The sequence below is a fragment of the Kribbella pratensis genome, from assembly GCF_004366075.1.
Classification (GTDB): domain Bacteria; phylum Actinomycetota; class Actinomycetes; order Propionibacteriales; family Kribbellaceae; genus Kribbella; species Kribbella pratensis.
Window position 1 is genome coordinate 906,712 of record NZ_SODU01000001.1, and the last position, 367,680, is coordinate 1,274,391.

Here is a 367,680-nt window from a genome sequence, read left to right on the forward strand (position 1 = left end):
GACCCGGCAGAACGTGCCGACGTTCCCGCGCGGCACCGACGGCTTCGCGACCACCGAGAACGTGCACAAGGGCGGTTACGTGCTGCTCGACACCGAAGGCACGCCGGACGTGGTGCTGATCGGCACCGGCTCCGAGCTGCAGATCGCGGTCGAGGCCCGCAAGGTCCTGGCCGACGAGGGCGTCAACGCCCGCGTGGTGTCGATGGTGTCCCGCGAGTGGTTCGACGAGCAGGACGACGCGTACCGCGAGTCGGTCATCCCGGCGGACGTGCGGGCCCGGGTCTCGGTCGAGGCCGGGATCGCGCAGAGCTGGCACGACATCGTCGGCGACGCCGGCCGCTCGGTGAGCCTGGAGCACTACGGCGCGTCCGCGGCGTACCAGACGCTGTACGACGAGTTCGGCATCACCACCGAGGCGGTCGTGCAGGCCGCGAAGGACAGCATCGCCGCCGCCGCGCAGATCAGCGGACCGGGTGTCCCGCCCGGCCGCGCCGCCGCCGGGCCGGTCGGACCGGCCGACGCCGGCGGCACCGGACAGGCCAACTGAGACACCTGACAACAGAAGATTTCGGAAGAAGGCATCGGAACCATGAACGATCGCTTGAAAGCACTCGCCGACGCGGGTGTCTCCATCTGGCTGGACGACCTGTCCCGTGAGCGGCTGACCAGCGGCAGCCTGCAGGCGCTGATCGAGGACAAGCACGTGGTCGGCGTGACCACGAACCCGACCATCTTCGCGAAGGCCATCTCGGACGCCGACGCGTACGCCGAGACGATCGGCCGGCTGGCCGCCGAGGGCGTGTCCGTCGACGAGGCCATCCGGGTGATCACGACGAGCGACGTCCGTGACGCCGCCGACGTGTTCAAGCCGGCGTACGACGACTCCGAGGGCCAGGACGGCCGGGTGTCGATCGAGGTCGAGCCGACGCTCGCGCACGACACCGCGAAGACCGTCGAGCAGGCCAAGCAGCTGTGGGACATCGTCGGCCGGGAGAACGTGTTCATCAAGATCCCGGCCACCAAGGCAGGCCTGCCGGCGATCACCCAGACGCTGGCCGCCGGGATCAGCGTGAACGTGACGCTGATCTTCTCGCTGGAGCGCTACAAGGCGGTTGCGGACGCGTTCCTGACCGGTCTGGAGCAGGCCGTCGAGAACGGTCACGACGTCACCAAGATGGCCAGCGTCGCGTCGTTCTTCGTCAGCCGGGTGGACACCGAGATCGACAAGCGGCTGGAGGCGATCGGCACCGCCGAGGCCAAGGCGCTGAAGGGCAAGGCCGCGATCGCCAACGCCCGGCTCGCGTTCCAGGCGTACGAGGAGATCTTCGCCTCCGACCGCTGGCGGGAGCTGGAGACCGCCGGCGCCAAGCCGCAGCGCCCGCTGTGGGCGTCGACCGGCACCAAGGACCCGTCGTACTCCCCCACCCTGTACGTCGACAACCTGGTCACCCGCGGCGTCGTGAACACGATGCCGGAGGCAACCATCAAGGCGGTCGAGGAGCACAGCGAGATCACCGGCGACACGGTCCGCGGCGACTACGCGGCCGACCGCAAGGTGATCGACGACCTGGAGAAGCTGGGCATCTCGTACGACGAGGTCGTGCAGCTGCTCGAGGACGAGGGCGTCTCGAAGTTCGACGCCTCCTGGTCCGAGCTGCAGGACACCGTCGCGTCGGCCCTCAAGGCGGCTGCCAAGTGAGCACTCCGAAGGTCACCACCCAGAACGGCGACTGGGCCGAGGTCGTCGACAAGCTGGTCGCGGAGAAGATCGCCTCCCGGATCGCCGCGAAGGACGCGACGATCTGGGGCCCGGACGCCGAGTCCGAGGCGTCGATCCGGCTCGGCTGGGTCGACCTGCACGACACCTCGCGGCCGCTGCTGGCCGAGATCGAGGCACTGCAGGCCGACCTGCGGTCCGAGGGCCTGGACCGGATCGTGCTGTCCGGCATGGGCGGCTCGTCGCTGGCTCCGGAGGTGATCACCCGGACGGCGGGCGTGGAGCTCGTCGTCCTCGACTCGACCGACCCGAGCGTGATCAAGCGCGCCCTGGACGGTGACCTGTCGAAGACCGTGATCGTGGTGTCCAGCAAGTCCGGCGGGACGGTCGAGACCGACAGCCACCGCCGTACCTTCGCCAAGGCGTTCACCGACGCGGGCATCGACGCGGCCTCGCGGATCGTCGTCGTGACGGACCCGGGTTCGCCGTTCGAGAAGCTGTCGGCGGACGAGGGCTACCGCAAGACGTTCCTCGCGGACCCGAACGTCGGCGGACGGTACAGCGCGCTGACGGCGTTCGGCCTGGTGCCGTCCGGTCTGGCCGGCGCCGACATCGCCGAGCTGCTCGACCAGGCAGCCGAGGCGGCGCCGGCGTTGCAGGCCGACTCCACCGACAACCCGGCGCTGTGGCTGGGCGCGGTGCTCGCCGCCAGCGCAGGTCGCGACAAGGCGATCATCACGGCCGACGGTTCCGACATCGTCGGTTTCCCGGACTGGGCCGAGCAGCTGATCGCGGAGAGCACCGGCAAGAACGGCACCGGCGTACTCCCGGTCGCCGTCGAGGTGACCGCTCCGGAGCTGCGTAGCGAGGCTGCCGATCTCACCAATGCTCTGCTGGCGGAGAAGGCGACCAGTGGCGTGCCGACGGCATTGACCTCCGGTTCGCTCGGCGGTCAGTTCCTGCTGTGGGAGGTGGCGACTGCGGTAGCGGGCTACCTGCTCGGCATCAACCCGTTCGACCAGCCGGACGTGGAGAGCGCGAAGAAGGCGGCGCGTGGTCTGCTCGACGCGCAGCCGGAGCCGGAAGCGGCCGCGTTCACCGACGGCGCCGTGGAAGTCCGAGCCACTGAGGGCCTGCTCGACGGTGTGGACTCGCTGCAGGGCGCGGTCGACGCGCTGCTGGGCAAGCTCGATCCGAAGGGCTACGTCGCCGTGATGGCGTACCTGGACTCCGAGCGGGACGCCGACCTGATCGCGATCCGGCCGGCGCTGGCGGCCAAGACGGACCGTCCGGTGACCTTCGGATGGGGCCCGCGGTTCCTGCACTCGACCGGCCAGTACCACAAGGGCGGCCACCCGGAGGGCGTGTTCCTGCAGATCACCGGGGCGCATCCGACCGACGTGGAGATCCCGGACCGGCCGTTCACGTTCGGGACGCTGATCTCGGCACAGGCGGCCGGTGATGCGGGCGTCATCGCGGAGCGCGGCCGTCCGGTGCTGCGTCTGCACCTGACCGACGTGGCGTCCGGCGTACAGCAGCTTTTGTCCCTGTTCAAGTAACACGACACTCGGAGGAAAGCGGCCCATGACCGCTGAGCTCGGCGAAGAGCCGACAGGTCCGGTGAACCCGCTGCGCGATCCCCAGGATCGGCGGCTGCCGAGGATCGCCGGGCCGTGCAGCCTGGTGATCTTCGGGGTCACCGGCGACCTGGCCCGCAAGAAGCTGATGCCGGCGGTCTACGACCTGGCGAACCGGGGACTGCTGCCCCCGGGTTTCGCCCTGGTCGGGTTCGCCCGTCGTGACTACACCAACCAGGACTTCGCCCAGATCGTGCACGACTCGGTGAAGGAGCACGCGCGGACGCCGTTCCGCGAGGAGGTCTGGCAGCAGCTCGCCGAGGGCTTCCGGTTCGTGCCGGGCGACCTGACCGACGACGAGGCGTTCAAGCGGCTCCGGGAGACGGTCGACGAGCTGGACGTCACCCGCGGCACCGGCGGCAACCACGCGTTCTACCTGTCGATCCCGCCAGGTCTGTTCCCGGAGGTCGTGCGGCAGCTGTCCGAGCACGGGTTGACCGACGAGCACCCCGGCTCGTGGCGGCGGGTGGTGATCGAGAAGCCGTTCGGTCACGACCTGAAGAGCGCCCGCGAGCTGAACCAGGTCGTCGAGTCCGTGTTCCCGCCCGAGGCGGTCTTCCGGATCGACCACTACCTGGGCAAGGAGACGGTCCAGAACATCCTCGCGCTGCGGTTCGCGAACGCGATGTTCGAGCCGATCTGGAACAGCAACTACGTCGACCACGTACAGATCACGATGGCCGAGGACATCGGCATCGGCGGCCGCGCCGGGTACTACGACGGCATCGGCGCCGCGCGCGACGTGATCCAGAACCACCTCCTCCAGTTGCTCGCGCTGGTCGCGATGGAGGAGCCGGTCAGCTTCGACGCCTGGTCGCTGCGCCAGGAGAAGAAGAAGGTGCTGAACGCCGTACAGCTGCCGGAGCGGCTCGATCTGCACAGTGCGCGTGGGCAGTACGCGGCGGGCTGGGCCGGTGGCTCGAAGGTGAAGGGCTACCTGCAGGAGGACGGCATTCCGGCGTCGTCCGCGACGGAGACGTTCGCCGCGCTGCGGGTCGACGTCGACACCCGGCGCTGGGCGGGCGTCCCGTTCTACCTGCGTACCGGCAAGCGGCTCGGCCGGCGCGTCACCGAGGTCGCGGTGATGTTCAAGCGCGCGCCGCACCTGCCGTTCAACAAGACCGAGACCGAAGAGCTCGGGCAGAACGCCCTGGTGCTGCGGATCCAGCCGGACGAGGGCATCACGGTGCGCTTCGGCGCGAAGGTGCCCGGTACGTCGATGGAGATCCGCGACGTGAACATGGACTTCGCGTACGGCGGGTCGTTCACGGAGTCCTCCCCCGAGGCGTACGAGCGGCTGATCCTCGACGTACTGCTCGGTGATCCGCCGCTGTTCCCGCAGCACACCGAGGTCGAACTGGGCTGGAAGATCCTCGACCCGGTGCTCGACTACTGGGCGCGGCACGGGAAGCCGGAGCAGTACGCGTCCGGTGACTGGGGCCCGGACTCGGCCCACGAGATGCTCGCCCGCGACGGACGTGCCTGGAGGCGGCCATGATCATCGACCTGACCGACACCACGTCGAGCGAGATCGCGTCGGCGCTGCTGAAGGCCCGGCGGAACGCCGGCTCGCCGGCCATGGGCATGGTCGGCACCATCGTGGTGGTCGTCGACGAGGCGTCCCACCACGACGCGATGAAGGCCGCGAACGAGGCCGGTCGCGAACACCCGTCCCGGGTCCTGGTCGCGATCCTGCGACCGGGCCGCGGTGCCTCCGGACTGGACGCCGAGGTGCGGGTCGGCGAAGGCATTCCAGGTGAAGCGGTGCTGCTGCGGCTGCACGGTGAACTGGCGAAGGTGCCGGAGTCCGTGATCACGCCGCTGTTGCTGCCCGACTCACCCGTCATCGTCTGGTGGCCGGGCGGTGGGCCTCGTGTGCCCGCCGAGGATCCGTTGGGCCGGCTGGGTCGGCGCCGGGTGACCGACGCCGCTGCTACGCGGCGGGCGTCGGTCGACTACAGCGCGCGGGCCGAGGGGTACGCGCCTGGTGACACGGACTTCGCGTGGACCCGGTTGACGCCGTGGCGAGCGCTGATGGCGGCCGCGCTGGACCAGTACCCGACGAAGGTGACCGGGGCCGAGGTCGCGGCCGCTCGCGGGAACCCGAGTGCCGATCTGATGGCCGCGTGGTTGCAGTCGCGGCTGAAGGTGCCGGTGGAGCAGCGGAATTCGCGAGGTCCGGGTGTGACCGCCGTACGGCTGTTCACGCCGTCCGGTCCGATCGCGTTGACGCGACCGGACGGTGCGATGGCGACGTTCAGCGTGCCGGGCCAGCCGGATCGGCCGGTGGCGTTGAAGCGGCGTACGACGTCCGAGCTGTTGAGCGAGGAGCTGCGGCGGCTCGATCCGGACGACGTGTACGCGAAGACGCTGGCCTGCATGGTCGAGCGGGACGCGATGCCGGCCGACGCGAAGAAGGTCGCGGATACGGCGCGCAGGTCTACGGCCGCCAAGGTGACCGCGGCAGGCAAGAAGGTCGTGGCCGCCGAGAAGCCGGCCGCGAAGAAGGCAGCCCCGGCGACGAAGGCGGCTGCGAAGAAGTCCGCGGCGAAGAAGACGGCAGCCAAGAAGGCTGCGGGTAAGAAGGCGGTGGGACGCTCATGACCGATGCATCGGCTCCCAGCCGGGTGGTCGACCCGGAGCTGTTGATCCACCGCGATGCCACGGCGTTGGCGCACGCAGTGGCGGCACGTTTCATCACCGCGCTGGTCGATGCCCAGAGCAACGGCCGCGTCGCGCAGGTGGTCCTGACCGGCGGCCGGGTCGCGGCTGCGGTCTACCGCTCCGTTGCCGAGTCGCCGGCCGGGGCAAGCATCGACTGGCAGCGGGTCGAGTTCTGGTGGGGCGACGAGCGGTTCCTGCCGCCCGGCGACCCCGAGCGCAACGAGACCCAGGCCCGCGACGCCCTCCTCGCCCACATGGACGTCGACCCGGCTCGCGTCCACCCGATGCCGGCCGATACCGGGCAGTCGCCCGAGGCAGCCGCCGAGGCGTACGCCAGCGAACTCGCTGCGGCCATCTCGGCATTGAGCGACGACAAGCGCCGCGCCGTACCGGCGTTCGACGTACTGATGCTGGGTGTCGGGCCGGACGGGCACGTGGCGTCGTTGTTCCCGGGCTACCCGCAGGTCGCCGTCACCGACGTGGCGGCGGTCGCGGTGCACGACTCCCCCAAGCCGCCGCCGACCCGCATCTCGCTCACGGTCCCGGCCCTGAACCGCTCGCGCGAGGTCTGGTTCGTCGTCTCCGGTGAGGACAAGGCCGCTGCGGTGGCCGGGGCCCTGAAGGAAACCAGCACCCTCCCTGCCTCGGCCCCCAAGGGCCGCAACCGCACACTGTGGCTCCTCGACGAAGCCGCCGCATCGCAAATCGAGTAGTGCGGCCGGCGCCGAACTTTGGCGGTGGCAGAGTTGGGGCATGACGTTTCGTGAGTTGCATGCCGGTCGGTTCGTGATGCCGAATGCGTGGGATGCCGGGAGTGCGGTGATCCTGGCGGCGGCCGGGTTCCCGGCGATCGCGACGACCAGTGCGGGGATCGCGTTCTCGCTGGCGAAGGGCGATCACACACTGCCGGACGGGGCGCCCGCGGTGTCGCGGGAGCAGATGTTCGACCGGGTGCGGGAGATCGCGGCGGCGAGCGCCGTACCGGTGAACGGCGACCTCGAGGACGGGTACGGCGCTGAGCCGTCGCAGGTCGCGGAGACGATCGGGCTGGCCCGCGAGGCCGGGTTGGCCGGCGGGAACATCGAGGACTACGACGGTCGGGAGCTGTACGACGTCGAGCTCGCGGTCGAGCGGATCGTGGCCGCGCGCGAGGCGGCCGGGGACGAGTTCGTGCTGACCGCACGGACCGATGGGCAGCTGCTGCGTACGCCGACGTCGCTGAGCGACTCGATCGACCGGGCGAACCGCTTCCGCGCAGCCGGAGCGGACTGCCTGTACGTCCCGGGCGTCAACGACCTCGACATGATCCGCACGCTGGTCGCCGAGATCGACGGGCCGCTGAACGTCGTCATCGGTCTGGGCACCTCCACGCTGACAGTCGCCGACCTGCAGGCGGCCGGCGTGGACCGGATCAGCCTCGGCGGCAGCATTGCCCGGGCCGCCCTCGGCTTCATCCGCCGCAGCGCGGAGGAGCTCGCGACGCAGGGCACGATCACCTTCGCCGCCGACCAGATCCCACAGGCTGACTTGAACCAGCTGTTTGCGCGATCATCCAAGGGTGAAGGCTGAAGCCCCGGTAGTGGCGAGAACCCACGGCATCGTGGGCCTCACCACCTGCGCCTGCCTGATCGCCTTCTACGCCGCCGGCGAGCCCTTCGGAATCATCAACGACATCGGCAACGCACTCCTGGGCGTCCTCAGCGCCGCCCTCGCCTGGCTCCTCCGCACCACCACATCACTCGGCACCTCCTCGCCCACCCGTCGGTCCGTCCTCTTCGGAGTTGCCGTGGTCGGGGCGGTGCTGACGGTCGTGGGCACCGTGCTGGTGGTTGCCGACATCACCGGCTTCTACCTCGCCGGGCTGTGGTCGAGTTTCGGGTTCGCTCTGATCGGGGTCTGGCTGGTCGGGATCAGCCGCCTCGGGTTGCCACGACTGCCACGAGCGGCGTTGGTTGCCGGTCTGGTGATGCTGCTCGGGCTGGTCGGCGTACCAGGGATCGTGATGGGTCTCGACGACATGGACAACGCCCCGGCCTGGACATTCGTGGCCGGACTGAGCTGGGCCGGGACCTATCTGCTGTTCCCCGTCTGGAGCCTGCGGCTGGCCGGGGAGGACCGTACCGGACGCCGCAGCTAACGGCGGGAACAGCCAGGAGCACGACCACGCCGTACGCCGCTGCCGCCTCCAATGTCCCGGCCGCAGCACCCACCCTCTGCGCGACCTCCGCGGCTCGCGACCGCCGACCGGCTCCCGGCCGGAAACAAACCGTAAACGCCTCGCGGGACAGTGCTGGAGTCAGCCCGATCCCGATGGAGGTCCCGGCCATGTTCACCCTGCAGCAGATTGTCGACGCCCCACCCACCGACGTGGTCCGGGCGTTCACCGAGCCCGAGCCGTTCGCCGCCTGGTTCGTCGCCGAAGGTTTCCGCACCCCGTCCGACCGGGTCACGATCGACGTCCGCCCCGGCGGCCTGATCTCGGCCGTGTTCGTCGCCGCGGACGGCACCGAGGTCCCGTTCATGCTCCGCTTCGGCGAGCTGGACCTCCCGCACCACCTGGTCCTGCACTTCGACCAGCCCGCCGAGGACATCACCGTCGACCTGACCGCCCTCGCCGACGGCCGCACGCGGCTCGACTACCGCAGCGTCGGGCTGTCCGACGAGCAGCAGGCCACGATCGAACCCGGCGTCGCCACGATGCTCGGCCACTTGGCGGCGTACTTCAGCCAGTGACCTATCCGGAGGGTCCTCCGATAAGCGGGATAGGATTCCGGGTATGACAGCTTCCGATTCCACCGACCGTCCGTACGGCGCGTTCCCCGTCCGGATCGGTCTGCAGATCCAGCCCCAGCACGCCCAGTACGCCGACATCCGGCGGACCGTCGCGGCGGCCGAAGAGATCGGCGTCGACGTTGTTTTCAACTGGGACCACTTCTACCCGCTCAGCGGTGAGCCCGAGGGTCTGCACTTCGAGTGCTGGACCATGCTGGCCGCCTGGGCCGAGGCGACCGAGCGGGTCGAGTTCGGCGCCCTGGTCACCTGCAACTCCTACCGCAACCCCGACCTGCTCGCCGACATGGCGCGGACGGTCGACCATATCAGCGACGGCCGGCTGATCTTCGGCATCGGCTCCGGCTGGTTCGAGAAGGACTACGACGAGTACGGCTACGAGTTCGGTACGGCGGGCGGCCGGCTGGACGCCCTCGGCGAGGCGCTGCCGCGGATCGAGCAGCGCTGGGAGAAGCTCAACCCGAAGCCGACCCGGGACATCCCGGTGCTGATCGGCGGCGGCGGTGAGAAGAAGACGCTGAAGCTCGTCGCCAAGCACGCGAACATCTGGCACGGGTTCGGCGACGCCGAGACGATCGCGCACAAGCACGCCGTACTGGACGAGCACTGCAAGACGATCGGCCGCGACCCCGGCGAGATCGAGCGCTCGGTCGCCGTCGGCGACAAGACCCCCGACCAGGTCGGCAAGTCGCTCCTCGACGTCGGCACCCGCCTCTTCACGATCCACTCCTCCGGCCCCGACTACGACCTCGGCCTTCTCCGCGCCTGGGTCAACTGGCGCGACGAGGTCAACGCCAAGTAGCACCGCCTCAACCTGGGGCACCCACCAACCATCCGGGCGATCCGGAAACGGTTGGTGGGTGCTCAAGGACGTTGTGAGGGGTGGCAGATAGGATTTTGCGCATGTCTACGTTGCCTGGGAACGGTTCGGTGCGGCCTATCACGCGGTGGGGCGAGGACGTCATGCACCGGGTCAATCAGCCTGTCACCGACTTCGGGGACGAACTGCAGACGCTCGTCGCAGACATGGTCGCGACGATGAACGCGGCCGAGGGCGTCGGCCTGGCGGCGAACCAGGTCGGTGTTGACCTGCAGCTGTTCGTGTTCGACTGCCCCGACAAGGAGGGCAAGCGCGTCCAGGGCGTCGTCTGCAATCCGGTGCTGGAGCTTCCGGAGGGCAAGGACCGCAACCTGGACGAGGGCGACGAGGGCTGCCTGTCGCTGCCCGGCGCGTTCACCAAGTGCGCCCGCCCCGACTTCGCCAAGGTCACCGGCGTCGACCAGCACGGCAAGCCGGTCAGCTTCGAGGGCGACGGCCTGCTGGCCCGCTGCCTGCAGCACGAGACCGACCACACGCAAGGCATGGTGTTCGGCGACCGCCTGTCCCGCAAGTACAAGAAGCGCCTGTTCGCGGAGGCCGAGGAGTTCGCTCCCGACTACCCGGCCGACTGGCCCGTCACCCCGATGGTCGAGCACGAGGACGAGCACGAGGACACCCCCGCCACCTGACCTACCAGCGGGCCTTCTCCAGGTCGATCGCCTCGACGGTTTCGGCCGCGGTCTGACCGGTGGTGTCGAGCCACAGGCCTCGGCGCGGGATCTCGTCGAGGCCGGCCTGCAGGGCGCGTACGCCGTCCTCGAGCGAGGGGCCCCAGTCGCGGTACGAGTTGGCGCCGCCGCGGCCGATCTCCCGCTCGACGATCGACTCGACCGACGGGACGAGGACGACGAGATACGGGTCGACGTCGTGCAGCCGGGAGAACCAGCGCTCGACATGGTCGCCCAGGACGATGTCGCTGCAGACGAAGTCGAAACCGGCATCGGCGTACTGCTGTGCGACCAAGGCGCTGGCGTCGTACCGGAGTTCCAGTTGTCGCACCGCCTCCGCCGACGGGTCCGGCGTCATGACCTCGGCGCCAGCAACCACGCCGCGGTAGAACACGTCCCCGTCGAGCGTCGCGGCCGGCGGACCCATCCGGGCGGCCAGCAGCGGCGCGATCGTCGACTTCCCCGCGGCCTGCATTCCGGTGACGAGAACTACCTTCGGCATGCCCACATCACATCATCCGTGTCGACCCCTTTTCACGGCGTGCACCGAGTTCCAGAGCACGCCTCGGTTCAGTCGGTCCGGGTACGCGGCAAGGATCGCCTCGTAAAGCTCTACCGCACTGGCTGTTTGCTTATCCGCCTCCGCGAAGACCTTCAGGTACTGACGGGTCTCCTCGATGTACCGCGGGTCGTCCGAGGCGTCTGCCTGCCGGTGCCCCGACACGACCGCGGTCGGCCGGAGACCCTCCAGTACGTCGAGGGCCGCCAGCCAGTTGTCGATGCCTCCGGCAACCGATTCGGCGAGGTACAGGTGGACGTCGTCGTACACGGCGTCACCGGCGACCAGCAGCCCGATCGACGGGACATGCAGCGCGGAGGTGCCGTCCGTGTCGGTGTGTCCCAGCTCGACGGCGATCAACTCCTCGCCCTCCAGCGTGAAGCGGTCATCCTGCAGCGGGTCGGCGACGATCAGCCGGTCCGGCAGCTGCCCGGGGAATCTCGTCCGCCAGAAGCCGTCCAGCCAGGCCGGGGTGAGATTCAGCTTCATCCCTTCGACGACGGCCGGCGTCGCGATCATCCGGGCCTCCGGGAACCGGTCGAGCACCGGCGCGGCGCCGAAGAAGTGGTCGCCGTGACCGTGGGTGACGAAGATGGTGGTCAGCGTCTTGCCGGTGGCGGCGATCCAGCCGGCCAGATCCTCGCCCTCGGCCGCGGTCATCAACGGATCGACCAGGACAGCGTCGCGCTCGCCGTGGATCAGCGTGGCCGCGGTCGGCGACCACATCCGACGGAGCTCGCCCGGCGGAAGGTCGTTGGATACGGCCGGCTTCGAGGGGGCGACGTATGTGGAGTACTTGAGGTTTGTCATACGGACAGCGTCCGACCGGCCGGCACCGGGGAGAAGGCCGCGTCTTCCTAGGTGCGCCGCACCCAGTCAGTCAGTCCGTCAACCGCGCCAACGCCTCCGCACTCGCACTGCCCGGTTCCGCCGTGCCGACGAGCAGCTGCTGACCGGGTGCGGCCCGGACGTCGAAGGTCTGGTAGGTCAGCTCGATCCGGCCGGCCTGCGGGTGGTTGAAGATCTTGTACGCCCGGCTGAACCCGCGCGCCGTCCGGTCCTCCCAGAGTGCCCGGAACTCGGGCGATCGCGACAGCAGGTCCGCCACCTGCGCCGCGATCTCGACGTCGTCCGGGTACGCCGCCGCGTTGAACCGGACCGCGTGGACCGCCCGTCGTACGACCGCCTCCCAGTCGCCGAAAATTTCCCGCGCCTGCGGATGGTCGAACATCATCCGCAGCATGTTCGTCATCCCGAACGGTGCCAGCAGCGCCTGCGCCACGCGGTTCGTCGCGAGGATCTCGTACGCCGGATTCAGCACGTAGGCCGCCGCGGTCGGGAAGTTGTCGAGCAACTGCAACAGCGCCGGATGCACCTGATCCCGTGCGGCTCCAAGGGCGGGCGCCGGGGCCAGGCCGGCCAGCCGGAACAGGTGCGCGCGGGCGTCCGGGTCGAGCCGCAACGCGTGGGCGATCCCGTTGAGGACCTGCGCCGACGGATTCCGCTCGCGGCCTTGCTCGAGCCGCGTGTAGTAGTCGGCGCTGACCACAGCCAGCACGGCGACCTCCTCGCGCCGCAGGCCCGCGACGCGCCGGTCCCGACCTGCCGGCAGGCCCACCGCGGTCGGCTCCACCCGGGCCCGCTCGGCACGCAGGAACGCGCCGAGATCGTCCACCGCTCGCATGCCGCTCAGACTACGCGCCGCCAGGCGTCCGCCGTGAGCGAGTAGACGGTGGCGTCGAACGGTACGCCGTCGTCCTCGAGCACCGCCTCGTGGTCGAAGGTCATGCCGAGGCGGCGCATGACGGCGATGCTGCGCTCGTTGGGCGAGTCGGTGACGGCGATGATGCGCGGCAGCCCCATGGTCGCGAAACCGTGCTCCAGCCACGACGCCGCCGCCTCGGTCGCGTATCCGTGGCCCCAGTACTCCCGCGCCAGCCGCCACCCGATCTCGAGGTCGTCCGGGTACCACTGCTCCTTGCTCAGTCCGCACGCGCCGAGGAACACACCGTCCGAGCGTCGCTCGACCGCGAGGAACCCGAACCCCTGTGCTTCGTAGAACGCATTGATCACCCGGGCGGTCCGGTCCGAGTCCTCACGACTCATCGGCGGCCCGAGATACTGGGTGACCTCGGGATCCGCGTTCAGCGCGGCCCACGGTTCCAGGTCGGACTCGCGGAACGGGCGCAGTACCAGGCGTTCCGTCGTACGCATGAATCCCCCTCAGCGAGTGGCGTAGAACGCTACTGCTGCTGAGGATGCCACGTTGAGGGAGTCGACGCCGCCGGCCATCGGGATGCGTACGGTCAGGTCTGCCTGTTCGAGCACGTGCGGTTTGAGGCCGTGGCCTTCGGTGCCGAAGATCAGCGCGAGCTTGTCGTCCTTGCGGTCAGCGAGCTCGTCGAGCGTGATCGAGTCGTCGGCGAGCGCCATCGCGGCGGCGACGTACCCGCGGTCCTGAAGGTGCCGCAGGTCGCCGGGCCAGCTCTGCAGGCGGGTCCACGGGACCTGGAAGACGGTCCCCATCGACACCTTGATCGAGCGCCGGTACAGCGGGTCGGCGCACGTCGGCGTCACCAGGACCAGCCCGACGCCGAGCGCGGCGGCGGCGCGGAACCCGGCTCCGACGTTGGTGTGGTCAACGACCTCGTCGAAGATCGCGATCCGCCGTACGTCGTCCGTCAGGAGGTCCGGCAGCGGTACGGCGGGTTGGCGCTTGTACGACGCCAGCGCGCCGCGGTGCACGTGGAACCCGGTGACCTGCTCGGCCAGCTCCTCCGACACGACGTACACCGGCTTGTCCGGCCATTTCTCCAGCACGTCCTGCAACGAGTCGAGCCACCGAGGTGCCAGCAGGAACGACCGCGGCTCGTACCCGGCGTCCGCCGCCCGGCGAATCACCTTGTCCCCCTCGGCGATGAACAACCCATGCTCTTCTTCGAGGAGCCGCCGCAGACTGACCTCCCGCAACCGAACGTAATCGGAAAGCCGCGAGTCGCCCGCGTCCTCGACCGGCACCAGCGTCACGCGGACTCCACGTCCGATCCGTCTCCCACGCCTTCCGCCGTGGTCGATCCGACGCGTGCCTGCTCGGCCACCTCCACCACGTTGCCGATGACAACGATCGCCGGTGCGCCGACGCCCTCGTCCGCCATCGCCTGTGCGATCCCGGCAAGGTCCGACGTGACCATCCGCTGCCCCGGAAGGGTGCCGTCGGCAATCGCCGCCGCGGGCGTCCCCGCCGGGCGACCACCCTCGATCAAGCGGGACGCGATCGCCGGCAGGTTCTCGACTGCCATCAGCAAGACCAGCGTCCCGTGCAACTGCGCCAACGCATCCCAGTTCACCAGCGAGTCCGGATGGGACGGCGGAATGTGTCCTGACACCACCGTGAACTCGTGCGTCACCCCGCGATGCGTCACCGGGATCCCGGAAACCGCCGGCACCGAGATGGAGCTCGTGATCCCAGGCACCACGGTCCACGGGACCCCGGCTGCCGCGCACGCCAGCGCCTCCTCGAACCCGCGCCCGAACACGTACGGATCCCCACCCTTGAGCCGTACGACGACCTTCCCCTGCTGCCCGCGCTCCACCAGGATCCGGTTGATCTCCTCCTGCTGCGCGGCCCGCCCGCGTGGCAACTTCGCCGCGTCGAACAGCTCGACATCAGGATGCAGCTCGTCCAGCAACTGCTGCGGCGCCAGCCGGTCCGCGACCACAACATCCGCCTCGGCCAGCAACCGCCGCCCGCGCACGGTGATCAGATCCGGATCGCCCGGTCCCCCACCGACCAGGTACACCCCGGGCCGCCGGTCCACGTCCCGCGCCGCCAACTCACCGATCCGCAGCCCCTCGAGGATCGCGTCCCGTACGGCGGCCGACCGGCGGTGATCGCCACCGCCGAGAACGCCGATCGTCACGTTGTCGTGCTGCCCGGACGCCGGCGTCCACGCGGTGGCGCGGGACCGGTCGTCCGATCGCACGCAGAAGATCCGCCGTTCCTCCGCCTCCGCCGACACCTGATCGTTGACCGCGGCATCGTCCGTCGCGACGACGACGTACCAGGCTCCGTCGAGGTCACCAGCGGCGTACCCGCGCTCGATCCAGGTCAGCGAGGGGTTGCCGAGCAACCCCTCGATCGTCGGCGTGATCGACGGCGAGACGAGGTCGATCCGCGCCCCGGACTCGAGCAGCCGCGGCAACCGTCGCTGGGCGACACCGCCGCCGCCGACGACGACCACGCGCCGTCCTTCGAGGACGAGACCGGACAGGTACTGGTTTGTCACGAAGAAATCCCCGCGTCCTCGAACGTGGCCATCTCGGCGAGCGCACGGACCGCACAGGTCAGGATCGGGTACGCGAGCACCGCGCCGGTCCCCTCACCGAGCCGCAGGTCCAGGTCCACGAGCGGCTGCAGGCCGAGCTGCTTGAGCGCGACCGCGTGCCCAGGCTCGGCGGACCGGTGCCCGGCGACGCAGTAGTCGATGACGGCCGGGTGGAACGCCTGCGCCACCAGCGCGGCCGCCCCGGCGATCACGCCGTCCAGGATCACCGGGACCTTGTTGGCCGCGGCGCCGAGGATGTACCCGGCGAGAGCAGCATGCTCCAGACCGCCGTACGCCTGCAGAGCCTTGAGCGGTTCGGTCGGCGGTACGGCGTGGAGCACGAGAGCATCCCGTACGACGCCTGTCTTGTGGGCGAGCGCCGCGTCGTCGATGCCCGTCCCGCGACCCGTGACGGCGTCTGCGGTCGCGCCCGTGAAGGTCGCGATCAGCGCTGCCGAGGCGGTGGTGTTGGCGATGCCCATGTCGCCGGTCAGCAGGCAGCGGTACCCGTCCTGGACCAGCTCGTCAGCCAGGTCGAATCCGACCGCGATCGCTGCCCGCGCCTCGTCCTCGGTCAGCGCATCGGTCTGCGAGAGGTCGCGCGTGCCCGGGCGGACCTTCGCGTGCACGATGTCCAGCTGCTCGACCGGGGTGGCGACACCTACGTCAACGACGCGGACGTCGACACCGTTGTTCTTGGCGAACGCATTCACGGCCGCGCCGCCGCCGGCGAAGTTCGCCAGCATCGCGGCGGTCACTTCCTGCGGCCACGGGGACACGTTCTGCGCATGGACGCCGTGATCGGCCGCGAACACCGACACCACGGCCGGGGCCGGCACGGCCTGCGTTCCGGTCATCCCGGCCACCTTCACGGACAGCTCCTCGAGCACACCGAGCGACCCGGCCGGCTTCGTCAGCTGCGCATGCCGCTCCTCGGCCGCCCGCATCGCTCCGGAATCCGCCGGAGCAATCCGCTCCAGGTACTCCTCCAGCGCGCCGTCCATCGCGTCCTCCATCCGTTCCCGTCCACCGGTCCGGCCGACGGTCCCGTCGTACCGCTCCGATCTTCGCATCCTCGAGTGTGTCCCCTGGGACGGACCGACGGGATGTGGACAGTAATGTCGGGATCACCACATCCCGCGAGATCCCGGAGGGCTCACAGATGTCGCTCGATCGTCCCGTCGCACCGGACCCGTACGAACTCCTCCCGGAGGTCGGTTCGTTCACCGTCACCAGCACCGACGTCGCCGACGGCGAGCCGTTGTCCGACGACCACGCGTTCGCGGGCGGCAACACGTCGCCGCAGCTCAGCTGGTCCGGTTTCCCGGCGGAGACCAAGGCCTTCGTCGTGACCTGCTACGACCCCGACGCCCCGATCGTCTCCGGCTTCTGGCACTGGGTCCTGGTCAACCTCCCGGCCACCGTCACCGAGCTCCCCACCGGCGCCGGCACCACCGAACGCCTCGACAACGGCGCCTTCCACGTCCGCAACGACTTCGGCACCAAGTCCTTCGGCGGCGCCGCCCCACCCGCAGGCGACCAGATTCACCGCTACTACTTCGTCGTCCACGCCATCGACGTGGAAGCCCTGGACGTCGACTCCGACGCCTCGCCCGCAGTAGTCGGCTTCAACCTAGCCTTCCACACCCTCGCCCGAGCCATCCTCACCCCGACCTACCAGATCCCGGAGTGACTCACTGTCCGGTGGGCCGCCCTTCCTCGGCCCACCGGCTGATCTGGTACGCCACGCTGTCGGGCGGCGGTGGGTCCCCAGACAGCTCGCTCGACGTCATCTTCGGACTGAACGGCAGCAGCTCGACGACCCCGGATCGGCGATGGATCTCCAGGAAGACCCCGAACGGCTTGTAGTCGAACCTCGCAAACGCGACGTCCGAACGCGGGATCCGGACAGTGCTGAGGACACGCCGCAGGACGACCTCGTCATCGTCCAGACGCAGTTCGATCCGCAGTGCGGCGATGAACGGCAGGAGGGCCACTACGATCGCCGGCGCGACCTCCGGTTCGATCACCGTCGCCGCCACGGCAGCGAGGACTGGGATGCCGAGCCCGATGCGCGTGATCCGGTGAGCGCCCCAACGGCGTTGGCCGGTCACGTCAGAGAGCCTCGACGTACACCCATTCGCCGGCTTCGCGGGTGAAGGTGCTGGTTTCGGATTGGGTGCCTGGGTTGCCGTTTCTGGTGTAGTGGGCGTGGAACTCGACCGTGCCTTCGCTGTGGAAGGGGCTGCCGCCGGTGGTGCTGACGATTTCCAGGCCGGTCCATTTCTGGCCTGGGGTGAAGTCGATCGTCGCCGGGCGGGTGGTGAGGGACCAGGTCCGGCGCAGGTACGCCGCATCGTGCATCACGAAGGCGGCGTACCTGGACCGCATCAGCTGCTCCGCCGTGGTGGCCGTCGCTTCGCCGCGGTGCAGGCGGCCGCAGCAGTCGGCGTACGGCAGGTCTTGTCCGCAGGGGCAGGTGGGAACTGGCATGTGCCGATTGTCCCCGATCCGTCGGCCGCGCTCGTGATCTACTGCGGTGATGGTGACCGAGGCGGCACGCTGGCGACGGCAGATGGCGCGGCCCGTTCTCGACTGGTACGCCGCTGTGGAAGGCGTCGACGCGGTGATGCTGGGTGGCTCGACTGCCCGTGGCGACGCGGATCGCTGGTCGGATGTCGAGATCGGCGTGTTCTGGCGACAGCCGCCGACGCCTGCTGAGCGTCTCGCGGTCGCGGGAGCAGCTGAGGTGCGGTTGGTGAACGTCGACGGTCCGCCGTGGGACGACCAGCTGTACCTGGGCGAGCCGCGGCCGGACGGGCTGATGGTCGAAGTCGCCCACACGCTGACGCAGACCGTCGAACGCGCCTTGGACGAGTTGCTCAAGGGCAAACCCGATGGCCAGGTCATGCAGTTGGCTCAGGGGATCATCGACGGCCGCGAGGTGATCGGGCCGCGGGCGGAGCTCATCGCGGGCTGGCAGGAGCGCGTGGCGACGTACCCGCGTGACCTGGCGATCGCCGTCGTACGGCACAACGGGAACATCGAGAAGTTCTGGCGCTGGCGGATGTTCTTCGAGCGGGACAACCCGCTGCTCGTCGCGCGCGAGTTCGTGCGCATGACCAACCAACTGCTCAACGTTCTCTACGCGCTCAACGGCCGGTACAGCGGTCACGTGCTCGCCTTCAAACGCCTCGACGCGCTCGACCTCCCCCTGGCGCCACCGTCTCTCGCCGCCCGCATCCGCGCCGTCTTCGACCGCCCCGCCCCCGAGGGCGCGCAGACCCTGCACGACCTCATCGAGGAGACCTTCGACCTCGTCGAACACCACCTCCCCGAAGTCGACGTCGACCTCCTACGCGCCACCTTCCACAGCGAGCGCAAGCCGCTCGAGTCAGCGGACTGAGAGCCGCGGATCCCGAACCGGCAGGGTCGCGACCTCCGCGCACAGGTCGTCGTACTGCTCCTGACCGAGCTTCTCCGACAGCACCACGTCGACGTGGCCGCCTTTCCGGCCCCAAGCACCGACGATCCGCCCGTCGATCAGCAAACCGTTGGGATGGAAGGAGTCGGCAGCCGCGGTCAGGGCCCGCAGACCGGGCGCGATGAACCGGCCGTCGCGGTCGCGACCGAACAGCCGCAGATCCGGTGCCGCCAGCAACCGCATCCCACGCGGCTCCTCCGCGGACCACAGACGGTCCGCGTCGTCCCGAAGTACCCAGCCGGGTACGCCGTCGAAGTCGACCTCGACCAACTCATCGGCGATTGCATTCCACACCACGCGCGCATCGGACGGCGACATCCCGGACCACCACGTGAACACCTTCGGCGTTGTGGGCCCGAAGCAATGAACGTGCCGTCGGCAGAGCTCCAGCCGTGCGTCGGCCACGTCGATGTCCGGCCGCGGCACCTCACGCGCCCACAGCGACGTCGTGTCCCACCGCACCGCGATCCGCCCACTCGCACACGCCTCACGCAGCCCGTGAATCCCGGCCCCGCGCCGCTCCTGCCCACCCAGCGTCCGGCACACGTTTTCCGCGAGTACGTCGATCCGCCGCGAATCCAGCGGCATCCGCCCCAGCGTGAACACGCCGAAGTCCCGCGCCGGCAACACGTACACCGCCGCCCGCGGACTGTACGTCTGGATCAGGGGACGGATGCTCCCAGTCCGCCGGCGAACACCCCGCCATCCGCGCATGCAACCCGAGCAACGCGTCCCGCGGCGCAGTGTCCTGCAACCCGACGTACGCCGCTCTCTCGTGCGAACCCGGCGGCAGGCGCTCAACCAGATTGTTTACCCGCAGCCGGTAGGCGATGGCCTGCTCCCGCGTCACAATCCGCATAACCCCGACCGTAGCCAGAAAACACGCCACCGCCTGACCTGATTCCGAGGAGCACCGGTCGATCGCGGTCGCGCGGCATGCGGGGCTGGACCTCGTCGGCCGGCTGCCGCGTACGCACCACGGCGAGATGGTCAGAGCGGGCTGGAGGTACGACGGGCAACCGGTGACGTCTTGGCCGTCACGGTCACCGTCGAGGTCGGCGTACTCGTCGATCCCCTGTACGACGCCGCGCTCGCCGCCGGTCTGGTCGGGTCGACGCCGCCCGAGGACACACCGTGGTCCCGCCGCACGTTCACCCTGGTCCTGTCCGAGGGCCACGCCTGACGATCTCGGGGCCGTGCACTCAGCTGCGGAAGTCGTAGTTGTAGACCATGATCGCGCCGACGCCCAGGGCGAGAAGCGCGAGGATCAGGCCGATAGCTGCCGCTGGCTTTCCGCGGCGGTTGCCGGCGAGCCCTGCGATCGCCAGGGCCAGGGCCGGTAGGGCGAACGGGAAGGCCAGGTACTGGCGGATCGGGAACCGGTCGACGAGGTTCGAGAACGGCAGCAACGGCGCGACCAGCCCAGCCAGGCCGAGCAACAGCGCGAGGACACCCAGCACGGCCGAGCCCATCGGCCGATCGACTCCGGGCGGCAAGGCGGCAACGGGCTGCTGCGCGTGCTCCGGCCAAAGATGCTGCGGGTACCCGTGGCCTGCGGGCGGAGGGGGCTGTTGCGGATAGGCGCTGGTCTGCCACTGGTGCTGGGCGGCACCTGATTGGGGATAGCCGGAGATGGGCTGCTGCCCATACCCAGGGGCGGGTGATTGGGGTACGGCGGGGCGGGGATCCGGCTCCGCTGGGCGGTCGGTCATGGAAGCTCCACACTCGGAGGGCCAGGCGCGAACTTGTGCCTGCTGCGAATGGCATCTTCCCCGCTGACGCGGCAACTCCCGAGAAGGTTCCCCGACCTACGCAATTACTCCTCGCGCAGCGGGAAGGCGCGGATGATGACAGCGGTGGGGGTGCCGGAGATTGGTTCGGTGGTGGTGAAGTCGCGGAGGACTCGGTGGAGACGGGCGCGGAGTTCGGCGAGTTCGCCGTCCGCGAGGCTGACGACCTCGCTGAACGCGAAGTCCTCGTCGTCGGAGGTTCTCGCAGCCAACCAACTCGCGTACGCGGTGTCCTCGAGTTCGCGGTTGAGCGTCGACTGCTCCGCCCGCACCCGGCGCCACGGCTTCACCCGTCCCACCGCGCCGCCTTCCGGCTCGATCACCCCGAGCGCCTCCAGCCGGCGCAGGTGGAACGAGCACGAGCCGGTGCTCTCCCCCAGCTCGCGCGCGGCGATCGTGGAGGTCGTCGTACCGTCCCGATCGATCAGCGCCAGGAGCGCTTCCCGCAGCGGGTGCGCGCGGACGACGTCCCGACGGTTCGGCGTACTGCTCTCCATGGCGGGCATCCTATCGACACCTTGCAAAGCTCGTACTTTGCAGAGTACGGTCTTTGCATGCCGACGTACATCCTGGGCAGCCCGAGCCGTCGCCTGCCCGAGGTGACGGACGAGGTACGACGTGGCACGCCGCTGCGCATCACGGAGTACGGCGAGGAGATCCTGCACCGCCCGTGCCGGCCGGTGACCGAGTACGGCGCCGCGCGCTGGGGCGGGCTGATCGACGACATGTTCACGACGATGTGGATCGCCGAGGGCTGTGGCCTGGCCGCGAACCAGGTCGACGTCGACGCACAACTCTTCGTCTACGACCTCACCGACGAGTACGGCGACCGCCATGTCGGGCACGCCTTCAACCCGAGGATCGAGACCGCGCCCGCCCTGGTCGGCACCCAGCGCGGCACCGAAGGCTGCCTGTCCGTACCCGGTGCCAACGCCGTACTGGAGCGTCCGGCCCGCGCGACCCTGCACGCGTACGACGCCAACGGCCGCTCGTTCACGCTCGAGTCGACGGGCTACTTCGCCCGCTGCCTGATCCATGAAACCCAACACCTCGGCGGCACCGTCTACGTCGACCACCTCTCCCCCAGCGTCCGTGCTCACACACTGGCTCAATCAGCCGACCGACGCCCGTCCGTGCTGGACCATCGCGCCGATCGTCAGAATCAACTCGCCGCGCTCCGCTCAACGGGCTAGCGTCCTTGGCGTGGAGGGTCCGAAGCAGGTTGTACGGCGTGGGTACGACGTACTCTCGCGCCGGTACGACGACGCCACCGGCGCCAGGCTTTCCGGAACATAACTGCCACCAGGTGACGGCACGTCAGGCGGTCGTCAGCGTTGCCAGGGCGCGGTCCATCGCGGCGTTGAACTCTTCGGGCGACAGCGACAGCCGGGACTTGATATCCCGGCTCCATTGGTCGGCGAGGACTTCGGCGGCGCCCGCCTCGACACCGTCGAGCGCCGCGTCGGCCAGGTCCGACGGCGCGATCTTGTCCACGGGCCAGCCGGCCGCCATGTCGGTGTCTGCGAGGCCCAGGTGAACACCCGTCACGATGGTGCCCTGCTCGGCGAGCTCCAGGCGGACGCTGTTGGTCATGGCCCACGCGGCGCCCTTGCTCAGATGGTAGGCGTGGCCGCCGCTGGTCCCGAACCACGACATCGCGGACAGGACGTTCACGATCGCACCCCCGCCGTTCCTTGCGAGGACCGGCGCGAGCTCCCGGATCAGACCCAGGGGGCCGAGCATATTGGTCTCCAACTCGAGCCGGATCGCGTCCAAGGAACCGGTCACGAGGTCGGTCCCCGTCTGGATGCCCGCGTTGTTGACAAGCAGCGAGACGTCGGGGGCCGCCGCGGCCGCTGCCCGCACGGACGCGGGGTCTGTGACGTCGAGGGCCAGCACCTCCACGCCGGGCAGGTCCACACTCTCCGGACGGCGGGCCGTGGCGTAGACCTTGCGCGCGCCCCGATCGAGGAGACGCTGGGCGAAGGCGCGCCCCAGGCCTCGGTTGGCTCCGGTGACAAGGGCAACTGAGTTGTTGATGTCCATGCCCGGTACGCTAAAACCTGACGTTGACGTCAGGGGCAAGTGCTGGCCGCCGGAACCGATGTGAGAGGAGTCACCATGACCGTCACGGAGACGTCGGCCGAGCCGGTGCTCCGCATCGGGGAGGTGGCGCGGGGCGCCGGCGTCTCGGTACGCGCCGTGCGCTACTACGAGCAGCAGGGGCTGCTCACACCGGAGCGCAGCCCGTCGGGCCAGCGCCTCTACCGGCAGGACGCAGTCACCCTGGTGCGCTTCTTCCAGCAGATGTACGCCGCCGGCCTGACCAGCCAGAGGATCGCGGAGCTCCTGCCCTGCTGGGACTCCGGGCACACCGACGCCGAGCAGCGAGCCATGCTGCGTGCCGAGCGCGACCGCATCCAGGCCAAGGTCGACGACCTGCAGGCCGCCCTGGACCGCCTCGACGAGGTCATCGGGATCACGGACACGCACCCGTAAGACCTCCGGACAGGCCGCGTCTCAGCGGGGCGCGAGGGTTTCTTGGCGTAGCGCTTGGAGTACGTCGAGTTCGCGGTCGATCTCGCGGCGTTTCGCCTCGAGGCGCTGGACCTCCTGGGCGAGCAGCACCTCCAGTACGCCGGTGCGCTCTTCGGGTGGCGCGTCGAGGCACGGCAACAGCTCACCGATGACGGCACTGCCGAGCCCGGCCGCGAACAGGTGCTGGATCATCACGACCCGCTCGACCATCGACTCGTCGAAGTCGCGCCACCCGCCCGGGGTGCGACTCGAGCGGATCAGGTCCTGCTCCTCGTAGTACCGCAAAGAGCGTGTGCTGACGCCGGTGGCCTCGGCGAGCTCTCCGATCCTCATGCACCCAGTGTTGCACTTGACACCAGTGTGAAGTTCCACCCTCAAGGGGTCGCACTATCCCTGGAGGGACTTCATGCACTGGCTCTACCTCGCGATCGCCGTCGTGTTCGAGATCGCCGTGGCGATCTCGGCCGGCAAGGCGCAAGGCTTCAAACACCGCGGCTGGACCGCCGCGACCCTCGTCACCGGCGGACTCGGCACGTACTTCCTGAGCCGCGCCCTCCTCACCTTCGACGTCGGCGTCGGGTACGCCGTGTGGACCTCGCTCGCCGGAGTCGGCATCACCCTGCTCGGCGCGCTCCTCTTCGGCCAGAAACTGACCTGGCACAAGGCCATCGGTATCGCCCTGGTCATCGGCGGCGTCGTCGGGCTCCAACTCTCGAGCGGATCGTGATCGCATGAACGCCAAGCCTCAGTCGTCCCGCACCGCGTGGTTCACGCTGCTGCTCGCCGGCGCCTTCGAAGTCGGGTACGCGCTCTCGGTCGGAGGCAGCCACGCCTTCACCGTGTGGCAATGGTCCGTCGCGGCCGGCGTGTTCTTCCTGCTCACCCTCTGGGCCCTCAGCCAGGCCCTACGCACCATCGAGGTCAGCATCGGCTACGCCACCTGGGCAGGCCTCGGCTCAGCCGGCGCCGCCCTCCTGGGCCCGGTCTTCTTCGACGAATCCCTCACCCCCACCAAAACCCTCTGGCTGGCCGTCATCATCACCGGCGTCATCTACCTGAAACTCGCCGACCGCCAACCCGCCCCCACCTGACACTCCAGGTGGCGGGGAGCCTGGTGGACTCCCCGCCGGTTCGGAACGCCTCGCCGGAGGCGGTGGTCGACGGGACAGCTCGCGCGCCGCCGGAGGCGGCCAACAAGGCAGTCGCCGCGCAGCGGTGTCCGAGTCAGTCCTTGATGCCGGACTGGGTGACGCCTTGGATCAGGTAGCGCTGGAGGAAGGCGAAGATCAGGACCAGTGGGAGGATCGAGACGGCCACCGCCATGAACAGTTCGTGGATGTTGATGGTCTGGGCGGTGACGAACGTCGACATCGCCACCTGGATCGTCCACGACGACGAGTCCTGGCCGATCACGAGCGGCCACAGGAACGAGTTCCAGTTGCCGATGAACGTGATCGCCGCGAGTGCCGCGAAGAACGGCAGGGAGTTCGGTACGACGATCCGCCAGAACACCCCGAAGTACCCGGCGCCGTCGACCCGCGCCGCCTCCTCCAGTTCCTTCGGAAATCCCAGGAAATACTGCCGGAAAAGAAATGCCGCGAACCCGCTGAACAGCGTGGGAATGATCAGGCCACGCAGCGACGACACCCACCCGAGCGACGACACCACGATGAAGCTGGGGATGAACGTCACCGCTGCCGGGATCATCAGCGTCGCGACGATCGCGTAGAAGATCTTGTCCGCGTGCCGATAGGGAATGCGGGCCAGCCCGTACCCCGCCATCGATGCCAGCAGCAACTGTCCCGCCGTCCCCAGGATCCCGACCACAGCGGAGTTGTAGAGAGCCCGCGCGATCGGCACCTCGGTGTCGTTGAACAACTGGCTGATGTTCCCCCACTGCAGGTCCGACGGGAACAACGTCCAGTCCGGCGCCGTGATGTCCGCCTCGGTGGACAACGCGTTGCGCAGGATCAGGTAGAACGGCAGCAGGAACAGCACGACCGCGATGAACAGCGCGATCCAGCGCAGCACCGTCCCGATCCGGCCGATGGTGGTCCGGCTGAACCCGATCGGCTGCGGCGTTCCCGTCGTACGCTCCGAGGCAGCCATCAGTCACCCGCCTTTCCGAACCCGAAGATCCGGCTCTGCAGCAGCGTCACGAGCATGATGATCACCGCCAGGATGAGCGCACCCGCCGACCCGTGACCGAGGTCCTGGATCGAGCCCAGCGAGATGCCGTACAGGTACACCAGCGGCGGCCGTGCGTAGTTCACGTTCCCGATCAGGTTGTAGAACTCGTCGAACGCCTGGTAGGCCGCGATCAGGTTCAGGATCAGTACGGCGACCGATGTCGCTCGCAGTTGGGGCAAGGTGATGTACCGGAACACCTGCCAGCCAGGATTCGCCCCGTCCACGTACGCCGCCTCGTAGAGCGCCGGCGAGATTCGCTGCAACCCGGCGATGAACAGGATCATGTAGAACCCGAGTTGCAGCCACAGTCGCACGGTGACGAGCGGAAGCCAGTACCACGGCGGATCGACCGTGGAGAGCCAGGCGATGTTGTCGATCCCGAACCAGCCGAGCACCGTGTTCGCCAGACCGAACCGGACGCCGTTGAAGATCGACAACCGCCAGATCAGCGACGCGACGACGTACGAGCAGGCCGTGGGCAGGAAGAACACCGACCGGAAGAAGGACCGGGCGATCTTCACCTGGTTGACCAGCAACGCCAGCGCCAGCGACAGCACGAACGTCAGCGGAACGATGAAGACCGCGAAGATCGTGAACGTGCCCAGGCTGGACAGGAAGTTGTGGTCGGTGAGCATGTCGACGTAGTTCTGCAGGCCGACGAACTTCGACGGCGTAGCCGTGTTGTACGCCTCGAAGAAGCTGAGGATCAGGCTCCAGATGATCGGCAGGTAGGAGAACACCAGCAGGCCGACAACGAACGGACCGACGAACAGCCAGAACGACAGCGAGTTTCCGGCGATCCCCTTGTGCCGCTTGGGGCGCCGCCGCTCACCGGTGGTGGCGGCGTCCGTGGCGGTTTTGACCGAAGCGCTCATCCGAACAGCCGAGACAGCTCGCTGTTGACGGTTTTCTCGGTCTTGGCAATCTCGGCAGCGGGGTCGGCTCCCTTCTTGATGATGTTGGTGAGCATGTCACCGAACGCCGTGTTCATCTTCGGCGTCCAGGCCGGGTTGTCGGTGTAGCCGTAGTCCTGGGTCAGCTTGACCGTGTCGGCGGCGACGCCGCTCTGCAGTTTGGCGGCCTTGGCCGCGAGGCTCTTGCGCGGCGGGATGTGGAAGCCGTAGTTCAGCGACCAGTCCTCCTGGTACTCGGACTTGTCGATCCACAGCCACTTGACGTACTTCTTCGCCGCCTCGACGTTCGCGCTCTTGGCCGACACGAACTGCGTCCAGCCGCCGGAGTACACGGCCGGCTTGGCCTGCGCGTCGAGTTTCGGGAACGGGATCACGCCGATGTCGTCGCCGAGCGCCTTCTGCATGCCCGGCACCGCCCACATCCCGATCCACTGCATCGCGACCAGACCCTGGTTGATCGCGGTCGGGTCCCACCAGTCCGTGGGGGCACCGAGCAGGATGCTCTTGCTGGCGTACAGCTCGTGCAGTTTGCCGAAGGCCTGGGCCGCGCGATCACCGGTGAAGCCGGGCTTGTTGTCCTTGGTCAGGAACTCCCCGCCGGACGAGTACAGGGCCGGACCACCCATGACGTTGCCGCCGTCGTTACCGACGTAGATGCCCTTCACCTTGTTCGTGGTGAGTTCCTTGGCCGCGGAGATCAGGTCGTCGATCGTCTCCGGCGGCTTGATCCCGGCCTTGTCCAGCAGGCTCTTCTTGTAGTAGATGACCTGCGGGTCGATGATCATCCGGATCCCGTAGATCTTGCCGTCCAGGGTGTTCGTGGCCAGGTCGCCGGGCTGGAAGTCGTCCTTGACGTCGGCCATGATGTCGTCCAGCGCCACCACCTGGTTGCTCTTCACCATGCTGATGTTGAAGTGGCCCTCGAAGACGTCCGGGCCCTTGCTGGACAGCAGGCCGGACGCGAGCTTGGCGTCGTAGTCACCCGGCGTCCACTGCACTGCGACGTTCGCGTCGGGGTACGCCTTGGCGTACTTCAGCGCCGCCTGCTGGGTCCCGGTCTCGCCGTACTGGTGGTACCACTGCGACAGGTTCGGCTTCGAGCCGCCGCTTCCCCCTCCGGACGACGGTCGGCCGGTGTTGCCACCACAGGCCGCGGTGAATGCGGCGAGGGCGGCCAGGCCGCCGGTTCGCTTGAGCAGGTCGCGCCGGGACAGTCCGGCGTTCGGAACATGAGCAGGCATGAATTCCACCTTCCCGAGAGGGAACGTCGCAGGGGACGCACGGTTCCGAGGTACTTAACGGTGTTAAGCATCTCCGAGTTCTGGCACACGGTACTGCAGGTCAATCGTTGTAGAAGTGGCAGCACAATGGCTCAAAAGCGCGCCCGGCGCAAGACCGGGCGCGCTGCTATTTGTTCGAATGTGTGGAATTTGCTTGAGTTGGTATCGGCCCGTGATCAGCCGAAGATCTCGCCCGCCGCCGCCTTCCGGTCCAGCAGGGCCGGCGGTTCGAAGCGGGCGCCGTACGTCGCTGCGAGCTCGCGTGCACGTTCTGCGAACATCTGCACACCATAGGCGTTCACGTACTGCAACGCGCCGCCGTGCAGCGGCGGGAACCCGATGCCGAAGATCGACCCGATGTTGGCGTCCGGCACCGAACGCAACACGCCCTCGTCGAGGCATTTCACCGTCTCGAGCGCCATTGCGAACAGCATCCGCTCCTGTAGATCGATGAGCGGGACGTCGGCGCCGGCAGCGAAGTGCTCCCGCAACCCAGGCCACAGATGCTTCGGGCCGTCGGCCGGGTAGTCGTAGAACCCCGCACCGGCAGCCTTGCCGCGCCGGCCGAACTCGTTGACGAGCCGGTCGGTCACCGCCATCCCAGGATGGTCGTCGAACGCGCCCGCGCTGTCCCCCGCCGCCCGAGCGGCGTCCCGGATCTTCTGCGGCAGCGTCAGCGTCACCTCGTCCAGCATCGCCAGCGGCGGCGCCGGGAACCCGGTCTGGGTCGCGGCGCGCTCGATCATGACCGGGTCGACCCCCTCGGCGACCATCGCGGCGCCTTCCATGACGAGCGTGCCGAACACGCGCGACGTGAAGAACCCACGGCTGTCGTTGACCACGATCGGCGTCTTCTTGATCTGCCGTACGACGTCGTACGCCTGCGCGATCGCCCGGTCCGAGGTCTTCTCCCCCACGATCAGCTCGACCAGCGGCATCCGGTCGACCGGCGAGAAGAAGTGCATGCCGATGAAGTCGTCCGGCCGGTCGACGCCGTCGGCGAGCGCGGTGATCGGCAGCGTGGAGGTGTTCGAGCAGAGCAGTGCGTCCGGCTCGACCACGTCGGCGATCTCCGCGAACACCTTCTGTTTGAGCCCGCTGTCCTCGAACACGGCCTCGATCACCAGGTCGCACCCGGCCAGGTCGTTCGGGTCCCCGGTCGGCGTGATCCGGCTCAGGAACTCCGCGACCTGTTCGGCCGAAGTCCGGCCTTTCGCGACCTGTTTCGCCAGCAGCTTCTCGGAGTATTCCTTTCCGCGCGCAGCCGCCTCCAAAGAAACATCTTTGAGCACAACCTCGAGACCGGCCTTCGCGCACACATAGGCGATTCCCGCGCCCATCATCCCGGCGCCGAGCACACCGACCTTGCGCGCCGCGTACTTCGGTACGCCGGCGGGCCGCGACCCACCCGCGTTGATCGCCTGCAGGTCGAAGAAGAACGCCTGGATCATGTTCTTCGCGATCTGCCCGGTCGCCAGCGACACGAAGTACCGCGACTCGATCCGTGAGGCGGTCTCGAAGTCGACCTGGCTGCCCTCGACCGCGGCGCTCATGATCGCCCGCGGCGCCGGGTACGGCGCGCCCTTGAGCTGCTTGCGCAGGTTCGCCGGGAACGCGGGCAGGAACGCGGCCAGCTTCGGCGAGGACGGCGTACCGCCGGGGATCTTGTACCCGTCGCGGTCCCAGGGCTGTTTGGCATCACCGTCGTACGTCGAAATCCACCGGCGGGCCGCGTCGAGCAGGTCCCCGGCCGGCGCGACCTCGTCCACGATGCCCACACTCGCCGCGTGCGCGGGCTTCATCCGCTGGCCCTGCAGCAGCACCTTCATCAGCGCGTCCTGCAGTCCGAGCATCCGGACCGTGCGGGTCACTCCCCCGCCGCCGGGCAGCAGGCCGAGCGTCACCTCGGGAACGCCGAGTTCGATCCGGTTGTCGTCGGCAACGATCCGGTGGTGGCAGGCGAGCGCGATCTCGAGCCCGCCGCCGAGCGCGGACCCGTTGATCGCGGCAACGACCGGGACGCCCAACGTCTCCAGGGTCCTGAGCTGCCGCTTGACCTCCTCGACCGTCTCGAACACCTGTGCGGCGTCCGACGGCCGGATCTGCGACAGCTGCTGCAAGTTGCCGCCGGCAAAGAACGTCGACTTCGCCGACGTCAAGATCACGCCCTTGATCAGCGCTTTCTCGGCGACCAGGCGTTCGACGGTCCGGCCCATTGCCTCGACGTACGCGTCGTTCATCGTGTTCGCGGAGGCGTCCGGGTCGTTCATCGTCAGCGTGACGACACCGGCGTCGTTCTTCCACTCGATCATGCTGTTCACGCTGGGAGCCTTTCGATGATCGTCGCGACGCCCATCCCGCCGCCGACGCACAGGGTGGCCAGTCCGTAGCGGAGTTCGCGGCGCTCCAGCTCGTCCAGCAGGGTTCCGATCAGCATCGCGCCGGTGGCGCCCAGCGGGTGGCCGAGGGCGATCGCGCCGCCGTTCACGTTCACCTTCTCGTGCGGTACGCCGAGATCCTTCATGAAATGCATGACCGCGGCCGCGAACGCCTCGTTCATCTCGAACAGATCGATGTCGTCGACCTCGAGCCCGGCCCTGGCCAGCGCCTTGCGGGCGGCCGGCGCCGGGCCGGTCAGCATGATCGTCGGATCCGCGCCGCTGACGCCGGTCGCGACCACCCGGCCGCGCGGCGCCTGACCGAGCGCCTCGCCGGCCTTCTCGTTGCCGACAGCAACCAGGGCCGCACCGTCGACGATCCCGGACGAGTTGCCCGCATGGTGCACATGCGAGATCCGCTCGACGGTCAGGTACTTCTCCAGCGCGACCGAGTCGAACCCGCCGTGCTCCCCGATCGCCGCGAACGACAACGGCAGCCCGGCCAGCGTCTCGACGGACGTCCCGGGCCGGACGAGCTGGTCGTGGTCCAGGATCCGCAGGCCGTTGCGATCCACCACCGGTACGACGGAACGCGCGAAGTACCCGTTCGCCCACGCCTTCGCGGCCCGCGCGTGCGACTCGGCGGCATACGCGTCGACGTCGGTCCGGGAGAAGCCGTCGATGGTCGCGATCAGGTCCGCGCTGATGCCCTGCGGGATGAAGCCGGTCTCGAGGGCGGTCTCCGGGTCCATCGCCCAGGCGCCGCCGTCGGAGCCCATCTTCACGCGGGACATCGACTCGACGCCGCCGGCCAGGATGAAGTCCTCCCAGCCGGACCGCACCCGCTGCGCTGCCTGGTTGACGGCCTCGAGGCCCGAGGCGCAGAAGCGGTTCAACTGCACGCCGCCGGTCGTCTCGGGATAGCCGGCCATCAGTACGGCGGTCCGCGCGATGTCCATGCCCTGGTCGCCGATCGGCGTCACGACCCCGAGCACCACGTCGTCGATGGCGGCCGGATCCAGGTCGGGATGCCGGGTCCGCAGCTCCTGCAACAGTCCGGTGATCAGCTGGATCGGCTTGACCTCGTGCAGCGCACCGGTGGGCTTGCCCTTGCCGCGCGGTGTCCGAATCGCGTCGTACAGAAAGGCTTCGCTGGTCATAGGGGTGATTGTGACAGTAACGCTGTCATGGTGGTCAAGTGGGGGCCGTTATGATCTCCGCCATGTCGGAAGTGGCGGGGGACGCGACCCTGACGGTCGATGAGCTGTCGACCCGGGTCGGGATGACGGTGCGTACATTGCGGTTCTATGCGGGGCGCGGGCTGATTCCGCCGCCGATCCGGCGCGGGCGGGTCGGGTACTACGGGCCGGAGCACATCGCGCGGCTCGACCTGGTGCGTGAGCTACAGGCGCACGGGTTCACGCTGCAGGCGATCGAGGGGTACCTGGACCGGATTCCCACCGACGCGACACCGCAGGACATCGCGCTGCACCGGACGCTGCTGACGCCGTGGATGCGCGATCTGCCCGAAACGCTTGATCGCGCGGCACTGGTACGGCGTACCGGCCGGGAGCTGAACGACGACGACATCGAGATGCTGGTGGCGCTCGGGGTGGTCGAACCGACACCGGACGAGGACGTGTTCCAGGTCGCGACCGCGCATCTGAGCCTCGGCGTCGAGCTGCTCGACCTGGATCTCCCGGTCGAGGCAGTGCTGGACGCCGGCCGCATCTTCACCGAGCACGGCCGCGCGATCGCCGAGGAACTGACCGAGGTGTTCCGCACCAAGGTCTGGCCCCACTACCGCGACTCCGGCGGCCCCCCGGAGCACATCCAGCAACTGGTAGAACGCTTCAAACCAGTCACCATCCAAGGCCTGGTCCTGGCCTACGAACGAGCCGTAGGCGAAACCCAAAGAGACACCATCCGCCGAACCCAGCAAAAACCCCGCTGACCCACCCCCGACACGTCCCCGGGTGTCCTACGAGTTGGGGACTCGGAGGTAGGTGAGGCCTCGGAGGTCCAGGTAGGTATTGGTGGGGGTCGTTACTACGCGGAGCAGGACTGTGTCGCAGCCGGCGCAGCGGGCGACTGTGCCGGGGGCGTCGACGTACACGCGGGACTCGGCGAAGACGGTGGTGTTGCCGCAGCCGTTGCACTGGGCAATGGCTGCGGTGAGGTCGACCGCGAACAGTTCACTGAGGGCCCCCGCGGCCGCGTTGCCGTCCAAGTAGTTGCTCATCGAGGTCCTCCTGTCGGGCCGAAGCGTTCAGTTCTGACGCGGGCCGGATCGTGTCCGGCCGCAACCAGCAGGTTCGCCACCGTTTCCACGAACGGCGTCGGCCCGCACACGTACGTCGTCGCGCCGTCCTCGGGCTTGAACGCGTACTGCTCGATCAGCTCCGCGTCGATCCGCCCCACCCGAGGCTCCCCGGCCGGCGCCTCCCGCGTGTACACGAGCCGTACGTCGACATTGTCCGAGGCGGCCAGGTCCTTCAGATCGCTCACGTAGATCACCGACTCCGGCCGCCGCACGGAGTACAGCAACCGCGCCGGCGTCGTACCAGCGACCGCATGAGCCTGCAGCATCGCCCGCAACGGCACGACGCCCGATCCCCCGCCGATCAGCTGCACCGGCCCTTCCTGCTCGGGCGTCCACACGAACCACCCGCCGACCGGTCCCCGGATCTCCAACGGATCCCCGACCTTCAGCACGTCGACGAGGTACGGCGACACCTCGCCGCCAGGCACCTGCTCGACGGTCAGCTCGATCGTCGAGCCGTGCGAACCGTCCCAGGCCGACGCGACCGAATACGACCGCGATGCGCGGTACCCGTCCTCCGCGGTCAGCCGTACGTCGAGATGCTGCCCCGCGAGATGCCCCTGCCAGTCCGGTACGTCGAGCACGATCGTGCGAGCCGTCCCGGTCTCCCGCCGTACGTCGGTCACCGTGGCGATCTGCCAAGACATGCGCGCGGTCAGTCGCCGGCGTATCGCTGTTCTTTCCATGGGTCTCCGTACTCGTGATAGCCGGCGGTCTCCCAGAAGCCGAGGTCCTCGGTGTCGGACAGCACCAGGCCCCGGACCCATTTGGCGCTCTTCCAGAAGTACAGGTGCGGAACGAGCAGTCGCGCGGGCCCGCCGTGCTCGGGGTCCAGGGGCTCACCGTCGTACTCGTAGGCGATCCAGGACTGCCCGTCGAGCAGGTCGTCGAGCGGCAGGTTCGTGGTGTAGCCGCCGTAGCTGTGCGCCATCGCGAAGTCTGCGCCGGTCTCGACGTCCGCGAGCAGCGTGTCGAGCGAGACGCCTTTCCAGGTTGTCTGCAGTTTGGACCACCGTGTCACACAGTGGATGTCCTTGGTGATCTCCTCGGCCGGCAGCGCCATCAGGGCCGCCCAGTCCCACTTGTACTTCTCGCCGGTCTCCGTGGTGACCGTGAACTCCCAGTGATCGGTCAGGATGTGCGGGGTCGGCCCCGCCGACAGCACCGGGAACTCGTGCGTCAGGTACTGCCCCGGCGGCAGATCCTTCCCACCCCCGCGCCGACCGGTGAATCCTGGCGACACGATGCCCATAACGACCTCCCTCGGCTCCTGGACGCAGTCAATCACGCTCTCCCCGCGCGCGGGGAGAGCAGCGGGCCGAACACGCGGCTAGACTCCGAACGACGGATGAGTAGCGCCGCATCGGGTACCGGTCATGATCAGGCGGCTGGACCGGCGGAGTGGACATGGGCGTGGCCGCACAGAGTCTCTCGGTGGCGCGCTATGAACAACATCTCGACGATCCCGCTAGGGTGGAAGTTCCGCCCACTGGCGGTTCGATTATGGGCGGATTGGGTGGATCACGACCGTAGCGCGAAGGTGTGGGGAGCGATCAGAGCCGTTGCCGACGGCGCGGCCCCGTCGCTCGCGCACGCCGTGTCGGCCTGCTCACAGGCGCTGTCCGCGGCCGGCGCGGGGCTCGCGATGACGCGCGACGGCGGACTGCTCGAGCCGGTGCTGGCCACGGGTCCGGAGATCGGTGAACTGGACGAGCTCCAGTTCGAGCTCGGCGAGGGGCCGAGTGGTGACGCGTCCGCCATCACTGCGCCGGTGCTCGAGGCGAACCTCGGCGGGGTCGCGGCCGGCCGGCGGTGGCCGGCGTTCGCCGCGGCTGGTGTCCAACGGGGTATGTGCGGCGTCTTCGCGTTCCCGGTCGCCGCCGGAGCCGCGAGGGTCGGCGTCCTGACCGTTTACCGGCGGGAGCCGGGACCATTGCAGCGCGAGCAAGTGGAGCAGGCGCTGGTCTTCGCCGATGCGCTCTTCGTGCTCGCCCTGGACAACCGTCACGGTGTCAGCGCGGATCTGGACCAGGTGATCGAGGCTGCGTTCACCGCTCGCCGGGCCGAGGTCCACCAGGCCGCGGGCAGGCTCGCCTCCCAGCAGCGCATCAGTGTCACCGACGCGCTGGCCCGGCTGCGCGCCTACGCGTACAGCAGTGGTTCGCCGTTGTACAAGATCGCCATCGACGTGATGGCCGATCGCCTGCACCTCGACGGTGATCACCCCCCGGGGGGCGGTCCACCGCCGAAGCCGCAGCTGAATGACCCCGGAACGGCCGAGAAGGAAGAGGAGGAGAACTGATGAGTGCGTCCGACCGCAGAGTGCGCGAGGTGTTCATCGAACTGTCGGACACGCTTGTCGACGACTTCGACGTCATCGAGTTCTTGGACCGGCTCGCCGCGCGCTGCAGCGAACTGCTGGGGGTATCGGCCTGTGGCATTCTCCTCGCCGATCATCACGGTGCGCTGAACCTGGTCGCGGCCTCCACCGAACAGGCCCGGCTGGTCGAGCTGAACCAGCTGCAGAACCTCGAGGGCCCGTGTTTCGACGCGTTCAGCACCGGCCGCTCGGTGCAGCATCCGGACCTGCGGACTGCTCGAGGGCGCTGGCCCCGCTTCACCGCAGCCGCTGTCAGCGGCGGGTATCTCTCGGTGCAGGCGCTGCCGATGCGATTGCGCGACACAGTCCTCGGGGCGGTGAATCTGTTCAGCAGGACCACCGGGGAACTGGATGCCGACACCATCACCCTGGGGCAGGCGCTGGCCGACGCGGCCACGATCGGCATCGTGCACCAACGCGCTCTCGCCCGCCAGGAGATCGTCACCGAGCAGCTCCAGACCGCTCTGAACAGCCGGATCCTGATCGAGCAGGCGAAGGGATTCCTCAGCCACAGCCTCGACATGGATGTCGACGAGGCCTTCGCCTTGATGCGTTCGTACGCCCGGACCAACAACCGTCGCCTGACCGATGTCGCCGACGACGTCGTCCAGGCCAGGCTGGATCTCACCCCATCCCCGTCGCCGGAGTAGTTGTCACAAGCCGTGGCGCCTTGCTGACTTACGGGTTAGGGTGATCGGAGCCTGTTCGGGCATGCCCAAGACCTCGGCGCCAGGTGTGTCGCGCCGCCGGAGGGGTTGCGCACGACACACGGTGAGACCCACCACAGGACGCTCACACCGTCTGGCTGGTGATCAGGCGCAGGACCCGTCGCGACGGCGCCACCCCACGTGCGCACCGTGCGACGGTTCCCCTGCGTCTAGACTCCCATCGTTCGCCCGATGATCTCTTTCATGATCTCCGTGGTGCCGCCGTAGATGGTCTGGATGCGGGTGTCTAAGTAGGCCTTCGCGATCGGGTACTCGGTCATGAAGCCGTATCCGCCGTGCAACTGCAGGCACCGGTCGACGACCTTCTTCTGCAGCTCGGTGGTCCACCACTTGGCCATCGCGGCCTCGGCCACGGTCAGCGTTCCGGCGTTGAGTTCCTGGATGCAGCGGTCGACGAACACCCGGGCGATCTGGGTCTCGGTGGCGAGCTCCGCGAGTACGAAACGACTGTTCTGGAACGATCCGATCGGACGGCCGAACGCCTTGCGGTCCTTCACGTACCGCAGCGTGTCCTCGAGCATGTTCTCGCAGGCGGCGGCCGCGACCACCGCGATCGTCAATCGCTCCTGCGGCAGCTTCTCCATCAGGTAGCCGAAACCCTTGCCCTCCTCGCCGAGCAGGTTGTCCACGGGAACCCGGACGTCGTCGAAGAACAGCTCCGCGGTGTCCTGCGCCTTCAGCCCGATCTTGTCCAGGTTCCGCCCGCGCTCGAACCCCGGCATTCCACGCTCGACCACGATCAGCGAGATCCCCTGCGCCCCGGCGTCCGGGTCGGTCTTGGCCACGACGATCACCAGATCGGCGAGAATCCCGTTGGAAATGAAGGTTTTCTGCCCGTTCAGCACGTAGTGGTCGCCGTCGCGCCGAGCGGTGGTCCGGATGCCCTGCAGATCGCTGCCGGCCCCGGGCTCGGTCATCGCGATCGCGGTGATCGTCTCCCCGGAACAGAACGCCGGCAGCCAGCGCGCCATCTGCTCGTCGGTCGCGTAGTCCAGCAGGTACGCCGAATTGATGTCGGTGTGGATGGTGAAGCCGACCCCGCTGGCGCGAACCCGGGTCAGCTCCTCGATCAGCACGGTGTTGAACCGGAAGTCACGAACGCCGCCCCCGCCGTACTGCTCCGGCATCATGAAGCCGAGCAGGCCGGCCGCGCCGGCCGCGGTCCAGAGTTCCCGCGGGACGATCCCGGCGTCCTCCCAGCTGTCGTGGTGCGGGACGATCTCCTTGTCGCAGAACGACCGGACGGTCTCCCGGAAGGCGTCGTGATCGGCGTCGAACAGCTGACGTTCCACGGGCGGTTCCTCTCAGTTCGGGCCGTGCTAGTTCTGGACGGCTGCGCCGGACTCCAGCAGCCCGTCGATGTCGGTGATTCCCCAGTCGGCCAGCGCTTCCCGGGTGTGCTCCCCCGGTCGCGCGGGCGGTCGGTCCAGGCGGGTCGGCGTACGGTCGAAGCGCGGCGCCGGTGCCGCCTGCCGGACGCCGTGGTGGTCCACGAACGTGCCTCGGGCAACGAGGTGCGGGTGGTCGCCGGCCAGTGGCAGCACCGGCGCGACGCAGGCGTCCGAGCCGTCGAACAGCTCGGTCCACTCCGCCTGAGTCCGCTGCCGGAACGCCTCGGCCAGAACCTTCCGCAGCTCCGGCCACTGCGACGGATCGTTGCGGTCCGGCGCGTCCAGACCGAGTTTGCCGATCAGCTCGGCGTAGAACTGCGGTTCCAGCGCCCCGACCGCGACATGCTTCCCGTCGGCGGTCTCGTACACGTCGTAGAACGGCGCACCGGTGTCCAGCAGGTTCGTCCCGCGCTCCTGCCGCCACGACCCGGCGGCGAGGGCCCCGAGCAGCATCGTGGTCAGGTGCGCCGATCCGTCCACGATCGCCGCGTCCACGACCTGTCCCCGCCCGCTGCGCTGCGCCTCGTTCAGCGCCGCGAGGACGCCGATCACGAGGTACAGCGAGCCGCCCGCGAAGTCACCGAGCAGGTTCGCCGGCACCTGCGGCGGTCCGTCGGCGCGCCCGATCAGGTGGAGCGCGCCGGACAGCGCGAGGTAGTCGATGTCGTGCCCGGCCGCTTGCGCGAGCGGACCATCCTGCCCCCACCCGGTCATCCGCCCGTACACGAGCCGCGGATTGATCGCGTGACAGTCCGCCGGCCCGAGCCCGAGCCGCTCGGCCACTCCGGGCCGGAATCCTTCGACCAGTACGTCGGCCTGCGCGACCAGCCGCCGTACGACGTCCACGGCGGCGGGCTGCTTGAGATCCAGGGCCGCGCTCCGACGGCCGCGGTTGACGAGATCCAGCTCCGGTGGGCCCATCGACACGCTGCCACCGGGGCGATCGATCCGCAGCACGTCGGCGCCGAGCTCGGCGAGCATCATGCATGCGAACGGCGCCGGACCGAGGCCGGCCAGCTCGACCACCTTCACGCCCTCGAGTGGACCCATGGGCGCTATTGTGACAGTTCTACTGTCACAGTCGTCAAGTCAACTTGCGCGTCCCCACCAGAGCGGTCAGCGGCAGGACCACCATCAGGATCACGACGGCGGCGAGTACGACCGACCATCCCGGCTCGCCTTCCTCGAGATGGGCGAGGTGGAAGATCATGTGCGGCAGCGAGAACGCGAGATACGCCAGCAGCGCCACGGCCGCCAGGTAGCGGTCCAGGCGAATCGCGGCGGCGGTCAGGACGATCCCCAGCCCGAGCGAAGCACCGCCGAAGTCGTGGAAGAGATGGTCGCTGTACGGCGGTGTCCAGTCGACCGTCGGCACGTGGTCGTAGAAGGTCTTCGGAGTGAACGTCAGCCACCCACCGAGAACCAGCTCGAACGCGGCGAAGACGATCAGCACCGCGCGGACGTAGCCCTTCATCGGAGGTAGTCCGCGAAGGTGATACGCCCGTACGCCGGACCGTCCACCATCGCCGCGCCGTCGGCGTACGCCCGGAAGATCTTTCCGCCCAGCCGCAACGGCAGCACCGGCCGGCGCGAGGACCGCGCCTGCTTCCACATCCGGGCCAGTTCGAGAACAGGCCGCCGCTCCGGACCGCCGATGTCCGCGACGCGACCGTTCACCGGAGGCTCGTCGACGAGTTCGGCGAGCCGGACCGCGACGTCCTCGACCGCGATCGGCTGCAGCGGGATCGCGGGGGCGAGCACCATCGGCACGAAACGCTGGGCGCTCAGGACTCGATCGACGAGGTTGTGGAACTGGGTAGCCCGCAGGATCGTGTACGGCACGCCGGACTCGGCGACCAGGCGCTCGACCTCGAGCTTGTGCCGGTAGTACGCGAGCGGAATGCGGTCGATGCCGGCGATCGACATCACCACGAGGTGCTGTACACCCGCGGCGGCTTTGAGCAGGTTGCGAGTCTGCTCGATGTCCCGGCGGCCCTGGCTCGTGGCCAGATGCACGACCACCCCCGACCCGTCGATCGCAGCGGCCAGTCCCTCGCCGGTCGTCAGGTCGCCGACGACCCGGTCGGGTCCGGGCTTCCGGCTCAACACCCGGACCTGATGATCAGCGGCGCACAGTCGGGCCACGGTCGGCCGGCCCAGGGTGCCGGTTCCACCGGTGACAAGGATGGAATTCATTTGCTGGTGTCCTTTCCGTCACCAGCTGAGATCGGGCAGCCCTTCGATTTGTGACAACTGGGCGACGGCGAAGGCCAGCTTTTCCGGGTTCATCACGAACTGCACGTCGGTGACGCCGTCCGGTCCGATGCCGATGAAGCAGATCGCCATGATCCCGCTGGGCCCGACGGCCAGCAGCGCGGGGCCGCCGTTCGCCTCCGCCAGGTGGGCCTCGATACCGGCGCCGAAACGCTGCAGCGCCCCGGACAGGTAGCGCGCGACCCGGTCGCGGCCGACCAGCACGTTGCGCGCGGCGGACACCTTGCCACCGCTGTCGGCGCGCGACTCCACGTCCTCGGCCAGCAGCTTCTCGAGCTCCTCGATCTCCCCCAGTCGCGCGGCCGCGATGAACCGCTCGACCAGCTTCCGCCAGCCCGCATTGTCGACCGGCTGCTGACGCGGTCCCTCGGCGCTGAGCTTCTTCCCCGCCCGCGACGCCAACTGCCGCGCGTTCGCCTCCGACGTGCCGATCAGCTCGGCAACCTCGCGGTACCCGTACGCGAATGCCTCGTGCAACACGTACGCCGCCCGCTCGGCAGGCGTCAGCCGTTCGAGCAGGAGCAACAGCGCGAACGACACCGACTCCCGCTCCGCCACAACCTCCAACGGACCGAGCGCGTCGAACTCGGCCCGCCCTGTCAGCACAGGTTCCGGCAGCCACTGCCCGACGTACAGCTCCCGCCGCGCTCGCGCCGAGGTCAGCTGCTTGATGGACAGGTTCGTGACGATCTTCGCCAGGTACGCGTCCGGATCACGCACGGTCGCGCGGTCGGCATCCTGCCAACGCAGCCACGCGTCCTGCAGAATCTCCTCGGCATCCGTCGCCGTACCGGTCATCCGGTACGCAATCCCGAACAACCGACCCCGCAGCCGTTCGAAATCATCCATCCCGGAACGTGTCCGCGGCTCGCTGGATCTTGGCGTAGAAGTTCGTCCAGGCGGCCTCGTCGAGCTGGTCGGCGTCCTTGCCGCCCTGGCCGTCGATGAGTTCGCGGACGATGTCCGCGTGGCCGGCGTGGTGCGCGGTCTCGTCGACGACGCGGACCAGCAGCGCGCCGAACGTCGTACTGCGTTGACCTTCGGCCCAGTGCGGCACCTCCGCCGGGTGGTCCAGGTCGAGCTCGGCGATGGAGCGGTCGCTGTGCGCGCAGGCCTCGCGGTAGAGGCCGGTGATGTACTCCGTCGACTCGGACGGCAGCGCCCACATGTCGGCACCACCCCAGACCGAACCGTCCTCGTTCCAGGGCAACAGCGTCTCCGGCGGCCGACCGACACTCGTGCCGAGGTACACCTGCTCGATCCCGATCAGGTGCTTGACCAGCCCGAGCAGGTTGGTCCCGGACGGCACGAGCGGACGACGCCGGTCGTACTCGCTCAGCCCGTCGAGCTTGGCCAACATCAGCGCCCGGGTGTCCTGGAGATACTGCTGGAGGTGAGACTTCACGGCGCTCCTGGGGGGATGAACGGGACGGGTGGTGCGCCGTGCTCGATCAGGTGCAGGAGCGCGGCGGTGTCGGCGTACTCGTCGATCATGTCGGCCAGGCGGTCCAGTCGTTCCTCGCGCAGTCCCGCGAACGAGACCGAGCCGTCCGGCGCGGGCTTGCCGGTGAGCGCGGCGACCTCGGCGAGGAACGCGTGCCGCGCGGCGTCGTCGTCGAGCAAGCCGTGCCAGATCGTGCCCCACGTGTTCCCCGCCCGGCAGCCACCAGGGAACCCCGCCGCGTCACCGATCACGTCGACGACTCCATGATGGATCTCGTACGCCGTTCGCGCCGGCCGGGCCAGCGTCTTCTCCCGGGCAAAGGTGGTTGCTACCGGCAACAGCCCGAGACCGGTCTCCGAGCCACCCGACTCGACCCCGTACGGGTCGGAGATCGTCGCGCCGAGCATCTGGTAGCCGCCGCAGATGCCGAGCACCGGACGGCCATCCGCGACCCGTGCTGCCACGGCGTCGGCGAGACCGAGGGACCGCAACCATTCCAGGTCGGCGCTGGTCGCGCGCGAGCCCGGCAGGACGACCAGGTCGGCGTCGCGGACCTCCCCCGCGCTCGTGGTGAAGAACACGCTGTTCGTCGGCTCCACCGCCAGCGCGTCGAGGTCGGTGAAGTTGCTGATCCGCGGGAACCGCACCACCGCGATCGTCAACAGGTCGCCCGGCGAAGTACGCCGTACCGGGATGTCCAGCGCGTCCTCGGAGTCCAGCCACAGCTCGGGCAGCCACGGCAGTACGCCGTACGTCGGGCGGCCGGTGACGGAGGCGAGCATGTCGATCCCCGGCTGCAGCAGTGAGACGTCGCCGCGGAACTTGTTCACCAGGAACCCGCTGATCAGCGCCTGGTCGGCGGCGTCCAGCAGCGCGACGGTCCCGAACATCGACGCGAACACTCCCCCGCGGTCGATGTCGCCGACCACGACGACCGGAGCCTTGGTGTGCTGCGCGAGCCCCAGATTCACGTAGTCCGACTGCCGCAGGTTGATCTCGGTCGGACTGCCCGCGCCCTCGCTGATCACCACGTCGTACCTCGACGCGAGATCGTCGTACGCCGCGAACGCCGCCTTCGCCAGCTCCGCGCGCTCGGTGAGGAAACCGCGGGCGGACAGCTCACCCCACGGCTCGCCCATCAGGACGACGTGGCTGCGCCGGTCGCTGCCCGGTTTGAGCAACACCGGGTTCATCGCGGCCTCGGGCTCGGCGCCGGCGGCGACGGCCTGGATCCACTGCGCGCGGCCGATCTCGGTGCCGTCCGCGCAGACCATCGAGTTGTTCGACATGTTCTGCGCCTTGTACGGCGCCACCCGAACACCCTGCCGCGCCAGCCACCGGCACAACCCGGTCACGACCGTTGTCTTGCCCGCGTCGGACGTCGTACCGGCGACCAGGAGAGAGCCCACCCGGCTTACCTTAATGCGCGCATCCGGACTACTCGGGTGGCCGGTCGGTGCTCTGGTCGGTGCGCTGGTCGCGCGTCCGGCTCGGGATGCGCGGTGTCGCTCCCTGGAACCTGGTCGCGCCGGCGGTTTCGCGTGCCGACAGCGGCTTGGCGATGTTCTCCAGTGACCGGCCTTCCGCGTTGACACCGAAGAACCAGGCGATGAGACCGCCGGCCAGCATCACGGCCGCGCCGATGATGTAGCCGACCGTGAGCGGTCCACGTGCCGGGTGGTCGCCCTCGCCGATCAGCGAGGCGAACAGGTACGGCGCGATCACGCCGCCGGTCAGCTGCGAGATCGCGAAGAAGAACGAGATGGCCTGCCCGCGGAGCTCGATCGGGAAGATCTCGCTCACCGTCAGGTACGCCGACGACGCGCCGGCCGACGCGAAGAAGAACACCACGCACCACAGCCCGGTCAGCGACGCGGCGTTCAGTGCGCCGGCGTTGAACAGCAACGCGGTGACGAACAGCACCACGGCCGACAGCGTGTACGTGCCGAGAATCATCTTCCGCCGGCCGACGGTGTCGAACAGGTGCCCGAGCAGCAGCGGACCGGCCAGGTTGCCGATCGCGAACGGGAAGAAGTACAGCGCGACGCTGGAGTCGTTCAGACCGAAGTACGACTTCAGCACCAGCGCGTAGGTGAAGAAGATCGCGTTGTAGAGGAACGCCTGGGTGACCATCATCGAGAAGCCGAGGAACGAGCGGCTGCGGTAGTCGCGGAGCATCACGCGGGCGATCTCGCGGTACGTCACCGGCGGGTAGTCGACCACCTCGATCGCCTCGTCGTCGCGGACCTCGCGCAGTTCGCCACCCTGCCGCCGTACCGTCGCCTCGATGTCGTCGACGGTCCGCTCGGCCTCCTCGACCCGCCCATGGGTCATCAGCCAGCGCGGGCTCTCCGGAATGTGCCGGCGCAGGTAGATGATGATCAGGCCCATCACCGGGCCGATCAGGAAGCACAGCCGCCAGCCCCACTCGACCGGGATGATGTCGGTGTTCAGGAAGACCAGGCCGACTGCGGAGCCGATCAGCGCGCCGCCCCAGTAGGTGCCGTTGACGCCGATGTCGACGCGGCCGCGGTACCTCGACGGGATCAGTTCGTCGATCGCGGAGTTGATCGCGGCGTACTCACCGCCGATGCCCATCCCGGCGATGAACCGGAAGACCAGCAGCGAGCCGAGGTCCCAGGACAGGCCGGCCGCGCCGGACGCGATCAGGTAGACAAGGAGCGTGACGATGAACAGGCTGCGCCGGCCGAGCCGGTCGGTCAGCCGGCCGAACAGCAGCGCGCCGACCACCTCACCGGCCAGATAGATCGACGCCATCAGACCGACCTCGGAGGTGGTCAGGTGCAGGGTCTCGGGTTCCTTCAGCACGTTCCCGACCAGGGAGACCAGCTGGATCTCCAGACCGTCCAGGATCCAGGAGACGCCCAGACCGACGACGATCATCCAATGGAACTTGGTCCAGGGCAGCCGGTCCATCCGGGCCGGCACGAGACTCGGTATCGCCTTGCCGTGCTCCAACGCGTGCTCGCTGCTCATCCTTGCTCCTCCCGGCCCGTGGTTGTTCGAAAGCCCTTGGGCCGGTACCCCGGGAGTGACGATCCGCAAACCCTGGGTGACGATCACCGGACAGGGCCTAAAGTTGCGGACATGGAGAACGAGATCGAGGTCGTCGACGCCAAGGACCGCAGCCGGTACGAGGCGCACGACGCCGAGGGCAACCTGATGGGCTTCGTCGACTACCGCCTGCATCCGGGCGTGATCAGCTTCCTGCACGCCGAGACGCTGCCGGAGTTCCGCGGCCGCGGCGTGGCCGGAACGATCGCCACCAAGTCCCTCGACGACGCCCGGGCGCTCGGGCTCCGGGTGAAGCCGGCCTGCCCGTTCTACCAGTCGTTCCTCGAGGAGCACACCGAGTACGCCGACCTCGTGAAGGAGCCGCAGCAGTGACGGTATTGATGCCACGCCTCCGGCGCGGCGGGTCATGGGGCTGGAACTCCCGTCCTTCCCTCGTCGCTCCGGTCGCTTCGCTCCCTCCGCTCCTCAGTCCAGGACGGGAGGCCCCATGACCGGGCCTGTCATGGGGAAGCTCGAGTGGAAGCCGGCCGCCGAGGTGCCTGAGTTGCTCGCGGCGCCGGTGCGGGACGCTCTCGGAGAGCTGCCGGCGTACGCGGCCGCGATCGACGCGGAGCTCGCCGACACCGCGGCCTTCTGTGCGGAGTACGACGTACCGATGGCCGCCTCGGCGAACTGTGTGGTCGTGCTCGGCAAGCGCGGCGGCGAGGCCTCGTACGCCGCGGTGCTGGTGCTGGCCACCGACCGCGCCGATGTGAACGGCGTGATCCGCAAGCACCTCGGCGTCCGGAAGATCTCGTTCGCCGCGCAGGACGACGCGGTCGGCTCGACCGGCATGGAGTACGGCGGGATCACGCCGATCGGGCTGCCCGCCGACTGGCCGGTGCTGATCGACGAAGCGGTCGTGCAGGCCGGGCCCGTCGTGATCGGCAGCGGGATCCGCGGCTCGAAGATCCTCATCGAAGGCACCGAGCTGGCGAAGTTGCCGACCGCAACCGTGCTGGATCTCGCCCAGCACTGACACGGGCGGCGGCTGATGGAGCAGCACGACTGGCCTGCTGAGTACGCCGAACTGACGGCGGCCGACCGGCGTGCCCCACTGCCGCCCGCGGACCTCGACCGGCTCGCGGTCGCCGCGTTCGTCCTCGGTCACGACGACGAGGTCGCCGCGTACCGCGAGCGGGCCTACGAGGAACACCTCGCGCGCGGCGATGTGATGGCCGCGATCCGGACCGGCTTCTGGCTCGGGTTCCACCTGCAGCAGCGGGGCGAGCTCGGGCGGGCCGCGGGCTGGCAGGCGCGGATCGGGCGACTCGTGCCCGACGGCGTACCGCAGCTCGCCGGGCTGGTCGCGATGGCCGACGCGGCGTTGCTGATGAACTCCGGCAACGCCGCCGAGGCGCTCCCCCTGTTCGAGCAGAACATGGGGTGGGCCACCGAGCCGGACGCGATCGTGCTCGGGGCGCTCGGCCGCGGTAACTGCCTCGCGATGCTCGGTCGCGGTGCCGAGGCCCTCAAGGCGCTGGACGAGGCGATGGTGCACGTGACCGCGAGCCGCGTCGGTCCTGAGGTCGCCGGTATGGCGTACTGCTCGGTGATCGCGCTCTGTATGGACCAGTACGACATCCGCCGCGCACAGGAGTGGACGCAGGCGCTGACGGGCTGGTGCGACGAGCAGCCCGGCCTCGTCCCGTACCGCGGGGCGTGCCTGGTGCACCGTGCACAGATCCTGCAGCTCCGCGGCGCCTGGGCCGACGCGGCCGGTGCTGCCGAGGACGCGTGTCACCGGCTGTCGGCGGGCATGGTCGGGACCGCGTGGTACCGGCTCGCGGAGGTCGAACGCCAACGCGGACGCTACGAGGCCGCCGAACGTGCCTACCTCGCGGCGGCGGCCGACGGGATGGACGTACAGCCCGGTCTCGCCCGGCTGCGGGCCGCCCAAGGCCGGCTCGATGTCGCCGTCGCCGGCCTGGAACGGGCGCTGGCCGAGGAAACGTTCACACCGAACCGCCCGATGCTGCTCGCCGCACGGGTCGAGCTGGCGATCGAGTGCGGCGACCGGGAGACCGCACGCAAGGCCGCTGCCGAACTGAACGAGCTGGCGCGCGCGGATTCGCCGTACCTGCAGGCTCTGGCGACGTACTCCGAAGGCGCGGTGCGGATCGCGTGCGGCGATCCGCAGGGAGCGATCCCGTGCCTGCGACGGGCGTGGACGCTGTGGCAGCAGCTCGAGATGCCGTACGAAAGCGCGCGAACTCGCCTGCTGGTCGGCCAGGCTTGCCGGGCACTCGGGGACGTCGACGCCGAACAGATGGAGATCGACGGCGCGCGAGCCGTGTTCGAGCGGCTGGGCGCGGTCGTCGAGCTGGCCGCGTTGGAGCAGTCCGATCGGAGCACCGGGCTCAGTCCTCGCGAGCTGGAGGTCCTGCGTCTGCTGGCGACGGGCGCGACGAATCGTGCTGTCGCCGAGCAGTTGTTCCTGAGCGAGCGAACGGTCGCGCGCCATGTCAGCAACATCTTCGGGAAGCTCGGCGTGTCCAGCCGGGCCGCGGCGACGGCGTACGCGTACGAGCACGGGCTGACTGGGTAGAAATGACCAGCCGCCGTTCGGAGGTTGGCATGGTCGGTTGATGTGCTGCTGTGCCGCACCGCCCTAACTTGAGGTCATGGACAGGATCGGGACTGTGGTGATCGGGGCGGGCCAGGCTGGTCTGGCGATCGGCTACTACCTGCGGCAAGCAGGTGAGGACTTCGTCGTCCTCGACGGGCACGAGCGGGTCGGTAACTGCTGGCGGGAGCGGTACGACTCACTGCGGCTGTTCAGCCGGCCGCGGTACGCGAGCCTCCCCGGGTTGCGGATCGGCACGCGGGACTGCCCGACCCGTGACGAGATGGCCGATTACCTCGAGCAGTACGCCGTACATCACGAGCTGCCGGTGCGGACCGGCGTACGGGTGACTCGGTTGTCGCGGGACGACGACGGGTTCCTGGTGGAGACGACCGGCGGCGACTGGCGGGCGGACCAGGTCGTGGTGGCGGCCGGGATGCACAGTGTGCCGCGGTGGCCGGCGTTCGCGGGCGAGCTCGATGCCTCGATCCGGCAGCTGCATTCGCTGGAGTACCGGAATCCGGAGCAGCTCGCGGACGGGACCGTACTGGTCGTTGGCGCGGCCAACTCTGGCACCGACATCGCGCTGGAGGCCGTGAAGACGCATCGCACACTGCTCGCCGGACGGCACCCGGGGCAGGTCCCGATCGACATCGACTCGACCGTTGGACAGATCTTCACACCGATCGTGATGTTCCTGTTCAAGTATGTGCTCACTCGCCGTACGCCGATGGGCCGCAAGGCGATCGCGAACGCGGTGAAGAGCGGGTTGCCGCTGACCCGCAACAAGCTCGAGCACCTCGACGCGGCCGGGATCGCACGGATCGGGCGCATCGTCGAGGTCCGTGCCGGCAAGCCGGTGACCGCGGACGGCGACGTACTCGACGACGTCCGGACCGTGGTGTGGTCGACCGGGTCGGACCCCGACCACAGCTGGATCGATCTGCCCGTGTTCGACGACGACGGCCGGCCGCGGCACACGCGGGGCGTGTCGGACGACGTACCGGGGCTGTACTTCCTCGGCCTCGACTTCCAGTACGCGATCGCGTCCGCGAGCATCCAAGGCGTGGACCGCGATGCCCGTTTCCTCGTCAAGCATCTCGCCGGCCGGAGTACTCACCGGGCCGTACCGGTGGACAGGCGGTAGCATCACCCGCTGAAATGGGTGCGTGGCTGGGCGTGGATCAGGTTGAGTGAGCAGACAACGGTGAGCGGCGGTCAAGAGGGGCCGACCGCTCTTCGTATCATGCTCGGCGGGCAGTTGCGGCGGATGCGTGAATCCGCCGGGATCAGTCGCGCCGACGCGGGCTGGCAGATCCGGGCGTCGGAGTCGAAGGTCAGCCGGATGGAGCTCGGCCGGGTCGGGTTCAAGGAACGCGACGTCAGCGACCTGCTCGAGTTGTACGGGATGGCCGACGACGACGAGCGCTACCGGTTGATGGAACTGTCCCGGGCCGCGAACAACCCGGGCTGGTGGTCCCGGTACGGCGACGTGATGCCGAGCTGGTTCGCGAACTACGTCGGGCTCGAGGTCGCCGCGGCGCTGATCCGGACGTACGAGGTGATGTTCGTCCCGGGCCTGTTGCAGACCGAGGAGTACGCGCGGGCCGTCGTACAGATGGGCAAGTCGTTCCTGCCGCATCAGGAGGTCGACCAGCGGGTGGAGCTGCGGGTGACCCGGCAGCAGATCCTCACCCGGCCGAACCCGGCCCGGCTGTGGGTCGTCATCGACGAGTCGGTGCTGCACCGGCCGGTCGGCGGCCAGGAGGTGATGCGGGCGCAGATCGAGCACCTGCTCAAGTGGTCGCAGCAGCCGAACATCACGTTGCAGGTGATGCCGTTCAGCAGCGTCGGGTATCCCGGCGCCGGCGGCGCGTTCAGTCTGCTGCGGTTCCCGGACGGCGATCTGCCGGACATCGTGTACATCGAGCACGCGGCGAGCGCGGTCTACCTGGACAAGCTCGAAGAGGTCGACGAGTACGTCGCGATCATGGAAGGGCTGACGATCTCCGCGGCCCCGGTGTCCGCCACCGAGGGCCTCCTGGAAGAGGCCCTCGCGCGGATGTAGCTCACGCTACTTTCAGGTCCACCTTGATGTTGCCGCGGGTGGCGTTGGAGTACGGGCAGACCTGGTGCGCCTTGGCGACGAGGTCCTCGGCGACCGGGCCGTCCAGGCCGGGCAGGCTGACGACCAGCGCGACCTCGAGGCCGTAGCCGGAGCCGCCGTTGATCGGGCCGATGCCGACCTCGGCGGTGACGGTCGAGCCGTCCATAACGTCTTGGTCCAGGCGCGCCTTGCGGGCGACGACCTTCAGCGCACTGTGGAAGCAGGCCGCGTAACCGGCCGCGAACAGCTGCTCCGGGTTGGTTCCGTTGCCTGAGCCACCCATCTCGGCGGGCGGCACGACCACGACGTCGAGCTTGCCGTCGTCGGTGGCGACCTTGCCGTCGCGGCCGCCGTTCGCGGTGGCGCGGGCGGTGTACAGAACCTTCTCAACAGCGATGGTCATATCTGGTTTCTCCATATTCGATTCAGCGGGTGGGGTCGAGCAGGAGCTTGCCGACGGTCCGGCGAGCTCGCAGGTCTTCGTGGGCGGAGGCGACGTCGGACAGCGCGTACTCGCCACCGACGATCGGGCGGAGCTTGCCGCCCGCGGTCAGGTCGAACAGCTCGGTCAGCGGACCGCCGAGCAACTGCGGGTTGGCGAAGCAGTCGGCCAGCCAGAAGCCGGCGATCGTCTTCGAACCCTTCATCAACCTGCTTGAGTCGATCGGCGCGGCCGACTGCCGGGACGCGGCACCGAACGTGACCAGACGACCGAAGCGGCCAAGGGCGGCGAACGACTCGTCGAACGTCCGACCGCCGACCATCTCGAGCACGATGTCGACGGGCTTGCCGCCGTTCGCCTCGAGGATGCGATCCTTCAGGCCTTCCGGCGTACCGTCGATCGCGGCATCCGCACCCAGGTCGAGGACCTGCTTGCGCTTCTCCTCGGTGGAGGCAGTCGCGATCACGCGGCCCGCGCCCCAGAGCTTGGCGAGCTGAACGGCGAGCGAACCGACCCCGCCGGCACCGGCGTGTACCAGGACGGACTCCCCCGGCTGCAGGTGCGTCGACGTCTTGAGCAGGTGCCACGCGGTGGTGCCCTGCAGGACGAGCGCGAGCGCCTGGCCGTCGGTGACACCTTCCGGAACATCCCAGGCGTAGGGCGCGTGCGCCACGGCCTGCTCGGCGTACCCACCGGAACCCACCAGCGCGACCACGCGGCGGCCGTCCTCGGTGTGCCCCACGACCTCGCCGCCGGGGATCAGCGGGAGCTCGGTCTTGGAGAGGTAGCTGTTCTCGACCTGGTGGGTGTCGGCGTAGTTGATCCCCGCGCGGTCGACCTTGATCAGGACCTGCCCGTCGCCGGCGACCGGCTCCGGGACGTCGCTGACCTGCAGGACCTCGGGTCCGCCGAACTCGGTGATCTGAATGGCTCGCATACACCGTACTATACACTGTACGTTAGGAGCATCGAAGGGAGATGGGTCACACATGGCTGGGTCTGATGGCTAGGACACCGCGGAACACCCTGAGCGCCGACCTGATCGTGCGGACCGCGCTCGAACTGATGGAAGCCAAGGGCACCGACGCGTTCAGCCTGCGCGGGGTCGCCGGCGAGCTCGGCGTCGGCCCGATGGCGCTCTACACGTACTTCCGGAACAAGGACGATCTGTACGACGCCGTACGCGACCATCTGATGGGGCTGCTCCCCGCCGTACCGTCGGACGCGCCGTGGCCGGACCAGGTGCGGGCGGTCTGCCGGTCGCTGCGATTGTTGATGCTCCAGCACCCTTGCCTTGCGCAACTACTTGCCGGACGGCCGCTGAGCGGGCACGAGACCGCGCGGGTCGCCGAAGGTCTGCTCGGCGTACTGCGGGCCGCCGGGTTCGACGCGGAGACCGCCGCGCGGACGCACACGACCTTGTTCACGTATGTGCTCGGCTCGACGTCGTGGGAGATCCAGATGGCGGCCGAACGCCGCGACCCCGAGGCGTGGCGGCGGCTGCGCACCTCGATGGAGTCGCTGTCGGCGCGGGACTTCCCGTCGGTCGTCGAACTCGCGCCGGAACTGGCCCGGACCACGGGCGGCGACGAACAGTTCGACTACGGCCTGGATCTACTGCTGGCGGGGCTGCAGCTCAGAACACCATCGTGACGATGGCGAGGATGCCGATGCAGACGATCAAGGCCCGGAGTGCGATCGGCGGGAGCTTCCGGCCGTAGCGGGCGCCGATGAAACCGCCGATGGTCGAGCCGACCGCGATCAGACCGGCCGCGAGCCAGTCGATGTCGTGCACGATGATGAACAGGATCGCGGACGCGGTGTTCACGACCGTCGCGAGGACGTTCTTCAGGCCGTTCATCCGCTGCAGGTTCGAGTCCAGGCCGAGGCCGAGGATCGCCATCAGCAGCACGCCTTGCGCGGCTCCGAAGTACCCGCCGTACACACCGGTCGCGAAGACGGCCGGGATCACCCACCACGCCCCACGGTGCAGGTGCGACGGCGCACTGATCCACTTCGACAGCCAGGGCTGGAAGGCAACCAGCAGACAGCCGAGCAGGATCAGGACCGGTACGACGGCATGGAAGGCGGAGTCGGGAAGCGTGAGCAGCAGCACTCCCCCGACGATGCCGCCGGCCAGCGACGCCGGCACCAGACTGATCAGCCGGCCGCGCTGCCCTTCGAGCTCGCGACGGTAGCCGATCGCGCCGGCCGCCGTACCGGGGGCAAGGCCGACCGTGTTGCTGACGTTCGCCAGCACCGGAGGGATGCCGACGGCAAGCAACGCGGGGAAGGTGAGCAGCGTGCCCGACCCCACCACGGCGTTGATCGTTCCCGCGCCCATCCCCGCCAGCAGGACGAACACCGCCTCGAACCATGTCATCGCTGCAGAACTCTACGCACCTGACCAGGCCCTCGCAGATCTGTCCGACGATTGAACACGCAAGAGCCCTCCCGGACCTTCGAAGAAACGGTCCGGGAGGGCTCTCGTGCAGTTGTCAGCGTTGCGGCGGTTCCTGGGCCGGCGGCTCCTGGGACGGGGCCGGCGGCGGCATCGACGGGGTGCTCGGCGCGGCCTGGCTGCGGCTGCTCACGGCCGCGGACTCGGCCGCGGCGATCGCTTCGCGGACCGCGTTGTCGGCCTCGGCCACCGCTGCCGGTGCCGCGGCGGTGTCGAGCTCCGCCACCTCGCCGTTGGACAGCTCCGGCGCCTCCCAGTTGCCCTCGGCTTTCTGCGCGATACCGGCCACCTGGCCGACCGCGCTGCCCAGACCCTTGAGCGCGTCACCGATCTCGCTCGGCACGATCCACAGCTTGTTCGCGTCGCCCTGGGCGATCGACGGCAGCATCTGCAGGTACTGGTACGCGAGCAGACCCTGGTCCGGCTTGCCGGCGTGGATCGCGTTGAAGACCGTGGTGATGGCCTGCGCCTCACCCTGCGCCTTCAGGATCCGGGCCTGCCGCTCGGCCTCGGCGCGGAGGATGCGGGACTGCTTGTCACCCTCGGCGGTGAGGATCGCGGACTGCTTCTGACCCTCGGCGGACAGAACGGCCGACTGCCGCATACCTTCCGCGGTGAGGATCGCGGCGCGCTTGTCACGGTCGGCGCGCATCTGCTTCTCCATCGAGTCCTGGATCGACGGCGGCGGGTCGATCGAGCGCAGCTCGACGCGGTTCACGCGGATGCCCCACTTGCCGGTGGCCTCGTCCAGCACGTACCGGAGCTTCTCGTTGATCTCCTCACGCGAGGTCAGGGTCTGCTCCAGGTCCATGCCGCCGATGATGTTGCGCAGCGTGGTCATGGTCAGCTGCTCGATGGCCTGGATGTAGTTGGAGATCTCGTAGGTCGCGCGCACCGGGTCGTTCACCTGGAAGTAGATGACGGAGTCGATCGACACCATCAGGTTGTCCTCGGTGATGACACCTTGCGGCGGGAACGCGACCACCTGCTCGCGCATGTCGATGGTGTAGCGGACCTTGTCGACGAACGGGGTCAGCAGGTTCAGGCCCGGCTGCAGGCCGGTCTTGAACTTACCGAACCGTTCGACGATGCCGACGGTCTGCTGCTGCACCACCCGGACGGACTTGATCAGTGTGACGATCACCAGTAAGGCGACCAATGCCAGCACTACGAGGAACGCGGTCACTCGACCCTCCACTCGACAGAACGCTCAGGACGGACAGTCTCCTCTATTGACGGGCCATCCGGCGTACCGGTTCCCGGCGCGTCGGCTACGTGCTGCCGCCTTGTCTCCGACAGTACTGCGAAGACGGGACCACCCAACGGTCAGGTCTGGGGCGGATCGCTCGGTTTCGGGGGCTCGGTGTTGCCGAGCTGGTGGTGCAGCGGGTCGCTGACCGGGTAGACGACCGCGGTCGCGCCGTCGATCGACATCACCTCGACGCGCGTGCCCGGGGGGATCGTCGACACCTCGTCGTACGGGCGGGCCGTCCACAGCTCGCCGCCGAGCCGGATCGAGCCGCCGCCGTCGGGATGGATCTCCTTGACCACGAGGCCGGACTTGCCGATCACGTGGGCGGAGCCGGTCTTCAACTCCTGGCCGTGATGGATCTTCCGGACGATCATCGGCCGGATCGCGGCGAGCATCGCCGCCGCGGTGACCAGACCGACGACGATCTGCAGCCACAGCAGCCCCGGGAAGATGGCCGCCACGCCGGCCGCGGTGAGCGCACCGGCGGCCAGCATCAGCAACGTGAAGTCCAGCGAGGCCAGTTCAGCCAGGCCGAGGACGGCAGCGATCGTCAGCCACGCCGCCCACATGTTGTCCCGCAGCCAATCCATCATTTCCCAAGCCTATCCACGTCGGGGGCTTCAAGTAGATGTTTGGACGCACCTCTCGGCTCGCGGGATCCGGATCAGAGGGCGCGGGCGGTGTAGCGGCCGTCCTCCTGTTTGAGGGTGAGGGCCAGGTCGAAGGTCTCGCTGAGGGTCTCCGCGGTCAGGGCCTCGTCCATCGGGCCGGCGGCGACGATGCGGCCCTGCTTGAGGAGCAGGGCGTGGGTGAAGCCGGGCGGGATCTCTTCGACGTGATGTGTGACCAGCACCATCGCGGGCGCTCCGACCGCGGTCGCGATCGAGCTGAGCGAGCGGACGAGCTGCTCGCGTCCGGTCAGATCGAGACCGGCCGCGGGCTCGTCCATCAGCATCAGTTCGGGGTCGGTCATCAGCGCGCGGGCGATCTGGACGCGCTTGCGCTCCCCCTCGGACAGGGTGCCGAACGTACGATCGGCCAGGTGTGCGATGCCGAGTTCGGCCAGCAACGCGGTGGCGCGTGCGTGGTCCAGTTCGTCGTACTCCTCGATCCAGCGGCCGAGGACGGCGTACGACGCCGACATGACGACGTCGGACACCCGTTCGCTCTTCGGCAACCGGTCGGCGAGCGCGGCGCTGGTCAGCCCGATCCGCGGCCGCAGCTCGAAGACGTCGACCGCGCCGAGCACCTCACCGAGCAGCCCGGCGACCCCGGCCGTCGGGTGCAGCTGGGCGGCGAGGATCTGCAGCAGCGTCGTCTTGCCTGCGCCGTTCGGCCCGATCACCACCCACCGGTCGGCCTCGCCGATCGTCCAGTCGATCCCGTCGAGCAGCCGCGCGTCACCGCGGACGATCGTCACCCCGGCCAGCTCCACCACTGCAGTCATGCTCAAAACCTAAGGGGTCGCCGTCGGCGGGCGGTCGTCGGGTGGTGAGAGACTTGCGGGCGTGCTGACGACCTCCGCCTCGGTTCGGTTCACCGTGTGGACCAACGCGATGCTGGCCGGTGCCTGCGACCCCGACACCGCCGCGCAGAAGATCCTCGGCGACGACGTCGGTCACCACGTCGCGGGCCTCGCCGGGCATCCCGAGCCGGCCACGCTGCCGGTCGCACTGAATCTGCTGCGTGCCGCGGGTACGACGCAGGCGCATCTCGCGCTCCCGGTGCCGGGTGACCCGATCGGCCTGGCCGGACCGCCGACGTTCAACGAGGCCGCACTCGAGACCGGCGAGGCCGTCGTACTCACGGGACCGGAGCTCGGACTCGTTCCGGCGTACGTCGGTCCTGCGGTGCAGTGGACCGCGCTACCGGCCGCTTCGCCGCTGCCGGCCGACCTCGGTGAGGCGGACCGCGGGTTGCGGATGGCGCTGATCGACGCGGCCGAGTCGCTGGCCGCGCTGGATGTCGCACGCTGGAAGCCGGAGGTCGCGGACGCGCTGATCGACATTCGGCGGATCGGCCAGGGGCGCGGGGACGATCTGGCGCCCGGGTACGAGCCGCGCGCGGTGAAGGCCGCGGCGACGGCCAGGCGTTGTCTCGCGATTGCGGACGCCGCTCTCGACGACGACGGCGCAGCCGTCACCGGAGCTGAGGCCGATGCTCGGCGGCGGACGCTGCTCGAGCTGGCCGCCGCGGCGCGGCGGGCGCTGGTAGCGGCCTGCGCGCCGCCCGTTCACGCCTGAGATTTGGACCGGACACTGGACGGTCATCTCACTTAGGTAGCGTTCGTGGTGCGATGACTGAGCTCAGTGAGGTTGAGAGCGCGTCGGCCGACCGGCCCACGTTGCTGGTGACGTTGACGGGCAGCGACCGACCGGGGCTGACGTCCGCCGTACTGTCGACGCTCGCGACCCGCGGGCTCGACGTGATCGACGCCGAGCAGGTCGTGCTCCGGGGACGTCTGGTGCTCGGCGTACTGCTGTCCGCGCCGCGGGACCACAAGAGCCTGAAGGAAGAGCTGAAGGCGCTGGCCACCGTCCTCGACGTCGAGATCTCGGTGAAGAAAGGTGTCGGCGACAACGAGCCACGGCGCAAGGGCCGCAGCCAGGTGACCGTGATCGGCCACCCGCTGTCCGCGGCCGGTCTTGCCGCGGTCGCCGGACGGATCGCCGACACCGGCGCCAACATCGACCGGATCAGCCGGATGGCGCGGTACCCGGTGACCGCGATGGAGTTCGCCGTCTCCGGCGCCGACCCCGAAGCGCTGCGGACCGTACTCGCCCAGGAAGGCGTCCGGCAGGGCCTCGACATCGCCGTCCAGGACGGCGGCCTGTACCGGCGGGCCAAGCGCCTGATCGTGATGGACGTCGACTCGACGCTCATCCAGGGCGAGGTCATCGAGATGCTCGCCGACCACGCCGGCCGGCTCGACGAGGTCGCCGCCGTCACCGAGCAGGCGATGCGCGGCGAACTGGACTTCGCCGACTCCCTGCGCAACCGGGTCGCGGCCCTCGAAGGACTGCCCGCGACGGCCCTCGACGAGGTGTACGCCGCGATCGAACTGGCGCCCGGTGCGCGCACGCTGGTCCGCACACTCAAGCGGCTCGGGTACCAGTTCGCGATCGTCAGCGGCGGGTTCAGTCAGATCACCGACAAGCTGGCCGCCGAGCTCGGCATCGACTACGCGAAGGCCAACGAGCTGGAGATCGTCGACGGAGTTCTCACCGGCCGCGTCGTCGGCGAGATCGTCGACCGCGCCGGCAAGGCGGCCGCGCTGCGAGAGTTCGCCCAGCGGTCCGGTACGCCGTTGTCCCAGACGGTCGCGATCGGCGACGGGGCCAACGACCTCGACATGCTGGCCGCCGCCGGCCTCGGCGTCGCGTTCAACGCCAAGCCGGTCGTCCGCGCGGCCGCCGACACCCATCTGAGCGTTCCGTACCTGGACACGATCCTCTACCTCCTCGGCATCACCCGCGAGGAAGTCGAGGCCGCGGACGCCGACACCCCGGCCTGAGCCCGAAATGCGGCACGATCGGGCCCATGGACTTCTCGGCCCGGCCCGCCACCCTTGACGACGCGCCCGCGATCCACCGCCTGATCGCCGCGGCGGAGCAGCTCTGGCACGGGCAGGCGGAATCGGCCCCCGACGCGGTGGCCGCCGATCTGCAACGCCCTCTCATCACCCTCGACCTCGACACCCGGGTGATCGAATCCGACGACCAGCTCGTCGCCTGGGCCTGGGTGCACGGCGGGCGGCGCGCGCAGATCGACGTACATCCGTCGTACGTCGGTCTGGGCCTCGGGACCCAGCTGCTCGACTGGGCGGAGGCCCGTGCCCGCGAGCACGGCACCGACTGGCTCGCGCAGACAGTCGACGACGCGGACGAGGCCGGTACGGCGTTGCTCCGGTCGCGCGGGTACGACGTACTCGCGACGAACTGGTTGCTCGAGCGACCGGTCGATGGTGCCGCGCCCGCGGTGCCTGAAGGTGTCACGGTGCGGTCGTTCGCGCCGGGTGATGAGCGGGTTGTGCATCAGGTGGTGCAGGACGCTTTCGACGAGTGGCAGCCGCGGCGGCACGAGTACGAAGAGTGGGCCAAGACGACCATCGAGCGCCCCAGCTTCGATCCCGAACTGTCGCCGGTCGCGGTCGTCGGCGACGAGGTGGTCGGCGTGGCGCTCAGCCTGCATCTCCCCGACTCACCCGACGGGTACGTCGAGCAGGTGGCCGTGCGCAGCGACTTCCGCGGCCGCGGACTGGCCCGCGCGCTACTGGCGGTCGCGGCCGAAGGAGCCGGACGCCGAGGCAAGCAATCCTTGACCCTCTGGACCCACTCAGGCACCGGCGCCCTGGCGATGTACGAGCGCCTCGGCATGACGGTCCGCCGCAGTACGACGGTGTATCGCACCCACCTGTGACGAGCTGTTGACATGCTTCCGTGAGAGCGCTCCCATTGACCTCATCCACCGCCCCTGGAGGTCGACATGCGTATCCGCCCCATCGCACTCGCCTTACTCGCACCGTTACTGGCCGCCGTGTCCCTTAGCGTCGCGGCCGACGCGAGTGTTCCAACTCCACCCGCCGGCTGGACGACTGTGTGGAGCGACGACTTCGACGGGCCCAACGGCAGCCTGCCGTCGGGTTCCAACTGGATCATCGACACCGGCCACGGCTACCCGGGCGGTCCCGGGAACTGGGGTACCGGCGAGATCCAGAACTACACGAACAGCCCGAACAACCTGTCCCTCGACGGCACCGGAAACCTGCGCATCACGCCACGGCGCGACGGCGCCGGCAACTGGACGTCCGCCCGGGTCGAGACGCAACGGAGCGACTTCAAGCCGCCCGCCGGTGGGGTTCTGGCGATCGAGAGCCGGATCCAGATGCCGAACGTCACGGGTGACGCCGCGCTCGGGTACTGGCCGGCGTTCTGGGCGCTCGGTGCGCCGTACCGCGGGAACTACTGGAACTGGCCGGGCATCGGTGAGTTCGACATCATGGAGAACGTCAACGGGATCAACTCCGTCTGGGGCGTGCTGCACTGCGGCGTGAACCCCGGCGGCCCGTGCAACGAGACGACCGGCATCGGCGCCAGCCGCGCCTGTCCAGGCTCGACCTGCCAGTCCGCGTTCCACACGTACCGCTTCGAGTGGGACACCAGCATCTCGCCGAACCAGTTGCGCTGGTACGTCGACGGACAGCAGTGGCACTCGATCAGTCAAGGTCAACTGCCGGCCGACACGTGGACGAACATGACCTCGCACGCCGGCTACTTCATCCTGCTCAACGTCGCCATCGGCGGAGCGTTCCCGGATGCACTCAACGGCCCGACGCCGCGCGCATCCACGGTCCCCGACAAGCCGATGGTCGTCGACTACGTCGCGGTGACGGCGAAGGGCGGTACGACGACCCCACCGACGACTCCGCCGACGACTCCCCCGACGACTCCCCCGCCGGGCGGCTCCTCGGCGTACAGCACCTTGCAGGCGGAGTCGTACGGCCAGCAGTCGGGCATGGGCCTGGAGACCACGACCGACACCGGCGGCGGCCAGAACCTGATGCAGATCGGCAACGGCGACTGGGCCCTGTACCGCGGCATCGACTTCGGCAGCACCGCGGCAACACAGTTCGTCGCCCGAGTCGCGTCCGGTGCAGCCGGCGGCGTCAGCGGACTCGTCGAGGTGCGCCTCGACAGCCGCAGCAACGCTCCCATCGGCAGCTTCGCGATCGCCAACACCGGCGGCTGGCAGTCCTGGCGATCAGTCCCCGCCAACATGTCGTCCGTGACCGGCACCCACGACGTCTACGTCACCTTCACCAGCGGCCAACCCGCCGACTACGTCAACCTCAACTGGTTCACGTTCACCCACTAACTCCGCCGTACCGAACGCCCTCATCCCAAGTTTGAGAAGCCACCGACCATGAATCGCCGCCGAGAATGGCCGGTGGCTTCTCAAAGTCGACGTCCCGGAGCGGTGCGGCGCGACGCGGTGGTGGGTGCGTGGGTGGGGGGTCAGGCGGCGTGGAGCCATTGGGCTGGGTCGTGGGGGGCTGGGGCGCGCCAGGTCGGCGGGTCGCCGGGGCGGGAGCTGCCTCTTGCGAAGGCCGCGCGGAGGCGGGCGATCAGGTCCGATCGCGGATCGAGGACGTCCTCCCAGCCGAAGTGCACGAGCTCTACAGCCCGATCGCTCAGTCGCTGATCGCGCCGGTAGCTGCGGCGCAACTGCCGGCGCCGTTCCTCGGGGCTCTCGCTGTCGTACTTCGCGAGACCGTCGGCCTCACCGATCGTCCGGAACTGTGGCCACCAGAAGTCCACACGCTCGGGCATCCACGCAAAGCCGTCCCAGAACTGGGCCTGGAGGATCGGCATGGGCAGGCCCGCGAGTGCGAAGACTGCTCGGGCTATCGACTCGAGCACCGACTCCGACCTCGGATCGCCGAAGCCGACCGTGTTCCGCGCCCGACGGATTCCCGGCCACTGGAACTGCCGCTCCAGCACGCTTTCGAGATCACCGATGGAGATGCCGCTGCGCAGTGCGTCGTCGACGGTCACGATCGCCTCGCGGAACGGCAGGGCGCGAGCGAGATCCACCACGGTCCTCGCCGCGGAGGTGACCGGCAGCCACAGGTGCCGAGACACATCGGCCGGGTCCAGGGTTGCACGTCGTACGACGATGTCCTGGCGGCGCTGGTTCCGCTTCGTCGTGGCCGGCCGCGTCAACCAGACCGCGGCGGCGGGAGGCGCCGACCGACGCCGGCTGTCCGTCCAGGTGCGCAGCCCCATGAGTCCGGCCGCGCTGAAGTGACTGACAACCGAGCCTGGGTGCAGTGCCTGCGCGCAAGCTGTCCGTGCCACCCCCTCGTCCAAGCGAGCGTCGATGTAGTGCCCGTGGTGGTGTTGCAGAATCTGCTTCCTCAGGAGGCGTCGCAGGTCGGCGTCTCGCAGTCCGGCCATGAGAAGAACCTGCCGGTCTCGCGGCGTCCGAACGAGCTGCAGCACTCGTTGACGAACATCCTCAGCCAGCCGATCCATCCGGCCAGCATGCGCCACACCCCCTCCCCCGCGCGTCGCACTTCCCCTCCCGCTGTGGATAACTCCTCTCGCCAAACCTCGCCGAACCGACTTTGAGAAGCCACCAACCACGGATCGAGGCTGAGAATGGTTGGTGGCTTCTCAAAGTTGGGTGGTTGGGGCGGGATGCGGTGCGGGGCGGTGTGAGCACCTATTCTTCGCGTATGTCTGATGTGCAGGGTGGGGCTGGAGCCCTGTTTGCTATTGGTGGTGCCGAGGACAAGCTGAAGAAGCGGACGGTGCTGCAGGAGTTCGTCGACGCGGCGGGTGGGTCCAAGGCGCGGATCGTGGTGGTGCCCACCGCGTCCGCGCTCGGGCCCGACGTCGTCGACGTGTACCGCGCGCTGTTCGCGGCCCTCGGCGCCGAGAGTGTGGTCGGCGTCCGCCCGGAGAACCGGGAGGACGCCGACGACCCGGCCTTCATCGCCCCGCTGCACGACGCGACCGGCATCTTCATGACCGGCGGCAACCAACTGAAGCTCGCGGGCGTCGTCACCGGTACGGCGTTCGGCCGCGCGGTGACCGCCGCTCATGCGCGCGGCGCGGCCGTCGGCGGTACGTCGGCCGGCGCGAGCATCCTCGCCGAACACATGATCGCGTTCGGCCGCTCCGGCGCCACCCCACGCCAGCGGATGAGCCAGCTGTCCAGCGGACTCGGCCTGGTCCAGGGCGCGATCGTCGACCAGCACTTCGCCCAGCGGAACCGGTACGGCCGGCTGCTTTCGCTCGTCGCCCAGTCCCCCGGCCTGCTCGGGATCGGCGTCGACGAGGACACCGCGGCGGTCGTCCGCGGCACCCACCTGGAGGTCGTCGGGCGGGGCGCGGTGACGATCTTCGACGGCACCCGGATCACATCGAACGCCCACAACGCCAAGCGGTCCGAGCCGATCCTCGCGTCCGGCGTCGTACTGCACGTCCTTCCGGCGACCGCGACGTTCGACCTGCAGAACCGCGTGCTGCTGTCGTACGGCCCGCAGCCGCCGGCAGAGGAGATCGCCGAGATGGCGGCCGCCGAGGCCGACCTGCGCAAACTCGCCAAGGAGATCGCCGCCGAGGGCGTGTCGCCGCGGTACTACGAGGAGCGCAAGCGGCGGGCAGGACGCCGTACGGCGAAATCCGCCAGGTCCGCGATCGGGGCCGGGGAGTCCAGACCGGGGGCGACCGAGCCGATCACGGCCGGCGCCGAACCCGACTCCCCCGACCCGACGCGAGCAGACAACGGAACCCCATGACCGAAACGCACGGCACCCCGGCCCCCGACCTGAAGATCATCGAGACCCGCGTCTACCGCGGCCCGAACATCTGGAGCTACGACCCCGCGATCCACCTGGTGGTCGACCTCGGCTCGCTCGAGAACTTCCCGTCGAACACCATCCCCGGCTTCACCGAGCGACTGCTCGCCGACCTCCCCAGGCTCGACCAGCACCATTGCTCGCGCGGCCGCAAGGGCGGGTTCATCGAGCGCCTGCACGAAGGCACCTGGCTCGGCCACATCACCGAGCACGTCTCGCTGCAGCTCCAGCAGGAGGCCGGCCATGACATGCGCCGCGGCAAGACGCGCCAGGTCAAGGGCTCGCCGGGCGTCTACAACATCATCTACGCGTACGCCGACGAACCTGTCGGGCTCGCGGCGGGTGAACTCGCCGTACGGTTCGTGAACAACCTCGTCCAGCCGGATCCGGCGTTCGACTTCACCACCGAGCTGGAGAAGTTCATCAAGCAGGCCGAGCGGACCGCGTTCGGCCCGTCCACGCAGGCGATCGTCGACGAGGCGGTGTCCCGGGACATCCCGTGGATCCGGCTGAACAAGGCCAGCCTGGTCCAGCTCGGTCAGGGCGTGCACGCGAAGCGGATCCGGGCCACCATGACGTCCGAGACCGGGTCGATCGCGGTCGACGTGGCCAGCGACAAGGACCTGACCACGCGGCTGCTCGCCTCGGCCGGCTTGCCGGTGCCGCGGTCGGAGTCGGTTCGCACGGTCGAGGACGCCGTCTCGATCGCCAACAAGATCGGCTACCCGGTCGTCTGCAAGCCGCTCGACGGCAACCACGGCCGCGGTGTCTGCCTGAACCTGCAGGACGCGGACGCGGTCCGGGAGGCGTTTCCGATCGCGGCCGAGCAGTCCCGGCGCGGCTCCGTGATCGTGGAGAACTTCGTCACCGGCAAGGACTACCGGTGCCTGATCATCAACGGCCGGATGGAGGCGATCGCCGAACGCGTGCCCGCGCACGTGGTCGGCGACGGCATCCACACCGTGGCCGAGCTCGTCGACATCACCAACGCCGACCCGCGGCGCGGTGTCGGGCACGAGAAGATCCTCACCCGGATCACGATCAACAACGCGGCCCGGCAGCTGGTTCGCGACCAGGGCTACGAGCTGGACGACGTACCGCCGGAGGACGTGATGGTGAAGCTCACGCTCACCGGCAACATGTCCACCGGCGGGATCTCGATCGACCGGACCTGGGAGGCGCACCCGGAGAACGTCGAGATCGCCGAGGAGGCGGCCCGGATGATCGGGCTCGACATCGCCGGTATCGACTTCATCTGCCCGGACATCACCCAGCCGGTACGGGAGACGGGCGGCGCGATCTGCGAGGTGAACGCGGCGCCCGGGTTCCGGATGCACACCAACCCGACGATCGGCGAACCGCAGTACATCGCGAAACCGGTGGTGGACATGCTGTTCCCGCCCGGCGCGGTCAGCCGGATCCCGATCGTCGCGGTCACCGGAACGAACGGCAAGACGACCACCTCGCGGATGATCAGCCACGTCTTCAAGGGCATGGGCCGCAAGGTCGGTATGACGTCGACCGACGGCATCGTGATCGACGAGCGGCTCGTGATCCGGCAGGACGCGTCCGGCCCGAAGTCCGCCCGGATGGTGCTGCAGAACCCGCGCGTCGACTTCGCGGTGTTCGAGGTGGCACGCGGCGGGATCCTGCGCGAGGGTCTCGGGTACGAGCGCAACGACGTGGCCGTCGTACTGAACGTCCAGCCTGATCACCTCGGTCTGCGCGGGATCGACACGCTCGAGCAGTTGGCCGACGTGAAGGCCGTCCTCGTCGAGGCGGTGCCGCGGACCGGGTACGCCGTACTGAACGCCGACGACCCGTTGGTGCGGAAGATGCGCCGCAAGTGCTCGGGGCAGGTCGTGTGGTTCAGCATGGCCGAGCCGGGCAGCGAGGTCCGCGACTACATCGAGGGGCACTGCCGGCGCGGCGGGCGGGCCGTGGTGCTGGAGCGCTCGGACCTGGGCGACATGATCGTGGTGAAGCACGGGCGCCGCTCGATGCAGCTCGCGTGGACGCATTTGCTGCCGGCAACGTTCGGCGGGCGGGCGATGATGAACGTGCAGAACGCGATGGCGGCGGTCGCGGCGGCGTTCGCGGCGGGTGCACCGTTGCACGACATCCGGCAGGGACTGCGGACGTTCAACACGTCGTACTACCTGTCGCCGGGCCGGCTGAACGAGATCGACGTCGACGGGCGCAGCGTGATCGTCGACTACTGTCACAACGCGCCGGCGATGCGGATGCTCGGCGACTTCGTCGACCGGCTCGGGGAGAGCCTGAGCGCGTCGTCCGAGGTCGGCCGGCCGTCGCGGATCGGCGTGATCGCGACCGCGGGCGACCGGCGCGACGACGACATCCGCGAACTCGGTGAGGTCGCGGCGCAGCACTTCGACGTGGTCATCGTCCGCGAGGACGCCCGGCTGCGCGGGCGCAAGCGGGGCGAGTCCGCGGGACTGGTGCAAGCCGGCGTACGGGCCGCGATGGAGGGCGGCGCGCGATGCCGGCGGGTGGACGTCGTACTCGACGAGCTCGAGGCGGTCCGGTTCGCGTTGGAGCGGTCGAACCCGGGCGATCTCGTGGTGCTGTGTGTCGATCAGCACCAGTCGGTACTCGCGGAGCTCGAATCGGTGTCGCACCTGGCGCAGGCCGGGGCGCGGTCCGGTGACGAGGGCGGTGACCCCGACTTCGTGCAACCCGACGAAGAGATCACAGAGGAAACGCCGCGGGAACTTGCCTAGGGCAAGTCTCGTTGGCCGTTGCGTGAAGACGAAGTTGCTGATGGCTGCGGCGGTGGTCACGTTCCTGGTGTCGTCGTGTGGTTCGACGGAAAAGCCGGCCACTCAGGAGGCGGCGGTGACATCTCCAGGCGTGCTGGTCGAGGACGCGTGGGTGCGGGCGACGACCGGCGCGAAGGACACCACGATGACGGCCGCGTTCCTGTCCCTGACCAATCCCGGTGACACCGACGTGAAGTTGACCTCGGCAACTTCACCGGTCGCCGGAGTGGTGCAACTGCACGAGATGGCCATGCAGGACGGCAAGATGGTGATGCGCGAGAAGGCCGGCGGCATCACCGTCCCCGCCGCCTCCCACGCCCATCTCTCCCCCGGCGGTGACCACATCATGCTGATGTCGCTGAAGCGGCCGCTGAATCCCGGCGACGAGGTACCGCTCACGCTCAAGTTCTCCGACAACACCACCCACGACCTCAAGGTCCCGGTCAAGGCGTTCACCGAGGAAGAAGAGCACTACCACCCGACGCCCAGCACCAAGTGACCACCAGACGTCAGTTCTTCGGGTACGCCGGTGCGGCCGCCGCAGGCGCCGCGGCCACCGGTGGCGCTGTCGTTGCTCTCGACAACAACAGTGACACCGGGACGCCCGTCTCCCGGACCATTTCGCCGTACGGCGACCATCAAGCCGGGATCGCGCGCAGCGCGCCGGCGGTGGCCGAGTTGGTCAGCTTCAAGCTCGGGACCGATCGGGCCGGGCTCGGACGGCTGATGCGGCTCTGGACGAGTGATCTCGTCGCGCTGGCCGATGGGCGGGCGGCACCTGGGGACACCGCGCCCGAGTTGGCGGTGGCCAGCAAGAGCGTGACGGTGACGGTCGGGTTCGGGCCGCGGGTGTTCGAGGTGACCGGGCAGCGCCCGCCCGGGCTCGACGACCTGCCGGTGATGAAGCACGACAGGTTGCAGCCTGCCTGGTCAGGCGGTGACCTGCTGGTGATGGTCGGCGCGGACGACGCGGTCAGCGTGGTGCACGCCGTACGGCGATTGATCGCGGACGCGAAACCGTTCGCGACCCCGCTCTGGCGCCAGACGGGCTTCTGGGACAGCACCGGCCCGGACGGCGAACCGGTCACCGGCCGCAACCTGTTCGGGCAGGTCGACGGCACCGGCAATCCCGTCTTCGGTACGCCGGACTTCGACCGGACCGTGTGGTCCGCCGACGGCCCCGACTGGTTCCGCGGCGGTACGACGCTCGTCGTACGGCGGATCCGGCTGAACCTCGACACCTGGGACGAACTCACCCGCTCCGAGCAAGAACGCGCCATCGGCCGCAAACTCTCCACCGGCGCACCGCTCACCGGCACCGCCGAGCCCGACGAACTCGACCTCGAGGCCCGCGACGCCGACGGCCGGCTCGTCATCGCGCAGAACGCGCACGCCCGCCTCTCGCACCACAGCGAGAACGACGGCCGCCGAATCTTCCGAAAAGGCCTGAACTACGTCCACGACACCGGCGCGACCCGCGAGTCCGGCCTCATCTTCCTCAGCCACCAGGCCGACGTCGCGAGCCAGTTCCTCCCGCTGCTCGCCCGCCTGGACGCGGTCGACGCCCTCAACGAGTGGACGACCACCATCGGCTCGGCCGTCTTCGCCCTCCCGCCCGGCTTCCAGCCCGGCGGGTGGCTCGGGCAGTCACTCCTGAGCTGACGGCACGCTGGGACGCCGCGGCAGGAGGCGGCGGCGGGGTTCCTCCTGGTCGATCCAGTCGAGGTCGTCGGACAGTACGGCGTCGTTCGACTTGTCGGCGTACGGATCGATCGGCGGCGGTGGCGGCGGGAGGGCGCGCAGCTTGAGCGCCACCATCGGGATCGCGAGCAGGATGCCGACCGCCATCCACGGCCAGTACTCGCGCAGCAACGGCTCGAACGACTGGAAGAACGCCTCGGTCGACGCGTCACCGACCGCGTCCATCGGCTTCCCGGTCGACTGGCTGACCAGCCGGACGGACGCGACGATGCCGAAGGACACCAGATAGAACCCGGTCAACGGGATCCAGGACCCCACCGACCGCCAGCCGCGCTTCCAGCAGGCGACGTAGAGCAGGATCGCGAGCCCGGCGCCGACGAGCAGACCGTTCAGCTGCCACAGCCACCGCCAGTCGGCCAGTTGCTCAGCCGGCCGCAGCGCCGTCCAGGCCACCGGCAGCGCCAGCGCGAACGCCGCGACCACCGAACTCCTGGCGCCCAGAGCACCGAAGAACCCACCGAGAGCGCTTGCCACCAGCAACGTGACCAGCAGATCTCCGAACGGACTCCCGGTCAGCCACCACATGCCCGCGGCAACGATCAGCACGATGGGTACGGCGATCCGGATCCGCCCGATCAGCAGCCCGGCCAGCACGCCGCCGGCGAACCCACCGAGCACCACCAGATCGATCCGCGGCGGCACGAAGTACGTCGTACCCTCCGGCAGCCCCTTCAGATACGTCGCGGAGAAGCCGCCCACGAACCAGGCGACCACCGCGGCCGGAACCGACCACAGGTAGCGCATCACACAACCCCGTTCCCACCCTGGCTGTGCCACGGAACGGCGGCGGCAGGGCTAGTGCTGGGCTCTCTCGACCTTGCTCTTCAAGGTCTCCGGTGTGTCGACAGTAGCTCCCTCGGACCGCAACCAGCCGTCAAGACTCGCCCGATCCTGCAGAGACATGACCGCCACCACATCGCCCGCCCGCGCCTCGGCGACCAGCGCCTGCGCCGCCGCCAGCTCGGTCGGGAACGCCGGTACGTCGTCCACGCCGACCGACGCCGCACCCTCGCGGAACACCGCCTCGAGCTCCTCCGGCGGCCGCCCTCGCAGGTAGTCGCTCTTGTGGCCGATCGCGATCCGGTCGGTCGCCCGCGCGCCCATCGCACCGAGCGTCGCGACCATGTCGTCGGCCCGGTCCCCCGGCGATCCGAGCGCCAGCATCAGCCGTCCGCCGGCCGGCCGGACGCCGTTCATGATCTCGAGCAGCGCCTCCAGCCCGGCCTCGTTGTGCGCGAGGTCGATGACGACGGTGAAGTCGCGCAGCGAGTACATGTTCATCCGGCCGGGGTTGTTCTCGTTCGGCGCGAACGAGCTCAGACCCTCGATCACGGCCGCCCGCGGCAGCCCGAGCCCGAGCGCCGCCGACGCCGCGGCCAGCGTGTTCTCGACGTTGTAGTGCGACAGGCCGGACAGCGTCATCGGTACGTCGGCGACCTTGAGCAACGGCTCCGGGTCGCGGGACGTGTCGAGCACGGTCACGAACCCGTCCAGCACGGTCGTCGCCCGGCCGCCCTCGTCGAGCACGGTCCGGATCGACGGCGAGTCGGGGTCGCGGGAGAACACCCAGCACTTCGCGGGCGAGCCGAGCCGCATCGCGAACGTTCGCGGGTCGTCGCCGTTCACCACGCACCAGCCGCGCGGGCGGGTGATCTGCGTGATCACCGCCTTCACCTCGGCGAGCTGGTCCACCGTGTCGATCCCGCCCAGCCCGAGATGATCGGCGGACACATTGGTGACCACCGAGACGTCGTTGTACGCGACGCCGATCCCGCGGCGCAGGATCCCGCCGCGGGCGGTCTCGGTCACCGCGAGCTGGATGCCCGGCTGCGACAGCACCTGCCCGGCGCCGCTCGGACCGGAGAAGTCGCCGTACTTCACGAGTTCGCCGTCGAAGTACACGCCGTCGGTGCTCGACCAGCCGACGTGCAGCCCGGCGGCGCGCCCGATATGCGCGATCATCCGCGACGTCGTGGTCTTGCCGTTCGTCCCGGTCACCGCGACCACCGGCACCTTCGGCCGCAGCGTCGGCGGCGGGTTACCCGGCGGCTCGTCCCGCACCCGGTCCCCGACGCTGTGGATCAGCTCGCTCAAATCATCAGAGTGATCAGGGCCGAACGCGTCCAGCACCTCGACGATCGCCGCCCCGAGTGCCCGCGCCCGTCCCTCGTGCGCCCACGGGAAGGCCACCACGAGCCGCCGTACGTCGGACTCCGGGCGAACCCGGACGCCGATCCGCCCGATCCCGGCCTCCCGAGCGATCCGCCGTACGACGTGACCGACGACCCGGATCGCGAACCGCTGCCGGAACCCCGACCCGATCCGCCCCGGCCGGGTGGCACCGAGCCCGATCGCCTGTGCATAGGCCTTCGCCGCCGGAGCGGGCGCGTCCGCGATCGCCGACACGTCCAGCGTCAGCTTGATCGCGGCCCGGCTGAAGTAGAGATTGGCGCCGTCGAGAACGCGGAGCTCTACCAGAGAAGTTGCCACTACGCTCCCATCGCGTGGTAGCCGCCGTCGACATGCACGATCTCGCCGGTGGTCGCGGGAAAGAAGTCACTGAGCAGGGCGACGATGGTGCGCCCGGTCGGCTCCAGGTCGGACGGGTCCCAGCCCAGCGGGGCACGGTCCAGCCACGGCTCCTCGAACTTCTCGAAGCCCGGGATCGCCTTCGCGGCCAGGGTCTTCAGCGGGCCGGCCGACACCAGGTTGCAGCGAATGCCCTGCGCACCGAGGTCGCGCGCCAGGTACCGGTTCGTGGACTCGAGAGCGGCCTTCGCCACCCCCATCCAGTCGTACCCGGGCCACGCCACGGTCGCGTCGAAGGTCATCCCGACGACGCTGCCACCACGGCTCATCAGCGGCGCGCAGGTCACGGCAAGCGCCTTCAGGCTGTACGCCGACACGTGGACGGCCTGCGCCACGTCGTCCCACGGCCCTTCGAGGAACTTGCCGCCGAGGATCGTCTCCGGGTTGCCGTAGGCGATCGAGTGCACCACCCCGTCCAGCCCGTCGACGTGCTCACGGACGGCGTCCGGCAGCGCGGCCAGGTGCTCCGCGTTCGTGACGTCGAGCTCCAGCACCGGAGGCTCGGTCGGCAGCCGTTTCGCGATCCGCTTGGTGATGCTCAGCGCGCGGCCGAAGTTCGAGATCAGCACGGTGGCGCCTTGTTCCTGCGCCACCTTGGCCGTGGCGAAGCCGATCGACGAGTCGAGGGTGACTCCGGCGACCAGGATCCGCTTGCCGTCGAGGATGCCCACCGGCATTCCCTTTCTAGAGTGACTGTGTTTTCAGTTGCCCATGCCGATGCCGCCGTCGACCGGGATCACCGCGCCGGTGATGTAGCCGGCCTCCTCCGACGACAGCCACCGGACCGCGTTCGCGATCTCCTCGGTCAGGCCGAAGCGACCGAGCGGGATCTGGCTCAGGTACTGCTTCTGGGTCTCCTCCGGCAGGACCGCGGTCATGTCGGTCTCCACGAAGCCGGGCGCGACCACGTTCGCGGTGATGCCGCGGCTGCCCAGCTCGCGGGCGATCGAGCGCGCCATGCCGATCAGGCCGGACTTGCTCGCCGCGTAGTTCACCTGGCCCGGCGAGCCGAGCAGGCCGACCACCGAGGAGATGAACACGATCCGGCCCTTGCGCAGCCGCAGCATGCCCTTCGCGGCCCGCCGGGCGACCCGGAACGAGCCGGTGAGGTTGGTCTCGATCACCGAGTCCCAGTCGTCGTCGGACATCCGCAGCAGCAGCGTGTCGCGGGTGATGCCGGCGTTCGCCACCAGCACCTCGACCGGCCCGTGCTGCTCCGCGATCGTGTCGAAGGCGGCGTCGACCTGTTCCTGGTCGGTGATGTCGCACTTCACGCCGAGGAAGCCCTCCGGCGGCGGGCTGGTGTTGTACGTGACAGCGACCTGGTCGCCCGCCTCCTTGAACGCGGTCGCGATCGCCAGTCCGATCCCCCGGCTACCGCCGGTCACCAACACAGACCTACCCACAAGCGCTCCTCACATCGTCGACGGAGGAACGCTATCCCACCGGGCGGAGTGCTTCTGACTTAGAGGTCGCAACCTCTCAGGAGTCTTCGAGGCGGAAGCCGACCTTCATGGTCACCTGGTAGTGGTCGATCTGGTTGTCCTCGATGTGGCCGCGGATCTCGCTGACCTCGAACCAGTCGAGGTGCCGCAGGGTCTCGCCGGCCCTGGCGATGCCGTTCGTGATCGCCTGGTTGAGGCCCTCTTTCGAGGTGCCCACGATCTCTGTCACCCGGTAGGTGCGATCGGTCATGACGAACCTCTCTCCATCCGGCTGCGCCCGAACGCGCGGCGCGGCGTACCGTTGCTATTGGTGAGGAGGATAGATGTCGAAACGCCATGAGCGGAGCGACGCGACGGTCGTCTCGGTGACGAGTGCGCAGCCGGGCCGGTCCGAGGATCTGGACAGCCGGATCGTGCGCTACGCCTGGATGATGTCGATCCGGATCGTCTGTTTCGTCCTCGCCGTCGTCACCCCGTCCCCGTGGCGCTGGCTTTTCGTGGTCGCAGCAATCGCCCTGCCGTACTTCGCGGTGGTGCTGGCGAACGCCCATCGGTCCGCGACGACGCCCGCCGCGGAGCCGTACGTGGCGCCCGCGAGGCCCGCGATCGGGGACCGTCCGACGGTCGTCGTACCGGCCGACAGCGACACCCCTCGGGACACTTCTCGGGACACTTCTCAGGACCGTCCGGCCGACACCGAAAAGTGATCTTGGCCGGGACTGGAAAACTTGGACTGATCCGTGTCAGAATCTCCCGCGTGCCTTGAAGTTCATGAGTGGAATTCAGGGACTTGATGCGGCGTCGGACGGCTCCCCCCGTGGCTGTCCGACGTCGCTTCATTTTGCCCAGGCTATTGATTATTGAGGCATCAGGAATGCAGAGGAATGACACCCGCGGATGACCGAAGAAGCCGCACCGACTGCACCGGCCCTGCCGACCACCTGCTCCGCCAGGGGCTGCGGGAACCCTGCTACCTGGGCGCTGCTGTGGAACAACCCGAAGATCCACACTCCCGACCGGCGTAAGACCTGGCTGGCCTGTGACGAACACAAGGACAGCTTGTCCGACTTCCTCGACCGGAGGTCATTCCTGCGCGAGGTCGAGCCATTCAGCGCATGACGTTGTTTTGACGACGAGCTCGCCCGGGTGGCTAGCGAAAAACTGCATTTCCGGATTGGGCCGGTATGCGCTCAACCGCCGATCGCGGACATCGGGCGGGACGGTTGCAGGAAGCTCGGGTCGTTGATGCCGTGACCCGGAAGTTTGTTGAGCATCGCACGACGCCAGCGGTCGGCCAGTTCGGCGTCGTCGGCCCCGGCCCGCAGCGCGGTCCGCAGATCGGACTCGGTGCGCGCGAACAAGCAGTCCCGGACCTGCCCGTCGGCGGTCAGCCGGACGCGGTCGCAGTCGCCGCAGAACGGGCGCGTGACGGACGCGATGATGCCGACGGTCTGCGGTCCGCCGTCGACCAGGAACGACTCGGCCGGCGCACTCCCCCGCTTCGACGCGTCGTCCGGCGTCAGGTGGAACCGCTCGGTGAGCATGCCGAGAATCTCGTCCGCGGTGATCATCGTCGACCGGTCCCAGCCGTGCTGCGCGTCCAGCGGCATCTGCTCGATGAACCGCAGTTCGTAGCCGCGCTCGAGGCAGAACTCCAGCAATTGCGGCGCACCCGAGTCATTCACGCCGCGCATGAGGACCGCATTGACCTTCACCGGCGTCAGACCGGCGTCGTGCGCGGCCTCCAGCCCGGCAATCACGTCCTGCAGACGGTCCCGCCGGGTCATTTTCTTGAACGTTTCCTGGTCGACCGTGTCGAGGCTCACATTCACCCGGTCCAGGCCGGCGTCCTTCAGCGCGACAGCCTGCCGCGCGAGGCCGATCCCGTTGGTCGTCAGCGACACCTCGGGGCGCGGCGCGAGGTCCGTCGTACGGCGAACGATGTCGACCAGGCCGCGCCGGAGCAGTGGTTCGCCGCCGGTGAAGCGGATCTCGTGCACGCCCAGGTGCGTGACCGCGACCGACACCAGGCGGACGACCTCGTCGTCGGTGAGCAGTTCGGGCTTCGCGAGCCAGTCCAGGCCCTCTTCCGGCATGCAGTACGTGCAGCGCAGGTTGCAACGGTCCGTGAGCGACACCCGCAGGTCGGTCGCGGTCCGGCCGTAGCGGTCCGCCAGACCGGTTCGCGTCCCGTCCTGGATCATCGCCGCCTGGATCGTCGTCACGCCCCCAGCGTACGTGCCGCGCGTCGGCGGTTTCAGGGGATGGCTTAAGTTCGAGACGTGGGTCGTCTCCTGAACCTCCGTTGGATCGTCGCCGCGCTGGGTGTACTGGTGCTCGCCGGCGTCTGCGTGCAGCTCGGTCGCTGGCAGCTGCACCGCCTCGATGAACGTAAGGCCCGCAACGAGGTGACCCGGACCAACCTGGCCGCCCCGGCGGCCCCGATCGACCAGATCCTCGGTCCGCCGGGCGTCGTCGGCGACCAGCACGCCTGGCGCACAGTCGTCGTCAAGGGCCGGTACGACGCCTCGAAGCAGGTCGTCCTGAAGTACCGCAACGTCCAGGACAAGCCCGGCTTCGAGATCGTCACGCCGCTCGTCCTCGCGGACGGGAAGGCGGTGCTGGTCGACCGCGGATTCCTGGCCCGGCAGAGCTCGGAGCTGATGCCGCTGCACGTCCCCGCCGTCCCGGCCGGCGAGGTGACCGTGACTGGCCGCCTGCAGCGCAGCGAACGCGGCGGCCACACCAACGGCGGAACGCCGGACGACGGTACTGCGCGACTCATCAACGGCCCGGACTACGCGAAGGTGCTCGGGCTGGACCTGTACGACGGCTACGTCACCGTGGACAAGCAGGAACCGGCGAACGACCCGGCGTTCGGCTCGTTCCCCGGTCCGGAGATCGACGACGGGCCGCACTTCTTCTACGCGTTGCAGTGGTTCTTCTTCGCGCTGCTCGCCCTCGGTGGGCTCGTCTACTTCTCCCGGCAGCAGGTGACCGACAAGTCCGCGGAACAGCAGGCCGAAGCCGTCGAACGACCCGAGGCCCGCGCCGGAGCGCCGGACTGAGGACTGCCGGTACTGCTCGTTGCCTTGCGCAACGACGGTTCTTGCCGTGGGCACGAGATGCGCCGCGCAGTGCGGTGGGGCAGGATGGTGTTGTGGACCTCGGACTGCGTGATCGCACCTACATCGTCACCGGCGCGAGTGCCGGACTCGGCTTCGCCACTGCCAAGGCGCTGGCCGCCGAAGGCGCCCGGCTCGTGATCTCGAGCCGCAACGAGGAGTCGATCGCGCGCGCCGCGGCCGAACTGAACGCGTTGCCAGGGCCCGGCGGGAACGTCGTCGGGATTTCCGTCGACAACGCCGACCCGGACAGCGCGGAGCGGCTGGCCGCGACCGCGATCGCCAAGTGGGGCGAGCTGCACGGCGCGCTGATCAGCGTCGGCGGACCGCGGGCCGGGACCGCGCTGGACACCGACGAGGAGGACTGGCGGTCGGCGTTCGACAGCGTGTTCCTCGGCGGGTTGCGGATCGCGCGCGCGGTCGCCCGGGCCGGCGCCGAGGACACCTCGATCGCGTTCGTGCTCTCCTCGTCGGTGAAGTCCCCGATCGCCGGACTGGCGATCTCGAACGGTCTCCGGCCCGGCCTCGCGATGGTGGCGAAGACGCTCGCCGACGAGCTCGGACCGAACGGGATGCGGGTGAACGGCCTGATGCCGGGCCGGATCGCGACCGACCGCCTCAAGGAGCTCGACGGCAAGTCGGGGGACCCCGAAGCCGCCCGGCGTGCGTCCGAGAAAACCATCCCGCTGCGCCGTTACGGCTCGCCCGACGAGTTCGGCCGGGTCGCCGCGTTCGTCCTCTCCCCCGCTGCGTCGTACGTCACCGGCGCCATCATCCCGATCGACGGCGGCGCCCTCCGCACGTTCTGACCCGTTGCCCCCGCGGTTGGAGGGTTGCCCCCTGAGATTTTCGGGGGGCAACCCTCCAGTTCAGTGGGCAGGTCAGCCCCACTGGCCGGGGACGTAGTCGCCTGCGGGCTGCTGGGTGATGACGTTCAGGCGGTTCCAGGTGTTGATGCCGGCGATTACCGCGACCAGGGCGCCCAACTGCTCCTCGTTGTAGTGCTTGGTGGCGTTCAGCCACACGTCGTCGGAGACTCCGCCGGCGGCGTCGGCGATCCGGGTGCCGGCCTCCGCCAGCGCGAGCGCGGCGCGTTCGGCCTCGGTGTAGACGGTGGCTTCACGCCACGTCGCGACGAGGTTGATCCGGACCGGGGTCTCGCCGTGGTGCGCGAGATCCTTCGAGTGCATGTCGACGCAATAGGCGCAGCCGTTGATCTGGCTGACCCGTAGCTCGACCAGCTCGAGCGTGGTCAATGGGACCCCGACGGTGGTCGCGACCCGGGCCGCGCTGTTCAGGTGCTTGATGAACTTGGTGAGGACGGGGTTGGTGAACAGGTCCAGACGAGCGTCCATAACAGGTGTCTCTCCTTGCGAATGAGCGTTTGACACCCATCCGACGAGACGGCCCTGCAAAGTGTCAGTCCGGGATGATGCGGTTGCCCTGCTCGTCCCAGTGCTCGGCGACCTTCTTGCTCGGCTGGACCCGTGGCGGCTCACCCGGCATCTTCGGGTAGTCCGGCGGGAAGTTCAGTTCGCCGCCGGGAAGCTCCTCCCACAGCCGCAGCAACGGCTCCAGCGGGTACGCCGTGTCGTCCATGTCCGCCCACGGGTCGCCGTCGGCGAGGTACTCCGGAACCGTGTGCAGGTTGAACGCCCGCGGATCGTCGACCTCGGCGAGGCGCTCCCACGTCATCGGTGTACTCACCGGCGCCCCGGGTCGCGGCCGGAGCGACCAGGCGCCCGCGACCGTGCGGTCTCTGAGGTTCTGGTTGAAGTCCAGGAAGATCGAGGCCTCGCCGCGTTGCTCCTTCCACCAGGCGGTGGTCACACCGTCGTCGCGGCGTTCGAGCTCGCGGCCGAGGCCGATGGCGGCGTGCCGGACCTCGTCGAAGCTCCACTCCGGCCGGATCCGCACGTAGATGTGGATGCCCCGGTTGCCGCTGGTCTTCGGATATCCGCGCAGGCCGAGCTCCTCGAGGAGTTCGCGGGCGACGCCGGCCACCCGCCGGGCATCTGCGAAGGTCGCGCCGGGCTGCGGGTCGAGGTCGATGCGCAGCTCGTCGGGACGATCCAGATCGCCCTTGCGAACAGCCCACGGGTGGAAGGTCAGCGTCCCCATCTGCGCCGCCCATACCGCGGCGGCGGGCTCGCTCAGGCACAACTCGTCGATCGGGCGCCCGTTCGGCGTCAGCACGCGGCAGGTCTCGAGCCAGTCGGGCGCGCCCTTCGGGAGCCGCTTCGAGTAGAAGCCGTCCCCCGTCTGACGACCGGTCGCGTCCACCGACAGCGTCATCCCTTCACGCCATCCGCCGGGCCAGCGTTCCAGAGCGACCGGGCGGTCGCCCGACGCTCGCATGAACGCGGGAGCCACCGCGACGAAGTACTCGCAGACCTGCAGTTTGGTGACCTCCGGAGCCCAGTCGGTCGCCTCGTAGGCCACCCGATCGGGGCTGGACACCCGGACCTCCCGGTCCCCCACGGTGAGCATCACCGCTGTGCTCTTCGCCATGCCGTGACCGTATCGCCCCGGCCGGACAAATCCGCAGGATTTCCGTTGGGCGCACGGGAAAGGCAACTTTTCTCGACCTCTGGCCACGGTAGGTGACCGGGCGGTAACGTTCCTGCACCTCGTTCCTGGGGCGTGAGGCCCCCGGGACACCTGACAAGGAGCGCGAGGATGAACAGATCCGCCCTGTTCGCCGCTGCGACTGCAGTGGCGACCACCACCGCCCTCGGACTGACCAGCGCCACCACAGCAACAGGCACAGCGACCGGTGCGCCGACGGCGTCCCCTGTCCCCACCCCCGCCGCGGCCGTCGCCAAGGCCAAGGAAGCGATCAGCAGCAACCTGACCGCGCTGCGGGCCACGACGGCCGACGCGTTCGTGGTCAAGGACGTGATCGTCGACAAGGACGGCTCCAGCCACGTCCGGATGGACCGCACGATCGGGGGCCTGCCGGTCCTCGGCGGCGACGTCGTCGTCCACCAGTCGAAGGACGGCGCCTTCAAGGGCGCCAGCCTGTCGCTGGGCAGGAGCGCGAACGTCGCCCGTACGCCGAAGGTCAGCAGCGCGACCGCTGCCACGAAGGCGCTCGCCAAGGGCCTGAAGGCCGACGGCAAGCCGAGTCTGGTGATCGAGGCCCGCAATGGCGCGCCGCGGCTGGCCTACCTGGTCACAGCGGTCGGCACCCAGGCCGACGGTACGCCGAGCCGCATCACGACGACGGTGGACGCCCTGACGGGCGCGAAGCTGGTCAGCGAGCAGCACATCGAGACCGCGACCGGTGACGGCAAGAGCCTGTACAGCGGGACGGTGCCGCTCCAGACCTCCACGGCGACCGGTGGCTTCACGCTGACCGATGCGACCCGCGGCGGGGGCTACACCGCCGACGCGAACAACAAGACCGACTCGCTCCTGTGCCAGCTGTTCGGCTTCGGCTGCACGGCACCGACCCGGTTCACCGACGCGGACAACCACTGGGGCACCGGCGCGAACTCCGACCGAGCCACGGCCGCCGTCGACGCGCACTACGGCGCCGCGACGACGTACGACTACTACAAGAACGTCCACGGCCGGAACGGGATCTTCGGCGACGGCAAGGGCGTCCCGAGCCGCGTGCACTACGGCTCCAACTACGTGAACGCGTTCTGGGACGGCAAGCAGATGACGTACGGCGACGGCGACAACGTCGTGGCGGGTCCGCTGGTCTCGATCGACGTGGCCGGCCACGAGATGTCCCACGGCGTCACCGAGCACACCGCGAACCTCACGTACTCCGGCGAGTCCGGCGGCCTGAACGAGGCGACCAGCGACATCTTCGGCACGCTCGTCGAGTTCTACTCCAGCAACGCCTCCGACCCCGGTGACTACTACATCGGCGAGGAGATCATGAAGGACCGCCCGGCGCTCCGGTACATGGACAAGCCGAGCAAGGACGGCAACTCCGCCGACTGCTGGTCCTCCGGTGTCGGCAACCTCGACGTGCACTACTCCTCCGGCGTGGCGAACCACTTCGCCTACCTGCTTGCCGAGGGCACCGGCGCGAAGACGATCGGCGGCCTGCCGCACAACGGGTCGACCTGCAACGGCACGACGCTGGCCGGGATCGGGCACGACAAGCTCGGCAAGATCTGGTTCCGCGCGCTGACGACGTACATGACGAGCGGTACGACGTACGCGCAGGCCCGGACCGCCACGCTGAACGCGGCCACCGACCTGTACGGCGCCAGCAGCCCGGAGCGGGCCGCCGTCGCCGCCACCTGGTCGGCTGTCAGCGTGAACTGACAACCTGAGAGTTCACCGGTCCTGTCCCACTGGGGCGGACAGGACCGGTGAACAAACGTTTTGACCATTGCCACCGTGTTTGCGCGGACCTACCGTCACAGACATGGGTGGGGTGCCCGGGGGTGGGCCGCGGCTTCGTACAGCGCGGCCGGTACTGCTCGTCGTCGACGCTGACCCGGAGCGTCTGGAGCGGTGCGAGACCGAGTTGGACCGCGGCTTCGGCGCGGACTTCCGGGTCCGCGGCGAGGTGACGGCGGCGGCCGCGCTCGACTGTCTACGGCGCGCGCACGAGTGGGAGCAGCGGGTCGCCGTGGTGATGGTCGACCATGCGCTCCCCGATGACGAACGGGCCGAGATTCTCGCGGCGTCGCGGACGCTGCACCCCGACGCGCGACGGGCGCTGCTGATCGAGTGGGGTGCCTGGGCGCGACGTACGACGGCATCGGCGATCCTGACCGCGATGTCGGTCGGCGACATCAACTACTACGTGCTGAAGCCGTGGATCGCGCACGACGAACTGTTCCACCGCACGGTGGCGGAGTTCGTCCAGGAGTGGTCGCGCTTCGAGGTCGCCAACCTGCGTGAAGTGGTCGTGATCGCGGCCAGTACGTCCGTGCGCGGGCAGGCCGTGCGCAGTCTGCTGGCCCGCAACGGGATCCCGAGCGCGTTCCGGGACAGCGGTTCGGCGCTCGCGAACGACGTACTCGAGTTCATCGGCGAGCCGGACCCCGGCGACGGGGTGCTGGTGTGGATGCCGGCCGTCGGCGGTGCGGTCCTGCACGATCCGACCGACGTGGAGATCGCCGAGGCGTGGGGCGTCCCGACCACGTTGGCGCCCGACGCGGACCGGTCGTTCGACCTGCTGGTCGTCGGGGCCGGACCGGGCGGGCTGGCCGCGGCCGTGTACGGGTCGTCCGAGGGATTGCGGACGCTGGTCGTGGAGCGTGAGTCGATCGGTGGGCAGGCCGGGACGAGTTCGCTGATCCGCAACTATCTCGGGTTCTCGCGCGGCATTCGCGGGTCGGAGCTGGCCCAGCGCGGATACCAGCAGGCGTGGGTGTTCGGGGCGCATTTCGTGCTCATGCGGACAGTGGAGCGGCTGGAGAAGCGGGGCGATCAGTTCGTCGCCGCGATCGGTGCGGTGGGCGAGGTGACAGCCCGAGCCGTCGTGTTGGCGAGCGGCGTGTCCTACCGGCGCCTCGACGTACCGTCGCTGGAGAAGCTCGTGGGCGCCGGCGTGTACTACGGCGCGAGTGTGTCCGAGGCGCATGGTCTGCAGGATCGGGATGCGTGCGTGGTCGGTGGTGGGAACTCGGCAGGGCAGGCGGTCCTGCACCTCGCGCGATACTGCCGGCGGGTGCTGCTGGTGATCCGTGGTGAGGATCTGGCGGCGAGCATGTCGCAGTACCTCATCGACGCGATCGTTGCCGCCGACAACGTCGTCGTGCGGGCGTCGAGCGAGGTGACCGGCGGCGGTGGCGACGGTCGGCTGGAGTACGTCGTACTGCGGGATCGGCGGACCGGTGACGAGGAGACGGTCCAGGCCGACGGACTCTTCGTGATGATCGGGGCGGTGCCGGGAACCGATTGGCTGCCGGCCGAGGTGGGGCGGGATGCGCACGGTTTCGTGCTGACCGGATCGGACGCCGCCGTGGATCCGCAGTGGCACGAGGATCGGCCGCCACAGCCGTACGAGACGACGGTGCCGGGTCTGTTCGCAGTCGGTGACGTACGGTGCGCCTCAGTGAAGCGGGTGGCGTCGGCGGTCGGTGAGGGATCGGTGGTGGTTTCGCAGATCCACACGCACCTCAAGGTCCGGTCGGATGCCTGAGCGGAAGTTCGTCTACACGCCGGCCATGGTCGGGCTGACTGCCCTGGTGCTGCTCCTGCCGCTCGTGGGCCTCGCTATGGTGCTGCGGGAGCCACGGCTCGACGTGCATTGGGAGCATCATCCCGCACACTTCTGGCTGGTGCTGCTGACTGCCGCGCTGAGCGCCGTACTCGCCTACACGACCGGCGCCGCGGCACTGCGGCGAGGTGATGCGCGGGTGCTGTTCGTGTCGCTGGCTTTCCTGTCCGCGGCAGGCTTTCTCGGCCTGCACGCGCTGGCGACGCCGAAGGTGCTGCTGGACACGCCGAACGCCGGCTTCACGCTCGCGACGCCGATCGGGGTCGCCTTGGCGTCGGCGTTCGCGTTCCTGTCGAGCCTGACCGTCTCCGGTATCGCGTGGGGACGAAGGCTGCGGGTCGGTCTGCTCGTGCTGATGGCCTTGTGGGCGGCTGCTTCGGTACTGCGGATCTGGCCGCTGCACGCGACGTCCGTACCGGAAGTTGCCGACGGCATCCTCACCACCCTCGCCGTACCCACGGTTGTCCTGTACGGCGTTGCTGCCGCGAGGTACTTGCGGACGTGGTGGACGCGGCCGTCGCTGATGCTGCTGTCGATGATCGCGGCGTTCGTGCTGCTCGGCGAGGCGATGGTCGCGCTGGTGTTCGCGCGGAACTGGGCGTTGTCGTGGTGGGAGTGGCACGTGCTCATGCTCAGCGCGTTCGTGCTGGTCGTCGCCGGGGTCCGGATCCAGTGGTACGAGGAACGGTTCGCTGACCTGTACCAAGAGGACACGGTGTCGGGACGGCGCGAGCTGAGCGTGCTGTTCGCGGACCTGCAAGGGTTCACGTCGTTCTCGGAGCAGCACGACCCGTCCGAGGTCACGGCGATGCTCAACACGTACTTCCAGGTCGTCGTACCCCAGGTCGTCCAACGGCACGGCGGCGACGTCGACCGGATCATCGGGGACGCCTTGATGGTCACGTTCAACAAACGCGGCGACCAGCCGGACCATGCGCGACGAGCGGCCGAGGCCGGCCTGGCGCTGCAGGAGGCGGCGGCCGTCGTACAGGCAGCGCATACGAACTGGCCGCGGTTCCGGGTCGGGATCAACAGCGGGATCGCGTCCGTGACGCTGCTCGGGACGGAAGGCGGGAGAACGCATACCGTCATCGGGGACACCGTGAACGTCGCGTCGCGGATCGAGGGGAAGGCCCCGGGTGGGACGGTCGCGATCGGGCCGGCGACGAAGGCGCTGCTGCCGGAGGCGCGCACCGAGTCCCTCGGGCTGGTCAGTTTGAAGGGAAAGGCCGAGCCGGTCGAGGTCTACCGCCTACTGGCGTTGCGCGGCGAATGATCACCCCTGCCTTCGGCACGTGTTCACGTGTTGGACCTTGGAAGGACCGCATACCGGTGTGAGAATCCGGGAATGTCTGCCCTGTACCGATCACGGCGCCGCCTGGGCGCTCTCGTGGTCACTTCGAGTCTCGTCTTAGCCGGCGCTGCCGCACTGATCGCTCGGCCCGCCGACGCCGCGTCCGCCGATGTGCTCATCACCGAGGTGTACGGCGGTGGCGGCAACAGCGGCGCGCCGTACCAGAACGACTTCGTGGAGCTGACCAACAACAGCTCGGCCCCGGCCGACGTGAGCGGCTGGTCGATCCAGTACGCCTCGTCCACCGGATCGTCGTGGCAGGTGACGAAGCTGACCGGAACCATCGCGCCCGGAGCCGCCTACCTGGTCCAGGAGGGCGCCGGCGCCGGGAACGGCCAGCCCCTTCCGACGGCCAACGCGACCGGGACCATCCTGATGTCCGCGGCCACCGGCAAGGTCGCGCTGGTCACGAACCAGACCGCCCTCGCCTGCGGCGCCACCACCTGCCACGCGGACGCGGGCGTCAAGGACTACGTCGGCTACGGCAGCGCGACGGACTCCGAGACCGCACCCGCGCCGGGCCTGTCGAACACGACCTCGGCCGCGCGGATCGACCCGGCGAAGGACACCGACAACAACAGTGCCGACTTCGCCGCGGGCAACCCGTCGCCGGGCACACTCACCGGTGGTCCGGCCGAGCCGCCGGTGGACGCGAAGATCCACGACATCCAGGGCGCCGCGCACCGGTCTCCGCTGGACGGCAAGCAGGTCGCGAACGTCACCGGTGTGGTGACGGTGAAGGGCAGCAACGGGTTCTGGTTCCAGGACCCGCAACCGGACGCGGACCCGGCCACCAGCGAGGGCCTGTTCGTGTTCACCAGCTCCGCGCCGACGGTCTCCGTGGGCGACGCCGTGACGGTCGAAGGTTCGGTCGCCGAGTTCCGCCCGGGCGGCTCCGGCGGTACGACGAACCTGACGACCACCGAGCTGACCAACCCGAAGGTCACCGTGACCGGGACTGCCGCCGTACCTGCGCCGACCATCGTCGGAGCGGGCGGGCGCGTGCCGCCGTCGACCGTGATCGAGGACGACGCGTCCGGTGACGTGGAAACGACCAGCACGGCGTTCGACCCGGCTACCGACGGTCTCGACTTCTGGGAGTCGCTGGAGGGGATGTGGCTGGGGATCAACCAGCCTGAGGTCACCGGTCCGACGAGTTCGTTCCGCGAACTGTCCGTCGTACCGGCTGGTGCGGGTGTGCGCACGGTCCGCGGCGGGATCCTGCTGCAGAAGACCGACAGCAACCCGGAGCGGGTGCTGCTGGACGACGTACTGACCGCGATCCCGGACGCGAAGACGGGCGACAAGCTGGCCGGTGTGGTGACAGGCGTCCTCGACTACTCGTTCGGCAACTTCAAGCTGTTGCCGACCACCACGCCGACCGTGATCGACGGCGGGGTCAAGCGCGAGACGACCAAGGCCTCGTCGCCGGTGCAGCTGTCGGTGGCGACGTTCAACGTGGAGAACCTGGACCCGTCCGACGGCGACGCCAAGTTCGACGGGCTGGCCCAGGCGGTCGTGCACAACCTCGCGTCGCCGGACATCCTCGGACTCGAGGAGGTCCAGGACGACGACGGCGCGGTCAACTCCGGTACGACGAGCGCGGACAAGACGCTCGGCCTGCTGGCGGCGGCGATCGTGAAGGCGGGCGGGCCGCAGTACACCTGGAAGCAGATCGACCCGGTGAACAACGCCGAAGGCGGCGAGCCAGGCGGCAACATCCGGGTCGCGTTCCTGTACCGGACGGACAAGGCGGTGAAGTTCGTCGACACACCCGGCGGGACCTCGACGACACCGACCACGATCGTCACGGACAACGCCGGCCGGCCGCACCTGAGCGCGTCGCCGGGCCGGATCGACCCGGCCAACCCGACCTGGGCCGCCACCCGGGTGCCGCTCGCGGGCGAGTTCAAGTGGCACGGGCAGACCGTGTTCGTGGTCGTGAACCACTTCAGTTCGAAGGGCGGCGACAACCCGCTGTGGGGCCGCTTCCAGCCGCCGGTGCAGGTGACCGCGGAGAAGCGGCACCAGCAGGCGACCGTGGTGCGCGGGTTCGTGGACCAGATCCTGGCCAAGGACAAGGGCGCGAACGTCGTCGTCCTCGGTGACCTGAACGACTTCGACTGGTCGCAGACCGCGGACATCCTGGTCGGCTCGGGCAAGACCGCGCTGATCGACCTGCCGCGGACACTGCCGCTGCCGGAGCGGTACAGCTACGTGTTCGAGGGCAACAGCCAGATCCTGGACCAGATCCTGATCTCGCAGAACCTGCGGCCGGCGTCGGCGTACGACGTCGTCCACATGAACGCGGAGTTCCCGGACCAGATCTCCGACCACGACCCGCAGGTGGTGAAACTGGTCCCGCTGCCGTCCTGGGTGCGGTAACCCTGAGTGTTGCGGCAGTCTTACGTGGGGCGCCCGGGCGGGATTTTCCTTGCCCGGGCGCCGATACTTGAGTCGTGACTGATTCCACCAAGCAGTACGCCGTACAGAAGTCCGAGGCGGAGTGGAAGGCCGAGCTCTCCCCCGCCGAGTTCCACGTGCTGCGCCAGGCCGGCACCGAGCGGCCGTTCGTCGGTGAGTACACCGACACCAAGACGGTCGGCGTGTACAAGTGCCGGGCGTGCGACGCGGAGCTGTTCCGGAGCGAGACCAAGTTCGACTCGCACTGCGGCTGGCCGTCGTTCTTCGCGCCGCTCGCCGAGGACCGGGTCGAGTACATCGAGGACCACGCCCTCGGCATGAAGCGCGTCGAGGTCCGCTGCGCCAACTGCGGCTCCCACCTCGGCCACGTCTTCGAGGGCGAGGGCTACGGCACCCCCACGGACCTCCGCTACTGCATCAACAGCATCAGCCTCACCCTCGCGCCGGCCTGAGCCGCGCCTGACCGACGCTAGCCCGGTGGGGTCCTAGACTGGGGCGGCTGGTGGAGTCTGGGGAAGGAAATTGGTGGCTGACGACGTCCGTGGTCCGCGGGTTCTCGATGTGCTGGCGGCGGAGGAGCCGTGGGAGGTGCCGGGCGCGTGGCTGGCCCGCATCCGGGCGCAGCTCAAGGCCTGGGCCGACGATCCCGAGGCGCTGCGGCCGTTGCGCCCCGAGGCGTTCCCGGACTTCGTCAAGGGCACACCCGCCGCGGTCTGGTACACCCACCAGGTAGCACCGCTGCTGACCGGGTGGATCCCGGTCCTGCACGGTGAGTACGCCGACCTGGGGACCGAGCTGACCCACGAGTTCTACCGGCCGTCCTCCCGCCTCGGCGGCAGCGGCCACGTGATCTACGCCGCGCAGACCGACTGGCACCTGCAGGCGATCGCCGGCGCGCGCGGCTTCCGCGAGAACGGCCGCAGGCACGCTCTGCAGCTTTCCCGCAACGTCGCCGCGATGTTCGTCGACGCTCCCCCGATGGCGGCCCGCGCCACGGCCCTGACCGCCGCGTTCGACCGCGTCCTGGCCGACCGTGAGCTCACCGAACTGCACGTCGCCGGCGAGTACGACGACATCGCGAAGTACTGGCGTACCGAGGCGCTCAAGGACTCCGAGCGCGCCGTACTCCCCGAGCTCGCCGGCCCCACCGCCGCCCTGCGGTACTCGCTGAACTCGGTCCGGGACACGCACGCCCGGATGCTGATGCTGAGCCCGGACGAGTACGCCGGCGACTTCGCCCAGGTACTGGCCGAGCTGATCCTGGCGACCGGACTGCGCGGAATCCCGAAGTCCGTCGCGACCGTTCTCGGCAACTCCGCAATTGACGTGCACAAGGCACTCCAGGAGATCGACCCGACGTTCTCGCTGCAGACCTGGCACGGCCATGTCAACCAGTGGATGTCCCGCGCGATCCGCAACGGCCAGGCGCCGCTCGCCCGGTCCTGGGGCGCCGCCGCCGCGCGCGTCGGCGTACACCTGGCCGGTGTGCTCAACCGGGCGCCGTGGCCGGAGCCGGAGGTGCCGGACCTGACCACGCTGTTCCGGATGCTCGACCGGGAGCGGTGGAGCGCCCTCGAGAACCAGGCAGCGGCCAACCAGGAGGCCTCACTCTCGGCCGCCTGGAAGGACGTCAAGAAGGATGAAGAGGAGAGGGCGGGCGACGCAGAAGGCGGCACGCTCGACGATCCGCTGCCGAAGCCGGTCGACTACAGCGACAACCCGCTGGCCGAGCTCGACTCGCTGATCGGCCTGGAGTCGGTCAAGGACGCGGTCCGCAAAATGGTCGCCGAGGTGAAGACGAACCTCCGCCGGGCCGAGCTCGGGCTCCCGAGTCACGAGCGTGCGCGGCACATGGTGTTCGTCGGCAAGCCCGGTACGGCGAAGACCACGATCGCCCGTCTGCTCAGCCGGATCTACCACCAGCTCGGCGTCCTGGAGAAGGGCCACGTGGTCGAGGTCGACCGCTCCGACCTGGTCGGAGCCGGGGTCGGTTCGACCGCGCCGATGACCGCTGCCAAGTTCCGCGAGGCGCTCGGCGGTGTGCTGTTCATCGACGAGGCGTACAGCCTGACGCCGGAGAACACTCCGGGCGACTACGGCCTGGAAGCGGTCGCGACGATCCTGAAGCTGATGGAGGACCACCGCAACGACTGCATCGTGATCGTCGCCGGGTACCACCGCGAGATGCAGCGGTTCATGGAGTCCAACACCGGTCTGCAGTCCCGGTTCCCGAAGCTGTTGTCGTTCAGCGAGTACGACACCGACCAGCTGGTCGCGATCTTCGAGCTGCAGGCCCGGCAGAAGGGCATGATCTACGGCGAGGAAGTGCTGGACAAGGTCCGCGCCGTCATCCCGCCCGCGCCGCGTGGCCATAGCTTCGGTAACGGCCGTTTCATCCGGAACGTGCTCGAGGAGGCCGTCTCCAACCAGGCCACCCGGCTGTCCGCCAGCGACCCGGACAAGCTCACCGAGCGAGACCTGCGCGAGCTGATCCCGTCCGACGTCCGGCCCCCGACCTCGATGCGCGCCGAGGACTACCTGCTGCAGAAGCCCGGCACCTAAACCGGGGTGGCGAGCGCGACCGGGTTGCCCTCCGGGTCGGCGAGGTACGCCTGGCGCTCGCCCCAGGGCATCGTGGCCGGCTCCTGCAGGACCGGGTGGCCGGCCGCGCGGAAGCGTTCCACTTCCGCCTCGACGTCGTCGACGTACACGAACAGCTCGAAGCGCGGCGCCGTACCGACCGTGATGCCGAGCTGGGCCTCGGGCCAGTTGGCGTCGGACAGGCCGAGGGACGACTCGCCGCGCTCCAGGCCGACGTAGTGCGGGTCGCCCTCCAGCGGGAACTGGTACGTCGGTTCGTAGCCGAGGAGCGCGTAGAAGTCGACGGACCGGCGTACGTCGGACACGTACAGCACCGGGAACGCCTTGCGGTGCATCAGACCAGGTTGGCGATCAGATCGCCGGGCTCGGTCCGCTTGCCGGTGTAGAACGGGATCTCCTCGCGGACGTGCCGGCGGGCCGTCGACGCGCGCAGGTCGCGCATCAGGTCGACCATCCGGTGCAGCTCGTCGGCCTCGAACGCGAGGATCCACTCGTAGTCACCGAGCGCGAACGACGCCACGGTGTTCGCCCGCACGTCCGGGTAGGTGCGCGCCATCTTGCCGTGCTCGGCGAGCATGAACCGGCGCTCCTCGTCCGGCAGCAGGTACCACTCGTAGGACCGGACGAACGGGTACACGCAGATGTAGCCGCGCGGCTCCTCGTCGGCCAGGAACGCCGGAATGTGGCTCTTGTTGAACTCGGCCGGCCGGTGCAGCGCGAACTGCGACCAGACCGGCACCAGGTGCCGCCCGAGCCGTGAGCGGCGCAACTGGTGGTACGCCTTCTGCAGCGCGTCCGAGGTCGGCGCGTGCCACCAGATCATGAAGTCGGCGTCCGCCCGGAAGCCCTCGACGTCGTAGAACCCGCGGATCACCACGTCGGCGGCGGCCAGCTTCCCGACCAGATCGTTGAGCTCGGCGGTCAGCTCGTCCCGGTCGACGTCACCGAGCGGCGTCTCGACCTTGAACACCGACCACAGGGTGTAGCGGATGACATCGTTGAGCTCACGGGCTTTCGGCTTACCAGTCACGACTTCATTGTCTCCAATGCGTTCAGGTGTTCCCGCACCCGGGTGGCCGCCTTGCCGCCCGAGGCCACACACGCGGCGATCCCGACACCCCGGTACGCCGCTCCGCACACCTCCAGCCCGGGTACGCCGGACACCGCGGCCTCCATCCGGTCGACGCGATCCAAGTGACCGACGGCGTACTGCGGAAGACCACCGCCCCACCGCGTCACCAGCGACCCGACCACCTCGGCCTGCAGTCCGATCGCCGTGCGCAGATCTGCCACCGCGAGCCGAACCAGCTCCTCGTCGGACCGCTGCAGCACGTACTCCTCACCGAGCCGCCCGACCGAGGCGCGCAGTACCGCGAGGTCACCACCGGCCTCCGCGGACCACGCCCACTTGGCGTGCGAGTACGTCGACGCCTTGATCGTCCGGCCCTCCACGGACGGCACCAGGAACCCCGACCCGGCGGCCTCCGTCGGCCAGTCCCGCTTCCGGACGGCGAGCGTGACGATCGCCATGCTCGCGTACTCGATACCCGCCAGCTCGGTCGATGCCGCGGGCACCAACTCCCCCAGCATCCGTCCGGCCGGAGCAGCCGGTACGGCGACCACGACCGCGTCCGCCGAGAGGTACGTCGGCGCGGGCACGGGTCCCGCCTCCAGCTCGAACCCGTCGGCGGTCCGCGAGATCCGGCGTACGGCGAGCTTGGTGCGGATCTCGACGCCGCGAGCGGTCAGCTCCTGCTCGAGGGCTCCGATCAGGCGGTTGATGCCGCCGACGATGCCGGCGAAGACCGGTTGGCCGGCGCGCTTCTGGCCCAGTTCGCGCAGCTCGGCCGTGGCGGCGAGCAGGCTCGGCGCGGTCCGCAGCTTCGCGTACAGGTCGGGTACGGCGGCGGCGAGCGAGATCTCCTCGGCCTTCCCGGCGTACACCCCGCCGAGCAGCGGGTCGATCAGCTTGTCGGTCACCGCGGACCCCATGCGGTCGGCGACGAACCGCCCGATCGCCACATCCTCCGTCAGCGCGGGCGCGGGCAGTTCGGCCTCGTGCGCGACCTGCTCGGCGGCCGCGTCCCCGAGTACGTCGGCGGTCGCGGCCGGATCGACCGGGACGCCCATCACGGTCGGCGGGATCGCGCGGATCCGGTCGCCGATCCACAGCCCGGCCGAGGTGGTTGCCGGATGCACCAGGTCGTCCCCGAGCCCGACGGCCCGGATCAGCTCCACCGCCTCCGGCCGCCGCGCCAGCACCGACTCGGCGCCCAGATCGACCGGCACCCCCTCGATCGCGTCCCCGGCCAGCTTCCCGCCGAGCCGCGGCGACCCTTCGAGGACCGTGATCCGCGGCGGGTTCGGTCCGGTCGCGAGCGCATGCGCCGCCGCCAGCCCGCTGATCCCGCCGCCGACCACAACCACCCGGTTCACGCCGTTCACTCGGACTCCAAGCTCAACTCGTACTTCGTTCCCGGCCCGAGGTCGGTGCTGGAGCTCCCGACCGGCCGGAATCCGGTGCGCGTCAGCACCGCCTGCGAGGCGCCGTTGTGGTTCGAGGCCCCGGCCGTGAGCGCCTTCAGTCCGTACTCCGTCCGTGCGACCTCGATGAGCGCCCGCACGGCCGCTGTCGCGAGGCCCTTCCCGGCCCACTTCTCGGCGATCCGGTAGCCCAGCTCGGCCGACCCGTTCTCGAGGTCCATCAGGTTCACCCGGCCGACCACGGCTCCGGTGTTGTCGACCAGCACGTGGAAGCGGCAGACGCCGGCCTCCTGCTCGGCGAGCAGCGCGGCGTGCCGGGTCGCGTAGTCCGTGAAGAACTCGTCGCCGCGGTCCCAGATCCACGAGGCGAAGTACTGCCGGTTCTCCTGCTCGAACGCGAGCACCGCGTCCGCGTGGTCCGCTCCCAGCGGCTCCAGGGTGACGTCGTAATCAGGCAGGTACATGGGCCGACTTCGTCTGGACGTACTGCGCGACCCGGTGCAACACCTCGGGATCGGCGTTCGGCGGGACGCCGTGGCCGAGGTTGAAGATGTGACCGGGAGCCGCCTTGCCCTCGGCGAGGATCCGGTCGATCTCCGGCTCGATGGTCTCCCACCCGGTGAACAGCAGGGCCGGGTCCAGGTTGCCCTGCAGCGGCTTCGAACCGACGCGCCGTACTGCCTCGTCCAGGGGGACGCGCCAGTCGACGCCGACGACATCGGCCCCGGCCGCGCTCATCAGACCGAGCAGCTCGCCCGTGTTCACACCGAAGTGCACCCGCGGTACGCCGTACTCCTTGAGCGCCTCGAACACCTTCGCGGAGTGCGGCAGCACGAACCGCTCGTAGTCCCGCGGCGACAACCCACCGGCCCACGAGTCGAACAACTGGATCGCCGAAGCGCCGGCCTCGACCTGCACGGCCAGGTACGCGATGGCGACGTCGGCCAGCCGGTCGGCCAGCGCGTGCCACAGGTCGGGTTTGCCGTGCATCATCGCCTTGGTCTTGGCGAAGTCCTTGCTGGGCCCGCCCTCGACCAGGTACGACGCGACCGTGAACGGGGCACCGGCGAACCCGATCAACGGCGTACCGCCGAGCTCGGTGACCAACTGCTGCACGGACTCCGTGGTGAACGAAACGTCGCTCGGAGTGACCGGACGCACCGTGGCAACGCCTGCGGCGTCCCGGATCGGGTCCGCGACGACCGGACCGACACCCGGCTTGATCTCGACGCCGAAACCGGCCGCTTTGAGCGGGAGCACGATGTCGGAGTAGTAGATCGCCGCGTCGACGCCGTAACGGCGGACCGGCTGCAGCGTTATCTCCACGACGAGGTCGGGCCGCATACAGGACTCGAGCATCGTGATGCCCTCGCGGACGGCACGGTACTCGGGCAGCGCCCGCCCGGCCTGCCGCATGAACCACACCGGAGTGTGCGGCACCGGCTCACCCCGAGCGGCGAGCAGATAGGCGGAACGGTCCGGAGTGGAGGGTGGCGTCACTGGCACACAGCGATGATCCCACGCTGTGATCACGGCACAGCGACCCGGTCGCGCCTGGCATACACACAGCTACCGGCGCGTCTTAGCAGGCGGCGGTGAGTAATCAGTCGTAGGCTGCCGACATGGGTGCCCGCAAGCAGGTCGACGCGCCACCCGCGGAGTTCGCCGAGGCAGTCTCGCAGTTACGAGGTGCCCGGTTCCGACCCGAGGTTTTCGTCGAGGAGATGCCCGCACCGCAGCGGATCGCACCGCATGCGGCGGCGGTCAGCGCCGACGTGACGGTCGACGGCGACGATGTCGCCACCGGCCGCCTGGTCGTCCTCTACGACCCGGACGGGAACGACGCCTGGCAGTCGACCTTCCGCTGTGTCGCATACGTGCGCGCCGCCGTCGAACCGGAGATGGTGACCGACGCGCTGCTCGGCGGCGTGGGCTGGACCTGGCTGATGGAGGCTCTCGGGGACCGCGGTGCCGACTTCCTGGCCCCGAGCGGTACCGTCACCAGGGTGGTATCGGAGAGCTTCGGCGGCATGGCCGACGACGACGCGACCGCGGAGATCGAGATCCGCGCGTCCTGGAGTCCCGTGCCCGGCCCCGGCGGGACGGTCGACGTGACCCGGCACGCCGAGGCGTGGGGTGAGGTGCTGTGTACGGCGGCCGGACTGCCGCCGGTGCCGCCGGGGGTGGTCGCAATGCCGACCCGGCGTGGACAGCGGGGCCGATGAGCCCAGCCAACACCCAGCCGTCGTCCGCTCCGGACGACCCGATCGCGAACCTGCCCCTGCTGGAACTCAGGGACGGGTTGTCGGAGGTGATCGACTCCGATTCCGCGCTCAACGACACCGTCGAGGCGTTCCGCTCCGGCACGGGCCCGGTGGCTGTCGACGCCGAGCGCGCCTCCGGCTACCGCTACTCGCACCGCGCGTACCTCGTCCAGCTGCGCCGTGAGGGCTCCGGGTCCGCGCTCGTCGACCCGATCCCGTTCGGCGACCTGTCCGTGCTCGGCGACGCGATCGTCGACACCGAGTGGATCATCCACGCCGCGAACCAGGACCTGGCCTGCCTGGCCGAGGTCGGGATGGTGCCGCGGCAGGTGTTCGACACCGAACTCGCCGGCCGCCTGCTCGGGTACCCGAAGGTCGGGCTCGCCTCGCTCGTGAGCGAAGTACTCGGCTACCGGATGCGCAAGGAGCACTCCGCGGCCGACTGGTCGACCCGGCCGCTCCCGGCGCCCTGGCTGGTGTACGCAGCCCTGGACGTCGAGATGCTGATCGAGCTGCGGAACGCGATCGAGCAGGAGCTGCGCCGCGAAGGCAAGTGGGACTGGGCGGAGCAGGAGTTCGCCGCGATCCTGGACGCTCCCCCGCGGGAGCCGAAACCGGACCCATGGCGCCGTACGTCGGGTATGCACCGGGTCCGGAACCGCCGCAGCCTGGCCGTCGTCCGGGCGCTCTGGGAGGCCCGCGACCAGATCGCCGCGTCGGCCGACATCTCCCCCGGCCGCGTGCTGCCGGACGCCGCAATCGTCGAGGCGGCGTCCGCGATGCCGACCGACCGCGACACGCTGCAGAAGCTGACCGCCTTCAAAGGCCGCGGCGCCCACCGCCACATGCGGACCTGGTGGGAGGCCATCGACCACGCCCGCAGGCTCCCCGACTCCGAACTCCCCAAGCAAGGCCCGAGGTACGACGGCCCGCCGCCGGCCCGCGCCTGGGCCGACCGCGACCCGGACGCCGCGGCCCGCCTGTCGGCCGCCCGCGCCGCCGTCGCCGAGATCGCCGAGGCCCACCGCCTCCCCACCGAGAACCTCCTCGCCCCGGACACGATCCGCCGCCTGGCCTGGTCCCCACCACCGGACATGAGTCGCGAAGTCGTCGAAACGTTCCTCCGCGACCATCACGCCCGCGAGTGGCAGATCGCCCTCACCGCCGAAGTCCTCACGGCAGCAATGACCTCCGAGGCGAAGAAACCCCTCGACTGACCTGCCGGATCTCGTCCCGGAGGGTGAGGACGATCTGGAGTGCGCCGAGCAGGATCACGGCTGCGATGATGGCGAAGATCTGGCGATAGCTGAGCAGGCTGACCAGCAGACTGCCGAGAGCCAGCGAGATCGCCTGCGGGGTGGAGACGAGGACGTCGACCGCGGTCGACACCCGGCCGATGAGGTGCGTCGGCGAGCGTCGCTGCATGAGCGTCGTGAACGCGACGAAGGTCCACGGCAGTCCGAGACCGCAGATGGCCGCGCCGACCAGCACCACGGCGATGGTGGGCGCGGCGATACAGACGACGGTCGCGACAGCCAGCACAGTCAGACCCAGAGCACAGCAGAGGATCTCACCGAGACGGCGTACGGCGCGGCCGGCGGTGAGACCGCCGATGATCGCTCCGACGCCCTGGCACGTCACGAAGACGCCCGAGAAGGTCGGCGGCTTGCCGAACGCGTCCATCAGCGCGTAGATCGACGACTCGAAGAAGCCGATGACGAGAATCGAGATCGCCAGTCCGGCGAGGACGTGCCGGAGCACCCGGTCGCCGGCCAGGAAGCGAACGCCGGCCAGGACATCCTCCCGGAAGCTGTGCCTTGCCGGAGCAGGCGTCTCGGTGACCTTGAGGGTCGCAATCAGCACGCCGGCCACGGCGAACGTGGTCGCGTCGACGACCGCCACCAGCCAGCCGCCCGCGGTCGCGAAGATCGCGGCGCCGACCAGTGGGCCGAACAGCCGGTAGCCCTCCTTGAGCGTGGCGAGGCTGGAATTGGCGTCGACCAGCAGGTCGTCCGGCAGCAGCTCTTTGAGGAGCCCGTTGACCGCGGCGGGCAGTACGACGAACGAAACGCCGTACAGGAAGGCGACCAGCCAGATCAGCCACACGTCGCTCTCGTCCCGCACGAGCACGAGGGGCAGCACCGCGACCGCACTGGCGAAGTTGCCCCAGACGAGGATCGCCTTGCGGGGCAGCCGGTCCACCCAGACGCCGAGCAGTGGGGCACCGAGCGCGGGAAGCACCATGAAGAAGAACGTCAGGCCGGCGAGCGCGTTGGAGCCGGTGAGGGTCTTCACCCACATGCTCAGCACCAGCAGCATCACCGAGTCGCCGAGCATCGACGTACTCAGCCCACCGAAGAGGCGCGGGAACCCGGGCTGCGCGAACAGCTTCCTCATGCCGGCTCGACCCCTGGGAAGTACGTCGGTACGCCCCAGGAGACGAACTCGCAGAGCCGCGCGCCGGCCGGCCGCTGCGCCGGGTCGGTCAGCCGCTCCACGTGCCGGTCGAGGACGGCGTTGATCGCGTCGTTCATCTCCCTGAGCTCGTCCGCAGTCAGCCAGGCGATCATCTCCGTGTTGCTCCGTGCGGCACGCCACTCCTCGGCGTCCTCCGGCGCGCGCTCCTGCGACTCCCGCAGCCGGTCGATGGCCCGCCCCATGACTACCTCGGACAGCGCCTGCGCGGCCCGCCGCTCCTCGACAGATGGCGACGCATGCTCCTCGTCCCAGCGGAATCCGAGACCGGGCACCGTCCAGGGCCGCTGCCGCCCCTTCCCACCCTCGGCCTCGACCACGAACCCGTGCTGGGCGAGCTTCCGCAGGTGCCACGAGCAGTTGGCGGGCGTCTCGTCCAGCCGATCGGCAAGCTCGGTCGCGGTCAACGGGCCGCTGACCGACAACAGCTCGACGAGGGCCATCCGGACCGGATGGGCCAGCGCGTTGAGCTCCCGCGGGTCACTGAGGCGGCGATGCGGCGTCGGCATGCATCGAAAGTACTCTTTCGAAAGAGTCGTTGCAATGCGTCGGAGCGCAGAAGAAATCGCCCGCCGCAGAAGCGACGGGCGATCTGGCCGGGTAGCTCTAGGCCGGGAGTTGGGCCTCGATGGCGGCGACTACCTCGTCCGATTCCGGCTCGGTGCGGGGGCGGAAGCGGGCGGCGACGGTGCCTTCGGGGCTGATCAGGAACTTCTCGAAGTTCCACTGGATGTCGCCGGCCTCGCCGTCGGCGTCCGGCGTGAGGGTGAGTTCGGCGTACAGCGGGTGGCGGCCCTCGCCGTTGACCTCGAGCTTGTCGAGCATCGGGAACGTCACGCCGTACGTCGTGGAGCAGAAGGTGTCGATCTCCTCGGCGGTGCCGGGCTCCTGGCCGCCGAACTGGTTGCACGGGGCGCCCAGCACGGTGAAGCCGCGGGACGCGTACTTCTTCTGCAGGTTCTCCAGGCCCTCGTACTGCGGTGTCAGACCACACTTCGACGCCACGTTCACGACCAGGACGGCCTTGCCCTTGTAATCACCGAGCGAGGTCGCGGCACCGGACAGGGTGGTCAACGGGATGTCGTACAGGCTCATGCTTGTCCTTGGGAGGTTGGGAGGTTTTGGGCGAGAAAGTCTTCGGTACGCCGCCACGCCAGCGCGGACGCCTCCGCGTGGTGGAACATCGGCAGTGGGTTGTCGAACGCGTGACCCGCGCCGTCGTACCGGTGGATCTCGACCCGATCGTCATTGCCGAGTGCGGGCACGATCGCGTCGACGTCCAGGTACGCGTCGGCGTTGCCGAAGTGGTGCAGGCTGGTGGCGGTCACCTTCGGCGCGAGCTCGAGCAGATCGGGCAACGCGGAGCCGTAGTAGCTCACCAGAACGTCCGGCGACGACACAGCGGCCACGTTGTAGCCGAGCCCGCCACCGAAGCAGAAGCCGACTACCCCGGTGCCCTTCCCCCGCGCCTTCAGGTACTCCAGTGCGACGACAGCGTCGGTCACGGCCTGGTCCCAGTCGAGACGTCCGGCGATGCCCATCGCGCGCGGTAGGAGCTCCGGCGAGGACTCGTCGAGCTCGGTGTCGTCCAGTCGCCAGTAGATCTCAGGCGCGATCACGTAGTACCCGAGGGCGTGCAGGTCCGCCGCGCGTTGCTTGATGTAGTCGGAGACTCCGAAGATCTCCTGCAGCAGCAGGACTCCCGGTGCCTCGGTGTCAGCGGATCCCCATTCGTGGATCGGCAACAGACCTGATCCGGTATCGATCTCCGATGTCACACCGTGAAGCGTACGACCTCGCGCGTGACCGGCTCGGCTGCGGGTGCCGGTGCGGGCACCCACGCCTTGGTCTCTGCGATGGCGTCGAGGAGCAGGTGGTACAGCCGGTCGTCCGGATCCGGTACGCAGGCCTGCGAGATCCCCTCGACCGCGCAGGAGACCGCGCGGGGCGCCGTACGGCGGGCGAAGTCCGGGGTCGCGCGACGCGAACGGGCGGTGAAGGACCGCGCCCACTTGGTCGCCGACGGGACCGCCTCCAGCACCGCGAGCGACGCCGGCTCGATGTCGTCAGGCGCCCGGCCGTCGAGCAGGGCGAGTTGCTTCTCCCCCACCAGCAGGGCGACGGCCAGGATGTACTGGCGCTCCTGCGAGACGACAGGCAGCGCGTGCTGGATGCAGCGCGCGGTCACCCGCGGTACGACGTGCGGGTCGTCCGGGGTCAGGCCGATCACCGACGGGATCAACGGAGCCAGCCGCGACCGGCCGGAATCCGTCGTGCAGTCGTTCACGTCACGCGCGACGCCGGCCAGCAGCGGGTGCGTGCAGGACGGGTGGTCCGACCACGGCTCACCGGCCAGGTAGGACGCGAACTCCATGAAGCAGGCGCCTTTGCGCGGACTGCGGTGCTTCCCCCGGCTCAGGACCGGCACGGACAGATCAAGATTGTTCATGGAACAACTCCAGAAACGCGGACCTTGAACTCCAGCATGCGCCCATTCGCGCCGCTTTGCCACGGCTGACTGATTTGTGAGCCGTCGCACAGGCGTGGGAACTTTGGCGGTTCTGTTACCGACGGGTAGCATCGGGGTAGCTTTCCCGACCCCCAGAGGAGGGCCCTCGTGCCCCGTGAGATCCGCGATGTCGTGTTCGTCGACGGCGTTCGCACCCCGTTCGGCAAGGCCAAGGGCCAGTACGCCGAGACGCGTGCCGACGACCTGGTGATCAAATGCATCCGGGAGCTGCTGCGGCGGAACCCGGGTCTGCCCCCGGAACGGGTGGACGAGGTCGCGATCGCGGCCACCACCCAGATCGGCGACCAGGGCCTGACCATCGGCCGGACCGCCGCGCTGCTGGCCGGCCTGCCGAACACCACGCCCGGCTACTCGATCGACCGGATGTGCGCCGGCGCGATGACCGCCGTCACCACCACCGCTGCCGGGATCGCCTTCGGCGCGTACGACGTGGTCGTTGCCGGCGGCGTCGAGCACATGGGGCGGCACCCGATGGGCGAGGGCGTCGACCCGAACCCGCGGATCATCTCCGAGAAACTGGTCGACACCTCGGCCCTGGTGATGGGGTCGACCGCGGAGAACCTGCACGACCGGTTCCCCTCGATCACCAAGGAGCGCGCCGACGCGTTCGCGGTCGCCTCCCAGGAGCGCGCCGCGAAGGCCTACGCGAACGATCTGATCCAGCCCGACCTGGTGCCGATCGCCACGCGGTCGGCCGAGCTGGGCTGGGGCTACGCCACCACCGACGAGCCGATGCGCCCGGGCACCACGATGGAGGACCTGGCCAAGCTGAAGACCCCGTTCCGTCCGCACGGCCGGGTCACGGCAGGCAACTCCGCGGGTATCAACGACGGTGCGACCGCCGCGCTGATCACGTCGGCCGAAGCCGCCGAGGAGCTCGGCCTGAAGCCGAAGATGAAGCTGGTGTCCTACGGCTTCGTCGGCGTCGAGCCCGAGGTGATGGGTTTCGGGCCGGTGCCCGCGACCGAGAAGGCACTGAAGCTGGCCGGCCTGACCATCGACGACATCCAGGCCTTCGAGGTCAACGAGGCGTTCGCGGTCCAGGTGCTGGCGTTCCTGGAGCACTACGGCATCGCCGACGACGACCCGCGGGTCAACCCGTACGGCGGCGCGATCGCCTTCGGCCACCCGCTGGCTTCGTCCGGCGTCCGGCTGATGAACCAGCTGGCCAAGCAGTTCGAGCAGCGCCCCGAGGTCCGCTACGGCCTCACCACCATGTGCGTCGGCCTCGGCATGGGCGGCACGGTCATCTGGGAGAACCCGAACTGGGAAGGTGCAGCCGCATGAGTCTGCAGGATCTGATCGACAGCGCGTCGGCGCTGTCGACCGACGAGGTTGTCACGCTCGCCCACTCGCGGGACGTCGTACTGCCGAACAAGGCCGGCACGATGGCGCTCATCACGCTGGACAACGGGCACGACCACACCAAGCCGAACACCTTCGGTCCCAAGGGCCTCGGCTCGCTGAACGAAGCCATCGACGCGGCACTCGCCCGCGACGAGATCGTCGCGATCGGTGTCACCGGCAAGCCGTTCATCCTGGCCGCGGGCGCCGACCTGACCGGCGTACCGAAGCTGACCGACCGGGAGCAGGCGCTGGCGCTCGGCAAGATCGGGCACGGTGTCCTGCGGAAACTGGTCGACGGCGGCAAGCCGTCGTTCGCGTTCGTGAACGGCGTCGCGCTCGGCGGCGGGCTCGAGGTCGCGCTGCATGCCACCTACCGGACCGTGTCGGTGGCCGCGGGCATGCTGTCGACGCCGGAGGTCTTCCTCGGCCTGATCCCGGGCTGGGGCGGCAACTTCCTGCTGCCGAACCTGATCGGCGCGGACAACGCGGTGAAGGTCGTTGTCGAGAACGCCCTCAACCAGAACAAGATGCTCAGCGGGCCCGAGGCGGTGAAGCTGGGCATCGGCGACGTACTGCTGGAGTCGGCGGACTTCCTCGAGCAGTCGCTGATCTGGGCGTCGAAGGTCCTCACGGGCGAGGTCACGGTCCAGCGGGCGGAGATCGACCGCGGCGACGCGTGGGACGCGGCTGTTGCCCGGGGCAAGAGTTTCGCCGACGTCAAGGTGAGCGGAGCGGCGCCGGCGCCGTACCGGGCGCTGGACCTGATCGCGGCCGCTCGCGACAACGACCGGGACCGTGGGTTCGCGGCCGAGGACGAGGCGCTCGCCGACCTGATCATGAGCGAGGAGCTGCGCAGCGGCCTCTACGCCTTCGACCTGGTGAACAAGCGGGCCAAGCGCCCGGCCGGCGCGCCGGACAAGTCGCTGGCGCGGCCGGTCTCGAAGGTCGGTGTCGTCGGTGCGGGTCTGATGGCGGGTCAGCTGGCGCTGCTGTTCGCGCGGCGGCTCGAGGTTCCCGTCGTACTGACGGACCTCGACCAGGAGCGCGTGGACCGCGGCGTCGGGTATGTGCACGGTGAGATCGACAAGCTGCTCGGCAAGGGCAGGATCCGTGCGGACAAGGCGAACCAGCTGAAGGCGCTCGTCACCGGCTCGGTGGACATGGGCGCGTTCGCGGACGCCGACTTCGTGATCGAGGCCGTGTTCGAGGAGCTGCAGCTGAAGAAGACGATCTTCGCCGACCTGGAGAAGATCGTCCGGCCGGACGCGATCCTGGCGACCAACACGTCGTCGTTGTCGGTGACGGAGATGGCCGCGGACCTGGAGCACCCGGAGCGGGTCGTCGGGTTCCACTTCTTCAACCCGGTCGCGGTGCTGCCGCTGCTGGAGATCATCCGCGCGGACCGTACCGACGACGCGTCGCTCGCTACGGCGTTCGCGGTCGGCAAGACGCTCAAGAAGTCCTGCGTGCTCGTGAAGGACGCGCCGGCGTTCGTGGTCAACCGGCTGCTGACCCGCTTCCTCGGCGAGGTCAGCGCGGCGGTGGACGAAGGTACGCCGATCCTCGAGGCGGACAAGGCACTGTCGGCGCTCGGTCTGCCGATGCCGCCGTTCGTCCTGCTGCAGCTGGTCGGGCTGCCGGTCGCGCTGCACGTCGCGGAGACGATGAACCGGGCGTACCCGGAGCGGTTCGCGGTGTCGGAGAACCTGGCGAAGGTCGTCGCGGCGGGCAAGAGCTCGTTCTACATCTGGCCGGAGGGCAAGCCTGTCGTGGACCCGGAGGTCGAGGCGCTGGTGACGGTCGGCGACAAGCCGTCCACCGCCGACGAGCTGCGCACCCGGGTACTGACCGCGCTCTCCGAGGAGATCCGGATCATGCTCGACGAGGGCGTGGTCGCGGAGGCCCAGGACATCGACCTGTGCCTGCTTCTGGGCGCCGGCTGGCCGTTCCACCTCGGCGGCATCACGCCCTACCTGGACCGCTCCGGCATCGCGGAGAAGGTCAACGGGAGTCGCTTCCTGCCGAAGGGTGTGGCGAGTCTCGCCTGACAGACCGCTGGGGGGCGGTACGGAGCCGGAAGCCCGCTCCGTCCCCCAGCACCTTCAGCCCTTGAACTTCTTCGCTGCGGCGACGAGTTGGGCCGCGGTCAGGCCGGTGTCCTTGGTCAGGACCGCTTCGCCGTGCTGCGAGAGGTCGACGTACAGGGTGGCGAGTTTCTTCTCGCCGAGCTTGTCGGCCAGGTACTCGACGATCCACCAGCTGGTTCCGTAGGCCCGGTCGGCGTCGTCGGCGAAGACCTTCTCGTTGGGCAGCGCTGTCAGCTTCGACAGGTACTTCGCTCGGACTCGCTTGCGGTACGGGTCGACGGACCAGTGCGGATCGTCCTCGATCGAGCGGCAGCGGACGTATTCGGCGAGACCTTCGACGGCCCAGATCGGCGCGTTGACGCCCAGCGTCGACGTCGCCACATGGGTCATCTCGTGGACGAGGAGGTCCTTGTCGAGCTTCTTGCGAAGTGCGGGGTTCACGACGATCCGGCTGCCGATCGGGCGCCCGATCGGCTTCCCCAGCTGCTCCCCCTCGAACAGCGTCACGGCCTTCGCCGCGATCGTCCAGCCGCCGCCGCTGCCGGCCGTCCAGAGCGTCGACATCACCCCCGGCAGCGGCATCGCCACGACCAGCACCGCCCCGTTCCACGGCCGCTTCCAGTGCTTGCGGACCGACGTCACGGCGTTGTCCGCGACCTTCGCGACCTTCGTGCCGAGACTCGCCTCGCGCTTGTCGACGACCACCACCACCTTGCCCCGCCGGACCAGCTGGACCTCGTCGAAGTCCCACGGCTGGCGATGGCCGGCCTCCGTCAGCAGCTCGTCGATCGCGGTGTCGTCGACGAGCACCCAGGCCCCGGCCCGCGGCACGAAGGTGTACCCGAGGTCGGTCTGCACGGCCCGCGGATCCAGCCCCGCAATCTGGTACCGCATCATCACCCGCGTCGAGAACGCCCGCGTCCCGAACTTCTCGACCAGGGCCGGCGCCCCGTCGAACCCGTCGGCGGTGAAGTACCGCAGCGTGCTGAACCCGAACTTCCGCAGGTTCGTGAACAGCGTCCGCTGCCGCGCGACCAGCTCGGTCTGCTTCGGGTCGACCGGGGCCAGGAACGCCTTCAGATCGCCCTTGAGCACGGCGGCCGATCGTCGGGCCAGGATCACGTCCAGCGCCTTCTTGCGGGCGGCCTTCTGCGAAGCGGTGAGCTGTCCAGGCGGCGTACTGGGCGATGCCCGCACGGCGAGCACGGTGGTCCCGGACGCAGCGTCACCGTGCCAGGCCCTGACAGCGACAACCGCGCCGGACGCGACCAGCGCCAGCGCGGCAACGCCTGCGAACAGGCGTTTCGGGTGGTTCATCGGTGTCCCCCTCGGACGGTCGGCTGATCCTAACCGCAGCCGACCGTCCCCGGGGACCGGATCAGGCCTTCTGGACCTCGCCGGTGCGCTCCTCCAGCCCGACGCGGCTCCGCCGGTAGCCGTACACGGCGTAGAGGACGAAGCCGAGCACCATCCAGATCGCGAACCGCAGCCAGGTCTCCAGCGACAGGTTCAGCATCAGGTACAGGCAGATCAGCGCCGCCAGGATCGGGATCACCGGGTTGCCCGGCACCCGGAACGAGCGCTGGATGTCGGGACGGCTCCGGCGCAGCAGCGGCACCGCGATCGACACCAGGGTGAACGCGGCCAGCGTGCCGATGTTCACCATCTCCTCGAGCTTGCCGATCGGGGTCACCCCAGCCACGATCGCGACGAGCACGCCGATGCCGATCGTCAGGCGGTACGGCGTACCCCACTTCGGGTGCGTCTTGCCGAGCTCCCGCGGCATCAGGTGGTCGCGGCTCATCGCGAACACGACGCGCGCGGCGCCGATCATCAGGGTCAGTACGACGGTGGTCAGACCGGCGACCGCACCCGCGGAGATCAACGTCGCGAATCCACCGCGGCCGACGGACCGGAACGCTTCCGCGAGCGCGGCCTCACCGCTGATGTCGGAGTACTTCACCATGCCGGTGATGACGATGCAGACCAGCACGTAGAGGACGGTGCAGATGGCCAGCGAGCCGATGATGCCGCGCGGCAGGTCGCGCTGCGGGTTCTTCGCTTCCTCGGCCGTGGTCGCGACCACGTCGAACCCGATGAACGCGAAGAACACCAGCGACGCGCCGGACACCAGCCCCATCACGCCGAACGTCGACGGCGTGAACCCGAACAGCGCCTGGAACAACGGCGTCGTGATGGTGACTCCCGCATCAGGGGTCTCGACACTCGGCGGGATGAACGGCGTCAGGTTCGAGCCCTTGATGTAGAACAGGCCGGCGACGATCACGAACAGCACCACGAAAAGCTTGATCGCGACGAGCACCAGGTTGACCCGCAGGGACTCCTTGATGCCGATCGTCGCGAGGGTAGCGAGCACCAGGACGAGCAGCATCGCCAGCACGTTGACGTTGCTGTCCGGTCCGATCGACGACGGCCAGCCCAACCCGATCTGGTCGAGGAACAAGGCGGCGTACGTCGACCAGCCCTGGGCCACGACGCTTGCCCCGAGCATCAACTCGAGCAGCAGGTCCCAGCCGATGATCCAGGCGAAGATCTCACCGAGCGCGAAGTACGAGAACGTGTACGCCGAACCCGACACCGGCACGGTGGACGAGAACTCGGCGTAGCACAGTGCGGCCAGCGCGCAGCAGACGGCGGCCAGCACGAAGGACAGTGCGATCCCCGGACCGGCGTACAGCTTGGCGGCGCGGCCGGTGAGGGTGAAGATCCCGGCACCGATGATGACGCCGATGCCGAAGACGGTCAGATCGACCGCGGTGAGGCGTTTCTTCAGCTGGTACTCCGGCTCGTCGGTGTCGGCGATCGACTGCTCGATCGTCTTCTTCCGCACAAGACTCATCTGCGCCTCCTCAAGGTGGACGGAACCTCTTCGAGGTTGCTCCTCTGACAGCGCGAGGTCAAACCGGCACTCAGCGTTGTGGCCGGTATGTTGTCAGTGACGTCCAGAGGGTCGCTTCGGTGAGCCCGGTGCGACTCAGCAGGATGCGATCGCGGGACGCCTGATCGGTGCCGTTGCGCGCCATGTCCTCGTACAGCTCCTCGACCTTGCCGAGCCCGATCCGCTGCACGAGAAAGCGCACCGCCAGCCAGCTGACGCCGTACACGTCGGCGGAGTTCTGGTAGAAGCCCGCGTCGCTCGGCAGCGCGCTCAGCTGCGGTACGGCGTCGTCGATGACCTCCTGCTCCCACTTGCCGACCTCGCCCGGTCCGCTGACGGCCTCGATCCCGCGCCAGGACACGTACTCCGCGGCGCCTTCGGCCAGCCACAACGGTTCGTACCCGCCGAGGTCCGCGGTCGCGACGTGGGTGATCTCGTGCGACAGCAGGATCTCGTCGACGCGGTCGCGCTCGTTCGGGTTGATCACGACGTACCCGCCGGCGACCGTACCGTCGGCGGTGTCCTGACCGGGCAGCGAGGAGAACGTCGTACCGGTGCTCGCCGCGGACTCGATGTCCTCGTCGGCGAACCTGGCGTCGCGGACCTCGGTCTCGTCGAGCGCGATCACGAACACCGAGCCGGTCCAGTGCAGCGGCCAGTACGTCGCGACCTCGTGCAGCCCCTCGGCCGCTTCGGTGGCGATCGCCCGGCCGCGGCTCGTGTCGCCCTTCTCCACGACGACGAGGACCCGTGGACCGCGCTGCACCTCGATCCGGCCGAGGTCCCAGGCCTCGCGGTGCGCGCCCGGCCCGAGGTCGTTGTCCAGTTCGTCGTCGGCGGTGAGCAGCCAGTGGCCGCCGCGGGCGACGAACGTGTAGCCGAGCTCGGTCGTCACCGGCGTGAAGTCGACCTTCGGGATCTGGTACCGCATCAGGATCCGGACCAGGTACGTCGTACTGCCGTGGGCCTTGAGGACGGCCGGGTTGAAGCGCTCCTCGGCCTGGCTGTAGCCGAGCTCGGTGAAGCCGATCTCGACCAGGTTCGCGAACAGGATCTTCTGCGCGGCGCGGAGTTTCTTGTTCGCCGGATCGACGTCGGCCAGGAACAGCGCCTCGTTGCCGGTCTGCACGGCCTGGGCGCGGCGGATCAGGATGGTGTCGATCGCGACCCGCCGGGCGGCGACCGTGGCGGCGATCCGGGACGGCTTGGTGGCCTTCGGCGGCGCCGGTGTCGCGGTCTGCGTGGCGGCGGCGCGCTCGTGGGCGTCCTGCTCTCGTTGTTCAACGGTGTAGACGACGCCGCCCGACACCAGGGCAACCGCCAGCACCAGGCCGAGCCAGCGGCGGGGCCCAGCAGGCAGCCCTTCATTGGGCGTCGTCGCACTCACTTCGGGTCGTTCTCCTCCGAGTACCCGATCGTTGCAGCCGGGCTACCCTACTCGACGCTCGCCGCTTTACGCTGCGGCTGCCGCCTTGAGGGCGGCGAAAAGTCCCGCCTCGGTCATCCCGAGATGCTCGAGCATGATCCGGTCGCGTTCCTTCTGCGTCGAGCCGAGCGCGGCCAGCTCCCGGTACAGCGTGACGACCTCGACCCCGCCGAACCGCGTGAACAGGTAGTCGAGCGCGAGCCAGGACAACGGGTACGAACTGTCGGCCTGGTCGAAGAACGTGTCGTCGGCGGGCAGGCTCTTCGCCTTCGCCAGGTACTTCGTCCGCACGTCCAGCCGGTACTCCTTGATCGCCAGGTCCTTCTGGCCGTCCATCGGCAGGAACTCGACGTACGTCGCGGCACCTTCGACCAGCCAGCGTGGGCCGTACGGACCGTACGGCGCGGTGGCGACGTGGGTGAACTCGTGGGCCAGCGTGCGGGCGTCGACCTTGTTCCGGTTGTGGGGATTCACGACGACGTACGAGTCGGCCCGCTGTCCCTCGCCAGTGACCTCGCCGGGCAGCGTGCGGTACACCCAGGTCGCCATCGCGAGCGCGTCCTCGGCGTTCTTCGGCTGTGTGTAGTCGGCGCCGCGGACCAACTTGTCGTCGAGCGCGATCACCACACCCGATCCGTTCCAGCCGCCGGGCCAGCGCTTCGAGACCGCCTGCACCGCGCTGAGCGACATCTTGACCAGCTTGTCCGCAAGGGCGTCCTGGCCCTTCTCGACAACCACGAGAACGCGGGCAGCGCGCTTCACGAGGACCGCGTCCATGTCCCACGCTTCCTGATGCGAGCCGCGCGGCAGGCGCTGGTCCAGGTCGGAGTCGGAGACCAGCATCCAGGTGCCGTTGGGCCGGGAAGTGAAGGTGTAGCCGAGCATCGCGCGGACCGGGACCAGGTCGATGCCGCGGATCTGGTAGGTCATCGCGACGGCCACGAGGTACGTCGACGGGCCGTACTTCTGGGCGATCGTGTCGTCGTACTGCTGGGCCAGTTGCTGGTAGGTGAGCTTCGCGAATCCGAACTGGCGCAGGTTCGTGAACAGGGTCCGCTGGCTCGCGACGAGCCGCTTGTTGCCGGGGTCGACGTCGGCGAGAAACGCCTGCTCGTTGCCGGCGAGGACCGCTTCCGAGCGGCGCCGCAGCACCTGGTCGACGGCCGCCGATCGCGCGGCCTGGTCGACCGTCGGCGTGTTGGTGGTGGCGTCGGCGGCGCGGCCGTCGGTCTGGCTGGAGCGATGCAGGGCGAGACCGCCGGCCACCGCGACCGCTACCAGGGCGATCGACAGCAGGACCGGCCAGACGCGCGAACGCCGGCGCGTGGCCGCGTGGCGGCTGTGTCGCCCTGCCTCGGCCACGGTCCCCTGCTACGTACCCGGGCGGTCGCCGGCGGTGTCCGGCTCGCTCAGAGCTTCTGCCTGCTGCGTGAGCTGCTCGGTGATTTCCCGGGCCACCTCTTGGCCGGTGAGCCCGATCGCCTGCAGTACGACGGCGCGCTTGGCGTGCTCGAGGAACTCCTGCGGCACGCCGAAGTCGCGGAAGGGAGTCGCGACTCCTGCATCGCGCAGCGCTTGGGCGATCATCGTGCCGCAGCCGCCGGCGCGGCCGTTGTCCTCGATCGTGGCGACCAGCTCGAATTCCTTGGCCAGCTCGACCAGCTGCGGGTTCACCGGCTTCACCCAGCGCGGGTCGACCACGGTGACACCGAAGCCGTGCGCCTCCAGGCGCTGCGCGACCTCCATCGCGGTCGCCGCCATTGCGCCGATACCGACCAGCAGCACGTCCTTGCCGGATCGATGGAGTACATCCATCTCCCCGACGTGGTCGATCGCCTCGATGTCCGGGAACACCTCGCCCTTCGCGTAGCGCAGCACCGTCGGGGCGTCGTCGACCTCGACGGCCTCGTTCAGGAGCTCCTGGACCCGCTTGCCGTCCCGCGGAGCGGCGAGGCGCAGCTCCGGGACGAGGTTGGCCAGGGACATGTCGTAGATGCCGTTGTGGGTCGGGCCGTCATCACCAGTGACGCCCGCACGGTCGAGGACGAAGGTCACGCCGCACTTGTGCAGTGCGACGTCCAGCAGCAGCTGGTCGAAGGCGCGGTTGAGGAACGTCGAGTAGAGGCCGACGACCGGGTGCAGGCCGCCCAGCGCGAGGCCGGCGGCGCTGGTCACCGCGTGCTGCTCGGCGATACCGACATCGAAGATCCGGTCCGGGAACTCCTCCGCGAACGGCGCGAGTCCGGTCGGGTGCAGCATCGCCGCGGTGATCGCCACCACGTCCGGCCGCCGGTGGCCGATCTTGATCAGCTCGTCGGAGAACACGTCCGTCCAGCCGCGTGGCTTGTTCACCGGGCGGATCTGGTGGAGGTTGTCCTCCTCGTCCTGCTCGGCGGCGGCGTACCCGAAGCCCTTCTTGGTCACCGCGTGCACGATCACCGGGCCGCCGAACGCCTTGGCGTTGCGGAGCGCGTCCTCGAGCGCCTGCCGGTCGTGACCGTCGACGGGACCGACGTACTTGAGGCCGAGGTCCTCGAACATGCCCTGCGGGGCGAGCATGTCCTTCAGGCCCTTCTTGACGCCGTGCAGCACCTCGTACATCGGCGGGCCGACGTACGGCGTCCGGCCGAGGTTCTTCTTGATCAGGTCGAGGACCTTCTCGTACCGCGGGTTGGTCCGCAGGCTGGTGAGGTGGGTCGCGAGGCCGCCGACGGTCGGGCTGTACGACCGGCCGTTGTCGTTGACGATGATGACGAGGTTGAGGTCCTTGGCGGCGGCGATGTTGTTCAGCGCCTCCCAGGCCATACCGCCGGTCAGCGCGCCGTCGCCGATCACCGCGACCACGTGCCGGTCCTCGCCGCGCACCCGGTACGCCTTGGCCAGGCCGTCGGCGTACGACAAGGCGGTCGAGGCGTGGCAGTTCTCGATCACGTCGTGCGCGGACTCGGCCTGGCTCGGGTATCCGGACAGGCCGCCCTGCTGACGGAGCGTGCCGAAGTCCCCCGCCCGGCCGGTGACGAGCTTGTGCACGTACGCCTGGTGGCCGATGTCGAACAGGAGCCGGTCCCGCGGTGAGTCGAACACCCGGTGCATCGCCAGGGTGACCTCGACCATGCCGAGGTTCGGGCCGAGGTGGCCCCCGGTGCGGGTCACCGTCTCGACCAGCACGTCCCGGATCTCGGTCGCCAGATCGGTCAGCTGTTCATCGGTCAGCTTCTTGAGGTCCGCCGGACCCTCTACCGTCTCCAGCACGCGCATCGAGCTCCTCCTGCGGGTCGTCCTCGAATGCTTGAGTCTATATCTCAGACTCCAAGACGCCCGCCGGGTGTGCCTGGTTCGGAGGTGTGCTGGGTCTCACTTAGGGTGATCGTGTGGAGATGGTGAGGACCCTGTTCCGGAAGTACGACGGGCAGCCGCATCGCTTGGTCGAGGCGGTCCGGCTCGGCGAGGACGAGCACGGCCTCTGGGTCGGTTCCGCCCCGGGTACCCGCGGGCAGCGCGCCGACGGCAGCTGGACCACGATCGACCACCACCGGGTCCGGCTGTTCCCGCACGGCCAGTGGTGGAGCGCTCTGTTCAACGACGAACCGCACCAGACCGCGATCTACTGCGACATCACGATGCCGGCGGAGTTCGGCGTCGACTCGGTCACCGCCGTCGACCTCGACCTCGACATCCGCCTGCTCCGCGACGGCACCGTGCGCGTGATGGACGAGGACGAGTTCCACGAGCACCAGGTCCGCTACAACTACCCTCCCCAGGTGATCGCCACCGCTCGAGCGACCTGCGACCACCTCGCCACCGTCATCACCACGGCAGAACCGTTCGTCACGGCGTACAAGCCGTACCTCGAACAGATCCGCGCGCTCGCACGGTAACCGGCTCCCGTCGGCTAGGAGCCCCCCTGAACCAACGAGAGCCGGTCACGATGACGACCTCTGGGCCGGCACGCCACCATCCTCCGTCGCATTCCGCGATCGGTCCACTCCCCACAGCAAAGTTGCATCAAGTTGCAGGAGCATTGGGCCCAGAGATGGGCGGAGGGCTGACTATGCTGCGGCGGTGGGGATCACGGTGAAGATCGTCGAGGTGTCGGGGGCAGGGCGGGTCGGTACGACGACTCTGCTGGAGCTGGTGTCGAGCAGGATCACGCTGCGCGACCTCGTCCGGACGCGTGTCCGGGAGGAAGTCGCGCGCTTGAACGCCGAGCCGGACAAGCAGCGGCACCTCGACTGGGAGCAGCAGGCCGATCGGGCGATCGAGGCGTTCGGGCGGAACGGGTTCTTCGTGCTGGTCGACGACCGGCAGGTGACCGAGCTCGACGAGGAACTCGAGCTGACCGCGGACTCCGACATCCGCTTCGTGCGCCTGGTCCAGCTGGTCGGCGGCTGAGCGTGGCAGGCGATAGTGAGGCCGCCACGCTGGTGGCCGCGGCGCTGCAGGCCCTGCGGGGCCGGTCGTGGACAGCTGACGCCGATGCTCGGGCTATGCCCGAGATCCAGGTGATCCTGCAGGCCCCGGACGCCCTGCGGCTGGAGTGCATTCTCACCGTCTCGGATCGGGTCGACAGCTATCACTGCGCCCAACTGTTGTTGGTGATCGCGCGGAAGCGCCTCCAGCTGTCGGCGGCGCACATCGAGCGGTTACTGACCCCGCGCATCGGCCAGTTCGAGCAGTCCCAGGGTTGGCGGAGCAGCGAGGCTCTCCGCGCGGTGAGCCGCCAGATCGAGCACGCGTACGCCGCACTCCCGGGCGCGGAGCAGGAACGCTTGAAACCACTGCTCGCGCGTGCGGCCGAGCAGGTTCAGGACGCGGCGACGGCGACGAGGCTGCGGAAACTCGTGGGCCCTGAAGAGGGGCTCCGCGTCGACCTGATCGACGAGGGGGACGACATCGGCCCTCGCCTGCGCTGCGCGTTCGAGACAGCTGACGAACCGGCCGAAGCGCGCGCGGCGGTGCTCGATCTCCTCGCGGCGTTTCCCACCCAGGGCAAGCCCGCGAAGAAGTGGCTCACCGAGGCCGAGCGCGTGACCGGCCTGTTGTCCAAGCCCGCGGCTCTCATCGGCGCCCTCCTCGACGCGGCTCTCGACGCAGCCGATACCGAGCCGCGGCGCACCACCGCCGTCACTCGCTACGTCACCGCGGGCAACGAGGCCTTCCTGTGTGGAGTTGTCGCGGTCGCCGGCGTACTGCGGGACTCGACGCTCCTGCCGCAGCTTCGGCGGCTCGCGGTCAAGACCGTGACCGTGATCGGAGGACAGTTCGGCAATCCCCGAAGCCTCCGGCTCGCCAACTCGTCGGCGCAGGCGATGGCCGATATCGGCGGTGCGTCGTCGATCACCGAGCTGCTCGCGCTCGAGCGTTCCGTTCGGCACGGGACGCTGCTGAGGCAGGTCCGCAAGGCCATCGACGCGCTGGCATCCGCGCAGGGACTGACCCGCGACCAGTTGCTCGAACGCGCCGTGGAAACCCATGACCTCGACGCCGACGGCAAGCGCCGACAGCCGCTGACGCGGGGATCGGCGGAGGTGGTGGTGGACGGAAGAACGGCAACCCTTCTGTACGTCGACGAGAAGCAGACGCCCCGGAAATCGGTGCCGCCTGACGTGAAACAGACCGAGGCTGAAACGCTCGCCGCGCTCCGCAACGAGCTCAAGGCGATCCGGAAGACGATCGCCGGCGAGCGCGTGCGGCTGGACGGCCTGATGGCAGCGGACCGCCGCTGGCCACTCGACAACTGGCGCACCTGGTACCTGGACCATCCGATCACCGGCCGGATGACACGCACGCTGGTCTGGGTCTTCAGCACCCCGGACGGGCCGGACGTCGTCGGAGTCCCACTCGATGCCGCGACGGTGGTCACGAGTTCGGGTCAGCAGGCCGCGATCCCGCCGGATGCGGAGGTGCGACTCTGGCACCCGATCCACGCGACCGCGGACGACGTACGCGCCTGGCGACGGTACTTGCTCGAGCAGCAGGTCGTTCAGCCGTTCAAGCAGGCGTTCCGCGAGCTCTACGTGCTCACGCCCGCCGAGGAACAGACCCGCGTGTACTCGAACCGATTCGCCGGTCACGTCTTCGGGCAGGTCCAGGCCCGCGCGCTGATGAAAGGGCGTGGCTGGGCGCCGGTCGCGGTCGCTTGGTGGGACGACGGTATCGACCACGGCGTCGCCCGGCGTACCTTCGACGCAGCCGGGATCCGCGCCGAGTTCTACTTCGACCCGATCCACGACCAGGAGCCGGCCGCGACCGACCTCTACCCGTACTGCACCAGCGATCAGGTGCGGTTCGTCGACGTACGGACCGATGAGACGATCGAGCTCGCCGAGGTGCCGCCGCTCGTCCTGACCGAGGCGCTGCGCGACGTCGACCTGTTCGTCGCGGTCACGTCGATCGGCGCCGATCCGGAATGGCTCGACCGCGGGACCGAGCGCCGCTTCGAGACGTACTGGCATACGTTCGGCTTCGGCGAACTGTCCGCGGCCGGCGAGATCCGCCGCGAGGTGCTCGAACAACTCGTCCCGCGGCTGGCCATCGCCGACCGGTGCGAGTTCGAGGACCGCTACCTGACGGTGCGCGGCGATCTGCGGGCCTATCGGATTCATCTGGGCAGCGGCAACATCCTGATGTCACCGAACGACCAGTACCTCTGCATCGTCGCCGCTCGCGACAGCCAGGCGCAGAAGCTGTTCCTCCCGTTCGACGACGACCCCGTCCTCAGCCTGGTGCTCAGCAAGGCGTTCCTGCTCGCGAACGACACGGCGATCAAGGACCCCACGATCGTCGCCCAGATCAACCGCCGCTGACCCGGCGGCCGATAGGTTTAGGTCATGCGTGATGTCCGGGTGGTGTACCGAAAGTTCGACGAGAAGCTGCACTGGCATCAGTGGATGCGGTATCTGGGCGAGGACGAGTACGGCGTCTGGCTGGGCGCACCGGCGGGGTCCGTGTCGCAGCGCGGGGACGAGCCGGTGGTGACCCAGGAGCAGGCGCACGTGCAACTGTTCCCGCGGGACATGTGGTTCACCGCGATCTTCAACGACGAGCCGCGGTACACCGAGATCTACGCGGACATCACCACGCCGGTCGAGTTCTCCGCGGACGTGGTGACGATGATCGATCTCGACCTGGACGTGATCAAGCGCCGCGACGGGACCGTGTTCATCGACGACGAGGACGAGTTCGCCGAGCACCAGGTGAAGTACAGCTACCCGCCCGACGTGATCGCCACCGCTCGCCGGACCTGCGACTGGCTCGTCGGCGCAGTCTCCACCGACGAGCCGTTCCTGACGGTCTACAAGACCCACCTCGACAAGATCAGATAACCGAGGTGCGCGGACTGGGGGCGGTCGCTGCACTCCTTGCAGTACTCACACCACCGACGCCGGCGGCACTGCCGGCGGAGGACTGTCTCGTCCAGGTGCCTGCCGGCGCCCGCTGCGGCCGCCTCGAGGTCCCCGAGAACCGTGACGCGCCGGCCACGCGGACGATCACGATCCCGTACGTCGTCGTACCGGCACGCGAGGCCGCCGCGAAGAAGCCGCCGCTCGTCTTCATGGGTGGCGGACCCGGCTCAGGAACGATCCAGCTCGCCTACTTCTTCGCCGGCCTGGCTCCCGACCGCGACGTCGTACTGCTGGAGCAACGCGGCGGCGACCGCGCGACCCCCGACCTCGACTGCGAGGAGGCGGACAAGCGGTTCGCGGACATGTTCACCCGCACCGAGGACCCGTACGCCGAGGCGAACACCGTCGCCGCGGCGATGCGCACCTGCCTCGACGACTTCCGCCGCTCCGGCGGGGATCCCCGCGGTTACACGGCCCGCGCCGCGGCACTCGACCTCCGGGACCTCCGCGTCGCGCTCGGCTACCCGCACTGGTCGCTCTACGGCCTGTCCTGGTCGACCGGCGTGATGGCGCAACTGGCCACCCTCGATCCGGCGGGTGTCGACGCTGTCGTGCTCGACTCGTTCAGCCCACCGTCCGTCGACTTCGCCCAGAACGGGTACGACGGCCTCCGCACCAGCCTCGGCCCCGACGCCTACGCCGACCTGATCAAGGCAGCCGCTCAACTCGACGCGCATCCACAAGCGGTCCCCGGCCACAACCCGGTGACCAACGAATCCCGCACGTACCGTCTGACGGGCGACGATCTCGTCACCCTCGTGCACTCCGCGGCGTACGAGGTCGACCTGCTCCCGATCCTGCCGCTGCTCCTCCACCAACTCGCCGAGGGCAAGTACGGCACACTCAACACGTTGGTTGCCGTCGGCATCGGTGAGCTGGTGAGCCACAACCTCGGCCAGTACTGGCTGATGCAGTGCCAGGACGAGGTCCCCTACCGTACGGCGGGAGCTCGCCACGCCCGCCCGGTGATCGCCTGGCTCGCCGCGGACGACGTGGTCTGCGGGCAGCTCGGGCTCCTCCGCTCCCCCGCAGCAACCCGCGAACCTGTGCACTTCACTCAGCCCACCCTGGTTCTGGCGGGTGCTCAGGATCCGATCACGCCGGCGCAGACCGCTCAGAGCGCGTCGGCCGGTCTGCCGCACCGGCAGTTCGTCGAGTTCGCCGGAATCGGACACGCGGTCGTGCTGTCCAGTCGCTGCGGCCGCACCGTGGTGACGGCTTGGCTCGATCAGCCCGGTCGATCACTCGAGCAGTGCCAGCACGAACCGCCGTACCAGGTCGTGCGGCCGACCGATCTGCATCTGACCAGTCGGCTCGCGGCAACCGCGGCCGGTGCGACGGACGGTCGCTACCTGCCCATCGTGCCCGCGGCGCTCTTCGTGCTCCTTGTCGTGGGCTGGATCCTCGGGTGGATCGTCCACGCGATCGTCCGCCGCCGTGTGCGACTGTGGAACGTGCTGCCACCGGTGCTTGGGCTGTTGTTCCTCGGCTCGTTCGGCGCATTGCTGTGGTCCGAGTACGACGTGCTCCCGGCGCGGCTGCTCCTCGGCGTACCGCACCTCGCCCCGTGGACCGGCGTACTGCTGCTCGCCGCCCTGCCGTGGTGGGTGAAGGCGCGCAGTTGGTGGTCGGCCGGCGTCGGCGTGATCTGGCTGACCGGCCTTGCCTGGTTCACAGTTGTCGTCGTGCTACCGAGCTAGATGAACTCTGAGCGTGCCGTTCTTGAGCATCATCACGCCGGGGAGCGGGCCGCGTTGGCCGGCGTACATGTCCGCGATCGGGGCCACCGTGAGGTAGAGGTTCTGGCCGGCCGGGACGTCGACGGCGATGGCGGGGAGCTCGATCGTGCGCCGTACGCCGCGGGCCGTGTACCTCTCGCGCAACGGCATGGTGTTGTTCTGCACGATCTTCGCGGTGAGCGGGTTCTTGCCGACGCTCAGCGCGAAGTACGCCGCGGACCGCGGGATGACGGTGTAGACGTCAGCGGTCAGCGTGGGCGTGCCGGCGATCGTGATCGGGCCCTTGGCGATCGGCAGGTTGACGGGCAGTCCGACACCGGTCGGCGCGACGATCTTGCCGAGCGGGTACCGCTTGTTCGGCGTCAGGCTCCGTTGTGTGAGGCAACGGCCGTCGGCGGTCGACAGGTGGTACGCGCCGAAGCCGGTGAGGCCGGTCGACCGGTGCAGGAGTTGCAGCTGCATGAAGCGGATCGACAGGCTCGAGAAACTGGGTGATCCGAGCGCGATCGAGCACGGGTCGCCCGCGGTCGCGTAGCCGGGCGGTACGACACTGGGCAGCGTGTGACCGCCGTTGTACCCGACGAAGATCGACCTGGCCCGGGCCCGCGCGGTAAGTGCCCGGTCGAAGTTCGCGAGCCCCTGGTTGAGGTTGAACAGATTGTCGGAGATGCCCTGCCCGAACAGCACCGGGAGATCGAGTTTGCGGCCCTGTTGCACGTGCCAGGCCGGCCCGTTGTGCGCGAAGAACGCGTCGAGATCGCGCCCGGCTTGCCCGACCGGCCAGGTGCCGGTCGTGATGAGTGCCACGAAGGCGGCCGACACCGCGGGCGGCAGATGCGTGCCGCCGCCTGCGAACAGGATCGACAGCCACATCGTCCGGGCGGCCTCCTGCGGCGCAAGGCTCTGCTTGAGGTCCCACCAGGTGATCTCCGGAGCGAGCGCGTCGAACCGGGTCCGTCCGCTGTCACGAAGTTCGGTGAAGGCGCCGGCGAACTGGTACCCACCGCCGTACGACCCGCCGATGGCGCCGATCAGCGGATCGCCGGGACGTTGCTTCGTGACCCAGTCCAGGCCCGCGACCAGGTCGACGAGCTGCACCACGTCGCGGCCCTCGTAGTCCGGGTTCATCACGTGCGCGACGCCGGTGCTCTCGCCGAAGCTGCGCTGGTCGAAGCTGAGTACGCCGAAGCCCGCATCGAGCCAGGCCTTGAACGCGGCCGGATCGGTGGTCCGGCTGCCGCCCCACCCGTGGCTGTGGAAGATCAGCGGCACGGTGTGCCGGGCCGAGGCGGTCGCCGGTTTGAACAGCGAGTAGCAGATCCGTACGGGCGTCGTCGTACCAGGCTCCGGCACCGACGCGACACATCCGTTCGTCACCGTGCCGGCAGCGGTCGCCGGTGTCACCGGCGCGAGCAGCAGAGCGACCACACCGACCAGCGAAAGCACACGACGCATCAGTCACCCCAAGTGATCGACGGATCTCGCTTCGCACACGCTAGAGGACAGGTCAGGCGATGACCAGATCCGATGCTCAGCCGTGGGCGAACGGTTGGGTGGAAACCGCGGCGCGCTGCGACACTGTGCCCGTGCATATCGCGATCGAGGTCGTGGCCCTCGTCGCCGTCGTCGCGGGTGTCGCCGCGCTGGCGCGGCGGATAGGGCTCTCGGCCCCTCTGCTCCTGGTCGTCGTCGGGGTCGCCGCGTCGTACCTGCCGTTCATCCCGCGGGTCGAGCTCGAGCCCGAGGTCGTGCTGGTCGGGTTCCTGCCGCCGCTGCTGTACTCGGCCGCGATCAAGACCAGCCTGGTCGACTTCTCCAAGCATCGGCGGTCCATCGGGCTGCTGTCCGTCGGCCTGGTCGCGTTCACCGCGCTCGGCGTCGGCGTCGTCGCGTGGTGGCTGCTCGGCCGGGTGGCGGAGTCGATCGGCCAGGAACCGCTGCCGTTCTGGGCCGCGTTCGCGATCGGCGCCGTCGTCGCGCCGCCCGACGCGGTCGCCGCGACCGCGATCGCCAAACGGGTCGGTCTGCCCCGCCGCGTGGTCACGATCCTCGAGGGCGAAAGCCTGATGAACGACGCCACCGCGCTGGTCTGCCTGCGTACGGCGATCGGTGCCGCCCTGGTTGCGCCCACCGTGTGGCACGTCGGCCTCGACTTCCTGCGGGCGGCCGGCGGCGGCGTGCTGGTGGGCATCGTCGTGACGTTCGTGCTCGCCAAGATCCGGCGCCGGTTCACCGATCCGGTGCTGGACACCACGCTCAGCCTGACCGCGCCCTTCATCGCCTACATCGCGGCCGAGAACCACTACGTCCACGCATCCGGCGTACTCGCGGTCGTCGTCACCGGCCTGTTCCTCGGCCACAAGGCCCCGATCATCCAGTCGGCGAAGTCGCGGATGTCGGAGCGGACCAACTGGCGGACGTTCCAGTTCCTGCTGGAGAACACGGTCTTCCTGCTGATCGGGCTGCAGACCCGGTGGATCCTCGACGACCTCACCGAGAGCCCGCTGCCGACCTGGCTGATCGCGGCCACGACGGTCGCGGTGTTCGTCGCGGTGGTGCTGCTACGGCCGATCTGGATCATCCCGACCACGATGCTGTCCCGGCGTTTCCTCGGCCCCTCGCGTCCCGGACCCGTTTCGCGCGGTGCGCTGATCGTGGTGTCGTGGGCCGGGATGCGCGGCGTGGTCACCCTGGCCGCGGTCTTCACGCTGCCCGAGGACACGCCGCATCGCGAGGTTCTCGTGTTCATCGCACTGGCCGTCACGGCGGGCACGCTGCTCGTCCAGGGCTCGACGCTGCCCTGGCTGGTACGTCGCCTGCGCCTGCCGGGACCGGATCCCGCGGAGGACGCGTTGCAGGAGGCCGCCGTACTGCAAGGTGCTCATCGCGCCGCGATCGCGAAGCTCGACGAGCTCTCGACGCCGACGGACCCGCCCGCGGTTCTCGATGTACTGCGGCAGCGGGGTGAGGCGCGGGCGCAGGCCGCGTGGGAGCGGCTGGGGCGGCCGGAGACCGAGTACGAGACGCCGAGCGAGGCGTACCGGCGGCTGCGGATCGCGATGCTCGAGGCGGAACGCGCCCACATCCTGAAGGTCCGCGACGCCGGGATGGTCGCCGACGAGGTGCTTCAGCGGGCGCAGAACGCGCTCGACATCGAGGAGTCGATCCTGGACCGCGACGAGGACGACGACGTCGGCGGCCGCTCCGAGGACCTGAAGCCGAAGACGACGCCGGGTGGCGCGTGCGAGCACCTGGAACAGGCACCGGTCGTGGTCACGCCGAACACACCGGACGGCTGCGAGGAGTGCCTGGCCGAAGGGGGTTCGTGGGTCCACCTGCGGCTCTGCCTGGGGTGTGGTCACGTCGGGTGCTGCGACTCGTCGGTGATGAAGCACGCGAGCAAGCACCACGACGAGAGCAAGCATCCGGTGATGCGCAGCTTCGAGCCGGGTGAGACGTGGCGCTGGTGCTTCGTCGACGAGAAGCTAGGTTGACGATATGGCGGACTGTCTCTTCTGCTCCATCATCGCCGGTACGACGCCGGCGCAGATCGTTCTGGATACGCCGGAGGTCGTGGGGTTCCTCGACATCCGGCCGGTGTTCAAAGGGCACACGTTGCTCGTTCCGCGGACCCATGTTCCGACGATGGTCGAGATGTCCGACGAGGTGATGGTCCCGCTGTTCGGCGCGGCCCGCTCGGTGGCGACCGCCGTACGGACCGCGTTCGACGCGCAGGGGTCGTTCGTTGCCGTGAACAACGTCGTGTCCCAGTCGGTGCCGCACCTGCACGTCCACGTCGTACCGCGCACGAAGGGTGACGGCCTGCGCGGCTTCTTCTGGCCGCGAACCAAGTACGCCGACACCGCCGAGGCCGAGGAGTACGCCGGCAAACTCCGCGCCGCCCTGTCCGACTAGAAGCGGCGGGACTGCGGGGTATCAGCGGACCGGTCGGTCAAGGCGGTCCTCCAGGTTCGCGAGCGCGCGCTCGACAGCCGCGCGGACGGTGTGATCGGGATCGTCGGCGAGGGCGCGGATCGCGTCGGCGTGCTCGTACTCCCCCGCGGCGCCGATCGCGCGCACAGCCGCCGCACGAACCCTCGGCAGCTCGTGATCGAGCATCGGGGGCAGGGCGTCGACGAGTTGGCCGAGCTCGCGCTGCGCGGTGATCCGCGCGACGTGCTCCCGAACCCGCCAGGCAGGATCCTGTGCCGCGACCAGCAGCGCGTCGACCACGTCGTCGCGCCACACGTACAAGAACACCCGGGCGGCCCACACCCGGATCCAGTAGTAGTTGACCGGATCAACAGGCGCCTTCCAGCCACCCGGATTCTCCGACCCGGTGATCGCCACCAGCTTCGGCAACTCGGCGCCGTACGCCGCCTCACCTGGGATCTGTCCGGTCAGGAAGGCAACGCTCCAGTCGATCACCGCGTCCTCGCCGTACGTCGCACACGCGGCCCGCACCACGTCACGCGGTGACTCCCGGTCGGCCATGGAATCAGTAAACCGCGGGCCACCGACAGTTCCGGTGACCCGCGGCTACTGGGGGCTGTGTCGGCTGGGTCAGCTCGCGATCAGTGACCGGAGGACGTACTGCAGGATGCCGCCGTTGCGGTAGTAGTCGGCCTCGCCCGGGGTGTCGATGCGGACGACGGCGTCGAACTCCTTGACCGCACCGTCGGGCGACGTGACCTTGACGTGCACCGTACGCGGGATCTCGCCGTCGTTCAGCGCGGTCACGCCGGTGATGTCGAAGGTCTCCTCGCCGGTCAGGCCGAGGGACTCCGCGTTCTCACCCTCCGGGTACTGCAGCGGCAGCACGCCCATGCCGATCAGGTTCGACCGGTGGATCCGCTCGAAGGACTCCGTGATGACAGCCTTCGCGCCGAGCAGCGCCGTACCCTTCGCGGCCCAGTCCCGCGACGAGCCCGAGCCGTACTCCTTGCCGGCCAGGATCACCAGCGGCGTGCCCTGCTCGGCGTACGCCTGGGCGGCGTCGTAGATCGTCGTGACCGGCGCGTCGTCCTTGGTGAAGTCGCGGGTGAAGCCGCCCTCGGTGCCCGGCGCGATCTGGTTGCGCAGCCGGATGTTCGCGAACGTGCCGCGGATCATCACCTCATGGTTGCCCCGGCGGGAACCGTACGAGTTGAAGTCCTTGCGGTCCACACCGTGCTCGGCCAGGTACTTGCCCGCGGGGCTGTCCGCCTTGATCGAACCGGCCGGCGAGATGTGGTCGGTGGTGACCGAGTCGCCCAGCTTGGCCAGCACGCGGGCACCGGCAATGTCGGTGACCGGCGACGGGTCCTTCGCCATACCGTCGAAGTACGGAGGCTTCCGGACGTACGTCGACTCGGCGTCCCAGGCGAACGTCTTGCCCTCGGGCGTCGGCAGCGACTGCCAGCGCTCGTCACCGGCGAACACGTCGGCGTAGTCCTTGGTGAACATCTCCTTGTTGATCGAGCTCGCGATGGTCCGCTCGACCTCCTCGGCGCTCGGCCAGATGTCCTTCAGGAACACGTCGTTGCCGTCGGTGTCCTGGCCCAGAGGATCGGTCTCGAAGTCGAAGTCCATGGTGCCGGCCAGCGCGTACGCGATCACCAGCGGCGGCGACGCGAGGTAGTTCATCTTCACGTCCGGGTTGATCCGGCCCTCGAAGTTCCGGTTGCCGGACAGCACACTCACGACGGCGAGGTCGGCTTCCTGCACCCCGGCCGACACGGCCTCCGGCAGCGGGCCGGAGTTGCCGATGCACGTCGTACAGCCATAGCCGACCAGGTGGAAGCCGAGCTTCTCCAGGTACGGCGTGACGCCGGCCTTCTCGTAGTAGTCGGTGACGACCTTCGACCCGGGCGCGAGCGACGTCTTCACCCACGGCTTCGACGCCAGGCCCTTGTCGACCGCGTTCTTCGCCAGCAGCGCCGCGGCGAGCATGACGGACGGGTTCGAGGTGTTGGTGCAGGAGGTGATGGAGGCGATCACGACGTGACCGTGGTCGAGCTCGACCTCCTGGCCGTCCAGGCTGATCTTGGTCTTCTTCGACGGGCGACCCCCGTCTCCCGATCCGTGCGGGACGTGCGGCTCGTCGTCGGTGTTGCCGTGGCCGTTCGGGGCGTCACTGGCCGGGAAGCTGCCGAGCTCGGACGGGTCGACCTCGAGCTCCTCGGTCGCGTAGTCGACGAGCGCGCCGCGGAAGCCTTCCTTGGCCTCGCTCAACGCGACCCGGTCCTGCGGCCGCTTGGGGCCTGCGATCGACGGTACGACGGTCGACAGGTCGAGCTCGAGGTACTCCGAGAAGCGCGGCTCGACGTCCGGGTTGTGCCACAGCCCCTGCTCCTTGGCGTATGCCTCGACGAGCGCGACCTCGTCGTCGCCGCGCCCGGTCAGCCGCAGGTACTCCAGGGTGACGTCGTCGATCGGGAAGATCGCGCAGGTGGAGCCGAACTCCGGGCTCATGTTGCCGATCGTGGCGCGGTTCGCCAGCGGGACCGCCGCGACACCGTCGCCGTAGAACTCGACGAACTTGCCGACCACACCGTGCTTGCGCAGCATCTGGGTGATCGTCAGCACGACGTCGGTCGCGGTCGCACCGGCCGGGACGGACCCGGTCAGCTTGAAGCCGACGACCTTCGGGATCAGCATCGACACCGGCTGGCCGAGCATCGCGGCCTCGGCCTCGATCCCGCCGACGCCCCAGCCGAGCACGCCGAGGCCGTTCACCATCGTGGTGTGGCTGTCGGTGCCGACACAGGTGTCGGGGTAGGCCTGGCCGTTGCGGACCATCACGGTGCGGGCCAGGTGCTCGATGTTCACCTGGTGCACGATGCCGGTGCCCGGCGGGACGACCTTGAACTCGTCGAACGCGGTCTGGCCCCAGCGCAGGAACTGGTACCGCTCGCGGTTCCGCCCGTACTCGAACTCGACGTTGCGCTCGAACGCGTCCGGCGTACCGAACACGTCGATGATGACCGAGTGGTCGATGACGAGTTCGGCCGGAGCGAGCGGGTTGATCTTGGTCGGGTCACCGCCGAGCTCGGCGACCGCCTCGCGCATCGTGGCCAGGTCGACCACGCACGGGACGCCGGTGAAGTCCTGCATGATCACCCGGGCCGGGGTGAACTGGATCTCGGTGTCCGGGGCCGCGTTCTGGTCCCAGTTGCCGAGCTTGGTGATGTGCTCGGCGGTGATGTTCGCGCCGTCCTCGGTGCGCAGCAGGTTCTCCAGCAGGACCTTCAGCGAGTACGGCAGCGTGTCCGCACCCTCGATGCCCGCCAACCTGAAGATCTCGTACGACTGTCCGTTGACCTCGAGTGCACCTTTGGCACCGAAGCTGTCGACGCTCGCCATCACCCTGCTCCTCTGTCCAGTCCGTGTCCGCTGTGCCCATCCTGCCGAGGGCAACGCCCGGCCGCGAGGTCAGGTCGCCCTAACCTTGCGCCGCAAACTCTCTCGACATCAAGATACACGACATCGAGTCAACTTTCCGGTCGATCAGGAAACCTGTGGAAGAACTTCGGCCGCGATCAGGTCGAGGTGGTCGAGGTCCTGCAGATCCATGATCTGGACGTACTGCCGCTGCGATCCGACGGCCGCGAACCGACCCAACCGGTCCACGACCTCGGCGGGCGTCCCCGCGACGGCGTTCGCCTTGAGGTCCTCGACGTCGCGGCCGATCGCCTCGGCCCGCTGCTTCACCTCGGCGTCGTCCTTGCCGACCACCACGGTGTGCGCGGTGGACAGCGCGAGCGTCTTCGGGTCACGGCCGATCGCGGTGCAGGCCGCCTGGACCCGCTGGAACAGCGTCTCGGTCACCTCGACGCCGCGGAAGCCCGCGTTGAACTCGGCGGCGTACTTCGCGGCGAGCTCCGGCGTACGCTTCTTGCCCGCGCCGCCCACGATGATCGGCGGGTGCGGCTGCTGCACCGGCTTCGGCAGCGCCGGCGAGTCGCTGATCTGGTAGTGCTCGCCCTGGAAGTCGTACTTCTCCCCCACCGGGGTGTCCCACAGGCCGGTGATCAGTTCGAGCTGTTCGGTGAGAAGGTCGAAGCGGCCGGGGGTGTCGGGGAAGTCGAGGCCGTACGCCTTGTGCTCGGCTTCGTACCAGCCGGCGCCGAGCCCGAGTTCGGCGCGGCCGCCGCTCATCTGGTCGACCTGCGCGACCGAGATCGCCAGTACGCCGGGGTTGCGGAACGTCGCGGAGCTGACCAGCGTGCCGAGCTTGATCCGCTGCGTCTCACGGGCCAGGCCGGCCAGTGTGATCCACGAGTCGGTCGGGCCCGGGAGGCCGTCGTTGTCGCCCATGACGAGGTAGTGGTCGGAACGGAAGAACGCGTCGAACCCGTTCTCCTCCGTCTTGCGGGCGACCGCGAGAAGGTCGTCGTACGAGGCGCCCTGCTGAGGTTCGGTGAAGATCCTGAGAAGCATGGCGCCAACGCTATCTCGCGCTGGTGTACAGCTTCTCCAGGTACGACGGCTGCCACTCGGCACCGCGGTTGTAAAGCCTGCGGACCAGCCCGTTCACGTCGAAGCGCTCCTCGACCGGGTTGTCCCACCAGTCGGGCACCTGGTCGTACCAACGGTCGATCCGCAGCGTTCGGCCGGCCGCGTCGATCCGCGCGAACAGCCAGCCGCCCTGCTCACCTTGTGCCTCGGTCAGCCAGAGATCGCCGAGCAGGCCGCTGAGCTTGTCGGCGGCGAACTCCGGGTCGTCCACGTCCGGCGGCTCCAGGTCGAAGCGGTACGACGGCGCACCCGGGTCGAGCACCTGCACCTGGATCGTGAACCCCGACGGCACGATCGCCGTCCGCGCCCGGCACCAGTCGTGCAACGCCCGCACCGCAGCCGACTCCTCCGGCTTCGGCCGGGGCCGCTCCACCTCGGCCCGCATTGCCTCCTCGAGCGACCCGGGCTCCGGCACGAGCCGAGGCCCACCACCTCCCAACCCCAACCCAGCCACCAACATCCCACCAAGAGCCGCCCCGTCCAGACGGTCCGGTTCGCCGACGGATGCGACCGACTTCAGCCCAGCCGACACGATGTGCGGCTCGGCGTGCGGCTCGGACCAGGGCTCCGGCTCCGGCTCGGGAGTCGGCTGAGGTTCGGGCTCCGGCATCGGTCCCGGCTGAGGCTCGGGCTCGGGCTGTGGGAACGGCTCGGGCTCGGGCTCAGGGTGTGGGAACGGCTGCGGCTCGGGCTCGGGTAGCGGCTCCGGAACGGGCTCGGGGTTCGGAACTGGCCCTGGGATCGGCTCGGGATCCGGGAAGGGCGCTGGACCGGGCTCCGGCGCGGGGACGGGGTGCGGCTCGGGGCTGGGTGGGGTCGGCTCGGGGGCGGGCGGGGTGGGCTCTGGAGCGGGTGGGGTGGGCTGAGGCCAGGGGGCCGGGTGGGGCTCCGGCTGGGGCCACGGTTCCGGCTGTGGTTGCGGCCAAGGCTGGGGTTGAGGGTGAGGCTCAACTTGAGCTTCAACCTCGGCCACAGCGGGGATTTCGGCCGTCTGGTCGTCATCCTCGTCCGCGCCCGCGAACTCGGCGACCTGCGGCTCCGGCTCAGGAGCAGGAGCGAACGGAGACGGCCCGGTGAAGGACGACAGCTCGTCTTCCTCGTCGGCCGGCGCCGGCTCCAGCACCGCCTCGATCTCAGCAGTAGGTGCGTCGTCGTCCTCGAACTCCGCACTCGAGGCGACAGGAGACTCCACCGGCGCCACCTCAGCCGCGGCAGCGGGCGCCGAGCCGGCGGGGTCCTCCACCCACTCACCGTTGATCCAGGCAGGGCCCGTCCAGGCCGGGTCTGGTGTCGGCTCAGGGAAGGGGTCGTATGCGCTGGTGGCTTCCTCGTCGGCCCAGGACGACTGCTCCGCGGTCTCCCAGTCCTGGTCAGCCGCGGACCCCGCACTGGCAGGAGCGTCCGCGAAGAGGCTGTTGTAGAAGTCATCGCCCTCGTACACCCCACCTCCAACCCGTGGCGGTTCGGAGGACGGCAGCGTCGGATCGTACGCATGGGACGTCGGCAGCCCGGGACTCAAGATGTTCTCCGGGAGGTACGCGCCGGGCGTCGAGGGATCCGCGGGCGGCGGTGGGTCGGCGATCGGCTGGCCGGTGAAGGGGCTGATGCCGGGTGGGACGACGTACGACTCCTCGTCGTCGCCTGGCAGGATATCTCCGATCACGGGATCTTCAACGACCGAGACCTCGGCCGTGTCAGGGTCTGCGTCGAAACTTGCCGGTTCTGCAACGTTTCGGGTGAAGTCCTCGCCCGCGGCGACGCCGGCCGGCAGGTCCGGTTGCACCGGTGACCGCGGGTCGATCCCGAAGTGGCTGAAGAACGCCCCGAGCGCCGCCGCCGAGATCCCCGGACCGGCCGCGGCCCGGATCAGCTCCACGCCGTACGGGCGGAGTTCGTCGAGGCTGCCCAGGTAGTCGGACCATTCCGCGACCCACTGGACCATCTCGTCGGCGGCCGCTTCGTCCGAGGTGATCCACTCCCCGATCGGCGTGAACCCGTCGTCGACCGGCTGCCACGGGTCGCCCGGGTACGACGCGCGCGCCCAGCTCCCGTTGAACGCGCCGTACACGAACCCGAGCTCGCCCGCCGTCTGGCGCTGCCGCACCTCCGGCTGCCCGATCCACTCCGGCGACCCGGCCAGCAGGTCCTCGCCGGCGGTCCGGCTGTGCTGCGTGTGGAATCCCCACAGCACCGCCCGCCCGTCCTCCAGGCGCGCCATCCGGAGCACGGACGCGGTCTCGTCCTGGTGGTGGTACCCGTCCGCGTCGGCGTACCAGCGGCGGTCGAAGCCCGTGGCGTGCGCGACCGCGGCGAGTGCGCTCCAGCGTGCGCGCAACTCCTCCGGGTCGTCCAGGTCAACGAGCGGCATCAGGTCTCCAAGCGCATTTGGATCCAGGCCCAGACGCTACCCGAGCCGTCCTTGACTGGCCACATCACTATCCACAGGCTCGAGGATGGCTACGCATTCGATGTGGTGGGTCATGCCGAAGAGGTCGAAGGCGCGCAGGGAGGCGATCCCGTACCCGAGGCCGCCGAACGTCTTCAGGTCCCGGGCCAGTGCCGCCGGGTCGCACGCGACGTACGCCACCCGCCGCGGTCCGAGCGCCGCGATCCGCCGTACGACGTCCTTCCCGGCGCCGGTCCGCGGCGGGTCCAGGACGACCAGGTCCACATGCTCCAGGCCATGGCCGGCCGCCGCATTCAGCACCCGGTCGACGTCGCCGTTCTCCAGCGTCACGCCGTCCAGGTCGTGCAGGTTCCGCCGGGCGTTCCGGACCGCGTCCTTGTCGCCCTCGATCGCCAGCACCGGGCAACCGGCCTCGGCCAGGAACGCCGCGAATAGCCCGACACCCGAATACAGGTCGAGCGCGGTCTCACCAGCAGCAGGCTCCAGCCCGCTCAGTACGGCGTCCACCAGCGTCTCCGGCGCCGCCGGGTGGACCTGCCAGAACCCACCGGCATCCACCAGGAACCGCCGGTCGCGCACCACCTCGACCAGCCGCTCCCCCGGGTCCTTGTCGGTCAGTACGGCGGTCTTCCCCTCTGAGGACACCACCGCCTGCACCGACGACACCCCCGGCCACCGTGAGCTCAGCACGTCCGGCGTCCCCGGATGCGCGAGCAGGCACTTGTCGATCGGGACCAGGTCGTGGGAGCGGTGCGCGTACATACCGGGCCGCTCGTCCACGACGGCGTACCGCATCCGCGTCCGCCATCCCAGCCCGTCGTCACCGGGCGACTCCATCACGATGGTCCGTTCGATCCCACCGATCCGCCGGAGCGTGTCCGACACGACGGTCGCCTTCAGCCGCCGCTGCTCGACGATGTTGGCGTGCTGGAAGTCGCACCCGCCGCACAGGCCCGGTCCGGCGTACGGGCACGGCGGCTCGATCCGTTGCGGGGACGGCGTGAGCACCTGGACCGCGTCGGCCCGCAGGTACTTCGCCGTCTGTTCCGTGATCCGGGCGTGCACCAGCTCGCCCGGCAGCGCGTGCCGGACGAAGACCACCTGCCCCTCGTGCCGGGCGACGCAGTGTCCCCCGTGCGCGACTGGCCCTACCTCCAGCTCGACTACCGCCCCAACCAGACTGTTCTCGCCGGTCATGGGGCCTCCCGTCCTGGACTGAGGAGCGCAGGGAGCGAAGCGACCGAAGCGACGAGGGAAGGACGGGAGTTCCAGCCCCATGACCCGCCGCGACGGAGTCGCGGCATTTGTTCTGTCACCGATCTCCTGACGCTTTGCGGGCACCGCGCCGTACCTGGCCGGCTACCCGTTCCACCCGGTCCTGCCGTTCCTCGGCCCCCTGCGACGAGAGCAGCTGGTAAGGAACGGACGTAACCATCACACCAGGTGTGAACAAGAGCCGCCCCTTGAGCCGCAGCGCACTCTGGTTGTGCAGGAGGTGCTCCCACCAGTGTCCGACGACGTACTCCGGGATGTAGACCATCACCACGTCCCGCGGCGACTGCCGCCGGATGTCGCGCACGTACTGCAGGATCGGCCGGGTGATTTCCCGGTACGGCGAGGCGAGCCGCTTCAGCGGGATCGGGATGCCGCGGGTCTCCCACTCGGCCTGCAGCTGGTCCGCCTCGTCCCGGTCGACGTCGACGGTGACAGCCTCGAGCTGGTACGGACGGGCCGCCTTGGCGAATGCCAGCGCCCGCAGCGTCGGCTTGTGCAGCTTCGACACCAGCACGATCGCGTGCACCCGTGACGGCAGCATCAAGGGCTCGTCGCCCTCGGCCGCCATCTGCCGGCGGACCGTGTCGTAGTGCCGGTGGATGCCCTTCATCAGCAGGAACAGGCAGGCCATCGCGATGATCGCGATGTACGCGCCGAGCAGGAACTTGGTGATCAGCACGATCACCAGCACGACGCCGGTCAGCGTCAGGCCGATCGCGTTGATCACCCGGGACCGGATCGCCCGGGCCCGTTTTCCCGGGTCCTGCTCGTCGCGCAGCAGCCGGGTCCAGTGCCGGACCATGCCGATCTGGCTGATCGTGAACGAGACGAACACGCCGACGATGTAGAGCTGGATCAGCCGGGTCACCTCGGCGTTGAACGAGACGATCAGCACGATCGCGAAACCGGCCAGGATGACGATGCCGTTGCTGAACGCCAGCCGGTCGCCGCGGGTGTGCAGCTGCCGCGGCAGGTACCCGTCGCGGGCCAGGATCGAGCCGAGCACCGGGAACCCGTTGAACGCGGTGTTCGCGGCCAGTACCAGGATCACGCCGGTCGCGGCCGCGACCAGGTAGAAGCCGGGCGAGAAGTGGTCGAAGATGCCCTTGGCGAGCTGGCCGATCACCGGGTCCTGGTGGTACCCCTCGCCGACCGGCACGCCGTCGCGGAGCAGCTGGGTCCCGGGGTCCTCGGCGAACCGGACCTTCATCACGTTCGCCAGCGTCACGACGCTGACCACCATCGCGATCGAGATGCTCCCGAGCAGCGCGAGCGTGGTCGCCGCGTTCCGGCTCTTCGGCTTCTTGAACGCCGGTACGCCGTTGCTGATCGCCTCCACGCCGGTCAGGGCGGCGCACCCGGACGAGAACGCCCGCAGGATCAGGAACGCCATCGCGATCCCGCTCGCTCCGTGCGCGAACTGGTCCTCGGCCGCGATGTCGAGGCCGGAGCTCGACGCATCCGGAAGGTGCCCGAACAGCAACCGGCCGAAGCCCCAGGCCGCCATCCCGAGGATGGTGAACATGAAGATGTACGTCGGGATCGCGAACGCCGCCCCCGACTCGCGCACGCCCCGCAGGTTCATCGTGGTCAGGAAGAGCACCGCGATCACGGCCGCGGTCGCCTGGTGCCCCTCCAGTGCCGGGATCGCCGAGGCGGCGTACTGCGCGGCCGACGAGATCGACACCGCGACGGTGAGGACGTAGTCGACCATCAGGGCGCTCGCCACCGTCAGGCCCGCGGTCGGGCCGAGGTTCACGTTGGCGACCTCGTAGTCGCCGCCGCCGGACGGGTAGGCGTGCACGTTCTGCCGGTACGACAGCACGACGACGACCAGCACCACCGCGACCGCGAGCGAGATCTTCCACGAGATCGTCAGCGCCGCGAGTCCGGCGATCGACAGGGTCAGGAAGATCTCGTCGGGGGCGTAAGCGACCGACGACAGCGCGTCGCTCGCGAACACCGGAAGGGCGATGCGCTTCGGCAGCAGGGTCTCACCCAGCTGAGTGCTGCGCAGTTTGCGTCCGAGCAGCAGCCGTTTGCTGATATCGCCTAGAGCGGGAGTCACACCGGTGATGTTAGAGGCACCCTCAGGTCGGTGTAGCGTCTATCCCTGCCGAACCGAGCCAGCCGCCCGCCACGGGGCAGGGAGTGATCAGCGAGTGCACGTCGTCATCATGGGCTGCGGCCGCGTCGGGTCGATGCTCGCCCGCGGTCTGGAGAAACGCGGCCACACGGTCGCGATCATCGACCAGTCGGCCGACGCGTTCCGCCGGCTGAGCCCCGCGTACACCGGCCGGACCATCGTCGGGATGGGCTTCGACCGTGAGGTGCTGATCGAGGCCGGGATCGAGGACGCCGAGGCGTTCGCGGCGGTGTCGAACGGCGACAACTCGAACATCCTGGCCGCCCGGGTGGCCCGCGAGACGTTCGGGATCAGCAACGTGGTGGCCCGGATCTACGACCCGGGCCGTGCCGAGGTGTACCAGCGGCTCGGCATCCCCACGGTCGGCACCGTCCGCTGGACCGTCGACCAGATGATGCGCCGGCTGCTGCCCGAGGGCTCCGAGCCGGAGTGGCGCGACCCGTCGGCCACCGTCCGGCTGGCCGAGGTACACGTGCACGCGGACTGGATCGGCCGGCCCGCGTTCGACATCGAGAAGGCGACCGGCGCCCGGGTCGCGTTCCTGACCCGGCTCGGTGAGGGCATCCTGCCCCGGGCCGACACAGTCGTCCAAGAGGGTGACCTGGTCCACGTCGTGATGCTGGAGCGGGACGCCGCCGCCATCGAGGCCCAGCTCGGCACCAAACCTGAAGAGGCCTGAGGAGCTGTGATGCGGGTAGCCATCGCGGGAGCCGGCAACGTAGGTCGTTCGATCGCCGGCGAACTGCTCGAGAACGGCCACGAGGTCCTGCTGATCGACAAGGACCCCCGGGCGATCAAGGCCGAATCGGTGCCGCGCGCCGAGTGGCTGCTGGCCGATGCCTGCGAGCTGTCCTCGCTCGAGGAGGCCGCGCTGCAGCGTTGCCAGGTCGCGATCGCCAGTACCGGTGACGACAAGGTCAACCTGGTCGTCTCACTGCTCGCCAAGACCGAGTTCGGCGTACCCCGGACCGTTGCCCGGGTCAACCACCCGCGCAACGAGTGGATGTTCAACGAGGCCTGGGGCGTGGACGTGTCGGTGTCCACGCCGCGGATCATGTCCGCGCTCGTCGAGGAGGCGGTGTCGGTCGGCGACCTGGTCCGGCTGTTCACCTTCCGCCAGGGCGACGCGAACCTGGTCGAGCTGACACTGCCCGAGGACTCCCCGATGATCGGTCAGCGCGTCGGCGACGTCGACTGGCCGCTGGACACGGCCCTGGTCGTCATCCTCCGCGAAGGCCGCGTCCTGCGCCCGGACCCGGAAGGCACGCTCGAACTCAACGACGAGCTCCTCTTCGTCGCCGCCGACGAAACCGAAGAGCAACTCGAGGACATGCTCTCCCCCCACCACCGCAAGTCGGAGTAGCGGGTAGCACGTCCTAGGGTGGCCGGATGGCGCAGATCCAGCAGTTCCAGGTCAACTTGTTCTGCGACGACGTGGACAGTTGCCTCGCGTTCTACACGCGCCTCGGCCTGACGGAGATGTTTCGGGCACCGTCCTCTGGTCCCGTCGCGCACGTGGAGGTCGAGGCAGCCGGGATTCGTATCGGCCTGACCTCGGCGCGCGTCGCCAACGAACTGGTCGACCTCGGCGTCGAGCCGGCTGATCGTCCCGCGACAGAGCTCGTGTTCTGGTGCGACGACGTGGACGCCCTGTACGACCAGGCTCTGGCCGCAGGCGCCACCGCCGTCGTCCCACCGACCGACTCCCCGGACGGCCGCCTGCACTACGCCTGGGTACGCGATCCTGAAGCCCACCAACTCAAGTTCGTCCAGAACCGCGCTTGATCTCCGCAGTTCCGTCAATCACGCGGACTCGCAGATGCAGAGTTGAAGCGGCGAATCCGTGGTGAATGGTCCACCGGACCAGTCGCCGAAGCGCTCGACGAGCCGAAGGCCGCCCAGCGACACGAGCAGCGGCAGCTCCTGCGGGAAGATGCTCCTGATTTCGAGCGGCGCGACGACGAAGTCGGGCTCGGAGTCGGTCGAGAGGTACCACGTCCCGCGGGTAACTTGCGCGGGCGCATCGTAGATCTCAGCGACATCGACACCGACCTCGCCACGGTCAGGATCCATGAACGACAACGACTCCCGGGCACGCCGTACGCCATCGGCTTCGGCAAGTAGGCGCACGCTCGGGTTGAACACATCGAAGACGAACCGCGCTCCAGGCGCCAGATGTCTTCGAACGGACCGGAAGCAGCTCACCAGGTCCTCGGCCTCGTGCAGATGCAATAGCGAATTGGCCGTGATGAACACGAAGTCGAACGTGCGGCCCAGGTCGAAGGCCCGCATGTCGCCCTGCATCCATTCCACGGCTACACCACGCTCGTTCGCCTTACGCTGAGCCTCAGCCAGCATCTCCGACGAGAAGTCCACGCCGACGCACGGGTGCCCGTCGGACGCGATGGGGATCAGCTTGTGCCCGGTGCCGCACCCGAGCTCCAGCACGCGCCCGCCCCGCCGATCGGCGTAGGCCCGGTAGAAGTCAACCGCAGGCCCACCACCCGGAAACATCAGGTCATAAAGCCTCGCGTGCGAGTAGAACGCGTCACTCATCAAGCACTCCTCCTTTGCGACGAACGGTTGGCCGTGACCGCCTGCCGACTCAAGCCTCCCCGGCACGAGACTGGACACGTTGCCTGCGGGATAGTGGATTTCTAAGCCACCTCACAGGAGGGGAACACACATGAAGCGACATCTCGCACTTGGCGCGTCAACGGTCGCCGCGGTCGCGTTGCCCGCGTTGCCGGCCGTCGCCGACGCCCCGCCCGGACACGGTCTGGAGACGTTCACCGTGGCCTGCGCCGAGGGCGCGATCACCGTCGTCGGCACGCCCGGCGACTCGGCGAGCCGGTGGATCGACGACCAGCACATGGTCCTGCTGTCAATCAGCTTTACGCCTACCGGGGGCGTAGAAATCGTCGCCAAGACATTTGGCAAGAAGACTGGCCTCGCCTCGAACGCGGTCAGCTGCACGGTGACGGACCCGGACGGCACCGCCACCGTGGTGCGGGTGCCCGTGCCGCCGGAGGGATAGCACATCCTGAGCCCACTTCGTTGCCGCGTCGGCTGGTAGACCGGGAGTCCACCTCCCACGCCGGGCTGTGTCCGGATTGCGTTGGGCTGGTTACTTTTTGTTGGCGCGGAGTAGGTGGGTGATGCTGTCTCGGGCTTCGTCCCATTTTTCGGGGGGCATCGAGCCGCGGAGTACGGCGTACGCGAGCCAGATCGCCAGCGCGTAGAACGGGAGGCCGAGGCCGATCTTGGCGATGCCAAGGGCGTTCAGGCTGCCGGTGAAGTAGAGCGGGACCTGGACGATCAACCGGATCGCGAACAGGCCCACGAACACCAGCGTCGCGCGGGAGAAGCCTCTCAGCAGCACCGGATCGCGGCGCCAGGCGGTGCCGGTCTGTGTAATTACGCCGTACAGGAAGCCGAACAAGGGCCAGCGGATCAGGACTGTGATCAGGTACAGCAGGCCGTAGCCGAGGTTGGTGAGCAGCCCGGGGACGTAGAAGTCCTTGGCGTTGCCGGTGCGGTTCGCGACCCAGGCCGAGATCAGTACGCCGATGAAGCCGCCGAACACGTTCCGCAGCGCCTGCCGGCGGACGAGACGCACCACGGCGAGCACCGCGGCGATACCGACCGCGATGATCAGGGACAGCTGCAGTTTGTGGTCGGTGACGGCGTACGCGACCAGGAAGGCGATCCAGGGCAGCCCGATGTCGAGCAGTGCACCCCACCCGCCGAGCGCGTGGAAGAAGTCCTTGTCGGTCGACTTCGGAGGCGGCGGCTGCGTGGCAGCAGCCTCCACCTCGGGCGTCAGGATCTCGACGAGCTTCTCCTGCAGGTCGTCGTCGATCTGGTCCCGGCGGGACGTCGGGTCAGCCATGGGCTGCCTGGGGCCGCAGCTCGTAGCGCGGGTTGAACATCACCCGGTCGCCGTCGACGACGCCGATCCGCCCGGAGGCGATCAGTTCCGAACCGGCGTGGATGCCGCCGATCTTGCGGCGGCCGAGCCAGATCAGCTTCACCGTGCCGGTGCCGTCGTACAACTCACCCTCCAGTGCCGGTACGCCGCCGCGTGGGCTGAACGTGATGGTGCGCAGCGTGCCGTACAGCGTGACGAGCTCTCGGTCGTGGCAGCCGGTGATGGACCGCGCGCCACAGTCCTGCGCGAAGTCCTTCAGGACCTCCGCATCCTCTTGGTCGCGGTCCCCGGCCAGGCCGCGGAAGGCACGCTTCCACAGCCCCTCGGGTTTGTTGCTGCCCATGGCGTCGAGTGTAGTCCGCTAGGCCTCTTCGGGCTCATTCGGCTGGGCGCCCGGCGGCATCTGCAGCGGCAGCGACTCGCGGACAGCCATCGGCTCGTTACCGCGGACCACGATGGTGTTGCGCAGCGTCGCTTCCATCGGCTCGGCGGCGTCCGGCTCGACGGCGGCGCGGCCGAGGACCGTGCCACGGAGCAGCCAACGCGGGCCGTCCACCCCGATCACGCGGGAGGTCTGGCTGAAGACCTGTCCTTCCGGGTCCTCGACGGGGACGACCAGCACCAGCTCGGTACCGAACGGTCCCTCGGTCTCTGTCGCCGTACCACCCATCCGGGCTGCCTCGCCGGCGATCTCCTGGCGGACCTCGTCCCAGATGCCGCTGGTCTTCGGGGCCGCGAACGCGCGCAGCTCCAGGGCGGAGTCGTCCAGCATCAGCAGCACCGCCTGCACCACGCCGCTCTGCTCGTCGACCTGCAGGCCCAGCTCCATGCCGGGCATGCCGGTGACGACCAGCGCACCCAGGTCGATCCGGTCCTCCGCCTCCAGGTCGGCGGCGTCGACCTCGGTCGAGTCGAACGGGCCTTCGGCGCGGACGTCCGCCGTACCGGTCTCGTCGAGGGTCTCGCCCGTCTCGGGCTCGTCGTTCTTGCCCTTACGGCGGAAGATCACAGCTGTTGCCTACTTCCTTGGTCTTGGTGCCGGCGCTGATACAGCGCCGTAGTCTCGCGCATCCGGCAGGTCAACGGGTGCACCTGGTCAGCGTGTCACATCGGCGAAACCGCCGGTCGACCCGTGCCCGGAGTCACCGCGTGCCGAACCCGGCAGCGAGGTCACTTCGACGAACCGGGCCTTCTCGACCTGCTGGATGACCAGCTGCGCGATCCGGTCGCCGCGCCGCACGGTCACCTCGGCGTGCGGGTCGAGGTTGATCAGGCAGACCTTGATCTCGCCGCGGTACCCGGCGTCGACGGTTCCGGGGGCGTTCACGATCGAGACGCCGTGCTTCGCGGCCAGCCCGGAGCGCGGGTGCACGAACGCGGCGTACCCGTTCTGCAGGGCGATCGCGATCCCGGTCCCGACCAGGCCGCGCTCGCCCGGTTTCAGGGTCAGGTCGGCGGCCGCCACCAGGTCCGCGCCGGCGTCGCCGGGGTGCGCGTACGACGGGAGCGGGAGGTCGGGGTCGAGTCGCTGGATGAGTACCTCGGTCACGAGAGGCGACCCTATCGAGCGGACCGGACGGACCACATGCCAGGCTGGTCCTGTGGGCCTGGAACAGAGTACGTATCGCGAGAGTCTGCGGGTGCCGGTGTCGTGGTGGATCATCGCCGCCGCCGCTGTGGTCACGCTGTTCGCCATCGTCGCCGTACCGGTCGGGACGATGGCCGGCGCCGTGGTCGGTGGGCTCGCCGCGGTCCTGCTCCTGGCGCTGTTCCTCCGGTACGGCGGCGCTCGCGTGGAGGTCGACGACACCCGGCTGCACGCCGGGCGGGCGGAGATCGACCGGACGTATCTGGGCACGGTCGAGGCGCTGACCGGCGATGACGCCCGGCGCGCGTTCGGACGCGACTGCGACCCGAAGGCGTTCCTGGTACTGCGGAGCTACATCAGCGGGGCCGTGCGGGTACAGATCACCGATCCGGCCGACCCCGCGCCGTACTGGCTGATCGCGACGCGCCACCCGGACCGATTGGCTGCCGCCCTGAGCGGGCACAGCGTGGGAAGATCCTGACTGTCGGCAGTCGTACTAGGAGGGCGTTGTGGTCGGAGCGAAGATCGGCTGGAAGCTGGTACAGGCCGCCTTCACGATCGTGGTGGGCCTGGCCGCGAGCAAGGCGGTCAGCACGGCCTGGAAGCTGGGATCGGGCGGGAAGCCGCCGAAGGACGGCCACGGCGGGTACGCCGAGGTCATGACCTGGGCCGCTGCGAGCGCTGCCGCCGCAGCCGCCGGCAAGCTCTTCGCAGAGCGCCGCGCGGCCGCGTACTGGCTCAAGTCCACCGGCTACGCGCCGCCCGGCTACGAGGCGGACGCCACCGCGCGACTGGTGAAGGGCACCGACACCGGGCTGGTCAAGAAAGACTGAGCCAAGAAGACCAGCAGGCACGACAGCGGGACCGTTCCACCGGAGTGGGACGGTCCCGCTGTGCGTTTGCTTACGAAGTAGGGCGCTGGTGTCAGGCTGCGCAGTCGCGGCAGATCAGCTGCCCGTTCTTCGTCTCGGCGAGCTGGCTGCGGTGGTGAACCAGGAAGCAGCTCGAACAGGTGAACTCGTCGGCCTGACGCGGGAGGACCCGGACCGCCAGCTCTTCGTGGCTGAGGTCCGCGCCGGGCAGCTCGAAGCTCTCCGCGGCCTCGGCCTCGTCCTCGTCGACCTTGCCGGAGTTCTTGTCGTGACGGCGAGTCTTCAGTTCCTCGATCGACTCTTCGGAAGCGTCCTCGTCCGTCTTGCGCGGGGCGTCGTAATCAGTCGCCATGGTGTTTCCCTGCCCTCTTCGTACCCGTGGTGTTGCCTGCTGAGCCCTTGAACGGGTGGAGCGGCCGAGAAATTCCGCGCCGGAGCACCGCGCCGAACTTTCGTCCCCCGAAACCCTTGACAGCCAGGCCGGGATCGGCAAACACCGTTCCCGAGGACGGGATTGTGCCCTATAAAGGCCCGCAATGCACGACTGGGTCCATGCTGTGGCCCGCGTGTCGCCACAAATGTCAGGACCGAACAGCAGAATGCTCGTTAGTGCGCAGTACTGCGCAGAAACGAGCACTCACCGGCACTTACACGCGCAACGGGTTCGCCGCGGCCAGCAACGCGTGGAACGGCTCGAACAGAGCCGGAGTGGCCGCGATCGACATCTCCGGCGACACCGGGGCGCCGTTCAGCCCGCCGACCCGGGCTCCGGCCTCGGCCGCGATCAGGGCGCCCGCGCCGTAGTCCCACGGGTTCAGCCCGCGCTCGTACACCACGTCCAGCCGGCCGCAGGCCACGTAGCACAGGTCGATCGCGCCGACCCCGATCCGGCGGATGTCGCGGACGTTCGTGATCAGGTGCTGGATCACCTCGGCCTGGACCTGGCGGCGCGCCGGGTCGTACCCGAACCCGGTCCCGACCAGCGCCTGGCTCAGCTCGGTCGCGCCCGACACCTGGATCGGCTTGCCGTCCGCGAACGCCCCGCCGCCGAGGGTCGCGGTGAACACCTCGCCCTTGGGCGCGTCCACCACCACACCGGCGACCGTCTCCCCGCCGTACTCCACCGCGATCGAGACGGCGTACGTCGGGAGGTCGTAGAGGTAGTTGACCGTGCCGTCGATCGGGTCGACGACCCAGCGCACCCCGCTGGTGCCGACCACGTCGTCGCCCTCCTCGCCGAGGAACGAGTCGTCCGGCCGGGCGCGCAGCACCCGGGCCCTGATCAGCTCCTCGGACTCACGGTCGACCGCCGTGACCACATCGGTGATGGTGCTCTTGGTCTCGGCGACGGTGATCGTGCCGCGGCGGCGTTCGACGATCAGCTGCGCTGCCTCCTCCGCCACCTCCACGGCCAGCTTGAGGAGATCCTGCGGGCTCTCAGAGGCACTCATACAGCTTCCTTCGCGATAGGTCGGCGCAGCGGTGGGCAGCAGTCGTGACGGCAGTCGTCCCAGCCCGGCCCGAGTTTGCCGACGCAGGGCCGGGCGGGCTGCTCCCCGCGCTCGGCCGCGGCCCGCTCGACCACCAGGTCGCGGAGCATGGTGACGAACTTCTCGTCCGTGCCCGGCGTCGCGGCGCGCGCCATCGGCAGTCCGAGCTTCGCGGCCGTCTTCGCGGCCTCGGTGTCGAGGTCGTAGATGACCTCCATGTGGTCGCTCACGAAGCCGATCGGTACGACGGCCACACCGGGCACCCCGTCGGCGGCCAGCACCTCCAGGTGGTCGTTGACGTCCGGCTCGAGCCACGGCACCTGCGGCGGCCCGGACCGCGAGCAGTAGACGAGGTCGGTACGCCGGGTCTGCCCGGTGCGCCGCTCGAGCTCGGCCGTGATCTCCGCGGCGACGTCCAGGTGCCAGTCGACGTACCCGTTGCCGTCCGGGCCGCTGGTCGCGTTCATCGCGGCCGGAATCGAGTGCGTGACGTAGGCGATCGCGGCGCCGTCCGGGAGCTTGCTCAGCGCGTCGGCGGTCGACTCCACGAACGATCCGACGAAGCCGGGGTGGTTCGCGTAGTGCCGCAGCTTGTCGATCCGCGGCGCGTCCGGAACCTCGCGGGCGGCGTCCTCGAGGTTCTCCCGGTACTGCCGGCAGCCGGAGTACGACGGGTAGGCGGACGTGACGATCACCACCGCGCGGCGGATGCCGTCCGCGGCCATCTCACGCATCGTGTCGGTCAGGTACGGCGCCCAGTTGCGGTTGCCCCAGTAGATCGGCAGGTCCAGCCCGATCTCGTCGAACGACGCCCGCAGCGCCTTGAGCAGCGCCCGGTTCTGGTCGTTGATCGGGCTCTTGCCGCCGAACGAGTAGTAGTGCTCGCCGACCTCCTTCAACCGCTCGTCCGGGATCCCGCGGCCGCGGGTCACGTTCTGCAGGAAGGGCAGCACGTCGTCGGGTTTCTCGGGACCACCGAAGGAGAGCAGCAGGACAGCGTCGTACGGGGGTGCAGCAGGCGACATATTCCAAGCTTCTCAGACGGACATGACCTAAGCTGCTCCCGGTCTCTCATGCTCAAGCCTTACTTCCATCTCATGCGCCGCCGCGGAGCGGCATCGTTCTTCGCTGCCGGGATTCTCGGGCGGATGCCGATCTCGATGATCGGGCTCGGCATCGTGATCCTGATCGCCCAGGAGAGCGGTTCGTACGGTCTCGCCGGCGCGGTCTCCGGCGTGGCCGTGATCGCCGGTGCGCTGACCGGTCCGATCCAGGGCCGGCTGGTCGACCGGTTCGGGCAGCGCGGGCTGATCCTGATCGGCTCAGTAGCCTGCACGGTCGGTCTGGCCGTACTGCTCGTCGCTGTGCGTGCCGACGCGCCTACGTGGGTCCTGTACGTGCTGTCGTTCATTGCCGGTGGCACCCGTCCCCAGGTCGGTTCGTTCGTCCGGGCGCGCTGGACGCACCTACTGGGCCGTGGTCGAGCCCTGCAGACGGCCTTCGCTCTGGAGGCGGTCGGCGACGAGGTGGTCTTCATCGTCGGTCCGGTGCTCGTCACGACGCTGGCGACGCAGGCGAGTCCGTACGCCGCTCTGTCCGCGGCCGGCGTACTTGGACTGGCCGGTGGCATCTGGCTGGCGCTGCTGCGCGCCTCCGACCCGCCAGGTCGTGGCAAGTCGGACGGCACCGAGCAGGCACCACTCCCCTGGCTTTCGATCTTGCTGCTCAGCCTGATCGGTCTCGGCCTCGGTGCGACGCTCGGTGGCGCCGAGGTGATCACCGTGGCGTTCACCACCGAGAAGGGACAGGCAGGGCTGGCTGGCGTCGTACTGGCGATCTGGGCGTTCGGGAGCCTGCTGGCCGGGCTCTGGTACGGCTCGGTGCACTGGCGGGCTCCGGTCGAGCGACGGCTGCTGCTCGGCACGATCGCGCTCGCGATCACGCTCGCACCACTCCCCTGGGTCAACAGCATCCCGCTGCTCGGCGCCGTGCTGTTCTGCTGCGGTATGACGATCGCCCCGACGATGGTCGCGGTCACCGCCTGTGTCGAGGAGTGGGTGCCGCCGCAGCGGCTGACCGAAGCGATCACCTGGACCGTCACGGGCATCCTGCTCGGCGTGGCACCGGGCAACGCGGCCGCCGGCCATGCGGTCGACGTCTGGGGCCCGTCGGACGCGTACTGGGTCCCGTTCGGCGTCGGTATCGCCTGCGCGCTCGTCGCCGCGGCCTCCATCACCTTCGCCCGCCCCAAGGAACGGTTCGCCCACAACTAGGCTTGCATCTCCTGTTACGGGAGGTGTGAGGGTGGCGGGTATGGACCACTCGATCGGTGCGGCGGCGCGGCTCGCCGGGGTGTCGGTGAAGGCCGTGCGGCACTACTCCGACCTCGGGCTGCTGACGGTACGGCGTACCGCTGCCGGCCATCGACGGTACGACGAGAATGCCGTCGTACGGCTGCGGCTGATCCGGACGTTGCGTGCCCTGGACCTGGATCTGCCGACGATCCACGCCGTACTGCGGGACGATCGTTCCCTCGCGGAGGTCGCGGCGACCCACGCCGATGCGCTGGCGATCCAGATCCGCACGCTACGCCGGCAGCACGCCCTGCTCACGGTCCTCGCCAACCATCCCGACCCGGAGGACGTGTACCTCATGACCGAACAGTCCGAGCAGGCCGCGCAGGACAGCCGCGCGCTGATCGCCGACTTCCTCGATACGACGCTCGCCGGCGCCGCCCCCGCCGTCCGCCAGAATCTGACGCCGGTCCTGCCCGAGGACGCCGAACCGCAGCAGGTCCAGGCCTGGCTGGAGCTGACGGCGCTGGTATCCACGCCCGACTTCCGGGATTCGGTACGTCGTCTTATGGCCGGCTACCTCGCCCTGGCCGGAGACGATCCGCTCCGGGCGGACCCGGCGTACCGCAGTCGCCTGATCGAACTCCGGCGTACCGAGGCCGGACCGCACTGGCACCGCTATCTCGAATTGGTTGCCGTGGTCAACGGCTGGGTGCCACCGTCACGGATTGCGGGGTAGCGGCGCGTTCCAGCCGCGGCGGATCGCGAGCAGCCGGATCGCGAAGCACACCACCGCGGCGGAGATCGGGACCCACAGGGCGTGGTACTCGAGCGCGGATGCGACGACCACGATGCCGGCCCCGAGCAGTGCCGGGGTGGCGTAGATCTCGGAGCGGAGAACGACCGGGACGCGGCCGCTGAGTACGTCCCGCAGTACTCCCCCGCCGATCCCCGAGAGCGTGCCGAGGAGCGCGGCCGAGATCGGCGACAGCCCGGAGTCGATCGCCTTCAGTGCACCGGTCACGCAGAACAAGGCGAGGCCGGCCGCGTCGAAGATGTTCACCAGCCGCTCGACGCGGCCGATGCCCGGATGCAGGAAGAACGTCAGCAGACCGGCCGCGATCGGGACCACCAGGTAGCGCCAGTCGCGGAGCGCGGCCGGCGGGGTCTCGCCGATCAGCACGTCCCGGATGAATCCACCGCCGAGCCCGGTGACCAGCGCCAGCACCTGGATCCCGAACACGTCCAGCTTCTTCCGTACGCCGACCAGCGCACCGGTGATCCCGAACACGAAGATCCCGACCAGATCGAGCACCTGCAGCACCACGGATCCACTCACAGCCCGAACGCTAAACCACGAGCGCTGCGCCGCTGTGGGGTTCTATCGTTCGTGGACATGAGCCGCGCCCCGGACGTCGACTACTTCGCCACCTCGTCGCGACCCGCCTGGGAATCGCTCCCGCCGGCCCTCCACGAGGCCCTCGCTGTTGCCCTGGGCACTCAGATCGCCTCCGTCTCGTCGCCGGTCAGCTCAGGCTTCACCGGAGGCTTCGCTGCCCAAGCACGGCTCGCCAACGGCCGCCGCGTCTTCATCAAGGCAGCCGAGGAAGGCCTGCACGCCTACGAGGCGTACCAGCGCGAAGCCGAGGTCGTCCCCCAACTCCCGAATGCAGTCCACGCTCCAGCAATCATCACCACCGCCCACACACCCCACCTGAACATCACGCCCTACGGGAAGAGCGGAGGTGCGCCGGGTGGGGGCTCGGGTGGTGGGCGGTGGTTTGCGGTGGTGTCCGAGTGGGTCGACGGCAGGATGCCGGGGGCGCCGTGGACCGCCGAGGACTTCGAGCTTGTGACTGCTGCTTGTGAGGAATTGGCCGGGGTGTTGGAGCCGAGTCCGTTGGGTGGGCTCAGCAGGTTCGCGGATCTGGTCGGCGATGACGTCGAGGTGCCCGCGCAGATCCTGGCGGGTGAGCGGGAGATGCCGGGCGGCCTGCAGGACTGGCTGCCGCGCGTGCTGCCGGAGCTCGCGGAGCTGGCCAAGCTCGCGCCCGAAGCTCTCACCGGCGACTCCGCCACGCACTCCGATCTCCGCCCGGACAACATCCTGATCGACAACGTCGGCACCTGCTGGACCATCGACTGGAACTGGCTGGCCCTCGGCCCGCGCTGGGTGGACTGGGTCGGCCTGCTGCCGGTCGCCCAGCACCAAGGCATCGACACGTTCACCGCCATCACCCGCAGCCCGCTCACAGCCGACGTACCGAAGGACCACCTTGACTCGTTCGTGGCCGTGATCGCGGCGTACATGATGAAGAACACCGAGGCCCCGCCCCCGCCCGGCTGTACGCCGACACTGCGCGAGCACCAGCGGCTGTACGCGTGGACATTCCTCGACTGGCTCGCCGTACGACGCAACTGGCCTACCGTGGAGGTATGACGAAGGCTCCCACCAGCAGGTTCAAGGTCGAGGTGCTCGACGGCGACCGGACGTCGCGGCGCGAGGACGTCGTCAGCACCGAGGAACCGCTGGAGCTTCGGCTCGAATGGCCGGGCCGGCCGCCCGAGCCGCTGGTCGTCACGATGCGCACCCCCGGCTCCGACTTCGAACTGGCCGCCGGGTTCTGCCTCGGCGAGGGGTTCGCGGTCCGGCCGGACGCGATCCGGACCGTTGCCTACTGCACCGATGTCACGCTGACCCCTGAGCAGCAGTTCAACACCGTCACCGTCACGTTCGACGGTCCCCCGGACCGCGAACCGCCCCAGCGGTACGGCGTGACGTCGGCCGCCTGCGGTGTCTGCGGGCAGCAGAGCCTCGACGAACTCGCCGAGCGCGAGTACGACCCGGTGGACCCGGTCGAGGCACCGGTCGACGTCGTACGCCGCCTTCCCGACCTCCTCCGCGAAGCTCAGCCGATGTTCAGCCGCACCGGCGGTCTGCACGCCGCGGGCCTGTTCACCGCTGACGGCCGCAAGGTCGTGGTGAAGGAGGACATCGGCCGGCACAACGCGGTCGACAAGGTCGTCGGCTGGACCGTCCTCAACCAGCACAGCCGCAAGGGCCTGATACTCGCCGTCAGCGGCCGCGCCGGCTACGAGATCGTCCAGAAAGCGGTCGCCGCCGGCCTCGGCATGATCGTCGCGGTCGGCGCACCCTCGAGCCTCGCCGTGGACCTCGCCCGCCGATCCAGCATCACCCTCGCCGGCTTCACCCGCGGCGACCGCTGCGTCGTCTACTCCGCGCCGGAGCGGATCATCCGTCCAGCTTGATGAACGTCGCCTTCGGGACGTACTCGTAGCGGTCGGGCATGCAGGTCAGGATGATGACCTGGCCGTGGTCGCCGGCGCGGCCGAGGAGGGCGCCCATGTCGCGGAGGCGAGCCTTGTCGGACCAGCCGAGAGCGTCGTCGAAGATCACCGGCACGCTGCCCTCGCCGGTGCTGACGAGGTGGCTGATCGCCAGTCGCGTGATGATCGCCATTTGCTCCTGAGCACCCGTCGACAATGCCTCGACCGGCAACCGGACACCGTCCAGTTCGCGCTCCGCGACCGCGAGGTCGTCGTCCAGCCAGACCCGGAACGACGGTCCGTACACACTGCGGCCGAGCGCCTCGATCCGGCTTTGCAACGGCTCGGAGTACTTCGTCTGCGCCTCGGCCCGATGCCGGCTCAGCGTCTCGTGCACACGTCGTGCCGCCTCGGCCCGCCGCAGGAGGCTGTCGTGCTCCGTGCGTACGGCGGCCAGCTCCAGCTCGGCCACGTCCCGTCGCGTCGCCAGCCCGTCCCGCCCGGACTGCTCCAGGCGGCCTTCCGTCGTACGCAACGCGTCACGCAAGTTGTCCCGCTCGCCCTGCAACCGCGTCGCCACAGCCAACGCATGCGTCAGCTCCCCCGCGACCTGATCCGCCCCAGCCTCGTCCGCCTGCTCCTGTACAGCGGTCAGCTCCTCGAGCACCGCCTCGACCTCAGCCGTCGCCTCGGTCTCGGCCGCCGCCACTGCCTCGTCGTCGAGCACCGCCCGCGCGGCCTCGAGCGCCTCGACGGCCGCAGCCAGCCGCTCTCCTGCCAGCTCGGACCGGGCTCGCGCGTTCTGTGCCTCGGACCGGTCCTCGTCCGCCGCCTTGCGCGCCTGCGCGGCCGCGAACTCCGCATCCGTCAGCAACCGCTCGGCGTCGGCCAGCCCGCTCCGGGCCTCTTCGAGCACCCGCTGAGCGCTGGAGAGGTCGTCCGGCTCCGGCTCCGGTACGTCGAAGTCGTCGAACAGCGTGTCGTGCGGCGACGCGAACTCCTCGAACAGCGACATCTGCCCTGGAACGCCCTCGACCGCGGCCTCTTTACCGCCGGCGTCCTCGGCCTCCTCGTCGGTGCCGAGCCGGGCGGTCAGTACGGCGATCCGCTCCCCCGGATCACCTCCGGCCGTCAGCGACTTCTCGGTCCGCCGCGCCTCGTTGAGCTCGGCAGTCGCGGTGTCCGCCTTCCGCAACAGCTCCCGCGCCGCGGCGACGTCCTTGACACCGGCCTTCTTCAGCAGGTCCTTCTCCCGCCGTACGGCGTCGTCGACGCGCGAGCGCAGCGCCGCCGCGTCACCGCCGGCGCGGACGGTCACCTCGACCTGTCCCGGCACGCCGACCAGGAGCTCACCGGAGACGAGAACCTCGGTCGACTCGTCGAAGCCGAGCTCCGCCGGCACGTTGCCTTCGAGCCCGGTCCCGGACAGTTCCACGGGCTCCGACCCAAGTCGCCGTACCGACACCTCGGGAACGCCGGCCGCGAGCGCCGCGCGAGCCTCGACCACCGCCGCGCGGGCATCCTCCAACGCCGCCACCAACGCGTCGTCGACCTTGATCCGGTCCAGGATCGTCCAGGCCGCCGCGATCCGCGCCCGGACGTCGATCAGCTCCGTCTGCTGGCCGACCAGCCGGTCCAGCTCGGCGCGATCCATCAGGTCGGAGACGCGACGTTCCGCGGTCTGTACGTCGGTACGCCGTAGGTCCTTGAGCTCCACGACCTCCGCCAGCGCGGCCTCTGCCGCCTGGACGGTCTCGGCCGCGGTCTTGGCGACGAGTTCCGCGTCGGCCCGCCGCGCGGCGAGCTCGGTGTGAGCCTTCGTGAACCGCTCGACCTCGTCGAGCAGGCGTTCCCGCTCCAGCCGGGTGCGAGTGTGGTTCTCCAACCGGGCTCGTGCGGTCTCCGCGCGGGACCTCACCGAGTCGCGGCGGAGCAGGATCTCGTCGGTCGCCTGCTTGCGTTCGCGCAGTGCCTCCACACCGGCCAGGTGCTCGGTCAGTCGGGCGGTCACGTCCGCGAGATCGAGATTCAGCCGCTCGGCGCGACGGATGTCGGACTGGACCTCCTCCATCGCCTGCAACGCCTGCTTGAACCCCAGCTCGGCGGCGGCCACGGCCTTCGCCGAGCGCGCGAAGTCACCGGTCGGCTTGCCGCGCGGCGTCCAGTACCGCAGGAACTCGTGCTCGACGGCCGTCACCAGCGGCATCGACGCACCGTCGACCGGGGTGCCCGACTCCGCGGTCACCGCGGTGATCAGCGGCTCGGCGTCGGCCGGCGTTGGCAGCACCAACGACTGGCCCTGGCTGACCATCAAGGTCTGCCACAGCACCGGGTCCACGTTCTCGTGGAACAGGCGCTCGGCCTCGTTGTGCGCCTCGCGCCCGGTCCACGACTGCCGCCGGCCGTCGGGCTCCGCGATCGTCAGCTCGGTGGACCGGTTCTTCAGCCAGCGCTTCGAATAGGTCAGCTCGCGGCCCGCGAGGCTGAGCTCGACGGTCACTTCCGGCCCGACGTCCTGGCCGACCGGCTGGATGTCGCGGATCCGCGTCGACTTCGAATCGTCGGGCAGGTCGAAGATCAGCCCGAACGCCTCGACCAGGCTGGACTTCCCGACCTCGTTGTCGCCGACCACCACGGTGGTGCCGAGCGCGCGGAACCGGACAATGCGGTCCTTGACGCCACGGAAGTCCCGTAGCGCCAAGCTGTGTAATCTCACCGCAGTCTCATCCCGCGTCCCGCGCCAATCGGTGCATCAACGACAACGCCGCACCCGCGCTCTCGTCGCCGCCCGCCAGGGCCTGCCGCAACTCCTCCATCGCGGCCCGCGCCGGTCCGCTCAGCTGCAGCGACTCCAGGTCCGCCGCGTCCGGCGCCGGCCGCACGGTCCAGAACTTCGCCCAGCGCTCGACGCTCGCGAAGACCTCGCCCTGCGCGTCGATGATCGTGTCCAGCCGGGCCAGCAACGGCAACGACAGCGATCCGTCACCGGCCAGCCGCACGTACGTCCGCTCCTTGTCCGGCAGCTCGGCGAACCAGTCCTCGAGCGCCGTGATCGACTCCTCGTCGAACAGCTCGACGCGATGATCCACCATGTGCCACGCCCCGACGCGGATCGGCTCGACGTCGATCTCGCCGGCGCCGATGACCACCTTCAAGACATTGCCCGGCGCGTCCTCTTCGGGCGACGTGACCTCCTGCGTCCCGGAGAACCAGATCCGGTCGGTGACCCGCGTCGTCGAGTGCCGATCGCCGAGGCCGACGTACTGCAGCCGGCCGTCCGCGACCGCGGCCTCCAGCGCCGCCTGGTCGATCGTCGGTACGTCGGACATGCCGCCGGACAGACTCGTCAACTGGCCGTGGGCGAGCAGGATCCGCGTCGTCTTCGGGTCTGCTGTCAGGTCGGCGTACCCGGGCGCGGCCGGGTCCGAGAGCGGGCGCCGCGACCGCCACGGTGCGCCGACGAGCTCGACCCCCGGCACGATCTGGAAAGGCGTCGTTTCGGTCAGCACCGTCACGTGGTCCGGCGCGTGCGCCAGCCACTGGCTCGAGGTCCACAGCGACCCCGGCTCCAGCGCGTCGTGGTTGCCCGGGAGCAGCACGACCGGGACCGGGATCCGCTTGAGCGCCTCGCACGCCCGCAGGATGGTCTGCCGCTCGACCTGGTTGTGCTCGAACACGTCCCCGGTGACGACCACGAACGCCGCCCCGGTCCGCTCCGCGACCTCGCCGATCCGCGCGACAGCATCCAGCCGCGCCTGACCCCACCGGGCCTGCCCGTCCGGCCCCAGGAACCGGCGCATCATGCCCAGCTGCCAGTCCGAGCTGTGCAGAAACGTGATCGACTCGTCCATAGCGGAATGAACGCTAACCCGCCCCACCGACAACCGCCCAACCCAACACACCCCAACCCCCACACCGCCCACACTCCGGACGCACCTTGAGCCTGCACCAACCGTTTCGCCGCCCTCGAAATGACTGGTGGAGGCTCAAGGACGATGAGAGGGTCCGGATGTGTATCTGGAGACGCAGCGTTTGCGGTTGGGGCGGTTCACCCGCGGCGACGTCGAGTTGCTGGTGGACTTGGACTCCGATCCTGAGGTGATGCGGTTCCTGACCGCGCAGGCGACACCGCGGGACGAGGTCGAGAGCGTCGTACTGCCGGCGATCCTCAAGGTGTACGCCGAGCGTCCGGAGCTGGGGACGTTCAAGGCCGAGGATGCGGAGGGTTTCGTCGGGTGGTTCGGGCTTCAGCCGACCGCGGATCCGCGGACCGTGAACGTCGGGTACCGGCTGAAGCGGACCGCCTGGGGCAAAGGATATGCGACCGAAGGCACCCGCGCCTTGATCGCGCACGCGTTCACCGAGCTCGGGATGGAGCGGGTGGAGGCGGACACGATGGCGGTCAACCACCGGTCGCGGGACGTGATGCGGCGGTCCGGGCTGCGGTTCGAGAAGGTGTACCACGAGCACTTCGACGATCCCCTGCCCGGGACCGAGTTCGGGGAGGTGCTGTACGCCGTCGACCGGGCGACCTGGGATGCTGAGGCGCATGAGTGACGAGCGACCGTACGCCGTACTGGACATCGACGCGACCCTGTCCGACACCAGCAAGCGGCTGCAGTTCATCGAGCGGAAACCGAAGGACTGGGACTCGTTCTTCGATCACGCCAAGGACGATGCCGTCCTCGAGGAGGGCCTCGCGGTCGCGACGACGCTGGCGGCGGACCACGAGATCGTCTACCTGACCGGCCGGCCGGAGCGGACCCGGCGGGACACCGAGAAGTGGCTGAAGGACAACGGCTTCCCGGACGGCAAGGTCTACATGCGCGGCAACACCGACCGCCGCCCGTCGATGCTGATGAAACTCGGCCGCCTGAAACGCCTTGCCGAGCGCCGCCCGGTCGCCGTCCTGGTCGACGACGACATCTCGGTCATCAAGGCCGCCGAGAAAGCCGGCTACACGGTGATGAGGGCCGACTGGGGACTCGACGCCGAGACCCAGCCGACCCTCTTCGAAGCCCAGGAATCCGAAGGACGCACCTGAGCCCGCCTCACCCTGCTACTTGCTGAGGCCGACGATCAGGGTGTTTGCGTACGGCGGGTAGGACGACAGGTAGAAGTTCTGCACCTTCGAACCGTGCAGGAACGCGTTCCGCGCGTAGATCAGCGGCACGACCGGTGCGTCGGCCATGATCTGCTTGTCCAGCGCGGCCCACAGACCGGCCGCCTTCGTCCGGTCCGGCTCGGCCGTCGCGGCGGCGATCGCCGTGTCCACCGCGGGGTTGGAGTAGCGGGAGATGTTGTAGCCGCCGTTCCCGATCTCCGAGGACGCGAAGAGCGGCTGGATGTTGCCGATCGCGCTCGGGAAGTCCGGCAGCCAACTCGACACGGTCAGGTCGAAGTCCGGCTTGTTGCCGGTGATGAGGTCGGTCAGCGGCTCACTGTCCAGTGGCTTGATGGTGACAGTGATCCCGGCCCGCTTCAGGCCCTGCTGAATCGCCTGCGCCACGCCGAGACCGGTCGTGTTGTCGGCGGCCAGCACCAGGTTCAGGTTGCTGACGCCCGCCGCGGCCAGCATCTGCTTGGCCTTCGCAGGGTCACCGGCCGGCGGCGCCTCGTACGAGTCGTACTTGGTGTACCCGTCGATCCCCGGCGTGATCAGAGTCGACGCGATCTCACCGCCGTACTCCGGACCGCCTTCGGCGACCTGGACAGCCTGCTTGTCGACGGCGTACTCGATCGCCTTGCGGACCGCGGGGTTGGCCAGCGCCGGCCGCTTGGTGTTCATCGCCAGGTACTCCAGCGCGCCGGACGGCGAGGTCGCCACCCGGGCCTTGACGGCCGGATTGCCGGTGATCGTCGGGATCAGCGCCGCCGGGACCGACGTACCGGTGGTGGCGGCGAACTTGTCGTCGCCGGCGTCGGCGATCAGGCGCTGGTTGACGACGTCGGGCTGCAGGCCCATGTCGGTCACGATCGAGTCCGGCAGGCCGGTCCGGGCCGGGTCGGTCGACTTGTCCCAGTTCGGGTTCCGGGTCAGGACCAGCTTCGAGCCCGGCGTGTACGACTGCACCTGGTACGGGCCGCTGGCCATCGGCTTCTCGCCGTAGTGCGCCGGGTCGGTGTCGGCCTTCTTCGGCACCGGGGAGAACGCCGGCATGCTGACGATCCACGGCCAGTCGCCGTACGGCTTGTTCAGCTTGAACACGATCGTGGTCTCGTCCGGCGTCTCGATCGAGGCCAGGTCGCCGCCCTTGTACGGGCCGGTGTACTTGTCGCCGCCTACCAGGAGCGACTTGTGGTAGCCGAGACCGCCGGACAGTTCCGGCGCGAACGACCGCTCGACGCCGTACTTGATGTCAGCGGCAACGATCGGCGAACCGTCGGCGTACTTGAGACCCGGCTTGAGCTTGTAGGTCCACGTCTTGCCGCCATCAGTGACCTGCCCCGTGTCGGTAGCGAGGTCCGGGACCAGCTCGGTCGGCTTGCTCGGGTCGGTCTTCCACGACGTCAGGCCGCGCAGCACCAGGTGGATCCCGCTGATGCCCAGGTTCTGGCTCTTGGCGGGGTCGTAGCTGATTTCCTTGCTGGTGCTGAGGATGTGGAAGGTGCCGCCCTGCTCCGCTGCCGCAGTACTACCGCCAGTGGTGCCGGACTTGTCATTGGCGTTGCACGCGGCCGCCGCCAGCGCCAGCACGGCCGCTAGCGCGACCGCTCGGGATAGGTGTTTCATTGTGTCCTCTCAGAGGTGGGGAGCTCAGGGAAATAGCAGGCGGCCCGGTGCTCCGTGGAACCTTCGACGGGTTCGAGCACTGGTCGTTTCGTTGCGCAGACGTCCTCGGCCTTGTAACAGCGGGTCCGGAAGGGACATCCGGATGGCGGGTTGACAGGGGTCGGTACGTCGCCCGTCAGCACGATGCGATCACGCGAGACGCCCGGTTCCGGGACGGGGACGGCGGACAGCAACGCCTTCGTGTACGGGTGGGCCGGCGACTCGTACACCTGCGCCGCCGGGCCTTCTTCGACGATCGTGCCGAGATACATCACGGCGATCCGGTCGGCGACCTGACGGACGACGGCCAGGTCATGGGCGACCAGCACGTACGACAGGCCGAGCTCGTCGCGCAGGTCGGCGAGCAGGTTCAGCACTTGGGCCTGCACCGACACGTCCAGCGCGGACACCGGCTCGTCGCAGACCAGCAGATCGGGTTTGACCGACAGCGCCCGCGCGATCCCGATCCGCTGACGCTGACCGCCGGAGAACTCGTGCGGGTACCGCACCAGGTGCTCCTCGGCCAGTCCGACCTGTTCGAGCAGTTCGACGAGCTGGGCCCGGGTAGGGCGGAGTCCTTGGGCGCGGAACGGCGTACTGAGAATCGTCGCCACCGACTGCCGCGGGTTCAGTGAGGCCTGCGGGTCCTGGAAGACCATCTGGATGCGGCGGCGGATCGGGCGCAGCCGGCGGCCCTTGACCTTGGTGACGTCCTTGCCGCCGATCTCGACCCGGCCCTGCGTCGGGTCGAGCAGCCGGGTCGCGACCCGGGCCAGTGTGGACTTGCCGGAACCCGATTCGCCGACGAGACCGAGGGTTTCGCCCTTGCGTACGACGAGATTGACGCCGTCGACCGCGCGAACGGCCTGCGCCTTCTGCCACGGTACGCCGCGCAACCCGAAGTACTTCTTGACGTCCTTGAGCGCCAGCAACTCGTCGCTCACAAGATCACCTCCGGACGCCGCCCCAAATGACACGCCGCCTCGTGATCACCTTCGCCAGGACGCGGTGTGAGCTCGGGCCGCTCGGTGATGCACCGCTCCCCCACCAGATGCGTGTAAGCACACCGCGGCTGGAACGGGCATCCGGTCGTGATCGAGCCCGGCCCCGGCGGAGTGCCCGGGATCGTGGTCAGCCGCGGTTTCGGCGGTACGTCGACGCGCGGCATCGCACCCAGCAACCCGAGGCTGTACGGGTGCGCCGCCCGGAAGAACAGATCGCGTACGGTGCCACGCTCGGCCGCGCGCCCGGCGTACATCACCAGGACGTCGTCCGCGACCTCCGCGACCACTCCGAGGTCGTGCGAGATCAGGATCAGCGCCGTACCGAACTCGTCCTGGACGTCGTCCAGCAAGCGCATGATCTGCGCCTGCACGGTCACGTCGAGTGCGGTCGTCGGCTCGTCCGCGATCAGCACTCTCGGGTCGTTCACGAGAGCCATAGCAATCACGACCCGCTGCCGCATTCCCCCGGAGAACTCGTGCGGGTAGCTGTCCGCGCGGCGGGCCGCGTCCGGGATGCCGACCTTGTCCAGCATCTCGACCGCCCGCCGGCGCGCGACCTTCTTCGGGACGTCGTGGTGCAGCCGGTAGGCCTCGGCGACCTGCCAGCCGACGGAGTAGTACGGGTTCAGCGCGGACAGGGCGTCCTGGAAGACCATCGCGATGTCGTTGCCGCGGATCTTGCGGAGCTCGTCGTTCGGCAGGCCGGCCAGCTGCCGGCCGTCGAGCAGCACCTCGCCGGTGACGTCGGCGTTCGACGGCAGCAGACCCATCACCGCGGACGAGCTGACGCTCTTCCCGGAGCCGGACTCGCCGACGATCGCGAGCGTCTGTCCCGGCGCGACCGCGAAGTCGATACCGTCGACGGCCGGCACCGGACCGTTCTCGGTCGAGAACGTGACATGCAGGTCGTGCACTTCCAATACCGGCTCAGCCATGGCTCACCCTCGGATCGAGCACACCGTGCACTATGTCCACCACCAGGTTCGCCAGGATGATCAGGAACGCCGAGAACAACGTGACGCCGACGACCACGGCCACGTCGAGCTGGCCGACTGCGCTGATCAGCAGGTCGCCGAGGCCTTGCATGCTGAACACCTTCTCGGTCAGGATCGCGCCGCCGAGCAGACCACCGAGGTCGAGACCGAACAGCGTGATGACCGGGACCAGCACGCCCCGCAGCCCGTGGGTCAGGACCACCCGCGCCTCGCCGGCCCCCTTCGCCCGGGCCGTGGTGATGTAGTCGAGGTTGAGCTCCTCGAGCATCTGCGACCGGGTCAGCCGGATGTACGACGCCGCTTGCAGGATCGCCAGCACGATCCAGGGCGTGACCAGGTGCCAGGCCCAGTCGACCGGGCTCTCGGTCAACGGGACGTAGCCGTTGACCGGGACCATGTTCAGCCAGAACCCGAACACCAGGATCGCGAGCAGACCGAGCAGGAACGACGGGGTCGAGACGCCGGCCAGCGCGACGCCGACGGCCAATCGGTCGAGGATGCGGCCCCGGTTCAAAGCGGCGATCACGCCGAGCGAGACGCCGAACAGCAGCCAGAGAACGGCGGCACCGAGCGCGATCGACGCGGTGATCGGCAGCCGGTCCGTGATCAGCGTGGTGACCGGTCGAGCGAGCGGGAACGAGTAGCCGAAGCAGGGAGCGTTGCAGTGCACGGCCGCCGTACCGTCACCGAAGGTGCGGCCGGCGACGATGCCCTTCAGGAAGTTCAGGTACTGCTGCAGGGTGCTCTGGTCGAGCTGCATGAAATGCCGCGCCTGCTCGAGGCGGTCCGGCGTGCAGGGCTTGCCGCACGCCAGGTGGGCGGGGTCGGCGGGGATCGCGTAGAAGATCAGGTAGACGGCGAGGCTCAGCGCCAGCATCACGAGCAGCGCGCCGAACAACCGGCGGATCAGGAACCAGACGAGGTCGGGCATCAGTTCGTCCTCCGCAACCGGACGTCGAACACGTCCCGTACGCCGTCGCCCAGCAACGTGAACCCGAGGACCGCCAGGAACAGCATCGCGCCCGGGAACAGCAGGAACCACGGGTCCGCGCCGGTGTACACCCAGGCGATCGAGTCCGAGATCGACCGTCCGAGACTCGGTGTCGGCGGTGGCACGCCGACCCCGAGGAACGACAGCGCCGCCTCGGCGCCGATGTAGCCGGGGATCGCGAGGGTGGCGACGACGAGGACCGGGCCGAGCAGGTTCGGCAGCAGTTCGCGGGTGATCACCATCCAGCCGCTCGACCCGACGCTGCGGGCCGCCTCGACGAACTCGCGGGCCACCAGCGAGCGCGCCTGGTTCCGGATCAGGCGGGCCAGGCCGGCCCAGCCGAAGAAGCTGAGCACCAGGATCAGCAGCAGCCAGCGCGGGAACCTGGCCGGCACAACGATGCCCAGGGCAATCATGAAGACGAGCTGCGGGAAGCCGAAGAGGAAGTCGAGCAGCCGCGACAGCACCGCGTCGTACCAGCCGCCGAAGTACGCAGCGCTGATGCCGGCGAGGGTGCCGACGACGGTGGTGATCAGCGTGACGACGACCGCGATGAACAGCGACGTACGCAGACCGAGGACGACGATCGAGAACAGGTCCCGGCCGGTCAGCGGCTCCACCCCGAACCAATGGGTGCCGCTCGCTCCACCGATCGCACCGCGTGGCGCGTTGCCACGCGCCGGATCGAGCAGGTCGATGTGGTACGTCGTCGCGTCCTGGCCGGCCAGCCGCACCAGCAAGGGCGCGGCGGCGGCGATCACGATCAGCAGGGCGACCACGACCAGGCCGACCCGCGCACTGCGGTCACGCCGCATCCGGCGCATCGCTTGCCGGGTGGGCGATACGGTCCCGGCGACCGAGGAACTCACAAGCACTCCCGACAGGTTCGAAGCTCGAGCTGACAAAACCTAGGCGGCATCCTCCCACCACGGCGGTCGCATCTCGAATCCCGAGAATGTCGGGTTGTTAACTGTGGATTCGGATAGGTGCTGTCGAGTGGTTACGCTCCGCGTGTGGATGCCATGGTGGAGATCGGTGACCGGGTGCTGCTGTACGCCGTTTACGGCCCGGACGGCGGCGTACCCGTGATGTCGTTCGGGGGTACGCCGAGTACGCGGTGGAAACGACCCGAGGTGGTCGCGACGATCGAGTCGTCCGGGGTGCGGATGGTGATGCCGGACCGGCCCGGGTACGGCGGATCGACCCGGCAACCTGGCCGGACCGTGGCCTCGGTCGCTGTTGATGCTGCGGCTCTCGCGGACTCGCTCGGCTGGGAACGGTTCGCGGTCACGGGCGGCTCGGGAGGCGGTCCGCACGCGTTGGCCTGCGCGGCACTGCTGCCCGATCGCGTGACCCGCTGCGCGGTGACTGGGAGCAACGCGCCGTCGCTCGTCGACGGTCCCGAACCGACCGAGGAGGAGGAACGGGCGGACCCACGGCGCAACCGCACCTTCTGGCGAGCGGTCCACGGGGACCTGCGACCTGGGCTCGAGGAAACAGCTCGCACGATCATGGCCGCCGTGGAGGAGGGCGGACCCGAGTTCCCGCCGGACCCCGGCTCGCCACCAGGTCCCCCGGCCCGGGAGGACCCGGAAGCTGTGGCTCGTCTGACGGCCACCTTCGTCACCAGTCACGACGGCTGGATCGACGATCACAGAGCGTTCGCTCAGCCGTGGGGCTTCGAGCTCGGCGAAATCCGGGTCCCGGTCAGCCTCTGGCACGGCTCTGCTGACGAGCGCGCCGGCAAGTACGCCGACCACCTCGCCGCAGCGATCCCGCACGCCGAACGCAAGTACTACGTGGGCGGCCATGTCCCGCCGACAAATGCGTACCGCGAACTGCTGCGGTGGCTGACACTGTCCTGATGGACCTAGCACGTCAACTCGTTCTGGAGCTGTATCCGGAGGCCCGGGCCGCCTGGCTCGGCGGGAGCGTGGTGCGCGGTGACGCGAGTCCGACGTCCGACCTGGACATCACGGTGCTGCTGGACGGACCGCCGGCACCGCGGAGGAAGTCGCTGGAGTACGGCGGTTGGCCGGTCGAGCTGTTCGTGCACACCGAGAAGTCACTGCGCTACTTCGCCGACAAGGACCAGCTACGACGCCAGCCGACCATGATGCGGCTGGTCGGTGAATCCGTCGTACTGGTGGACGCTGACGGGTCGGGTGCGCGGCTGCAGCAGGAGTTCCTGGCCGAGGTGGCTGCCGGACCGAAGCCGCTGTCGACGGACGAGGTCGACCTGCTGCGCTACACGGTCACGGACCTGCTGGAAGACGTGTCAGCCGCAGAAGGTGATGTGCGCCTGGCGATCACGTCGGTGCTGTGGCAGGAGGCGGCTCGGCTGCTGCTGACGGGCGCCGGTCATTGGTCCGGGACCGGCAAGGGTCTGCTGCGCGAGGTCAGGGCGTACGACGTTGCTCACGGCACCGACCACGCTGCGAAGTTACTCGACGGCGTGCGGGCCTCGGACGACCGTCTGGCGGCTGCTGTGGACGACATCCTTGACGCTTATGGAGGACGGGTGTTCAGTGGTTTCGAGCTGGCTGCCGACATCTAGCTAGTCGATCAGCTCCCAGCGGCGCTTGGGGAACGTGCGTATGGCGACGAGGGCGGCTGCTGCGCCCAGGAGTACGCCGGGGATGATCCAGCGCCATCCGGTGAAGACGTTGGTGGTCGTGGACGCTTGAGCCTGAGCTGGTGGGTCAGGTGCCGGTGCCGGTTCTGGCGTGGACTCCTCGGCCGTGTAGCCGTCGTTCAGGCTGGGGCCGCCGTAGAACTCGCCGCTGAGCAGCTTGAGGTCGTTGAGCAGCTTCAGGAGCTTCACCGGGTCGGTGGCGCGGTGCCACGTGGGCTTCGCGGGTTTGGTCCCGGACATCAGGTCCTCGGTGGCGATCCACGGTCCGCCCGGCGCGTCGGGATAGATGATGTCGATGCGCCAGACGGACATGTCGTGGATCAGCCAGGTAGCGCGGACGAACCGGCCGGACAGGTGCTCACCACTCGGCTTGCCTGGTGTCAGCTCGGTGAGCTTGACCAGTTCGCCGTACCGCGGGTCGTTGTAGCCGAAAGCGACGACCGACGGCGGTGCGCTGAGCAGAACGCTGGTCGGGCCGCCGGCGTGTGCGGGCGTGACACCGATCGCTAAGAGCACGACAACGAGCATGAGGATGCGGCGGACCATGGCAGCTCTCCCTCTCGGATTCTCTGTTGCTGCTGGTACACCGCCCGCGGTCAGGAGGTTCCGGTCGCCAGCTCCACGGCGCGGGCCTTGTCGACACCTTCGAGACGGAACGTGACGCCGCCGCGCTCCCAGACCAGTGTCGGTCCGGCGATCCGTACGACGCGCTTGTCGACCAGCACCAACTGGTGCGGCGTACTGAACCAGAAGCCGGGAACCTCGGGGACGTAGCCGAGCTCGCCGTAGTACTGCTTGATGTACCTCGGCTCGAGCCCGGACTGGAACTGCTCCAGCCGTACGCCGTCCCAGCTGGTCGCTAGGAAGCCTTTTGACGCCTCTACGCCCGTCGGCGTACCCAGTGCCCTGGGGAGCTGTGGCGTGAAGCCAGCGACGCGTGCAGCGGCCTCCAGGGACATGTGACGGCCCACCGTCGGAGGTGGTGGCGCAGTACTCGGTCCAGTGCCCACCGGCTCCGCCTGGACTCCCCCGATGTGCAGCCACTCCGCGACTGTCGCGCGTACCGGAGGGGTGAGTGCAGCGCCCGCGACCAGGATCAGGAAGCCGGCCAGGAACGCCCGCCACCTGTCCCGCAGCCGCTTCCGCACCGGGACCTCGGCGACCCGTGCCAGCACCGCCGCCGTCAGTCCGTCGTCTACGGGAGGTACGACGGCTGAGTGTCCGACGGATCGCAGTTCGTCTTCGAGGCTCATCGCTGCACCTCCTTGTCGGGTAGAGCGTCACGCAACCGACCCAGCGCGCGGTGTAGCCGTGACTTGACGGTTCCTCGCGGCCAGCCGAGTACAACGGCGGTCTCCTGCTCGTCGAGGTCCAACAGGTACCTGCAGGTCACCACTAGCCGCATCTGCTCGGGTAACGCGCGTACAGCAGCCAGCAACTCCGTACGACGCTCCAACGACACAGCCGCGTCCGCCGGATCCAGCACGACGTCCAGCGGTGCCGCAAGCTCCTCCCGCCGCGCCCGGCGGCCGCGAGCACGTACAGCGTTCCGGGTCTCGTTGGCCACGATCCGCAACAACCAGGGCCGGAACGCCGCACCCTCCCGGAACCCGCCGAGCGCTCTGAACGCCTTGACGAACGCCTCCTGCACCACGTCGTCCGCGTCCGCTCCGGCGCCCAGGAAGACCGCGGTCCGCTTCGCCACGGAGGCATGCCGATCCACCAGCTCGCCGTACGCGACCGAGTCTCCGCCACGCACCCGAGCCACAATCTCGGCTTCCTCACCCAGGCTGATCCAGGGCCCCCAATCTGCTCCGCTGTCTACTTCCGGACACTGGCACTACACCGCCGATCATCTCCAGGTTCCCGTGTATAGGGTCGGTGTCGTGCCTGATATCGACGCAAGCTTTCTCGCTCTCCCCCGGCAGGAGTTGGCGGCGGCCGCCCTGCAACGGGCCCGTGACCTCGGGGCCACGTTCGCCGAGTTCCGGCTGGAACGGATCCGGTCCGAGTCCATCTCCCTGCGCGACAGCGTGCTGGAGAGCGCGAAGGACGACGAGGACCTCGGTCTCGCCGTCCGCGTGATCCACGACGGCACCTGGGGTTTCGCCGCCGGCGTCGCGCTGACCACCGACGAAGCGGTCATCCTGGCCGAGCAGGCGGTGAACATGGCCCAGGTGTCCCGGCCGATCAACGCCGAGACGATCGAGCTCGCCGACGAGCCGACGTACGACGACGTCACCTGGATCTCGTCGTACGAGATCGACCCGTTCAGCGTGCCGCGGGCCGAGAAGGTCGCGCTGCTCACCGACTACAGCGACCGCCTCCTCAAGGCCGAGGGCGTCGCCCACATGAGCGTCCACGTCGCCACGATCCACGAGTGCAAGTACTACGCGAACACCGCCGGTACGTCGTACACGCAGCAACGCGTCCGGATCGGCCCCGACATCACCGCGCACGCCGTCGCCGAGGACCGCTTCGACTCGATGTCGTCCACCGCCCCGCCGGCCGGCCGCGGCTGGGAGTACATGACCGGCACCGGCTGGAACTGGGACGAGGAGCTCGCCCAGATCCCCGCCTGGCTGGCCGAGAAGATGGCCGCGCCGACCGTCGAGGCCGGCACGTACGACGTCGTCATCGACCCGTCCAACCTCTGGCTCACGATCCACGAGTCGATCGGCCACGCCACCGAGCTCGACCGGGCGCTCGGCTACGAGGCGAACTACGCGGGCACCAGCTTCGCCACGCTCGACCAGCTCGGCACGCTCAAGTACGGCTCGCCCGCCATGCACGTCACCGGCGACCGCACCGCGGAGCACGGCCTGTCCACCGTCGGGTACGACGACGAGGGCGTCGCCGGCCAGCAGTGGGACCTGGTCAAGGACGGCATCCTGGTCGGGTACCAGGTCGACCGCCGGATGGCGAAGAAGAACGAGGACGTGCTCGGCACGCCGCGCTCCAACGGGTGCGCGTACGCCGACTCGTCCGGCCACATCCCGATCCAGCGGATGGCCAACGTCTCGCTGCAGCCCGCCCCGGACGGCCCGTCCACCGAGGAGCTGATCAGCCGGGTGCGGAACGGGATCTACATCGTCGGCGACAAGTCCTGGTCGATCGACATGCAGCGGTACAACTTCCAGTTCACCGGTCAGCGGTTCTACAAGATCACCGACGGCAAGCTCGAGGGCCAGCTCCGCGACGTCGCGTACCAGGCCACGACCACCGACTTCTGGGGGTCGATGGAGGCCGTCGGCGGTCCGCAGACGTACGTCCTCGGCGGCGCGCTGAACTGTGGCAAGGCCGAGCCCGGACAGTCCGGCGCCGTCAGCCACGGTTGCCCGTCCGCGCTGTTCCGCGGCGTCCGCATTCTCAACACCACTCAGGAGGCCGGCCGGTGACGGGCATTCAACTCACCCCGCAGGACACGATCGAGCGGGGCCTCGCCCTGGCCGCGGCCGAGGGCGCCGACGGTTGCGTCGTACTCGTCGCCGAGACCTCCAGCACCAACCTGCGCTGGGCGAACAACACCCTGACCACCAACGGCGCGATGCGCGGCTCGAGCGTGACCGTGATCGCCACGGTCGGCGCCGGCGAGGGTACGGCGGCCGGCGTCATCGGCCGCTCGTCGGTCACCGAGGACTCGTTGCGCGAGATCGTGTCCGCCGCGATCGCGACCGCCCGCGCGGCGGGCCCGGCCGAGGACGCCCGCCCGCTCGTCGACGGTACGACGGGAGCGGACTGGGACCTCGAGCCGGAGGAGACGACCGTCGGCGTGTTCGAGAAGTTCGCACCGTCGCTCGGCGAATCGCTCAAGCGCGCCTCGGCCGAGGCGCGCCACCTCTACGGCTTCGCCAACCACGAGGTCGTGACGCTGTACGTCGGTTCCTCGACGGGACTGCGGCTGCGCCAGGCGCTCCCCCGCGGGTACGTGTCGTCGACCGGCAAGAACACCGACCTCAGCCACTCGGCCTGGGTCGGCACCGCCACGCGCGACTTCACCGACGTCGACCCGCTCGCGCTGGACGCCGAGCTCACTCGCCGCCTCGGCTGGGCGAACCGGACGGTGTCCGTCGACGCCGGCCGGCACCCGACGATCCTGCCGCCGGCCGCGGTCGCGGACCTGATGACGTACCTGTACTGGCAGCTCGACGGCCGGGACGCGCTCGAGGGCCGGACCGTGTTCTCCAAGGCCGGTGGCGGCACCCGGCTCGGCGAACCCCTGTCGTCACAGCCGGTGAACCTGCACTCCGACCCGGCGCTCCCCGGGCTCGAAGCGTTCGGGTTCGCGGTGGCGCGTTCGTCCGGCGGCTCGTCGAGCGTCTTCGACAACGGGCTCACGCTCGCGGCCACGGACTGGATCCGCGGCGGCAAGCTCGAGCACCTGATGACGAGCCGGTACACCGCCGGTCTCATCGATGCGCCGACGGCCACCCCGGACATCGAGAACTACGTGGTCTCGGTCGACGGTGCGACCGGTTCGACCGACGACCTGGTCGCCGGGCTCGGCAACGGGCTGCTCCTGACCTGCCTGTGGTACATCCGGATGGTCGACCCGCAGACACTGCTGCTCACCGGCCTCACCCGCGACGGCGTCTACCTGGTCGAGAACGGCGAGGTCACCGGGGCGGTCAACAACTTCCGTTTCAACGAAAGCCCGGTCGACCTGCTGTCCCGGTTCACCACGGCCGGCGCGACCGTTCCGTCGTACTCGCGGGAATGGGGCGACTACTTCTCCCGCACCGCGACCCCGCCCCTGCTGGTGCCCGACTTCAACATGTCGAGCGTCAGCCAGGCGAACTGATCACTGTTTGGTCACTGTCCTGGTCATTGCTTGGTGAGGGCGACGCGCCACATCTCGCGTTGGCCTTCGTGGTACGGCGTGAGCTCGTCGAGCTGCCAGTTCTCGGCGAGCTCACGCACCAGGGCCTCGTCGAAGAAGCGGCCGACGAAGCCGTCGTGCACGGACAGCCCGTCGCCGAGCTGCTGCCAGTCCCGCGAGCAGGGGTCGCCGGTCGACCACACGGCGTACACGAAAACCCCGCCCGGGCTGAGCACCCGGCGGATCTCGGACACGAGTGACCGCAGCTCGGACGGCGAGAACGCCATGTTCAGCAGGAGATTCGCGAACACCGCGTTCACTGCGCCGTCGGCGGGCGGCAACGGGTCGCGGACGTCGTGCAACGCGGCGGTGACGCGGTCGTCGAGCCCTTCGCGCTGCGCCTCGTGCCGCAGCTGGTCGAGCGCGGTCTCGCTGAAGTCGGTGGCGTGCACGCTGAATCCCTGTCTGGCCAGGAAAAGCGCGTCCCTGCCGTGGCCGGCGCCGAGTTCCAGCACGTCATCGATGCCTGCGGCACCGAATCTCGCCACGGCCTGCTGCGCCACGGCTGATGGCTCCAGTCCGTGCAGCTGCGGGCGTCTCGCGTACGCCGAGTCCCAACGTTCCTGCTGAGCTCTCGCGAGCTCGACATGCCCAGTGTTTCCTCTATGCATGGTGCTCCCCGTGTTCGTCACGCCGGTCTGGACGATCGGCAGACCGCGCCAGCCTACGTCAGAACTTTGAGTAGACGTACTCAAGCGGCAGGCCGTTCCCCGCCGGGACAGTGGAAGGGACCCGAGGAGGACTCGATGCCGACCGCCGCCATCACCTGCCCCACCTGCCGCGCCCAGCTGCGCCTGACGATCGAGCCGGCCCCTTCTCCACAGCCTCACCCACAACCCGAACTCCGCCTCCCCGCCGCCCCACCCCACCTCGGCATCCATCCCCCACCCCCTCCCCCAGAACTCCCTGTCGAACCCCCTGTCGCACCGCCCACCTCACCGCCTGTCGCACCGCCCGCCTCACCGCCTGTCGCACCGGCCGCCGCGCCGCCTGTTGCGGCTCGTTCCACGCGGCCGGTGTCCGGGGCCCGCCCGCCGTACCCGACGACCTTCGGCGATCCCCGCCCGCTCCCCCAACCCCCGACCGACCAGCCCCCGAGGCCCTCCAGGATCCGCCGCCTGAGCCCTCAGGCCACCCTCCTCACCCTCGGCGTACTCCTGCTCCTGGCAGCCGGCGTCACCTTCCTCGCCGTCAACTGGGACAGCCTCCCCGTCGCCGCCCAGGCCGCCATCATCGGTACCCTCGCCGCCCTCTCCTTCGCCGGCTCGATCCCAGCGAGCCGCCGGAAACTGGCAGGCACCGCCGAAGCCCTCGCCATCCTCGGCACCGGTCTGCTCACCGTCGACCTGTACGGCGCCCGCGCCCTCGGCCTGATCCCACCGACCGCCGTCGACGGCTTCACCTACAGCGCGATCGTCTTCGCGACCATCGCCGTACTCGCGCTCCTGATGACCCGCCTCGCCCCCAAGGTCGTCACGTACGGCGTCACCGCGGTCATCGCCGCACAAGTCCCGATCCCGCTCGTCCTGATCGATCGCGCGAGCCTCCCGGTCCTCCTCGGCGCGCTCCTGGTCCAGGTCGTCAGCACGCTGTACCTGTCCGCGAAGGGCACCGCGATCGTCCGCCGTACCGGATCCATCACCGCCGCCATCGTCTTCTGCGGCATCCTCGTAGCCGGCATGACCCGCACGCTCCTGGGCCTCCTCACCACGACCACCTTGTCCATCACGATCGCGACCGCCGCAATCGTCTGCGTCGCCGCAGCGACCGGCATCGCGATCCTCCACAAGCGCCCACTCCCCGCGGCGCTCCCCTCCGGCCTCGGCGAATGCGTCTGCGCCGCAGCCGCCGCCTTCGCTGTCGCCACCACGCTCCCGCAACTCCCCGGCCCGAGCCGCTGGTTCACCACAGCACTTGCCACTCTTCTCGCCATCATCGAGCTCGTCGCTGCCCGCCGTACCGGCAAGCTCGCCGTCATCCTGCACAGCGCAACCATCACGGTGGCCGCCGTCGACCTCACCTACTGCGTGGCCACGGACGACATCCGCCAACTCGGCTACCTCGCCGCGATCCTCGCCGTACTGGCGGTTCTCGCTGCCGTCCGCAAACTCACTGACCCCGTCCCCACCGCAGCCGTCGCCAGCCTGAGCGCCCAGCTCGCGATCGTCCTGTTCGCGTTCGACGGGTACGTCGACACGTGGCCGGCCGCCGTCGCACTAGCCGCCGTCGCCGCGATCGGCATCGCGGTCACCTGCGGGTACGTCGGCAAGCCGCTGGAACCCGTCCTGCTCACTACCGCCGCCTGCGCCGCCGTACTGGCCGAGATCGCTGCCGTGGCGGCGTCCCCCTACACCGCAACCGGCGTAGTCCTGACGATCGTCGCCGCCCCGCTGATTGCCTACGGCATGAATCCGCGCCGCCGCCCGACCCTGCTACAGGCCGCGGTCCTGCTCATCATCGCCAACACCGCCTTCATGCTCGGCGCCGACGCACACACCCTGGAGTGGTACACCGTCCCGCCGGCCCTGATCCTGCTGGCCGTCGGCATCGTTGCCTGGCGCAACCAACCGAGCTGGGTCTTCCTCGGCCCCGGCCTGATGCTCGGCCTCGCTCCCTCCGCCCTGATCGCCGACACCACCGACAACTGGCTCCGCGCAACCCTGGTGGTAGCCGCCGCAGTCCTCCTCATCCTGATCGGCGTCCGCCAGTCCCTCCAGTCCCCCTTCGTCATCGGCTCCGGCGTCGTAGCCAAGATCGCCATCGCCCAGTTCCTGGAAGTAGCCCCCTTGATCCCCCGCTGGATCACCCTCGCCACCGCCGGCCTGATCCTCCTCACCACCGGCGCAACCTACGAACGCCGCCTGACCCAAGCCAAACAAGCCACCCGCTGGATATCGAACCTCCGCTGACTCAAGCGCTTGCCACGACGCGCTGACAGCCGCACCCCGACGCGGAATCCATCGCATACTGAATGTGTTCGCTGACTGCGTTGGGGGACGCATGTTCGACCCTCTGGTCCAAGGGCTGCCTAACGACTCCTACTTGGCGCCTGTCTTCCTGTCGCTGCGAGGTCACGACGGGGTAACCCCGAAACGCCTGGCTGCTTCGGGAATCGCCCAGAACCTGCTGCGTCTCCCCATCGTCCAGAACAAGGCTGTCCAGACAGGCAACAAACCAGCGGACGCGGCATTCGCGGTCATCGTCGAACAAGTCGCGCAACTGGAGTCCCCGACCGACCGCCTCATCGCCGACGCGATCCTCAACCTCGGCATCTATCGCGAAACGTACAAGTCTCGGAACATCTCCGGTCGAGCCATCCATCGCCTCACCACAGGCGGGGTGGGCGACCGCCGACTCGCTGTCGTCGACCAATGGCAGGCCCTGCACGAGGCGCTCGACGCCGCACCACCCGCCGGGCCGGCTCCCGGCGAGCACACGCTGCGCAGCCGCCTGGAACGAGAAGTCTTCGAACGACTGAGCACCTTGCTCGTCAATCCCAGACCCACCTTCGAGATCTCCGCTCCGGGCGAACCGATCGCACCCTCGACGGCGCAGACCGTCGACGCAACAGCTGCCGGGAAGGTCATCGTGGTCGGCGGAGCCGCATTCGACCACACCTGGCGCATCGGTTCGGTGCCTCCGGTGGGAACGTCGACAATGGCGATGGCGTTCGCCCGTACCCCTGGCGGCAAAGGCGTCAGCCAAGCCGTCGCCGCCGCCCATCTGGACCTCGACGTGTCGTTGATAGCCGCCGTCGCACCCGACGACGACGGGCGGGAGATCGAGGCTCACCTCGATCGCGAAGGCGTCGACACCTCCCTGCTCCACCGAGTCGAGCGCCCCAGCGCCAGAACTCCGGCCACCGGAATCTACGAACTGCCCTACGGCAACAGTTCGGCCGCAGTGTTCCGAGACATCGACCTCGACGTGCCCACCATCGACCGCCATGCGGCCGCCCTCACCACCTGCGACGTACTCCTCCTCACCTTCGAACTCCCCATGCCAGTCCTGAAACACGTCCTCGACCTGGTCGCCGACGCCCCGAATCCTCCCGTCGTCATCGTCACACCTGGCCAGCCCTATTCGAACGGTCACCTGGTCAGCCCCCTGCTCAAGCAGATGGACTATCTCGTCGCACATCTGTGGGAGCTGGAGGGATTCGCGTTCTCCGACGAGGCGAAGTACGACCCCGAACTGCTCAGCGACGACCTGCTGAGCCGCGGCCTGAGATCCCTCTGCCTGCTGAGCGTTCCGGACGGCGGAAGCGTTTACGAGCGCGGTAAGCCGACCGCCCAGATTCCCAGACCGCACAGGAACATCCAGGAGGCGTCGATCACGCGGGACGCCTTCTGTGCCGCGTTGGCCGCCCGCCTGATCGAGGACCGATCCCGCACGGAAAACACCTTCCTGTGGGCAGCAGCCGCAATGGCAAGCTTCGCCGACAACTACCACCAGGCCCCCACCACCCACCCGAGCCGAGCGACCATCAACGAACGCTTCGCCCAGATGCCGCGCGGCGAGGCCAGCTGAGGCTGCCACTTGGCAAACCCGCCGTCCGACTTGGCAACCGCGTTCGCCGAACGACCGGAGCGGCGGCGCCAACACCGTCCGCTGCGCAACAAATCCGGCACTGGCGGTCACAAGTGTCCCTGTCACGATCGAAGCAGAGGCACTCCACGCGCCTTCAGCGGAGTCGGCAGGGACCCGATCCCGGAACCGCCGGCCGCGCGAGATCGAGGATCGAGGGACGCCATGGCAACCAACCAGGCACTCGCATTGATGCTCATCTTCGGCTTTTCGTTCGCGATCGCCAAGAACTGGAGGAAGGTACTCGTCTTCCTCGGCGCACTGGCCATGACCGCGGCCCTCTTCGGTGTCTACTCCATCGTCGAGGCGGTCCGCGACATCGACACGATCCACAGCGACGTGGACCCCGCCGGCATCCAGGCCGGTCACCCCGACGCGACCACAGACGCGACCGCACGGTCGGCCGCACCGCGCGGACGCTGACAATCTGACAGGACGGGCGTCGCGGCCGACCCGGCCGCGGCGCCCGGAAGAGGAGACGGTGAGACCCGATGCTCGGCAGATCTAGTTCGGACAACTCGTCGCCTGGCCGGGTTGTCGTTGTCGGTGGCGCGGTCATGGATGCCACGTTCAGGACCAAGCAGTTGCCGGCTCCGGAGACCTCGGCCGAGGCACTCGGCTTCAGCCTTTCGCCTGGCGGAAAAGGCCTGATGCAAGCAGTTGCCTCAGCGCGGCTCGGCCTGCACACCTCACTCGTGGCCGCGGTCGCCACCGACCGATTCGGTGACGAGATCGTCGAGTACCTGGAGCGGGAGCACGTGGCCACGTCGCTCCTCGAACGCGTCCCGAACGCCGACACGCCGTTCACCGGCGTGTTCCAGCAACAGCTCGGCGACAGCATCGCCGCCAACTGGCGCAACGATAAGGAGATCCGCCTGGAGTCCAGCGACGTGGCCGATCGCCGCGAGGAGCTCGCTGGATGCGACGTACTCCTGGTCACGTTCGAGGTGCCCCGCGACACGTTGGAGGACACGGTCGCGCTGGCACACGAACGGTCCGACGAGCGCCCGATCGTGATCGTCACGCCGGGCCAGCCGTACAGCGACGACGCGGTCTCGGCCGACACCCTCGCGCAGATCGACTATCTCGTCGCACATGCCTGGGAGCTGGAGCCGTTCGCGCGCCACGCCGCCTTCGACCCCGACTCCGTGGCCCGCACGCTGCTTGCCTTCGGCGTCGAAACCCTCTGCCTGCTCGGCACCGGCGGCTGCAACGCGTACTCGCGTCCGATGCCCGACGTCCTCCGGGTCGCTGCGCCGCCCGCGATCTACAAGGAGTCGTCGGTCGCCCGCGACGCCTTCTGCGCTGCGCTGGCCGCCCAGTTGATCGACAACGAGAGCAAGTTCTCCGAGGACGTGGCTCGCTGGGCGACAGCTGCCATGTCCTGCGCGGCCTCCGACTTCCCGCGCCGAAACCCCCTGCCGACCCGGCGCCGCATCAACGACCTGCTGGACGTCAGTCGGCTGGAGGGCGCAAGGACGTCCGAATGCTAGAAGAATCTCCTCAGCCGTTCGGGCATGACCGGAAGGTGGTCAGGACCCAGAGCCGTGACAAGTCTCCCCAGGCGATCCTGGACCTCGTCATCGTCGAGCTCCGCGGGACCGAGCCGGAGAACCGACTCGTACGAGACGCCGTGGCTCGAACGGATGCTGCTGTGCGACGCGTGCAGCACTTCGTCCTCGCCGAACGTCGAGGACTGACCGCAGGTCAGGTCGACGATGAGCCGGTCCGGATCGTCGGCATCACCGACCTCCAGCCAGCAGTGGTCCGGCAGATCCTCCGAGGACTCTCGAACGGCCCACACATCGCCGTAGCAGTACACCGCCGGCACCGCGTGGACCTCTCCCAGGACGGCCATCAGCCAGGCCGAGGTCACACCGCACTGCCCTGTCGAAGGTCGATCCTGCTGATCGGCGTAACGCCAATGAACCGTCTTCTCGTCCCACCCCTTCGAGACAAGGTTTCGGTACGCCGTGAGCGCCGTACGCCAGTCTGCCGCCGCCTGATCATGCGCGTGGTCCATCGAGGCCGCAGTAGCTGGATCATCACTCAGAGTCACCTCGGCGATGCTAGCAGCGCAGTTCGACGACCACCAGATCCACGGCCGCAGATCTGCCCGCCGCTCCAGCAGAGCTCAACGGAGTATGCGGTGCTGATGCTCCGGCAGCACGCGTTCGGTCGCACCGCGAATGCGGCAGCAGAAGATCAACGAGTCACGGAGCTCGACCTGACTCCTCCGCGCCTTCCGGTCCAGCGCACAGAGCTCGTCGATGCTCCGGACCGATGGAAAGGCGGCCCACATCTGGCGCAGGCTCATGTACCTACCCCTGTAGTACAGGTATGGCCGGGCCCGGACGGTCATCCACAGCTGCCAGTTGGACGCCAGGTAGCTGGAACCCGTGAAACCAAGATTCGGGTCGACGACGGTGGTCAGCAGCTCGACGTCGCCCCTCTTCTGGAGGAACTTCCGCACCCGTGCCAGCAAGTAGGACACCGCGTTGGGAGGTGCGCCGTCGAACGAGTACACCCGCGACACGTCCCAGACCGCCGCCTGCGGCACACCGAACTGCTGCACCACCTGGTCGGCCACACGCTTCCACTCCAGCGGGGACGCACTGCACAAAGTCAGCGGAGCACCGGTGTCCTTGTCGACCAGCGCGAAGTTGAGCGAGCCGCGCCGGGCGTTGCGTAGGTAGTGCAGGCTGTCGAAGACCCGGCCGGCGTCGTCTCCGATCTGCCGGAACTCGAGTTCCGACAGGGCGTACTCGCGCCGCGGAACCAGGTCTCGCACTGCCCACTGATCCTTGCGCAATCGCAAGGCGTTGCTGATGACAACGGACGCCGCCTCCCAGTAGCTGACGGCACCGGCGCCGTCCGCGTAGCAGGGCAGATGCAGGCGGGTCCGTACGGCGAGTTCGCGCCGGTCGACGCCGAAGAGACGGGCCAGCCGCAGCAGGCGGTCCACGGATTCTGTGACCGTGGGACCGCTGCGGGAATTGTTGGAGAATTTCTCGGACATGAATACGCGCGGCAATTCACGAATTGTCAGAGAATTGCCGCCGAGCTGATCCGGAACCAGATCGCCGGAAATGGCTTCGCACGCCGGACGGCTTGCTGCCAAGGCGGACTGAGGCATGGTCATCCTTCCCCACTCGACTCGCCCGCCCCGCCCCCTGCGCGGCGGCTACGAGTCATTGGCGATTGTCCGCGCAGCCTCATTCCGTTGGCAAGATCATTTCTAAATATACCGGTTCGACGGTGTGCAAGGGATTGGGAATGGTGCCGGTTACTGGTATCGGTGGACGTGTGTCCAGGTCGGTGTAACCGAGTGTCAGGCGGTATCCGTTCAAGGGGTAACGCAGGAACGTTGGGCCGGTCAGCGCGGTGGCTGCCAGTCGGTCGGTGTATTCGGGGTGGTTTTCGGTGTAGCGGTGTACCTCGCCCCGAACTACACCCCAGAAGGTTTCCTCCGGGATGAGTCGGTGGGCGGCGAGAGGGTTGAGGACACCCAGGAGGAGGGCGTCTACGACGTACTGGCGGAGGATTGGCCACGGTTTGCGTGGGAGGACTCGCGCGTGGGAGTCGGGTTCGGGGCCGCGGGCAACTATGGGGTCGATGGAGAGGTTGATGTCGTCGACGAGGTCCTTGATGACGAGGCGAGTGGGGAGGCCGGTGGGTGAGCAGATGACGGCGAGGTTTTCACCGTGCGGGTTGACCGTGATGCCGTAGTGGTGGAGTAGGTGGAGCAGTGGCCGTAGCAGGGTGGAGAGGAAGTGGCCGAGCCAGGTTTCGGCGTCGACGCCGGCGCGGGCGATCGCGGCTGATGCGAAGCCGGGATGGAGTACGGCGGCCAGCGGCCACACGGTCTCGCCGTCTCGCAGGCGGGGGTCGATGGGGTCTCGCCAGATGACGCCCAGGGTCTCGGTCCATTGGTAGGGGATGCCGGTGTGGGTCGAGAGTTCGGGGTGCGGGACGGTGACCGAGGCAACCTCGCCCAACAACTCGGTGCCTAGGTCGCGGAAGGTCTGGTCGCGGGACCAGAGGCCGCGCAGCCATTGGGTGATCATCGGGGCCGCGAGGGTGCAATGCGACGGGATACCGCGGTAGACCGAGGTGTTCAGGATCTTCAGGGGAAGCTTGACCTGGTAGCGCGAAGGATTCGAGATGTTGACCATCGTGCGGATCGACTGGGTCGGGAGGTACTCGTCGGGGCTCTCCCCCAGCACCACGATCTCCCCGGTGGCGAGCTCACGGGCCCATTGGGTGCGGACGACGTGGTCCAGTTGCCACGGGTGGCACGGGAGCCACACGTACGCGTCGGGGTCGTCCAGCCGTGCGCGGAACGCCTCGACGGTGGGAGGGTCCAGCTCTCTGGCGATGACCGAGTGCTCCGAGAGCTCCGGCGTACCGCGGAACTCGGCGAGACCACGTCGTACGGCGAGCCAGACCAGGTGCAGCGGAGTACGCGCCTCTGGGGCGTACAGCTCGCTGTCGGAGGCCGAGAAGCCCAGGCGGCCCTTGTTGGCGACCAGGAGCGGGTGCCCGGTCAGGTGCCCTTCCAGCCGACTGTGGTGCAGCTCTAGCAACTCAGAAGCGGGCACTGCCGTAGAGGCCATCCGTACGTCGGCCGCGAGCGTGCTCGTCAGCTCCGCGACGTACCCAGCCACAGTGGACCCGTCGACCCCCAGTACGTCGGCAGCGTCGACGAAGAACCGGATCGGGTCGGTGGCGACCTCGCTCTCGTCGTTGCCGAGGATGCCGGCCGTGGTACGTCGGATCGACGCCGGATCGACCCGCCAACTGCCGAAGCCACCGCGCGTCGCCTCGAACACGTAGGACACTGCCCCGAGGTCCAGCCGGTTGCCGGCGGGCTCCAGCAAACCCTCCGTGCAGAACTGCGAGATGAGCTTCGCCAGCAGCTCCGCCGAGCACTCGGTCCAGACACTCATCCGGGGATCGCAAACGTCGTGTACGCGGTGGACTTGGGCAGCCGGAACACCTCTCGGCCGGCCACGCTGTTCAGGATCGTTGCGTTGCGGATCGCTCCGATGCCGAGGTCCGGTGCAGCGACGCCATGGCTGTGCAGGTCCGCGTTCGCGACGAAGATGCGCCCCTCCAGAGCGCCCCGCGCGCTGTGGTCGCGGTTGATCACCCATCGACCGGCAGCATCGTGCTCGATCTGTGATTGCAGCGACTCCAGGAACGGCAGTGGGCGGTTCCGGTACCCGGTCGCGGCGACGACGGCGCCTGTCAGGTGCTGGAAGGTCTTCCCGCTGTCCGCGTGCAGCATGGTGAGTTCCAGCCCGTCAGCGCGCGCCACCGCGGAGACGACAGCCACACCACACTGCAGTTCAACCGGCAGGTCCCGCGAGTACAGGACGTCGTGGATGTCGTCCAGCGTCTCCGACGAGATGCCCTTGTAGTGCCGCCACTGCTCCTTCACCAGCTTGTCGCGTACCGGCTCATCCAGTCCGTGGAAGTAGTCGACGTACGACGGGGTCGTCATCTCCAGCACCAGCTTGGAGTAGTCCAGCGGAGCGAACGACGGCGTACGGGTCAACCAAGACACAGCAGGACCGTTGGATCGCAGCAGGTCCAGAGCGCACTCAGCACCCGACTGTCCGGAGCCAACCACGGTCACCCGACCTGTGCGCAGTAGATCCTCCTTGCGGAAGAGGTAGTCCGCGGAGTGCGTGAATCGCTCAGCAGGCAGCCCTGCCAGCGCAGCAGGTACGAACGGCTCGGTGCCGACGCCGACCACCAGATGCCGAGCCTCGACCTGCTCAACGCTGTCACCACGCTCCACAGTCAGCTCGAACGACGAGCCGTTCCACACCACGTCCTGCACGTGGTGACCGAAGTGCAGTGAGTCCAGCTGGGCGGCACACCACCGCAGGTACGTTTCGTACTCCCTGCGCGTCGGATGGAACTTCTCCCGCACGTAGAACTGGTACAGCCGGTCGTTGTCCTTCAAATACGACAGAAACGACAGGTGATGCGCCGGCTCGACCAACGACACCAGATCCGCCAGGAACGACACCTGCAGCATTGCATCCTCGAACATCAGCCCGCGGTGCCAGGTGAACTCCGGCCGGCTGTCGAGCACAGCCAGCTGTACGTCGTCCACACCGTCCGCCAGTGCGGCCAGTCCGAGGTTGAACGGCCCGCAGCCGATCGCAATCACGTCGTACACGTCATGCCTCCCTGCACGGCCCGGGTACGGACCATCAGTAGTGCTGTCTTCTCGGGCAGCTGTAGCTCCCCGTGCTGGACGAATCCGGCCGCGGCGAACGCGCGGACGGAGGGGGTGTTCTCGATGTCCGGTTCGGCGACCACCTGCGCACAGGACGGCTCTGCGCGCAGCACCTCATCAGCGAGCCAGCGCAGCAGCTGCCGCCCGAGGCCCTGGCCGACGCGCGCGACCTCACCGATCGCCACGTGCACGCCCCGGTCCTCTTCGCCGTACGCGTAGTACCCCGCAAGGCGGTCGTGCCGGACCCGGTACAACTCGACGTACGCGAACTCCTCCGCCTCCGCCGCGACCAAGTAGGGCGTGGAGTGCTCCCCCGCAGCTTGTTGCTCGATCTCCTGCGCCCAGCGCTCCACAGACCAGCTCTGCTGCCACCAGCGCCGGACGTGTGGCTGCGACATCCACAGTGCGATGCGTGGGGCGTCTGACGGGCCCGCCGGCCGCAGCTCGAACGACGTCACCGCAGCGGGTTAGGGATGTCGAGGTAGACGGACTGTGCGTCCAGTGGCGCGACTACCTCGTCTATGCCCCGCAGCCGGGTCAGCATGTTCGCCTTGCACGGCAGCATCTCCGCCTCGAGCCACCGCCGCGCCAGCCGATCGCCAGAAGGTCCAGCAGCCTTCAGCAGTGGCAGAGCGAGTGTCAGCCGCTCCCGCACCACACCGAGCAGCTCGTCCTCGTCGGCGACCCCGTCCGCCGCCAGACACCCCACCACGGCCAGCGCCTGGTTGTGCAGCAGGTAGTAGGTCAGCCGGTCGTCGACGATCGGGTCGTCCACCACCGCCAGCGTCGAGTCACGCAGGCCGGTGACCGCCAGCAGACTAGGCAGGTACGACGACGCGAGGTAGTAGCCCTGGTTGTCGCGATAAGCGCCGCCCTTGATCCGCCCTGCCCCGTCCAGCCGCACCAGCGTGTTCTGCTGGTGCGCCTCGAGACCGATGCCCGTCTCGGCGTACAGGTGCAGCATCGGGATCAGCACGTTGTCGATGTACGCCGAAACCCACGCGACCGGATCCTCCGCCGCGAAGACACTCAACCGACTCACACCGCCCGGACGCGGAGCGACGAGCCCCGCCAGGCAGGCGTAGCTGTTGACGTCCGCCGGGACCTCCCGCACAGCAACGTCGAGACCGGTCAACGTCGGTCCACCCTCGTCGAGCGCGACCCAAGCCGGGTCGCGAACGATGGTGAAGCGCGGGTGCGCGGTCGCCGTACCCGCGTTGTACGCCGCGTCGAGCAGTCGATTGATCTCCAGCCCGCGCCGCAGTTCCGTCGGTGTCGACTCCCGCCGCGAGTTCGTGATCCGCAGTCCGAGCGACAGCTTCAGCATCACCGGCAGATCCGGATGGAACACGGTCCGCAGGCTGGACGTCGGGTACCACTGGGCGCCGCCAGGTCCCAGTGCCTTCACACGACCGGCAGAGATCAGCGACGCGACCCGCGGACGCTCGGCCACCGCCGCCGCCTGCCACGGATGAGCCGGGATCAGCACCCGGTCCGACGACGGAGTGATGCCGGCCAGCGCGCCCATCAACTGCACAGCGTCCAGTCCCTGCAGCGAGGGCGCGCCGGCCACCTGGTCCGACGACACCAGTTCGGCGTCGGCTTCGAACCAGTGCACTGCGAAACGGCCGCCGAGCTCCGGCGAGTACGCCGCAAGCTCGTCACCGCTCAGTCCGTCCCGGCTCTTCGGCGCCGGGTGGTTCAGATGCCCGAACAGCAATGCCTGCTCGAGCTCCAGGAAGCGTCCCGGCCCCCGCCGGCCGTCTGCGAGCTCGACGAAGAGCGCGACGTTGCGCACTGATTCCGCCGTCCGCGCCGCCAGGTCGTCGATCTCAGCCGGATCCGCGCCGACGGACAGCAACCGCACGAGTTCCTCGGGTACGGCGGGTACGCCGTCCACCTGTACGTCGGTGAACTGGTGCAACCCGGTCCGCGACGCGTGCGCCACCCGCGCCGTCACCGTCGAACCGCCGACCTCCAAGCTCAGCGCACCGACCGCGACCGGTACGGACGACTCCCGGGTGTAACACCGCAGGATCGCGTTCAGATGAGCATCAGCCGCAAGAGTCACGCCGCTCCTTCGCCGGTCTGGACGTCGAGGCCGGTGGCCACGACCTGGTCGAGCAGGTCCTCGATGTCCGTCGCGGTGGCGTTCGGGTTCAGCAGCGTCAGCTTCAACGCGACCGCCGCCGGGCGGCCGCCGCGGGCCGGCAGCTTGGTCCGGCCGATCAGCACCCGCCCCGACGTCAGCAACCGGCGCCGGACCTCGCCCTGGAGCGCGTCCAGTCCGGACGCGTCCAGGCCCTGCCCGGCGACCCGGAACAGCACCGTGGTCAGGGTCACCGGCGCCAGCAACTCGAGGTTGCTGTCGGCAACGACCCGGGCCGCGGCGGCGTGCGCGAGCTCGTGGCAGGTGTCGACCATCGTTCCCAGTCCGGCCCGTCCGTATGCCGTCAGCGTGGTGGCGACCTTGACCGCGTCCGGCCGGCGGGTGGTCTGCAGACTGCGGCCGAGCAGCCCGTCCAGCCCGGAGTCGATGTCGTCGGCCGGGTTCAGGTAGTCCACCGAGCGGTCGAACGCCGCGAACCGGCTCCGGTCCGCCACCAGCAGCACGCTGGTCGCGGCCGGCTGCCAGCCGATCTTGTGCAGGTCGAGCGTCACCGAGTCCGCCAGCGGCACGTCGGCGAGCAGCGGCGCCAGCCGGTCCGAGAACAGCGCCCCGAACCCGTACGCCGCGTCGACGTGCAGCCAGACGCCGTACTGCCGGGCCAGCGCGGCGATCGGCGCGATCGGATCCACCGATCCGAAGTCCGTCGTACCCGCGGTCGCGATCACGGCCACCGGCGTACGGCCGGGCTTCGCGAGCTCGTCGGCGAGCAGGTCGGTCCGCATCCGGAAGTTCTCGTCGGAGGCGATCGTGATCGCGGCCTGCTCGCCGAGCCCGAGGGCGGCGCAGGCTCGCTGGACCGAGAAGTGGGCGAGTTCGGAGCAGAACACGACCGGCCGGTCGACGCCCTGCAGACCGTTCCGCCGTACGTCGACACCCGCGGCGGCGGCCGCGCTGTCGCGGGCGATGAGGATCGCGAGCAAGTTCGAGATCGAGCCGCCGGGCGTCAGTACGCCGTCCGCCAGCGGGCCGAATCCGGCGAGCGCTGCCAGCGCCCGCACGACCCACTGCTCGATCGCGAGCGTCGCGGGACCGGAGTCGTAGGTGTCCATCGAGGCATTCGACGCCGAGGCCAGCGCGTCTGCGTCGACCGCGACCTGCAGCACCGGCGGCTGCAGGTGCGCCGCGGCGTGCGGATGGCTCAGGTCGATCCCGTGCTCGTCGAGCAGCCCCGCGATCAGGTCGAGCGCGGCGGACTCCCCCACTCCGGTCGACGGCACCCGCGGCTCACCCAGCACCTCGGCAGCGCGCCGCAGTACCGCTCCCGGCGAACCGTGCGGCAACGGTCCGCGCTCACGGTCCGAGACCGTCGAGGCCAGCGGCCAGCGGGCGGCGAACGGATCGCGAACAGGTGCGGGCGGGGCTGTCACGGCGGACAGACGCGCGGGCTGCGACATCCAGATCTCCCGGGAAGTTGTCGAGTAAGGCAACCCTTACTAAGGCAGACCTAACCTTTGTCCGCCTCACCCACCGTGTCAACTCGACCACGTCCGAAGTGGCAATCCTCACGACCCACGCAACCACCACACCCCCTCCGGCATCTCACGAACAAGGGTCGAAGGGGGACGGACATGACAGCTGCCGTAAAGGGCCGGCGTGACACTTACGTCCGCATCGGCATGATGGCGGTCGGCGATCTCGGCGTCGTCGGCGGTCTGGCCGGCTGGATCCTGGGTTGGTGGTTCGGCCACCTGCTGGTCACGCTCAGCCTCGTGTTGCTGATTGCAGGCATGTGGCCTGGCAAGTTCCGGCCACGCCGGTCCGTGGCCGGTGGACACGTTCTGATCGGCCGTCACCTCAAGGGTGTGGAGGCACTGGACAGCGCGCGCAAGGCGGCGCATCACTACCGTAAGTTCGCTGCCAGGCATCCCGACGAGGGTCTGGTGTTACTGGCCGGAACACTTGACTGGCAGCGAGCGCTGCTCCGGGAACTGGGCAGGCACGAGGAGGCCGAGCCGGTCGCCCGCGAGGCCGTCGAGACGTGGCGAGAGGTTGTGACCACTGACTCGAGCCGCCGCGAGAACTTGTCCAAAGCGCTGCACCACCTGACCGGCACGCTCGCAGGGCTGAATCGGGAGGGTGAGCTGACCACGCTCACCGAGGAAGCGGTCGTCGTCCAGCGATCCCTGGTGGCAACGCAGCAGGTACTACTCGCTCTGCACCTGCAGAACCTCGCCACCCAGCTGCGGCGTACCGATCGGTGGGAGGCGGCGCTTCCTGTCGCCGAGGAGGCCGCGACGCTCTACCGGCGTCTGGTGCCGACAGATCCGGACCTGCTCGAGAACGCGGCTGACACGACAGAGGGCTTGGCTACGACCCTGCGACGCCTCGAGCGTCCGCTGGAGGCCCTGCAGTCGACGCAGGAGTGGGTCGAGTACGAGCGCACGCTGGCCGACAGGGTCCCGGACCGCAGGCCCGAGCTCGCCGAGGCGCTCCGTGTGCTCGGCAGCCGCTCGGCCAATCTCCACCGCACCGAGGACGGCATCGCGAGTTGGCGCGAGTCCCTCGAGCTCTGGCGGCAGCTGGTCTCGGAAAGCGAGGAGCACCGCGCCGGCTATGCGGACGCGTGCAACCTGATCGGGCACGGCCTGGGTGTCGTCGGCGAGTCCACGGAGTCGCTGGCAGTCTTCCGTACCGGTCTCGACGTACGGCGGACGCTGGCGACACTCGATTCGCGACAGTACGACGACCTGCTGGACGACCTCGCACGAGCCACGCAGACGACGCTCGTACCTGAGTTGGCAGCCGAGGCGGTCGCCGTCGCCCGCGAGCACACCGACGCCCTGACCGCGGAAACTCTCTCGCGGGCCGCCGATCGGCTGCGGGAAGCAGGCTTCACCGTGGAGGCCGAAGAGCTGTCAGCCCGCCGTAGCTGAGCACCAGTGGGGGCCGGTGGTCCAGCCGAGGAGGCGGCGGCCGCCGTTGGGGGTGCGGCCTTGGGGGTCGAAGCGGGCGCCTGCGGCCACGTCGAGGAGCCCGGTGACGGCTGGTTCGAAGGGTGGGCCCAGGACGCGAGCCTGTTTCTCGAGCTTGGTCAGGACGTCCGTCTGGTCGCTGTAGCTGAGGAAGAAGATTCCCTGACGCCACGCGTACGCCGTGTTCTTCAGGCCCTGCAGTCCGCTGATCCAGGTCGAGACCGGCTGGGTCTGACGCTGGATCGCCCAGCTGAACGCGCGGTCCGCGAGCTCGGGGCCGACCTCGCGGAGCCAGTCGGTCAGGTCGAGCGCCTCGATCAGTACGGCGAGGTTGTGCGACGTCAGGATCTGGCTCTGCTCCAGCACCGTCCCGTTCTGGGCGACGTACCCGGGAGTCTGCGAGGTGTGCGCCTCCTGAGCACGACGGTGGCACATCTCCGCGAAGTCGTCGGACGTCAGCTTGCGCCAGCGGATCAGCGAACGCTGCTCGGCGGCCGGCCACGCAGCGGGCAGGTCGTAGTAGCGCCCGTACAACGTCCCGGACAGCACCCGGCTCGCGACCGACGCCGCCTCCCGCCACTTCGCCGTGAACGTGCCCATGAAGATGTCGGCAGCGACCTCCTCGACGAGCGGCAGTCCGAGATCGGCCTGCTTGACCAGCGTGCGGAACTCGCGGACGAGCGGGTTCGGCAGGATCGTCTGCGGGAACGCGCCGAGCGCGACGGCCGTGGTCTCCCGCAACGTCTGCGCGGCTGCTCGCTTCGCCTTCTGAGAGCGGTCGCGGTACGGCGCGACGACGGAGATCCACGGCAGCTCGTCGAACCGCACCTGGTGTTCGAGGTTCAGCAGCAGCAGACTGCGCCGACGACGGAAGGCCGCGTAGGTCTGCGCATAGACCGAGGCCAGCACCGGATCCGCGATATTTGCCGCCAGCAACTGTGACGTGACCTGCGGCAGGACCTCGGCCAGCACCTCCCCCGAGCCGATGACGCCGCGATCCACCAGCTCGCCGATCGGCGCCTCGAGCGCCCGCGCCGCCTTCGCCAGCAGGTGCGGTGGCATCGCCACGCCGGCGGCCGCGGGTAGCTCGGCGCCGTCGACGTCCCCCGCGATCGGATCGAGCGCGGGCAGTCCGCCGTCGCGCGGGTAGCGGTCCAGCCGCGTACTCAGCACGTGGGCCAAAGTCGCGTACGTCGGACGCGCCGCCGCCTCGTTCTGCGCCGTACGCAAGGCCGCGCGGGCCTCCGATCCGGGCGCTCCGTGGGCGCTGATCGTGTTGGCCAGCGCGCGGCGGATCCACCCGACCTCGCGACCGGTCAGGGCCGAGCTGTCGACGCGACAGCGCTCCAGGGCCGACTGCAGCCGTGCGAAGTTGCTCTTCGGGTGCCGCGCGTGATGCAACTCGGCCGCGGTCGCGTAGTCGTCCAGCCACTGGCGCCGCCGTTCCACCCAGTCGTCCGGCCAGACGCGGCACGGCCAGCCACCGCTCACCGTGCCCGACACCAGCTCCGGGAGGTCACCATCGACGGTGTCGCACCACAGCGCCACCAGCCGGTCGTGGAGCGGGTTCCAGACCTGGAGGGTCTCCCGCATCGCGGCAATCCGTGGCGGCACCGTTGCCTGCCGCAACTGAGCACGGACCTCGTCCACCGACTGCCGCCGTACCACCGCCCCGGCCGGAGCCGACGACGGACCGAACGTCGGGGTGAAACGGAGCCGGTGCATCAACGGACGCAGCTCGGCCACCAGGTCGAGCGCGGCGGCGAAGTGCCCGTGCTCGAGCAACCAGGCGACCACCAGCAGCGCCGATTCCTCCGGTACGTCGACGCGGCAACGCCCGGTGCGCAGCGCCTGCCCCAGCTCCGCAAGCCCTTCGTCACCGAGGTACCAGAGATTGACCCGCTCCCGGTCCGTCTCCCCCGGCGCATTCACCGGCAGCCGGGCCAGCTCGTCGGCACTCGGCGGCGACTCCGCCACGTACCGTCCGGTCGCGAACCCTCCGGTCACCACTTCCAGCGTGACCCACACAGGTGTGTCGGCGACGGGCGTCCGCGACCCGATCGTCAGCCGTCCGGACGCCATGCCCTCGAGAACGGTGCGCCAGGCATCGACGCGGACCGCGGCGCGCCGACGTACCGCTGGATCGTCCGCAACCAGCGCCCGTTCGAGCGCGTGCTGAAGCCGGCCCGTCGCGTACATCCGGAACCCCCCGCTCTCTGGATGGAACAACGCTTCGACATGGAGGCAGGACTCGAACCTGCGCCCTCCCGGTCCGAAGCCGGGCGATCTACCCCTGATCTACTCCATGCGGTCTAGGCAACTTCGGTACAGCCTAACGACCGTAGGGGGTTCTCGTGAGGACAAACGTCGCGACGGTCAGGTGGGTGATGGCTTCGCCGTTGCGGATCACGTGGAGTTTTTCGCCGGCCAGGTAGCCGTCTCGGCCCTGGTAGAGGTCGGGAGCGAGGGGTGACAGGCGGGTCGTCAGACCGCCGGAGAGTTGCAGGATTCCCGCGCAGACGGAGATCGTCAGCGGCGTGTTGCCCCAGTACCAGTGGCCGAGCAGTTCGGCGCCCTGGGCCAGCGGCGGCTCCGGCACCCACTCCTGCGTGATCGGCGGCTCGTACCGGGTCAGGATGCGGACCAGGTCGGGAGCCAGCGAGGCCACCCGTCCGTACGTCGCGTTGCCGAGCGTCACCGCACCGACCCGGCGGACCCGGTCGACGAACAGCCCCGCGAGGAAACCCGGCATCGAACCGGTGTGACCGATCAGCAGATGTGGATCGTCCGCGATCAGCCGCAGGCCGAGCCCGTACGACGCATTCAGCCCCTCGCGCGGATCCGACGCGACCGGCGCCGCCATCTCCTCGACCGACTCCCGGCTCAGCACCTCGTGCACCGGGTCGATCCAGAACGTCGCGTACCGCGCCAGGTCCTCGATCGTGCTCCACAACTGCCCCGCCGGTGCCATCGCACCCGAGTCGTACGCCGGCTCCGGGTCCAGCTGCCCGCTGAACGGGTGCACCGAGAATCCGTCGGCGGCCGGGACCGACGGGAAGTACGACGTACGCCGCATCTCGAGCGGATCGAGGATGCGCTCCTGCGTCAGCTCCAGCCAGGACACCCCGCGCAGGCGCGCCACGATCTCGCCGAGCAAACCGTACCCGAGGTTCGAGTAGTGGTGCCGGCGATCCGCCGGGCCGGCCGCCTGCGAGTCGTTCATCGCGGCGGTCAGCTCGTCGAACGTGACGCCCGGATTCCGTTCCCACCAAGGGCCCTCGGGCTCCGCGTTCATCCCGCCGCTGTGCGCGAGCAGGTGCCGGATCGTCAGGTCCCCGAACGCGATCCCCGGCAGATGCTTGCCGACAGCATCGTTCAGCGACAGCAGCCCGTCGTCGCGGCACTGCATGATCAGGACCGCCGTCATCGTCTTCGTGATCGACCCGATCCGGTACTGCACATCCGCCCCCGGCAAGGCCCCGTCAGCCGTCGCGAACCGGCCCCGCGCCCCGGTCCACACCAGCTCCCCGTCCCGCAGCACGCCGGCGTTCACCGACGGCAACTTCGACTCCCCCTGCGCTGTCGCGATCTCGGCGAACAGAGCAGCGGCGGTGTCCGGACGTACGTCGGTCAGCTGAGTCAACTGGAGTCTCCAGGCAGGTCGTGGGCAGACCAGTATGCCCGTTTTACTCGAACGCCTCCGGTGCAGGGCAGGAGCAGATGAGGTTGCGGTCGCCGTACGCGCCGTCGATGCGGCGGACCGGCGGCCAGTACTTCGAGGCGCGGTCGACCGAGCGGGGGAAGGCGGCCTCTTCGCGGGTGTAGGCGTGCTCCCACTTGTCGTTGATCACCGACTCCGCGGTGTGCGGCGCGTTCACCAGCGGGTTGTCGGCGGCCGGCCATTCGCCCGCGGCGACCCGGTCGATCTCGTGCCGGATCGCGATCATCGCGTCGCAGAAGCGGTCCAGCTCACCGAGGTCCTCGGACTCGGTCGGCTCGACCATCAGCGTGCCCGCGACCGGGAACGACATCGTCGGCGCGTGGAAGCCGTAGTCGATCAGCCGCTTCGCGACGTCGTCGACGCTGATCCCGGTCTCCTTGGTCATCGGCCGCAGGTCCAGGATGCACTCGTGCGCGACCAGGCCGTTCTCGCCGGTGTAGAGCACCGGGAACGCACCTTCGAGCCGCTTCGCCACGTAGTTCGCGGTCAGTACGGCGGCCTTCGTCGCCGCCGTCAGGCCCTCGGCGCCCATCATCCGGATGTACGCCCAGGAGATCGCCAGCACACCGGCCGAACCGAACGGCGCCGCGCTGATCGGGCCGACACCGGAGTCCGGACCGGCCTGGTCGAGCAGCGGGTGGTTCGGCAGGTACGGCGCGAGGTGCGCCGCGACCGCGACCGGGCCGACACCGGGGCCACCGCCGCCGTGCGGGATGCAGAACGTCTTGTGCAGGTTCAGGTGGCTGACGTCGCCGCCGAACTCGCCCGGCTTCGCGAGCCCGAGCAGGGCGTTCAGGTTCGCGCCGTCGACGTACACCTGGCCGCCGTGGTCGTGGACGATCCGGCAGACCTCGCGGACGCTCTCCTCGTACACGCCGTGCGTGGACGGGTACGTGATCATGATCGCCGCGAGCTTGGCCGCGTACTCGGAGGCCTTCGCGCGCAGGTCGTCGAGGTCGATCGTGCCGTCGTCGTTGCCCTTGACAACAACGACCTTCATGCCGGCCATCACCGCGGAGGCGGCGTTGGTGCCGTGCGCGGACGCCGGGATCAGGCAGACGTTGCGATCCTCGGAGCCGTTGGTGCGGTGGTATCCGCGGATCGCCAGCAGGCCGGCCAGTTCACCCTGTGAGCCCGCGTTCGGCTGGATCGAGACCTTCGCGTACCCGGTGACCTCGGCCAGCCAGCGCTCCAGCTGACCGATGAGCTTCACGTAGCCGGCCGCGTCCTCGATCGGCGCGAGCGGGTGCAGGTCGGCGAACTCCGGCCAGGTGACCGGCTCCATCTCGGTGGTCGCGTTCAGCTTCATGGTGCAGGACCCGAGCGGGATCATGCCGCGGTCGAGCGCGTAGTCCTTGTCGGACAGCTTGCGCAGGTACCGCAGCATCGCCGTCTCGGACCGATGTGTGTTGAACACCGGGTGTGTCAGGTACTCCGTGGTCCGCGGCACGCTCAGGGCAGCAGCCTCGAGCGTGTCGTCGTACTGCACGCCGAAGGACTGGCAGACGCGGGTCAGCGTCGCGACGTCGGTCTTCTCGTCGCAGGAGATGCCGACGTGGTCCGCGTCGACGAGCCGCAGCCAGATCCCGTTCTGCCGGGCGGCGTCCACCACGTCGGCGGCGCGACCCGGGACCCGGGCGAGGACGGTGTCGAAGAAGTCGCCGTGGACCACCTCGACCCCACCGGCGCGCAGCGAGGCGGCGAGCTTCCCGGCGTACGAGTGCACGCGCTCGGCGATCGCCCGCAGTCCGTCGGGACCGTGGTAGACGGCGTACATGGACGCGACGACCGCGAGCAGGACCTGCGCCGTACAGATGTTCGACGTCGCCTTCTCGCGACGGATGTGCTGCTCACGGGTCTGCAGCGCCAGCCGGTACGCCGGGGCACCGTCGGTGTCGACCGATACCCCGACGAGGCGGCCTGGCAACGACCGCTCCAGGCCGGACCGGACCGACATGAAGCCGGCGTGCGGGCCACCGTAGAACAGCGGTACGCCGAAACGCTGCGAGGAACCGATGACGATGTCGGCGCCCGCCTCCCCCGGTGCCTCGAGCACCGTCAGGGCGAGCAGATCGGAGGCCACGGCAACCAACGTGTCGCGCCCGTGTGCCGCCTCGATCAGCGGCTTGAGGTCGCGGACGACACCGTTGGACCCCGGGTACTGCACGAGAAGGCCGAAGAAGTCGCCCTCGGGCAGGCCGTCGGTGGTGTCGGCGACGACGACCTCGATGCCGAGCGCCTCGGCGCGGGTCTGCACGACGGCGATCGTCTGCGCGAAGGTGTCGGCGTCGACCAGGAAACGGTCGGACTTGCTCTTCTTGTTCGACCGGTGCGCGAGCGTCATCGCCTCGGCGGCCGCGGTGCCCTCGTCGAGCAGCGACGCGTTCGCGGTCGGCAGCCCGGTCAGGTCGGAGACGACGGTCTGGAAGTTCAGCAGCGCCTCGAGCCGGCCCTGGGAGATCTCCGGCTGGTACGGCGTGTACGCCGTGTACCAGGCCGGGTTCTCGACCAGACGGCGGACGATCACGGAGGGGGTGAAGGTGCCGTAGTACCCCTGGCCGATCATCGACGTGGCGACGGTGTTGCGGGCCGCGAGCTGACGGAGCTCGGTCAGCGCGTCGACCTCGGAGGCCGGTTCGGGCAGCCGCAGCGCCTCGGCCGAGCGGATCGAGGCCGGGACCGCGGCGTCCACGAGCGCGTCCACGTCGTCGTACCCGAGGAGTTCGACCATCCGGGCGATCTCGTCCGGGCGCGGCCCGATGTGCCGGTCGGCGAAGGTCGCCGAGAGCTGAGGGGTGTCGTTCACTAGAGGCTCCGATGCTGACAGACGCTGCCGGTGGCCTCCCCCTCTGTCACGCGCGCTGCGCTCCAGAGTCGCCTGCGACACTCGGTCCATGGGCCTGAGAGGTTCCGGGGAGGAATTGCCCCTTCGGCGCCCGATGACACGGGACTCTCCCGAGTGCTGTGAACGGCTGCCTCGAGGCTACCAGGAACCCCGGAACAGTTCTGACAGGGTCAGCCGGTCATCCGGGCGCGGCGGCGAGCGGCGAGCTCGTCGTTCGCGTGGGAGTCGCCGTCACCCTCGTCGTGACCGTCGGCCCGCTCGGTCGGCAGCTCGGAGAGCGAACCCTCGACCTCGCGCCAGACACCACCGAGTGCGATCCCGAACACGCCCTGGCCGCCGGCCAGCAGGTCGATGACCTCGTCGGGCGACGTGCACATGTAGACCGACGCGCCGTCACTCATCAGCGTGATCTGGGTCAGGTCGTCGAACCCGCGCTTGCTGAGGTGCGCGATCGCGGTCCGGATCTGCTGCAGCGAGATCCCGGCGTCGAGCAGCCGCTTGATGACCTTCAGCAACAGAACGTCACGGAAACCGTACAACCGTTGCGTCCCCGAGCCGGTCGCCGGGCGGACGGACGGGGAGACCAGGCCGGTGCGGGCCCAGTAGTCGAGCTGCCGGTAGGTGATCCCGGCCGCGGCGCAGGCCGTCGGACCGCGGAACCCGACGTCCTCCGGCATCGGCCGCAGGTCGTCGTCGAACAGCAGACCCTGAACGCCGGCGGTGGCAGTAGCGGCTGCCACAGCCTCTGCGTGCGCGTCGGACGTCGACTGCGCCGTCAGATCCGTGTCCCCGGTGCGTGTCACGCCTGAGCCTCCCTGGATACCGACTGGAACGAGCCATCTCCGTGGAGTGACACCACCCCACGACTTCTTCACGGTAAGCCGCCGCCCTGACCGGGTCAACGACAACCGCATCGAGCCGGGAGCGTGTCGCGACCGCCGTACGAATCGTTACCTCGGTCCTGTTGCTGTCAGCTCTTGTCGAAGTCCTCCGGAGTCACCTGGTCGAGAAACTCCCGGAACCGCTCGACCTCCTCTTCCTCCTCCACCTCGTCGGCGCCGTTCGTCTCACTCTCCGGGACCGGGATCCCGGCCTCGGCGAGGATCTCGTCGGCGCAGAACACCGGCGTCCCGGTCCGCAGCGCGATCGCGATCGAGTCCGACGGGCGGGCCGAGATCTCGGTCTTGTCGTCGAACACCAGGATCGCCTCGAAGATGCCGTCGGTCAGGTTCACGATCCGGACCTGGCTGAGGGTGTGCCCGAGGACCCGGATGGTCTCCGCGAACAGGTCGTGCGTCAGCGGCCGGGGCGGCTCCATGCCCTGCTGGGCGAAGGCGATCGCACTCGCCTCGGCCGCACCGATCCAGATCGGCAGGTACCGCTCACCTCCGACCTCTTTCAGCAGCACGATCGGCTGACTCGAGGGCATCTCTACCCGGACTCCGACCACGTCGACTTCGCGCACACGTTCAGCCTACTCCGAGCCGAAGGCCCGGGTAGGCCCACGGGGGTTCGCTGTGGACAGCCTCACGAACGCGGGAGGCGGGAGCGGACCAGAGCGGTGTGGAGACGGACGGTGAGGGCGGCCAGCTCGCCGGTCTGCTCGGTACGGCGGGGCCCGGTGACCTGTTCGATCAGGCCGACCTCGCGGTCCGCCGCCGTACGGAACGCCCGCAGGTGCCGAGGTTCGAGACCGTACGCCGCCAGCTCGGCCGCGACCTGCGCGATCACGATCGCGTCACCGCCGTAGTGGTTGCCGCTGGCTACCACCAGGCCGTGACTCTCCAGCTCGTCGAGCAGTTCGGACGGTACGCCGGCAGCGGCCCGCAGCTCGTCCCGGGTCAGCCGCAGCTCGGTGCCGGTAGCACCGAAGTCTTCAGGGACGGGCTGACCCGGTGTCTGCGGCAACGAACTCGGCGCGACCGGCGGACCGGCAGCAGCCGGCTGCAGACCGCGGTCGATCGCACCGAGGTGTTCCTTGATCACTTTCAGCGGCAGGTACTGATCGCGTTGCGCCGTCAGCACGTACCGCAACCGGTCGAGGTCGGCGGCACTGAACTTGCGGTAGCCCGACGCCGTACGGGCAGGCGTCACCAGCCCCTCGGCCTCCAGGAACCGGATCTTGGAGATCGTGACGTCGGCGAACTCGGCCTGCAGGAGCTGCAGCACCTCTCCGATGCCGCGGCCTCCCACAGGGCCTTCGGCGCTGGGATCAGGCTTGGCCACTGGCGTAGTACACCAGCCGGTACTTGCCGATCTGGACCTCGTCGCCGTTGGTCAGCTGGACCTCGTCGATCCGGTCACGGTTGACGTACGTGCCGTTCAGGCTGCCGACGTCGCGGACCTTCACGCCGTACGGGTCGCGGCGGAACTCGGCGTGCCGGCGCGACACCGTCACGTCGTCGAGGAAGATGTCGCTGTCCGGGTGCCGGCCGGCGGTGACCACGTCGACGTCGAGCAGGAAGCGACTGCCCGCGTTCGGTCCGCGCTGGACGATCAGCAGGGCGGATCCGGCCGGCAGCGCGCCGACCGCGGCCGCGTCGTCCGCGGACAGCGGCTCGCCGGTACGTTCCGGCTCCGGCTCGGCGCCGATCGGGGTCAGCATCGCCGTGTCGGTGACGCCCGGCGTCGGCTGCTGCGGCTGGTGAGCCGCCGGGGCTGCCGCCGGGCGGTCCGCGCCAGGCAGCATCGCTCCGCACTGCGAGCAGAACCGGCTGCCCTCGGAGTTCTCGTGCCCGCACTGGTTGCAGAACGGCATGCTGTGATCCTCCCGATCGCCGGTGGTCCGGCGACGTTTTCGATAGACCCCGTGGTAACAGTGTGGACATGGACCTCAACCCTCGACCAGCGGTTGAGGTCCGTAACTTATCAGCCCTGATTCAGGCTTGGTCGAGCTGGGCCTGGTAGGCCTCGGCGTCCATCAGCGCGGCCACCTCGGCGGTGTCCTCGACGTCGATGTCGAGCAGCCAGCCCTCGCCGTACGGGTCGCTGTTCACCAGGTCCGGCTGGTCGGCCAGCGCCTCGTTGACAGCGGTCACCGTGCCGTTCACCGGGGCGAACAGGTCGCTCACGCTCTTGGTCGACTCCAGCTCGCCACAGGCGTCGCCGGCCCGCACGACGCTGCCGACGTCGGGCAGCTGCACGAACACGATGTCACCGAGCTGGTCCTGCGCGAAGTCGGTGATGCCGACCCGCACGGGCCCTTCCTCGCCTGCCTTCAGCCACTCGTGCTCGGCCGTGTACTTCAGGTCTTCGGGGTACACCTTTGTCCTCGTTTCTACTTCGTGGGGCTGGGCGCCGGGCGAGCGTAACGATGCTCCTCCGGCGCGTGCAAGGCAGTGATCGAGACGCTCTCGAGCTCGTTGACCTCGGCGGTTCCCCCCACCTGCGGGCCGGTCACCTCACTGACCAGACCGCCCGGGAAGTTCGCCGCCTCGGACAGGTTGTGGGACTCCCCGATCGCCTCGATGACGTACGGCGAGTTCACCTTCTGGCCGTCGATCCCGATCCCCGGGGCGTCGTCCACGAAGTCGGTGCTGGCCACCACCCGGACCGCTCCGTTGATCTGGATGGCCTCGGCGCCGGCGTCCCGCAGTTCCTCGATCGCGTCCAGCAGGTTGCTCGACGTCATCTTGCCCTGCGGGTCGTTCAGCGTGATCCGGACCCCCGGGCCCTGCGCGGGCAGCGTACCGGCGAGGATGCCGAGGGTGCGGACCTGCGCCTCCGCCTGCTCGCGGGCCGTCTGTGCCTTGTCGGCGCTGGAGGACAGCGAGTTCTTCCGCTCCTCCAGATCGGCGATCTCACCCTCCAGCCGCCGGGTGTTCTGCCCGAGCCCGTCGAGGATCGCGATCAGGTCCTCGCGGCGGGCGTTCTGGTAGCCGTCGTCGGCCCGGTTCACCCGGACCTGCACGACCGCGACACAGGCCACCAGGGCGAGCACGACCGCGACGATCGCCTGGCCGCGGGACGGCTTGAACCCGGCCCGCAGCCGGCGCAGCGCCAGGTTCGGCGTCCGCGGCTTCGGCATCGGGGTCGGGGTCTGCGGCTGCGGCGGCTCGACCGCGGCCTTGTCCGGCTGGTCCGGCGTGTCCGGTTTGTCAGGTTTCTCGTCGCTCATGATCAGGCCCGGAAGATGTGCCGGCGGATCGCGGCCATGTTGGTGAAGATGCGGATGCCGAGGACGACGACCACACCGGTGGACAGCTGCGACCCGACGCCGAGCTGGTCGCCCAGGTAGACGATCAGGGCCGCGATCAGCACGTTGGACACGAACGACACGACGAACACCTTGTCGTCGAAGATCCCGTCGAGGAACGCGCGCAGCGCGCCGAACACCGCGTCCAGCGCGGCCACCACAGCGATCGGCAGGTACGGCTGCGCCCAGTCCGGTACGTCGGGCGCCACCAGCAGACCGACGACGACACCGATCACCAGCCCGAGTACGGCGATCATCTCGTTCCCACCTTCGCGTAGCGCAACGCGATGGTCGCATCGGCCGGCACCAGCAAGGAGTCCTCCGTCGTGATCGTCATCCGGACATCGAAGTTGCTCACCAGGTACTGCACCCACTGCCCGCCCGAGCTCTGCGCGAACCGGGCCGGCATGGTCGCGGTGTCCCCGATCGCGAGCACCGTGTACGGCGGGGTCAGCGAACTGTAGTCAACGGTGATGGCACTGCCCGCACCGCGGATCGCGGTCAGCGACGTGATCCGGTGACCGTTCACCGCGATCGCCTCCGCACCGGACGTCCACAGGCCGTTGACCAGCTGCTGCAGGTCGACGTCGAGCAGCCGGCCTTCCTTGGCGTCGGCATTCTTGGCGTCGTCGATCACCGCCTTGATCCCCGGGCCGGTCACCGCGATCGCTCCGGTCTGCAGCTCGAGGTCGTCGAGCTTCTGCTGCAGCGCGGCGCCCGTACTGTCGTTGCTCAGTCCGCTCGCCTGCAACCGGCGTACCTCGTCGGCGAGCCGGGACTGGTTGTTGCGCAGCACGGTCAGCCGGTTGTCGGCCTGGTTGATGCGGGTGATCAGCTCCTTGCGCTGCTTCTCCGCCTCCGGTGCGCTGCGGTAGTTCTGCGCGGCGGCGACCGCGAGCAGGAAGCCGAGTACGGCGGCGGCCACCACCAGCATGATCCGGTGCCGGGACCGGGCCTGCTTGCCGTCCTGGTTCGAACGGGTGCGAGCGGCGACGGCGTACCCCTCGTCGATGGGGTGCGCCATCAGGTTGTTCAGCAGCGACATCGACGCGTCGACGCGCCGTGGCTGCTGGGTCGGCGGCTGGGTCGGCTGCTCTGGGGCTTGCTGGGTCACCCTGCCGGGCCCTTGATCGGTTTGACCGTCTGGATCAGGTGCCGCAGCTGGGCGAAGTACAGCGCGCCGGCCCAGTAGTACAGACCGGTCCCCCAGATCGCGAACGCCCAGCCGAACACGCGGGCGAGCAGGTTGAGAGTGCTGTCGCCGTCGCCGAGCAGGAGCAGCGGGAACGCGTACAGCAGGCAGAACGTGGCGGACTTGCCGAGGAAGTGCACCGGCAGCGCGTTGAACCCGCGGCGGTGCAGCGCCGGCAGCGTGAAGGTGAGCAGCAGGTCCCGCAGCGGCAGCGCGATCGCCAGCCACCAGGGGATGATGTCGCGCAGGGCCAGGCCGATGACGGTCGCGAAGATGTACAGCCGGTCGGCCACCGGGTCGAGCATCTGACCCAGGCGACTGGTCTGGTTCATCCGGCGGGCGATCTGGCCGTCGGCCCAGTCGGTGAACCCGGACACGGCCAGCACGAGCAGGGCCCAGCCGTCTTCCTTGGGTCCGAGGACCAGCCACAGGAACAGTGGCACCCCCAGCAACCTCAGGAAGCTGAGCGCGTTCGGGATCGTCCACACCCGGTCGGACACTTCCAAGTCCGGCACGCGACCCCTCCCTCTCTCCACCCTGGATACCCGTCGTAACTCTACTGGGGAGCCCCGACAGGTTTACGCCCGGCCGTCCCGGGGCACGCCCCGGCTTTCCCCTGATACCAGAACGCGCCGTTTTCCCCGCCGCTACGCCTGCGACGAACCGGTGACCCGATCGATACCCAAGGGTGATGCTTACCCTGAGCAGATGAGGTTCCTGGTACTGATCTACGGCAACCCGGAGTCCCGCGCGGTCTGGGACTCGCTGACCGACGAGCAGAAGAAGGAAGGCATGGCCGGGTACGCCGCTCTGCACGAGGCGCTCGCCGTGCAGGGTGAGCTGGTCGCGTCGGAGTCGCTCGACGCCCCGGAGCTGACCAAACAGGTCCTGGTCCGCGACGGTAAGCCGATGACGACGGACGGCCCGTTCGCCGAGGTGAAGGAGCAGTTGGCCGGCTTCTACCTGCTGGACTGCGACTCGATGGACCGCGCGGTGGAGATCGTCGCGCAGATCCCGGAGGCGCCATTCAGCGTCGTGGAAGTGCGTCCGGTACGTGACCTCAGCGCGTTCAGCTGATGCTCGAGGAGCTGCTCCGCGAGCAGGCGCCCCAGGTGCTCGGCGCGCTTGTCCGGCGGTACGGCGACTTCGACGCGTGCGAGGACGCCGTACAAGAGGCCCTGCTGGCCGCGTCGCTGCAGTGGCCGGGTGAAGGTGTTCCGGCCAATCCGCGCAGCTGGCTGATCACGGTCGCTTCGCGGCGGCGGATCGAGGTACTGCGGAACGAGGCGGCCCGGACGCGGCGGGAGGAGACCGTCGCGTCATGGACTCCCCCGGAGCCTGCGTCGTCGGAGGACGACTCACTGACATTGCTGATGCTGTGCTGTCATCCGGCACTGACGCCGCAGTCGCAGGTGGCGCTCACACTGCGCGCCGTCGGCGGGTTGACGACCGGTGAGATCGCGCGGGCCTTTCTGGTGCCGGAGGCAACGATCGGGCAGCGGATCAGCCGGGCGAAGGCGAAGCTCCAGGGTGCGCGGTTCGCGATGCCGCCGGCGGCGGAGCAGCCCGAACGGCTGGCCGCCGTACTGCATGTGCTGTATCTCGTCTTCAACGAGGGCTACACGGCCTCGTCCGGTACGTCGCTGCACCGGGTCGAGCTGAGTGCGGAGGCGATCCGGTTGACACGCCAGCTGCATGCTTCGTTGCCGGCCGAGGGTGAGGTGGCCGGGCTGCTCGCGTTGATGCTGCTGACCGACGCGCGTCGGCCTGCCCGTACGACGGCGGACGGGGCGCTGGTGCCATTGCCGGAGCAGGACCGGTCGTTGTGGGACAGGGCGGCGATCGCCGAGGGCACCGAGTTGATCGAGTCGACGTTGCGGTCGGCGCCGGTCGGGCCGTACCAGCTGCAGGCGGCGATCGCCGCGGTCCACGACTCGGCGGCGGACGCCGACGAGACCGACTGGCGCGAGATCCTGATGCTGTACGAACTGCTCGAGGCAACCGCGCCGGGTCCGATGGTGACGCTGAACCGGATCGTCGCGGTCGCGATGGTGCACGGCCCCGCCGCCGGGCTGGCGTTGCTCGACGACGTGGATCCGGCGTTGAAGGAGCACCATCGGCTGGCCGCCGTACGGGCGCATCTGCTCGACCTGTCCGGTGAAGGGGCTGCCGCGCGATCGGCGTACGAGCTCGCCGCGCGGCTCACCCAGAGTCTTCCCGAGCAGCGCTACCTGCGGTCGCGCGCGGCTAACCTGCGATCTTCGGCCGGCCCCAGCTGAGCTCGGCCTGGATCGTCAGGTCGAGTACGCCGTCCTTCGCATACGGACGGAGCGCTTCCGCGACACCGGCGTCGAACGCGGCAGCCTCGTCGGCGGGCATCAGGTCGCGGGCCAGGCTGGACGTCGAGTGCAGCCTCTCGATGTAGTCGGCGACCGTCTGCCGGTATTCGACCCGCGTGGTGCGCGCCGTACCGGTGAGGTCGAGCAGGCCGCGTTCGACGATCGCGTCGACGACGTTGAACTTCGAGTCGTAGTTCTGTTTGCGCGAGTGCCGCTCGATCACCGGGATCAGCTCAGCCGTCCACGGCTCGTCGACCGGGCCGTGCTCGATGACGACGAGCTGGGCGTTCGGCGTCAGGTGCGGGACGATTCGCGCGAACGTCTGCTCCCACGGCATCCAGTGGATGCTCGCCCCGGCCGTCACCAGTGCGTACGGGCCATCGAGGTCGGCGGTCTCGATCGGGTTGACCTGCCAGGTGAGGTTCGGGTGGTCGCCACCCGGGCGCTGCTTGCCCGCCGCGACCATCGGGGCCGAGAAATCGATCGCGTCGATGTGCTCGACCCGCGGCGCGAGCGGCCGCGCGATCGCGCCTTCACCGGCGCCGATGTCGAGCACCCGCCGCGGCTCGTCGGCGATCAGCTCCTCGAGCCGATCGAACACCTCGTCCGGGTACGGAGGCCGATGCTGATAGGCCTCCGCCACTGCCTCCTGCTGGAACGTCGCCGCAAGCTCAGTCATGTCTCGGAGCCTAGACCGGGCCGCACCACCCCGATCACGGATTCTGCTGCCGGCCGACGAGCGCGCTCGTAACCTGCCCGACTCCTTCGAACACGCGCCTGAAACACGCGCTTCCTACTTTGAGAGTCCACATCAGCCGCACGAGGCGGTGAGGCCAGATGATGTCCGAGCACGTCGACCCGTTCATCGGGACCGGCGCCACCGACCTGCCCGCGCCGAAGGGCCTGGCCGCGACCTGGTGGTGGCCCAAGCCGCAGGTCGGCAACACCCATCCGGGTGCCACGCACCCTTTCGGGATGGTGTCGGCCAGCCCCTACTCCGGGGCCTACCCGACCGGTTACGGGCTGTACGACTTCAACACCGAGGGCGTGCCCGACCTGTTGTACGACCGCCCGGTCGCCTCCGGCTTCACCCACTTCCAGCAGTCCGGCACCGGCGCGATCCGCAAGTACTACAACTACTTCAGGGTCACGCCGATGCTCGGCCCGCTCGACGACCTGGGCACCGCCTGGGACCTGCTCGACGAGGTGGCCGAGCCCGGGTACTACGCGGCGACGCTGAGTTCAGGGGTGCGGTGCGAGGTGACCGTCGGCCCCAAATCGGCCGTCCACCGGTACACCTTCCCGGCGAATGACGCCGCCCGGATCGTCATCGACGCCTCGACCGGCGGTCTGGCCATCCCGCACAGCCAGACCGTGCCGCTGAAGGCGCACCTGGCGATGCTGGAGCCGGGGGTGGCTCAAGGGGAGATCCACGTCGAGGGTGTGCCGCTGGCCGTACACCTGGAGGTCGACGCCCCCGGCTGGCGGCAGCTGCTGTGGTACGACCGGCGCCTCATGCCCGGCGGCACCCGCCTCGACTTCGACTACATCCGGCCGACCACACTGCGGCCCTTCGGGCTGATGTTCATGGGCCCGTCGCGCGCCGAGCAGACCGTCGAGGTGCGGCTGGGGTTCTCCCTGCGCGGGTGTGCGACGGCCCGCGACAACCTGCACGCGGACGTCGGCAGCATCCAGGCCACCTTTGCCGGCCGGCGCGATCACACGGCAGCCACCTGGCGCGACCACCTCGGCAAGGTCTCGATCAAGGCCGAGTCCGATGACCAGGCAACGGTTTTCGGCACCGCGCTCTACCACTCGCTGATCAAGCCGTGCTTCGCCCCGGACGAGAGCCCGTCGTGGACGACCGAGGGCCCGTACGCCTTCGACATCTGCACCATGTGGGACATCTACCGCACCCAACTGCCGCTGATGACCACGCTGTTCCCGCAGCGTTCGGTCGAGCTGGCCGGCGCGCTGCTGTCGATCTGCGAGCAGGAGGGCAACCTGCCGATCGGCTACCGGATGGCCAAGGGCGCCGACCGGTTCTCCCGGCAGGGCAGCGCCCTCGCGCACACCTTCTTCGCCGACCTGTGCCAACTGGATCTGCCGGGGATCGACTGGGACTGGGCCATGGTGCACCTGGAGATGGACCTGCGCCGGACGTACGGCGAGGACTATCTGGTGCACGGTGTGGCGCATCCGATCAGCCACACCCTCGACCTGGCGTACGCCTACCACTGCACCGCGGCGATCGCCGGCAAGGTGCGTGACCGGATGCTGGCCCAGCAGATGCGCGACCTCGCCCAGGGCTGGCGGGCGGCGTACGACCCGGGCACCGGCCTGCTGCGCGACTCGACGTTCTACGAGGGCGGCCGGTGGAACTACTCCTTCCGGCTGCTGCACGACATGCGCGCCCGGATCGCGCTGACGGGCGGAGACGAGGCGTTCGTCCGGCTGCTCGACCGGTTCTTCGGGTACGGCGCCGTACCGGTCACCCAGCCGGGAGTGGCTCCGAGCGTGGCCGAGATGGACGCCGGGTACGGCCTGTGCAGGTTCGAGGGACTGAACAACGAACCGGACTACGAGGCGCCGTGGTCCTACCACTACGCCGGACGGCCGGACCGAACCGCCGAGGTGGTGCATGCCGCGGTCGCCAACCAGTTCGGCACCGGCCGGGGCGGGCTGCCGGGTAACGACGACTCCGGCGGGCTGTCCGCGTGGTACGTGTGGGCAACGCTCGGGCTGTTCCCGGTGGCCGGCCAGAACCTGTTCCTGGTGAGCGCGCCGGCCGTGGCGGAGTCCACGACCCGGCTGCCCGAGGGCGAGCTGTCCATCACCACCACAGGTTTCGAGCCGGTCGAGGCAGGAGGACCGGTCTCCTACGTCCAGTCCATCGCGGTGGACGGCAAGACCCTGGAACGCCCCTGGATCTCCGGCCGGGAACTGCGGCACATCCGCAACCTGCACATCGAGCTCGGCCCTCGGCCCTCCGGCTGGGGCACCCGGATCAGGCCACCGTCCACATCCGACCCGCTGCACCCCACTGGAGGTGAGGCATGAACATCCCGTCCACACCCGACCGCCGTCTGGTCGTTGTCGTCCGCGCCGACCCGGTGATCTGCGGGCACTCCGGTGAGGCCCGGTGCCTCGCGGAGGTGGCGCTCACCCGCGGGTACGACGACGTACGGATCGTGACCTGGCCGCTGGACGCGCTGGAGGCGGCCGGGCTGCCGTTGAAACCACTCGACCGTGTGCTGCCGTACAGCCCTGGGATCACCGTGGAGCGGCCCGATCCCGTCGGCGACTACCGGGTTCCGGACGGGCGCTACCTGTCCGGGCTCATCGGGCGGCTGGTCGAGCTGTTCAGCGACGGGGTGCCGACGGTGGCGATGTCGCTGTACCTGAGCCCGCACGCGATCGCCGTACAGGAGGCCGTCCAGGTGGCGCGCCGGATCGGGCCGGCGCGGGTCACCACGGTGGCTGAGGCGGTGGGCTCCGACATCACCAACGTGGTGCGCGAGTGCGTGGACACCGGCCGGTTCGGGGCGGCCGCGCACATCCTTTCGGTCTACCTGGCGGCCGACCACTGCGTGGCGGTGTCGGAGTACACCAGGGACCTGATCGTGGCCTCGGCGGCGACCCTCGACGGTATGCACGGCACGACGTTCGCGCAGCAGTGCCGTGAGCGGATCGCCATCTCCTACCCGGCGGTCGATTCCTCGTCCTACCTGTCACTCACCGATGACGGGATCGCCGAAACGCTTACCCGTCGGGGCCTTTCGCGGGACGGGTACGTGCTGTTCCTGTCCCGGATCGCCTCGGCGAAGGGCGTCGACGACCTGATCGACGCCTACGCCGGGTCGCGGTCGGCCGAGCAGGTGCAGCTGGTCCTGGCCGGGCGCGGTCCGCAGGAAGACGAGGTACTGGCGCGGGTGGCGGCAGCGGGGCTGGGCGAGCGGGTGCGGGTGCTGACCAATGTGGACGACGCGGAGAAGCCGGCGCTGATGGCCGGGAGCGCGGCGTTCGTGCTGCCGACACGCGAGCAGCCGGAGTTCGTGGAGACGTTCGGGATCGCGTTGGTCGAGAAGGCTCTCGCCGGTGGCGGGCCGATCATCACCTGCGCGACCGGCGGTGTGCCCGAGGCCGTCGGTGATACGGCCTTGCTGGTGCCGCAGCGTGATCCGGCCACGCTGCGGACCGTGCTTGACGAGGTCGTGTGCGACTGGACCCGCGAGCAGCGCGTGGCGGCCGAGCGGCGCGCTCGGGAGTACGCGTTGCAGTTCGACCGGGTAGCGGTGTTCGACCGTCTTTTCGCGCGCGCCGAGGCTCCCGCCGTCCACGTCGCCTGACGGCCTACTCGCTGTCCCAGACGGTCGAGTGCTGCTCGAAGTGCGCCGGGTCGCTGTGCACCGGGATGACGCACAGCAGATGCCCGCCCGGGGCACGGAGGGTGTGGCACCCCTGCCAGCTCGCGACCTCGACCGCGCCGAGCCCGGTCAGGCGGGCGACCTCGGCGGCGACGTCGTCGGTCTCGATGTCCAGGTGGTACCGCGGCTCGTCGTCGACCGACTGGATCGCGGTCACGTACCCCGGGACGGCGTCGTGGAGGCTGATGAACTGTGGCTCACCCTCCGGCGAAGACGTCCGTACGCCGAGAGCCTTGGACCAGAACGCCGTGGCGTCCGGCACCTCGTCCCGCTTGACGTCGATCAGAAACGTGGAAATCCGGCTCCGATGCATGAAGTCAACCTATGGTGGCGAGTTGATCAGTCGTAAGTGGCTTGGGCGTGCCAGGTGGTTCGGCAGAGGGTGAAGAGCCAGGCGCGGGTGTCGGCGGTCTGGAACTGGAAGCGGGCCTGACGGGACTCGGTGCTGGGGTCCCACCAGCGTTCCGCGGTGAGCCAGGGTCCGGCCCAGGCGGTGATCGGGTGGATCTTGTTGCTGTCGGCAACTTGAACGCCGGGGCCGCGGGCCGGGAGCAGGGTGAACGCGGTGGGTACGCCGGACAACTCGCCGCGGGCACTGACCGACACCTGGGTGCCGTCCGAGGCGAACACCTTCGCGGGGATCGGCTCCGGGAAGACCATGGTCGGCGCCAGCGCCGGCCAGCGCTTCGCCGTACCGATCGAGCCGGTGATCGAGCCGGGCCAGGGCTGGTCCGGCGGCCGTGCCGGGACCGCCGGATCACCCCACGGGACCAGCGTCTGCCGCTCCGCGAACCCGCGACCGCCGCCGATCACCACCGACACCACCGCACCGTGACCGAGCATGCTCTGCACCCGCGACAACGCCCGGTGGATCCGCTCGTCCGGACCGCCGCCCCACAACCCGTCGACATGCGCGCCGACCGGATCCGCCTGGTCCGGGACCAGCCGCACCCGGACGACCGGTGACGTCAGCTCGCTGGTCGCCGTACCGCTCCCCTGCAGTTGCCAGCGCACCCGGTCCACCACGTCCGCCGCGGTGAACCAGCGCGGGTGCAGCCACTCCCGCTCGTGGATCCGCCCGGACTCGGTGCCGACCTCGACCCGCAACGTCGTACACACCAGCCCGAGCTCGGTCAGCCGGGCGATCAGCTCGTCGGCGACCGCCCGGACCGCGAACGCGACCTGGTCGACCCGGTCCACGGACGGCTCGAAGTCGAGCGTCCTGGTGAGCTCCGGCGGGATCTCCCGGCCGGTCACCGGGCGGTCGTCGTACCCACGGGCCAGCCGATGGGCGAAGGCGCCGTCCGGACCGAACCGGGTCAGCACCTCGGTCCGGGGCAACTGCGCGAACGCACCCAGCGACCGCAGCCCCAGCCGGCGCAGCAGATCCGTGAGCGCCGGCTGCTCGAGTACGTCGACCGACAGCGGCGCGAGGAACTCCGGTGAACCGTCCGGCGGCACCACGTGCACCCGGGTCCGCGCGGAACTCACCCGGGCCGCCTGCTCCGCGGCGAACGGCCCGTCGGCGATCCCGATCCGGCTGCCGTGCACGTCGTACGTCTCGAGCCGGTCGAGCAGCTTCCCCGCGGCCGCCTCCTCGCTGCCGTAGAACCGTGCCGGGCCGCGCGCCTTCAACGCGCACATCCCCGGCCGGATCACCTGCACGCCCGGCGTGATCGCCTCCAGGCACGAGATCACCGGGTCGAACGCCCGCGCGTCGATCACCGGGTCGTACTTCAGCACGACCAGCTCCGGGCACCGCGACTGCGCGTCCCGGGCCCGCTGCCCGCGCCGCACCCCTTCGGCGCGCGCGGTGGCGGAGGTGGCAAGCACCTTTCCCTTCTCCAGTACGGCGATCGGCTCGTCCGGTGATCGCCCGGTCGCCACCGCGGCCGCCGCCACCGGCCAGTCCGGCACCCAGATCACCATCGTCCGGGTCAGCCCGTTCACCAGCCCATTCATCAGCCCGCCCATCAGCCCACCGCGCCGATCTGGTCCGCCCACTCCTCCGGCCGGGCTTCCGAGGTCCCGGTGGAGCGGATCGTGCCGTCGGGGGCGGGCAGCCAGAGCTCGTGACGAGCGCGTACGGCGGCGCGCCGGCCGGTCACCGCGACGGTCGCACGGCGGGCGGTGAGCAGGCCTTCGCCGTCGCCGAGTCCGGTCCAGGTATTGCTCTCGATCTCGAACCGGGCCTCGCTGCCGGGCCAGGACCCGTACGCGATCAGCATCGCGCCGCGGGTCCGGAGCCGCGCGGCGAGCCGGGACGCCTCCCCCGGTGTCACCTCACCGGGCGGGCGGACGACCACCACGGTCAGCGCGTCGACCAGCGCGGCGACGACGCTCAGCCACTCGGGCCCCGGATCCGGAACGAGCACGAGACGCTCCAGGTCCACCCCGAGCCCGCGCGCCGCCTCGGCCCCGAACGACGGCACGCCGACCACACCGCACCAGGCGCCCTCCGCGGACGGACCGGCCATCAGCGCCATCACCAGCGCGGCACTCCCCCGCACCGAGTACACCGAACCGCCGCGCAGGCTCGCTCCCGCCAGCAGCACACCCACTGCCGGATGCGTCGGCAGCTCCCTGTCCACCCCCGCCGTGTCCAAAGCCTGCTGCACCCGAGCCACCGACGGCGCCTCGGCGGCGGCCTTCAGCAATGACTTCTGGGCAGACTTCCGGTCCTTGGCCTGAGCGAGGAGCAGACGGGCCTGGTCGAGCGCCGTGACCCGACTCGCCGTTGCCTCGCTCCCCGTCATACTCCCATGTTCGAACACCTGTTCGAACAAGTCAATCCGGTCGTCCACAGCCGCCCAGCACATAGGGTAGGAGGCATGCCGAGGACTATTGCGACCAATACCAAGGTCGGGCTCGACGGGTTGCTGGAGTTTGTGCGGCGGCGTCATCACATGCTGCTGATGACCACCCGGGCCGACGGGACGGTGCAGGCTTCGCCGGTGTCGGGCGGTGTGGACACGGAGGGCCGGATCGTCATCTCGTCGTACCCGGAACGGGCGAAGAGCACGAACGTGAAGCGGGCCGGCAAGGCCAGCGTGGTCGTGCTGTCGGACGAGTGGAACGGCGCGTGGGTGCAGGTGGACGGCAGCGGTGAGGTGATCGAGCTGCCGGACGCGGTGGAGGCGCTGGTCGACTACTACCGCTCCATCTCCGGTGAGCACCCGGACTGGGACGAGTACCGCGAGGCGATGGTGAAGCAGGGCAAGTGCCTCATCCGCATCACCCCGGAGCGCTGGAGCCCGATCGCCACTGGCGGCTTCCCAGCACATCTCGCTGATTAGATGCGTACGGCGCTGGTAGTCCACGCACACCCCGACGACGAGGTGTTCGCCACCGGCGCCGCCACGTCCGTGCTGAACGAGCAGGGCTGGCATGTCGTACTGCGGGTCGCTACCGCCGGCATGCACGGAGCCCTCGATCATCTCGGCGCCTCCTGCGCACTGCTCGGGATCAACGAGTGGGACTGGCTGGGAGCGGTGGACCAGTGGGTTGACGACGGCGGTCGCGCCGGACCACGGTCATTGGCCGCGGCATCGCCGGACGACGTGGCCGAAGCGATCGAGGTCGCGGCCGTCGTGATCGAGCCGGAGCTCATCCTCACAGTCGGCAGTGACGGGCTGACAGGTCACCCGGACCACATCGCCATCTCACAAGGGGTGCAGCGCGCACTCCGGCGCGTCGACTGTCGTGCGCTGGGTGCACGCGTGAGAGCCCAGGACGTGCGTGCGGGTGAGCAACTGATCCAGCAACTCGCGCCGGGTCAGCAGGTCGGGTCAGGCCACGTCAAAGGGTGCGATGCACCGCTGGAGGAGATCGGCGGAGCGTCCGAGCAGCGACGGCGGCAGGCACTGGACGAGTACTACGACGGCCTGGGCAGCAAGCCGCTCGAAGAACTCCTAGGAGTGCACCGGGCGAGCAGCGACGGGCTGCTGCTGCGTGCGGTGTTCGACGCGACCGGCTGGCAGCAGGACCGGTTCGAGGAGCTCACTGCCCTTACTGCTTCGAGCGACGCGCCATCGTCTCGGTGATGCGCTGCATGGCGCCTTCGAGGTGCTCGCGCAGCGCTGCCTCCGCACCCTCCTCGTCGTGCGCCAGGCACGCGTCGAGAATCGCCTGGTGCTCGCGACGGGTCTGCTCGATCCGGGCCTTGGTCTGCCGCGAACCGAACCGGTAGCGCTCGCTGTTCTGCCAGACCGGCTCGATCGCCCGCGGCAGCCACCGCGAACCGCCGGCCCGGTAGATCGCGAAGTGGAACTCGGTGTGCGCCTGCCGGGACGCGATGTTGTCGCCCAGCTTCGACAACCGGACGTGCTCGGCCAGTGCGGTCCGGGCGGCCGCCGCGTCCGAGTCGGAGAAGCGTGTCGCGGCCGCACGCACTGCCAGGGACTCCAGTGCCAGCCGGGTCTCGTGGGTGTCGCGCAGGTCCTCCATCGACAGCTCACGCACCCAGGCGCCCTTGTGCGGGACGATCTCGACCAGTCCGAGCGCCGCCATCCGCCGGAGCCCTTCCCGGATCGGCATCTGGCTCATGTCCAGTCGCTTGGCGAGCTCCTCCAGCCGGAGCGCCGTACCGCTGGGAAGTTCGCCGGACAGGATGAGTTCGTGCAGCTCGGCGGCAGCTTCCTCGGCGAGCGTACGACGCCCGGTCGGCCCCCCAGGCGTGAGCTCGAGTCGTCGGATCATCAGTAGCGGGCTGCCTCTCTCCTCTTGAGCTCTGGAGGTACCGTAGCCGCCGACCGGGTATCTGGCGGCCTTCGACCACAGATTGCTCAGCTCAAAGCCCAGCAAACATGAGCGGTCTAGGCCACTGGTGCTCTCTCAGAGACCTGTCAGGTCGAGCAGAACCCGGCCTGCTTGCCGGTCCAGCACGTCGCCGATCCGCTCTGCCGGTACGACCTCGTAGTCCGCTCGCCAGGACACCGCTGCGATATCGGCCAGCGCCTGACCGACCGCATCCGGCGCCAGCGTGGTCCGCTGCAGGTTCACGGGCAGCACCCGCAGGTCCCGGCCGATCAGCTGGTGCAAGTCGATCGTGGTGAACTCACCGGCCTTGTAGCCCAGTGCTGCGATCCGTCCGCCCGGAGAGATGTGCCCGAGCACCCCACCGGCCACCGGACCGCCCATCGTGTCGATGACTGCGTCGCACCACGGAAGCTCTCGGCCCACCTGTCCCAGACCGTCCACACGGACCAGCTGATCCACCACTCCGGTCGCACCGTCGGCGCGGTCGTCCAGCGACACCAGGCCGATCACCCGGGACGCACCGGCCGACCGTGCGATCGCAGCACACATGTGCCCGACCAGACCGGTGACGCCGGTGACCACCACCGTCTCACCCTCTTGTACGTCGGCAACCCGTCGTACGGCGGTGTGTGCCGTCAACGCCGGCGTCATCAACGCGAGCGCCGTACCCGGCTCCAGCGAGGACGGCAGCCGGTGTACGGCGGCATTCGGAACGACGGCGTACCGGCCCCAGACACCGTCCCGTGTCACGCCGACGCCCTCACCACGGACCACGACCGGCGTGCCCGCCTCAAAAGCGTCCGACCTCACGACCACACCGGCTCCCTCGGAGCCCGGCATGAACGGCACGGACGGCTGCTTTCCGGCCAGTGTCGACCGGTCCAGTGGAGTCACCGCGGCCAGCCGCATCTCCACCAACGTCTCACCCGGACCGGCGGTCAGCTCGACCGCTTCGGCCTTCAGCTGCTCTCCCGGTCCATGACTGCGCAGGACAGTCCCCCGTGTACTCACGCCTCTTCCCCGTTCCCCACGATTTGATATCTGATCACAACCACGACCAGACGCAACCCACGTCTCACCACTCGGCGACCTCCTTCGCCAGCGGCCGGGTCAGCACCTCGGCCGCGGCGGACCGGTCGGTGGACACTTCGTCGCTGCCCATCGGGAACGGCCAGTCGCTCCCGGCCAGCACCCGCTCGGGCCCGAACGTCTTCGTCAGCAGCTCCAGTACGGCGTCGTCGTGGACCAGGTCGTCGACGTAGAAGCGGCGCAGGGCCTCGGCCACCGGCAAGGACACCGGCTCGATCCCCGGGCGTTCCTGGTCGATCCCGCGCTGCCACCGTCCGGCGACGGCCGCCGTCACACCACCCCCATGGCACAGACAGAACCGGATTCCCGGGAACCGCCCCGGCACGTCCGCGAAGACGAGCGAAGCCGCCGCCAGTCCGGTCTCGTACGGATTCCCCAACAGGTTCGACAGGTAGAACGAGTCAAGGCGCTTGTCGTCACTGTGTCCCGGGTGAATCAGCGTGAACGCCTCCAGCGCGTCCAGCACCCGCCACACCGGATCCAGCCCGGCGTAGCTCGGCGTACCGAGGGCAAAACCGCTGAAGACGCCTTCACTGGCCAGTCCGGCAGCTACAGAGGGTGCAGCCGGGTCGAGCAGCGGTAGGTGCCCCAGCACGCGCAGCTGCGGTGTGGCGAGCTCCCGGAGCCCCTGGTTCACCAGCTCGGTCCACTCGAGGCTGGCGTCGTACCGGAAGAGGGCCGGCGGCACTGACACCACAGCACCGTCCAGGTCCTGTGAGGAGATCCAGTGCAGCAGTGCGGCCGGGTCGGCGAGCCGGCGCAGCGGCAGCCGCTCCCCGTCGACCACCAGCGAGCCGCTGTCGACGGACAGCCCGAACTCACCCCGATGTGCCGCCGCCAGCACGGTCGGCGGGATCAGGTGCGTGTGGATGTCCCAGCCGGCCATGTCAGCGGGCGTCCTCGTCGTTGTCGTAGAAGTCCGGACGCTCCGGGTAGTGCGGACCGTCGTACACCTCCAGCAGGACAGAGGTCTCCTCGGCGCGCGTGGGACCGTGGACGACGCCCTTAGGGTTCCAGTAGAAGCTGCCCTTGGTCAGCGTCGTACCGGTCGGCAGGTACACGTACCGGCCGGACAGGCAGAACATGAACTGGTTCGAGGCGTGCTTGTGCTCCGACGGGATCCCCGAGCCCTTCTCGAACCGCACCAGTGCGATCGACGCCTCGGTCACCGGGTCCCGCCACAGCATCTTGTGGGACAGGCCGTCCAGCGACTTCTCCACCCACTCCAGGTCCTCCGTCTGCAGCAGAATCTCCTGCAAGGGCTGGTCAAAACTCATGGCGCCTCCCGTCCTGTGACGCGCATGTACAGCTCCTCCGCCACACCAGTACCCATCGGAGCTACCGCGGCGATGTGACCGTCCGGCCGGATCAGTACGACGCTGTCCGCCGGTACGCCGTACCTCTTGGTGGCGACGCTGCCCGGATCGAACAGGGCCCTGTCACGCAGACCGGAGTCGTGCGGCGCATCCCACCGGGACACCGCGTAGTGCTGCAACGCGGGCGACTCGTTCACCGGGATCTCCGGCCGGCGCCGTACGTCGGTGAAGTAGAGCGCCACGAACGAGTCGCGGCACAGGTCATGGATCGACGTACGACCGGTCGGGCTCTGCAGCACCAGGTCGGGCGCCCGGTCCCCCGCCCGTACGGCGGGCGGTGCGGCGGAGGTAGCCACCATCGACCAGTCGCCCACACCCTCGACATCCAGCCGCACGCTCAGCAGCGTCCTGTTGTACGCCGTGGCCCACGCTCCCGTGTCCTCGGTGACAGCACCGCGCTGGAAGGACATGTACTTGCGGGCCGCCTCCGCCATCTCGCCCGAGCCCTCGATCGCCACCGGCCGCTGCTCCCGCTCGTAGCCGTCCAGCAACGACGGATCAGCCCAGCCACGCAGCACCCAGGCCAATCGCCACGGCAGGTTGGACGCGTCCAGCGCACCCGTGTTCAGACCGAGCGCCCACATCGGAGTGATCAGGTGTGCCGCGTCACCCATCAGGAAGACCTTGCGGTCCCTGGTCCACTGCTCGGCGACCCGGTGGTGCACGTTGTAGACGACCGAGCCCATGAGCTCGATCCGGTCCACCTCACCGATGAACTGCTTCACCTTCACCAGCAGGTCCTCGTCACCCGGCGCGTCGGCGCCGGGTGCCAGCGGGAACAGGAACCGCCAGTTGTCCGGCTGCCGGATCAGCACCATCCACTCGGACTTGTCCGCGAAGTACGCGAGGTACGGGTAGTCCCGCGCGTTGTCGACGTCCAGGTCCACCACGACGTCGATCAGCATGTACCGCTCGGGCAGGGTCTCCCCCACCACCTTCACCCCGAGCGCATCACGGATCCGCGAACGCCCGCCGTCACAGGCCAGCAGGTACGACGCTTCCAGCTCCTGCGGGCCGTCAGGGGTCTCCAGTTGCAGTACGACGCGATCGTCGCGGACCTCGAACGACGTCATCCGGTGCTGCGTCCGCACCGGCTCCGGAAGAGCTGCCGCCAGCAGCGGCTCCATCTTCTGCTGCGGCAGGTTGATGACGAACGGGAACTGGGTGTCGTTCACCAGTTCGGCCAGCTGCACCGAGGCGCGCGGAGTGTTGGTGGCCCGGTCGATGTCGCCGATCTCGTCGATCCGCAGCGCGGCGCCGAGGATGCCGTCGACCGCGCCGTACCGGTTCCAGATCTCCAGCGTCCGGCTGAGCGTCGTACCGGCCTTGGTGTCGGACGACAGGACGGCGTCCTCCTCCAGCAGCACGTACGGGATGCCGTAGTGCGCGAGACCGAGCGCGGTGGTCAGACCGATCGGTCCGGCACCCACCACGGCAACAGGCAGCTGTTCAGTCACTTACTACTCCACAAAGCTCGTGAGCTTGGCAAAGGCACGTTCCCGGGTCAGCAGCGACCCGGTCATCGCGGCCGCGTCGGACAGCAGGAACAGCAACGGGCCGACCACGTCCTCGGGGTCGCCGATACCTATGGTGTCCTGCCAGTGGTCCCGGTCCGCACCGGCGTTCGCACCTCGGAACTGCTCGGTGTCGATCACCCCTGGCGCGACCACGTTCACCCGGACCCGGTCGCCGGCCACCTCCACGGCGAGCGTCTTCGCGAACGCCACCAGCGCCGCCTTGCTCGCCGCGTACGCCGCAGCGCCCGCAAACCCGGTCGACGCCATCCCGGACGTGAACACCACCACCGAACCGGACTGCCGCGCCACCATGTGCGGTACGACGGCCTGACACACCCAGACCACACCGTCCAGGTTCACCTGCAACGTCCGGGTCCACTCGGCCGCATCCATCTCCAGCACCGTCGACCGCGGCTGCACCGCCGCACCGGCGACCAGACCGTCGATACGCCCGTACCGCTCCAGGACACCCGCCACCGCAGCCTCGACCGCGGACCGGTCAGCCACGTCCACCACGACGTACTCGACGCCTTCCACCGGTGCAGTGACGTCGAAGACGACCGCAGTACCACCTGCAGCGTTCACTGCGGTGGCCAGCGCCGCACCGATGCCTCGGGCGCCACCTGTGATCACCACGACCTCACCGGTCGCGTCGAAGCGCACCTTCACGGCGTCTCCTTCTTTGACGTCATGGTCTCCGTGATCCGCTGGAACGCGCCGGCCAGGTGACTGCGCAGCGCCTGCTCGGCCGCGTCCGGGTCCCGTGCCACGCACGCGTCCAGGATCGCCTGGTGCTCCTGCCGGCTCCGCTCGATCAGGAACGCGGTCGGCCGGCTGCCGAACCGGTAGCGCTCGCTGTTCTGCCAGACCGGCTCGATTGCTCGCGGCAACCACTGTGAACCACTGGCCCGGTAGATCGCGAAGTGGAAGTCCGCGTGAGCCTCACGTGCACCCGTGGAGTCCTCGGCGCGTGACAACCGGAGGTGCTCGGCCAAGGCGGCCGCTGCCTTCGTCAGGTCCTCTTCGGTGAAGTGAAGTGCAGCCGCGCGTACGGCGAGACTCTCCAACGCCAACCGCGTCTCGTGTGTGTCTCGCAGGTCCGACAGCGACAGGTCACGCACCCACGCGCCACGGTGGGGGATGATCTCGACCAGCCCCAATGCCTCCAGCCGGCGCAGACCTTCACGCACTGGCATCTGGCTCATCTCGAGCCGACTGGCCAGCTCCACAAGGCGAAGAGGCGTACCACTGGGTAGCTCACCGGACAGGATCAGCTGGTGCAGCTCCGCGGCCGCGTGCTCCGCGAGAGTACGGCGACCACTCTTGCCGCCACCTGGCAACAGCTCCAACGGCCCGCTCATACCCGAGCCACCCGATTACGCAACGAGCCGAGCTTGTCGGACCGGGTGACGATCACGTCACCGTCCTGCAGGAACACCTGTGGCTCGCGGGCGTTTCCGATACCGGCCGGCGTACCCGTGAGCAGCAGGTCCCCCGGGCGCAACGTCATACCGAACGACAGCTCACTGATAAGCGTTGCGACATCGAACGCCATCTGCCGCGTCGACGCGTCCTGCCGCACCTCGTCGTTCACCAGGCACTCCAGGTGAATGTCCTGTGGGTCGCCCACCTCGTCGGCGGTGACGATCCAGGGACCCAGCGGCATGGTGTCGTCGATGCTCTTGCCCTTCAGCCACTGCCCGCCGTGCGCACGCTGCAGGTCCCGCTGCGACACGTCGTTCGCGAGCGTGTAGCCCCAGACGTGGCCGAGCGCCTCGTCGACCGGGATGTTCTTGCCCGTCTTGCCGATCACCAGCGCGACCTCGGCCTCGTAGTCCCACTTTGCCGAGATCGCCGGGTCCCAGGCGATGTCGTCGTACGGGCCGATCACCACGTCCGGACCTTTGGTGAAGAACGTCGGGTGCTCGGGCCGGTCCACGTCCTGGCCCTCGCGCTTGCCCTTGCTCTCCTCGAAGTGGTCCCAGTAGTTCCACCCCGTGCACAGGATGTCGCGCCGGAACCGCCGCAGCGGCGCCCGCAGAATCCCTTCGCTGTAAGGGATCTTGTCCACCACCTCGGCCGGGCCGGCGATCACCTCGGTCAGATCCGTTGCGTCGAGCAACAGAACCGCATCGCCGTCGAGTACGCCGGGCCGCTCGCTGCCGGCGTACTCCACCATCACGTACTTCATCTCAGGTCCACTCGACGCCACGCATCACGAGTTCCCCCCTGGTCATGCGACCACGGCGATCGCGTTGATCTCGATCAGGTAGTCGGGGTGCGCGAGCTTGCTGACCTCGACCATCGTCGAGGCCGGCAGCGGCTCGGTGAAGTACTGCGCCCGGATCTCGTGGATCTTGGCGAAGTCCTCCATGTTGCGCACGTAGACGTCCACCCGGCAGACGTCCGCGAGCGTGCCGCCGGCCGCCTCGACCGCCGACTTCACGTTCTCGCACACCTGCCGGGTCTGTTCGCGGACGTCCCCGACGCCGGCGATGCTGCCGTCCGGCCGGCGGGCGGTCATCCCGGAGACGAACACCAGCCGCCCGGTCGCCTCGATCGTGGTCGCCTGTGAGAACACCCCGTTCGGGCTCCGCAGCGCATCAGTGGAAATCTGTGTCTTCGGCATCAGCTCACACCATCCTCGACGGGACAACGGCGCCGACTGCGCGTGCGGTCGCCAGCAGCCCGTCCAGTCCCGACCTTTCGATCCGTACGCCGTTGCGCCGCTGCTGCGCCGCCCGCTCGGCCTCGATCTCCCCCGGCAGGTACAGCCGGTTCACTCCCGGTGCCGTCGCACTCCCCCGGACCCGGGCGGCCAGCCCGGACGAGCGGCGCTTGAAGTCTTCGACGCCGCCCATCAGCTCCGGGTCGATCGCCAGGAACAGGTGCGCGCAGTCGTTCGGCCGGTCCGGCTCCCGGTACAGCGGGCGGACCTGGTCGCCCCACCCGCCGCCGCTCAGGACGCCGGTGAGCACGTCGATCATCAGCGCCAGCCCGAAGCCCTTGTGGCCCGCGGCCGGCAGCAGCATGCCCAGCACCGCCTCGTCCGGGTCCGTGGTCGGCGTGCCCGAGGAGTCGGTGGCCCAGGTGTCCGGGATCGGCCGCCCGGCCGAGGCCGCGAGCCGGATCTTGCCCAGGGCAACAGCCGACAACGCCATGTCCAGGACGATCTCCACACCGGCCGTGGTCGGCACCGCGATGGCGAGGGGGTTGTTGCCGACCAGCCGCTCCGCGCCGCCCGGGGCGGGCATCAGCGGCGTGGTGTTCGACATCGCGATACCGATCCGCCCCGCCTGGCCGGCTTGCATCGCCCAGCGGCTGGCCGCGCCGAAGTGGTGGGCGTTGCGCACCGAGACGATGCCGATCCCGTACCGGCCGGCGCGCTCGATCGCGTGCCGCATCGCCTGCGGGCTGGACAGCTGGCCCATCCCGCCGCGGGCGTCCACCACCATCGCGGCACCGGCGTCGAACAGGATGTCGAGCTCGCGTTCCCGGGTCACACCGCCGGCGTTCAGGCGTTCGACGTACATCGGGACCAGCATCACGCCGTGCGAGCTGACGCCCCGCAGGTCGGCCTCGACGAGCGCCGTGGCGATCTCGGTCGCGTCCGCGGAGTCGAATCCGAGCGCCGTGAACACCCCCGCCACGGTCGCCTCCAGCCACTCCGGCCGAACCAGCACCCGCCGATCCGCATCAGAAGCCTGAGCCGTCATCGCTTCTCCTGTGCCCAAGGCAGGAGCCAGTGCTCAAGGAGGACCAGGGCGTAGAACAAGACGATGCTCATCACGCTCAGCAGGGTGATCGCGGCGAACGCGAGGGTGGTGTCCGCGCTCGCGCCGGACTGCTGGATCACGTACCCGAGCCCCTTGGTGGCGCCAACGAACTCGGAGATCACCGAACCGATCACCGCCAGCGAGATCGCCACCTTGAACCCGGTGAAGATCTGCGGCATCGCGTACCGCAGCCGAAGCTTGAAGAACTCCTGCGCCCGGCTCGCGTTCAGCGACCGCATCAGCTCGACCAGCTCGGTCGGCGTCGACTTCATGCCCTGCGCGGTCGAGATGACGATCGGGAAGAAGCACATCAGCAGCACCATCACGACCTTCGGCCACTGCCCGAAGCCCATCCAGATCACCAGCAGCGGCGCGATCGCCACCTTCGGGATCGAGTTCACCATCAGCAGCAGCGGGTACGCCAGCCGCTCGAGGATCACCGAGCGGACGATCACCAGCGCGATCGGCACACCGATCACGATCGCGAGCAGGAAACCCTCGATCGTCTCGAGCAACGACGTACCGGTCTCCTGCAGCAGGTAACCGGGCTGCTCGAAGAACTTGACCACCACGTCCCACGGGCTCGGCAGCAGGTACGGCTGGATCGAGAACGCGACCGTCGCGCCCCACCACAACCCGATCGCGGCGGCCAGGCCGATGATCGGGAGTACGACGGCGGCCACCGGGGAATCGGTCAGCCAGGTCCGTTTCGGCATCCTCCGCCGGGTCGTCACGGCCGCACCTCGTCGACCGGACGCACCTCGCCGGGCACACCCGGCTCGCCGGACTCCTTCTCGGCCAGCAACGCGTGCAACCGGCCGCTGATCGCGGCGACCTCGGTCAGGTGCGCGTTCTGGCCGAGGCTGCGCGGCCGCGGGATGTCGATGTCGACGACCTCCCGCATCCGGCCCGGCCGCGGGGTCAGCACGACCACCCGGTCGGCCAGCAGGACGGCCTCCTCGATCGAGTGCGTGACGAACACGATCGTGGTGGACAGTTCCATCTTGATCCGCTGCAGTTCCTCGGACAGCTCGGTCCGGGTGAGCGCGTCGAGCGCGGAGAACGGCTCGTCCATCAGCATCACCTGCGGGTCGCGGATCAGCGACCGGCACAACGACACCCGCTGCTGCATGCCGCCGGACAGCTCGTGCGGCAGCCGCCGCTCGAACCCCTGCAACCCGACCAGCTCGAGCAGCTGACGGGCCCGGTCCCGGTACGCCGCCTTGCCGCGATCCCCCTGGCCCTTGTCGATCTCGACCGGCAGCATCACGTTCGACAGCACCGAACGCCACGGCAGCAGGGCCGGCCGCTGGAACATGAACGAGACGTCCCGGCGCGGTCCGGTGACGGGCTGCCCCGCCACCTGAACCGCACCGGACGTCGGAGGCAGTAGTCCCGCGATCAGCCGGAGCAGCGTGGACTTGCCACAGCCGGACCGGCCGATCAGCGTGACGAACTCACCGCCGCGAACGTGCAGGTCGATCTTCTCCAGGGCGGTCACCTGGCCCTCGCGTCCGTCGAAGACCTGTCCCACGCCGTCCAGGCGAATCATCCGGTTCCAGTACTCCTAACCTCAGCTCTTCGGCGCGAGGCTCATCGTCACGAGATCCTCGGGCTTGACCGCGCCCTTGCCGATCGCGTTCGACTCCTCGAGCAGCGAGATGACCTTCTGCACCCGCTCCTGCGTGACGTCGCCCAGCGGACCCTCGAAGCCCGTCGGCTTGATGTAGTCCTTCATGATCTTCAGTTCCGCTTTGGCGACGTCGACATCGGTGTTCGGCACGTACTTCTTCAGGATCTCGGCGGCGCCGTCCGGGTCGTCGTACGTGTCCTGCAGGCCCTTCAGCAGCGCGTTGGTGAACTTCTTCACCTGGTCCGGGTGGTCCTTGGCCATGTCCGTCCGGGTGATGATCGCGTTCCCGTACAGCTCCGGCAGGGCCTTGCCGTACGGAAGCACGACCGCCTTGCGGTGCTTGTCCTTGTCGGCCTTCTCGATCAGCGGCTGGCCGACCACGAACTGCCCGATGCCCTGAACCTTGCCCGACGCCAGCAGGGCCGGCAGCCCGGGCGGCGGCGAGGGGAGGAAGGTGACCGACGCCGGGTCGATACCGACCGCCTTGGCGTAGACCGGGAACATCACCGTGTTGGTGGAGCCCGGCTGGTCGCCGATCGTCTTGCCGGGCAGATCCTTCGGGCTGTTGATGCCCAGTCCCTCGAGCGACATGATCGCGGCCATCGACCGCTGGTGGATCATGCCCGCCGTGGTGACCGGGAGCTTCTGCTTGGCGAGGGTGATCGCGATCGCGGTGAAGTCGCCGATGCCGTAGTCGGCCTGACCTCCGGCGACCAGCTTCATCACGTCGACGGTGCCGCTGCCGGGCGTGATCTTGACGTCGAAACCGGCGTCCTTGAAGTACCCCTTCTCCAGGGCGACGTACGCGTACGCCTCGCGCCCGAAGGTGTTGAACGACGTCAGGTAGTTGACCTTCTGCAACCCGTCGCCGCCGGCCTGCTTGCCGCTGTCGTCGTCGTTGCACGCACTCACCAGGGCGAGCCCCAGGACCGCCATCAGGGCGATGACGGAACGCCTCAACCTCATATCGACCTCTCTCGTCCCGATATTTGATCAAACATCAAATCCGGAAAGGTGGTCAATCCACCCGCGGGGTCTTCACGGGGACTTAACGTCCGCCGCGCCGGGTCCTCGCGGTCCTGCTGACCACCCGTCCTGGAGCCGTTCCCCATACCTGTCCGACAACACATGCTGTAACCGGACGGGCACCCGCCCCGACCACAGACCGTACCTGCCGCAGCAGCAGATCGCGACGCCCGCAGAGACCGAACTCGGCGACACACCGTCAAATTTGCGTAAACCTCAACTTCTTCGTGAGCCGGCCCACCCGGTCCCGGCCGGAATCACGGGTTTACCTCCGTTCACTCCGGGGAGGGAGGTGGCGGTCCCCCGGCTTTGACAGGATGTGAGCGTGCACGAGGTGACGCGACGGGTGTGGCGGGCGATCAGTTGCCTGTGGCGTCCGTCGACGTACCTGCGCTGGGTGTACCTGCTGCTCGGCGCGGCGCTCGTCCTGGCGTTCATCCTGGTCGGCAGCGCGCTCGGCGCGGTGGTCTCCGATCTCGGCCTGCCGAAGGTTGCCACCAGCACCATCTGGGTCCTGATGGGCCTGGTGCCGCCGATCGTGCTCGGCCTGCTGCCCGCCGTCCGCGAGGTCGAGGGCATCGCGGTCGAGTCGCTGCTCGCGGTGCGGTTCGAGGAGCGGCCGCTCGGCCCGGCGCGGACCTGGCCGCAGCGGCGGCGGACCACGGTGTGGTTCTGCCTGCACCTGCTGGCCGGCGGCGTCGTCGGCATCCTCAGCACGATCGTGTTCGGCCTCGGCGCGATCTGGCTGGCCGCGCCGTTCCGCTCCCCCGGTGCTCGCGACGTCGTCCCCGGCTGGTCGTACGACGTCCACGGCGACTGGACCGACCTGTGGATGCCGGCCGCCGCGATCGGCGGTCTCGTCGGGCTGTTCCTGCTGTCGGCCGCTGTCGGCGCCCTGCTGGCGTACCTGGCGCCCCGCGTGCTCGGTCCGACCGCGGCGGAGCGCATCGAGCTCCTCGAGAAGCAGACCGCGACCCTTGCCGAGCGCAACCGTCTGGCCCGCGAACTGCACGACAGCGTCGGGCATGCGCTGAGCCTGGTCACGATCCAGGCGGCGGCAGCGCGCCGCGTGCTGGCCAGCGATCCGGAGTTCGCCGAGACCGCGCTGGCCGCGATGGAGACCTCAGCCCGCGCGGCGCTGGCAGATCTCGACCACGTGCTCGGTCTGCTCCGCGACGACCGGCGGCCAGGCTCCCGGACCACGCCGCAGACCACGCTCGGGGGTCTGGACCGGCTGGTCGACGCCACCCGGGCCGGCGGGATCACGATCGAGGTCGAACGGTCGGGCGCGCTGGACCAACTGCCTGCCGCGGTCTCCCGGGAGGCGTACCGGATCGTCCAGGAGGGTCTGACCAACGCGATCCGGCATGCCGGACGCCCGGCCGGCGAGCTGACCGTGCACCTGTCGATCTGCCTCGACGCATCCGGGCTGCGGCTCGTCGTGACCAACCCCGTGAGCGGCACGTCGGATCACTCCGGGGGCGGCCGCGGGTTGGCCGGGATCCGTGAAAGAGTCGCCGTACTGCGGGGAAGCGTCGACGCCGGCCCGGTCACTCGGCCCGACGACCCGGGATGGCAACTGGCAGTGCGGTTACCCGTCAGCGTGACGAAGGGATGACATGAACCTGTCGGTGGTCGTGGTCGACGACGAGCCGCTGATCCGTAGCGGGTTGCGGGCCATCATCAACGCCGAGGAGGACCTCACGGTCGTCGGTGAGGCCGGCGACGGGGCCGAGGTGCTCCCGCTGGTACGTCGTACCGGCGCGGACGTCGTGCTGATGGACGTCCGGATGCCCGCGGTGGACGGCATCCAGGCGACGAGACTGCTGCTGGACAGCCTCGACCCGGCACCGCGCGTCCTGGTCGTCACGACGTTCGAGAACGACGACTACGTGTACGACGCGCTGCGCGCCGGAGCGTCCGGGTTCCTGCTCAAGCGGACCCCGCCGGACGACATCATCGCGGCGATCCGGACGGTCGCGAAGAGCGAGTCGCTGCTGTTCCCGGAGGCGATCCGCGCGCTTGCCCTCGCCCACGCCGGCGCCCCGGCGGCGAGCGGACTCGACCGGTACCAGCTGACCGAGCGCGAGCAGGAGGTGCTCCGGCTGATGGCGCGCGGACTGTCGAACGCGGAGATCGCCGCGGAGCTGGTCCTCGGCCTGCAAACGGTCAAGACGCACGTCGCGAACGTGCTCGCCAAGCTCAATGCCCGGGATCGCACCCAAGCGGTGATCCGCGCCTACGAGTCAGGCTTCGTGCCCCTGCACTAGATCGCCGGACTAGATCGCCGGACTAGGTGCTGGCGGGGTCGTCGGCCTCGGCGAGGGTGCAGGCGTTGTGCAGCGGGTCGACGGCGTTGGCCTTCATCGCCAGGCGCTGCAGGAGGATCCGGAAGCTGGACCGCTCCGACTCGTCGAGGATGCCCAGCATCTCGTCCTCGGTGGCCCGTAGCCGCCGCTCGAGGTCACAGAGGGCCTCGTGGCCTTCGTCGGTGGGCGCGATCAGCCGCGCCCGGCGGTCGGCCGGGTCGGGCCGGCGCTGCACCAGCCCTGCCTTCTCCAGGTCGTCGAGCAGGTAGGTCATCACGGTCCGGTCGACGCCGAGCTGAGCGGCCAGGTCGAGCTGCCGTTTCGGTCCCTCGGCGCTCGTCGTGGCGAGCACCTGGTAGCCGCGCGGTCCGCCGGGCAACCCTTCCAGCGCCGCCGCGGACGCCTTCGCGTACCGCCGGAAGACGACGCCCAGCGCCCAGCCGAGGTCGGCCTCCACCGGTGCGCCACTGGCGACGGCGGGCTCGACCCCTCGCGTACCTGGGGTCGCGACGTCGGGCGGAGTACTGGACATGTCCCCATCGTACGTGGTGTACGACACCCGGAATACGATCTGACTTGAATATGTTCTGCTCAACAGATTATCTTCGATACAGCTCAATAGAGCACGGCCCCCTCAACGTGATGGAGAACGAATGAGCACCCTGCTACGCGTCGACGCCAGCATCCGGCTGGACGGCTCGGTGTCCCGCGCGCTCGCGGACAGCGCCGAGGCCGCCTGGAAGGCTGAGCACCCGGACGGTGTCGTGGTACGGCGTGACCTCGGACGGCACCCGCTGCCCGCGACCTTGTGGCCGACGCTGGCCGCGGCCCAGGTGGGTCAGGAGCCGGTCGCCGAATCGGACCGGATGCCGCTCGCCGAGGCCCAGGCGATCGCCGACGAACTGAAGGCGGAGATCGTGAACGCCGACGCGGTCCTGCTCGCCGTACCGATGTACAACTACGGCATCGCACAGAACGTGAAGACCTGGATCGACGTGCTGGTGATCGACAAGGATCTGGCCTTCGGTTCGCGCCCACTCGTCGGCAGGCCGGCGATCTTCGCCATCGCCCGGGGCGGCGGCTACGGTCCCGGTTCGCCGAAGCACGGCTGGGACCACGCCACGCCGTACCTCGAGCGCATCTTCGGCGACGTCTTCGGGATGAACATCCGGACCGCCGCCGCGGAGCTCACCCTGGCCCCGGTCACCCCGGGCATGGAGGAGCTGATCGACGCGTCCAAGGTCTCGGAGTCCGAGGCGCACGTACAGGCCGAGAACCACGGCACCGTCGTCGCCCGCGAACTCATCGGCGGCCAGGCAGCCTAGGTCCGCGACCAGGTGGAGAGCGTGACCGACAACGTGACGATCGCGGGCTCCGGGAGTACGGCGATCTGCTGGAGCAGCTCGTGGTAGTTCAGGTGGCGCGCGCTCGGCGTCATCAGCACGAGCTGCTCCACGGCCGAGCGGTCGAGGCGCATGGTCTCCTCGACCAGCTCGGTGCCGACGCGCTCGAACTCCCCCGCGAGCGACTCCTCCAGCCGGCGTTCCTTCTGCTCGTCGACGCTCACCATCCCGAGTACGTCGACGAGCTCGCCGAGGTGCTGCTGGTTCGGTGTGACCACGAGCAACCGGCCGCCGGGGGCCAGGACGCGGGCCATCTCGGCGGCGTTGCGCGGAGCGAACACGTTCAGCAGCAGGTTCGCCGCGCCGTCCATCAACGGCAGTTCACGCCATGCGTCGCACACCACGGACGCGATCCGCGGGTCCGCTCGGGCCGCGCGACGGGCGGCGTACTTCGACACGTCCAGCGCGATCCCGCGGCGCTGCGGGGACAGGCCGAGGACACCGGACAGGTAGTAGGCAGTGCCGGCGCCGACCTCGACGACCAGGTCGTCCTCGCCCAGTCCGGCCTGCAGGATCAGTGCGTCCCGGATCGGGGCGTAGTGGCCGGTGCCGAGGAAGACCGTGCGGGCGCCGACCATCGCAGCCGAGTCGCCCTCGATCCCGTTCGAGGCCGACGGCAACAAGTTCAGGTAGCCCTGCTTGGCCAGGTCGTAGGCGTGGCCGCGCGGGCAGCGCGCCGTACGGTCGTCCAGCGCCAGCCGGTCAGCACACACCGGACAACGCAGGACGGCCACCAGGTCAGCTTGCACGCGGCCTAGGTTATGTCGCGGCTGGTGATTCGCGCCCAGGCGGCGGCGTAGAAGACGACCAGGTACCCGCCTTGGAGGAGCAGGTTGCGGCCTATCTCGTGCCAGTACGGCGGGTCGCGGAGCAGGTCGGCGAACGACTGCCAGCGATACACCAGCAGCCACGGGTGAATCGCGTGCAGCTGTGGGATCGCGGTCAGGATGCCGAGCACGATGAACGTGCCGAACGTCGCCGCCATCGCGGCCAGCGGCGTCGAGGTCAGCGACGAGACGAACAGGCCGATACCGGCGAGTCCGAGCAGCGACAGCGAGATCACGACGGCGATCCCGAGCGCGCGGAGCAGGCCCTCGCCGAGCGAGACCGTCGAGCCGGACAGCAGCAGGACGTCGCCGACCGGGAACAGGATGAAGCCGACGATCAGGCCGGAGATCCAGATCGTCATCGTCGCGGCCAGGCAGAAGACCGCGAGGGCGACCATCTTGGCGGCGAGCAGCCGGGACCGGCCGGCCGGTGCGGTGAGCAGGTTGCGCAGCGTCCCGAGGCTGGCCTCGCCGGCCAGTGACTCCCCCGAGATCACGGTCACCGCCGTCGGCAGGAAGAACGGCAGCGACAGGCCGAGGCTGGCGACGATCAGGAACAGGCCGTTGCCGGCGATCTGCCCGATGAAGCCCTCGGCGCCGCTGTCCGAGCCGGCGATCTTGATCGCGATCCCGATCAGCAGCGGTACGGCGGCCAGCACCCCGAGCCCCACCTGGGTCCGAGTCCGCGCGAACACCAGCCGCAGTTCGGAGAGGAACAACGCGAGAGTGTGCCGCCCCGCACCAGGTCGTTGTGCATCGGCCAACGGGGCCGGTTCGGCTGTTGCTTCATTCGGCGACATCGAAGCCCTCCCCGGTGAGTGCTACGAAGGCGTCTTCGAGGCTTGGCCGTTCCAGGCCGAAGCCGTGGATGCGGACGTCGGCGGCGACCAGCGCCGCCGCGAACTTCTCGATCGGCAGCTCCCCGGGATCACCCTCGACCGTGTCACCGCTCGTCTTCAGATCCGTCACGCCCAGCCCCTGCAACGTCTCGGCCGCCGTCCCGGCATCCGGCGTACGGACGACCAGCCGCGGGCGGAGCTCGGCGCGCAGGTCCTCGACCGTCGACTGCCGGAGCAGCTTCCCGCGGCTCATCACGGCCGCGTGCGTGCAGACCTGCTCGACCTCGGCGAGCAGATGGGTCGACGTGAACACCGTCGTACCGTCGCTCGCCAACTCCTGGATCAGGTGCCGGACCTCGCGGGTGCCCTGCGGGTCGAGGCCGTTCGTCGGCTCGTCCAGCACGAGCAGCTCGCGGCGCTGCATCAGCGCGACCGCGATCGCGAGCCGTTGCCGCATACCGAGCGAGTATGCGCGGACCTTCTTGCCGGCCGCGTTCGACAGCCCGACCCGTTCGAGCGCCTCGCCGGCGCGCGCCTTCCGGGTCTTCGGATCGGCGGTGCGGTCGGCGGCGTCGAACCGGAGCAGGTTCGCCTGGCCGGTCCAGAACGGGTAGAACGCCGGCCCTTCGACCAGCGCGCCGACCCGGGGCAGGACCCGCAGGTGCGCCTTCGGCATCGGCTCGCCGAGCAGCTCGACCTCGCCGGAGGTCGGCGCGATCAGGCCGAGCAGCATCCGGATCGTCGTCGTCTTTCCCGACCCGTTCGGGCCGAGGAAGCCGAACACGCTGCCGGCCGGCACCTCCAGGTCGACCGCGTCCACCGCGACCTGTCCGCCGTGGAACCGCTTGGTCAGCCCGTGGGTGACGACCGGCGCGCTCGTCATCTGGCTGTTCAGCGGGGGGCCTTCGCCGCGGCGGCCTGCAGGGTGTCCGGCGTGACCAGGCCGACGAAGACTCTGCCGTCGTCGGTGATCAATGCGCTCACCATCTTGCTGGTCAGCACCTTGCCCTTGCCCCACGTGCCCGACACGGTCGGCGCCTTCGCGAGCAGCTGCGCGAGCGGCCCGTTCCCGGTCAGCCGGCCGGTCTGCGCACCGCGGATCATCGCGACGCTCTCCCAGCCCTCACCGATCACGGTCGGCTCGTCCGCCTTCGCCGTACCCGGCTTGAGCTGCTTCGGCTCGATCTGCTTCGGGGCGACGCGCTTCGGTCCGACCTGCGACGGCACCTTCTTGTCCGTGACCTTCACACCCTGCGGCGGCGTGAACGTGAACGTGTTCGCGGACGGTACGTCGAAAGACACCGAGCTGAAGCCCACCTCGACCGCGGGGTCGTTGCCGGTCCGCGGCATCACCGTCACGTCCAGCGGGACCCAGGTCTTGGAGTCGATCGCCAGCGTCACAGAACCCACGGTCGTCTTGTCGGTCTTCGGCACCAGGCGCAGCTTGTACGCATCCCGGCCGGCGACCTTCTCGGTGCCGCTGACCTCGACCTTGGTGGTCGGGTCGATCGCGTCGAGGAACTGCTTGGCGACGGCCTGCGGGTCGTACGACGGCACCGCCTTCTCCGGCTTCGCCGTCTTGTGCTCGGGGACCGTCAGCTTCACGGCCTCGCGCCGGGAGGAGTCGTACGCCCAGGCGGACTTGCCGTCGGTGGTCCAGACCCGCTCGGCCTGGTTGTCGAGCACCGAGACCCGCGCCTTGTCCGGGCTCGCGAACGCGACCCGCGCGGTGTGCTGACCGCTCAGCATCTCGGTCAGCTGCTCGCTACCGGCCGGCGCGCCGGGGATGGCCGGCAGGCCGAGGTCCGCGTCCGAGCGGACCGTGCCGCTGAGGCCGTCGACCTTCGCTGTCTGCACCTTTGCGAGCAGGTCCTGCGCGGAGATCCCGGGCAGCTTCGGCGAGGCATCCGCGACCACTGGTCCGAGTGCTCCCACCCCTGCCACAACCGCGACTGCCGTAACCGGAACCAACCACCGTCGACTGCGCTGTGCTACGCCCATGGATACAGCCTCGCACCGGGCCGGACCGGAACCAAGCCCACTCAGGGTAGGTTCACCCGAAAGAGTGAGCCCGTCGTACGACCGTGGTCGTACGCCGGGGAGCTCAGCGGGACTGCAGGGCGTCGAGGGCGACCGTCATCGCGGCGGCGACGCGGAAGTCCAGGCGCTCGTCCTGGACGGTGATCCGGTAGCGGTCCCGGACCGACATCTTGCGCTCGACCGACAGCACTGGCTTGCCGGAGCCGTCCTCGACGAAGTCGAAGTGGAAGATGAACGGTAGCGGGATCTCCCCGACGAACGGCACGAAGTCCCAGACCCGGCGCACGATCGCGATCGTCTGATTCCGCTCGGTCCCGTAGGCGTGCACGTCGCCGTTGCCCAGCTGCCAGCTCGATCGGAGCAGGCTCTTCGCGAACTCCTTCTTGAAACCACCGATCGGCTGCCCGCCGGCGTCGTACACGTCGTATCCGGAGCCGAGGTCGACCACCGAGCGCGCCTTGAACGAGAACACCGGCTGGGTCTTGGTGTCGTCGCTGTAGAACGTCACCTGCTCCTTGAACGCCATCCGCTTCTGCTGCGCGAACGCGAGCAACTGCCCGTCGGTCCCGTCCGGGTTGGTGGCGATCAGCTCGTACTTGTTCGCCATCAACGTCACACGCTGCTTCATCGAGAACGCGGGCACGTACATAACTGCAGTCATGTCGTGGAGTGTGTCAGACCACAGGCCGACGCACCGACCTGCAGGCCGCGAGCGAGCGCCTCGGCGCGCTCCGAATTCTCTTCGATCTGTACGACGAGGTTGCCGACACCCTGCAGCGCGAGGTCGCGGGCGATCTCGACGCCGAACTCGACCGCCTCGGCGGGTGTGCGCGCCGGCCGCCACAACACCCCGAAGTCGGCGGGCGGCCGGTCTGCCTTCAGATCGACGACCAGTGCCTCGGCCTGCCGCAGCTGCGTCGCGTCGCCGCCGACGATCACGTGGACCCGCTGACCGGTGGCCGGTACGGCGTTCTGCGCGGCCTGCAGGGCGTCGTCGACGATCGACGTGTCGCGGCGGCCCCATTCCTCGTGGTGGACCGCCCACGACAGCGGGCGCCGCTTCGCCCATCCGGAACGCACGAGCTCGGGCGCTGCGGCGAACTCGTCGACGTACCCGACGCAGAGGTAGCCGACCAGCTCGATGTGGGCGGGCAGGTCGAGGGCCGCGGCGACCTCACCTGGTTCGAAGAACGAGACCCAGCCGACGCCGAGGCCCTCGGCGCGGGCGGCGAGCCAGAGGTTCTGGATCGCGATCGCCGCGGAGAACATGGTCGTTCGCGGATCCGCGTGCCGGCCGAGGACGTGCCGGCCGCCGCGGCCGGGGTCGCAGGTCACCGCGAGGTTCAGCGGGGTGTCGAGGATCGCCTCGATCTTGAGTCCGTCGAACGCTGCGCGGCGATCTTCCGGGAGGGACGCGGCGAACACGTCCCGTTGCGCGATCGCGAGATCGTGCACCTTGCGGCGGGTCGCGAGGTCGCGGATCACCAGGAAGTCCCACGGCTGGCTCAGCCCGACACTCGGGGCCCGATGCGCCGCCTCCAGCACCCGCCCGAGCGTCACGTCGTCGACGGGCAGGTCCAAGAACCCCCGCCGTACGTCACGCCGCTCGGCAATCACCCGCTGCACAACGTCCCGATCCCGCACGTCATACCCAGCCGCCCGCTCGACCACCGCGCGATCCGCTGCCTCGCTCCCAGCCGCCCGCTGCACGACTGCGCGACCCGGGGCCTCGTTCCCAGCCGCCGCCTGGACACCGATCGCGATGGTGGTGTTGGGGGTTTGCCGTTTCGGGACGAGGAGTCGGGCGCCGGTTGCGAGGACGGCTGCTTCGGCGACGCTGGGGGTTCCTTTGAGGTGCTCGACCTGGGCGCTCGGGGTCGGCACCGACTGCTTGGCGAGCTCGTCCTTCGAGAACGTGCGAAGCCCAGCGCCGAGCTGCGCAACCAGTTCTTGCAGCGCGGGCTCGTTCTCCTTGCCGGTGATCGTGACGACCAGTCGGACCTCGCCCGCGAGTTCGTGCAGGGCTGCCGTCACGAGATCCTGCAGTTCCGCGGACGGCGTACCGGTGCGGAGTCCAACGCCGACGACCAAGTTCACCGCGCACGCTCGCGGGCGGCAGCGACCAGGCGGGCCGGGACGTCCGGGGTGGCGGTCCAGTGCAGGTGCAGGTACGACGCGTGGACGTGGGGAAGGGTGATTCCCTCGACGCCGCCGGGGAGATGCCAGGCCGGTTGTACGTCGGCCTCGAGGTCGACCGTGGTGCGGTGGAACTCGTGGCCGCGCACCCGGCGTCCTTCGTCGAAGAACGTGGTGCTCGTCGCGGCGATCGCCGTACGGTAGCCGAGGGTGAGGCGGGTGGTCATGCGGGCGGTCGCCGGGAGTACGCCGGTCATCGGGTGACCGTCGAGTTCGCGGCAGAGGTAGAGCAGACCGGCGCATTCGGCGATCACCGGGAGACCGTCGGCGACCGCGGCGGCCACTTGTTTGCGCAGCTCGACGTTCGCGGAGAGCGCCTCGGCATGCAACTCCGGGAAGCCGCCGCCGAGGTAGAGCGCAGCGGTTGCCTCGGGCAACGGATCGACGAGTGGGTCGAAGGTGACGACCTCCGCTCCGGCAGCGGTGAGCAGCTCGGTCGTCTCCGTGTAGTGGAACGAGAACACCGGCCCCGCCGCAACAGCCACCACCGGCCGCAGCTGCCGAACTGCACTCGCCGCCGGGGCGGTCGAACCTCCGCCAGCTCGCGCTGGTGTGCGCTGGGGCGGGTCAAGGGCGGTGGTTGGAGTCCAGGGGGTGGCTTGGTGGGGTGGAGCGGAGTGGGCCGCGGCTACTACTGCCTGAAGGTCTACGCCTTGGCGGACCAGTTCTGCGGCGGCGTCCACGGCTTGTTCGGCTTGGGTGTGTTGTTCGTTGGCGGGGATCAGGCCGAGGTGGCGGCTGGGAACTGTCAGGCGGGTGTCGCGGCGGAGGACGCCGAGGACCGGTACGCCGGTCGGCGCGACCCCGGCTCGTACTTCGGCCTCGTGGCGGTCCGAACCCACCTTGTTCAAGATCACCCCGACGATGCGGATCTCGGTGTCGAAGGCAACGAAACCTTGCACTACGGCGCCGACGCTCCGGCCCGCCGCCGACGCGTCGACGACCAGCACGACAGGTGCCTTCAGCAACTTCGCGACGTGGGCCGTCGAGGAGAAACCTTCCGTCCCGAGCGCACCGTCGTACAGCCCCATCACGCCCTCGACCACGGCCAGGTCCGCACCCTCGGAACCGTGCTCGAACAGGGGTCCCACCAGCTCCTCCCCCGACAGCATCGGATCGAGGTTCCGCCCCGGCCGTCCGGTCGCGACCGCGTGGAACCCGGGATCGATGTAGTCCGGCCCCACCTTGAACCCGGCCACCACATGACCGGCCCGCCGCAACGCCGCCATCAACCCAACGGCAACGGTGGTCTTACCCGCTCCGGACGCCGGCGCCGCAACCACCACCCGAGGAATCATGACTGCTCCCCCAGTCCGCGCGGGCTCGCCGACCCCACTCCGCGCGGGCTCGCCTGGGTCACCACTCGATGCCCTTCTGGCCCTTCTGGCCGGCGTCCATCGGGTGCTTGAGCTTCGTCATCTGGGTGGCGAGGTCGGCGGCCTCGAGGAGCTTGGGATGGGCGTCGCGTCCGGTGATCACGACGTACTGGTGTCCGGGACGGTTGACGAGCGTGTCGACGACCTCGTCCACGTCGACCCAGCCCCACTTCATCGGATACGTGAACTCGTCGAGCACATACAGGTCATGGGTCTCGGCGGCCAGCCGGCGCTGGATCTCCCGCCAGCCCTCGACCGCGTCGGCGGCGTGGTCCTCCTCGGTACCCGCCTTCCGGGACCAGCTCCAGCCCTCGCCCATCTTGTGCCAGTCGACCGGCCCACCCTCACCGGTCGTTTCGTGCAGCCTGCCGAGCGCCTTGAACGCGCTCTCCTCGCCGACCTTCCACTTCGCGCTCTTCACGAACTGGAAGACCCCGAGGTTCCAGCCCTGGTTCCAGGCCCGCAGCGCCATCCCGAACGCCGCCGTCGACTTCCCCTTCATCTCGCCGGTGTGCACCATCAGCAGCGGACGGTTGCGACGCTGGCGGGTGGTCAGGCCGTCCTCCGGTACGGCGACCGGCTGTCCCTTCGGCATCTCAGGCCGCCTTCCGTTCGGTGACCGTCCGGATGAGGTTGCCCGCGGCAACGTCTCCGAGGTCGAGGTACTCCGCTCCGAGGTCCGCGGCGAGATCCGCCGAAAGTCCGAGACGGATGCCGCGGCGCGGCTCGCAATCCACCACGACGGTCGCGACCCCGCGCTGCGCCAGCCATCCGGCCGCCTGGCGGGCGCGGGCGAACGCGTGCTCGCCGTGGGTCGCGCGGCCGTCGGTCACGAGCACGAGGAGCGGGCGGCGGCGCGGATCGCGGATCGCGGCGATCCGCAGTACCTCGGCCGCCTGCAGCAGCCCTTCGGCGAGCGGCGTACGGCCACCGGTCGGGAGGGATTCGAGACGTCGTACGGCGGTTTCCACACTGCCCGTCGGCGGTAGAGCGACCGTCGCGGCAGCACCGGCGAACGTGACGAGACCGACCGTGTCGCGGCGCTGGTACGCGTCGAGCAGGAGCGAGACGATCGCGGTCTTCACCTCACCCATCCGCTTCTTCGTCCCCATCGAACCGGACGCGTCGACGCAGAACAGTACGAGATTGCCCTCACGCCCTTCCCGCACCGCGAGCCGCACATCGTCCGCCCGCACCACCAGTCCAGGACCGCTGCGCCCGCGAACCTTCTGGTACGGCGCTGCGTTGCGCATCGTCCCGAGCAGATGCGGCCGCCCCGCCTCACGTCCGAGCCGGCCGCGATCCCCGACCACACGCCCCACCTCGGTGATCGCCCGCGACCGCCGCCCCGCGACACCGGCACCGGCCATCTGAACACTCAGCAGCCGAGCCTTGTACGGCGCAGAACTTCCGACGACCTCACCACTCGGCGCGGCCCCTGACCGGCCCGCCTCGGCCGTGCTGTCCTCCGAGCTCTTTGGGCGCTCATCCGGCTCCGAGGGGCTGTGGTGAGGTGGAGCGGTGGTCGGATCCGCCGTGTCGTTACCGGCGTGCTGTGCATCGGCAGGCTGAGCACCCGTGTCCGTCGGCTCGTCGGATCCGTCCGATCCGTCCGCATCGTCCGCGCCGCCCGCGCTGTCGCGGTCGCCCGCCTCGTTCCCGTCCGATCCGCCCGAGCCGCCCGGTCCGCCTGGGCCCGGGTCGTCGTCGGGGTCTTCGGGTGGGGTGCTGTTCTTGATTGCTTCTTCGAGTTGCTGGTCGTCGAGTCCGGGAGCGTCGAAGGGGTTCCGTCGGCGGCGGTGTGGGAGGGCGAGTTTGGCCGCGGCCCGCACATCGTCGACCTCGACGACCGTGCGGCCGGACCAGGCTGCGTGGGCGACCGCCGTACGGGCCGTGACCAGGTCGGCGCGCATCCCGTCGACGTCGAACGACGCGCAGATCTCCGCGATCTGGCGGAGCGCCGAGTCGGTCAGGATCACCTCGGTCAGCAGGTCGCGCGCCTTCACGATGCGTTCGGCGAGTTCCCGCTGCGCACCGTCGTACCGGGCAACGAAGCTCTCCGGGTCCGCCTCGTAGGTCAGCCGCGCGCGCATCACCTCCACGCGGACGGCGGGATCGCGGCTGGCGACCACGTCGACGGTCAGCCCGAACCGGTCGAGGAGCTGCGGCCGGAGCTCGCCCTCCTCGGGGTTCATCGTGCCGACGAGCACGAACCGCGCCGGGTGGGTCACCGACACACCGTCCCGCTCGACGCTCGCACGCCCCATCGCGGCGGCGTCGAGGAGCACGTCGACCAGGTGGTCGTGGAGCAGGTTGACCTCGTCGACGTACAGCAACCCGCGATGCGCCGCGGCGAGCAGACCAGGCTCGTACGCCGTCACGCCCTCCGCGAGCGCCTTCTCCAGATGCAACGACCCGAGCACCCGATCCTCGGTCGCCCCCACCGGCAACTCCACCAGCCGAGCGGCACGCACACCCCGCCCGTCGGCACCCTGCGAGGCAGCACGCTCCGCAGCCGCCCGCCCCAGCGCGTCACGGTCCGGGGCAGGTTCCAGGACTGCGTGCGGGCCATCAGGACAGGACGAGTCCGGGTGGTCCGGATCGCACGAGAAGCGGCAGCCCGGCACCACGTCGACGGGCGGCAGGATCTCGGTGAGGGCGCGGACGGCGGTCGACTTCGCCGTACCCTTCTCGCCGCGGATCAGCACACCGCCGATGGCCGGCGAGATCGTCGCCAGGATCAGCGCGAGCTGGAGATCGTCCATCCCGACGATCGCGGTGAACGGGAACGAGTTCGACGGTCCGCTGAATGACGGAGCCCGCATCGGCGGTGGTCCCTTTCGTCGAGCGGGTGTCCACGCCCGCTACGGCCGGTACGCCGGTACGCGATGATCGCGAGCCTGCGGACGGCGGCAGATGTCCTGGCTTCCGGGATTCCTCCCGGTCACAGTGGCGGGACCGCCCCGGACTCCCAGCACGCTGGTCACCGGTGTTCCTCCACAGCCGTCGGCCCGATCATGACACATCCCCCCGCGCCACAACGCACCCCCGGTCACGTGGCACTCACCACGTACCGTGTGCCCATGATCAAGGCCTGCCTCAACGGCGACCGCACGGGGGAGGATCACCAAGGCGTGCCGATCACACCCGACGAGCTGGGACGGGACGCCGCCGCAGCCGTCGCCGCAGGAGCCGACGCGCTGCACATCCACCCTCGCGGAGCGAGCGGGCTCGAGACCCTCGAGTACGCCGACGTACAGGCAGCGGTGACCGCCGTACGACGGAACTGCCCCGGCGTGCCCGTCGGCGTGTCAACGAGAGAAGCCGCTCGTCCCGGATCTGGACGAGCGGCTCCGGTTGATCACAGCGTGGGAATCGGTAGCAGACTTCGCGAGCGTCAACTTCCACGAGAAAGGCGCCGAACGCGTCGCGGGCCTCTTGCTGGCCAAAGGCATCGGTGTAGAGGCAGGGCTGTTCACCCCTGAGGCGGCACGGAAATACCTCGCATGTGCTCGTAGAGGCGATCCCAGGCATCTCCCCCGGCCCGGACGGCGTCACCGCGGCCCGCGCCGTACTGGACCTCCTGCCACCCGCCGACACACTGGTGCACGGCGAGAACGAGTGGGCCTGGCCAGTACTGCGCTGGGCGCAGTCGGAGGGGTACAACCTCAGAGCCGGCCTGGAAGACATGCTCACCACCCCCAAAGGACAACCAGCGCAGTCAAACGCCGACCTACTGCACTACATCTGACCGCCGAGGAGGCCTCGCGGGTCACGGGATCCGAGGAAGACAGCCGACAACGCCGGCCGCCTGCTGCACAAGCTTCCTCGTCAGCTCGACCCGCTGCTTCGCGTGGCAGCGGCCGTCTCTCCGGAGAACACGCGGCAATCCGACCGCTGGAACATGAGGCCCCGGTCACCAATTCTTAGCGGCAGGTTCGAGCCGTCGACGGCGCCGGTGAGATGACCGGCACTGTCGCGTCGTACCACCAGCTCGCGTCGGTCGCCTGGCAGATCTTGGCACCGGCCGCAGGTGGCTCGGCCGACCCGCAAGCCGCCAGCCCTACGACGAGCGGCACCGCCAACAGCACCGCACTTCTCCGCGCGCAGTACTAGCGATCGGTCGTCAGGACAACCGAGCATGCGCCTTTCTAGACCTTCCTCGCCCTCGATCGGTAGCTCGACCACGGCATCCACGTGTTTGCTTGAGTCGAACACATGTTCTAATATAGGTCCATGACGGCGGTGGTGACGGCACAGCTTCCCGGCGAGCAGGCACTCGCCGGAGCCGAGGCTGCGTGGGCGCTGGTGCCGCCGGATGATTTGCCCGACCTCGCGGATCCATGTCCTCCGCGTTATCTGGGCGAGGAGGACTGGTACGACGACCTGCCGCCGATGTCGCGGGTGGACGGGCTGGAGTGGGAACTGTGGGCCGGGGTCGAGCAGGACGAGGCCGAACGCGAGATGCTTCGCCTGAAAGCACCCGCCTGGGTCTTCCTGCCGCCCGGCGCCGAGCTCGCCGCGGCGCTGGAGGAGCTGCGGCCACAGTGCGAGTCACCGATCGCGCTGATCGAGGCCATGAAGGCCGCAGCCCGCATGGAAGCCTGGGCCGCGGCCCTCAAGATCTCGGCGATGGCCTCGTTCCACCGCCAACGCAAGGCCCAAGCCACCGAGATCCCCCGCCCCACCCAGATCGACTCCACCGGCCGGCCGATCGACCCCGAACGATCCTGGGCGGCCGAAGTCGGCGCCGCACTGCGGCTGTCCACCAACACCGCAGCCCGACACATCGACACCGCACTCCACCTGACCGGCACCCTGCCGGCCACCCACACCGCGCTGCGCTGCGGCGCCCTGAGCTTCGCCAAAGCCCTCGCGATCTCCGAGGCCACCCGCACCCTGCCCGACACAGCCGCCCAAGCCGTCGAGGCACACGTGCTGCGCCGCGCCCCCGGCCAAACCCACGCCAACCTGAACGCATCCCTGCGCCGTCAGGTCGCCAAACACACCACCCACGACACCGCGGAGCGACACCGCACCGCGGTCGCGGAGCGCACCTGCAAAATCGTCCCGCTCACGGACGGCATGGCCGGCCTGTGGGTCGTGCACACCGCCGACAAGATCCAGCAAATGTGGGTCGTCATCCAAGCCATGGCCGACCTCGCCAAACGCCCAACACCAACCACCAACCCCCACCACACAAACGACCAGACGCCAGCCACCCACCCCACCGGCAAACCCAGCACCGCGACCACCGACGCGGCCCCTGGAGCCCGGACGACCAAGTCCGAGTCCAGCGCCAACTCCAATTCCAACGCCAAGTCCAATGCCACGCCCAATGCCACGCCCAATGCCACGCCCAGCGCCAAGTCCGACGGCGCTGGTGGTGACGATGTCACCGGGACCGTCGGGGCCGGAGTGGATTTCTCCGGTGAGCCGGCCGAGATGGAGTCCGGTCAGCGGGCAAAGGATGAGCGGAACGTCGAGCAACGACGAGCCGACGTAGTAGCCGACGTGTTCGAGCAAATGCTGCACAACGGGATGGACTGGCTCGGCCGCCGCCTACCCGACCAACACCGCCGACGACCCCACATCGAGGTCCTCGTCCCCATCACCACCCTCCTCGGCGTGGACGACGACCCCTGCGAACTCACCGGCTACGGACCCATCCCCGCCGAAATGGCCCGCCGCATCGCACGCGACGGCACCTGGCGACGACTCCTCACCGACCCCACCAACGGCACCGTCCTCGAAGCCTCCACCCACCGCCACGACCCAGGCACGGTCGTCACCGAAACCCTGCTCGCCCGCCACCCCGTCTGCGCCTGGCCCGGCTGCAACCGCACCTCACGCCAATGCGACCGCGACCACGCCACACCATTCAAACAATCCGGCCGGACAAACCTGACCGGACTGGTGCCCTACTGCGAATACCACCACGTCATCAAAGACACCCCGACGTGGGGATGGAAAACCACCACCCACCCCGACGGCTCCGTCACCCTCACCGCCCCCACCGGCCACCGCTACACCACCGTCCCACCCGCCCGCGGCCCGATCGCCCAAAACCACAACGAGAACCACAACGATCAGCAACCAAGGATCCATCCACCAACAGGACAACCGTCGACAAGACAGCCGTCGGCGGACCCACCACCGTTCTGACGGGCAGCTTGTCTTGCCGTCAACGTCTCCAGGCACCGTCCAGGTGGAAAGCTCCCGGCCAGCAACTGCCCGATCGCTGCCCAGTCGCCTCCCGATCGCTGCTCGGTCGTGGTCGGTCGGCTACTTAGGACCCTGAGCGGATAGGCATCACGCTGGGCTCCACCGGTCGCGCCAATCGATCAGCCGCCCGACGATCAGCACGGTCGTCGCGAGGCAGAGCGCAGCGTGGCGAGGGGGGCGCCGATCGGTGTTTCTTCGGAGTTGGCCGTAGTTCGACCACCAGGTGTTGGTGGCCTCGACGATCCACCGCAGCCCCCGCCGAAGCGGCTGCTTCTTCACTCCGGGGATCTTCGTGCCACGGCGCTGGATCTCGAATTCGGTGAGACCCGGGCCCGCAGTCGATCACGCACCGCGCCCGAGACGTGTTGGTGGACGAAGTTGCACACCAGGTCGGCGTACTGCTTTGGCTCTTCGAAGTGCGGGAAGTGGCCGGAGCGGGTGAAGGTGACGACTTGGCCGGTCGGAACGGTGTTGCGGTAGGTGTCGACCGAGACCGGGTCTGTGGCGAGGTCGGCTGCGGAATTACTGCCAGCCGGTCGAGCTTCGAGGTGTGCAGCTCGGGCAGGGTCACCATGTGATTGTTGCCGCGGGCCTACATCTCGTCGGTGAAACCGGCCGCTTCGCCGAGGCGCACGAACTCGGAGCGGCGCGACGGATCGTGGAAGGACAGCTCCTGGAATCGGTCGCCGAGACCGAATGCAGCGAGCGCCCCAACAACTGGTAACCGCCGCCGTGGCCGTGGATGAACAACAGCGGCGGTGCGTCCGTCGCGCCGTACTCGGCGACGAACAGCTTCAGCTCATCAGGCGCTTCGCGAGTGCGGTGGCGGCGGCGTCGTCCCTGACCTCACGGATGCCGACGATCGGCGTGACCGTCACGAAGCCCTCGGCGAGGAGGGCCTCGTCGGTGCCCGGAACCGTGGCGGCTTGCGGGGTGCGCTCCAGGGCGATCATCGGCTCACCCGACGGAGCTGTCGTGGCGACGAGGCGGGTACGCCGGTTCACGGCCAGTGACGCGTGCCGTACGCCGGCCAGCTGGTCCAGCGGACGGTCCGGAACGTTGATCGTCAGCACCGTCCCGCCCGGCTCGCCGGCGATCCACCCGAGCGCCTCGCCCGCGATGGTTGCTGCGGTCGCCCAATGCCTCGGGTCCTCCGAGTCGAGGCTGACGGCAACCGCCGACGTACCTGTCTCGGCCGCCGTCAGGGCCGCCGCGACGGTGCCTGAGTGGAAGATCGACACCCCGATGTTCATCCCGCGGTTGATCCCCGACAGCACCAGGTCCGGCGGCGCGCCGAACGCACCGGCCTGCGCCATCGTCACCGCGATGGCCGGGGTGCCCTCGATCCCGACGAATGTCACGCCGTTCTCCACGTCGGACGCGGTCCGGATCGGCCGGTTGACGATCCCGGCCCGCGCGGAGCCGACACCGCTCTCGTCGATCATCGGAGCGACCACGAGTACGTCGTACCCGAGCTCGGCGATCGCCGGCGCGACCGCCCGGATGCCTGGCGCTCGGTAACCGTCGTCGTTGGTGATCAGCACTCGGGGCATGCATCTACCCAATCAGCCGCGGTCCTCGATGTCACCCTCCGTCTCAAGGACTGCGTTCCGCAGCGTCTCCAGCGCCTCGGCCGACGGCTCCGCCCACAGCCCGCGCTGCGCCGCCTCCAGCAGCCGTTCCGCGATCCCGTGCCGTGCCCACGGGTTCGACTTGCGGAAGAACTCGGCCATCTCCGGATCGGCGACGTACTCCGTGGTCAGCGACTCGTACATCCAGTCGTCGACGACGCCCGCGGTCGCGTCGTACCCGAACAGGTAGTCCACGGTCGCGGCCATCTCGAACGCGCCCTTGTACCCGTGCCGCCGCATCGCCGCCATCCACCGCGGGTTCACCACCCTCGCACGGAAGACCCGCTTCGCCTCCTCGTCCAAGGTCCGGGTCCGAACCTGTGCGGGTACGGCGGAGTCGCCGACGTACGCCTTCGGGTTGGCGCCGGTGAGGTGCCGCACCATCGCGATCATGCCGCCGTGGTACTGGAAGTAGTCGTCGGAGTCCATGATGTCGTGCTCGCGGGTGTCCGCGTTCTTCGCCGCGACCTGGATCCTGCCGTACGCGCGTTCCATCGAGCCGCGGGCCTCGGCGCCGTCGAGGTCCTTTCCGTACGCGTACCCGCCCCACACGGCGTACACCTCCGCCAACTCGGCGTCGGTACGCCAGTTCCGCGCGTCGACGAGCGGCAGCAGGCCGGCGCCGTACGAACCGGGCTTGGAGCCGAACACGCGAGCCGTCGACTGCCTCAGATCATTGCCCGCCGCAACGTCTGCCTCCACGTGCGCGCGCAAGTAGTTGCTCGCAGCATCCTCGTCCAGGGAGGCCACCGTCCGCACCGCCTCGTCCAGCAGCGCGACGACATGCGGGAACGCGTCCCGGAAGAAGCCGGAGATCCGGATCGTCACGTCGATCCGCGGCCGGCCGAGCTCCTCGAGACCGACCACTTCGAAGGTGGTGACGCGTCGTGAGGCCTCGTCCCAGACCGGGCGGCAGCCGAGCAGCCAGAGCACTTCGGCGAGGTCGTCGCCCTGCGTGCGCATGGCCGACGTACCCCAGACGGTGAGGCCGACGGATCGCGGCCACTCCCCGGTCTCTGCCTGGTGCCGCGCCAGCAGCGAGTCGGCGAGTGCGACGCCGACGTCCCAGGCGTTGCGGCTCGGGATCGCCTTCGGGTCGACCGCGTAGAAGTTGCGGCCGGTCGGCAGCACGTTCACCAGCCCGCGAGTCGGCGAGCCGGACGGCCCAGCCTCCACGAACCGCCCGTCCAACGCCCGCAGGACGTTCGCCAGCTCGTCACCCGTGCGTCCGAGCCGCGGGACGACTTCGGTTGCCGCGAAGGTGAGCGACGCCTCGACCTGCTCGGATGCGCGGCCCAGAACCTCGCCGACCACCACCGGGACCTTCGTCGCGTCCCAGCTCAGCGTCTCCATCCCCACCACGAGCTTCCGCGCAACCGCCTCCAGCAGATCGACCCCGTCCGCGCCACTGACCGCCGGCAGATCGGCCAGCGTCGCGAGGTCGGCGAGGTCGGCGGCGGCCCCGGGGTTGGCAAGCAGTTCGGCCTCGTCCACTCCGAACGTGTCACCCAGCGCCGCCCGCAGCCCGGGGATCGAGTACGAACCGCCCCACAGTTGCCGAGCGCGCAGTACGGCGAGCACCAGGTTGACCCGCGCCTCACCCTCCGGCGCCCCGCCCAGCACATGCAGCCCGTCGCGGATCTGCACGTCCTTGATCTCGCAGAGATACCCGTCCAGATGCAGGACGAATTCGTCGAACTCCTCGTCGTCCGGCTTCTCGGAAGTGTGCAGATCGTGGTGCAACTGCGCCGCCTGGATCAGCGTCCAGATCTGCGCGCGCAGCGTCGGCACCTTCTCCGGGTCGAGCGCCGACACCGTCGCGTACTCGTCGAGCAGATACTCCAGCTTCGCCATGTCGCCGTACGTCTCGGCCCGCGCCATCGGCGGCACCAGGTGGTCGACGATCGTCGCGTGCGCCCGCCGCTTCGCCTGCGTCCCCTCGCCCGGGTCGTTGACGATGAACGGATACACCATCGGCAGGTTCCCGAGTACGGCGTCGGGCGCGCAGCCGGCCGCCATCCCGATCCCCTTGCCCGGCAGCCATTCCAGCGTGCCGTGCTTCCCGAGATGTACGACGGCCTGCGCGCCGAACCCGCCCTCGTCGGGCGACGCCTCCAGCCAGCGGTACGCCGCCAGGTAGTGGTGCGACGGTGCCATGTCCGGGTCGTGGTAGATCGCGACCGGGTTCTCGCCGAAGCCACGCGGCGGCTGGATCATCAGCACCACGTTCCCGAACCGCAGCGCAGCGAGCGCGATCGCCGGCTCCTCACCGGACGTGTCGACGTACAACTCCCCCGGCGCCTCACCCCACGCCCCGGTCATTGCCTCCTGCAACGACTCTGGCACACGACCGAACCAGGTGGCGTACGTGGACAGCGGGACCTTGGCGACCGCGTTGGCCAACTGCTCGTCCGTCAGCCAGTCGACGTCGTGCCCGCCCGCCGCGATCAACCGGTGAATCAAGCCGTCCGCACCGTCCGCGCCCTGCAGCTCGCTCAGATCGAGGTCGCCCAGGTCGTATCCGGCGTCCTTCAACTGCCCGAGCAGGACGACGGCCGACGCCGGCGTGTCCAGCCCGACAGCGTTCCCGATCCGCGCATGCTTGGTCGGGTACGACGACAACACGAGCGCGATCCGCTTCTCGGCCGGCGGAACGTGCCGCAGCCGGGCATGCGCGACCGCGATCCCGGCCAGCCGCGCGCACCGCTCCGCATCCGGCGCATAACGCGCCAGACCATCGGCGTCGTACGCCTTGAACGAGAACGGGATCGTGATCAGCCGACCGTCGAACTCCGGAATCGCCACCTGCGTGGCGGCGTCCAGCGGGCTCACGGCGGCGTCGCTCTCCACCCACTGCTCGCGGGTCGAGGTGAGTGCGAGGCCCTGGATCAACGGGATGTCGAGCGACGCCAGGGCGCCCGCGTCCCACGCATCATCCGCACCGCCCGCGCTCGCGTTCGCCGCCACCGCACCGCCCGCGGCGAGAAGCGTGGTGACCAGCACGTCGCACTTCCGCAGCAGATCGAAGAGCTCGACGTTCTCGGCCGGGTCGAGCCCGCGAAGAGTCCCGCAGTACACGGGAATTGGTTGCGCGCCGGCCTCGGCGACCGCCGCCGCGAGCGCGTCGACGAAGGCGGTGTTCCCGGAGATCTCGTGCGCGCGGTAGTACACGATCCCGACCACGGGCCGATCGTCGTCGACGAAGGATCCACGGACGCCGTACGCCGGGAGCGCGCGTGGGGGATCGAACTCGTCGCCGGTCAGCAGCAGCGTGTCCCGCAGGAAGCCGGCCAGGTTGCGGAGGTTGTCCGCGCCGCCCTCACGCAGGTAGGCGAGCGCCTCGGTGACCGCACCGGCGGGCACGGTCGACAGCGACATCAACTCGGCGTCCGGCGCGGCCTCACCGCTCACGACAACCGTGGGCTTCCCCGAGGCGAGGACCGCGTCGAGCCCGTCCTCCCACGCGCGGCGCCCACCGAGCAGCCGGACGACGACGATCTCGGCGTCGTCGAGCAGTGGTTCGAGACCGGCGAGGTCGAGCCGGGCCGGGTTCGCAACGCTCCACCCGGCATCGGCCGCGGCGGCCGCCAGCAGGTCGGTGTCGGCAGTGGACAGCAACAACAGCTTCGCAGGCATGCGCACGCGTTCCTTTCCGGGGTATCCACGCCCCGACTTCAGGTACGACGGCGGCAGTTCCTGACTCCCCTTCACGGGTCACAGTGGCGGGACCGCCCCGGACTCACACCGGGTTCCTGCTGATGCCGTCGATTGACGCCGCGACTCTATCCGACGTCCCCGGGCGGCACATGCAGAGCCAACGCTTGATGCTTGACCGCACTGGACCCCGGGTGTAGTCCGGGCAGAGAGGGCTTGAGCCGCTGACCCCCTCCAGCAGCGCACATCGTTGCTTCAGCGCAAGTCGTTCGACTTCGACTGAAGGAGACTCCTGTGCGCTTCAATCACACGCTTGCCACGTCCGTCGTCCTGGTCGCCGGACTCGCCGGCTCGGCCGTCACGGTTCCGGCCGACGCTTCGGCACACCACTCCGATCCGGCGGTCGTCACCACCTGGAACACGATTGCCACCCGCACCATCTTCACCGAGAACGCCACTCCGGTCCCGGTCTCCACGCTGTACTTCGGCTTCGTCTCGATCGCCGTGTACGACGCGGTGGTGGCGATCGAGGGGCGCTACCGGCCGTACCTGCGACAACCGTCGGTCCACGGCAGGGCGTCGACGGAAGCAGCGGCCGCCACTGCGGCGTACCGCGTCCTGAGCCATTACTTCCCCGCCTCCGCTTCGAATCTCGCGTCTGACTACGCCACCTCGCTCAGCGGCATCCCCGACGGTTCCGCGAAGAGTCGTGGGCAGCGAGTCGGCGAGGCCGCGGCGGCGTCGCTGATCGCGGCGCGGACGAACGACGGGCGTGGCGCGCCCATCACTCTCGATGTCACCCCTGCCCCGGGTGTGTGGCGTCCGACGCCGGAACTGTTCGCGCCGATGCTCGCTCCCTGGCTCGGCTTCGTGCGACCCCTCGCGCTGAAGTCGCCGACCCAGGTGCGGCTGCCCGGTCCCGACCCGATCACGTCGAAGGCCTACGCCCGTGACTTCGCCGAGGTGAAGGCGATGGGCGCCGCCGTGGGTTCGTCCCGCACCCCTGAGCAGACCCAGACCGCGCTGTTCTGGAACGCGCCCGTGCCCGTGCAGTACAACGCGGCGTTACGGGACCGAACGACGAGCAGCGGAATGGACATCGTCCGGACCGCGCGCGCCTTCGCGCTCCTCAACACCGGTACCGCCGACGCGGTGATCGGCTGCTGGCGGGCGAAATACGACTACGCGTACTGGCGTCCGATCACTGCGATCCGGCTGGCGGACACCGACGGGAATCCCGCGACCGCGGCCGATCCCAGCTGGAGCCCGCTGGTCGCGACACCGCCGTACCCGGAATATGTGAGCGGGCACGCCTGCCTCACCGGCGCCGCATCGGAGACGTTCAGCAGGCTCTTCGGAGCGCGCTCGATCGATATCGACGTCTCGTCCTCGGTCACCGGGACGAGCCGCCACTACGCCACCGCGGCGGCCCTGGACGCGGAAACCAAGAACGCCAGGATCTGGCTGGGGCTGCACTTCCGGCAGGCGATGGACGACGGCAACCGGCTCGGGCACCGCACCTCCACCTGGATCGCGACCCACGAGTTCCTGCCCGTGCACTGAACCAGTCAGCGGTGCATGGCGTAGTGGGCTGCCAGGAGGTCCATGCCCCAGTCGTTGCGCAGGTCTCGCCAGACCGAGTGGATGTGGTTGGCGTTGTCCTGGGTGTTGTCGTACTCGGCGAGGAAGGTGGGGCCGGCGATCGAGTAGTAGTGGCCGTGGCCGATGCCCCGCTGGGTCGCGCCGGCCCAGGCGAAGGTCAGGCGCTCGATCCCCTGCTCGGTGATGTCGTTCCACGTCTGCAACCCGATCGGCCCGGCGGCGCGGCCGACGTACTGACCGATGAGGAGGCTGAGGAGCTGGCGCTGGTCCTCGTTCATGTCGCCGTACGCCAGGCCGCGGTGCAGCAGCGACGGGTCGGCGACCGGGTCGTGGCGGGTCAGGATGTCGTCGGGCGCCGCGTCCGAGACGAGGGCGACTTCGAGCTGGGCCGGCTCGAGGGCGTGCAGGAGCTGGAAGCCGAGATCCTGTTCGGCCGCCAGGAACCGTCGCCCGGCGTGCGGCCCGGACAGGACCTCCGCGGGATTCGACCCGAAGAACTGCGGGGTGAACGAGATCGCACCGTCCACCAGAGTCACGTGCAGCGCCAGATGGTGACCGTTCAGCCGCCAGGCCCACGGCCCGGTCCCGGCGGGGTCGCCGAGCACGCGGAGGTAGTAGCGGTCGCCGACCGTCGACCCTTCCCATCCCCCGGTCTCCGCGACCTCCACCGGATCACTGAGATCGCGGACGATGATCTCGGCCGCCATCACGGCGCGGAAATCGGCCAGACCGCGCTTGCTGTAGACGAGTTCGAGCAGGCGGACGACGAGGGCCTCCTGCTCCGCCGACAGCTCGGTCAGCGGCAGGCCCGGAACAGCACCGGGCAGGTAGGTCCAGGTCTGGTGATCGGGGGTGTTGAACGGCGCCGAGATCTTGTTCAGCTGCTCCGGCGTCAGCGCGTCCAGCAGGTCCTGGGTTGCCGCGCGGATCTGGTCCACCACCATGCGATCACTCCCGTCGAGTAGCCCTCCCACAGGACCCTACAACCAGGCCGAGCGTTCGCGTTCCGTCGGTTGGTAGGCGGCCCACTGTTCGAACGGGCGGTCCAGCTTGTAGCGGAAGTCCGGTTGCCGGAGCAGAACGCGGGTTTCCGCATTGGCCGGGTTTCGCAGTGACTCGAAGAACCGCACCGACCAGTGGAACCAGCGCATGCAGAACAGCCGCATCGTGAGCCCGTGCGACACCAGCAGCACGTTGCGCGGCGCGTTCGGTTTCTCGAAGTCGCGGTGCATGGTCTCGAGGAACGTCGACACCCGGTCGTACACATCCGAACCGGACTCACCGTGCGTGAACCGGTAGAAGAAGTGCCCGAACGAGTCGCGCAACTGCTCCTGCCGCTCGATGTCCTCCGTGTCCTGGAGGTTGGCCCAGTCCTGCTCCCGAAGCCGCGGCTCCTCCCGCGGTACGCCGATCAAGTCGTCCAGCCCGAGCGAGTCCAGCGTCTGCCGCGCCCGCAGGTACGGCGACACGTACACGCGGACCGGCTCGTTCTCGAACAGCTCCCGAAGCTCCCGCCCCGCCTTGCCCGCCTGCTCGTGTCCCAGGGCCGTCAGCGGAACCGCGTGGTCGGGAGTGCGTTCGTAGATCGTCTTGTCCAGGTTCGCCTCGGACTCGCCGTGCCGGATCAACGCGATCCGCATCGGACGATGCGTCAACTCCATCGCTTCCCCTTCCCCCCGATCGCTGCGGCCAGTACCGCCGCTGCCGTCCCGACCCACCGTGCGAGTGCCGCCGTACGCCGGACATCGGCGACCGTCGGCGCCGGACCGTCGCCCAGCGTGCCGCGATCCTCCGCGTAGGTCCCGTAGCTGTTCGTCCCACCGAGCGTCAGCCCGAGCGCCCCAGCGAACGCCGCCTCGACCGGCCCGGCGTTCGGGCTCGGATGCTTCGGCGCATCCCGCCGCCAGACGCGCGTCGTCTCCTGCACCCGACCCGCCACGAGGCCGGTCAGCAGCGCGCACACCCGCGCCGGCAACAGGTTCAGTACGTCGTCCAACCGCGCAGACGCCCACCCGAAGTTCAGGTACTTCGGTGACTTGTAGCCGACCATCGCGTCCAGCGTGTTCGCGGCGCGATACCCGAGCAGACCGGGCACGCCGAGGACCCCGCCCCAGAGCAGTGGCGCGACGCATGCGTCCGATGTGTTCTCGGCGAGCGACTCGACCGTCGCCCGGGCCAGCTCGTCGGCCTCGAGGTCGGTCGCGTCGCGAGCGCACAGGTGGCTCAGCCGGTCACGCGCCGCCGGGATGTCCTTCTCCTCCAGCAAGGCGGCCATCGTTTCGGCCTCGCGGTCGAGGCTGCGGGCGCCGAGAACGGCCCACGTGGCGGCGGCAGTGACTGCGGCGTGCAGGATCGGATGCCGACGGGTGAGCCGCTCGGCCGCGAGGCCCAGAACCGTCGCGCCTCCGACGAGAACCGCGGTGTGGACAGTGCCGTTGACGCGCGAATCGGCGTACAGGTGCTTCTCGAGGCGGGCAGCGGTCTGGCCGAAGCCGGCGACCGGGTGGAAGCGGCGGGGGTCGCCGACGAGCCGGTCGGCCGCGAAGCCGATAAGAAGACCGATTGCCCGTGACACCCTCGGCAGTCTGCCAGGTCCGAGGCTGTGATTGGGTGAGCGGCATGGGAATCGCGGAGCTGCTGCGGCAGGTCGACGGGGCCGGTGAGTTCGGGGTCTGGCTGGGCCGGTTGGACGGTACGCCGGTGTTCGTGCGCGAGGCGGAGCGCGCGCACTACTCCGCGAGCACGATGAAGCTGCCGGTGGCGATGGCGATGATGCGCAAGGTCGAGGCGGGTGAGCTGGCGATCTTCCAGCCGGTGGCCGTGCACAACGACTTCGAGTCCGCGGCCGGTGGCCGGTTCGGCGTGAACCCGGCGGAGGACGAGGCACCGAAGACCTGGGAGCAGCTGGGCAAGAAGGTGCCGCTCAACTGGTTGGCGACCGAGATGATCACCCGGTCCAGCAACCTGGCGACCGACCTGGTGCTCGAGCAGGTCGGGATCGCGGCCGCCCACGCCGCCCTGGCCGAGTCGACCTTGCCCAGCTCGCCCGCGCCGGAGTCCAGGATCCAGCGCGGGATCGACGACGTCCCCGCCGCCCGCGCCGGGATCAGCAACCTGATGAGCCCGGCCGGCCTGGCCGGGGTCCTCGTTGCGGTAGGCAACCAGCAGGGCGAGCACGGCGAATACCTGCGCGAACTGCTGGCGTCCAACCGGTGGAACGGCGAGATCCCCGCGCTGCTGCCGAAGGGGACGCGCGTCGAGCACAAGAACGGCTGGGACAGCCGGATCCGGCACGACGGCGGCATCGTTCGCCCGAAGGACGCCGACCCGTTCGTGCTCGTCGTGTGTACGACGTCCGAGCTGCCGGACACCGAGGCACAGCAACTGATCGCGTCGATCGCACTCGAGGCCTGGAACCACCGGCACAACCTGGAGGCAGTGCGGTGAAACTCACCACCCACCTGGTCTCGGCACCGCTGCACACCCCGTTCGTCACCGCACTGCGGACGGCGACCCACGTCGAGTCGCTCCTGGTCGAGGTGAGCGACGGCGAGCACAGCGGCTGGGGCGAGGCGCCGCAGGTCTGGAAGGTGACCGGAGACTCGCTCGCCGGCTCGCAGGCCTGTATCGAAGGCCCGATCACCACTGCGCTCGACGGGCTCGGCCCGGACGATCTCACCGAGGCGCTGCGTCGCGTGCAGGGCGCGGCGGTCGGCAACTTCGGGGCGAAGGACGCCGTCGACGTCGCGCTGCACGACCTCGCGGCGCGGCGGCGCGGGCTGACGCTGCACGGGTTCCTCGGGTCGACGACCGACGTGGTCCGGACGGACGTGACGCTGTCGGTCGGCGACGCGGACGCGCTGGCCGATGCCGGGAAGGCCCGGGTCGCGGACGGGTTCGACGTACTCAAGATCAAGGTCGGCACCGACGCGGCCGGCGACATCGAGCGCGTCCGCCGGGTCCGGGACGCGATCGGCCCCGCGCCGCGGCTGCGCCTGGACGCCAACCAGGGCTGGACGCGGCGTGACGCCGTCACGGTGATTCGCGCCCTCGAGGACGCCGGCTGCGCGACCGAACTCGTCGAGCAGCCGGTCGCCGCAGCCGACCTCGACGGCATGGCCTGGGTGACCGATCGGGTCAGTACGCCGATCCTCGCCGACGAGTCCGTGTACGGCGTCCGCGACCTGGTGGCGGTGATCCGGCACGGCGCGGCCGACCTGGTGAACGTGAAGCTCGCGAAGTGCGGCGGGCTGGCGCCGGCGCGGACGCTCCTCGAACTCGCCCGCGAGCACGGCCTCGGCGCGATCGTCGGCTGCATGATGGAGAGCCACGTCGGCGTCGGCGCGGCGGCCGCACTGGTCTCGGCGTACCCGACGACGGCGGTCAACGACCTGGATGCCGCCTGGTGGCTCCGCGAGGCGCCCGTGACCGGCGGGATCCGGTACGACGGCTCGCTGATCCACCTGCCTTCTGCTCCGGGACTGGGCGTGACAGGCTTGACCGTATGAAGTTAGCCGCCGCCAAGGTCCCGATCAGTACCGTCTGGACGTCACCGGACGCGCCGCGTGACATCGACGCCCCGGCCACCGCCGCACAGCCCGACGTGGCCGCGTGGGCCAAGTCGATGGACACCGAGACCCGGCTCGGCCTGCACGGCCGGACCCTGACCCAACTGCTGTTCGCCGAGCCCGTCTTGGTGCGCTCGGAGCGGGACGGCTGGTCCGAGGTCCTCGCGCCATGGCAGCCGTCGTCCCAGGACGAGCTCGGGTACCCGGGCTGGGTTCCGTCGAGTCACCTCGGCGAGCTGCCGCAGAGCGCGTCGGACCCGGTCGCAATCGCCGTACCGACGGCCTCCTTGCTTGCCGAGCCTGATGGCCGGCCGATATCGGAGCTGTCGTTCGGGACGGTGCTGGCCTCCGACGAGCACGCCGACGGGTACACGCGGGTGGCGACACCCGACGGCGGCTCGGGCTGGCTTGCGGACGCCGCACTGCGGTCCGTGTCCGAGCCGTCCGATGCCGACGAGCGGTTGCGCCTCGGCGAGCAGTTCCTCGGGCTGGAGTACCTGTGGGGCGGTACGTCGGCGTACGGGCTGGACTGTTCCGGGCTGATCCACGCCGTCAGCCGGGTGCTCGGGCTGCGGACGCCGCGCGATGCGCACGACCAGGCGGACACGCTGCCGAACATTCCGATCGACGACGCGCGGCCGGGTGACCTGTACTTCTTCGCGCGACCCGGGAAAGAGGTGCACCACGTCGGCTTCGTGTCCCCGGCGGGGATGCTGCACGCGTCCGAGACCGGCAAGCGCCTGGAGAACGAGGCACTCACCGACGACCGCCGGGCGACGCTGGTCACTGCGGCGCGCTTCTGACACACGCAATCGCCCCGGACCGCGACTGTGCGGTCCGGGGCGATCTGCTGTGCTCAGGACTCCTTGTGGTGCAGCTCCGGCTCCGAGGGCTCGACCTTGTCGGCCGGCTCCTCCGCCTGCATCGTGCGGGACTTGTGCAGGCTGAGGATCGTGGTGATGCCCAGGGTCACGATGATGAAGCCGAGCGAGAACCAGATCGGGATCTCCGGCGCCCAGTCGATGTGGTGACCGCCGTTGATGAACGGCAGTTCGTTCACATGCATCGCGTGCAGCACCAGCTTCACGCCGATGAACGCGAGCACCACCGACAGGCCGAGCGACAGGTACACCAGGCGGCGGAGCAGGTCACCGAGCAGGAAGTACAGCTGCCGCAGACCCATCAGCGCGAACACGTTCGCGGCGAAGACCAGGAACGGCTCCTGGGTAAGACCGTAGATCGCCGGGATCGAGTCGAGCGCGAACAGCAGGTCGGTGGTGCCGAGCGCGATGATCACGATCGCCATCGGGGTGACGAACCGCCGGCCGTTCTTCTTCAGCGTCAGCTTCACGCCGTTGTACTCGTCGGTGGCGTTCAGCCGCCGCTTCGCGAACCGGATGACCGCGTTCTCCTTGAAGTCCTCGTCGTCGTTCTCGCCCTGCTTGGCGAGATGGATCGCGGTGTAGACCAGGAACGCGCCGAAGATGTAGAAGACCCACGAGAACTGGTTGATCGCGGCCGCGCCGACCGCGATGAAGATGCCGCGGAAAACCAGCGCCAGGATGATGCCGACCAGCAGCGCGGTCTGCTGGTACTTCCTCGGTACGCCGAACCTGGACATGATGATCAAGAAGATGAACAGGTTGTCGACGCTCAGGCTGTACTCGGTGAGCCAGCCGGCGAAGAACTCCCCGGCGTACTGCCCGCCGGAGAACCACCAGACCCCGAGGCCGAAGACAACCGCGAGACCGACGTAGAACGCGATCGCGGTGGCCGATTCGCGGGTGCTCGGCTCGTGCGGGCGGCGGCCGATGACGAAGACGTCGAAGGCCAGCAGCGCCAGCAGCAGGCCGACGGTGATGTACCAGACATAGTCAGCTACGTGCACAGAATCCTCCGGAGCTCAGATGAAAAATCGACTCCGAAGGTCTCTTCCGCGTCACACTGCGTTACATCGTGTGACACCGAGGGCACCGGGTCCAGGACGAGCCCTGACCGTGATGACGATGCCGCCGCAAAAGGAATACTCCCCTTCTCGAGGACCATTCTGACGGCTTGACGTCCAAGACTCCAAATCCAGGACGCCGTGTCCGCCTGTCGAAATCATCACAGGCCCGTCAGGGAATAGTCGCAGCCCGTAACCTATTGGCCGCCGATCAATCGCCGGCCGTCGGTCGTTGCCGCTTCGGCAGCTTCGCCACCACGGTCTCGTACGACGCGTCGATCAGCTCCAGCACCTCGTCGTCCGGCACCGCTCCCCCGAGCCGCACCGTGTTCCACCCGGCGCGCCCGATGTACGCCATCTTGCCGACGTCGGCCGGGTAGGTGTCCACCAACTCGTCGGCCTCCTCGCGGTTCGCACCGCACTTCAGCCCGACCGCACCGCCCCCGAGAAACGCAAAGATCTTCGGCCCCACCTTCGCGACCGCATCCCCGTCCCACGGCTCATCCTGCCAAGCCCCCGCCTTCCCCAGGCAGTACTCGAGCACCTCGTCGTCGCCAAGCCGCGCCATCTCGTTCCTCCGGGTCAGCTGTGCGAGACGACTTCGACGTTGTTGCCGTCCGGATCACGCAGGAACACCGCGTAGTAGCCCGGGTGGTACTCCGGCCACTCCTTCGGCTCGTGCAGCACCTCTGCCCCCAGCTCCACGGCGGCCCGATGGACGGTGCCGACCGTCGCACGGTCCGGCGCCGTGAACGCCACGTGGATCTCTCGCTGGACCCCGCCGGTGGTCTGCCGGCCGAGCCAGAACTTCGGTACGCCGTCCCGTCCGGCCAGCCCGAGAACGTCTCCGAAGTCCAAGGTCACCGCGATCCCGAGCGGGCCGAGCGTCTGCTCGTAGAACCGCCGGCTGGCGTCGAGGTCATCGCACTGCAGCGACAGATGGTCGAACACGGACTCTCCTGGCTACTTCGCGCCGGCGTTGGTCATCTGGCGGAGCTCCTTCTTCAGTTCGGAGATCTCGTCGCGGTAGCGGGCGGCGACCTCGAACTGGAGCTCGGCGGCGGCGTTGTGCATCTGGTCGGTCAGCTGCTGGATCAGGTCGGCCAGGTCGGACGACGGGAGACCGCCGGCCAGTTCCTTCGCCTTCTCGCCGGCCTTCGCCTTACCTCCGCCGGGGACCGGCGCCTTGCCGCGCGACTGGGTGCGGCCGGAGCCGAGCAGTTCGGCGGTGTCCGCGTCCTCGCGGGCCAGCATGTCGGTGATGTCGGCGATCTTCTTCCGCAGCGGCTGCGGGTCGACCCCGTGCTCCTCGTTGTACGCGATCTGTTTCGCGCGCCGCCGGTTGGTCTCGTCGATCGCCTGCTCCATCGACGGGGTGATCTTGTCCGCGTACATGAACACCTGACCGGACACGTTCCGGGCGGCGCGGCCGATCGTCTGGATCAGCGAACGGCCCGACCGCAGGAAGCCTTCCTTGTCGGCGTCCAGGATCGCGACCAGCGACACCTCGGGCAGGTCCAGACCCTCACGGAGCAGGTTGATACCGACGAGAACGTCGTACTCCCCCATCCGCAGCTCGCGCAGCAGCTCGACCCGGCGGAGCGTGTCGACCTCGCTGTGCAGGTACCTGGTCCGGATCCCCATCTCCAGCAGGTAGTCGGTCAGGTCCTCGGACATCTTCTTGGTGAGCGTGGTGACCAGGACCCGCTCGTCGCGCTCGACCCGGAGCCGGATCTCGTGGATCAGGTCGTCGATCTGGCCCTTGGTCGGCTTCACGATCACCTCGGGGTCGACCAGACCGGTCGGCCGGATGAGCTGCTCGACGTACCCGTCGGACTTGTCCTGCTCGTACTGCCCCGGGGTCGCGGACAGGTACACGGTCTGGCCGATCCGCTCCAGGAACTCCTCCCAGCGCAGCGGCCGGTTGTCCATCGCCGACGGCAGCCGGAAGCCGTGTTCGACCAGGGTCCGCTTCCGGGACATGTCCCCCTCGTACATCCCGCCGATCTGCGGGACGGTCACGTGCGACTCGTCGATGACCAGCACGAAGTCCTCGGGGAAGTAGTCCAGCAGGCAGTGCGGCGCCGTACCGGGCTCGCGCCCGTCGGTGTGCCGGGAGTAGTTCTCGATCCCGGAGCACGTCCCGATCTGCCGCATCATCTCGATGTCGTACGTCGTACGCATCCGCAGCCGCTGCGCCTCCAGCAGCTGCCCGCCGCGCTCGAGCTCGGCGAGCCGCTCCTCCAGCTCGGCCTCGATCGAGGTGATCGCGCGCTCCATCCGCTCCGGCGCGGTCACGTAGTGCGTGGCGGCGCCGATGTAGACCTCGTCCTCCTCGCTGATCACCTCGCCGGTCAGCGGATGCAGCGTCATCACCCGCTCGATCTCGTCACCGAAGAACTCCACCCGGACGGCGAGTTCCTGGTACACCGGGAAGACCTCGAGCGTGTCGCCGCGGACCCGGAACGTGCCGCGGGTCCCGGCCAGGTCGTTGCGCGCGTACTGCACGCCGACCAGCTTGCGGAGCAGGCCGTCGCGGTCCATCTCGGTGCCGACCTTCACGTGGATCATGCGGTTCAGGTACTCGTCGGCGGAGCCCAGGCCGTAGATACAGGAGACGGTCGCCACCACGATCACGTCGCGGCGGGTGAGCAGCGACCACGTCGCGGAGTGCCGCAGCCGCTCGACCTCCTCGTTGATCGAGGAGTCCTTCTCGATGTAGGTGTCCGTCTGCGGGACGTACGCCTCGGGCTGGTAGTAGTCGTAGTACGACACGAAGTACTCGACGGCGTTGGCGGGGAAGAACTGCCGCAACTCGTTCGCGAACTGGGCGGCGAGCGTCTTGTTCGGCTGCAGGATCAGCATCGGGCGCTGGATCTTCTCGGCCAGCCAGGCGATCGTCGCGGTCTTACCTGTACCGGTGGCGCCCAGCAGCACCACGTCCTGCTCGCCGGCGTTGATCCGCCGCTCGAGGTCCGCGATCGCGGCCGGCTGGTCACCGGCCGGCTCGAAGTCGGACACCACTTTCAGCGGCGCGACCATACGCTGGAGATCCGAGACCTGTCTCATGCCCTCCACCGTACGGTCCCGCGCCGACAGTTTCTAAAAGTCCCAGGTCAGGACGCTGTCAGAAGCTTTTTATGACGCTGTTGTTCATGTAGATGAGCTCGTTCACGCGGCGGGCGTAGACGCGGGTCTCGAGGGCCGCGTCGGTGGCGGTGGTGCGGTCGAACTGGTCCTGGTAGGCGGTGACGAAGCCCTGCATCGCGACCTTCCTGCCGTTCTTCGCGACCCAGGCGCCGGTGTAGGTGACCGCGTAGCAGGCCTTGATGTTCGGGTTCGCCGGCTTGCAGGCGGTGCCCTTGCCGATCCGGACGCCCTCCATACCGTTCGACTCGACGTCGACCAGGTGCTCGGCGAAGCCCTTCGCGTCGTACAGCTCGGTCTGACGGACCCAGTAGTACCCGTCGATCAGCCCGCGCGCGTTGAACTGCTGCAGGATGTAGTTCTTCCCGCTCCTGGACTTGTCCCAGTCCGGCAGCCAGCCCTTGGACGGCGTGAACCAGATCCCCCAGCCGACCTCGACCCCGACGTCGTTCGGCCCCTTGGAGTCGTTCGGGGTCGGCGTCGGCGACGGCGTGTACATGGTGCGGCCCGTCGGCTCCGGCGACGACTGCGTGGTCGGCTCGTCGTCCTTGCCGTTCACCATCAGCACGACGCCGACCGCGACCAGCAGCACCGCCACGATCGCGCCCGCCATGATGATCCACGGCGTCCGGTTCGGCTTCGGCGGACGGCTCGGCCGGCCCGGACCGGGGCCCCAGCCACCGACGCCAACGCCTTGTCCTGCGGGCGGTCCCTGCTGTCCCTGCACCTGCGGCCCGGTGCCCCAGCCGCCGGGAGCGGGTGCCGGCGGCGGGCCCGGCGGCGGACCGTACTGCTGACTCATAGTTGTTCCTCGCGGTAGTTCTGGGGATCCGTCACAGACTGTCGATCACGGACTTCTTCATGATCGCGGCGTCGGCCTCTGCCTTCGGGGCGAAGTCGGCCATGGTCCGGAAGTCCAGCGCGGTGACGACGTTGTCCTTGCGCCGGTACACCTCGACGGAGCCCTTGACCTTCGACTCCGTGCCGTCGGCAGCCTTGAAGCTGGAGGTGTAATCGATCGCGACGCACTCCACCAGGACGTCCTTCGGGCACGGCAGGTTCCGTACGTTGCCGAGCTGCGCGATTTCCTTGTCGACCTCGCCCTCGACGATGCCGAGCAGGTACGCGTTCGCGGTGACCTTCTCCTTCTGGCGCACCCACAGGAACGCCCGCGCGTCGGCGTTCGGGCCCGGCTTCGTCCCCGGCGGGTAGATCGCGACCTGCTTGCCGCGCTTCTCCCAGGTGACCTCGACCCAGCCCTGAGCCGGGACGATCGAGACGCCGAACCCGACCGGCAGCGCGTTCGGCGGCGGCTGGTACGACGATGCCGGCGCGGTCGGCGTACCGGCAGACGGACTCGGCGACCGGCCCGGGTCTGCCTTCTTGTCACCGCCGGACAGCGCCACCAGCACGACCGCGACGAGCGCGACCACGAGCAGGCCGGCGCCGATCGGGATCAGCAGCGGCGGGACGGAGAAGCGCTTCTTCTCCGGCGGCGGACGGCGCAACGCGGGCGGGCCGACCTTGTCGCCCCACGCCGACGAGGTCTGCGTCGCCGGGCCAGGCCCGGCACCGGACCCCGGGCCGGGTCCAGGACCCGGTCCGGGCGCACCGCCGCCGCCCCACGGCGACGGCGGTGGAGTCACCTCGAGATCCCACGGCGACGGCGGGAGCTGGTCCTCCGCCTCGTCGGTCTCGTCCGGGTCCGGTCCGGTCTGGTTGACCCAGGGATTACCGCCGGTCCCCTTGTCTCGCTTTCCGCTCACTGACTCTGCAGCACCGACTTCAACATGGCCGTGGTGTCCGGGTCGAGCGTCGAGAGCTTGTCCTTGCGCCCGTACGCCCTGGCGACGGTGAACACGCCGTCCTCCCGCTCCACGACCGCGACGAACCCGACGACCGCGAGGCTGCCGCTCTGGCTGCTCTGCATGCCGGAGTACGACTGGGTGAGCAGGACCTTGACCGGGGTCTTGTCGTCCGGACCCGGTGTCGTCGTCTTGACCTCGTTGGTCTTGACCGAGGACAGGCTCTTGGTGTCGGTCTTGAGGACCTGCGGCAGCAGCGCCGCTGCGCTGGTACCCGTCACCTTCGCGGCCTGGACCATGAAGACGCCCTCGCCCTGCTTGACCAGGACGACGCCCTTGAATCCGTCGACGCTCTTGCGGATGTACCCCGTCCGCGGCTTCACATAGACGCCTTCGGCAACCTCGATGCCCTCGTCGCCGCCGTTCGGTTCCGTGGTCGGCTCCGTGGTCGGCGAGCCGGTGGGCTCAGACGTCGGCTCACCGGTGGGCTCGCCCGTCGGTTCCTCGGTCGGCTGTGAGGTCGGCGCCGAGGTCGGGGTCGGTGTCGGGTCGGCCTGTTCGTCGTCGCCGCCCTTGAAGACCAGGGCGAGTACGACGCCGATGATCGCCACGACCGCGAACGCACCGCCGGCGATCATCAGGGTCTTGCCGCTGCCGCCACCACCACGGCGCGGAGGCTGCTGACCCCACTGCTGCTGGCCGCCGTATGGGGGCTGCTGTCCGGGGAAGCCCGGCTGCTGGCCGGGATACCCCTGCTGCTGACCCGGGTAGCCCTGCTGGGGCTGCTGGTACTGCTGCTGCCCAGGGAACGTCGGCTGCTGAGGGTACGGCGCCTGCTGACCGTACCCAGGCTGCTGCGGCTGCCCGTAACCAGGCTGCTGACCCGGCTGACCCGGCTGACCTGGCTGCTGACCTGGCTGACCCGGCTGGCCTGGTTGCTGGCCGTACCCGGGCTGCTGCCCGTAGCCCGGCTGCTGTCCGTAGCCAGGCTGCTGACCGGGCTGCTGCCCCGGCTGGCCACCGTAGGGCGGCTGCTGGTTGCTCATGCTTGCGTCTCCCCAGTCGTCGCTTCGTACCCACTGGCGCCCGCCCCGGCTGTCACCCCGCGGGCGGACTTCGGCACGGATCGCACCGAGTTGCCGCACGCCGAGCAGAAGTCCGAGTGCGGGAGCAGCGGCATCTCACAGCGCGAGCAGAACGCCAGCTCGCCGGACGCGTGGTTGGAGCCACCCCGGGCGGCCGACTCCAGCGCAGCCTCCAGGAGGCCCTTGTGGAGCACGGTCCGGACCCGGATGATCAGCGCGCCGAGCAGCAAGAGGCCCCAGACGACGCCGAGGATCGCACCGACGGTCGAGCCGCGACCGCCGACGAAGCCGAGCAGGTAGATGCCGCCCTGGAACAGCGCGTTCACCACCATCGCCTGCAGCAGGCCACCCACCCAGCGCGGGGTGAAACCGTCGTACTTCTCGCCCAGGCCGGAGAACTCCGCGCCCGCGAGACCGGTCGCCGAGCCGTACACCAGCGGCTTGATGAAGCCGTGCAGCACGACGATCGAGATCCAGGTCCCGGCACTGCTGCCCGGACCGGCGAAGCCGCCGCTGATCCAGCCCCAGTGCAGCACCAGCGTCTCGAAGCACGCGTAGCCGACACCGGCGACCACACCGAACGTGAAGCCGTCCATCAGGTCGTCGTACCGCGGCCGCGACGCGAGGTAGAGCGGGCCGATCTGCCGGATCAGCTCCGACACGACCGGCACCAGGAGGAGCACGATCAGCAGGTCCCGTAAGGACGGGCCGGAGCGGTTCTCGCCGATCGTGGCGATCGACAGCCCCACCTTGTCCGACCAGATCCAGGTGAAGAGCGCCGCGAGTACGCCGGTCAGCACGAAGGCCGCGGCGACCACAGGGATCGGCTCGTCCTCCCAGAGGTTCACGTCGTACAGGTAGATGATGTAGACGATCGGGATCGCGAACGCCGCGATCATGATCGCCACCGGCAGCGCGCCGAGCGCGGCCGTCACCACGGTCAGCAGCAGGGCGATGCCGAGCGCGACCTTGTAGGTGTACGGCTGCTTGCCGGACCCCTGCGGCATGATCGTCGAGACCAGTTTGAACGAGGCCACGGCCTCATCGGGCCTGGCGGCGTACGCGTTCTTCCGCTCGGAGTCCCCGGTGCGCATGTCGTTGCCACAGTGATGGCAGAAGTGCGACACCTCGGGGACGTCAGAGCTGCAGCGCGGGCAAACCACGCCAACCTCCCAACGTCGGACGTTCGGACCGGCGCGGGATGCGCCGATCGTGTCCGGCCCTGGAACACACCTCGGGCCGAACCGGGACAGATTCTCGTACAGCCGGTCCCGGATGCATCATTTCCCGCGCAAGGGTCACCTTTTCGTGTCCGGACCGTGGCCTTGGCGGTGTACGAGTGTGGCCCACACCTCGTCCAGGCGGCGATCCAGGTCGGCCAGGCTGCCGGAGTTGCCGACCACCACGTCCGCGGCAGCGAGCCGGTCGTCCCGCGACGCCTGGCTGGCGATCCGCTGTTTCGCTTCCTCGACAGTCATTCCACGCTGCGCGGTCAGCCGCTGTACCTGGACCTCCACCGGCACATCGACGACCAACACCAGGTCGAACCGGTCCGCCTGACCGGTCTCGACCAGCAGCGGGATGTCGTGCACCACGATCGCGTCCGCCGCCGCACCGGCCTCGATCTCGGCCGCCCGCGCCCGGACCCGGGGATGAATGATCGCCTCCAGCTTCCGCCGCGCGGTCTCGTCGCCGAACACGATCTTCCCGAGCGCCGGCCGGTCCAGCTCACCATCGGCCGTCAGTACGGCGGCACCGAACGCCTCGACGACCTCCGCGAGACCGTCGGTCCCGCGCGCGATCACTTCCCGCGCGAGCACGTCGGAGTCGATCACCACGGCACCCCGCTCGGCCAGCCGCGACGACACCGCGCTCTTCCCGGCACCGATCCCGCCAGTCAGTCCCACTCTCAGCACCGTCGCAGCCTACCGAGCCGGTTCGGCCGGCGGGTGAGCCGTCCGGGCCGAAACGACAAGACCCCCGCACCCGGTGAGGGTGCGAGGGTCTTGAGTGGTACTGCTACCGGATCAGCCCTGGCCGGTCAGCTTCTCGCGAAGCGCCTGCAGTGCCTCGTCGGAAGCGAGCGCACCCTCGACGGGAGCGTCGTCCTTCGGGGCAGCCGCGGAGGAGTACGTCGATGCCTCGCCGGCCTCGACGTCCGCCGTCTTGGCGTCCTCGATCTGCTTCTTGTGGGCCTCCCAGCGCGTGTGGGCCTCGGCGTACTGCCGCTCCCACTCCTCGCGCTGCGCGTCGAAGCCCTCGAGCCACTCGCCCGTCTCCGGGTCGAAGCCCTCCGGGTAGATGTAGTTGCCCTGGTCGTCGTACGTCGCCGTCATGCCGTAGAGCGTCGGGTCGAAGTCGTCCGAGACCGGGTCCAGACCCTCGTTGGCCTGCTTCAGCGACAACGAGATCCGGCGACGCTCGAGATCGATGTCGATGATCTTGACCATCGTGTCGTCGTTGACCTGGACGACCTGCTCCGGGATCTCGACGTGCCGCTCGGCCAGCTCGGAGATGTGCACCAGACCCTCGATGCCCTCCTCCACGCGGACGAACGCACCGAACGGAACCAGCTTGGTGACCTTGCCGGGCACGATCTGGCCCATCTGGTGGGTCCGGGCGAACTGCTGCCACGGGTCTTCCTGGGTCGCCTTCAGCGACAGCGAGACGCGCTCGCGGTCCATGTCGACGTCCAGCACCTCGACCGTGACCTCCTGGCCGACCTCGACGACCTCGGTCGGGTGGTCGATGTGCTTCCAGGACAGCTCCGAGACGTGCACCAGACCGTCGACGCCGCCGAGGTCCACGAACGCACCGAAGTTGACGATCGAGGAGACGACACCCTTGCGGATCTGGCCCTTCTGCAGCTGGGTGAGGAAGTTCATCCGCACCTCGGACTGCGTCTGCTCCAGCCACGCCCGGCGGGACAGGACCACGTTGTTGCGGTTCTTGTCCAGCTCGATGATCTTGGCCTCGATCTCCTGGCCGACGTACGGCTGGAGGTCGCGGACCCGGCGCATCTCGACGAGCGAGGCCGGCAGGAAGCCGCGGAGGCCGATGTCCAGGATGAGTCCACCCTTGACGACCTCGATGACGGTGCCGGTGACGACGCCGTCCTCTTCCTTGATCTTCTCGATCGTGCCCCACGCCTTCTCGTACTGAGCGCGCTTCTTGGACAGGATCAGACGGCCTTCCTTGTCCTCCTTCTGGAGAACCAGGGCCTCGACGTGGTCGCCGACGTTGACGACCTCGTTCGGGTCGACGTCGTGCTTGATCGACAGCTCACGGGAGGGGATGACGCCTTCGGTCTTGTAACCGATGTCGAGGAGAACCTCGTCCCGGTCGACCTTGACGATGGTCCCTTCAACGATGTCGCCGTCGTTGAAGTACTTGATGGTCTGATCGATCGCGGCGAGGAAGTCTGCCTCCGACCCGATGTCATTGACCGCTACCTGCGGGGTGGTGCGCACTGCGGGGTCGAGAGGTGCCTCGATGCTGGCCGTCATGTGGTGGGTTGCTCCGTGGACTGGTGGTGTTGTGCGGTCGCGTCATGAACCGTTGGATCGCATCAAACCGCTGGATTGCCTGAAGAGCACAGATTCACCACCGACTGCTGCGAGCACGAGCCTGCTCCGTCCGAGGTCGCGCGGGCCCATAGCGCATCTCACAGAATACCGGTCTTGACGAAGACAGCACAACCTGGGGCACCCGGTGCCGACCGGCCGCCCGCCGAGGTCTCCCGACGTGCCACTGATCTCAATGTACGACGTCCAGGTCCGGACGGCCCCCGGCGAGGGTGCCGGTGTCCGCCATTCGGGAGACCAGACGGTGCGCGGCCGCCGCGACCTCGTGCTCGGCGGCCCGCTGCGCGAGGTCCAGCAGCGCCCACAGATCGGCCGCCCGGCCGAGGTCCACCAGCCGCTCCCCCAGCTCCGTTCCCCGGAGCGCGTCCAGCACTGCCCCGGCCAGGATCCGGTCCTCCGAGAAGCGGAGCAGGTTGCCGAGATCGGCGTACGGCGAACCCGCGTGCGCGAACTCCCAGTCGATCAGCCCGGTGATCCGCACCGTCCCGGGGTCGACCAGCAGGTTCTTCGGGTTGAAGTCGCTGTGCACGAGGCAGACCCGGTGCACGCCGTCCGCCAGCACGTCCTCCGCCTCGTCGATCACCGCCGCGAAGCCCTCCCGCTGCCGGTCGTCGAACCCGAGCCGGAGGCCCGCGACGTACTCCGCCAGGTCGCCGAACCCGAACGGCTCGACCGTCAGCTCACCGCCCCGGAACATCCCGGACCGCAGGAACGGCATCCCGCTCAGCCGCGCCAGCAACTCCCCCAGTTGCGTCCCGACCCGCCGCCGCTGCTCGTCCGTCGCCGACTCGAGGAAGACCTGCAGGTTGATCCCCGGCAGCCGCTCGGTCAGCAGGTACGGCGGATCCTCGAAGGACCCGTCGCGCTTCAGGTCCAGGACCCGCGGCACCGGCAGCAGTCCGCGCACCAGTTCGAGCAGCGAGGCGTCGACGGCGGCCCGCTCCGGGTCGCGCGCGTAGAACTTGATGACGGCGTCCTCGTCGCCGGCGCTCACCGCGAACGTCTGCCCGCCGTACCCACCGGTCAGCGGAACGGCGCTGGCCGCGAAATCACTCATGTCTCCGCATCCTGCCGCATCCCCTCGACAAATCGGCTTGAAGTTGACGTAGCGGCAACATCTACCGTCGGGGATGTCGACGGAGAACGAAAGGAGCAGCCCGATGGCGTGGTCGATCGCGGAGGTCGCCCGGTCCTCCGGTGTCACCTCACGCACGCTCCGGCACTACCACTCCATCGGCCTGCTGGTGCCGGCCCGGGTCGCTCCCAACGGCCGGCGGTACTACGAGCAGGAGCAACTGTTGCGGTTGCAGCAGATCCTCCTGCTGCGGGACCTCGGGCTGAGTCTGGACGTGGTCGGCGAGGTGATCGCGCACCGCGACGAGCAGGACGCGATCGAGGTGCTCGCCAAGCACAAGGAGTGGCTGGTCAAGGAGCAACTGCGCCTGGGCCGGCTGGTGCAGACCGTCGACGCCACCATCGACAACCTGAAGAGAGGAGGAGAGATGTCACCGGAGAACGTCTTCGAAGGATTCGAGCACAACCCGTACGAGGCCGAGGCGCGTGAGCGCTGGGGCGACGAGGCCGTGGACGCGAGCTACGAGCGGATGCGCGGCTGGACCGAAGCGGACGCCGAGAAGGCCCGGACGGCTTACCCCAAGGTCCACCAAGGGCTGGCCGCGCTGAAGGCGGAAGGAGTCGCAGTGACCGACCTGAGTGTGCAGGAGCTGATCCAGCTGCACTACGAGGTCACCAGTCTGTTCTGGACGCCGACACGTGAGGCGTACAAGGGACTCGGGCAGATGTACGTCGACGACGAGCGGTTCCGGCAGAACATCGGCAACGGCGACGACGCACTGGTCGAGTACCTGCGCGACGCCATGACCGTGTACGCCGACAGCAAGCTGGACGACTGATCCAGGACCTCGGAGGCTGCAGACTCCGGGGTCCCCTAGGCTGAGCCGGTGGTGGAGCCTAGGAGGGTTGAGCTGACGGAAGCTCAGACGTCACGTGCCAGCCGGACGTATTGGGACGGAGCCGCCGCGGAGTACCTGGCAGAGCACGGTGACTTCCTCGGTGACGACAGGTTCGTCTGGTGTCCGGAAGGCGTCGACGAGGAGGCGGCCCAGTTGCTCGGGCCGGTGCGCGGCAAGCGGATCCTCGAGGTCGGCTGCGGTGCGGCGCAGTGCTCGCGCTGGCTGGCCGGCCAAGGCGCCGACGTGGTTGCTTTCGACATCTCGCTCGAGCAGCTCCGGATCGCTCACGAACTCGACGTACGCACGGGCACGGCGGTCCGAACGGTGGCCGCTGACGCTGTCGCACTCCCGTACCGCGACAGCACCTTCGACATCGTCTGCTCCGCCTTTGGAGCGCTCCCGTTCGTGGCCGACGCCGGTACGGCGTTCCGCGAGATCGCACGCGTTCTGAAACCCGCAGGCCTTCTGGTCTTCTCGGTGACGCACCCGTTCCGCTGGACGATGCCGGACGACCCGTCGGCCGCCGGTCTGCGGATCACGCACTCTTACTTCGACCGGACGCCGTACGTCGAGGTCGACGCGTCCGGTACGCCGGTCTACGCGGAGCACCACCGCACGACCGGCGACTGGATCCGCGAGCTGACCGGCGCCGGGTTCGTCGTCGACGACCTGCTCGAACCGGAATGGCCGGCCGGGCACCAGCTCGTCTGGGGTGGCTGGGGACCCGAGCGCGGCCCGCTCGTCCCCGGCACAGCCATCTGGACCGCCCACAAAGGACAGTTCGCATGACCCGATTCCCCGCAGTCGACGGACTGCGAGTGATTGCTGCGCTCGCAGTCGTGGTGTCTCAGGTCGGCCTGCACACCCATGCGCCGTTCGCCGGGGTCGTGTCCCGGCTGGACGTCGGCTGGGCGATCTTCTGCGCGGTGTCCGGGTTCCTGCTCTACAGGCCGCACGTACTGGCGTGGTTCTCCGGCACCCTGCCACCGCTCACCCTCCCGTACTTGCGCAGCCGCGCACTACGCATCCTCCCGGCACTGCTGGTCGCCGTCGTGCTGTCGATCGTCCTCGTCCCACACCCGGCGACCACGTACCTCCGCTGGGCCGTACTGACGCCCCTCCCGTTCTACCTGCTCCTTCCCGGTCTGGGGCGGCTGCTGACCGGGTACGAGCGTCCCACCCGCCGCAGTGTCCGGTGGCGGCTCCTTGTCCTGGTCGCGCTGACAGCACTCGGACCGGTGTGGATGGCCGCGGTCATGGCAACCGGTCATCCCGGGGCAGGGCTCTGGCTGCCCGGGTACCTCGGCTGGTTCGCCGTCGGCATGGGTATGGCGCTCTGGCAGGTCGCCCGCGCCACAGGTCGGCTCGGCGCGTCAACACTCGACACGCTGACCAGAGTCCCCGGCACGCTCTGGGGAATCGCCGCAGCACTCCTGCTGATCGCCGCAACTCCCATCGCCGGACCGTACGACCACACCACCCCCACAGCGGCACAGGCCCTCATCAAAAGTCTGCTCTACACAGTCGTCGTCGCCTGTGTGCTCTTCCCGGTCCTGACGCCCACAGCCGGGACGGTCCGCGTCCTAGGCAGTCGACCGGCGCAGCGCGCCGCACAGCTGTCGTACGGCGTTGTGGCGTACCAGTTCGTCGTACTAGGCCTGCTCGACGGGCCGTTCGCCGTACAACTTCCCCTAACGCTGCTGGCCTCTGTCGTCCTGGCCGCAATCAGCTACCGCCTGGTCGAACGTCCTATCGTGAAGAACGCGGCGGTGGCCAAGATCGAGAGCAAGGCGACCAGTCCGAGCAGCAGCCCGGCGCGGTAGGCCCTGTCCGGCATGAAACTTGCCGTGACCACCTGCTCCGGTCCGGCCGGCAGTATCCAGCCCTGCTGCCAGCCGCCAATTCGGATCGGCGTGAGCTTCTGGCCGCTGCCGTCGTACGCCTCCCAGCCCTCGTTGTAGGTCTGCGCGACTGCCAGCACGGACTGCGCGTCAGCACCAGGCACCTCGACCGTCAGCTCGGTCGGGTTCGGACGCCACACGTCCACACCCTGCACCGGCGTCACGGACACGTCCCCGAACCCTGCTTTCGCCAGCGTGGTTTCGATCGGCACCAGGCCACCGTTCGCCTGCACCTCCACCTTGTGGAGCCCGGACCGCAACGGGATGGTCGACATCTGGCCGCACAGGCTGAACGCCACCTGTCGCCGCTGCAGCAGGTCCCGCATGGTCGCCGCGACCTGCGTCCGCGCCGGTACGCCGTCGACGCGGACCGTCGGCCCGTTGCCGCAGTACGCCGGAACGCGACGCTGCGGAGCGACCGCCTTGCGCAGCTCGTCCGCACCGAGTACCTCGATCTCGGTCACGCCGACCGGACTGGTCTGCGCGTCCTGCAGCGGCTTCGTCGCGGTGAAGTCGATCCTGACGGTCCGCACGTGCCTCGTCGCGAACCGGACATACCCGTCGGCGTCGACCATGGCGGGGATCGACGCGCCGTCGTCGAAGTGCAGCTTGACCTCTGCCGGCCGCGAACCGTTCAGATACGCCCGGAACCGCAGCCCGCGCACGTCCCTTGCTGCGGGCAACTTCAGGGTCAGGCTCGGCGTCGGGTCGTCCGGTGCGGCCGTCCAGCCCGTGCCGAGATCACGATCAACCGCGGCATCCGGCCGTCCTTCCGGCGCAGCGACCGCCCGCGACGATGCAGTGGCGGTGATCGCTCCCGGCACCGACAGCAGCCGTTCGAGCGCCTCGCCGTCCTGCGGCAGAGCCGTCCCGCGCAGCTGGTACGTCGCGGCCTGCGGCAGCCGCACGCCGCGGGACAGGCCGTTCGGTTCGGCAGAGTCCTTGGCTTGGTCCTCGCTGCACAGTGCCCGTGCCCCGACGTGCAGACAAGCGGACCGGCCGATCTGCGTGTTCCGCAGTACCACGGCACTCGGCTGCTGCTCTGTCTGCTGCCCTGTCTGCTGTGTCTGCTGATCAGTCGCGATCAACGGCAGCCCGTCCAGCTTGCCGTCGGCGTCTGCGCGCAGTACTGCGGCCCCCTGCCCACCGAGCGCGGTCACCACGGTCGGTACGTCGTCAGCAGTACCACCGACCGCTACGAGCCGCGACCGCGGGATCAGCCGCCCCGGCATGGTCGCCCCGACGTCGTAGATTTCCACGCTCGGGTACGGCAGCCGGGACCGCCCAGGCGGGCCGAAGTACGCCACGCGTCCGATGCCGGCGTCGGCCAGGCTCTCGTGGATCGCCAGCGACGGCGTGTCTTCCGGTACGTCGTTGCGCACGACGACGTACCGGACGCCGTCGCGGGTCAGCTCCTGCCGCAGCGCCGGGTCACCGACGCCGGAGTCGATACGGCTGCGCATATCGTTGGTGAGTGCAGCCAGTTGGCGGTTCACCAGGGCGGCGAGCAGTTCGCTGGAGCCTGACAGCACCAGCACGCTGCCAGGCGTGGTCTGCTCGTCCAACCAACTGGCCGCGTCCTCCCAGTGCTGCGGGATCGCAGCGAACGCCCCATCCGGTCGGATGAGCACCACAGGCAGGGCGGCGGCAACAGCCAGACAGGTGACCAGAACAGGTACTACGCGGCGGTGGATGCCTCGTGAGACGGACAGGTTGGTCAAGCGACGCAGGTAGTGCGCGGCGGCCAGTGCGAGCGGCACTGCGGCGGCCGCAGCAGCAACCGGTACCCAGCGCGGGCTTTGCGGCGCGACGCCGTACCGGAGGAGCATCAGCAGTGGCACCAGCCACCAGATCGACGCTGCGACGACGAAACCCAGCCACGCGGCAGTCAGCTTCACTCTGGCGCGCGCCACGAGCCAGACGGCCGGTACGACGAGGGTCGCGGCGCCGGCCACCGGGTTGGCGCCGCCGATCAGCGCGAACGCGACAGCCGACCAGCTGACCCGCCACCAGCCGGAGCGGGCACCTGGTGAGACAAGTGGCAGTAGTACCCACGGGGCCATGGCCAGCGGCCACACCTCGATGGCGAGTCCGCCGAACGCCAGTGGCATCACGGCGTACAGCAGTGCGACGGCGAGCCGTGTCCAAGCCACGCCGTACTGCAGGACGTTGCAGAGCTTCCAGATACCGAGGAACGCGACACACAGGGCCAGCGACCACCACAGGCGCTGCGTGATCCAGTCCGGCACCGACAGCGTGTCCAGCAACCAGTGGAACGGACCCATCGGAAACAGGTAACCGTAGGCGTCACTCTGCAGCTGCCCGAACCCGGTGTGCGGATCCCACAGGTGCAGTGCGCGCGACAGAAAACCGCCCGGCCCGGCCGTCAGCTCGAGCCGGCGATCCGGAACGATCTCGCCGGGAGCACGCTGAAAGCACAGGGCGATCAGAGCAAGGCATCCCAGGACGAGCCGTGCCCGCCAGACGACCTGCTCCGAACTACCAGCCTTCAGCCTCCTCACCGGCGGGACATTAACGGATCCGGCGGCTCCTGCGCGGCATCGTTGCCGTACCGTGAGGTCCGGCAAATCTCACACGGATCCGAGGCAGCGCAGCATGACATCTGGCACCACCCCGGCGCCCGAACCGCAGGCACCCCGCCGGTCGTTCCTGCGCAGCGCCACGGTTGTTGCCGTCGCGATGGCGATCATGAACGTCGCGGCGTACGGATTCACCCTGATCGGGTCCCGCCGGCTGCTGCCGGAGCAGTTCGGAGCGATCACCGCGTTGCTCGGTCTGCTGCTGATCGGCAACGTCGCCTCGCTCGGGCTGCAGGCCACCGGAGCCCGGCGGCTCGCCACCCACACCGGCGACGGCGCGGCCGCGCTGGGCGACGCGATGCTGAAGGCTGGCCGCCGGTCCGCTCTCGGGCTCACAGTGCTCTGCCTGCTGCTGACGCCGGTGTTCATGTGGCTGCTGCACATCGACTCCATCGTCGCGATCGTGCTGCTCGCTCCCACACTCGGCGGTCTCACGCTGATGGGCTCCCAGCTCGGCGTACTGCAGGGCAGCCACCGCTGGACCGAGCTGGCCGCTGTCTACGCGTCGGGCGGCATCGGCCGACTGGTGCTCGGCGGCGGTGCGCTGCTCATTCACCCGTCGCTCGATTGGGCGATGGCCGGCCTCGCGCTCGGCGCCGCCGTACCGGCGGCGCTGGGTCAGTTCTTCCTCCGCGGATCGACCGGTTCGACCCGGCAGGAGATCAAAGAGGTACTGCGGGAGACCGTGCACGGCACGCACACGCTGCTCGCGTTCTTCGCGCTCGCCAACGCCGACGTACTCTTCGCGCGTGCCCTGCTCGACGAGAAGGACAGCGGGTACTACGCGGCCGGCCTGATCGTCGCCAAGGCCTGCCTGTTCCTCCCGCAGTTCGTGATCGTGCTCGTGTTCCCGTCCCTGGCCAACTCCCCCGGCGACACCGTCCGGCTCCGCCGCGCGATCCTCGCCGTCGCGGGCCTCGGCGTCTGCGCGGTCGTCGGGACGCTGATCCTGCCCGGCATCGTGGTCGAGGTCATCGGCGGCAAGGCGAACTACGCGCCGCTCGGCCCCTCCACCTGGCTGTTCGCAGTCGCCGGCTCCGCGTACGCCGTACTGCAGCTGGTCGTGTACGCCGCTATCGCGCAGCAGGAGAAGCGCGCCGCGCTGGGGATCTGGCTCGGGCTCGTGGTACTCGCGGTCGCCGCCGGGATCATCCTCGGCACCGGCACCGCGACCGGCCTGGACGGCGTGAAGGTGCTGGCCGCGACGACCAGCACCTGCGCGCTCCTGCTGTCGGCAGGCCTGGCGGCAGGACTGCGCCGCCAGGCCGCCGAAGTACCACAAGCTTGACCAATCACCACAAGCTTGACTTCGCGAACCGCCGCGCGAACGTGTTGGCCAGTACCAGCAGCACGAGTCCGATGACCGATCGGAACAGTCCGATCGCGGTGGCGTAGCTGAACTGCGGGACCGAGGAAGCCAGACCGATCTTGTACACGTAGGTGTCGATCACCTCCGCGACATCGAGGTTCAGGCTGTTCTGCATCAGCAGCACCTTCTCGAAGCCGACGGACAGGATTCTGCCGATGTCCAGGATCAGCAGGATCACCGCGACCGGCACGATCGCCGGCAGGTCGATGTGCCACATCCGCCGCAAGCGGGACGCCCCGTCCACGATCGCCGCCTCGTGCAGCTCCGGCGGCACACTGGTCAGGGCCGCCAGGTAGATGATCGCGGCGAACCCCATCGTCTGCCACGCCCCCGACCAGACGTACAGATGCCGGAACATGCCCGAATCGCCCATCACGTCGGTGGGACCGAACCCGAACAACCCAATCAGCTTGTTCGTCACACCGGTGTTCGGGCTGGTCAGGACCACGAGCAGACCGACCACGACCACTGTGGAGATGAAGTGCGGCGCGTAGGTGATCAGCTGTGTGGTGCGGCTGAACCACTTCTTCCGGACCGTGTTCAGGCACAGCGCGAGGATGATCGGCAACGGGAACGTCGCGACCAGCTCGTAGACGTGCAGATACACGGTGTTCTTGATCAGCCGCCAGAACTGGTACGACTCCACGAACCGCTCGAAGTACTTCATCCCGGCCCAGGGACTGCCCCAGATCCCGGACACCACGTTGTAGTCCTTGAACGCGATGATCACGCCGTACATCGGCCAGTAGGCGAAAATCGCCAGCCAGATCAGCGGCAGCGCCAGCATCGCGTACAGCTGCCAGTTCCGGCGGATCCGCAGCCCGAGGCCGACCCTGGACTTCGCCACCCGAGTGCGCTTGTGGGCGGCCGACGGCACCGACGACCTTGTCTCAGTTTCTGTTGTGGCCACGGGGCCTCATCCCTTCAGGGAGCCGACCATGGCTCCCTTGACGAAGTGCTTCTGGACGAAGGGGTAGACCAGCAGCGGCGGAATCATGCCGATCACTATCAGCGAGTACTTCAGCTGCTGCTGCAGCTCCTGCATCTGCGCCAGCTTGCTGGTGTCGGCCATCTGCGACGGGTCGACCTTGGTCTGGAGCAGGATCTGCCGCAGGATCACCTGCAGCGGGAACAGGTGTTCGTTGGTCAGGTAGATCAGCGCGTTGAAGAACGAATTCCACGAACCGACCGCGTAGAACAGCAGATTCACCGCGATGATCGGCTTGCTCAGCGGCAGCACGACCCGCCAGAAGAACCCGAAGTCGCTGCAGCCGTCCACCTTGCCGGCCTCGACCAGCTCCTCCGGGATCGTCACCATGAAGTAGGTCCGGGTGATGATCACGTTCCAGACCGCCAGCGCGGTCGGCAGGATCATCGCCCAGCGCGTGTTCAGCAACCCCAGGTCGTGCACGACCAGGTACGTCGGGATCAGCCCACCACTGAACATCATCGTGAACACGAACGCCGCCATGATGATCCCTTTGCCCGGCAGCCCCTTCCGCGACAACGGGTACGCCGCGAGCAGCGTGAGGATCGTGGCGACCACAGCGCCGGCGACCGCGTAGAACACCGAGTTGCCGAAGCCGCTGACGATCGACTTGTAGTCGAGGATCGCCCTGTACGCATCCAGCGTGAATCCGACCGGCCACAGCCACACCTCGCCGGCGGACACCCGCTTGGTGTTGCTGACGGAGGCACTGAGGACGTAGACGATCGGGTACAGCACCGCCAGGCAGAAGAGCCCGAGGGCGGTGTAGATACAGGCCAGCGCGATCTTGTCGCTCTTGGTGTCCTGGATCGCCGCACCGGCCCCGAGCCGCCGCTCGTCCGGCGGCAGCGTTCCGCCGGCCGCGCTCATCCGTTGTACGTCTCGTAGGCGGCCTGCTGCAGTTCCAGATACGGCTTCACGCCGATCTTCTCGACCCGGCCCTTGTAGTCGTTCCACGCACCGTCGTCGTTGGGGTCGAGCTGCCCGGTGAGGAACTTGGCGAACGACTGGTTCACCTCGCCCTTGAGGTTGGTTCTCAGCTCCGCCTCTTGCGCGGCCTGGTCCTGGTCCAGGGTGACCGGCGGGAACTGCATCTCCTGCGGCTGCTTGTGCGGGAAGTACTTGTCCCTGGTCTGCTCGTAGAGCGGCTTCTCGAAGGTCATGTCCTTCGGGTTCACCCGCTCACCGAGCCGGAAGTCCTGGGACCGGTACATCGGGTTGTCCTGGCTCCAGTTGATGTTCTTCTGCGAGTTCCAGGTCGCGTCGAACCCGTAGAGCGCCTGCTTGCCGTTGATCCCGAGCTCGCCCTTCTTCGCCCAGGCGAACGCCGGACCGCCGTACCCGCGCAGGATGGCCTCCAGCTCGTACTGGGCGTCGGCCCACTGGACCAGCTGCTCCGGCTTGGCGCACTTCTTGGTGATCACCAGGTGGGCCACCTCGACGCCGACGCCGGTGTAGTCCCACGCCGCGTACTGCACGCCGTTCGGTCCCTTCAGCGGCGGGCACGCCTCGTACTGGCGCCAGCGGGCGTCCGGGTCCTTCTGGTCGATGTCCAGGAAGCTGCCCCAGTAGTTCGTCCGGGCGCCCCCGATCAGCGGCTTGCCGGACGCGTTGCCGTAGCGCTTCAACTGGTCCTCGTCGGCGGTGAACACGTCCCGGTTGATCAGCCCGTCCTTGTACAGGCTGTTCACGAATTTCAGCCCCTCACGCCACTCGTCCTTGTCGAACGCGACGTCGACCTTGCCGTCGCGAACCACCAGCCACGGCTCGCCGGGGTTGTAGAGGAACGGGTTCATGAAGAACGGGTCGATCGCGGAGTCCTTGTAGCCGGCGAACGGAATCGTCTTGCCGTTGCCCGCCAGGTCGGCCTTCTTGAACGCGCGCAGTACTTCGTGGAACTCGTCGGTGGTCTGCGGCATGGCCAGCCCGACCTGCTTGATCCACTCGGTGTTCAGCCAGGCGCGGCCGTCGCTGGCCCGGCAGTGGTAGCAGTCGTTGATGCCGGGGAACGAGTAGATCTTCTTGTCCGGCGCCTGGATCAGCTTGCGGGTGTCGGGGTAGTCCTTCATCGCCTGCTGCAGGTTCAGCGCGTACCCGTCGATGTACTGGTTGATGTCGGTGAACAGGCCCTGTGCGCCGTACAGGAACAGCTGCGACCGGGTGAAGGCGATGCCCAGGAAGGCGTCCGGGATGTCGCCGGCCGCGATCATCGCGTTGACCTTCGTCATCACGTCGTCGTCGGTGCCACCGATCTGGCTCCACTCGATGTGGATGTTGGTCTTGGACTCCAGCCACTTGGTGAAGGCGTTGGTCTTCCAGTCGCCGATCGTCACGTCCTGCTTGACGACGATCTTGTACGTCGTCTTCTCGGTCGTGATCGGCTTCAGCGCGCGGGCGACCGGGCCGACGTACCCGTCCGGGTACTGCACGGTGGCCAGCTTCGGGCCGAGGGTGACGCTGGGGGCGGCCTCGCCCGCGCCGGCGGCCGCTCCGGTCGCGCTGCTCTTGCCGCTGCACGCACTGAGCAGGCCGCCGCCGGCGGTTGCGGCGGTCAGTCCGAGCGCGCCCGCGATGAGTGATCGACGGCTGACTCCAGGGCGCACGTGATCGTTCGGCATGGGTTACTCCTGGCGGCTGGTCGGAACAAAGACGAAATATCCGAGAGCGATATCCGATAGGATCTCGGATCTTTGCCCGGGAGAATGACATAGAAAGCGACCCGACGGAAGGCCTCGGTCGATACCGATCGGAATCGATCAATCACTGTTGGTAAGTTGCGCGGCAAACGCTTACCACTTGCGTTGAGGCACCCAAATTTCTTGCGGCGAAGAAAGTCCCAGCCGCCGGCCTCGGTAGGGTTCTGGGCATGCCGACGCCGAAGTTCATCCTCGACCTGCGCGAGAAGATCGGGCACGACCTGCTCTGGCTGAGCGGGCTGACCGCGGTCGTGCTCAACGACCGGGACGAGGTGCTGCTCGTCAAGCGCGCCGACAACGGCCGGTGGAGCCTGGTCGCCGGCATCCTCGAGCCAGGTGAGCAGCCGGCCGTCGGGCTGGTACGCGAGATCCAGGAGGAGACCGCGGTCGAGGCGGCCGTCGAGCGCCTGGTCAGCGTCGAGTCACTCCCACCCGCCAGCTACCCGAACGGCGACCAGGTCCAGTTCCTCGACCTCTGCTTCCGCTGCCGCCCCCTCCGCGGCGACCCACGCGTCAACGACGACGAGTCCCTCGACGTCCGCTGGTGGCCCCTGAACGCCCTCCCGGACCTCACGGACCGGGAGAGAGTCTGCATCGAGCGAGCGCTCTCCCCCGGCCTGCAACCGGCGTTCGAGACCTCTTAGTGGGCGGCCTCGTGCCAGGTGCGGCCTACGCCTACTGAGACGTCGAGTGGGACGGCCATGTCGACGGCATGGCCCATGTCGTGGCGGACCAGGTCCTCGAGGGCCTGCCGCTCCCCCGGGGCGATCTCGAAGACGAGTTCGTCGTGGACCTGGAGAAGCATCCGGGACTTCAGGCCCGATTCGCGCAGCGACCGCTCGACCTTCAGCATCGCCATCTTGATGACGTCCGCGGCCGAGCCCTGGATCGGGGCGTTCAGCGCCATCCGCTCGGCCATCTCGCGGCGCTGCCGGTTGTCGCTGGTCAGGTCCGGCAGGTACCGCCGGCGACCCAGGATGGTCTCGGTGTACCCGGTCTTGCCGGCGTCGATCACGATCGACCGCAGATAGTCCCGGACCCCGCCGAAGCCCTCGAAGTACTCGTCCATCAGGCCCTTGGCCTCGTCGACGCCGATCTTCAGCTGCTGGCTCAGCCCGTACGCCGACAGGCCGTACGCGAGCCCGTAGTTCATCGCCTTGATCTTCGCGCGCTGCTCCTGGGTCACCGCGGACGGCTCGACCGAGAACACCCGGGACGCGGTCACCGAGTGGAAGTCCATCCCGGAGTTGAACGCGTCGATCAGGCCCTGGTCCTGCGACACGTGCGCCATGATCCGCATCTCGATCTGGCTGTAGTCGGCCGACATCAGCGACTCGTTGCCCTCGCCGACCACGAACGCCTGCCGGATCCGGCGGCCCTCCTCGGTGCGGATCGGGATGTTCTGCAGGTTCGGCTCGGTCGAGCTCAGCCGGCCGGTCGCCGCGATGGTCTGGTTGAACGTGGTGTGGATCCGCCCGTCGCGCGGGCTGATCGTCTTCAGCAGCCCCTCGACGGTCTGCCGCAGCCGGGTCGCGTCCCGGTGCGCCAGCAGGTACGCCAGGAAGGGGTGCTCGGTCTTCTCGAACAGCGCCTGCAGCGAGTCCGCGTCCGTGGTGTACCCGGTCTTGGTCCGCTTCGTCTTCGGCATCTGCAGCTCGTCGAACAGCACCACCTGCAGCTGCTTCGGCGACCCGAGGTTGATCTCCTTGCCGATCACCTCGTACGCCGCTGTGGCCGCCTCCCGGACACCGGTGGCGAATCGCTCCTCGAGCTGCTCCAGGTACGGCCGGTCGACCGCGATACCGTCCCGCTCCATGGCCGCGATCACCTGGATCAGCGGCAGCTCGACGTCCGCGAGCAGCGCCGTACCGGCCTGCTTCTCGAGCTCGCCGTCGAGGGTGTCGGCGAGGTCCGCGATCGCGCGGGCGCGCAGCATCGTGTGGTCCGCGGCCGGGCCGCCCTCGACGTCGTCGAAGCTGAGCTGGCCGTTCTCGGCCTCCTCGTTGCGCAGCTCGCGCTTGAGGTACCGCACCGTCAGGTCGGCCAGGTCGTACGCCCGCTGGTCCGGGCGGACCAGATACGCACTGAGCTGGGTGTCCGAGTTGAGGCCGCCGAGTGTCCAGCCGCGCTCCAGGAAGCCCAGCAGCGGACCCTTCGCGTCGTGCAGCGCCTTGGGCTGCTTCTCGTCGGCGAGCCACGCCTGCCAGGCCGCGTCGTCGTCCGGCGTCATCGTGGTCGGGTCGAACCAGGCCGCCGCACCGGACGCGGTCGCGAGCGCGAGGCCGGTGATCTCGCCGGTGCCGCCGCCCCAGCTCCCCTGCACCGCGACGCCGACCCGCTCGCCGCCGCTCACGTGCTCCTTCAGCCAGGCCGCCACCTCGCCCGGCTTCAGCTGGACGCCGTCCAGCTCGAACCCGTGGTCGACCGTCGCGTCGACCTCCTCGTGCTCGGCGACCAGCCGCTCGCGCAGGACCCGGAACTCCAGGCTGTCGAACAGCGTGTGCACCTTCTCCCGGTCCCACGGCACCCGGACCAGGTCGTCGACCGTGACGTCCAGCGTCAGGTCGCGGACCAGTTCGTTGATCTGCCGGTTCCGGATCACGTCGGCGAGGTGCTCACGCAGCGACTCACCGGCCTTGCCCTTGATCTCGTTCACCCGGTCGACCACGTCGTTCAGCGAGCCGAACTGGTTCAGCCACTTGGCCGCCGTCTTCGGGCCGACCCCGGGCACACCCGGCAGGTTGTCGCTCTGCTCTCCCACCAGGGCGGCGAGATCCGGGTACAGCCGCGGCCCCACGCCATACTTCTCCTCGACCGCGGCCGGGTCCATCCGGGCGATCTCGGACACGCCGCGCTTCGGGTACAGCACCGTGACGTCCTCGCTGACCAGCTGGAACGCGTCCCGGTCACCGCTGCTGATCAGCACCTCGAAGCCCTGGTCGGCCGCCTGCGTGGCGAGCGTCGCGATGATGTCGTCGGCCTCCCAGCCGTCGATCTCCGTGGTCGGGATCCGGAGCGCCTCCAGCACCTCCTTGACCAGCGAGATCTGCCCCTTGAACTCGTCCGGCGACTTCGACCGGCCCGCCTTGTACTCCGTGTACTGCTCGGAGCGGAAGGTCTTGCGGGACACGTCGAACGCGACGCAGACATGCGTGGGCTGCTCGTCGCGGAGCATGTTGATCAGCATCGAGGTGAACCCGTACACCGCGTTGGTGTGCTGCCCGGTGGTGGTGGAGAAGTTCTCCACCGGGAGCGCGTAGAACGCCCGGTAGGCCAGCGAGTGCCCGTCCAGCAGCAGGATCCGCGGCCGGCCTGCGCCGGCCTGAACGGTGTCCTTGGTCATCGTCGAAGTGTCTGTATCTGGAGCCACACACCGACTCTAGTGGTTCCCACCGACAGTTCTGACACACTGCTTCCGTGACAGACGAATCGAACCTCGGGCCAGGTATGAGCGTGGAGGGCACTCTCCTCCAGTTGATGGGGATCGTTGTCAGCGAGGCGTCTCCCGAGCGGGTCGTCGCGACGATGCCGGTCAAGGGCAACACGCAGCCCTACGGTCTGCTGCACGGCGGCGCGTCCTGTGTGCTGGCCGAGAGCCTCGGCTCGATCGGGTCGGCGCTGCACGCCGCGGCGTCCGGGAAGGTCGCGGTCGGCGTCGACATCAACGCGACCCACCACCGAGCGGTCCGCGACGGGGTCGTCACCGGCGTCGCGACACCGATCTACCTCGGCCGCACCACCACGTCGTACGAGGTGGTCGTCACCGACGACCGGGACAAGCGCGTGTGCACCGCCCGGATCACTTGTCAGCTGATTCAGGCGCCGCCCGGGAGCTGACGGCGCGGCGGGCGACGGCCGAGCGGCGCGACGACAGCAGGGCGAGCAGGTTCGGCGCGTGCTCGGCGGTGAGCCGCCGACGTACGGTGTGGGTGCTCGCGAACCGCAGTACGCCGGCCTGCCCGAGGCCGAGGCGGGCGAGGAAACGGTTGGCCTCGCGGGCGATCGCGGGCGCGACCACGGCCAGGTGGACGCAGCTCTCGTGCTCGGCCCAGGTGACCGCTTCCGCGATCAGCGCCTTGCCGAGGCCGTGCCGGCGGGACGTGTCGCTGACGTGCAGGTACTCGACCGTGACGGTCGAGTCTTCGTGCAGCGGACTGATCACGGTCCGGCGCAGATACGCCATACCGTGCACGTGACCATCCAGCTCGACCACCAGCAGCCGGCCGAACGGGTCGTTCAGATGCTTGCTGACGGCAACCTCGGCCGCGGCGACCGACGGCGGCGCCGGGAGCCGGGACGGCAGACCGGCAGCGGTGCTGAGCTCACGCCACAGCGTCACCAGCGCGCCGGCGTCACCCGGCTGGGCGTCCCTCACCTCGACGGCAGCCACCACAGCGACCTCCCGGTACGGTCCACCCCCGAGGTGAACAGACGGGCGGATACGCTCGTCCTCGCGCAACAGTAGGCCCTCGGGAGTCACATGCAAAGCTGAGCGGAGATCAGTTTGTTCATCGGAATCGGGACCGTCGTGAACGTCGCGACAGTGCTCGTCGGTTCGATACTCGGCGTACTCGTCGGACACCGGCTCAGTCACCGGACGCGCGACCTCGTCACCGACGCGCTCGGACTCGTCACGCTCCTGATCGCGATCAGCTCGGCACTCACCGTAGGTGACAAGGTGCTGAGCGACGCCGTCGGCAGCAGTGCGCCGATCCTGATCGTGCTCGGCGCGATGCTGATCGGCGGGATCCTCGGCTCGGTGCTGCGGATCGAGCAGCGGCTGGAGGACTTCGGCGGCTGGATGCAGCGCCGGTTCGACCGTGGCGAGGGGCGGAGCACGTTCGTCGAGGGGTTCGTGTCCGCCTCGATGGTGTTCTGCGTCGGGCCGCTCACCTTCCTCGGCTCACTGTCCGACGGCCTCGGGCGCGGCGCCGATCAGCTGTTCCTCAAGGCGGTGCTGGACGGCTTCGCGTCGATCGCGTTCGCCGCGTCCTTCGGCTGGGGCGTGGCGGCTTCCGCCTTGGTCGTCCTCGTGATCCAGGGCTCGATGACGGCCGTCGGAGCGTTACTGGGCGACGTACTGCCGCAGGCCCACGTGACCGCGCTCGGAGCCACCGGCGGAGTGATGCTGATCGGCGTGGCGCTGCGCCTGCTGAAGCTCAAGCAGGTCGCTGTCGCCGACCTGCTGCCCGCGTTGATCGTGGCGCCGCTGCTGGTTCAGTTGCTCGTTGTCATCCGCAACTGAACCAGCAGCGCTCGCATCAGTCCTCGCCGAGATAGGCCTTGCGGACCGAGTCGTTCACCAGCAGGTCCCGGCCGCTGCCGGACAGCACGACCTTCCCGACCTCGAGCACGTACCCGTAGTCGGCCCGCTTCAGCGCGGCCTGGGCGTTCTGCTCGACCAGCAGGATCGTCGTACCCTGCCGCTGCAACTCGCTCACCGTGGTCATGATCCGCTTCATCATGATCGGCGACAGACCCATCGACGGCTCGTCCAGCATCAGCAGCTTCGGCCGGCACATCATCGCCCGGCCCATCGCCAGCATCTGCTGCTCACCGCCGGAGAACGTACCGGCCGGCTGCTTGCGCCGCTCCCCCAGGATCGGGAACAGGTCGTACGCCGCCTGCAGGTCGGAGCGCACGCCCCCGGGATCGCGGCGGGAGAACGCGCCGAGCATCAGGTTCTCCTCGACCGACAGCCGCGGGAAGATCCGCCGGCCCTCGGGCGAGTGCGCCAGACCGCGGGTGACGATGTCGTGCGCCGCCACGTGGTCGATCCGCTCGCCCTGGAACCAGATCTCCCCGCCGGTCGGCCGGAGCAGGCCCGAGATCGTCTTCAGCGTGGTGGTCTTGCCGGCGCCGTTGGTGCCGATCAGCGACACCACCTGCCCCTGCTCCACGCTGAAGCTGATCTTCTTCACCGCAAGGATCTTGCCGTAGGCAACTTCCAGGTCCTTGACCTCGAGCATCGCGCTCATGACCGGCCCTCCTCGTCGGCGACCGTCGTGTCCTGGACGTGGGCGTCCTGCACGTCGACGTCGTCCTCCTCGTCCTCGCCGGTCCCGATGTAGGCCTCGATCACCCGCGGGTCGGACTGCACCTCCTCGGGCGTGCCCTCGATCAGGGCCTCGCCCTGGACCAGGCACAGCACCCGGTCGCAGAGGTTGAAGATGAACCGCATGTCGTGCTCGATCACCACGACCGCCAGGCCCGAGTCCCGGATCTTGAAGATCAGGTCACTGGCCTGCCGGGTCTCCTGCGGGTTCATCCCGGCCGTGGGCTCGTCCAGCAGGATGAGCTTCGGGTCGGTGGCCAGCGCCCGCGCGATCTCGAGCCGGCGCTGGTCGCCGTACGGCATGTTCCGGGCCAGGTGCTCGGCCGACCGGCCGAGGCCGACGAAGTCGAGCAGTTCCTGCGCCCGGGCCCGGGTCGCCTCCTCCTCGCGATGGAACTTCGGCCCGCGCAGCACCGAGGTGAGCGCGCCCGCGCTGGTCCGGCAGTACCGCCCGACCATCACGTTCTCCAGCGCGGTCATGTTCGCGAACAACCGGATGTTCTGGAACGTCCGCGCCATCCCGGCCCGGACAACCGCCCGCGGCTTGGGCGGCAACGGCGACAGCGGCTCCAGCGGCGGCACCGGTACGGCTTCGACGGTCTGCCCCTTCTTGGGACGGATCGCCTTCGCCGGCTTCCGCGGCAGGCCGGCGAACCGGACCTGACCGCTTGTCGGCTTGTAGAGCCCGGTGAGGCAGTTGAAGAACGTCGTCTTGCCGGCACCGTTCGGGCCGATCAGACCGACGATCTCACCCTCGCGGACAGTCAGGTTGACGTCGTTCACGGCCAGCAGACCGCCGAACCGCATCGTCACACCAGTGGCCTCGAGCACCGTCGCACCGGTCACCTCGGGGCGCACCCGCTCCTGCTCGGCGATGGTCATTTGGCCTCCTCGACGATCAGGCGTTCTTCCTCGACCGCGACGGCCAGCTCCTCGTCCTCTTCGTGGAACTCGAGCTGCCTTCGTCTGCTCGCGACCAGCCCCTCCGGCCGGAACCGCATCATCAGCACCAGCAGCAGACCGAACATCAGCAGCCGGTACTCCGAGAAGAACCGCAGTTTCTCCGGCAGCAGCTTCAGGATCGTTGCTCCCAGCAACACACCGGCGATGGTGCCCATACCGCCGAGTACGATCGCCGCGAGCAGGAACGCCGACTCGATGAACTGGTACTGGTCCGGGCTGACCGCCGCGTCCTGGTGGGCCTTGATGGTGCCGGCCAGACCGGCCAGGAAGGCGCCGACCGCGAACGCGAGCAGCTTCAGCCCGAACACGTTCACGCCCATCGCCTCGGCGGCCTTCTCGTCCTCCCGGATCGCCACCCAGCCGCGGCCGATCCGGCTGTTGTTCAGCCGGGAGAAGACCAGGATGACGAAGCCGATCAGGATCAGCAGCAGGAAGTAGTAGTTCGAGAACCGGCCCAGCTCGATCCCCGCGACCATGTGCTCGTCGCCGAAGTTGAACCCGCCGATCGACAGGTCCGGGATGCCCGGGATGCCGTTCGGTCCGTTGGTCAGGTTCGGGCCGTTGTTGCCGTCCAGGTTGCCCATCGAGAACCGGAAGATCTCACCGAAGCCGAGCGTCACGATGGCCAGGTAGTCGCCCGAGACCCGCAGCGTCGGCGTACCGATGATGAGACCCAGCGTCGCGGACACACCCGCACCGACCAGCATCACGACCAGGAACGGCGGCTTCCACCCGACGGTGGCGAACGCCGAGGTCGACAGCACCGCGGCCGTGTAGGAGCCGGCCCCGAGGAACGCGATGTACCCGAGGTCGAGCAGGCCGGCCAGGCCGACCACGATGTTCAGGCCCATCGCGGTCGCACCGAAGATCAGCACCTGGTTCGCGATCGACATGTTCGCGTCCGACCCGTTCTGTGTGAACGGGAACAGGAACGCCACCACGAACGCGGACAGCGTGAGCACCTTGCTGTGCCGCTGCCCGACGTGACCGACGAAGCTCATCGAGCCGGTCCGGAACAACGCCGTCGCGACCACAGCGATGAACACCAGGCAGAGAATGAACGACCAGGCGTCCTGCAGGCCCAGCGCGTACGCCGCGGCGAACAGCACCGCGGCCATCAGCACCGCGATCATGAGGATCTCGGACCAGGCCGGCAGCCTCGCCGCACTCATGTCCCGCAACTGCCGCAACGGCAGCAACCAGCCCGAGACCGCGAGCAACAGCGCGCCCACGAGCGAGATGTAGGCGCCCGGGTTCACGTTGATCAGACCGTCGGACTCGGTGCCGATCGCGACCACGACCAGCACCATGTAGAGCGCCAGGCCGGCACCGAGCGCCCGGATACCGAGCGTGGCGTCCAGCCAGGAACCCAGCTTGGTCAGCGGGCCCTTCTCCGCCAGCAGCAGCACCAGGGCCAGCACCGCACCGATGATTGCGAGGATCTGCAGGCCACCGGGGTAGAAGTTGATCGACAGGTCGTTCAGGATCTGGCCGTCGTAGCTCCAGGACAGGAACGACCCGACGATCAGCAGCGCCACGCCGGCGATGCCCATCGGCCACGCGATCGGCTTGCCCGGCTTCGCCACCGGGGACTCCGAGGCCTCGTCCACAGGCGTCTTCACATGTGTCATGCCCGGTCCACCACCCTCGCGCCGAGCAGGCCCTGCGGCCTGAAGACCAGAACCAGAATCAGGATCACGAACGCCCAGACGTCCTTCCAGGTGCTACCGCCGAACTGGCCCGGGATGTACTGCGTGGCCATCGCCTCGACCACGCCGAGGACCAGACCACCGACGACCGCGCCGTACACGTTGCCGATACCGCCCAGGACCGCGGCGGTGAACGCCTTCAGACCGGCCAGGAAGCCCATCCGGAAGTCGATGTTGTTGTTCTGCAGGCCCTGCGAGACACCAGCGATCGACGCCAGCACCGCGCCGAGGGCGAACGCGACCACGATGATCCGGTCCACGTTGATACCCATCAGCCGAGCGGTGTCCGGGTCCTGCGACACCGCCTGCATACCGCGGCCCAGCCGGGTCCGGTTGATGAAGAACCACAGCAGTACGGCGCAGACCGCGAGTGCCGCGACCGTGAAGATCGCCGACCGCTGGATGGTCACCCCGCCGACCTGTAGCGCCTTGCCGGTCACCACGTCGAGCTGCGGGAACGGGATGCGCGCCTTCGCGCTCGGCCACTCGACCTTGTTGATCAGCACCTTGAACAGGATCCAGCCGACCTCCGCGGTGACCGCGGCCACCCCGGCGCTGACGGCTACCGCGCGGACGCCGACCCGGACCCGCGCATGCGACTTCGTCGCCTCGCCGGCCGTCATGCCGACCGCCGTACCCACGAGCGCGCCGCCGACGATCGCTACCACGACGTACAGCGCGGAGAGATCGGTGCTGATCAGCAGGACGACGATCCACAGTGCCACCGCACCGGCCGCGCCGCCGAGCAGTGGGGCCCGGTCGTGCCACTTGCTGACTGGGTGGTCGAGGTTCGCCTCGGTCTGCCGGTTACCTGCGACGTAGCCGGCCGCGATCGCGAGCCCGGCGAACACCACCACGGTCCAGGCCGGGCGCTCGTAGAACAGCCGGATGAACTCCTGCAGGAACACGGAGATACCGATCGCCGTGATCAGCGGTGCGAGTCGTGGCGCGTTCCGCAGGGGACGGTACGCGACACGTTCCATCAGCACCGCGGTACTGACCGACGCGAGCATCGCGCCGACGATCATCACCGGCAGGATCCAGACGCTGGTCTCACCGTTGAAGAACAACAGGTACGTCGTCAGCGCGCCGAACGCGCCGATCATGAACACCTCGCCGTGGGCGAAGTTGATGAGCTGCACGATGCCGTACACGACCGTGTACCCGACCGCGATCAGGGCGTACAGCGAGCCCAAGGTCAACCCGTTGACGAGTTGCTGGAGAAACTGGTCCACGTCGACCTCCCATCTGCCTCGGTTGTGACATGTGTCGGGGGTGGGAGGATCCCTCCCACCCCCGAGACATGAGGTCGACCCTGCTTACTTTTCTTCGAACGCCTTGGTCTCGACGGTGGCCCACTTGCCACCGGCAACCTTGTAGACGGTGAGCACCTTCGAGGTGGTGTCGCCGTACTGGTCGAAGGCCACCTTGCCGGTCACGCCGTCGAAGGAGACCTTGCCCATGGCATCGACCGTCGCCTGCCGCGCGGACTCGACGTCCTTGGCGTCCTTCAGGGACGTCTTCAGTGCGGCGATGATGGCGTTCGCCGCGTCGTAGGAGTAACCGCCGTACGCCGCGTAGGGCTCCTTGAAGCCGGCCGCGTTGTAGTCGGCGACGAACTTCTTCGCCGAGTCCAGCGAGTCCACCGGAGCGCCGACCGAGGTGGCCAGGTCGTTGTCGCTGGTCTTACCGGCCAGGGTGATGTACTTCGGGTCGTAGATACCGTCGCCGCCCATCAGCGGGACGTTCAGGCCGGCGCCCTTCGCCTGCTGCGAGAGCGGACCGGCCTGCGGGTACTCACCACCGTAGTAGATGGCCTGCGGGTTCGACGGCTTGATCGCGGTCAGCGCGGCCTGGTAGTTCGCGTCGTCCGGGTTGATGGTCTGGGCCGCGACGATCGTGCCGCCCAGCTTCTTGAACTCCTCGGTGAAGGTGCCGACCAGACCCTGGCCGTAGGCCTTCTTGTCGTGGATCGTGGCGACCTTGGTGATCTTCGCGGTCTCGTACAGGTACCGGGCCGCGAACGGGCCCTGGACCGCGTCGGTGGTGCAGGTCCGGAAGTACGTCGGGTAGGGCCGCTTCGGCTCGGTCTGCCACTTGGCGCCCTGGGTCAGGCCGGGACCGGTGTTGGCCGGCGAGACCTGGACGATCTTCGCCGAGGCGAGGACCGGCTGCACCTGCTGGCTGACGCTGGTGTTCAGCGTGCCGACGACGCCGATGACGTCCTTGTCGCTGGAGAGCGCGGTGGCCGCGTTCTTGCCGGGGTCCGGCTTCGCCTCGTCGTCCTTCGGCACGACCTCGAGCTTCCAGCCCGGGATCGCGTTGGAGTCGTTGGCCTGCTTCACGGCCAGCTCGACGGAGTGCTGGATACCCAGACCCAGGGCCGACAAGTCTCCGGACAGCGGCGCGATGACGCCGATCTTCGCGGTCTTGGTCGAGCCTCCGGAGCTCCCCCCAGAGTCGTTGCCACTGCGTGAGCCGCAGGCAGTCAGGGCCAACGACGCAACGATCAGCGACGCGCCGACCCGTACTACGGAACGCTGGTGCACTGTTCCTCCAATGTCTGGATAGTCCCAGCGAAACCGGGACTCTCGCGCATTTGCCGCGAGCATCCGCAGGTTAGACCCAGCGGGTGTTCCAAGCGAACAGCGCACAGGCTGTGTTGTGAGGTCGTTACCCCGGTAAGCATCGTCCTATGACCTGATTACTGTCCGGTGGGTCATTGTGGTGACATAGAGTCAGTGAGCGGACTTTCTCGGTGAGATCCGCTGGACCGGCGCGGCCGCCGCCGCCACGGTTTGTCACCAAGGCCCGTGCAGGTTCACCTCACGGTTACGACACGCCGGTGTTGCGAGCAGATGACGGCAAGTTGCGCATGGACAGGCCGATGTCCTGGCCCGATCAGGAATCCCCGGCTTCGTTGACGACCAGCTCGGCCACCTGGCGCATCGAGACCCGCTTGTCCATCGCGGTCTTCTGGATCCACCGGAACGAGTCCGGCTCGGACAGCCCGAACTTGGTCTGCAGGATCGATTTCGCCCGGTCGACCAGCTTGCGGGTCTCCAGCCGCTCGGCCAGGTCGGCGACCTCCCGCTCCAGCTCGGCGAGTTCGACGTACCGGGACGCGGCGATCTCGATCGCGGGCAGCAGGTCGGCCTTGGAGAACGGCTTCACCAGGTACGCCATCGCGCCGGCGTCCCGCGCCCGCTCGACCAGCTCCCGCTGCGAGAACGCGGTCAGCATCAGCACCGGGGCGATCCGCTCCCCCGCGATCTTCTCGGCCGCGCTCAGCCCGTCCAGCTTCGGCATCTTCACGTCGAGAATCACCAGATCCGGCCGGTGCTCGATCGCCAGCCGAATGGCCTCCTCGCCGTCCCCCGCCTGCCCGACGACGTCATACCCCTCTTCCGCGAGCATCTCAGCCAGATCCATCCGAATCAGGGCCTCGTCCTCAGCAATCACCACACGCTTAGCAGTCACACCGCACACCCTAGCGACCCCACGTCAGCTCTTCGGCCCCACAAACCCGTCAAGCACCCCAACAGCCTCCCGCCGACTCACCGCAATCGCATTCCGCCGCGGCTGCCGCCAAGCGATCCCCAACTGGTCAAGCGCATCCGTGAGAATCTTCCGGATGTCGTCCGACTCGTTCGAGAACATGTACCGCGCGTAGTAGTACCGCTTGCCGTCCGGCTTACTCGCCCAGTTCACGAAGCGGCACCCGTCCGAGTGGAACAGCCCGCGCAGGAGCTGTTCGGGGTACTTGGCAACAATCTCCCGCTGCCAGTCGGTCAACTCGATCCTCCGCAGATGCTTCCGCCCCGGACCATGCTGCGGAAACACACACGGCCAGTGCTTCCACCGAGCCTCCACCCGGATCGCCGTCGACCCGCCCCGCAGGCACGGGCTCGCGCCCGGCTTCACCAGCTTGATCGTCGCCGCGATCTCCTGGTTGAGGTCGGCGTACCGCTCATCGTTGATGATCTGCAGCGTGAACACATCCCGCCTGGCACGCGCGATCGAACCGTCCCCCAGATACCACCCCAGCAACAACGCATACGCTTCCTCGTCCAGTGCGGCTCCATCGCACCGCGGACACGGAGTTCCTCGAGAACCTCCGCAGATCCGGCCCTCACGCTGATACCGCCGCCGCCAAGTACGGATCGTCCGCAACGCGACCCCGTGGATCTCCGCGTTGACGCGATCAGGTACGCCGGCATCGGACATCGCCAGCGCCGACTCCACCGTCTCCCTCGACCTGACGTGACCCACGCCACCAGGCTGCCGACGACCACCGACAGTTTTGCTGATCGACCGGGCCTATGGGCTAGGATTCTGGGACACAGATGCCCTGGTATTCCAACCGGCAGAGAAGATGGTCTCAAACACCATACAGTGTGGGTTCGAATCCCACCCAGGGCACAGAAACTGTCGGTTGCGGCTGGAAATTTAGCCGTTGTGTACGACGAGCAGACCCGGGCGATGGCGCATACCGCGATGGCCGCCGGTGAGAGTCTCAGCGCGATCGGCAAGCGGCTCGGGGTCAGTCGGGCGGCGCTTCGGGAGTGGCGGGACGGCAAGGTACGTCGGACTCCCCCGAGCGGCTGCCCGCGGTGTGGAAGCGGGATGCTCGACGCCTCGTCGTACGCGCATCTTCTGGGGCTGTATCTAGGGGACGGCTGCCTGTCGAGGCACCGGCGTGAGGTGTATGCGCTGCGGATCGCCTGTGATGATCTCTACCCGCGGCTCATCGACGAAGCGGCCGCCGCGGTGGGCGCGGTCCATCCGAGTCGACCGGTGCACCGGGTCCAGGCGGTCGGCTACACGTCAGTGGTTTCGTACTGGAAGCACTGGCGGTGCCTGTTCCCGCAGCACGGTCCCGGGCCGAAGCACCGGCGTACGATCGCGCTCGCAGACTGGCAGCAGGAGATCGTTGCCGAGTTCCCCCAACTGTTCCTCCGCGGCCTCTTCAACTCCGACGGCTGCCGCATGACCAACTGGACAACCCGAACAGTCGCCGGCCAACCGAAACGCTACGAATACCCGCGCTACATCTTCTCCAACGAATCCACCGACATCATGCACCTCTGCCAATGGGCCCTCGATCAACTCACCATCCCCTGGCGCATGCCCCGCCCGAACGCTCTGTCCGTTGCTCGTCGGGAAGCCGTGGCCGCGCTCGACAGCTTCATCGGCCCGAAGTCCTGAGACGGCGAAGCGGGCGGTTGGTCGACCGCCCGCTTCGAGCTCGAGTCTCGTCAGCCCGTGGTTACGGGTTGGGGCTTCGGTAGGCGGGGGCGTTGCCTTCGATGGCGTCGCCCATGCGGTGGACGCGGAGGGCGTTGGTGGAGCCGGGGATGCTGGGTGGGGAGCCGGCGACGATGACCACCAGGTCGCCCTTGTTGAGGATGCCGAGTTCCAGGAGGCGCTGGTCCACCTGGCGGACCATTTCGTCGGTGTGGTCGACGGTGGGGACGATGTGGGTGGTGATGCCCCACACCACGCTCAGCCAGGCGCTGACCGACGGGACAGGTGTGAACGCGAGCAGCGGGACATCGGTGCGGTAGCGAGCGAGGCGGAGCGCGGTGTCACCGGACTGGGTGAACGCGATCAGGTACTTCGCCTCCAGCCGCTCCGCGACGTCCGCGGCCGCGCGGGCGATCACGCCGCCCTTGGTCTTCGGCTCCCACTCGATCTCCTGGATCCGGCCGAGACCGTGCTCCTCGGTCGACTCCACGATCCGGGCCATCGTCTTGACGGTCTCGATCGGGAACCGGCCGACGCTGGTCTCACCGGACAGCATCACCGCGTCGGCGCCGTCGAGTACGGCGTTCGCGACGTCGGAGGCCTCGGCCCGGGTCGGCCGCGGCGCGGAGATCATCGACTCCAGCATCTGGGTGGCGACGATCACCGGCTTCGCGTTCAGCCGGGCCTGGTCGATGATCAGCTTCTGGACCAGCGGGACCTCCTCGAGCGGGAGCTCCACGCCGAGGTCGCCGCGGGCCACCATGAACCCGTCGAACGCCTCGATGATCTCGTCCAGGTTGGCGACCGCCTGCGGCTTCTCGATCTTCGCGACGACCGGGATCCGCAGACCCTCCTCGTCCATGATCTTGTGCACCAGCTGGATGTCGGCGGCGTCCCGGACGAACGACAGCGCGATCATGTCGGCCGGCAGGTGCAGCGCCCAGCGCAGGTCCTCGGCGTCCTTCTCCGACAGCGCGGGCACGCTGACCGAGACGCCGGGCAGGTTGATGCCCTTGTGGTTGGAGACCGGCCCGCCGACGGTGACCCGGCAGACCACGTCGGTCTCGGTCACCTCCTCGGCGACGAGCGCGATCCGGCCGTCGTCGATCAGCAACTGGTCGCCCGGATTCACGTCACCCGGCAGACCGTCGTACGTCGTACCGCAGATGGTCTGGTCACCAGGCACCTCCCGGGTGGTGATCGTGAAGCGCTCGCCGTAGGTCAGCGTTGCCTTGCCCTCGGCGAACTCGGCCAGCCGGATCTTCGGCCCCTGCAGGTCGACCAGGATGCCGACATTGGCCCCGGTCTCCGCCGCAGCGGTGCGGATCCGCTGATAGATGCGCTCATGCTCGGCGTGGGCGCCGTGGCTCAGGTTGAGCCTTGCGACGTCCATACCTGCTTGGACGAGTTCTGTGATGCGCTCCGGGGCGGCCGTAGCCGGGCCGAGCGTACAAACGATCTTTGCGCGACGCACGTCACAAAACCCTACTCCTGCAAACCACTGGGTCCGCTGGTCCGCCCCCGTTACTGGACAGTTAACAGTAGAAGACGAGCAGCGGCATCGCCTGAATCGTCAAGAACCCAAGGGGGTGTAGGGCCCGACGGTCACGTCGCCGCTGGGCTGGGCGGTGACCGCCTGCAGACCGACCGGAAGGCCCTTCTGGTAGGTGATCAGGGTGACCTCACCCGGTTTGCGCAGTGTGTAGCCCAGCGCGAAGGCGTACGCCGCTCCCCCGGTCGTCCCGTTCGTGTACGTCGTGACCGCGCGGTTGTCGACCACCCGGTGTTCGGGCCCGACCTGGCGATGCAGATGACCGGACAACAGCAACGTCGCGCACCCTCGCGCCGCGGTGTCGGCGAACGACGACGGGTCGTGCACCACCATCGTCGAGATCCGCTTGTCCTCCGGCTGGTCGCAGGCGATGTCCGCGAGCCGCTGCGACTGGTGCTCGATGGTCTCGTCGCCCGGGCTGTCCGCGCTGCCCAGTCCGGTGCGCGTCGGGTCGCTGTCGCCGAGGAACCGGATCCCCTCGACCTCGACCGGCTTGCTGTCGAGCACGGTGAACCCGGCCTTGCGCATGGACCCCTCGATGTGGCCGCCGGCGTCGTGGTTGCCGGCCACCGCGACCACCTTGAAGTCCTTGAAGTGCTGCCGCAGCGAGTTGATGCTGAATGCTTCCCAGCTCTGCCCGGACGAGGTGTCGTCACCCGCGTCGATGAGCAGCTTTGCGCCGCCCGCTTTGGCCACCGCGGCCGCGAAGCCGTCGATCCCGATGTTGTCGTGCCGGTCCGAGACCAGCAGGGCGACCTTCTCGTTCTCGTTCGGCTGGTGCAGTTGCGGTGCGACGTCGGCGACCCGGTCCTTGAGCCTGCCGTACAGCTCGGTGGACTTGCGGTACGTCTCGACCAGCGTGCGGATCACGCCGACCCCGCCGGTGGTGGAGAACCCGGACGCGACCTCGACCGTCTTCAGCCGGTCGTCGAACGACATCTCCGGCAGCAGCTTGAACAACGGCTGCCACTGCGTCGGCGGTACGTCGGGCTGCCGCATCCGTCCCGGTCCGTAGATCGACGCGATCGTGATCAGCATCGCGACCAGGACGACGATCATCCGGTGCTCGGTCCGGCGTTCGTGCCGATGCACCAGGTGCCACAGTTCGCTCCGGCGCCGTGCCCCGAGAGCCGTCCACAGGGTCGCGACCACCACCACGACGAGCAGGCCGGACCCGGCCCCGGCGACCGCGTTGTCGACCGCCATCTCCTGGACGACCTGCTGGATCCGCCCGATCTCACCGTCGGGCTGGGAGGCGATCAGGGTGTCGCGGGTGAGCAGCTCGGTGAGGTTGCCGGCGTCGGTCTCCTGGACGTCGACGTTGACGCCGATGCCGCCGGGCGCGTTCGTCGGGATCCGCAACCGCGGCAGTACTGCGCCGAGGTCGACGGTCGCGTGCCCGTCGAACGTCGGCGACACCGTCGCCGCGTGGGCGCCGATCGTGACCCGCTCGGAGTCGTTCACGAACCCGAACAGTCCCACGAGGACCGAGGTCAGGACGAAGAGCAGGCTCAACCCGGCCCACGGCACAACCGCCCGCAGCCGCTCCTTCGTCACCAGCCGTACCACCACACTCACCAACCTACCGAGAAGCCCCACCTCGAGCACCGACCACCGTTTCCCTGCCGGGTTTGGTTGCCTGGGGCCCAAGGTGGGGCTGCTGTCAGACTGCGAGGGGGCGGGCGGTGGGCGGGATCGGTGTCGGGAGCGTCGACGATCCGGTGAGGTGCGCGTCGACGCCGCCGGCACAGGAACGGCCTTCGGCGATGGCCCATACGATCAGCGACTGGCCGCGGCCGGCGTCACCGCAGGCGAAGACACCCTCGACCGAGGTCTGGTACCGGTTGTCCCGCTTCACGTTGCCGCGCTCGTCGAGCTCGACCCCGAGCTGCTCGAGGAAACCCTCGCGCTCCGGGCCGACGAAGCCCATCGCCAGCAGCACGAGCTGCGCCGGGATGGTCCGCTCGGAGCCCTCGACCGGGGTGAACTTCCCGTCCTTGAACTCCACCTCGACCAGGTTCAGCCCCGAGACGTTGCCGTCGGCATCGGCCTCGAAGTTCACCGTGGAGACGGCGTACACCCGGTCGCCGCCCTCCTCGTGCGCGGAGGCGACCCGGTAGATCATCGGGTACGTCGGCCACGGCTGGTGGCCCGGGCGGTCGTCGCCGGGTCGCGGCATGATCTCCAGCTGGGTCACCGTCCGCGCGCCCTGCCGGTGCGCCGTACCGAGACAGTCGGCGCCGGTGTCGCCGCCGCCGATGATCACCACGTCCTTGCCGGTCGCGACGATCTGGTTCTCGACGGTCTGCCCGAGCGCGGCCCGGTTGGACTGCGGCAGGTACTCCATCGCCTGGTGGATGCCGCCGTACTCACGGCCCGGCACCGGCAGGTCACGGGCCGCCGTGGCACCGGTCGCGATCACCACCGCGTCGTACCGCTGCTTGAGCTGGGTCCCCGTGACGTCCACGCCGACGTTGACGCCGGAGCGGAAGACCGTGCCCTCCTCCTTCATCTGCTGGATGCGCCGGTCGACCTGGATCTTTTCCATCTTGAACTCGGGAATGCCGTACCGCAGCAGGCCGCCCGGGGCGTCGGCGCGCTCGTACACCGCGACCGTGTGCCCCGCGCGGGTCAGCTGCTGCGCGGCGGCCAGTCCGGCGGGACCGGACCCGACGACCGCGATCGTCTTGCCGGTCAGCCACTCCGGCGGCTGCGGGTTGACGTCACCGGTCTCCCAGGCCTTGTCGATGATCGCGACCTCGACGTTCTTGATCGTCACCGGGTCCTGGTTGATGCCCAGGACGCAGGACGTCTCGCACGGCGCCGGGCAGAGCCGCCCGGTGAACTCCGGGAAGTTGTTGGTCGCGTGCAACCGCTCGATCGCACTCGACCAGTCGTCCCGCCAGACCAGGTCGTTCCACTCCGGGATCAGGTTTCCCAGCGGACAGCCGCTGTGGCAGAACGGGATACCGCAGTCCATGCAGCGGCCGGCCTGCTTGGTGATGATCGGCAGCAGCGCCTTGCCGGGACCGCCGGGGTAGACCTCTTTCCAGTCCTTGACCCGCTCCTCGACCGGCCGCCGGTCGGCGACCTCCCGCGGGGTGGTCAGGAATCCCTTGGGGTCAGCCATCAGATGGCCTCCATCATCGCTCGCGTGGTGGCATCCTCGTCCAGCCCGTCGCGCTCGGCGGCCGCCTTGGCCGCCAGCACCCGGGCGTAGTCGCGGGGCATCACCGTGGTGAACCTGGCAGCAGCGGCCGGCCAGTCGGCGAGCAGCTTGGCCGCCCGCTCCGAACCGGTCTCCTCGAAGTGCCTGCGGACCAGGTCGTGCAGCAGTTCGGACTCGTCCGTGGTGACCGGGTGCAGATCCACCAGCTCCGGGTTCACCAGGGTGTGGTCCAGGTCGAGCACGTGGGCCACGCCGCCCGACATGCCCGCCGCGAAGTTCCGGCCGACGGCGCCGAGTACGACGACGCGCCCACCGGTCATGTACTCGCACGCGTGGTCGCCGACCGACTCGACGATCGCGGTCGCGCCGGAGTTCCGGACGCAGAACCGCTGGCCGGCGCCGCCGCTGATGAACAGTTCGCCGGACGTCGCGCCGTACGCGATCACGTTGCCGGCGATGATCTGGTCGGCAGCGTCGAACCGGGCGCGCCGGTCGGGCCGGATGACGACCCGGCCGCCGGACAGTCCCTTGCCGACGTAGTCGTTGGCGTCGCCCTCGAGGCGCAGGGTGACACCGCGCGGGACGAAGGCGGCGAACGAGTTGCCGGCCGACCCGGTGAAGGTGAGGTCGATGGTGCCGTCGGCCAGTCCGGCCGCGCGGTACCGCTTGGTGATCTCGTGGCCGAGCATCGTGCCGACGGTCCGGTTGACGTTGCGGATCGCGAGCTGTGCCCGGACCGGTTCGCCGTTGTCCAGCGCGGGCTGGCAGATCCGGATCAGCTCGTTGTCGAGGGCCTTGTCCAGACCGTGGTTCTGCTCGATGGTCTGGTGCAGCGACGCGCCCTCGGGCAGCGCCGGCACGTGCAGGATCGGCGACAGGTCGAGCCCGTCGGCCTTCCAGTGGTCGACGGCGCGCTCGATGTCGAGTACTTCGGCGTGCCCGATCGCCTCGTCCAGCGTCCGGAACCCGAGCTCCGCTAGGTACTCGCGGACCTCCTCGGCGATGAACTCGAAGAAGTTCACGACGAACTCGGGCTTGCCGCTGAACCGCTCCCGCAGCACCGGGTTCTGGGTCGCGACCCCTACCGGACAGGTGTCCAGGTGGCAGACCCGCATCATGATGCAGCCCGACACCACCAGCGGAGCGGTCGCGAAACCGTACTCCTCCGCGCCGAGCAGCGCCGCGACGATCACGTCCCGACCGGTCTTCAACTGACCGTCGGTCTGTACGACGATTCGGTCCCGCAAACCGTTCAGCAGCAGGGTTTGCTGCGTCTCGGCCAGACCCAGCTCCCACGGCCCGCCCGCGTGCTTCAGCGAGGTCAGCGGCGCCGCACCGGTACCGCCGTCGTGGCCGGAGATCAGTACGACGTCCGCGTGCGCCTTGGAGACACCGGCCGCGATCGTGCCGACGCCGACCTCGGAGACCAGCTTCACGTGGATCCGCGCCTGTGGGTTCGCGTTCTTCAGGTCGTGGATCAGCTGCGCCAGGTCCTCGATCGAGTAGATGTCGTGGTGCGGCGGCGGCGAGATCAGGCCGACGCCCGGCGTCGAGTGCCGGGTGCTGGCGACCCACGGGTACACCTTCGGGCCGGGCAGCTGCCCGCCCTCACCGGGCTTCGCGCCCTGCGCCATCTTGATCTGGATGTCGTCGGAGTTCGTCAGGTACTCCGCGGTGACGCCGAAGCGGCCGGACGCGACCTGCTTGATCGAGCTCCGCCGGGCCGGGTCGTACAACCGGTCGGCGTCCTCGCCGCCCTCACCGGTGTTCGACTTGCCGCCGAGCTGGTTCATCGCGATCGCCAGCGTGGTGTGCGCCTCGGCGCTGATCGAGCCGTAGCTCATCGCACCGGTGGAGAACCGCTTGACGATCGCACTGACCGGCTCGACCTCGTCGATCGGGATCGGCTGCCGGTCACTCTTGAACCCGAACAGGCCGCGCAGCGTCATCAGCCGCTCGGACTGCTCGTCGACCCGCGACGTGTACTGCTTGAAGATGTCGTACCGCCCGGTCCGGGTGCTGTGCTGCAGCCGGAAGACCGTCTCCGGGTCGAACAGGTGCGGCTCGCCCTCGCGGCGCCACTGGTACTCGCCGCCGATCTCGAGCTTGCGGTGCGCCGGCAGGATGCCGTCGGCCGGGTACGCGCGCAGGTGCCGGCGGCGTACCTCCTCGGCGATCGTGTCCAGCCCGACGCCGCCGATCCTGGACGACGTACCGGTGAAGTAGATGTCGACCAGGAACGGGGACAGCCCGTTCGCCTCGAAGATCTGGGCGCCGGTGTACGACGCGACCGTCGAGACACCCATCTTCGACATGACCTTGAGCACGCCCTTGCCGAGCGACTTCACGACGTTGCGGATCGCCTGCTCCGGCTCGATACCGGGCAGGTACGTGCCCTGGCGGCACAGGTCCTCGACGGACTCGAGCGCCAGGTACGGGTTGATCGCGGCCGCGCCGTACCCCATCAGGAGCGCGACGTGGTGCACCTCGCGGACGTCACCGGCCTCGACGACGAGACCGACCTGGGTGCGGGTCTTCTTCCTCACCAGGTGGTGATGAACCGCCGCGGTCAGCAGCAGCGACGGGACCGGCGCGCTGTCGGCGTTCGAGTGCCGGTCGGACAGCACCAGGATGCGGGCGCCGTCACGGATCGCGGCGTCGGCCTCGGCGCAGATCTCGTCGAGGCGTGTGCGGAGCGCCTCACCCCCGCCTTCGACGTCGTACACGCCGCGCAGGACCGTGGTGGCCAGGCCGGGCATGTCGCCGTCGAGGTTGATGTGCCGGAGCTTGGCCAGCTCGTCGTTGGTGATCACGGGGAACGGGATCACCACCTGCCGGCAGGAGGCCGGGCTCGGGTTGAGCAGGTTGGACTCCGGGCCGAGGCTGGACGACAGCGAGGTCACCAGCTCCTCGCGGATCGCGTCCAGCGGCGGGTTCGTGACCTGTGCGAACAGCTGCGCGAAGTAGTCGAACAGGAGCCGCGGCCGGTCGCTCAGGACGGCGATCGGCGTGTCGGTGCCCATCGAGCCGATCGGCTCCGCGCCGGACTTCGCCATCGGGGTGAGGATGACGCGCAGCTCCTCCTCGGTGTACCCGAAGACCTGCTGGCGCCGGGTCACCGACGCGTGGCTGTGCACGACGTGCTCCCGCTCGTGCAGGTCCTCGAACCGGATCAGGCCGGCGTGCAGCCACTCGTCGTACGGGTGCTCTGCTGCGAGCGCGTTCTTCACCTCGGCGTCGGTGATGATCCGGTGCGCGTCGACGTCGACCAGGAAGATCCGGCCCGGCTCGAGCCGGCCCTTCTCGGTCACGGTGGCCGGGTCGATGTCCAGGACGCCGGCCTCGGAGGCGAGGACGACGAGACCGTCGTCGGTCACCCAGTACCGCGAGGGCCGCAGGCCGTTGCGGTCCAGGACCGCGCCGACCTTGGTGCCGTCGGAGAAGACGACCGACGCCGGGCCGTCCCAGGGCTCCATCAGCGTCGAGTGGAACTCGTAGAACGCGCGCCGCTTCGGGTCCATCGTGGTGGCGTTCTCCCACGCCTCCGGGATCATCATCAGCATCGCGTGCGGCAGCGAGCGGCCGCCGAGGTGCAGGAGCTCGAGAACCTCGTCGAACGACGCCGAGTCCGAGGCGCTCGGCGTACAGATCGGGTAGAGCTGCTCGAGGTCGCCCGGGATCAGGTCGCTGGAGAGCAGCGCCTCGCGGGCGCGCATCCAGTTCCGGTTGCCCTGGACGGTGTTGATCTCACCGTTGTGGGCGATGTAGCGGTACGGGTGGGCCAGTGGCCAGGACGGGAACGTGTTCGTCGAGAACCGCGAGTGCACGATCCCGATCGCGGAGGCGAGGTCGGGGTCGGTCAGCTCGGGGAAGAACTTGTCCAGCTGGTCGGTGGTCAGCATCCCCTTGTAGGTGATGGTCCGGCCGGACAGCGACGGGAAGTACGTCTCGGTCTCCTTCTCGGCGCGCTTGCGCAGCCGGAAGGCCATCCGCTCCAGCGCCAGGCCGAGCACGCGGCCCGCCTTCGCCGTCACGAAGAGCTGCTTGAAGGTAGGCATCACCGAGCGTGCGGTGGCGCCGAGCAGATCGGGGTTGGTCGGGACGTCGCGCCAGCCGACCACGGCCAGGTCCTCCTCGGCCGCCAGCTCCTCGATCCGCGCGATCGCCTTCGCGGCGTCGTCGGGATCGGCGGGCAGGAAGGCGATACCGGCCGCGTAGCTGTGCGGCGCGGGCAGCTCGAACTCGCACACCTTGCGGTAGAAGGCGTCCGGGACCTGGATCAGGATGCCGGCGCCGTCACCGGAGTCGGGCTCGGCACCGGACGCGCCACGGTGCTCGAGGTTCCGCAGGGCGGTCAACGCCTTGGCCACGATGTCGTGGCTCGGTACACCGGTCAGGGTCGCGACGAAAGCGACTCCACAAGCGTCGTGCTCATGGTTTCCGTCGTACAGGCCCTCGCTGGGGCGGTGCCGGTTTTGGGCAGGGGGGACACCAAACATTCAGGAGCTCCCGTCGTCCTACGGTCAACACAACTGGCCGCGGGACAACACTGGCCCAAGCCGGGAGTCCCGAGACTACCTCATGACGCCCGCCAGTTGGACTTCCTGTCCATCACGAAACGCCTTGATAACCCTCCGTAAGCAAGCGCTCACTATGGCCTCCCATCATCCCAGCCCACCTCCGTCACAGCCACCCACACCCGCTCGAAATTCACCTGCTGAGACCGCGAGATCCTGATAGGCCAGCTCTATGCCCTGGCACCCCTCCCTCGACTGGCAACCGCTGACTGCCGGCACAGGCCAAGCCACCGGTGGGGTCTGGCGAACCCCCGACGGCGTGGTGGTGAAGCGCCTGGTCCCCGGCGTACGGGACCCACGTCACCACGCCTACTGGGAACGGCAGGCGCTGGTGGCCGAGTCCGGCGTGGTTGCTGGTACGGCGGGAGTTCGCGCACCCGCCTGCCTCGGTGTCGAGCGGGATGCCGACGGGATCACGCTGCGGATGGCGTACACGCCTCCCACTGAGTGGGCTCCCGAGGCGCTGGCCGGGGCTCTGGGGCGGTTTGCGGCCTCCTCCTTAGAAGAGCCCGCCTGGGGCGCTCGCGACGTACTGCGGGACCGTCTGGGGACTGTGGAGCGGCGCGGCGGGTGGACGTCGCTGAGCCGCGCGGGGGTCGCGTCGCCCGCGATTGACGAGCTGTGGAGGCTGCGGGACAGCGCGCTGGCAGTGCTGGATGACCTGCCTCGGGTGCCAACGCATGGTGACGCACATCCGATGAACCTGCTCGGCCGCGCGGGTGACGACGTGGTCGCGATCGACTGGGAGCAGTTCGGCCTGGGCCCGATCGGCTTCGACCTCGGCTACTTGCTCCTCGCCGTCGACGTACCGCTGGACGAACTGGTGGCGGCGCATGGCGGCGACATGGCTGCTGTACGACGTGGAGCTGTCCTGACTGCGGCGTACACCGTCGTTTCACGCGCAGCCTGGTCGCTCACCCAGCCGCATCCCGGGGATCACGTGAGGCACATGCTCGACCTGTCCGCAGTTGTGGAGGAAGCTGCCGGCCAGATCTGTGGGTGGAGTGGACCAATCGGGTGATAAATCTGCGCGATGGTTTGGCAACCGGAGCGTGACTGGAACCTGCTCACCGTGGGCAACGGACCGGCGGACGGCTCGTCCATGGCGACGCACAGTGCAGCTACGTGGCCGGCCGATTCGGTACGGCGAGGCGCCGTGCTGATCGCTGCCGTCACCCTGGTCGCGCGCGCGGCGTGGGCGCTCGGTCAACCCGACCCTGGGGTGCATGTGGAGCGGTTGGTCACGCTGTCGGCGGTCGTGGACGAAGCGGTCAGCCACCTGTCGTAGAACGCCTGGTAGCTGGGAAAGCGAGCGGTCGTCGCCTCGAGCAGGACGGCGTGCAGCGCGGGCGGCGGCTCCGGCAGCAGGACCAGCGCGGTGCGAGCCATGACGTACGCCGTCGTACGGCTGTCGACAGGTGCTCCGAGAGTGAGCTCCTCGGGAGCCATGAAGCGCTCGGATCCGAACATACGGCCCATGGTGTTGCGGTACGGGCCGCGGTGGTAGGTGTCGAGGTCGATCGCGGTGAGCCGACGGGCAGCGAAGTCGTAGAGCAGGGCGCCGTCGTAGAAGTCGCCCTCGACCCAGCCGGCCGAGTCCAAGGCGACATGCAGCTCGTACAAGTCGCCGAGGGCGGCCAGGATCTCCTCGGTGGGCAGCGCCCGGAAACGCTCGCGGGCCGGCGGGTCGTGCAGCAGGTCGCCGTCGCGCCACTCGTAGACGAGCAGCGGACCGGCCGGCGACTCGATCACGGTGTGCAGCGCCGGCATCGTGTGGTGCGTGACCGAAGCCGCGAGCTCCGCCGCAGTACGCAGGAGTGCGACGCGGCCGTCGAAGTCGAGGTACGGCCTGGTGTACGAGGGGTCGCCTGCGGTCTTGACGAAGTACCGGGCGTCGTCGGTCTGTACGCCGTACGCGATGTTGCCGGAGTCCTGGGTGTCGAAGCGGGTGAAGATGGTGCCTAGCTGATCGAGGTACGTGGCCGGAGGGACGTCGATCTCACCGGGGAACATCCGCCGATCGTAGTGGGAGGAACTGATGGGACTCAGCGATTTTCCGCGGTACCCGTTGTTGTTCGGGCCAAGTCCGGTGCATCCGCTCGAACGGCTGAGTGCGTACCTGGGTGGGGCGAAGGTGTGGGCGAAGCGGGAGGACTGCAACTCGGGGCTCGCGTACGGCGGGAACAAGACCCGGAAGCTGGAGTACCTGATCCCGGACGCGCTGGCGCAGGGCGCCGACACGCTGGTGTCGATCGGCGGGTACCAGTCGAACCACACCCGCCAGGTGGCCGCCGTCGCGTCGAAGGTCGGGCTGAAGGCGGTGCTGGTCCAGGAGAACTGGGTGAACTGGCCGGACGCCCTCAACGACCGGGTCGGGAACATCCTGCTCAGCCGGATCATGGGCGCGGAAGTACGCCTCGACCCGGCCGGATTCGGGATCGGGTTCAAGGACAGCTGGAAGCAGGCGCTCGCGGACGTCGAGGCTCGCGGAGGTACGCCGTACGCGATCCCGGCCGGTGCTTCGGACCATCGGCTCGGCGGACTCGGGTTCGCGCAGTGGGCGTACGAAGTGGAGCAGCAGGAGCGGGAGCTGGGGGTCTTCTTCGACACGATCGTGGTCTGCTCGGTGACCGGGTCGACGCACGCCGGGATGATCGCCGGCTTCGCGGGCCAGGACCGCCCGCGGCGGGTGATCGGGATCGACGCCAGCGCCAAGCTCCAGGAGACCCGCGACCAGGTCGAACGGATCGCCCGCGCCACCGCGGAACTGATCGACCTCGGCAGGGACCTCCGCGCCGACGAGATCACCGTCCTGGAGGGCTGGGCCGGCGACGAGTACGGCGTACCCGTGCAGTCGACCCTCGACGCGATCCGGCTGACCGGTCAGCTGGAGGGGATGATCATCGACCCGGTCTACGAAGGAAAGTCCATGGCCGGCCTCATCGACCTGATCAGCACCGGCGACATCCCCAAGGACTCAACCGTCCTCTACGCCCACCTCGGCGGCCAACCCGCCCTGAACGCCTACAGCAGCCTGTTCACGCACACTCAGCCGATGCCGGGGCCGACGAGTGTGCCGACGAAGTAGGTGAGGCCCGCGGCCGCGGCGCCGAGGAGGAGTTGGCGGAGGCCGGAGTACCACCAGGAGCGGCTGGTGACGCGGGAGACGACGGCGCCGCAGACGAAGAGGGCGGTCAGCGACAGGATCAAGGAGGGTATGACGGAGCCCGCGCCGAACAGGTACGGCGCCAGCGGGATCAAGGCGCCGATGGCGAAACAGATGAACGACGAGGCGGCCGCGACCACCGGGTTCGGGAGGTCGCCGGGGTCGATACCGAGTTCCTCGCGGACGTGCTCCTCGAGCGCCTGGTCCGGGTCGGCGTGGAACTGCTTCGCGACCTTGCTGGCCAGGTCCGGGTCGAGACCCTTCGCCCGGTAGGTCTCGGCGAGCTCGATCTCCTCGTCGAGCGGGTGCTTCTTGATCTCCGCGCGCTCGACCTCGATCTCCGCACGGGCCAGCTCGCGCTGGGAGGCGACCGACGTGTACTCCCCCGCCGCCATCGAGAAGGCGCCGGCGGCGAGACCCGCGAGGCCGGCCAGCACGATGAACTTCGAACCGGAGCTGGTGCCGCCGTCCATGCCGGCGATCAGCGCGAAGTTCGACACCAGGCCGTCCATCGCGCCGAACACCGCCGGGCGCAGCCAGCCGCCGTTCACATCACGGTGCGTGTGGTCCCCGTGATGTTCGGCTGAAACCTCCGGCGTCTCAGTCACGAGACCCGTCGTCGAACTCGGACCCGTTGGTGCTCCCAGCCTTGGCCGGTGCCGCCTCCTCCGCCTCGTCAGCAGCGGTTTCGTCAGCAGCGGCTTCGGGCTCGGTGGTTTCGGGCTCGGTGGTTTCGGGGTTTTCGGTAGCAGGGGTCTGGCCGGCGGCGGGGCCGGTCGCGATGTCCTCCTGGCCAGGGCGCGTGCGGGCGCTGACGACGAAGGCGACGACGGCCAGGACGAACAGGATGATCGCGGTCCACACGTTCAGCCGCAGGCCGAGGAAGTGGTTCACGGTGTCGATGCGCATGTTCTCGATCCACGCGCGGCCGGCGGTGTACGCCGCGACGTACAGGAAGAACGCCCGTCCGTGACCGAGTTTGAACCGGCGGTCGGCGAGCAGAATGAGCGCGACCACACCGAGGTTCCAGACCGCTTCGTAGAGGAACGTCGGGTGGAACGTCGCGAAGTCGGCGTACCCGGCCGGCCGGTGGTCCGTCGAGATCTCCAGGCCCCACGGCTTGGTCGTCGGGCCGCCGAACAGTTCCTGGTTGAAGTAGTTCCCGAACCGGCCGAAGATCTGCGCCAGCGCGATCCCCGGCGCCATCGCGTCCGCGACCGCCAGGAACGGCACCTTGGCCCGCCGGCAGGCGATCCAGGCGCCGAGCGCGCCGAAGCCGACCGCACCCCAGATGCCGAGCCCGCCGTGCCAGATCTTCAGCGCGTCGATCGGGTGCTTGCCCTCGCCGAAGTACAGCTCGGCGTCGGTGATCACGTGGTAGATCCGCGCACCGACCAGCCCGAACGGGATCGCCCAGAACATGATGTCGGCGAGCACCGTGGCCGAGCCGCCGCGCGCCACCCAGCGCCGGCGACCGAGCCAGTAGCCGACGAAGATGCCGGCCAGGATGCAGAGCGCGTACGCGCGGATCGGCAGACCGAGGACGTGCCAGACACCTTGGCTCGGGCTGGGGATGAACGCCGGCACTGTCACGGCGAGACTCAGACTAGACATGGCAAAGGGGAACGCTACTCGACCCGTCAGACCACGGCCACAAACCCCGGGTCACGATGCGATCGCGTCGACGGCCTTCTGCAGGCCCTCGGCGGTGAGCTGGTCGGTCTCGAGCTGCTTGCCGTTGACGTAGACGGTCGGCGTACCGGTCACGCCCCGGTCGTCGGCCGACTTGCCCACGGACTCCAGCCAGCTCGCGTACGTGTTGTCCTGCACGGCCTGCTGGAACTTCGCGTCGCCGACCCCGAGCTGCTTGCCGAGCTCCAGCAGCTGGTCGGTGGTCCAGGACTTCGAGAAGTCGCCGTACAGCTCGTCGACGAAGCTCAGCGCCTTGCCGTTCGCGGCCGCCGCGGCGAACGCGTTCGCGAGTCGCGGTGAGGCGTCCGGGTTCACGAACTGCAGCGGCCAGTACGTGAGCGTCGCCGTACCGTCCTGGACCAGCTTGTCCACGGTTGCGCCGCTGGCTTCCTCGAACTCCGCGCAGTGCGGGCAGCGGAAGTCGAGGTACAGGTCGATGTTGACCTTCGCGCCGGGCTTGCCGACCGTCACGCCCTTGCCGGACGTGCCCGGACCGGTGACGACCGCGGGCTCCGGGCGCCCGTTGGAGCTCACCTCGACCTTGGAGTGGCCGCGGTAGTACTGCACGCCGACACCGGCGCCGAGGGCCAGCACCAGGACGATCACCACGATGATCCCGGGTGAGATCCGGCGCTTGGGCTGCAGCAGCGGATTCCCAGGGGAATTGGTCTTGCTCACGACGCGGTGACTCCTTGCGGTCCTGTGTCCGGTCCTGTGTCCGGCCCTGTGTCCGGTTCTGATACGACAGCGAACTTACTGGTGGGCTTCAACCAGAGCCAGCCGGCCAGCACCAGCAGCCCGAGATCGCGGAGGATCTCCTGCAGGTACTTCGTTTGTCCCGGGGCGACCTCACCGCCGCCGCCGAAGCAGCCGCAGTCGATCGACAGGCCGCGGGCCCACGCGGACGACACCGCGGCGATGAACACGATCAGGAAAACACCCGCGGCCACCGCGGAGGCGCGGACACCGAAGCCGATGATCAACAGCAACCCGATCGCGATCTCCAGGAACGGCAGCCCCCAGCCGACCGGCTCCACCAGGGCCGACGGGAGCAGCTCGTACGCGCGGACCGCCTGCGCCGCGGTCTCCGGATCGGTCACCTTCAGCGCGCCGGCGACCAGCATCACGCCGCCGAGCATCAGCCGCGCCACCAGGGAAACCCAGGGAATCCACGGCTTCACCGGTTGTCCTCCACCAGCTTCCCGAAGTCGTGCGCCAGGTCGCCGATGGCGGCGTTCGACAGCCAGAGCACGTTCGCCTTGTCGTTCTTCCCGAAGCCGATCACCTGCGCTCCGTGAGCGACCTCGTACCCGCCGGACGGAAGCCTCTGCATCCCTTCCACCGGTACGCCGACGGCCTTCGCGATGTCCTTGATCGACGTCAGCGATCCGGTCAGCCCGACGAACGCCGGGTCGAACCGGTCCAGGTACTTGCGGATCACCGGCCCGGTGTCGCGCGCCGGGTCGGTGGTGATGAACAGCATCTGGATCTGGTTCTGCACCTGGTCGTCGAGCTTGGTGAGCGCGGACGCCACGTCGGCCATCACCGTCGGGCACACGTCCGGGCAGTTCGTGTACCCGAAGAACACCAGCGTGACCGGCTTCTTGGTGGAGGTGACCAGGTTGAACGGGTTCCCGGCGGTGTCGGTCAAGGTGGCCGCGGGCATCGTGTACGGCCGGTCGAGGGTTGCACCGCGCAACCCGTTCAGGTCCTGGCTGCTGCGGATGATCGCGCCGCCGGGGTTGTCCGGCTTCTCATCCTTGCCGCTGCAGCCCGCGAGGGCGAGCAGAGCCACCGCCGCCAGGAGCAGGACAGCGTTCCTCGATCGACTCACGGCGGTTCTAACGTCCGGCGGTCGCGCGGGGTTCCCGGCGGACGCCTTCGGCCAGGGCCTCTGTGAGCTTGCGAACACCCGCGGGGCCGCCGTCCTGGAGTGCCTTGACGAGGGCCGCACCAACGATCGCCGCATCCGCGAACGCCGCCACACCGGCTGCCTGGTCGCCGTTCGAGATGCCGAGACCGACGCCGACCGGCAGGCCGGTCGCCGACTTCACCCGGGCCACCAGCGGCGCCGCGAGATCCGACGGCTTGTCCCGCGCACCGGTGACACCCATCACAGCGGTCGCGTAGACGAAGCCGCGGCAGTTGGCCGTCGTCATCGCGATCCGCTCGTCGGTCGACGACGGCGAGACCAGGAACACCTTGTCCAGCTCGTTCTTGTCTGCGGCCGCGATCCACTCCGCGCCCTCGTCCGGGATCAGGTCGGGCGTGATCAGCCCCGCTCCCCCGGCGGCGGCGAAGTCGGCCGCGAACCGGTCCACGCCGTACCGCTCGATCGGGTTCCAGTACGTCATCACGAGCAGCGGTACGTCGGAGTACGCCGCGACCTTCTCGACCGTGCTGAGTACGTCGCGGGTCCGCAGCCCGCCGGCCAGCGCGACCTCGGTCGCCCGCTGGATCGTGACACCGTCCATCACCGGATCGCTGTACGGCAGGCCGATCTCGACGACGTCGACGCCGCCGTCGATCAACGCCTTGATCCCGTCCACGCCACCGTCGTACGACGGGAAGCCTGCCGGCAGGTACCCGATCAGGGCGCCGCGGCCCGCGTCGTTCGCCTTCCGGATCGCGACCCCGGCCTTGCCCAGGGCAACCACATCACTCATCAGAACCCCCCAGGCCGAACCAGGTCGCGGCCGTATCCATGTCCTTGTCGCCGCGGCCGGACAGGTTCACCAGGATGGAAGCCTGAGGCCCCAGTTCCTTGGCGATGTCGAGCGCGCCCGCGACCGCGTGCGCGGACTCGATCGCCGGGATGATGCCCTCGGTCCTGGACAGCAACCGGAACGCCTCCATCGCCTCGGCGTCGGTGATCGGCCGGTACGTCGCCCGCCCGGTCTCCGCCAGCCACGCGTGCTCCGGTCCGACACCCGGGTAGTCCAGTCCCGCGGAGATCGAGTGCGACTCGATCGTCTGCCCGTCGTCGTCCTGCAGCAGGAACGACCGCGCACCGTGCAGTACGCCGACCTGCCCGGCGGTGATCGTCGCCGCGTGCCGCCCGGTCTCGAACCCGTCGCCGCCCGGCTCGATGCCGTACAGCTTCACGTCCTCGTCCGGGATGAAGGCGGTGAACAGACCGATCGCGTTCGACCCGCCGCCGACCGACGCGACCGCGGCGTCCGGCAGCTTGCCCAGCAGAGCGAGCGACTGCTCTCGCGCCTCGTCGCCGATCCCGCGCACGAAGTCGCGGACCATTGCCGGGAACGGGTGCGAACCGGCCGCCGTACCGAGGATGTAGTGGGTCTTGTCGACGCTGGCGACCCAGTCGCGCAGCGCCTCGTTGATCGCGTCCTTGAGCGTCCGGCTGCCGGTCTTCACCGAGATCACCTCGGCGCCGAGCAGCCGCATCCGGGCCACGTTCAGCGCCTGCCGCTCGGTGTCGACCTCGCCCATGTAGACCACGCACTCCAGGCCGAGGTACGCGCACGCGGTCGCGGTCGCGACGCCGTGCTGCCCGGCGCCGGTCTCTGCGATCACCCGCGGCTTGCCCATCCGCTTGGTCAGCAGTGCCTGGCCGATCGCGTTGCGGATCTTGTGCGCGCCGGTGTGGTTGAGGTCCTCGCGCTTCAGCAGGATCCGCGCACCGGCGACGTCCGACAGCCGGGTCGCGTCGTACAGCAGGCTCGGGGCGCCGATGTACTCGCGCAGCATCCGCTCGAACTCGCCGGTGAACTCCGGGTCGGCCATGGCGTCCCGCCAGGCCTGGGTGAGTTCGTCGAGCGGCGCGATCAGCGCCTCCGGCATGAACCTGCCGCCGAAGCGGCCGAAGTGCCCGAACTGGTCGGGCAGCACAGTAGACATCCGACAAACCTTCCAACCCGGCCTTGTGGCACGGGAGAGTTGCTGTCCCGTGCCGTTTGGACCGGCCGGGAAGGGCTAGTGCCGCTGCTGGATGGCGGGGTGCGATCCGGCGGCGACGAGATCGGCGACCGAGGCGCGAGGATCGCGGCCGGTCACCAGAGTTTCACCGACGAGGACGACATCGGCCCCGGCGCGCGCGAACTCGATTACATCACGTGGACCGCGGACCCCGGACTCGGCCACCCGGACGAGCTCGGTCGGGATCGTCGGCGCGACCCGGGCGAAGGTGTCCCGGTCGACCTCGAGAGTCTTCAGGTTCCGGTTGTTCACGCCGATGAGCTGGGCGCCGGCGTCCACCGCACGCCGGGTCTCCTCCTCGTCGTGCACCTCGACCAGCGGGCACAGGCCGATCGAATGGGCCCGCTCGATCAGCGAGACCAGTGCCTCCTGCTCCAGCGCCGCCGCGATCAGCAGCACCATGTCGGCGCCGGCCGCCCGGGCCTCCCAGAGCTGGTACGACGAGACGATGAAGTCCTTGCGCAGCACGGGTACGTCGACCCGGCCGCGGACGGCACGGAGGTCGTCGAGGCTGCCGTTGAACCGGCGCTCCTCGGTCAGCACCGAGATCGCCGCGGCGCCGCCCAGCTCGTACTCACCGGCCAGCGCAGCCGGGTCGGTGATCTCGGCCAGCTCGCCCTTGGACGGGCTGGACCGCTTCACCTCGGCGATGATCGCGATTCCCTCGCCGCGGAACACCGGCATCGGGTCCTTGGCGTCGGGCTTGCGCTGGGCCTCGAGCTTCAGGTCGTCCAGGCTGACCAGCGCCTGGCGCTCCGCGAGGTCCTCCCGGACCCCCGCGAGAATGTCGTCAAGCACAGTCATGTCCGTCCGCCCTTCAGTGGTCGCCGTCGGCCGGGACCCCGAAGCCGAGCAGCTGCAGCACCTTGCCGGCCAGCGCCCCCAGCACCGCGATCCCGACGGAGATCCAGAACAGCACCCAGTTCGGTCCCAGCACCATGGCGATGGCGCCGACCGTGAACGCGACCAGCACGATCGCCACCGCCGTCCACGCAGCCGGGCTGTTGCCGTGCAGATCGTGCGGAGCTTCCTCGGTCCGAGCTGCCCCTTGATCCGCCACCGTATTGTCCATAGTTGGCGCCACTCCTCCTCGTCGTCCCGTCCTATTGTGGCGGTAGCCCGCCGACATCAGAGAGTCGGGTCCTCCCCGGCGTCGATCGCCTTCCACTGATCCGCCCCCTGATCCGACCTGGCGGTGGCCGGGTCACGCTCGTAACGCTGGGTCGCGCTGCGCCAGCGGTGCGCCGTCAGCACGGTGAGCAGACCGGCCGCGACGAGCGCGATTCCGCCGCCCAGGGCGAACCACGGCGCCGGGCCTCCGGTCTGCACGACCTGATCGGTCAGTACGGCGCTGAGCACCGGCCGGATCCGGCTCAACTCGGCGCCGTCGGGCCGCACCAGCAGCGCGACGGCGACCGCGATCGCACCCAGCACCACGACAAGAGCACCGAGCAGGCGGCGCAGCGCCGTACCTGCGAGTTTGGTGATCACCACCGCCACCAGCGACGCGAGCGCCAGCGCGACCGGGGCCTTGGTGATCGTGTAGCCGTTGAAGACCTCGTCCACGCGACCGGTGCCCGGGTTGACCGACACCCAGGTCAGGTACGCCGAGAGGCCGAGCAGGACGACCGCCACCAGGGTCAGCAGGTCGACCAGCCGTTGCGGCTTCATCCGTCCGCCAGGACGTCGCTGAACGTTCCGGCGACCGCGATCGCGTTCAGGACGGCGGCCGCCTTCGTCCGGCACTCGGCGTCCTCCGCGGCGGGATCCGAGTCCGCGACGATCCCGGCTCCGGCCTGGACGTACGCCGTACCGCCGCGCAGCACCGCGGTGCGGATGGCGATCGCGGTGTCGGCGTCGCCGGCGAAGTCCAGGTAGCCGACCACACCGCCGTACACCCCACGCCGGGTGACCTCGAGCTTGTCGATGATCTCCATCGCGCGCGGTTTCGGTGCCCCCGACAACGTGCCCGCGGGGAACGCGGCGGTGAGCGCGTCGAAGGCCGTCATGCCGGCCTTGAGCTGCCCGGTGACCGTCGACTCCAGGTGCATCACGTGGCTGTAGCGGCGGACGTCCATGAAGTCGACGACCTCGACCGTGCCGGGCGCGCAGACCTTGCCGACGTCGTTGCGGCCGAGGTCCACGAGCATCAGGTGCTCGGCGCGTTCCTTCACGTCCGCGCGCAGCTCCTCCTCCAGCGCGTGGTCCTCCTCCGGCGTCGCGCCGCGGCGGCGGGTGCCGGCGATCGGGTGCAGGATCACCTTGTTCTCGGTGACCTTGACCAGTGCCTCCGGGCTGGAGCCGACGATGTCGAAGCCGTCCAGGCGGACCAGGTACATGTACGGGCTGGGGTTCGAGCGCCGCAGCACCCGGTAGATGTCGAGCGCGGAGGCGCTGCTCTGCAGCTCGAACCGCTGCGAGACGACGATCTGGAACGCCTCGCCGGCGCGGATCTCCTCCTTCGCGTCCTCGACCGCTTGGCGGTACTCGGCGCTGGAGCGCTGCCGGTGCGGGTCCGGCTGGGCCTGCCGGTCCGCGTGCACGACGTACGACGGGGTGGGCCTGGCGAGGTCGCGCTCCATGGCGTCCAGGCGGCGTACGGCGTCGGCGTAGGCCTCGTCGACGCGCTCGTCGGAGTCGTCCCAGTTGACCGCGTTCGCGATCAGCCAGATCTCACCGGTCTCGTGGTCGAGCGCGGCCAGGTCGGTGGCGAACAGGAACGTGAGCTCGGGCAGGCCGAGGTCGTCGGTGGTCGTGTCCGGCAGGCGCTCGAGGCGGCGTACGGCGTCGTACCCGAGGAAGCCGACCATGCCGCCGGTCAGCGGCGGCAGGTCCGGCAGCCGCGGCGTGTGCAGGATCTCGAGCGTCTCGCGCAGCGCCTTCAACGGGTCGCCGGTCTGCGGCAGGCCTACGGGCGGGTTGCCGGTCCAGACGGCCTCGCCGTTGCGTTCGGTGAGGGTCGCGGAGGAGCGGACACCGATGAACGAATACCTGGACCAGACGCCGCCGTTCTCCGCCGACTCCAGCAGGAACGTGCCTTCCCGTTCGGCCGCGAGCTTGCCGTACACGCCGATCGGGGTCTCCGCGTCGGCCAGCAGCCGCCGCGTCACCGGGATGACCCGGCGGTCCTTCGCGTACTCGCGGAACGTCTCGAGCGCCGGCGCCGTCACGCTGCCTTCACCTCGATCTCGCCGTGCTCGAAGCAGCTGCGGGTCCCGGTGTGACAGGCGGGGCCTTCCTGGTCGACGAGGACCAGCAGGGTGTCGGCGTCGCAGTCGACGAGGATCTGCTTGACGTGCTGACGGTGGCCGCTGGTTTCGCCCTTCACCCAGTACTGCTGCCGGCTGCGCGACCAGAACGTGCTCCGCCCGCTCTCCGCGGTACGGCGCACCGCCTCGGCGTTCATCCAGCCCACCATCAGGACCTCGCGCGTGTCGTACTGCTGCACCACTGCCGGGATCAGACCGGCCGCGTCGAAGGTCAACTCGTCGATAATCACCCGCCCATTGTCCCCGATCCGGGGTTGCCTTCTGACCACGGTCCCGAACTGCGAGGATGGCGCAATGACTAGTGAGGCGCGGATCGAGGCGCTGCTGGCGGAGCATCCGGTGATCGACGGGCACAACGACCTGCCGATCGCGTTCTACGAGCTGTGCGGGTACGACCTGGACGCGTACGACCTGGCCGGTTCGGTGCCGCAACTCCACACGGACCTGCCGCGGCTGCGCGCGGGCCACGTGGGTGCGCAGTTCTGGTCCCTGTGGGTGCCGCAGGACGAGCACGCGGTACGGCGTACGTTCGAACAACTCGACTTCGTCCGGCGACTCGTCGAGCGGTTCCCGTCGGACCTCCAACTGGCGGATACCGCCGACGACGTGGACGCGGCGATCAAGGCCGGCCGGGTCGCGTCGCTGATGGGGATGGAGGGCGGCCATTCGATCGGTGAGTCGCTCGGCGTGCTGCGGGTGATGCGCGCGCTCGGCGTGCGGTACATGACTCTGACCCACAACAACAACGTGTCCTGGGCGGACTCGGCGACCGACGAACCGGTGCTCGGCGGGCTGAACGAGTTCGGCGAGGACGTCGTCCGGGAGATGAACCGGATCGGCATGCTGGTCGACCTGTCGCACGTCTCCGCGGACACCATGCGGCACGCGCTGCGGGTGACGAGTGCGCCGGTGATCTTCAGCCACTCGTCTGCGCGCGCGGTCTGCGACGTACCGCGGAACGCGCCGGACCACGTCCTCGAGACGCTGACCGGCAACGACGGCGTCTGCATGGTGACGTTCGTGCCGTACTTCACCTCCCAGGCGTACGTCGACTGGCTCGACGGGATGCACGCACTGGCAAAGGAGCACGGCCTCGAGGCACCTGAGCATCGCGAGAAGGTCGAGGCGATGTACGGCGTGCCGCGGCCGGAGGTCACGCTCGCGGACGTGGTCGAGCATGTCGAACACGCCCGCGAGGTCGCGGGGGTCGACCACATCGGTCTCGGCGGGGACTACGACGGCTGCCCCGAGTTCCCGGTCGAGCTGCCGGACGTGGCGTCGTACCCGGTGCTGTTCAGCGCGCTGGCCGACCGCGGCTGGAGCGACGAGGAGCTCGGCAAACTTGCCGGAGGCAACATCCTGCGCGTGCTCCGGGCCGCGGACGACGCAGCTACCGCCTAGGCGTCCCGGTACTGGGAGCGGATCTCGTCCTGGGGTTCGAGCCCGGCGGCCTGGTACGTCGCGACCGCGCCGACGTTCGTTGCCGGGGTGACCGTGTAGACGCTGGACGCCCCCATCTCCTGGAGCGTGCGGGCGCAACCGAGGACCATCGCGGTGCCGTACCCGCGGCCGCGGTGCAGGCGGTGGACGCCCATCGGCTCGATGTAGCCGGGGCGTCCCTCGCCGGCCGACCAGACGGTGGCGGCGGCAACGGATTCGCCGAGCTCGTTGCGGAGCACGAGATCGCGTGCGTCGGCGTACGGCAGGCCGTCGGCCATCGCGAACCAGCGGTCGTCGGTGAACGTCGACCCGTCGAACGACGCCCGCTGTACGCCGGTCCGCTCGTGAGCCTCCTCCGGGCCGATCACGTCGATCCGTACCCCCGGATCCGGCACCGGGTCGGTCAGGTCGCGCCACACCGGGACCCACGGCACGTCCGCATTCCAGCCGTCCTTGAACAGCAGGTCCTGGACGAGCGCTCCCATCGGCGTCTCGACGTACACCTTGCCCTCGATCAGCACACCCCGCGCGGGCTCCGACACGTCCTCGGCGATCCGGTGCGCGAGCTCCTCGTCACGCTGGAGGTCCGGCTCGATCGCCATCCGCAGCCAGTCCGGCTCGTCGAGCATCCCGATCGCGACGATCTCCCCGCCCCGCCGCCAGATCCGGGTCGCCGCCGCGGTCCGCTCCTCGCCGAACCGCCAGAACCACCCGAGATCCCCCGGATGCAACTGCGACGCCACCCCTTCCCGCTGCCACTCCCGCAGCACCCCCACGACATCCCCCAACTCCCCGGCCCCCGCCGTAACCATCTCAATACCCATCCCCCGATCACACACCATCGGCCCCACCCCCCGCACCCCACTTCCAGCCCCGGCACCCGACTTTGAGGCCCCACCAACCACCCCACCGCCACCTTGAGCCTCCACCAACCAAAATCCGCCGCGAGATTTGGGTGGCCCGTGCTCAAAGACGTTTTCCACAGGTCGGTGGGTAACGGGGTGCGGGGGTGATGTGGGTGGAGGGAGGGTGGTGGGATGGATCGGCTTGATCATGGGGTGCGGGAGCGGCTGGCTGTGGTTGCGCGGACTCCGCAGCGGCGCGCCGCCCTGCGTGAGCTCGGGCTCGGTGACGCCGACCTCCGGAGGCTGGTACGGCGTGGTGCTCTGCGACACCACCACGGCCATTACGTCGACGGGCGTCTCGATGAGCAACTCGCGGCGATCGCCTGCGCACATGCGGCGTACCCGGGCTCTGTCGTGAGTCACTTCAGCGCCGCCCGGCTGGCCGACATCCCGGTGTGGACCGACCGCGGCCGCCCGAGTGGCGTCCCGATCGATGCCGCGTGGCTGACCCGTCCGCCGGAAGCCCCGCGCAATCAGCGACGCGCGGACATCGTCGTACGGCGTGCCGGCCTGACGGTGGCTGACCTGTCACATCACTTGTGGCTACCGGTCACCTGCAGCGCCCGGACCGTGCTCGACCTCGCCCGGGAACTGCCGCTGCGCGAGTCGATCGTCACGGTCGACGCCGCGTTGCGTAGCGGTACGGCGATGGCGGACCTGCACGCAATGGCCGAACGCCAGGAGCATTGGCCCGGCATCCGGCGAGCACTGTCGGCCATCGCGTTCGGTGACCCCGCGTCGGAGTCCCCTTTGGAGTCGATCGCCCGGGCCAGGTTCGCGGCCGCCGGTCTGCCTTCTCCCGTTCTCCAAGTGCAGTTCTTCGACGGCTTCGACTGGATGCTCGAGCGGGTTGACTTCTGGTGGCCGTGGTTTCGTACGGTCGGGGAGGCGGACGGGCTTGCGAAGTACGAAGCAAGCAGCCCGGAGGAGCGTCGGCGTCTGCTGCGCCGGAGCCACCGGCGTGACCAGCGGCTCAGTGACCGTGGCGTCGAACTCGTTCACTTCGGTTGGGAGGACGTGGTCGATCCGAGGTCGGATCTGATCGATCGCTTCCGAGCGGCCTTTGCGCGCGGCGAGGCGCGTCACACCGAGCCACCCCACTGGCGTACCGCTCCGCCGCCGCACGTCGATGCCGCGTGACCTTGAGCACGGGCCAGCCGTTTTCGAGGCGCGTCCGTGGTTGGTGGGTGCTCGAGGAGTGTTTGAGGTTTCGGTGGTCGGGCACGGGGCGTGGGCTAGTGACAATCGACGGATGGAGTGGCTGTGCTGACCCTGACTGAGAACGCGACGCTGGTGATCAAGAGCATCACCGGGGTCGAGGGCGCGCCGGACGGGGCCGGGGTGCGGATCTCGCAGGAGAACCCGGCGGATCCGGCGCTCGCGGTGACCACGACCGAGGCTCCGCAACCGGGTGACCAGGTCGTCGAGGACGCGGGTGCCCGGGTCTTCCTCGAGCAGAACGCCGCGAACGCGCTCGACGACAAGATCCTGGACGCGGCGGTCGACGACAAGGGCGGTGTCGAGTTCCTGCTGGTACCGCAGCCGGGCCCGAGCAACGGCGCGGCCCCGACCCCCTGAGCCAACCACGTTTGCCTGGTCGGCCAGGCAAATGAGGGGTTCTACACCCTGAAAGTGGGTGACAAACCCCGGACTTGGCTGGCTGACCAGGCAAATTGCCTGGTCAGCCAGGCAAATTAGAGGGCGCTGCGCTGGGCGATCCAGCTGTCGTGCAGGCGGGTGTAGACCCCGCCTGCGCCGACGAGTTCGGCGTGCGGGCCGCGTTCCACGATCTTGCCCTCGTCGAAGACCAGGACCTCGTCGGCTGCCTCGGCCGTCGACAGGCGGTGCGCGATGGTGACCGACGTACGGCCGGACATCAAACGCTCCAGTGCCGCGTTCACCCGCACCTCGGTGCCGGGGTCGACCGCTGAGGTCGCCTCGTCGAGCACGAGCAGGTCCGGGTCGGCGATGTTCGCGCGGACCAGGGCCACCAACTGCCGCTCCCCGGCCGACAGCGACTCGCCGCGCTGACCGACCGGCGACTGCAGCCCGTCCGGCAGCGACTCCAGCCAGTCCGTCAGTCCGAGCGACTCGAACGCCGTGACCAGCTCCGCGTCCGTCACCTCGGGCCGTCCGAACCGCACGTTCTCGGCCAGCGACGCGTCGAACAGGTACCCGTCCTGCGGCACCATCACGACCCGCTCCCGCAGCGACTCGAAGGAGATCTCGCGGGCGTCCACCCCGTCCAGCCGCACCGCCCCGGACGTCGGATCCATCAACCGGGTCAGCAACTTCGCGAACGTCGTCTTGCCGGACCCGGTCTCCCCGACCACCGCGACCCGCCGATGCGGTTCGATCCGTACGTCGACGTCACGCAGCACCAGTTCGCCTTCCGGATAAGCGAAATCGACGTCGTCGAACTCGACCGTGATCGGCCCGCGCGCCTGCTTCACGCCGTCCTCGCCCGGGTCCGCGACATCGGCCGGCGTCGCGATCACACCGAGCACCCGGCGCCAGCCGGCGAACGCACTCTGCGCATCCGTCAGCACCTGCGTGGCGATCTGCACCGGGTCCGAGAACAGGGCCACCAGGAACATGAACGCGAGCAGCTCGCCGAGCGTCGCCTGCTTGTCGATGCCGAGCAGTACGCCGACCGTCAGTACGCCGGCGTTCGCGAGGCCGGCGGCCAGACCGCCGATCGAGAACGTCAGACCGGTGAGCGCCTGCGCCTTCGTCGCCGTACGGCGGTAGTCCTCGATCGACGCGTCGATCCGGTCCTGCGTGCGCTGCTCGATGGCGTACGAGCGGACGACCTGCGCGCCGACCACCGGCTCGGCGATCGCGGACAGCATCTCGCCGACCTTCGCCCGCACCACGCCGTACGCCTTCGACATCGCGCGCTGCAGATACTTCAGGCTGCCGAACAGCGGAATGAAGCAGGCCAGCACGACCAGCGCGAGCTGCCACGAGTAGAAGAACATCACGATCGTCGCGAGCAGCATCTGCCCGAGGCTGACCAGGAAGATGAACCCGCCGAACTGCAGGAACTGCGACACCGTGTCCACGTCCGACGTGACCCGGCTGACCAGCGCCCCGCGCCGCTCGGTGCTCTGGGTCAGCACCGGCAGGTCGTGCACGTGCCGGAACGCCTTGATCCGCATCGTCGCCAGCCCGTGCTCCGAGTTGACCGCGAGCCGCACGGTCGTCAGGTACGACGCTCCCGCGGTGAGGATCACGCCCACCGCGCAGATCAGGCACATCCAGGCGACGTACGACGTATCCGGACCGCCCGGGCCGGACAGGCCCTTGTCGATGGTCTGCTGCACGGCGATCGGTACGACGATCCGCCCGGCCGTCATCGTCAGCGCGAGGAGCCCGGTCAGCCACCACCCGCGCGCGAGCTCGGGCGAGACCTTCAGACCGTCCTTGAGGGTCTGCAGTCCGCCCGCGTTGTCGCCGTGGTCAAGCCGCGAAGCTTCCGCCGCGCTCACGCTGAAACCCCTTCCGAATCAAGCTGCGCATCCTCTTGGGCTTCTTCCAGGCGGCGCTCGGTGTCCTTCTCGTACGCGTCGACCAGGTCCCGGTAGGCCGGCGTCGAAGCCTGCAGCTCGGTGTGCGTCCCGTGCGCCTGGATCCGGCCTTCGTCGAGGAACAGCACCTCGTCGGCGAGCGAGATCGTCGCTTTGCGATAGGCGATCACCAGCACGGTCGTCGCCGCACCGGTGTCGTCCTGCCCCGACGACTGGACGGCGGATCGCAGTCCGGCCAGGATCCGCGCCTCGACCTGCGGGTCGACCGCGCTCGTCGCGTCGTCCAGGATCAGCAGCCGCGGCCGCCGTACCAGCGCCCGCGCCAGCGCGATCCGCTGCCGCTGCCCGCCGGACAGCGTCGTACCGCGCTCGCCGACCTTGGTGTCCAGCCCGTCCTGCAGGGCTTTCACGAAGCCGTCGCCCTGTGCGATCCGCAGCGCGTCCCACACGTCGTCGTCGCTGTAGTCCCCGCCGAGCGTGATGTTGCCGCGGATCGTGTCGTCGAACAGGAACGCGGTCTGCGCGACCAGCGCGACCGATCCGGCCAGCTCGTCGCGCGCGAGTTCTCGTAGGTCGATCCCGTCGATCTTCACCGCACCCTGCTCCGGGTCGACGAGCCGGGTCAGCAGCGTCGTCAGCGTCGACTTCCCGGCTCCCGTCGGCCCGACGACCGCGACGGTCCGGCCGGGCTCGATCGTGAAGTCCACCCCGGTGAGTACGTCGCGCTCCGGGAGGTACCCGAACCGGACGCCGGCGACCTGCAGCCGGGCCGCCTTCGTCGACGTCAGCCGCGCCTCGCCGTACTCCGTCCCGCCCTCGGCCGTCAGCACGCGCTGCACGCGGTCCCACCCGACGACCGACCGCGGAAGCTCACCGAGCACCCAGCCGAGCGCCCGGATCGGGAAACCGATCAGCGTGAACAGGAACGCCACCTGGACCACGTCGCCCGCGTCCGCACCGCCGGACCGCACCCGCCCGACGCCGACCAGCAGCACCGCGAGTACGCCGAGCCTGGGCAGGCCGTCGATCACCGGGTCGAACATGCCGCGGGCCTTGTTCACCGCGATGTTCGCGTCCCGGAGCGCGTACGTCGGCGCGCGGAACCGCTCCGTCTCGGCGGCCTCGCGGCCCAGCGTCTTCACCACCAGCGCGCCGTCGAACGACTCGTGCGCGACCTCGGACACGTCCGCGCGGAGCTGCTGCGCCCGGGTCGCGAGCGGCTGCAGGTAGCGCTGGAAGATCACGTTCGCGACGAACACCAGCGGGAACACCAGGCACCCCACCAGCGCGAGCCAGGCGTCGGCCGCGAACATCGCGATGGTCGCGAACACCAGCATCGCGATGACGCCGATCGCCATCGGCAGCGGCGCGATCACGAACCAGGTCGACTCCACGTCGGCGTTGGCGTTCGACAGCAACATGCCGGTCGAGTGCTGGTGGTGCCACTCCAGCGGCAGCTTCAGGTACTGCCGGGTGACCCGGCGGCGGTACGTCGCCTGCAGGCGGAACTGCATCACGCCGGCCCCGAGCCGCCGTCCGACGACCCCGATCGCGTTCAGGATCGCGATGCCCATGAAGAGCGAGATCAGCGCCGCGATCGTGCCGCCGGTGGTGTCACCGCGCTCGAACGACGGGCGGATCAGGTGGTCGGTGGACCAGCCGAGCGCCCAGCCGCCGGCCACCGTCATCGCGCCGTAGAGCATGCTGGCGAGCACGGACAGCGCGAAGACGCCCGGCTGCTCCCAGATCGCGACCCGCAACACCCCGAAACCTCTTCGAGTGACACTGCCCTTGTCTGGGACTTTCGGCACAGGCAAGACACACTCCAGGACAGTCAGGTGCGTACGTGGGACACAGGCATGACAACGAATGACATTCTGCCACCCCCCAACCCCTCCCCCTCAATCTTTTCTTCCCCTCCCTCCCACCAGCCGAAGGAAAGAAGGAAAAAGAAGGTGAGGAATAGGATCGGATATGTGACCGACTACAGCCGGGTAGAACGACTCGCACTGTGTGACCTGTTCGAGGAAGTCGGACCCGCCGCTCCGACGCTGTGTGACGGCTGGGACGCCTACGACCTCGCGGTCCACCTGTACGTCCGGGAAGCGGACCCGATGGCGGGCCCCGGGATCATGATCCCGGCGCTCGCGGACACCACCGAGAGACGGATGCAGCGGGCCAAGGAGCGCTACGGCTTCGCGGAGGTCGTCGGCAAGGTACGCAACGGCCCGCCGCCGGTCTCGATCTACGCGCTGCCGAAGCTCGGGCACCAGCTCAACACGACCGAGTACTTCGTCCACCACGAGGACGTCCGCCGCGCCCAGCCGTCGTACGACGTCCGCGACCTTCCGGCCGAGCAGCAGGACGCGCTGTGGAAGGCGGTCCGGCTGGCGGCGAAGACGATGATGCGGAAGGCGCCGAGCGGCCTGGTGCTCAAGCGGACGGCCGGTACGACGGCCCTCGCGAAGCGGCCGAACGACAACGGTTCCGTCACCGTGACGGGCGAGCCCGGCGAGCTGGTGCTGTTCTGCTTCGGGCGGCAGCAGGTGGCCGACGTACAGCTGGACGGCGACGCGGAGACGGTCGAGCGGCTCCGCAACGCGTCATTCGGCGTGTGATTTACGCCGGGCGCGCTGGATCAGACTGCTCACCACTGTGGTGAGGATGACCAGCACGATCGCTGCCACCACGCCCTGCCACGGCTCGTCGAAGAGCGCGTAGCCGAGCAGGCCGATCGCCATGTAGACCGCCGCCCACAGCGATGACGCGAACAGGTCGACGAGCGCGAACCGCTCCCACTTGTAGCCGGCGAGCCCGGCCGCGAGCAGCACCGGGACCCGGCCGCCCGGGATCAGCCGGGACGTGAGCAGGACGCTGATCTCGTGCTCGGCCAGCCGCTCCCGGAGCGCGTCCAGCGACCCGTTGTTGCGCAACCACCCGACCCGCTTCGCCAGTCGTTCGCCACCGAACCGGCATCCGGCGTACACGATCAGGTCCCCGACGTACGCTCCGGCCGCGCCCGCGATCAGTACGCCGACCAGCCCGATCGGATTGCTGTGCGACGCCAGTACGGCGCCCGCCGACACCGCGGCGCCGGTCGGCAACACGGGCAGCACCGCTCCGATCAGGACCGCACCGGCCAACGCGAACAAGTACCAGAGATCGAACGTGGTGTCACCCGTCACGTAGGCACCTCGATCGACTCGCCCGGCACCAGAACCTCCACCTTCACCGCGGGATCCACCTCGGTCATCGCAGCCTTGAACCTGTCCCCCGGTGGCAGGAACAGCTCCGGTTTGACCCAGTCGAGACCGATCGGCCAGAACGTCCCGAAATGTACCGGCACCGCCGTCGACGCACCGACCCGCCGCACCGCCTCGGCAGCACGGATCGGGTCCAGGTGCCCCGGCCCGAGCGACGGTCCCCATCCGCCCACGGGCACCAGCGCGAGATCGATCGCGCCGGTCTCGGCCGCGAGGTCGTCGTACAGATCGGTGTCCCCCGCGAACCAGACACTCGACGAGCCGTCGACCCGGTACCCGAGCGGCTGGGCGGCGTACGACGACCACGGCAGCCGCCGCTCGTCGTGGTGGGCCGTGACGGCGGTGATCTCGAGCGACCCGATCCGGACCTGATTGCCGGGCGCAACCTCGATACAGCGGTCCGAGTACATCGGCCCGCTGTCGGCGTGGATGAGCCTGGCCGCACCGCGGGGCACGATCAGCGCGGCGTCCGGCGCGATGAACGGCAGCGACGTGAGGTGCAGGTGGTCGGCATGCAGGTGCGAGATCAGGACCGCGTCGCACTGACCCGCCTCGGCGGCCGGCGTCGGGCCGCGGCGGCGGCGCAGGTGCGCGATCCGCGAGGTCAGCACCGGATCTGTCAGGAGCCGCGTGCCGTTCGCCTCGATCGTGCTGGTGGCATGCCCCCACCATGTCACCCGCATGTCACTCGCACGCTTCAGGCCTCCACCTTCGACTCGACCGGTAGGTCCTTGCGCTGTCCCAGCTTCTCCAGCCAGTCGATGAGCACTTCGTGGACCGCGTCGGAGCCTACGGGAGGCTCGTTCAGCACCCAGCGACTCGGGTGCACCAGAACCGCCTCGGTCTGCCAGCCGCCGATCCCGCCGTGGCACCCGACCAGTTCCTCGAACGCCGCCACCTCGTGGGTGTACTCGTCCAGCCGGCTGACCACCACCAGGTCACCGTTGTGCGGCATCTCCGCCTGGTGGAGCAACGACGGCGCCGCAAGTTCGCCGTACGCCGCCAGCGGGTCCTCACCCTCCACCCGGCCGGACCGCAGGACCCGGACCCCGGCCCGTCCGATCGCGACCGGTCCCTCGGCGAGCGAGTCGACCACGACGAACCCGATCCCGGGATGGGTCGCGAGACCCGGGATCAGCTTCGGGTGCAGCAGCTCGATCTCCTCCAGCGGCACCCGGCCGGGCGTCGTCGCGAGGTAGATCAGCGCCAGGTTGCCGGACGCGGTGACGACCATCTGCTCGTCCGCGGCGATCATCGGCTCGCAGTCCTTCGGGCCGAGCTCGACCTCGCCGGTCTTCACGTGCAGCGCCCTACGGGTCACGGACCCGGCGACGCTGCGGCGCATGCTCAGCTCGGTCAGGAACGCGTTCACCGGGCCCCAGCCCTCGGACTTGCCGACCGCCGCGACCGGTTCCTTGGTGGTGTCGACGAGGTCGTCGACGACCTCGGCGAGTGTCCGGCCGTAGCGCTGCAGGAAGGTCGCTCCCTGACTCTGGCCGTGGTCCGACAGCACGACGATCTCGTACGAGTGCGGGAGGATCTCGATGATCCGCTGCAGCGCGCCGAGCACCCGGTCGAGACCTTCGAGGGTCTGCAGAGACTCGGCGCGGGTCGGGCCGGCGTGGTGCGCGACCTCGTCGTAGTCGACGAAGTCGCAGTAGATGGCCGGTGTGCCCTTCACCAGCTCGTCGGTGATCAGCGAGACGTTCAGGTCGCGGAGCAGGACATTGGTGACCGCGCGCAGGAAGATGTACGCGCCGCCGCGCTTCACCCGCGGGACCAGGTGCCGGACACGCTGCCGGCGGGCCTGGTGCAGCTCCTTGACCATCTCGGCCACGCACAGCACCAGGCCGCGCGCGGCGCCCTGCGGGCTGGAGAAGAACCGCACATAGCCGCGACTGCGGCTGTTCGGCAGGGAGGCCCGGCTGAACACCAGCTCGCACTTGTCCGCGTCGCCGGACCAGTTGTTGCTGATGCTGACGCCGCCGTCCGCGAGCAGGCCGCGGCCGGTGGACATCCGGGCCTCGATCTCCGCCGCGTCCCGGCCGCGGTTGGTGACCATCACCCTGCCGGTCTCCTTCTCGTACCACCGGAACGCCGGGATGTGCCGGGAGCCGCCGTGCAGGATCCCGGCCTGGCTCGCCGGGGTCGTGGCCGGTACGCCGGTGTGCCAGGCGAGCATCGAGTGCTTGCCGTCCCGGATCCAGCCGCCGAGGTTCGGCAGGTTGCCGGCCAGGACCATCCAGTTCAGCAGCGGGGCGGACAGGCCGTCGATCTGGATGATCAGCATCCCGGTCTTCGACGCGGGCTGGATCCGCCGGGCACGGCGGTGCACGACCCGCATCACCTCCGCGACGTACGCGTCGTCACTGCCCGCGTACGCGACCCAGCCGACGAAGGCGCTCACCGACGCCATCCAGATCGACACCAGCAGCGGCGCCTCCACCCCGCCGTGCAGGCTCACCCCGGGATCGACGGTGATGGCGAGGTAGACGACTCCGAACTGTGACAGCAGCCCGCCGATCAGCACCCCGAGCGAGCCGATCAGCACCGCGACCCCGGCCAGCACCCAGCGCACCAGCACCGAGAACACCGCCAGCAGGACGACCAGCCGGAGGATCGGGAGCCGGCCGTCGCTGCTGATCTGCGGCAGCGTCCAGAACGTGATGATCAGCGAGATCAACGACAGCAGGCCGCCGACCAGCATCGCCTGCAGGCCGCGTCCGGTGCGGCGCAGGTCCAGCCACACCGGACGTCCACGCCTGTTCTTCGACACCTGTTCTGGTGGTTTCGCCATCGCCTGCTTCGTGCTCCCCGTCCGTCGCCCTGCGGCACCTCACAGTGCCAGTACGAGGGTACGGGGTCCTACAGACGGATTTACTGCACCTCGAGGTAGTCAACCTCCGTGTAGAGCGTGCCCTTGGTCAGCCGGATCGTGTTCCAGCCGGCGTTGAGCGTGACGGAGACCGAGCTCTGCTGCCAGTTGTCCCAGCCAGTGACCGGATAGCTGACCGCACCGGCATTGTTGCCATTGACAACGAGACCGTGGCTCGCCGTGGACGCCGAACCGTTGGCGTACCCGACATGCAGCGTGTAGCCGCCGGCGACCGGCGCGAACACCGTGTTCTCCACCCACGAGTCGGCGTAGTCGATGTACGCGACCACCTTCCCGTCCGACGCGCCGGCCGCGTTCGACCGTACGACGCAGTGGTTGAGCGTGCCGCGCTCCGCCTCGTACCGGACCCGGCTCCCGCGCACCACCGGGTACTCGTTCGCCCACCCGACGTCAGCGACGTACAGATGCCGTCCGCCGTTGACCCAGCCGTGGACGAACACCTTGTCCCCGACGACGTCCGCGCCACCCGGCCCGCAGACGTGGTTGTCGAACGTCGCCGTCGTCATCAACGGCCGGTACGCCGTGGTCCACGGCCCGCTCAGACTCGTCGAGGTCGCGTACGACGTCAGGTAGTTGCAGTCGTTGTACCCACCGCCGGAGAAGAACAGGACGTACTGGCTGCCGCGCTGGACGAGATCCGGCGCCTCGATCACACCGCTCGAGGTAAGCATCGCGGTGTTGCCGCCGACGAGACTCCGACCGTTGTTCGCCGTACGGGTCAGCCAGAGCGTCGACGGCCGGCTGATGGCGTTGCCGTCGTTCTTCCAGACCAGGTACCGGGTGCCGTCGTTGGCGACGAACGTGTTCGCGTCGATCGCGCCGCCCAGGTCGAGCGGGCAGATCAACGGCGCCGTACCGACCGGCTGGAACGGCCCGAGCGGACTCGTTGCGGTGGCCACGCCGATGCACTGGCGGCCGGAGGCCTTGTGCCAGGCGGTGTAGGTCAAGGTGTAGGTGCCGTCGGAGTTCGGATAGACGTCCGGCGCCCAGGTGCGGCCGGGTTGGGCCCAGGCGCTGGACGGCCCGCCGGGCATCGCGTCGCCGCGGACCGTCCACGGCCCGTTCGCGCTCGGGGCGGTCGCGACCGGAAGCGTGCCGCGACTGCCGTTCGTCGCGTAGGCGTACCAGGTGCCGTTCTGCTCGAAGACGTCCGGGTCGGGGAAGTTCTCGCCGATGATCTCGCTCGGGAAGACCGCCGCGGTGGTGGCGGCGTGGACCGCGGGTGACAGGAAGGCGGTGAGGCTGAAGACGGCCAGAGCGGCCGCCAGAAGTCGTCTCATGTGTGACTCCTCAGGTGGGGGCGGATACCTGTGGGACGAACTTTTCCATCGATTCACCTGAAACACGAGACCTCAATCCCTGGACCCCGACGACTGCGAGGTGTTGACTCCCGCTAGTTGGTTTCCGCCAGGGGTGAGGGAGTGTCTCGTGAGTCGTTTACCGAGAGGGATGATCGCCGCGGTCGCCGCGGTCGCGGCCGCTGTGGGTGGGGTCGTGACACAGTCCGTCGCCGCGCCCACCGCCGTACAAGCATCTGCTTTGCAGCAGCGGCTCGACGGGCTGTTGAACGACAGCCGGTACGACGGTTCGCAGGTCGCGCTCGTGGTCCGCGACGCGACCACCGGCGAGACGCTGTACGACCGGAACGGCGGCCCAGCGGATGCTGCCCGCGTCGAACACCAAGCTGTTCAGCTCGACCGCCGCGATGCACGTCCTCGGCCCGTCGTACCGCTTCCACACCGACGTCCTCGCCGGCGCGCCCGTCCGCGGCGGACAGCTGCTCGGCAACCTCTACCTGAAGGGGTACGGCGACCCGACCGCACTCGAGTCGGACTACGCGGCACTGGCCAAGCAGCTCAAGGCGGCCGGCGTACGGCGGGTGTACGGCGACCTGATCGCGGACGACACGTACTTCGACCACGTCCGTCTCGGTGACAGCTGGGCCTGGGACGACGAGCCGTTCTACTACAACGCGCAGATCTCCGCACTCACGCTCGCCCCGAACACGGACTACGACTCCGGTACGGCGATCGTCGAGAGCCGCCCCGGGGCGACCGCCGGCGCACCGGTGCAGCTGACCATGGTCCCGGCGAACGGCGTACTCACGATCGTCAACACCGCGACGACTGGCGCGGCTGGTTCCTCGAACACGCTGAACGTCGAGCGCGACCACGGCACCAATGTGGTCCGGGTCAGCGGCTCGCTGCCGCTGGGTGCCTCGGTCGACCAGGAATGGGTGACCGTCTGGGAGCCCGAGCTGTACGCCGCCGACGTGTTCCGGCGCGCGTTGTCCGCCCAGGGCATCTCCGTCAGCGGACGGATCAAGAACGCGGCCACTCCGGCGAGCGCGACGCGCCTGGCCCGGGACGAATCGATGACGGTCGGCGAACTGATGACGCCGTTCCTGAAGCTCTCGAACAACATGCACGCCGAGACGCTGGTCAAGGCGATGGGTGCCGTCGTCGAGGCGGACGGCTCCTGGTCGTCCGGGCTGGGCGTCGTCACCGACTACGCGAAGAGCATCGGCGTCGACACCAGCCGGATCCGGCTCTCCGACGGCTCCGGTCTGTCGCGCAAGGTGAACGTGACCGCGGACTCGATCACCGACGTACTGATCGGTGCGCAGAAAGAGTCCTGGTGGAAGCAGTGGTACGACGCGCTGCCGATCGCGGGCAACCCGGATCGGTTCGTCGGCGGCACGCTGCGCAGCCGGATGCAGAACACGCCGGCCGCCAACAACCTGCACGGCAAGACCGGCTCGCTCACCGGCGTCACCTCGCTGTCCGGGTACGTGACGAACAAGGACGGCCGGAAGCTGGTGTTCTCGATGATCAGCAACAACTACCTGGTCAGCCCGCGTTCGATCGAGGACGCCGTCGGCGTCACGCTCGCGTCCTGGTCCGACCAAGCACCTCCCGCGGCCGTGTCCACGTTGCGAACCGCCCAGACCACGTGTGAGCTGGAGTGGGACAAGGCGTGCTGATGCCTCTTTAATGCCTTGGACAGTACGGCGGTCGTTCATCACCATGTGGGAATGACCGCCGTACTGCCCAGCACCTACACCGTCCGGCCCCCGTCGAAGGAGGACGCGCAAGCGGTCCTCGACCTTGTCGCCGCCTACAACACCCCGGTGATCGGCTTCGCCGACTACACCCTCGAGGATGCGGAGGACCAGCTCACCGAGCCCGGCTTCGACCCGGCGACCGACGGCTGGCTCGTGTTCGACGACGGCCGGCTGGTCGGGTACGGCTCGGTCTTCGGCAAGGGCGATCATCGCCAGCTCGACCTCGATGTCGTCACCACCGACCCCGTCGTGGAGCGTTTTCTGCTCGACCGGGTCGAGCGTCGCGCAGCCGAGCTCGCCGCGGAGTACGGGCACCCGGCCGCGCTGGTCGACATCGTCAACTACCAGGCCGACAAGGCCCGCGAGGAACGGCTGGCCGGCTACGGATTCGAACGCGGCACGATCTTCCACCGGATGCGGATCAACCACGACGGGGCGGTGCCGGCGCCCGCGGTTCCGGACGGAGTCACGGTACGGCGGGGCGCGCCGGACGAGGCGAGCCGCCGGGCGGCGCACGACGTACTGAATGCCAGCTTCGCTGGGCAGTTCGGGTTCTCGCCGCGCTCGTACGAGGAATGGCACGCTTCGCTGGAGAACTTCTCGGGGTTCGACTGGTCCCAGCAGACGCTGCTCGAACTGGACGGCGAGGTGGTCGCGATGCGGCTGTGCAACGACCAGTTCGTCGAGGACGAGAACTGCGGCTACATCGGACGGCTCGGCGTACTCGAGAAGGCTCGCGGGAAAGGCCTCGCGAAGTTCCTGCTCCGCGACCAGTTCGCGCTCGACGCGGCCGCCGGCCGGACCGGCACGATCCTGCACGTCGACACCAACAACCCGACGCCGGCACTCGGCGTGTACCTGTCGGTCGGTATGCAGGCCGTCCTCGTGATGGAGGTCTGGCGACGCGAGGTGCCCGCCGCATGACTGTATTGATGCCGCCCGGTTACACCGTTCGGCCGATGCGGCAGGAGGACGCCGCGCTGATCGCGGAGCGGTCCGGGGTCTATACGTCGGCGCTGCTCGGTTTCCCGAAACACAGCCCGGAGGATGTCGCCAACTACCTCCGGGATCCCGGCATCGACCTGGCGACCGACGCGTGGGTGGTGCTCGGCCCGGACGGCGACTTCGCCGGCTCCGCGACGGCCGTCCCGATCACCGCCGGCACCCACCTGAATCTCGACGTCCTCAGCGAGGACCCGGCCGTCCTCGACTGGCTGCTCGACCGGTCGGAGCGCCGCGCCCGCGAGATCGGCCGGGACGAGGTGATCCTCAGACTCGGCGTGATCCGGCAGGACGATCGAGTCGCCAAGGTGGCCGCGGCGCACGGCTTCACGGTCGGTACGTCGACGCATCGGATGCGCATCACCTTCGACGGCCCGGTGCCACCACCGGCCGTACCGGAGGGCGTCGTCGTACGGCGCGGCGCTCCGGACGAGGCGAGCCGCCGGGCAGCGCACGGCGTACTGATGGAAGCTTTCGCGGACCAGCCCGGGACCCTGCCGAGACCGTTCGAGGACTGGGCCGCATCGCGCGAGAGCCGGTCGACGTTCGACTGGTCGCAGGTGACGGTCGTCGAGGTCGACGGCCGGGCGGTCGGGATGACCGAGTGCAACCACAACTTCCTCAGCACCGACAACTGCGGGTATATCGGCCGACTGGGCGTCGTACCGTCCGCCCGCGGCCGGGGCCTGGCCAAGTTCCTCCTGCAGAACGCGTTCGCGGTCGACGCCGCCGCCGGCCGCACCGGCACGATCCTGCACGTAGACGCCGGCAACCCAACCCCGGCGGTCGCCCTCTACACAGGCGCCGGCATGCGCCCAGACGTCACGAGCGACATCTGGACCAAGACAATCCACTCCTGACCACCGGCCCTCCTGTCGACGCTGGAGGGATTGCTTTCGGGAGATCTGAGAGATTACTCTCGAAACATGTCTCTCAGGAATCCGTACGGCGATTTCGAGATCACCGACCCGCAGGCGATGCGCGCGCTGGCGCATCCGGTGCGGCTCGCTGCGCTCAGCTATCTGCAGAAGAACGGCCCGGCGACGGCGACGCAGCTGTCCGAGCACGTCGGCGCCTCCCCCTCGGTGACCAGTTGGCACCTGCGGCACCTGGCCGAGTTCGGGCTGGTGATCGATGTACCGCCGCCGAGCGGAACGGACCGGCGCCAGCGCTGGTGGAACGCCGCCGCCCGCGGATTCCGGTACGAGATGCCGGACACCCCGGAGGGTGCCGAAGCCGGCCGGCTGCTGCGCACCGAGATGATGAACCAGGTTCTCGAGGCGGCCCAGCAATGGCTGGTCGAGACCGAGCCGAATCTGGACCCGGAATGGAGCCGGCTGGCCGGCTCGGCGAACACCCTGATGGTCGTCACGTCCGCCGAGGCCGAAGCCCTCGAGTCCGCCATCGAGCAGCTGATGGCGCCGTACATCCAGCGTCGCGACGCGGGCGAGTCCCCCGACGACGCCCGCCCGGTGCGGTACGTCCGCATCTCCTTGCCTGAAGCAACGGAGCGACCATGAAGACGCTGCCCGCCCCCAGCCTTTGGCGCGACCAACGGTTCCGGACCTTCTGGTCCGCTCAGGGCGTCTCCGAGTTCGGGGATCGGATCACCGAGCTCGCGCTGCCGCTGATCGCCGTCACCATGCTCAACGCCTCCCCCAGCCAGGTCGGCTTCCTGACCGCGGCGGTGTGGCTGCCGAACCTTGCATCGCTGTTCATCGGCACCTGGGTCGACCACCGTCGCGACAAACGACCGCTGATGATCGCCGCCGACCTGGCCCGGACGATCCTGCTGCTGACCTTGCCGATCGCCTACTGGTTCGATCTGCTCGCCCTTGGTCAGTTGTACGTGATCGCGATCCTGGCCGGCACGGCGCATGTCGTGTTCGGTACGGCGTACGCCTCGTTCTTCGTCCGGATCGTCGAGCGGGACCAGTTCCTCGAGGCGAACAGCAAGCTGTCCGCGACACGCTCGATCTCGTTCATGGGCGGGCCGGCGGTTGGCGGTCTGCTCGTCCAGTGGCTGACCGCGCCGGTCGCGATCGTTGTCGATGCGTTGACGTTCGTGTTCTCGGCTGTTCAGATCAGCCGGCTCAAGGTCGAGCCGGGGGCATCCGAGCAGTCGGACGAGCCGCTGCTCCGCCGGGCCGCCGCCGGGATGCGGTACGTGCTCAAGCATCCGTACCTCAGCCGCAGCCTGGGCTGCGCGACCACGGTGAACTTCTTCAACCTGATGAGCATGGCGCTGCTCGTGCTGTTCGCGAGCCGCATCCTCGGGTTGTCCGCGGGCGTCATCGGCGTTGCGTTCGGGGTCGGCGCGTCCGGCGGTCTGCTCGGCGCGGTCACCGCGTCACCGCTCAGTCGCCGGTTCGGCGCCGGTCCGGTGATCGCGGCCGGCGCGGTCGTCTTCCCGGCCTCGATCGCGATCGCTGCGCTCGCGGACGGACCGACGTGGTACAAGGCGGTCGCGCTCGCAGTCGCCGAGTTCATCGGAGCATTCGCGGTGATGTGCTTCGACGTACCGCTGAACTCGCTGCAGGCGGCCGTCGTCCACGACCACATGCGCAGCCGGGTCGCGGGCGCGTTCAGCAGCATCAACTACGGCATCAGGCCGCTCGGCGCGGTCGTCGGAGGGTTCCTCGGCACCTGGATCGGTGTCCGCGAAACCCTCCTCGTCTCCGCCGCCGGCGGCCTGCTCGCCGTACTGTGGCTGGTCGGCTCCCCGATCATCCGCACCCGCGAACTGTCCGGCCTCGAACCACCCGAGCTCTAGTCCTCGATCACGTCGACCTTGGCGACGGTCGTGCGGAGCGGGACCTCCTTGATGAAGAGGACCGCGATCAGGCTGACCACCGCACAGGCGGCCGCGATCAGGAAGATCCGTCCGGTTGCGTCGCCGTACGCGTGCCGCACCAGCTCGGCCAGCTGCGGCGGCAGATGGTTGACGTCCAGCAGGCTCGTGCCGCCGGAGCCACCCTCCTGCAACTTCCTCGCGGCCTCGGCACCACCTGGACCAGTGGCCAGCAGACCGTCGACGATCAGGTCCTTCACCCGGACCGCCAGGACGGCGCCCAGTGCGGAGACACCGACCGCACCACCGAGGCTGCGGAAAAATGCGACCGTCGCGCTCGAGGCACCGATCTGGGTGACGTCCACAGTGTTCTGCACAGCGAGGACCAGGTTCTGCATGGTCATGCCCATGCCCAGGCCCATCGCCAGCATGCCGAGCCCGACGAACCAGTACGGCGAGGTGTGGTCGATCGTGCCGAGGATCAGTAGACCGCCGAGCAGCAGGATGCCGCCGGCAACCAGGTACCGCTTCCACTTGCCGTAGCGGGTGATCAGCTGACCGGAGCCCGCCGAGCCGACGAACGAACCGAGCATCATCGGGATCGTCAGCAGGCCGGCCTCGGTCGGGCTGTAGCCGCGGGCGATCTGGAAGTACTGACCGAGGAACAGCGCGCTGCCGAACATCGCGACACCGACCGCGAGGCTGGCGATGATCGCCAGCGCCGTGGTCCGCTCCCGGACGACCTTCAGCGGGACCAGCGGCTCGGCCACCCGGTTCTCCACCACGACGGCGAGGAACCCGAACAGCAAGGTGCCGCCGACGAACAACGCGGACTGCCAGGACATCCAGGCGAAGTCCGAGCCGGCGAAGGTGACCCAGAGCAGCGGCAGGCTGGCCGTGATGCTGATCAGCACCGCGCCGAGGTAGTCGATCCGGACCTCACGTTTCAGCACCGGCAGGTGCAGGTACTTCTGCAGGATCACCAGGCTGACCACGGCCAGCGGGACGCACACGTAGAAGCACCAGCGCCAGCCGAGCCACGAGGTGTCGACGATGACGCCGCCGATGAGCGGGCCGCTGACGGTCGCGACCGCCATCACGGCGCCCATGTATCCGGAGTACCGACCCCGCGACCGCGGTGGGATGGCGGCGCCGATGATGGCCTGGGCGAGCGCCATCAGTCCGCCCATCGCGATCCCCTGCAGGACCCGGGCGCCGATCAGGAACGGCACGTTGTGGGACAGGCCGGCCAGTGCCGAACCGACCACGAAGAGCGAGATCGCGAGCTGGACCAGCAGTTTCTTGCTCATCAGGTCCGACAGCTTGCCCCAGATCGGGGTGGACACCGTGGTGGCCAGCAGGCTCGCGGTGAGGACCCAGGTGTACTGCGTCTGGGAACCCTCGAGCTCGGCGATGATCGTCGGCAGCGCATTGCTGACGATCGTCGAGCTCAGCATCGCCGTGAACAGCGCGGCGAGCAGCCCGATCAGGATCTCGAGGATCTCGCGGTGGGTGAGTTCCGGCGCACTGGGCAATTGGCGCCGGGTCTCGGTGACAGTCATCAGTCTCCAGTCTTGGGGTTACGCCTCACGACCTTGTTGGCCTCGACGATGGCGGTGGCGACCCGCTGCATGGTGGCCGCGGCTGCGGTCATCGCGTCGTCGTCGAGGTCCGCAAGGGTGGTTCTCAGTTGCCGGGTGTAGGACGAATAGAGCGCCTCGAGCTGGGCCTTGCCCTGGGACGAGAGGCTGACCAGCCCCACGCGGGCATCGGCCGGGTCAGGCCGACGGCTCACCAGTCCGTCGGCCTCGAGCGCGGTCAGCTGCCTGCTCACCACCGACGCGTCGACGCCGAGCTTGGCGGCGATCTCGCCGCCACGCTGCTCGCCGTCCTTCATCAGCACCTTGAGCACACTCGCGTCGGAACGACGGAGTCCGCCGTCGCCGGCCAGGTGCCGGTGCTCGATACACCGCACGGCGCGCACCAGCGAGCTGACTCCTTCGAGCAGCTCCTGCGCGGCCGCATCCCGCTCTACCCCCGGGACGAGGGGTTGCTGAGCTAGTTGCATAACCCAACTATATAGCTAGGTAGTTGGTTTCCACAACCATATGCACAAGCTGTGGAAAACTGGTTACGAGTAGTGAGCCCTCAGCCGAGGTCGGCGTTGAGGCGGCCGAGCAGGCGGCCGAGGTCGGCGAGGTCGGTGGGGTTCCAGCGGTCGAGGATGGCGCGGAACTCGGTTTGACGTTGCGTTCGCATGGCCTCGAAGCGTTCGGCGCCGGTGGTGGTGAGGCGGAGCAGGCGGGCACGGCCGTCGTCCGGGTCGCCGACGCGTTCGATCAGACCGAGGTTCTCCAGCTGGGTGATGCCGCGGCTGACGGTGGACTTGTCGAGGCCGAGCACCTGGGCGACGTCGGACGCGCGTACGCCGGCGCTGCTGCCGGTGCCCATCTCGATCTGGGAGATCAGCGCGTAGCCGGCCGCGTCCATTTCCGGGTGCACGCGGCGGGCGAGCCGCAGCGAGGCCGACCGTGACCGGCGGAACAGCGCCGACAGTTCCTGCTCGATCGCTGCCACCATCTGCTCCGACCGCTCACCAGACGGGGCCGGCTGGTTCGAGTGGTCGACCTCGGCGGGTGTGCTCACCGGACCACGATCCCGGCGTCGCGGAGCGCCTTCTTCACGTCGGCGATCCGGAAGTCGCCGAAGTGGAACACGCTCGCGGCGAGTACGGCGTCCGCACCGGCCTCGACCGCGGGCGGGAAGTGTTCCGGCGCCCCCGCTCCCCCGCTGGCGATCAGCGGTACGTCGACCACCGCGCGGACCGCCTTGATCAGCTCGAGGTCGAATCCCTGTTTCGTCCCGTCGGCGTCCATCGAGTTGAGCAGGATCTCCCCCGCGCCCAGCTCACAGCCGCGCTGCGCCCACTCGATCGCGTCCAGCCCGGCCGACTTCCGGCCTCCGTGCGTGGTGACCTCGAACCCGCTCGGCTGCTCCGCGGCCCGTCGTACGTCGAGGGACAGCACCAGCACCTGGTTGCCGAAGCGGTGCGCGATCTCGCGGATCACGTCCGGCCGCGCGATCGCGCCGGTGTTGATCCCGACCTTGTCCGCACCGGCCCGCAGCAGCCGGTCCACGTCGCCCACCTCGCGGACCCCGCCGCCCACGGTCAGCGGGATGAACACCTGCTCGGCGGTCCGCCGGACAACGTCGTACGTCGTCTCGCGCGACCCCGACGACGCGGTGATGTCGAGGAAGGTCAGCTCGTCCGCACCCTCCGCGTCGTACACCTGCGCCATCTCGACCGGATCCCCGGCGTCCCGCAGATCCGCGAAGTTGACGCCTTTCACCACCCGTCCGGCATCAACGTCCAGACACGGAATGACTCGCACAGCAAGGCTCACGCGGCCAAGCGTACCGAGCCGGGCCGTCCGATCCGGTCAACCTGTCTCAGAGGAGCAGCGCGCGGACGACAGGCCACGCGATCAGCACCCCCGCGGCCGCCGCACCGAGCAGCCACAGAAAGTTCAACGGGTTGCGCTTGTACGCCGGGTCGACGCCGATCTCACGCACCAACTCGAGCGAGCCCATCGTCGCGCGATGGTCCACCGGAAGGCCGATCGCGCTCGTCACGGTGTGGAAGTCGGTGTCCGTCCAGAGCCAGCGGGCTCCTCCGATGCGTGTGCCGTCCGCGGCGAGGACGACCAGCAGACCCATCGGCAACGACCCCTTGACCCGGCCGATCGTCAGCACCCTGACCACCTGGGCGCGCGGAACCACCTTCGTCGGCGACCAGGCGGAGGACCGGACGGCGACCGCATCCGGGCTGACCCAGATCCTGGCACCACGGATCGCCAGCCAGAACAGGAGCGTCAGTACGGCGACCAGTACGACGAACAGACTGCCGGCCGCCGCCCAGCTCAGGGCCCAGGTCGCGAGCGAGACACAGAGCACCGCGGGCAGCACCAGGTAGGCGCCGGCGAGGATCCAGAACGGGCGGCCGGCCGCGCCGAAACGCGGCCGGACCTCGATGGTCGTCACTTCCAGGCGCGGCGGCGGTTGTCGGTGGACTTCATGGGGCGGGTGGACTCCCAGACGCGGCGCCAGCGGGCTGCTTCGGGGCCGGTCTGCGAGGGCGAGGCGCCGATCGCGGCGCGGCGGCGGGCCTCGTACCAGGTGGTGGACTCCTCGTCGAGGAGGGCCGAGACGGCAGCCGCGATGCGAGGCGCGAAGTCGCGAGCGCTCTCACCCTCGGCGGGCTTCAGCGGGTCGCCGTACCGGACGTGCACCGCCGGGCGACCGGGGATCGGCCAGCCGCGGCCGCGCGGCATCGCGGCGAACGAGCCCTTGATGCCGACCGGGATCACCGGCACGTCGTGCTCGACGGCCAGGTACGCCGCGCCCATCCGGAACCGCTGGATCCAGCCGTCCGGCGAGCGCGTGCCCTCCGGGAAGACCACGACGTTCCAGCCGTCCGCGAGCAGGTCGCCGGGCGTGGAGCTCATCTTGCCGCCGCGGCGCTCGATCGGGAACGTGTTGAACACGATCGCCGAACCGGCCGCCCGCCACCAGGTGTCGAAGAAGTAGTCCGCCGCGGCCGCGAACGCCGTCTTGCGGCGCATCGCGTCCGGCAGCGACAGCAGCAGCAACGGGGTGTCCAGGTGCGACGAGTGGTTCGCCACGATGATCGCCGGGCCGTCGAGCTTGAGCAGCGAGTCCAGGCCGCTGACCCGCGGGCTGACCTCGAAGTTCAGGACGGCGTTCAGCGGACCCTTCTGGAGCAGGTCGCGGATCGCGATCGCGGCCGGCGTCCGGGCCCACTTCGTCGGGAAGACCGTGGACTCCTTCGGGATCACGTACGGCTCGGCGGACCGCGGCACCTGCGGCCGCCGGCCCCAGCGCCACCCGCGCGCGACCTGCTTCACGTCGCGCGCGGTGTCCTTGCCGAACTTCACCAGACTCGCGCCCATCAGCGCACGTCCGCGAGCAGGTGCGGCGGGTTGTGCAGGTACGTGATCGACGGCGACCGGCCGACCGAGTGGCTGACCATCTCGAGTGCGTCCTGCAGCGTCGACGCGGACCGGAAGCCCATCCGCTCGACAGTCTTGCGGTTCGCGCCGACCCAGACGATGTCACCGCAGTGGTCCAGCGCGTGGGAGATCCAGTACCACATGTAGAACGGGTGTACGCCGTGGTACGCGTACGACGTCCGGTACAGGTGGATGTACCACGGGTCCTCGGCGTACTGCTTCTCGAACTTCGCCTCGATCGTCGCCGGATCGGTCGACTCCGACAGCACTTCCTCGAAGAAGTCGACGTACGACGGGTGGTGCAACTGGCTGAACTCGTAGTCGACCGGGTGGTACAGGATCACCGCGCCGTCCTTGCGGACGACCGGGTTGCCCCGGTACGAGTTGAAGTAGTAGCCCAGGCCCATGCACGCGGCCAGGATCGGGTTCATCACCGAGTTCACGTTGTACGGGCCGACGAACGGCACGCCCATGATCGCGACATCGGACTGGCCCTGGACCTCGACCAGGTGCTGGCGGTGCACGGCCTCGATCGTCTTCTCGTGCACCGGCTCGATCGCCCCGGCGTTGATCCCGGTCAGGCCGTAGTTCGACCGGACGTCGGTGAAGATCTTGTGCCGGACCTTGGCCGGCGCGGCGGCCAGCGCGCGCTTGGTGCCGAGCATCGAGGCCTGGTCCTTGATCGACCACTCCCACTCGCGCTTCTGCAGGAACTCGATCGGCCCGCCGAAGATGTCGTTGTTCAGCGTCGTCTCGATCTGGAAGACCTTGACGTGGCTGGTCAGCACCTCGCCCATCCGCCAGGCGGAGTGGTGCATCTTCGAGGCCTTGTGGTCCATGAACGACCGCGAGTGGATCATCGTGTGGCTGTTGTGGTGGTGCTTCAGCGACTTGTACGACGCCAGCCCGATCGACGTCGACTTGTGGCCGCCGTCCATCGCCACCAGGTTCACGTTCACGTAGACCAGCAGGTCGGACTCGGCCGCCCGCTTGGAGATCTCGACGTCCTCGCCGTGCCGGGTCTGGCCCAGGTGGGTCAGGTTGTCGCGGTCCTCGGCGTCGAAGTTGTAGAGCTTCCCGTCCGGGAAGAACGACCGGAAGACCCGCTCGCCGACGATCTCGCGCAGCTCGTTCGGGGTCAGCCGGCGGTGCAGCGCGTTCGCCGAGATCAGCTCGACGTCGTCGACACCGGCCTGTGCGGCCAGCTCCAGCACCGCCTCGATGACGCGCTGCCGGATGTCCGGCTTCTTCATCGGGGGCAGCGGCAGCGAGATGTCGTCGAACGCGATCGTCAGCCGCATCCCGGCGCGCAGCAGCTCCGGCAGCGGCTCGGAGTCGATCGGGTTCAGCAGCGCGTTCTGGATCGCCTCGTCGACGTCGCGGACCGGCGGCAGCGCCTCCGGCGGGTACACCACCCGGGTGCCCTGCGGGAACCGCTCCAGCAGGAAGCCCTCGCCGTTGTGCACGAGCAGCGGCGGCGTCCGGTCGTCCACCTCAAGCACGAAACCTGGCCGAGACATGTCAGAACCTCTCTCGTCGTACGTACTGCACAGGTGTCACGGCCCTCATGAGGCCCTCACATCGAAAGCAACCTTGACTGTTCCCAGTCGGCCGGCGGAGTGCGCATGGTCGAGCGCCTCGCGCCAGCGGTACAGCGGGTAGCGGGCCCCGACGATCCCGTCCAGCGGGGCCCGGCCGGCGAGTTCCAGCGCGGTCTCGAACGCCGGGCGGCCGTTCGGCTCCTCCCGTGCGGAGGCGTACGTGCCGGTGACCTCGAGCTCGCGGAACCACACCGGCGACAGGTCGGCGCCGCTGGCCGGCATCCCGGACAGCACCACGCGGCCGCCGGCCTTGGTGACCCGCAGCACGGTGTCGATCGAGTCCTTGCTGCCGACCGCGTCGACGGCGACGTCGACGCCGCCGAGCAGGAACTCGCCGCCGCTGAAGTCCTGCTTCAGCCGGAACGCCCCGGTCGCCCGCCGTACGCCGCGGAACACCTCGTCCGGCGCCACGACATCGCTGGCCCCGAACGCGCGCGCCAACTCGCGCTGCTTCGGGTGCTTGGCGACCACGGTGATCCGTCCGGCCTGCGTCAGCTCACGCAACGCGAGCGTCGCGAACAGCCCGACCGCACCGGCACCGCTGACCAGCACGGACTGTCCCGGCTCGACCTTGGCCCGCAGCGCAGCGTGTACCGCACCCGCCAACGGCTCGACCAGTACGGCGCGCTCGTCGGACATCCCGTCCGGTACGGCGTACAACTGGCTGCGATGCGCGACCATCAGGTTGCCCCAGCCGCCGCCGGTGTCGCGGCAGAACCCGGTCTGCAGACCCGGCGCGACATGGCCGACCGTGATCCGGTCGCACCTGTTGGTGTTTCCGGACACGCAGCCCTCGCACGGCTCGACGCCGCGCGCCGCGCAGGTCAGGACGCTGTCCATCACCACGCGGGTGCCCTTCGGCAGGTCCTCGCAGTCGTCGAGCAACTCGCCGACGATCTCGTGACCCGGGACGAACGGCAGCGACACGACCGCGGAGAAGTACAGCTTCGTGGCGCCGGTGACCATGCCGAGGTCCGAGCCGCAGATGCCGGACAGGATCGGCCGGATCCGCGCCCAGCCCTCCCGCTCGGCCTTCGGCTCGTTGATCGTGACGAGGCGCAGCGGGGCGGCCGGTCCGGTCAGGATGCCGGGGATACGGCCGCCGACCGCCTTGGCCGCCAGGTACTTCGCCGGCGACCGGTACATCTCGAGAGCGAGCATCATCGAGCGTTCACCCCGGGGAGCTCCAGACGGGACGATGTGGACGGTGTCTTCCAGTCGACGATCTGCCAGCGCGCGGCCCGGGCGGCCCGGAACAGCGACACGTCGGGCGAGACCGCGACCGGGTTGCCGACCGCTGACAGCATCGGCAGATCCGAGTGGCTGTCCGCGTAGGCGTACGACTTGGACAGGTCGATGTTGGTCTGCCGCGCGTGGTGCTTGAGCCAGGCGGCCCGCGACTCACCGACCAGCGGCGGGCCGGACAGGAAGCCGGTGCAGCGGCCGCGGTCGTCGACAGCCAGCTCGGCGGCGACGATCTCGTCGAACAACGGCTCCAGCGGACGGGTCAGCGGCCGGACCGCCCCGGTGATCAGGATCGTCTTGTGCCCCGCGGCGCGGTGCTCGCGAATCCGGCGTACGGCGGCGCCGCTCAACCGTTCCAGCACGTGCTCGGCGAGGATCTCGTCGACGATCTGGTTCAGCTCCTCCAGATCCGCGCCGGCGTACCGGCGGTAGATCGTGCGGAGGAACGTGCCGCGGTCCTTGCGCTCGGCGGCGATCAGCTTCGGGAGCTTGCGGAGCATCGCGCCGATCTCGCCGGCCCGCTGCGGGCCGTCCAGCTCGGGCAGCCGCATCCACAGGTAGGTCTCGATCACGTTCGACGACAGCAGCGTGCCGTCCATGTCGAACGCCGCGACCACCTTCGCCTCGGACGGCTCGACCTTCTTGAGGACCCCCGCGGACTCGGCGAGCGCCTTGTTCCGCTTCTTGCGGACGACGTCCAGCCGGCGCATCGACTCGGTGACGCTCGGGCAGTGCAGCTCCTGCAGGTAGTACTGCCAGTCGACGACCGCGGTGTCGCAGGCGAACTTCTCCTTGTCGTCGCCTTCGAGTGCGTTGTGCAGCGCGAGCACGTTGTCGTCGATGAACTGCAGCTCCGCCTGTGCGTACTCGGAGTACAGGTCCATGTAGCGGCGCAGGAAGTCGAGGCGGCGCTTCTGGACGTCGAGCTCGCGGGCGTACTTCCGGGTCCGCTCACCCCGCGGGATGGTGGTGATGATCTTGTCGGCGATCTTGTGTGCGCGTTCGCCGTACCTGAGCATGCTCTCGACCGAGTCGCCGCCGGGGAACTTCCACACCGGCAGCCGGACCGCGCCGCGCTCGCCGAGGTCGAAGGGATGCTTGGAGAAGTACGCGCGGACGCCCGCGTACAGCTGCTCGAACGTCAGCGGGTTCCGGGCGCCGGAGCCGATGTGGTAGTACTCCGGCTTGCTCAGCTCGGGCTCGGTCGCCATCACCGCGCAGATCGCGCCGACGACGTGGTCGACCGGGATGATCTCGATGACGGAGTCCGGCGACGCCGGGAACTCGGGCAGCTCGCCGCGGCCGTAGGCCAGGATCAGCGGCTCGGCCATCTTGAAGCCCTCGATCCAGCCCGGGTGCGGGCTCTGCAGCGCGGACTCGATGATGGCCGGCCGGACGATCGACGTCGGCAGCTTGCCGGAGAACTCCTCCACCACGCGCTCGCCGAGCGCCTTGGTGAACGTGTAGCAGTCGGTCCAGCCGAGGCTGCGGGCCCGCTCGGTGCCGGTCTCGACCAGCCGCTTCGCGACCCATTCGGTACGCCGCCGCTCGGTGTCGGCCGCGGCCGTCAGGTGACCGGCGCGCCGGTGCAGCTTCTCGGCCTCCTTGCGGAACTTCGCCAGCATCGGCGCGGACCGGGACTGCTCCTCGATCCGGGACTTCATCGCCATCCCGGCCTCGGCCTCGGTCCGCCAGTCGACGAGGTGGTCGACCGGGGCCTCCGGGATCGCACCGCGCCGGCGGCCGGCCGTGTAGGCGGTGGAGATGTGCACGTAGTGGACCTGCCGGCCCGTTTCGACGATCCGCTCGAGCAGGCTCTTGGTGCCGAGCACGTTGGTCGTGAACGCCTCGTGGATCGGCGGGTCGAAGCTCACGTCGCCGGCGCAGTGCACGACGATGTCGAGATCCTTCGGCAGCTCCGGTACGTCGGACAGGTCGCCGTCGATCACCTGGATCCGGGCGGCCGACAGGGCCTCGGCGTCGGCGTACTCCGTGCCCTCGCCGTAGAACGGCTTGAAGATGTCCTTCCGCAGCAGCTGCGCCATCCGGTCGGTGCCGGTCATCGAGCCCTTCGGCCGGATGATCGCGACCACGGTGGTGCCGGGAAGCTCGCCGATGATCCGGTGCAGCAGCGCCTCACCGACGAAGCCGGTGACACCGGTGACCAGGACCTTCTTGTCCTTGAGCTTGTCCTTGAGCTTGCCGCGCACACTCACTTGTCGCCTCCACGCGTGAGCTCGAGTGCCTGTTCCAGGGTGAACGCGCCGGCGTAGAGCGCTTTGCCGACGATGACGCCCTCGACGCCGTCCTTGACGAGCGTGCTGAGAGCTTTGAGATCGTCGAGGCTGGAGACGCCGCCCGACGCCACGATCGGCTTGTCGGTGCGTGCGCACAGGTCGCGGTACAGGTCCAGGTTCGGGCCCTGGAGCATGCCGTCCTTGGTGACGTCGGTGACGACGTAGCGCTCGCAGCCGGCCGTCTCCAGCCGGGCGAGCACCTCGTACAGGTCGCCGCCTTCCTTGGTCCAGCCGCGGGCGGCCAGCGTGCGGCCGCGGACGTCCAGACCGATCGCGACGCGGTCGCCGTACTGCTGGATGATCCGGTCGCACCACTGCGGGTCCTCGAGCGCGGCGGTGCCGATGTTCACCCGGCGCGCGCCAGTTGCCAGCGCTGCCTCCAGGGAGTCGTCGTCGCGGATGCCACCGGACAGTTCGACCTGTACGTCGAGCTTGCCGGTCACCTCGGCGAGCAGCTCACGGTTGCTGCCGCGACCGAACGCCGCGTCCAGGTCGACCAGGTGGATCCACTCCGCACCGGCGTCCTGCCACGCCATCGCCGCCGCCAGCGGGTCGCCGTACGACGTCTCACTGCCGGCCTCGCCCTGCACCAGCCGAACCGCCTGACCGTCCGCCACATCGACGGCAGGCAGCAGCACCAGGTTCTCAGACATGGCCACACCCTAGAGGGCGATGCGGAAAGATTCGTAACCCGGAGGCCTCCTGAGTCGTTTAAATCCGATCTGTCTCAGCAATACCAGTCTGTCCAGTGGTATTACGCCTAGGCTGGGCGGGTGGTGACCGTCGAACAACTCGAGAACGATCCGCATCCGACCCTCGCGCAGATCCGGCCGATCGGGTGGATCGAGGCACTGAACAGCTGGGTCGTCACGTCGCGCGCACTCGTGCTGACCGTCCTGCGCGATCCGGACACGTTCACGGTCGACGATCCGCGATTCTCGACGGCCCAGGTGGTCGGCCCGTCAATGCTGTCCCTGGACGGCGGCCTGCACAAAGCGCACCGCGATCCCTTCGAGTCACCTTTCACCCTGGCCGAGACTCGTCGTCGCTTCACCGGCCCGGTCCAGCAGACCGTCGAGGAACTGATGGCTGCCCTGAAACAGCCTGCTGATCTCCGCACCGGGCTGGCTGGTCCGTTGTCCGTCGCGGTGGTCGCGATGTCGCTCGGCCTGCCGCCGGCGTCGGCCTCGACGGTGCTCGACTGGTACACCGCGATCTCCGCCTCCGTGTCCGGCGTCTCCGCCGGTCGCCCGGTCACCGCCGAAGGCGCCGCCGCCTTCGCCGAGCTGCACAAACATGTTGCCGCGGGCATCGACTCGTCGGACTCCCTGGTCGCCACGGCCGCGCACGCCGGGCTCGGCGTGGACGAGGTCGTCGCCAATGCCGCCGTCCTCATGTTCGGCGGGATCGAGACGACCGAGGGCATGATCACCAACGCGCTCTGGCACCTCCTGACGCATCCCGAGCAGCTCGACCTGGTGCTGGCCGACCCGTCGCTGCTGCCGAACGCGATGGAGGAGTCGCTCCGCCTCGAACCGGCCGCCGCCGTCGTCGACCGCTACGCCACCCGCGACATCGAGCTTGCGGGCCGGGAGATCCGTCGTGGCGACATGGTGACCGTGTCGCTGGCGGGTGCCGGTCGTGATCCCGAGGTGTTCGAGTCGCCGGACGACTTCGACGTACGGCGGGCCAACGCCCGTCGCCATCTCGCCTTCGCGAGCGGACCGCACATCTGTCTCGGCATGCACCTGACGCGCCTGGAAACACTCGTCGCCCTGGAGGCCGTCCTCGAACTTCCCGGGCTCCGCCTGGCCGCGGACTCGCCTCCGCCGCGCGGGCTGGTCTTCCGCAAGCCGTCGGCGTTGCGGGTCAGCTGGGACGCGTGAGCACGAGCATCGTCGCGGAGTAGACGGGCATCGGCCGGTCCGGATCCCGCTCCGCGTCCTCGGCGAACATGGCGAACCCGGACTCGATCTCGTCCGCCGGCAGATGCTCGAACGTCGACAGCGCACGATGGCTGAGCCGCTCGTACCGCTCCCGCAAGGTGCGCGGCTCCTCGGCGGTGATCTCGACGACGTCGTCGCCCGGCGTCAGCCCGGCCTCGACCGCAAGCGCCTGCGTCGCGGACAGCGAGAGGTACATCGCGGCGTCGACCTCCCGCGCGGACGGGAAGTACTCGTACCAGAACAGGTCCGGCATCAGGTCCGCGAACTGCGTGCGCAGCAGCGCCACTCCCCCGGGCCGCAGCACCCGGCGTACCTCACGGAGTCCCTGCAACGGATCCGGGAAGTGATGGAACGACAGGAACATCAGCACCGCGTCGACCGATGCCTCAGGCAACGGAATGTCCTCCGCGGCGCCCTTCAGGTAGGTCACCCCCGGATGCGGGGCCTCCTCGGCCGCGGCACGCATCCGGTCCGACGGCTCCACGCCGTACACCTGGCCCTGGAACCGCGCGGCCAGACCCGGGGTGAGCCGACCGGTCCCGCTGCCCAGGTCGAGGACGTCCAGCGGGCGCCGCTGCGGGAGGTACGTCGCGAAGGCGCTGGTCCAACGCTCTACCTCGGCGGGCGAGATGCCGCGGCCCGCGACGTACACACTGCCCATCCGACCGTTGTAGTCGACCATGACCCGAGGTTATCCGCCTTGGCCGAGCATTGCCGCGAAGGACAGGAGTGCCGCTAGCAGTGCTAGGACTGCGGCGGCGTACGCGAGGATCGTCGTGGACAGCGCAAAGGTGCGGCCGCTGGGCCGGTCACGTGCCTCCTGGCGGACCGCATGCGCACAGCGCACCGCTGCGATGCCGACCAGCAGGCCAGGTACGGGTTGGAGCAGAAAGCCAGGGGCGTCGAACGACGGGTCCGAGTACGCGAGGTCGTACATCGTCGTGAAGGCGGCCCAGATCACCAGTGGCGTGGACAACGCGAGCAGAACGGCCGCCGGGGCCGCCGGCACCCAGAGCGGTCCATCGGCGTTCGAGGGATTCACCCACGAACCGCCGCGACGGCGGCTCGCGGCGAGCACCGCGGCCAGGCCGAACGCGACCAACCCGATGAACGACCACAGAGCGACGTTGTCCCGTTGCACGGCCCCCACCTCCCCCGCGGCCTACGGTACAGACGCGGTGTCAGGCGAAGAAGACGTCGTACGCGAGGCGCAGGATCAGCGCCGAGACCACGACCAGGAAGATCACCCGCACGAACTTGCTGCCGCGCGCGACCGCCGTCCGGGCGCCGAGCAGACCGCCGAGCATGTTGGCGGCCCCCATGATCAGGCCGAGCCGCCACAGCGGTGCGCCGTTCAGCGCGAACACCGCGATCGCGCCCAGGTTCGTGGCCACGTTGGCGATCTTCGCATTCGCGCTCGCCTGCAGGAAGTTGTACCCGAGCAGGCCGACCAGCGCGAAGATCAGGAACGATCCGGTCCCCGGCCCGACCGCGCCGTCGTAGAAGCCGATCAGTACGCCGACGCCGCCCGCCGCGAGGTAGTGGTCGCGGCCGTCGAACCGCAGCGCGGTGCGGGCGCCGAGGGACGGCTTCATCGCGGTGTAGATCGCGACCGCCACCAGCAGCACCAGGACGATCGGCTTGAACCACGACATCGGGATCCTGGTCGCCACCAGGGCACCGGCCGCCGCCCCGAGTCCGGCCAGGATCGCCATCGGGAGCACGGTCTTACGGTCCGGCCGCACCTTCACGCCGAACGTGACCGCACTGGTCGTCGTACCGAACAACGACGAGATCTTGTTGGTCGACAGGATCTGCGCCGGCGACGCGTTCGGCAGCCCGAGCAGCATCGCGGGCAGCTGCAGCAACCCGCCGCCGCCGACCACCGCATCGATCCAGCCGGCCGCGAAGGCGGCGACCACCAGGAACAGCAAGGTCAGCAACGAGACATCAGGCACAGCAGCAAGTCCTCACGGCCCGATGATCCGGTAAGGGCGTAGTACAGCTCAACCCTTACACCGCGGAGTGAGAGCCATGACACCTCATCCGGGAGAATGGCAGGGTGAAGTTTCTACTGCTGATCCACAACAACCTCGAGGCGCTCAAAGGATTCACCGAGGACCAACTGGTCGAGCTGTCCGGCGGGCGGGAACACGTCGCGACGCTCGCCCGCGACCTGCTGAAGACCGGTGAGCTGGTGTCGGTCCTCGGGCTGAACGAGCCCGGCGAGGAGAAGGACGTCCAGCTCGTCGCCGGTACGCCGGTGATCTCCGACCGGCCGTTCCTGGAGACGAAGGAGTACCTGGCCGGTGCGATGGTGCTGCACTGCGCGTCGGTCGAGCGAGCGCTGGAGATCGCGGCGATGATCCCGCTGGCGCAGTTCCGGCGCGTCCAGTTGCGGGAGATCCGGCTCGACCAGGACGACTTCCTGGCGGAGCTCGGCGAGTAGTTACAGCCCATGAGTGAGCTCGAGGCGGCGATCAGGGCGGCGGCGCCGCGGGCGCTGGCCGCGCTGGTCCGGCGGTACGGCGTGTTCGACCAGTGCGAGGACGCCGTACAGGAGGCGCTGCTCGAAGCGTTCGTGCAGTGGCGTGCGAACGGCGTACCGGAACAGCCGATCGGCTGGCTGATCAGTGTCGCGTCGCGGCGGATGATGGACGGGTGGCGGCGGGACAACGCACGCCGGCAGCGCGAGCTGAACGACTACCTGCGAGCGCCGGACGATCTGTACGACCCGGACGACTACCGCGAGGACGCCGACGACACGGTCCGGCTCCTCGTGCTGTGCTGCCACCCCGAGCTGACACCTGCATCGCAGATCGCGCTGACGTTGCGCTCGGTGGGCGGCCTGACCACGGCCGAGGTGGCTGCCGCTCTGCTCGTCAGCGAGACCACCGTCGCCCAACGCATCAGCCGCGCGAAGCGACAGCTCAAGGACGCACGTTTCGAGCTGCCGACGGCCGAGGAGTACGACGTGCGGATGCGCGCCGTACTGCAGGTGCTCTACCTGATCTTCAACGAAGGGCATACCGCCAGCGCGGGCGACTCGTTGCAGCGCGTGGATCTGGCCGAGGAGGCGCTCCGGATCACCCGCCTGCTCTGTCAGGCCACCGGCGAGGCCGGAGAGGTGGCCGGCCTGCTGGCGTTGATGATCCTCACCCACGCCCGCCGCGACGCGCGGACCGGCCCCGGTGGCGATCTGATCCCGGCCGATCGACAGGACCGATCCCGCTGGTACGCCGACGAGATCGCCCAGGGCGTCCGCATCGTCGAGGAGACACTGCGCTCCGGCCCTCTCGGCCCGTACCAGCTGGAGGCGGCGATCGCGGCCGTGCACAGCGAGGCCGACTCGGTCGAAACCACCGACTGGGAACAGATCGCCGGGCTCTACCGGATCCTCGAGAAGATCGACCCAAGTCCGATGGTGACGCTCGGGTCCGCCGTCGCGGTCGCGATGACCGAAGGCCCGGACGCCGGGATCGCGATCGTCGAAGACCTCGCCGACGACCGGTACCTCGGGGATCACCACCGCCGGCTGTCCGTCCTCGCCCATCTCCACGAGCTCGCCGGCCGCCCGGACCTGGCCCGCTCCAACTACCTCGCGGCACTGGAGCGGACCCGGAACACGGCCGAGCAGAACTACCTCCGCGACCGCATCGCCCACCTCATCAGATGACGGCGCCCGCCCGTCCACTCTGGACGCGGCGGCACGCTCAAGGGACTACGGAACACGTGGCCGGGGTCGACCGCCTGCTTGAGTGCGGCCAGCCGGGCGCGGTGCTGCTCCGGGAAGCAGCTGTCCAGGTCCGCGTCGGTCGGGTCGGAGATGAAGTTCTGGTACGCGCCGTTCGGATTCATCGACCGCCACAGGGCGTCGAAGTCCTTGGGCTGCTGGGTTCCCTGCTGTTCGGGCGATCCCATCAGCACCGAGTTGACCAGGAACCGCGCGTCACGGTGCGCGAACGCGGTCGCGTCCGCGGGCATCGCGCCGTACGCACCACCGAGCGACCGGATCTCGATCGCGAGTCCCGGGATCCGCGGGCGGGCCTCCAGCAGTCTTTGGCTCAGGTCCGGCGACCAGGCGTTGTAGAAGCCGTTGCGGATCCGCGGGCGCCAGTCCGCCGGCATCGACATGTCGGAGAACACGTCGGCGTACGGGACCTCGGACACCTTCTCGGTGATCATCGAGCCGAGGTGACGCAGCGGTTCCAGTGCCGCGTCCACATCACCGGTCACACACACCATGATCGCGACCGGAACCTGCCGGTCGGCCATCATCGTCGGCGCCAGTTGCAGCGACGACGTCAGCTCCTCGGGCGCGTCCGCGGCGTACTCCGCCCAGCCCTCGAGCACCTGCTCCGCCTGTGTCCACGGGTACAGCAGGGTGCCGAAGTGCACGGTGGGTCGGCGTACGGCGCTGATGTCGTACGACGTGACCACTCCGAGGCTGCCCGCTGCACCGCGGAGTCCCCAGAACAACTCCGAGTCCGTGGCGGCGTCGACCCGGCGTACCGAACCGTCCGCGGTGACCACCTCGGCCGAGACCACGTTGTCGATCGCCAGCCCGTGCTTGCGGACCATCCACCCGATGCCGCCACCGGCCATCAACCCGCCGACACCAACGCTCGCCGTGTCACCGGACGAGATCGCCAGACCGACCTTGCCGAGCCGCTCGGCGACGCGGCCCCAGGTCGCGCCGGTGCCGATCCGGACGACGTCGTCCGGCAGCAGCCTGACCTCGTCCATCGGCCGTACGTCGATCACGACGCCGCCGTCGTTCGTGCCGAACCCGGCCGCGTGGTGCCCGCCGCTGCGGACCGCGATCGGCAGGTCGTTCGTCTCGGCGTACTTCAACGCCGCCACCACGTCGTTCGCGCTCGCACACCGCACGATCACCTGCGGCCGGCCCTCGGCCGTCATCACCCGCCCGGCGTCCGGGTACCCCGCGTCCCCGTCCACCAGCACGTCACCCGCAACGGCCTGCCGCAGCCCGTCGATCCCCCGCCCATCCAGCACAGATTCCCTCATCGCCAACTCCCTGTCTCCCGGACGCCCCCTCAGGCGCCACACCCCGGGATCGGAGCCGACCGACGTTCCTCGACATCAAATGCCGAAGAAAATATGCCGGAAAATCCGGCCCGCTCCCTCATGGGGAACGGGCCGGAAGGTTCAGCTGCGGACCGTGGTGACCAGGTGGTCCACGACGTCGGCGAGCGGGACGTCTTCGCGGTCGCCGGTGCGGCGGTTCTTGACCTCGATGGTGCCGTCGGCGAGGCCCTTGCCGACCACGGCGATGGTCGGTACCCCGATCAGCTCGGCGTCCTTGAACTTCACGCCGGGCGACACCTTCTCGCGGTCGTCGTAGATCACCGTCAGGCCCCGGGACTCCAGCTCGGCGGCCAGCTCGGCGGCCTTCGCGAAGAGTTCCTTGTCCTTGCCGGTGGCAACCAGGTGCACGTCGGCGGGCGCGATCTCGCGCGGCCAGACCAGGCCGAGCTCGTCGTGGTTGCCCTCCGCGATCGCCGCCACCGCGCGGGTGACCCCGACGCCGTACGAGCCCATGGTGACCGTGACGAGCTTGCCGTTCTGGTCGAGGACCTTCAGGTCGAGCGCGTCGGCGTACTTGCGGCCGAGCTGGAAGATGTGGCCCATCTCGATCCCGCGCGCGGTCTCCAGCACACCCGAACCGTCCGGCGCCTCGTCGCCGTCGCGGACCTCGGCGGCCTGGATCGTCCCGTCCGCGGTGAAGTCCCGGCCGTGCACCAGGTTGACGACGTGGAACCCGGGCTTGTCCGCACCGGTCACCCACGCGGACCCCTCGGCCACCCGCGGGTCGAGCAGGTACCGGATGCCGGAGGTGTTGTCCTTGCCGAGCACGCCCGGACCGATGTAGCCCTTCGCGAGCGACGGGTACTTCTCGAAGTCGGCCTCCTCGAAGGCGACCACCTCGGCCGGCTCCACCTGCGCGCCGAGCCGCTTCTCGTCGATCGCGCGGTCCCCGGGGACGCCGATCGCGAGCGGCTCGCGAGTGCCGTCGGGGTGCACCAGCATCACGAGCACGTTCTTCAACGTGTCCGCGGCGGTCCACTCGCGGCCGTCGGTCCGCGCGTGCTTCGCGTTCATCGCGTCCACGAGCGTGTCGATGGTCGGCGTGTCCGGGGTGTCCACGACCTCGGCGGCCGGTACGCCGGACGCGTCGACGGGCACCGACTGCGGCACCACGACCGCCTCGACGTTGGCGGCGTACCCGCCCGGCGAGCGGACGAAGGTGTCCTCGCCGTTCTCCGCGATCGCCAGGAACTCCTCGGACCGCGAACCGCCCATCGCGCCGGACATGGCCTGCACGATCACGTAGTCGAAGCCGAGCCGGTCGAAGATCTTGATGTACGCCTCGCGGTGCTTCTCGTACGACGCGGCGAGGCCGTCGTCGTCGACATCGAACGAGTACGAGTCCTTCATCACGAACTCGCGCCCGCGCAGCACGCCTGCCCGCGGCCGTGCCTCGTCGCGGTACTTGTTCTGGATCTGGTAGATCGACAGCGGAAGATCCTTGTACGACGAGTACAGGTCCTTCACGACCAGCGTGAACATCTCCTCGTGCGTGGGGCCGAGCAGCATGTCGGCGCCCTTGCGGTCCTTCAGCCGGAAGATGTTCGGCCCGTACTCCGTCCAGCGGCCGGTGGCCTCGTAGGGCTCGCGGGGCAGCAGCGCCGGGAACACCAGCTCCTGCGCGCCGATCGCGTCCATCTCCTCACGGACGATCCGCTCGACGTTCCGCAGGACGCGCAGGCCGAGCGGCAGCCAGGTGTAGATACCGGGCGCGGCCCGCCGGATGTACCCGGCGCGGACGAGCAGCTTGTGGCTCGGGACCTCCGCGTCCGCCGGGTCCTCGCGAAGGGTGCGGAGGAACAACGACGACATACGCAAAATCACGGGAGTCTCCAAGCGTGCAAAAGTAGCTGACCGGACGTCACAGAGAATATCGGTCCGGCGAACATGCTCTCACCACGTTATCCACAGGCGCACACCGGCTCATCAGAACAGGATCGTCGCGAACGTCTCGATCGTGCGGAACCCGACGCGCTCGTACGCCGCCCGCGCCGGCAGGTTGAAGGCGTTCACATAGAGCGTCACCACCGGGCTGATCTGCCGGGCCAGCTCGACCACGGCCGCCATCCCGGGCGCGGCCAGCCCGCGACCGCGGTACTCCGGATCCACCCAAACGCCCTGGATCTGGCACACGCCCGATCCGACCGAGCCGACCTCGGCCTTGAACACGACCCGTCCGTCCTCGATCCGCGCGAACGCGCGCCCGGCCCGGATCAGCTCCGCGACCCGCGACCGGTAGAACGTCCCGTCCGGCCCGGTCTGCGGCGGTACGCCGACCTCCTCGGTGTACATCGCCACGCACGCCGGGTAGAGGATCGGCAGCTCGACCGGCTCGACCGCGCGGACCAGCGGATCCGGTGCGATCGACGGCGGCCCTTCGATCACCATGAACGGCTGGTCGTCGCGCACCTCGCGGGCCGGTCCCCAGTGCGGCTCGAGAATGTGCCACAGCTGCTCGACCGCGCGGGCCTGCCCGAGGATCTGGAAACAGTTCCGCCCGCGGCGCATCGCGTACGCCGCGAACGCCCGGAGTGCCGCGTCGTCGGCGCCGACCGGCACCATGTTCCCGCCCGCGTGACACAGTGCCTCGAGCGCGCCTTTCTCGACGTACCCCCAGACCTCCGCACCGCGCCGCGGGTCGAGTCCGGACGCCTGCACGAGGCTGTCGACGAACACGTTGATGACCGGATCGCGAGCGATGACCGCACGCGCCGCCGCGAGGTCGCGAGGACCGAGAACCCGTACGCCCACGCGCAGAACCTAGCGGATCATCGACACCTCCGTATGCAACGGGGGCCGCAACGGGGCCGGGTCAGCCGGCCTGCGGCTCGTGGTCCGCGGCGATCCGGCGCAGCGGCGACGTCCACGCGAACACCACGCCCGCGCAACCGAACAGACCCATCAGCACCATCCCGGTCCGCGGCCCGAACGCGTTGCCGAGCAGTCCGCCGGCGACCGATCCGATCGTCCACCCGACACCCCAGGACAGCATCCGGCCTGCCGTGTTCACCCGGCCGAGCAGGTTCTCCGGCGTGACCTGCTGCCGGTACGACACCGCGTTGACGATCACCAGCACGTACGCCGAACCCCAGACCAGCAACGCCAGCGCGGCCACGATCCAGTTGGGCGACAACGGCGAGAGCACTCCGAGCAGCGCCGACACCGGCAGCGCGTACAGCGTGATCGCCGCGGGCGGCATCCGCCGCAGCAGCCGCGGGAGGCTGAGCGCCGCGATCAGCCCGCCGATCCCCCACACCCCCCACACCAGTCCGAAGCGGACTCCCGACGTACCGATGTCGAGGACGCGGTCGCACCACACCACGATCAGCGCCATGAACCCGCCGCCCGCGAAGGACTGCACGCTGCCGATGACCGTCATCGTGCGAACGCCCGCGTGCCGGATCAGGAAGCGCAGGCCGTCACCGATGTCGTTCAGCACCACCTTCGGCCGTAACGGCGGCTGCCCGTCGCGGGACTCCGACATCGCCCGCACGATCCCGCGGACGGCGAACGCGGACGCCGCGAAGCTCAGGGCATCGAGCGTGAGCAGACTGGCCGGATCGAGTACGGCGAGGAGCAGACCGGTCGCCGGCGGGACGAGCAACTCGATCAGACTCGACGCCGTCCAGACCGCGGAGTTCGCCTGGGCCACGCGGGCGCGGCCGACGAGGACGGGCAGCGCGCCGAAGTTCGCGCCGTCGAAGAACGTGTAGACGGCCTGCACGGTGAACGCGACGATCAGCACCTGTACGACGGTCAGCACACCGAGCAGATGCGCCGCCGGCACGGAACCCACCAGGACCGCGTTGATGGCCTCCGCGGTCACCATCGTGCGCCGCCGGTTCCAACGGTCCGCGAGGGCGCCGGCGAACAGACCGGCCAGCAGGTACGGCGCGGACTCGAGCGCGGTCACCACCGCGGTCAGCATCGTCGACCCGCTGAGCCGGTAGACGAGCACCGGCAATGCGATCGCCGTCACCATCGACCCGGTGATCGACAAGGCGCGAGCCGACCAGTACCGCCGGAAATCCGGATCGTCGCGCAGCCTGCCAGGCGCCACCGTCGTCATGACGCGCATCCTGCAACTTCAGGTCCGGTCGAGGTCAAGACATCAGGCTTCATCCGTGGACTACCACGAGCTGACCGTCCGGGTCGACGATCTCGAGGCCGGCCTCGGTACGGGACCCGCCGACACGGCGCTGCACGTCGTCTAGGTCCTCGGTCGTGGTCAGGTCGAGTCGTACGGCGAAGTCGCCGTCGGCCGGCCCAAAGCGGACCACCGTCTGCACGCCGAGCGCGCCGAGGAACCGCTGCCAGGGCGCCTCGTCCGCTCCGGTCAGGTACGGCGTGACCGACCAGCGATCGTCCGGGGCGGCGTCGTGCAGCTTGTACCCGTACAGATCGTCGCTGCGCTCGTCGACCCAGATCACCACCCCCTCGGGCCCACTGACCGACAGCACCCGCCCGTACGCCTCGTCGAAGACCGTCGCGTCGACGAACCCCACCTGCTCCAGGCGGTCCTTCAACTCGTCGAGCTTGTCCGCCTCGAACGACAGCGTCGTCTGCCCCGGCTGCCCGCCCGTCGAACTCGAGGCCGCATCGTGCAACGCGACCATCCCGCGACCGGTCAGCATGTCGACCCATCCCCCGCGCTCGGACTCGATCCGCGACCGCAACCCCAGCCTCTCCAGGAACGCCTGCATCGCCTCCACGTCCGCCGTGAACCGCAGCGGCCTGATCACCGCGTTCTCCAGGTCGTTCATCCCCGGGCCTCCCCATGGTTGTCGAGGTACTCAGCCAGCGCCTGCTCGACGAGCGCGGACAGACTCGCCCCGTCGTCGATCGCCTTGTGCTTCACCCGCCGCACCAACTCCGGCGGCAGGTACACGTTGAACTGCACCTTCTTGTCACCAACATCGACCATGGCTATATTGCTAGCATCCTAGAAAGCCAACCGTCAATCCTCAGGGAGTCCGACAATGAATCTCCGCTTCGACCACCTCGGCCTACTGACGGACAGCCGCGAGAAGAACCAGGACATCGCCGACTTCTTCACCGGCGTACTCGGCCTGGAAGTCTCCGGCAACGCCGGCGAGGGGTACGCCGAGGTGAAGGCCGGCGCGATGACGATCGCCCTGCACACCGGCGCGATGATCGACGACTTCGGGACCCACGGCGGGACGCTCCTGCAGTTCAGCAGCGACGACGTCCGCGCCGACGTCGAGGATATCCGCGGCCGCGGCGGCAACATCGCCCTCGAGCCCGTCGACACCGACTGGGGTACCACGTCGGCCTACGTACGTGGCCCCCACGGCGTCCTGGTCGAGCTCTACCAGTTCAACGGCTCATGAGCGGGTTGATGTGGAACCTGCTCGGCAGGTTGGTGCGCCGAGGAGCTGCCCCGCCGGGGATCGAGCGCCCCGGCGGCGGGTGGATCAGCGCCTTCGCCTACCTCTCATGGCCGCTGCGGAGGTGAGACTTCTACGACAAGTACCTGCTGGACGACGCCGTCGGTGACCAAGTTCGGGATCATCGACACGTCACAGCGCTTGTGGAGGGCAACGAGGTCTACGTCCCGTCGTACGCGAGCACCGTCTGGACTGACGTCCACGGCGACTGGCGAGTCGCCTTCCACCAGCAAGCAGCCCTTTAGACCGCGGTCAGCAGCGCGTCGTCCAGCTCCTTGAGCAGCTTGGCCTTGGGGCGGGCGCCGACGACGGACCAGATCATTTCTCCGTGGTGGAAGAGGATGAGAGTGGGCAGCGCCATCACCCGGTAGCGGGCGGAGATCGCTGGGTTCTCGTCGGAGTTCAGCTTCACCACGGTCAGCTTTTCGTTGCGTTCGACACCGATCTGGGCGAGGACCGGGGCGATCTGGTGGCACGGCGGGCACCACTGCGCCCAGAAGTCCACCAGCACCGGCTTCTCGGACCGCAGCACCACCTCGTCGAAGGTGGCCTCGTCGACACTTCGCAGATCGCTCATCTCGTCCTCCAGTTCTCGGCATCGGTCAGGAGGTCGGTCAGCCGCGCCCGCAGATCGGTCAGTTCGGCGATCCGCCGGTCCACTTCCTCGATCCGGGTCCGGTACGCCGTCAGCGGTGCGGGGCACACGTCCGCGCGCGCATTGCCGGCCCGCAGGCACTCGATGAACGGGTACGTCTGCTCCGCGGTCAGCCCGAGGCTCAGCAACGCCTTCACCTCACGCACGACGACCACGTCGTCCGGCTCGTACGACCGGTACCCGTTGGCTTCCCGCCGCGGCTTGAGCAGTCCCTGCGACTCGTAGTACCGCACCGCCTTGACCGTCACACCGGCCTCGGCCGCCAGATCACTGATCCGCATCCCGCCTCCTTCACCCCGACGCTAAACCTTGCCCCCAGGGTCAAGGTCAAGCCAGCATAATCCGATGCACCTCGCCACCTTCCGCGATCCCACCCTGAGTCCCGGCGGCCGGACGATCACCCGCACCGCCGTCCGCGGCGTACTCGCCCGCGGCCCCGAGCTGCTGCTCCTCAGCTCGCGGCACGGCGACTACAAGTTCCCCGGCGGCGGGGTCGAGCCCGGCGAGTCCTTCGAGCAGGCACTGCGCCGCGAGTTCCGCGAGGAGTGCGGGTACGACGGCGTTCTCGTCGGCCCCGAACTCGCCACGACCCGCGAGGAGGTGCCGGCGATCGACGTCGAGTACGACGTGTTCGCAATGACGTCGTACTACTTCACCTGCTCAGGCGGCGTCGCCGATGCCGCACAGGATCTGGAGGGCTACGAGGCCGAGCTGGAGCTCGCACCGGTGTGGATCACGGTGCCTGACGCGTTGGTCGCCAATCAGCAGGTGCTGGCGAGCGGGGTCGGCGTGATGCGCTGGCTGGTGCGCGAGATCGCCGTACTGGAATGGCTCAGCGAGCGTTCTCGCTGACCCACTCCCCCAGCACCTTCGCGCTGGCGTCGACCAAGGCCGGCCAGTCGAGTGCCGCCTCATCCGCCGAGTCCGACACGTGCTTCACGACCCGCACAGGTACGCCGTACGCCTGGCACGCGTACACGACGCCGTACGCCTCCATGTCCACCAAGTGCGCCCGCTCCGCCAACCGCGCCCGTACGACGGGATCCGTCACGAACACGTCCCCCGACGCCAGCACGGTCCCGTCCCCACCCTCAACAGCCAACTCATCCTGCGGATCCAACCCAATGGCCCGGACCGCCTCCGCGTTCACGTCGTGGTTGATCACCATGCTCGGCAGATACAACCCGGACAGTCCGTCCCGCAGTGCGCCCGTCGTACCGACGTTCAACACCACCAGCCCTGTGGTGTCCCGCTCCGCCAAGGCCCTCGCGGTAGCCACCGCCGCCGCCGTCTTCCCGACCCCGGTGACGACGACGGGCAGTTCGTCCGGGACGTAGCGCGCTTCTGCGCGGATGGCGCTGACGATCAGATAACTGGTCACCCGCCGAAGCGTAGTCGGCGGGTGACCAGTTCTCCGGAGATCAGGGGAGCTTGACATACGGCGCGAGGAAGGACCGTGCCGACGGGGTGTCGGTTCGGTAGACGACGTTTGTCGCGTAGCAGGGAGAGTCACCGGTGATGGTGGTTGCGGCGAGGACCAGCTTGCCGCCGATCGTGACGAAGTTCGGGCCGCCCGAGTCGCCGTAGCAGGCGCCGCCGTTGCCCTGCGGCTCCGTCATGGCCAACCGGACCCAGGTCTTGTTCAACGCGTTGAAGTCCACCGGCGCCTTCATCCGAACGCCGCCGCCGGGATGCGTCTGGCCACCCGGACCGTTGACGGCCTCCTGGGTGCCGTAGCCGACCACCAGCCAGGACGCGGCATCGAGCGCCCGGCTACCCAGCTTGTCCAGCTGACCCGCGCTCGGCAGCGTTGCCGGTGTGAAGCTCCAGACGTCGGCGGGATCGGTCGCGCGGTTGGCGAAGTCGATCACTCCGATGTCGTGCGCGTCGGCCGAGTTCCCCGGGTACGCCGGGTCCTGGTGGGTGTCGCCCTCTACCGCGTGATGGTTCGTGACGAACGAGGCCGCGGTCTGCGCGGGGGTCAGGCCTTGGGCCGCGGCGTTGTCCAGGAGCGTCTGGACGTCCTGGTCGAGCGACACGTAGAACTTGGTCCCGGCCGGCCAGTCGTCGGTGCAGTGCGCAGCCGTCAGATAGGTGTCGCGGTCAACCATCGTGCCACTGCACACCCAGTCGAACCGATCCGGTACGCCGTCACCGGTGTTGTCCCACAACGCCAGGAACGCCCCGACCTCCGTCCGCTCCGGCGCCGGCGTCGCGTTGTACGAGTTGATGGCCGCCGCCGGCACGGTGGACGCACACACCGCCGCACCGATCGCCAGCACGGTCAGGATCTTCTTGCGCATGGAACCTCCCAGGGGGCACGAACAGCGGCACACTACGCCGCCGCCTGCCCCCGGAGAAGCTCTGAAGACCCACCGGCCCCACGTCGGAGGGAACCCTTCGCAGCGGTGGGACGAACCCTTCGCCCGGGTCGGTCAGCTGACGCTGACGGTGGGCTCGCCGGGCTCCGTGGTCTCCATCTGTTCGGCGATGCGCATCGCCTCTTCGATGAGGGTTTCGACGATGGCGGATTCCGGGACGGTCTTGATGACCTCGCCCTTGACGAAGATCTGGCCCTTGCCGTTGCCGGAGGCGACGCCGAGGTCGGCCTCGCGGGCCTCGCCCGGGCCGTTCACGACGCAGCCCATGACGGCGACGCGGAGCGGGACCTCCATGCCTTCGAGGCCGGCGGTGACCTGCTCGGCCAGGGTGTAGACGTCCACCTGGGCGCGGCCGCAGGACGGGCAGGAGACGATCTCGAGCTTGCGCTCGCGCAGGTTCAGCGATTGCAGGATCTGCAGGCCGACCTTGACCTCCTCGACCGGCGGCGCGGACAGCGAGACCCGGATCGTGTCCCCGATGCCCTTCGACAGAAGTGCACCGAACGCGACCGACGACTTGATCGTGCCCTGGAACGCCGGGCCGGCCTCGGTGACCCCGAGGTGCAGCGGCCAGTCGCCGCGCTCGGCGAGCATCTCGTACGCCTGCACCATCACGACCGGGTCGTTGTGCTTGACCGAGATCTTGAAGTCGTGGAAGTCGTGCTCCTCGAACAGCGACGCCTCCCAGACGGCCGACTCGACGAGCGCCTCGGGCGTCGCCTTGCCGTACTTCTCCAGCAGCCGCTTGTCCAGCGATCCCGCGTTCACGCCGATGCGCAGCGACGTACCGTGGTCCTTCGCGGCCTGCGCGATCTCCTTGACCTGGTCGTCGAACTTGCGGATGTTGCCCGGATTCACCCGTACGGCGGCGCACCCGGCCTCGATCGCCGCGAACACGTAGCCCGGCTGGAAGTGGATGTCGGCGATCACCGGGATCTGCGAGTGCTGCGCGATCTCCGCGAGCGCGTCGGCGTCCTCCTGGCGCGGGCACGCGACCCGGACGATGTCGCAGCCCGCGGCGGTCAGCTCGGCGATCTGCTGCAGCGTCTTGTTGACGTCGTGGGTCGGCGTGGTCGTCATCGACTGCACCGAGATCGGCGCGTCGCCGCCGACCAGTACGCTACCCACCTTGATCTGACGAGTCTTCCGACGTGGCGCCAGCGTCGGAGGCGGCAGCGCGGGCATGCCCAGGTTGATGCTCATGTTTCCTTATCCGTTGAACAGCTTGATGGGGTTCACGATGTCGGCGATGACGAGCAGCACGCCCATCACCACGATCACACTCGCCGCGACGTACGCGATCGGGAGCAGCTTGGCCACGTCGACGTACCCGGGGTCCGGCCGGCCGAACAGCTTCGCGAGGCCGCGCCGGACACCTTCCCAGATCGCGCCGATCATGTGACCGCCGTCCAGCGGCAGCAGCGGGATGAAGTTGAACAGGGCGAGGAACAGGTTCAGCGAGGCGAGCAGCAGGATCAGGGTGGCCGCCTTCGCGCCGACGTTCAGGTCGCTGGAGGCGATCTCGCCCGCGACCCGGCTGGCGCCGACGACGCTCATCGGGCTGTCCTGGTCCCGCTCGCCGCCGACGATCGACTTGGCGACGCCGACCAGCTTCTCCGGGAACCGGCCGAGGGCCTGGATGGTGCTGACCGTGTAGCCGCCCATCTTGTCGAGCGCGTAACCGACGCTCTGCCGCTCGATCTTGCTCTCCGGCGAGACCCCGAGGAACCCGACCGAGACGTACCTGTCCGACCCGGGCTTGTCCAGGACCTGGTTGACGATCGTGCTCGTGTGCAGGGTCAGCTGCTGACCGTTGCGCTCGACAACGATCGTGGCGGGCTTGTCGGTGTTCGCCCGGATCAGCGGCGTCAGCTGGTCCCAGCTGGTGATCGTGGTCCCGTTGAACGCGACGATCTTGTCGCCGACCTGGAACCCGGCCTGCTTGGCCGGCGAGACCTTGTCGCCGTCCTGGCACTTGCGGTCCGGCTTCGCCTGGTCGGCGGGAATCACGCAGTCGGTGACCGTCGAGATGGTGGTCTGCGCGACGCTGTCGCCGTAGATCGTGAACAGCCCGGTGAAGAGCACGACCGCGATCAGCACGTTGACCAGCGGCCCGGACGCCATCACGATCAGCTTCTTCCACCACACCTTCTGGTAGAAGAGCCGGCCGTTGTCCTCGGGCGAGATCGTCTCGTACTCCGCCGTACGGGCGTTCTCGACCATCGACTGGATCGGGCCGGTGTTGGCCTTGCGCACCTTCGTGGGGTCCTGGCCCTTGGCGGGCGGCATCATGCCGATGATCCGGACGAAACCGCCGGCCGGGATCGCCTTGATGCCGTACTCCGTCTCGCCGCGCTTCACCGACCAGACGGTCCGCCCGAAGCCGACGAAGAACTGCGTGACCTTCATCCCGAACGCCTTCGCCGGGAGCATGTGGCCCATCTCGTGCAGCGCGACCGAGATCAGCACCCCGGCGACGAACAGCACGATGCCGAGAATGGTGAGAAGCACACTCATGCCTGCTGGTTCTCCTGTACGCCAGTGATCTCACGGGCCCGCTGCCGCGCCCACGCGTCCGCGGCGAGCACGTCGTCGACGGACAGTTCCTCATACGAGGGTACGTCGTGATCGGTCACGACCCGCGCCACTGTGTCGACGATCGCCACGAACGGTAGCCGCCCGTCGCGGAACGCCTGCACACAGACCTCGTTCGCCGCGTTGAACACGGCCGGGGCGGTCCCGCCGCGGGTCCCCGCCTCCCGGGCCAGCTGGACCGACGGGAACGCCGTGCCGTCGACCGGCTGGAACGTCCAGGTGCTCGCCTCGGCCCAGTTCCACGGCGGCGAAGCGTCCGGTATCCGGTCAGGCCAGCCGAGCGCGAGCGCGATCGGCACCGTCATCGTCGGTACGCCGACCTGCGCGATCGTGGCGCCGTCGAAGAACTCGACCATCGAGTGGATCGCCTGCTGCCGGTGGACGACCACGTCGATCCGGTCCATCGGGATCCCGAACAACAGGTGCGCCTCGATCAGCTCGAGGCCCTTGTTGACCAGCGTGGCCGAGTTGATCGTGACGACCGGCCCCATCGCGAAGTTCGGGTGGTCCAGGGCCTGCTCGACGGTCACGTTCTCCAGCTCGCTCCGCGGCCGGCCGAGGAACGGGCCTCCGCTCGCGGTCAGGAGCAGTTTGCGGACCTCCTCCGGCGTACCGCCGCGCAGGCACTGCGCGATCGCGCTGTGCTCGGAGTCGACCGGGACGATCTGCCCCGGTTTCGCGCGCCGGGTGACGATCGGGCCGCCGATCACCAGCGACTCCTTGTTGGCGAGCGCCAGTGTGTTCCCGGCGTCCAGCGCGGCCAGCGTCGCGTGCAGGCCGACCGAGCCGTTGATGCCGTTGAGTACTACGTCACACGGCAGCGCCGCGAGCTCGCTGGAGGCGTCCGGCCCAGTGACGATCTTGGGAATCCGGAACTCGCCCTGCGCGTATCCCTTCCGCTGCGCCTCGGCGTAGAACGCCAGCTGCAGGTCCTGCGCGACCGTGGCCTTGGCCACCGCCACGACCTCGACCCCGAACTCGAGCGCCTGCTGCGCGAGCAGCGCGACGTTGTCGCCGCCGGCGGACAGGGCCAGGACGTGGAAGCGGTCCCGGTTCCGTCCGATCAGCTCGAGCGCCTGAGTGCCGATCGAGCCGGTCGAGCCGAGGATGACGACGCTACGCGGGTTCACGGCGCCATTGTTCCAGGTCAGGCCACCGGTTCAGGACAGCAGCAGCCGGAACGGGAGCGTTCCGAGCCGGATCTCGTCCCCGTGGGTCACCATCGCGGTCACGATCGGTACGCCGTTCACCATCGTCGCGTTGGTCGACCCCAGGTCCCGCAGCTCGTAGCTGGTCGCGTCGATCCGCAGGAGCTCCGCGTGGTGCCGGCTGACCTCCGGGCGGTCGAGGATCAGGTCACATTCCGGTGCGCGGCCGATCCGGGCCAGGTCGAGCAGCGGTACGACGTCGCCGTCCGGTCCGACCAGTGCGGGCTGCGGTCCGGTTTCCAGGGCCTCTGCGATCTCCGTCACGCCCGCGGTGCGGATCGACAGCGAGACGATCAGGTCGTCGCCCTTGTCCACGTGCAGGTTGTGCTGAGCGCCGTACCCCTGCAGCAGGTCGCCGTACTCGTCGATGACGACAGCGGAGACGTGGTAGTACCCCGGCGGCAGCTGGGCGTACGCCGCTGCGCCGAGGGACGTGGTCAGCACGACAGCGTCGTACTCGCGGTGACTGATGTCGGTGATCGTGACGAGGACGGGGCTGTTGGCAGTGAGATGTGCCTCGGCGCCGGTGTCACCCGGGGTGAACTCGACAGTGACCATCGGAGCCGGCCGGAACTCGTCCAGCCCGACCAAGCGGTCCACCGCGGGCACGGTGCCGGTCGGAATGGACAGCGGGACGTACTGACCGTGTGACCGCACCAGTACGTCGAGCTGCGGCCGCGGCCACCCGTTGCGGCGGGCGAGCAGGTACGCGGGGACCATGCCCTTGCTGAAGATGAAGGCCACATCTCCGACAACAGCCCGCACGAATCCGCTGACAGGTTCCATCGACACCCCCAGTGCATCAGTATCCCGGAATCGCCACTCCGGTACGGCGGTGTGCTGCGTGTCATGGTGTGCCGCCGTACCGTTGCCCAGTGACCACACCGCCGGCTTCTGTGCTCATCATCGAGAACGACCGGGACAGCGGACCTGGCCGGCTGCTCGACTGGCTGGACGAGCATGGGCTCCCTCCGGTCGTCGTGCGGGCCTGGGACGGTGAGCCCGTACCCGCGAGCATGGACGGGCATGCGGCGCTCATCATGCTCGGCGGAGGCATGCTGCCGGACGAGGACGAGCGATCGCCGTGGCTGCCGGCAGAGCGTTCGCTGCTACGCGACGCGCACGGACGGGTGCCGGTGCTCGGGATCTGCCTGGGTGCGCAGTTGCTGGCACACACGTTCGGCGGTGAGGTGCAGGGGAAGTACGGGCAGCCGGAGAAGGGTGTGACCTCGTTGACGGTGCTGCCGGCCGGTGCGAACGACGTACTGCTGGCAGGGCTGCCGTCGACGCTGCGGGCAGTCGAGAGCCACCAGGACCAGATCACGCGGCTGCCGGAGGATGCGGTGCTGCTGATGTCCAGTGAGCGGTGCACGAACCAGATGCTGCGCATCGGGCAGAGCTGGGGTGTGCAGTTCCATCCTGAGGTGGAGGCCGAGCGGGTACGGCGCTGGGAGCCGGCACGACTGCGGTCGCTCGGGTTCGACCCGGACACCGTCGTGGCGGATGCGGAACGGTACGCCGTCGAGCTCGAGAAGACGTGGTCCACGGTCGTGGGCCGATTCCTGTCCCTCGTCGGCTGATGCGGCGTTACCTTATGGGGCATGAGTCTGGAGCAGCCGCCGCCCAACCACCGGGCATCCGACAACGACCGTGAGCGTGCCGCCGCCGTGGTCCAGGAGGCGCACACCGACGGGCGGCTGGACTTCGAGGAACTCGACGAGCGGCTGACCCAGATCTACTCGGCCAAGACCCAGCTCGAGCTCCGCAACGCGACCGCGGACCTGGTGCCGGTCGCCCACGGCGGCTCCCAGGAGCTGACGCTCCGGGCACGGCACAGCGCGCAGAAACGCGAGGGCGCCTGGGTCGTCCCCGAGCGACTGACCGCGATCGCGGAACACTCGTCGGTCAAGCTCGACTTCACCGACGCCGTCGTGCACTGGTCCGACATCCACGTCGACGCCCAGGCCATCCACAGCTCGGTGGTGATGGTCATCCCCGAAGGCTGGAGTGTCGACATCGACCAGGTCGAGGCCAATCACAGCAGCGCCAAGAACAAGGCCGTGGCCCCGCGCCCCGGCGGCGTCCGCCTCCACGTCACCGGCAAGGCCCACCACGCCAGCGTCATAGTCCGCCACCCCCGCAAACGCCACTGGTGGTGGCCCTGGTACCGCAAGTGATTCATGCCTCCTCCGCGGCCGCCCGGATTGCGGTTAGCGTTTGGGCATGAGCGCTTCGTTGGATCTGGTGGATGTCGACTCCTTGCTGAGTTCGGAGGAGGTTGATGTTCGGGGGGCTGCGCGGCGGTTTGCGGACGAGCGGTTGCGGCCGTCCTTGCCGGAGTGGTTCGAGGCCGGGGCGATTCCGGCGCGGGAGCTGGCCAAGGAGCTCGGGGCGCTCGGGTTCCTCGGGATGCACCTGACCGGGTACGGGTGCGCCGGACTCGGACCGGTCGCATACGGGTTGGCCTGTCTCGAGATCGAGGCGGCCGACTCGGGGATGCGGTCGCTGGTGTCGGTGCAGGGTTCGCTGGCGATGTACGCGATCTGGAAGTACGGCAGCGAGGAGCAGAAGGCTGAGTGGCTCCCCCGGATGGCCGCGGGTGAGGCGATCGGCTGCTTCGGACTGACCGAACCGGACTTCGGCTCGAACCCGGCCGGTATGCGCACCAATGGCCGGCGCGATGGTGATGGCTGGATTCTGAACGGCTCGAAGATGTGGATCACCAACGGCTCGATCGCCGACGTCGCGGTGGTCTGGGCGCGAACCGACGACGGCGTCCGCGGCTTCGTCGTACCGACGTCGACACCCGGCTTCTCGGCGCCGGAGATCAAGCAGAAGATGTCGCTGCGCGCATCCGTCACGTCCGAGCTGGTACTGGACGACGTACGGCTGCCGGCGTCGGCGATGCTGCCCGAGGCACGTGGTCTGTCCGGCCCGCTCGGCTGCCTGAACGAGGCCCGGTTCGGCATCATCTTCGGCGCGATGGGCGCGGCGCGGGACTGTCTGGAGACCGCGATCGCGTACGCCGGCGAGCGGATCGTGTTCGACAAGCCGCTGACGGCGTACCAGTTGACGCAGGCGAAACTGGCCGACATGGCGGTCGAGCTGAACAAGGGCATTCTGCTCGCCGTCCACCTCGGACGGCTGAAGGAGAAGGGCGCGCTGCGTCCCGAGCAGGTGTCGGTCGGCAAGCTGAACAACGTCCGCGAGGCGATCGCGATCGCGCGCGAGTGCCGCACGATCCTCGCGGCGAACGGCATCAGCGGCGAATACCCGATCATGCGGCACGCCAACAACCTCGAGTCCGTCCTCACCTACGAGGGCACGTCCGAGGTCCACCAACTCGTGATCGGCCAGGCCCTGACCGGCCAGTCCGCGTTCCGCTGACGCATACCACCCACCCGATCTGGGCACGGGGAGTGAGATCAGTTACTCCGCGTTCGGAAGGAGCAGTCATGCGGATCGGGGCCGGCATCGCACTCATCGTGATCGGCGCCGTCATCGCGTTCGCCGTACGGGACACGTCGGACACGTTCAACCTGACCGCGCTCGGCATCATCATCATGCTCGGCGGCGCGGCCGGGATCTGGCTGTCCTACCACCTCGCCAACCGGCGAACGCACGTCGACCGCGAGGTCATGGACGTCGATGTCGAACGGCAGTACCGCACCGAAGCGACGTCGCGCGTCGCCGAGGATCCGATCGACGTCACGCCGCCGCAGCGCGGCGTGGGTCACAGGCACCACAGGTAGCCAGCACGAACTGATGACTACTTCGCGACCTCTGTCGCGCGGGACTCCCGTACGACGGTCACGCGGATCTGACCCGGATATGTGAGCTCCTCCTCGACCTGCTTCGCGATGTCGCGGGCCATCACCTGCGCCGCGATGTCGTCGACCGCGTCCGGCAGGACCATCACGCGGATCTCCCGGCCGGCCTGCATCGCGAACACCTTCTCCACACCCTCGTGGTGCATCGCGATCTCCTCCAGCCGTTCGAGCCGCTGCACATACGCCTCCAGCGACTCGCGCCGCGCACCCGGCCGCCCGCCGCTGACCGCGTCCGCCGCCTGCGTCAGCACCGCCTCGACGGTGCGGACCTCGACCTCGTTGTGGTGCGCCTCGATGCAGTGCACGACGTCGTCGTTCTCGCCGTACTTCCGCGCCAGGTCCGCACCGACGATCGCGTGGCTGCCCTCGGACTCGTGCGTGAGCGCCTTCCCGATGTCGTGCAGGAACGCGCCACGCTTGCACAGCTTCGGATCCAGCCCGAGCTCGGCCGCCATCATCCCGGCGATGTGCGCCGATTCGATCAGGTGCTTCAGCACGTTCTGCCCGTACGACGTCCGGTAGCGCAGCAGCCCCATCGTCCGGACCAACTCCGGATGCAGGTCGGTGATCCCGACGTCGGCCATCGCGTCCTCGGCCGCCCGTTCGCACAGCTCGGCGACCTCGCCCTTGCTGCGCTCGTAGATCTCCTCGATCCGGCTCGGGTGGATCCGGCCGTCCAGCACCAGCGAGTCCAGGGTCAGCCGCGCGGTCTCCCGCCGTACCGGATCGAAGCAGGACAGCAACACCGCTTCCGGGGTGTCGTCGATGATCAGGTTCACGCCGGTGGTCTGCTCGAACGACCGGATGTTGCGGCCCTCGCGCCCGATGATGCGGCCCTTCATGTCGTCGCTCGGCAGATGGACGACGGACACGACCGACTCGCTGGTCTGCTCGGACGCCAGCCGCTGCACCGCGCCGGTGATGATCTTGCGTGCCTTCGTCTCACCCTCGTCGAGCGCCTGCCGCTCGATGTCGCGGACGATGGTGTGCGCGTGCCGCTTCGCCTCGTCCTCGATCGCCGCGACCAGCTCGGCCTTCGCCTGCTCGGTCGTCAGGTTCGCGACGCCTTCCAGGATCCGGCGGCGTTCGTCCTCGAGGTCCTTGATCTCCTGCTTGCGCTGCTCGAGCTCGGCCAACTGCGCGGTCAGCTCGGCATGGCGCTCCTCGATCCCGCGGTGCTGCTCGTCGAGCCGCTCCTCGCGCTCGGTCAACCGGTGGTCGCGGCGCTCCATCTCCAGCCGCTGCTCCCGCAGGTCGTCCCGGATGGACTGTGCCTCCGCCTCGGCCTCCCGGCGTACGTCGGACGCCCGCTGATCGGCATCACGCCGTACCTCGGACGCCCGGTCCTCCGCGGCGCGGCGGATCTCCTCGGCGCGCTGCTCAGCTGCCTCGGCACGCGTCCGCAGTACGGCGGCATCCTCCTCGGCCTGCCGACGTACCAGCTCCGCCGCGGACTTCGCGCCGGCGGTGAGCTGCGCCGCCTCGAGTTGGGCAGCCTCGAGCTGCGCGGTCTCGAGCCGGGAGGCCTCCTGCTGGGAGGTCGAGATGCCCACAGCCTTCCGGCGGGAGAGGGTGAGGCCGATCCAAGCCAGTAGTCCGGCGATCAGCAATCCGATCAGGGCCAGGCCAACGGACATCGCGGTCATCGGCGTCTCCCCTCTCCTTCGAGTCCCACGCGGGAACTGTGGCCATCGGTCGAAGGGATGAGCCAACCGGCCGTTCGGTAAGGCGTCACCGGGGTACGACGGTGCCGGCGCCACCTCCACTGAGGCGGTACCGGTGCTGTCACTTCCGGCGGTGCCGACGGTGCTGCTGCGCACTCGCTGCTGACGTGCTGCCCAGCGTGCTCGCGGTCCGCGAACCCCCGTCCGCCGACTGCAGGGACGCCACATCAGCGGCCGCCCAGCGTTGCTTGCTCACCGTGCGTCGCCGGTTGAACCCTCGGAGACCACGATGGCCCCGCTCGTGTCCCGTCGGGCTGCTGCCGTTCAGGTATTACGTGCGGCGCCGTCTATCCGACAGCGTCTGCACGACGCCGTCGTCCTTCCTTCAGCTCGGTCGAGCGTGGTTGCGTTTTCCCGGCCGGTCGGTAGTTTCACCAACCCGCCGTTCCTCATATCCGCCACCGTTTCGGTGGATTCATCCCTTCCTGATGCCGAGGCTAGGCGCGCCCCACCACCCGGTCAAGACGGACACTCATCGCCGCCACCGCCGATCTGCACAAGACCACTCACCAACCTGGTCTACTCCGGATCCCTCCGTCACCGCCCGTATGGGTTTGAGGAGCCGGTCCGCATGCAGCCGCCAGACGTGCCAGGTCAGCCCGGCCAGACCCAGCACTGTCGAGCTGACCGTTGCACCTAACTGGCGCTAACTGTTTGTGCTGCTGCCCTGGGAGCCGGTACGGGCAGAGGAAGCCGTCCGCGTGCAGGCCTCGGACGTGTCAGGTCAGCTCGACCAGACCCAGCGCTGTCAAGCTGACCACTGCGTGTGGCTGGTGGGACTAGCCGTTTGTGCTGCTGCCCTGGGAGCCGGCACGGTCTTGCGACGCGCCGGGCGTTTCAGCTGTCGACTCACCGGGCGCCGCTTCGGACGTGCCTGCCGAGGCGCCGGCAGTGGATTCAGAACCCGTCACGGCGGACTCAGACCCGGCTGGCTCGGATCCGGCAGGCCCGGACGCGGTGGGCTCGGATGCGGTGCGCTCGGATGCGGTGGGCTCGGTGCTGGTTGTTTCGGTGGGCTCAGGTGTGGATCCTGCTCCCGACTGGTTCGGGGTCTCCGCGGAGTTTTTGTCGACGAAGCCGCCGACCTTCTGCTGGACTGCGTCGACCTTCTCCGCGTACTTCCCGCCGGTCTGCTTGTCGATCAGGTCGCCTGCCTTCTCGACGCCGGCCTTGATCTTGTCCGGGTTCTGCTTGACGACATTCCGGAGCCAGTTCTTCGCCTGTTCCTGGAAATCGTTCATTGCACCCTCCGCGGTGTCTGGGGCGGATCGACGGAAAATTCCAGCCTACGGACCGGAGCAAATACCGGCCCTACCTCGGATAACACACCGTCACGGCGCACCCGTCAACGCCCCTCGCCGCAGCCCACCCCCCGAACCCACGTCACCCTCCGTAACCCCCACCCCGGCCAAGCCCCGATCAGCAGCCCTCGACGCCCGTACGACACCACCGACCACACCGACCACACAGACCACACCCGACAAGCGGGCTCCGGGCTCCGGGGCTGGTGAGTCGGATGGCGGCCTAGGTGTTCCCGAGGTGTGCCTTGGCGATGTCCGCCGGTGCGTGCACCAACCAAGCGTCGAGTAACGCTTCCTCGAGGACGTCCTCAGACACCTCGTCCAGCTGAACCAGCACCGCGGCGTACCCGTTGAAATGCGGAATCGTGAAGAACCCGTCCCCCGCCCGTGCCTGCAGCACTGCTTCCTTGTCCGCCAGGTCCTCAACGACCAGCGCGACGATCGGCCCACTCGGCGGCGTCTCGTCCCCGAACCGCCTCAGGTCCGCCTTGCTGAACGGCCGTTCCCACGCGTACGCCTTCCCAGCGACCTTCCACGTCCGCATCCCGTGCCGAGTGGTCTCCTCAGTCCCGGGCAACCCCAATACCACCCGCTCCACATCACCCATGCTCGTCACCCGACCGACGCTACCGGCAGGAACTACTCGGGTTCGAGACCGGAGGAGTCGAGGAGGGGGAACTCTTCATGGCCGGCGTCGAGCTCCTCCTTGACGACGGTCATCGCGAGACCGCCCGGATACCCCTTGCGGGCAAGCATTCCGAGCAGCCGCCGCATCGCCACCTGCCGCTCGAGCGAACGCATCGACCGCAGCTTCCGCCGTACCAGCTCGCGGGCCTTCTCCTCTTCCTGCTCGGGTTGCAGCTCCTCGAGCGCATCCCGCGCCAACTCGTCGTCGACCCCGCGCCGTCGTAGCTCCTGCGCCAGCGCCCGCTTCCCGAGCCCCCGCCCGCGATGCCGCGACTCCACCCACGCATTCGCGAACGCGGCATCGTCGATCAACCCGACGTCGGTAAACCGATCCAGCACCGCATCGGCCACCTCGTCCGGAATGTCCCGCTCCGCTAGCACGTCGGCCAGCTCGGCCCGGGTCCTCGGCTGACCCGTCAACTTGTCCAGCAAAATCGTCCGAGCCACGGAGTACGGATCCGCGGCCGCCCCATCGAGCTCCGGATCTCCCGTCCCCTGAGGCTCCTCCGCAACGGGCCGCTTCCCCCTCCGTCCAAATCCCCCACCGACCCGCCGCCGCGCACTCCCCCGCCCGGCCCCACTCCGAGTCGACGCGCCCCCACCACCGGCAGTGTCAGCGGTGGCGAACCGGGTGCCATCGTCCGTCGTACCTGCGAGCGCCGCACCCGACGTACCTGCGGTTCGCCACGCGGGCTCCGCTGCGGGTGCATCGGCTGCTGGGTCCGCGGTGGGCCGCGCGGGCTCCGGGGTGGGTGCACTAGCTGCTGTGTCCGCGGACGTACCACCGACCCGCGTCTCGCCACGGCTCGCAACGGGGCGGCGACGAGGTGAGTCGGTCGGAGGTCGGTGAGCCCCGTCCGTCGAGCCAGGTGCCGTCTCTCCGGAAGAGGGTCCCCCAGCGGTCGTTGGCGGAGGCGCATCGACTGGGTCTGCCCACGGGTCGAACGCGCCGGCTGTGTCGGCCGCGGTTTGGTGAGTCTCGTCCGTCGAGCCGGGCGCCATCTCTCCGGAGGAGGGTGCCGCAGCGATTGTTCGGCGAGGCGCATCGACTGGGTCTGCCCACGGGTCGAACGCGTCGGCTGTGTCGGAGGCGGCGACCGTGTCGAAAGCGTCGCGCGAGATCGACGTCGTCGTCGTGTCCGCGGCTTCTTCATCCTGTCCCGCTCCGCCGGTGTCAACTGCTGACGGCGCGGGCGTCGGGCCGCTGGCCTCAGAGGTGGAACCGTTCGAGGCACTGCGATTCGAGGCACTGCGATTCGAGGTAGAGCGATTCGAGGTAGAGCGACGCGGGGCATCGCGGGGTGGGGCGGGCGCATCGCCGGGTGGGACGGGCGCATCGTCAGGTGGGGCGGGGGCATCGTCAGGTGGGGCGGGGGCATCGTCAGCGAAGGCTTGGGCCTCGGCTCGGCGCGCGGCGGCCTGGTTCTCGAACGCTTGGACGGTTCGCTTGTCGTCGCCGCCCCAGGGGTCGACGGTGCCGGCGGTTCGCCTGATGGAGCCGGTACGTCGCGTCGTACTCCGCTCCGACTCCCCGCTGTCCAGGAAGTCGCCCGGGTCCTCCCACGGGTCGGCTGCGCGCACTCCACGACCCCGAGTACGACTTCCCCGCCTCGAACCAGCCGAGGAATCGTCGCTGTCACCAGACACACCATCTCGACGAGCGTCGCCCGACGAGGACGCCGATCGCGACGCGTCACGCTCCGCGGACACCCGCCGAGCCGCCGTTCGCCGGTACGACCTGCGCTCGGCAGCAGCTGGCTCCGTAGCGGACGACTCGGTAGCGGACGACTCCGTGATGGCCGACCCGGTGGTGGTCGACCCGGTGGTGGTCGCGGGCGCGGTTGCTCCTTCGGCCAGGAGTTTGCGGGCCAGGGCGAGGCGTTCGTCATGCGGTAGAGACAGCGCCGCGGGGGCAGCGTCGTCGGCAGCTGATGGCTGCCGGGGGACGCTGCCGCCCGCGGAGGGTCGGTCAGAAGTCGACATCGACCTCGGCCGCGGCCGCATCGGCCGGCTGGTCAAGGGTCGGGCCGATGCCCATCTTCTCCTTGATCTTCTTCTCCAGCTCGTTGGCCAGATCGGGGTTGTCGCGCAGGAAGTTCCGCGCGTTCTCCCGGCCCTGGCCGAGCTGGTCGCTCTCGTACGTGAACCAGGCGCCGGCCTTGCGGACGAAGCCCTGATCCACGCCGAGGTCGAGCAGGCTGCCCTCGCGGCTGATGCCCTGGCCGTAGATGATGTCGAACTCGGCCTGCTTGAACGGCGGGGCCACCTTGTTCTTGACGACCTTGACGCGGGTCCGGTTACCGACGACGTCGGTGCCGTCCTTCAGCGACTCGATCCGGCGCACGTCCAGCCGCACCGACGCGTAGAACTTCAGCGCCTTACCACCGGTCGTCGTTTCCGGGGAGCCGAACATGACGCCGATCTTCTCGCGCAGCTGGTTGATGAAGATCGCGGTCGTGTTCGTCCCGCTGACCGCGCCGGTCATCTTCCGCAGCGCCTGGCTCATCAGCCGGGCCTGCAGACCGACGTGGCTGTCACCCATCTCACCCTCGATCTCGGCCCGGGGCACGAGCGCGGCCACCGAGTCGATCACGACGATGTCGATCGCGCCGGAGCGCACCAGCATGTCGGCGATCTCCAGCGCCTGCTCACCGGAGTCGGGTTGCGAGACCAGCAGCGCGTCGGTGTCGACGCCCAGCTTCCGCGCGTACTCCGGGTCGAGGGCGTGCTCGGCGTCGATGAAGGCCGCGATCCCGCCGGCCCGCTGAGCGTTGGCGACCGCGTGCAGCGCGACCGTCGTCTTACCGGAGGATTCCGGACCGTAGATCTCCACCACCCGGCCGCGCGGCAGACCGCCGATCCCGAGCGCGATGTCGAGCGAGATCGACCCGGTCGGGATGACCTCGATCGGCGGCCGGTTCTGCTCGCCCAGCCGCATCACCGATCCCTTGCCGCACTGTCGCTCGATCTGCGTCAGCGCGGTCGCAAGCGCCTTCTCGCGATCGGCCGCCGCGCGCTCCGCACTCGCTACACCCGCCATGTGACTGCCACCTGACCCATCTGATAATCCGGGGCCGCCGCCGGCCACCCGAAGGAACTTTGTTGTCGCCAGAGAAGGTATTCGTTGCCTCCGACAGTTTTCGCCGCGACTTCGAATCTGTGGACAACTCGGCCGTCCAACCACCTTCCGAGCACCAAAGTATCCCGAACACGTGTTCGAATCACAACTGACACGCCGAAGGCTGTTCCGGCAACCATCCTGACCCAGATGATCCCTACCCTTGCGGACGTGACAGACCGTCCCGACGTACCCGATTCCGCCGTGGTCCTCGCGATCAGCCGGGTCGAATTCGGTATCGACATCGTGCTCGACGCGCTGCGCTCCCAGGACCCGTTCGGCATCCGCACCGTCCTGGCCGAGTACTCCGCCCAGGAGCAGCCCAACCTCGCCGAGAAGGGCCTGATCCTCGCGATCGACCGGCTGCTGCAGATGAAGGTGCCCGGCCACGAGGAATGGCCGACCCTGCCGCTGGCCAAGCGCTGCGACTGGTGGGTCGAGCGCCTCGGCGGGTTCGCCGCGGTCGTCGCCGGTCTCCCCCGGCTCAGCGGCGCGGCGGCGGACCGGCTGCCGATGAAGGACACCCTCGGCGCGGCCGTGCAGGCGATGGTGATCGGCGCGGTCTGCCGGGAGTACGGCGTGGAGGCGCACGCCGACCGTACGTCGGTCATCATCCGCGTACTCACCGATCGCCCCATCACGCCGGACGAGGTCCTCAAGTACGACGACCCGGAGATCGCGGGCAAGGATGTCTCCGAGCAATTGGGCCTCCACGAGGTCTCGGCGGACATGGGGTTGCGCAAGGGCGTCCGGCTGGTCTGGCGACTGAGCAAGCTGTTCGGCGGACTCAGCGAGGTGTTCGAGGACCGCCCGCGCGGCAGCCTGGGTGCCCGGTTCGTCGGGAAGCTCCCTGGCGTCGGCGTGGTCGGCGGGTTCTTCGACGAGCGCAAGGGCATCAAGAAGGCGGCGTACGAGGCGGCGGATCTGCTCACCAGCAGCGCGTTCCGGGTCAAACCGGTGTAAAGGCTGGGACCTGCCACCGCGGTCCTGGGATGATCTCCGCATGACTGGGATCGTCATCGCGCGGCCGGACGACACCTGGCCCGCGCAGTACCAGAAGACCGCGCAGGTGATCGGCCGGCTGCTCGGCGAGCTGGCCCAGCGGATCGACCACATCGGCTCCACCGCGGTACCCGGTCTGCCGGCCAAGGACGTCCTCGACATCCAGGTGACGGTCGATACGGAACCGGACCTGGACGATGTCGCTGAGCGGATGGCCGCCGCGGACTGGGAGCTCCGCCCGCCGCGGCGCGACCACCCGGTGCCAGGTCTGCCCGCGGACGACATCCAGTGGGTGAAGCGGATGCTGGTCGAGCCGATGTACCGGCGCCGTGTGAACCTGCACATCCGCGTGGCAGGGCGGGCCAACCAGCGCTACGCGCTGCTGTTCCGCGACTATCTGCGCAGCCACCCGGAAACGGCACGCGCGTACGCCGTCTTCAAGCAGCAAGCGGCCGCGCTCCGGCTCGAGATCGGTGACTACACCGATCTGAAGGACCCGGTCTGCGATCTCATCTATCTACCGGCCGAGGAATGGGCCGCCCGCACCGGCTGGACGCCTTAGCCGACGGAGGGTGACCGGGGCATTACTCCGGGATCGTTGACCCTCTTCCTCCCAGCCACCAGGCTGGACCGGGGGCGTTATGAGCGGTCCGGCGGGCGGGCGGACGCCCCGTCAGGGGGCGTGGTTGGGGTGGGCGGAGCAGGACGGCTGGCGGCATTGCCGTGCGGCAAGGTGTCGAAGTGGATCGTGCTGGCTCTCTGGATCGTCGCGATAGCGGCGTCGTTCGCCCCCGCAGGAAAGCTGACCGGTGCGCAGGAGAACGACGCCGTCTCCTGGCTGCCCGGCAAGGCCGAGTCGACCGAGGTACTGAAGGCATCCGAACAGTTCTCCTCGCCGGACGAGATCCCGGCGGTCCTGGTGTACGAGCGGTCGTCCGGTATCACTCCCGCGGACCAGCAGGCCGTCCAGAGTCACATCGCGCAGTACGGCGAGCTGCAGGACGTCGACCGGGATGTCGTCGGACCCATCCCAGCTCAGGATCACAAGGCTTTGCAGGTCCTCGTACCGATCAACGCCGGTTCCGGGGGCTGGGAGACGATCGGTGCACGAGCCGACGACATCAGGCGGATCGCCGGCGACCGGCCTGACGGACTGTCGTTCCACGTCACTGGACCGGGCGGCTTCGCCGCTGACTCGCAGGAGGCCTTCGCCGGCATCGACGGCAAGCTCCTGTACTCCGCTGGAGCAGTAGTCATCATCATCCTGCTGCTGACCTACCGCAGTCCGGTCCTGTGGCTCCTGCCCTTGGTCTCCGCGGGTGTCGCACTTTTCTCCGCCCAGGCAGTCGTCTACGTCCTGGCAACCCAAGCCAACCTGACCGTGAACGCACAAAGCGCAGGCATTCTCACGGTCCTGGTGTTCGGCGCGGGGACGGACTATGCACTCCTGCTCGTTGCTCGCTATCGAGAGGAGCTCAGACGACATCAGGACCGCCACGAGGCCATGGCGTTCGCGCTGCACCGCTCCGGTCCAGCGATCGTCGCATCCGGCTCCACTGTGGTCGCAGGCATGCTCTGCCTGCTCTTCGCATCAATGAACTCGACTCGCGGGCTCGGTCCGGTCGCTGCCGTCGGCATCGTGATCGCGCTGCTCGCCATGCTCACGCTGCTGCCCGCACTGCTCGTCATCTGCGGCCGCTGGGTGTTCTGGCCACTACGTCCGACCTACGGCTCGGACGACCACACCGAGACGAGTGTCTGGGGACGTATCGGCCGCCGCATCGCCGTACGGCCGCGACTGACATGGATCACCACGTCCATACTGCTGGGAATTGCCTCGCTCGGCATCTTGACGCTGAACGCCGGCGGACTGTCGAACGAGGACTCCTTTATCGGCACGCCGGACTCGGTGGTCGGGGAGAAGGTCGTGGCGGCCCACTTCCCAGCCGGTGCCGGAAACCCGCTTGTCGTGATCAGCAGGGCGGACAAGGCCGCAGACGTCCGTACGGCGATGTCGTCGACGCAAGGCATCGCCGAAGTCGGGGAACCGCGGGTGGCGAGCGGCCTCGCGTACCTCGAGGGCACCATGACGGATGCGGCGGACAGTCAGGCCGCGAAGGAGACTGTGGATCGCGTGCGCGCCGCAGTGCACGCCGTACCGGATGCGGACGCGCTGGCCGGAGGCGGCGCGGCAATCCTGCTCGACACCCAGCGGGCGTCCGATCACGACAACAAGATCATCATCCCGGTCGTACTCGCGGTGGTGCTGGCGATCCTCGCGCTGCTGCTGCGCGCACTGGTGGCTCCGGTATTGCTGGTCGCAACCGTAGTGCTGTCGTTCGGAGCGGCGCTCGGGATCAGCTCCTTGGTGTTCAAGGCCCTCGGTTTTGAAGGTGCCGACACGTCGCTACCGCTTTTCGTCTTCGTGTTCCTGGTGGCGTTGGGCATCGACTACAACATCTTCCTGATGACCCGGGTGCACGAGGAATCGAAGGTCCACGGCACCCGGCGCGGCGCGCTGATCGGAGTGGCCGCCACCGGTGGTGTGATCACTTCGGCCGGTCTGGTGCTGGCGGGAACCTTCGCCGTGCTGGCGACGCTGCCGGTGGTCGCGTTCGCGGAGATCGGGATCGCGGTCGCGCTCGGTGTCCTGCTGGACACCATCGTTGTCCGGTCGGTGCTGGTCACCGCGTTGAACCTCGACGTCGGACGACACCTCTGGTGGCCGAGCGCGCTGGCGCGGCAGCGTGATCCGGAAGCCCCCGAGAGCCTGCCCGAGCCCGAGCCGACGCTCACCAACACCTAGTCAGCGTTCGCTGGGCGGAAGGTTGAGGTGCGCCCACACGGCTCGCCAGACGAACTTGGCGGCCTCACCGTCGTCCAGGGCCTCGACGACCGTGCGGCCGCCGAGCTCCTGGACCACCTGGGTCTCTGCCCAGGTCCGTGCATACGCGGGCCCGAGATGGTGATCCATCCGTGCCCAGAATTCCGTCAGTCTCATGCCTGCCCGTCGTTGTCCTTCGGCGGCGGTCCCCACCCGCCCTGCTGCCCCTGCTGAGGCGCCGACGGACCACCCTGCGGTCCCCAACCACCCTGCTGCGGCGGCTGCTGACCATAACCCTGCTGCGGCTGCCCAGGCTGCTGCCCCTGGCCAGGCTGCTGTCCCCAGCCGCCAGGACCCTGCTGCGGCGGCTGCTGAGGCTGCCCAGGGTACTGCTGCTGACCAGGCTGCTGCCCCTGCGGCGGCTGACCCGGGTACTGCCCCGGCTGCCCACCGTACTGACCAGGCTGTCCGGGCTGTCCGCCGTATTGACCAGGCTGACCCGGCTGCCCGCCGTACGGACCAGGCTGTCCCGGCTGTCCGTACGGACCGGGCTGGCCCGGGTACTGCCCGCCGGGACCCTGCTGGCCGTACTGCTGCCCGAACCCAGGCTGCCCCGGGTACTGCCCGGGTCCGCCGTACTGACCCGGCTGGCCCGGGTACTGCCCCGGGAACTGTTGGCCGTAGCCCTGCTGCCCCTTCGCCTTGCGGCTACGCAGGATGAAGAACACCGCCGCGCCGATCGCCAGCAGCACGAGCACGATGATCAGGATCAGCGCCCAGGTCGGGAACCCGCCACCGGCCTCGGAGGTCAGCGAGATCTTCCCGAGCTTGTCGAGACTGTCGTACGTCGCCGTACGGCCGCTGACCTTGGCGCCGCCGTCGTGCTCGAGGATCTTGCCCGGCATGGTGATCTTGAAGTTCACCTCGGGCTGACCGCCGGTGGACGGCAGGCTGCCGCCCATGTCACCGGCCGCGACCTTCACCGTGACCTTGTCGCCGTCCTTGGTGAAGCCGACGCCGTCGCCGCTCGAGCTGCCCATCTTGTCGAACGGCACACTCTCGAACGTGCAGTTGGAGCCGACGTACTTGTCGTCCTCGTACGCCTTGCAGGTGACGCCCTGGGTGGCCGACTCCTTGATGCCGCTCTCGATCTGCTGGCGGACCTTGTCGAGGGACTGGCCGCTGGACTGCAGCAGCTGCTTGTCCACCCCGATCTTCATGTTCCCCGAGACCGTCTCGTTCGACCCGACCTTCAGGTCGGCGTCGAGCTTGACGCACCCGGTCAGCCCGACCAGGCAGGCCACGACGACGAGGGCTGCACGTACGCGGTTCATCATGCCGCCGATCATTCCAGACGAAAGGGACAACCGGCGCACTGGACGGAAAGCGCCTGCTCACGGTGGGCCACCGGCCGGCTCGTGAAAACTGTCGGCGCGACCCGGCAAGATGGTCGGCGTGAAGAAGACCAGCGCGTTGAGCCGGTTCTCGCCCGCGACCCGGGCGTGGTTCGGCGACGTTTTCGAGGCGGCCACCCCGGCCCAGCTCGAGGCGTGGGACGCCATCACCGCGGGCCGGGACGCGCTGGTGGTCGCCCCGACCGGCTCCGGGAAGACGCTGGCCGCTTTCCTGTGGGCTCTGGACCGGCTGGCCACGACACCGCCGCCGGACGATCCGAAGTTGCGCTGCCGGGTGCTCTACGTGTCACCGCTGAAAGCGCTCGCGGTCGACGTCGAGCGGAACCTTCGCGCGCCGTTGATCGGCATCCGGGAGACCGCCCGCCGGCTCGGCGAGGCGCCGATCGACGTCGAGGTCGCGGTGCGCTCGGGCGACACCCCGGCCAACGAGCGGCGGCGGTTCGCCACCCGCCCGTCCGACGTGCTCATCACGACGCCGGAGTCCCTGTTCCTGTTGCTGACCTCGCAAGGCCGGGAATCGCTGCGCGGTGTCGAGACCGTGATCGTCGACGAGGTGCACGCGGTTGCCGGGACCAAGCGGGGTGCGCATCTCGCGCTGACCCTCGAGCGGCTCGACGCACTGCTGCCGCAGCCGGCGCAGCGCATCGGCCTGTCGGCGACCGTGCGTCCGGTGGAGGAGGTCGCGCGGTTCCTCGGCGGCGAGCGGCCGGTGACGGTCGTGCAGCCCAAGTTCACGAAGCAGTGGGATCTGAGCGTCGTCGTACCGGTCGAGGACATGGCCGAGCTGGCCGCGACCGAGGTGGAGACCTCAGGTTCCGCGGCCGGTCCGCAGCAGCACGCCTCGATCTGGCCGCATGTCGAGGAGCACGTCTTCGACCTCATCAGTCAGCACAGTTCGACGATCGTCTTCTCGAACTCGCGCCGTCTGGCCGAGCGCCTGACCGCCCGGCTGAACGAGATCGCCGCCGAGCGCGCCGAGCTGGAGCTGCCGGAGCTCGGCTCGCCTGCACAGCTGATGGCGCAGTCCGGTGGCTCGCTCGCGGCTCCGCCGTTGATCGCGCGGGCCCACCACGGCTCGGTCAGCAAGGAGCAGCGGGCACTGATCGAGGCGGACCTGAAATCCGGTCGGCTGCCGTGCGTGGTGGCGACGAGCAGCCTCGAGCTCGGCATCGACATGGGCGCCGTGGATCTCGTGATCCAGGTCGAGGCGCCGCCGTCCGTTGCGAGCGGGCTGCAGCGTGTCGGTCGTGCGGGTCACCAGGTCGGAGCGGTGTCGCGCGGCGTGCTGTTCCCCAAGTTCCGCGGCGATCTGATCGACACCGCCGTGGTCGTGCAGCGGATGCGCGACGGCCTGATCGAGAGCCTGCACATCCCGGCGAACCCGCTCGACGTCCTTGCGCAGCAGATCGTGTCGATCGTGGCCTTGGACTCGATCGACGTCGACGAGCTCTTCTCCCTGGTACGACGCTGCGCGCCGTTCGCGACCCTGCCGAGATCGGCGTACGACGGGGTGCTCGACATGCTGTCCGGCCGGTACCCGTCGGACGAGTTCGCGGAGCTGCGGCCGCGGATCGTGTTCGACCGGGTCAGCGGTGAGATCTCCGGCCGGCCGGGTGCGCAGCGGCTCGCGGTGACAAGCGGCGGGACGATTCCGGACCGCGGGCTGTTCGGAGTGTTCCTGGTCGGCGAGTCGACGAACCATCGGGTGGGCGAGCTCGACGAGGAGATGGTTTACGAGTCGCGCGTCGGCGACGTGTTCACCCTCGGTGCCTCGAGCTGGCGGATCGAGGACATCACACACGATCGCGTGCTCGTCTCCCCCGCGCCCGGTCAGCCGGGCAGACTGCCGTTCTGGAAGGGCGATGCGGTCGGGCGGCCGGCGGAGCTCGGCGCGGCGACCGGCGCTTTCGTCCGCAAGATGGCGTCGCTGCCTGCGGGGAAGGCAGTCGAGCGCGCGCGGACCGCGGGCCTGGACGAGTACGCCGCGAACAACCTCGTCTCGTATCTCGCCGAGCAGCGCGACGCGACCAGCCGGGTGCCGGACGACGTGACGATCGTGGTCGAGAGATTCCGAGACGAGCTCGGCGACTGGCGGGTGTGCGTGCACTCGCCGTACGGCGGTCAGGTGCACGGCCCGTGGGCGCTGGCGATCGCGGCGCGGCTCCGGGATCGCTACGGGATGGACGCTCAGTCGGTGTCCGGCGACGACGGGATCGTGCTGCGCCTGCCGGAGACGGACGAGCCGCCGCCGGGCGCGGATCTGGTGCTGTTCGATCCGGCGGACATCGAGGATCTGGTGACGACCGAGGTCGGTGGGTCGGCCTTGTTCGCGGCGCGGTTCCGCGAGTGCGCGGCGCGGGCCCTGCTGCTGCCCCGACGCAATCCGGGACGACGGTCACCGCTGTGGCAGCAGCGTCAGCGCGCCTCGCAGTTGCTGAGTGTCGCGAGCAAGTTCGGGTCGTTCCCGATCGTCCTCGAGACCCTGCGCGAAGTCTTGCAGGACGTGTACGACCTGCCGGCGTTGAAGGATCTCCTGACCGGCATCAGTGAGCGCCGGATCTCGGTCGTCGAGGTCGAGACGCCCGAGGCGTCGCCGTTCGCGAAGTCGTTGCTGTTCGGCTATGTGGGCGCCTTCATGTACGAGGGCGACAGCCCGCTCGCCGAGAAGCGTGCTGCCGCGCTGGCGCTGGATCAGAGCTTGCTGGCCGAGCTGCTCGGGCGGACCGAACTGCGTGAGTTGCTCGACGCCGAGGTCGTACTGCGGACCGAGGCCGAGCTGCAACGCCTCGCCGAGGATCGCCGAGCGCGCGATGCCGAAGGGTTGTTCGACGTACTGCGGATCGTCGGTCCGCTGTCGTTGCCGGAAGCAACGCAACGGTGCGTCGACGGTTCGGATGCCGAGTCCTGGCTGACGTCGCTCGCGGCCGCGCGACGCGTCGTACGGGTGCGGATCGCGGGCGAGCATCGGTGGGCGGTCGTCGAGGACGTGGCCCGGTTGCGCGACGCGCTCGGTGTGCCGCTGCCACCCGGCGTTGCCGAGGCGCATGCGGAGCCTGTCGCCGATCCGCTCGGCGACCTGGTGTCTCGGTACGCGCGGACGCACGGACCGTTCCGGGCGATCGATCTCGCGACCCATCTCGGCATCGGAGTCGCAGTCGTCACCGACGCGCTGCGGCGGCTGAGCGCGGCGGGCCGAGTAGTCGAAGGTGAGTTCCTGCCGGGTGGGATCGCGCTCGAGTGGTGCGACAGCGAGGTCCTCCGGCTGCTCCGGCGACGCTCTCTCGCCGCATTGCGGAAGGAGGTCGAGCCGGTCGATCCCTCCGCGCTGGCGCGATTCCTGCCGGCATGGCAGGGCATCACGAGCAGCCGCGGCCGCGGGTACGACGTACTTCTCGGCGCGGTCGAGCAACTCGCGGGATGCGCGGTGCCGGCGTCGGCGCTGGAGTCGATCGTGCTGCCGTCGCGGGTGCCTGGATACCAGCCGTCGATGCTGGACGAGCTGACCGCGACCGGTGAAGTGGTGTGGGCCGGCTCGGGTTCACTGCCCGGGACGGACGGATGGGTGTCGCTGCATCTGGCGGACAACTGCGACCTGACACTGCCTGACCCGGATCCGGCTTTCGAGCTCGGCGAAACCCATCAAGCTGTGCTGGACGCTTTGTCCGGCGGCGGTGCGTTCTTCTTCCGGCAGTTGAGCGACGTCGTCGGATCCAGTTCCGGTGCGATCGACGACGAGACGCTGGTCGGCGTTCTCTGGGACCTCGTCTGGGCCGGGTATCTGACGAACGACACGCTGACGCCGGTCAGATCGCTTGTCGGTGGTGGTCGCGGCAGTCACCGAACACGGCGTGCGACTCCACGAGCGCGTCCGGGACGTCCGGCCCGGCCAGGACGACCCGCAATGCCGTCACGCAGTGGTCCGCCGACGGCCGGCGGGCGGTGGTCGTTGCTTCCGGCCCGAAGTTCGGATGCGACCCGCCGGGCGCATGCGGCGGCCGAGACCCTACTCGATCGCTACGGCATCGTGACGCGAGGTTCGGTGATCACCGAGCGGACGCCCGGTGGGTTCGCGGCCGTCTACAAGGTGCTGAGTGCTTTCGAGGAGTCCGGGCGGTGCCGGCGCGGGTACTTCGTCGCAGGTCTTGGAGCTGCCCAGTTCGCGCTGCCTGGCGCAGTCGATCGGCTGCGGGCGCTCGCCGAGCTACCGACTTCGGCTACGAAGCCTGACGGACGGTTCGGTCCTGCGGGACGGTTCGGTCCCGGTGGCGCGCGGACGGGCGGTGCGGCTCGCGGCCGGAAGGACGAGGAGTTGACCGCGCGCGCCGTCGTACTGGCTGCGTCCGATCCAGCCAACCCGTACGGTGCGGCGTTGCCCTGGCCCGAGCGGGAAAGCGCCGGCGGTCATCGGCCGGGCCGGAAGGCGGGCGCGTTGGTCGTGATGGTCGACGGACAGCTGATCGTGTACGTCGAGCGTGGCGGGCGGACCGTGCTGAGCTTCACGGAGGATCCCGATCTGCTGCAGCCGGCCGTCGACGCGTTGGCGCTGTCGATCCGGGACGGTCAGCTCGGCAAGCTCAGCGTGGAGACGGCCGACGGTGAGCAGGTTCGCCATACCGCGTTCGGGGACGCCTTGGCCAAGGCCGGCTTCCACGCCACGCCGCGCGGCCTGCGGCTCCGGGCTTAAGTAGGCGGTCATGCCTGAAGGAGACACTGTCTGGCGAGCCTGTCAACGCCTGAATCAGGCTCTTGCCGGGCAGGAACTCGTTCGCACGGACTTCCGCGTGCCTTCGTTGGCGACGACCGATCTGAGCGGGCGGACGATGCAGGAAGTCGTTGCGCGCGGCAAGCACATCCTGATGCGAATCTCCGGTGGGCTCACGCTGCACAGCCACTTCCGGATGGACGGTAGCTGGCATCTGTACCGCCCCGGCGAGCGTTGGCGCGGCGGACCCGACCACGAGATCCGCGTGGTCCTCGAAAGCCCACCATGGACAGCTGTCGGCTACCGCCTGCCGGTGCTCGACCTCGTCGCTACCGGCAAGGAAGACACCGTGGTCGGGCATCTCGGCCCGGATCTCCTGTCGCCGTCGTTCGATCGCGCCCTCGCGATCGCGAACGTCGAGTCCGATCCAGGACACACCATCAGCGAGGCGCTGCTCGACCAACGCAACCTCGCCGGGATCGGCAACTTCTACCGTACCGAGGTCTGCTTCCTGCTCGGTTTGCACCCGTGGCGCCCGGTCGAGGCTGTCGACGTCCCCGCGGCGATCGATCTGAGTCGCAAGCTGATGAAGGCCAACGTCCGCAACGGCACCCAGGTCAGCACCGGCATCGACCGGCCGGGACAACGGTCCTGGGTGTTCGAGCGCGCCGGCAAGCCCTGCCGCCGCTGCGGTACGACGATCCTCACGTCAACCCTCGGCGAGGCGACCCGCGAACGGGTCACCTACTGGTGCCCGGCCTGCCAGCCCGAAACCTGACTCCTGGCGAAATTGCCCTGTGGACAACGCCTCCGGAAGGCGTGAACACGGATACCTTCTCTGACGCATCGAACAACTGTTCGAGTGAAAGGAGACGGTGATGTGCGACAAGTGCGGCGGCCTGGACGACGAGCAGTACTCGCGCCAGCTCGAGCGAAACATCCAGACGTACGGCTGGACGATGCAGTTCGTCGAGGGCGACGGCGCGCGGAACCCTGCCTTCGCGTACACACTCGGCCTCAGCCTCTACCGGCATCCGGAAATCATCGTCTTCGATCCGGAGCCCTGCTACGCCTACCTAGGGCTCAAGCCGCTCGCCTGGGCGGTGCTGGAAGGCGCGGCCTTCGACGAGGGCGACGACCTGTCCAGCTTCTTCCCACCGCCGCACACCGCCGAGCTCCTGCGATTTCCCGACTCGGCCCACCACCTGTACACCGCCAACACGATGTTCCGGCAGCCCGGTCAGCCGCCGCTGCCCGCGCTGCAACTCGTCTGGCCGACCCGGACCGCACTGATCCAGCCGTCCAGCAGTGGTTCGAATCCCGACGGAGGCGTCCGATGATCCGCGGCTCAGGCCGCGGCCACGACCTCGGGCTCGATCGTCGGGTGCGCCAGCACCAGGGCCTCTTCACGCGCCAGATCTTCGCTGACCTCGGCGAACACCATCGACAACGGCACGTCCAGCGCCGTGCAGATGGCCGCCAGCAACTCACTCGAAGCTTCCTTCTGACCGCGCTCGACCTCGGACAGGTAGCCGAGGCTGACGCGTGCGTCGGCGGATACCTCGCGCAGAGTGCGCCCCTGGCGCAGCCGCTTACGCCGCAGCACGTCGCCCAGCAGGCCACGAACCAGCACCATGAGGTTTCTCCCTTCCGCCTGTCCGGTCGCGTCTACTCGCACGGTAGCTCGACCGTAGGAACCAACGGTACCTGTTGCTGGGTCACTACTTCTCGCAATGTCCACCTTCGGTGCGCCGTGCCAGTCTGCCTTACCTGTCCCCATGCTGGTCCCAACACCCCGATCAGTCGAGTTCTTCCGCCACAAGTTCCGCTCCGAGTTCCAAAACGGCCTGCACACTCCCCCGGCGCACAGCTGCCCGATCACCGCTCAGCTGCAACTTCCGGACCTGCACCGAGCCCGGTCCGGCCGCGGCGACGTACACCGTGCCGGCCTCGACGCCCGCCTGCGGGTCCGGTCCGGCCACACCGGTCGTCGCGAGCCCGTAGTCGGCCTCCAGACGCTCCCGCACGCCCCTGGCCAACGCAGCAGCTGTGTCCGGGTGCACCGGGCCCACAGCCGCCAGCAGTTCCTCCGGAACGCCCGCAAGCTTGGCCTTCAGGTCAGTCGCGTAGACCACCACGCCACCCCGATACACAGCCGACACTCCCGGAACATTCGTCAGAACCGCTCCGACCATCCCACCGGTCAACGACTCAGCAGTTGCCAGCGTCACGCGACGTTCCAGCAACAACCCCACCAGCCGCTCAACCGCCACCTCAACTCCACCGCCCACGGCCACCTCGCACTCCCAACCCGCGCCAACTCGACATCCACCACCCAACACCACCACCGCACTCAGCTCATGACACGCCACCCACGAGGCGACCGGAAGGCGGCAGTATGACGAGGCTCGCTCAGCAGCCGACGGCACCGCCCCGTCCGACGAGGGGCTCGAAATCGGCGGCGGGTTGGTCGATCTCCTGCGGCTCCAGTGCGGCGCGGTCAGCTGGCCTCGGATTCTCGGCGGTAGCGGTAGGAGTTGTGTTCGGCCGTGGTGCCGTCAGGGTTGGTGATGATGTGGTCAACGCCGTACCAGCTGGCCACGGTGGCGCCTTGGCTGACCTGGCGTTCCTTTTCGCCACCGACGGCGAAAGGTTTGGTGCTGTGCCGCCAGCGGGTCTTCCAGATGCCGTTCTCGCAGTAGGTTTCGACGTCGTCAACGGCCATCGTGGCCTTCTCTCGTACGGCGCGAGCCCACCGCTCCGCTCGACCCATCCGTGGTGGTCGGCAGCGGGTCCCAACGTACTGAGCCGACCCGTAGCGCTGCCCCGACCTGAACTGCCGCAGGCCCCCGAGGCGCGTGCCGGACGCGAGGCCGGAGTGCGGAAACGTTGCTTGCGGTCGCTGGCCGGGAGCGGTCGTAGGCGGCTCGGCGGATCGGATCGCGCAGCGTGGCGTAGGCGGTCAGGAGCTCCTGCAGGCGCTGATCGGCGTCAGCATCCAGCTCTGATGGTGTGCGGGTGTCGGGGTGGAGTTGGCGGACGACGCTGCGGAAGGCGCGATCGAGGTCATCGTCGGTGGCGTCGCGGGCTACGCCGAGTACTGCGTAGGGGTCGAGGATCGGTGAGGTGGTCATGGCTGTGCTCCACCAGGATCGCCGAGGTCGTCGGGCCGATGCCGTGCTTGCGGTGGGCGGGGTGGGCCTCGGCTGCGTGAACGGTGAGAACGCCGTGGGTCAGGTCCAGCTGGCGGTGAATGTCTTCGACGTGGGCGAACGGCTCGTTCGGATCGAACCCGAGTGATGCAGCGACCCGCCATAGAGATGTATGTCCTAGGAAGGACAGGCGGCGGAACGTAGGTCAACGCCGCTGGGTCGAGGGTGTGATAGGCGGGCGCCGCATCACCGGGTCAAGATTCCATCGATGTCGGGGGTCCTCACCTCCTCCGTACACAGGGCCGTTTCGGTCAGGTCTGTCAGCAGTTGCTTCGCTCCCGCGGAGGCCCGCGCTGGCGGCTGTGCGGCCGCCGCCGAGGCACGCGACTGTGCCGGAAGCCCACCCGGCGCGGCCATCGGCGTGGTGGCCGCCAAGCCCAGGGTCCGGCGGCCGGACCGGGCATCCGGGTGGGTGGTTCGCACGGTGCTTCCCAACAGGCAGCGATCAGGGCGTCGAACTCCTCGCGCACCAGCTCGTCGTCGGCGAGCACGAGGTCCGTGAAGACGTCGGCCTCGTCGAGTGTGCGCTCTGTGCTGGTCGCCCTCATCGATCTCACCTCATCGACAAGTGCCCGCCGGTGACGGCGGTGCCAGGTTGCTGGTCAGGCGTCGATCTGCTTGCGGTCGCTGCCGGTGTCCGTGATCGCGATCTTGCGCGGCTTGGCCTTCTCGGCGATCGGGATCTTGAGGGTCAGTACGCCGGCGTCATAGCTCGCCTCGATCCGGTCGGCGTCCAGGGTGTCGCCCAGGAACAGCTGCCGGGAGAACACGCCGAGCGGCCGTTCGGAGACCTGCATCTCCACGCCGTCGCCGAGCTCGAGCGGCCGGCGCTCGGCCTTCACCGTCAGCACGTTGCGCTCGACGTCGAGGTCGATCGCGTCCGGTGAGACCCCGGGCAGGTCGAACGACACGACGTACTGCTCGCCTTGCCGGTACGCATCCATCGGCATCGGGGTCGGGCGTGACCACGTGCCCGGCGTCTGGCTTCCGAAGAACTGCTGGGCAAACCGGTCCAGCTCGCGGAACGGGTCGGTGCGCATCAACATCGTCCTTACACCTCCTGAGTGATCGCTTGCACAGTGGTGTCAACACGCACTTCCCTTATAACATGTCAACGAAACGATGACAAGTGGCACATGTCATCCAATCGCTGACATACTGAGCTGAAGGAGGTGATCAGGTGAGAGGCACCGACACGCCGGACGACACGCACGACGCAGAGGACACATACGACCGAGACGACAGGCACGACGCAGAGGACACATACGACCGAGACGACGCGCACGATCGAGACGACACGCGCGACAGAGATGACACACGGTCCTCGGCGGCCGCCGACATCGCCGCGGTGGAGAGAACCGTGCGGCAACTCGCTCCCGACGGCGAGGGCGTCGCGTCCACGGGCCGGGACGGTGCCGGCGCAGCGCAGATGCTGGCGGCGCTGACCAAGCTCCATGCCGTGCAGAACCAGCTCGCCGCCTGGGAGCCGCTGCTGATCGGAGCGGCCCGCGCCGAGGGCGCGAGTTGGGCCGCGATCGCCCCTGTGCTCGGGGTGGCCAGCCGCCAGGCGGCCGAACGCCGCTTTCTGCGCCTGAACCCGCACAGCGCGGACCGCGTCGGGATGACCGGAGAAGAACGGGTGCAGGCCGCCCGCGACCGTCGCGCCGGCCAACGCGCGGTCTCCCGATGGGCCGATGCCAACGCCGCGGAGCTGCGCCGGCTCGCCGCACAGATCGCCGCGTTGGAAGACCTCGACTCCGCGACCCAGGACAGCGTCGACCAGGTGTTCGACGCCCTCGGCGACGCGGACACCGCAGCCCTCCTCGGTCTGCTGGTCAAGGCCGAACCGCACCTGCAGGAAACCCACCCGCACCTGGCCGGGGAAATCGCGGCGATCGGCCGGACCACCGACCGGCTGCGCCGCAGGCCCAACTCCGACACCAGCTGAACCACCCCTCCGGC

357 protein-coding genes, 2 tRNA genes and 3 riboswitches (1 of these 362 only partly in view) are annotated in these 367,680 nt (G+C 69.0%); of the genes, 132 read left to right on the plus strand and 227 right to left on the minus strand.

The genetic code is table 11. The features are described 5' to 3' along the window. The 11 genes from tkt to def (EV137_RS04410) all read left to right on the plus strand — a co-directional run. On the plus strand, window positions 1-547 hold the 3' portion of the coding sequence (gene tkt, locus EV137_RS04360) for a transketolase (RefSeq protein WP_134126690.1). It extends 1,640 nt beyond the left edge of the window; 547 of the gene's 2,187 nt are visible here — the last part of the coding sequence; the start codon falls outside the window, past its left edge; its stop codon occupies window positions 545-547. 42 nt (window positions 548-589) lie between these two features. After that, complete coding sequence (tal, locus tag EV137_RS04365) at window positions 590-1,699, plus strand: transaldolase (RefSeq protein ID WP_134126692.1); 1,110 nt, start codon at window positions 590-592, stop codon at window positions 1,697-1,699. After that, the gene (locus tag EV137_RS04370) at window positions 1,696-3,276 is read left to right on the plus strand and encodes a phosphoglucose isomerase-related protein (RefSeq protein WP_134126694.1); all 1,581 of its coding nucleotides are present in this window, start codon (window positions 1,696-1,698) and stop codon (window positions 3,274-3,276) included. The genes tal and EV137_RS04370 overlap by 4 nt, the downstream gene beginning before the upstream one ends. 25 nt (window positions 3,277-3,301) lie before the next feature. Further along, the gene (gene zwf, locus EV137_RS04375; protein WP_134009557.1) at window positions 3,302-4,852 is read left to right on the plus strand and encodes a glucose-6-phosphate dehydrogenase; all 1,551 of its coding nucleotides are present in this window, start codon (window positions 3,302-3,304) and stop codon (window positions 4,850-4,852) included. Next, window positions 4,849-5,958: a glucose-6-phosphate dehydrogenase assembly protein OpcA gene (locus EV137_RS04380; RefSeq protein WP_134126696.1), complete on the plus strand. Its 1,110-nt coding sequence runs from the start codon at window positions 4,849-4,851 to the stop codon at window positions 5,956-5,958. Before zwf ends, EV137_RS04380 begins: the two co-directional genes overlap by 4 nt. After that, window positions 5,955-6,731, plus strand: a complete 777-nt coding sequence (gene pgl / locus EV137_RS04385) for a 6-phosphogluconolactonase (RefSeq protein WP_238175078.1) — start codon at window positions 5,955-5,957, stop codon at window positions 6,729-6,731. The genes EV137_RS04380 and pgl overlap by 4 nt, the downstream gene beginning before the upstream one ends. 40 nt (window positions 6,732-6,771) lie before the next feature. Beyond that, window positions 6,772-7,587: an isocitrate lyase/PEP mutase family protein gene (locus EV137_RS04390; protein WP_134126698.1), complete on the plus strand. Its 816-nt coding sequence runs from the start codon at window positions 6,772-6,774 to the stop codon at window positions 7,585-7,587. Continuing rightward, entirely contained in the window at window positions 7,577-8,155 is a 579-nt protein-coding gene (locus tag EV137_RS04395; protein ID WP_134126700.1) for a hypothetical protein, read from the plus strand. The genes EV137_RS04390 and EV137_RS04395 overlap by 11 nt, the downstream gene beginning before the upstream one ends. Before the next feature lie 188 nt (window positions 8,156-8,343). Next, complete coding sequence (locus EV137_RS04400) at window positions 8,344-8,751, plus strand: SRPBCC family protein (RefSeq protein WP_166679773.1); 408 nt, start codon at window positions 8,344-8,346, stop codon at window positions 8,749-8,751. A gap of 43 nt (window positions 8,752-8,794) precedes the next feature. Beyond that, window positions 8,795-9,610 (plus strand): LLM class F420-dependent oxidoreductase, encoded by an 816-nt coding sequence (locus tag EV137_RS04405; protein WP_134126704.1) that lies wholly within the window; start codon window positions 8,795-8,797, stop codon window positions 9,608-9,610. 101 nt (window positions 9,611-9,711) lie between these two features. Further along, window positions 9,712-10,317, plus strand: coding sequence for a peptide deformylase (gene def, locus EV137_RS04410; protein WP_133788274.1), 606 nt, complete (start codon window positions 9,712-9,714; stop codon window positions 10,315-10,317). A 1-nt stretch (window position 10,318) separates the two neighbouring features. On the opposite strand, the gene EV137_RS04415 is transcribed toward def (EV137_RS04410), so the two are convergent. From EV137_RS04415 to cobT, 7 genes are all read right to left on the minus strand, one after another. Continuing rightward, window positions 10,319-10,858, minus strand: coding sequence for a P-loop nucleotide/nucleoside kinase family protein (locus tag EV137_RS04415; protein WP_134126706.1), 540 nt, complete (start codon window positions 10,856-10,858; stop codon window positions 10,319-10,321). A 12-nt stretch (window positions 10,859-10,870) separates the two neighbouring features. Further along, the gene (locus EV137_RS04420) at window positions 10,871-11,725 is read right to left on the minus strand and encodes an MBL fold metallo-hydrolase (protein WP_134126708.1); all 855 of its coding nucleotides are present in this window, start codon (window positions 11,723-11,725) and stop codon (window positions 10,871-10,873) included. 70 nt (window positions 11,726-11,795) lie between these two features. Then, a complete protein-coding gene (locus EV137_RS04425; protein ID WP_134126711.1) occupies window positions 11,796-12,599 on the minus strand; it encodes a helix-turn-helix transcriptional regulator in 804 nt (267 codons plus the stop codon). Between the two features lie 5 nt (window positions 12,600-12,604). Next, window positions 12,605-13,129, minus strand: a complete 525-nt coding sequence (locus EV137_RS04430) for a GNAT family N-acetyltransferase (RefSeq protein WP_134126713.1) — start codon at window positions 13,127-13,129, stop codon at window positions 12,605-12,607. Window positions 13,130-13,138: 9 nt separating this feature from the next. Further along, window positions 13,139-13,942, minus strand: a complete 804-nt coding sequence (locus EV137_RS04435) for a TrmH family RNA methyltransferase (RefSeq protein ID WP_134126715.1) — start codon at window positions 13,940-13,942, stop codon at window positions 13,139-13,141. After that, on the minus strand, window positions 13,939-15,201 hold the full coding sequence (cobA, locus tag EV137_RS04440) for a uroporphyrinogen-III C-methyltransferase (RefSeq protein ID WP_134126717.1): 1,263 nt from the start codon (window positions 15,199-15,201) through the stop codon (window positions 13,939-13,941). Before cobA ends, EV137_RS04435 begins: the two co-directional genes overlap by 4 nt. After that, window positions 15,198-16,313, minus strand: coding sequence for a nicotinate-nucleotide--dimethylbenzimidazole phosphoribosyltransferase (cobT, locus tag EV137_RS04445; protein WP_238175079.1), 1,116 nt, complete (start codon window positions 16,311-16,313; stop codon window positions 15,198-15,200). Before cobT ends, cobA begins: the two co-directional genes overlap by 4 nt. Window positions 16,314-16,402: 89 nt before the next feature. Here cobT and EV137_RS04450 point away from each other — a divergent pair, with 89 nt between their 5' ends. After that, window positions 16,403-16,933, plus strand: coding sequence for a YbhB/YbcL family Raf kinase inhibitor-like protein (locus EV137_RS04450; RefSeq protein ID WP_134009533.1), 531 nt, complete (start codon window positions 16,403-16,405; stop codon window positions 16,931-16,933). A gap of 1 nt (window position 16,934) precedes the next feature. On the opposite strand, the gene EV137_RS04455 is transcribed toward EV137_RS04450, so the two are convergent. Next, window positions 16,935-17,354, minus strand: coding sequence for a hypothetical protein (locus EV137_RS04455; protein WP_134126719.1), 420 nt, complete (start codon window positions 17,352-17,354; stop codon window positions 16,935-16,937). A gap of 1 nt (window position 17,355) precedes the next feature. Next, window positions 17,356-17,733 (minus strand): YchJ family protein, encoded by a 378-nt coding sequence (locus EV137_RS04460; protein ID WP_134126721.1) that lies wholly within the window; start codon window positions 17,731-17,733, stop codon window positions 17,356-17,358. A gap of 49 nt (window positions 17,734-17,782) precedes the next feature. On the opposite strand from EV137_RS04460, the gene EV137_RS04465 reads away from it, so the two are divergent. Next, the gene (locus EV137_RS04465; protein WP_134126723.1) at window positions 17,783-18,646 is read left to right on the plus strand and encodes a nucleotidyltransferase domain-containing protein; all 864 of its coding nucleotides are present in this window, start codon (window positions 17,783-17,785) and stop codon (window positions 18,644-18,646) included. Here EV137_RS04465 and EV137_RS04470 read toward each other — a convergent pair. Further along, window positions 18,635-19,360, minus strand: a complete 726-nt coding sequence (locus EV137_RS04470) for a DNA glycosylase AlkZ-like family protein (RefSeq protein WP_166679774.1) — start codon at window positions 19,358-19,360, stop codon at window positions 18,635-18,637. The genes EV137_RS04465 and EV137_RS04470 overlap by 12 nt on opposite strands. A gap of 394 nt (window positions 19,361-19,754) precedes the next feature. Between EV137_RS04470 and EV137_RS40390 the strand changes: the two genes are divergently transcribed. Further along, on the plus strand, window positions 19,755-19,907 hold the full coding sequence (locus tag EV137_RS40390; protein ID WP_166679775.1) for a VOC family protein: 153 nt from the start codon (window positions 19,755-19,757) through the stop codon (window positions 19,905-19,907). Between the two features lie 19 nt (window positions 19,908-19,926). Here the strand turns inward: EV137_RS40390 and EV137_RS04475 are convergent, their stop codons facing one another. Beyond that, on the minus strand, window positions 19,927-20,436 hold the full coding sequence (locus EV137_RS04475; RefSeq protein WP_134126727.1) for a hypothetical protein: 510 nt from the start codon (window positions 20,434-20,436) through the stop codon (window positions 19,927-19,929). A gap of 104 nt (window positions 20,437-20,540) precedes the next feature. Beyond that, the gene (locus EV137_RS04480) at window positions 20,541-21,020 is read right to left on the minus strand and encodes a winged helix-turn-helix domain-containing protein (protein WP_134126729.1); all 480 of its coding nucleotides are present in this window, start codon (window positions 21,018-21,020) and stop codon (window positions 20,541-20,543) included. Window positions 21,021-21,068: 48 nt separating this feature from the next. Here EV137_RS04480 and def (EV137_RS04485) point away from each other — a divergent pair, with 48 nt between their 5' ends. After that, window positions 21,069-21,707 carry a peptide deformylase gene (gene def / locus EV137_RS04485; RefSeq protein WP_134126731.1) on the plus strand — a complete coding sequence of 213 codons (639 nt, stop codon included), beginning with the start codon at window positions 21,069-21,071 and terminating at the stop codon, window positions 21,705-21,707. A 124-nt stretch (window positions 21,708-21,831) separates the two neighbouring features. Here def (EV137_RS04485) and EV137_RS04490 read toward each other — a convergent pair whose 3' ends face one another. Beyond that, window positions 21,832-22,560, minus strand: a complete 729-nt coding sequence (locus EV137_RS04490; RefSeq protein ID WP_134126732.1) for an SDR family oxidoreductase — start codon at window positions 22,558-22,560, stop codon at window positions 21,832-21,834. 75 nt (window positions 22,561-22,635) lie between these two features. Here EV137_RS04490 and EV137_RS04495 point away from each other — a divergent pair, with 75 nt between their 5' ends. Continuing rightward, window positions 22,636-23,013 (plus strand): MerR family transcriptional regulator, encoded by a 378-nt coding sequence (locus EV137_RS04495; RefSeq protein WP_134009513.1) that lies wholly within the window; start codon window positions 22,636-22,638, stop codon window positions 23,011-23,013. A 21-nt stretch (window positions 23,014-23,034) separates the two neighbouring features. Here the strand turns inward: EV137_RS04495 and EV137_RS04500 are convergent, their stop codons facing one another. Beyond that, window positions 23,035-23,385, minus strand: a complete 351-nt coding sequence (locus EV137_RS04500; RefSeq protein ID WP_134126734.1) for a MerR family transcriptional regulator — start codon at window positions 23,383-23,385, stop codon at window positions 23,035-23,037. Between the two features lie 73 nt (window positions 23,386-23,458). On the opposite strand from EV137_RS04500, the gene EV137_RS04505 reads away from it, so the two are divergent. Both EV137_RS04505 and EV137_RS04510 read left to right on the plus strand, forming a co-directional pair. Continuing rightward, window positions 23,459-23,779, plus strand: a complete 321-nt coding sequence (locus EV137_RS04505) for a DMT family transporter (RefSeq protein WP_134009509.1) — start codon at window positions 23,459-23,461, stop codon at window positions 23,777-23,779. A 4-nt stretch (window positions 23,780-23,783) separates the two neighbouring features. Beyond that, complete coding sequence (locus EV137_RS04510; protein ID WP_134126736.1) at window positions 23,784-24,143, plus strand: DMT family transporter; 360 nt, start codon at window positions 23,784-23,786, stop codon at window positions 24,141-24,143. A gap of 133 nt (window positions 24,144-24,276) precedes the next feature. Here the strand turns inward: EV137_RS04510 and EV137_RS04515 are convergent, their stop codons facing one another. The 5 genes from EV137_RS04515 to EV137_RS04535 form a co-directional block, all read right to left on the minus strand. Continuing rightward, window positions 24,277-25,161, minus strand: a complete 885-nt coding sequence (locus tag EV137_RS04515) for a carbohydrate ABC transporter permease (RefSeq protein WP_134009505.1) — start codon at window positions 25,159-25,161, stop codon at window positions 24,277-24,279. Then, a complete protein-coding gene (locus EV137_RS04520) occupies window positions 25,161-26,117 on the minus strand; it encodes a carbohydrate ABC transporter permease (protein ID WP_134009503.1) in 957 nt (318 codons plus the stop codon). Before EV137_RS04520 ends, EV137_RS04515 begins: the two co-directional genes overlap by 1 nt. Further along, window positions 26,114-27,397: an ABC transporter substrate-binding protein gene (locus tag EV137_RS04525; RefSeq protein ID WP_134009501.1), complete on the minus strand. Its 1,284-nt coding sequence runs from the start codon at window positions 27,395-27,397 to the stop codon at window positions 26,114-26,116. Before EV137_RS04525 ends, EV137_RS04520 begins: the two co-directional genes overlap by 4 nt. Window positions 27,398-27,612: 215 nt before the next feature. Then, window positions 27,613-29,748, minus strand: coding sequence for a 3-hydroxyacyl-CoA dehydrogenase NAD-binding domain-containing protein (locus EV137_RS04530; protein ID WP_134126738.1), 2,136 nt, complete (start codon window positions 29,746-29,748; stop codon window positions 27,613-27,615). 5 nt (window positions 29,749-29,753) lie between these two features. Further along, complete coding sequence (locus EV137_RS04535) at window positions 29,754-30,974, minus strand: acetyl-CoA C-acetyltransferase (RefSeq protein WP_134126740.1); 1,221 nt, start codon at window positions 30,972-30,974, stop codon at window positions 29,754-29,756. Between the two features lie 62 nt (window positions 30,975-31,036). Between EV137_RS04535 and EV137_RS04540 the strand changes: the two genes are divergently transcribed. Continuing rightward, window positions 31,037-31,768: a MerR family transcriptional regulator gene (locus tag EV137_RS04540; protein ID WP_166679776.1), complete on the plus strand. Its 732-nt coding sequence runs from the start codon at window positions 31,037-31,039 to the stop codon at window positions 31,766-31,768. 27 nt (window positions 31,769-31,795) lie between these two features. Here the strand turns inward: EV137_RS04540 and EV137_RS04545 are convergent, their stop codons facing one another. From EV137_RS04545 to EV137_RS04555, 3 genes are read right to left on the minus strand one after another with little or no spacing between them, the layout of a single operon-like run. Next, on the minus strand, window positions 31,796-32,056 hold the full coding sequence (locus tag EV137_RS04545) for a DUF6510 family protein (protein ID WP_134009495.1): 261 nt from the start codon (window positions 32,054-32,056) through the stop codon (window positions 31,796-31,798). Continuing rightward, on the minus strand, window positions 32,053-32,784 hold the full coding sequence (locus tag EV137_RS04550) for a ferredoxin reductase (protein WP_238175080.1): 732 nt from the start codon (window positions 32,782-32,784) through the stop codon (window positions 32,053-32,055). Before EV137_RS04550 ends, EV137_RS04545 begins: the two co-directional genes overlap by 4 nt. A gap of 8 nt (window positions 32,785-32,792) precedes the next feature. Then, window positions 32,793-33,389: a sulfite oxidase-like oxidoreductase gene (locus tag EV137_RS04555; RefSeq protein ID WP_134009491.1), complete on the minus strand. Its 597-nt coding sequence runs from the start codon at window positions 33,387-33,389 to the stop codon at window positions 32,793-32,795. A 264-nt stretch (window positions 33,390-33,653) separates the two neighbouring features. Here EV137_RS04555 and EV137_RS04560 point away from each other — a divergent pair, with 264 nt between their 5' ends. Next, a complete protein-coding gene (locus tag EV137_RS04560; protein WP_134126744.1) occupies window positions 33,654-34,439 on the plus strand; it encodes an ANTAR domain-containing protein in 786 nt (261 codons plus the stop codon). Next, window positions 34,439-35,167: a GAF and ANTAR domain-containing protein gene (locus tag EV137_RS04565; RefSeq protein WP_134009487.1), complete on the plus strand. Its 729-nt coding sequence runs from the start codon at window positions 34,439-34,441 to the stop codon at window positions 35,165-35,167. Before EV137_RS04560 ends, EV137_RS04565 begins: the two co-directional genes overlap by 1 nt. A gap of 227 nt (window positions 35,168-35,394) precedes the next feature. On the opposite strand, the gene EV137_RS04570 is transcribed toward EV137_RS04565, so the two are convergent. The 8 genes from EV137_RS04570 to EV137_RS04605 are packed head-to-tail and all read right to left on the minus strand — an operon-like array spanning window position 35,395 to window position 43,351. Continuing rightward, complete coding sequence (locus EV137_RS04570) at window positions 35,395-36,537, minus strand: acyl-CoA dehydrogenase family protein (protein ID WP_134126746.1); 1,143 nt, start codon at window positions 36,535-36,537, stop codon at window positions 35,395-35,397. A 27-nt stretch (window positions 36,538-36,564) separates the two neighbouring features. Further along, on the minus strand, window positions 36,565-37,686 hold the full coding sequence (locus EV137_RS04575; RefSeq protein WP_134126747.1) for a CaiB/BaiF CoA transferase family protein: 1,122 nt from the start codon (window positions 37,684-37,686) through the stop codon (window positions 36,565-36,567). A gap of 34 nt (window positions 37,687-37,720) precedes the next feature. Beyond that, window positions 37,721-38,110, minus strand: coding sequence for a hypothetical protein (locus tag EV137_RS04580; RefSeq protein ID WP_134009480.1), 390 nt, complete (start codon window positions 38,108-38,110; stop codon window positions 37,721-37,723). Continuing rightward, a complete protein-coding gene (locus EV137_RS04585) occupies window positions 38,107-38,832 on the minus strand; it encodes an SDR family oxidoreductase (RefSeq protein ID WP_134126749.1) in 726 nt (241 codons plus the stop codon). The genes EV137_RS04580 and EV137_RS04585 overlap by 4 nt, the downstream gene beginning before the upstream one ends. An 18-nt stretch (window positions 38,833-38,850) precedes the next feature. Then, window positions 38,851-39,759: an RNA polymerase sigma factor SigJ gene (sigJ, locus tag EV137_RS04590; protein ID WP_134126751.1), complete on the minus strand. Its 909-nt coding sequence runs from the start codon at window positions 39,757-39,759 to the stop codon at window positions 38,851-38,853. Next, window positions 39,752-40,315: a DinB family protein gene (locus EV137_RS04595; RefSeq protein WP_238175081.1), complete on the minus strand. Its 564-nt coding sequence runs from the start codon at window positions 40,313-40,315 to the stop codon at window positions 39,752-39,754. The genes sigJ and EV137_RS04595 overlap by 8 nt, the downstream gene beginning before the upstream one ends. Beyond that, window positions 40,312-41,763 carry a cobyric acid synthase gene (locus EV137_RS04600; protein WP_134126753.1) on the minus strand — a complete coding sequence of 484 codons (1,452 nt, stop codon included), beginning with the start codon at window positions 41,761-41,763 and terminating at the stop codon, window positions 40,312-40,314. Before EV137_RS04600 ends, EV137_RS04595 begins: the two co-directional genes overlap by 4 nt. Before the next feature lie 28 nt (window positions 41,764-41,791). Next, a complete protein-coding gene (locus EV137_RS04605; protein WP_166679777.1) occupies window positions 41,792-43,351 on the minus strand; it encodes an MFS transporter in 1,560 nt (519 codons plus the stop codon). Window positions 43,352-43,462: 111 nt separating this feature from the next. On the opposite strand from EV137_RS04605, the gene EV137_RS04610 reads away from it, so the two are divergent. The 5 genes from EV137_RS04610 (at window position 43,463) to EV137_RS04630 (ending at window position 48,063) form a co-directional block, all read left to right on the plus strand. Continuing rightward, entirely contained in the window at window positions 43,463-43,762 is a 300-nt protein-coding gene (locus EV137_RS04610) for a GNAT family N-acetyltransferase (RefSeq protein WP_133788239.1), read from the plus strand. Window positions 43,763-43,877: 115 nt separating this feature from the next. Beyond that, window positions 43,878-44,408, plus strand: coding sequence for a YbaK/EbsC family protein (locus EV137_RS04615; protein ID WP_134126755.1), 531 nt, complete (start codon window positions 43,878-43,880; stop codon window positions 44,406-44,408). A 15-nt stretch (window positions 44,409-44,423) separates the two neighbouring features. Continuing rightward, window positions 44,424-45,977, plus strand: coding sequence for a helix-turn-helix transcriptional regulator (locus EV137_RS04620; RefSeq protein ID WP_134126757.1), 1,554 nt, complete (start codon window positions 44,424-44,426; stop codon window positions 45,975-45,977). Window positions 45,978-46,053: 76 nt separating this feature from the next. After that, a complete protein-coding gene (locus EV137_RS04625) occupies window positions 46,054-47,142 on the plus strand; it encodes a flavin-containing monooxygenase (RefSeq protein WP_134126759.1) in 1,089 nt (362 codons plus the stop codon). A 60-nt stretch (window positions 47,143-47,202) separates the two neighbouring features. Beyond that, a complete protein-coding gene (locus tag EV137_RS04630) occupies window positions 47,203-48,063 on the plus strand; it encodes a Sco1979 family transcriptional regulator (RefSeq protein WP_511194523.1) in 861 nt (286 codons plus the stop codon). A 1-nt stretch (window position 48,064) separates the two neighbouring features. On the opposite strand, the gene EV137_RS04635 is transcribed toward EV137_RS04630, so the two are convergent. Both EV137_RS04635 and EV137_RS04640 read right to left on the minus strand, forming a co-directional pair. Further along, window positions 48,065-48,505: an organic hydroperoxide resistance protein gene (locus tag EV137_RS04635; RefSeq protein WP_134126761.1), complete on the minus strand. Its 441-nt coding sequence runs from the start codon at window positions 48,503-48,505 to the stop codon at window positions 48,065-48,067. A gap of 22 nt (window positions 48,506-48,527) precedes the next feature. Next, window positions 48,528-49,481, minus strand: coding sequence for a quinone oxidoreductase family protein (locus EV137_RS04640; protein WP_134126763.1), 954 nt, complete (start codon window positions 49,479-49,481; stop codon window positions 48,528-48,530). 65 nt (window positions 49,482-49,546) lie between these two features. Between EV137_RS04640 and EV137_RS04645 the strand changes: the two genes are divergently transcribed. Then, on the plus strand, window positions 49,547-50,197 hold the full coding sequence (locus EV137_RS04645; RefSeq protein WP_238175082.1) for a TetR/AcrR family transcriptional regulator: 651 nt from the start codon (window positions 49,547-49,549) through the stop codon (window positions 50,195-50,197). Here the strand turns inward: EV137_RS04645 and EV137_RS04650 are convergent. From EV137_RS04650 to EV137_RS04665, 4 genes are all read right to left on the minus strand, one after another. After that, window positions 50,181-50,927 (minus strand): sulfite exporter TauE/SafE family protein, encoded by a 747-nt coding sequence (locus EV137_RS04650; RefSeq protein WP_134009460.1) that lies wholly within the window; start codon window positions 50,925-50,927, stop codon window positions 50,181-50,183. The two genes, EV137_RS04645 and EV137_RS04650, sit on opposite strands and share 17 nt — an antisense overlap. Window positions 50,928-51,042: 115 nt before the next feature. Further along, on the minus strand, window positions 51,043-52,191 hold the full coding sequence (locus tag EV137_RS04655) for an SPFH domain-containing protein (protein WP_134009458.1): 1,149 nt from the start codon (window positions 52,189-52,191) through the stop codon (window positions 51,043-51,045). Window positions 52,192-52,331: 140 nt separating this feature from the next. Continuing rightward, window positions 52,332-52,850, minus strand: a complete 519-nt coding sequence (locus EV137_RS04660) for an NfeD family protein (protein ID WP_134009456.1) — start codon at window positions 52,848-52,850, stop codon at window positions 52,332-52,334. 71 nt (window positions 52,851-52,921) lie between these two features. Next, window positions 52,922-53,704: an ABC transporter ATP-binding protein gene (locus EV137_RS04665; protein WP_134126765.1), complete on the minus strand. Its 783-nt coding sequence runs from the start codon at window positions 53,702-53,704 to the stop codon at window positions 52,922-52,924. Between the two features lie 61 nt (window positions 53,705-53,765). Here EV137_RS04665 and EV137_RS04670 point away from each other — a divergent pair, with 61 nt between their 5' ends. From EV137_RS04670 to EV137_RS41845, 4 genes are all read left to right on the plus strand, one after another. Beyond that, entirely contained in the window at window positions 53,766-54,500 is a 735-nt protein-coding gene (locus EV137_RS04670) for an Rv1486c family protein (RefSeq protein ID WP_238175083.1), read from the plus strand. 53 nt (window positions 54,501-54,553) lie between these two features. Next, window positions 54,554-55,771, plus strand: coding sequence for a phosphoserine phosphatase SerB (gene serB / locus EV137_RS04675; RefSeq protein ID WP_134126767.1), 1,218 nt, complete (start codon window positions 54,554-54,556; stop codon window positions 55,769-55,771). A 26-nt stretch (window positions 55,772-55,797) separates the two neighbouring features. After that, entirely contained in the window at window positions 55,798-56,676 is an 879-nt protein-coding gene (locus EV137_RS04680; RefSeq protein ID WP_134126769.1) for a GNAT family N-acetyltransferase, read from the plus strand. Between the two features lie 66 nt (window positions 56,677-56,742). After that, window positions 56,743-58,131, plus strand: a complete 1,389-nt coding sequence (locus EV137_RS41845; protein ID WP_134126771.1) for a glycoside hydrolase family 16 protein — start codon at window positions 56,743-56,745, stop codon at window positions 58,129-58,131. Window positions 58,132-58,271: 140 nt separating this feature from the next. Here the strand turns inward: EV137_RS41845 and EV137_RS04690 are convergent, their stop codons facing one another. After that, on the minus strand, window positions 58,272-59,213 hold the full coding sequence (locus EV137_RS04690; RefSeq protein WP_134126773.1) for a hypothetical protein: 942 nt from the start codon (window positions 59,211-59,213) through the stop codon (window positions 58,272-58,274). 281 nt (window positions 59,214-59,494) lie between these two features. Between EV137_RS04690 and EV137_RS04695 the strand changes: the two genes are divergently transcribed. The 4 genes from EV137_RS04695 to EV137_RS04710 are packed head-to-tail and all read left to right on the plus strand — an operon-like array spanning window position 59,495 to window position 65,064. Next, on the plus strand, window positions 59,495-60,562 hold the full coding sequence (locus EV137_RS04695) for a cyanophycinase (protein WP_134009445.1): 1,068 nt from the start codon (window positions 59,495-59,497) through the stop codon (window positions 60,560-60,562). Next, window positions 60,559-63,363, plus strand: coding sequence for a cyanophycin synthetase (cphA, locus tag EV137_RS04700; RefSeq protein ID WP_134009443.1), 2,805 nt, complete (start codon window positions 60,559-60,561; stop codon window positions 63,361-63,363). Before EV137_RS04695 ends, cphA begins: the two co-directional genes overlap by 4 nt. A 22-nt stretch (window positions 63,364-63,385) precedes the next feature. Continuing rightward, window positions 63,386-63,901 carry a copper chaperone PCu(A)C gene (locus tag EV137_RS04705; protein WP_238175084.1) on the plus strand — a complete coding sequence of 172 codons (516 nt, stop codon included), beginning with the start codon at window positions 63,386-63,388 and terminating at the stop codon, window positions 63,899-63,901. Continuing rightward, entirely contained in the window at window positions 63,898-65,064 is a 1,167-nt protein-coding gene (locus EV137_RS04710; protein WP_134126775.1) for a Dyp-type peroxidase, read from the plus strand. Before EV137_RS04705 ends, EV137_RS04710 begins: the two co-directional genes overlap by 4 nt. On the opposite strand, the gene EV137_RS04715 is transcribed toward EV137_RS04710, so the two are convergent. From EV137_RS04715 to EV137_RS04735, 5 genes are all read right to left on the minus strand, one after another. Beyond that, window positions 65,050-65,907, minus strand: a complete 858-nt coding sequence (locus EV137_RS04715; protein WP_134126777.1) for a hypothetical protein — start codon at window positions 65,905-65,907, stop codon at window positions 65,050-65,052. The two genes, EV137_RS04710 and EV137_RS04715, sit on opposite strands and share 15 nt — an antisense overlap. Window positions 65,908-65,958: 51 nt before the next feature. Then, on the minus strand, window positions 65,959-67,653 hold the full coding sequence (locus EV137_RS04720; protein ID WP_134009437.1) for a Mur ligase family protein: 1,695 nt from the start codon (window positions 67,651-67,653) through the stop codon (window positions 65,959-65,961). Continuing rightward, window positions 67,653-68,423, minus strand: a complete 771-nt coding sequence (fabI, locus tag EV137_RS04725; protein ID WP_238175085.1) for an enoyl-ACP reductase FabI — start codon at window positions 68,421-68,423, stop codon at window positions 67,653-67,655. Before fabI ends, EV137_RS04720 begins: the two co-directional genes overlap by 1 nt. A gap of 30 nt (window positions 68,424-68,453) precedes the next feature. After that, a complete protein-coding gene (gene fabG, locus EV137_RS04730) occupies window positions 68,454-69,158 on the minus strand; it encodes a 3-oxoacyl-[acyl-carrier-protein] reductase (RefSeq protein WP_131340974.1) in 705 nt (234 codons plus the stop codon). 76 nt (window positions 69,159-69,234) lie between these two features. Then, window positions 69,235-69,447 carry a dodecin gene (locus EV137_RS04735; RefSeq protein ID WP_133788218.1) on the minus strand — a complete coding sequence of 71 codons (213 nt, stop codon included), beginning with the start codon at window positions 69,445-69,447 and terminating at the stop codon, window positions 69,235-69,237. A gap of 73 nt (window positions 69,448-69,520) precedes the next feature. Between EV137_RS04735 and EV137_RS04740 the strand changes: the two genes are divergently transcribed. Together EV137_RS04740 and EV137_RS04745 are read left to right on the plus strand one after the other, a co-directional pair. Next, on the plus strand, window positions 69,521-69,904 hold the full coding sequence (locus EV137_RS04740) for a DUF3099 domain-containing protein (RefSeq protein WP_134126779.1): 384 nt from the start codon (window positions 69,521-69,523) through the stop codon (window positions 69,902-69,904). A gap of 190 nt (window positions 69,905-70,094) precedes the next feature. Beyond that, window positions 70,095-70,316: a hypothetical protein gene (locus tag EV137_RS04745; protein WP_134009428.1), complete on the plus strand. Its 222-nt coding sequence runs from the start codon at window positions 70,095-70,097 to the stop codon at window positions 70,314-70,316. 71 nt (window positions 70,317-70,387) lie between these two features. On the opposite strand, the gene moaA is transcribed toward EV137_RS04745, so the two are convergent. Next, window positions 70,388-71,401 carry a GTP 3',8-cyclase MoaA gene (moaA, locus tag EV137_RS04750; protein ID WP_134129364.1) on the minus strand — a complete coding sequence of 338 codons (1,014 nt, stop codon included), beginning with the start codon at window positions 71,399-71,401 and terminating at the stop codon, window positions 70,388-70,390. Between the two features lie 78 nt (window positions 71,402-71,479). On the opposite strand from moaA, the gene EV137_RS04755 reads away from it, so the two are divergent. Both EV137_RS04755 and EV137_RS04760 read left to right on the plus strand, forming a co-directional pair. Beyond that, window positions 71,480-72,265 (plus strand): SURF1 family cytochrome oxidase biogenesis protein, encoded by a 786-nt coding sequence (locus EV137_RS04755; RefSeq protein WP_238175086.1) that lies wholly within the window; start codon window positions 71,480-71,482, stop codon window positions 72,263-72,265. A 92-nt stretch (window positions 72,266-72,357) separates the two neighbouring features. Then, entirely contained in the window at window positions 72,358-73,131 is a 774-nt protein-coding gene (locus tag EV137_RS04760; RefSeq protein ID WP_134009426.1) for an SDR family oxidoreductase, read from the plus strand. Window positions 73,132-73,203: 72 nt separating this feature from the next. Here the strand turns inward: EV137_RS04760 and EV137_RS04765 are convergent, their stop codons facing one another. Beyond that, window positions 73,204-73,677, minus strand: a complete 474-nt coding sequence (locus EV137_RS04765) for a carboxymuconolactone decarboxylase family protein (RefSeq protein ID WP_134009424.1) — start codon at window positions 73,675-73,677, stop codon at window positions 73,204-73,206. 64 nt (window positions 73,678-73,741) lie between these two features. Further along, window positions 73,742-74,833: a DNA polymerase domain-containing protein gene (locus tag EV137_RS04770; RefSeq protein WP_134126781.1), complete on the minus strand. Its 1,092-nt coding sequence runs from the start codon at window positions 74,831-74,833 to the stop codon at window positions 73,742-73,744. A 168-nt stretch (window positions 74,834-75,001) separates the two neighbouring features. Between EV137_RS04770 and EV137_RS04775 the strand changes: the two genes are divergently transcribed. The 6 genes from EV137_RS04775 to EV137_RS04800 all read left to right on the plus strand — a co-directional run bounded on the left by EV137_RS04775 (window position 75,002) and on the right by EV137_RS04800 (window position 84,858). After that, window positions 75,002-76,609 (plus strand): M4 family metallopeptidase, encoded by a 1,608-nt coding sequence (locus EV137_RS04775; protein ID WP_134126783.1) that lies wholly within the window; start codon window positions 75,002-75,004, stop codon window positions 76,607-76,609. Between the two features lie 751 nt (window positions 76,610-77,360). Further along, the gene (locus EV137_RS41935) at window positions 77,361-78,440 is read left to right on the plus strand and encodes an NAD(P)/FAD-dependent oxidoreductase (protein WP_375372029.1); all 1,080 of its coding nucleotides are present in this window, start codon (window positions 77,361-77,363) and stop codon (window positions 78,438-78,440) included. Next, on the plus strand, window positions 78,433-79,794 hold the full coding sequence (locus tag EV137_RS04785) for an adenylate/guanylate cyclase domain-containing protein (protein WP_134126787.1): 1,362 nt from the start codon (window positions 78,433-78,435) through the stop codon (window positions 79,792-79,794). Before EV137_RS41935 ends, EV137_RS04785 begins: the two co-directional genes overlap by 8 nt. Window positions 79,795-79,866: 72 nt before the next feature. After that, on the plus strand, window positions 79,867-82,257 hold the full coding sequence (locus EV137_RS04790; RefSeq protein WP_134126789.1) for a DUF8508 domain-containing protein: 2,391 nt from the start codon (window positions 79,867-79,869) through the stop codon (window positions 82,255-82,257). Between the two features lie 74 nt (window positions 82,258-82,331). Further along, window positions 82,332-82,748, plus strand: coding sequence for a peptide-methionine (R)-S-oxide reductase MsrB (gene msrB, locus EV137_RS04795; protein ID WP_134009413.1), 417 nt, complete (start codon window positions 82,332-82,334; stop codon window positions 82,746-82,748). 73 nt (window positions 82,749-82,821) lie between these two features. After that, window positions 82,822-84,858, plus strand: coding sequence for an AAA family ATPase (locus EV137_RS04800; protein WP_134009411.1), 2,037 nt, complete (start codon window positions 82,822-82,824; stop codon window positions 84,856-84,858). Here EV137_RS04800 and EV137_RS04805 read toward each other — a convergent pair. Genes EV137_RS04805 through hemE form a run of 5 tightly spaced genes read right to left on the minus strand, consistent with a single transcriptional unit; the run spans window position 84,855 to window position 88,887 of the window. After that, the gene (locus EV137_RS04805; protein WP_134009408.1) at window positions 84,855-85,232 is read right to left on the minus strand and encodes a VOC family protein; all 378 of its coding nucleotides are present in this window, start codon (window positions 85,230-85,232) and stop codon (window positions 84,855-84,857) included. The two genes, EV137_RS04800 and EV137_RS04805, sit on opposite strands and share 4 nt — an antisense overlap. Continuing rightward, entirely contained in the window at window positions 85,232-85,927 is a 696-nt protein-coding gene (gene hemQ / locus EV137_RS04810) for a hydrogen peroxide-dependent heme synthase (protein ID WP_238175087.1), read from the minus strand. Before hemQ ends, EV137_RS04805 begins: the two co-directional genes overlap by 1 nt. After that, window positions 85,924-87,342 (minus strand): protoporphyrinogen oxidase, encoded by a 1,419-nt coding sequence (gene hemG / locus EV137_RS04815; RefSeq protein ID WP_238175088.1) that lies wholly within the window; start codon window positions 87,340-87,342, stop codon window positions 85,924-85,926. The genes hemQ and hemG overlap by 4 nt, the downstream gene beginning before the upstream one ends. Then, entirely contained in the window at window positions 87,339-87,845 is a 507-nt protein-coding gene (locus tag EV137_RS04820) for a GNAT family N-acetyltransferase (protein ID WP_134126791.1), read from the minus strand. Before EV137_RS04820 ends, hemG begins: the two co-directional genes overlap by 4 nt. Next, a complete protein-coding gene (hemE, locus tag EV137_RS04825) occupies window positions 87,832-88,887 on the minus strand; it encodes a uroporphyrinogen decarboxylase (RefSeq protein WP_134126793.1) in 1,056 nt (351 codons plus the stop codon). Before hemE ends, EV137_RS04820 begins: the two co-directional genes overlap by 14 nt. Window positions 88,888-89,003: 116 nt before the next feature. On the opposite strand from hemE, the gene EV137_RS04830 reads away from it, so the two are divergent. Together EV137_RS04830 and EV137_RS04835 are read left to right on the plus strand one after the other, a co-directional pair. Next, window positions 89,004-89,606 carry a DUF3000 domain-containing protein gene (locus EV137_RS04830; RefSeq protein ID WP_134009401.1) on the plus strand — a complete coding sequence of 201 codons (603 nt, stop codon included), beginning with the start codon at window positions 89,004-89,006 and terminating at the stop codon, window positions 89,604-89,606. Continuing rightward, entirely contained in the window at window positions 89,603-90,862 is a 1,260-nt protein-coding gene (locus EV137_RS04835; RefSeq protein ID WP_134009399.1) for an HRDC domain-containing protein, read from the plus strand. Before EV137_RS04830 ends, EV137_RS04835 begins: the two co-directional genes overlap by 4 nt. On the opposite strand, the gene EV137_RS04840 is transcribed toward EV137_RS04835, so the two are convergent. From EV137_RS04840 to EV137_RS04860, 5 genes are all read right to left on the minus strand, one after another. Continuing rightward, window positions 90,819-92,042 carry an MFS transporter gene (locus EV137_RS04840; RefSeq protein WP_134126795.1) on the minus strand — a complete coding sequence of 408 codons (1,224 nt, stop codon included), beginning with the start codon at window positions 92,040-92,042 and terminating at the stop codon, window positions 90,819-90,821. The genes EV137_RS04835 and EV137_RS04840 overlap by 44 nt on opposite strands. Further along, on the minus strand, window positions 92,039-92,629 hold the full coding sequence (locus EV137_RS04845) for a winged helix-turn-helix domain-containing protein (RefSeq protein WP_134126797.1): 591 nt from the start codon (window positions 92,627-92,629) through the stop codon (window positions 92,039-92,041). The genes EV137_RS04840 and EV137_RS04845 overlap by 4 nt, the downstream gene beginning before the upstream one ends. Window positions 92,630-92,726: 97 nt before the next feature. Next, window positions 92,727-93,215, minus strand: coding sequence for a glutathione peroxidase (locus EV137_RS04850; RefSeq protein ID WP_134009393.1), 489 nt, complete (start codon window positions 93,213-93,215; stop codon window positions 92,727-92,729). Continuing rightward, entirely contained in the window at window positions 93,212-93,898 is a 687-nt protein-coding gene (locus tag EV137_RS04855) for a dienelactone hydrolase family protein (RefSeq protein ID WP_134126799.1), read from the minus strand. The genes EV137_RS04850 and EV137_RS04855 overlap by 4 nt, the downstream gene beginning before the upstream one ends. After that, window positions 93,895-94,569 (minus strand): hypothetical protein, encoded by a 675-nt coding sequence (locus EV137_RS04860; RefSeq protein ID WP_134126801.1) that lies wholly within the window; start codon window positions 94,567-94,569, stop codon window positions 93,895-93,897. Before EV137_RS04860 ends, EV137_RS04855 begins: the two co-directional genes overlap by 4 nt. Before the next feature lie 168 nt (window positions 94,570-94,737). Between EV137_RS04860 and EV137_RS04865 the strand changes: the two genes are divergently transcribed. Both EV137_RS04865 and EV137_RS04870 read left to right on the plus strand, forming a co-directional pair. Next, window positions 94,738-95,937 carry a thiolase family protein gene (locus EV137_RS04865; protein ID WP_134126803.1) on the plus strand — a complete coding sequence of 400 codons (1,200 nt, stop codon included), beginning with the start codon at window positions 94,738-94,740 and terminating at the stop codon, window positions 95,935-95,937. After that, a complete protein-coding gene (locus EV137_RS04870) occupies window positions 95,934-98,045 on the plus strand; it encodes a 3-hydroxyacyl-CoA dehydrogenase NAD-binding domain-containing protein (RefSeq protein ID WP_134126805.1) in 2,112 nt (703 codons plus the stop codon). The genes EV137_RS04865 and EV137_RS04870 overlap by 4 nt, the downstream gene beginning before the upstream one ends. Before the next feature lie 54 nt (window positions 98,046-98,099). On the opposite strand, the gene EV137_RS04875 is transcribed toward EV137_RS04870, so the two are convergent. The 5 genes from EV137_RS04875 to dxs form a co-directional block, all read right to left on the minus strand. Beyond that, window positions 98,100-99,401, minus strand: coding sequence for a hypothetical protein (locus EV137_RS04875; RefSeq protein ID WP_134126807.1), 1,302 nt, complete (start codon window positions 99,399-99,401; stop codon window positions 98,100-98,102). A 61-nt stretch (window positions 99,402-99,462) separates the two neighbouring features. Continuing rightward, the gene (locus EV137_RS04880; RefSeq protein ID WP_134009381.1) at window positions 99,463-100,944 is read right to left on the minus strand and encodes an amino acid permease; all 1,482 of its coding nucleotides are present in this window, start codon (window positions 100,942-100,944) and stop codon (window positions 99,463-99,465) included. Between the two features lie 70 nt (window positions 100,945-101,014). Beyond that, window positions 101,015-102,370 carry a hypothetical protein gene (locus EV137_RS04885; protein ID WP_238175089.1) on the minus strand — a complete coding sequence of 452 codons (1,356 nt, stop codon included), beginning with the start codon at window positions 102,368-102,370 and terminating at the stop codon, window positions 101,015-101,017. Window positions 102,371-102,436: 66 nt separating this feature from the next. Further along, a complete protein-coding gene (locus EV137_RS04890) occupies window positions 102,437-103,771 on the minus strand; it encodes a hypothetical protein (RefSeq protein WP_134126809.1) in 1,335 nt (444 codons plus the stop codon). A 9-nt stretch (window positions 103,772-103,780) separates the two neighbouring features. Then, window positions 103,781-105,667: a 1-deoxy-D-xylulose-5-phosphate synthase gene (gene dxs / locus EV137_RS04895; RefSeq protein WP_134126811.1), complete on the minus strand. Its 1,887-nt coding sequence runs from the start codon at window positions 105,665-105,667 to the stop codon at window positions 103,781-103,783. Window positions 105,668-105,786: 119 nt separating this feature from the next. On the opposite strand from dxs, the gene EV137_RS04900 reads away from it, so the two are divergent. From EV137_RS04900 to EV137_RS04920, 5 genes are all read left to right on the plus strand, one after another. Next, a complete protein-coding gene (locus tag EV137_RS04900) occupies window positions 105,787-106,287 on the plus strand; it encodes a DUF402 domain-containing protein (RefSeq protein WP_134009375.1) in 501 nt (166 codons plus the stop codon). 184 nt (window positions 106,288-106,471) lie between these two features. Beyond that, window positions 106,472-106,801, plus strand: coding sequence for a hypothetical protein (locus EV137_RS04905; RefSeq protein ID WP_202870812.1), 330 nt, complete (start codon window positions 106,472-106,474; stop codon window positions 106,799-106,801). A 95-nt stretch (window positions 106,802-106,896) separates the two neighbouring features. Further along, window positions 106,897-109,215, plus strand: a complete 2,319-nt coding sequence (locus tag EV137_RS04910; RefSeq protein ID WP_134126813.1) for a DUF4132 domain-containing protein — start codon at window positions 106,897-106,899, stop codon at window positions 109,213-109,215. Window positions 109,216-109,239: 24 nt separating this feature from the next. After that, a complete protein-coding gene (locus tag EV137_RS04915; protein ID WP_134126815.1) occupies window positions 109,240-109,734 on the plus strand; it encodes a DUF402 domain-containing protein in 495 nt (164 codons plus the stop codon). A gap of 5 nt (window positions 109,735-109,739) precedes the next feature. Then, window positions 109,740-111,515, plus strand: a complete 1,776-nt coding sequence (locus EV137_RS04920) for an alpha/beta fold hydrolase (protein WP_134126817.1) — start codon at window positions 109,740-109,742, stop codon at window positions 111,513-111,515. On the opposite strand, the gene EV137_RS04925 is transcribed toward EV137_RS04920, so the two are convergent. Continuing rightward, window positions 111,504-113,009 carry a CocE/NonD family hydrolase gene (locus tag EV137_RS04925; RefSeq protein WP_134126819.1) on the minus strand — a complete coding sequence of 502 codons (1,506 nt, stop codon included), beginning with the start codon at window positions 113,007-113,009 and terminating at the stop codon, window positions 111,504-111,506. The genes EV137_RS04920 and EV137_RS04925 overlap by 12 nt on opposite strands. A 59-nt stretch (window positions 113,010-113,068) precedes the next feature. Here EV137_RS04925 and EV137_RS04930 point away from each other — a divergent pair, with 59 nt between their 5' ends. Both EV137_RS04930 and EV137_RS04935 read left to right on the plus strand, forming a co-directional pair. Continuing rightward, entirely contained in the window at window positions 113,069-115,048 is a 1,980-nt protein-coding gene (locus tag EV137_RS04930) for a Na+/H+ antiporter (protein ID WP_202870813.1), read from the plus strand. Between the two features lie 4 nt (window positions 115,049-115,052). Next, window positions 115,053-115,469: an HIT family protein gene (locus tag EV137_RS04935; RefSeq protein ID WP_134009365.1), complete on the plus strand. Its 417-nt coding sequence runs from the start codon at window positions 115,053-115,055 to the stop codon at window positions 115,467-115,469. A gap of 21 nt (window positions 115,470-115,490) precedes the next feature. On the opposite strand, the gene EV137_RS04940 is transcribed toward EV137_RS04935, so the two are convergent. From EV137_RS04940 to EV137_RS04965, 6 genes are all read right to left on the minus strand, one after another. Continuing rightward, window positions 115,491-116,048 (minus strand): HEAT repeat domain-containing protein, encoded by a 558-nt coding sequence (locus EV137_RS04940; RefSeq protein WP_134126821.1) that lies wholly within the window; start codon window positions 116,046-116,048, stop codon window positions 115,491-115,493. A gap of 69 nt (window positions 116,049-116,117) precedes the next feature. After that, on the minus strand, window positions 116,118-118,898 hold the full coding sequence (acnA, locus tag EV137_RS04945) for an aconitate hydratase AcnA (RefSeq protein ID WP_134126822.1): 2,781 nt from the start codon (window positions 118,896-118,898) through the stop codon (window positions 116,118-116,120). A gap of 144 nt (window positions 118,899-119,042) precedes the next feature. After that, on the minus strand, window positions 119,043-119,975 hold the full coding sequence (locus EV137_RS04950; protein WP_134126824.1) for an LLM class F420-dependent oxidoreductase: 933 nt from the start codon (window positions 119,973-119,975) through the stop codon (window positions 119,043-119,045). A gap of 10 nt (window positions 119,976-119,985) precedes the next feature. Beyond that, window positions 119,986-122,421 (minus strand): hypothetical protein, encoded by a 2,436-nt coding sequence (locus tag EV137_RS40395; RefSeq protein WP_166679728.1) that lies wholly within the window; start codon window positions 122,419-122,421, stop codon window positions 119,986-119,988. Window positions 122,422-122,457: 36 nt separating this feature from the next. Continuing rightward, window positions 122,458-123,657: a class I SAM-dependent RNA methyltransferase gene (locus EV137_RS04960; protein ID WP_134009355.1), complete on the minus strand. Its 1,200-nt coding sequence runs from the start codon at window positions 123,655-123,657 to the stop codon at window positions 122,458-122,460. A 115-nt stretch (window positions 123,658-123,772) separates the two neighbouring features. After that, window positions 123,773-125,803, minus strand: a complete 2,031-nt coding sequence (locus EV137_RS04965; protein WP_134126828.1) for an APC family permease — start codon at window positions 125,801-125,803, stop codon at window positions 123,773-123,775. Window positions 125,804-125,897: 94 nt separating this feature from the next. On the opposite strand from EV137_RS04965, the gene EV137_RS04970 reads away from it, so the two are divergent. The 3 genes from EV137_RS04970 to EV137_RS04980 are packed head-to-tail and all read left to right on the plus strand — an operon-like array spanning window position 125,898 to window position 127,666. Continuing rightward, window positions 125,898-126,560, plus strand: coding sequence for a potassium channel family protein (locus EV137_RS04970; protein ID WP_134009351.1), 663 nt, complete (start codon window positions 125,898-125,900; stop codon window positions 126,558-126,560). A 9-nt stretch (window positions 126,561-126,569) separates the two neighbouring features. Further along, entirely contained in the window at window positions 126,570-127,244 is a 675-nt protein-coding gene (locus EV137_RS04975; RefSeq protein WP_131341098.1) for a potassium channel family protein, read from the plus strand. 26 nt (window positions 127,245-127,270) lie between these two features. Then, the gene (locus EV137_RS04980; RefSeq protein ID WP_134009349.1) at window positions 127,271-127,666 is read left to right on the plus strand and encodes a VOC family protein; all 396 of its coding nucleotides are present in this window, start codon (window positions 127,271-127,273) and stop codon (window positions 127,664-127,666) included. 18 nt (window positions 127,667-127,684) lie between these two features. Here EV137_RS04980 and EV137_RS04985 read toward each other — a convergent pair whose 3' ends face one another. Further along, a complete protein-coding gene (locus EV137_RS04985; protein ID WP_134126830.1) occupies window positions 127,685-128,437 on the minus strand; it encodes a class I SAM-dependent methyltransferase in 753 nt (250 codons plus the stop codon). Window positions 128,438-128,567: 130 nt separating this feature from the next. Between EV137_RS04985 and EV137_RS04990 the strand changes: the two genes are divergently transcribed. After that, window positions 128,568-128,918, plus strand: coding sequence for a hypothetical protein (locus EV137_RS04990; RefSeq protein ID WP_134009345.1), 351 nt, complete (start codon window positions 128,568-128,570; stop codon window positions 128,916-128,918). A gap of 90 nt (window positions 128,919-129,008) precedes the next feature. Here EV137_RS04990 and EV137_RS04995 read toward each other — a convergent pair whose 3' ends face one another. The 4 genes from EV137_RS04995 to dut form a co-directional block, all read right to left on the minus strand. Beyond that, window positions 129,009-129,773, minus strand: a complete 765-nt coding sequence (locus tag EV137_RS04995; protein WP_134126832.1) for a DUF3159 domain-containing protein — start codon at window positions 129,771-129,773, stop codon at window positions 129,009-129,011. After that, a complete protein-coding gene (locus EV137_RS05000) occupies window positions 129,766-130,155 on the minus strand; it encodes an OB-fold nucleic acid binding domain-containing protein (protein WP_133791484.1) in 390 nt (129 codons plus the stop codon). Before EV137_RS05000 ends, EV137_RS04995 begins: the two co-directional genes overlap by 8 nt. 18 nt (window positions 130,156-130,173) lie before the next feature. Further along, window positions 130,174-130,821: a DUF3710 domain-containing protein gene (locus EV137_RS05005; protein WP_134009341.1), complete on the minus strand. Its 648-nt coding sequence runs from the start codon at window positions 130,819-130,821 to the stop codon at window positions 130,174-130,176. Window positions 130,822-130,908: 87 nt separating this feature from the next. Beyond that, window positions 130,909-131,361 (minus strand): dUTP diphosphatase, encoded by a 453-nt coding sequence (gene dut, locus EV137_RS05010; protein WP_238175090.1) that lies wholly within the window; start codon window positions 131,359-131,361, stop codon window positions 130,909-130,911. Window positions 131,362-131,413: 52 nt separating this feature from the next. On the opposite strand from dut, the gene EV137_RS05015 reads away from it, so the two are divergent. Both EV137_RS05015 and EV137_RS05020 read left to right on the plus strand, forming a co-directional pair. Continuing rightward, on the plus strand, window positions 131,414-131,881 hold the full coding sequence (locus EV137_RS05015) for a DUF3093 domain-containing protein (protein ID WP_238175091.1): 468 nt from the start codon (window positions 131,414-131,416) through the stop codon (window positions 131,879-131,881). Window positions 131,882-131,909: 28 nt separating this feature from the next. After that, window positions 131,910-132,233, plus strand: a complete 324-nt coding sequence (locus EV137_RS05020) for a DUF4235 domain-containing protein (RefSeq protein ID WP_134009337.1) — start codon at window positions 131,910-131,912, stop codon at window positions 132,231-132,233. A 91-nt stretch (window positions 132,234-132,324) separates the two neighbouring features. Here EV137_RS05020 and EV137_RS05025 read toward each other — a convergent pair whose 3' ends face one another. The 3 genes from EV137_RS05025 to EV137_RS05035 form a co-directional block, all read right to left on the minus strand. Beyond that, entirely contained in the window at window positions 132,325-132,624 is a 300-nt protein-coding gene (locus EV137_RS05025) for a DUF4193 domain-containing protein (protein ID WP_130379292.1), read from the minus strand. 295 nt (window positions 132,625-132,919) lie between these two features. Then, complete coding sequence (locus EV137_RS05030; RefSeq protein ID WP_134126836.1) at window positions 132,920-133,723, minus strand: inositol monophosphatase family protein; 804 nt, start codon at window positions 133,721-133,723, stop codon at window positions 132,920-132,922. After that, window positions 133,720-134,787: a ferrochelatase gene (locus EV137_RS05035; RefSeq protein WP_134009333.1), complete on the minus strand. Its 1,068-nt coding sequence runs from the start codon at window positions 134,785-134,787 to the stop codon at window positions 133,720-133,722. Before EV137_RS05035 ends, EV137_RS05030 begins: the two co-directional genes overlap by 4 nt. A 48-nt stretch (window positions 134,788-134,835) precedes the next feature. Between EV137_RS05035 and EV137_RS05040 the strand changes: the two genes are divergently transcribed. Continuing rightward, entirely contained in the window at window positions 134,836-136,035 is a 1,200-nt protein-coding gene (locus EV137_RS05040) for an MFS transporter (RefSeq protein WP_134009331.1), read from the plus strand. 40 nt (window positions 136,036-136,075) lie between these two features. After that, window positions 136,076-136,795, plus strand: a complete 720-nt coding sequence (locus EV137_RS05045; protein WP_134126838.1) for a MerR family transcriptional regulator — start codon at window positions 136,076-136,078, stop codon at window positions 136,793-136,795. Here EV137_RS05045 and EV137_RS05050 read toward each other — a convergent pair. Next, complete coding sequence (locus tag EV137_RS05050) at window positions 136,778-137,395, minus strand: trimeric intracellular cation channel family protein (protein WP_238157535.1); 618 nt, start codon at window positions 137,393-137,395, stop codon at window positions 136,778-136,780. The genes EV137_RS05045 and EV137_RS05050 overlap by 18 nt on opposite strands. A gap of 57 nt (window positions 137,396-137,452) precedes the next feature. On the opposite strand from EV137_RS05050, the gene EV137_RS05055 reads away from it, so the two are divergent. After that, window positions 137,453-138,496: a phosphotransferase family protein gene (locus EV137_RS05055; RefSeq protein WP_134126840.1), complete on the plus strand. Its 1,044-nt coding sequence runs from the start codon at window positions 137,453-137,455 to the stop codon at window positions 138,494-138,496. Continuing rightward, window positions 138,493-139,326, plus strand: a complete 834-nt coding sequence (gene fdhD / locus EV137_RS05060; protein WP_134009325.1) for a formate dehydrogenase accessory sulfurtransferase FdhD — start codon at window positions 138,493-138,495, stop codon at window positions 139,324-139,326. The genes EV137_RS05055 and fdhD overlap by 4 nt, the downstream gene beginning before the upstream one ends. Here fdhD and EV137_RS05065 read toward each other — a convergent pair. Together EV137_RS05065 and EV137_RS05070 are read right to left on the minus strand one after the other, a co-directional pair. Beyond that, window positions 139,310-142,060: an AAA family ATPase gene (locus EV137_RS05065; protein WP_134009323.1), complete on the minus strand. Its 2,751-nt coding sequence runs from the start codon at window positions 142,058-142,060 to the stop codon at window positions 139,310-139,312. The two genes, fdhD and EV137_RS05065, sit on opposite strands and share 17 nt — an antisense overlap. A 7-nt stretch (window positions 142,061-142,067) precedes the next feature. Continuing rightward, window positions 142,068-143,195 carry a metallophosphoesterase family protein gene (locus EV137_RS05070; protein ID WP_134009321.1) on the minus strand — a complete coding sequence of 376 codons (1,128 nt, stop codon included), beginning with the start codon at window positions 143,193-143,195 and terminating at the stop codon, window positions 142,068-142,070. 160 nt (window positions 143,196-143,355) lie between these two features. On the opposite strand from EV137_RS05070, the gene EV137_RS05075 reads away from it, so the two are divergent. Continuing rightward, the gene (locus tag EV137_RS05075; protein WP_134126842.1) at window positions 143,356-143,901 is read left to right on the plus strand and encodes a GNAT family N-acetyltransferase; all 546 of its coding nucleotides are present in this window, start codon (window positions 143,356-143,358) and stop codon (window positions 143,899-143,901) included. Next, window positions 143,894-144,388: a phosphatase domain-containing protein gene (locus tag EV137_RS05080; RefSeq protein WP_202870814.1), complete on the plus strand. Its 495-nt coding sequence runs from the start codon at window positions 143,894-143,896 to the stop codon at window positions 144,386-144,388. Before EV137_RS05075 ends, EV137_RS05080 begins: the two co-directional genes overlap by 8 nt. 15 nt (window positions 144,389-144,403) lie before the next feature. On the opposite strand, the gene EV137_RS05085 is transcribed toward EV137_RS05080, so the two are convergent. Genes EV137_RS05085 through EV137_RS05105 form a run of 5 tightly spaced genes read right to left on the minus strand, consistent with a single transcriptional unit; the run spans window position 144,404 to window position 149,975 of the window. Further along, window positions 144,404-146,077: an ABC transporter substrate-binding protein gene (locus EV137_RS05085; RefSeq protein ID WP_134009315.1), complete on the minus strand. Its 1,674-nt coding sequence runs from the start codon at window positions 146,075-146,077 to the stop codon at window positions 144,404-144,406. Beyond that, entirely contained in the window at window positions 146,074-147,060 is a 987-nt protein-coding gene (locus tag EV137_RS05090) for an ABC transporter ATP-binding protein (RefSeq protein WP_202870815.1), read from the minus strand. The genes EV137_RS05085 and EV137_RS05090 overlap by 4 nt, the downstream gene beginning before the upstream one ends. Next, window positions 147,057-148,055 (minus strand): ABC transporter ATP-binding protein, encoded by a 999-nt coding sequence (locus EV137_RS05095; protein WP_134009311.1) that lies wholly within the window; start codon window positions 148,053-148,055, stop codon window positions 147,057-147,059. Before EV137_RS05095 ends, EV137_RS05090 begins: the two co-directional genes overlap by 4 nt. Continuing rightward, the gene (locus EV137_RS05100) at window positions 148,048-149,046 is read right to left on the minus strand and encodes an ABC transporter permease (protein WP_134126846.1); all 999 of its coding nucleotides are present in this window, start codon (window positions 149,044-149,046) and stop codon (window positions 148,048-148,050) included. The genes EV137_RS05095 and EV137_RS05100 overlap by 8 nt, the downstream gene beginning before the upstream one ends. Continuing rightward, complete coding sequence (locus tag EV137_RS05105; protein WP_134126848.1) at window positions 149,046-149,975, minus strand: ABC transporter permease; 930 nt, start codon at window positions 149,973-149,975, stop codon at window positions 149,046-149,048. The genes EV137_RS05100 and EV137_RS05105 overlap by 1 nt, the downstream gene beginning before the upstream one ends. Before the next feature lie 153 nt (window positions 149,976-150,128). On the opposite strand from EV137_RS05105, the gene EV137_RS05110 reads away from it, so the two are divergent. Both EV137_RS05110 and EV137_RS05115 read left to right on the plus strand, forming a co-directional pair. Further along, on the plus strand, window positions 150,129-150,971 hold the full coding sequence (locus EV137_RS05110) for an alpha/beta fold hydrolase (RefSeq protein WP_134129376.1): 843 nt from the start codon (window positions 150,129-150,131) through the stop codon (window positions 150,969-150,971). Beyond that, window positions 150,971-151,663: a nucleotidyltransferase domain-containing protein gene (locus tag EV137_RS05115; RefSeq protein ID WP_134126850.1), complete on the plus strand. Its 693-nt coding sequence runs from the start codon at window positions 150,971-150,973 to the stop codon at window positions 151,661-151,663. The genes EV137_RS05110 and EV137_RS05115 overlap by 1 nt, the downstream gene beginning before the upstream one ends. On the opposite strand, the gene EV137_RS05120 is transcribed toward EV137_RS05115, so the two are convergent. Genes EV137_RS05120 through EV137_RS05130 form a run of 3 tightly spaced genes read right to left on the minus strand, consistent with a single transcriptional unit; the run spans window position 151,664 to window position 153,500 of the window. Beyond that, window positions 151,664-152,287, minus strand: a complete 624-nt coding sequence (locus EV137_RS05120) for a hypothetical protein (protein WP_134126851.1) — start codon at window positions 152,285-152,287, stop codon at window positions 151,664-151,666. 50 nt (window positions 152,288-152,337) lie between these two features. Next, complete coding sequence (locus tag EV137_RS05125) at window positions 152,338-152,994, minus strand: hypothetical protein (protein WP_134126853.1); 657 nt, start codon at window positions 152,992-152,994, stop codon at window positions 152,338-152,340. Beyond that, window positions 152,991-153,500 carry an RNA polymerase sigma factor gene (locus EV137_RS05130; RefSeq protein ID WP_238175092.1) on the minus strand — a complete coding sequence of 170 codons (510 nt, stop codon included), beginning with the start codon at window positions 153,498-153,500 and terminating at the stop codon, window positions 152,991-152,993. Before EV137_RS05130 ends, EV137_RS05125 begins: the two co-directional genes overlap by 4 nt. Before the next feature lie 127 nt (window positions 153,501-153,627). Here EV137_RS05130 and EV137_RS05135 point away from each other — a divergent pair, with 127 nt between their 5' ends. Both EV137_RS05135 and EV137_RS05140 read left to right on the plus strand, forming a co-directional pair. After that, a complete protein-coding gene (locus tag EV137_RS05135) occupies window positions 153,628-155,139 on the plus strand; it encodes a TldD/PmbA family protein (protein ID WP_238175093.1) in 1,512 nt (503 codons plus the stop codon). Further along, a complete protein-coding gene (locus tag EV137_RS05140; RefSeq protein ID WP_134126859.1) occupies window positions 155,136-156,542 on the plus strand; it encodes a metallopeptidase TldD-related protein in 1,407 nt (468 codons plus the stop codon). The genes EV137_RS05135 and EV137_RS05140 overlap by 4 nt, the downstream gene beginning before the upstream one ends. 23 nt (window positions 156,543-156,565) lie before the next feature. Here EV137_RS05140 and EV137_RS05145 read toward each other — a convergent pair whose 3' ends face one another. Beyond that, on the minus strand, window positions 156,566-157,108 hold the full coding sequence (locus tag EV137_RS05145; RefSeq protein ID WP_238175094.1) for a class I SAM-dependent methyltransferase: 543 nt from the start codon (window positions 157,106-157,108) through the stop codon (window positions 156,566-156,568). A gap of 528 nt (window positions 157,109-157,636) precedes the next feature. Between EV137_RS05145 and EV137_RS05150 the strand changes: the two genes are divergently transcribed. The 4 genes from EV137_RS05150 to EV137_RS05165 all read left to right on the plus strand — a co-directional run bounded on the left by EV137_RS05150 (window position 157,637) and on the right by EV137_RS05165 (window position 162,700). Then, entirely contained in the window at window positions 157,637-159,529 is a 1,893-nt protein-coding gene (locus EV137_RS05150) for an SCO7613 C-terminal domain-containing membrane protein (protein ID WP_238175095.1), read from the plus strand. A gap of 91 nt (window positions 159,530-159,620) precedes the next feature. Continuing rightward, window positions 159,621-161,150 (plus strand): PfkB family carbohydrate kinase, encoded by a 1,530-nt coding sequence (locus tag EV137_RS05155; protein ID WP_134126863.1) that lies wholly within the window; start codon window positions 159,621-159,623, stop codon window positions 161,148-161,150. A 222-nt stretch (window positions 161,151-161,372) separates the two neighbouring features. Next, window positions 161,373-161,630, plus strand: a complete 258-nt coding sequence (locus EV137_RS05160) for a hypothetical protein (protein ID WP_134009289.1) — start codon at window positions 161,373-161,375, stop codon at window positions 161,628-161,630. A gap of 68 nt (window positions 161,631-161,698) precedes the next feature. After that, window positions 161,699-162,700 (plus strand): PfkB family carbohydrate kinase, encoded by a 1,002-nt coding sequence (locus EV137_RS05165; protein ID WP_134126865.1) that lies wholly within the window; start codon window positions 161,699-161,701, stop codon window positions 162,698-162,700. Here EV137_RS05165 and EV137_RS05170 read toward each other — a convergent pair. The 7 genes from EV137_RS05170 to EV137_RS05200 all read right to left on the minus strand — a co-directional run bounded on the left by EV137_RS05170 (window position 162,697) and on the right by EV137_RS05200 (window position 171,024). Then, entirely contained in the window at window positions 162,697-163,266 is a 570-nt protein-coding gene (locus EV137_RS05170) for a hypothetical protein (protein WP_134126867.1), read from the minus strand. The two genes, EV137_RS05165 and EV137_RS05170, sit on opposite strands and share 4 nt — an antisense overlap. A gap of 75 nt (window positions 163,267-163,341) precedes the next feature. Then, the gene (locus EV137_RS05175) at window positions 163,342-164,172 is read right to left on the minus strand and encodes a Mom family adenine methylcarbamoylation protein (protein ID WP_134126869.1); all 831 of its coding nucleotides are present in this window, start codon (window positions 164,170-164,172) and stop codon (window positions 163,342-163,344) included. Between the two features lie 250 nt (window positions 164,173-164,422). After that, window positions 164,423-166,156, minus strand: a complete 1,734-nt coding sequence (locus EV137_RS05180; protein ID WP_134126871.1) for an IucA/IucC family protein — start codon at window positions 166,154-166,156, stop codon at window positions 164,423-164,425. Further along, the gene (locus EV137_RS05185) at window positions 166,153-167,400 is read right to left on the minus strand and encodes a lysine N(6)-hydroxylase/L-ornithine N(5)-oxygenase family protein (protein WP_134126873.1); all 1,248 of its coding nucleotides are present in this window, start codon (window positions 167,398-167,400) and stop codon (window positions 166,153-166,155) included. The genes EV137_RS05180 and EV137_RS05185 overlap by 4 nt, the downstream gene beginning before the upstream one ends. Next, entirely contained in the window at window positions 167,388-167,918 is a 531-nt protein-coding gene (locus EV137_RS05190) for a GNAT family N-acetyltransferase (protein ID WP_134009277.1), read from the minus strand. Before EV137_RS05190 ends, EV137_RS05185 begins: the two co-directional genes overlap by 13 nt. Continuing rightward, window positions 167,915-169,531, minus strand: coding sequence for an IucA/IucC family protein (locus EV137_RS05195; protein WP_134126875.1), 1,617 nt, complete (start codon window positions 169,529-169,531; stop codon window positions 167,915-167,917). The genes EV137_RS05190 and EV137_RS05195 overlap by 4 nt, the downstream gene beginning before the upstream one ends. Then, the gene (locus EV137_RS05200; protein ID WP_134126877.1) at window positions 169,528-171,024 is read right to left on the minus strand and encodes a pyridoxal phosphate-dependent decarboxylase family protein; all 1,497 of its coding nucleotides are present in this window, start codon (window positions 171,022-171,024) and stop codon (window positions 169,528-169,530) included. The genes EV137_RS05195 and EV137_RS05200 overlap by 4 nt, the downstream gene beginning before the upstream one ends. A 174-nt stretch (window positions 171,025-171,198) precedes the next feature. On the opposite strand from EV137_RS05200, the gene EV137_RS05205 reads away from it, so the two are divergent. After that, window positions 171,199-172,503, plus strand: coding sequence for a tetratricopeptide repeat protein (locus EV137_RS05205; RefSeq protein WP_134126879.1), 1,305 nt, complete (start codon window positions 171,199-171,201; stop codon window positions 172,501-172,503). Here the strand turns inward: EV137_RS05205 and EV137_RS05210 are convergent. The 13 genes from EV137_RS05210 to clsA all read right to left on the minus strand — a co-directional run bounded on the left by EV137_RS05210 (window position 172,486) and on the right by clsA (window position 185,010). After that, on the minus strand, window positions 172,486-174,741 hold the full coding sequence (locus EV137_RS05210; protein WP_134126881.1) for a hypothetical protein: 2,256 nt from the start codon (window positions 174,739-174,741) through the stop codon (window positions 172,486-172,488). The two genes, EV137_RS05205 and EV137_RS05210, sit on opposite strands and share 18 nt — an antisense overlap. Window positions 174,742-174,778: 37 nt before the next feature. Beyond that, window positions 174,779-174,850 (minus strand) — tRNA-Arg (locus EV137_RS05215). Between the two features lie 24 nt (window positions 174,851-174,874). Further along, window positions 174,875-176,185 (minus strand): serine hydrolase domain-containing protein, encoded by a 1,311-nt coding sequence (locus EV137_RS05220; RefSeq protein WP_238175096.1) that lies wholly within the window; start codon window positions 176,183-176,185, stop codon window positions 174,875-174,877. Between the two features lie 43 nt (window positions 176,186-176,228). Then, entirely contained in the window at window positions 176,229-179,069 is a 2,841-nt protein-coding gene (gene gcvP, locus EV137_RS05225) for an aminomethyl-transferring glycine dehydrogenase (protein WP_134126883.1), read from the minus strand. A 72-nt stretch (window positions 179,070-179,141) separates the two neighbouring features. Beyond that, window positions 179,142-179,231: riboswitch (glycine riboswitch) on the minus strand. Between the two features lie 47 nt (window positions 179,232-179,278). Next, the gene (locus EV137_RS05230) at window positions 179,279-179,848 is read right to left on the minus strand and encodes a MerR family transcriptional regulator (RefSeq protein ID WP_305000154.1); all 570 of its coding nucleotides are present in this window, start codon (window positions 179,846-179,848) and stop codon (window positions 179,279-179,281) included. 230 nt (window positions 179,849-180,078) lie between these two features. Next, window positions 180,079-180,573, minus strand: a complete 495-nt coding sequence (locus EV137_RS05235; RefSeq protein WP_133791196.1) for a bifunctional nuclease family protein — start codon at window positions 180,571-180,573, stop codon at window positions 180,079-180,081. Window positions 180,574-180,635: 62 nt separating this feature from the next. Beyond that, window positions 180,636-181,334, minus strand: coding sequence for a transcriptional regulator FtsR (gene ftsR, locus EV137_RS05240; RefSeq protein ID WP_134009261.1), 699 nt, complete (start codon window positions 181,332-181,334; stop codon window positions 180,636-180,638). Further along, window positions 181,321-181,866: a zinc-ribbon and FHA domain-containing protein gene (locus EV137_RS05245; protein WP_133791200.1), complete on the minus strand. Its 546-nt coding sequence runs from the start codon at window positions 181,864-181,866 to the stop codon at window positions 181,321-181,323. The genes ftsR and EV137_RS05245 overlap by 14 nt, the downstream gene beginning before the upstream one ends. A 121-nt stretch (window positions 181,867-181,987) precedes the next feature. After that, the gene (gene gcvH, locus EV137_RS05250) at window positions 181,988-182,371 is read right to left on the minus strand and encodes a glycine cleavage system protein GcvH (RefSeq protein WP_134009259.1); all 384 of its coding nucleotides are present in this window, start codon (window positions 182,369-182,371) and stop codon (window positions 181,988-181,990) included. Between the two features lie 14 nt (window positions 182,372-182,385). After that, complete coding sequence (locus tag EV137_RS05255) at window positions 182,386-183,225, minus strand: DUF881 domain-containing protein (RefSeq protein WP_134009257.1); 840 nt, start codon at window positions 183,223-183,225, stop codon at window positions 182,386-182,388. A gap of 2 nt (window positions 183,226-183,227) precedes the next feature. Beyond that, a complete protein-coding gene (locus EV137_RS05260; protein ID WP_130379362.1) occupies window positions 183,228-183,560 on the minus strand; it encodes a small basic family protein in 333 nt (110 codons plus the stop codon). Then, window positions 183,557-184,417 carry a DUF881 domain-containing protein gene (locus EV137_RS05265; protein WP_238175097.1) on the minus strand — a complete coding sequence of 287 codons (861 nt, stop codon included), beginning with the start codon at window positions 184,415-184,417 and terminating at the stop codon, window positions 183,557-183,559. Before EV137_RS05265 ends, EV137_RS05260 begins: the two co-directional genes overlap by 4 nt. Next, complete coding sequence (clsA, locus tag EV137_RS05270) at window positions 184,414-185,010, minus strand: cardiolipin synthase ClsA (protein WP_134009255.1); 597 nt, start codon at window positions 185,008-185,010, stop codon at window positions 184,414-184,416. Before clsA ends, EV137_RS05265 begins: the two co-directional genes overlap by 4 nt. Before the next feature lie 193 nt (window positions 185,011-185,203). Here clsA and EV137_RS05275 point away from each other — a divergent pair, with 193 nt between their 5' ends. Both EV137_RS05275 and EV137_RS05280 read left to right on the plus strand, forming a co-directional pair. Further along, window positions 185,204-185,572, plus strand: a complete 369-nt coding sequence (locus EV137_RS05275; RefSeq protein WP_134126884.1) for a YciI family protein — start codon at window positions 185,204-185,206, stop codon at window positions 185,570-185,572. Next, the gene (locus EV137_RS05280) at window positions 185,572-186,774 is read left to right on the plus strand and encodes an RNA polymerase sigma factor (RefSeq protein WP_134126886.1); all 1,203 of its coding nucleotides are present in this window, start codon (window positions 185,572-185,574) and stop codon (window positions 186,772-186,774) included. The genes EV137_RS05275 and EV137_RS05280 overlap by 1 nt, the downstream gene beginning before the upstream one ends. Here EV137_RS05280 and EV137_RS05285 read toward each other — a convergent pair. Beyond that, window positions 186,743-187,513, minus strand: coding sequence for a class I SAM-dependent methyltransferase (locus tag EV137_RS05285; protein ID WP_134126888.1), 771 nt, complete (start codon window positions 187,511-187,513; stop codon window positions 186,743-186,745). The genes EV137_RS05280 and EV137_RS05285 overlap by 32 nt on opposite strands. A gap of 158 nt (window positions 187,514-187,671) precedes the next feature. Here EV137_RS05285 and EV137_RS05290 point away from each other — a divergent pair, with 158 nt between their 5' ends. Both EV137_RS05290 and EV137_RS05295 read left to right on the plus strand, forming a co-directional pair. Beyond that, entirely contained in the window at window positions 187,672-189,894 is a 2,223-nt protein-coding gene (locus tag EV137_RS05290; RefSeq protein WP_238175098.1) for a glycoside hydrolase domain-containing protein, read from the plus strand. Then, window positions 189,891-191,183, plus strand: coding sequence for a glycosyltransferase (locus EV137_RS05295; RefSeq protein ID WP_134126890.1), 1,293 nt, complete (start codon window positions 189,891-189,893; stop codon window positions 191,181-191,183). The genes EV137_RS05290 and EV137_RS05295 overlap by 4 nt, the downstream gene beginning before the upstream one ends. Before the next feature lie 4 nt (window positions 191,184-191,187). On the opposite strand, the gene EV137_RS05300 is transcribed toward EV137_RS05295, so the two are convergent. The 3 genes from EV137_RS05300 to imuA' are packed head-to-tail and all read right to left on the minus strand — an operon-like array spanning window position 191,188 to window position 194,017. Continuing rightward, a complete protein-coding gene (locus EV137_RS05300; RefSeq protein ID WP_134009245.1) occupies window positions 191,188-191,574 on the minus strand; it encodes a VOC family protein in 387 nt (128 codons plus the stop codon). A gap of 26 nt (window positions 191,575-191,600) precedes the next feature. Then, window positions 191,601-193,235 carry a DNA polymerase Y family protein gene (locus tag EV137_RS05305; protein ID WP_238175099.1) on the minus strand — a complete coding sequence of 545 codons (1,635 nt, stop codon included), beginning with the start codon at window positions 193,233-193,235 and terminating at the stop codon, window positions 191,601-191,603. Next, window positions 193,235-194,017 carry a DnaE2-dependent mutagenesis accessory factor ImuA' gene (gene imuA', locus EV137_RS05310; RefSeq protein ID WP_238175100.1) on the minus strand — a complete coding sequence of 261 codons (783 nt, stop codon included), beginning with the start codon at window positions 194,015-194,017 and terminating at the stop codon, window positions 193,235-193,237. Before imuA' ends, EV137_RS05305 begins: the two co-directional genes overlap by 1 nt. A 75-nt stretch (window positions 194,018-194,092) precedes the next feature. On the opposite strand from imuA', the gene EV137_RS05315 reads away from it, so the two are divergent. Together EV137_RS05315 and EV137_RS05320 are read left to right on the plus strand one after the other, a co-directional pair. Further along, entirely contained in the window at window positions 194,093-194,557 is a 465-nt protein-coding gene (locus EV137_RS05315; RefSeq protein ID WP_134126891.1) for a PPOX class F420-dependent oxidoreductase, read from the plus strand. Further along, the gene (locus tag EV137_RS05320; protein ID WP_134126893.1) at window positions 194,558-195,304 is read left to right on the plus strand and encodes a PIG-L family deacetylase; all 747 of its coding nucleotides are present in this window, start codon (window positions 194,558-194,560) and stop codon (window positions 195,302-195,304) included. It begins immediately after the preceding gene. On the opposite strand, the gene EV137_RS05325 is transcribed toward EV137_RS05320, so the two are convergent. The 13 genes from EV137_RS05325 to EV137_RS05385 all read right to left on the minus strand — a co-directional run bounded on the left by EV137_RS05325 (window position 195,270) and on the right by EV137_RS05385 (window position 206,376). Then, entirely contained in the window at window positions 195,270-195,959 is a 690-nt protein-coding gene (locus tag EV137_RS05325) for a GntR family transcriptional regulator (protein ID WP_133791223.1), read from the minus strand. The genes EV137_RS05320 and EV137_RS05325 overlap by 35 nt on opposite strands. A 135-nt stretch (window positions 195,960-196,094) precedes the next feature. After that, window positions 196,095-197,030, minus strand: a complete 936-nt coding sequence (locus EV137_RS05330; RefSeq protein WP_134126895.1) for a quinone oxidoreductase family protein — start codon at window positions 197,028-197,030, stop codon at window positions 196,095-196,097. A gap of 64 nt (window positions 197,031-197,094) precedes the next feature. Then, window positions 197,095-197,994 (minus strand): amidohydrolase family protein, encoded by a 900-nt coding sequence (locus EV137_RS05335; protein WP_134126897.1) that lies wholly within the window; start codon window positions 197,992-197,994, stop codon window positions 197,095-197,097. A gap of 1 nt (window position 197,995) precedes the next feature. Further along, the gene (locus tag EV137_RS05340; RefSeq protein WP_134009235.1) at window positions 197,996-198,385 is read right to left on the minus strand and encodes a cupin domain-containing protein; all 390 of its coding nucleotides are present in this window, start codon (window positions 198,383-198,385) and stop codon (window positions 197,996-197,998) included. Beyond that, window positions 198,382-199,941, minus strand: a complete 1,560-nt coding sequence (locus EV137_RS05345) for an FAD-dependent monooxygenase (RefSeq protein WP_134126899.1) — start codon at window positions 199,939-199,941, stop codon at window positions 198,382-198,384. Before EV137_RS05345 ends, EV137_RS05340 begins: the two co-directional genes overlap by 4 nt. A gap of 3 nt (window positions 199,942-199,944) precedes the next feature. Then, a complete protein-coding gene (locus tag EV137_RS05350) occupies window positions 199,945-200,670 on the minus strand; it encodes an SDR family NAD(P)-dependent oxidoreductase (RefSeq protein WP_134126901.1) in 726 nt (241 codons plus the stop codon). Further along, complete coding sequence (locus tag EV137_RS05355) at window positions 200,667-201,362, minus strand: GntR family transcriptional regulator (protein WP_134126903.1); 696 nt, start codon at window positions 201,360-201,362, stop codon at window positions 200,667-200,669. Before EV137_RS05355 ends, EV137_RS05350 begins: the two co-directional genes overlap by 4 nt. Further along, on the minus strand, window positions 201,359-202,192 hold the full coding sequence (locus EV137_RS05360) for a fumarylacetoacetate hydrolase family protein (protein WP_134009229.1): 834 nt from the start codon (window positions 202,190-202,192) through the stop codon (window positions 201,359-201,361). The genes EV137_RS05355 and EV137_RS05360 overlap by 4 nt, the downstream gene beginning before the upstream one ends. Window positions 202,193-202,234: 42 nt before the next feature. Continuing rightward, window positions 202,235-202,630, minus strand: a complete 396-nt coding sequence (locus tag EV137_RS05365) for a RidA family protein (protein WP_134009227.1) — start codon at window positions 202,628-202,630, stop codon at window positions 202,235-202,237. A 4-nt stretch (window positions 202,631-202,634) separates the two neighbouring features. Further along, on the minus strand, window positions 202,635-203,717 hold the full coding sequence (locus EV137_RS05370) for an Ldh family oxidoreductase (RefSeq protein ID WP_134009225.1): 1,083 nt from the start codon (window positions 203,715-203,717) through the stop codon (window positions 202,635-202,637). After that, the gene (locus EV137_RS05375; protein WP_238175101.1) at window positions 203,714-204,511 is read right to left on the minus strand and encodes an ABC transporter permease; all 798 of its coding nucleotides are present in this window, start codon (window positions 204,509-204,511) and stop codon (window positions 203,714-203,716) included. Before EV137_RS05375 ends, EV137_RS05370 begins: the two co-directional genes overlap by 4 nt. Beyond that, the gene (locus EV137_RS05380) at window positions 204,508-205,329 is read right to left on the minus strand and encodes an ABC transporter ATP-binding protein (RefSeq protein ID WP_134009223.1); all 822 of its coding nucleotides are present in this window, start codon (window positions 205,327-205,329) and stop codon (window positions 204,508-204,510) included. The genes EV137_RS05375 and EV137_RS05380 overlap by 4 nt, the downstream gene beginning before the upstream one ends. Window positions 205,330-205,350: 21 nt before the next feature. Beyond that, window positions 205,351-206,376: an ABC transporter substrate-binding protein gene (locus EV137_RS05385; protein WP_134126905.1), complete on the minus strand. Its 1,026-nt coding sequence runs from the start codon at window positions 206,374-206,376 to the stop codon at window positions 205,351-205,353. A 385-nt stretch (window positions 206,377-206,761) separates the two neighbouring features. On the opposite strand from EV137_RS05385, the gene EV137_RS05390 reads away from it, so the two are divergent. After that, a complete protein-coding gene (locus EV137_RS05390; RefSeq protein ID WP_238175102.1) occupies window positions 206,762-208,054 on the plus strand; it encodes a sensor histidine kinase in 1,293 nt (430 codons plus the stop codon). 1 nt (window position 208,055) lies between these two features. Further along, a complete protein-coding gene (locus EV137_RS05395) occupies window positions 208,056-208,706 on the plus strand; it encodes a response regulator transcription factor (protein WP_134009219.1) in 651 nt (216 codons plus the stop codon). A 22-nt stretch (window positions 208,707-208,728) separates the two neighbouring features. Here the strand turns inward: EV137_RS05395 and EV137_RS05400 are convergent, their stop codons facing one another. Next, on the minus strand, window positions 208,729-209,277 hold the full coding sequence (locus EV137_RS05400; RefSeq protein ID WP_134126907.1) for a MarR family winged helix-turn-helix transcriptional regulator: 549 nt from the start codon (window positions 209,275-209,277) through the stop codon (window positions 208,729-208,731). Window positions 209,278-209,398: 121 nt separating this feature from the next. On the opposite strand from EV137_RS05400, the gene EV137_RS05405 reads away from it, so the two are divergent. Beyond that, entirely contained in the window at window positions 209,399-210,070 is a 672-nt protein-coding gene (locus EV137_RS05405) for an FMN-dependent NADH-azoreductase (RefSeq protein ID WP_134126909.1), read from the plus strand. Here EV137_RS05405 and EV137_RS05410 read toward each other — a convergent pair. The 9 genes from EV137_RS05410 to EV137_RS05450 all read right to left on the minus strand — a co-directional run bounded on the left by EV137_RS05410 (window position 210,067) and on the right by EV137_RS05450 (window position 220,251). Then, window positions 210,067-210,897, minus strand: a complete 831-nt coding sequence (locus EV137_RS05410) for a putative RNA methyltransferase (protein ID WP_134126911.1) — start codon at window positions 210,895-210,897, stop codon at window positions 210,067-210,069. The two genes, EV137_RS05405 and EV137_RS05410, sit on opposite strands and share 4 nt — an antisense overlap. Window positions 210,898-210,902: 5 nt before the next feature. Beyond that, on the minus strand, window positions 210,903-211,775 hold the full coding sequence (locus EV137_RS05415; protein ID WP_134009211.1) for an ABC transporter permease: 873 nt from the start codon (window positions 211,773-211,775) through the stop codon (window positions 210,903-210,905). After that, window positions 211,762-212,697: an ABC transporter ATP-binding protein gene (locus EV137_RS05420; RefSeq protein WP_134126913.1), complete on the minus strand. Its 936-nt coding sequence runs from the start codon at window positions 212,695-212,697 to the stop codon at window positions 211,762-211,764. The genes EV137_RS05415 and EV137_RS05420 overlap by 14 nt, the downstream gene beginning before the upstream one ends. Window positions 212,698-212,705: 8 nt before the next feature. Further along, complete coding sequence (locus tag EV137_RS05425; protein ID WP_238175103.1) at window positions 212,706-213,749, minus strand: LolA family protein; 1,044 nt, start codon at window positions 213,747-213,749, stop codon at window positions 212,706-212,708. Window positions 213,750-213,918: 169 nt separating this feature from the next. Further along, on the minus strand, window positions 213,919-214,515 hold the full coding sequence (locus EV137_RS05430; RefSeq protein WP_238175104.1) for an LURP-one-related family protein: 597 nt from the start codon (window positions 214,513-214,515) through the stop codon (window positions 213,919-213,921). Next, on the minus strand, window positions 214,512-215,951 hold the full coding sequence (gene bluB / locus EV137_RS05435; RefSeq protein WP_134126917.1) for a 5,6-dimethylbenzimidazole synthase: 1,440 nt from the start codon (window positions 215,949-215,951) through the stop codon (window positions 214,512-214,514). Before bluB ends, EV137_RS05430 begins: the two co-directional genes overlap by 4 nt. Then, on the minus strand, window positions 215,948-217,348 hold the full coding sequence (locus EV137_RS05440) for a cobyrinic acid a,c-diamide synthase CobB (protein WP_134126919.1): 1,401 nt from the start codon (window positions 217,346-217,348) through the stop codon (window positions 215,948-215,950). Before EV137_RS05440 ends, bluB begins: the two co-directional genes overlap by 4 nt. Window positions 217,349-217,406: 58 nt before the next feature. Next, a complete protein-coding gene (gene cobO / locus EV137_RS05445) occupies window positions 217,407-218,021 on the minus strand; it encodes a cob(I)yrinic acid a,c-diamide adenosyltransferase (RefSeq protein ID WP_134126920.1) in 615 nt (204 codons plus the stop codon). 1 nt (window position 218,022) lies between these two features. Then, a complete protein-coding gene (locus EV137_RS05450; protein WP_202870816.1) occupies window positions 218,023-220,251 on the minus strand; it encodes a magnesium chelatase subunit D family protein in 2,229 nt (742 codons plus the stop codon). Window positions 220,252-220,320: 69 nt separating this feature from the next. After that, window positions 220,321-220,446, minus strand: a riboswitch (cobalamin riboswitch). Window positions 220,447-220,509: 63 nt separating this feature from the next. On the opposite strand from EV137_RS05450, the gene EV137_RS41940 reads away from it, so the two are divergent. The 5 genes from EV137_RS41940 (at window position 220,510) to EV137_RS40405 (ending at window position 224,375) form a co-directional block, all read left to right on the plus strand. Beyond that, window positions 220,510-220,911, plus strand: coding sequence for a 3-keto-5-aminohexanoate cleavage protein (locus EV137_RS41940; protein WP_166679779.1), 402 nt, complete (start codon window positions 220,510-220,512; stop codon window positions 220,909-220,911). A 23-nt stretch (window positions 220,912-220,934) separates the two neighbouring features. Next, window positions 220,935-221,177, plus strand: a complete 243-nt coding sequence (locus EV137_RS05460) for a 3-keto-5-aminohexanoate cleavage protein (protein ID WP_166679780.1) — start codon at window positions 220,935-220,937, stop codon at window positions 221,175-221,177. 212 nt (window positions 221,178-221,389) lie between these two features. Further along, window positions 221,390-221,542: a hypothetical protein gene (locus EV137_RS40400; protein ID WP_166679781.1), complete on the plus strand. Its 153-nt coding sequence runs from the start codon at window positions 221,390-221,392 to the stop codon at window positions 221,540-221,542. A 120-nt stretch (window positions 221,543-221,662) separates the two neighbouring features. Beyond that, on the plus strand, window positions 221,663-223,591 hold the full coding sequence (locus tag EV137_RS05465) for an HNH endonuclease signature motif containing protein (RefSeq protein WP_134126922.1): 1,929 nt from the start codon (window positions 221,663-221,665) through the stop codon (window positions 223,589-223,591). A 610-nt stretch (window positions 223,592-224,201) separates the two neighbouring features. Next, window positions 224,202-224,375: a hypothetical protein gene (locus tag EV137_RS40405; RefSeq protein ID WP_166679782.1), complete on the plus strand. Its 174-nt coding sequence runs from the start codon at window positions 224,202-224,204 to the stop codon at window positions 224,373-224,375. 70 nt (window positions 224,376-224,445) lie between these two features. Here the strand turns inward: EV137_RS40405 and surE are convergent, their stop codons facing one another. Next, complete coding sequence (surE, locus tag EV137_RS05470) at window positions 224,446-225,204, minus strand: 5'/3'-nucleotidase SurE (RefSeq protein ID WP_134126924.1); 759 nt, start codon at window positions 225,202-225,204, stop codon at window positions 224,446-224,448. A 12-nt stretch (window positions 225,205-225,216) separates the two neighbouring features. Further along, the gene (cobN, locus tag EV137_RS05475) at window positions 225,217-228,918 is read right to left on the minus strand and encodes a cobaltochelatase subunit CobN (RefSeq protein ID WP_134126926.1); all 3,702 of its coding nucleotides are present in this window, start codon (window positions 228,916-228,918) and stop codon (window positions 225,217-225,219) included. 34 nt (window positions 228,919-228,952) lie between these two features. Beyond that, window positions 228,953-229,077: riboswitch (cobalamin riboswitch) on the minus strand. Between the two features lie 153 nt (window positions 229,078-229,230). On the opposite strand from cobN, the gene EV137_RS05480 reads away from it, so the two are divergent. Then, window positions 229,231-230,499 (plus strand): vanadium-dependent haloperoxidase, encoded by a 1,269-nt coding sequence (locus tag EV137_RS05480; protein ID WP_134126928.1) that lies wholly within the window; start codon window positions 229,231-229,233, stop codon window positions 230,497-230,499. Window positions 230,500-230,504: 5 nt separating this feature from the next. On the opposite strand, the gene EV137_RS05485 is transcribed toward EV137_RS05480, so the two are convergent. The 3 genes from EV137_RS05485 to EV137_RS05495 are packed head-to-tail and all read right to left on the minus strand — an operon-like array spanning window position 230,505 to window position 233,113. Beyond that, window positions 230,505-231,482 (minus strand): DUF3500 domain-containing protein, encoded by a 978-nt coding sequence (locus tag EV137_RS05485; protein WP_134126930.1) that lies wholly within the window; start codon window positions 231,480-231,482, stop codon window positions 230,505-230,507. A gap of 36 nt (window positions 231,483-231,518) precedes the next feature. Next, the gene (locus tag EV137_RS05490; RefSeq protein ID WP_134126932.1) at window positions 231,519-232,199 is read right to left on the minus strand and encodes a histidine phosphatase family protein; all 681 of its coding nucleotides are present in this window, start codon (window positions 232,197-232,199) and stop codon (window positions 231,519-231,521) included. Next, complete coding sequence (locus EV137_RS05495; RefSeq protein WP_202870817.1) at window positions 232,190-233,113, minus strand: cobalamin biosynthesis protein; 924 nt, start codon at window positions 233,111-233,113, stop codon at window positions 232,190-232,192. The genes EV137_RS05490 and EV137_RS05495 overlap by 10 nt, the downstream gene beginning before the upstream one ends. Before the next feature lie 44 nt (window positions 233,114-233,157). Here EV137_RS05495 and EV137_RS05500 point away from each other — a divergent pair, with 44 nt between their 5' ends. Genes EV137_RS05500 through EV137_RS05510 form a run of 3 tightly spaced genes read left to right on the plus strand, consistent with a single transcriptional unit; the run spans window position 233,158 to window position 235,909 of the window. After that, window positions 233,158-233,985 carry a serine hydrolase gene (locus tag EV137_RS05500; protein ID WP_134126934.1) on the plus strand — a complete coding sequence of 276 codons (828 nt, stop codon included), beginning with the start codon at window positions 233,158-233,160 and terminating at the stop codon, window positions 233,983-233,985. After that, a complete protein-coding gene (locus tag EV137_RS05505) occupies window positions 233,982-235,046 on the plus strand; it encodes a mandelate racemase/muconate lactonizing enzyme family protein (protein WP_134126936.1) in 1,065 nt (354 codons plus the stop codon). Before EV137_RS05500 ends, EV137_RS05505 begins: the two co-directional genes overlap by 4 nt. After that, a complete protein-coding gene (locus EV137_RS05510) occupies window positions 235,043-235,909 on the plus strand; it encodes a C40 family peptidase (protein ID WP_134126938.1) in 867 nt (288 codons plus the stop codon). The genes EV137_RS05505 and EV137_RS05510 overlap by 4 nt, the downstream gene beginning before the upstream one ends. Window positions 235,910-235,962: 53 nt before the next feature. Here the strand turns inward: EV137_RS05510 and EV137_RS05515 are convergent, their stop codons facing one another. The 11 genes from EV137_RS05515 to EV137_RS05565 form a co-directional block, all read right to left on the minus strand. Next, entirely contained in the window at window positions 235,963-236,994 is a 1,032-nt protein-coding gene (locus tag EV137_RS05515) for a TerC family protein (RefSeq protein WP_133998111.1), read from the minus strand. A 268-nt stretch (window positions 236,995-237,262) separates the two neighbouring features. After that, entirely contained in the window at window positions 237,263-237,619 is a 357-nt protein-coding gene (locus tag EV137_RS05520; RefSeq protein ID WP_133998114.1) for an MmcQ/YjbR family DNA-binding protein, read from the minus strand. A 14-nt stretch (window positions 237,620-237,633) separates the two neighbouring features. Then, window positions 237,634-238,002 (minus strand): VOC family protein, encoded by a 369-nt coding sequence (locus tag EV137_RS05525; protein WP_134126940.1) that lies wholly within the window; start codon window positions 238,000-238,002, stop codon window positions 237,634-237,636. Window positions 238,003-238,014: 12 nt separating this feature from the next. Then, the gene (gene uvrB / locus EV137_RS05530) at window positions 238,015-240,120 is read right to left on the minus strand and encodes an excinuclease ABC subunit UvrB (RefSeq protein WP_133998121.1); all 2,106 of its coding nucleotides are present in this window, start codon (window positions 240,118-240,120) and stop codon (window positions 238,015-238,017) included. A gap of 58 nt (window positions 240,121-240,178) precedes the next feature. Further along, window positions 240,179-241,000 (minus strand): hypothetical protein, encoded by an 822-nt coding sequence (locus tag EV137_RS05535; RefSeq protein ID WP_134126942.1) that lies wholly within the window; start codon window positions 240,998-241,000, stop codon window positions 240,179-240,181. Between the two features lie 31 nt (window positions 241,001-241,031). Beyond that, a complete protein-coding gene (locus EV137_RS05540; protein ID WP_133998124.1) occupies window positions 241,032-241,964 on the minus strand; it encodes a hypothetical protein in 933 nt (310 codons plus the stop codon). Further along, entirely contained in the window at window positions 241,961-243,049 is a 1,089-nt protein-coding gene (locus tag EV137_RS05545) for a PT domain-containing protein (RefSeq protein WP_134126944.1), read from the minus strand. Before EV137_RS05545 ends, EV137_RS05540 begins: the two co-directional genes overlap by 4 nt. Then, window positions 243,046-244,182 (minus strand): PrsW family glutamic-type intramembrane protease, encoded by a 1,137-nt coding sequence (locus EV137_RS05550; RefSeq protein WP_238175105.1) that lies wholly within the window; start codon window positions 244,180-244,182, stop codon window positions 243,046-243,048. The genes EV137_RS05545 and EV137_RS05550 overlap by 4 nt, the downstream gene beginning before the upstream one ends. A 204-nt stretch (window positions 244,183-244,386) precedes the next feature. Beyond that, complete coding sequence (gene coaE, locus EV137_RS05555; RefSeq protein ID WP_134126948.1) at window positions 244,387-245,004, minus strand: dephospho-CoA kinase; 618 nt, start codon at window positions 245,002-245,004, stop codon at window positions 244,387-244,389. Window positions 245,005-245,115: 111 nt separating this feature from the next. Further along, on the minus strand, window positions 245,116-246,594 hold the full coding sequence (gene rpsA, locus EV137_RS05560) for a 30S ribosomal protein S1 (protein WP_133998133.1): 1,479 nt from the start codon (window positions 246,592-246,594) through the stop codon (window positions 245,116-245,118). Between the two features lie 250 nt (window positions 246,595-246,844). Next, window positions 246,845-247,729 (minus strand): phosphotransferase family protein, encoded by an 885-nt coding sequence (locus tag EV137_RS05565; RefSeq protein WP_134126950.1) that lies wholly within the window; start codon window positions 247,727-247,729, stop codon window positions 246,845-246,847. A 103-nt stretch (window positions 247,730-247,832) separates the two neighbouring features. Between EV137_RS05565 and EV137_RS05570 the strand changes: the two genes are divergently transcribed. The 3 genes from EV137_RS05570 to EV137_RS05580 are packed head-to-tail and all read left to right on the plus strand — an operon-like array spanning window position 247,833 to window position 250,468. Further along, window positions 247,833-248,585: a MerR family transcriptional regulator gene (locus EV137_RS05570; protein ID WP_134126952.1), complete on the plus strand. Its 753-nt coding sequence runs from the start codon at window positions 247,833-247,835 to the stop codon at window positions 248,583-248,585. Window positions 248,586-248,633: 48 nt separating this feature from the next. Continuing rightward, complete coding sequence (locus tag EV137_RS05575; protein WP_134126954.1) at window positions 248,634-249,434, plus strand: class I SAM-dependent methyltransferase; 801 nt, start codon at window positions 248,634-248,636, stop codon at window positions 249,432-249,434. Continuing rightward, window positions 249,431-250,468, plus strand: a complete 1,038-nt coding sequence (locus EV137_RS05580) for an acyltransferase family protein (RefSeq protein ID WP_134126956.1) — start codon at window positions 249,431-249,433, stop codon at window positions 250,466-250,468. Before EV137_RS05575 ends, EV137_RS05580 begins: the two co-directional genes overlap by 4 nt. On the opposite strand, the gene EV137_RS05585 is transcribed toward EV137_RS05580, so the two are convergent. Further along, window positions 250,375-253,068: an alpha-(1->3)-arabinofuranosyltransferase domain-containing protein gene (locus EV137_RS05585; RefSeq protein WP_166679783.1), complete on the minus strand. Its 2,694-nt coding sequence runs from the start codon at window positions 253,066-253,068 to the stop codon at window positions 250,375-250,377. The two genes, EV137_RS05580 and EV137_RS05585, sit on opposite strands and share 94 nt — an antisense overlap. Before the next feature lie 94 nt (window positions 253,069-253,162). On the opposite strand from EV137_RS05585, the gene EV137_RS05590 reads away from it, so the two are divergent. Further along, the gene (locus EV137_RS05590; RefSeq protein ID WP_133998149.1) at window positions 253,163-254,434 is read left to right on the plus strand and encodes a lipopolysaccharide biosynthesis protein; all 1,272 of its coding nucleotides are present in this window, start codon (window positions 253,163-253,165) and stop codon (window positions 254,432-254,434) included. Window positions 254,435-254,438: 4 nt separating this feature from the next. Here EV137_RS05590 and EV137_RS05595 read toward each other — a convergent pair whose 3' ends face one another. The 3 genes from EV137_RS05595 to EV137_RS05605 all read right to left on the minus strand — a co-directional run bounded on the left by EV137_RS05595 (window position 254,439) and on the right by EV137_RS05605 (window position 258,121). Next, window positions 254,439-255,362, minus strand: a complete 924-nt coding sequence (locus tag EV137_RS05595) for an ABC transporter permease (RefSeq protein ID WP_238175106.1) — start codon at window positions 255,360-255,362, stop codon at window positions 254,439-254,441. A 69-nt stretch (window positions 255,363-255,431) separates the two neighbouring features. Beyond that, window positions 255,432-256,373 carry a carbohydrate ABC transporter permease gene (locus tag EV137_RS05600; protein ID WP_133998155.1) on the minus strand — a complete coding sequence of 314 codons (942 nt, stop codon included), beginning with the start codon at window positions 256,371-256,373 and terminating at the stop codon, window positions 255,432-255,434. Continuing rightward, window positions 256,370-258,121, minus strand: a complete 1,752-nt coding sequence (locus EV137_RS05605; protein ID WP_134126960.1) for a type 2 periplasmic-binding domain-containing protein — start codon at window positions 258,119-258,121, stop codon at window positions 256,370-256,372. The genes EV137_RS05600 and EV137_RS05605 overlap by 4 nt, the downstream gene beginning before the upstream one ends. Window positions 258,122-258,369: 248 nt before the next feature. On the opposite strand from EV137_RS05605, the gene EV137_RS05610 reads away from it, so the two are divergent. Then, entirely contained in the window at window positions 258,370-258,843 is a 474-nt protein-coding gene (locus EV137_RS05610; RefSeq protein ID WP_134126962.1) for an NUDIX hydrolase, read from the plus strand. Here the strand turns inward: EV137_RS05610 and polA are convergent. Beyond that, window positions 258,840-261,542, minus strand: a complete 2,703-nt coding sequence (gene polA, locus EV137_RS05615; protein ID WP_134126964.1) for a DNA polymerase I — start codon at window positions 261,540-261,542, stop codon at window positions 258,840-258,842. The two genes, EV137_RS05610 and polA, sit on opposite strands and share 4 nt — an antisense overlap. Before the next feature lie 74 nt (window positions 261,543-261,616). Here polA and EV137_RS05620 point away from each other — a divergent pair, with 74 nt between their 5' ends. Further along, window positions 261,617-262,036, plus strand: a complete 420-nt coding sequence (locus EV137_RS05620) for a hotdog fold thioesterase (protein ID WP_238175107.1) — start codon at window positions 261,617-261,619, stop codon at window positions 262,034-262,036. On the opposite strand, the gene EV137_RS05625 is transcribed toward EV137_RS05620, so the two are convergent. After that, complete coding sequence (locus tag EV137_RS05625) at window positions 261,999-262,589, minus strand: GNAT family N-acetyltransferase (protein ID WP_238175108.1); 591 nt, start codon at window positions 262,587-262,589, stop codon at window positions 261,999-262,001. The two genes, EV137_RS05620 and EV137_RS05625, sit on opposite strands and share 38 nt — an antisense overlap. 114 nt (window positions 262,590-262,703) lie before the next feature. Here EV137_RS05625 and EV137_RS05630 point away from each other — a divergent pair, with 114 nt between their 5' ends. After that, window positions 262,704-263,444, plus strand: a complete 741-nt coding sequence (locus tag EV137_RS05630) for a DUF554 domain-containing protein (RefSeq protein WP_134126966.1) — start codon at window positions 262,704-262,706, stop codon at window positions 263,442-263,444. 16 nt (window positions 263,445-263,460) lie between these two features. Here the strand turns inward: EV137_RS05630 and EV137_RS05635 are convergent, their stop codons facing one another. The 7 genes from EV137_RS05635 to EV137_RS05670 all read right to left on the minus strand — a co-directional run bounded on the left by EV137_RS05635 (window position 263,461) and on the right by EV137_RS05670 (window position 271,198). Further along, the gene (locus EV137_RS05635; RefSeq protein ID WP_133786389.1) at window positions 263,461-264,177 is read right to left on the minus strand and encodes an ABC transporter ATP-binding protein; all 717 of its coding nucleotides are present in this window, start codon (window positions 264,175-264,177) and stop codon (window positions 263,461-263,463) included. Next, window positions 264,174-265,136 (minus strand): ABC transporter ATP-binding protein, encoded by a 963-nt coding sequence (locus tag EV137_RS05640; protein WP_134126968.1) that lies wholly within the window; start codon window positions 265,134-265,136, stop codon window positions 264,174-264,176. The genes EV137_RS05635 and EV137_RS05640 overlap by 4 nt, the downstream gene beginning before the upstream one ends. After that, the gene (locus tag EV137_RS05645; RefSeq protein WP_133998180.1) at window positions 265,133-266,848 is read right to left on the minus strand and encodes a branched-chain amino acid ABC transporter permease; all 1,716 of its coding nucleotides are present in this window, start codon (window positions 266,846-266,848) and stop codon (window positions 265,133-265,135) included. Before EV137_RS05645 ends, EV137_RS05640 begins: the two co-directional genes overlap by 4 nt. Beyond that, a complete protein-coding gene (locus EV137_RS42130) occupies window positions 266,845-268,161 on the minus strand; it encodes a branched-chain amino acid ABC transporter permease (RefSeq protein WP_238175109.1) in 1,317 nt (438 codons plus the stop codon). Before EV137_RS42130 ends, EV137_RS05645 begins: the two co-directional genes overlap by 4 nt. Window positions 268,162-268,245: 84 nt before the next feature. Beyond that, window positions 268,246-269,475 carry a branched-chain amino acid ABC transporter substrate-binding protein gene (locus EV137_RS05660; RefSeq protein WP_133998183.1) on the minus strand — a complete coding sequence of 410 codons (1,230 nt, stop codon included), beginning with the start codon at window positions 269,473-269,475 and terminating at the stop codon, window positions 268,246-268,248. Between the two features lie 352 nt (window positions 269,476-269,827). After that, a complete protein-coding gene (locus EV137_RS05665; RefSeq protein WP_133998186.1) occupies window positions 269,828-270,415 on the minus strand; it encodes an ANTAR domain-containing response regulator in 588 nt (195 codons plus the stop codon). Window positions 270,416-270,430: 15 nt separating this feature from the next. Then, window positions 270,431-271,198 carry a helix-turn-helix domain-containing protein gene (locus EV137_RS05670; RefSeq protein ID WP_134126970.1) on the minus strand — a complete coding sequence of 256 codons (768 nt, stop codon included), beginning with the start codon at window positions 271,196-271,198 and terminating at the stop codon, window positions 270,431-270,433. 76 nt (window positions 271,199-271,274) lie between these two features. Here EV137_RS05670 and EV137_RS05675 point away from each other — a divergent pair. Both EV137_RS05675 and EV137_RS05680 read left to right on the plus strand, forming a co-directional pair. Continuing rightward, a tRNA-Leu gene (locus tag EV137_RS05675) sits at window positions 271,275-271,348 on the plus strand. 36 nt (window positions 271,349-271,384) lie between these two features. Next, entirely contained in the window at window positions 271,385-272,134 is a 750-nt protein-coding gene (locus tag EV137_RS05680) for a helix-turn-helix domain-containing protein (RefSeq protein ID WP_134126972.1), read from the plus strand. A 61-nt stretch (window positions 272,135-272,195) separates the two neighbouring features. On the opposite strand, the gene pyk is transcribed toward EV137_RS05680, so the two are convergent. From pyk to gltB, 4 genes are all read right to left on the minus strand, one after another. After that, on the minus strand, window positions 272,196-273,647 hold the full coding sequence (gene pyk / locus EV137_RS05685) for a pyruvate kinase (RefSeq protein WP_133998192.1): 1,452 nt from the start codon (window positions 273,645-273,647) through the stop codon (window positions 272,196-272,198). Between the two features lie 99 nt (window positions 273,648-273,746). Beyond that, the gene (locus tag EV137_RS05690; protein WP_238175110.1) at window positions 273,747-275,303 is read right to left on the minus strand and encodes a metallophosphoesterase family protein; all 1,557 of its coding nucleotides are present in this window, start codon (window positions 275,301-275,303) and stop codon (window positions 273,747-273,749) included. Window positions 275,304-275,388: 85 nt separating this feature from the next. Further along, entirely contained in the window at window positions 275,389-276,855 is a 1,467-nt protein-coding gene (locus EV137_RS05695; protein ID WP_133998195.1) for a glutamate synthase subunit beta, read from the minus strand. Next, window positions 276,855-281,393, minus strand: a complete 4,539-nt coding sequence (gltB, locus tag EV137_RS05700) for a glutamate synthase large subunit (RefSeq protein ID WP_134126974.1) — start codon at window positions 281,391-281,393, stop codon at window positions 276,855-276,857. Before gltB ends, EV137_RS05695 begins: the two co-directional genes overlap by 1 nt. 250 nt (window positions 281,394-281,643) lie before the next feature. Between gltB and EV137_RS05705 the strand changes: the two genes are divergently transcribed. Next, complete coding sequence (locus tag EV137_RS05705; RefSeq protein ID WP_134126976.1) at window positions 281,644-282,492, plus strand: aminoglycoside phosphotransferase family protein; 849 nt, start codon at window positions 281,644-281,646, stop codon at window positions 282,490-282,492. A gap of 185 nt (window positions 282,493-282,677) precedes the next feature. On the opposite strand, the gene EV137_RS05710 is transcribed toward EV137_RS05705, so the two are convergent. After that, a complete protein-coding gene (locus EV137_RS05710) occupies window positions 282,678-283,484 on the minus strand; it encodes a protein kinase family protein (RefSeq protein WP_134126978.1) in 807 nt (268 codons plus the stop codon). A gap of 25 nt (window positions 283,485-283,509) precedes the next feature. Here EV137_RS05710 and EV137_RS05715 point away from each other — a divergent pair, with 25 nt between their 5' ends. After that, a complete protein-coding gene (locus EV137_RS05715; RefSeq protein WP_134126980.1) occupies window positions 283,510-284,559 on the plus strand; it encodes a 1-aminocyclopropane-1-carboxylate deaminase in 1,050 nt (349 codons plus the stop codon). Here the strand turns inward: EV137_RS05715 and EV137_RS05720 are convergent. The 12 genes from EV137_RS05720 to hisI all read right to left on the minus strand — a co-directional run bounded on the left by EV137_RS05720 (window position 284,520) and on the right by hisI (window position 293,767). After that, complete coding sequence (locus EV137_RS05720; RefSeq protein WP_238175111.1) at window positions 284,520-285,245, minus strand: VIT1/CCC1 transporter family protein; 726 nt, start codon at window positions 285,243-285,245, stop codon at window positions 284,520-284,522. The two genes, EV137_RS05715 and EV137_RS05720, sit on opposite strands and share 40 nt — an antisense overlap. Further along, entirely contained in the window at window positions 285,238-286,251 is a 1,014-nt protein-coding gene (gene lgt / locus EV137_RS05725; protein WP_202870818.1) for a prolipoprotein diacylglyceryl transferase, read from the minus strand. The genes EV137_RS05720 and lgt overlap by 8 nt, the downstream gene beginning before the upstream one ends. A gap of 51 nt (window positions 286,252-286,302) precedes the next feature. Continuing rightward, a complete protein-coding gene (locus EV137_RS05730) occupies window positions 286,303-287,007 on the minus strand; it encodes a DsbA family protein (RefSeq protein ID WP_133998211.1) in 705 nt (234 codons plus the stop codon). Next, window positions 287,004-287,510, minus strand: a complete 507-nt coding sequence (locus tag EV137_RS05735) for a MauE/DoxX family redox-associated membrane protein (protein ID WP_134126982.1) — start codon at window positions 287,508-287,510, stop codon at window positions 287,004-287,006. The genes EV137_RS05730 and EV137_RS05735 overlap by 4 nt, the downstream gene beginning before the upstream one ends. After that, the gene (locus tag EV137_RS05740; protein ID WP_134126984.1) at window positions 287,507-288,163 is read right to left on the minus strand and encodes an SCO family protein; all 657 of its coding nucleotides are present in this window, start codon (window positions 288,161-288,163) and stop codon (window positions 287,507-287,509) included. The genes EV137_RS05735 and EV137_RS05740 overlap by 4 nt, the downstream gene beginning before the upstream one ends. Before the next feature lie 7 nt (window positions 288,164-288,170). Further along, window positions 288,171-288,995: a tryptophan synthase subunit alpha gene (trpA, locus tag EV137_RS05745; protein WP_133998217.1), complete on the minus strand. Its 825-nt coding sequence runs from the start codon at window positions 288,993-288,995 to the stop codon at window positions 288,171-288,173. Continuing rightward, window positions 288,988-290,190 (minus strand): tryptophan synthase subunit beta, encoded by a 1,203-nt coding sequence (gene trpB, locus EV137_RS05750; RefSeq protein ID WP_134126986.1) that lies wholly within the window; start codon window positions 290,188-290,190, stop codon window positions 288,988-288,990. The genes trpA and trpB overlap by 8 nt, the downstream gene beginning before the upstream one ends. Window positions 290,191-290,265: 75 nt before the next feature. Continuing rightward, window positions 290,266-291,072 carry an indole-3-glycerol phosphate synthase TrpC gene (trpC, locus tag EV137_RS05755; RefSeq protein WP_133998223.1) on the minus strand — a complete coding sequence of 269 codons (807 nt, stop codon included), beginning with the start codon at window positions 291,070-291,072 and terminating at the stop codon, window positions 290,266-290,268. A gap of 13 nt (window positions 291,073-291,085) precedes the next feature. Further along, the gene (locus tag EV137_RS05760; protein WP_133998226.1) at window positions 291,086-291,340 is read right to left on the minus strand and encodes an HGxxPAAW family protein; all 255 of its coding nucleotides are present in this window, start codon (window positions 291,338-291,340) and stop codon (window positions 291,086-291,088) included. A 56-nt stretch (window positions 291,341-291,396) separates the two neighbouring features. Beyond that, window positions 291,397-291,939, minus strand: coding sequence for a Trp biosynthesis-associated membrane protein (locus tag EV137_RS05765; protein WP_133998229.1), 543 nt, complete (start codon window positions 291,937-291,939; stop codon window positions 291,397-291,399). Beyond that, complete coding sequence (locus EV137_RS05770; protein ID WP_133998232.1) at window positions 291,936-293,438, minus strand: anthranilate synthase component I; 1,503 nt, start codon at window positions 293,436-293,438, stop codon at window positions 291,936-291,938. The genes EV137_RS05765 and EV137_RS05770 overlap by 4 nt, the downstream gene beginning before the upstream one ends. Further along, entirely contained in the window at window positions 293,435-293,767 is a 333-nt protein-coding gene (gene hisI, locus EV137_RS05775) for a phosphoribosyl-AMP cyclohydrolase (RefSeq protein ID WP_130379534.1), read from the minus strand. Before hisI ends, EV137_RS05770 begins: the two co-directional genes overlap by 4 nt. A gap of 64 nt (window positions 293,768-293,831) precedes the next feature. On the opposite strand from hisI, the gene EV137_RS05780 reads away from it, so the two are divergent. Then, on the plus strand, window positions 293,832-294,938 hold the full coding sequence (locus EV137_RS05780; protein ID WP_134126988.1) for a dipeptidase: 1,107 nt from the start codon (window positions 293,832-293,834) through the stop codon (window positions 294,936-294,938). On the opposite strand, the gene EV137_RS05785 is transcribed toward EV137_RS05780, so the two are convergent. Continuing rightward, on the minus strand, window positions 294,935-295,801 hold the full coding sequence (locus tag EV137_RS05785) for a GNAT family N-acetyltransferase (RefSeq protein WP_238175112.1): 867 nt from the start codon (window positions 295,799-295,801) through the stop codon (window positions 294,935-294,937). The two genes, EV137_RS05780 and EV137_RS05785, sit on opposite strands and share 4 nt — an antisense overlap. A gap of 213 nt (window positions 295,802-296,014) precedes the next feature. Between EV137_RS05785 and EV137_RS05790 the strand changes: the two genes are divergently transcribed. Together EV137_RS05790 and EV137_RS05795 are read left to right on the plus strand one after the other, a co-directional pair. Next, window positions 296,015-297,022: a hypothetical protein gene (locus EV137_RS05790; protein WP_134126992.1), complete on the plus strand. Its 1,008-nt coding sequence runs from the start codon at window positions 296,015-296,017 to the stop codon at window positions 297,020-297,022. Between the two features lie 123 nt (window positions 297,023-297,145). After that, window positions 297,146-297,460, plus strand: a complete 315-nt coding sequence (locus EV137_RS05795) for a Fe-S cluster assembly protein HesB (protein WP_133998244.1) — start codon at window positions 297,146-297,148, stop codon at window positions 297,458-297,460. Between the two features lie 116 nt (window positions 297,461-297,576). Here EV137_RS05795 and EV137_RS05800 read toward each other — a convergent pair whose 3' ends face one another. Beyond that, on the minus strand, window positions 297,577-299,373 hold the full coding sequence (locus EV137_RS05800) for an ABC transporter ATP-binding protein (protein WP_133998247.1): 1,797 nt from the start codon (window positions 299,371-299,373) through the stop codon (window positions 297,577-297,579). Then, entirely contained in the window at window positions 299,370-301,175 is a 1,806-nt protein-coding gene (locus EV137_RS05805) for an ABC transporter ATP-binding protein (RefSeq protein WP_311136369.1), read from the minus strand. The genes EV137_RS05800 and EV137_RS05805 overlap by 4 nt, the downstream gene beginning before the upstream one ends. A 213-nt stretch (window positions 301,176-301,388) precedes the next feature. Between EV137_RS05805 and EV137_RS05810 the strand changes: the two genes are divergently transcribed. Beyond that, on the plus strand, window positions 301,389-302,030 hold the full coding sequence (locus EV137_RS05810) for a TIGR03085 family metal-binding protein (RefSeq protein WP_134126995.1): 642 nt from the start codon (window positions 301,389-301,391) through the stop codon (window positions 302,028-302,030). On the opposite strand, the gene EV137_RS05815 is transcribed toward EV137_RS05810, so the two are convergent. The 4 genes from EV137_RS05815 to EV137_RS05830 form a co-directional block, all read right to left on the minus strand. Next, on the minus strand, window positions 302,016-302,597 hold the full coding sequence (locus tag EV137_RS05815; RefSeq protein WP_134126997.1) for a DedA family protein: 582 nt from the start codon (window positions 302,595-302,597) through the stop codon (window positions 302,016-302,018). The two genes, EV137_RS05810 and EV137_RS05815, sit on opposite strands and share 15 nt — an antisense overlap. After that, the gene (locus EV137_RS05820; protein WP_134126999.1) at window positions 302,594-303,358 is read right to left on the minus strand and encodes an MBL fold metallo-hydrolase; all 765 of its coding nucleotides are present in this window, start codon (window positions 303,356-303,358) and stop codon (window positions 302,594-302,596) included. The genes EV137_RS05815 and EV137_RS05820 overlap by 4 nt, the downstream gene beginning before the upstream one ends. Window positions 303,359-303,372: 14 nt before the next feature. Further along, window positions 303,373-305,472: an alkaline phosphatase family protein gene (locus EV137_RS05825; protein WP_133998262.1), complete on the minus strand. Its 2,100-nt coding sequence runs from the start codon at window positions 305,470-305,472 to the stop codon at window positions 303,373-303,375. Window positions 305,473-305,552: 80 nt separating this feature from the next. After that, window positions 305,553-306,851: a family 43 glycosylhydrolase gene (locus tag EV137_RS05830; protein ID WP_134127001.1), complete on the minus strand. Its 1,299-nt coding sequence runs from the start codon at window positions 306,849-306,851 to the stop codon at window positions 305,553-305,555. A gap of 380 nt (window positions 306,852-307,231) precedes the next feature. On the opposite strand from EV137_RS05830, the gene dacB reads away from it, so the two are divergent. The 5 genes from dacB to EV137_RS05855 all read left to right on the plus strand — a co-directional run bounded on the left by dacB (window position 307,232) and on the right by EV137_RS05855 (window position 312,410). Then, window positions 307,232-308,554 (plus strand): D-alanyl-D-alanine carboxypeptidase/D-alanyl-D-alanine endopeptidase, encoded by a 1,323-nt coding sequence (dacB, locus tag EV137_RS05835; protein ID WP_238175113.1) that lies wholly within the window; start codon window positions 307,232-307,234, stop codon window positions 308,552-308,554. Window positions 308,555-308,605: 51 nt separating this feature from the next. Then, the gene (locus tag EV137_RS05840) at window positions 308,606-309,559 is read left to right on the plus strand and encodes a GNAT family N-acetyltransferase (protein WP_134127003.1); all 954 of its coding nucleotides are present in this window, start codon (window positions 308,606-308,608) and stop codon (window positions 309,557-309,559) included. Next, window positions 309,556-310,497: a GNAT family N-acetyltransferase gene (locus EV137_RS05845; RefSeq protein WP_134127005.1), complete on the plus strand. Its 942-nt coding sequence runs from the start codon at window positions 309,556-309,558 to the stop codon at window positions 310,495-310,497. Before EV137_RS05840 ends, EV137_RS05845 begins: the two co-directional genes overlap by 4 nt. Window positions 310,498-310,563: 66 nt before the next feature. Continuing rightward, window positions 310,564-311,157: an ArsR family transcriptional regulator gene (locus EV137_RS05850; RefSeq protein WP_134127007.1), complete on the plus strand. Its 594-nt coding sequence runs from the start codon at window positions 310,564-310,566 to the stop codon at window positions 311,155-311,157. After that, window positions 311,154-312,410, plus strand: coding sequence for an MFS transporter (locus EV137_RS05855; RefSeq protein ID WP_134127009.1), 1,257 nt, complete (start codon window positions 311,154-311,156; stop codon window positions 312,408-312,410). Before EV137_RS05850 ends, EV137_RS05855 begins: the two co-directional genes overlap by 4 nt. Here the strand turns inward: EV137_RS05855 and EV137_RS05860 are convergent. The 10 genes from EV137_RS05860 to priA all read right to left on the minus strand — a co-directional run bounded on the left by EV137_RS05860 (window position 312,407) and on the right by priA (window position 323,254). After that, a complete protein-coding gene (locus EV137_RS05860) occupies window positions 312,407-313,990 on the minus strand; it encodes an MDR family MFS transporter (RefSeq protein WP_134127011.1) in 1,584 nt (527 codons plus the stop codon). The genes EV137_RS05855 and EV137_RS05860 overlap by 4 nt on opposite strands. Next, window positions 313,990-314,496 carry a MarR family winged helix-turn-helix transcriptional regulator gene (locus EV137_RS05865; protein WP_134127013.1) on the minus strand — a complete coding sequence of 169 codons (507 nt, stop codon included), beginning with the start codon at window positions 314,494-314,496 and terminating at the stop codon, window positions 313,990-313,992. Before EV137_RS05865 ends, EV137_RS05860 begins: the two co-directional genes overlap by 1 nt. Before the next feature lie 80 nt (window positions 314,497-314,576). Further along, window positions 314,577-315,074 (minus strand): MarR family winged helix-turn-helix transcriptional regulator, encoded by a 498-nt coding sequence (locus tag EV137_RS05870; RefSeq protein WP_238175114.1) that lies wholly within the window; start codon window positions 315,072-315,074, stop codon window positions 314,577-314,579. Continuing rightward, window positions 315,071-315,832 (minus strand): imidazole glycerol phosphate synthase subunit HisF, encoded by a 762-nt coding sequence (gene hisF, locus EV137_RS05875; protein WP_133998288.1) that lies wholly within the window; start codon window positions 315,830-315,832, stop codon window positions 315,071-315,073. The genes EV137_RS05870 and hisF overlap by 4 nt, the downstream gene beginning before the upstream one ends. A 46-nt stretch (window positions 315,833-315,878) precedes the next feature. After that, window positions 315,879-316,469, minus strand: coding sequence for a hypothetical protein (locus EV137_RS05880; RefSeq protein ID WP_134127015.1), 591 nt, complete (start codon window positions 316,467-316,469; stop codon window positions 315,879-315,881). Next, a complete protein-coding gene (locus EV137_RS05885; protein WP_133998294.1) occupies window positions 316,466-317,398 on the minus strand; it encodes a lysophospholipid acyltransferase family protein in 933 nt (310 codons plus the stop codon). Before EV137_RS05885 ends, EV137_RS05880 begins: the two co-directional genes overlap by 4 nt. Then, a complete protein-coding gene (gene larAH, locus EV137_RS05890; protein WP_133786350.1) occupies window positions 317,398-318,978 on the minus strand; it encodes an NPN-dependent hydroxyacid isomerase, LarAH14/15/16 family in 1,581 nt (526 codons plus the stop codon). The genes EV137_RS05885 and larAH overlap by 1 nt, the downstream gene beginning before the upstream one ends. A 45-nt stretch (window positions 318,979-319,023) precedes the next feature. Further along, the gene (locus EV137_RS05895) at window positions 319,024-320,223 is read right to left on the minus strand and encodes a zinc-dependent alcohol dehydrogenase (protein ID WP_133998297.1); all 1,200 of its coding nucleotides are present in this window, start codon (window positions 320,221-320,223) and stop codon (window positions 319,024-319,026) included. Further along, window positions 320,220-322,520: an HAD-IB family hydrolase gene (locus EV137_RS05900; protein ID WP_238175115.1), complete on the minus strand. Its 2,301-nt coding sequence runs from the start codon at window positions 322,518-322,520 to the stop codon at window positions 320,220-320,222. The genes EV137_RS05895 and EV137_RS05900 overlap by 4 nt, the downstream gene beginning before the upstream one ends. Next, window positions 322,517-323,254 (minus strand): bifunctional 1-(5-phosphoribosyl)-5-((5-phosphoribosylamino)methylideneamino)imidazole-4-carboxamide isomerase/phosphoribosylanthranilate isomerase PriA, encoded by a 738-nt coding sequence (gene priA, locus EV137_RS05905; protein ID WP_134127017.1) that lies wholly within the window; start codon window positions 323,252-323,254, stop codon window positions 322,517-322,519. The genes EV137_RS05900 and priA overlap by 4 nt, the downstream gene beginning before the upstream one ends. A gap of 120 nt (window positions 323,255-323,374) precedes the next feature. On the opposite strand from priA, the gene EV137_RS05910 reads away from it, so the two are divergent. Further along, entirely contained in the window at window positions 323,375-324,487 is a 1,113-nt protein-coding gene (locus EV137_RS05910) for a cytochrome P450 (RefSeq protein WP_134127018.1), read from the plus strand. On the opposite strand, the gene EV137_RS05915 is transcribed toward EV137_RS05910, so the two are convergent. Genes EV137_RS05915 through EV137_RS05925 form a run of 3 tightly spaced genes read right to left on the minus strand, consistent with a single transcriptional unit; the run spans window position 324,471 to window position 326,505 of the window. Beyond that, on the minus strand, window positions 324,471-325,229 hold the full coding sequence (locus tag EV137_RS05915) for a class I SAM-dependent methyltransferase (protein ID WP_134127020.1): 759 nt from the start codon (window positions 325,227-325,229) through the stop codon (window positions 324,471-324,473). The genes EV137_RS05910 and EV137_RS05915 overlap by 17 nt on opposite strands. Before the next feature lie 9 nt (window positions 325,230-325,238). Next, window positions 325,239-325,688 (minus strand): hypothetical protein, encoded by a 450-nt coding sequence (locus tag EV137_RS05920; protein WP_134127022.1) that lies wholly within the window; start codon window positions 325,686-325,688, stop codon window positions 325,239-325,241. A gap of 40 nt (window positions 325,689-325,728) precedes the next feature. After that, on the minus strand, window positions 325,729-326,505 hold the full coding sequence (locus EV137_RS05925; protein ID WP_134127024.1) for a sulfite exporter TauE/SafE family protein: 777 nt from the start codon (window positions 326,503-326,505) through the stop codon (window positions 325,729-325,731). A gap of 104 nt (window positions 326,506-326,609) precedes the next feature. Here EV137_RS05925 and EV137_RS05930 point away from each other — a divergent pair, with 104 nt between their 5' ends. Both EV137_RS05930 and EV137_RS05935 read left to right on the plus strand, forming a co-directional pair. Next, window positions 326,610-326,996: a YciI family protein gene (locus tag EV137_RS05930; RefSeq protein WP_166679784.1), complete on the plus strand. Its 387-nt coding sequence runs from the start codon at window positions 326,610-326,612 to the stop codon at window positions 326,994-326,996. Window positions 326,997-327,005: 9 nt separating this feature from the next. Then, complete coding sequence (locus tag EV137_RS05935) at window positions 327,006-328,223, plus strand: RNA polymerase sigma factor (protein ID WP_134127028.1); 1,218 nt, start codon at window positions 327,006-327,008, stop codon at window positions 328,221-328,223. On the opposite strand, the gene EV137_RS05940 is transcribed toward EV137_RS05935, so the two are convergent. The 6 genes from EV137_RS05940 to EV137_RS05965 all read right to left on the minus strand — a co-directional run bounded on the left by EV137_RS05940 (window position 328,187) and on the right by EV137_RS05965 (window position 334,580). Continuing rightward, window positions 328,187-329,575 carry an FAD-binding oxidoreductase gene (locus tag EV137_RS05940; protein WP_134127030.1) on the minus strand — a complete coding sequence of 463 codons (1,389 nt, stop codon included), beginning with the start codon at window positions 329,573-329,575 and terminating at the stop codon, window positions 328,187-328,189. The two genes, EV137_RS05935 and EV137_RS05940, sit on opposite strands and share 37 nt — an antisense overlap. A 141-nt stretch (window positions 329,576-329,716) precedes the next feature. Next, entirely contained in the window at window positions 329,717-331,480 is a 1,764-nt protein-coding gene (locus EV137_RS05945; RefSeq protein ID WP_134127032.1) for a proline--tRNA ligase, read from the minus strand. 102 nt (window positions 331,481-331,582) lie between these two features. Continuing rightward, a complete protein-coding gene (locus EV137_RS05950; protein ID WP_133998327.1) occupies window positions 331,583-332,407 on the minus strand; it encodes a GNAT family N-acetyltransferase in 825 nt (274 codons plus the stop codon). A 61-nt stretch (window positions 332,408-332,468) separates the two neighbouring features. Continuing rightward, a complete protein-coding gene (locus tag EV137_RS05955) occupies window positions 332,469-333,725 on the minus strand; it encodes an MFS transporter (protein ID WP_166679785.1) in 1,257 nt (418 codons plus the stop codon). A 49-nt stretch (window positions 333,726-333,774) separates the two neighbouring features. Next, the gene (locus EV137_RS05960) at window positions 333,775-334,419 is read right to left on the minus strand and encodes a VOC family protein (RefSeq protein ID WP_134127036.1); all 645 of its coding nucleotides are present in this window, start codon (window positions 334,417-334,419) and stop codon (window positions 333,775-333,777) included. Next, a complete protein-coding gene (locus EV137_RS05965) occupies window positions 334,416-334,580 on the minus strand; it encodes a ribbon-helix-helix domain-containing protein (protein ID WP_133998336.1) in 165 nt (54 codons plus the stop codon). The genes EV137_RS05960 and EV137_RS05965 overlap by 4 nt, the downstream gene beginning before the upstream one ends. Before the next feature lie 55 nt (window positions 334,581-334,635). On the opposite strand from EV137_RS05965, the gene EV137_RS05970 reads away from it, so the two are divergent. Further along, window positions 334,636-335,007, plus strand: a complete 372-nt coding sequence (locus tag EV137_RS05970) for a VOC family protein (protein ID WP_134127038.1) — start codon at window positions 334,636-334,638, stop codon at window positions 335,005-335,007. Between the two features lie 298 nt (window positions 335,008-335,305). On the opposite strand, the gene trxA is transcribed toward EV137_RS05970, so the two are convergent. Both trxA and EV137_RS05980 read right to left on the minus strand, forming a co-directional pair. Then, complete coding sequence (gene trxA / locus EV137_RS05975) at window positions 335,306-335,641, minus strand: thioredoxin (RefSeq protein ID WP_133998342.1); 336 nt, start codon at window positions 335,639-335,641, stop codon at window positions 335,306-335,308. Continuing rightward, window positions 335,638-336,000, minus strand: a complete 363-nt coding sequence (locus EV137_RS05980) for a MerR family transcriptional regulator (protein ID WP_134127039.1) — start codon at window positions 335,998-336,000, stop codon at window positions 335,638-335,640. Before EV137_RS05980 ends, trxA begins: the two co-directional genes overlap by 4 nt. 64 nt (window positions 336,001-336,064) lie before the next feature. Between EV137_RS05980 and EV137_RS05985 the strand changes: the two genes are divergently transcribed. After that, the gene (locus EV137_RS05985) at window positions 336,065-336,571 is read left to right on the plus strand and encodes an NUDIX domain-containing protein (protein ID WP_134127041.1); all 507 of its coding nucleotides are present in this window, start codon (window positions 336,065-336,067) and stop codon (window positions 336,569-336,571) included. Here the strand turns inward: EV137_RS05985 and EV137_RS05990 are convergent. From EV137_RS05990 to EV137_RS06015, 6 genes are all read right to left on the minus strand, one after another. Next, window positions 336,552-337,100, minus strand: a complete 549-nt coding sequence (locus tag EV137_RS05990) for a nucleosidase (RefSeq protein ID WP_133998348.1) — start codon at window positions 337,098-337,100, stop codon at window positions 336,552-336,554. The genes EV137_RS05985 and EV137_RS05990 overlap by 20 nt on opposite strands. Window positions 337,101-337,140: 40 nt before the next feature. Continuing rightward, complete coding sequence (locus EV137_RS05995) at window positions 337,141-338,022, minus strand: trypsin-like serine protease (RefSeq protein WP_134127044.1); 882 nt, start codon at window positions 338,020-338,022, stop codon at window positions 337,141-337,143. A gap of 132 nt (window positions 338,023-338,154) precedes the next feature. Next, complete coding sequence (gene ispG, locus EV137_RS06000; protein ID WP_133998354.1) at window positions 338,155-339,303, minus strand: flavodoxin-dependent (E)-4-hydroxy-3-methylbut-2-enyl-diphosphate synthase; 1,149 nt, start codon at window positions 339,301-339,303, stop codon at window positions 338,155-338,157. Between the two features lie 6 nt (window positions 339,304-339,309). Then, window positions 339,310-340,617, minus strand: coding sequence for a M50 family metallopeptidase (locus EV137_RS06005; protein ID WP_134127045.1), 1,308 nt, complete (start codon window positions 340,615-340,617; stop codon window positions 339,310-339,312). Continuing rightward, window positions 340,614-341,825: a 1-deoxy-D-xylulose-5-phosphate reductoisomerase gene (dxr, locus tag EV137_RS06010; RefSeq protein WP_134127046.1), complete on the minus strand. Its 1,212-nt coding sequence runs from the start codon at window positions 341,823-341,825 to the stop codon at window positions 340,614-340,616. Before dxr ends, EV137_RS06005 begins: the two co-directional genes overlap by 4 nt. A gap of 30 nt (window positions 341,826-341,855) precedes the next feature. Continuing rightward, window positions 341,856-342,689, minus strand: coding sequence for an FHA domain-containing protein (locus EV137_RS06015; protein ID WP_134127047.1), 834 nt, complete (start codon window positions 342,687-342,689; stop codon window positions 341,856-341,858). Window positions 342,690-342,778: 89 nt separating this feature from the next. Between EV137_RS06015 and EV137_RS06020 the strand changes: the two genes are divergently transcribed. The 4 genes from EV137_RS06020 to EV137_RS06035 all read left to right on the plus strand — a co-directional run bounded on the left by EV137_RS06020 (window position 342,779) and on the right by EV137_RS06035 (window position 345,655). Next, window positions 342,779-343,483 (plus strand): type 1 glutamine amidotransferase, encoded by a 705-nt coding sequence (locus tag EV137_RS06020; protein WP_134127048.1) that lies wholly within the window; start codon window positions 342,779-342,781, stop codon window positions 343,481-343,483. 21 nt (window positions 343,484-343,504) lie between these two features. After that, a complete protein-coding gene (locus tag EV137_RS06025) occupies window positions 343,505-344,080 on the plus strand; it encodes a DUF1707 SHOCT-like domain-containing protein (protein ID WP_134127049.1) in 576 nt (191 codons plus the stop codon). 46 nt (window positions 344,081-344,126) lie between these two features. Beyond that, window positions 344,127-345,290 (plus strand): acyl-CoA dehydrogenase family protein, encoded by a 1,164-nt coding sequence (locus EV137_RS06030; protein ID WP_133998373.1) that lies wholly within the window; start codon window positions 344,127-344,129, stop codon window positions 345,288-345,290. A gap of 68 nt (window positions 345,291-345,358) precedes the next feature. Continuing rightward, on the plus strand, window positions 345,359-345,655 hold the full coding sequence (locus EV137_RS06035; RefSeq protein ID WP_202870819.1) for a DUF6458 family protein: 297 nt from the start codon (window positions 345,359-345,361) through the stop codon (window positions 345,653-345,655). 17 nt (window positions 345,656-345,672) lie between these two features. On the opposite strand, the gene rny is transcribed toward EV137_RS06035, so the two are convergent. The 5 genes from rny to recA all read right to left on the minus strand — a co-directional run bounded on the left by rny (window position 345,673) and on the right by recA (window position 352,485). Then, complete coding sequence (gene rny / locus EV137_RS06040) at window positions 345,673-347,379, minus strand: ribonuclease Y (RefSeq protein ID WP_134127051.1); 1,707 nt, start codon at window positions 347,377-347,379, stop codon at window positions 345,673-345,675. Window positions 347,380-348,236: 857 nt separating this feature from the next. Further along, the gene (locus EV137_RS40965; RefSeq protein WP_202870820.1) at window positions 348,237-348,698 is read right to left on the minus strand and encodes an antitoxin; all 462 of its coding nucleotides are present in this window, start codon (window positions 348,696-348,698) and stop codon (window positions 348,237-348,239) included. Between the two features lie 283 nt (window positions 348,699-348,981). Continuing rightward, window positions 348,982-349,365, minus strand: coding sequence for an MmcQ/YjbR family DNA-binding protein (locus tag EV137_RS06050; RefSeq protein WP_238175116.1), 384 nt, complete (start codon window positions 349,363-349,365; stop codon window positions 348,982-348,984). A 32-nt stretch (window positions 349,366-349,397) separates the two neighbouring features. After that, window positions 349,398-349,892, minus strand: coding sequence for a regulatory protein RecX (locus EV137_RS06055; RefSeq protein ID WP_238175117.1), 495 nt, complete (start codon window positions 349,890-349,892; stop codon window positions 349,398-349,400). A gap of 1,522 nt (window positions 349,893-351,414) precedes the next feature. Beyond that, entirely contained in the window at window positions 351,415-352,485 is a 1,071-nt protein-coding gene (recA, locus tag EV137_RS06060) for a recombinase RecA (RefSeq protein WP_133786321.1), read from the minus strand. Between the two features lie 249 nt (window positions 352,486-352,734). Between recA and EV137_RS06065 the strand changes: the two genes are divergently transcribed. The 3 genes from EV137_RS06065 to EV137_RS06075 all read left to right on the plus strand — a co-directional run bounded on the left by EV137_RS06065 (window position 352,735) and on the right by EV137_RS06075 (window position 356,371). Then, window positions 352,735-353,526, plus strand: a complete 792-nt coding sequence (locus EV137_RS06065) for a hypothetical protein (protein ID WP_134127053.1) — start codon at window positions 352,735-352,737, stop codon at window positions 353,524-353,526. A gap of 40 nt (window positions 353,527-353,566) precedes the next feature. Further along, window positions 353,567-354,127 carry a GrpB family protein gene (locus EV137_RS06070; protein WP_134127055.1) on the plus strand — a complete coding sequence of 187 codons (561 nt, stop codon included), beginning with the start codon at window positions 353,567-353,569 and terminating at the stop codon, window positions 354,125-354,127. A 129-nt stretch (window positions 354,128-354,256) separates the two neighbouring features. After that, window positions 354,257-356,371, plus strand: a complete 2,115-nt coding sequence (locus EV137_RS06075; protein WP_134127057.1) for an MMPL family transporter — start codon at window positions 354,257-354,259, stop codon at window positions 356,369-356,371. Here the strand turns inward: EV137_RS06075 and EV137_RS06080 are convergent, their stop codons facing one another. Together EV137_RS06080 and EV137_RS06085 are read right to left on the minus strand one after the other, a co-directional pair. Continuing rightward, window positions 356,372-356,566, minus strand: coding sequence for a DUF3046 domain-containing protein (locus EV137_RS06080; protein ID WP_133786317.1), 195 nt, complete (start codon window positions 356,564-356,566; stop codon window positions 356,372-356,374). Further along, window positions 356,563-357,726: an LppM family (lipo)protein gene (locus EV137_RS06085; RefSeq protein ID WP_133998397.1), complete on the minus strand. Its 1,164-nt coding sequence runs from the start codon at window positions 357,724-357,726 to the stop codon at window positions 356,563-356,565. Before EV137_RS06085 ends, EV137_RS06080 begins: the two co-directional genes overlap by 4 nt. Window positions 357,727-357,835: 109 nt before the next feature. Between EV137_RS06085 and EV137_RS06090 the strand changes: the two genes are divergently transcribed. From EV137_RS06090 to EV137_RS06100, 3 genes are all read left to right on the plus strand, one after another. Continuing rightward, window positions 357,836-362,488 carry an ATP-dependent helicase gene (locus EV137_RS06090; protein ID WP_134127059.1) on the plus strand — a complete coding sequence of 1,551 codons (4,653 nt, stop codon included), beginning with the start codon at window positions 357,836-357,838 and terminating at the stop codon, window positions 362,486-362,488. Between the two features lie 10 nt (window positions 362,489-362,498). Further along, on the plus strand, window positions 362,499-363,284 hold the full coding sequence (locus EV137_RS06095) for an Fpg/Nei family DNA glycosylase (protein WP_134127061.1): 786 nt from the start codon (window positions 362,499-362,501) through the stop codon (window positions 363,282-363,284). Between the two features lie 100 nt (window positions 363,285-363,384). Then, window positions 363,385-363,846 (plus strand): DUF4262 domain-containing protein, encoded by a 462-nt coding sequence (locus EV137_RS06100; protein ID WP_134127063.1) that lies wholly within the window; start codon window positions 363,385-363,387, stop codon window positions 363,844-363,846. Between the two features lie 8 nt (window positions 363,847-363,854). Here EV137_RS06100 and EV137_RS06105 read toward each other — a convergent pair whose 3' ends face one another. From EV137_RS06105 to EV137_RS41955, 4 genes are all read right to left on the minus strand, one after another. Beyond that, window positions 363,855-364,142 carry a helix-turn-helix domain-containing protein gene (locus EV137_RS06105; protein ID WP_133998409.1) on the minus strand — a complete coding sequence of 96 codons (288 nt, stop codon included), beginning with the start codon at window positions 364,140-364,142 and terminating at the stop codon, window positions 363,855-363,857. Window positions 364,143-364,305: 163 nt separating this feature from the next. Further along, entirely contained in the window at window positions 364,306-364,779 is a 474-nt protein-coding gene (locus EV137_RS06110) for a CinA family protein (protein WP_133998412.1), read from the minus strand. A 227-nt stretch (window positions 364,780-365,006) separates the two neighbouring features. Beyond that, window positions 365,007-365,231, minus strand: a complete 225-nt coding sequence (locus EV137_RS06115) for a DUF2188 domain-containing protein (RefSeq protein WP_134127065.1) — start codon at window positions 365,229-365,231, stop codon at window positions 365,007-365,009. Then, the gene (locus EV137_RS41955; RefSeq protein WP_202870821.1) at window positions 365,221-365,640 is read right to left on the minus strand and encodes a J domain-containing protein; all 420 of its coding nucleotides are present in this window, start codon (window positions 365,638-365,640) and stop codon (window positions 365,221-365,223) included. Before EV137_RS41955 ends, EV137_RS06115 begins: the two co-directional genes overlap by 11 nt. Between EV137_RS41955 and EV137_RS40410 the strand changes: the two genes are divergently transcribed. Further along, window positions 365,633-365,806, plus strand: coding sequence for a hypothetical protein (locus tag EV137_RS40410; protein WP_166679786.1), 174 nt, complete (start codon window positions 365,633-365,635; stop codon window positions 365,804-365,806). The genes EV137_RS41955 and EV137_RS40410 overlap by 8 nt on opposite strands. A gap of 172 nt (window positions 365,807-365,978) precedes the next feature. On the opposite strand, the gene EV137_RS06125 is transcribed toward EV137_RS40410, so the two are convergent. Beyond that, window positions 365,979-366,266 carry a hypothetical protein gene (locus EV137_RS06125; protein WP_134127067.1) on the minus strand — a complete coding sequence of 96 codons (288 nt, stop codon included), beginning with the start codon at window positions 366,264-366,266 and terminating at the stop codon, window positions 365,979-365,981. A gap of 54 nt (window positions 366,267-366,320) precedes the next feature. Then, on the minus strand, window positions 366,321-366,764 hold the full coding sequence (locus tag EV137_RS06130; RefSeq protein ID WP_134127069.1) for an Hsp20/alpha crystallin family protein: 444 nt from the start codon (window positions 366,762-366,764) through the stop codon (window positions 366,321-366,323). Window positions 366,765-366,898: 134 nt separating this feature from the next. Here EV137_RS06130 and EV137_RS06135 point away from each other — a divergent pair, with 134 nt between their 5' ends. Continuing rightward, window positions 366,899-367,666, plus strand: coding sequence for a hypothetical protein (locus tag EV137_RS06135; RefSeq protein WP_238175118.1), 768 nt, complete (start codon window positions 366,899-366,901; stop codon window positions 367,664-367,666). Window positions 367,667-367,680: the final 14 nt, after the last annotated feature.

Bases quoted from the DNA above. Each gene is read 5' to 3' on its own strand.
- EV137_RS06100 (WP_134127063.1), top strand. From the start codon at position 363,385: ATGTGCGACAAGTGCGGCGGCCTGGACGACGAGCAGTACTCGCGCCAG.
- EV137_RS05760 (WP_133998226.1), bottom strand. From the start codon at position 291,340: ATGGACAATACGGTGGCGGATCAAGGGGCAGCTCGGACCGAGGAAGCT.
- trxA (WP_133998342.1), bottom strand. From the start codon at position 335,641: ATGAGCGATCTGCGAAGTGTCGACGAGGCCACCTTCGACGAGGTGGTG.
- cobT (WP_238175079.1), bottom strand. From the start codon at position 16,313: ATGCGAAGATCGGAGCGGTACGACGGGACCGTCGGCCGGACCGGTGGA.
- EV137_RS04580 (WP_134009480.1), bottom strand. From the start codon at position 38,110: ATGAAGGGCTACGTCCGCGCGGTGCTGATCGTCTTCGCCGCGTTCGAG.
- EV137_RS05085 (WP_134009315.1), bottom strand. From the start codon at position 146,077: ATGAAACACCTATCCCGAGCGGTCGCGCTAGCGGCCGTGCTGGCGCTG.
- EV137_RS05285 (WP_134126888.1), bottom strand. From the start codon at position 187,513: ATGACTGAGCTTGCGGCGACGTTCCAGCAGGAGGCAGTGGCGGAGGCC.
- EV137_RS05545 (WP_134126944.1), bottom strand. From the start codon at position 243,049: ATGAGCAACCAGCAGCCGCCCTACGGTGGCCAGCCGGGGCAGCAGCCC.
- EV137_RS04415 (WP_134126706.1), bottom strand. From the start codon at position 10,858: ATGCCGAAGGTAGTTCTCGTCACCGGAATGCAGGCCGCGGGGAAGTCG.
- EV137_RS05180 (WP_134126871.1), bottom strand. From the start codon at position 166,156: ATGAGTGTCTGGACCGAGTGCTCGGCGGAGCTGCTGGCGAAGCTCATC.
- EV137_RS40400 (WP_166679781.1), top strand. From the start codon at position 221,390: ATGACCGGCACTGTCGCGTCGTACCACCAGCTCGCGTCGGTCGCCTGG.
- EV137_RS05095 (WP_134009311.1), bottom strand. From the start codon at position 148,055: ATGGCTGAGCCGGTATTGGAAGTGCACGACCTGCATGTCACGTTCTCG.
- EV137_RS05125 (WP_134126853.1), bottom strand. From the start codon at position 152,994: ATGAGCCTCGAAGACGAACTGCGATCCGTCGGACACTCAGCCGTCGTA.
- EV137_RS04615 (WP_134126755.1), top strand. From the start codon at position 43,878: ATGACCGGGCCTGTCATGGGGAAGCTCGAGTGGAAGCCGGCCGCCGAG.
- dxs (WP_134126811.1), bottom strand. From the start codon at position 105,667: ATGCGCGTGCTGGAGACGGTAGAGGGTCCGGCGGACCTCAAGAAGCTG.
- EV137_RS05785 (WP_238175112.1), bottom strand. From the start codon at position 295,801: ATGGGTATTGAGATGGTTACGGCGGGGGCCGGGGAGTTGGGGGATGTC.
- EV137_RS05055 (WP_134126840.1), top strand. From the start codon at position 137,453: ATGAGCCGCGCCCCGGACGTCGACTACTTCGCCACCTCGTCGCGACCC.
- EV137_RS04985 (WP_134126830.1), bottom strand. From the start codon at position 128,437: ATGAGTGACGCGTTCTACTCGCACGCGAGGCTTTATGACCTGATGTTT.
- imuA' (WP_238175100.1), bottom strand. From the start codon at position 194,017: ATGACGGGGAGCGAGGCAACGGCGAGTCGGGTCACGGCGCTCGACCAG.
- EV137_RS04935 (WP_134009365.1), top strand. From the start codon at position 115,053: ATGGCGGACTGTCTCTTCTGCTCCATCATCGCCGGTACGACGCCGGCG.
- EV137_RS05450 (WP_202870816.1), bottom strand. From the start codon at position 220,251: ATGCGGGCTCCGTCATTCAGCGGACCGTCGAACTCGTTCCCGTTCACC.
- EV137_RS05715 (WP_134126980.1), top strand. From the start codon at position 283,510: ATGGGACTCAGCGATTTTCCGCGGTACCCGTTGTTGTTCGGGCCAAGT.
- EV137_RS04960 (WP_134009355.1), bottom strand. From the start codon at position 123,657: ATGACCGGCGAGAACAGTCTGGTTGGGGCGGTAGTCGAGCTGGAGGTA.
- cobN (WP_134126926.1), bottom strand. From the start codon at position 228,918: ATGCCTGCGAAGCTGTTGTTGCTGTCCACTGCCGACACCGACCTGCTG.
- priA (WP_134127017.1), bottom strand. From the start codon at position 323,254: ATGTCTGAGAACCTGGTGCTGCTGCCTGCCGTCGATGTGGCGGACGGT.
- EV137_RS04690 (WP_134126773.1), bottom strand. From the start codon at position 59,213: ATGGCCGGACTGCGAGACGCCGACCTGCGACGCCTCCTGAGGAAGCAG.
- EV137_RS04740 (WP_134126779.1), top strand. From the start codon at position 69,521: ATGTCGAAACGCCATGAGCGGAGCGACGCGACGGTCGTCTCGGTGACG.
- EV137_RS05120 (WP_134126851.1), bottom strand. From the start codon at position 152,287: ATGGTCCGCCGCATCCTCATGCTCGTTGTCGTGCTCTTAGCGATCGGT.
- EV137_RS05370 (WP_134009225.1), bottom strand. From the start codon at position 203,717: ATGACGGCTCAGGCTTCTGATGCGGATCGGCGGGTGCTGGTTCGGCCG.
- EV137_RS04770 (WP_134126781.1), bottom strand. From the start codon at position 74,833: ATGGCGAAGAGCACAGCGGTGATGCTCACCGTGGGGGACCGGGAGGTC.
- EV137_RS05465 (WP_134126922.1), top strand. From the start codon at position 221,663: ATGACGGCGGTGGTGACGGCACAGCTTCCCGGCGAGCAGGCACTCGCC.
- EV137_RS06035 (WP_202870819.1), top strand. From the start codon at position 345,359: ATGCGGATCGGGGCCGGCATCGCACTCATCGTGATCGGCGCCGTCATC.
- EV137_RS05935 (WP_134127028.1), top strand. From the start codon at position 327,006: ATGAGTGAGCTCGAGGCGGCGATCAGGGCGGCGGCGCCGCGGGCGCTG.
- zwf (WP_134009557.1), top strand. From the start codon at position 3,302: ATGACCGCTGAGCTCGGCGAAGAGCCGACAGGTCCGGTGAACCCGCTG.
- EV137_RS05980 (WP_134127039.1), bottom strand. From the start codon at position 336,000: ATGCGGATCAGTGATCTGGCGGCCGAGGCCGGTGTGACGGTCAAGGCG.
- EV137_RS05405 (WP_134126909.1), top strand. From the start codon at position 209,399: ATGAGCACCCTGCTACGCGTCGACGCCAGCATCCGGCTGGACGGCTCG.
- EV137_RS05860 (WP_134127011.1), bottom strand. From the start codon at position 313,990: ATGACTGTCACCGAGACCCGGCGCCAATTGCCCAGTGCGCCGGAACTC.
- EV137_RS05200 (WP_134126877.1), bottom strand. From the start codon at position 171,024: ATGTCGCAGCCCGCGCGTCTGTCCGCCGTGACAGCCCCGCCCGCACCT.
- EV137_RS04900 (WP_134009375.1), top strand. From the start codon at position 105,787: ATGGTGAGGACCCTGTTCCGGAAGTACGACGGGCAGCCGCATCGCTTG.
- EV137_RS05780 (WP_134126988.1), top strand. From the start codon at position 293,832: ATGACTAGTGAGGCGCGGATCGAGGCGCTGCTGGCGGAGCATCCGGTG.
- acnA (WP_134126822.1), bottom strand. From the start codon at position 118,898: ATGGCGAGCGTCGACAGCTTCGGTGCCAAAGGTGCACTCGAGGTCAAC.
- EV137_RS04380 (WP_134126696.1), top strand. From the start codon at position 4,849: ATGATCATCGACCTGACCGACACCACGTCGAGCGAGATCGCGTCGGCG.
- EV137_RS05115 (WP_134126850.1), top strand. From the start codon at position 150,971: ATGGACCTAGCACGTCAACTCGTTCTGGAGCTGTATCCGGAGGCCCGG.
- EV137_RS05845 (WP_134127005.1), top strand. From the start codon at position 309,556: ATGACTGTATTGATGCCGCCCGGTTACACCGTTCGGCCGATGCGGCAG.
- EV137_RS05255 (WP_134009257.1), bottom strand. From the start codon at position 183,225: ATGAGCGACGAGAAACCTGACAAACCGGACACGCCGGACCAGCCGGAC.
- EV137_RS04625 (WP_134126759.1), top strand. From the start codon at position 46,054: ATGGACAGGATCGGGACTGTGGTGATCGGGGCGGGCCAGGCTGGTCTG.
- EV137_RS05485 (WP_134126930.1), bottom strand. From the start codon at position 231,482: ATGGTGGTGGACCAGATCCGCGCGGCAACCCAGGACCTGCTGGACGCG.
- EV137_RS05260 (WP_130379362.1), bottom strand. From the start codon at position 183,560: ATGATCGCCGTACTCGGGCTGGTGATCGGTGTCGTCGTCGGTCTGCTG.
- EV137_RS04640 (WP_134126763.1), bottom strand. From the start codon at position 49,481: ATGCGAGCCATTCAGATCACCGAGTTCGGCGGACCCGAGGTCCTGCAG.
- EV137_RS04695 (WP_134009445.1), top strand. From the start codon at position 59,495: ATGTCTGATGTGCAGGGTGGGGCTGGAGCCCTGTTTGCTATTGGTGGT.
- EV137_RS05600 (WP_133998155.1), bottom strand. From the start codon at position 256,373: ATGAGCGCGGCCGGCGGAACGCTGCCGCCGGACGAGCGGCGGCTCGGG.
- EV137_RS05035 (WP_134009333.1), bottom strand. From the start codon at position 134,787: ATGTCGCCTGCTGCACCCCCGTACGACGCTGTCCTGCTGCTCTCCTTC.
- EV137_RS05500 (WP_134126934.1), top strand. From the start codon at position 233,158: ATGGGAATCGCGGAGCTGCTGCGGCAGGTCGACGGGGCCGGTGAGTTC.
- moaA (WP_134129364.1), bottom strand. From the start codon at position 71,401: ATGATCCAGGACGGGACGCGAACCGGTCTGGCGGACCGCTACGGCCGG.
- EV137_RS05610 (WP_134126962.1), top strand. From the start codon at position 258,370: ATGCCGACGCCGAAGTTCATCCTCGACCTGCGCGAGAAGATCGGGCAC.
- EV137_RS05790 (WP_134126992.1), top strand. From the start codon at position 296,015: ATGGATCGGCTTGATCATGGGGTGCGGGAGCGGCTGGCTGTGGTTGCG.
- EV137_RS04430 (WP_134126713.1), bottom strand. From the start codon at position 13,129: ATGCGTACGACGGAACGCCTGGTACTGCGCCCGTTCCGCGAGTCCGAC.
- EV137_RS04400 (WP_166679773.1), top strand. From the start codon at position 8,344: ATGTTCACCCTGCAGCAGATTGTCGACGCCCCACCCACCGACGTGGTC.
- EV137_RS04565 (WP_134009487.1), top strand. From the start codon at position 34,439: ATGAGTGCGTCCGACCGCAGAGTGCGCGAGGTGTTCATCGAACTGTCG.
- EV137_RS06125 (WP_134127067.1), bottom strand. From the start codon at position 366,266: ATGAGGGCGACCAGCACAGAGCGCACACTCGACGAGGCCGACGTCTTC.
- tal (WP_134126692.1), top strand. From the start codon at position 590: ATGAACGATCGCTTGAAAGCACTCGCCGACGCGGGTGTCTCCATCTGG.
- EV137_RS05165 (WP_134126865.1), top strand. From the start codon at position 161,699: ATGCTCGGCAGATCTAGTTCGGACAACTCGTCGCCTGGCCGGGTTGTC.
- EV137_RS05300 (WP_134009245.1), bottom strand. From the start codon at position 191,574: ATGCATCGGAGCCGGATTTCCACGTTTCTGATCGACGTCAAGCGGGAC.
- dacB (WP_238175113.1), top strand. From the start codon at position 307,232: ATGCTGCCCGCGTCGAACACCAAGCTGTTCAGCTCGACCGCCGCGATG.
- EV137_RS04610 (WP_133788239.1), top strand. From the start codon at position 43,463: ATGGAGAACGAGATCGAGGTCGTCGACGCCAAGGACCGCAGCCGGTAC.
- EV137_RS04995 (WP_134126832.1), bottom strand. From the start codon at position 129,773: ATGGCTGACCCGACGTCCCGCCGGGACCAGATCGACGACGACCTGCAG.
- EV137_RS05155 (WP_134126863.1), top strand. From the start codon at position 159,621: ATGTTCGACCCTCTGGTCCAAGGGCTGCCTAACGACTCCTACTTGGCG.
- EV137_RS04880 (WP_134009381.1), bottom strand. From the start codon at position 100,944: ATGAGTCTTGTGCGGAAGAAGACGATCGAGCAGTCGATCGCCGACACC.
- EV137_RS06115 (WP_134127065.1), bottom strand. From the start codon at position 365,231: ATGGCCGTTGACGACGTCGAAACCTACTGCGAGAACGGCATCTGGAAG.
- EV137_RS04540 (WP_166679776.1), top strand. From the start codon at position 31,037: ATGTCGGAAGTGGCGGGGGACGCGACCCTGACGGTCGATGAGCTGTCG.
- trpB (WP_134126986.1), bottom strand. From the start codon at position 290,190: ATGTCTACTGTGCTGCCCGACCAGTTCGGGCACTTCGGCCGCTTCGGC.
- EV137_RS04520 (WP_134009503.1), bottom strand. From the start codon at position 26,117: ATGAGCGCTTCGGTCAAAACCGCCACGGACGCCGCCACCACCGGTGAG.
- EV137_RS06080 (WP_133786317.1), bottom strand. From the start codon at position 356,566: ATGAGACTGACGGAATTCTGGGCACGGATGGATCACCATCTCGGGCCC.
- EV137_RS04835 (WP_134009399.1), top strand. From the start codon at position 89,603: ATGAGCCCAGCCAACACCCAGCCGTCGTCCGCTCCGGACGACCCGATC.
- EV137_RS05325 (WP_133791223.1), bottom strand. From the start codon at position 195,959: ATGATCCGACGACTCGAGCTCACGCCTGGGGGGCCGACCGGGCGTCGT.
- EV137_RS04765 (WP_134009424.1), bottom strand. From the start codon at position 73,677: ATGGACGCTCGTCTGGACCTGTTCACCAACCCCGTCCTCACCAAGTTC.
- EV137_RS04635 (WP_134126761.1), bottom strand. From the start codon at position 48,505: ATGACCATCGCTGTTGAGAAGGTTCTGTACACCGCCCGCGCCACCGCG.
- EV137_RS05045 (WP_134126838.1), top strand. From the start codon at position 136,076: ATGGACCACTCGATCGGTGCGGCGGCGCGGCTCGCCGGGGTGTCGGTG.
- EV137_RS05570 (WP_134126952.1), top strand. From the start codon at position 247,833: ATGGCGTGGTCGATCGCGGAGGTCGCCCGGTCCTCCGGTGTCACCTCA.
- EV137_RS05205 (WP_134126879.1), top strand. From the start codon at position 171,199: ATGACAGCTGCCGTAAAGGGCCGGCGTGACACTTACGTCCGCATCGGC.
- EV137_RS40965 (WP_202870820.1), bottom strand. From the start codon at position 348,698: ATGAACGATTTCCAGGAACAGGCGAAGAACTGGCTCCGGAATGTCGTC.
- trpA (WP_133998217.1), bottom strand. From the start codon at position 288,995: ATGAGTGATGTGGTTGCCCTGGGCAAGGCCGGGGTCGCGATCCGGAAG.
- EV137_RS04850 (WP_134009393.1), bottom strand. From the start codon at position 93,215: ATGAGCCTGTACGACATCCCGTTGACCACCCTGTCCGGTGCCGCGACC.
- cphA (WP_134009443.1), top strand. From the start codon at position 60,559: ATGACCGAAACGCACGGCACCCCGGCCCCCGACCTGAAGATCATCGAG.
- EV137_RS05025 (WP_130379292.1), bottom strand. From the start codon at position 132,624: ATGGCGACTGATTACGACGCCCCGCGCAAGACGGACGAGGACGCTTCC.
- EV137_RS04910 (WP_134126813.1), top strand. From the start codon at position 106,897: ATGCCCGAGATCCAGGTGATCCTGCAGGCCCCGGACGCCCTGCGGCTG.
- EV137_RS05280 (WP_134126886.1), top strand. From the start codon at position 185,572: ATGCTCGAGGAGCTGCTCCGCGAGCAGGCGCCCCAGGTGCTCGGCGCG.
- serB (WP_134126767.1), top strand. From the start codon at position 54,554: ATGACTGAGCTCAGTGAGGTTGAGAGCGCGTCGGCCGACCGGCCCACG.
- EV137_RS05885 (WP_133998294.1), bottom strand. From the start codon at position 317,398: ATGGGCGCGAGTCTGGTGAAGTTCGGCAAGGACACCGCGCGCGACGTG.
- EV137_RS05985 (WP_134127041.1), top strand. From the start codon at position 336,065: ATGCACCTCGCCACCTTCCGCGATCCCACCCTGAGTCCCGGCGGCCGG.
- EV137_RS05420 (WP_134126913.1), bottom strand. From the start codon at position 212,697: ATGACGAGCGCGCCGGTCGTCACCCACGGGCTGACCAAGCGGTTCCAC.
- EV137_RS04860 (WP_134126801.1), bottom strand. From the start codon at position 94,569: ATGAACAATCTTGATCTGTCCGTGCCGGTCCTGAGCCGGGGGAAGCAC.
- EV137_RS05380 (WP_134009223.1), bottom strand. From the start codon at position 205,329: ATGATTCGCCTGGACGGCGTGGGACAGGTCTTCGACGGACGCGAGGGC.
- EV137_RS04460 (WP_134126721.1), bottom strand. From the start codon at position 17,733: ATGCCAGTTCCCACCTGCCCCTGCGGACAAGACCTGCCGTACGCCGAC.
- EV137_RS06105 (WP_133998409.1), bottom strand. From the start codon at position 364,142: ATGGTGCTGGTTCGTGGCCTGCTGGGCGACGTGCTGCGGCGTAAGCGG.
- EV137_RS05440 (WP_134126919.1), bottom strand. From the start codon at position 217,348: ATGATTCCTCGGGTGGTGGTTGCGGCGCCGGCGTCCGGAGCGGGTAAG.
- EV137_RS05850 (WP_134127007.1), top strand. From the start codon at position 310,564: ATGTCTCTCAGGAATCCGTACGGCGATTTCGAGATCACCGACCCGCAG.
- EV137_RS04450 (WP_134009533.1), top strand. From the start codon at position 16,403: ATGTCGCTCGATCGTCCCGTCGCACCGGACCCGTACGAACTCCTCCCG.
- EV137_RS05400 (WP_134126907.1), bottom strand. From the start codon at position 209,277: ATGTCCAGTACTCCGCCCGACGTCGCGACCCCAGGTACGCGAGGGGTC.
- def (WP_133788274.1), top strand. From the start codon at position 9,712: ATGTCTACGTTGCCTGGGAACGGTTCGGTGCGGCCTATCACGCGGTGG.
- EV137_RS04875 (WP_134126807.1), bottom strand. From the start codon at position 99,401: ATGAACCACCCGAAACGCCTGTTCGCAGGCGTTGCCGCGCTGGCGCTG.
- trpC (WP_133998223.1), bottom strand. From the start codon at position 291,072: ATGACTGTGCTTGACGACATTCTCGCGGGGGTCCGGGAGGACCTCGCG.
- EV137_RS05430 (WP_238175104.1), bottom strand. From the start codon at position 214,515: ATGACTGCAGTTATGTACGTGCCCGCGTTCTCGATGAAGCAGCGTGTG.
- EV137_RS05395 (WP_134009219.1), top strand. From the start codon at position 208,056: ATGAACCTGTCGGTGGTCGTGGTCGACGACGAGCCGCTGATCCGTAGC.
- EV137_RS04915 (WP_134126815.1), top strand. From the start codon at position 109,240: ATGCGTGATGTCCGGGTGGTGTACCGAAAGTTCGACGAGAAGCTGCAC.
- EV137_RS04735 (WP_133788218.1), bottom strand. From the start codon at position 69,447: ATGACCGATCGCACCTACCGGGTGACAGAGATCGTGGGCACCTCGAAA.
- EV137_RS04620 (WP_134126757.1), top strand. From the start codon at position 44,424: ATGGAGCAGCACGACTGGCCTGCTGAGTACGCCGAACTGACGGCGGCC.
- EV137_RS04505 (WP_134009509.1), top strand. From the start codon at position 23,459: ATGCACTGGCTCTACCTCGCGATCGCCGTCGTGTTCGAGATCGCCGTG.
- EV137_RS05070 (WP_134009321.1), bottom strand. From the start codon at position 143,195: ATGGACGAGTCGATCACGTTTCTGCACAGCTCGGACTGGCAGCTGGGC.
- EV137_RS04660 (WP_134009456.1), bottom strand. From the start codon at position 52,850: ATGATGGATTGGCTGCGGGACAACATGTGGGCGGCGTGGCTGACGATC.
- EV137_RS04790 (WP_134126789.1), top strand. From the start codon at position 79,867: ATGTCTGCCCTGTACCGATCACGGCGCCGCCTGGGCGCTCTCGTGGTC.
- EV137_RS05765 (WP_133998229.1), bottom strand. From the start codon at position 291,939: ATGAAGCCGCAACGGCTGGTCGACCTGCTGACCCTGGTGGCGGTCGTC.
- EV137_RS05640 (WP_134126968.1), bottom strand. From the start codon at position 265,136: ATGACCATCGCCGAGCAGGAGCGGGTGCGCCCCGAGGTGACCGGTGCG.
- EV137_RS41955 (WP_202870821.1), bottom strand. From the start codon at position 365,640: ATGACCACCTCACCGATCCTCGACCCCTACGCAGTACTCGGCGTAGCC.
- uvrB (WP_133998121.1), bottom strand. From the start codon at position 240,120: ATGAGACAGGTCTCGGATCTCCAGCGTATGGTCGCGCCGCTGAAAGTG.
- EV137_RS05080 (WP_202870814.1), top strand. From the start codon at position 143,894: ATGAGTGACGAGCGACCGTACGCCGTACTGGACATCGACGCGACCCTG.
- lgt (WP_202870818.1), bottom strand. From the start codon at position 286,251: ATGTCTAGTCTGAGTCTCGCCGTGACAGTGCCGGCGTTCATCCCCAGC.
- EV137_RS04840 (WP_134126795.1), bottom strand. From the start codon at position 92,042: ATGAGGAAGCTGTTCGCGCAGCCCGGGTTCCCGCGCCTCTTCGGTGGG.
- EV137_RS06130 (WP_134127069.1), bottom strand. From the start codon at position 366,764: ATGTTGATGCGCACCGACCCGTTCCGCGAGCTGGACCGGTTTGCCCAG.
- EV137_RS04830 (WP_134009401.1), top strand. From the start codon at position 89,004: ATGGGTGCCCGCAAGCAGGTCGACGCGCCACCCGCGGAGTTCGCCGAG.
- EV137_RS05210 (WP_134126881.1), bottom strand. From the start codon at position 174,741: ATGTACGCGACGGGCCGGCTTCAGCACGCGCTCGAACGGGCGCTGGTT.
- EV137_RS05915 (WP_134127020.1), bottom strand. From the start codon at position 325,229: ATGGTCGACTACAACGGTCGGATGGGCAGTGTGTACGTCGCGGGCCGC.
- EV137_RS04645 (WP_238175082.1), top strand. From the start codon at position 49,547: ATGGCTAGGACACCGCGGAACACCCTGAGCGCCGACCTGATCGTGCGG.
- EV137_RS04515 (WP_134009505.1), bottom strand. From the start codon at position 25,161: ATGGCTGCCTCGGAGCGTACGACGGGAACGCCGCAGCCGATCGGGTTC.
- EV137_RS04490 (WP_134126732.1), bottom strand. From the start codon at position 22,560: ATGGACATCAACAACTCAGTTGCCCTTGTCACCGGAGCCAACCGAGGC.
- EV137_RS04845 (WP_134126797.1), bottom strand. From the start codon at position 92,629: ATGCCGACGCCGCATCGCCGCCTCAGTGACCCGCGGGAGCTCAACGCG.
- EV137_RS05365 (WP_134009227.1), bottom strand. From the start codon at position 202,630: ATGCCGAAGACACAGATTTCCACTGATGCGCTGCGGAGCCCGAACGGG.
- EV137_RS05580 (WP_134126956.1), top strand. From the start codon at position 249,431: ATGACCCGATTCCCCGCAGTCGACGGACTGCGAGTGATTGCTGCGCTC.
- EV137_RS41845 (WP_134126771.1), top strand. From the start codon at position 56,743: ATGCGTATCCGCCCCATCGCACTCGCCTTACTCGCACCGTTACTGGCC.
- EV137_RS04665 (WP_134126765.1), bottom strand. From the start codon at position 53,704: ATGACTGCAGTGGTGGAGCTGGCCGGGGTGACGATCGTCCGCGGTGAC.
- EV137_RS06015 (WP_134127047.1), bottom strand. From the start codon at position 342,689: ATGGAACCTGTCAGCGGATTCGTGCGGGCTGTTGTCGGAGATGTGGCC.
- EV137_RS05825 (WP_133998262.1), bottom strand. From the start codon at position 305,472: ATGGCGAAACCACCAGAACAGGTGTCGAAGAACAGGCGTGGACGTCCG.
- EV137_RS05705 (WP_134126976.1), top strand. From the start codon at position 281,644: ATGCCCTGGCACCCCTCCCTCGACTGGCAACCGCTGACTGCCGGCACA.
- EV137_RS04820 (WP_134126791.1), bottom strand. From the start codon at position 87,845: ATGTACCTGCCTGATTACGACGTCACCCTGGAGCCGCTGGGAGCGGAC.
- EV137_RS05970 (WP_134127038.1), top strand. From the start codon at position 334,636: ATGAATCTCCGCTTCGACCACCTCGGCCTACTGACGGACAGCCGCGAG.
- EV137_RS05295 (WP_134126890.1), top strand. From the start codon at position 189,891: ATGAACATCCCGTCCACACCCGACCGCCGTCTGGTCGTTGTCGTCCGC.
- EV137_RS04525 (WP_134009501.1), bottom strand. From the start codon at position 27,397: ATGCCTGCTCATGTTCCGAACGCCGGACTGTCCCGGCGCGACCTGCTC.
- larAH (WP_133786350.1), bottom strand. From the start codon at position 318,978: ATGTCTCGGCCAGGTTTCGTGCTTGAGGTGGACGACCGGACGCCGCCG.
- EV137_RS05315 (WP_134126891.1), top strand. From the start codon at position 194,093: ATGCCGAGGACTATTGCGACCAATACCAAGGTCGGGCTCGACGGGTTG.
- rpsA (WP_133998133.1), bottom strand. From the start codon at position 246,594: ATGACGGCCAGCATCGAGGCACCTCTCGACCCCGCAGTGCGCACCACC.
- EV137_RS05590 (WP_133998149.1), top strand. From the start codon at position 253,163: ATGACATCTGGCACCACCCCGGCGCCCGAACCGCAGGCACCCCGCCGG.
- EV137_RS04465 (WP_134126723.1), top strand. From the start codon at position 17,783: ATGGTGACCGAGGCGGCACGCTGGCGACGGCAGATGGCGCGGCCCGTT.
- EV137_RS05995 (WP_134127044.1), bottom strand. From the start codon at position 338,022: ATGCGCAAGAAGATCCTGACCGTGCTGGCGATCGGTGCGGCGGTGTGT.
- EV137_RS06090 (WP_134127059.1), top strand. From the start codon at position 357,836: ATGGTCGGCGTGAAGAAGACCAGCGCGTTGAGCCGGTTCTCGCCCGCG.
- EV137_RS05605 (WP_134126960.1), bottom strand. From the start codon at position 258,121: ATGCCGAACGATCACGTGCGCCCTGGAGTCAGCCGTCGATCACTCATC.
- EV137_RS04405 (WP_134126704.1), top strand. From the start codon at position 8,795: ATGACAGCTTCCGATTCCACCGACCGTCCGTACGGCGCGTTCCCCGTC.
- EV137_RS06070 (WP_134127055.1), top strand. From the start codon at position 353,567: ATGACTGGGATCGTCATCGCGCGGCCGGACGACACCTGGCCCGCGCAG.
- EV137_RS05275 (WP_134126884.1), top strand. From the start codon at position 185,204: ATGAGGTTCCTGGTACTGATCTACGGCAACCCGGAGTCCCGCGCGGTC.
- EV137_RS05635 (WP_133786389.1), bottom strand. From the start codon at position 264,177: ATGAGCGCGATGCTCGAGGTCAAGGACCTGGAAGTTGCCTACGGCAAG.
- pgl (WP_238175078.1), top strand. From the start codon at position 5,955: ATGACCGATGCATCGGCTCCCAGCCGGGTGGTCGACCCGGAGCTGTTG.
- EV137_RS05865 (WP_134127013.1), bottom strand. From the start codon at position 314,496: ATGCAACTAGCTCAGCAACCCCTCGTCCCGGGGGTAGAGCGGGATGCG.
- EV137_RS04535 (WP_134126740.1), bottom strand. From the start codon at position 30,974: ATGACCAGCGAAGCCTTTCTGTACGACGCGATTCGGACACCGCGCGGC.
- EV137_RS05110 (WP_134129376.1), top strand. From the start codon at position 150,129: ATGGTGGAGATCGGTGACCGGGTGCTGCTGTACGCCGTTTACGGCCCG.
- EV137_RS05820 (WP_134126999.1), bottom strand. From the start codon at position 303,358: ATGCGGGTGACATGGTGGGGGCATGCCACCAGCACGATCGAGGCGAAC.
- EV137_RS05550 (WP_238175105.1), bottom strand. From the start codon at position 244,182: ATGCGCACCGGGGACTCCGAGCGGAAGAACGCGTACGCCGCCAGGCCC.
- EV137_RS05320 (WP_134126893.1), top strand. From the start codon at position 194,558: ATGCGTACGGCGCTGGTAGTCCACGCACACCCCGACGACGAGGTGTTC.
- EV137_RS05830 (WP_134127001.1), bottom strand. From the start codon at position 306,851: ATGAGACGACTTCTGGCGGCCGCTCTGGCCGTCTTCAGCCTCACCGCC.
- recA (WP_133786321.1), bottom strand. From the start codon at position 352,485: ATGGCGGGTGTAGCGAGTGCGGAGCGCGCGGCGGCCGATCGCGAGAAG.
- EV137_RS05895 (WP_133998297.1), bottom strand. From the start codon at position 320,223: ATGATGCTCGCTCTCGAGATGTACCGGTCGCCGGCGAAGTACCTGGCG.
- EV137_RS05360 (WP_134009229.1), bottom strand. From the start codon at position 202,192: ATGAAGTACGTGATGGTGGAGTACGCCGGCAGCGAGCGGCCCGGCGTA.
- EV137_RS06095 (WP_134127061.1), top strand. From the start codon at position 362,499: ATGCCTGAAGGAGACACTGTCTGGCGAGCCTGTCAACGCCTGAATCAG.
- EV137_RS04975 (WP_131341098.1), top strand. From the start codon at position 126,570: ATGCGGGTAGCCATCGCGGGAGCCGGCAACGTAGGTCGTTCGATCGCC.
- EV137_RS05290 (WP_238175098.1), top strand. From the start codon at position 187,672: ATGATGTCCGAGCACGTCGACCCGTTCATCGGGACCGGCGCCACCGAC.
- EV137_RS04390 (WP_134126698.1), top strand. From the start codon at position 6,772: ATGACGTTTCGTGAGTTGCATGCCGGTCGGTTCGTGATGCCGAATGCG.
- EV137_RS05510 (WP_134126938.1), top strand. From the start codon at position 235,043: ATGAAGTTAGCCGCCGCCAAGGTCCCGATCAGTACCGTCTGGACGTCA.
- EV137_RS04990 (WP_134009345.1), top strand. From the start codon at position 128,568: ATGAAGCGACATCTCGCACTTGGCGCGTCAACGGTCGCCGCGGTCGCG.
- EV137_RS04495 (WP_134009513.1), top strand. From the start codon at position 22,636: ATGACCGTCACGGAGACGTCGGCCGAGCCGGTGCTCCGCATCGGGGAG.
- surE (WP_134126924.1), bottom strand. From the start codon at position 225,204: ATGCCCCGAGTGCTGATCACCAACGACGACGGTTACCGAGCGCCAGGC.
- EV137_RS05855 (WP_134127009.1), top strand. From the start codon at position 311,154: ATGAAGACGCTGCCCGCCCCCAGCCTTTGGCGCGACCAACGGTTCCGG.
- EV137_RS05100 (WP_134126846.1), bottom strand. From the start codon at position 149,046: ATGCCCGACCTCGTCTGGTTCCTGATCCGCCGGTTGTTCGGCGCGCTG.
- EV137_RS04980 (WP_134009349.1), top strand. From the start codon at position 127,271: ATGGCGCAGATCCAGCAGTTCCAGGTCAACTTGTTCTGCGACGACGTG.
- EV137_RS04545 (WP_134009495.1), bottom strand. From the start codon at position 32,056: ATGAGCAACTACTTGGACGGCAACGCGGCCGCGGGGGCCCTCAGTGAA.
- EV137_RS05940 (WP_134127030.1), bottom strand. From the start codon at position 329,575: ATGAGGGAATCTGTGCTGGATGGGCGGGGGATCGACGGGCTGCGGCAG.
- EV137_RS05335 (WP_134126897.1), bottom strand. From the start codon at position 197,994: ATGGCCGGCTGGGACATCCACACGCACCTGATCCCGCCGACCGTGCTG.
- EV137_RS04555 (WP_134009491.1), bottom strand. From the start codon at position 33,389: ATGGGCATCGTGTCGCCAGGATTCACCGGTCGGCGCGGGGGTGGGAAG.
- EV137_RS04425 (WP_134126711.1), bottom strand. From the start codon at position 12,599: ATGCGAGCGGTGGACGATCTCGGCGCGTTCCTGCGTGCCGAGCGGGCC.
- gltB (WP_134126974.1), bottom strand. From the start codon at position 281,393: ATGTTTGGTGTCCCCCCTGCCCAAAACCGGCACCGCCCCAGCGAGGGC.
- EV137_RS05710 (WP_134126978.1), bottom strand. From the start codon at position 283,484: ATGTTCCCCGGTGAGATCGACGTCCCTCCGGCCACGTACCTCGATCAG.
- EV137_RS04925 (WP_134126819.1), bottom strand. From the start codon at position 113,009: ATGCGTCGTGTGCTTTCGCTGGTCGGTGTGGTCGCTCTGCTGCTCGCG.
- EV137_RS05840 (WP_134127003.1), top strand. From the start codon at position 308,606: ATGACCGCCGTACTGCCCAGCACCTACACCGTCCGGCCCCCGTCGAAG.
- EV137_RS04930 (WP_202870813.1), top strand. From the start codon at position 113,069: ATGACCAGATCCGATGCTCAGCCGTGGGCGAACGGTTGGGTGGAAACC.
- EV137_RS05305 (WP_238175099.1), bottom strand. From the start codon at position 193,235: ATGGGCGGGCTGATGAATGGGCTGGTGAACGGGCTGACCCGGACGATG.
- EV137_RS04715 (WP_134126777.1), bottom strand. From the start codon at position 65,907: ATGCGCTACCTGTGGTCGGTTCCGGCCGCGGTGGTCGCCTGGTTCGTG.
- EV137_RS06030 (WP_133998373.1), top strand. From the start codon at position 344,127: ATGAGCGCTTCGTTGGATCTGGTGGATGTCGACTCCTTGCTGAGTTCG.
- EV137_RS05030 (WP_134126836.1), bottom strand. From the start codon at position 133,723: ATGAGTGCCTCTGAGAGCCCGCAGGATCTCCTCAAGCTGGCCGTGGAG.
- ispG (WP_133998354.1), bottom strand. From the start codon at position 339,303: ATGAGCATCAACCTGGGCATGCCCGCGCTGCCGCCTCCGACGCTGGCG.
- EV137_RS06025 (WP_134127049.1), top strand. From the start codon at position 343,505: ATGAGTCTGGAGCAGCCGCCGCCCAACCACCGGGCATCCGACAACGAC.
- EV137_RS04550 (WP_238175080.1), bottom strand. From the start codon at position 32,784: ATGTCTTGGCAGATCGCCACGGTGACCGACGTACGGCGGGAGACCGGG.
- EV137_RS05245 (WP_133791200.1), bottom strand. From the start codon at position 181,866: ATGCCGTTCTGCAACCAGTGCGGGCACGAGAACTCCGAGGGCAGCCGG.
- EV137_RS04940 (WP_134126821.1), bottom strand. From the start codon at position 116,048: ATGGCCGACCGGGAGTCACCGCGTGACGTGGTGCGGGCCGCGTGTGCG.
- EV137_RS04510 (WP_134126736.1), top strand. From the start codon at position 23,784: ATGAACGCCAAGCCTCAGTCGTCCCGCACCGCGTGGTTCACGCTGCTG.
- EV137_RS04530 (WP_134126738.1), bottom strand. From the start codon at position 29,748: ATGATCGAGTGGAAGAACGACGCCGGTGTCGTCACGCTGACGATGAAC.
- def (WP_134126731.1), top strand. From the start codon at position 21,069: ATGCCGACGTACATCCTGGGCAGCCCGAGCCGTCGCCTGCCCGAGGTG.
- EV137_RS05645 (WP_133998180.1), bottom strand. From the start codon at position 266,848: ATGACACATGTGAAGACGCCTGTGGACGAGGCCTCGGAGTCCCCGGTG.
- EV137_RS05040 (WP_134009331.1), top strand. From the start codon at position 134,836: ATGCTCAAGCCTTACTTCCATCTCATGCGCCGCCGCGGAGCGGCATCG.
- EV137_RS05160 (WP_134009289.1), top strand. From the start codon at position 161,373: ATGGCAACCAACCAGGCACTCGCATTGATGCTCATCTTCGGCTTTTCG.
- EV137_RS04950 (WP_134126824.1), bottom strand. From the start codon at position 119,975: ATGCTTCTCAGGATCTTCACCGAACCTCAGCAGGGCGCCTCGTACGAC.
- EV137_RS05955 (WP_166679785.1), bottom strand. From the start codon at position 333,725: ATGACGACGGTGGCGCCTGGCAGGCTGCGCGACGATCCGGATTTCCGG.
- EV137_RS04475 (WP_134126727.1), bottom strand. From the start codon at position 20,436: ATGACCGACCGCCCAGCGGAGCCGGATCCCCGCCCCGCCGTACCCCAA.
- EV137_RS06085 (WP_133998397.1), bottom strand. From the start codon at position 357,726: ATGATGAACCGCGTACGTGCAGCCCTCGTCGTCGTGGCCTGCCTGGTC.
- EV137_RS04680 (WP_134126769.1), top strand. From the start codon at position 55,798: ATGGACTTCTCGGCCCGGCCCGCCACCCTTGACGACGCGCCCGCGATC.
- EV137_RS05565 (WP_134126950.1), bottom strand. From the start codon at position 247,729: ATGAGTGATTTCGCGGCCAGCGCCGTTCCGCTGACCGGTGGGTACGGC.
- rny (WP_134127051.1), bottom strand. From the start codon at position 347,379: ATGACCGCGATGTCCGTTGGCCTGGCCCTGATCGGATTGCTGATCGCC.
- EV137_RS41940 (WP_166679779.1), top strand. From the start codon at position 220,510: ATGATCAAGGCCTGCCTCAACGGCGACCGCACGGGGGAGGATCACCAA.
- EV137_RS05490 (WP_134126932.1), bottom strand. From the start codon at position 232,199: ATGGAGTTGACGCATCGTCCGATGCGGATCGCGTTGATCCGGCACGGC.
- EV137_RS06050 (WP_238175116.1), bottom strand. From the start codon at position 349,365: ATGGGTGATGTGGAGCGGGTGGTATTGGGGTTGCCCGGGACTGAGGAG.
- EV137_RS05965 (WP_133998336.1), bottom strand. From the start codon at position 334,580: ATGGTCGATGTTGGTGACAAGAAGGTGCAGTTCAACGTGTACCTGCCG.
- sigJ (WP_134126751.1), bottom strand. From the start codon at position 39,759: ATGGATGATTTCGAACGGCTGCGGGGTCGGTTGTTCGGGATTGCGTAC.
- EV137_RS05520 (WP_133998114.1), bottom strand. From the start codon at position 237,619: ATGGCGCGGCTTGGCGACGACGAGGTGCTCGAGTACTGCCTGGGGAAG.
- EV137_RS06005 (WP_134127045.1), bottom strand. From the start codon at position 340,617: ATGAGTGTGCTTCTCACCATTCTCGGCATCGTGCTGTTCGTCGCCGGG.
- EV137_RS04605 (WP_166679777.1), bottom strand. From the start codon at position 43,351: ATGAGCAGCGAGCACGCGTTGGAGCACGGCAAGGCGATACCGAGTCTC.
- EV137_RS05385 (WP_134126905.1), bottom strand. From the start codon at position 206,376: ATGAGGTTGAGGCGTTCCGTCATCGCCCTGATGGCGGTCCTGGGGCTC.
- EV137_RS41935 (WP_375372029.1), top strand. From the start codon at position 77,361: ATGCCGGCCGTCGGCGGTGCGGTCCTGCACGATCCGACCGACGTGGAG.
- EV137_RS05415 (WP_134009211.1), bottom strand. From the start codon at position 211,775: ATGTCGCCGAATGAAGCAACAGCCGAACCGGCCCCGTTGGCCGATGCA.
- polA (WP_134126964.1), bottom strand. From the start codon at position 261,542: ATGACCAAGGACACCGTTCAGGCCGGCGCAGGCCGGCCGCGGATCCTG.
- EV137_RS04785 (WP_134126787.1), top strand. From the start codon at position 78,433: ATGCCTGAGCGGAAGTTCGTCTACACGCCGGCCATGGTCGGGCTGACT.
- EV137_RS04870 (WP_134126805.1), top strand. From the start codon at position 95,934: ATGAGTCTGCAGGATCTGATCGACAGCGCGTCGGCGCTGTCGACCGAC.
- EV137_RS04575 (WP_134126747.1), bottom strand. From the start codon at position 37,686: ATGGGTCCACTCGAGGGCGTGAAGGTGGTCGAGCTGGCCGGCCTCGGT.
- EV137_RS05000 (WP_133791484.1), bottom strand. From the start codon at position 130,155: ATGGGCAGCAACAAACCCGAGGGGCTGTGGAAGCGTGCCTTCCGCGGC.
- EV137_RS04745 (WP_134009428.1), top strand. From the start codon at position 70,095: ATGACCGAAGAAGCCGCACCGACTGCACCGGCCCTGCCGACCACCTGC.
- cobO (WP_134126920.1), bottom strand. From the start codon at position 218,021: ATGCCGAAGGGACAGCCGGTCGCCGTACCGGAGGACGGCCTGACCACC.
- EV137_RS04500 (WP_134126734.1), bottom strand. From the start codon at position 23,385: ATGAGGATCGGAGAGCTCGCCGAGGCCACCGGCGTCAGCACACGCTCT.
- EV137_RS04650 (WP_134009460.1), bottom strand. From the start codon at position 50,927: ATGACATGGTTCGAGGCGGTGTTCGTCCTGCTGGCGGGGATGGGCGCG.
- EV137_RS05960 (WP_134127036.1), bottom strand. From the start codon at position 334,419: ATGAACGACCTGGAGAACGCGGTGATCAGGCCGCTGCGGTTCACGGCG.
- EV137_RS04585 (WP_134126749.1), bottom strand. From the start codon at position 38,832: ATGAATTCCATCCTTGTCACCGGTGGAACCGGCACCCTGGGCCGGCCG.
- EV137_RS40395 (WP_166679728.1), bottom strand. From the start codon at position 122,421: ATGCCGCTCGTTGACCTGGACGACCCGGAGGAGTTGCGCGCACGCTGG.
- EV137_RS05535 (WP_134126942.1), bottom strand. From the start codon at position 241,000: ATGAGTCAGCAGTACGGTCCGCCGCCGGGCCCGCCGCCGGCACCCGCT.
- fdhD (WP_134009325.1), top strand. From the start codon at position 138,493: ATGACGAAGGCTCCCACCAGCAGGTTCAAGGTCGAGGTGCTCGACGGC.
- EV137_RS04480 (WP_134126729.1), bottom strand. From the start codon at position 21,020: ATGCCCGCCATGGAGAGCAGTACGCCGAACCGTCGGGACGTCGTCCGC.
- EV137_RS05355 (WP_134126903.1), bottom strand. From the start codon at position 201,362: ATGAGCGGGCCGTTGGAGCTGTTGCCAGGTGGCGGCAAGAGTGGTCGC.
- EV137_RS04775 (WP_134126783.1), top strand. From the start codon at position 75,002: ATGAACAGATCCGCCCTGTTCGCCGCTGCGACTGCAGTGGCGACCACC.
- EV137_RS05340 (WP_134009235.1), bottom strand. From the start codon at position 198,385: ATGAGTTTTGACCAGCCCTTGCAGGAGATTCTGCTGCAGACGGAGGAC.
- EV137_RS05695 (WP_133998195.1), bottom strand. From the start codon at position 276,855: ATGGCTGACCCCAAGGGATTCCTGACCACCCCGCGGGAGGTCGCCGAC.
- EV137_RS04420 (WP_134126708.1), bottom strand. From the start codon at position 11,725: ATGACAAACCTCAAGTACTCCACATACGTCGCCCCCTCGAAGCCGGCC.
- EV137_RS04805 (WP_134009408.1), bottom strand. From the start codon at position 85,232: ATGCACCGCAAGGCGTTCCCGGTGCTGTACGTGTCCGACGTACGCCGG.